This is a genomic window from Chryseobacterium cheonjiense (genome assembly GCF_012927265.1).
Classification (GTDB): Bacteria; Bacteroidota; Bacteroidia; order Flavobacteriales; family Weeksellaceae; genus Chryseobacterium; species Chryseobacterium cheonjiense.
In genome coordinates, this window is the sequence record NZ_JABBGF010000002.1 from 518119 (window position 1) to 921970 (window position 403852).

Genomic DNA, 403852 nt, shown 5'->3' on the forward strand with positions numbered 1-403852 from the left:
AATAATTACCGAAGATATTAAAGAAGGCTGCTCTATCATCGAAAAGCATGCAGAACAGTTAAAAGTAAAATTCGGTTCAGCAGTTCCTGAGCTTGAAAAAGACAGTACCTACGTAACCATTCCGGGGCTTCACGGCAGACCGGATAAAGAGATTTCACTCAAAACTTTGGCACAAATCATTAATGCCAGAGTAGAAGAAATCCTGGAAATGGTGAATACGGAACTTAAAGCATACGGTGCATTCGAACAGAAGAAAAAACTTATTGCAGGAATCGTGCTTACAGGAGGCGGGTCCAACCTTAAGCATCTGCGTCAGCTGGCGAACTATACCACAGGATTTGACAGCAGAATCGGTTTTGCTAACGAATACATAGCGAATGATAAAAATCAGTATCTTAAAGGACCTGAATTTGCAACTTCCATCGGATTATTAATGGAAAGTTTAAAAATCAGGGACAAAAAACAGAATGCTGAACTCCAGGAACCTGAACAGCCTGCCGAAACAAAGACCGAGACACAGTCTCCCGCAGCAGAAACGACTCAGGAGAACATCGTACAGCAGCCTGAAATTGCACAACCCGAGCATACGGTAAGCGAACAGCAGTCTAAAAGAGCAGCAAAACTGACTTTCGGGCAGTCGCTCATGGAAAAAGTAAAAAAATTCTTTGAAGAAGTAGAATAAAATATAAATGATAAAATGATAAGCGATAATGATCTTTTCCTTGTCATTGATCATCAATCAATTATCAATTATAAAAGTATAGTTATGGAAAATATAGGGACACAGGGGTTTTCATTTGATTTGCCAAAAGGAAATTCATCAATAATAAAAGTGATTGGTGTTGGAGGTGGCGGAAACAACGCACTGAAACACATGTACGAAAAAGGGATTCACGGGGTAGACTTCGTGATCTGCAATACAGATGCCCAGACTTTGGATAATAATCCGGTTGCCAATAAAGTGCAGCTGGGAACAACGATTACAGAAGGTCTCGGAGCAGGTGCCGATCCTGAAGTAGGAGAAAAATCGGCTATCGAAAGTATCGAGGATATAAAAGCGGCTATGGGCCAGAATACAAAAATGGTATTTATCACTGCCGGAATGGGTGGCGGTACAGGTACCGGTGCTGCTCCCGTAATTGCCAAAGTGGCAAAAGATATGGGAATCCTTACGGTAGGTATCGTTACCGTTCCTTTCAGCTTTGAAGGAAAAAGAAGGCTTGAACAGGCGGAAAACGGACTTGATAAATTAAGAAATAATGTAGATTCCCTGATTGTTATCAATAATGATAAACTCAGACAGCAGTTCGGAAATCTTGGCTTCAAACAGGGATTCTCAAAAGCCGATGAAGTATTGACCAATGCAGCCAAAGGGATGGCAGAGGTAATCACCGGATACTTTGATGTAAATATTGACTTTAGAGATGCTAAATCCGTGCTTCAGAACTCTGGAACGGCATTGATGTCTACCGGAGTTGCTTCAGGTGAAAATAAAGCCGAAGAAGCCGTTAAAAAAGCATTGGATTCACCATTGTTGAATGATAATAAAATTACCGGCGCTAAAAACGTTCTTTTATTGATCCGAAGCGGTGTGGAAGAAGTAACAATGGATGAGATCGGGGTAATTATGGATCATATTCAAAAAGAAGCCGGAAATACCGCAGATATCATTTTCGGGGTGGGTTCTGATGAAGAATTGGGTGACTCTGTAAGCGTTCTTGTAATCGCCACAGGTTTTTCAAATGATAATAAAAAATTTTCCGGGCCTACAGAGAAAATCAAGATCAGTCTGAACGACAGCTTTGATACACCGAAAGAATCTCCATTCAAAACAAGACAGGAAAGAGAAGACGCACCGGAGCAGTCTTACGATTTTGGAGGGAAAAGCCTTTTCAGACTTGATGACGAAGATAATGATGCTCCATTCTTCAGTTCATCTTCTGAAAAAAAAATGATCATTGAAGAAGAACCTGCCAGAACAGAAATAAAATTCACTGACAGAGAGGGAGATATGGTTCATACCCCGGAACACAACTGGAGAAACGAAGAAGAAGAGTCTTTCAGCCTGTTTTCTCTTGATGAAGAAACGGAAGATCCGAATGATCTTGAAATAGAGTCTTTCAAATTTGATTTTGATCAGAAAAAAGAGGAGCCGCAAGCAGGAAATGCTTCAGCCAGATCGTATTCTGAAGAAAAACCTGTTGAGTTCAGCTTTTTTGTAAATGAATCAAAAAATACGGATCCAAAATCTGATTTCGGGCCGAAAGCGGAATTTACTTCTTCAACCGAGGTCAACCAGCTAACGGAAGAGCCTCTTCAGAAAGTTGAGCATTTCTTTCAGCATCTGAAAGAAGAGCCTTTTGCAGAAACTCAACCTGAAACACAGGCGCCGAAACCGGCAGAAGAAGAGTTCACCTTCGTGAATAAAACGGTTGATCAGGAAAGAGTAATGGAACGCAGAAATAAATTAAAAGAGTTTAATTCTCGTTACCAGAGCTTCGACAGTTCTAGCGAGTTTGAATCGGTTCCGGCATTTAAAAGAAAGAATATCTCTATCGAAGGGACCAATGCTTCTGAACAGAATATCAACACGTATCTGTCTGAAAACAATGGAAACATGCAGATCAGAGAAAACAGATTTTTGAATAAAGACGTAGATTAATTGCTACTGGCGATTGGCTTCTTGCAAATGGCTCTAAAGTCAGGTTTAAGAGCCAGCAGCTAATTGCCAGCAGCTAATGCCAAAATAAAATGAGTTTAGAAAACACTATAAATGAAGCGATAAAAACGGCTATGAGAGCGAAAGACAAAGTTGCTTTGGATTCTCTTCGTGCCGTAAAATCTCAAATATTATTGCTTAAAACAGAAGCCAGAGGAGCAGAAGTTACTGCAGAGCAGGAAATTGCCATTCTTCAGAGAATGGTAAAGCAGCGTAAAGATTCTTCAGAACAGTTTACTGCACAGGGAAGAAATGATCTTGCGGAAGTAGAGGAAGCCCAGATGAAAGTAATTGAGCAGTTTCTTCCGAAACAGCTTTCTGCAGAAGAACTGGAAGCAGAAATGAAAAACATTATCGCCGAAACCGGTGCCGAATCTATGAAAGATTTGGGAAAAGTAATGGGAATAGCATCGAAATCCTTAGCCGGAAAATCCGACGGAAAAAGTATTTCAGAAATGGCTAAAAAGCTGCTTTCCTAGACACATGTTAATTGTCGTGAATTGATGATATAATTCATCACTAACAATTCAAAACGGCTACCTTTTTATAAGGATATTCAACCTTTGCATATCGATTTGATTAAGAAGCCCGGAACTTTTCAGTTCCGGGCTTCATTTATTTTTTCTCCTTAGTAAGGGCTCAATCTTAAGAGAATCGAACCAATAATGTTGAGGGAAGATCTAAAATACTTTTTTCATGGTATTGTTTTCAGAATCTATTCCAAAGATAAATATTTTTTTAGTTAAATTCATATAAACAAGCGTTACATTTTAACCCAATTAATTTATTGGATGTTTTATTTTCTTTCAAAATTATTGTTTATATAAAAATATTCATTAAATGATGCTCTTCTTCTTATTAAGCAATTCCAATTAATATTTATTGCAACAGAAGATTTAAATAAATTTTATTACCTGTAAATCAATTAAATATAATATTTAGCGTAAAATAAACACAAATTAATTTGGAGATTTAGTCCGGATTGTTTTAAATTTGTGTAATAATAACGCAATCATGAAATATACATTATATAATATTATTGACAGCTTTCAGAAACATACAGACTTAGAATTTCTTTTCTTTTGGGGGCATACCGCTAAAGATGAAGTTACGAAGGCTTGTTTCAGCCAGTGGTTTCCTTTTGACTTCGAGGAAGAAGGAACTGTTTATAAAACTGCAGAGCATTATATGATGGCCGGAAAAGCAAGGCTGTTTCATGATAATAATATTTTAGAAAAGATTTTAAAAGCAGAAACACCCAACCAGGCAAAAAGTTTAGGAAGAAAAGTAAAAAACTTTAATCCTGAAGTCTGGGATGAACATAAATATAATATTGTGAAGCAAGGAAATTTCCTCAAATTCTCCCAGAATGAAAGGTTTAAAGAATTTCTGATCTCAACGGATGATAAAATTCTGGTAGAAGCAAGTCCGTACGATACGATTTGGGGAATCGGGATGTTGGAAACAGATCCGCGGGCTAAAGATCCAGCACAATGGAATGGCGAAAATCTGCTTGGATTTGCTTTAATGGAAGTGAGAGATGAATTAAGGCGGAAACACAGAATATAAAGACCATAAACAGAATAAGAAGAACAACATTAAATATCAATAAATGTTGCTTTTCGTAAAATTAAGTATAAAAAATTTTACTTTTAATTTGCGTAAAAAATACGCGAAAATTAAAAGATTGTTTAATTAAAAATCATAAAGCTATGTTTGGATTTACACACATCAAATTTGATTCTATGACGTACGTTCTTCATTTTAAAAATGGAAAAATCGCCAGAGGAGGAAGAGGATTATCATTCTTCTATTTCGCTCCCAATTCGTCTATTGCTGCGATTCCGCTGGGAAGCAATGACCTGCCGTTTATATTTAATGAAAATACCAATGATTATCAGACCGTGAAAATTCAGGGGCAGATCAGCTATAAGATTACAGATCCCAAAGCACTTTCCAACACGCTGGATTTTACTGTTGACGAACAGGGCGTTTACAAAAAAAATGATATTGAAAAGCTGAACCAGCGAATTATTAACCTCGCGCAGACTGCAACCTCATCATTTATCCATCAGCTTAATTTAAAAGATGCCATCCGTTCTGCAAAACAGATTGAAGAAAATATTCTGGAAGGATTGATGAATTCCGAATCGATAAAAAGTATGGGAATAGAAATCCTCGGAGCAAATATTCTGGCCGTTCAGACAACTCCCGAAATGGCGAGAGCGCTCGAAACGGAAACCAGAGAAAAACTGCAGCAGCAGGCCGATGAAGCGATTTACGAAAGAAGGAATTTTGCAGTGGAACAGGAAAGAAAAATCAAAGAATCTGAGCTGAATACGGAAATTGCCGTTGAAGAAAAACAAAAGCAGATTGAAGAAAAAAGAATGGAAACTGAAGTGCAGCAGGAAGAAAACAACAGAATCCTCAGGGAAATGAAAATAGCAGCAGATATTTCCGTTGAAAACCAGAGAAAAAAGCTGATCGAACAGAAAACAGAAAACGACCGAAAAGAGGCAGAAACACAAGGTTATATTCTCGAAGCTTCCCTGAAACCGTACAGGGAAATCGACTGGAAAGTGTTAACTGCTTTAAGCGGAAAACAGGATGCAAAAAACAATATTGCTTTAGCATTCAGAGAACTGGCCGAAAATGCCGGAAAAATCGGGAATTTAAATATAAGTCCGGACTTACTTGACCGTATTTTGACCAAATAAAAGTCTGGACCCCGAAAAACAGTCAACCGTAAATACAATCTTCTAGTCTCTCGTTAAAAAATAAAAAAATGAAAATAGAATATGCCATCATTATTAAAAATAAAACAAGGCTCGAAGTCTTGGTGGAGAGATTCAATACCAAAGCACAGGCGAAGTTTTACATTGAAAGTTCGGGAGGAAACTTTCAGGAATATGTGGATGAACATGAGAAATTCTATCAGTCATTTCTGGAAGTGCAGACACAGCTTTCAAAGGTTATTAAAAATAAGGTCATTGAAAGAGAATTTATTCCTTCCTACATTTTCTCTGATAATAATCTGATAGTGGTTGTAGGACAGGACGGTCTGGTCGCAAATGTCGCCAAATATTCGAGACACATCCCGATTATTGCGGTGAATCCCGATCCCGAAAGGTATGACGGCGTCTTACTTCCCTTCACTGCAAAAAATTTTTTGAAGGGTGTATATACTGTTATTAACGAAAATTTTAGTTCAAAAAAGATGAAATTCGCTGAAGCAGTACTCAATGACGGACAGAAACTATTGGCAGTGAATGATCTTTTCATAGGAATTTCCTCCCACAGTTCGGCACGATATAAAATTATGCTGAACGGCAAAGAAGAAACCCACTCTTCCAGCGGCATTATTGTTTCCACAAAAACAGGAAGTACCGGCTGGCTGAGCTCTATTTTCAATATGGCATTCGGAATTTTAGGCAGAAACGATTTGCAATATCCGAAACTTCATGAAGATGACCTGTTCTTTGCCGTACGGGAGCCTTTTAAAAGTATAAGAACACAAACGGACATCTGTAGTGGAAAACTGAAAAAAGGCAACAAACTGATTATAGAATCTTTAATGCCAAATAATGGTTTTATATTTAGTGACGGAATCGAGCAGGATTTCCTGCAGTTCAACAGCGGCGCAACAGCGGAAATAAGGCTTTCTGATGATGAAGCGGTTTTGGTTTTAAATCAAATAATAACCATGAAAACTATAAAAAAAAATAAAAATACCGATGATGAAAAAAATATATAAATACAGACCTCTTTCCTATTTTCTATTTAAGGAACTTTTTTATCAGGAGTTATATTTTGCTTCATATAATGAATTGAATGATCCTTTAGATTTGTTTTTAAGAATAGATTTCTCAACAAATGATATTGAAGCAATTGAGTATTTGATATATTTTATGGTTAAAACACAGATATATAAGTTTTCTGAAAATATTGATATACCGATAGTTAATAAACAATGGATTTCTTTAAACAATAACGATAAGGAAATAAAGGAAATTATTAAAAGCGTTAAGGAAAAACTAGACCTCTTTGTTAAAAAAGAAAAGAATGTTTGGTGTGACGATATAATAAATATTTTTAGGAGTATTTTGCCTGAAAATCTTGCATTTGATTCCAATATTTTTAAAGAAGAAATTGATAGATTGACTAGTAAATTTTTAAAAAGTAGTTATGTTTCATGTTTTTCGGAAACATGCAATAATTTTTTGATGTGGTCACATTATGCTACAAAGCATTCAGGAATTTGCTTAGAATTCAATTTAAACAATCATGGTTTATTTCCTTATGAAAAAATCCAAAATAGAAATATGGATGTAGAAAAGTATAAAAATAGGATTTCGGAATGGGATATGAAATCACATATATATTGGAATAAATTAGACAAAGTATTTTATCAAAGAGATCAACCATTTATAAATTTTTACGCTTTTGCTCCTGTATTTGAAAATGAATATGATTGTGACTTACTCGAATTATCAAAATCTTGGACTCATAAATATGCCTATGAATTACAATCATTATTTTCTTGTAAGACAAAAAGTTGGGAATATGAAAATGAATGGAGAGCAATTGAAATAAATTTTGAAAAAGAAAAGCTACCAGAAGAAAGAATTAGACATTACCCTATTGAGGCTTTATCTGCAATTTATTTTGGAATTAATACACCGCAAGAAGTTAAGAATAGAATATATAAGATGATGTATAAGAAAAAAAATGAGATTGACTTTTTTGAAGCTGAACTAAATGGAACTAATGTGATTAACTTCAAATATTGGGAATACGAAGAGTAAAGATTTTCGGTCAAATATTTTAGCATTAAACATTAAAAAACTCACAATGACAAATAAAGGAATGGCGAAAGATACACTGGAAATCTTAGCTAAAAAATATTATATCAACAAAAACAACAAAAAAATCACCATAGAAAACGAAATGGAAGCTTGCATCAAAGAAACCGTTTTGTATTCCTCAGAAGAATTATCGGAAATGACAAAAAATAAACTTCTGGAAACTCATTTCGATACTCAGTTTGAAGTCTGGAAATGCAGTTCCCTGAAAGCTATTTTGCAGTTAGCCGCAGAAGAAGATCAGGAGAAGATCATGTGTCTGAATTTTGCATCGGCAAAAAATCCCGGTGGAGGGTTCATCAATGGAGCCGAAGCGCAGGAAGAAAGTCTGGCAAGAACTTCCGGACTTCACGACAGTCTGCTTCAGGGTTGGGAATATTACGAAACCCACCGTGCGATGGAATCATGCTTTTATACAGATATGATGATTTACAGCCCGAAAGTTCCGGTTTTCAGGAAAGATAAAGGAGAATTGCTGGATCAGCCTGTTTTCTGCAATTTTATCACCTCTCCCGCCGTGAACGCAGGCGTTGTAAAACGTCAGGAACCGGAAAGGGCCGGTGAAATTTTTGGAGCGATGGATGTAAGAACCGATAAAATGCTCGCTTTAGCTTTAAATAAAAGAAATGAAACCTTAATTTTAGGAGCCTGGGGGTGCGGAGTTTTCAAAAATGACCCGAAAGAAATAGCAGAATTATTCAAAAAGCATCTTCTTGGGAAGTATAAAAATAAATTTAAAAGAGTGGTCTTTGCTATTCTTTCAAAAAAAGAGGAAATGATAAAGCCGTTTGAAGAAATATCATGAAAATCAATTTAAAAAAATATAAAGAACAGCTAAAGGATTGGCCGGAAAAAGGTCATCATATCATGGCTCAGTATGATGAGGAGAAAATTATTGTCTACCAGTCGTATCGAAAAGAAATAGGCCATTTTGCAGTTAAAAATCAATATTTTGGCGGAGCATTCAGTTTGGAAAGAATGACCTGGATAAAACCGAACTTTCTTTGGATAATGTACCGAAACGGTTGGGGAACAAAAGACGGTCAGGAATCTGTTCTCGCTATTCATTTGAAGATGGATTCGTTCAAAAATTATCTTAAAAAGTTTATTCTTCATACAATGTTAATTTAGGAATTTCAAGGGAAGAATGGCAGAATCAGGTGAAAGAATCTTGTGTGAGGCTGCAATGGGATCCGGATCACGATCCTTTCGGAAATAAACTGGAAAGAAGAGCGATTCAGATTGGTTTGAAAAATGATTTCATTAAATCCTTTGCAAAAGAAGACATCCTTTTGATTGAAGACATTTCAGATTTTGTTAAAGAACAGCATCAGTTTGTTTTGAATAATGATTTGGACCAACTAATAATTCCCGAAGAAAAGCAATTGCTGTTTGATGATGGGAATTTAAATAGAAAGCTAATGTTGGTTTAAAATAATATTTGCCAAATTTCACATAATTGAGATTCTCTGTGAATTTGCAAAGCGAAAAGCTTTTGCCTCATTTTACGATTGATCTTAGTGGAATCGGCCAAATTTCGTTCTGCAAATTTAAAAACAGTTAGTAGTAAATGAAATCTTATAAGACTCTTCATTGAATCAGAATAATTAACAGATATAAATATGAAAATCGAATTAATAAAAGGAGATATTACAAAGGTTGAAGCAGATGCTATTGTCAACGCGGCCAACTCTTCTTTACTTGGAGGCGGCGGCGTTGATGGCGCGATTCATCGGGCAGGAGGAAAACAGATTCTGGAAGAATGCATTGAAATCAGGAACAAACAGGGAAAATGCAAAACAGGTGAAGCTGTTGTCACTACTGCCGGAAATCTCCCTGCAAAATATGTGATCCACACCGTTGGTCCGGTCTGGAATGGAGATGAAGAAAAAGAATCGAAGTTATTGACAAATTGCTATAAAAACTCTTTGAAATTGGCTGAAAGTCTTGGCGTTAAAACCATTGCTTTTCCCAATATCAGTACAGGAATTTATCGGTTCCCAAAAGAATTGGCTGCAAAAATTGCGATTCATGAAGTTAAAAATTTCAAATCTGAAATTATTGAAAAGGTAATTTTTATATGTTTTGATGATGAAAATGCAGAAATTTACAGAACACTGTTAAAAGAATAATACAGAATAATAGTTTTTGTGAGCTTCGCTAAGTGAAACGGCTTTGCGAACTAAAAACGTTTAGTAGTAACAAAAAAAACTTTGTGGCCTTTGCGTTAAAAATAATACAAAAACAAAAAAAACTAAAACAAATGAAAAAACTAACCATATTAACCGGTGCCGGAATCAGTGCCGAAAGCGGAATAAAAACCTTCAGAGACGGAGATGGTCTTTGGGAAAATCATAGCATCACAGATGTGGCAAGTCCGGAAGGATGGAGAAAAGACAGGGCTTTAGTCCTTGAATTTTACAACCAAAGACGCCGACAGCTTCATGAAGTAGAACCCAATGATGCACACCGATTATTGCCAGAACTGGAAAAATATTTTGAAGTTCAGATCATTACCCAGAATATTGATGATCTGCATGAAAGGGCAGGCTCCTCCAACATTCTGCATTTGCACGGCGAGCTATTCAAATCGTGTTCATGCAATAACAAAAACCTGATTTACGAACATAAAGGCGACATCAATATCGGGGACAAAGCGGAAGACGGGGCACAGCTACGGCCGTTTATCGTATGGTTCGGTGAAGATGTTCCGCTGATGAGAGAAGCGACTAAAATAGCGAAAGAAGCTGATATTTTCCTAGTGATCGGAACATCATTACAGGTGTATCCTGCAGCCGGATTACTTCATGATATTAAAGACAACTGTCTTTTAATCGTCATTAATCCCAACGAAACAGGTTTCGGTTACGGCCAGAGAGCAGTCGTCATGAAAGAAACCGCAACCCATGGAATGAAATTGCTGTTTGACAAACTGGTAAATCTCGCTTAATGGAAAATAGGGTAAAAGCGGGAATTTTCGGGGTTTGTGTGGGTGATGCGCTTGGTGTTCCGGTAGAATTCACTAGCCGGGAAACTTTAAAAAGATTTCCCGTTGAAAATATGCGGGAATTCGGATCATGGAACCAACCGAAAGGAACATGGAGCGACGACAGTTCCTTAACTCTTTGTATTGCAGGTGAACTTGCGAAAAGTTATGATCTGGAAAAGATCGGACAAAGCTTTGTAAAGTGGGTAAAATACGGACACTGGACCGCTCACGGAAGACTGTTTGATATTGGGGGAACGACAAAGCATTCCATTGCAAGGTTAATAAAAGGGGAAAGCGCAAAATTTTCGGGAAATATTTTTGAAGAAGATAATGGAAATGGTTCTTTAATGAGAACATTACCGTTAGCTTTTTATCTTGAAAATGAAGAAAATATTGATAAAATATATCAGACAGTAAAAGAAGTGTCTTGTATTACACATGCCCATTTCCGTTCTGTATTTGCATGTTTTGTTTATGTGATTTTTGCCATTGAATTAATCAAAGGAAAAAGTAAGGCTGAAGCTTATCAACATACCCAGAAAACAACTTTGAAATTTAAGGAAGCTCAAGGTTTCAACCCTAAAGAAATCCAACTTTTTGACAGAATTTTGAAAGATGACATTTCAAAATTTCCCGAAGATTCTATCTGTTCAGGTGGTTACGTCGTCCACAGTTTAGAAGCATCACTATGGTGTTTTCTTAATTCTGAAAATTATTCAGAAGCGGTTTTAAAAGCCGTTAATTTAGGTGAAGACACCGACACCACAGGAGCCATCACCGGTGGAATTGCCGGAATTTATTACGGTTTCGAAAGCATCCCAAAAGATTGGATCGATGTGCTGGCAAGAAAGAAAGACATTGAAAAGCTCTGCGAAAAATTAGAAGAAAAATTAAAAACACAATAAAAAAATAAGCAAATTCCTCAGTCTGGTATTAAGACACCAACCTGAGATCATTACCCTGAACCTGGATGAAAATGGCTGGGCAGATGTGGAAGAACTGCAGGAAAAATGCGCGAATAACAACATCCTTTTTACCCTTGAAGAACTCGATGAAATGGTAGAAACCAATGATAAGAAACGTTTTATTTTTAATGAGGATAAAACTAAAATAAGAGCCAACCAGGGACATTCGATTGATATTGATCTGGCGTTGAAATCTCAGCAGCCACCGGAATTTCTCTATCACGGAACGGCTCAGACGAATGTGGAATCTATTCTGGAAAAAGGCATTGAAAAAAGAAACCGGCAGCATGTGCATTTAAGCAGCAAAAAAGATACAGCCGAAAAAGTCGGAATGCGCCACGGAAAGCCTGTTCTTCTCACAATCATGACAGGGAAAATGCATGAAGACGGAATTTTATTTTACCTTTCAGAAAATAATGTCTGGCTTACGGAATTTGTTCATCCTCAATATATACAATATTAAATAATAGATAAAAAAGAGACTGTCTATTAAGGCAGTCTCTCTTAAGTTATTTATTTTGGCAATCCTTTTTTTAAGGCAATTTCTGCTCTTTTAATGGCTCCTTTTTCTTTCCAGTCCATATATTTTTTCTTGAAATTTTTCTTCATGATATCATCAAACTTTCTCTGTACGGTAAGGTTCCATAAAGAATGTGCTTTCACGGCCCATGATTTATCCCATGCTCTCAGGGAAATGGAGAAACTTCCATCCAGATACTTCATCCAGTGCCACCATCCGGTTGGCATAAATAAGGTATCACCATGTTCAAGGAAACATTCGATCCCTTCTACTCCATCCAATGCAGGAAATTTCGTAAAATCAGGATTTTCAATATCATAATCTTCCAGCGCATAGGTTGCATAAGGAATTTTGTAGAGTCTTTCTTTCCATTTGTAATCAAAAAGAAGAACATGCTTTCTTCCGTTGAAATGGGTATGGAAGATATGCGCCATATCAATATCATAGTGAAGGAATGTTACAGACCCTTTTCCTCCGAAAAACATGGATGGATATTTATCCAGAAAGCCCCCCATTAAATCTTTTGGGGAAATGTAATCTTTGAGCAATTTTTTGGCATGTTTTATAGGATCAAAAAAGAAAATTCTGAGATCAGTGGGTTCTCTCTGAATAAGATCTACATAATCTGTGAATTTCATTTTTGCAGCAGAAGCATTAATGGGAGCTGCGGGGTCTGCCTTAGAACTGTCATATAACGGAACCTCCACATCTCCTACAACTTCCTTCATATACTCCATGGTCCATTTTTGGTAAGCAGGCCACTTTCTCGCCATGTTCTTAATTACCACAGGCTTTCTGGGTTTAAGATATTTTTCAATGAATTCTTCCTGGGTAATATCATCTACAATATCAATAGGCTTTAAATTGATTCCCATTTGTTTAAAAATTTAATGTTACAAAATTATTAAATAAAAATACATGTTAACAGATTTAAGCTTTTTTTAATCTATGATTCAAATCACTTTTACCTATTTATTCTAAATAAAATTTTTATACAACGAAAACGCCCTGTAAAGATATACAGGGCAAAACACAATAATGAACAAAAAAGATTCATCTCGTTGCTAATATAAAAACTTTATGTGACAAAGCTAACCGATAAAAAGTTGATAAAATATGATTAAAACAAATATTTTAGTCATATTTTCCTACAAAAACAAACTGATCTTAAAATCACAAAACAATAATTCTGCTTTTATATAAAATTTTTCTTTTATGAAAAATTTTGCACTTTTTTTTCGCTTAATAAATAAGACATAATTTACTGGTTTTCTTACACATTTATTATTAAAACTTACTCTTACATCATTAAATGACACAGATGAAAATTTCGTGACATATCAGCCTTCTGCAGTACTGTAATATAACAGGATGGATCTACAACTATTTAAACAAAATTAAAAGCTTGGAAAATTTAAGTATTAAAAAATCAATTTTATAAAAATATAACTATATTTGTAGTGATAAAATCATTTTTAACTTTTGTTTTTTAAATCAATCTTTTTAAATGTGTAACAAAAAGCTTTAAAGACTAACTAATTAGCCAAATAGTAAATTATGAAATTGAAAATTACTTTATTCGTCATGATTTTTTTCTCCGTACTTTCTTTCGCACAGAAAACTGTTTCGGGAAAAATCACGGATGAAGACGGCGTGGCAATTCCCAGCGCAAGTGTTACTATAGAAGAACCCGGCAAGGATGCCATTCTTGCGTATGCGATCACCAATTCTAAAGGGGAATATAAAGTGACGTTTACTTCTGCAGAGTCAAATGTAGACCTAAAAGTAAAGGCATTCAACCAAAGACCATTAACCAAGCAGATCAGCAACAGCGATCAGACCATGAATTTCAAGATGGAAGGGGAAGCTACTGAAATCAAAGAGGTACAGCTGAAAACCAAAATGATCACAGCAAGGGGCGACACCATTGCCTATGATCTTAAAGCATTCGATAGCAAAAGCGACAGAACACTGGCGGATGTTATGAAAAAAATTCCGGGTATTGAAGTAAATACAGACGGAACTATTCTTTATCAGGGTAATGCCATCAATAAATTTTACGTAAACGGAAAAGACCTCATGGAAGGTGGTTACGGAACCATCAACAACTCGCTTCCGAAAGACGCCGTACAAAAAGTTGAAGTTCTTGAGAATCACCAGCCTGTAAAAATCCTTCAGGATAAGGTGCCTTCCGATCAGGCGGCTATCAATATCAAGCTGAAAAATTCTGTCACCATGACCGGAAGAGGTGAAGTAGGTACCGGCTTCGGAGATCCTTGGCTCTGGAATGTAAAGCTTACGCCCATGTTCTTCGGACAGAAAAGCCAGTGGGTGGTTAATTATAAAACCAACAACATGGGTGAGCAGGTAGAAAATGAAGGAAACATTCTTGCTTTCGGAAACAGATTTGAAGGAAGAAGAATCAATGCTTCCCAAAATGACTGGCTGAATGTGGAAAATGCGAGCACCCCAAATCTTCCTGTGAAAAGATATCTGATGAATAACGTGCATTATTTGTCTGCCAACTATCTTACGAATATCGATAAGAAAAAGGAATGGGAACTGAAAGCCAATGCCAATTATACGAATAATGCGGTAGAAAGGGAATCATATGTGCAGCAAGAGATTTTTGCTACTGAGAAATTTCCGGCATCAACAGTATTCCAAAATGTCCGTAATAATTTCTATACCGATAAGGCCAAAGGAGAATTGATATTTACTAAGAATGCAAAAAAAGGTTTCTTTAAAAATACTACAAGCTTTTCTCAATATTGGAACGCAGACAGAGCAGTTGCAGATAGAACGGTTAACAGTTTAGTAAACTCAAAAAGATACGGTGAAGAAGCAATTGAGTCTCCAACTACATCATTCCAGAACTCATTAAGTACCATAGTTCCGTGGAAAGAAAAAATGGTGAACTTATTATCCTTTATTAGTTATCAGACAGATCGACAGACTCTGGAAGTATCCCCTGCCTCTTATCTGCAGATTCCGGGATTTTATACTCCTTCTGCAACTGGTCTTGCCACACAGAATATGAGACTGAAAACTTTTGAAGCTAACCATTCTGCCAATATCGGTTTTTCTACAAAAGGATGGACATTCACTCCGGAGATAGGATTTAATTTCAAGTCAACAAATCTGATATCTGATCTTTATAACGTACTTACCGGTCCTTCAACGCCAACCAACCCAATCAATACTCCTCTTTCTGCTTACAGTAATGATCTTACTTATACCACAGCCACGCCTTATGGAAGCGTAGGGGTGAATTATAAAAATGATTCGTGGATGATTTATGCCAATTTCCCGGTAAACTCGAATAATATCAAGGCAGAAGACCCGGCAAGATCAGTTTCAAAAGATGTAAATAAAGTGACTTTTGAGCCAAATATTTTTGCACAATATACGTTTGCTTCTTTCTGGAAAGCTTCAGTAAATGCCAATATAAATAATAATTTTGGAGAAGTTAATACCGCATATTCAGGATTTATGATGACCTCTCCAACCGGAATTAATGCAATGAAAGCAACGAATCCTATTCCGCAGAATAATAACAAGTCTGCAGGAACAAGAATAGAGTATAGAAATCCACTTAATAATCTCTTCTTCAATATCAATTACAGATATACCGATGCAAAAAGGAATCTTATCTCGAATCCAACGATCGTTCAGGGATATACGGTTATGGAATATTTAGAACAGGATAATCACGTATTGTCAAGCGGGTACAGCACAGAAGTTGGAAAATATTTTCCTAAATTCAAAACAAATGCGTCTGTAAGCTACAGCAATAACACGACTAAATCTGATCTTTTCCTAAATGATGAATTTTTCACAAATAAAAATAACAGTCAGTCTTTAGGTTTAAAATTCAACAACACTTATTTCAGCTGGATGAGCATCGATTATAATGCAAGTATCACGCAAACAAAACAAAGAAGTGCAGGAAGAGTAAGCTCGGATGCAGATAGAAGAGGATTTACACACAATCTTGGACTTTTCTTTTATCCGATAGAAAATCATACCGTTGGATTCAACTGGGACCAAGTGAATACAAATGCTGTCGGGCAAAAATATCATAATGGCTTTTACGATGTTTCTTACCAGTTTACCTGGGCTAAAAAGAAAATTGACTTTGAAGTAAAATGGATGAATATTGCTAACAAGAAAGTATTTGAAACCTATGAAATAGGAACTACCGATACCAGGTATACAAGAATACAACTCCGGCCAAGCCAGGTAATGTTTACCGTAAAATTCAACTTTAAATAAAAAGTAAAAACCAATCTCAGTGAGATTGGTTTTTTTATGATGAAAGAGTCTTATTAAATTTCCCTGTCACTCTCCTGTAAATTACTATAGAAGTTCGGAAAGCGGAGCTGTACGGTTGTTCCCTGGTATTCATAGGAGCTTACGATGAGTTCGCCATGGTGCATCCTTACAATGTTTCTGGCCAAAGGAAGACCTATTCCGTAGCCTTCATAATTCTTTGTATTGGAGGCTCTGAAAAAAGGATCATAGATTTTATTCATTTCTTCCTGAGGAATACCGATTCCGTTATCTTTTACGATAATATAAACATCGGTATCCGTTGCACCCAAAGAGACTTTTACCTGCTGAAAATCTGAATATTTACACCCGTTCTGGATAATGTTGGTAACGGCAAGGTGAAGAAGCTGCTCATTGCCCTGAACCTTTAATTTTTTCGGATTATCGGGAAGCATACTGATGTCAAGATAAATATTATTTCTTGAATCAATCTTCCGTAATGTCTCGATAACATCCCAAAGAAGCTGATCCATCCTTACCTTATCTACTTTCTGGATTTTCCCGTCAAATCCTGTCTGAGCGATCATCAGCAAGGCTTTGATTTTTTTATCAAGCTTTTCGGCTTCATTCAGGATAATTCCAAGTGTTTCCTTATATTCATTATTGGTTCTTGAGATAGAAAGAGCTACATCTGCCTCTCCCATAATAGAAGTCAAAGGTGTTCTCAGTTCATGAGATACATTTCCGATGAGATGGTTCTGGGTTTCAAAGGAGGTTTCGATACGGTTCAGCATATCATTGAAGGTATCTACCAATTCATTCAGCTCTTTATTGTCGGGTTGAGGTTCCAGCCTAAGATGAAGGTTTTCGGAGCTTATTTCTTTTACCTTTCCTGTAATTTTAAGAATAGGTTTAAACAATGTTTTAGACAGATAAAAAGAAAAAATCATACTGAAAAACAGCGACAGTACAATACAGGTTATCAATGTTCTTTTGAGAAACCCAAGATAGTAAACAACATAGTGATTTTTTGCCGAAGCAATGGCAATATAGCTTTTGTCATCATGGCGGAAGGTCTGGCCTATGTAATAAAATTCCTTATCATTATAATTGGCCTCTCCCTTTTTGACGATATTCCTGAAAAAAGATGCTGGAATATGAATTTCCTGGGATATTTTACTGAAATTGGTGTCAACGGGAACTGCAAAAACGTAATCTCTTTCCATAGGCAGCTCTTCGTCGTTAAGGCCGTTCAGAATGTAGTTTTCCGGAAGGTCGAGGTCATCTTTGCTTTTTTCCACCTGTACGATGGTAGTTGTCCGGATTTTCAATAGTTCATAAAATCTCTGATGCGAAAAATTAACAATAGAAAAATAAACCAGACCACTGAACAGCAGAATAATAGCCGTAAAAACAAGCATTAAAAGCACCATGGTTTTGGTTTGGTTGGTGATCACTTTATTGAACATCCTTTTATGGTTTTTTTAAAACATATCCCATACCAATAACGGTATGGATCAGTTTGTTATCTTCCTGATGATCCAGCTTTTTCCTGAGGTAATTAACGTATACATCTACCACATTGGTTCCCAGTTCATAATTAACTCCCCATACTGCATCCAGGATTTCCGGTCTGGAGATTACTTTTTCGGGATTATTCAAAAAATAAAGCAATAGTTTGTATTCTGTTGAGGTAAGAGAAATTTCTTCTCCGCTTCGGGTTACTTTTTTGGTATAATCATTGAGGATAAGGTCAGAAAACTGGTAGATATATTCCTGGTCTGCTTCTGGTTCTGAAATTTCGGGTGTGTTGCCGTTATTACTTCTGCGTAGAAGTGATTTTATTCGGGCAACCAGTTCAATGAATTTGAACGGTTTTACAAGATAGTCATCTCCACCACTTTCCAGTCCCAGAACAATATTTTCTGAAGTTCCTAAAGCCGTAAGAAAAAGAATAGGGACATGCTGGTTGGTTTTCCGGATTTCTTTGCATACATCGAGTCCATTCATTTCGGGAAGCATGATATCCAGAATTACCAGATCAAAATCATTGGATTGTACAAGCTGTACCCCTGTTTTCCCGTCAAAAGCCACAGAAACTTCATACCCGTTTTCCTGAAGCCCTTTTTTGATAAAGGATACTACGCTTGTTTCGTCTTCAATGAGAATAATCTTTTTCATAAGCATAAGGAATTATACAAAAATAAAAAAAAGATCGGGAAGTGAAGATTGCTGTTTGTGTTAACTTACGTTTTTAGACCATACAGGTATTATGTCATATTCGAATGTATTTTATTTTTTACTGCATTTTACATTTTATTTTCCTTCATAAAAATCTTTGATTTGTAATATCTTAGCAAGTAGTCATAAATTACCATTTCAAATATTCTTTGACTGGAAACAAAAAGCCTGTTGATATTCATATGGAATATGCTACTGAAGAAGCTTTGCAAAGACATTCCTAAAGATTCGTCTTCTTCATGGCTGATAATATTCTGTAATACTAAATTGCTCTCTTCAATATTAGAGATAATTACATCCCGTACTTCCAAAAATTCTGCTGATTGAATAAAATCTAAATATGTTGGTTTAAACTCCCTATACTTTTTGTCTAATTGAGAATTAAGCTTTTTATCCGCATTAAATTCCTGTTTAAAGGCTGTATTAAGGTCTTTAATCCAACTTAGTTTTTTTTCAGTTGAAAGATTGAGTTTACTTAAAACTTTGTCAATATAAAAAAGAGAAACAATGATTTTTTCCTCATCATCGTAATGTAGGCATTGTAGGATAAAATTGCTGTTTATACAGAACAAGGTTTCCGCTTCTTCAATGGTATTTTCACCATAACGCTCAATTTCCCGATTATATGTATCAATTTGAATATTTGAGATTTCTCCGCTGTTGATAAATTGCTCAAATGACTGGTTAATCTTTCCAAGGATTTCGTTGTACCCATTACTATTATTTAAATGTAATCTTAGCCTTAAATGCGGCTTGGGATCATTATAGCGGATGAAAAACCATTTTGAAATATAGTGGTTTTTCTCAAAGCATTCTGTCAAAGGCTGTATTGCTTCTTCCAAAATTATATCGGCTGTTTTTACCCCTGTATAGATTTTAAGGTAAAGCCATTCACTTCCGGGAGAAAATTTTCGTTTGACCATATATTTGTGTTTATTTTGCTTTATACATCGGGAAGATAAATTCACGCTTAAAATCGTCATGTTCATTGTATAGGAATTCTTCAATGACAATAGATTCTTCATTTTTCACTGAATCAATAAGCATTTTTACCAAATCATAATTTTTCAAGTTTACGGTAAGTTTATTGTCCGATTTCACCCATTGTATCCATTGCGGAATCTGCTTCAATTTTCTCCAGTTTTCCAGTTCTGTAAAAAGTTGGTCTTTATCGCTTATTAATAACGAAAATTTATTTATTTCTTTGTTCGTGATTTTCCAAGATGCTTTTGACAGAATAATATTTTTATATTCCACTCTTGGTAAGAAATTATAAATATATTTTAAATCTCCCCAATTAAAATAAAGTCCTGATCGAATATTTTGCGAGTATAGATCACAGAGAAAATGATAAACGGGTAAAGGATTTGCGGAATAATTATGTGCATTTGTCAGATAAGGTTTAACCTCCTTGTTAAACCTCTTAGAACGAAGTACTATTTTGTTATTTTTTAAGGAAATATACAAATCGTTTACTGGTATTTGATTTTCTTCTGGCAAAACAGACTGAGCCAAATAAGGAATTTCATATTGTCGGAGTATTGGTCTTCTTATAATATTTCCGATCCTTGCCTCCGGCAAATGAATTATTTCTGCTAAAATCTCACCATTGTCATGTTGAGCTTGCCGAAGCATCTCTTCTTTTTGCGTTATCTTTTGGGTTAAATCTTGTACTCCCGATTTTTCTGAGCAAAATCTGCCCAATAAATTTGCTGCGCTGCTTCCACCACCTCCATTTAAAAATAGCTTCTCTCGATTATTTTGAGAAATAATTTCAGCCATAAAAGAAATGGTATCCGGCAAATCATTCCAGTTTTCATCAAAACCTTTAAAGTCCTCGTCAGATAAATTAATTATATATTGACTATGTAATAAAGCTTTCTGAAGCTTTTCATTTAAAACTTGCTGAATAGGATCAAATTCAATTTTTAAATTCGATTTTCCATTAGGTAAAGGAAGTTCTAGGTTTTCAAGATAAGAATGTAACCCTTTTATAGCAGCATCTTGCTGGTAACCGATTCCGACTTCTGTATCTAAAGCATAGCTCAAAGACACTTCCTGTGTTTCAAATCTCTCATAAAAAGCTTTTTTAAATTTATCTAAATGTGTTTCCTTTTGAGGTAAGGATATTTTGTTTAAAAAGCTGATGGCTTGCTTTAATTCTTTTTTCCAGAACGAAGGAAGATTTATTACATTTTTATAATACAAATCTGTTTGGAAAAGATGATTGGATTTATATTCGACATTAAAAGACTGAATTAATTTTTCTATTTCTGCATAACTTGAAGCAGAGTTACCAATATTTTGATCTAATTCTTTTAGCCTTTTTTGTATGGAAACTAAAATCTCATTTTCATTTTTTGCACCTATTCTATTTAAAACAGAAATAATCACTTCCAAAACATCACTTCCTGACACGATAGGTTCAAGCTCGCTTATAAGCACCTGATTGTCTATGAGCTCATCTATAAACTCTATAGCTTCTTCTTCAGTGATTTCATCGTTCATAAGTATTTTTGCAATTTGTTGCATTGTTTTCCCCTGACCGGAAAAACTTAACACCTGCTGCAACGCTTGGGAAAGTGGAGCCGATGAAATAATATATTCCCTCTTTTCTTTAGTATATTCATATTCTACAAATCGGATTTTACTTCCAACTTGGTAAATGCTGTTATTGGGAAAAAATAATAAATGATTTCTAATTTCCGGATTCTGTACAAAATGCTGAGACAGCCCAACAAGGAAATGCATGTCGAGTTTGGTATCCCTTATTTTATTCACATTGGAATTATAGTTGTTTTTTGGCTCATTGCTAAAAGTACCCAAACCGACTTCTGAAAACAAACCAAAAGGAGTACATCTTGTACTTGTTCTGCTGAAATATTTTAAAATTGTAGTTTTAAGCTTCTGAAATTCTTTGGGAGAAAATTCCTTTTCTGAATTAAGCCATCGAATTAATTCATTATAAACGTAAGGTGATGCAAGATAGATCGCTTCATGAAAAACAGAATTTTTGCAGATTGCTTTTAATTCTTCATTAGAAATAGAACAGCCATTTACATTTTTCTGGAAATTCTCACGTGAAAATAAAGGAGTACGAACTACATACTCATCAAAAAACTGATACGGAAAACGAGCCATTTATTTTTTTATATTTTTTTTAGGCTGGTAATCCGGGTGTCCTAATTGCCAGAAGGCAAAGGCGAAAATATCGCTTAAAGTAGAATATGCCTGAATAACCGGAATATCTCCTCCATGTCCGCCTTCATAGTCTATCTTTAAAAGTATTGGATTTTCTGAGACATTATAAGATAATAGTTTAGCCGCAAACTTTGTAGGCACCCATGAGGCTACTCTTGGATCATTAATCCCAGAAGTAATCAAAGCTGCAGGATATTTTGTTCCTTTTTTTAAGTGCTGATAAGCATCCATTTCCAGCAATCCTTTTAATTCTTCAAAATTATTGGGATTTCCATATTCTTTAAAGCCCGTTTCTCCAATACCCTCATACCTTGTTGTATTTAAAACTCCAGCCTCTATTATAACTGCACCGTATAAATCTGGTCTCTCGGTCATAGCCCTGCCTATAGTTATTCCTCCGGCACTAGCTCCCCAAATAGCAACTTTTTTTGAGGATGTATATTTTTTTTGAATCAAATATTCTGTACAGGCAATAAGGTCTTTCCAAGAATTGGGTTTCTTTATTTTTTGTCCGTCAATATGCCATTGAACGCCTTTTTCACCACCACCCCTTATATGGGCAATCGCTAAAATGCCTCCTTGACTAGCCCATACAAGGAAACTTCTGGCAAAAAAAGGCGAAAAAGATGTCCCAAATGCCCCATAACTTTGAATCAACACCGGATTTTTGCCATCTTTTTTTAAATTTTTGTTATAAATTAAAGATAAAGGAACATCCGTACCATCATAAGATTTAATTGTGGTTTCCTCTACTATAATATCCTTAAACTCGGGATATTCTGTAAGCGGAGCAAGATTTTCAGGTTTAAAAGTATCTGTTATTGGGTCATATTTAAAGCGCTGCTCTTCATTTGCCCATCCTGAACAATTTATCCATATATCAGAAAAATCTTTACCTTTAGATTGTAAGCTTATATTTCCTGACACATACGGAAGTTTAATAGGAATCTCTTTTCCATCTTTATACAGGTATAGTTTAGCTTCTATTCCATTTTTTGTGGTTGTATAATAAATTCCATCTTTTGTAAGCGTATATTGCGTTATAACTTCATCTTTTTTTTCAGGAATAAGTACTTTTGGATTTTTAAAATTCTTTATTTTAATATTAACTTTGCATAACTTATAGTTGGGCGAATTATATCCTGATAAAAAGTAAACATCATCTCCTACCAATTTTATAGAATAAACTTTACTGTCCTTATCATATAATAGTTGCCAGTTATTTTTACCATTTAACAAGTCTTCTTTGTTAATAATAAAGGTTTTTCTAAAATCTTCAGCGTCTACCAATATTCCTATATAATATTTATCATTTTGGTTAAATGCTAATATAGCAGGGAATTCCTCCCTGCTGATATTTAAACTAGGATTATTTGAATTTGAAAGAACATCAATCAACTTTTTAGGATCTTCTCCAATTTTATATAATATAGATTGTGTGTTTTTTCTAAATTGTTCTGAGGTAATATCAATTACAGGGTAATAAACATAAAAAAAACCACTGTTATCGTCAAGCCATTTAATTCCTCCTATATTTGAAGGATTTGTGTTTATGATCTTCTCTGGATATATATTTTTTGTTCTTACATCCATTATTATTACCTCAGATAATTCTTTTCCTTTTTCAGTTAAAGAAATTGCTATTTTATTCCCGTCCCAGCTTGGACTAATTAAATTAATTACATAATTATGACTAATTTCCGAATTACTATTAAAATTAGACGGGTCATAAAGCAAACTTTCTTCTCCTTCAAATCCTTGTCTGTAATAAATTTTGGACGTTTTTTCTCCTGCGCTTCTTTTTAAATAGAAATATTTATCATTACTTGTGATTTTAAGATCTGAAATTGAATATCCTTGCCTTTTATCAAGCTCTAATCTTTTTTCTAGATAATAACTTCGGTTTGGAATTGTACTTAGAAGGGAGTTTGAATAATCAGTTTGAGATCTCATCCAATCTATTGTATTTTGATCCTTTAAATTTTCCAAACTCCTATATTCATCAACTATTTTAATCCCAAAATGCTCATCGGTAACAGGAATAGATAAAGCAGGATTATTCTTTTGAGCTTTATGAAAAATAATAATGAATAAAAAAAGGCTGAAAAATAATTTATAATGCATTAGATTGGTTAATTATTGATATAAATTTGGGAGAAAATTAAATACTAATATCCAATTCCACCAACACCTCCTTGCTGGTTACCGCTTCCATTATCTGGATTGCCGCAACCATCAATATATTGTTTTGTCCCACCAAATATTTTTTTAGGATGGCTAATTTTTACTAATTGTAACTTTTCCAAAGATAATTTTTTTTCCTTTTTGATTTTCTTTTTCATTTTTTTAAATTTAATATTCAGCCAGCAAAGTAAGTTATATTTTGCTAATCTTGAATCACATATGTCCCTAAATTCATGAATTTACCAGCAATAAAAACACCACAAATTAATGATAATCAACAATATAAAAACTTATACAAATAAATAAATGGAAAGACCTATCATGTAATTTAAATATAATATTTTTGTATAATAATACTTAATAATGAAGCTTAAATATTGTATTTTATTCTTAGTCTATAATTTATTTTATGCACAAAATAATTCAATTGACTCGTTAAAAAAGTATTCCTACATTGAATTAAGCCAAAAATTCTACAATTACAACAATAGAGATGAGCTAAAAAAAGCAAAAATAATCTCAAAATACTATCTTCAAAAAGCAAAATCTGAAAAAGAAACAGAACAGATAGCTGAGGGATATGTAATGATGCATTTTAATCAGAATTTGCCTAATGGATTAAAATATTTAGACAGTTTACAAATTATTACAAAAAATTCGGATAAAGATTATTATCCAGCAAGGATTTTTCTTCTTCGTGGTAATCTATATTCAAAATTTTATAATGTAAAGGCTGCACTGGGAAATTATGTTTTAACATTGGAGCATGCCAAAGAAAAAGGAAATAAAAGACAAATTGCTTTTGCAGAAGTTAATATTGCGTATTTAAACAACTATATAGGCAAGCACAGAGATGCTGCAAATACACTACGATATTATTTATATTATACAGACTATCTAGATAAAAAAGATTATGATAATATTCATGTTAATCTAGCAGACACCTATATTGAAATTAACAAAATGGATTCTGCTCGGATGCTCATTAAGGAGGGGTTGCTTATTAGTTCCGAAACCGGAAAAACGTATCAATATCATGGGTATTTACTGGAATCAGGATATTATAATTTAAAGCTTAAAAAGTATTATGATGCTATTAATGATTTATTACGATGCAAAAAATACTTTTCAACGACTGAGGATATTAGAAATCAAAGTTATACTCTCTTATTTTTAGGACAGTCATATGCCGGACTAAAAGATAAAGATAAAGCTATAGGAACCTTTATAGCATTAGATTCATACATTAAACAGAATAAATATGTGTTTCCTGAACTCAGAGAGGTATACCCTTATATTATTGATTATTACAAAGCTATAAACAATAAAGAAAAACAATTATACTATATTGAAAGGTTTCTAGAAATTGATCAAAGTTTAGATTCTCAATTTAGATATATTTCTCGGGAACTTCCCAGACGTTATGACAAACCAAAGCTTCTAAAAGACAAAGAAAATATTCTTTTAGAACTGAAAAATAAAAAAATATTCTTTTATTGTTCTCTTTTCATTTTATCATTGATCCTACTAATATTTATCTTTTTGTATAAAAAATCTGTAAAGCAGTATAGAAAAATTGCTCACGAATTGATTCAATCTGTAAATGAAAATAGAGTTAAAAAAGAAATAGAATTTATAAAAGATACAATCTCAGATAAAATTCAAAAAGAAGTAATTGTTGATAAAGTAAATACAACTATTTCTGAAGATATAGCTCAGGCTATTCTTACAGAGTTGGAAAAGTTTGAAATAAGAGAACAGTTTTTGAATAAAGGAATTACTCTAGGAAGCCTTGCTAAAAAAATAAAGACAAATTCAAAATACTTGTCTGAAATTATTAATACTTGCAAAGGGAAAAATTTTGCCGCTTATCTAAATGATCTCCGTATTGATTACGCGATCAATAGATTAGCAGAAGACAAAAAATTTCGTTCGTATAAAATATCTTCCATTGCGGATGACTTAGGATATAATACTGAACAATCGTTCACAATGGCTTTTAAAAAGCGAACCGGAACTCCACTGTCTATATATTTAAAGGAAATCGAAAGACTAGCAGATTCTACAGATCAAAAGTCTAAGTCCTTATAAATAACTGAAATAAAACAATTTAAAAAATTTAAATTCCTAAATTCATGAACATACATTCATGAATTTAGGATATAGTTATTTGTATTATCATTTCAAACACACCATCTTTGCATCAACAAAACTAATATCCATTTTTTGTAAGTGCGCACTGCAAAAAGAAACAGCTGATCAGCAAAAACCCATGCTGGGGCTTATACAGCAAAATTATTTACTATATTTATTAAATCAAAGAGATTATGAAAAAAATGATTTTACTAGCAGCATTTGGTGTTGCAGGATTAGTAAACGCAAAAGGTCCTGTAGAGAATAAAATTGAAACATCAACAGAAAAAACGGAGGTGAAAAAAGAAAATGAAAAACCTTTGCAAACATGTGGTGTAGTTGTAACATATTGGTCAGGAGGTCAAGTAGTTGGCACACAAACAATTACTTCAGACCAGCCCGATTTACAAAGTTGTCAAAACTTTCAAACATCAGTGAAGGTCGCTTTATGGGCAGCAGGTTACTGGCTTAGTTAAAATTCTTAAATAAGGAAGGCACTCCCAACGGTACTATCTTGGGAGTGTTTTTATCTAATATTTAAAAAAGCTTTATGAAAAATATAATTTTGCTAATATTTCTGTTAATTTCAACAATTTTTTTCTCACAACAAATTCATGTAAGGTATCTTCGTGTTTTATCTTCTTTTACAACTTCTCATGAAGATCTGTATATTAAAAACAATCAGACTATATCAATTCAAGATTCTACTATAATTAATAATAAACTAACAGATTCTTGGACTATGGCTGTTAATTTGGATAATGGAAAAAAACCACGAAAACAGTATTTTGTTTCAGACATAAGTAATGATCCGGAAAGAAACTACTTCTTTACTTCAAATGTGGATAGTCGTGATTTTTTTATTTATGATAAAGTTCCCAAAATCGACTGGAAAATAGAAGAAAATCAAACCAAAACAATCGCAGGATATAAATGCGTAAAAGCTAAAGGAATATTTAGAGGAACTAATATTACTGCATATTTCGCAAAAGAACTTCCATATTCTGCAGGTCCTTTCAAGTTTTATGGGTTACCAGGTCTCATCTTAGATGTCAGAGCAGACAATATGGATCATGAAATTTGGAAAGCAGAATCCGTAGATGTTGATGATAAAAGCACAATTGTATTTAAACCAAAATTCCTAAACAAAGAAAAAATAAGTTTAAAAGATTATGTCGCAGCAAAAGAAGCACATATGAATAAAATTTTTGCAAAAATTACAGATAATCTACCCAAAACAAACTTTAATGCTAAAGTTACAACAAATCAAAGATTTACTGTAGAGCAAAAGTATGAATGGGAGGAATAGGATTAAAATCGGAAAAGAGTGTATGTACAATTCCAAAGGAATATATAGTGAGCTTTACTTTCGAGTAAATATATTTTATCAAAAAGATAAATATCAGGTTTTAGAATAAACATCAATCACGATAAAAGATAAATAACTGTTCTCTATGAGAGCAGTTATTCTTTATAAAGTCTTCTTATAATGATATTTCTATGTGTGTATATAAAAATCCGGAAATTTGATTTATTTTAAGTATGTAATCCTTCCCTTTCAGACATAAAAAAAGCCCTCTTAAAAAAGAGAGCTGTACGCTGAATCTTTCAGCTAGTACCCCAGGCGGGACTTGAACCCGCACGCCAAAAGAGGCACAGGATTTTAAGTCCTGCGTGTCTACCAGTTCCACCACCAGGGCAGGCGTGGAGCGAAAAACGGGATTCGAACCCGCGACCCCAACCTTGGCAAGGTTGTGCTCTACCAGCTGAGCTATTTTCGCAAACTGTGCGGATGAAGGGACTCGAACCCCCACGCCTCTCGGCACCAGATCCTAAGTCTGGCGTGGCTACCAATTACACCACATCCGCGTGTTTTTGTTTTACTGAATTTTTAATGATCTTCTCTCGTTTTCAGTGGTGCAAAGATAGGATAAATTCTTTTATCTCCAAACTTTTCCGCAGAAAAAATTAAAATTTTTACATTTTTTATTCCCAACCTGTTTTATTACATTTCATTTTATTACTTTTACATCGTTAATTAATATGATATGGAATTACAAGGAACGGTAAAGAAACTTTTTGATGCTCAGACTTTTGCGAGCGGTTTCCAAAAAAGAGAAATGGTTATTTTAACCCAGGAGCAGTATCCACAGCCGATAAACATAGAATTTTTGTCTGATAAGATCAGTTTATTAGATAATCTTAGAGAAGGCGAAAATGTAAAAGTAGGAATCAATATCAGAGGAAGAGAATGGGTTTCTCCTCAGGGTGAAACGAAATACTTCAATTCCATTACAGGATGGAGGGTTGAGAAAGTTTCTGACAATGCTTCAGAACCGACTCAGGCCTCACCTTCCCAGTCTGCATCTTCAGTTTCCAATGAAAACCCTTTCGCCGGAGACGATGACGATGATTTGCCTTTTTAAATAAAGAATACAATTGAAATACAAATCCTGCTTTCTCAAGTGGGATTTTTTTTCCCGAAAAATGATTCGACTAGACGAAAATGAGATTTCTTTTCCGGATCCGGAACTGTATGACGGCCACGAAGGTATAATTGCTTTTGGCGGAGACCTGTCTGTAGAAAGAATCTGGTTTGCATATCAGCTGGGTATTTTTCCCTGGTTTAATCCGGGCGAAGAAATTCTCTGGTGGTGCCCCGATCCGAGATTTGTACTGTTTCCTGAAGAAATAAAGGTATCGAAATCCATGAAAAAAATACTGGACCGGAAGATTTTTACCTTCACAGAAAATACAAACTTCCGAGAAGTCATTAAAAACTGCCAGGATATCAGCCGTAAAGGACAGTCAGGAACCTGGCTCTCTGACGAGCTTATGGAGTCTTTCATCAAACTTCATGACTATGGGCTGGCAAAAAGCATAGAAGTGTGGCAAAATGAAGAGCTGGTGGGCGGGTTTTACGGCCTTCAGATCGGAAATGTTTTCTGCGGTGAAAGTATGTTTTCAAAAGTTAGTAATGCATCAAAAGCAGGATTTATCCATTTTGCCCAAACCTATAAAAACAAGCTGGAACTCATTGACTGCCAGTCCCACACCGAACATTTGGAAAGTCTTGGCGCAAAAATGATTCCCAAACAGGAATTCCTGAAAATTTTACAACGAAATAATGAATACTGATAGAGAAAAATGGATTCTCCTGATCCTCCTGAGCATGATCTGGGGATCTTCTTTTATTTTAATAAAAAAATCACTGGAACATTTCAGCCCTTATCAGGTGGGTGCTTTAAGGGTATTGATCGCCGGAATCATCCTGATGCCGATTGCCATCTCTAAGTATAAACTTTTTCCCAGGAAGCATCTGAAATGGCTTTTGCTGGCCGCTTTTACAGGAAATTTTATTCCCATGTTTCTTTTTCCCATCGCCGAAACGGAAGTCAGCAGCAGTATTGCCGGAATCGTGAATTCAATGATGCCGATTTTTGTGATCATCGTAGGAGCATTAGTATGGAAGTTCGGAACCACAAGACGGCAGATTACAGGAACTTTAATCAGCTTTACCGGCGTTTGTCTTCTGGCTTTTGGAGGAGATGCGGAAAGCGGAACCTTTAAGCTGATTCCTATTTTGCTGCTGTTAATGGCTACTTTATGCTATGCAATAAGCACAACTACGGTAAAATCAAAACTGATGGAGATCTCTTCTACGGTTTTATCTGCATTTGTCTTTGCATTTGTGTTGTTTTTGCCCTCCGTGATTGCACTTACGTTTACGGGATTTTTTTCAACATTTAGCCTTGATAAAGATCATCTCACCGGGCTCATGTTTGTAAGCTTACTGTCGATTTTCGGAACCGGACTGGCAATGATGATGAATTACCGTCTCCTGAAAGTTTCCTCTCCTCTGTTTGCTTCTACGGTTACTCTCTTAATGCCGATTGTTGCTATTATTTGGGGAATCCTGGACGGCGAAAAGCTTACTGCATTACAGTTTGCAGGAGCCGGAGTTATTATTGCCGGACTTATCTTTCTGAGAACTAAACCTAATGTTATAAAAAAATAAATCCCGCTTTTTTGCGGGATTCTTTATAGATAAATTAATTTAAATTAACCTTCGGAATTTTTCTTTTTTACTCTGGCTTTTGCTTTTTTCACCTCATCTTTAATGAAAGGATATTTTTTCTGCATATCCGAAACCAGAGACGGATCAAGATCCAAAGCCTGAAGCAGTACTTCTTTGCCCTTTTCCTGGTCTTTCAGGTTGAAATAGCAATTGCTGAGCTGATAGAACAATTCTGCTCTGTGATGCGCTTTTACGGCTTTATTTAAAACAATAATCGCTTCTTCATATTCACCTAGCAGCATCAATACTTCAGAATAAGCATACCAATTATAAAATCTTGACGGTTCTGCATCCACCAGCTTTTTGAGACAGGCAAGGCTTTCTTCAAATTTTCCGGCATCAATAAATAAAAATGCCAGTCTTTTCTGATAATCAAGATTATTTTCATTCAGGTGAGTGGCTTCTCTAGCAAAATGCAATGCTTCGGTCATGCCGCCCATTTCTTCATAAATGTAGGATTGCTCCATCATCGCCAGGTAAAACTGTGGATCTTCCCGTAATGACTTCTGAAAAGCGTTTAAAGCAACAATCGGTTGTTTTAAGGCTTTATAGCAAAGTCCTATTTTATAAAAAGTAAATGCTTTTGTGTATTCCAGCTCGAGCATCTCTTCATAAACGGCAATTGCTTTTTTATAATCTCCCAAAGCCTCATAACATGCTGCCTTGTTGGCATACACTCCTACGGAGCTTGAGTTGATGGCCAGTAAATAATCGTAGCCTTTTATCGCTTCTTCGTAATTTTTCCTGTTGAAGTAGAACTGTCCGTATTCAAACCATGCAATTTCCGAATAGGCGTATTCATCCAGATATTCATTCAAAAAGGCGATTGCCTCATCGCTCTTATTCAGGTCGGAAAAGCAGACCATACAGTTTTCCAACGCATAATCATCAGTCGGGTCTTCTTTAAGAGCCTTCCTGTAATGTTTAAGGGCGTTAAAAGGATCTCCGAGATTCACATATTCATCTGCAATAAAGTTGTGAAGGAAGTTTTCTTCTTCTTTCAGTTCCAATGCTTTTTTACAGATATCAATGGATTTTCTTGGGTTTCCTAAATTCGAATAATACTTTGCATAGCAGACCAGAAAGTCTGTGTTTTCCATAGAAGAACCTTTCAGCTCATCGATCAGCTCCTTCGCTGTATTATACTCTTCCCATTCCAAAAGAATCTCAAGTTTTTTGATCTTGATGTCTAAGGAATTTGGGTGCAGCTTAAGCCCGTAATTGACTGCAGTATCTGCATAATTAAAGTCTCCAAGCTCCAGATAATAAACAATAATGTCTTCAAGCTCTTCTGTATCGAAGTAGAATTCATCATTATTTTCCATCATTTCCTCGAACTTTTTTACAAGTTCATTTCCAAAATATTCTTCCAATATAAAACAGTTTTAAGATTTAAGACCAGAGATATGAGATATACTAATACTCGCTTCTGAAAATCTTAGTTTTAAATTTAATAATAAATACGATTAAAATGATGAAAAGGTTGTTAACTTTTATTAAATCAAGCTATTGATTTTAGCTATCATTTCATCACCTAACCGGTCGGCTTCTTCCTGCGATTTAGCCTCGGTATAGATTCTGATAATAGGTTCTGTATTTGATTTTCTTAAATGAACCCAATTGTTTTCAAAATCTATTTTTACTCCGTCTATTGTGGAGACCTCTTCATTTTGATATTCTTTTTCCATTTTGGTTAAAATATCATCTACATTAATTTCCGGGGTAAGCTCTATTTTCTTTTTACCCATGAAATAACTTGGATAGCCTGCTCTTAATTCAGAAACGGTTTTGTTTTCTTTGGCAAGATGCGTTAAAAACAAAGCAACTCCTACCAGAGAGTCTCTTCCGTAATGAAGATCAGGATAGATAATTCCTCCGTTTCCTTCACCGCCGATAACCGCATTTTTCTCCTTCATTAATGTAACTACATTCACTTCCCCAACTGCACTTGCAAAATAGTCTGAGTTGTGGCTTTTTGCGACATCTCTTAATGCACGGCTTGATGATAGGTTTGAAATTGCAACGCCGTTTTTATTCTTCAATAAATAATCTGCAACGGCAACCAAGGTATATTCTTCTCCGAACATTTCACCTTTCTCGTCGATCAGGGCCAATCTGTCTACATCCGGATCTACAACAACCCCGAAATCTGCGCCTTCTTTTTTTACCAGTTCACAAATATCTCCCAAATGCTCTTTCAATGGTTCAGGATTGTGCGGGAAATGGCCGGTTGGTTCACAGTATAATTTTACCGTTTTACATCCCAGTTTATCTAAAAGCATCGGAATAGCAATTCCTCCAGTTGAATTTACAGCATCCAATACTACCTTGAACTTTTTAGCTTTAATAGCTTCTGCATCTACCATCGGCAAATCCAGAATCTGCTGAATATGAATATCAAAAGCATCATCTCTTGTTTCATACTTTCCTAAATTATCTACTTCCGCATAGTTGAAATCTTCACTTTCTGCAAGGGCTAAAACTTCGGCTCCGTTTTCTCCGCTGATGAATTCACCTTTATTATTGAGTAATTTCAGGGCATTCCATTGTTTTGGGTTATGAGAAGCCGTTAGAATAATTCCTCCGTCAGCTTTCAGTTCCGGAACCATTATTTCCACGGTTGGCGTAGTGGAGAGTCCCAGATCGATTACGTTGATTCCCAACCCTTGTAATGTAGCGGTAACGAGAGAAGAAACCATCTGCCCGGAAATCCTTGCATCTCTACCAATAACGAGGGTAAGGTCTTTTTTATTGCTGTTATTCTGGAGCCAGGTTCCGAATGCGGAAGCAAATTTTACAACATCAAGCGGCGTAAGGTTATCGTTTACTTTACCTCCGATGGTTCCCCGGATTCCTGAAATACTTTTTATTAGTGACATTATGGGTGTTTTATAGTTAATTTTTGAATAATTTAATTATAAGCAAAATTAAATATTATTTGTCACACCACATCAGAAAGTTATGAACAACCGCAATCCTTATCACAGTTTGTTCGCTTAGAGCTGAACTTTTTCGGCGCGAAATTTTTTCTAAGTATTCTGAACAGCGAATAGCAGGCAAATGCTACAATAAGCAGAACAACAATATATTGTAAAATAAGTGAAGAATCCATTATTTTAAGATTTGATATGCAAACATGGACACAAAATATGCCAAACCAGTCATCATCACCACCTGTAAAGCTGTCCATTTCCAGCTTTTGGTTTCTCTGTAGACTACTGCAAGTGTAGAAACACACTGCATTGCAAATGCGTAAAATAGAAGAACTGAAACTCCTGTTGCAAAGCTGAAAACTTTTTCGCCGTTCGGTTTTACATCTCTTCTCATTTTATCAATTACCTTCACTTCCGGAGCATCATCTTCAAGACTGTACAATGTGGACATCGTACCAACAAAAACTTCTCTTGCGACAAAGCTTGTAAGAATCCCCACACCCATTTTCCAGTCATAGCCCAGAGGTGCGATTACCGGCTCGATCCCTTTACCCATTTTGGCAAGATAAGAGTGATCGAGTTCAACATTAGTTGCAACAAACTGATCCGGCTTTTGCTTAGGTCCGAAATAGCTTAAAAACCAAATAATGATGCTTACGATGAAAATAATTTTCCCTGCTCCTGTAATGAAGTCCCAAACTTTACCCAACACCATTTTAAGATCATATCCAAAAAGAGGTTTTTTATAGGTTGGCAAATCCATTACGAGATAGGTTTTTCCTTTATTTTTAATAAATCTGTTAAGAACTGCAGCAGAAAATAAAGCGACTACAAAACCCAACAGATACATTCCCATTAATACAAGTGCTCTATATTTTATTCCTAAAAACGTTCCATCCGAGATGATCAACCCGATGATAATACTGTAAACAGGAAGCCTTGCAGAACACGTCATGAAGGGGGTTACCAGAATCGTCAATAATCTTTCCTTCAGATTTTCTATATTTCTTGTGGAAATTACAGCCGGAATCGCACAAGCGGTACCTGAAACCAATGGGACAATACTTTTGCCATTCAGACCGAAAGGCCGAAGGAGCCTGTCCATCAGAAAGACTACTCTTGCCATGTATCCAGAATCTTCCAGCAGATAAAGGAAATACAATAAAATCCCAATCTGTGGTGCGAAGATAACAATACCTCCGATTCCCGGAACGATTCCATTGGAGATCAGCGAGTTCAGAGGTCCCTCCGGCAAATGCTCTCCCGTAAAAGCGGAAAGCCAGGAAAAAAAATCATCAATCCAGTTCATTGGATATTCTGCAAGGAAGAAAACGCTTTGGAAGATGATTAATAAAATCATCATAAAAACGACATATCCCCAGAATTTATGAACCAGTATTTTATCTAGTTTTTCAGTTAGTAACTCTTTGAACTGAGGCTTTTTCGAAATAACATTTGATAAAATACCATCAATTTTCTGATACCGCCTTACTGTTTCCTGTACCTGTAGTCTTTTCGGTACAAGACTTTTGGAATCCGGCTCATTAATCTGCTCAACAACAGAATTTATTTTTCCTAAATCCGTACCAAGAGACAGTGTAAGCCAAGTTTTATATTCATTATCGATACCCTTGTGCAACGCAACTTTATGGATAAAATCCTTATGTTCGGACGGTACTTCAAACGTCTGCACCGATGTTTCCAGAAATTTATTTTGTAAAACAGCTTCTTTCAGCTCTTCAATACCAATCTGTTCTTTCGCATTGGTGCGGATGATTTTTATACCTAGAGCTTCTGAAAACTTATCAATATCAATAGAAATTCCTCTTCTTTCCGCCTGATCGATCTGATTAACTACCAAAATCATCGGAATTCCGAGATCCTGAATCTGCTGAAACAGAAGCAGGCCTCTTTTTAAGCTTAGCGCTTCAAGAATATAGATTACTCCGGCATAATCTTTCTGATTGTCCATTACAAACTTCGAGAAAATGGCCTCATCTTCCGAGCTTGGATAAATGCTGTAAGATCCCGGCAGATCCACCACTTCTACCTCTTCATTTTTGTAGGTATAAAATCCGGAATGGCTGGCTACAGTAACCCCCGCATAGTTTCCTGTCTTCTGTTTTTTGTTGCAAAGCGCATTAAAAACCGTAGACTTTCCTACATTCGGATTTCCTACTAACAGAATTTGCTTTTTATGATTTCCCTGCATCAATTCAATTCTTCAACAATGATATATCTGCCCTCTTCTTCACGGAGTGCAATACGGCTTTTTTCTTCACCGAATTCTACGTACATCGGTCCTTTAAAAGGAGCCTGATACAGAATTCTGAATGCGGTTTCCGGAAGAAGCCCCATTTCAATAATTTTGTTAGGCATTTTAAGGCTGTCGTTATCATACCCTAAAATCTTTCCCATTCTGTTTTTGGGAAATCCACTTAATTTATGTAAACCCATCTCTTTCAAAGCCAAAATTTTGTATGCAAATATACGCTATTTAAATTTAATCTAAATAACATTGGGCTATTAAAAAAAGACCGAATATGTACTATTCGGTCTTTCTTTAAATGTAATGTTAATTATGGATTAATTGTGGGATTGTGTAGAGCATCACACTGCAATACGAGCTCCATACTTACCATAGGATTTTTCACCCAAGCCCAAGTTTCACAAGGATGCTTAAATAAAAAATCAAGTGAATAATAATTTTCAACTTCTTCACCTTGAATCGTTTTTTTTGCCACTAAAACTTTTCCTTGTGTGTCTGGTACATCTTTTTTCATTTTAGTTTTAGGTTCTTCAGTTTTTGCAAATGCAACTGTTGACAATGTCAACAGAGTCGTAATAAGAATTTTTTTCATAAGATTTTTTTAAATTTTTTGAATTGCCAAATTATTAACTCTAAAAGAAAATTCCAAGCACAGTGAATTCTTTTTACAAAAACCGTACAAATCATTTGATTTTATGGAAAATTTGTAAATTATATAAACACAATTTCAAAGTTTAGTGAAAAAAAATTACGTAAAAACCCAGAGAATATCTGGGCTTTTAAATATAATTAGTTAAATATGAATGTCTATTTTTTCTTTTTTTCCGTTGCGTAAGAAGTAAGCTCAATAGGATTATCATTGGAGTTAAAGAAATCCTTATACATTTTCTCCTGTTTCTTCATCATATCTCCAATGGTTCCGTCCATTCCCGGTATTGTTTTAGACATGATTTCCTGAGTCATCATAGGTCTTGCGGTTGCAAACGGATCTTTTTTGAAGTCACTGAACGTTTTCTCAAATTTCTCTCTCGGCATCTCTGTCACTTCCAAGGACATATTGGAGATTTTTTCAGAATAAGAAAGTTCCTCCCAGTTCTGAACTTTTTTATTTCCCTGCAGCGTCCATGAGTAATTTTTGCCCTCATCTTCAATTTTTACGATAAGTCCCGGAAGGCCTGAAAACTTATACGGCCCATCCTGAAACGGAAGATCTGTGCTAAACCATGCCGTCCATTTTCTTCCTGCGAAATCTACTGTTGCTTTCTGAGCATTATAAGGACCTATTTTCTCTTTTTCATTAGAAATTTTCCAGTCGAACTTTATGGTTTCAGTATATGCAATTCCCATTGGCGTAAACCCGCTTGCTATTCTTTCAACATACTGCACTTTCATATCCGGATAATATTTTACAATCTTTTCAGAAAACTTCGGCATTCTGATAGTTTTTGACAAATCTTTGAATACACCCGACTTTTGCATAGCCTCAATCTGTACTTTTATAATAGAGTCCTGTCCTATCACAGTATAATCTCTGTAAACAGAACGGTCTTTAGCGATATCAAGTGCAGTCAAAACTTTTTCAAGTTTTACAGAATCTTTCTTCGGTTTAAAGGTAAGCTCATAAAAAAAACGGTTGGCGGTTTCTTTAGAATCCTTATCCTGAGCGCCTGCAAAAGCAAAAAGAGCGATAAAAAATATTGAAAATAGATTTTTCATTGTTTTAAAATGTTTATTGGTATTAGTTGGCAGTGTACTGAATTTGTTACAATTTTTTTATGTTCTTTTCTAAACTTCTGATTTTAATCTGATTTTAATCTCGTTAATCACATTTTAATTCTATTCCAAAGAGCTTCTAATCCGGTTATTTTAATTTTGTATCATCGAAAAAGATAATACGAACCTAAATCTCAATAATATGACCAGAACGATTTTAATAGCTACTGATTATTCTCTTGAATCTCTGAACATCCTTAAAAAAGTAATGAGGGAGAAAGATGCTTCGGAAGATCCTAATCAATACAATATTCTTTTGGTTTCGGGATATGATACGGGAGATTCTATCAGAGATCTTCTATTCAATACAAAAAGTACGATTTTCCATAAGCTGAGACCAAAGGAATTTTGTGAGGCGTACGCTATAATTAAAAATAAATATCCTCACCTTATCAATAAAATCGTGTGCGATATTTTCACGGGAAGCTTCCAAAGAACTTTTAACAACTATGTAAAAGCTGAAAATATTGAGGAAGCGTATTATTCCGCGTCAATTAAAAGTAACGGGAACGGAAAGTTTGACCTTAGCCAATACATCAAAAAATGTAAAGACCTGGATTCGCATGAAATTTCCGTAGCGTCTCAGGAGCATCTTCCGGAGAAAGGAAAACTGGCAGAAATCTTTGCGGAAGCTTAATTAGAAATAAAATTTTTAAAAAATGTTAAGGAATTATAGTAACAGCAGGACGTTGGGAGACAACATAAGACTGGGAACGCTGACTGCCTTCACGGCAGGTACTATAAATATTGCTTCTCTGTTAATATTCCTCTCGTTTACGTCCAACGTAACAGGACATTATGCCATTCTGGCAGCAGAAATCAGTAAAGCCAACTGGTCACAGGTTGCTGTAGTGGGATGCTGGATTTTTCTCTTCTTTTTTGGAGGGTTTGCGTCGAATTTTATGGTTATCAACTTTAATAAGAAAAGCAAATACTTTGCGCATGCCATGCCTTTGGTGTTGGAAATAGCCTGTCTTCTTTTTGTAGGTATTTACGGACAGTTCTACTACCGTAAAACGCTTGAAGAAACGGAATACCTGGTCGCTTTAATGCTTTTTGCAACAGGGCTGCAGAATGGTTTAACGGCAAGTATATCGAATTTTTCCGTGAAAACGACACACCTTACCGGTACTACTACCGACCTTGGAATTCTGTTTTCTATGTTTACCCAGAAAAAATTCAGGAAAAACGGAGAGTTGGTAGCCAGAGCCAAATTATTAATGAGCATCATGCTTGCTTATGTGTTGGGAGCGGTATTTTCCGGACTTACGTATTATTATCTGGAATTTAGGGTTTTCTATATAATCAGCCTTTGCTTATTAATCGTAATCGGATATGATGCCTATAAAATTCATCTCAGACATTACAACACCCAATACAGATACAGCAAAATATATAGAAAACCTAACTTTTTAGCTTTTCTGTACGACAAAATCCATGGAACTACTGAGATTAAGCAGGAAAGAGAAAAGAAGAGGAAACTTATTTTTGAAGAATAAAGCTCTTGTAAATACTTCATATTTAAAGATAATACTATCAGTATTAATTTTGTGTAAACTAGCTGTGAATCAATCCTCTAATTGTATATTGCAATTAGGGGATTGTATTTTGGCGGAAATGCTTTATTGAAGCGTGGTTGAACTAATGTGAATATAAAGGAGGAGTGTTGATATGTTGATAATTAAATTTTAATTCAGAGGTTTATTGTTTTAATTCTTATTCTGAATGCCTATTTTTGTAAGTTGATTTACTTTTTATGTCAGATATTATTCAGCTTTTACCGGATCATGTAGCCAATCAAATTGCGGCAGGAGAGGTGGTGCAGCGGCCTGCATCCATTGTAAAGGAACTTTTGGAAAATGCGATTGATGCCGAAGCTACAAAAATTGAACTGATTGTAAGAGATGCAGGGAAAAACCTGATCCAGGTAGTAGATGACGGAAAAGGAATGTCGGAGACCGATGCAAGAATGGCATTTGAGAGACATGCTACCTCTAAAATAAGGGGAACGGAAGATATTTTTAAAATTGCCACAAAAGGCTTCCGTGGAGAGGCACTTGCTTCTATTGCAGCAGTTTCTCAGGTAGAATTAAGAACCAAACAGAAAGATACAACGATAGGAACCAATATTTATATTGAAGGCGGGGTATTTCAGTTCCAGGATCCTGTTCAGACCGCAGACGGCTCCAATTTTTTAGTAAAAAATCTCTTCTATAACGTTCCTGCGAGAAGAAAATTCCTTAAAAACAACAATATTGAATTCAGGCATGTTATTGATGAATTTCAACGAGTTGCCCTGGCACATGAAAACCTTGAGTTTTCTCTTTTTCATGATGACGAAGCAGTTTTCAGATTAAGAAAAGGAAGTCAGATGCAGCGCATTGTAGATATTTTCGGAAGAAAACTGCAGCCACAGCTGATCCCGATTAAAGAAGATATTATCTGGTGTAAACTTCACGGATTTGTAGCCAAACCTGAAGGAGCCAAAAAAACCAGAGGAGAACAGTTTCTCTTCGTAAACGGAAGATATTTTAAAAGCCCTTATTTCAATAAAGCGGTACAGGAGGCATTTGAAGGATTGCTCCTGCCGGGATATATACCTACATTTTTTCTTTTCTTAGAGTTAGATCCTGAAAAAATTGATGTAAATATCCATCCCCAGAAAACGGAAGTAAAATTTGAAGATGAGCATCTTATTTTTGCATTGCTCCGCTCCACGATCAAAAGATCACTGGGAATTTATAATGTTGCACCAAGCCTTGATTTTGAGAGAGACCCTCAGTTAGATGAAATCATGCAGAAAACATTCCCCAGCAAAAGCAACGGAGGCGGAAGCGGATTTATCAAGATGCCGGAAATTATTGTAGACAAAGACTACAATCCGTTTTTGGAAGAGAGAGGCGTAAAGCAGGCAGAGATCCAGAATCTTGCTGAGATGTACCATCAGAATATTTCAGCCGAACCTTCAAAAATAAACCTTTTTGAAGATGAAGATTTTGATGAAGATCTGATGAGACTCCCGAACGGTTACTGGCTGTTCAATAAAGGAGATAAAACCTTAATGCTGGATCTTGGAAGAATGCACAGACTGGTAGTTTCGGAAAATACGAAACCGCTGCGGAAAGGAACTACAAACAGCCATTCATTGCTTTTCTCCCTGGAGTACCACATGAACGAGATTGAGAAAAATAAATATAAATCTATCAAGAAATTTCTTCCTGAATTAGGATTCGAAATGAGCATTGCTCATGAGAATGTTCTGAGAATTGATGCTGTTCCGGAAGGATTGAAGGAAACGCAGGTCATGAAATTCCTGGAGAATCTTTTCGACATCCTCGAGTACAGAACGGAAGAAGAGTTTATGCATTTTTATCAGAACCAGTGGAACAAAATGCAATCGAAGTCAAGATTTGATTTTATCTATAAAAAAGATGCAGAACAGCTCATCAGAGATTTTACGGCACTCGGCTTTCCTGAATTTTTACCTAACGGAAAAAGGTGCTTCTTTGAAGTTCCGTTTAATGATTTTAAAAATAAATTTTAAAGTATGTTTAACAGTATCCCTCCGATTACAAGAAATATTATCATCATCAATATAATTGTATTTATTGCAGTTGGTTTTGTATTTCCTCAATTTTATGCCTCTCTGTCTGCATTTTATCCTTTCTCACCCAACTTCAGATCATGGCAGATTATCACACATATGTTTATGCATGGGGGATATGCTCATATTATTTTTAATATGCTTACGCTGTGGAGCTTCGGGCCGATTCTGGAACAGGCTTTAGGAGGAAAAAAATATTTGATTTTATATTTTTTGAGTGGACTAGGTGCTTTTTTCCTGTTTAATTTGTGGAATTTTTATGAGGTACAGGAGCTTACTGTTAAACTTACCGATGCCAATATCAATGTTTCGGATATTTTTATGAAAGCAGACCTCAGCAAATTTAATTTTAATCCTATTCCTTATACAAATAATGAAGATGCTTACAATCTCTATATGGCATTAACATCACCTATGGTTGGTGCATCCGGAGCTATTTTCGGGGTTGTGGCAGCCTTTGCGACACTCTATCCTGATTCAAGAATCGGAATCATGTTTATTCCGATTCCTATGAAAGTAAAATATCTATTACCAATTATTATCATCGGCTCAGTATGGCTTGGGGTTTCGGGAAATGGTGGAGGAATAGCCCATTTGGCTCACGTTGGAGGCGCATTAGTAGGGTGGGTTCTGGCAAAAATCTGGAAAAAACATTTGTATAGATTCAATTAAGATTCCGTGAAAATAATTCGTCTTATATTTTTCATCGTACATGTAGGAATCGCTTTTCTACTGGCCGCAACGCTTCTGAATGCGTATGTGCCCCCGAAAACATTTCCGTGGTTCAATCTTCTTTCTTTAGGATTTCCTGTACTGATGATTGCGTATATTCTGCTCACCTTGTTCTGGATTATCAGCTGGAAAAAAAGAGCATTTGTTTTCTTGCTTTTCGGACTGCTGTTTTTCAAACCGGTTATACGATGGATCAATTACACACCTCAAAAAAATGAAACTCCTGATCTGAAAATCATTTCTTTGAATGCTAAAGGCGGTTTTTACGGGAAAGAAAATATCGAATCATACATAGACAGCCAACATGCAGATATAGTTATGTTGCAGGAATATGGAGCAAAAAACACATACCATTTCAAAGGAATGAAAGAAGGTCCGCAGAGTTATGTGATTACAATTTTCACAAAACATAAAATTGTAGAACATAAGCAGCTTATTGATAGCGATTACAACTACAATAACGCGTATGTATCTCATACCGATATCGAGATAAGAGGAAAAATATACCGGTTTATCAATGTATATCTGCAGCCGTTTAAGTTTCAAAAAAGTATGGTAAAGCTTAATGGCGACAGTGAAGAAGATGAACAAAAAGTAAAAGATGTGGTCAAAAGGCTTATCCCTACCTTCAAAATGCATCAGGAACAGATCGGTGCGATAAGAAAAAGCATTGATGAGTCGCCTTATCCGGTACTTCTGGCGGGAGATTTCAACTCGGTTCCCAATTCTTATGAATATTATCATTTGGCAGAAGGTCTACAGGATGCTTTTGTAGAAGCAGGAAGAGGAAGTGGCACGAGCTTCCACGATTATAAATTTCCGATAAGAATTGATTATATTTTTTCCTCAAAATCCATACAACCTATAAGTTATAAAGTTGACCGTTCTGTGAAGCTTTCAGACCACTTTCCCATTATTGCAACTTTTAAGATTGAAAATAAGTCTGAATAAACTTTCTTATTCTCAGATTGAATACCCCCTGATAAATTATCACGCAGCTTATTCCCGTAATTGCAGAATTTCCTAAATTAGTTCTCATGAAAAATTTGTTTTGTATACTTTTGGTTTCATCAATTTCAGTATCATGTTCCAAAAAAGAACCGCAGGATCTTTATCCTGCAGATAGTCCGAAGCCAAGCTACGATACGATGGCAGTAGATTCTTTTTCAGCAGGGGCTACATCTGTGGATGTAGTACGGCAAATCAGAATGTCTTCACAAAAGTATCAGGACTCTCTTAAAGAGGCAGTAAAACTTCAGGAACAGGAAAAAAAGATGAAAGAAGAACTGGAAAAAGAAAACAAAAAGAAAGCGGAAGAAGAGAAAAAACAAAAAACGGCTGAAGCTTCTACTAACGAAGTTAAACAGGAATAATATTTGAATTTTAATTAAATATCAATACGTATGAAAAAAAACATTTTATCAGGATTAATGATTGCCACACTGGTGATATCATGCAGCAAATCAACATCAAAAACAGAAACGGTAGAAAACCCTGACGGAACCGTTACCTCCACGACTACTGTGTCTGAAAGTGAAATAGGAGTTGATACAGCAAAAATTAATGAAGTAAAAGAAAAAACACAATCAAGGATTGATGAAGCAGGAGATAAAATAGATAATGTCGCGGAAGACGCAAAAAGTAAGATTGATGCCACAGCAGATAAAACCAAAGAAAATCTTCAGAAGGCAGGGCAGGACATTAAAACCGGAGCAAACAAAGTAGGCAAGGATGTAAAAGATGCTGCCGCAAAAGGTGCCGGAAAGGTAGAAGAAGGTGCAAAAAAACTCAAGGATGATTTAAGCAAATAATATCATCATAGATAAAAACAACCGCAGCTTCCGCTGCGGTTATGTTTAAAGCTATTTATTGAGTTCCAGTAAAGGATCAATATATTCTCTGTCGTTGCTCAGTCTGGGCACTTTATTCTGCCCTCCCAGCTTCCCTTTGGATTCCAGCCAGCAATAGAAAAGATTAGGTTTTGCAATGTGTACAATCGGTCTTTTAAGGGTCATATTATTATAGCGCTTCGCTTCGTAGTCCGAATTAATAGCTTTCAAATGATTATCAAAAACATCAATAAACCGTTCCAGATTATCGGGCATTCTGCAAAATTCAAAAATCCATTCATGAGCCCCGCCTTCGTTTTCTTTCATAAAAACAGGAGCTCCCGTAAAATCGGAAACGGAAGCATTCGTTTCTTCACATGCTTTGGTAAGCGCAGATTCTACATTGGTAATCATCAGTTCTTCTCCAAAAGCATTGATATAATGCTTCGTTCTTCCAGTAATTTTTATCCTGAATGGACTGATGGAAGTAAACACCACCGTATCGCCAATAAGGTATCTCCAAAGGCCTCCGTTTGTGGTAATAACCATTGCATAGTTTTTCCCGATTTCCACATCTTCCAGGCTTACCACTTTCGGATTGAAAAGATGAAACTGATCCATCGGAATAAATTCATAGAAAATCCCGTAATCCAGCATCAGCAGCATTTCGTCACTGTTTGATCTGTCCTGAATTCCGAAAAATCCTTCGGAAGCATTATAAATTTCGTAATAATTGATGTTTTTTCCTATAATTTGCCTGTATTGTTCTCTATATGGTTTAAAGCTGATTCCGCCATGAAAGAAAACTTCCAGATTCGGCCATAGTTCCGAAATATTATTTATATCGGTTTCTTTTATGACACGCTGAAGCAGCACCATCATCCAGCTCGGAACTCCCAGAATACTTCCTACATCTTCATTTTTAACTTCCGAGGTAATGGCTTTCAGCTTGCTCTCCCACTCTCCCATCAGGGAAACCTTTTTGCTGGGCGTTGTGGTTACCTCAACCCAGAACGGAAGATTATCAATCAGGATGGCCGAAAGATCCCCGAATTTAGTGTTAAAATCCGCATATAGTTCTGAGCTTCCGCCAAGTCTTAGGTTTTTGTAATTAAAAAGCTGGTTTTCAGGATGATTATTGGCATAGATAGACACCATATCTTTTCCTGCCTTCATGTGACAATATTCCAGGCTTTCCGCAGAAATGGGGATGAACTTGCTTTTGGCATTGGTCGTTCCTGAAGATTTAGCAAAATGCTTAATATAACCAGGCCAGGTAACGTCTTTCTGGCCCTGTCTTGCTTTTTCAATATAGGGTTCAATTTCTTCGTAAGTAACGATAGGAACCTTATTTTTAAAGTCCTGATAGCTGGAAACAGAATTAAAGCCATACTTTTTACCGTATTCCGTATCTTCTGCATGAAACAGCTGGGAAAATAAGACTCCTTTTTGAGTTTCAATAGGATGATCTATAAAATTCTGAATCTGGTCTATTCTCTGACGGATAAACCAATTGACCACAGTATTGAAAAGTGCTTTCGTTGCCATTCCAACAAATATAACAATATTTGCATTTTCAGGGAATATTTTATTATGTTAAAATAAAAAAACCGTTACTGACAGTAACGGTTTGTATGTTTATGATCTTTTTACTAGCAGTATTCATCATAAGCTGCCTGGAGATTTGCAGCAATAGCTCCTGCAGGATTTCCTTCGATGTGATGTCTTTCCAGCATGTGTACCAGCTCTCCATCCTTGAAAAGGGCTACACAAGGTGAGCTTGGCGGAAACGGAGCCAGATGTTTTCTTGCTTCTACCACGGCTTCAGTATCGAAACCTGCAAAAACAGTAGTAAGATGATCCGGCTTTTTATCGCCTGTTAAAGAATATACTACTCCCGGTCTTGCTGCTCCTGCTGCGCATCCGCAAACGGAATTGATTACCAAAAGAGTTGTTCCTATTTGTTTTAATGCTTCTTCTACCTGCGCAGGAGTTGTCAGGTCTTCAAAACCTTTATCTGTAAGTTCAGCCTTCATAGGCATTACTAAATCTGTTGGATACATATGTTTGTTTTTAATTCAGGTACAAATTTAAGCAATTCTTTAGTTTTGTTCAATATATAAAAACTATCAGTCTATTCAGGTATTGAAATGGATTAGATTTAAGATCAATAATCACTTAAATGATTACCTTATTTAATTTCAAAATAAAACCCCTGTTCTTCCAATTCCTTATATTTCTCCTGATTAAAGGTAAAAAGCTTACCCGGTCTGCCGCTGCCTTCTTTTTTTACGTTTTCAGTTTCATTTAGCAGACCATAACTCATTATTTTCTTTCTAAAATTCCTGCGGTCGATTTCCTTGCCTACAATGGTTTTATATAAATTTTCAAGGTCTGAAAAAGGGAATTCTTCATTAAGTAAATTAAAGCCTATCGGCTGATACTGGATTTTGGTACGAAGTCTTTTTAAAGCCGTATCAATAATAATCTGGTGATCAAAAGCAAGCTCAGGAAGCTCATTTACACTGAACCATTGGGCGTCATCTGCATCAGAATCAGCTGCAAGCTGATGATAAGAAGGGTTTACCAGTCCGAGATAGGTAACGGAAACTACCCTGTTCCGTGGATCTCTTCCTACATTTCCAAAAGTATAAAGCTGTTCCAGAAAATCGGGTTTAATGCCGGCTTCTTCACACAATTCTCTTCGTACGGCATCATCAAGGTTTTCATCATCAAGAACCAGTCCTCCCGGAAGAGCCCAACCTCCTTTAAACGGTTCAATATTCCTTTTAATGAGAAGAATCTGAAGATCCTTTTTATCAAAATATCCGAAAACAACTGCGTCTACCGCTACTTTTATATCCTGTAACTTTTTTGGAGTGTTCATAATGCTGATTTGCGTTGTGAATACACAAAATTACAATTTAGAAGGATTTCCATGCATTAAAATAAAAATTATTTGCATATTATTTTTTATTACATTTATAAACAACTTAAAACGAACTAATTATGAAAAAATTATTACTTGCTGTCTTTGCAGCATCTTTAGTTATCGCATGCGATAAAGTGAAAATGGATGTAAAAACTTCTTCCGACAAAACTGATTCTGCTGCAAATGAAACGTGGAAACCCGTAGATTCTGCAACAGCTACCAAAGCCTGGATGGACTATTCAACTCCCGGAGCAATGCATGCTATGCTGGCAAAATCCGACGGATCCTGGAATGGTGAAAATACAATGTGGATGGAAGAAGGAGGAAAACCGATGAATAGTACATCGGAGGCTAATAATAAAATGGTTTTTGACGGGCGTTATCAGGTAAGCGAGCATAAAGGAGATTTTATGGGAATGCCTTTCGAAGGAATGAGCATTACAGGATACGACAATGTAAAAAAGAAATTTGTAAGCACATGGATTGATAATATGGGAACAGGAATCATGAATTTAGAAGGAACCTGGAACGCCTCAACAAAATCTATTGAATTTAAAGGAAAAATGACAGATCCTTCAAGACCGGGAAAAGATTGCAATGTACGGGAAGTTTATACTTTTGTAGATGATAACACCCAAAAAATGGAAATGTACGGTCCGGATTCCAAAACGGGAAAAGAATTTAAAACCATGGAAATAAAGTACACCCGTAAGAAATAAATAATCGGTAAATTAATAAAATAAAAAGGACCGATAACTATTTTGTTATCAGTCCTTTTTTATATTAATCGTTTAGCTTAAGAACGGCCATGAACGCTGATTGCGGTACTTCTACTCTACCAATCTGCTTCATTTTCTTTTTACCTTCTTTCTGCTTTTCAAGAAGTTTTCTTTTTCTGGAAATATCCCCTCCATAACATTTTGCGGTTACGTCTTTTCTTAAGGCTTTGATGGTCTCCCTGGCAATAACTTTCGTTCCCAGCGCGGCCTGAACGGCAATATCAAACTGCTGTCTCGGGATCAGTTCACGAAGTTTTTCGCACATTTTTTTTCCGATGTGATAGGCATTTGAATCGTGAATCAGGGAAGATAAAGCATCCACCATGTCTCCATTGATCAGGATATCCATTTTTACGAGCTTAGAGGCTCTAAATCCTATAGGATGATAGTCGAATGAAGCATATCCCTTAGAAATTGATTTTAAGCGGTCATAAAAGTCGAAAACCACTTCTGCTAAAGGCATATTGAAAACCAACTCTACTCTTTCTGACGTCAGGTAGCTCTGGTTAACGATTTCACCTCTTTTTTCTATACACAAAGTCATTACCGCACCTACAAAATCAGATTTTGTAATGATGGAAGCTTTAATGAAAGGCTCTTCTACCCTGTCCATAATCGTAGGATCCATCATTTCTGAAGGGTTGTTGATCAAAATCGGAACTTCCGGCTCTCTTTTGGAATACCCGAAATAAGATACGTTGGGAACCGTTGTGATAACGTTCATATTAAACTCCCGGTCAAGCCTTTCCTGAACGATTTCCATGTGAAGCATTCCTAAGAACCCGCATCGGAAACCGAAACCTAATGCTGCTGAACTTTCCGGTTCAAAAACAAGCGAGGCGTCATTTAATCTCAATTTTTCAAGGGAGAATCTCAGTTCTTCAAAATCTTCTGAATCAATAGGATAAATCCCGGCAAAAACCATTGGTTTTACCTCTTCAAATCCTTCGATCGGCCCATCTGCAGGATTTTCGAATGATGTAATGGTATCTCCCACTTTTACTTCACGGGCATCTTTTATTCCCGAAATCAAATATCCTACATCTCCGCACTGGATGGTTTTTTTCGGAACCTGCTTCAATTTCAGAGTCCCTACTTCATCCGCTCCATATTCTTTTCCTGTGGCAAAGAATTTAACCTTTTCATTTTTAGAAATGCTTCCGTTTACCACTTTAAAATAAGCCTCAATTCCCCTGAAAGGATTGTAAACCGAGTCAAAAATCAACGCCTGAAGCGGGCCGTCAGGATTTCCTACCGGAGCTGGAATTCTTTCAACGATTTGCTCAAGCAAATGATGAACGCCTTCTCCTGTTTTTCCTGAAACTCTTAATACGTCTTCATACTCACAGCCGATAAGATTCATGATTTCATCGGTTACCTCTTCAGGGTTTGCAGAAGGAAGGTCGATTTTATTTAGAATCGGAATAATCGTTAAATCATTTTCCAATGCCAAATATAAGTTACTGATTGTTTGTGCCTGGATACTTTGTGCAGCATCTACAATAAGAAGCGCTCCTTCACAGGCAGCTATGGACCGGGAAACCTCGTAAGAAAAGTCTACGTGTCCCGGTGTATCAATAAGGTTTAAGATATATTTTTCTCCTTTATATTCATAATCCATCTGGATCGCGTGAGACTTGATGGTAATTCCGCGTTCTTTCTCCAAATCCATATCATCCAGTGTCTGAGACTGTAATTCTCTTTGAGTCACCGTATTGGTATATTCCAAAAGACGGTCTGCCAAAGTACTTTTACCGTGGTCAATATGAGCGATTATGCAAAAATTTCGTATGTTTTTCATTTAAGAATCTTGTAATTTGCAAAGATAAGAAAATGCAGGATAATTCCTTACTCTAATTTTCAGCGTGCAAAAATTTACTTTAACTAAAGCAGGTTTGTATTAAAGAGTATTGCAAGGCTGATTCAAACCAGACATTATTGTGCTATTTTTTTTCAAAACCTTCCGGTAAAATATAATGTCCCGTAAGAGGGTCCAGCGAAACTTCAGTTCCGGCTATTGCTCTTCTTTTTTTGGCTGCATTGGCATCAATAGCTGAAATTGCGATCGTGCCCACTATACTTCCGACCAATCCTGCTACCCCTCCGCCCATTATCAAAACACCAGAAGAATTTTCAGGGAAAAGCTCTTCTTTTTTAACCTCAATGAAAAGCCCCATTTCATCCCTAAAAATTTCAACATATCCCACAGGAATTACCTTATAAGGTATTCCGTTATATACAAAAGCATAACAATTCATAACAGAGATCTTACTTTCTCCATTCACAGCTGTTGTTACAACTCCCTTTTTATTTGTTTGTATCACAAATCCGGGTTCGGGATTATGAGTGAAAAAGCTGTAATAGCTTCTATAAATGCCATCTTTTAAACTGTCTGTTTTTAAGATATCGAGCTTATCCTTCAATATAGCTGCATAATCTTTCAGCTCACTTTCTGAAAGACCATATTCCCAGGGTTTTTTCTGATAGGAAGTTTTAATTAAATCAGCCAAAATAAGCGTGACTTTTTTGGATAAGCTTTGAGCCAGATAAGGCGTGACGCGCGATGAAACGGTTGCTACAGTATCTTTTCTGTAGACGAAATGGTAACCATCTTCTTTTTTAATAAAGGTACTTGCCCTTAGTTCAAGCTTAGCAATGGAAGATTTTTCCTTTTTGTCTTCGGTTATTTCTATATTTTCCAGCAATACGACGAAATCGTCTTTTCCCCTTTCTTTGTTTTCCTTATAAAACCAATCCTGAATGTCTTTATCCGCACTGTTTTCGAAGGTAATATTTACCTGGTCTTTGTGATACATTACAGATCCGATTTCCTTACTTGGCCTTTGGTCAATCACTGTAAATGTTTTGATAGAATTGCTTCTGTCTCTGATTGATTTGGAAAGGTCAATCGTTTCGGTTTTCTGTGCCTGAAATAATGCAGAAAAAATTAAAAAGGAAAATATTATTTTCATATTAAAATGAACTAATTTATTTGGTAAAAACATAGCCTCCCGTTAAAGAATCTATATAGACGTCGGTTTCCAAAGTAGACCGATACCCTATTCCGTTCATAGCCCCGCCATTAGAGCTTGATGCCGAATCTATTGCTGCTCCGATAAGTGCTCCTACCACGCCTCCCGCTATAGCGCCAACAAAAACACCTCCGGTTTTTGCCTGCAAAAAAAGATTGACTCTTGAAGTGTGAATATAAAATCCTTTCTGGTCTTTACGCATTCCATCAAAACCTACAGGCGTGAGTTTATAGGCTTTGCCTCCTTCTACATAACAGTACATCTGTGATATTGAAGTCTGAATATCTTTATACATCAATCTTACCACTTCGCCTCGCCCATTTTTCTTTGTGTAGTAGTCCGGGTTGGGATTCTGCTCACGGAAGCTCTTAAAATTAAGATAAACTCCGTCCTTAAGTTCCGGGTTATTGAATGCTTTATAATCTTTGTTCAGATATTCATCGTAATTGTTTATTTCGCTTTCAGGAATGTAAGATCCGGTAATATTCAGAAAATATGCAGCTTTGATAAATTCTGTAATTACATCAGAAGTTTCTGAAGCCAGAAATCTTTGCGGATGCGCTGTTGTTTTAGGATTGCTGACGATCACATTATCATAACGGTTGATAAAATAATACCTGTCATTTCTTTTAAGGAAAGCAGAAATTCTGATCTTTGCTTTACCATAAGGAAAATCTTTATTATCATCCTGTTCATCATAAAATTTCAGATCTTCAAGCATGATTATGATATCATTTGTTCCTACTTTCTTATTATCCCGGATAAATTTGTTTTCTATATACTCTTTCAGATCTTCATGCTCAAATTTTATTTCTGCTTTTTCATCTTTATCGGTAATTATTCCAATATGTTTGTCCGTTCTGTTATCAATAAAAGTTATTGATTTTGTTCTGGAATTTTTGTCTTTGATATTTTCATTAAGCTTAATCAGTTCAGATTTCTGAGCCGCAAACAATGTCGAAATAATAAGCAATACCAGTAAAACGCTTTTTCTCATAAATATATCTTGTACTATTAAAATCAGGTAAAACAATAATTGTTTTGAGAAGCCGACTTATAATTAATTATTATTGAAAACTAAAATTACCGGTTAAAGAATCTATATATACTTTTCCCATAGCCGGAGATTTGAAACCTTTTCCGTTTACTGCTGCCTTATGCGATCCGGAATCGATGGCTGCACCAATTGCCGCACCTACAAGACCTCCTGCAACAGCTCCAATAAGGACTCCGTTCCCATTTTTCTGTGTAAAAAGCTGAGTTCTGGATGCGATGATGTAATATCCTTTTCCATCTTTTTTCATTTCCTTAAAACCATCTGGTGTCGTAATGTATGCTACTCCTCCATCTACATAAGAAAAGGTATCGTTGATAGAAATTGCCAGGTCTTCTTTGTTTTTAATTCTTACCACATTTCCTTTTTTGTTTTTTTCAAAGAAATATCCTTCAGCAGGCTTTTGTTCTGTAAAACTTTTGAAATTAAGATACACTCCGTCTTTCAGTTTTTCGTTAAGAGACTTGTTGTTTTTATCAATATACGAATCATAATTTGCGATATCATTCTCAGGAATGTACTGCCCTGAAACAGTATTGGTATAAGAACTTTTTATAAATTCTGCAATAATTTCGGCGATGGTGAGGGAAAGGTATTTTGAGGCAGTAGATGTCCTTTTCGGATCACATACGATAACATTATCAAACCGGTTAATAAAATAATAATTATCATTTCTTTTAAGGAAACTCGAGATTTTTATTTTCGCTTTTGAATATTTTTCTTTGTCATTCTGTGCCTGCTCGTCATACACCTTCAGTTCCTCAAGATACAGAACGATGTCCTTGTTTCCTGTTGTTTTATTGTCTTCTACAAACCAGCTTTCGATTAAATTTTTCAGATCTTCATCCGGAAGCCTGATCTCTGCTTCTCCTTTTTTATTAGATATTTTCCCGATCACTTTATCTTTTCGTCCGTCAATTAACGTAAGAGATTTTGTAAGTGCTTTTCTATCCTTAATATTTTCTTTGAATTCAATCGTCTCAATTTTCTGTGCAGAAAGAGAAACCGAAAACAAGAAAAACAGAATAAGTTTTTTCATTGATTAATTTTCCTGCAAAACTACGAATAACTTTAAATTAAACGACTCACAATAGATTGAATTAATTTTCTGACATTTCAATTATTCCGTTTTTTCGGCATTTAAAATATCTACAAAATCATATTGGCCGGTCATCGGATCAATGTAGATTTCCTGAACCGTTTTTCCGCTTCCTGATTTTGGGCTGTACATTATTGCATCAGCAATTGCTCCTGCTAGTCCGAACATTAATCCTAATTTAAGGTCATACTGCGGAGGGAAAAGTGAATCTGGTTTTGTTAAAAGAAAAACTCCTTTTTCATTTTTAAAAACTTCCTGAAATCCGGAAAATGTATTTTTATAAGCTTTTCCGTTTTCTACAAAGACGTAAGCTTTATGTAAAGGAATCTTCTTTTTTTTTCCATTGTCGTTTTTTACGGCTCTGTAGGGCTTCCCTTCTTCAAATCTTTCTATGACATAATTTCCTTCTTCCGGTGTCTGTCTGAAAAAAGAATTATAATCAAGATAGATCCCATCTTTAAAAACTTCATTTTTAAAAACGGGGAAATTGCGGACATATGATTTATAATCGGAAACTTCATCAATACTAAGAATATAATTGACTGGTTTTGCCTTATACGTTCTATCAAAATATAATGAAAACAAATGATGAATATTCTTTACCATGATATCAGAAACATCCCTATGGCTGAACATAAAAACAGTATCCTTTTTATAAAGAAATCTGTACCGGTCTCCTTCTTTTACAAAACTTTGTACAGAAAAATTTATCCTTCCGATATTCTTCCTCTCCTCTGTTTCTTTTACTGATAGGTCTAAATTATGTAATACTAAAACAAGATCTTGTTTTCCTCCTTTTAGATTGCTTTTCTGATACCAGCCGACAAGATCTTCTTCAGCACTTTTAGAAAATGAAACTTCCTTCATTTCCCTGTTGTCTCCAAAAGGCAGAAACCCAATACTTTTATTTATTCTTTTATCGATAACAATCAATGAATTGTAATCCCCTTCTCCGTTATTCGGAATATCACCTTTTAATTTAATAAATTCCTTGTTTTGAGCGAATGCATTTAGCATCAAAAGCACCATCATCATTTGCAAGAGTTTTTTCATTGATTAATTTTCCTGCAAAACTACAAATAACTTTAAAAATTAAACGACTCTTACAATAAATTGCAAGAGTCGTCCAACATTAAAAAAATAAACTATTATGGTTTTATCTCTGTCTTGGAGCGTTATCTCTGTGAGGCTTTCTTTCATTTACCTTTTCCCTCATCATTCCCTCTGTCTGAAATAGCTTCAAGACCTTTTGGCAAGGAATTACCTGCTGCATTTTATCAGCATATTTTTTTCTGTTATCCAACAGCTTCTGCCCTACTTCAAAGCTTTGCTGCAACTTGGCTTTCGCTTCGTCGTCGGATAAGTTATCAGGGTTAAAATTAGAATTAAACTGGCTTTTAATCTGCTTCTGGCTTTCAAGATATTCATTATAAATATCTGTAAATTCATCTTTATCTCCGGGATCTATATCCAGATTATCCATCACCATATTATTTCTGAATTTTGTCAGAAGCGCTTTTCTTTCTTCCGGAGACAGACTGTTGATAACCTCTTTTCTTTGTTTGGGGTCCATTTTCTTCCAGTCATAATCCGTTTTTTGGGCATTAAGACCAAAACCGTAGATTATTAAAAGCATAAATAATATCTTTTTCATCTTTCCTTTTTAATTATACAAATCCAAATAAACGTCCTGAGTTGAATTACTTGCCAGCTCTGAAATTTCAGAACTTGTAAATGAATCCAGATATTCGTTCATCCGAGTTTCCTGCTTCTTGGTAGATTTTACAGCCTGTACTGCAGTTTTTCTTTCTTTTTTTGGTTTCTCCTGAGCAAAAACTTTATTATCAGACTGATTTACAACTGTTTGATCATTATTTTTAACGGAAGTTAAATCAGATTGCAATGTTTCGTAAGCAATTTCGCTTTCTGTTTTTGGCTCAGTTGTGTTTGCAACATAAGCAACTTTGGAACTTGAATTTTCTTTTGTTGCTTCATTTGCGGAATTGTAAACAAAAGTCGCTCCAAAAATTAAGGCCAGAGATGCTGCAGCGGCATACGCCCAGTTAAGTTTAAAAATAGGCGCCCGCTTACGAAGGATCACTTTGCTTACTACGTGATTCTGAACATCCTCGTACATACTCTCAGAAACTCTAAAAATATTTTTACGTTCCAGTTTTTCCAGGTCAAATTCATTCAATCCGCTTATTACTTTCCCCTGAATATTTTCAAACAGGTTTTCAGGTACTGTGTAAATATTTTTACGTTCTAATTTTTCTATGTCGAACTCTTTCATTTCAGTTTTCTCAAAAATTATCTTTCGTAATTTTCTTTAATATATTCTTCTATCTTTTGCTTGGCATAATGATAATTTGTTTTTAAAGTCCCTACCGACATATCTACAATTTTAGATATCTCTTCGTAAGGCAAATCATCATAATACCGCATCATAAATACCAGTTTCTGCTTTTCCGGCAGGCTTTGTATGGCGTTCTGGAGCAGGATCTGTATTTCTTCGGCATCTTCCTGTGCATTATCGGCAACCAGGTTCTGCATGTGGTACTCCGGATCTTCATCAGTTTTCTGCATCTTTTTCAGTTTATTTACCTGTTGCAGCGCTTCATTGGTTGCAATTCTGTACAGCCAGGTATACAGTTGGCTGTCATTTTTAAACTGATGAAAATTCTGATAAGCTTTAATAAAAGTCTCCTGCAAAGTGTCCTGAGCTAGATCACCGTCCACAATAATTCTTCTTATGTGCCAATACAATCTGCTTTGATAAGCATCCATCAAAGCGCGAACTCCTTTTTCCTGAGTTCGTGGATGTTGCATCAACGAAATAATTTCCGCGTCCTTAATCTTCATAAGATGCTTTCATTGTTTTGGATTACAAAAATAATAGAAAGTTAAATTAAGTATTCAATTTTTAGTCCAATATAACAATTATTTATAATATTTTACTTTGTCTGAAAATGATTGATACAGTGATGGTATTAAATTTTTCACTTACGATTCGTTTTAAAGAGCTGTAAAATCTTATAAGTAGAAAAAATTGCATCACCGGAATGTCAACCCTAAAACTGATCCCTTCTCTCCTATCTTCCTGCATAAAATATTATCTTTGTTCCATGCAAACAGTAATTATCGGTTCCGGAAATGTTGCTTTTCATCTGGCAAAAGCTTTTGTTCTGAATAAAATTCCCCTTACACAAATTTTTGGCAGGAATGAAAAAGAACTGAACAAGATCTCCACAGAATTAAATATTCCCTATTCTACTGAAAATCTGAACGAAGCAGATCTTTATATCATTTGTGTAAGTGATAATTCTGTAGAAGATATTTCGGGAATTATTACCGAAAAAGACTGCCTGGTTGCTCATACTTCCGGCTCTCTTCCGAAAGAAATTTTAATGGGAAAATATAGAAAATCAAGCTTTTATCCTTTACAGACCTTTTCTAAGTCGAAAGCGATGGATTATTCCAAAATTCCTTTTTTTATTGAAGCTGAAAATGAACAAGACCGCAAGATTCTTTTTAATATCGCCTCCCAAATTTCGAAGAATGTAATGGAAAGCACGTATGAAAAAAGAAAATATATTCATCTGACGGCCGTTTTTGCCTGCAATTTTGTAAACCATCTTTTTGCCAGAGCCAAGGAAATTTCAGACTCACAGGAAATTCCTTTTGATTATTTCTTACCGTTAATCGATGAAACCGTTCAGAAAATTTATGAAATAGATCCGAAATCTGCACAAACCGGCCCTGCAGTAAGAAATGATAAGAGGGTGCTGGAGTTGCACGAGCAGCTTCTGAACGGTGAAAGTCTTGAGATCTATAAAACAATGAATCTTTCCATTAAAAAGATGTACCACTTGCCATAAAGTTTTAACTTTGAGAAAAACCGAAAAATGAATACCAACATTATCCGTTCGCTTATCACCGGATCGGCAATCGTTATTACAGCACTTATTTTAGGCTCAAGTTTTAAAAACAGAAATTTAAAGCAGGATACCATATCCGTTACAGGCCTTGGATCCAAAGATTTTATTTCAGATGAAATAAGCTGGAGCGGCAGTTTTGATGCAGCTGCATTTGATGCTAAAGAGGCTTACAATCTAATATCACAGGACAAAGAAAAAGTAAAAGCTTTTTTCTACAGCAAAGGTTTTAAAGCCGGCGAATTTACTTTCGGCGGTGTCAATTTCTCAAGATCTTACCGTACGGTTACCAGCAAAGATGCTGATGGGACAGAAAAATCCGAAGATATTTTTGATGGATATAAGGCTACCCAAAGTGTTTTTTTCAGGGCTAAAAAGAATCCTGCCCTTATGAAAAAGATTGAAAGTATCATTGATAAAACAGCGGAACTCATCAACAGTGGTGTGCAGTTTGAACCATCTGCGCCGCAATACACATATTCTGATCTTGCTTCATTGAAACACAGCTTAATTGAATCAGGAGCCAAAGATGCAAGACAACGGGCTGAAAAAATTGTAAAAAGTGCAGAAGGAGATCTGGGGAAATTGAAAGATGCTTCCATGGGAGTGTTCCAGATTACCGCAAAAGGATCTACGGATGAAGACAGCTACGGAGGGAATTTTGATACGACAAGTAAAGAAAAATCGGCAAGAATTACGGTAAGACTTACCTATAATCTTGATTAGATTAAAATATTTTAAATTTTATAATGAGTTATAAAGAACAGCTTAAGAATATTAAAGCATTCGTGTTTGATGTAGACGGCGTTTTTACCGACGGAAGCGTATATCTTCTTCCGGGAGGAAACATGTGCCGTGTAATGAATGTTCTGGACGGTTATGCAGTCGTTAAAGCATTAAAAAACAATTATTTAATCGGCGTTATTACAGGTGGAAACGACGAGATGGTAAAGCACAGGATCAGTTATCTCGGAATTGAAGATTATTATGCAAAATCTCATGATAAAATGGCTGATTTTGAAGATTTTAAAAATAAGCATCAGCTCAAAAATGAAGAAATCCTAACCATGGGCGATGATATTCCTGATCTTCATATTATGAAAAATTCCGCTATTGCAGCCTGCCCAGAAAATGCCGTTCCTGAAATTAAAGGAATCGCTACTTATATTTCTCCGGCAAAAGGAGGGAGCGGCGCCGTACGCGACGTTATTGAGCAGGTGATGAAAGCGCAGGGAAAATGGCATGATGATAATACACAATCTGTTTAAAACATTTTAAATGAAATTATTACTTGCTTCACAATCTCCAAGACGAAAAGAACTGCTGTCGAATCTCGGTTTTACTTTTGAGGTAGTGAAAATAGACTGCGAAGAAATTGTTCCTGAGCATATACAGGTAGGGGAGTCTGCAGCCTATCTGTCTGAGCTCAAAGCTTCTGCATTCCGCTCTCTTGAAGAAGGGGAAGTTCTGCTTACAGCCGACACCGTGGTAGCCATCGACAACCAGTTTTTGGGAAAACCGGAAGATGAAGAAGATGCCAAAAAAATGCTAAGGCTTCTTTCCGGTAAAACCCATCAGGTCTATACGGGAATTACTATTAAAACATCAGAAAAAACCATTACGGAAACGGATGTTGCGGAAGTGGAATTTGATGATATTACCGACCAGGAAATTGAATATTATATCCATCAGTATCAGCCTTTTGATAAGGCCGGAAGCTATGGGATCCAGGAATGGCTCGGTATGGCAAAAATAAAGAGACTCAATGGCAGCTTTTATACCATTATGGGGCTTCCTACTCATTTGGTTTACAAAATTTTGAGAGAGATATAACGAGTTTCACGATAAAATTTTATTATTTTTACAAAATTATCAAACCGCTTTATAATAAAAAGCGGATTAGCGAGTTATATTGAAATAATGAAAAAAAATATTTTATTCCTTTTAACACTTTGTATTGTTGCTTCCTGCGCTACGAAAACCAAAAAGCCGGAGCAGCGTTCTAAGTTCATGAAAGGGTTTTCTACATACTACAATACTTTATTTAACGCCAAAGATGCTTTAAATAATGAGTTTGAAACCAGAGACAAGGCCCATAAAGACAATTTTTATGCACCTTATATTCCTATTCTTACCTATGAAGATCAGCCTTTGGGAAGTGATCTGGGCCAGTCTGCCGCTTTCGCTGAAAATTCCATGAAAATGGCGGAAGTAAACCGTTCTGCTGACAATAATAATAATAATAATAATAATAATAATAAAAGAGGAGGAGGCCCCCCTGGAATGCCACCAGGAATGCCTGGAAATAATTCATTGTCCGGGGCAACGGGGATTTCTGCTAATGATCCTGATCAGCCGGAACAGAAAGGGGCTACAACACTTGAAATTGCAGAAGCTAAAGCTTTAAAAGCGATCAACAAATATTCTGTGATCAAACATGGTGAAGAACAGAATAAACAAATTTTCGATGCTTATATGATCCTTGCTCAGGCAAGAATTTACCGTGGAAAATCACTGGATGCACTTGACGCCCTAAATTATGTTTTCACCCATATGAAGGATGACAAAAGAATTCCTCTGGCAAGAATTTATCAGGGGCTCGCTTATGATCAGATTAAAAATTACCATAAAGCCCACGAAACTTTTGCCAAGCTGAAAGGTGACAAAATAAGTAAAGAATACGGAAAGCTTTTAAGTATTTATTATGCTGAATCTCTTCTGGATGCCGGAAAAAAAGAGGAAGCTGTAAAGGAACTTGATAATGCATTTGAACTGAACGGCAACCGAAAACTTAAAAGCAGAATTGCTTATCTGAGAGGGCAGGTGCTGGAAGGTCTCAATCAAAATGAAAAAGCCAGAGAAAGTTTTATGGCGGCTTATAAATATGCCAATGATTTCGAATTTGAAGTAAAATCACAGATTGAGATCGCCAAAACTTTTAACGGAAACGGAGATTACAGCGGCGCAAGAAAATACCTGGAAGACATCAGTAAGAAAGGGACTTACGGATCAAGAAAAAATGAATTTTATTATGCTTTGGGTTTAATGGCCAACAAAGCCGGAAAAAAAGAAGAAGCCCAGGAATATTTCAGAAAATCGCTGAAAGAAAAGGTTTCTGACGGACAGATTCGCGGTCTTGCTTATTATGAAATAGGGAAGGCATACCTGGATAAAAATGATTATATCGGTGCCGGAGCATATTATGATTCAGCATTGGCAGTAATGACCTATGCACCTTCAAAAATTCTTCTTACCGATCAGTCTGTTTACATCAAAAAAATATCCAAAAACTATTACTTAATTAAGAAGAACGACAGTATTCTGAACCTTGCAAAAATGTCCCCGGAGCAGAAAACGGACTTTTTTGCAAAATACATTGCAAAAATCAAAGCGAAGGAAGAAAAAGAAGAACTGGAAAAAAGACGCGCCGAAAGAAATAAAGGTTTTGAAACCGGAGATTATAACGCAACGTCAATTTTCGCCAACAGTTCAAATTCTTTCGAGGATTTTGGAGTTGCTTCAAGAGGATTTTATTTCAGCAATACAGGAACTGTTTCTAAGGGAACACAGACCTTCAAACAAACATGGGGAGACCGTGCTCTTATTGACAACTGGCGTTTTTCGAAGAAAATGACAACCATTGAGGATCTGAAAAACGATGCGTTAGGAACTACTGCAGCGCCCAACCCGAGACGTTTTGAGCCTGCTTTTTATATTGAGCAGATTCCTACCGACTTGGCCAAGCTGGATCAGCTTAAAAAGGACAGGGATACGGCTTCATTAGGACTGGGCGTAATGTATCAGAATTATTTTACCAATACCCCTTTGGCAACAAAAACACTGTACGATCTTGTTGATGTAAAACCTGAAGAAAAAGTAATGCTACAGGCTCTGTATGAAATATTTGCCATGAATCATGAGAAAAATCCACAGGCTGCCGAAAGGGCAAAACAAATACTGCTGAGAGATTATCCTTATACTTCGTATGCAGAATTCGCAAGAAATCCTAAGAACAGTACTTTCGTAAAATCTTCAGCCGATGTGGAAAGTCAGTATAAACAGGCTTTTGCATTATATGAATCTGAAAAATTTGCTGACAGTAAAGATATTATTGAAAGAACTATTCAGCAATATCCTAAAGATGCCCTGGTGCCGAAACTTTATTTGCTCAATGCTTTTAATTCAGGAAAATCGAGTGGGAAAGAGGTAATGATTCTTCAGCTTGAGCAGATTGCTTTAAATTACGGCAAAACTCCTGAAGGCGAAAAGGCTAAAGAAATGCTTAATTATCTGAAGAGTGATCTGAGCTTCCAGGCAACGGATAATAAAGGAAATACAATTCCGCAAAATCCCGGAAATATGGCAAATGGTGTTCCACAGCAGCCTATACAGCAGAGCAATTCAACGGGAATTCCTTCCCAGCCGGGAAGCAACTTCATGAACAATTCCCAGCCGAATCAGCAAATGAATAACAACGGCAGCAAATCGCCGAAAAAACAGAATAATCAGCAGCTGCAGCCTACCAATACTGTTCCTGCGAAACCTCAATAAAAAATAAAGCGAAGATCATTCTTCGCTTTTATTTTTTTTCTTTACCCCATGGAAGTCTTTCAGATAGAAAGGTTCGAAATAAGCAATATCTTCAAACTCTTTTCTTTCTAATTTTTCAATGGTTTTCCTGATGAGATACTGAGCAGAAGGGTAGACGTCTTCGTGAAAATTAGCATTTGGGAGCCGTAGAATTTCTTTTGCCTTTTTGGCTCCGTCTCCCACAAATAGCACTTTTTTATCTTTAAATTCCTCAAAAGAATTTTCATCTAAAATTTTTGCTTCGGTAGCAGAGAGCTCCTGTCCGCTTATGCCGTCATAAACGGCTGTATAAACCTCCATTCTCCTCGCATCGATCAAAGGAATAATCAATTCACAATTACCTCCTAAAAAAGGCTCTATCATGCTTTCCATAGAATTAACTGCAATCAGAGGAACTTTTAATCCGTAGCAGAATCCTTTTGCAGAGGAAGCTCCGATTCTTAATCCTGTGTAGGAGCCGGGTCCTCTTCCGAGAGAAACCGCTTCAATATCTTTAAGCGAAATTTCTGCTCCTTCCAATGCCCATTCTACAAAAGTATGCAGGCTTTCAGACTGTTTATAGTTTTCGGAAACTTCTTCTGTTAAACATAATAGCTTTTCGTTGTCAGAAATCGCCACCGAACAGTTTTTTGAGGAAGTTTCGAGATATAGGATTTTCATTTTTTAAATTTAAATATGCTTTAATAATGCAAATTTATGGCTTTATTTCCACACTTTGGCGGCTCCACAATTTCCAGACGGATTTCTCCTTTTTCCATATTTCCAGCAGACCCAATATCATTTCAAAGTCCTGGTTTTTGTACAGTCCCGAAACTTTTATTTTTCTTCTGACCGAGTAGATCTTTTTCTCTTTTTTAAGCTCTGAAATTTCAATCTGATCAATGTTTCTGTATTTCACTTTTTGCGAAACAAAATCCTTTTTGAAATCATCAAAATTCTGAACCCAGCCATTTGAATGACCAAACGAAACATCCGTACAGAGAATATCCAACATCTTTTCATCATTATTGGCCATCAGCTGATCCAAAAGCTGAATACTTTCTGCAAGCTTTGGTTCTGAGAAACTATTTACCGTTTGCCCATTCCATAGAGAAATAAAAAATATCAGAAAGAAGAATAGAACCCTTTTCATTTATTTTCTGTAAATCGTTCTCGGTTCTGCCTGGGCAGCAGGGTAGATCGTCATATCAGAAATACAGACATGTTTTGGTGCATTGATGCAATACGCAATAGAATCTGCTATATCTTCCGCTTTCAGAGGCTCATATCCTGCATAAACAGTCGCGGCTCTTTCATTATCTCCTTTGAATCTTACCACCGAAAAATCTGTTTCCACCGCACCGGGCTGAATGTTGGTGATTTTAATTCCGAATTCGGTAAGTTCGAGTCTCATTCCTTCAGAAATGACATCTACGGCTTTTTTGGTCGCACAGTATACAACACCGTTAGCATAAGTCTGTCTTGCCGCAACGGAACTGATGTTCACAATATGCCCCGAATTTCTTTCCTTCATTCCGGGAACAATCATTTTCGAAACGTACAATAATCCTTTTACATTACCGTCGATCATAGCATCCCAGTCTTCGGTTTTCCCTGCAGAAATCGGATCCAGACCGTGTGCATTTCCTGCATTATTGATGAGCACATCTATTTCCTTCCATTCGGCAGGGAGAGAATTTATTGCCGTTTCAACTTCTTCTAAATTCCGTACATCAAACTTTAAACTAAATATTTCGGTGAATTGGGAAAGTTCCGTTTTAATTGAGTCAAGAACTTCAGATCTTCTTCCACAGATAATAATTCTGTTGCCCTGTCTTGCCAGTAATTCTGCTGTAGATTTTCCTATTCCGGATGTGGCTCCGGTAATTAATATTGTCTTCATAAAATTTAAATTTTAAATATACCCATGTATCAAACTACCAGTCTAACATTCAGTTGTCTAAATATTGATAATCTTACATTGTATATTTTTTATATTATTCTAATTGGCATCAAATGCTTCGAACGCATCCTGAATATGTTCAATCAGTAAGTTTTCTTTTTTATCCGGAAGAATGGAGATAATATCAAACCGTACTTCTTTCGTTACATTAAATTCCTTCAGGTAATAATCTGCCGCAGAAACCAGGAGCTTGATTTTCTTTTTATTCACCGACTCCTGAGGAAGATTAAAGACATCAGTAGAGCGTGCCTTTACTTCACAGATAATAATCAGATTATCTTTTTCCGCAATGATATCAATTTCTGCTTTCTGATACCGGAAGTTCCTTGCCAGGATCTTATAGCCGTTTTTTAATAAAAACCCGGCGGCTAGCTCTTCTGCTTTTTTTCCTAAATCATTGTGTTCTGCCATTTTCAGTGGAGGGTTGAGGGTTTGAAAGTTACATATTAAAATAAGCCATAATTTAATTTTCAAATTTAATATTGACCTGATCCTTAACTTCTAATTTTACATTTCCGCCAATAATCAAAGGTCTGTTATCTTTGATGTGCCCGTTCGGGAAGCCAAAGATTACAGGAAATTTATATTTTGCAATTCTTTCTGAAATAAGCTGATAGGCTAAATTATCAAAACTGTCGTTATACGAAGTATTTTCCTTTTCGGTTCCCATATTGGTCATACCGCCGATAATTAATCCGCTAATCTTTTTAAAAACACTAGCCAGCTCCAGGCTCATCATCATTCTGTCTAAGGCATAAAAGTTTTCACCAATATCTTCTATAAATAATATTCTATTTTTAAACTTAAATGAATAATCGGTTCCCAAAAGTGCATAAACGAGGGCTAAATTACCTCCAATCAATTGCCCTTCGCAAGAACCCGTTTTATTAAATTGGTGTGATTTTAAGCTATAATTTGGAGTTTTTCCTTCTAAAATATCAAAAATCAGTTCATAGCTTTCTTCTGTTACTCCGAAACTCGAAGTTTTCACCGTCTGCCCGTGTATGGAAGCAAAACCCTTTTTAAGCAGATAACTTTGTATGACGGTATTATCAGAATACCCGATGTACCATTTCGGATTTTTAGAAAAATTTTTAAGATTAATGTTTTCCAACAGATGCTGGCAGCCATAACCGCCTCTCGAGGCCCAAACCGCTGAAATTTCATCATCATTCAACGCCCAGTTGATATCTTGTATTCTTTCTGCTTCTGTTCCCGCATACTGGTAGCCATGGGAGAAAGTAGTGTAAAGATGCTCTCCCAAAATAGGTTCATATCCTTTGCTTCTAATCATTTCGATTCCTTTCTCAAGCTGTGAAGCTTCTACTGCGCCTGCAGGAGAGATAACCGCTATTTTGTCGCCTTTCTTTAAAGATTTCGGGAAAATTATTTTTTTCATTGCTCTCTTTGATATTTTACTTCGGTTTTTTCGGCTTCTTCAAGTCTCTTGTCGAACTGATTAAACTTTTTGAAGCTTTGTAAAAAAATGAAGAAACTGAAGATAATAAGAATTCCGCCGACGATTCGCCTGATTCTGTTGGCTAATTTCTGCGTAAGCTTATCGTGAAACTGTTTGGCGAGGAAAATCTTTGCCAGGTCGATACACAGGTAAGTGGCAATGACAATGCCGATGTATAAAACAAAATTGCCGGTATCGGGATACTGATTTCTTACAGAGATTACCGTTACCAGCCAGAAAAGAATGACTCCCACGTTAAGCAGATTGAAGAAAAAGCCGTTGATAAAAGTCTTAAAATAATTCTGATTAATGAATTTTTCTTCTCCGGGAATGTGCATTTTGGTTTTTGTGACCATCATTACAATTCCGTACACAAAGATGAGAATGGCGGTAATTCTGTAAAATCCGGGATGTTTGTCGATTAAAGTTACAATATCCGCACTTGCATAATATGCTGCCAGTATACAGAGAAGATCGGCAGAGATTACTCCGATATCCAAAGCTAATGCATGTTTTGGGCCTCTGGAAAAACTGGTTTCTATTAAAAGGAAAAATATTGGTCCGATAAAAACCAGGCTCAGCATGAATCCTAATACGATTGCAGATAATATAAGTTCAAACATCAAGTAATTTTTTAAATGAAAGTGCGAAACTTCCATTCATTTATACAAATTTAAACTTTATGATTTAATTATTCAATAACTCTGGATTTAAGAAAAGTATTATTTTAAATATTTAATGGAAATATTAGAATATTTTTTATCATAAAAACAAAACTCCGTTTCACATTAATTTGAAACGGAGTTTTTATTAAATTTTTTTTGGTACTTAATTTTACTCAACAATTTTAAAATCAAGTTGCTTTTGGATCAGATTAGCCTTTACGACTTTGATCTGTACCTGATCTCCCAGCTGATAGCGTTTCCCATGTCTCATACCATATACGGCGTGAGTTTTAGCATCATACGAATAAGAGTCGTCTACAAGATCTCTCAGTTTAATTAACCCTTCTGCGCCATTTTCAGGAATTTCAACCCAGAAACCAAATTCTGCAACACCGGAAATTACTCCTGTGAACGTTTCGCCCAGATGTTTCTCCATAAATTTCACCTGCATGAATTTAATGGAATCTCTTTCTGCATCTGCCGCAAGGCGCTCCATAGAACTGCAGTGTTTTGCCTTTTCTTCAAGTTCAGCTTTGTTCGGAGATTTTCCTCCGTCAAGATAATGCTGCAACAAGCGGTGGGCAATAAGATCCGGGTAACGACGGATAGGAGAGGTAAAGTGGGTATAAAAATCAAAACCGAGACCGTAGTGACCAATCGGTTCCGTAGAATAGACGGCTTTGCTCATGCTTCTCATAGCAAGGGTTTCGATCATATTTTCTTCGCCTTTACCTTTTACGTCGTGTAATAATTTATTCAGAGATTCGGCTACTTTTTTACTGTTGGCCAGATCCATTTTATAACCGAAAGTCGAAACAAAATCTCTCAACGATTCCAGTTTTGCTGGATCCGGATCATCGTGAACCCTGTAAATAAAGGTATTTTGGGTAATATCTCCTTTTTTGTTCAGGGATATAAATTCTGAAACTTTTTTATTGGCAAGGAGCATGAATTCCTCAATAAGATGATTGGAATCCTTACTAATTTTAAAGTACACGCCAATAGGTTCGTTGTTTTCATCAAGATTAAACCTTACTTCGCTTCTGTCAAACGTAATGGCGCCTTTTCTGATTCGTTCTGCACGCATTATTTTTGCAAGCCTGTCCAATACATTGATTTCTTTCTGCAAATCGCCCTGTTTGGTTTCGATTCTTTCCTGAGCTTCCTCATAGGTAAATCTTCTGTCGGAATGAATAACCGTTCTTCCGAACCATTGCTTTTTAATTTTTGCGTCATCATCCAATTCGAAAACTGCTGAAAACGTGAATTTATCTTCATTCGGTCGGAGTGAACAGACGTCATTACTCAGTACTTCAGGAAGCATCGGTACCACACGGTCTACTAGGTAAACGGATGTAGCTCTTTGGTATGCTTCATCATCCAGCATAGTTCCCGGAATTACATAATGCGAAACATCAGCAATATGAACCCCGATTTCCCAGTTTCCGTTTTCCAGTTTTCTGATAGAAAGCGCATCATCAAAATCTTTGGCATCTTTAGGGTCTATGGTAAAAGTTGTAATTCCACGCATGTCCCAGCGTTTAGCCACTTCAGCTTCATTAATACTTCTGTCTATTTTGTCGGCATCTCTTTCTACTTCTTCAGGAAACTGGTATGGCAGCCCGTATTCAGCAAGAATAGAGTGGATCTCCGTTTCGTGCTCTCCCGGAGCTCCCAAAACCTGGATAATTTCACCTTCCGGATTTTTGTCACCCGGCTTCCATTCGGTCATTTTTACAATAACCTTATCGCCGTCATTGGCTCCGCCGAAATTTCCTTTTGGAATAAAAATATCCGTATTAATGGTTTTTTTATCACAAACCACAAATCCGAAATCTTTATGGGGAACTACCTGAAGTGTTCCCACAAACTCGGTTCTTCCTCTTTCCAATACTTCAAGAACGGAACCTTCGAGTTTTTTGCCTTTATAGGTATAGGTAACAATTAATACTTTATCGCCCTGCAATGCATCTTTTACATTTTTGGAGTGAATAAAGATATCATCCTGCAGACCTTCAACATTAACGTAGGCATTTCCGGACTGGTTGAAATCGATGATTCCGGTAAGTGTTCCTTTAATATTAAGGTTAACGATATATTTCCCTTTTTCGGTTTCTTTTATTCTTTCAGTAGCCTGCAGCTTGTGGAGTGCCTGGATTACAAGCTCCCGCTGTCTTGGATTTTTATAGTCTATTCCTTCTGCAATCTGCTTATAATTATAGACTTTCGTTGAATTTTCATTCATAAAACGCAGGATCAGTCTCCCGATTTCCTGCAGTTTATGATCATTTTTCTGACTTATATATTTTCTTTTTTTTGGCATTTTTTAAATTTTAATTATAATTGTGAGTATACAGCTGTTGCATCTTCCTGAAGCATTTAATCTATTACAGATAAGAAAGATTAACATGCAGACTGAAGAAACAAGCTAAACTCATTTTATCACAGCAACATCAATTTTCCTTCCAACTTTTTCAGTGACGGAACTTTTAGTTTTGTATAAATTTAATACAAAAATGGAGAAGTGTATGGAAAAACCTTTTATCAAATATCTTTTAATATGATAATTGGTTTCGTGGAAATGACAGAATGGTAAATCTGCCGGACACTGCAAATATACAAAATAAAAAATAAATAAGGCTTGTAATTTGATTTACAAGCCTTTATCGTTTAGCAGTATGCTATTTTGTCAACTCTGTTCTGATGTCTTCCGCCTTCGAAATCTGTAGAGAGAAATCTGTCAACAATTTCTATGGTCAGTTCTTTGGAAATGAATCTTGCAGGAATGGAAATCATATTCGCGTCGTTATGCTGTCTTGCCAGTGAAGCAATTTCCGGCATCCAGCAAAGTGCGCAGCGTATTTTCTGATGTTTATTGGCAGTGATCTGAACACCGTTCCCGCTTCCGCAGAATAAAATCCCGAGTTCATTTTCTCCATTTTCCACCGATGTTGCTGCCGGATGTACAAAGTCAGGATAATCCACACTGTCTGTGGAGAACGTTCCAAAATCCTGAACTTCAAAGTTTTCTGATAAATAGTTTTTAACAATCTCTTTATATTCAAAGCCTGCATGGTCTGCGGCAATGGCGATTTTTCTTTTCATAACCGTCTATTTAGTCTTTATTAGATTTATTTCATAGCAAAGGTAAGAATAATAACAATCTTTGTTAGTCTTTCGGGGGTAATTTGTGAAAAGCATTGTGAACAACTGTGGATAACTCCGGTAAAATAAATGTTTCGTAACATTGAAAAAATTTGTAATGGAAAGTACGACCTAATAAAATGTTAAAATTTTCAAAAAACTTTCTGGCAGGAATTGTTGACTTTTTCCATAAATCAGTTATCCATAAAGGAAATTGGGGAAAAGTTATCAATAATTGTTAGTAACGCAGTGAAAAATCAGATTTACAACATATTACAATGTAAATAAAATGTGAATTGAACCTAAGATTACCTGTTATGAAAATTATCACGAAAACTTATCCCCTAAATTCACAACACTCAACAACAATAGCGTATTCTTTTTTTAAGAAGAAAAAAAATTGTTGATAGTTGTATGTTGGGTTTGCGGGAAACTTTTCTGAAAACTTTTGTCGGGTTGCGGCAATTCAAAAATTTTAAAATCTTACATTTGTGAAAAGAAAAACTCAACGATATGATTGGAGCCGGCTGGCCGCAGATATATAAAGATTCTGCAGGTGCTGTGGGCTGCCTATGACCGAAGAAATAATATAAATGTACATATGAAAACAATCAATGATTTCAATTTTAACGGTAAGAAAGCACTGGTAAGGGTAGATTTCAACGTTCCTCAGGATGACCAGCTGAAAGTAACAGACAATACCCGTATAGTAGCCGTAAAGCCTACAGTCGATAAAATTCTTCAGGACGGAGGTTCCGTGATCCTTATGGCGCACCTTGGCAGACCGAAAGGAGAAGTGAAAGATGAATTTTCGCTAAAGCATATTGTAGAGGAAGTATCTAATGTATTGGGTCACCAGGTAAAATTCGTTGACGAATGTGTAGGAGAGAAAGCTGAGCAGGCTGCAAACGATCTTAAAGCCGGAGAAATTCTTTTATTGGAGAATTTGCGTTTTCATAACGAAGAGGAAAAAGGGGATGAAGCTTTTGCTGAAAGTCTTTCAAAACTGGGTGATGCGTATGTGAATGATGCATTTGGAACTGCACACAGAGCGCATGCTTCTACAGCTGTAATTGCTAAATTTTTCCCTTCAACTAAATTTTTCGGTTTATTGATGGCTAAAGAACTTCAGGCAATTGATAGAGTATTAAAATCCGGGGAACGACCTGTAACTGCGATACTTGGAGGATCTAAGGTTTCTACTAAAATTACGATTATAGAAAATATACTGCCGGCTGTAGATAATTTAATTATCGGTGGCGGTATGGCTTTTACATTTATTAAAGCACTCGGTGGTAAGATAGGGAATTCTCTTGTGGAAGAAGACAAACTACCTTTGGCACTGGAAATTTTAGGTAAAGCCAAAGAACATAAAGTGAAAGTTTATCTACCTTCGGATACGATTATTGCAGAAAGTTTCAGCAATGATGCCGAAAGAAAGGAAGCAGATATATATTCTATCCCTGAAGGATGGATGGGTCTTGATGCAGGACCGAAATCAAGAGATCAGTTTAATGATGTACTGCTGGATTCAAGAACGATTCTTTGGAACGGACCGATCGGTGTTTTTGAAATGTCTAATTTTTCTGCAGGAACTGTTGCTTTAGGAGACAGTATTGCCGAGGCGACAAGACAGGGAGCTTTCTCATTAGTTGGGGGAGGAGACAGTGTTGCATTTGTGAAGCAATTCGGGTATGATGAAAAAGTAAGCTATGTTTCTACCGGTGGTGGTGCGATGCTTGAAAGTCTTGAAGGTTTGGAGCTTCCCGGAGTTGCAGCAATTAATCAATAAGAAATTTTTTTTACATAAATTAAAACCCAGCAAATCTGCTGGGTTTTATTTTGTATATTCTTAAATAAGGTTGAGTAAAAATTTTTTAAGCGATTCTCAGCGACTTTAATTAAGATTAAAAAAAGCTAAATATTTTCTAAATTTCTTATTTACTAACAAATTTTCAGCAATATGTTATAAAAACGACCTTCAGAAACAGGTTAAATTTCCATTTTCTACTTTTTTTCGATTATGTATATCAAACTCGAAAATTCGTTAGAAAAAAGGGCTTTTACGTTCGAAATCGTTCCATAGATCATCGCTTTTAGCCAAAATAAGGAAGATTTTTGGTATTTTTCGCTCAACATGGAGATGTAATATGAATCAAGCACCAATGGTTTAATTTTTCTCAATTTCCAATTCGGTTTTTTCGAAATGAGATTTTCCATTCCTTTTTTTGAAAAATGGTAAATATGTCTCGGCACATCATAAGCTGCCCAATATTCTTTATAATGTTTTGCATCGTAAGAAGTAGGGTTGGGAACTGCAATAATAAGAAGTCCTTTTTCTTTTAATTTTTTATTGAAAATTTCCAGCATTTCATCCTGATTTTCGATATGCTCGAAAACATGCCAAAGGGTAATAGCATCAAGGCTGTGATCTTCGATTTTATTAATATCATCCAAAATATCAGCTTTTGATATTTTATTCGCTGCGGCATTTCTGGCATCTGCATCCGGTTCAAACCCGAATGTATCAAAATCATTTTCTATATATTTCACAAATTCGCCAGCACCGCAACCGTAATCCAATACTCGTGAATTTTTAGGAATCCTGTCCAACAAAATTGTTTTCTTATATTGCAGATTGAAAGACTGCAAGAATTTATATAATTTTTCTTTCAGACTTCCGGAATCCTGATGGTGGGAAATGTAATCTTCACTTTCATAATAAGCAGAAATATTGGATGGAATAGGGGAGGTCCTATAAACACCTTTAGTTTCGGTTTCCTTGATTTCAAATATTTCCTTAGAAAGAAAATGATCTTTAATTTTCATTGTAATGCGGTTCTTTTATAAATAAAATTAAGGTGTTTTTAATCTTATTAAAGGCTTAAAAACACCTTAATTTTTACTCTAAATATAATTATGTTTCACGTGAAACATTTATCATTTAACGTCCTAAATAGACCAGTAAAACGTTTATATCAGCCGGTGAAACACCACTGATTCTTCCTGCCTGAGCAATTGTTTTCGGTCTTACATTAGACATTTTTTGTTTTGCTTCAGAAGATAGACTTGATATTTTAATATAATCAAAGTCTTCAGGAATTTTAATATTTTCCAGTCTGTTTAATTTGGCTACATTTTCTTTTTCCTTTTCGATATATCCTTTATACTTGATATTGATTTCAGCCTGCTCTCTTACTTCATCGTCATATTTTAATGCATATTCTTTAATGGCTTCAATATTTTCAAGTTTTTCCAGTGTCATATTGGGTCTGGTAAGGATTTGTGCTGCTCTGTAAGCCTGATCAACAGGACTGCTTTCAATAGTTTCCAGAATAGGATTAATCATTCCCGGTTTTAAAGAAGTTTCGCGCAGAAAGCTTTCAAGTTCTTCACTTTTAGAGATTTTCTCTTCAACTCTTTTTAGTCGTTCTTCTTTTGCAAGCCCTAATTCAAACGCCTTTTGTGTTAATCTGATGTCTGCATTATCCTGTCTAAGCAGGAGTCTATACTCAGCTCTGGAAGTGAACATTCTGTAAGGTTCTTCCGTACCTTTGGTAATAAGATCATCAACGAGAACTCCTATATAAGCTTCATCTCTGTTGAGAATAAATTCTTCTTTTTCGTGTACCTTATTATGAGCATTAATACCTGCAATAAGACCTTGTCCGGCAGCTTCTTCATAGCCGGTTGTCCCGTTGATCTGACCTGCAAAATATAGATTATCGATCAACTTTGTTTCTAAGGTATGCTTTAATTGGGTAGGAGGGAAGTAGTCATACTCAATAGCATAACCGGGACGGAATACTTTTACATTTTCAAAGCCCGGAATATGCTTCATGGCTTTAATCTGTACATCTTCCGGAAGGGAAGAACTGAATCCGTTAACGTAAATTTCTACTGTTTTCCATCCTTCCGGTTCTACGAACAGCTGGTGTCTGTTTCTTTCTGCAAAACGGTTGATTTTATCTTCAATACTCGGACAGTATCTTGGTCCTAAACTCTGAATGGTACCGTTGAACATTGGACTTCTGTCGAATCCTTCACGTAAAATATCATGTACTGTTTCATTGGTATAAACAATATGACAGCTTAATTGTTTGGTTAATTTATGAGTGTCTAAATAGCTGAATTTTTGAGGGTTTTCGTCTCCTTTTTGTTCTTCCATTTTAGAATAATCAAGACTTCTTCCGTCTACACGCGGTGGAGTACCGGTTTTCATTCTTCCGGCCTCAAAACCTAATGAAACGAGCTGTTCGGTAATGCCGAAAGCTCTGGGTTCGCCCATTCTTCCTCCTCCTAATTGTTTGTCTCCAACGTGTATTAATCCATTCAGGAAAGTACCGTTGGTAAGAACCACAGAATGTGCTTTTATTTCGATTCCCAATGAAGTAACCACACCTGTTACTTTATTATTCTCAACGATAAGCTGTTTTACCATATCCTGAAAGAAGTCCAGATTGGGAGTATTTTCCAATGCAAGACGCCATTCTTCTGCAAAAAGCATTCTGTCGTTTTGTGTTCTCGGAGACCACATAGCAGGACCTTTTGAAAGGTTAAGCATTTTAAACTGGATGGCTGATTTGTCGGCTACAATTCCGGAATAGCCTCCCATTGCATCAATCTCACGAACAATTTGTCCTTTAGCAATCCCACCCATTGCGGGGTTGCAGCTCATTTGCCCGATCGTCTGCATATTCATTGTAATAAGCAGTGTTTTTGATCCGAGATTGGCTGCTGCAGCGGCAGCTTCGCATCCTGCATGACCTGCACCAACTACAATTACATCATATATTTCTGAAATCATCTTTTTCGCTTGTTTTAAGCTTCAAATTTTAATCTTTTTTATAAATGTTTCACGTGAAACATCGAGTAGAATTACGGCCTGAAATCGCCTGTAATACGTCTTTTTAGCCCCGATCGCAGCAATTGTTTGAGCTCATTTTCTTTTTTAAAAAAAAAGAAAATAGCGAGTGCGGAGAGCGGTATTCAGCTCCTGGAAAAATTACTTATCAATGTTATTTATTGATAGTCTAACTTTCACTGCTGTATTTTGCTAAATAAAAATCTTCTTTGCTTCGCATCAGCTGTTCTTCTTCTTCCGACTTATCCTTGTATCCTGAAAGGTGAAGAACACCATGTGCTAAAACTCTTCTCAGTTCTTCTTCATAATCTTTTGAAAGAGTAGAAGCGTTATCTGAAACGCGCTGCAAAGATACGAAAATCTCTCCGCTTATCGTTCTTCCTTTTACATAGTCGAAAGTAATGATGTCGGTATAGTAATCATGCTGCAGGTAATCCTGGTTTACTTTAAGCAGATATTCGTCGTCACAAAATATATAATTGATTTCGCCAAGCTTTTTGCCTTCTGAAAGAACGATGTCTTCCAGCCAGGGTTTGTAGTCTGTATTAACTGTTTCGGGTAAGTTTTCGTAAAAGAATTGTATCATCGTATTAAAACCAGTGTCCTAAAATTACACTGAATATGCCTTTTTGATTATTTTTGAGTGAATGACTGAAGTTTATTTTAATCTGTCCGAACGGAGATTTGTACCCTGCTGTAAGTCCTACAGAGCTGTAGTTAAGTTTTACGGTATCTTCGAAACTGATATCGTCTGAGAGATTGGCGAAAGAAAAATTTCCGCTAATGAAATAGTTTTTGTTGAATTTGAACTGAAGATCATTACAGATCAGAACCACATTATTGCTGTTCAGCTGCCCGAAGTAAAATCCGGCAAAACTTCTGAAGTTAACGATATTCTGCTCAAAAATTCCGCCCAGCCTGTACTGATAGTACTGCGGAAGGTTTTCTCCGATGGAAATTCCTCCGTAAAGATTAAGACGGTACGCAAACTGCTTTGAAAGCGGAATATTAATCCTGATATCTGCTTTTACCTGTACCAGTCTTTTGTCGACTTCTGATTTCATAAGGTCAATTACTTTACCTTCTGCATTAATGTAAATGCCGCGGGTAGGGAAGTCCTTATCATTCTGGGTATCGCTCTTTAAAAATACATAAGGATTTAAAAAACGGTTATACCTTTGGTTATTCCCATTGGCTTCTGCCTCGAAATAATCGTGGCTGATTCCTGCTCCAACCGCAAATTTATCCTTCCATATGGATTGGATATAGGCTTCATTACGGAGCCATGTCCACTTATCTATTTCGTAATTGTTGATGTCTTTAATATTAAAGCTCATTCCGGATGAATAGATTCCGAATCCGGGAATATATCCGTTATCGATGAAGTAATTTAAATAATATCTCGGTTTATCTCCTACAACGACATCAAGGGAAAGATTTGAATTTAAGAATAAAAGACGTTTGGCAGAATAATTGAGAAGAAGGCCTGTTTTGAAGATTTCATCATAGTGTAATCCGAATTTGAGAAAATTTCGAGTGTTATCTTCCGTAACGTATAGTTTGAGATAGTTGGCGTCGTTTTCTGAAATGATATCGTAATTGATAAATTTATAATTGTTGGTTGAAACGAGCTTATCAATTTTCTTATTAATGCTGCCGTATGTCTGTAGAGATGGGAGCCGTAGTCCCATTTTCCCGAGAACATAGTTTTTACCGTAAATGCGGCCTCCTTCTATCGCAACGCTGTCTATCTTATATACGTTGGAATAAATGGGATTTATGCGCTGTCTGAGGCGGTCAAATGGACGTTTTGGAAGTTCGTCCAGAATTTTGGAATATTTCATGCCTTCAGCATAGCCGCTATCAAGGATTTTTTTCTTTTCGTCGTAGCTTGTAGCAGTCATTCCGGTGAGATTGGGTTTGATATTGATATCGGTATATTTATACTGTCTTCTGGTATCTTTTTTAATACCGAAATCAATCACCTGATTCAGAATGGAAATGATATTTCCAAGATCTTCTCTTTTGGATAGATCCTGATTAAGATCTACGCCAATCACAATGTCGATCCCTTTATCCTTTAAAGGTTTTGAAGGATAATTTACCGTCATTGCCCCGTCAATATAGATGCTGTCGCCGATTTTTACAGGGTCCATTAAAGAAGGAAATGCCGAACTCGCCATGATAGACTGTACCAGATCTCCTTTTTCAAAGATTTCCATATTTCCGCTTTCCAGATTGGTTGCAACACACATGAAAGGAATGGGCAGCTTTGAAAAGTCATTAATATTAGAAACATTCTTGAAAAGCTCTTTCAACAGATACACATTTTTCTGTCCGGTGCTGATGGAAGAGGGAAGGGTAATCTTTCCGTTTTTCAGAGGAATGGTAAGGAGGTATTTGTCTACAGATTTATTGAAAAAAGAGGTTTCCTGCCTTGTTGCTTTAGGATCCATGATCAATGAATAGAAATCGGTATCCATTACGATTTTTTCTATTTCCTTCCCGGAATACCCTGAAGCATATAAACCACCGACAATCGCTCCCATACTGGTTCCGGCAATATAGTCTACTTTAACGCCTAAAGAATCCAGCACTTTAAGCACACCCACATGAGAAAATCCTTTAGCTCCTCCACCTGCAAGTGACAAACCAATCCTGGGATTTTTCGGAATCACCAGATCTTTTTTTACCTGGGACTGAATCAAAAACAGTTGAAATGCCATTAAAAGGATCAGGAGTTTTCTCATAGTTAATCTTTTATATAAATCCTTTTCACGCGGGGCGAAATGGAGGTTAATACTTCGTAGGTTATTGTTTTGCAGTACTCTGCAAATTCTTTCAGTGTGGGTTTTGCGTTGAATATCGTAACGGTATCACCTTCTTTTAGATTCGGAATATGATCTACGTTAATCATCATCATATCCATACATATATTTCCTACAATCGGGGCCAGTGTTTTATGAATTCCAACATTTCCTATCTGATTGCCGATCAGTCTTGGAATACCGTCAGCATAGCCAACTGGGATGGTGGCTATTTTTGTTGGGTGATCTGTTTTGAATCTTCTGCTGTAGCCAACTGATTCTCCATCTTCTACCATTGATATCTGCGATATGACTGTTTTGAAACTAACTACGGAACGCAGCTGTTTATTTATTTCACTATTTGATGATTCTCCTAACATTCCGATCCCAATTCTTACCATATCGTACTGCTGATCTGGATAATTCGTTATACCAGAGGAATTCAGGATATGACGGATAGGCGTGTAACCCAGATTTTTAATCAGCTGGCTGGAATTTCTTTCAAAGACTTCAAGCTGTTGTAAAGTAAATTCTTTTTCTGAGGGCATATCTGAAGATGAAAGATGACTGAAAATACTCTGTACCTTTAGATTTTTCTGCGCTAAAGTACTGCTTAGTTCATCCAGCTCAACATCTTTAAAACCAAGACGGTGCATTCCCGTTTCCAGTTTTATATGAATGGGATATTTCTTATCGTACCCTGATTTTTGTACTGCTTCGTAAAACTGCTCCAATACCCGGAAGCTGTAGATTTCCGGCTCAAGATTATAGGCAATCACCGTTTCGTAACTGTGCTGTTCGGGATTCATAACAACAATAGGTACGGTTATTCCTTTTTTACGCAGTTCAACCCCTTCATCAACAAAAGCTACACCTAAATAATCAATGTGATGATGCTGAAGAAATTCGGAAATTTCATAGCTTCCAAGGCCGTAAGCATTTGCTTTTACCATGGCCATCATTTTCGTTTCCGCTTTCAGTAAAGATTTATGGTAATTGATATTGTGAAGAATTGCATTTAAATTAATTTCAAGAACAGTATCATGCTTTCTGAGTTCAAGTATATCTTTAAGCTTTTCGATCTCAAATTTCCTTGCTCCTTTCAGGAGGATAATCTGATTTTCAATTTCTGTAAGATGTTTACTGTCAATTAATTCCTTAGTATTATTATAAGTTAAAGTTTTAGATTTGAATAATTCACTATATTTAGAAATTTCATGACCAATCAGGAAAACAGAATCGAATTTCTGTTCGTTTACCAGTTCGGAAACTTCCTCGTAGAGCTCTTTTGAATTTGAATTAACCCCAACAATATCCGTTAGAACCAGAGACTTTCTTGGCTTGTTGTATTCGTTTAAAAATTGCAAAGCTGTCTTTAAAGAATCCAGGTCCAGATTAAAAGAATCGTTGATGATGATATTTTCTTTAATCCCTTCAATAGCCTCGAGTCTCATCTCTACAGCTTTCAGAGCATTGATTTTTTCAATAATTTTATCATTGCTTATTCCCAACTCTTTTAGAACCGTTAAAAGTGCAAGAGCATTCGTTAATGTCGCCTCGTCTCTCTGATAAACGGGGAAACTTATCTCTTCATTGAAATATTGTACAACGACATCTGAGTCTTTCGATGTATTTTTGAAATGTACATCATTACTTTCTTTATAGCCGTAAGTAATTAATTTTTTTGTTGAATATAATTCATTTATTTTGCTATTAACCAATAAATTATCTCCATTGTAAATGATAACTTCGGAATTTCTGAACAGCTTTATTTTTTCGTCAATTAACTGTTCTTCCGATATAAAATTGGCAAGGTGTGCAGTTCCGATATGCGTCAGCAATCCGATTTGAGGATGAAAAATATTTTCCTGTTTTTCCATCTCTTCTGGTTTCGAAATGCCCACTTCAAAGATTCCCAGCTGATGAGAATCATTGATCTGAAGCAGCGATAAAGGAAGACCAATTTGTGAATTAAAACTTTTAGGACTTTTTACGGTTCTGAACTCATTCCACAAACACTGATACAGCCATTCTTTTAAGATAGTTTTACCATTGCTTCCTGTAATTCCTACGGATTTTAAATGGGCATTTTCAAAATGATATTTTGCAAGTTTTTGGAGAAACTCGACAGAATTTCTGACAATGATCCAGGTAATATTTTCATATTGAGGATAATGATGTTCTGAAATAATTATTTCTATACCCCTGTCAATGGCAGCTTCAATAAATTTTTCGCCTGAATTCTTCTGCGTATTGATTGCAATGAATGCTGTATTTTTGGTGGAATAAATGATCCTGCTGTCAAAAGCTATATTTTTTATCAAAAGTTTTTCGTCACCAATAACCTGTTCATTGGTGATTTCTGCAATCTGATGTACTGTATAATTCATTGGTGCCTGTTCTGCTGATTGTAAGCAGGAAACAATAAGCAAAGGCATGATCAATAATTGCTTAAGCTTCCGGCTTCTTTTTGCCTAATTTACTGTTTTTTCTTCTTTAAAAGTACTTCATCGATAAAAACCCGGCGGCTTACCGCTTCGTAGCTTTCCGTTTCTCCGAGTTCTACCAGATTGTTTCCATTGGATATTCTCATGGAATAGTTGGCAAGATTCCCGGTTCTCTTACAGATGGCATGTACCTTTGTTACATACTCGGCAGTAGCCATAAGATTAGGCATCGGCCCGAACGGCCTTCCTAAAAAGTCCATGTCCAGACCGGCAATAACCACACGGATGCCACTGTCTGCCAATTGATTGGCTACATCTACAATGCCTTCATCAAAAAACTGTGCTTCATCAATTCCTACCACATCACAATTGGAAGCCAGCAAAATAATTTCATTAGGATTTTCTACCGGTGTACTTCGTATCTTATTTTGATTGTGAGAAATCACATCTTCTTCAGAATACCGTGTATCCAGTTTCGGTTTAAAAATCTCCACATTCTGCCCCGCCATTTCTGCCCTTCTCAGCCTTCTGATCAACTCTTCGGTTTTTCCGGAAAACATTGAGCCACAAATAACTTCCATCCAACCGCTTTGTTTGGAATGATTAATTGTATTTTCTAAAAACATTTGTTAAATTAGCCGTATATTTTTAACATCAAAAGTAAGCAATTTTTTAACAAGATTCTTATATGCAAAACATCCAAGATTTAAAGGAAAAGATTTTTTTTGAATCCAAGAATATGATCGCTATTCTGGATAAAATAAGCAATGTAGACGAATTACTTTCCCGGCATGATCTTGTGGATGATCTTGCCAACAGAATCTCATTCCTAAAGTTGCTTGAAAAAAATATAGAAGATTTCGGAAATGAAAATTTTTCTTCGGTAGAAAGAAATGACGAAAACTTTTCGTCTGAACCATTTTTAGAAACCAATCATGAAGTAGTTGAAGAAGAAGCGATTTTTAACAATCAGCTTAATGAAATTGGCGAAAATGAAGAATATTCTAATAATCAGGTTACTGAAGAAGAAGCGATTTTCAATAATCAGCTCAACGAAATCGTTGAAGAAGAACTTCATGAAACTTTGGTGAACTTTGTTGAAGAAAATACAACATCAGAAATTGCTATAACCGATGAATCCGATAATTTTTTGGAAACAAACAAGGATATTTTCATAGAGCAGCTGGAGGAAATTGATGAGCAGGAAATTCCTGATGATGCACTGAATTTTGTAGATGAAGAAAGGATATTAGCCAATTCTGAGCCTGAAAGTGATGACGATATTGATGAAGGAATGTTCAGCAGGGAAAATACAGAAGAAGAAGCTGTTTTTAATAATCAACTGAATGAAATTGATGAATTTGAAAACGAAATTTCTGATGATCAGGGAAATGTAAGTGATTTTGATGAAGAAGAAAATATCCGGAACCGTTTTGATACCGATGTTAAAAATGAAAGGCAGGAAATTACAGAAACAATTCCGAGTATTTTTGATACGGAGCCTATTGATGAAGACCTGCTGATTGAAGAAAATGAAGACGATTTTTCGGTTTCAGAAGCTATGATTGAGCATGGAGAGATGGCTTCCGATACCACAAATGTAGAAAGTATTGTAACAGAAATAAAACACGAAGCAGCTATTGAAGAAAAACAGGAAACAATACTGGCAGAGATTAATGACCGAAGAAAGATTGTTGATATAGACAGACCTGCTTCCGAAACAGAGAAAGATAAACCGGCCTCTGATGAAAGCTTTGAAAATCTGGAAGCGTATCAGCAGGAAAAAAAAATAAAACTGGCCCACATCAAGGGTTTAAAGGCTGTACAGAGTCTTTTTGATGATGATCATCTGGAAAGAGCTCTTCCATCTGAAAAAATAATACCACCTACGGAAAAGAAAGAAGATACGGGAAGCATTTTAAAAACAATTATTCCGACAGATTTTATGGAAGCGGAAAAGAAAAAGCCCGAGTTTAAACTGGATTTAAATGATCGTATTGCTTTTACAAAAACACTTTTCGGAGGAAGCCAGTCTGAACTGAATGAGGTGGTAAATAATCTGAATAGCTTCAGAACACTGGAAGAGGCAAAAGAGTATCTTAGCGATCTTTATTATGCCAAAAAATGGAGTAAGGTGGATGAATATGCCCAAAGACTCTGGATATTGGTCGAAAACAAATTTTTATAACGTAATTTTGAGCGGAATTCTATATTTTGTTCCCACACCCATCGGGAACCTGGAAGATATGACCTACAGAGCAGTAAATGTGCTGAAAGAGGTGGATTATATACTATGTGAAGATACGAGAACTTCCGGAATTCTTCTGAAGCATTTCGAGATTTCCAAGCCTTTAAAATCTTATCATCTCCATAACGAACATCAGACAACCGATAAGGTAATCACAGATCTTAAAAGCGGTCAGAATATTGCCATTATTACCGATGCAGGAACTCCCGGAATTTCGGATCCCGGCTATTTACTGGCAAAAGCAGGTGCCCATCATCATATTGATATGATCTGCCTTCCAGGGGCAACAGCTTTTGTTCCGGCTTTGGTAGTTTCCGGATTGCCGAATAATGAATTTCTTTTCGCTGGGTTTCTGCCCCAGAAAAAAGGGAGACAGACCAAGCTGAAGCAGCTGGCTGAAGAAAAAAAGACCATCGTTCTCTACGAAAGTCCTCATAAAATCAATACAACGCTTGAGCAGATCAAAGAATTCTTCGGGGAAAATACAAAAGTAAGCCTGAGCAGAGAAATTTCAAAGAAATTCGAAGAAACCAAACGCGGAACAATTATTGAACTCATTGAATTTTCTAAAAGCAAAACCTTAAAAGGTGAGATCGTTCTCATCGTAAATAATTCCATTTAATTGAAAAAGCTAATTTTCGTACTGTTTTCGTCGGTTTGCCTCGGACAGACGGATCAGTATAAACAGATACTTTTAACAAAAAAGCTGGGCAAAGAAGTGCGTTCCTACACCAAAGGTTACGGAATGATCACCGATGCCAAGACCGGAACCTCCGGAATTGTAGATTCTTTAGGCAATATTACTTTTAATTATCCCTTTAAAAGCGAGATTTCAAGGCTCTGGAAAGACAGGTTTATCCTTAAGGTTAAATCAGGAAATTCCACAGGAAAAACAGCGCTTATTGATGAAAAAGGAAAAGAACTTATTCCTTTAGACAGCTTCAGGTTTCGAACCTGGGAGAATAAAGACCGATTGATCTACACCAAACAGGGAAGGGAATGTGTGTATGATTTTAACGGAAAAGAAATTATTCCTTTTTCTGAAAAAATAGAATTCGGCAGTGAAAACAGGTTTTTTGTGAAGAAAGGAGATGTATGGATGATTTATGACTTCGACGGGAAACAGGTTTCAGACAGAACATTTTCAACAGATCTCCGCTTTTATAAAGGACGTACTTATATATCTACCGGAGAGAATTCCGGAGAAATTATTGATAATAACGGTAAAACTCTGACGGTCATTAACAACCATAATGTTGACAATATCAATGCTTTTCCTTTTCTCGTAACTCTTGATGCTTCCAAAAACCGATACGGTATTATTGATGAGAAAGAAAACCTCATTGCTGATGAAATTTATGATCAGGCTTTTGTCGGACGGGAATATATTTACCTTACAAAGGATGATAAAGTAAGTCTTTTTTCAAAGAAGGAAAAGATGGTATATCATCTTGATTACCATTATGTAAACCCGATTTTTAACGGTTTGTTTAAAACTTCTCAGGATCAGTATAATCCTAAAGCTGCCGTTGTGCGCCTAACAGGGGAAATTGTCTTTCCCAAAGAATATGACAGGATAGAAGGGCTTACTATTGCCGGAGAAAAATACATATATCTTCGAAAGAATGATGAGGAAACTATAGTAGATAAAAATTTAAAAAATATTTTAAAAGAAGACTACGAGATTGAAAAAATATTTCCCAACACAATTATTGTAAGTAAAGATAATGCTTACTACAGTTTCTCACCAAAGGATGGGCAATACATCGAATTAAAAGGTTTTAAAGAAATTAAGCCTTTGGAAATGTACCCAATGCTGATAGGGAAGAATGTAGATAATTTCTACGGAATACTTAGCGGGGAGGGTAAAGAAATCGTTCCATTTATCTATGATGACATTATTACTTTTTCGGGAGCCAATGAGTTTATTGTAAAAAAAGATAACAAATACGGGGTTACCAATCATAAGAATGAACCTTTGGCAGAGGTTATTTTTGATAGATATATTCAGGACAAAAAAGGCATAAAGCTTGTCAAAGGAAAGGAATTACAATTTATCTATTTTAGTGAGCAAAATGAAAGGAATTTTATTGAATAATTATGATTATGATAAAAAACAGATAATAATTTCTCCTAAAAATAAAATTTAAAATGCAATAAATAACATTTTGTAATATCTTTGCGCACTGTTTTATCTCTATAAATAAATAATGTATATTAGCCGACTTTCAAAAAGCTAATAAGTTATAAAGAAAATAATTGTCATATATGAAACTATTAGAAGGAAAAGTAGCGCTAATCACGGGAGCTACAAGAGGAATCGGAAAAGGAATCGCTGAAATGTATGCTCAACAGGGCGCAAAAATCGCTTTTACCTATGCCGGATCTGTTGACAAAGCTAAGGAATTAGAAGCAACTTTAAGTTCTGTAACTCAAATTAAAGGATACCAGTCTGATGCATCGGATTTCGATGCTGCTCAAACATTGGTAGACGAAGTACTCAATGAATTTGGAAAAATTGATATCCTGATCAATAATGCCGGGATTACAAAAGATAATCTGCTGTTGAGAATGTCTAAAGAAGACTGGGATATGGTAATCAAAGTAAATCTTGATTCTGTTTTTAATCTTACAAAGGCAGTAATCAAACCGATGATGAAAGCAAAGGAAGGATCCATCATTAATATGACTTCAGTAGTAGGAATCAGCGGAAATGCAGGACAGGCCAACTACGCTGCCTCAAAAGCCGGTGTTATAGGATTTACAAAGTCTGTAGCGCTTGAATTGGGCTCCAGAAATATCCGTTGTAATGCTATTGCTCCGGGCTTTATCCAGACTGAAATGACAGATGCTTTAGACGATAAAGCAAAAGACAAATGGAACGATGCTATCCCTATGAAAAAGTTGGGGCAAACGAAAGATATTGCAAATGCCTGTGTATTTTTAGGAAGTGAAATGGCTTCATACATCACAGGTCAGACACTGAATGTAGACGGCGGTTTATTAACATAAAAAATGAAGTCAGTATATTATATTACTGCATTTTTATCAATTATACTTATCATCGGTCTGGTATACATAGCTTTTTTCAATGTATATCAGACCGATGATTATATTTATGCATACACAACCAAGAAATTCGGTATTCTTGGAAATATGCAGGAATTTTATATGAATTGGGGAGGACGGTATTTCGGATATACTTATAATATGTTTGTTCCCCTTTCAGATGATCCTGAAAATATTTTACCTAAAATATATCCTGTTTTTCTTATCCTTTCTTTTATAGGGATTTCAACATTGAATTTTAAAGAGTTTTTTAAGTATTCCTGGCTTCAGGCGATTATTAAAGCCTTCGTTTTATTTTTCTTTTATACTGTTATTTTAACGAACATTTCAGAGCATTTCTTTTGGTTTACCGGATCCAATGTTTATTTTTTACCTGTTATTTTGTCCGGATTTTTATTGATCTTCTTCAAAAAATATAACGATACAGGTAAAGCGGGGTGGTATAGTTTAATATTGGTAATGATTTTTATTTTAATGGGTTCCAATGAAATTCTCGCACTGATTTTACTCGGTATTATAGTATATCTAAATACTCAGGATGGATCAATCAAAACGAGAATAATGTTAATTGTGGCATTATCGGGGATTTTAATCTCATTTCTTGCACCCGGAAATTTTCTGAGAATGGCAGAATCTGAAGATGCCTTTTATTTAAAATGGGTAAAAAGAATACTATATTTTGGAGCTGATACAACGTATATTGTCATTAAAACCGCTATTTTAATTCCATTATTTATTAAGGTTTTTGAAAAAGAGCTAGCCGAAATCGCTCGCAGATATTATTTCAAAAAGCTAATAATAATCTGGTTGATTTCTTTTTTGCCCTTACTGTTCTTAGGATTTATTATGAACAGTATCGGAAGACAGTTTGAGAATATTATCTTTTTCTGGCTGCTAAGTTCATCGGTGATAGTATATATGAGGTTTGGGGAGATCAAAAAATTCTGGATTTTCAGTATGGCTATTATTTTACTGCCGCAAACAGATTTTTTTCCCGAAAAGTATAAGAATTTTAATCTCAGTTTTAATATAAATAATATTGCTAAAGAGGTATTATACACAGATTTAAAAGCCTATGACAGTGAAATAAGCGAAAGAATTCATACTTTGAAAACAACATCATCGGATTCTGTTGTTGTAGATAAAATAAAAACAGTGCCTATCGTGTTATATTTTGATGAAATGACATCAGTAAATGAGCCAAGAGATTATGTAAGCATGCAGCTGGAAAAATATTTTAACAAAAAATACATCAGGACGAAATAATATTTATTTTTCTCCGAGAATTTTATCATAAAACTGTTTTACCTGAAGATCTCCAAACCCGAAAATTCCCAGTTCATTTCGAAATTTTTCAAAAACAGCATTGAAATTCATCGTTCCGTTATGCATTAAATCTCTGACAAAAGTTTCAGGATTAACATTCTGATAAACACGGATCAGTTCTCTCAAAAAATGAAAACAGTCTGATTCATGCCGAGAAAGTTGCTTTAATTTATTTCTGTCATTATTTTGAAAAGCTTTCCATAAATCGCATCCCAGATCAATGTCTTTCTGATGAAATAAAATTTTCGACTTCCATGCCTCCTGCAAATCCACATCATTTGAATCTGAAAATCCTTCCCACTTGTTTTCTGATGAATTTTTTGGAAAAACTCTGTATATTTTTATATTTCTCCACTTTGGAACCAAAGTCAGGCAAAACCACATGTTGACCTGACAAAAGAGATCATCTTCAAACCAGAGATTAACTTCAGAATTTTCGGGGATATTTTTAATCTTTTCAAATTCCGAAACAACCTTATGGTAATAATCTTCCTTTTCACCAAAATAATTTTTGGAGATAAATCCTGATCTGATATCCCACAATTTATTTATAGTCTCAGCTTGTATAGGGCCAGCAACTAAAGCTTCTCTGCAGATTATTATCTCGCCTGAAATTGTTGTCTGTTTTAACTTTTCGGCGAGATAATCTCCATTTGTTATATTAAATATTTTATTCACTTTTACTCCTTAAATACCTGGTTTTCCTGCTCCTGAACTCTAATAAAAGTAGTTCTCTTAGACAGCTCTTTCAGCGTCGAAGCACCTACATACGTACAGGTAGACCGCACTCCGCCCAAAATATCTTTCACCGTTTCCGAAACCGGACCTTTATAAGGGACTTTTACGGTTTTACCTTCCGAGGCACGATATTCTGCAACACCTCCGGAATGTTTATCCATCGCTGTTTTAGAACTCATTCCGTAGAAAAGTCGGTATTTTTTACCATTTTCTTCCACGATTTCACCGCCACTTTCGTCATGACCCGCAAACATTCCTCCTAACATGACAAAATCTGCTCCGCCGCCAAAGGCTTTGGCTACATCTCCGGGAACTTTACAGCCGCCGTCTGCAATAATGTGTCCCTTTAATCCGTGGGCTGCATCCGAGCATTCAATAATCGCCGAAAGCTGCGGATATCCGACACCCGTTTTTACCCGTGTTGTACAGACAGATCCCGGACCGATGCCTACTTTTATAATATCTGCACCTACCAGAAGAAGCTCTTCTACCATTTCTCCGGTAACTACATTACCGGCAATGATGATTTTATCGGGAAAATTAGCTCTTGCTTTCTTCACAAATTCAACAAAATGCTCCGAATAGCCATTGGCTACATCAATACAAAGAAACTCTATTTTTGGGTGCTTTTCGAGGATGGTCCGGATTTTTTCTTCATCCGACTTACCGGTACCGGTGCTTAAAGCAATATACTGATGAATATTTTCAGGCTGTGAATCCAGAAATGCAGTCCATTCTTCAGGAGTATAATGCTTGTGGATAGCGGTAATGATTTTCTCCTTCGCAAGCTCAACAGCCATCTCAAAAGTTCCCACTGTATCCATATTGGCGGCAATGATGGGAACACCGCTCCATTTTTTTTGGGTATGCCTGAAAGTGAACTCTCTTTCCAGATCAACTTCCGAACGGGATTTCAAGGTGGAACGTTTCGGGCGAAACATGACATCTTTAAAACCCAGTTTTATATCATATTCTATTCTCATAATTTGGAAAATTTTATATTTAAATAAAAATAGGAAAAAGATTGATAGGATTTTTTAAACTAAACATTTTATAAATAATTTAACTTCAATTCCGGATGCAGGCTATATTTAATCACCTTACTATAAAAAAGTGATCTGACTTCTAATTTAAAATGATACTTTTGGAATCATGGATTTTCCTGTAACCTTTCATATTTTCGGCAAAGATATTTTACTTCATCCCATCACAGAAACCATAGGAATTTTTGTAGGTATGCGCTATTACACTTTTTCAAAAAGAAATGATAAAGAAAAATTCAGCAATGTCAATTCTTTGTTGATTCTTATTGCTGCAACTCTTGGGGCTTTGATCGGGTCACATCTCATTGGCTCATTAGAGAGACCGGATGATCTTATAAAGGCTTCAGATACATGGATGTATATCTGGCTGAACAACACCATTGTAGGAGGTTTGGCCGGTGGTCTTATAGGAGTTGAGATCATGAAGAAAATCATCGGTAAAAAAGAAAGCACAGGAGATAGGATGGTCTATCCGTTAATTGTTGCTATGTTTATTGGCAGAATTGGCTGTTTTTGTACGGGAATTTATGAAGAAACTTACGGATTACCAACAAGTTCGATGCTTGGAATGGATCTGGGAGATCATATCAATAGACATCCTGTTGCTTTATACGAAATGATATTCTTATTGATATTGTTTATTTCTTTGAAATATTTTCAGAGAAATTATGCATATAAATCCGGAGTTTTATTTCAGATTTTTATGCTTTTTTATTTCTCGTTCAGATTTCTTCTTGATTTTATTAAACCGACATACAATATTATTTTAGGATTAAGCACCATACAATTGGTATGTATTTCAATTATCATTTATTATATTTATCTATTAAAAAAGAACAGACATGAAATTATTAGAAGTAGGTAACTTAGGAGGGCAGCTCGCTGGATTCGGATTGCTCTTTCTTATCGCAGGAATCATTATTATAGCTATTTCGATAGTAGCAATTCTGATTTCGGGAATCATGTCCGCTTCAAACAAGGAAAAGAAATATAATTTTAAAGCACCTTTAATGGGAATTCTGATAGGTGTCTTAACTTTTATTGCAGGAGGTTGCATTTGCGGCTTTAATTTATAAAAATCAATATGCCAGTAAGAAACTATACCTATTACGACTATACTATCAGCCTCTGCCCGGAGTGCCTGAAAAGAGTAGGCGCAAAGATCATTATTGAAGATGAAGCGGTTTTCATGACTAAAAGATGTCCCGATCACGGATTTTTCAAAACAAAAATTGCTTCTGATGTGCAGTATTATAAAAATATCAGAAATTATAATAAAGCTTCAGAGATGCCGGTTCATTTCGGAACGGATGTAGAATATGGCTGTCCTTACGATTGTGGTTTATGTGTTGATCATGAACAACATAGCTGCCTGTCCATTGTAGAAGTAACAGACCGTTGCAACCTTACCTGTCCTACCTGTTATGCCATGTCATCGCCGCACTACGGTAGCCACAGAAGCCTGGAGGAGATTGAGGCGATGTTCGATATTATCGTTAAAAATGAAGGCGAACCGGATGTTGTGCAGATCAGTGGAGGGGAGCCAACCATTCATCCTGAGTTTTTTAAAATCATGGATATTGCGAAATCGAAACCTATCAAACATTTAATGTTGAATACCAATGGTGTAAGAATTGCCAATGACCCTGGTTTTGCTGAAAAGCTTGCAACCTATGCACCGGAATTTGAGATTTATCTTCAGTTTGATTCTTTTAAACCAGAAGTTCTGGAAGATTTTAGAGGAAAAGACCTTACCGATGTCAGGATGAAAGCTTTGGAGAAATTAAATGCCTTAAACCTCTCCACAACACTTGTTATTGTACTTCAGAAAGGGAAGAATATTGATGAAATCGGAAAAATTATTGATTTTGCATTAAAACAAAAATGTGTCCGCGGAATCACCTTTCAGCCCGTAGAAATTGCCGGAAGAAACCGTGATGACTCTGCACATGAGAAAATTACCCTGACGGAAGTGAGACAGGAGATTTTAAACCAGTTTCCGCTTCTGAATTCTGATGATATTATTCCGGTTCCATGTAATCCTGATGCTTTGGCGATGGGCTATATTCTGAAACTGGAAGGCGAAACAATTCCTTTAACGCGATACATCAATCCTGCGGATCTTCTGAATAATGAGACAAAAAATACCATTGTTTATGAGCAGGATACTGGCCTTCAGATGCAGCTGCTGGATATTTTCAGTACCGGAATTTCTGTGGATAAAGTAAAACCGAAGGTCAACCAGCTATTATGCTGTCTTCCTGAAGTTGCTGCACCGAATCTGGACTATGACAACCTGTTCAGAATTATCATTATGAACTTTATGGATGCGCACGATTTTGATGTGCGGGCCGTAAAGAAATCCTGCGTTCATATCGTCAACAAAGACCTGAAAATGATTCCTTTTGAAACCATGAATCTATTTTATCGGGATGATAAAAAGAAATATCTGGAAGAGCTAAGGAAGAAGGATAGAGTTTTATTTTAATTTTTCTTCACAGATTTATACAAATTTTGACAGCTATTTATGAATTAATATGACATAGGGAAATGGAGCGTTAAGAAAATTAATTCTATGAACGTCAAAAAATTCTACTGTTTGAGCGCGAGATAACTGTTTGAACCGAAGAACAAATCTTAAATTCGCGCGAGTTTTAGAATTTTTAGAGAATAGAATTAATTTTTAGCGAAAGTTCCCAAGTCTTGAACTTTTCGTTCTTTTGTTTCAAGACAAAAGGACAAAAAATAAGGCGTAAATTGTTTACGCCTCAATATTTAGATTTAATCAAACTTCATCACCTCACTTAGCGTATTCATATACTCATACGCCGTAAGGTCGAATTTTACCGGAACAATGGAAATGTAGCCGTTCGCAAGAGCTGTTTCGTCCGCATCTTCAGATTCATCCATATTATTGAAATATCCGGTAAGCCAGTAATATTTTTTACCGTGGGGATTTACCCTTTCATCAAAGCTTTCTTCCCATTTGGCATGAGCCTGCTTGCAGACTTTTACTCCTTTTATTTCTTCCTTTGAAAGTTTCGGGATATTTACATTTAAAACAACACCTTTAGGCATTGGGTTTTCCAGGGTTCTTTTAACAATATTCTGAATATATTCTTTTGCCTGTGTAAAATCTGCTTCCCAGCTGAAATCCAGCAACGAAAATCCGATCGCCGGAAGATTCTCTACACCTGCTTCTACCGCTGCAGACATCGTCCCGGAATAAATAACATTGATAGACGAATTGGCCCCGTGATTGATCCCCGAAACTACAATATCCGGTCTTCTCGGTAATATCTTATCAAGCGCCATCTTAACACAGTCTACCGGTGTCCCGCTGCATGAAAAATCCTTTTGAGGGCCTTCCAGATGTACTTCTTCGTAACTTAGGGTAGAATTGATGGTAATCGCATGACCTTTACCGCTTTGTGGAGAGTTGGGTGCTACAACAACTACTTCTCCGATTTCGTTCATAAAACTTACAAGATTTCTGATACCAGGTGCCGTAATCCCGTCGTCATTAGTAACCAGAATAAGTGGTCTTTCCATATTAAAATTTAATTTTAACAAAAATACTTAAAACTAATCGATATTTGTAAAGAAGGTATTAAATTTGATAATTTGTAACAGTAAATCAAAAATTACTACTCATTAAAATACTTTTATAAAAAAATTAATAAAATACATTACCGATTTATGTGGAAAAATTTTAAGCTAAATAAATTTTTACTCCTCATTCCATTAACAAGTCTAATGTTTTGTTTCAACTCGCCTAAAAATGATGACGAAAAGATGCAGACGATAATGGTGAGCGTAAAAAACACACTTTCTTATTTACATTACAGTCCAAAACCTATTAACGATGCGTATTCCAAAGATGTTTACAAGCATTATTTCGAATTGGTAGATCCGGGTAAAAGATACTTCCTGCAGTCGGATATGGATGAATTTGCAAAGCACGAAACCAAGCTTGATGATTATATTAACCTGGGAGATCTTACTTTTTACAAACTTACGGTCGACAGATTATACCAGCGTGCCGATGAAATTGATAAAATGACGCAGGATATTTTCAGCAAGCCGATTGATCTTAAAGAAGATGAATCGCTGATTCTTGAGCCGAAACTTAAAAAATCCCCTGTAAACAAACAGGAGATGTATAATGAGTGGAAAAAATTCATTAAATACAATATTCTTCAGGAAATTGAATCTATGAACAGCAAAGAGGAAGCGCAGAAGGAAAAGAAAGATTCTGTTCAGAAATACAAGCTGAAAGATACGATCAAGTACCAACCTATTGCACCGGATCAGAAGATTAAGAAGGCAACCGATGAGGTAAAAGATCTTGTAAAAGAAACATTCACCAGATTCAAGAAAAGAAAGAAAATGGATTGGTTTACCGTGTATATGAACGCTTACACCGAGGTTTTCGATCCGCACACCAACTATTATTCACCAAAAGATAAAGAAGACTTCGATACCAACTTTACAGGAAAGGTAATCGGGATCGGTGCCATTATCCAGGAGAAAAAAGGAAATCTGTATCTGGGAGCCTTAACGATTGGTGCTCCGGCATGGAAATCCAAACAGCTTTCTGAGGGAGATAAAATTCTAAAAGTAAAATCCAAACCGAAGGAAGACGCCGTAAATGTTGTAGGAATGCTTTCCGATGAAGCGGTACGATTGATCAGAGGAGAAAAAGGAACACCGGTAACGTTAACTGTTCAGAAAAAAGACGGAACGATTAAAGACGTAACGATGATCCGTGAAGAGGTTGCGATTGAAGATACATTCGCAAGAAGTATTGTCATCAATTCTCCAAACGGTAAAAAATATGGTTTCATTAATTTGCCGAGCTTCAACGCAGATTTTGAAAATCCAAACGGAAGAAATGCCTCAGACGATATCAAAAATGAAATCATTAAGCTGAAACAGCAGAATATCGAAGGGATTGTTCTGGATCTTAGAAACAATGGAGGAGGATCTCTTACGGAAGTAGGCGATATCATGGGACTTTTCATGGATGCAGGACCTTATGTTCAGGTAAAAGACGGAAACGGAAAAATCCAGACCCTTAAAAACAAGCAGGAAGCACCGATCTGGACAGGACCATTAGTAATTATGCAAAATGAACTCTCTGCATCTGCATCTGAAATTCTTGCAGGGGTAATGCAGGATTACGGAAGAGCAATGATTATCGGATCTCCGCAGTCATTCGGAAAAGGAACGGTACAGACTTTCGTGGACCTGAACAGATTCTTAAATACAGAAGACGATTTCGGATCTCTAAAGCTTACGATTCAGAAATTTTACAGAATTACCGGTGAATCTACCCAGAGAAAAGGGATTGTTTCCGATATTGAAATGAAAGATTTCTTTACCTATGCCGAAGTGGGAGAAAGATATGACGACTATGCTTTAGCTTGGGATAAAATTCCTTCTACCAACTTCCAGAAGCTTAATTATTTCAACATTCAGGCTCTGGAAAAAGCAAGTGCGGACAGAATGGCGAAAAATGCCAAATACCAATTGTTACTGGAATCTGCACAATGGAGAGAAAAGCTGGATAAAGAAGAAACAATTACGCTGAATATCGATAAGTTTAATGAGCTTACCAAACAGAGAAAAGCACAGATTGAAAAATTCAAATCTTTAAATAAATTTGAAAACGGACTTCAGTTTTCTATGTATCCTAATGAAATAGAAAGAGAGAAAAAAGATGAAGCATTCAAAAAGAAATCTGAAATCTGGATCAAAAATCTTAAAAAAGACCTTTATCTTCAGGAAGCCATGAACATCATTGGAGATATGAATGTAAAGTCTTAAAATAACAATTATCTTGAATCGGCAAGACCGTAACAAGAAACAAAAAAACCGTTGCCTGAGGTTCTCGAAGGCAACGGTTTTTTTATTGAAATAAAAAAAATTATTTAATTTCTATACATCCCACTCTTCCGCCGGCATTTCCCGTAGGCTGCGTATGGAAGTCGTCTGCGGAAGCATGAATGATCATTCCTTTTCCGATAATGTTTTTAGACTCATCTGTACATCCCAGGCACCATTTGTCGGTTTTGAAAGTCAGCATGGCGTTTCCGTTCTGATCGGCAGTAAGGTTTCCGATATCTCCCATATGAAAATGTTCGGCACCCCATTTTCCGTGATCATCTTTGGCGGGATTCCAGTGTCCTCCCGTTGAAGTTCCGTCAGCTGCAGAGCAGTCTCCCTTTTCATGAATGTGTACGGCATGGATTCCCGGAGTAAGGTTGGTGACATCCAGCTTCATCACAACTTCATCGCCCTTTTGGGTAAATTTTGCCGTTCCGCCGGTCTGTGTGTTGCTTTTAGACATGACCTGATACGTTTTTGTCGTTCCGCAAGAAACAACAAACAAAGTGCATGCTGCCAGTAATGATAATGTTTTAACTTTCATTTTTAAATGATTTAAAGTGATTATAGGATAAATTTAAAAAAACATTTACGGATACACCTTACGATTTTAAGATCTTTTTGAAAATAACAGTAAAAGATTCTTTTCTAAAGAATAATAAATTTTCATAATTGAAAATAAAACAGCTAGTTGAAATTTCCCTCCCTTGGAGGGTGGCAAAAATTCAGGAAAATTTTTGACGGGGTGGTTTAATCCAGGCATAATCTTCATTATGACTTTCTTGTTTATAATAACAAAGAGTAGTTGCTCCCGACTTTAAAACCAAAACCAACGGTTCAGAATTCAAATTCTACCATTCGGTAACAAAAATTTATCTTCATTAAAATTTCATCCTATTTTTGAACCGAAAATAAAGCTATGAAAACAAAACTATTATTTCTCATTTCTCTTCTTTCATTTACTCTGAATATAGCACAGACAAAAATATCGGGAAGGGTAACCTATAAGAATAAGGGCGTGGCAGAGGTAAATGTTACCCTGAAAGATACATATGACGGAGCAACCACCGATACAGAAGGGAATTTCTCTTTTGAAACCTCCGAAAAAGGGAACAAAACCTTACTATTTACACACCCCAAATACATGGATGTTGAAAAGTCAATAACCATTGAAAATCAGGAAATTTCAGTTAATGCTGAACTGAAGGAGCAAATAAGCGAAATTGATGCTGTTGTGGTATCAGCCGGATCTATTGAAGCCAGCGACAAAAAAAGAGCGACAGCACTTCTCACCCCGATTGATATTTATACCACCGCAGGAGCAGACGGACAAATATCTTCCGCTCTTACCTATCTTCCGGGGGTTCAGAAAGTGGGCGAAACAGAAGGCCTTTTCATCCGTGGAGGAACAGGAACGGAGTCCAGAATTTTCATGGATGGAAGCCTTATCAACAATTATTTCTCGAATTCGGTTCCGGGAATTGCGGGAAGGGACCGTTTTAATACTTCTCTTTTCAAGGGAAATGTATTCTCAAGCGGTGGATATTCTGCACTGTACGGACAGGCTCTTTCCGGGGCACTGATGCTGGAAAGTGTTGACCTTCCGGATCAGAGTTCTTATGACCTCGGAGTTTCACCGATCTTTTTAAACGCGGGATTTCAGAAACTAAGTGAAAATAAGACCTCCTCTTTCGGAGCAAGCCTGGGATACTCCAATTTAAAGCTGATGCAGGATGTTATTAACTTCAATACCGACTTTTCAGAAGCTCCGCAAAGTTTTAACGGTGATTTTAATTTCAGAATTAAAACAAAATCAGGAGGTTTCTTTAAATATTACGGAGTGTACGATTCCAACAGAATGGGAGTGAAAACCCAAAGTCTCGAGCCGGCAGATTCTGATTGGTCTCTGGTAAAATTAAAAGGAAAAAACACCTATCATAATTTATCATTCAAACAGAAATTCGGAAAATATTTGCTGAATGCGGGAACTTCTTATTCCTTCAACCGGTCTGATCTTGATTTTTCAACCGAGAAAAATAATGTTGAAAACGGGAATACAAAACTTTTGACTGACGGAAATTATATTAATTTCAAAACCGTTTTAGAAAGGAAAGTTAATAAAATCAGTGCATTGCGTGGTGGATTTGAACTCAATGCAGCCAGCGAAAAACTCACCTTCGATGAATTTGTTCAGAAAAACTACAAAGACCTGATTTCTTCTGCATTTGTGGAAACAGACCTTGGATTCAGCAATCAATTATCCGCTAAAATTGGAGTAAGAGCAGAATATTCGTCTTACCTTGAAAAAAGCAATATTGCTCCGCGTCTGGCTTTAGCCTACCGTTTTGCCAAAGACTGGACGACCTCTTTCGCGTACGGTATTTTCTATCAGAATCCTGAAAGCAGATACATCAACGCACCGGCAGATCTTGATTTTCAGAAAGCGCAGCATTTTATCTTTCAGGTACAGAGAACAACAGAAGGAAGAAGTCTTAGGCTGGAAGCTTTTTATAAAAAGTATGATGAGCTGATCAAAGTAAAAAACCTGAGTTATATTAACGGACAGAATCAGTATATTCAGACGGCTGACAACAACAATGGCTATGGTTTTGCAAAAGGATTGGAACTGTTCTGGAGAGATAAAAAGACTTTTGAAAACATCGATTACTGGATCAGTTATTCTTATCTGGATTCAAAAAGAGATTTTATGAATTATCCGGTAAGCCTGAAACCTAATTTTGCTTCTGAACACACGCTTTCAGCGGTGGCAAAAAGATTTGTACCAAAATGGAAAACAGGGTTTAATCTTTCTTATACTTATGCCAAAGGCCGTCCGTACTATGATATTGCAACACAGGATGTGAATGGTGAACAAAACTATTTTGTAAGAAACGAAGGACGCTTAAAAGATTATAATGCTTTGAATTTCAGTGTGAATTATCTTCCTAATTTAGGGAAGAAAGATGCTAAAGCATTTACCGTTCTGGTACTGAGCGTATCGAATATATTAGGCTCAAAAAACGTGTACGGGTACAATTTTTCAATGGATGGAAGCAGAAGCTCTGCAGTGGTGCCACCGGTGAATACCTTTGTTTTTATAGGAGCTTTCATCAGTTTCGGAGTTGATAAAACACAGGATGCCATCAACAATAATTTATAATAAAAATTACATTAAATACATTACTATTAACTTTAAAAAATTTAAAAATGAGAAAATATTTTTTAACTTTCGCTTTAAGTATGATGAGTTTAACAGCTTTTGCTCAGGCAGATTATGAAAAAATAATGTCTGAAAAAATTGCGAAACTCGAAGCCACAAGATCAACTGATGAATTCCAGTCGCTGGCCAATGATTTCGACAGAATCGGGAAAAAAGAAACAAAGCAATGGCTGCCTTCTTATTATGCTGCATTGGCTTATCTTCAAAAAGGCAGAATGCAGATGCAGGCCGGCAAGATGTTCGAGCTTTCCATCAATGCAGGCATTGCGGATAAGTATCTGGATCAGGCAGAAGCTATTGCCGGGAATAATAATTCTGAAATTCATCTCCTGAGAAAAATGGCCTATTCACTGAGAATGATGGAAAATCCTGCAGAACGGTATATGACAGACGGTATGAAAGCCATGGAAGAGCTGAAAAAGGCAGAAACGCTTGATCCCAACAACCCAAGGGTGGCGCTCATTAAAGCCGAAGATACTTATTTTACACCGGAGCAATATGGCGGAAGCAAAGAAAAAGGACTGGAACAGTTTAAAGCAGCACTTGTAAAATTCAATGCCTTTAAGCCCAAAACCGCTTTAGATCCCAACTGGGGGAAATCAGAAGCAGAATATTTTCTAAGCGGGGCGGCAAAATAATTTCACAAGCCTTCTCTTTGGAGAAGGTTTTTGATGCATTCAGCAAAGAAAAATGGTCGCTCGGCAAAAATAATTTTAATACTTTTAAGACAGCCTAATTTTGAGACAGGAAAACCGATAATGAAACGCAAGAACTTTATAACTTTATGCTGGATATCGCTGGCAACATCCATGTTTTTCTTTTTTTTCTTTACCGATGAAAAAAATCTGGAGAACTTTATGCTTACCATTGCCATATCTTCCATGTACTCTTTTGTTTTGGGTGCAGGAAACGGTCTTATTAATGATTTTCTCAACAAAAAGTTTCCCTGGTCTGAGGCTACGACCAAAAGGGCTGTAATAAGCATTATCTCTATCTTACTGGCGAATATCATCCTCGTTTATTTCTGCAATTACATGAATTTTGTGGTCTTCCAGAAAAGTGCGACCACAGAAGAATATTTTACCGGTAAATACAATTATATCAATTGGTTTACCATTAATATTGCTTTGCTCATATCCGCATTTCTCCATGCCAAAAGCTTCATGGTAGAGCTCAAAAAAACATCCAGAAAAGAAGTGGTGGAGCAGAAACTTATTGCAAAATCTGCCAATGCTCAGTTTGAAAGTCTTAAAAACCAGCTGGACCCGCATTTTTTATTTAATTCGCTGAATGTTTTAAGTTCTCTTATTGATGAAAATCCCAGGCAGGCCCAAAAGTTTACGGCTTCAATGTCAAAGATTTACAGATATGTACTTGAACAGAAAGATAAAGAATTGGTAACCGTGGAAGATGAGCTGGAATTTGCAAAAACCTATTGTGAACTATTGAAAACAAGATTTGAAGATAGTGTAGATTTCGTTTTTGATGTTAAAAAAGAAGATTACAAAAGGTTTGTCGTTCCGTTGTCGCTTCAGCTGTTGCTGGAAAACTGTATTAAGCACAATTTTGCAACATCATCAAAACCTCTTATCATCAGAATTTACTCAGAAAATGATACGCTGTGTATTGAAAATAATCTTCAGGTAAGAGAACAGATCAAGGAAAGTTCCGGAATAGGACTGGCTAATATTGTACAGCGGTATTCTCTTCTTACAAAGAAAAATGTTTTTATCGAAAAATCCGAAGATTATTTTAAAGTAAAACTTCCGGTATTATCCATCAAACCAAATGTAGTCAGTGAAAAAGAGACCGATGAAGATAAAGCTTATGAGAGAGCTCACAAAAGAGTAAAAGAACTTAAAAGCTTTTATGGAAACCTGATCTCTTATTGTATTGTCATACCTTTTTTAATCATTCTTAACCTGATTACCTCGCCTAGCGATATCTGGTTCTACTGGCCGATGCTGGGATGGGGAATCGGTCTTGTTGCCCACGGAGCAAGTGTATTTGCGATTGGGAAAGGCTGGGAAGACAAAAAGATCAGGGAAATTTTAGAAAAACAGAATAATTTTAAAAATTAAAATTCATGAATCCTATCAGCAAAGATGACATAAGATACAAGGAGGCGGAAAGACGTGTTAAAAAAATTAAAAACTTTTACATTTTTGCATTCGTTTATTTCGCGGTAAATATTTTTATCCTGGTAATGAATTACAAACAATTAAAGCCATGGGAAACCATCTGGCACCTGAAATACTTTTCGCTTCCCATCTTCTGGGGAGTAGGACTTATCGGCTATGCGATCAATGTTTTTGTTCCTGGAGCTATTTTAGGAAGAAACTGGGAAGAAAAGAAAATTAAAAAAATGATGGAAGAAGAAAAAGCATCGCAGAATAAATACAATAAACCATGAAAATACTACAGATCTTGTTTGCTGTTTCCATGGGAGTATGGTTTTTAAGTGAAATTCTCTACAAGAATATTCTAAAATCCGGAGACAATGACAAAAAAGATAAAGACCGCTCAACGCTGAATATTCTGTGGCTGGCTATTCCGTTATCCATTGCATCATCTGTCAGTGTTTCATATCTTACAAGACTACCGATTTCTGATGAAGATCGGATTTATTACATCGGAGTTGCTCTTGTATGGATAGGAATCATTTTGAGGTTTATCATCATCAGATCATTAGGTAAATATTTTACCGTTGATGTAACGATACGTGAAGACCATAAAATTAAAAAAGAAGGATTTTACAAATATATCAGACATCCTTCATACGCTTTTTCGCTGTTGACGTCGCTCGGTTTGGGATTGTATCTAAACAATTGGTTCTCGTTGATTCTAGCTTTTTTAATTCCGTTTATTGCTTTCAGTTACAGAATTACGGTTGAAGAAAGAACTTTAATCGAGCAATTCGGGGAAGAATATCTGGAATACAGAAGAAAAACAAAAAAACTGATTCCGTTTATTTATTGATCCTGCATTTACTCTTAATCCTGTTTGTTATTCTCAAAGAATTACAATAATTCATTTTAAATTAAATCATCATACTGCGAATGGATATTTACCATCAGCGTAATCTGCAAAATCCGCGAGAGAAAAAATAATCAATGAAAAACAAAATCCCGATTCTCCGTTGAGTCGGGATTTTTACAATTCAGGATGCATATTCTACGGTTCGGTCATATTAAATTGATTTAAGGCTTGTTTCCGTGGTACATTTGTCTCAACAAAAACAAACAATTAATCTTTAAAAATAAAAATTATGGAAACTTACATTAACAAAGAAGAATTAGCCTACCAAAAAGCATCAAAAAGAGTAAAAGAACTGAAAGGATTTTATGGAAACCTTACTTCATACTGCCTTGTTATTTCTTTCTTAGCGGTCCTGAATCTTATTACATCACGAGAATATTTATGGTTCATCTGGCCGATGTTAGGTTGGGGGATCGGAATTGTAGCCCATGCCGCCAATACGTTCGGAATCGGGAAAGACTGGGAAGAAAAAAAGATCAGACAGCTGATGGACGAAGAAAGAAAAAATACAAAAACACTTTAATAATCATAATCTTTAAAAATTAATACAATGAACTACAATCAGGCACAACAAAGGGTACACAATTTAAAAAAATTCTATAAAAACCTTTTTTGGTTTGGGATTGTTGCCGCAATCATTTTTACAGATGATTTTTTTAAAAAGGGAATTCATCTTTCACTTTGGGACGGATCCATCATCCTTACTATCTGGGGAATTATTTTAACGGTAAAAGCCGTAAAGCTATTCATTTTTGATGCAGAATGGGAGCGAGGCATCATTGAAAAAGAAATGAAAAAAACAAAAGACCCCATTCAGTTTTAATAACTGGTAACTTTTAATTATTTTAGATTTTAAAACTCAATCTGGAACTTAAAAAATGATAAGAACAGTTATTATCGAAGACGAAAAACCGGCCTCAAGGAAATTAGAAAGAATGCTTGCCGAATTTCCTGATATAGAATTGGTTGCCAAAATAGAATCTGTAGAAGAAGGCATTTTCTGGTTTTCTGAAAATGAACATCCTCAGCTTATCTTTTCAGATATTGTTCTGGGCGACGGCCTGTCATTCGATATCTTTGAAAAAGTTCCGACGAAAGGGTTTATCATTTATACCACTGCTTTTGATCAGTATACTCTCAAAGCATTTAAGCTCAACAGCATCGACTATCTTTTAAAACCTATATTAGATGAAGATCTCGGTGCGGCCATTGAAAAATTCAAGTCGTTTATCCCTTCGGATAATTCGGTTAATTCACACGAAATAAAGCAGTTAATTAAAAAAGATAAGACTACGCTTTCCAGGATCCTGGTGAAAATCGGGTACAATCTTAAAATTGTGCAGACACATGAAGTCAGCTGCTTTTACAGCGAGAATAAAATTGTTTATTTGCAGACTCAGGAACGTGCTTTTCCTTCGGATTTTACTTTGGATGAGCTGGAAGATATTCTGGATGACAGGAAGTTTTTCAGGGTAAACAGACAATTTATCATCAATTCAGATTATATTAAAAATATTCATACGTCGCCGAACTATAAAGTTGAGCTCGAGTTTCAGCCTAAAGAAGAAATTACGGTTAGCCGCGACCGCGTGAAGGATTTCAAAGACTGGCTGGTAAGTTGATTTCATAAAAAAATAATAGAGAAAAGATGATAGATTTTCTCTTATATCCCAAAACTTAAAACCGTGAACTTTAAACTAAAAACCCACAACTATTTGTAAGCAATGCGGTTAGATTCCGTATCTTCAAGCTGTTGTACAATAGACTTGGGAATTTCTTCACTGTCTATGGGAAAGCTGATGGAATCTGTGATAAACGTTTTCCGCTCTGCTTTCTGGAAAATCTCAAACAGGGCAATCGGCTCCTGGTTAAAACTGATACACGTACTTATAAAATGCAATTCATGGAGCTTGTATTCTGGATTTTTAAGCTTTTCCTTGATATCTTTTATCCTTGAGATAAAATGACGCTGCCGAATGAACGTATTGCTGTTCATGATGATAAAAACATAATCTGAATAGGCTGTAACCTTGCCAAAATACTTATGCCGGTCACCACCGCTTCTTTCAATGAAATATTCTCCTGACGTTTCAGATTTGTAGATCTCTGTTGCCGATCTCCAGATGCGTTCTTCACGGGCCTGTAAAGGATTATCCGGAAGATTCCTGTTGTAAGAGTACCAGCAGCCGACCAGCTTATCGAGCAGTTCCGTGTTCTGCTTTACATTATTCATGTCAATGCGTAAGTCATTAAAATTAAACGACTCCGTATTAGAATTAATGAAATCAATATAGTTTGAATATCCCAAAACCCGTACAATCTGGCTTAACTTGGCAAGATTGGGTTTGCTGATGACAGCATTTTTATCCTGGGAATATTTCTTTAGTTTATTGATAATCACATGTTCATAAAGATAATTGGAACCCAGAACATCCGGATTTTTCCTGAGACCTTTTCCCTGATTTTCATTTATGATGAGATCATTCAGTTCAGCAACAATATAAGACCATTCCGTCTTGGAAACATCTTCCCAATGGCTTTTCTTCAGGAAATGCATGGCTAAGAAATTCATGAGCTTTTCCAGATGCAGCAGATCTTCTTTTTTCATTTGATTAAATTATAAGACTAATATAAGATTATTTTAAAACCTAATAATACAGCTGTAAGACTTTTATATCAATATTTCCTGAGATATTTGAGTAGAAACAAAATCTAAACAAATGGAAACAAAACTTATCTTACAGAATGATCCGCTTTGGAAAAGACTCCAGAATTTTTCATTAGACCATCCGAATGCTTATTTTCCTTTTTCTAAAAAGCTGGCGAAAGAAGAAAGCTGGACGAGCTCCTTTACCGAGAAAGCGATCGAAGAATACAAGAAATTTGTATATCTGTGCTGTACGTTGCCTAATGGCGCTTCACCAAGCGAAATTGTCGATAAAGTATGGCATATGCACTTGATTTATACTCAAAATTATTGGGAAGAATTCTGTCCCGATATTCTTCAAAAGAAATTGCATCATCATCCGTCACAAGGAGGACCAGCGGAAAATGAAAAGCATAAAAACTGGTTCAATGAAACCTTAAAAAGCTACCGCGAAATCTTTCAGCAGGAACCGCCTGAAGAGATCTGGAAATCAAATTTAAAACCTTCAGACGAGAAAAATAAATCATACTTCGGTAAAATTGTTCTTTTATTGGGCAGTATGTTTATATTTTTTTCCTGTTCTGAAAATAACAACGGCGGGTTAGGAATATTTTTTACCCTGATTTTCTTTTTCATAATCGTTGTACTGATTATAAAAGCGTTCAGTAATAATAACAATCAGTCAAATAAAGACAATGATCAGGGAAGCGACGGAACATTTTTCTACACTTGCGGAAGCGACAGTTCTCACGGAGACGGAGGAAGTTCTTCCGGGTGCAGCAGTTCCTGCGGAAGCAGTTGTGGAGGAGGCTGCGGAGGATGTGGCGGTGGAGATTAATCATTAAATTCCAAACAATGAGAAGAATATTCATTCATGCCATTCCGTTTGCAGTCAGCTTTTTATGGCTGCTTACCCAAAATCATACTTCAAATCCATTTGCTTTGAAAGGCCCGGATTTCCTAAGATTTTACCTGGTTCTTATTTTTGGATTTTATACTTTGACTTTTGTTCTGAACTACACACACAAGATTTCAGAAACAACGCTTTATTGTTTAGGCTTGATTTTTTTAGTAGGAACCATCAAACTTGTTATTGGAATGATATTGGGAAAACCTGTCGGATTTTTAATCATGATTTTAATTCTTGAATTAATTGTATTCCTGATTCTTAAAAGATCTTATTTAACCTGAAAATTAAAATTGGAATATTATCATTTATCCAAAAACAAACCCGAAACAAAATGCTCCGGGTTTTATGTATTATAATTAATTTTCTTTATGAAATTACTCCGCTTCCCAATAATTCTTCTCCTTTATACCACGCGGCAAACTGTCCTTCTGCAATAGCAGACTGAAACTCTTCAAATTCAATATAAAAAGCATCATCAAACTGATACAGCATTGCTTTCTGCAAAGGCTGTCTGTAACGGAATCTAGCCATGACTTCCATTGATTTTCCGTTTTTCAGCTGTAAATCTTTACGAACCCAATGCAGTTCTGAATGATCAATCTTCAACGCTTTTTTCAACAGTCCCGGAAACTGATGTCCTTCTCCTACAAAGAGAATATTGTTTTCCATATCTCTGGAGATGATAAAACAGCTTTCCTTATGTCCGCCGATGCCAAGCCCTTTGCTTTGCCCGATGGTGAAAAACTGGGCACCCTGATGCTTCCCGATTACCTTTCCATTAGATTTTTTATAATTGATTTTTTGGCTTAAAAATTCAAGCTCTTCCTGTTTGGAAGAAAATTTCGGCGTTTCTTGGGTAAAAAGAGGTGAATCTTTGAAAATTTCCACAATTTCTCCCTCTTTCGGAACTAATTGCTGTTGTAAAAATTGAGGAAGACTTACTTTCCCGATAAAACACAATCCCTGAGAATCTTTCTTATCAGCCGTTACCAAACCGATTTCCTTTGCAATTTCCCTCACCTGAGGTTTTGTCAATTCCCCGATTGGGAATAAAGCTTTAGATAATTGATCCTGACTTAATTGGCATAAAAAGTATGACTGGTCTTTATTGTTGTCTTTTCCGGCTAAAAGATGGAAAATCTCTTTTCCATTTTCATCAATGGTAGAATCTACTCTGGCATAATGTCCTGTTGCCACTTTATCTGCTCCGAGTGACATTGCCGTTTTCATAAAAACATCGAACTTTACTTCTCTGTTGCACAGAACATCAGGATTCGGGGTTCTTCCTTTCTGATATTCATCGAACATGTAATCTACAATTCTTTCCTTATACAGATCGCTCATATCGATCACCTGAAACGGAATTCCAAGCTTTTGGGCCACCATTAAGGCATCATTGCTGTCTTCGATCCACGGACATTCATCTTCCAGTGTTACCGAAGCATCATTCCAGTTTCTCATAAATAAGGCTACCACTTCATGGCCCTGCTGTTGCAATAAATAGGCTGCAACACTGGAATCTACACCTCCTGAGAGGCCTACTACTATTTTCATTATATTCAATTTTACGAAACTCTTAACGGGAGTTCTTAGTTTGACGCTGCAAAAATACAATTAAAAAGATTCGCAAAAAAGTTATAATTTTAGCCATCGACAAAAACAATATTATTATGAAAAAGTTTATTATTCCGTTATTTCTCCTCATATCAGGTTCAGTTTTCTCCCAACAGGCCATTACAGCTGCACCGGAAAATACAAACCGTTGGACTTTTGGAGGTGGAATCGGTTTTGGTTTTGGAAGCAACAATTATTTTAACCTTTCTGCTGCTCCGAGAGTAGGATACAGGCTTACTAATGATCTTGAAGGCGGAGTTTTGGGAAGTGTTTCGTGGCAGAAATCCAATGCGTATAGTTCAACCATGTTTGGGGTGGGTCCGTTCCTGAATTATTACATTGCACGCACGTTTTTCATAAGTGCTAATTATCAACATTATTTCATCAATTATAAAGATAAATTTTACGATTTTAAAGCCAATACAGATGAAGATGCACTATATCTTGGAGGTGGATATATGCAGCAAATCGGGAATAATTCTTACTTACAGCTTGGCTTAATGTATAATGTTCTGTGGAAAGAAAATTCCAGTATTTTCTCAAGCGGTCTGGTTCCGAATATCGGTTTTGTCGTGGGACTTTAATCTTTATTCTGAAAGGTGCGGTTTAAGATCATTACATTCAGATCAGCGACATCTGTAAAATCTGCGTGAGAGAATATTTGTTCTCCCGCGAGTTGCACAGATTCGCAGATTAAATTATTTTAAAAGCTTTTAATTAAAGGCAAAACTGTAATTTAATTATTAATTTTTAGTTAGCAAAGGCAAATAAATTTGCTTCAAGAAGCTTAATATCGCTTCATCAAAATCAACTTGTTGATTTTAAAACTTGCTCCCTTAATGAAGTATTAATTGAATAATCTTTGCATAGAAAAATAAATTATACAGTAATAAAAAACAAAAGCATCAGAAGTAATTCCGATGCTTTTTATCATAATTAAATTATTTATTTACGATTAAGAAGACTTTTCTGCCGATTTCTTTGGTTTGGATGTCTTCCCGGTTAATCCGTCTTTTGCTTCATTCACGTCAAGAACTACCGTTTCTCCTTCGTTCAATTGTTTGTTTACCAGCATTTCGGCCAATAAATCTTCAATATACTTCTGGATCGCACGTTTCAATGGTCTTGCACCGAAATCTTTATCCCATCCTTTTTCAGAAATAAAGTCTTTGGCCGTTTCGGTTAATTCTACTTTATATCCTAATTTTTCAAGACGGCTGTATAATTTACCAAGTTCAAGATCGATGATTTTCTTAATGTCGGTCTGCTCAAGAGAATTAAAGATAATAATGTCATCAATTCTGTTCAGGAACTCAGGGGCAAATGCTTTTTTAAGGGCATTTTCAATCGTACTTCTGGCTCTTGTATCCGTACTTGACTTTTTAGCCGATGTTCCAAATCCTACACCGTCTCCGAAATCTTTAAGATCTCTTGTTCCGATGTTTGAAGTTAAAATGATAATCGTGTTTCTGAAGTCAATTTTTCTTCCTAAACTGTCGGTAACGTGACCTTCGTCCAAAATCTGCAGCAAGATGTTGAATACATCCGGGTGAGCTTTTTCGATCTCATCAAGAAGTACCACAGCATAAGGTTTTCTTCTTACGGCTTCCGTTAATTGTCCACCTTCTTCGTATCCAACATATCCCGGAGGCGCACCTACTAATCTTGAAACGGCGAATTTCTCCATGTATTCACTCATATCAATTCTGATCAGTGCTTCATCAGAATCGAAGAGTTCTCTTGCCATTACTTTCGCCAGCTCGGTTTTACCGACACCGGTTGTTCCTAAGAAAATAAACGTACCAATCGGACGGTTTGGATCTTTAAGACCGGCTCTGTTTCTCTGGATTGCCTTAACAACCTTTTTCACAGCGTCTTCCTGACCAATTACTTTTCCGTTCAGGTTTCCGTCCATTCCGGCAAGCTTGTCAAGTTCATTTTTACCTACTTTCGTTACAGGAACGCCGCTCATCATAGAAACCACTTCTGCCACATTTTCTTCTGTTACGGTTTCTTTTTTCTCCTTCACATCCTTGTCCCATTTTTCCTGGGCAGCATTCAGCTCCATCTGAAGCCTTTCCTCTTCATCTTTCAGTTTTCTGGCTTCAAGATAATCCTGCGCTTTAACCGCTTTTTGTTTCAGTTCTTTGATCTCTTCGATTTTCTTCTCGAAATCAATGATTTCAGTAGGAACTTTCATGTTCTTGATATATACACGAGATCCCGCTTCATCCATTGCATCGATTGCCTTATCCGGTAAGAAACGGTCTGTAATATATCTTGATGTTAAATTAACGCAAGCTAAAATGGCTTCATCTGTATAAACTACATTGTGATGCTCTTCATACTTATCTTTAATCTGATTAAGAATCTGAACTGTTTCATCAATAGAAGTAGGTTCCACCATTACTTTCTGGAATCTTCTCTCCAAAGCACCGTCTTTTTCAATATACTGACGGTATTCATCCAGAGTAGTAGCCCCAATGCATTGAATTTCACCTCTTGCCAAAGCCGGTTTGAACATGTTGGAGGCATCTAAACTTCCTGTAGAACTTCCTGCACCTACAATAGTATGAAGCTCATCGATGAATAAGATGACGTCTCTGTTTTTTTCCAGTTCGGTCATAATCGCTTTCATTCTTTCCTCGAACTGACCACGGTACTTCGTTCCGGCAACTAAACTTGCCAAATCTAAAGTGATCACTCTTTTATTGTAAAGAACTCTCGATACTTTTTTCTGTTGAATTCTTAAAGCCAATCCTTCCGCAATCGCAGATTTACCAACTCCAGGTTCTCCGATAAGGAGCGGGTTGTTTTTCTTTCTGCGGGATAAGATCTGGGAAACTCTTTCAATTTCTTTCTCACGACCGATTACAGGATCTAGTTTTCCGTCTCTAGCCAAAGAAGTAAGATCTCTACCGAAATTATCGAGGGTAGGGGTTTTACTTTTTGCAGAGCCTAAATTTCCTGTAGGCTTTCTCATCTGCTCAAAATCTTCTCTTTCATCATCATCGTCATAAGCGCTCATTTGTGGCGCCTGCCCAGAGTTTTTAAGCATGGTCTGATATTCCTTTGAAACTCCTTCATAGTCAATATCGTAAGCACCTAAAATATTTGAAGTAGGATCCTCATATTTGTAAAGAATGCCTAAAAGCAAATGAACGGTATTAATCTCATTGCTTTTATACTGTCTGCATTCAAGTTCTGCACGTTTAACGGCATGGTCTGCCATTTTGGTGAAAGAAATATTAGTTACCTCCTCAGATATAGGATTAAGACTTGCTGTATTTAAAGTTTCAATTTTTCTTCTGATCTGTGTTAAATCCGCATTAAGGTTTTGAAGGATTTCTTTTGCAGAGTTTTCCGTTTTTATAATACCTAAAAGTAGATGTTCTGTATTAAGAAATTCACTTTTCAGCCTTTTCGCTTCGCTTTTGCTTTGTTTGAACACCTGGCTCAAACCTTGTGAAAACTTATAATCCATAATATATCTCATTAGAATAAAAGCAGCATTGCCATTTATTCATTATCTAAATTACAAATATTTTACCAAAAACCAATAAATGACTTTATGGCAGAAAAAATTTTATTATCTTCCTGAAAATGATTATGTTTGTGATCTTCTAAAATTCTATCATGAACTCCGAAACTGCTGCCTATATCGGCTATTCTGCATCTCTGTTTATTGTACTGAGCTTCATCCTGAAAGATGTGAGAAAAATCAGGATTGTCAATATGATAGGATGTATCTGTTTTGTCATTTATGGTATTTTCAGCGGTATGCTTTGGCCGGTCATTATTCCGAACGGGCTGATTTGTTTTATACAGGTTTATCATCTTCTGGCTGATAAAGACAAGAAATGAGCAGGAAAAGAGTTATTGTTTCTGCCTTCAGCAATCTCTATACAGATCAGCGTATCGAAAAGATATGCAGAACACTGCACGAAAACGGATATGATATTGATTTGATAGGCAATACCTGGGCTGGAAATAATGATTTATCACGACCTTACAACGTCTCGAGAATACAGCTGATTTCTAAAAGCCTAAAGACTGCTTATTTTGAATTCAACTGGAAGTTGTATAGAGAATTAAAGGAAAAAGCAGATAAGAGAACTATTCTTTATGCCAATGATCTTGATGCATTGCTTCCCAATTATTTAATTTCTAAAAAACACCAGATTCCGCTTATTTTTGACAGTCATGAAATTTTTTCCGAAATGCCGGCAATTCAGGGCAAAATGTCACAAAAATTATGGCGCTACCTGGAAAGAAGACTGGTTCCGGAGATTCAGCACATGATTACGGCAAGCTCAGGGTATGCAGATTGGTTTAAGAAACGCTACGGAATTCAGGCGACGGTTGTACAAAATGCACCCCGGAAAATGGATTTCAAGTCTGAAATTCCTGACAACAATCCTAAAATTATTTTATACCAAGGTGTTATTAATCCTTTTCGCGGAATCGATAAGGCTATTCTGGCCATGCACCACCTGGACCATGTCATTTTTAAAATTGCAGGTGACGGACCTAAAAGAGAAGAATATGAAAAACTTGTGATCAGAGAAAACCTTCAGGAAAAGGTTCTGTTTTTAGGAAAACTTTTGCCGGAAGACCTTCGGAAGATCACCCTTACGGCAGACTGCGGGATGAGTATAGAGGAAAATGGAGGAGAAAGTTATTATTATTCACTGCCGAATAAAGTGTTGGATTGTATTCAGTCACGGGTTCCCTTGATATTGTCGGATCTTCCTGAAATGAGACGGATCAAAAATCAATATAATATCGGGGAAATTATAAAAGATCATGAGCCGGAAACCATTGCCCAGGCTATTAAGGCTATTTTAAATAAAGGAAGAACGTTTTATCAGCCCGAACTTGAAAAAGCAGCAAATCAGCTGTGCTGGGAAAATGAGGAGTTGAAATTGCTGGAAGTTGTAAAGAAAGCGTCTTTTATTAATTAATTTTTAATATTTAAAGAGTGTCTGCGACCCTAGCCCCGATTGTCGCGACATCCTTTTAGGTTTCGGGCGGAGCGAAGCTCCGCCCGAAACCTAAAAGATACAGCAGAAAGCGGGAAAAGCTTCAAATAAATATGGTTTTCGAAACAAATTAATTGCTTTAGGAATTAAATAAGTACACTTCGATAAAACCAAAAAACGGGAAAAGGAAAAACTTGTATTTACTTTTCATATGAGGCCAGTAATAAAATAATCTTTTTAAATTGGTTATCTTTGCAGAAAGAATAGACCAACATGACCATTAAGGAAAAACAGCAGGAAATAATCGATGAATTTGCTTTTCTTGAAGACTGGGAGCAGAAATATGAGTACATCATAGATCTGGGTAAAGAGCTGAAGGGCCTTACTGACGATAAGAAAACAGATGAAAACCTGATCAAAGGTTGCCAGAGCAAAGTCTGGATTGATGCCGAGTTCAGAGACGGAAGATTGTTTTTCAATGCAGATTCCGACGGGATTTTGCCAAAAGGTATTGTTTCTCTTTTAGTAAGCATTTACAGCGGGCATACCACCCAGGAAATTTTAGACTCTGATTTTGATTTTATTTCAGAAATCGGGTTGCAGGAGTTTTTGTCTCCCTCCAGGGCTAATGGACTAATGGCCATGACCAAACAAATTAAATTTTACGCAGTTGCCTATCAATTGAAGTCGTAATTGTGACAAGAATTTTAGCATATCGTTTTTCCGCTTTTGGTGATGTTGCGATGACAGCACCAGTGTTCCGGGAGTTTCTCGAACAAAATCCCGAGGTCGAAATTATTATGGTTTCCAGAAGTAATTTTGAAGCCTTGTTTGCTGATATTCCGAATCTTATATTTAAAGGCGTTAACCTTGATGATTATAAGGGCGTCTTTGGGCTCAACCGGCTCGCCAATGAACTCATTAAAGAGTTTCGTCCCGATCTTATTGCCAATCTCCATGATGTTATCAGAACCAAAATTCTTGATAGAATCTACAGCGCTAAGGGATTTAAGGTTTTTAAAATTAATAAAGGGAAGGAAGAAAAGGAACATCTGACCGACATCTGGAATATTAATAAAGTGCAGCTAAAAAAAACAGTGGAGCGATATGCCGACGTTTTTCGTGCAATGGGCTTTAAGGTGGAACTTTCTCATACACTACGGCCTAAAAACATACACAAATCCGGAATTGGTTTTGCTCCTTTTGCACAACATAAGGGAAAAATGCTGCCTCTTGAAAAATCATACGAACTGGTCAGGATTTTATCACAAGAAAGAACCGTTTATTTTTTTGGTGGCGGCAAAAATGAAACCGATTTACTGGAAAAATGGGAAAAAGAAATTCCTAATACCCACAGCCTCGCCGGAAAGTTAAGCCTTACAGAAGAGCTGAATAAAATTGCAGAACTGGAACTGATGATCTCTATGGATTCGGCAAATATGCATCTTGCCAGTCTCGTTGGGACGAGATGTATTTCCGTTTGGGGACAGACTCATCCTTATGCAGGATTTTTAGGATTCGGGCAAAGCGAAGAAGATGTGGTTGAGGTAAAAGATCTTACCTGCAGACCGTGTTCTGTTTTCGGTGATAAAGAATGTTTCCGCGGCGACTGGGCGTGTATGGGCGAGCTTAACATACAGAAGATTGTTGAAAAGATAATTTAAAGACTAAGATGTTTTACATCATTATTCCACATAATAGCTGTTGGCACAATATTTAATATTTTGACTATCAAAAAAAGAAATTATGAAACGGTATAAAGAATTAGGAATAGCGTTTATTGTAGCAATATTTGTAACCTCTTGTGTCGCAGTAAAATCTAACGGAAACCGCGGGCTGCCGCCGGGACAGGTGAAAAAAGTAACTGGTGCAAAATCTGCGAGAAATTATGCTCCTGGGCACAATAAGTAAATTACAAACAAGCGTTCAGAGTCTCTGAGCGTTTTATTTTAGCTGATTTTTAAAGATACAAACAAAAAAAATCTCCCTTAAAAAAGAGAGATTTCTGTGGGTCCTGAGGGATTCGAACCCCCGACCCTCTGGGTGTAAACCAGATGCTCTGAACCAACTGAGCTAAGAACCCGAAATTTTTTTGAAAGGTTTCGTTTCCTTTTCTGTGGGTCCTGAGGGATTCGAACCCCCGACCCTCTGGGTGTAAACCAGATGCTCTGAACCAACTGAGCTAAGAACCCTCTGTATCGTTGTTTCCTCGATTAGAGTGGTGCAAATATACGACTTATTTGGAAATCTCCAAATTTTTTTCTAAAAATTCTCCCACAACAAAATTACTCCCACCGATAAAAATCATTTCCCCATTTCTACAATTCTCTTTTGCAAGGAGATACGCTTCCTGTACCGAATCTAAAATTTTATAAGAAATTTTTGCTTCCAGCAGTAAATCCTCATATTCCTGAGGAGATCTGCCTCTCTGGATAGAAGGCTTTGCAAAATAAAACTCAGCATTTCCAGGTAAAATTTTTAGGACATCATCTATCTTTTTATCATTCACAAATCCCAAAATAATATGCTTATGCTTATTAATAGCGTTTAGCTGGGCAAAAACATATTCCAGTCCGGCCTGATTATGGGCTGTGTCACAAACGGTAAGAGGATTTTGGGAAAACTCAAACCAACGGCCAATAAAGCCTGTGTTGCGATGTACATTCAAAAGTCCGCATTCTAAATTTTTTTCGGAAATAATGAAATTCAATTTCCGTAATTCTTCTGTTAAAGCTAAAACAACCCTGATATTCTTCTTCTGATAATTTCCCTTAAGATCAGACATTAAGTCCGTTTCTACTACAGTTGCATCGATAAAAGATGTATTCTCTTCGTCTGCTTTATCTTTAATGATCTTTTTCACCACTTCATTTTCGTCTCCGGAAATAATCGGAATCCGTGATTTTATAATTCCGGCCTTTTCAAAAGCAATTTCTTCAAGGGTATCTCCTAAAATATTCTGATGATCAAGCTGAACATTAGTAATGGCGGAAACGAGCGGCAGAATAATGTTGGTAGAATCCAGCCTTCCGCCTAAACCCACTTCAATGATGGCTATATCAACCTGCTGCTGATAGAAATATTCAAAAGCCATGATGGTGGTAAACTCAAAGAACGAAGGTTGTATGTCTGCAGGCAGTTCTTTAAGTTTCTGAATAAAATGGTAGACAAATTCCTTATCGCAGTTTTTGCCATTGATTTTGATACGTTCCGTGAAATCGATAAGGTGAGGAGAATTAAAAAGCCCCGTTTTATACCCTGACTCCTGAAGGACAGAAGCAAGCATATTGCTCGTAGATCCTTTTCCGTTGGTCCCTCCAATGTGGATGCATTTTATTTTTTCCTGGGGATTTCCGAAGAAATCACAAAGCCTCCTGATATTTTCCAATCCCGGTTTATAAGCCTTTTGCCCATCAATCTGATAATTTGGAGCCTGTACGAACAGCCATTCTACAGCTTCCTGGTATTGTTCCGTTGTCATGATGCAAAATTCTCAAAAGTTTAATTAAAATAAAACAATAATTTTCCGAATCTGTAACTTTTTTATCTTTAGGTCGTCTAATAGGGAAAAATCGGAATTATGAAAAAAGTTTTGACTATTATTTTGGGATTATCTTGCCTGGCTGTCGGTGCCCAGAAAAAGTGGTCTTTGCGGGAGTGTGTGGATTATGCAACAAAAAATAATCTTCAGGTAATCCAAAATGAATATTCGAAACAAATACAGGATCTTAACCTGAAAATTGCGAGAAAAAATTATCTTCCTTCCGTATCTGCAAATATGGGAAACAGCGTGAGTTTCGGGCAGGCTTCTTTAGGTACGGGAAGTATCAGAAATGACAGATTCAGTAATAATGCCAATCTTGGAGCAGACATGCTTGTGTATAACAATGGCAGGCTTGAGAAAACCATCAGAAAAACTGAATTTGATGTAGAAGCAAGCCAATACGATATCGAAACTATTAAAAATGATATTTCGCTTCAGATTGCACAGCAGTACCTAACGACTTTATTGAATAAAGAAATTGTAAAAATTTCTCAGGCAGCCGTTGAAAATGCCCAAAAACAATTCGACCGATCAAAGATCACCACGGAAGTCGGAACCACTGCCCAAACAGTGCTGGCAGAAGCAGAAGCCGGACTTGCAAGGGAAAAACAGAATCTTAAAACAGCTGAAATAAATGTGGGAAGAAGTCTTTTTGCACTAGCCCAGCTGCTGCAACTTCAGGACTATAAAAATTTTGATGTTGAAGATGTAACTGTACCGGATCAATTGGCACCTCAATTAATATCAGTCGATGAGGTTTTAACAACAGCGTATGAAACCCAGCCTCAGGTAAAAGCCGCAGAAAGCAGAATAAAATCGGCAGAAGCTCAGACCGAAGTCACCAGAACCGCTTTCTGGCCTACCGTAACGGCAAGCGCCGGGATAGGGACGTTTTATAACAATCTACTGAATACAAGAACTACAGGCTATGATCAGTTTGGAAATCCTATTGCTGAGCCTACTTTCTTTAATCAGTATAAAGATAATTTTGGGCAGAATCTGGGAATTTCAGTAAATATTCCGATTTTCAACAAAGGCATTACTAAACTTCAGGTAGAGCAGTCTAAGCTTCAGGAAAGCATTGCAAAAACAACGCTGCAGCAGCAAAAACAGGTCGTCCGCGAAAATGTTCAGAAAGCCCAGTTTGACGTAGATGCCAACTATGAAATTTATTTATCTGCCCTTCAGGCCGAAAAAAGCACAAAGCTTGCCCTTGATTTTGCCGATAAAAGCTATGCTGCAGGCAGATCAACAATCTACGATGTCAATATTGCGAGAAATAACTACGCCAATGCACAGGGATCTGTGGCTCAGGCCAAATACAATTATCTTTTCAGTCTTAAATTGTTGAATTTCTATGCAGGAATTCCACTAAGTTTGTAAAATGTCTATTCAATCGTTAGAAAAATATTTACCCGAAAACACGTTACAATATTTAAAAATCTGGTTTGCAGATTATTATATTCATATAAAGATTACAAGGAACAGAAATTCAAAGCTGGGAGATTATCGCAAACTTCACGATAATTCGCATGAAATCACGATCAATTCTACGTTGGTCCCGGAACTTTTTTTCTTTGTACTTACCCACGAACTTGCCCATCTTCTCGCCTTTGAAAAATACGGCAGAAGAATTTCTCCGCATGGCAATGAATGGAAAGAAACCTTCGGACAAATGCTCTTACAGAGTATTGATGTTTACAGTGAGAACCTGAAACCGATTATAATAAAATTCTCCAGATCTCCTAAAGCCAACTTCATGTCGAGCCCGGATCTGGTTAAGTATTTTCATATTGAAAAACAGGATGATACTCATGTATTTATCGAAAAACTGCAAATGGGAGATTTCTTTATTTACCGGAATGAAAAGTATTTATTGGAAGGTCTTATTAAAAAAAACTATCTTTGTAAGAACCTGGCTACGGGAAGAAAGTACTCTTTCAAACCTTTGGCAAGGGTAGAAAAATGCACTTAATAATGTCAAAATCAAATAGATATTGCGTGATTATGGCGGGAGGAATCGGCAGTAGATTCTGGCCTTTAAGTACGCAGAAATTTCCGAAACAGTTTCATGATATTTTAGGCGTGGGACGCACGATGATCCAGCAGACATATGACAGGATAAGCAAGCTTATTCCTGATGAAAATATATTTGTGATCACCAATAAAGAATATGTAGAGCTTTCTCATCAGCAGCTGCCGGAAATTCCCCAGGAAAATATTGTAGGAGAACCCCTCCTTAAAAATACTGCGCCGTGCAATCTTTACATGGCAAACAAAATTGCTCAGATTGATCCCGATGCAACAATGATCGTCCTGCCGGCAGATCATCTTATTTTGAAAGAAGAAACCTTTCTGCAAAAAGTGGAACTGGCTTTTGATCTTGCCTCTGAAAATGATTATCTCGTAACCCTCGGTATTACTCCTACAAGGCCGGATACAGGATATGGATACATTCAGTTTGTTGATAAAAATGACTCTGATTATTATAAAGTAAAGACCTTTACAGAAAAACCGATTCTGGAAATCGCAAAGAGTTTTCTGGAAAGCGGAGACTTCCTATGGAATGCCGGAATTTTTATATGGAATGCCAAAAGCATCCAGAATGCTTTTGAAAAATTTCTCCCGGAAATGACGCAGCACTTCATGGCCTGCGAATATAATGCAGAAAGTGAGCAGGGCTGCATTGAACTTATTTATCCTAAAGTACAGAAAATATCCATTGACAACGGTATTCTGGAAAAAGCAAAAAATGTGTATGTAATCCCCGCCGATCTGGGATGGAGTGATCTCGGAACATGGACCTCTGTATTTGAAAATACCGAAAAAGATGAAAACCGCAATGCCACTCAACAAAAGCATATTTTAACCTATAATTCGGAAGGCAATATCATCAATATAAAAAACAGCAACAAAGCCGTTATTGTAGATTCTCTGAAAGATTATATTGTTGTAGACACAGACAAAGTTCTGCTCATCTGTCCTAAAGAGCACGATCAGTTAATTAAAGATTATGTGCTGGATTTGAAAAACCTTAAAAAGGGAGACAAATTCATGTAAAATAATTCCTGTTGATTAGCGTTCTTAAAATATGGTAAAATTTACATGCAGACTCGTTACATTCATTTGTATTGTATCCGGAATATCTTTATCTGCTCAGGAGAAAAAACAATTTCCCAATGTCTCGGCAGTTTTGCAGAACATCGTTCCCAATACAAAAACGGATTCATGGATTCTCGTTCATAAAAGTTACGGCAAAGACAATATTGTAAAGCAATCAACGGTAAAAGAGTACGAATCTCAATCTTCGGGATTCAATATCGGAATTGCGGATGAAGATGCATTTTACTATATCGTGGATTTCTCTACAGGTAAACCCGAATATATAACAGGTCTCACGGCACTCAGAAAATTTGTTGGTAAGGTGGATAATATCTATGATGCGGCAGTTTTTGCGGCAGCTGAAGGCTATATTATTGATGAAGAGTTCAGAGATTTGGCGGCCAATTATTATCAGGACAAATCCAATTATTACCTTGATCTGGGAAAGCTGACTTCAACAGAATGCCCGTATCAGAAAAAGCATTTTACTTTAACCATTCCCAAATCCGGAGAAACGATTTTAAATACAAAAGATAACGGATCTTATATTGAGCTTTATAATAAAAAATGCACCAATAATCCGAGGTTGCTGAAACTTGAGAAAAAAGAAGAACCTAAAGATGAGCCTAAAAAATCAAAACCTACAAGACGAAAATAAATTTTACGAAACGGAACGTCTGATTTTGCGCCCTATGAATTTAGAGGATGCGGAATTTATTCTTGATCTGTACAACAGGCCTAAATTTATACAGTATATAGGAGACCGTTATATAAGGACGATTTCTGACGCAGAAAATTATATTCAAAAAAGATTTCTTCCTCAGTTTGAAAAGCTTGGCTTCGGAAATTACCTTATGCTTACAAAAGACGGGCATCACAAGATCGGGGGCATAGGAATATTTGAAAGAGATGGTCTTGATGTTGTAGATATCGGTTTTTCTCTCCTTGAAGAATTTGAAGGAAAGGGATATGCTTATGAAGCTGCATTAAAAATAAAATCTGTCGGAATGAATGATTTTGGGTTAACAAAATTGTCTGCCATAACGACAAAAGAAAATATATCTTCTCAAAAATTGATTGAAAAGTTAGGGTTAAAGTTTCAGCGTTTTGTAAAAATTCCGAACGATCCTGAAGAACTGATGTACTACGAAACAGAATAATTTTATGGTTTGTGTCTTGAACCAGGGTTGCCATGCTGAAAGCATCCAAGTATAGTATAGAAATAGTATGGATTTGCAATTAGATGCTTTCAGCATAAACTTAGATTAACTATCCTTCCAGAATCTGTTCGGCTGCAGTTTTTGATGTCACTTTTTCAATAACTCTTTCGCAGATTCCTTTTTCATCGAAAATAAAGGTTGTTCTTACAATTCCCATATAGGTTTTTCCGAAGGTCGTTTTTTCCTGCCAAACTCCGAATTTCTCAAGAATTTCATGACTTTCATCTGCAATAAGATCATAAGGAAAAGCAAATTTACTGTGGAAATTTTTTTGCTTCTTTACAGAATCTCCGCTTATTCCCAACAGTTGAAATCCGGCCTTTTCAAGCTTTGAATAATTATCGCTGAGATTGCACGCTTCTACAGTACAGGTTGGCGTATTAGCCTGAGGGTAAAAGAAAATGACCAGTTTTTTGCCGATTAATTTTTCCGAATTTATTGTTTGTCCATCCTGATTGAGTCCTTCAAATGGTGGTAATTTATCTCCAACTTTCAACATAATGATTTAATTTTGTTCAAATTTAATTGTTAAATGACAAAAAAGCAAAGAGCCGAGCTCGTTCAGATAGAATTAGAAAAATTATATCCTCAGGTTCCGATTCCGTTGGACCACACCGATCCTTATACTTTAATGGTTGCGGTAGCACTTTCTGCACAGACAACCGACAAAAAAGTGAATCAGGTAACGCCCGATCTTTTCGCTGTAGCAGGAACACCACAAAGAATGGCAAAACTGGAAGTATTTGAGATCAAAGAACTTATAAAAGAGATAGGATTGGCAAATACAAAAGCTAAAAACCTTAAAAGAATGGCAGAACTTCTTCTGGAAAGGCATAATGGAGTAGTGCCGCAAACCTATGAAGAGCTGGAAGCATTGCCTGGAGTTGGTCACAAAACGGCCTCTGTGGTTATGAGTCAGGGGTTCGGATTTCCTGCTTTTCCCGTCGATACGCACATCCACAGATTGATGACGCAATGGAAACTTACTTCCGGAAAAAACGTCGTAGAAACGGAAAAAGACGCAAAAAAATTATGGCCGGAAAGCGTATGGAATAAGCTTCATCTTCAGATTATTTTCTACGGAAGGGAATATTCTCCTGCAAGAGGAAAAGGAGAGAAAGATTTTATTACGAAAATGTTGTTTGAAAAATAACATCATCACAAAATTCCCTCCTTTGGAGGGGCGGAGAAAATCCGAAGAATCATTGACTGATGGTTAAGAATAGATAGTTAAAAATTATCCAATAATCTTCTGTGATAATTAATCTGTCCCAAATGATAGCTTAAATGCCCGAACAGGTGAATCAGGAAATACTCTGTAGTCATGGTATAGCCCAAAGGTTCGGAAGGATATGCTCTCTGAAGTTCTTCCGCAGATAAATTTTCAAGCGCAAGATCTACAGTTTCAATAGTTTTCTCAATCTGCTGTATCAGTTCAGTTCTCGGAATGTCCTTTAATGAAAATTCAAGCTCCCTGTTTCTTATATAGTCTGAATTTCCAAGTGTAGCTCCAATATAATGATTAAGGTTTCCCACCAGATGAAGACTAAGGTTCCCAGCTGAATTAGAAATATTTTCATCAGTTTTCCAGATGTTTTCTTCGTTTTGGTAAGATTCGACTTCTGTTTTTAATTTATTTAAATCTCTTGTGAAAAGAGATTGTAGGCTTTGTATCATATTATTTGATTTTTGTTCTGAAATATCCTTGAAAATGTTTGATAACAGACGAATCAATTTTAGTTTCGTACCTTATAGAACCATAAATACTGTCTCCTTTTTGAAATTTAAACTTGTTAAGAATCAGTTTCTGATAAATAAGAGAAGAATTTATAAATTTCATTTCACCTCTCAATGTTTTGGAATTAATATCTTTAATTAGAAATTGATTGTTAAAAACCTTTATCAAAATACCATTTCCAAAATATCCATTATTATTGTTAAGCAGAACTTTGAGTGTGTCTTGCTCATAATCTGCTTTGCATTTATAATCTTTAAAACTAGCTTGTTGGGAGCCATAAGATCCGGCAGAATAACTTGATGTCTGGATAATGTAAGCGGTCCTAGTCATGGATTCGATTTTTTCGCTGTTATATAGCTTAAGTTCCGGAAGTTTTGAAAGGATATTGAATGTGTCATTTTTATTTAGATTTTTATCAATTTTAAATCTTTCAAACCCTTGAATTTTATTTTTTTCAAATTTACAGCTTATAAGAAACAGCCCTATAAAGAATATTATAATTAAGTATATCGGTTTTATCATATTTCATTTTGAGCATTAATCTAAATAAAAAGCCACAAAAATTTGTGACTTTGATTTTTAATGAGGAATATCCTCCGTAAGAATTGTATTACCTGCTTTATCATAATAAATACAGGTAAATTTATTCAAATCCACGATCCATTTTTCAATTCCTGTTTGGGCACAGTCTTCGCAGAATTTCATATAGTCCGTTTCACCACGCTGATGACGTTTTAATTGGTTGATAAATAATTCTTTATTAACCTTGTTTTCAATGGCTAGCACATCATATTGAGGCTGAGATGTTGTGGTGTAGCCGTTCTCTCCGAAATATTCTGTATGGCTGTCTTTTACCCAGGTTTCGAAAGACCGTACACCGAATTCTTTTATTTCTTTGATGTAATTCGGAAAATCGGCACCCGACTGTACTTTGCTGTGCGCATGTTCAATTTGTTCTACAGTAAACATTTATTTGCATTTTTTTATTAGCTGGATTTTTACCGCAAAAGAGACAACAGAATTTTAAATAAAATCAATTAAAATTTTTAAAGGCTTGCTTTCTTTTAAATTCTATCTAATTTTTCTCAAAAAAACTATCTAAATCTTTGTTTCTTTTGCGGTAAAAATTAAATTATTTCTGATTCTTCGCCCACAATTCCATTTTCCGGTTCAGAACATCCAAAGGAAGACAGCCTTGATTCAACACTTCATCATGGAATTTCGCCAGACTGAATTTGCTTCCCAGTTCTTTCTGGTACTTTTCTCTCAGCTCACGAATTCTCAAAGAACCAATTTTATAACCTAAAGCCTGTCCGGGCATTGCCATATATCTTTCTACTTCGGCGGTGGCGCCGGCTTCATCGTAAGAAATATTGCTCAGAAAATATTTTATAGCTTCTTCTCTCGTCATTTTTCCGGTATGCAAACCGGTATCAACAACTAACCTTACGGCTCTCAACATCTGATCGCTCAGATAGCCCATTTTCTGGTAAGGGTCTGTGTATAAGCCGAATTCCGGGCCTAAAGTTTCACAATAATGCGCCCAGCCTTCACCATACGCTCCAAACCAGCCAAATCTCATAAATTTCGGAAGCTTTGTATTTTCCTGCTGAAGAGAAACCTGGTAATGATGTCCCGGAATAGCTTCATGCAAAAACAAGGATTCCATTCCGGAAGTTACATTGAATTTTGAAGGATCAGGAAGGGGAACGTAGAAAATTCCCGGTCTTTTTCCATCCGGTGTACCCTGAATATATTCCGCACTTGCGCTCGCTTCCCTGAATTTTTCCGTTTGCCTGATCTCAAACTTGGTCTTCGGTGTTACAGAAAACATCGTTTTAAGTTTAGGAGTAATTTTTGTTAAAATCCCATTAAACGCAGCCAGTACTTCTTTGGAGGTTTTGTAAGGCATCGCTTTAGGATCTGTTTTTACATAACTGATGAATTCTTCTAGTGTTCCGGTAAAACCAACCTGCTGTTTTACCTTTTCCATTTCGGCACGAAGCATGGCAACTTGTTGCAGCCCGATTTTATTGATTTCTTCTGGCGTTTTATTGGTAGTGGTCCAGCTTTTTGCGTAATACTGGTAAATTTCTTTTCCGTTGGGCAGACTGTTGTAACCGTCTGTATCTCTTGCTTTAGGCAGGTATTCTTTTTCTAAAAAATCTCCCATTTTTGTATAAGCAGGGATGATCTTTTGTGTAATAGCATCTTTGTAGAGTTTTGAGAATTTTTCTTTCTGCTCGTTTGTAAAATTTGTAGGGAATTTCCTGATCGGTCCATAAAAAATATTCTTCTCCAGGTCAGTTGAGGTAATTTCTTCAGCTCTCATCTGTGGGATCATTTTTACGACCAGTTTTTTAGGCAAAACCATCTTATTGCTGATGCCTTCGCGGAAATTATCCGTTGCGGCATTCATCCAGTCGGGAAACTTCTCCATTCTTTTGAGCCAGTCGCTGTAGTCTTTTTCTGTTTTAAAAGGCTGGCTTCCTTCTCCGCTTCCATACAGGGGAAAATTCAGCGGGAGTCCTCCAAACTGCGTGAAAGGAATGTACTCCGGATGATAGTTATAGGCATCAATTTTATCTTTCAGCGTAAAATCAAGGACATCATAAACCACCTTCTTTTCATCTGAAAGACTTTTATAGTCCACATTTTCAAGCTGTTTTTCTACAGAGCGATAAAAAGCGACTTCTCCCGAAATAAAATCCTTATCAATGGTGATCGGAAGCTGGTCATTATATCTCAGATCTCCCTGAGCCGTGGCATCGAGCGGGTAAAGCTTCAGGTACTGCTCATAATAATTGGAAGCAATAGAATCGATATTGGAGGGCGTGACTTTGGTTAAAGGGGAATCAGTTTTTTTGCAGGAAACCAGGCTTATGGCAAGGCTAAGGCCGACAATACTTTTTGATAAAATGTTTTTCATTCTTCAGAATTCTTTATAAAAACAAATGTAAATATTAAAATGATTGATTTTATCATCAACATTGAAAAACACCAAAAAATCAAAAGAGAAAAGGTTTTATAAATGAATTAGCCTTAAATGCTTCATTAAAATTAAATAAAGCCAAATTTTTAAAAATAATTTTCAAAAAATTTTTCACGTTCAATCTATTTTTTATCTTTGTTGAAAACGTTTAACAATCATATTATTACAGCTCTTTTTTAAGAAAAAATGAAAGGGATTTTAAAAATTTACCATCCGGATGAAACGCTAAAGTACAATATCAGAAACACTTATTGTAAAGCGGTTTACAGCAACCAGCAGCATTTTTTAGAGGTTGAGATTATCACGGATGATGGTCTGGATCACGTAGAAGATGATTCTCTCCAGTACAACTTTCCTCAGCTTTCACTTGAAGTTTTTGATTTCCCTATCGAATCTGCGGAAATAGAAGGAAAAACAATCACCATTAATGATTCCGAAGAAGATACTTTTACCGAAGTGGATCTTTTTGATGATGAGGACGCTTTTATCTACGATAACGAGCTGCAATTTGACAGAAATGAAGAAGGCGAGCTGCAGGTGATATGGAAAGGGACAATTGATGATTTTTACACAGGTTCCGGAAATCCCATTCCTTTCAGGCTCAAATGTGAATTTAAGCAGGATGAAATCGAAGTAGACGAAGATTAATTTTAATCTTCTTTTCTTCAACGAACTTTAATATCAGATTCTTTCGATTTTTTGGAAGGATATTTGCTGTTGTGGAAAATAACAGATTTTAATTTGTTTTAAGCTTTTTTTAAGATACCAATTCATAATATTCCACTACATTTGTCGTTACAACTCTTATAAAAATACAGATTAATGCTGATAACGGAACTTACTCAGATTTTATTTGCACAGGTTGCTGCACCTGCAGTTGGGGCAGACGATTTAGAATTTTCATTTTGGAAGATCATGTTTCACGGGGGAGCTTTTGCCAAAATAGTAATGGTGACTGTGCTCCTGTTGGGTGTATTTTCCGTTTACCTCTTCTTTGAACGTTTTTTCTTTATTAAAAGGCTTACTTCTAAAACGGATGCCAACTTCATGGATAATATTGAAGATTTTATTAAAGAAGGAAAAATGGAATCTGCACTGGACTACTGTAAAAGACAGAACTCTCCTGAAGGCCGTATTCTTGAAAAAGGAATTTCAAGATTGGGAAGACCGGTTTCCGATATCGTAAGCGCAATGGAGTCGCAGGCACAGGTTGAAGTTGCCAATATGGAAAAAAATCTGAACCTTTTGGCTGTTGTTCCGAGTATTGCTCCGATGCTGGGACTTTTGGGAACGGTAATCGGGATGATCATTGCTTTCTTTAATCTTTCTCATGCAAGCGGATCTTTTTCTCCCAAAACATTATCTGAAGGTATTTATACGGCGTTGGGACAAACTGCGGTTGGTCTTGCAGTAGCAATTCCGGCTAATTTCTTTTACAATTTATTATTAACAAGAATTGATAAATTTGTATTGAAGGCACAGAATATGTCCGGCGAATTTTTAGATCTTATCAACAAACCTTTATAATCTTCATGTGAAACCGCAAGGTTCCGTCTGATCATTAAAAATTAACAAAGTAAACAGATGAAAATTCAGAGAAGAAATAAAGCAAATCCCGAGTTCAGTCTCGCAGCGATGACCGATGTTATCCTTTTGATGCTGATCTTCTTCATGGTGACATCATCAGCGGCCAATCAAAGTGCCATTGATGTAAAGCTGCCTAAAACGGGAGCTGTTGAAGACAATATACCAAATCCTTTAACAGTAAGTATCAAGCCGGACGGGTCTTATTTTGTAGACGACAGTCCTGTAGAAAAAGCACAGCTTGAGCAGACAATCGTTAATAAACTGGCCAATCAGACCAATAAATCCTTTACGATCCGGGCTGATGAAAATACCATGCATAAAGATGTTGTCTTTGCAATGGAAATTGCTGAAAAGTATAAATTCAATATAGCCATTGCGACAGTGAAGGATAAATAACAATCCGGAATCCACCGGAAAGATCTTTTTAAAATGAGAAGCGATATTATAAGCAGAAACGAGCAAAATAAAGACCGGGTAAAAAGCGCATTGCTTTCTATCCTGATCTGGTCTGCCATCCTGCTTTTTGTTTTTTTATATAAGCTGAAACCGGAGCTGGATCAGGAGCCGGAAATAATAACCACTATGCTGGTAAATTTCGGGGACAACCGGAACGGAAACGGTGTGGAAGAACCAGCCGATCAGCCTGGAAGCCTGGCTGCAGCGACAGAAAACGTTACTGATCCTGCAGAAGCCGCTGTTCCGGAAACTAAAACAGTATTAAAACCTGAGCCGCAACCGGAAACTCAAAAGTCGGAGGCTAAAGAAAAAATCATCACCGGAAACAATTCAAAAATCAGTGTTCCGAAAAAAGAAGAATCCAAAGCAGAAACCAAAAAGTCCGCAGCAAGCACCAGTGCTACCAAGAATGCCAAAAAATCGGGAGCAACAACCTCCAATTCAAAAACCGGGAATGGTGACGGAAAAGGAACCGCAGCCATCGGAAATCTTATCAGAGGAAGAGGAACTAAAGCAGGAAGCCAGGGAGACGGAAGCGGCATCGGAAATGCAGGAGATCCTTTGGGAGGCGACGGAAACGGCGACAGTAGAGTAGGAATCGATAGAAAACTGGTAGGATTTATTCCGGGAACAATGGGAAGAGGAGGTGCCCAACCGGCCAACAGCTGTACGGCAAGCGGAACAATTACCATATCCTATACTGTTGATAAAGCGGGAAATGTAGTGTCTGCAAGAAGAGCAGGCGGAACATCTGATCCGTGTATTACCTCAAATGCCATTTCATGGGTAAAGAAATATGTAAAGGCAGAGAAAGCCAGTGTTTCTTCCACGGGAACGTACAAAATTACTTTCTAAAAATACAAAAGCACTTTATTCAAGTGCTTTTTTTATTTCTGATATTCTGTTGATAATCGGAAGAGCAAAAATTCCGCTGGATTGAAGATACAGTTCGTAAAAAGTTTTTGCTTTCCCCAGAAAATCATTATTAGCCTCTGTTTTTCCTTTAAAATAAAAAAGGTTTCCCAGCATTTCATAATAATCTTTATGGTCTCTTTCCTGTCTATCGTTCACGATTTCAATTAATTGTTCTTTTGTTTTCGAAGAAACTTCTGTGAAGCTCATTTTAAAAATATCTCTCATTAAAGAATCGAAATCCAGTTCTTTCTGCATTAAACTTTCTTCAGGCTTTTCCAGAATCAGTTTTTCCAGTGCCTGGCTTAGCTGACGTATTAATCTTAACGTAAATTCCTTATCTGTGATCATATGAGTTTAAAGTTTAGGGTTCTATTTAATGTTATGGTGATTTCGGGAGCCTCAATCACCAACCATATTTTATAATTAATCTGTTATTGTATACACTATTGGTGGCTGAGGTGCTCGAAGCCACCATTATATTTATGCAAAAAATAAATATGCTAAAGCAATGGAAGTGATAATCCCCACCAGATCGGCCAGAAGCATGGCAATTACCGTATATCTTGTGTTTTTCACGGCTACTGCTCCGAAATAAACGGCAATTACATAAAACGTCGTATCTGAGCTTCCCTGAAGAACTGCGGCTAATTTTCCCTGGAAGCTGTCGGCTCCGAAAGTGGCCATCGTATCCACCATCATTCCTCTTGCACCTGAACCAGACAAAGGTTTTATCAAAGCTGTCGGAAGCCCGTCGACAAATCTCGCATCAAGATTTGCATGATAGGCTACCCATTTCATTCCGTCAATAATGACATCAAAAACGCCGGAAGTTCTCAACAAAGAAATCGCGATCAGCATTCCAACCAGATAAGGGATAATTTTTACACAGGTCGTAAAACCTTCTTTTGCCCCTTCAATAAAGGCATCAAAAACGTTAATTTTTTTATACACCGCACCCAAAACAATCGCAAGAAAAATAAAGAGAATTAACCCGTTGCTTAGTACTTTACTGAAATCATCCAGCTGATCCTTACTAAGCTGTACCAGATACAGAACCAGTAATGCAATAATCGCCGAAATTCCCCCTAAATAAGCAATGACTACAGGTCGTAACAGATTGATTTTTTGATAGAGAGATACTACAATCATGGCAGCAAGCGTTGCAGCAAATGTAGCAATCATACACGGAAGGAAAATATCCGTCGGGGTTTTTGAACCCATAGAAGCCCGTATCGCAATGATTGAAACCGGAATCAGCGTCATTCCACCGGCGTGGAGACACAAAAACATAATTTGGGAATTGCTCGCGGTATCTTTATTGGGATTTAAACTTTGTAAACTTTCCATGGCCTTTAAACCGAAAGGCGTTGCCGCGTTATCAAGACCCAGAAGATTGGCGCTGAAATTCATCAGCATATGCCCGAAAGCCGGATGATTTTTTGGTATTTCAGGAAAAAGCCTTGAGAAAAACGGCTGTATCAAACGACTCAGAAGATTGATTCCGCCTGCCTTTTCAGCGATGCTCATAAATCCCATAAACAAGGTCATGATCCCAATCAGTCCAAGGCAGATCTTTACGGCCGTTTCAGAAGTTCCAATCACCCCGTCTGCTTCCTGAATACGGTAGATTTTTACGTCCTGTTGTAAAGAATCTGTCTTATAATGGATCCGGTTATCTGCAAAATCCGGTTTTTGAGTCAGGCTGTCTTTAACCAATGGTGAAAGTGCACTCATTTTCTGGGTTGCAATTTGTACTGTATCACCGCCTTTACCCACAACCATATCATTAAATATGGTTTTATAATGGCTTGACGAAATGTATTTTATACTGGCAATGGCAATGGCCACAATGATAAAAGCCGACCAAATTCTGCTGAGAACCATCCGATAGAATTAATATGGGTTAAACTTATCAAAAAAACTTCAGATGACAAAGGCAAGACGCGTTTTTAAGTTACTGTGAAAGATGAAGAGACAAAATAAACGTATAAAAGATTTTCAGGCAAATTATTTGGAGCTTTTTCCAGCTATCTGCTCATACTCCTCGCGCCACCGCTTTTGCCCTGGCTTGCTGTGGGGTAACCGCGTCTATCTGGGCTAAAGAAGGCAATTACGAATTTCTTGATGTGAATGATCAATTTTTTATGATCTAACTTTCTTTTTTTAAACCACCCGTCAAAAATTCTTTGAATTTTTGCCACCTCCCAATGCAGGGGAATTCCAACGGTTAGATATCAATAGGAGTGGGCTTTAGCCCGTTTTAATGATAAAACATCAGATTGGCTTTAGCCAAAGCTTAAAAATCACAACAAGTCATTGTAAAATGAAGAAATTTATTTTTCATCCAAATAAACCAAAAAACCTTCAAAATCATCATTCAGGTTCTTCAGGACTTTGGCTTCTTTCATTTTCTTTTCAAGGCCGTCTATGAAAAAGCTTTTTTCAAAAAATTGGCGGTGAATCCCTGGAAGCAGCTCCATAAAATAATCCATTCCGAATTTGTTGTTGTGGAGATCCATTTTGGTTTCCAGCGGTTTATTGGGAAACAGTTCTTCATGAAGATCGGTCATGCGTTTACAGAAAGCTAGGGCTTTTTCGGGTGAAGAAATCTTACAGCAGTACATCATGATGAGACAGCACCAGAATGCATGTCTGAATGCATTTCCGATACCGTTGGTAGATGCCGTATCGGGAAATTTTTTCTGTGCAATAGAGTAAGCCTGTAATGTAGCATGGAAGCTTAATAAAGAAAAAAGAGGGTGAGAAAGAGCAAGTGATAAAAGGCGCATGATTTTTTTAAGGCTCATGCTCCGGATTGTATTGAAAAATATGCTGAACGTTCTCATCAATAAAAAATCTCTCTCCTGTTCAGAGAGAGATTGCTGTATTTTTATTAAAATTAAGCTTTTACAGTTAACAGATTTATGGTTTTAGAAACGGTATCTTTAATTTCCGTTCTTTTCACGATAAAATCAACGAATCCTTTTTCCTGAAGGAATTCTGACGTCTGGAAACCTTCCGGCAGATCTCTTCCGATGGTTTCACGGATTACTCTTGGTCCTGCAAACCCGATCAATGCGCCTGGTTCAGCCATGATAATATCAGCTGTCATAGCAAAAGAAGCGGTAATACCTCCAAAAGTAGGATCGCAAAGATAAGCAATGTACAAAAGGCCGGCTTCCGAAAGCTGGGCCAGCTTCGCCTGAACTTTTGCCAGCTGCATCAGAGAGTAAGTTGCTTCCTGCATTCTTGCACCTCCCGATTGGCAGATGATCATATACGGAAGTTTTTTCTGAATACAATAGTCTATCGCTCTTCTGATTTTTTCGCCCATTACGGAGCCTAAAGAACCTCCGATGAAAGCGAAATCCATACAGGAAACTACCATTTCGGTTCCTTTTACGGTTCCTACTGCGTTTCTGATGGAGTCGGTAAGTTTTGTCTTAGCTTTTACCTCTTTCAGACGGTCTGCGTATGGTTTTGTATCTTTAAAATTAAGAATATCGATACTTTCAACATTAGCGTCCAGTTCTGTGAATTTACCTTCATCGAAAAGGATTTCAAAGAATTCTGCACTTCCTATTCTAACGTGAAAGCCATCTTCAGGAGAAACATAATTGTTTCTTCTCAGTTCATCGTGTTCTACAATTTTTCCTGACGGTGTCTGATGCCAAAGACCTTTAGGGACGTCTTTTTTCTGATCAGTTGAGGTCGTAATATTTTGTGCTTTTCTCTTAAACCACTCGAATGCCATATTCTAAATATAATTGATGTGTGATAAATAATAAAAGATGAACAACGGATTATCATTCATCTTTTATCAATTATAATAATTTATTTAAGCGTATTAACGTTATTTAAATCTTCAAATGCCTGAACAAGTCTCTTCGAGAATGTTTCTTCTCCTTTTCTTACCCAAACTCTTGGGTCATAGAATTTCTTGTTAGGTTTTTCTTCTCCTTCAGGATTACCGATTTGAGCTCTCAGGTAGTCGATATTGTTAATCATATAATCTCTGATACCTTCTGTATAAGCAAACTGAAGATCCGTGTCAATATTCATTTTAATTACTCCATAATCGATTGCCTCTCTGATTTCTTCCAGAGTAGATCCTGAACCTCCGTGGAATACGAAATTTACAGGTTTGGCAGCAGTTCCGAATTTCTCCTGAACATATTTCTGAGAGTTATCCAAGATTTTAGGCGTAAGAACCACATTTCCAGGTTTATAAACCCCGTGTACGTTTCCGAAAGCGGCAGCAATCGTAAAGTTTTCGGAGATCGCTTTCAGCTTTTCATATGTATAAGCTACATCTTCAGGTTGAGTATATAATTTTGAATTGTCAACATCAGAATTGTCAACGCCGTCTTCCTCACCTCCGGTAACACCGATTTCCACTTCAAGCGTCATCTGCATCTTCGCCATTCTTTCGAAATATTGCGCAGAAGTTTCAAGGTTTTCTTCTAAAGATTCTTCAGAAAGATCCAGCATGTGAGAAGAATAAAGGGATTTTCCGGTCTGCTTGTAGAATTCTTCGTTGGCATCCATTAATCCGTCGATCCAAGGCAATAATTTTTTCGCACAGTGGTCGGTATGAAGGATTACAGTTGCTCCGTAAGCTTCTGCAAGGGTATGAATATGTTTTGCTCCGGCGATTGCTCCCAGGATGGCAGCTTTCTGACCGTCATTGCTTAATCCTTTTCCTGCATTGTAAGCAGCCCCTCCATTAGAGAACTGAATAATAACAGGTGAGTTTAGTTTTGCTGCAGTTTCCATAACCGCGTTTACGTTGCTTGAACCAATTACGTTTACTGCTGGTAATGCAAATTTGTTTTCTTTAGCATGCTGAAAAATATCAGTAACTAATTGACCTGTGGCAACTCCTGCCGGGAAAATTCTGCTCATGTTTTACTTTTTAATATAAATTATTAGGGTTTGTAAAATTCCTGTAAAGGTAATCATTTTTGCTTAATTCTTAATTTCTTTTGTCTCTTCCCCAAAGCAGCTTCTGACGGATGGTTTCGTAAAAGCTGAGATTATTCGGCTGTACAAGAAGGATCTGGAAACCGGCCTTTTTTATGATGATCTCCTTGTCTGTTTCGATGTGTATCAGCCTGGAGTCCAGCGACAGAGAAAACTGCGGCACCCGGCTTTCCACTTTGAATTTTATTTCCACCTTATCATTTACTACAAGTGGCCTTACATTGAGATTGTGAGGAGCAATAGGCGTAATGACAAAGTTTTCGTTATTCGGAGAAATAATCGGTCCCCCACTGCTTAATGAATAAGCCGTAGAACCGGTAGGCGTGGAGACAATGACGCCGTCTCCCCAGAAAATATTGAGAAATTCATTATTAATATAAGAATCTACCGTAATCATGGAGGTGGTTTCTTTCCTGGAAATCGTCACGTCGTTAAGAGCATACGGGAAAAAGTCTTCTATTTCCGGTGACACTACTTGGATCACTGATCGGCGGCTGGTCTTTACATCGCCTTTTAAGATAGAATCCAGCGCGTTGAAGGCTTCTTCTTTGGTAAAGCTGGCCAGAAAACCGAGCCTGCCTGTATTTACCCCAACAATCGGAATTTCAAGATCTTCAATAAACGTTAAAGAATTAACAATGGTTCCATCACCTCCGAAAGTAAAGAAAAGATCCACTTCTTTATCCAGCAGATCCTGCTTACAGTTGAAGGTTTCGAATATTTTTGAAAACTGAAGTGCCTCAGCCATTTCATCATACAAAACCGATTTTACGCCTCTGTTTTCAAGCTCGGAAATGAATTTGCTTAAATATAAAAAGGTATCTAAATCTTTTTTCTGGGAATATATGGCTGCCTTCATTGTTTTTTATATTTCTATAAATTTTTGGAAAAACCCGAACCTGTCCTGAAACAAGTCCGATTTTTCATCAGAATAATATTTTTGTACAATACGATAATCGTACCGGTCGAATGTTTCATCAATGGAGCTCAGATTTTCGTTGCTGATCTTGATCGTTACCTGAATCGTATCTTCGGACATGTGGCTGATAAAGGCTCCGTAAAATTTGGAGTTGTTGCTTTCCACAATATTGGCGATCTCGGTCATTGAATATTTTCTTGCCGACGTCTCAACCGTGAGAATGGCTCCTGATTCCGAAAACAGAGGATATTTTGACAGATCCTGAAAGATGTCTTCACAGCTTATGTAACCAAGGTATTTCTCATTCTTGTTAATGACAGGGATGATGTTGGCATTGAAGGTGTAAAAAAGCCTGATGCTGTCCATAATATTGTTGTCTTCAAGAATCGCGAAGCGCTCGATCTGGTGTTCGAGGTCCTTTAAAGTACCTTCTTCTTCATAAAGAAAATCCTCCGCAAGGGCACCGTAAAACTGATTGGATTTTTTGATAAAAATGTGAGAATATCCAAACGCTTCCAGCGTATCTCTCGCTGATTCTATAGAGTCAGAAAGGCTAAAACACGGATAGTCTTTTGAGATATATTCCTTGATAAACATTGTGCTAATTTATAAAAAATTAAACGAAACTTTTTTCGAATGTCAAACTTTTTTTCCGTAGAGAATAAAAAAATGAATGTAAAATTTGTTTGTGACAAAAAAATAGGTATCTTTGTCGCCTTTCATTTTTACTTTTTATTAGATTTATTTCAAACTGCACTGTCTATTAGGCATATGCAGTTTTTTTATTTCAGGGCTTTTGCAAATTCCCACATCACAATTCCGCCACATACACTTACGTTCAGAGAATGTTTGGTTCCCAACTGCGGAATTTCAATAAAAGAATCAATATGAGGCAATGCTTCATCACTGATTCCTTCCACTTCATTTCCTAAGATCACGGCATATTTCTTAGATTGATCAATGGTAAAGTCCGTAATCATTTTACTGTTTGTAGTCTGCTCAATGCCGATTACTTCAAATCCACCGGCTTTTAACTCATTAATAACGGTAATAATATCATTTTCATATTTCCAGTCAACACTTTCTGTTGCTCCCAGTGCAGCTTTGTGAATTTCACGGTGCGGCGGCTGGGGAGTAATCCCGCAAAGAATAATCTTTTGGACCAGAAAAGCGTCTGCGGTTCTGAAGGTAGCGCCTACATTATGCATGCTTCTGATGTTGTCCAGAACAACAATTAACGGAATCTTTTCAATCGTTTTAAAAGTTTCTACATCTATTCTGTTGAGTTCTTCCAGTTTTAATTTCTGTACCAATTGTATAGTTTTATTAATGTTTATAAATATGTACGATTTTCCAATCATTTCAGATTTAATCATTTTCCAGAACACATGATCTGGTGTACGCTTCGTTCGATATTCTGGGCAATCGTCTCCATCGGAATATCATTTTCATCATTATTGAACGGGTCTTCAATTTCTTCGGCGATCATCTCAAGGCTCATTAAAACATAATAGACAAAAACCGTAAGCGGAATCATGAAAAGACCGATAGAGATCACATACGCCACGGGCAAAGCTAATACATATAAAATGATAAATTTTTTAACGAAAGAAGAGTAAGAGTAGGGAATCGGTGTATTTTTAATACGTTCACAGCCGCCGCATACATCCAGAAAACCAGACAGCTGTGTGTCGAGATACAGCATTTCCACATCGGTTATTTTACCTTCTTTTTTTAGTTGGTTAAGCTTGTGCGTAAGCAGAATGACAATTTCGCTGGGACCATGATGTTTGATATATTCTTCAATTTCGGAATAATCTTCGTCTAAAGCCAGTCTTGTAGATTCTTTCGAAAGATGCTTAGCCAGGAAATGCGGAAAAAACTTCAGGTACCGTGCGATTTGGTCGGCATTTTTTCTGTCATCGCCAAGAATGGTGTTTATTTTAATCGCAAAATTCCTTGAATCATTCACAAGTTTGCCCCAGAGTTTTCTTCCTTCCCACCATCGGTCATATGCCGTATTTGTTCTGAAAACCAATAATAAAGAAAGCACAAAACCCAAAAGAGAATGAATCATGCTCACATTGCTGATGGGAGATTTGGAAGAAAGATGAAGATATTCTACTTCAAGATATTGAATTCCCCAGGAATAGAGTCCTATAAGAATCATGGTCGGAAAAAGAATTTTCAGCGTATCGCTTTTATGAAGACTGAATAGGATTTTCAGGAAATGTTTGGTATTGTAAACTCTCATAAGATTGGTTGACCGTACAAATATAAAATTTCACTTTTACTTTTGTTTTACGGAAAACCATAAATTTTATCTTGTGATTCATTTTTTCTTTGTAAAAACAAATTACTATGGGATATTATCGAAAAGGACATTTCAGAAGAGACGGAAAATGGGTAAGCGGACACTATGTAAGCACCTTTGGAAGAAAAAGAAGAAAAAACAGCTCGCCTCAGGGATGCGCCATTTTGTTTCTCGGAGGAATAATTTCCTTTTTAATTTGGTTGCTGAAATAAAATTGCTGAAAATGATGTCTGATATCAGTTAAAATTTTTACGAAATTTAAAAAAGCAGTACTTTTATTTCGAAATTAAAAACACCACCAAATGATCCTTGGAAACGTAGACGTTGTCACTGATATCAGCAAAGAAGAATTTCAGAATAATTATTTTAAAAAGCATAAACCTCTGCTCATCAAGAATTTTGCCGGCAGATGGGACGCTTTCCACAAATGGAATTTTGATTTTATCCGCGAAAAAGCCGGTGAGCAAGAAGTTCCTCTTTATGATAATAAACCGGCAGATGCATCCAAAAGTTCCGATGCTCCCGTTACCCACATGAAAATGAAGGACTATATTGATACCATCAGAAATAAACCTTCTGATCTGCGTATTTTCTTTTATATCATTACCGACCGTCTTCCGGAGTTGCTTAAAAACTTCACCTATCCTGATTTGGGGATGAAGTTTTTCAAAAGGCTTCCAACGCTGTTTTTCGGAGGCAGTGAAGCACATGTGCTGATGCATTATGATGTGGATCTCGGCGATTTTCTGCATATTCATTTTGAGGGGAGAAAAAGAATTCTGCTGTTTGATCAGAAGCAGTCTCCTTATTTATATAAAGTGCCTTTATCGGTTCATACGATCTATGAGGTAGATTATGAGAATCCTGATTATGAGAAATTTCCGTCGTTGAAACATGCAAAGGGTTATGAGATTTTTATGGAGCATGGGGACGCCCTTTTTATTCCCGGTGGGTTTTGGCATTTCAACAGGTATCTGGAACCCGGATTTTCTATGTCGCTTCGTGCATTGCCCAATAAGCCGGCCGTCTTTGCTAATATGCTGTATCATGTATTTATCATGCGGTATACAGACAAACTTATGAGAAAACTTTTTAAAGCGAAATGGGTGAATTACAAGCAGAAATGGGCTTATGACAAAAGCTCCAAGGCTTTGGCCAAGCATAACGTTTAATTTTTCCCGCGGATTTTCACAGAATTTTCTTCTTTAACGCAAAAAAATCAATTATTTATATGATCTGTGCGATCTGTGCGAAATCATAAAGCACTTTACTGCTAATATTTTATTTCCTATTTTTACCGACCAATTTTAAGACAGAATTTTAATGGCAAAGGCAGCGAAGAAAGAAACTCCGTTAATGACACAGTACAACACCATCAAGGCAAAATACCCTGATGCGCTTTTACTATTCAGAGTGGGAGACTTTTATGAAACGTTTGGTCAGGATGCCATTAAAACATCTCAGATTTTAGGAATTGTTCTCACAAAAAGAGCCAATGGGGAAGGGCATATCGAACTGGCAGGATTTCCGCACCATTCTGTAGATTCTTATTTGCCAAAACTGGTAAGAGCGGGGATGAGAGTCGCTATCTGCGATCAGCTGGAAGACCCGAAAATGGTAAAAGGAATTGTAAAAAGAGGCGTTACGGAACTTGTGACTCCGGGGGTTACCTTCAACGATCAGGTTCTCAATTCAAAGAAAAATAACTTTCTGCTTTCCCTTCATAAAGAAAAAGAAAAATTCGGGATTGCGCTGGTGGATATTTCTACAGGGGAATTTCTCGTAAGTGAAGGAAATCTTGAAAAGCTGCTTCATATTGTTCATACTTTTGATCCGAGTGAAATCATTTATCAAAGAAGCATTCAGATTCCGGAACAGCTCAAAAACAGAAGTGCTTTCAAGCTGGAAGACTGGGCTTATCAATATAATTTTGCCTACGAAAAACTTACGAATCATTTTAAAACCAATTCGTTAAAAGGATTCGGGATTGAAAACCAGCAGTTGGCCATTACTGCGGCAGGAGCTATTTTTGCTTATCTGGTTGAAGATACGCATCACAATTTGTTGTCCCACATTACCAAAATTCAGATTATTCCTCAGGAAGATTTTCTGATGATGGATAATTTCACACTGAGAAATCTCGAAATTGTTTATCCGAGCAATGCGCAGGGAAAATCTTTACTCGATATTATCGACAGAACCTCTACACCGATGGGTGGAAGGCTCTTGAGAAGAAGGATTATTTTACCGCTGAAGTCTGTTAACGAAATCAACAGAAGGCTTTCTTTAATTGACTTTTTAAATGAAAATGATCATCTTAAATATGAAATTTCCCAGCTGTTGAAATCCATATCGGATCTGGACCGATTGATGGGAAAGCTGGCGGCGGAAAAAATCTGTCCGAAAGAATTGGGATATCTTCGTCAAAGCCTTATTAATATTCATAAAATCAAAGGGTTGCTGCATCCTCATGCCGATGTACTGGCGTGGCTTGATCCGCTGTATGACCAGGAAGAATTAATCAAATGCCTTCAGAATCACCTGAACGATGAATTACCGGTGAATCTTGCCAAAGGAAATGTGATTAAAGAAGGAATATCAGAAGAACTGGACCGATTAAGAGGATTGCAGTCGAAAGGCCGCGGTTTTCTTGATGAAATGTGCCAGCGGGAAATTGAAAGAACCGGAATTTCCAGTCTTAAGATTGATTTTAATAACGTTTTCGGGTATTATATTGAAGTAAGGAATACCCATAAAGATAAAGTTCCGGCAGACTGGCTCAGAAAGCAGACTCTGGTGAGTGCAGAAAGGTACATCACTGAAGAGCTGAAGGAATACGAAAGCCAGATTCTGGGTGCAGAAGAAAAAATAGGAGTTCTGGAAAATGAGCTGTACAGGAAAGTTTGTGGAGATACCATGATTTATATGGATCAGATTCAGGAAAATTCACATATTATTGCGCAGCTTGATGTGGCGGTTGGATTGTCAGAACTTGCTGTTTTTGAAAGCTATACAAAACCTGTTTTAAATGAAAGTTTTGCTATTGATTTAAAAGAAGCGCGTCATCCGATCATTGAAAACGCACTTCCTTTAGGCGAAAAATATATTCCGAATGATATTTATCTGGATAAAGATTCCCAACAGATTATCATGGTTACCGGGCCGAATATGGCCGGTAAATCAGCCATTCTCCGTCAGACCGCAATTGTCTGCCTGATGGCGCAGATCGGAAGCTTTGTTCCGGCTAAACATGCGGAGATCGGAATTCTGGATAAAATCTTTACCAGAGTCGGGGCTACAGATAATATTTCAGCAGGGGAATCAACCTTTATGGTAGAGATGAATGAAGCCGCTAATATTTTAAATAATATTTCCGAACGCAGCCTTATTCTTTTAGATGAAATCGGGCGCGGAACTTCCACTTATGACGGTGTTTCCATTGCCTGGGCCATTGCAGAATATCTTCATCAGCATCCTACCCAAGCCAAAACTTTATTTGCCACCCATTATCATGAATTAAACGAAATGACGGTTAATTTTGAACGGGTGAAAAATTTCCACGTTTCAATTCAGGAAAATAAAGGCAATATCATTTTTTTGAGAAAACTGATTCCGGGCGGAAGCGAGCACAGCTTCGGGATTCACGTGGCGAAACTGGCGGGAATGCCTGCTAAAGTAGTCAACAGAGCTAATGAAATCCTGAAAACACTGGAAGCCAGCCGTACGCAGGGAAGCTCGTCAGAAAGTATCAAACGGATAACGGAAGAAAATATGCAGCTTTCCTTTTTTCAGCTGGATGATCCCGTTCTGGAAAATATCCGTGAAGAGCTTACGAAAATTGACATTAATACTTTGACGCCGATTGAAGCATTAATGAAACTGAATTCCATTAAAAAAATGATTGGGGGGTAGATTAACCTATTTTTTACTGAAAGTAATGGTTAAAGGCAAACGAAATTTGTAGCGGACTTTTTCGCCATTCAGTTCAGCGGGAATCCACTTATCTTTAATTTTTGAAACGGCTCTTTCTGCTTCTCTGTTAAAACTTTCATTGCTTCCGGAAGCTTTCACGTCTACCATAGAACCCTCCTTATCAACAATAAAAAGTATTTCGCAGGATTCTTTTTCAGCATTGCTGATAATTTTTCGCATCCTGAAATTTTCACTCACTCTATTTTTGAATGCAGTTACTCCGAGTGGGAAAACTGCCGGTTTTTCAGCGTCGATTTTTGTTCTGCCGTTTTTTTCAACCATCAGGAGCTCATTAAGCTGAGTTGTTTGGACCTGCTGTTCCTGAGCAAAAGTGAGAAAGCTCAAAAATAATCCTAAAAGTGTTATTATATTAGTCATTAATCGGCAAATATAAATATTAAACTTTATTTAAGATTTTTTCAGGGTTAAAGGAAAAGTGTAAAGATAACGCACCGGTTCGCTGTTCACTGTTGCGGGTTTCCATTTTACAAATAATCTTCTCACGGCTGTTTCTGCGGCATCCGAATGTTTTTTGTCGCTTCCTGTTGCGGTTACGAAACGTACATATCCGTTTTTTTCAACAATGAAATACACTCTTGTATCAATGCTTTTGGATTTTACATTGATAATATCCATTTTTTCTGCGAACTGCCTTTTGAAATTTCCCATGCCTCCGGGGAATTCGGGTGGGGTATCTGCTTTGGTTACGACATCATCAAGCTTCATTTTCTTTTTTAAAATTTCATAATCCGGAAGCTGTGAAACGGAAGTGTACTCTGTCTGTGAAAATAAAAAAGTGCTGAAAAACAGCGTTAAAGCTAATAAGATCTTCTTCATATTCTGTAATATTTGATGAATTAGGACAGCAAAAATAACACCGAAGACGGTGTATGGTGGAATAAGAAAATATTAATTTTGAATGGCTTTGTTTCGGTTCGGCGCCGAAGGCGCCGAACCGAAACAAAGCCATCACAATAAGGACGTTTAACAAAATAAAAAGACCGAAAACTCTTAAATCCTGAAAAATTCAATATCATTGCAGCAAATAATCATCCGGATGATCAAATTAAAATTTAACCTCACTTATTTTCTGATCAGCATATTCATTTTCATCACTGAAGTGCTGATTGCTACGGTCTTCAGAAATATATTCTTCGTTAGGGCTTATTTTGGGGATGTTATAGTAGTAATACTTCTTTTTACCCTTGTTAAATCTTTTTTTGTTATTAAAAACAATCATAACCTTACATTGGGAATTTTCCTGTTTTCCTGTATGGTGGAGTGGGGTCAATATTTCCACATTGCCGAAAAAATGGGTTTACAGCCTGGAAGCATCCTCTATATTATCGTTGGAAATTCTTTTTCGTGGATTGATATCCTGTGCTACGCGGCGGGATGCCTGTTGCTGTTTCTCTTAATTCCCAAAAAATAAGCAGAATTATCTTCCGAAACTGTCGTACTTATCCTCTGCATACTTGATGAAACGGCTCAGTAATGCTACATTTTCTTTTTCCAGTGGAGAAAGATCGTTGTCTACGTTATCAGAGACAGGAATATACCAGTCGGTCTGTTCAAAAAAATTGCGGTAGGTTGCTTTTTTAAATAAATAGCCATGCCGCGCAAACACTGAATTTTTAATGATTTCCATATCCAGCTTGCGAAGATTTTTAAGGTCTTTTTCCGATAATTTCTGTTTGGAAGCGTTGATCTTAAATACGGCATCAGAAGCAATCCTGTTTTTTGAAGCAGTATAAGTTTCCGTTTTCCCTGTTTCTTCATCGGTGTATTTTTCTACAAAGTTTTTCGGATTTTCCCAGTCGATGAGGTCGTTGTCCGGGCTCAGCATAAAATTAGGATTGTAAACAAACTCTTTTTTTACAAGCTTTAATATTTTCAAGGGTGCTTTTACGGCGGTTTTATTAAATGCATTCCAGGTTCCGGTAAGGCTGTCGTTGCTGAGTTTCACTTCGAATCTTCCGTCGGTTTTATCGTTTCCGGGTTCATCAAGGATGAAAGATTTTGCAGCTTCATTAAAAACTCCGCGGAAAGAACGCTGGTTTCCGTCTACAATGCTTTGCCCGTACACGCTGTCTTTGGTAATCCTGTTGATTTTCAGAGCAATTTTTTTATAAACGACCCCTTCGTAATCTTCTCCGATTTCAGGGGTAATGATCTCTTTTCCGGCAAAATCTCCCATGTAAATTCCATAGTATTCTTTGTGGATTTCAGGTATAATGACAGAATCTCTTTTTGCGGTTAAGCTGTCTTTGGTAGTATTTGTGGTTTCTGCTTCCTTTTTACAGCCTGTAAAACTTATCAGCACGGAAGCTGTCAAAAATAATTTTAAAATTTTCATATACAATTGTTGTTGATGGTGAGTTAATACAATTAGATATATTTTTTAGCAATTAAATATTCAATAAATAAAAGGTTCGGAATCCAGCCCAACCACGCAATAATCTGGTATACATCCATCGGGTTCGGGTGAAATAAATATACAATAATTACTTTCCACATTCTCAACGTCACTGCAGAAAGTGAAAGGGCAAAGCTCCGACACATCCATTGCTGATGTTGTTTAAATTTTTTTTGCCGGGCTAATTGATACGCCTTAAAAGTTGAAATCCACCATAAAAGACCCAACAGGACAAACGAAATTTTAGAGTAGATTCCTCCATTGGCAAATATTCCCATATAAATTCCTGACGGCGCTGCAAAGACGAGAATAAGGAAAATGTATGCTTTTCCGATATTTTTATGGAAGTTTTTTATTCCGAAATCTTTTCTGAAAATTGCTAAAAACCCGCTAAGCAATACAATAATACTGGTGTACACATGGGAATAAAAGAAATATAAATATTCCGGTCTTTCGGAAACTTCCGTTTGTTTGATCATCAGAAAACTTGTATCGGTTTTCACCGGAATATATTCCAGCGTGATTTTCAGCATCAGCCAAAAGAAATATCCGAATCCTAATATCAATAGGATCTTTAAAAAATTAGGAATATTTTTTTTGAGTGAAAACATTTTTTGTTTTAAACACTAATGTCACAAATTTTACACAATGGTCATCAATAATTTGTGTTATTAGTGAAAAAAGATTCGTGCAATTCGTGTTTAAACTATTTATAGTTCAAATCCTGCGCAATCAGCCAGGCTTCACTCCAGCATGCCTGAAAATTAAAACCTCCGGTTACGGCATCAATATTGAGAACTTCTCCTGCAATATAAAAATTAGGTAAAATTTTAGAAGACATATTTTTGAAGTTAATTTCCTTTAAATCAACGCCACCAGCAGTTACAAACTCATCTTTAAAGGTTGATTTTCCGGTAACCTGAAATTTCTTTTTGCAGAGATTTTCAATAATTCTGTCTATTTCTTTTTTTGAAATGTTGGCTGCCTGCTTATTAAGATCAATGTTTGATACTTCCAGGACTCGTTGCCAGAAACGATTCGTTATGTCAAAAATTTTCGACTGTCCGATTGTTTTTTTGGGATTTGACTGTTTAAAATTCTGAAAAAGCTGTTCTGCTTCGTCTAAAGACTTAGAAACAAAGTTCACTTCAATTTCAAAATTGTACTTCATGTTCGCAAGGTTCACTGCCTCCCACGCAGAAATTTTGAGAATTGCCGGTCCTGAAAGCCCCCAATGCGTGATCAGCAAAGGCCCGCTTTCTTCCGTTTTTAATTTTGGAATGGAGGTTTCTGCCATTTCAAAGCTTGTTCCCGCCAAATCCTTCAGCAAATCATCTTTAATATTAAAAGTAAATAGTGAAGGAACTAAATCAACAATTTTGTGTCCTAAATTTTGAATTATTTTTAAAGACTTTGGAGAACTTCCCGTGGTATAAATAATATAATCAGCCTCAAAATCTCCCAGACTTGTTTTTACCGCATATTTTTCGTCCTGTTTTTCAATTTCTTTAACGGAGCATTTGGTCTTTACTTCAATATTTTTATTTTGAATTTCTTTTAGCATCGCATTAATAATCGTCTGTGAAGAATTGCTTTCCGGGAAAACACGGTTGTCTCCTTCAATCTTTAACGAAACTTTTCGGTTTTCAAACCATTCCATTGTATCTCCCGGCTGAAAACGGGTAAAAACACTCAGTAATTCCTTATTGCCACGCGGATAAAACTGAACCAGCTCTCTGGGATCGAAACAGGCATGGGTAACATTGCAACGGCCTCCTCCGGAAATTTTTACTTTCTGAAGGACATCCGAATTCTGTTCGAGAATGGTAACTTTATATTGCGTGGCGTCCAGGTTGGCAGCACAGAAAAATCCTGCAGCGCCGCCCCCGATAATGATGATTTGTTTCATATTCCTTGTAATCCTATGCTCAGGATTATTTTTGCAAAACTACAATTTTTATAAACCATCTTATTTGAGTAATTTTGAAGAATATAATTTTTTCATTTTAAAAGTGAAAATTATTAACCGCAAAGCCGTCATAATAAATCAATTTTTAATAAAATGGCACGGTTAATTAAATTAAAGTTCATCTTATAAACAAAGTTTAAATGATATTCTACCACAAATTCGAAGTACGCTGGAGCGATCTTGACGCCAATAAACATTTAGCCAATTCATCATATGTACAATACTGTGCACAGGCAAGAATGGCATTTATGACCAAAGAGAAAATGGGTGTCACCCAATTGAGCAGATGGGGAATCGGGCCGGTGATCCTTCACGAACGGTATTCTTTTTTCAAAGAAATTTACGCCGATCAGACGGTAATTGTAAGCGTGGAAATCGACGGATGTTCGGAAGATTCTTCCATCTACAGATTCCTTCACAAATTTTATACCCCGGACGGAGTACATTGCGCCACTTCAGAAGCTACCGGAGTCTGGATCGATATGATGCTCAGAAAAATGACTACTCCGCCGGATGATGTTGTGGAGGCCATGAACAAATATAAAACTCCGGACACCGTTGTGCTCTCGAAAGAAGACTTTAAAAAATTCCCTTTCCATCCGCATAATATTGATCCGTCAGAATTTACGGGTTAAAAGTTTTGAGTTCAAGCTTAAATTACTCATTACTAATTATTCATTATTTATATTAAAAATATGTTTGAAGATAAATCACAGGAATTGACCCCCATCTCCAAATTAGGAGAGTTTGGTCTGATAAAGCATTTGACAGAGCAATTTTCTTTATCTAACAGTTCTTCTGAACTTGGAGTAGGAGATGATGCTGCAGTCATTAATCCAGAAAATAAAAAAGTAGTTCTTACGACAGATGTGCTGGCTGAAGGCGTACATTTTAATTTGGGATACGTTCCGTTGAAACATCTGGGTTATAAAGCGGTGGTTGTAAACCTGAGCGATATTGCAGCAATGAACGCCAAGCCTACTCAGATTCTCGTTTCTTTGGCTGTTTCCAACCGTTTTCCGGTAGAAGCGCTGGAAGAAGTTTATGCTGGAATTCAGGCTGCCTGTTCAAGATATAAAGTTGACTTAATCGGCGGAGATACGACGAGTTCTAATGCCGGTCTTGTCATGAGCATTACCGCAATCGGACTAGAAACTGAAGAAAATCTTGTAAAAAGAAGCGGTGCAAAACCGAATGATCTGTTGGTGGTAACCGGTGATCTTGGAGGAGCTTATATGGGCCTCCAGATCCTGGAAAGAGAACATGCCGTTTTCCTCGCCGATCCTAATATGCAGCCGGAAATGGAAGGCTACGATTATATTCTGGAAAGACAGCTGAAACCGGAAGCGAGAACCGATGTAAAAGGCATTCTGGAACAGCTGGATATTAAACCGACCTCTATGATTGACGTTTCGGACGGCCTGGCTTCAGAGATTCTTCATCTTTCGGATCAATCCGGAGTGGGGTTCAGGTTATATGAAGAAAAAATTCCGATGGACAGCCTTACCATTTCCACAGCAGACGAGTTTAATTTAAATCCTGTGGTAACGGCTTTAAGCGGAGGAGAAGATTATGAATTGTTATTCACTATTTCTGCGAACGATTTTGATAAAATTAAAAATCATCCGGACTTTACCATCATTGGTCATGCCGTTGAAAAAGAAGACGGGAATTTTATGGTGGCAAGAGGTTCAAACCAATTGATTGCTTTGACTGCGCAGGGTTGGGATGCTTTTTTGGGAAATCAGCAATGATAGATTATATTATTCTTTAGATACTAAAAAACCACCGCTATTGCAGTGGTTTTTTTAATTAATCTTTCTTAATATTTGCTTTTACATCTTGATAGGATCTATCTACCGCATCTGAACCTTTTTTAGCCGTTTTTTTTGTCCATTTTGTGGCATTTTTAACGCCTTTTTTGGTTTCATCGTAACCTTTTTCTGTGGTTTTGGCTGTCCATTCTGCACCGTCTTTAACGGCAGTTCCTACTTTTTTGGCATCTTTTTTTACTTCCTGCTTTACAGGATTCGTTTTTTGTGCAGATACACCGATTCCCAATAAAAGAATCAATGCTGCTGAATATAATTTCTTTTTCATTTATAAGAATGTTTTTTGATTTTTTTGCAAAAATCAGGCCATTATTTTTTTAGCAGTTTGCAAAAATGTTTGTGTTTTGAGTTTTTGTTCAGAGACGGAAGACTGATAAATGATAAAGACTGCCTTAGAAACAGTCTTTAACCTATGTAAAATAAACGGCTAAGCCTTTACAATATTCAAAATTACTTCCATTGCTTTTTGCATGCTTTCCAAGGCTACATATTCATACGGTCCGTGGAAATTGATTCCACCTGCGAAAATATTCGGACAAGGAAGTCCCATGTAAGATAGCTGTGCACCGTCTGTTCCACCTCGGATGGCTTTGATTTTCGGTTCGATTCCCGCTTCTTTCATGGCGGCAGCTGCACGGTCAATGATGTACATTTTACCTTCAAACTGCTGCTTCATGTTTCTGTATTGCTCTTTAATTTCAATTTCGGCAGTGCCCTCACCGTGTTTTTGATTAAAGTCGGCAACTTTTTCTTCCATGACTTTCTTTCTTGCCTCAAATTTCTCGGCATCGTGATCACGGATGATGTACTGTAATTTAGCTTCAGAAATATCAGCATTCAGATCCATTAAATGATAAAAGCCGTCAAAACCTTTTGTGGTTGCAGGCGTTTCGTTCGCCGGAAGCATTTGTGCGAATTCGGAAGCCAGTAAAGCAGCATTTACCATTTTGCCGTAAGCATAACCTGGGTGTACACTCAGCCCGTGAATTTTTACTACCGCTCCGGCAGCATTGAAGTTTTCATATTCCAGTTCACCAACTTCTCCGCCATCCATCGTATAAGCGAATTCCGCCCCGAATTTTTCCACATCAAATTTGTGAGCTCCTCTTCCTATTTCTTCATCAGGCGTAAATCCTACGGCAATTCTTCCATGCTTGATTTCAGGATGCGCAATCAGATATTCGGCAGCGGTTACGATTTCCGCACATCCGGCTTTGTCATCTGCTCCCAATAATGTATTTCCGTCTGTTGTAATCAACGTCTGGCCGATGTATCTTTTTAAGCTTTCAAATTTTGAAGGGGATAAAGTAAATCCTGTTGTCTGATTTAAAACAAGATCATTTCCGTCATAGTTTTCCCAAACCTGAGGGTTTACATTTTCTCCGCTAAAATCCGGTGATGTATCATAATGTGATATAAATCCGATCGTCGGGAGATCATTATTTTCCAGATTTGAAGGAACATATCCCATGATATACCCGTTTCCATCAATTGATACCTCCTCAAGACCGATCGTTTTCAGCTCTTCCGCGATATAGTTGGCGATATTCCACTGTCTTTCTGTAGAAGGAGTGGTTTCGCTTTCAGCATCACTGGTTGAATATATTTTTACATAAGTAAGAAAACGGTTCAGTAATTTTTCTTTCCATAACGGGTTGAATTCTATTGCGCTCATTATTAGTATAAATTTGTGGGCAAAGTTAAGGAATTTGAACCTCAGAATGATTTATTTGTAAGCTGATATACACCATCGAAATTATAAATGAGATATAAATATTTGAGAATCAAAATAATGGTAGATTTGTGGAAGATAAAACTAAATAGTTTAGTTTTATTATATTTGAGAAAATCTAAAAGTCAAAAATGTTCCTTACTGAATGTCCGCGTGATGCAATGCAGGGTTGGGGAGAATTCATCCCCACAGATAAAAAAATAGACTATATCAACTCCCTGATGGATGTTGGCTTTGAGGTGCTGGATTGCCTGAGCTTTGTATCTCCGAAAGCAATTCCGCAGATGGCCGACTCTGCTGAGGTTGCCGAGAATATTGATAAATCCCGATCCAATACGAAAGTTTCTGCCATTATCGGGAATTACCGCGGCGCAGAAAAAGCCCTTAAACACCAATCGGTAGATATTATCGGGTTTCCGTTTTCTATTTCTGAGACTTTTCAGCACAGGAATACCAATAAAAACCAGGAAGAAGCTTTTGACGAAATTATCAGAATGCTGGAACTGGTAAAAAGTGAAAACCGGCAGCTGAATGTCTATTTTTCAATGGCTTTTGGAAATCCTTACGGCGAAATGTGGAAGTGGGAAGATGTAGATTTTTGGGCACAGCGTTTTTCGGAAATAGGAGTTAAAGATATTTTACTCTCTGATACTACGGGAGTTGCAACACCGGAAACCATTTCTCTTTTATTCGGGAAAATTCCTGCAAAATATCCCGAAATTAATTTCGGAGCACATTTTCATAACCGATATGAAGATTCTTACTCTAAATTAAAGGCAGCATACGATCAGGGTTGCAGAAGGTTCGACAGTGCCATTAAAGGAATCGGCGGCTGTCCGATGGCAAAAGATGACCTTGTGGGAAACATGCCTACTGAACAGGTAATCAACTTTATGAGCGTGGAAAAAGCTGAACATAAACTGAACCTGCTGAACTTTGAAAGTTCTTATAATAAAGCGAAAGATATTTTTCATTTTTAAAATAACAAATCCGGATAGTATTAGCAATATCATCCTGAGCTTGAAGGATTCACCAATAAAATTAAAAATCAATAGGAGCGGGCTTTAGCCCGCTTTAGTATGCAAAATAATGGCTTTAGCCTAAATTTAATTTAAAACAAATCAATAAAATGTCACCAATCATTTCTCCATCTGAATTTAAAACCCTTCCGGCAGAAAACCTTGTCATTCTTGATGTGAGAGTCGGGAAAGATATTTACAAGAGTTATCTCAACAGACATATTAAAGGAGCAAAATTTATTGATTTGGATAAGGATCTGGCTGAAATTGGTGAAGACGCTGCATTTGGAGGGAGGCATCCTCTTCCTGCTATTGAAAAATTTGCGGAAACACTTTCAGAACTTGGAATTTCAGAAAAATCCCATATCATTATTTACGATGATAAAAATGGTGCTAATGCTGCCGCAAGAGCTTGGTGGATGCTGAAAGCTTTCGGATTGGAAAAGGTGCAGGTTCTGGATGGAGGCTTTCAGAATGCTGAAAAACAAAATGTTGAGTTTTCTTCCGGTGAAGAAGCGTTTGAAAAAGCTGAAATTATCAAAAAAGATAAATGGCTGCTTGCATTATCAACCATAGAAGATGTTGAAAATGAACTAAGAAGTAATGGATCAATAGTGATAGATGTTCGTGATGCATATCGTTACAGAGGAGAATCTGAACCGATTGATTTGGTTGCAGGCCATATTCCGGGAGCCATCAATATTCCTTTTTCTGAAAATCTCGATGAAAACGGAAACTTCCTTTCTCCTGAAATATTAAAAGATAAATATTCAAAATTACTGGAAGGTAAAGCAGAGAATCTTATCATTCACTGTGGTTCCGGAGTGACTGCCTGTCATACGATTTTAGCGTTGGAATATGCCGGTTTTGAAATTCCGTCTTTGTACGTAGGTTCGTGGAGTGAATGGAGCAGGAGGGAAGGTAAGGAAATTGCCAAGGATATATAAAAACTTTCACAGATAATATCTGTGAAAGCTTAAGGTTGGTTAATTATTGGTTATCAGTTATTTTGTAACTGCAAGAGCGGCAAAATAATATTGGAATGCATTGACTTCCAGTGCAAAAACACCATCATTTCCAATCATATTAATCGGTCTCCAGAAACTTCCGTCAAAAAAGCTGATCAACCCCTGATAAGAATTCAAGCCGTTCGGCTCCGTAACTCCCCACGGATTTCTCAGGATGATATAGTTTTTACCGTTGAAAGTAGACCATCCCAAAACAGTATAGGCGTGGTTTCCTACAATATTGGATCCGCTGTAGTCTTTTCCTGATCCGTACGTCCAGGCAACCATCGGATTGATGGTTTTATAACTCATCGAATTTTCTCTTACTATCCCGAAAAGATCAAGCCCGGTTCTTGATGAGGTATAATAATAATAAGGCGTTTTGTTGGTGAGCTGTGCAACGGCTTTTGCAGGATCTCCATAAGCGGTTTGGGAAATATCCGGCTTATCATCATTCACATTCGTAATCCATTTTGCAAATGCTTTTTCATAAACAGCAGGCCAAATCTCTCCGGCGTCATTACTTCTGCAGTAAACGGGGTTGTTAGAAGAATTAACAATCGTATTATCCGTAACTTCCACGAGTCTTGTGGCCGCATCTTTTCCTCCGCCTTTTGTAAAGAACTGAATCGCATTGGTGCGGTCTGTTTCTCCGGTTCCTGTTGCCCGTACTTTATGTTCAATAGTATAAGGTGTTGCCCAGGCAATGGCCGAAATTGCAGCAATAAAATAACAGTTGGCTACCGCTCCCTGAATCGGGTCATTGTATTCGGTAACATCATTGAAGAAATTTCCTCTGTCGCTCCACGAAGTTCCTGCAGGGGTCCATCCGTTCGCGTTTCCCTGTCCGAAAATGATGTTTTTAATGGATGGAGTGATGAGTTTGTTAGTAATCGTATTGTTCAGTTTTGGAATATTCAGTACCATTTTTACATCACCTTTGTCCAGTCTGGCATTTTTGACGGAAATGGCATTAAGGTCTTTTACTCCTGTGGTGGAAAGATCATTAAGTGTTCTGATGTTTGAAAGGTTTACAGATTCCAGCTTATCGGTTGCTCTTATTTTAACTTCGTCAGTTTTCAGAGCGCGTACTGTGTTGTCTTTCATCAGTTCCAGTCCGGCATACAGAGGTGAATTAAATTTGATGTCGAAAAGTTCTGCATAATTGGTTTCCAGAGTTTCTTCAAGGATTTGGTAAGATTTTGCATCTTTCCAGTCGAATTTTCTTCCGGTAATGGCTTCGGTTAATGCGTAAGGGTTAATTACTCCTACAAACATTTCTTTAGGTGCTTGGTCCATGATAATTGGTTTTAAAGATTAAGGTTATTATTAATTTGGTTTAAAAAATCAGTGCTGTACAGTTCTAAAAATCGGTTGAATATGGAAATACCGAAATCATCATCAGGGTTGATGATCATTTTCTTTGAATTAACTTCAATACTTCTTTCGCTTCCTCCAACCATGACCTGGTTTTTTAGAGGAATCTCTTTTGTGTTTAGTAAAGAAAGAAGTTTGAGAAAAATTTCGACATTGAATTTCTTTCGTTCAGATACAATCATTTTTTCATCCGTATCATATCCTTTGAAAAGTTTAAGCTCGGCATTTCCGTCCTCTTCGGAGAAAATAATCTGATATCGGTAAGCATACTGTGGCGGGACACTTCCGTTGGTAAATGATACTATGATTGTATTGGTTTTCATACTGTTGATTTCTGAACCAAAGGTATGATAGTGTAATTATCTGTTTGTCAGTGTTTTTACGAAATATATATGGGGAATAAACGGAAATAAAAAAAGCTGTTTCATTTTGAAACAGCTATTATTTTAGATAATGTAAAGTTAATACATTGTAACCCTAGGCTTATACCTGATTAAAGCATTCCCAGCTCAAATTTGGCTTCCTCACTCATCATATCTTTATTCCAGCTTGGTTCGAAGGTAAGCTCCAGATCAACGCTTTTTACGTTTTCTACTTCTGCTACTTTGTCCTTTACTTCCTGAGGCAATGTTTCCGCAACCGGACAGTTGGGAGTAGTGAGGGTCATGATGATCTTAACATCTGCATCATCGGAAATCTGAACATCGTAAACCAGCCCAAGTTCATAGATATCTACCGGAATTTCAGGGTCATATACGGTTTTTAAGACGTTGATGATCTCTTCACCAATGTCAGCAATCTGATCGTCTGTAAATTTCATTTTTTAATCTAAATTGATATACCTTTTCAACAAATCTTCCTGACGCATCCGCCGGAAAATGTTTGCCAAAGTTAAGACATCTTTTTCACAATAGTCTATTATTCTTTGCAAGTCTTTCTCTATGTAGTAGATTGATGAAACCATTGAGCCGTCGATATCGTCTTTCGGCGTGGGAATTCCGAAAAGATGCGCCAGTAATTCCAGCGAAACGAAACTTTTGTAATCCCCGAATTTCCAAAGTTCCATCGTATCGATATGAGGAATTTCCCAAGGTTTTTTCCCAAACATCTGAAACGGTACGGGAGGCATTATGCCATTAATCAGAAACCTTCTGGCAATCCACGGGAAATCAAACTCTTTACCGTTATGGGCACAGAGTATTACTTCACGAAGCCGCGGACTGTTAAATATTTCGCCAAATTCCAGCAAAATCTTTTTTTCGTCATGCCCTGCAAAGCTTTTGATTTTTAAAGTGTCATTTTTTTCGAGCATCCCGATCGTAATACAGATAATTTTTCCGAATTCGGCCATAATTCCTGCCTTTTCCGAATAAAAATCCTGTGCAGAGATTTCATCTTTTCTCTGGTACTTCGTTTTTTTATCCCAAAGCATCTGTTCGGATTCCGATAGGTCTTCCCACGATCCGGATCCCGGAACTGTTTCAATATCAATAAATAAAATTCTTTCTAAAGGAATGTGTTGTATCATTTGTTTTTATTTTATCCTACCTGCATTCCGTTTTTCACAGGTAATGAAGGCGTAAGTAAAGTAACATCTTTTTTATCCTCACCATAAACGCCCAGCACAAGGCATTCGCTGAAAAAGTTGGCAATCTGCTTTTTAGGGAAATTAACGACGGCAAGAACCTGCACGCCAATCAATTCTTCTTTACTGTATAATGACGTAATCTGTGCCGATGACTTTTTAATCCCTAAATCTCCAAAATCTATTTCCAGTTGGTAAGAAGGGTTTCTGGCCTTTTCGAAATCATTGGCTGAAATAATGGTTCCGCATCTGATATCAATTTTTTCAAAATCTGCCCATGAGATTTCAGGTTTAATGGTCATGATGTATTGATTTATTATTCTGTTTCAGTCTTCTTTTATGCATCTTATAACAAAAGTATTAAAATAATGAAACTTACATGATGTTGTGATATAAAATTTCATACTTAAAGCTCAGTCCATTATGAGTTTTTAATATTTTTTTCAGCCATCCTGTGCAAGATTTACCTAAAAACGGGATTTATCTAATGAGTACTCAATAATAATGTGTAATGCTAAAATTTTAAGATAATGAAGATAAAAAAAGTACTTCGTTTCCTGATGCTTGCCGCAATTGCCGTATCCGGAATGTCATTAATATCCTGTATGGATGATCAGTATGTACCTGTTCCCGTAAAAATCAGCGATGTCAACGGGAGTTACAGAGCACGGCTGGTAACTTCCATAGGAATAAATGTGAATGAAAAAATCATTGACTTTAATGCAAAAGACAGCCTGATCACTTTTAAGGATTTTCCGGTAAGAGAAATTGTGAAAACAATCGTGGCAGATCCAGTGAAAGCCGATACGGTTTTAGCCCATTTAGGGAAAGTTGAATATAAAATAAAGTTTAAGACCAAACTGAATGTAGATCAGAACGTGATAGAACTTGCTTTAGAACCTCAGATAATAGCTTTTCAAATTCCAATTGACGGAGTATCAAAAAATGTTGCCATAACAATGACGGCCAAGCAAAAAGGCTTTTATGTCGGATATGATACATCCCTGAGATTTGGATGGGAAGCAGAAAAAATAAACGTTGGAGGGGTAGATATAGCTCCTTACCAAACCATAAAATATGAAATCCCGATCAGTATTAAAAATTAAATAATGGTTATTGGCAGATAGGCCGGCTTCAATTTGAGGCAGCCTATCTTTGTATTATGTTAAATGAATGACAGTCCCGGGACGATGCTGTAAAGTTAATGAAGGAAAATAGCGAACAGATTTTGATAAACCGTCTTCTACAGAAAGAAGAAACGGCCTGGAAGGAGCTCTTTGAAGCTTATTCAGGTAGTCTTGCCTATGTCTGTTCAAGATATATCATTGACAGGAATCAGGTAAATGATGTTTTGCAGAACAGCTTTATCCGGATGTTTCGCTCTATAGAATCTTTTGAATACCGAGGAAATGGTTCGCTGAGGGCATGGATCACCAGAATTACTGTTAATGAATCTTTAAAGCACATTAAACAAAATGCCGATTTTAAAATCATAACCAATGAAGCTGATATCCCGGATACAGAAACAGAAGATGATCCTGATCTGGATGAAATTTCACAGCAGGAAATTATGGAAATGATCCGGACGCTTCCTGATGGGTACAGGACCGTGTTCAACCTTTTTGTTTTTGAAGAAAAAAGTCATAAGGAAATCGCAGAGATACTGGGGATTGCCGAAAATTCCTCAGCATCGCAGTTGCACAGGGCCAAATCAATGCTTGCCCGGAAAATAAAAGAATATAAAATGTCTAAAACAGCGCAATATGAGTAATGAATGGTTAAATGAGCTGCGCAGGAAAATGGAAGATCACACAGAAGATGTTCCTGATGGATTGTGGAGAAATATCAGTGAAGAATTATTTGTGGAGGACGAGACCAAAAGCATTCCCGGTCCCGTCCCGAATGATCTGAAAGCGCAGAAGACTGTTGTATTTAATCTGCCGTTACTGTACCGTATTTGCGGTGTTGCCGCGGCTATTGCTGTATTCTTGATTCTGGGCGGGCTATTTTATTTTAACGGAAATAAACATCAGCCTGAAATTAAAAAACAATACACTCTAAAAGATAATCTTCATGGAAAACCTATATCTAATCCAGCAGGAGATTATTCCGAAGAAGACTTTGGAAAGCAATTTTTTAGCGTTAACCAAAAAGAAGAAAAGAAGAAGAGTTCGACACCTGAATATCTTAAAAAGTCTTTGATCAAGATACATTTTTTACCAGAAATTAATCAGGGTGAGAGATTAGAAATTTCTTCACAAAATGAAGTTTTTACTGAAAACAAATCAGCTCAAAAAGAAGATGTAGAAAGTATACCGGCAAAACCGGCTTTTGAAGAAACGGAAACATATGCCTTGACGACAAAAGAGGAGAGAAAAAAGAAAGAAGAAGCGGAAAAAATGAAAGCTCTGGCGTTTGCCAAAACGAAAAGCAAATGGATGCTTGGTTTGGGAACGGGTAATGCCTCTTCAAATACCACTGATCAGTTTCCCGGTTATGCCTCGCTCAATGGTTCAACGCCCAGCCTTCCTGAAATGTGGAGTCTGGGATCCGGAGAAGATCCGCTGATGCAGATTCTTCTCGCCAATCAGGATAAAAAGGTTGATGCCACCATAAGACATAAAACCCCTGTTACTATTGGTGCTTCTGTTTATAAAAATTTAGGCAAAAAATGGAGCCTGGGGACAGGAGTTAATTATACCAGGCTTTCTGCAGAACTTACCTCCGGCAGTCCTTCCGATTTTATCAGCAGTGAACAGAATATTCATTACGTGGGAATTCCGGTTCAGGTAAACTATAATGTTATTCAGAAAGGAGCTTTTACAGGATATGTTACCGGAGGTGGAACTGTTGAAAAAGCAGTTTCCGGCAATATCAGGACAAAATACATTGTAGATGGCACGGTAAAGCAGGAAACTAAAGAAGAGATCGGCGAGAAACCGGTTCAGGTTTCGGTAAATTCGGCTGTGGGTGTTCAGTTCAGGGTGATAAAACATATCGGAATTTATGCAGAACCGGGTATTGGCTATCATTTTAATGACAACAGTTCGCTCAAAACCATTTACAAAGAAAAGCCGCTGAATTTTAATCTAAAGTTCGGGGTCAGAATACTATTGGATTAAAGAAATCGAATCACAAAATAATTGTATATGAAAACAAAACTAATTTTTTTAAGTATTTTATTATTAAGCTTTTTACAGCTGAACGCACAGCAATGTACCCCAGAAATTACCAGTCCGAGACTGGGCGCCATGTTTGCAGAAAGAATTCTCTTTTGTAATACGGAGACAGAAACACTTTCTACGACCCAAACGTACGGAACGTATCAATGGTACAAACAGCAGTGGGACTGGCAAACGCCAAATAACAATCCGTGGGTAGCAATTTCCGGTGCCACATCCCAGACGTTAACGATCAATGGAACCGATGATATGCTGTACTATTTCAAAGTTGAAGTAACACAGAATGACTGTACAGCACAAAGTGCTCCGGTTCTGGCAGACGGCTACGCCTACGGTCTTCCTTTTATGATGGCAGACTTCCAGCCGGGAACTTTTGAAGAGACCGCACCCGGAGTCTATAATGTTTGTGACGGCGCTTCGGTACAGCTCAATGACGGCTTTCCGCAGGTATACGGAACGCATACATGGTTTAAATGTATTCCGGGAAGCAATCCTCCTTTACCTTCAGATCCTTGTATCATTGCAGGAGAAACAGGAGATTCGTATACCGCAACCAATTCCGGGACTTTCGGGTTTTATGCCTGTACGCAATATTGTCCGGATCAGTGCGAGATGCTGAGCGATTTTGCTTTTATCACCTTAAATTTCGGAAACTTCAGCTTTTGCTCCAATCTCGGGACGGGAGAAACCAAACCTAAAGAAAATAACCTCAGCGTTTATCCGAACCCTGCTTCACAGGTCATTTATATCGGAAAAGAATCTGATAAAAAATATCCTGAAGTTTCCATCATTGATATGTCCGGAAAGCTGATCCTGCAAAAGAAAGACCACCAATTCTCTGAGGCTATTGATGTAAGTGCAATTGTTCCGGGAACGTATTTTATTGTTTCTAAATCTGTGGATGGAAAGGTGTACAAAAATAAATTTATTAAGAAATAAGTATTTGAGATATTTTGGATTTAATTGATTGAAAGGCCCGGAGTTAATTCCGGGCTTTTCTTTTGTGATTAAAATTCCGCTGAAAAATATTAGAAAAAATATTTTATTTTTGCATCAAAACACAGACGATGCTGATCAAAATTTATGGAAGTGCAATACACGGCGTTTCGGCGCAAACCATCACCATTGAAGTTAATGTAGACACCGGAGGAGTAGGGTATCACCTCGTAGGTCTTCCCGATAATGCCATCAAAGAAAGCAGTTACAGGATCTCCGCTGCACTGAAAAATGTCGGGTATAAAATTCCAGGAAAAAAAATCACCATCAATATGGCTCCCGCCGATCTCCGCAAAGAAGGCGCTGCGTACGATCTGAGTATTGCCATCGGAATTCTCGCGGCCTCCGATCAGATTCTTGCCGAAAATATCCAGGATTATATCATTATGGGAGAGCTTTCTCTCGACGGGACCTTACAGCCGGTGAAGGGTGTATTGCCGATTGCCATACAGGCGAGAGAAGAAGGATTTAAAGGAATTATTCTTCCAAAGCAGAATACCCGTGAAGCTGCGATTGTGAACAATCTTGATGTTTTTGCCGCTGAAAATATAAAAGAGGTGATTGATTTCTTTAATGAAGGAAAGCCGCTTGAGAAAATTGAAATCGATACAAGAAAAGAATTTCAGGAAAAAGTTAATGATTTTCCGTTTGATTTTTCAGAAGTGAAAGGGCAGGAGACTGCCAAACGGGCAATGGAAGTTGCAGCAGCAGGGGGACATAATATTATTTTGATCGGACCTCCCGGAAGTGGAAAAACGATGCTTGCGAAAAGAGTTCCCAGTATTTTGCCTCCGTTAAGCCTTAAGGAAGCTTTGGAAACCACAAAGATCCATTCTGTGGCGGGAAAAATGGGCACGGAAACTTCGCTGATGACGGTTCGTCCGTTCCGTGCACCGCATCACACAATTTCTGATGTGGCGCTTGTCGGGGGTGGAGGTTATCCGCAACCCGGAGAGATCTCGCTGGCACACAACGGGGTCTTGTTTCTGGATGAAATGCCGGAATTTAAAAGAACTGTGCTCGAAGTAATGCGGCAGCCTCTCGAAGATAGGGAAGTAACAATCTCAAGAGCCAGGTTTACGGTGAATTATCCCGCAAGCTTTATGCTGGTCGCCTCCATGAATCCCAGTCCCAGCGGATTTTTCCCTGATGACCCCAATAATACTTCCACTGTATACGAAATGCAGCGGTATATGAATAAGCTTTCCGGGCCGCTTCTGGACAGGATTGACATTCATATTGAGGTGCAGAAAGTGGAATTTGAACAACTGGCGGAGCGAAGAAAAGGCGAAAAAAGTGAAGATATCAGAAAGCGTGTGCTGGTAGCCCGTGAAATCCAGAGAGAACGCTATAAAGATTTGAAAATAAGCTACAACGCTCAAATAGGTCCCAAAGAAATTGAACAATACTGTAATCTGGATGAAACTTCCTTCAGCCTCATTAAAACCGCTATGGAAAAGCTGAATCTTTCGGCAAGAGCCTACGACCGCATCCTGAAAGTTGCCCGAACGATTGCCGATCTGGAAGGCTCAGAAAATATTCTTTCGTATCATATTTCGGAGGCGATACAATACAGGAGTCTGGATCGGGAGTTTTGGAATGGGTGATTATGTTTCGTTCTTGCTTTATTTCTATTCATTTAATTTCAGTTTACATGAAAAAATTAATTATTTTCATTTTTTTGATTGAAATATGATATTGTGAATACCAAAAAAGAAGGTTTAAAGAATTCATCAGTGAATTAACCTAATTTTAAAATTAGGGTTTTATAGATATTTTTGCTACTATACTTTCTTCTAATATCTTGTAACCCAAGGATTCTAATTCTTTTACGTAGTCGCCACAACCTGAATTTAATACATTATTTCTATTATGGTCAGACTTAATAATTTCTTCATATTTATTAAGTTGAGAATATTTATAAATTCCATTTTTATTTGCATTCAAATCTATTGGGTATTCTAATGTCTGAAATGGCTTTAAAATAATTAATATATCACAACATAGTTTATCATTCCTCGTAGAGTATCCTCTTTTAATATACACATAAGGCTGTAATAGATTGCCATTTTCCAAAGTGTAGGATTCTCCATAAAATGCATAAGGATCAATAATATACGTATCTTTAGTATTATTTATTATCGTTTCTTTTATGACCTCAGTGTCTTGTGAAGAAAAGTGTTTTTGGGGAAAATAATATCTACGTCTTTACTTTTATTTAATTTAATCTGATTAGAACAAAAAATAAAAAAGAGACAAAATGGTAATAAAATAACTTTTCTCATTTATATTAAATTAATGATTTGCAATATTTAAAAAGTGAGACATAACATTATTTAAATGAATTAAACCTTGTCTTTCCATAGTTCCTGTCCACTTTTCGGCAGTATGATATGCGGATAACTCATTTAACTCTTGTTCAATATTACTATTTCCTTGTAAGATTCCTAATTTAAAATTTATAAAATGATGCAGCCCAAAAATTTTATTTCTATTCTATAATTAATGGGATCTCCTCCGTCTTTAAACTACCATGGAATATACTAATATTATTTTTCCTTAGAGAGTCTAAATCCATAGGAGTTAAATATTCCTTAATTTTAGTACTATCGAATTCCATTTCAATATGAATAAAGTACTTTTTATTTTTATCAAAAGTATAATAAGTTCCCGATTTCTCTAATTGACTTTTAAAGAAAGTTATTTTCTTAAGCAGTTTATTTTCTTGATTAGGTAACAGAATAAATTTATTTTTCCGCATAGATTTATAACTTTTTACCCAGTTATAATTTACCTTAATTCCTCTATTTAAAAAATCTTTCCACAATAAAGAGTCTTTTTTTTCATTTAATAAAAATTTATCCATTTCTTTTTCATCAGGAATTGAATTATCTAAGTAAAGATTACTTACTTTTGGTTCAATACCTTTTTCATCAGTTATTATAAATTTAGTTCCTAAATAATATGACCAATCATTATCTTCGATAGAAGAAGGAGGATAGAAAATGTATTTTTTATTTGTCTTGTTTTCAATTATAAAACAAGCTTTATCATTAGTTAGATACAGATCATTACAAAATCTAATTTTAACACCTTTTTTAGAACAGCTAAGTAAGTTAGAAAAAGTATATGCTAAGAATAAATAAAATAATAGTTTTTTCATATTATCTCCCAAAACTTTGTAATAATTGACTTCTATATTTATATTATCTAATTTCTTTGATGTTGAGAATTATAGTATTAGAATAGAAGTCTTCCTTTAAACTTTTAGCATTAATTTTTTTTATATTTTCTTTATTTTCTTTGGTCAGATATTTCAAAATAAAATTAATATCATTATGCATTTTTATAGAGAATAAATATTGCTTTTTTTCTAAATTAAATCCCATATTATATAAATCACAATTTTCAGGATTTTTAATCATACTTGAAAGATTTACTTTGGTATTTACTTTTAACTCCTCCATGGGTAATAAAATATGTAAATTTTCATTTACATATTTTGCTCTTTTATTCCATATTAAATCTTGATTAGGGAAATATTTTTTTTGAAAGTTATAAATCTCTTTTTTTTCTTCTTCTACAATTTTCTTTTCTTTTTGATTACAATCTTCTAAATACTTTATATCAGGCAATACATTTTTAGTAGGGATAATGTCTATAGTATCCTTTTTATTGATTCTGTCAACAAGAATAATTCTAGGATCGAAGATCTTTTCATCTTTATTATTTTCAAAGGTTACTTTCCGGTTATCTATATAGTAATCGTAATGATTATTATAAATGGCAAAATCATTACTGTTCAATACAAAAAAAACAGGAAATTTATTGTTATTTTTTATAATATATTGAATGTTTACATCATTTTCTGTATATTCAAGTGTTTTATTTTCAATACTAAATTGAATTTTCTGAGAAAATAAACACGAATAAAAACAAATGAAATAAATTTTTATAATTTGTTTAATATTTACCTCCATAACCAAAATATATTTTTTCTAGTGCTGATATAGAAAATCCTTGACTTGTAATATAGGCTGTATGTTGCTGAATTAATAGTAATTCGTTTTGTAAGTGCTTTCCTTCAGCTATTAATGATGTTGACATTGCTGCTTGATATTCATCAAATCCGTGCTTCCCAGTTAGTATATCAAAAAGCCTTCTTCCTTCGATTTTAGTGTCTTTCATCTTACCATAAATTCCACTAACCACAAATACATTATGTCTTATTTCATGATATATTGTTGTAGCATAATCTAGCAATGTTTTATTATATAGTTTATTTGTATTTATGTACACCTTATTTCCTACATGAAAGCCATATTCTCCGGTTGTTTCATATCCTTTAAATTCTACTTTACCAGCACCTAAATTTTTTAATAAAGATACTTTTTCCATAAGCATTGGTGCATCATCTACGCTTGCATCCCTATCAGGATCTAAGCCAGCATCTTCAATTGATTGTCTCATTGATTTTCCGCCGATAAATGCTAAATGCGCCACATGGTTCAATCCAGCAGTAATTAATCCCTGTCTAAGGCCGGACCAAAAGTTACCGCCTGAAATAGTAGAAGAAATCCCTCCGGTCAATCCGCCTGATGTTATCATCAGAGCTTTAAGTAATATTGGATTTCTACTTCCAAAACTGGTTTCGGCCACGATACCATAATCAGAAAGCCCGATGTCAGAAAATTGTTTACCACTTTCTCCTATATATTGTGTACCACTAGCAGCAAGAGACGAGATCGCACCAGCGTAAAATCCGGACGAAAATTTACCACCATCCATCTCAGAGAAAAGTCCTCCTGTTATGGCGTGCATTCCTGCTTCAAAAGCAGCTTTTCCAATGGTGAGAGCTTCTCCAAATATGGAAGTTGCAGCACTTCCTATTCCAAAACTTACAAGTCCACTTATAGCTCCGGTTGTTATGGCTTTACCCATCCCATACCATACAGGAATTCCTTGTATGCTATTCATAATGGCATGTGTGGTTACCGATACGGCTACTGCTACTACAAGAGCGACTACAATGGTATTTCCGCTTGGATCTGTATATAACAAAGGATTATTGGTAACATAACCATAGCGGTTATAATTCTGTGTATTGAAAGGATCCTGTATGATACTATCAGGACTCAGAAACCTTCTCATTACGGGATCATATAACCGAGCATTCATATTGATGAGTCCCACACTCATCAGATGTTCATGTCCAGTGTATCCTCTGTCAATAAACATATTGGCATTTAACAGCTGCTGACTGTCCGTAATCAGTTGCCCGGCACTATTTACAAGCCCTTTCAGGTTGCCCCATGCATCAAAGAATCGCTTTTCTACTACGGCTCCATCGGTTGCTTTGGTAATAGCCAATATACTGCTTAGATGATCCCTGTGCAAGAAATAATTGGCTTTTTCTGTTACTGTTCCATTGTTTAGGACCACTTTTTCTATATAATTGGCATTGTATGGGTCCCCAGTAATATAGGTAACGATCTGTGTCTTTCCGTTAGTTTCTTTGGTAATTTCTACTGCAAAATCAGAAGAATAGAATTTTTGTTTTCCTGTTGTTTCGGAATACATTCTGTATCTGCTCTGAAGCAGATTGTATTCAAACTTAAGATCATCTTTATTAGGAAGGTTTATTCTTAATGGAGCTTTGAAAGCATTATAAGTTATTTCTGCAAATCCTCTCTGTGTATTGATGTTCTGCCCGCTTGCATTGAATGCGATATTCTGAAGTTTATAATCATTACCATTGTAGTTATACTGTCCCAGTTCTGTGTTACCCGTCATTCTACCTCTTTTGTCATAGGTATATTGATTGGTAACTGTTCCGTTTACTGTTTCCTTCAGAAGCCTGTTCAGGGTATCATATTCAAAATTTTCTGTTTTTCCGAAAGTGTTATTTTTCCGGGAATTAAGAACGCCTTTGTTAACATTGTAAATATAGTCAATGTCCAGAACGGTATTGCTTCCGTTAGAATGAGAAATTTTGAACAGGCCATCATCCTGTAAATTGTAATAGGTATTTAATGCATATCCGTTACCATATTCCATTTGGGTTGTTCTTCCTAAGGCATCGGCAGCAGAGATATGCCAAATTGTGGCATTAGCCAGAACATCGTTCTGCTGAATGAGGATTCCATTGGCATCATATATATTTTTAACTTTGGAAGAAGTCGTGTAATTAGGATTCTGAAGCGTAGTAGAAGTACTTACTTCATCGGCTCTGCCAAAAGGATCAAATGTCGTATTGCTGACATAAATGAAATCCGGAGTTTCCTCCTTTTTACCTTTTATACGGAAATACTGATCATACGCCGTTGTGTAGGTAAAGTTTTTACCGTTACTGGTTCCGTAAATTTTCTCCGGAAGTTTTGTTGTTGCATTATACTGGTAATATTTTTCAACAGAGGTATTCTCGGCAGGAGTATTTCCATACGTTTTCTCAAAAACAGGTCTTCCTAAGTTATCATATTCAAACAGGGTATATCCTTTCGGATTGTCCTCCCTTGTGAGCCTTCCCAAGTTATCATACTGATAGGTAAAGGTTCCGGCGGAAGGATCCACCATTTTCTTTTTATTCCCCCAGTCGTCTATTTCGAATGTTGTTTTACTCCCCTCATAATTGGTCTCCTTCAGACTTCCGTTAGGATAATAACTGTAATTGATAACTCCACCATGATCCTGGTATCTGACGGTATTGCCTGTAGCATCAAGTGTTTTGGATGTTTTTTGGTAACCATCATCTGCAGTTACCTTTAATCCGTCATAACAGGTTGTTATTATTTTTCCAGTATAAGAAATATTTTTTACAGGCCTGTTATACATATCGTATTCTACGATATTCCATTTTGGAGTTTCTCCTTCAAAGAAGGGTTGAGACTGTTTTATTTTTCTTCCAAAAATATCATACTCAGTACTGCTTACCACCCATTTACCGTTAATGCTCTGTGTTTTGGATAAAATTTCACGATCCAATTCATCAAAAACAACTATTGTTTCTGTACCTGCTTCACGTTTTTTGGAGAGTTGGTAAATTCCTCCGGAGACCGCCGAAACGGATTTTGTAATGGTTGTTGTCTTTCCGAGATAATCGGTAATGGAGGTAATATTACCCCAGGAATCATAAGTATAATACGTCTTTAAATTTCCTAATGCAGCAGTTTCCTCTGAGGTTCTTCCCAAAGCATTGACCAAGGCACTGGAAGTAAGTCCATCCGGAGTAGTGGTTGAAGTAAGATAACGGTTGGTAATATCATATCCATAAGTTGTTGTTTGAGGCGCAATTCCTGCCGTAGATAATGTTTGCGATGTAATATTTCCATAAGAATCATAGACAAAGCCTGTATTAACCGATTCAGAATTCTGACTGTATTTTTTAGTTTCCTGTATTGATCCATTATCTGCGTAATAAGAATTTACTTCTTTGGTAATGAAAGACAGTCCATCTTTAAAAAAAGTATTTTGCTGTACATTAATTTTTCCATAGAAGTAATGCTGTCCATTAAAAAACTCAGGTTGATATGTAAATGCAACTTCGTTGGTTGATTCTCCGTTATAATCTGTATATGCTTTTTTCAGTTTTAAATCATCTGCTTCATCATAAATATACTTTTTGGAAATAATGATTTTTCGTAAATAATCTCTAGTAAATTCATCAGTAGATAGAATTAAAGATTGATTTCCTATTTGATATTTTTTATTGCTAATGCTTGTTTCACTCAAAAAGCTATTTATTCCTCCATAGGCCGATTTTATAAGAGAGTTGTCTAAAAGCGGATCTCTAATCTGTATTTTCCATAAAAGAGTTTTGGTAGGTTTTTTATTGCGGTATTTACCGTTTGTGAAGGAAGATTCATAAGCATCTGAAGCATACGTTTTCTGAAACCCTAAAAATCCTTTTCCATCCAAATGCTGTATAGCATTTTCATATCTGTACTCTTTTGTAAGAATATTTCCATTGAAAAGCGTATGAATTTTATTGACCAGATATAACGTACCATTAGTCTGATGAATGTATAAAGGATACTGAATCCCAGAATTGTTATTGTCTTTATATTGATAACACAATTCTTCTTTAGTATCAAGTTTCATCATCGGACGATACTCAATTTTCTGTACTACCGTAGATCCGTTGTTTACTTCCTGAATTTGTTTTTCTAAAAAATTATCATTGTTGAAAGTAATTTTAAAGTTTGTTCCTGTTGTTACGTCACTATTGCTAATGGATATCTTATAGGTATTTAGAAAATTGACATCCTGAGATGAAAGAAATACAGAATAAGGAGTAATTTTTTCATTCTGCAGATCAATTACCTGATTAAGTTTATTAAATACAATATTTCCTGTTGTATCGACGGTATTAAGGAAAAAATTAATTTTATTAAAGTTAGGAAACGAGGTTTCATATACTCCAGGAGTAGGTGCAATATTTGATTGATATGTCGGCGTAATAAAAATTGGGAATTCTGAAGTACATGATTGCTGTGATATAGCAGAAAAAGACTGTCCAGTGCTATTGAAACATCTCTTATCATATACCAGCTCTCGATAAGTATCAGGAACACTCTCATAGGTAAAGTCACTAATCAATGGATTAGAAGTATTGAACAGAATCTTTCCAAACTTTGAAACAGCCACAAGATCTGATTTGCCGTCATTATTGATATCGGTTACTAAAATATTACCTGTAGCATATTCCTTTGCCTGAACCGGATCTTGTCCCCATAGAAACAAATCCCATGCAGATTGCGAAGGGACTGACTGATCCTGTGAAGGTTTTATGTAAAAAATCTTTTGCTGAGTTAGATTTATTTGTTTCGGAATAAATTTTTTACCATCCGATGTATACAACCACCATATTAATTGTGAATTTTCAATATCAGCTCTCAATCTTGAAAACGGAGTTGCATTTTTAAACACTGTTTTTGGTGTCATAAAATCAGTAAGACCATCTCCATTAAAATCTCCTAAGAAAAGAGGTGTAATAAGTTTATTATTACTGTCGTATTCTAAATCGTTAAGAATATTACTATTACCTGTTTGCCCTAAAACGTTTCCAAAAGGCTTTATGGTCATATCTTTGGTATTGATTTTATAGAGCCCGTATTGATTCCCGGAAGTAACCATAATTTCAGGGATTCCATCACCATCCATTTCTAAAAGTCTGAAATTATCTTCTGATAACAATAAAGAGGTACAGGTAAATTCTTTACGGGTTATGGTATTGGAAGTCTCTTTTCCTATCTCATATAGATAAAGTTTTTGTGTAGAAGGTGTATCCCCTGCAATATAGATGAGATCAAATAAACCATCATTGTTAAAATCTCCGGGAATAAAGTATTTCTGACTGGTACGCGGAGGAGTAGTATACTGAGTTCCTCCTGAAAAACCACTTGTAACCCACGGAACAGCAGGTCCTCCGGATAATAACTTTACTTTTCCGGTTTTAAAATCTCTTATTTCGATAACCCCGGATTGCGAATCGGAAGTTTTAGAAAGAGGATTAACAATAATAAGCTGATCGTTCGTTGTCACCTTATTATCATTAATAAGAGTTTTTCCTCCAAATAATCTGGAATGAAAATTAACATAGCTATTAGGAGCAATCGTCCCGTATGGACTATTCAGATAATAAATAGGATTGCCAATACTTCCCGGTTGAGACGCGCTAGGAGTTGATCCAAAGCCTCCATTTGGCGGGCTACTGAAATTAGTAACTGTAGCTGATACATAAAAAATATCGTTTTCATTATTGTTGTAAAAATTACCAACTGTTGTATCTCCTAATTTATAAGTATTAGTCGGAACCTTAGAAAAATATTGTTTTTTAATTTCTGCTGTTGGGCTGACAGAAGGCGTGTTATAATTGAAATTAAGAGGTTTTAAACTTTCTCCTGATTCATTATATACTGTTACTGTCCTAAGCCTTTCAATACTATTACCTTCTATAAAATCAAAGGTTAGGTTATATTTTCTGTAATCGCCAGAATAGGTGGATCCGGTTCTAATTTCAGAAACAACTTTGTTGTTGATGTATTCCTTTTCGTTTCTGTAGATTTTCACAGCATATTTTCTATCAAAATAATTTATATTGATATAGAACTTATCTGATGCTACATCAGTTCCTCCGTAAGAAACTTTGCTTAGCAAAGGAGTATTGTTGGCAATTGTATATGTGTAATGTACCTCATTATTAAAAGCATCCGCCATACGAGCAATATAATGTTGTCCCGGTGTCAGTTCTTTGTACCATGCAAGTTTGCCGTCTGTATACTGAACCAAAAAACTATATATCCCTGTAGTTTTTGTAATTTTGATTTTAGAAAATGTCTGCAAAACATAATCAGTGTCACTATTTTTTAAAAGTCTCTGACCATCCAGATAATAAGGATCATTATTATCAAACTGCGACCCTATGGTAATGCCGTCTGTTTCTTTGCTTTTTCCTCCTTGGCAAATCATGGATATTCCAACAATATTCCAACCCCATCCGGCTGTTCCGTTACCACTCTGGCTGTTATAAGCTAAGGCAATATTAGGCTGAAAATTATTTACTCCTTTTAACCCTTCAATAGGAATAGTGTAAGTCAGAGCACCAGATTCATTGACGTGCATTTCTGCATTTACAGCAGGAATAAGTCTATAATCTGGCGTTCCAGGTGTGGAAGGTCCTTTTAAGATTATCTGTTGATTTTCTTTGTATCCTGAAGTATCATATTGTAATGGTAGAGTAGCTACCTGAGCCTCAGTGTATTGTATGAAAAGCAAAAAAAATATACTGAAAATTATGTTGTTATTTTTAAGCATAAGAGGAGAATGTCTTTAGTAAATTGAATTTTATTTTACCTGTAGAAAGTAAAATAGCAGTAATTGATTTAATATTTTAAAACATTTTTACCAACCACCTGTCCTGTAGTCAATGTAAAGTTGGCTATATAGACTCCTGTAATCTGTCCTGAAAGATCAAAACTGAAATTAAAGTTGGTAGTGCTCTGCAGGTTATTCTTTGTGAAAAGGATCGCACCTGTACTGCTAAATACCTGTACGGAGGCAACTTTTCCCTGCGCAATTCCTGTAATGTTAACATTCACAATACTATAGGTAGGATTAGGAGAAAGCTGTATTGCCGCTTTAATCTGATCGATTTCATCTCCTGTGTATCCTGACGAAATTCCACCTGAATTACCTCCTGAAGTATAAGTACTCGATGCAGAACTGTTCCCGGCTTCATCATAAGTAAAGCTTTTTCCTCCTGAAGTCACTCCTGTGTTCGGAGTTTGTGAGACAGATGGAATAGAGATGTTACATACCGTTGAAAGAAAGACACTCACGTTATCATCCCAGGTCATAAGACTGTAATTTTGAAGAAGATAAGAATCAACATATTCTTCGAAAGGCTTGATAGGAGGTGTTATGCTTCCTGCTAGCGGAGTAGGGATTTGCGGCGTACTATATCCATACTGCCAGTCACGGACATCGTAAAAAATACTTGGATTAGCGATAACATTGCTAGACCCTCCTGCTATTCCAAAATCACTGGACACGGGATATACAAAAGAAGATGTAGCATACGGGGGATCTATGTCATTACCCAATATTTTACGTGCAATTAAACGCAGGCTTTCATTGCTGTTGTTGAGCTTGATATCCTTTTGGTAGAGTATCTGATTCTGTTTTCCCTGAGTTGTAGAAAAAAAGTATGGAAAATAGTCTCCAACTTCATTATTATTGGCCGCCACGACAATATATTGACCTGATGGAATAATTTTATTAGGGAAATTATAGCTTCCTTCATCATCCATGAGGCTCCAGTCTTTAAGATTGATACCTTTGTCACTAGCATTGAAAATTTCTACAAATTCCCCTCTGTGTCTTTTTCGTAATTTTTCATAAAGTTCAGGAGACGGATTCTGATTGACAGGATCATTAGCATCAATATATTCAGAATAAGGGGTATCTCTATACACTTCAGTAATAAATAGCTGTGCCTGAAAAAGAGAGGGTAATATGACTAAAAATCCTCCGTATAGAATTTTTTTCATCATGTTTAATATTGGTCTTAGTGTTATATTTTCTTTAAATAATTCTGAAATTTTTCCAGATAAACAGGTTTTGAAAAATCTCTGTACTGATTAAGCTGCGCAATTTTTTTCTCCCATATATCGGAACTTGTCACCAGGTCCTTTGCGTTTATTATGATATATGGCATATTTTTAGCCATTGCACCCTGCTGTGTTTTTACTAAATATTTTACCGTTAGAACATTAATTGAATCAATAATTGAAGTATTTTTAATGCCTGCTTTTGATGTAAGGAGAAGGTTCAACTGTGTTTCTGCCTGAGTTACCTGATTTTGAAGAAGAGATAACTCAATTTTTTTACAATAAAGGATCAAATCCTGATGCGCTTCTGTACTGGTCTGTTCCATTTCGGTAACAAGCTGCTGCAGCTTTCCTGTGTTAGAACTTTGGTATTTTTTAACAGCTGTAAAATAAGCTGAGGCACTCCAAAAAGTTTGTTGGGTCTGATGATTCTTTTCTTCAGTCTGTATAATGAATTGAGCATCATTTTTTTTATCTCCCAGTCTACGCATCCAATAAATTGCAGACCGATCCTTAGGATACAGATTATGGTATTCTTTTGCAATAATAGCCGCCTGATTTATATCGTGAGTCTTTACATTTCTTTTAACAAGCATTAAATAAAGTTCACGGATATGTTTTTCTCTTTCCTTATTATAAGGTTTACTTTTAAGAACGGTTAACTTGGTATATAACTGATCTTTATTAAAAGCATCAAATCTTTTCTTAAAAGTTTTTTGATTTTGTTTGTGTTGCTGCTTTAATCCGGGATTATTTTTGTAATGTACTTCTCCCGCATTGGAATTCAGACGGGTGCATACTTTGTTCAGTTGTTTTTGAAGAGAGAGATCATTAGGATACTGAGCTGCCAAAAGTTCCATTTTTTGTTTGGCATGGAGAAGAAGGTTTGCATTTTTCTGCTTACTTACTTTTCTATTTCCCAAAGCAGTTTGAACATACTGACTGTATAATCTTTGTTTCAGAAGCTTATTATCCGGGAACTGGGAAACGGCATCTTCTAACATTTGCATGTATATTTTTTCCTGCTTAGGTTGTTGAAAAATACATTTCTTTAACCCATCATAAGCTCTGACTTCCTGAGGGTTGGTTTGTAAGATCTGCTGATAAGTATTTTTTGCTTTATTCCACTTTTTCTGCTTTCTGAAAAATTTTGCTTCTTTTAGCAGTAAATTAACATCTGTTATCGGAGATAGTGGAAAAGATGATTTTGAAGAAAACAAATCAGGAATAAACAACGCCCCTACACTTAATGTAGAAAGTTGTAAAAATTTTTTTCTAGTAATCATATGGTCGAAAGATGGTTATCAATTAAAAAAGAAAGGGAAGGTAGGTTTACTGCCACAAAATTAGCAGGCCTGTTCTTCGGGTGTTCCAATAATAATCTCTAATCGATTTCCTTCCCTTAACGGATGCAAATTAATTTAAAAAAAATTAAAAATACAATGATTGTTTTGTTTTTTTTATTATGTTAAGCTGGTTTTGGTACAAGCTAATTGAAAATATAATTTTAAGATTAATAAAAAAACCGCAAAAGAAACTTTCGCGGTTTTAAAAATTATATCAATGAAGATTATTTTCTTTTTCCTTTAGCAGGTGTTGCTTTAGGCATTTTTGTTTTGGTATCTGCAGGTGTGTTTGCGTCTCTTACCAATTGCAGTTCGTCGATTAATCTTCTTGCACCGGCGTATTTGTCAATCGTCCAAAGAACGAAACGAACGTCTACGTTGATGGTTTTCTGCCATTCCGGTTCGAAAACGATGTCACCGCTTAGTGCTTCACTGTTACCGTCGAATGCGATACCGATAAGGTTCCCGTCGCCGTCGATAACCGGTGAACCAGAGTTACCTCCTGTAATATCATTATTGGAAAGGAAGTTAACCGGCATGTATCCTTTAGCATCGGCATACTGACCGAAATCTTTAAGGTTGTAAAGGTCAATTACTCTCTGTGGAAGGTCAAATTCTTCATCCCCTTTCTTGTATTTTCCTACAAGACCGGTCATATCCGTATAATAGTTATCTGTAATACCGAAATAGTTTCTGTCAGTTCTGATAGGTAACGTATCTACTGTTCCGTAAGTAAGTCTCATCGTAGAGTTGGCATCCGGGTAGAATTTCTTTTCAGGCATGGCCTTCATCAATCCTGCTAAGAATAATCTGTTGTTTTTAGCAAAATTATCATCAATTTTCACGAATCTTTCTGCAGAAGCTCTCTGGTCTGCAACAAGTCCGTTCGCAATTTTCCAAAGCGGATCGGCATCCAGTTTCAATTTATCCGGATTCAATACGAAGTTAGTTGCTGATGTTTTGTTGGCGAAGATTGAAGAATAGGCAACATTAGAAAGATTTTTGGCATCAAGTCCCATGATGGTTTCAGAAGCCACATCTTTGTTTACTCTCGTCTGATAAAGGTTTACCATAGAGTTCAGCATTTCGCCCTCAAGCTTGGTATTGATATTTTCGTAAGCTGTTTTTAGAGCAGCATCTACTTTTGGTTTCATGGCAAGTCTTCCTTTCATATCCTGGTCTGCATACGCTTTAAGAACGCTTCCTACCTGCAATGCTAAAGTAAAATACTTGGCATTTCTTGAAAGCTGAGACATATACATTCTCTCTACGTTTCTGTCTGAAGTTTGCTTGTAATAAATCCCGATATCTTCTAGAACCGTTTCGTATTCAGCAATGTTTTCAGGTCTTACCGCCCATGTTTTGAATTTTTCTTCTACTTTTTGCTTGTCTGTGATGGTTCCGTTTTTAATAACGGCATCAATAGTTCCCTGTCTGTTCTTCCAGTAGTTGGCTACAGAAGCATATTGAGAAGCATAATTCAGCTGAGTTCCTTTATCTTTATCCATGTACTTCTTCATTACGTCCATGGCTAATTTAGACGCTTCCACCCAAGCCGGATAATCTTTGTTAACCATCTGCTGGATTCCGTAAGAAGTCAGGTAACGGTTTGTTCTTCCAGGATATCCTAAGATCATGGAGAAATCTCCCGGCTTTACTCCTTTCAAAGAAACAGGAAGGAAATGTTTAGGTTTTAGCGGAACATTGCTTGGAGAATATTCTGCAGGGTTTCCTGCAGCATCAGCATACACTCTGAAAACCGTGAAGTCTGCAGTATGTCTCGGCCATTCCCAGTTGTCGGTATCACCACCGAATTTTCCTAATGCGGAGGGTGGAGCTCCTACCAATCTGATATCTTTATAATCCTGGTACACGAAATAGTAAAATTCGTTTCCGTTGAAGAAATCTCTTACGACTACTGTATATTTTCCGTTTTCAGAATTTTCAGACTGGATTGCCTTGGTTTCAGCGTCGATCACTGCCTTTCTTTCTGCAGCGGACATATTGTTGTTGAGTTTTGAATTGATTCTTTGCGTAGCGTCATCCATTCTTACTAAGAATCTCACATAAAGATCTTTAGCGTTGAACTCGTCTTTCTGTTTCATTGCCCAGAATCCGTTCTTTAAATAATCTTTTTCCGGAGTGGAAGCAGCTGCTACCGCGCCGTAACCACAGTGGTGGTTGGTGAAGATAAGGCCCTGCCCGGAAACAATCTCTCCCGTACAAAATCCTCCGAAGCTTACGATCGCATCTTTTAAGCTTGAATTGTTTACGGAATAAATTTCTTCCGGTGTAAGATGCAAGCCTTCTTTTTGCATATCGACACCATTAAGTCTTTTAACAAGCATTAACAACCACATTCCTTCGTCTGCCCTCATTTGCGCAAAACTTAAAAGGAAAGTGAATAGTAGAAGTATTCTTTTCATTTTATAAAATAATTTTTGTGTCGCTAATTTACTAATTTTTACCGTATTCTGGGCTTCCAATGGTATGAAATTGGATTTCAATCGGCTATGAAAACAATATTCATTTCTGTTTTGTCTGTTTTATGTTCATTACTATTGCTGAATTGTAATGCCGCAAACAGCAATGCTTCGCAAAACACCCATCAGAATTCCCAGGTTCAGAGGGAATGGATGCTTATTGCTTTCGGATCCTATTCCAAAGCTGATCTGATCGCAAAAGATGCAAAAATCAATCTTACGGAAAAGCCGGAAAATGGGAAAATTAGAGGGACAGCCTTCATGGGCTGTAACAGCATGTTCTTTACTTCTGAGTTTAAGAATGATGGCGGTGTAGAAATATCAGAGATCGGTTCTACTCTGAAAGCCTGCCAGGATATGAAACTGGAAATGGATTTCTCAAAAGCGTTCAGGAATATGACAAAATATTCTGTAAAAGGACATTTTCTTACACTTTCTGATGGTGACGGAAATCAAATGGAATTTATTGCAGCAGACTGGGATTAAAAAATAAAAGTGGTTATTTAATTATTCTGTCTCCTGTTTTGGAATTTCTTCGTGCTTTGTTCAATTGTTGCGATTATTTTGTTTTTTTTCGGAATTAATTTGTAGAAGTAATACAGAAATAAAAGTCCGACAATATAGTCAAAATGAGTATAAAAGCAATCATCCAAAAGCTTCTGGTTCTGAATTCATTAACGATAATGACAAGCGCCATAAATGAAACTAAGATCCTGACGAAAATGTAGTATCCGTAAGGTCATTCAAAAATGCTGATTAAGCACAGAATGGCAGCGATTATGATGAGGTATTTCATGGTTATTAGTTTTTAGTCGGACTTTTATTGGTTATTAATTACAACCGGAGCAATATGATCTGTCTACATATTCTTTGCTGTTGCCCGAATAATAGTAACATCCGCCTCTTGGCCCAACAATAAGCTGATGACCATTGTAAGTACATCCCTTACTTTGAGAATAAGATCTTGAACTTCTAGATTTACTTCTTTTGCTTTTTCTCTTCTTTTTCGATTTGTTCTTTTTCTGTTTTTTAGCAGCGAATTCCGTTGTGGAAGTCGTAGTGTTTGCAGATGCAGAAACGCTTGCCGGTAATAATAATCCTAAACTTAATAAGCTTGCAAATAGTAGTTTTTTCATGATAATTAAATTGTTTTTTAGTAGATAATTAGTTTTTACATCCGTTTTTATCGCAGGTTATTTTTTCGCTGGTATTTGTCCAATGAGTTGGATGTTCATTGGTGTCTGTACCGCATCCTGTTGTTCCTCCTTTCTGTCCTTTGTGAATAATGTTTGTTGGTGTGTGTTTTACATTCATGATAAATAATTTTTTATTTGTTTAACATTCCAAAAGTATAAACCTTTCAAAACCAAACCTTACGGGAATCCGTAAAACCAGCGAAAAAAAGACCTTTCAAAAAAATTGGAAGGCCTTTAAGTGTTCTAAATTCAATTAAATGATGATTGAACGTCTTGCAGTCACAACATCTTCAGAAGGGTTCCATGGCAAACCAGAAGCGGGTAATGCTCTTTCTTTTCCCCAATTTCTGATCCCTTCAATTTTTTCCGGACTTGTTTTGCTTAAAGGAACAATGTTTCGAAAACAGGTTTCATATAGTTTATCATTTACAAATTCATCACCATTGATTACTGCCTGAATAGCAACGTCTCTTACTGCTCCTTCCAAATCTGACCCTGCAAATCCGGATGAAAGAGAGACTAATTTTTCAAATGTTTCAACAGAAGGAGGAATTAAAAGATTTTTTTTAATATAAAGGTTAATAATATCTTCTCTTTCTTGTTCTTCGGGGAGATCAACAAAAAATAATTCATCAAATCTTCCTTTTCGAAGTAATTCTGGTGGAAGTTTTGTAACATCGTTTGCGGTGGCAACTACAAAAACCTTTTCAGTACTTTCCTGAAGCCAAAATAGGAATTGTCCAATCATTCTTGTGGTAACTCCGGATGAATCGTTGGCATTAGCAGCTAATCCTTTTTCGATCTCATCAATCCATAAAATACAAGGCGAAGCATTATCTGCAGATTCAAAAGCATCCTTTAGTCTGTTTTCAGATTGACCCACATACATTCCTTGAATAGCAGCGAAATCCAATCTGTATAAAGGCAGATTCCATGTTGCGGCGATAAATTTTGCAGATAGAGATTTTCCACAACCGGGAACTCCAACTAATAAAACGCCTCTCGGCGGACGAAGTTTTCTTGCTTTTAAGTCTGCCGTTAAAAGTTGTCTTTGGCTGTCAAGCCATTGTTGGAGTCCGCTTAATCCACCTACAGAAAGCATATCTGGATCAATTTTCACTTTTTCTAATCCGGAAATATCATTAAATAATTTATCTTTTTCCTGTGTAAGAAGTTTGATGTCTTCTTTTGTTAAAGAGCCTTTTGCCATTTGCGTAGCTAAAACATTTTCAGCTTCAATTTTTGTCATATTGGCTAAAATTGTTGCTGCCATTTTAAAATCCTTTTCATCCCATTCAATCGGAAAAGAGTTTTGGTAAGGAAGAACACAATCTTTAACAATTTCTAACATTTCGTCTTCGTTTGGAGCATCCAAAGTAAGGGTCATCCCCAATCTTTGAAGTTGTGACCAAACGCTTTTTGTTGAAATAATACAAATGCTTCCGCCCCTCTCAATCGCCTGTACTACACAATCATAGATATGTCTTGAAACAATATTGTCATCCTCGATATCACTGACTTCGGTGAAAATAAAAGTGAGATTTTGTCTTTGTGAGATGTTCTGAACAGCAAAGTCAATTCCTCCGACTACAGAACGATCATCATTGACGGTTTTTCTGGTTTTAATGTCCATCATTCCGTGAGAAAGACTGTGAACATAGATGGGGATATTGATTTCTTCGGCTAGCTCTTGAATGATTTCCAGAACTCTTGCTCTTTCAATACTTCTTATTGAGATGAAGGGAATTCTTGCACGGAACATTCGCAGCAGAGAATTCTTGAATTCAATTTTATTTGACATGGTTAAAAGATAATTTGTCTTTTTGTTAGTGAATTAGAGACCGTATTTTTGGAATCATCTTGAAAAGGAACTTCTTCTATAGGAAGTCGAAACAAATTGATTATGAGTGTCATTTTTTCTTTATCGTTTCCTGCCTTAGGCAAGTTTTCTTTTAAGGACTTTTTAATTTCCGCAACAAATTCTTCCAGATCTTTTTTGAAAACAGTTTTTAAATCTTCGGGAAGTCCTTTTGAATATGAAAATTTTGTCAGAGGAATAAGATTTTTTTTACCCGTTAAAAGAATTATCCCAAAATCATCTTCAGATTTTATACTCTGTATTTCAAATGATCTTTGAAATTTTTCAAGCCATAATTTTTTTCTTGTTTTATAAGCTTCTTCAGCCTGATTATAAAAACGTTTGGCAGTTCCTGCGTCTAGATCAAAGCAGCCGCAATTCATTTCATCAAAAACAGTATCATCGCCATGGCCAAAACGTTCAAACAAATTGCACCAATCTGCGTATGTTATAGGGCTTTTTATGTTCATGATTTTATTCTTGGATTTATAAACTGGTGAGGGGGCAAAATATCCCAGTCCGAAAATTTTGCATTTCCTTTTTCGCTTTCTTTTTTGCCTTGGAAGAGATTAGGTCTTGGTGTCTGCTGTGGTTTTGGGGTTTTATTTATTTCAGAATTGTTTTTAATATCTTTCATTGTGTTAGCTTTAGGAATGTTGTAAAATTGATCTTGTCTCTCTCGAACTGCTCGAAAAATCTTCAGGAGTTATGGATGTTAATGTTTGTCTTAAACCTTCAGCTTTGGCGTCTTCCAGTGCAAATTCTTTTCGATAATCGACTGTTTCAACAATGCAGCCGCGTAAAACTTCTTTGGATTTTATTTTTCTTTCGGTAACGGTTTCTATAGTTTTTTTCTTTGCTTTTTTATGATTGTTAATTGAGATGTAAATAATTAATCCACCAATCAAAATGCCAATGACTCCCATAAACATGAACTTAAAAATTACCATGCCTAGTAAAGCGATCAAAGCACCGATGAAAATTCCGATGTTTGGAGAAGATAATTTTTTTAGTTCGTTTTCCAAAAAATAAGCCCAGTATTTATCATGCTTTTGGAGTTGTTCTGTCTCATCAGTTCCGTTTGTTGTTGAGGTTTTAAAACCGTCAATAGTGAGTTCCACTTTTTCTTCAACCTTATTTCTATAATCGGCCGTAAAAGTATCATGAGCTTCCACAATCCAAGGCTGGCTAATCGAAACGGCAAGAACCTGTGTAACTTTTGTAGCGCCCGATAATTCAGGATCAAAAGCTGCATTGGTAAGCATTTGAAGAAAATCTACTTTTTCATCAAAAATATGTTTTTCATTATCCATTAAAGCTTGTGCAGCTTTTTTGTCTCCGTCTTTTTGAATGATTAATTGATTTAATCTTACCTCATTTTGCAACGGAAGTTCTTCGTCATCAAAATTGGTTACGAGTAAAGAAAGAATTTCATCAAGTTGAATTTTTATTGATTTAGAATAATCTGTCGTGGTTTCAAAGATATTTTTAAAATGATATTCTAATGCTTGATGGGATCTTGCCTGTGTTAAGGAAGATTCTAAAGAATCCCAATTGGTTGCAAACTCTTCCAGCAAAGGATATTTTTTACTGGATAATGAACCTTTTGTTCTAAAGAAATCTGTCCACTGCGCTTTTTGTTTATCAATATAATTATCTGTTTGTGTAAGCTGATCAATCCACATTTTTACATTCGTGATCATCAATTGATGAGATACAGGCTGGAAAATTCCGGTTGTAATCGCTTCCAGAATAACAATAAATTCCCTATCCAGATTATGAGGATTTTGATGAAGAAAATATCTGTGCATCCATTGTAAACAGGCATCATTTCTTCCCAGTCTCCGCATGACAAGCATAAAGAAAAGAGTTGTTTTGTAGTCGTCCCTTTTCAAGCTTTCGGCGAGTGCTTTTTCTGTAGTATTTTTATCATCACGAATCCATGAGGCTAAAACAACTAAGGACGGAGCGAGCCAATAATTGGGAGCTTTTATCATGACGTCTTCGGTGGTGTGCCGTAAAGTATCGTCACTGATGATCCCCGTATCTACGCCCTGAAGAATTCCTGTAGCCATTCTGCGAACCTCAGCATAATAACCGAATTTTATCTGAAGGTCCTGCTTCAGATTTCCCTGTCGGGTTTCGGCAAGCTGTAAAGCCTTATGTTTAATATCTGCTTCTACAAAATCACAAAATGAGTTGGCTAATTGTAATAAATCGCTTTTGAGATGATCGTGTTTGGTATTAAGACCTCCCAATTCTATATTTACTGCGCTCATATCTGCTTTTATAGATCTTAAAGCGCTATTGATATATGAAAGATCCGCATATGAAATTACTTTTTGTGACATTTATTTGAGTTTTCAGAGTTATAATTTTGTTGCTGTTCCGTCTTCGCGGATGAGAATCAATTTATCTTTAAATACTTCTACAAAAGCATATGCATTATGTTTGGCAAGTGTTCTGGCTTTTTCAAAATGATCAGGGAGAGATTCTCCTATTTTGTAATGTTGAATGATGTGTCCTCCACTTAAATCTAAGGTGTGAACTTCGTGGGGATGACCTAAATAGCATTTTGCCAAAATTCCTAGCGGAAGATTTGCCAGTTCAGCCGTTCCGAATTCATCATGAATTTTTGCTATCAATTCTTCTTTACCTCTTGTTTCTGCTAAAAGTTCAACATCAAGTCCTTTAATTAATTTTAAATATCCTTCAGAACGGGTTTTAAGAATTTCGCGATCGCTGAGGGTTTTGGGCAGAATCTGTCTGCTTTCTGATTGGATATGTAAAGATTCATTTTGAAAAAGTATACTAGCCATTATTTAAGTTTTTCAGTTATTGTAGTCACAAAAATATAGGGATGATGAAAAATTGTCTTACGGGTTTCCGTAAAAACAAAAAAACCTTCCAAAAAAATTGAAAGGCTTCATTAAAAAAATGGGCACAAAAATGATTTAAATAATACCGATATCCTTACAAAATGCTACGAGCTGCTCGTTGCTGGTGACTTCCAGATCTTCTTTCAGGCTGTTGAGCTTTTTCTCTACACTGCTCAGGCTGTTGGGTTTCATATTTTTTTCCTCAAGATGAGTCGGAATGTTTTTCTGCAGAATGCCTTTTGAAAGAAGCGAGACCAATGCGATGTCATATGCCGAAAACTCGTAGCTGTTCAGCTTTTTAACATCCTGCTTCAGATCAAGCGACAGATAATTTTCATTGATATACACCGAAGCAATGGATTTTTTCAGCTCTTTGGAATCATTTCGTGCCTTCCTGACGTAGCCGTTAACATGATAATCTTTAAAAAGAGAATTGATAATTCCGGATTTATGCTCGGCGGAAAATACGATCACCTTTAAAGAGGGCTGAATTTTCCTGATTTTCTCAATGAGCTCTCTCCCGTCTTTGATCTGTTGGGGATGATGATCTTCTTCATAATAAAGATCCGTGATCAAAAGGTCGTAAGGCTGCTGCTCACGGATGGATTTCTGAACTTTTGCCAACGCGTCATCGCAATAATACACATAATCTACAATCGGAATATGAAGGTCCTCCAGTGTCTTTTGCACGGAAATACTGATGCTTTCATGGTCTTCCGCGATTAAAATTTTCTTGAACATTGTTTTTAGTTTTTAAGAAACAGGAAAAGAAATATTGATCTTCAGTCCCTTTTCAGTTTTCGTGTCAAAAATAATTTCCCCGTGGAGATTTTCTATACGGGAAACCGTAGAAGACAATCCGTTTTTATAAATAATATCTCCGGAAATACCAATTCCGTTATCCGAATAAATAATGCTGATTCGATTTTCCATTCTTTCAAATCTGAAAGAAACCGTGTTTGCTCTGCTATGTTTTCTCATATTTACAAGAAGTTCACGGATAATTTGATACACTTCATCCTGTGCTTTTTCACTTACATTTTCCCAAAGATTTTTGTCATTCCCGGCAATGTAAGTGTTGACGGACTCATTTTTAAAAGAACCGATAAGCTCCGAAATTTTTTCACTAATGTTTTTCTCCTCAGTTGAATCATCACTTTTTTCGTAAGAAATATCCCTCGACTTTTCATACACAAACTCCAGTTCGTCAAGTGCCTTTTCTTTATCAAAATGTTCCTGATTTTCAATTTTAGTCATCACTTGGTAAATTCCGTTCGCCACCACATCATGAACTTTTTTAGACATTTTGAGCTGGGTGTTTTTGATTTCGAGTTCTTTTTCCTGTTCAAGCCGTATTTTTCTTTTTCTGTACCAAAAAATACCGACAATTAAAACAATTATGAGAATACTAATTGCGAAATTTCTTTTTATCCTGTCAAATTTATTGTCTTCTACGAGTTTTTGATACCGTTCATTTTGTTGCTTAACCTCAAATCGTACAATAGCAAACTGGTTTTTTGATTTTGTTTTTGAAATCTGTAAGCTGTCGTTTAATATTTGAAATTGCTTAAAATATTTCAGATAATTTTTACTATCCAGATTAATGATTTTCTGAAGGGCCTGTAACTGATCTTCTTCACTCTCACTTTGAGTTGATACAGCCAGCATTTTTTTAGCATATTCCAAAGCTTTTTCCTTATTCTTATCTAAATAGTAATTAGCTAGAGTAGCATAACTTGAATTCTGTCCAGGCAAATTATTATTCTCTTCTCTTATTTTTAAAGCTTTATAAAGTTCTGGTAGGGGGTTATAGTGTGAATTGTCGGTAAATCTTGCTCGTGCAAGATTATTTAATGCTCTTGCATAGCTTAGTTTGTCTTTCGTTTTAAGAGCTATAATAAAATTGTGTTCAGCTGCCTTATATTCATTTAATGATACCAATGCATCGCCTAAATTATTGTGATATAGAGTGATGTCAGCAGGAGTTTTCGCGTATTTTAATGCTTCGGTATAAAATTTTATAGCATTATCAAAGTCATAGAGATATGATGAACTGATTCCCATATTATTATAACTTGAACCTAACGTTGCTCTAACTATAGTGTCATTAACATTTTTGAGGTATCTGTTCCCTTCAAGAGAAGTTTCAATACTTCCATAATAGTCACCATTTTCTTGTTGAATAATCGCCATATTAACCAATGATCTTCCAACGCCCGAAGAGTCTTTGATATCTAAATAAGCATTCTTTGCTAAATTGTAATAATAATAAGCAGAATCGTTGGTTAATGATTTAGCCTTTTTATAATAGTTAGAGGCAATATCATCATTCTGAAAATTTGATGTTTCCTTATTACAGGAAGATAACAGGATAAGAAGGATAAATAGGAGATAGTTTTTCATGGTGGTAAGTTGTAGTTTTATTCTGCAAAGTAATAAAAAAGAGCAGATTAAAACAATCTGCTCTGTGTTATTTAATTATGGTTTTACAAGAGGAGGAGGATTTTGTCCTGTATTTCCTCCCGTACTTCCGCCATTACCTGGCCCGCCTGTTCCATCATCTCCTGTTCCTGTTCCCGGATCAAATCCTGTACCGGGTTCTGTTCCGCCAGTGGGAGAATATTGCGTGATTGGCTGTCCGTTATTATCGTCGTTGCATGTTGCGGTATGGGCATTATTGTGTCCGAATGCTAAACCTAATAGCATTAATATAAATTGTAACATTTGTCAAAAAATTTAATTGTTAAAGCATTCGTGTTCTTCCCTGCGAAACCGATCGCAGACAGTGTTACACGGTAAAAATTTCGAAGCGCTTCTTAAATTTTTTGGGAAGTGAACCTTCAAAAACGGAAGAGAAACATCTGCTTCCCAACCCGGAGTTTTCTTCCGTTTTATCTGGCGATTTTTGAAATCAGTTTTGAAAGTCTATTTTTTCTTATTTTTGTTTTAATGTTGTGTTTCTCAACTGATTTCTGAAGCAAAGATGCGGCAAAGACTCACGCAGGTGTTAGACAAAACATGGACATCAATGGACAAGAATTGTTACGGAATCCCGTAATGCGGCATGGTAGAAAATCACCTATTTTGTAATTCCCTTAAAAAACTAATTATGTCCAAGAAAAAACTATTAATTAATGAAGTGTTTACAAAGGCAAAAGAAGAATCTCAACGAGATACTAAAAGCGGTCTGGCCTCTTACTTATGGCTATATTTCAAAGAAGATTTGGGATTTGAAATAAATGACAAAAGTTTCTCGCGATATTATGATACTTACGTAACTGGAAGTGGTGATATTAATATTCAACCGGATCGTCTGGATAGGCTGAGTGAATACATCGGCTATAAAGATTTTACAGATTTCTCAAGAACATTCGTCAAAAAGGAAGAAGATGCCAATAAAACCACGGTGAAAATAAGTGTTGATCATGATGAAGAATCTTTAACGGAAAAACTTTCGAAAATTATCATCAACATAACCAATGAACAGCATTTTAAAGTGCCGGAATTCATTAAGAAAAATGGATTAGGGATTTTAGAGATGACTCTTTTATTAATATTTGTTACCGGAGGAGTCGTTTTCCCAAACACTAAAAGTAATTCGCCAGGTTCTAAAAATTCCTTCGTATTTTCATTACTGGGAAATCAGGAAAAGAAATATATGTATTGGAATGGTGAAAGGTATATTGCAACAGACAGCAGTTATATAAGCCCTACATATAAAGTGATCGCCGCAAATGTAAATGAATTAGGCCATTTCAGAAAAATTACAAGAAAAGACACGATGACGGTTGAAAATTCATTAGGGAAAGTCTGGTGTTCAAAATGGAATAATGAAGTAGATTTTTTTACGATGGACGGCATAAACCCAGATAATGGGAAAGAATTAAAATTGGCTTCTGAACATATGATTTCAAAATATTCAGGAAATCACATAGATTCTTTAGAACTTGAAGAATAATTCCTTCACAATTATTTAAAACTCCATTAAACTCCTTCCCAAGATATTCCTTTACCTTCGTCTTTTTTAAGATGTGTAAAGGAATATTTTCATTTTTAATCTTGGCTTTCTCAATATTTTCTGCACAGCAGAAGCCGGTGCAGATTGCCTTTCTCTCGGATATTCATTTCCAGGATTTGTACGGAAGCTTTTCCGATAACGATTTTAAAGGAATAACCAATCCAAAAACCGGTAAGCCAACCATTCTAAGAACCATGGATGCACAGCTGCATTCAACCAGGATTTTCAATGAAAACTATTTTGCGCTCCTGAAAGCGTTGGATGATATTGCCGGAAAAGGAATTAAGATCGTAACCATGCCCGGCGATTTTTCGGATGACGGACAAGCTTACAATCTCCGCGGATTACATAAAATCCTTGCAAAATACCATCAGCAATACGGGGTCGAATTTTACATGACAACCGGAAACCACGATCCGGTGGGCCCGTTCCGGCAGGATTCAGGAAAAGATGATTTTTTGGGGGAGGATGGTTATCCGCTTGGTATTTACAGCAAAGGGAATATCGGAAAGACCAATCGGAAAATAACCACACGGGACATTGCCGAATCAGGATATCTTGAAATTCTTGATGAACTGAAAGACTTTGGATTTTATCCCAAAAAGAACGATCTGTTTTGGGGAACACCCTTCACCAAATATTCACCAAAAGAGTATTCTTACGAAAAAGCGTTGCAGGATGTAGATTATACCAAAAGAATGTATAATGTCACCGAAGGCTTTCCCGTTCCGGATCTCAGTTATGTTGCCGAACCGGTACAAGGGATCTGGCTGATGGCAATTGATGGGAACACCTATATTCCTAAAAATTTACACGAAAGTTTTCGCAATCCCGGAAATTATAATGGTGCAAGTATCGGTTATAATAATGTACTCACTCACAAAAAACACCTGATTGACTGGGTCAAAAGAACATTGGACGAAGCAAAAAAAAATGATAAAATCGTCATTGCATTTACCCATTATCCCATGATTGATTTCAATGACGGCGCAACACCGGAATTAAAAAGCCTGCTTGGTGAAAAAAAATGGCAAATGGAACGAGTACCGGAAGAAGATGTGGCGAAGGCATTTGCGGAAGCGGGTTTGCAGATTCATTTTGCCGGGCACATGCATATCAACGACACCGGAATCAGGAATATTGATGGAAGTATGCTAGTCAATGTTCAGGTGCCATCGCTGGCGGCTTATATTCCTGCTTATAAAGTTCTTACCATACATTCTTCCGACAGATTTGAGGTCCAAACGGAAGTTTTAAACGACGTCCCGCGCTTTAACGAATTGTTCCCGCTTTATGAGAAAGAATATAATGTTTTAGCAAAAGATGGAAATAAAAAACTCTGGAATAAAGATATTCTAAAATCCTCATCTTATCACGATTTTATGCTCTTTCATCTTAAAGAGCTCGTACGGCTAAGGATGATTCCGGATGAATGGCCTAAAGACTTTATAGAAAAAACAAAAAATTTTACTGGTGAAGATCTGCTGCTGCTTATACAGACAAAAGATCAGCTGTTGAAAATGAAAGTAGATCAGCAGGCCTACAGAAAATGGAAAATGGAAGATCTTCTTCTGGATCTCTACAAATTTCAGTCGGCCGACGAACTGGCCAAAAAAGATATACCCTCTGAAAGACTTCAGCAGTATAAAACCATCGAAGAGCTTTTTTCAGCTTGTCAGGGACGAGATTCATTGATTACAAATCTTAAAAAAGTCTTTAAAATTCTGTCGCTCCTTTCCAACGGAGATCCGGCAGATCACTTTGAGGTCAATCTAAAAAAGAATTCCATTATTAAGCTGTAAATGAAACGGGCTGCAGGGATGATATTCTTTATGTTTTAAAAAGGGTATGTTGTTAATACGTACCACAAAAATTCATCTTGGTTTTTTTGCCGAAAAATGCTATCTTGTAAATCTTACAAATACAGATAGAATTTAATGCTAGAAAAGAAAGAACACAATTACGAGAAGGCCGTTTTGGTAGGTGTTGTTACGCAGCATCAGGATGAGGATAAACTTCAGGAATATATGGATGAGCTGGAGTTTTTGGCGTACACCGCAGGAGCCACTGTAGACAGACGTTTTACCCAAAAATTGACACAGCCGGATTCTAAAACATTTATCGGAAGCGGCAAAGCTCAGGAAATCAGAGATTACGTAAAAGAAAACGAAATAGGAACCGTCATTTTTGATGATGAACTTTCTCCGTCCCAGCTTAAAAACCTGGAAAGAGAAATGGAAGTAAAAATACTTGACAGAACCAACCTGATCCTTGATATTTTTGCCCAACGGGCCACAACATCATACGCAAGAACCCAGGTGGAACTGGCACAGTATCAATATCTTTTACCGCGGCTGACAAGAATGTGGACCCACCTTGAACGTCAGAAAGGGGGAATCGGAATGAGAGGTCCTGGGGAAACAGAAATTGAAACCGACAGACGTATCATCCGTGACAGAATTTCATTATTAAAAGATAAGCTGAAAACTATTGATAAACAGATGGCTACCCAAAGAAATAATAGAGGGAAAGTCGTAAGAGCAGCATTGGTAGGATATACCAATGTCGGAAAGTCAACATTGATGAATGCGCTTTCCAAATCGGAGGTTTTTGCTGAAAATAAATTATTTGCAACCTTAGATACTACAGTAAGAAAAGTGGTGATCGGAAACCTTCCGTTTCTGCTTACGGATACTGTAGGGTTTATCAGGAAACTTCCGACACAGCTGGTCGAATCATTTAAGTCTACTCTGGATGAGGTGCGTGAAGCCGATCTTCTGATTCATGTAGTGGATATTTCTCATGAAAGTTTTGAAGATCATATTGATTCTGTTAATCAGATTTTGATGGAAATTAATGCGCATCAGAAACCGATGATCATGGTTTTTAATAAGATCGATGATTTCAGTTACGAGAAAAAAGATGAAGACGATCTTACCCCTTCTACAAGAAAGAATGTTTCGCTGGAAGAATGGAAAAATACCTGGATGGCCAAATCAAAATATCCAACCGTATTTATTTCTGCACTTACCAAGGAAAACTTTCCGGAAATGAAGAAGATGATCTATGATGAGGTTATGAAAATTCATATCTCAAGATTTCCTTACAACGATTTCCTTTTCGAGTACTTTGATAACGATGAGGAAGAAAACAGCCACACAGAATAATGAGACATTACATTTTGCTTTTATTCCTTTTGTTTTCGGTTTTCAGCTTCGGCCAGAAATCGGCAGTTGATCTGAAGATGATCAGGAAAGATCTTAAAAATGATAAATCTCCTTACAATTATGAGAAGCTCATTTTTAAATATAAGGCTTATCCTAAATCTCTTGATACAATAGAATCCCAACATCTGTATTACGGCAGGAATTTCAGAAATGATCTCGTTTCTACAATGGATGAAGATTTTAAACTGCTGGCAGAATCTTTTAAGAATGGAGATTTTGACGAGTGTATTAAAAAAGGAAAAGTCCTTTACGAAAAAGATCCTACCAACTTGGATGTTCTTCTGATTTTATTGAGGGCTTATGATTCTAAAAAGGATGGAAGCAATTTTATACATCATCTTAATCAGTTTCGTACCCTCACTGATGCAGTCAGAAGTTCCGGTGACGGGAAGTCCGAAAATACCGCATATCTCGTCAATTCAGTGGGAGATGAATACATTCTCCTGAATATTCTGAATCTCGGCCAGGACTATACGCGGGTTTCAAAGCCCGGAAAAGACGGAATGTTCGACCTATGGCAAAAAGACAGTAATACAGTTTATATAAAAGTACTTTATATCGATTTCTAACAAAAAAAATTAAATTTAAAAACACAGCTTAGTGGAGTTATACTATTCATTTTCAGCTTTAATCGTTTTAGCATCCATATTCTCATATCTTAATTACAGATTCCTTAAACTTCCCAGTACCATTGGGATCATGGTGATTGCCATTGTTGTTTCCATATTTCTGGTTTCTTTCGGCGAAACCGTATTGCCGAGAACTTTCGGCCATCTTCATAACCTGATGAACAGCATCGATTTTACGGAAGTATTGATGGGTGCTATGCTGAATTTCCTCCTTTTTGCGGGAGGAATCCACATTAATATAAACGACCTTAAAGAACAGCTGCGCCCGGTGCTTATATTCTCAACCTTGGGAGTGGTAATATCCACTTTTGTAGTGGGCTTCGGAATGTTTTATATTCTTCCTTTTCTGGGGATTGATCTTCCTTTTATTTACTGTCTTCTCTTTGGGGCGCTTATTTCGCCAACCGATCCTGTCGCAGTATTAAGTATCCTGAAACAGGCGAACGTTTCTAAATCCCTGGAAACAAAGGTTGCAGGAGAATCTTTGTTTAATGATGGTATGGCCGTAGTGGTTTTTACGGTTGTGCTGCAGTTGGCTATTGGTAATGAAGTCGATCTCGGTGTGGAAAGTATCGGACTGCTCCTTCTTAAAGAAGCGGGTGGAGGGCTATTGCTGGGAGTGATACTCGGATGGGTAACTTCCCGACTGATGCGTGAAGTAGATGACTATATTATTTCCGTGCTGGTAACTCTTTCTGTTGTTATGGGTGGATATCTCATCGCAAGGCAGATGCATATTTCAGGGCCTTTAACGATGGTTGCCGCGGGATTGTTCATGGGTAATTTTAATGTTAAATTTAAAATGAAATCCGTCACCCAGGATTATCTTATTAAATTTTGGGAACTGATTGACGAAATCCTGAATGCCGTACTGTTCCTTTTCATAGGATTTGAGCTTTTGCTGATAAAAGATCTCAGCCATTTCATGATTCCGGGGCTTGTCGCGATTGTTGTCGTATTATTGGCAAGGCTCGTTTCCATCTACGGTCCGACGAAGTTTATGACAAGAACTTTCAGTCCGCAAACAGTAAAAGTGCTGGTTTGGGGAGGAATTCGGGGTGGTGTTTCTATTGCTTTGGCTCTGTCGATCCCAAAAAACGAATACAGTACTGCTGTTTTAAGTATTACTTATTGTGTAGTTGTGTTTTCAATTATTGTTCAGGGGCTTACCATTGGTAAAATTGCCAATCCTAATAAAATTGCCAAAGAAGAAGAGGAGCAGGAAAATACTTTAAATGATATTGGTTAAAAAATTGTAAATCAAAATGCAAATAAAAAAAATTATTACAGTATTAATCTTATTGGTATTTGGTGTCAGCTTTGCTCAGATTAATGTAGAGGAAATTGAAAAAAACGCTGTTGAAAACCCACAGGAATATTTTTACAAATATTTAGAAATCTTTAAACAAGATCCTTCGAAACTGAATCAGCAGGAGCTGAACCAAATGTATTACGGAAGCCGTTTTGTAAAATCAGAATACAATATCAAAGATTATAATGATGATTATGAGAAAATCTGGAAAATTGCTTCGAGAAAAGGATTATCAAAAGCAAAAGCAGAAAAAATTCTGACGGCAGCTGAAGCTGCCTACAATAAAAATCCTCTGAATATGGAAATTCTGGTTTCCATGGTAAATATTTATCTGGCAACCGGAGAAAAAACAAAAGCAGAACGATGCATATTGCAGAATAATACGATTATTAAAATAATTGATGAGAGCGGAACCGGGCGAAGCGAAAATTCGCCAATTTGTGTGATTACCGCAGGAGATATGATGACCTTTGCCAAACCTCTTATGATGAGGGGAAGAGATTTTAAACAAAAAGATCTGAAAACTGACAAGAGTTCAATACTTACGCAATATTCTAATGGGGGAGCCAGCTTATTCGTTAAATGTATTGGCTGTTTTAATTTTTAGTCATGGAAACGTACCGTCAGATTTTAGAAGCTTTAAATGATCTTTCGATTCCCGAAAAAGCTGAATTTTTCCCGAAGTTTTTCAAAACAGGGAAAGGTGAATACGGAGAAGGTGATTTGTTTTTGGGCGTAACCGTTCCGGATCAGCGTTCGGTTGCCAAAGAATATTATTCTCGGATTTCTTTTACGGATCTGGTTGCGCTGCTTTCGTCAGAATATCATGAGCACCGTCTCACGGCCTTGCTCATACTGGTTTTAAAATTTGAAAAAACAAAGGATGAAAACATAAAAGATGAAATTGTAACATTTTATCTGAACCATTTAAGGTATATCAACAACTGGGACCTTGTAGATTCAAGCTGTTATAAAATTCTTGGCAGATATTGCTTTGAATATCAGAAAGAAGAGATCTTAAGAAAGCTTTCGGCTTCTGAAGAAATGTGGCACAAAAGAATCGCCGTAGTCGGAACCCTGTATTATATCAAAAAAGGTATTTTTAATCTTACTAAAGAATTTGTTACTGAAAATCTAAGGCACCCGCATGATCTGATGCATAAAGCAAATGGTTGGATGCTGCGGGAAATGGGTCAGAAAAATCAGCAGAAACTGATCTCTTATTTAAATCAGTATTATAAAGAAATGCCGAGAACCTGCCTGAGATATGCCATTGAAAAATTAGACGAGCCGACTCGTCAGGATTATCTGAAAGGAAGAATATAAATTTAAAACCCACTCATGAAGAAAATAAAATTATTCTTTGTCGTAACCTCTTTACTGCTGCTTACAAGCTGTTTTGATATTTTGGATAAAGTAAATGTAAAAGCTGACGGCAGCGGAGAATACTCCCTTATTCTCAATGCCAGTAAAAGTAAGACCAGGTTGGCTTCCATTTCAAAAATGGAAACGATCAATGGGAAGAAAGTCCCGAAAAGATCTGAGATTGAAGCGAAAATCAACGAAGCTGCCAGAATTTTTAAAGCCACTCCGGGAATTTCAAACGTAAAGACTTCAATGGATTTTGACAATTACATCATCAGGCTGAGCTGTCATTTCAGTAAAATTGAAAACATCAATGCAGGGCTGGAACAGTTAAAAGCCAGAAACATCATCGGCAAAATGATTCCTACACAGATTTACAGTCAAAATCTTGCTAAGAAAATATTCATCAGAAACAAGGTCAATACTTTCAAAAGCGATTACGATAAAATGAGCAAGGCCGACAAAGAGATCTTCAATGAAGCCCGCTATATTTCCGTGCTGCAGTTTGACAACACGGTAAAATCCCAATCGAATGCGGCCTATTCACTTTCCCCGAACAAAAAAGCGGTGAAGCTGGAAGCCAATATTATCGACCTCATCATTCAGAAAAAACAATTGCAAAATAATATTCTGTTTCAGTAACATCAATCACACACCATGAAATCTATACTACAAAAAACGCAGGTGATCCTCTTATTGCTCTGCTTTTCCCTTCCTTTTGCACAGCAGCGTATGAAACTGCCCGCAGATGTCCTTTTCTATATGGAAATCAATGGGAAGCAGCTCGATAAAAAGATTAATTGGGAAAAATTTAATCCGATTCTGCAGGAGGTAACCAAAAAGAGAAAAGAAAAGCTCTCCTGGACCGATTATTCCAAAACGGGAATTAAATATGATGCCCCGCAATATCATTATGCTTCTTTCAATGATTCTGTAAAGGCTTATACGGCACATTTTATCATTGATAACAAAGAAAAATTTCAGGAATTTGTCAATTCCATTAAGAAAAAAGGACTGGAAAATTCCCGTAAAAGCAACTACTCATACGTAAGCCTGGATGATGATATTTTCGTGGCCTGGAATGGCAGCCGTGCTGTTCTTAAGATGATAAGCTACGATAAGCCTTATAAAGACAATTGGGATGAAGCAGCTGTTGCCGATAGTGCAGCAGCAGTTATAGATAGTGTAGCGGCCGCTGTTGTAGACAGTGTAGCCGTAGATAGTACCTATGCGGATACACCGGAAAAGCCTTTCGATTATAAAGAAGAAATACAATATCTGAAAGATGATATTAAATATCTAAAAGAAAGCATCAAGGAGAATACGGCTGAAATTGAAAAAATTCAGAAAGACATCAAATACTTGGAAAAACATCACCAATATCCTGAAGAAAAGAAAGGTTCAGCAGATAAAAAATATGAGGAACCCATTGTAGAAACGGAATCTTTGCCTGCTCCGGAAGAAGATATGGAAGACTTACAAATTCCTGAATCTGATAATTTTAAAAAAGAAATGGATTCTCTGAAAACGGAAAAATTCAAAATGCACAGAAAGCTTGCAGAAGAATCTTTCGATCAGTACTTTAACTCTAATCTTGAGCTTGATGTTCCGGCTGAAATGACCGCTTCCCGGGATGCCGGTTCGGATGTTTTCGTTTATACCAACTATGGAAGCCTTGCTAATAACGGGGTGTACGGTAAAATGATGAGAATGTACGAATACGGAAGTCTTTTAAATTCAATATATAACTCCGACTCATCATACAATCTGTATTTTGATAAAGATAAGGTTAGGCTGGTAAACAATTACCAGCATAAAAATGAGGAAGTTCAGAAAAGCGTCGAGGGAATTTACAATGGCCGTAAAAATAAAAAGCTTGCCCGTCTTATTAGTGATAAAAGCATTGGTTATTATGCGATTAACGTTAATAGCAGCAAATACTTCGACATGATGTATGCATTGATGAAGAATGCAGGCGATACCGGATATCAGAAAGAAACCGAACTCATCATGGAAACCGTGAAAATTGTGCTGGATGAAGAAGCGATTTCAAAAATTGCACCCGGAAACGGAATTTTTGTCCTTAATGAACTGAAATCCAAAACCGTTGAGTACACGGAATACGAATATGATGAGGCGTATAACGAAAAAGAGGTAAAGAAAACAAAGGAAGTGGCTGCTCCTGATTTTGTTTTTGCTTTTGCTACTGAAAATGAAGGATACTGGAACCGTATTTTCAATTTGCTGGCGACCAATAAAAAAACGGCAAAAAACTTTTCTAAAAACGGAAACGTATATTCTTTTAAAGAAGATCATAATTCGGGATTTATGGATGAGCTGTTCTTTACTGTTAAAGACGGGATTGTGTACGTCACGACTTCGGTGAATAGTTTACATATTGAAAATCAGGGGCAAATATCCAAAGCGTGGATGAAAGATTCCACAAAATATCCTGCGTCCGGAAGATTTGATGTGCAGAAACTGTTGGCCGGGCTGGAAAAAGAATTTAAAAGTAGTTCCGAAAGAAAAATGCTGGATCTGGTGAGAAAAAACGTGGGCGATGTGTATTTTAAATCAGAATCCAAAGGAAATACGATCCAAACCGAAATCGATTATTCAATTAAAGGATCTTCGGAAAACAGCCTCATGTATTTCTTCGATCTTTTTGACGAAATATACAAATTAAATGAAGCCGATAAAAAACCGCCGGTTCTGTAATGAAAAAGAAAATAATTGCTTTCATATTGCTGTTCCTGTTCATCTGCGGATATTTTATTCTTTATCATCGGGATAAGGAATTAAAGTATATTCCGCGTAATGCAGATGCCATTGTTTTGGTTGATACTAAAAAAGCAGTGAGGCAGTATCTGGTAAGCTTTTTATCACATCCTTCAGAATGGTTTAAAACAAAAAATAAAAACGGAAATGAAATTTCCATGCGGCAATCGGGGGTGAAAATTCCCGATTTTTTACAGGTCTTCCACTTGGAAAATACACGTTTTTCAGATTGGTACTGCATTCTGGAGCTTAAAGATAAATCCAGATTCCTGGCCTATCTAAAACAGAGCAGTTTTGCAGAAAAAGGAAATAATCTCTTTCAAAAAGATCATCTCTTTATTAAAATAGAAGAAGATTATTGCATTGCCGGCACCACTAACTCGGCTTTCGAAAATATAAAACGCCAGTTTCCCACGTTTTCCAAAAAAACGAATTTCAGTTCAGATCAGTTTATTCATGGCTCGTTAGGAAGCATTTCATTGATTACAAAAGGTAACATCCGGAATTTTCCTGTGCGGTTAAATTCAGATAATATTGAGATAAGCAATGGAGAAAATAAAGATTTTTCTTCAGTTATTTCCAAGCTTCAGAAAAGAAATCATTTTGTTGATTCAGAACTCAATAAGGACAATATTCAAAAAATTACTTCAATATTTAAAAACAGCATTTCAGATTCTGTACAGGTTAATTATTTGCAGGCAACAGCAGAGCTGCAACAGGTAAATGACACGATTATCACCTATGGGTACGATGATGATTTTAATGAAGTTGAAAAGAAAACGATTCAGAAAATCGTACAGCCTAATTATTTTATTTCATTGAAAACTTCAATGCCTGAAAAAACTTTGCAGTATTTTCAGAATAAAAAATGGATCAATGCGGAGAATCAATTCACGGCTATTCCCTTCCAGCCCAATATAATTGAGAAAAAAACAAATCGTATTGAGATCCGATCAACAAGAAATTCAATTAGCCTCTTCACCACGCTGAATGAAAACTATATTTTTATTAAAAATAATGCATTACTGTTTTCAGGGTTAAAATCATTAAATTCAAAAGAGAAAAGAATAGTTTCAGATATAGACTATATTTTTTACGCGAATAAAAGGCAGGAATATTATATACAACTGCAATTCAAGAAAAGAAGCCTGCCACTGATGCTGAGATGGAGAAACGATTAATTTTAAAAGTATGGAAAATTCAGATATTGCTCTAATCAGAACTTTTGTGCATTACTTTCTGCATTTTGTTTTCCCGGTTTTTATTGCTTTGGTGTTTTACCGCAAAACCTGGAAGAAGACCTATCTTATCCTTCTGGCCACCATGCTTGTGGATCTCGATCATCTTTTTGCAAATCCTATTTTTGACCCCGATAGAGGAAGCGTGGGATTTCATTTTTTACACTCTTATTATGCGATTGCGGTGTATTTTTTGATGCTCTTTTTTAAAGGGAATATACGAATTGTCGGGATAGGATTGCTGTTCCATATGATTACAGACCTGCAGGATTTTTATTGCTGGAGCCATTAAATAACATTAATATTTTCTTTTAATATTTTAAAAACCATAGATTTTTTGTATTTTGTAGACGCTTATGAAAATAAAAGAACTTTTACATTATACGTACATTTTCCCGATTCTGGCCGTAGGATATTATTTTTCCGGTTTCATGGGTACCGGGATTGTTTTTGATGTAATTGCCGGAATTTTATTGACAGGAAGTGTGATCTCTGCCGTTCACCACGCAGAAGTGGTAGCCCATAAAGTAGGGGAGCCTTTCGGAACAATAATTCTTGCGCTCTGCATAACCATACTGGAAGTTGCACTCATCATCTCGCTGATGGTGGCCGGCGGCGACCAGGCCATTACCCTTGCCAGAGATACGGTATTTGCAGCTGTGATGCTGATTCTTAACGGTATTTTAGGAATCTGTATTTTGGTTGGCGGTGTGAAATATTACGAACAGTTTTTTGCTAGGACGTCGGCGACAACATATCTTGTAAGCATCGTATCCATCCTGATTCTTACCCTCGTTCTCCCGAATTTCACGTCAAGTGTTAACGGACCTTTTTATAATCAGGCGCAGCTGATATTTGTTTCTATTGCCTGTCTTGTCATTTATGGTATCTTCTTGATGGTGCAGACGGTAAGACACCGAAATTATTTTATTGTTCCTGAGGAGCACCCTGAAGAACATTATATTCCGTCGTTTCAAAAAACGGTGATCAGCTTTATTTTTCTTGTAATCTGTCTGGCTATTGTTGTATTGATGGCAAAAGGCCTCTCTTCTACCATTGAAAATATGGTTCAGAGTCTGGGAGCGCCGAAATCGCTGGTGGGAGTTATTATTGCCGGGATGGTTTTATTACCGGAAGGTATGGCTGCTATTCGCGCGGCACGGAGCAATCAGATCCAGTCGAGTCTTAATCTGGCGTTAGGTTCTGCTTTGGCGAGCATTGGCCTTACAATACCGGCAGTTTCCGTGGTATGTATCCTGTACGATATTCCTTTGGTGTTGGGACTAGACAAGAAAGATATCATTCTGCTTTCATTATCAGTCTTCATTGTCATGCTTTCCCTGAGTCGCGGCAAAACCAATATTCTTTACGGAACGGTATTGCTGGTCAATCTGGCAGCGTATATTTTTACGGTAATTGTGCCATAGAAATTGTACAGCTCGTGATAAATAAGTAAAAGTTTTAACCGGAATCAGGTAATTATAGTCTTCTCGCTAGATCCATTTTGAATGCCATCAGTTTGGCAATATTCTCGGATTTGTAAATAGCCATATCAGCATTCTCCCCAGAAAAATTTTCTTCAATCGTGGCTTTCCAAAGTTCGAGCCAGCGGTTAAAATGTTTTTGTTCCATTGCCTGAATCTCATTAATAGGGAAGTGGGCGCCCATAGGATTTCCCTTATATGTCATCTGTCCGAATAAAATTGATTCCCAGAATGAATACATTTTGGGTAAATGTTTATCCCAGTCTACTTTGGCAATATCGGTAAAGAAGAAGCTTATCGTTTCATCCTTAATGACTTTCGCATAAAAAGCATTAACAAGATATTCTATGTCTTCCCGTGATTCCAGTTTTTTCATAATTCAAAATTAAGGTAAATTCGTTCTTAAATTTAATATTTGGAGTTGATAAATTTCATGAAAACAATATTCTATCTTTGCATGTTATTTTTATTCAAATTGAAAGCAGTTTGTATGCTTCAGATAGGATAAATTAAAAACAAAATGATTGTAAAATGGCAAAAGAATTCAGGCAAAAAATTCGCCAGAAGAATACCGATAACAGCGGTTTCGGTGACAATGCGTCCGGAAGATTTATCAATAAGAACGGACTTCCGAATGTTAACAGGAAAGGAGTAAATGTTTTCAATCGATTCAGCTGGTATCATACCATGCTTGAGCTGTCGACGTTTAATTTTCTTTCTTATCTTGTTATTGCGTATATTCTGGTAAATTTGTTTTTCGCTTTGATCTATTATCTTATCGGAGTCGAGCACCTTACCGGGATTGACAAAAGCGATCCGGTAAGTGAATTTATTGACGTTTTTTTCTTCAGCTCCCAAACCTTTACCACGGTAGGATATGGAAGAATTGCACCAGTAGGTTTTATGGCAAGTCTGGTGGCTACATTTGAAGCATTCCTGGGATTGCTTACTTTTGCCATTGCAACAGGACTTTTCTACGGAAGGTTTTCCAGGCCAAGAGCATACCTTAAATTTTCGGATATAGCATTGATTGCCCCTTTCAAGAATAAAACGGCGCTGATGTTCAGGCTTGCCCCTTATAAAAATAATTCTTTAACGGATGCTGATGTTATTGTATCAGCAGCCATCGAAGTCATTGAAAACAGTGTTCCGAAAAGCAATTTTTATACCCTGAAGACTCAGCTCAGTAAGATTAATACGCTGGCTCTGAACTGGACCATTGTTCATCAGATTGATGAAGATTCTCCGTTTTTCGGTTTTTCTGATGAAGATTTTAAAAACACGCATATTGAAATCATTGTTCATGTTCGGGCATTTGATGAAGTATTTTCCAATACGGTTGTACAGCGTACCTCTTATGTTTCCGATGAAATTATATACGGGGCCAAATTTATCCCGATGTATTATCCGGATAAAGATAACCAGTCTACCGTGCTGAATCTGGATAAAATGAACCATTATCAACAAGCGGATCTCCCGATATTTCAGGAGGAAAATGAATAATGAATTTAGATCTCTATAAAAAACAGGCTTTACAAAAGCAGAAAGAACATAAAAAATTCCTAGACGGTATCAAAAAGAAGCCGCCTAAAAATCTTGATTATGTGGTTCAGGAAACCAATGATGAAGTTTTCGAAAAGATAGACTGTCTTCAGTGCGCCAATTGCTGCAAAACTACAGGTCCTCTTTATACAGAGAAGGATATTGAAAGGATAGCGAAACATTTGCGAATGAAACCTGCCGATTTTGAGGCCAAATTCCTTCGCACTGATGAAGATAACGACAAAGTGCTTCAGAACCTTCCTTGTTTCTTTTTGAACAGCGACAATACCTGTTCTATCTATGAGGTACGACCTAAAGCCTGCCGAGAATATCCGCATACAGACCGGAAAAAGATCTATCAGATTAATAATCTTACTATGAAAAATACGCTGATATGTCCCGCTGCATACGAGTTTGTGGAGCGAATTATGAAAAATTTAGCAAAATAACCTATAATTCAAAATCATTCTTAAATAATTATAAAGTCCGTTAAATAAAGACTTCCAGAATAATATCAGGATAAAAAGTGACGTTTAGGTTAAACAACCATTTAATAAATAAAATATTAATTATTATGAAGAAGTTAGTTTTAACAGCAGCGTTTACATTAGTCGGAGTAATCGCAGTATCAGCTCAGACGGACACTACACAACAGAACCCGTCTCAAACTCAAAATCCTAATAACCAAACGACAACTCAACCTCAACAGGGTACACAGGCCACTTCGGAATGGGGCACAAACTCCGCCGGAACAGCCCAAACTCAGAATACCAATGCAGCTTCTACCACAGATGCGGCAGCAGCAACCACTGCAACTGATGCTTCAGCCAGTGTAACTGCAGATCCAAATGCAGATGCTACCAAACCTAATGACGAAGCGACTAAAGAAGAAAAGAAATCTAAAAAGAAAAAGTCGAAGTAAGTATTTAAATTTAGTAAAGTAGAAATGGAATCCTGAAATTTTATATTTCAGGATTTTTATTCCCGGCTTTATAATGTAATTTGTCTTAATTTATTATAAATCAAGTTAAAACATTTTTATAAAGTATCCTTTGTACGATTATTGTACATCATATAACACACCACTTTAAATCATTAATATTATGAAAAATTTAATTTTAGCGACAGCATTCGCAATGTTTGGTACGATCGCAGTATCGGCACAAACAACACCACAGAAGACATCAACTGATAGTATGAGAACAGATACTACCAGAAACAAGGACATGAATAACGGAACCACCGGTACAATGAATAACACCGGCACCAATAATTCCAATAACAATTGGGATAAATCTAAAACCGATACCGCCAGCTGGAAAAACAGAGATGCAACCACAGGCGATAGAAAAATGAAAAAGAAAAATAAGTAGATAATGCAATAAAGAAATCCTGAAATTTTTCAGGATTTTTTATTTTCAATTTCATCCATCCGGAACTGAACAATTTTCCTGATCAGTTCTGCAGGAAGTTCTTCTTTTAAGGGAAACTGAACGGCACCTTTAGAAAATTTGTATTTTCTTATTTTAAATTCGTCTTCAAAGTTCTTAATTCCTTCAGCTCCGGGATAGAAGCCGATATGCTTTTTATAGCCTGCAAAATAAACCAGAGGCTTATTTTTATATTTGAAAGCAGGCATCTGATAGCCAATATATTCTTCAATTTCAGGATTTTGAGCATGAATGATTTTTCGTAATTCTTTTAATGTGTCTTCTATTTCAGGAAATAAAAAAATGTAGTCGTCTATATTTTCAAAAGTGTTTTTCATATTTAAATGTAAGAAATTTATAAGAATGCCTGATCAAACAGGAAACATTTCTGAATTTGTTAATCTTATACTACAAATAAAAAAGCGCTGAATCATCAACGCTTTCTCCTTTCACTTTTACTTTTATCCCATTTATAATCCCGGGAACAGGTTATATGAAAAAAGGTCGGGAAAATTTCCCAACCTTGTATTTTATACGACTCCTTGTGCTAGCATTGCTTCTGCTACTTTCACGAAACCGGCGATATTTGCCCCTTTCACGTAGTTTACATAGCCGTCTTCTTCTTTACCGTAGTCTCTGCATGCTTTATGAATTCCGATCATAATCTCTTTCAGTCTGGCGTCAACTTCTTCAGAAGTCCAGTTCAGACGGATAGAGTTTTGCGTCATTTCTAAACCGGAAGTTGCTACCCCTCCTGCGTTGGAAGCTTTCCCCGGAGAGAATAATACCTTATTATCAAGGAAATAATTGATGGCATCCAATGTTGAAGGCATGTTGGCTGCTTCCGTTACACATACACATCCGTTTTCAACAAGAAGTTTTGCATCTTCAAGATCAAGCTCATTTTGGGTTGCAGAAGGGATGGCAACATCACATTTCACTTCCCAAGGACGCTTCCCTGCAAAAAACTGTGCAGAAGGATATTTTTTAGCATAATCTTCAGCTCTGTTGTTACCTGAAGATCTTAATTCCAACAGATAATCGATTTTTTCGCCATCGATTCCGTCTTTATCGTATACATATCCATCCGGTCCGGAGATTGTTACTACTTTACCTCCAAGTTCGGAAACTTTCTTGATCACACCCCAGGCTACGTTTCCGAAACCTGAAACCGTTACGGTTTTATCTTTAAACGTTTGTCCGATTGTTTTAAGCATCTGTTCTGCGAAGTATACCACGCCGTATCCCGTAGCTTCAGGACGAATCAATGAACCACCGTAAGCAAGACCTTTACCGGTAAGTACTCCTGTAAATTCATTTCTGATTTTTTTATACTGCCCGAACAGATAACCGATTTCTCTTGCGCCTACCCCGATATCTCCAGCAGGAACGTCAGTTTCAGGACCCACGTGCTTACACAATTCTGTCATGAAAGCCTGGCAGAAACGCATTACCTCCATATCAGATTTTCCTTGCGGATCAAAATCTGAACCTCCTTTTCCTCCTCCCATCGGAAGGGTAGTAAGAGAGTTTTTGAATACCTGCTCGAATGCTAAGAATTTAAGAACCGAAAGATTTACGGTAGGATGAAAACGGATTCCGCCTTTATATGGTCCGATAGCAGAGTTCATTTGAATTCTGAAACCTCTGTTTACCTGGATTTCCCCTTTATCGTCAACCCACGGAACTCTGAAGATGATGATTCTTTCAGCTTCCGCCATTCTTTCAAGAAGCTTCATGCCCGTATATTCCTTCTTAGTCATGATAAACGGAATTACTGTAACAGCAACTTCTTTTACGGCTTGTAAAAATTCTGGCTCATTAGGGTTTTTGGCCTCAATTTTTGCTATAAACTCTTGGATTTTCTGGTCAATATTATATTGTTCCATATATTAGGGTTGAATATTATTGCCAACAAATTTAATTTTTTTTTCAAGATTCACAACACCTTAATGAATGATTGTTGAAAGTTTAATAATATAAACACTTAATATTATTAAGTTGATAATTTATACGTTAATTTTATTAAAAATTAAATGTTATCTTTAAAATAATGCAATATTAAGAAATGGTTAAATCTCATATTGCTACAAATTGTCTCCCTGAAAGTGATTTTACTTTCCCCAAAAGCTCCAAATCCAGAATTACGGGTAAAATTTTATGAGAGGCGAGTCCTGTTTTCTCTATAAGATCATCTAACGAAATCTGTGGATTATCTGATATAAAATTGAATATGAATTGCTGGTTTTCAGTTAATTGAATATTGATTTCACTTCTAGAAAACAGCTCATCCATTTTTACTTTAGGCTTTTTAAGTCCTAAATAATCAATCAGGTCTTTAATCGTAGAAATAGGCGCAGCTTTATTTTGAAAAATGAGATGATTGCAGCCCTGACTCTGTTTATCGGTGATCTTTCCGGGCAATGCAAAAACCTCGCGATTGTACTGATTGGCAAAGGTTGCCGTGCTTACCGATCCTCCGCCAAAAGCGGTTTCTACAACAATGGTTGCGGGGGACATGCCCGCTACAATTCTGTTTCTCTGAATAAAATTCTCGCGGTCGGGTTTGCGGGAAGAATTAAATTCCGTAAATAACGCACCGTCTTCTTCCAGTATTTTTTCGGAAAGTTTTCGATTTTTTGAAGGGTAAATGATATGAAAGCCGTGCGCAAGAACTGCTGCTGTCTGAATTCCTTTCTGAAGGGACTGTTCATGGACCTCCTTATCGACACCCAAAGCCAGTCCGCTCACAGAAATATAATTGCAGGAATGGGTTTCTTCAAAAAAATCATGGAGAAACTGTTGTCCGTAAGATGTCATATTTCTTGTTCCGACAATGCTTAACCGCTGCTTTTGGTCATCAAAAACGCCTTTTTGGTAAAGAATTGCGGGAGCATCGTTACATTCGTTGAGCAAGGACGGAAGGTCACCAAGGTGTCTGAGGTTAATTTTGATCTTATTCTTTTCGCAGAATTTCAGTTCAGCTTCAGCAAATTTCAGATGCACAGGGTTTCCGATGTCAGCTACCATTTTATATCCTAAGCCGTCAATTTTTTTGTATTCTTTCCTTGTATGAAGCCATGCATTTTTGGCATTTCCGAAAGCACGCACAAGCTTGTAAAAATTGATATCACCGATTAAACTGCATTCGCGGAGCGCGATAGAATAGAGATGTTCTTCAGAATACATTTGTGTTGTTTTGGCAAATGTATTGAATTTGGCGTTAATTTTCAGTAAGACATCTTATATCTTATTCAAACTTATTTTCTTCTCAGTTCATCCAGATGTTTCCAGATGTCATCCTTCTTTTTATAAGGAAGCTCCAGGAAATCTTCAGGATGGTTTTCTTTATATTCCTGCCATAATTTATCATCTTTTTCACTGTAATAGTTAGGAAACTCCCAGATATATCTTTTCTTTTTTTCGCCTACTTTCTTAAACATAAAAGCGAGGATTACTCCTACTACAGCACCTGCAATATGTGCCTGCCATGCAATTTTGCTTGGTTCCTGAAGGTTATAGAACAACTCCTCCGGCAGCATGCCCCATACAAGACTTCCATAATACAGTACAACAAGTAATGAGATGGTAAGCAGTTTTACATTCCATTTAAAAATACCGCTAAAAAACAGGAAAAAGGCAAGAACATATACGACACCGCTTGCTCCGATAGTACAGGTATAAAGATAATCTCCGGTCATAATATCGATTGGCGGCAGCAGCCACACCAGAAGGCCAGTAGCAAGCCATCCCAGGATAAATACTTTGTTGGCCACCAGAGGATAAAACTGATACAGAAGAAACATCAGGATCGCAATAGGAATGGAGTTGCCTACAATATGATCCAGATTGCCATGCAATAGAGGAGAAGTGATAATTCCCAACAGACCTTCAGGTAATAATGGGATAATCGCTCCAAAGCAACTTTCAAAAAAGCCGTGAAGCTGAAGAAAATATCCTAACCACATGGCTGAAAGCATCAGCAATGGATTTACAATAGCTTTTTTAGAAATTACTTTGTTTTTTAGCATGCAGGATATATGTCAAATGAAAAGCCAATGATAAATTTCGGAAAATTTGGCGATGAATAAGAATCTTTATTTTTTATTTCAGACAAAAAGTAATTTTTTAAAAATAATCTCTTTTTTTAAGGATCTTATCTGTCATTAAATCTTGTCGCTGTTTACATTTAGAGATGAAAATGCTGAGATTTAACGTTGTATTGAGAGTTCATCAAATTTATATTTAATATTTTTGTTTGGAATTTTGTATAATGAAACCCTGAACTCATGAAGAAGTTTTTATTAATTCTTTCCTTTTCTGCAGGAATTTTTATCAATGCGCAGGTAATTCTTGACACTGCTTCTGTTAAAGTAGATACCATCAAACACTGGTCTGTTGTAGGCAAGCAGTCTTTAATGATTAATCAGGCAGCCTTTTCCAATTGGGTGGGCGGCGGTGCCAATAATGTAGGCTGGCTTTTGGGAGCCGACTATAATATCAGGTATGAAAATGATAAAGATCTTTGGGAAAATATTATTCTTTTAAATTACGGGCAAAATGATACCCAGGGTATTGGAGTAAGAAAAACCCAGGATGTGATCAATGTTTCGACCAATTACGGACGAAAAGTCTCCAAAAGCTGGTACCTTTCTGTGGGCGCAGGCTTACAATCCCAGTTTTCTACAGGTTATGAGGATGGAAATAATCCTGAAGCCAAGAAAATTTCTAATTTTATGGCTCCCGGTTATCTGAATGTCGGGATGGGGATCACTTACCGGCCCAATGATAATCTGAATGTTACTTTAAGGCCATCGAATGCCAGGTGGACCTTCGTTCTTGATGAGGATCTTCAGACCGAAGGTACATACGGATTGAAAGCTGATGGGGATAATACTTTACTGCAATACGGTTTTCTCGGCACTGCTTTATATAAATTTAAATTGATGGAGAATGTGAACGTTACCAATACTGCGTCTGTTTTCTCCAATTATCTTGACCATCCTGATAGATTGGTTCTCGCCTATGGAATGATATTGAATTTAAAGGTTAATAAGTTCATCTCGTCGAATATTACGGTGGATTTGATGTATGACCATAATCAGATTAAAAAAACACAGCTCAAACAAACACTCGGGGTAGGCTTTGCTTATACGCTGGATAACGGTGTTAAACGTTCTGACCGAAAAGACAGCCAGTGGTGGATTAAAAAATAATTAAACTAAAACGATAGGAGCGGGCTTTAGCCCGCTTTTTTTTAAAGGCAAGTGGGCTTTAGCCAAATTACAAACAAAAAAAAGCACTCCCAATATGAAGTGCTTTACTATTATCAATTATATATTACTAAAATTCTATATCAACTTCCAGTTTCTCGGCCAAAAGCTTAGAAATTTTTTCTTTCAGGGGCTCAATGTCTATATTCTGCATCGCATCATTTGCGAAAGCATACAGCAATAAAGCCTGAGCTTCTTTTTTGGAAATACCTCGTGCTCTTAAGTAGAACAGGGCATCTTCATTCAGCTGTCCTACGGTACATCCGTGAGAACATTTCACATCATCTGCAAAAATCTCCAGTTGGGGTTTTGTATCAATGATTGCGCCTTCGCTAAGCAATACATTATTGTTCTGCTGATATGCGTTGGTTTTCTGGGCAATTTTGTCTACAAATACTTTTCCGTTGAATACCCCGTGAGATTTCCCGTTAAAAATACCTTTGTAGTTCTGATAACTTTCACAGTTTGGGAAATTGTGGTGAACCGCTGTGTGATGGTCTACCAGCTGATCTTTTCCGATAATGGTAATCCCGTTCATAAATGAATTGATATTGGATCCGTTATGAATAAAATCAAGGTTATTTCTTACCAATTTTCCTCCGAAGGAGAAAGTATTTACGGTTGTTAAGCTGTCTTTTTCCTGTCTTGCAAAAGTATTGTCAATGAGATACGAAGTATCGTTATCATTCTGCAGCTTGTGCCAGTCTGCTTTTGCATTCGGATAGGTAAAAATTTCCGTTACCGAATTCGTTAGCACATATGTACTGTCAAAATTATGATGACTTTCAATGATTTCCACTTTAGCACCTTCTTCCACAATTAATAAATTTCTTGTATTATAGAAGGTATTTTCTTCCTGATTCTGAGAAATGTAGAAAATATGAATCGGTTTTTCAATTACTACATTTTTAGGAACCTTTAAGAAGAAGCCATACTTGCAATAAGCCTGGTTTAGATTGGTAAAAGCAGATTTATCAGCAGCGATTGTATTAAAGTATTTCTCAAAAACATCTCTGTGCTTTTCGTCATTCAATGCATAATTGAATGAAAGAAACTCAACATTTTCAATGGAAACTTTTGATAATTCTTTATGAAGCTTACCGTTTACAAAAGTGATCCAATCGAAATTTTCTTCACCCAAATGAAGACTATCCAATTGCTCTTTGGTAATATTATGATTTTCTTTGGGAAAAAAGTTGTAAGCTTTTTCGGTTATCTCTTTTAAGCTGGTATATTTATATTCTTCGTCTTTTTTTGTCGGAAAACCTGCTTTTTCAAACCTTTGAAGAGCGGCTTTTCGATCTTCGTCCATAAATCTGTGACGAAGGCTCTCCAAAAATTCGTTATGGTTTTCTGTAATCTGTTCTTTTAATGCCATTACTGGTATATCTGTGGTTTGCACCATTTTTTCTTTTTTTGTTTGGCTGAGTTGTTCAACTAAGAGATGAATCTCTGAATTCTTATCTTTTAATTAATTTAAAAGCCAGTCGTACCCTTTTTCTTCCAGTTCCAAAGCAAGAGATTTGTCACCAGTTTTGATGATTTTCCCATTTGCCAATACGTGAACGAAGTCAGGTTGAATATAATTAAGCAATCTCTGATAGTGCGTAATCAAAAGAACTGCATTTCCTTCATTTTTGAAAGCATTTACACCGTCTGCAACGATTCTCAAAGCATCAATGTCTAATCCAGAATCCGTTTCATCAAGAATAGCCAATTTTGGGTTAAGCATCATCATCTGGAAGATCTCGTTTCTTTTCTTTTCACCTCCAGAAAAACCTTCATTCAATGATCTTGAAAGGAAATCTTTTTTGATACCTAATTTTTCAGATTTCTCACGAATCATAGATAGCATTTCCTTTGCAGGCATTTCTCCCAATCCGTTTGCTTTTCTGTTTTCATTCATTGCTGCCTTAATGAAATTGGTTACAGAAACCCCCGGAATTTCTACAGGATACTGAAAAGAAAGGAAAATTCCTTTATGTGCTCTTTCTTCAGGAGCATCTTCAATGATGTTTTCACCCCCGAAAATAATTTCTCCGTCAGTAACTTCATAATCTTCTTTCCCTGCGATTACGGAAGAAAGGGTGGATTTACCGGCTCCGTTCGGTCCCATGATGGCGTGAACTTCACCCGGCTTTATCTCAAGATTAATTCCTTTTAAAATTTCTGCGCCGTCTTCAATTTTGGCGTGCAAGTTTTTTATCTCTAACATACGTTTAAATTTATCGCAAGGCTAGACTAAGATTTTCAATCTTCCTTTGCTTTTTAAGATAAACAAAGGCACTAACGCTTATCAATGAAATACAATTTTTTTTTATTTTAAACATTAAGAATTTAAGTTTAAAGTCTTAATGCATCATTTTTTTTAAGCAAATCAATAAAATTGATTTTGGATTAAGTTGATTAAGCTATTGCTGTAAATTTAACTTAATTTGAATAAATGTTATTCCGGGAGTTTTGAAAAATACTCATTTATTAAAGGAATCATTGACTTTGTAATATTGTCCGTATAAAAATTAATTAAAATGCCTTGAGGCTTTTTCAATATTTTCATATAAGTCATCAACTGAGCCTGATGTACGGGCAATAAACTTTCAACAGTTTTGATTTCTATAACAATTGTATTATTTACAAGTAAATCAACTTTTAGCGGAGTTTCAATTTCAATTTTGCCATAACTGATTTTGGTGCTAATTTGTTGATCAACCAAAAATCCTTTTTCTCTTAATTCATATGCCAAACACATTTCATAAACACTTTCCAATAAGCCCGGGCCTAATTCCTTATGAACTTTGATGGCGCATCCAACAATGTCATAAGAAAGTTGTGTTATTTGTGTTTTTGTCATATTAATTTTCTTTAAAAGAATTGATTTATCAATTCCTTAATATTAGACATTAAGTATTTAAGATAATAAAAAAACTTAATTTCTTAATGTTTAAAAAATAATACTATCCTACAGAGCCTTCTAAAGAAATCTCCAGTAATTTCTGGGCTTCAATGGCAAATTCCATCGGCAGTTTATTTAAAACTTCTTTGCTGAAACCATTCACAATCAAAGCAATGGCTCTTTCTGTGTCAATTCCTCTTTGGTTACAGTAGAAAATTTGGTCTTCCCCGATTTTTGAAGTCGTAGCTTCGTGCTCCAGCTGTGCAGAAGGATCTTTGATTTCAATATAAGGGAACGTATGTGCTCCACATTCATTACCCATCAACAGAGAGTCACATTGGGAAAAATTTCTTGCTCCTTTTGCGGAAGGCATTACTTTTACCAGACCTCTGTACGAATTCTGGGATTTCCCTGCAGAAATACCTTTCGAAATAATCGTAGACCTTGTATTCTTACCGATGTGGATCATTTTTGTACCGGTATCTGCATACTGGTGATTGTTGGTTACTGCAATAGAATAGAACTCACCGATTGATCCGTCTCCTTTCAGAATACATGAAGGATATTTCCATGTTACGGCAGAACCTGTTTCCACCTGTGTCCATGAGATTTTTGCATTTCTTTCGCAAAGCCCTCTTTTCGTTACGAAATTGAAAACTCCTCCTTTTCCTTCTTCATTTCCCGGATACCAATTTTGTACGGTAGAATATTTTATTTCGGCATTGTCTAATGCGATAAGCTCAACAACGGCCGCGTGAAGCTGGTTTTCATCTCTTGAAGGAGCGGTACATCCTTCCAGATAAGAAACATAACTTCCTTCGTCAGCAATAACAAGCGTTCTTTCAAACTGACCTGTTCCCGCCTGGTTAATACGGAAATAGGTTGAAAGCTCCATCGGACATCTTACTCCTTTCGGGATGTAGCAAAAACTTCCGTCAGAAAATACTGCGGAATTTAAAGCTGCATAGAAGTTATCCCCTCTCGGAACTACTTTTCCAAGATATTTTCTTACCAGATCCGGGTGATTTTTAATCGCTTCTGAAATGGAACAGAAAATAATTCCTTTTTCCATCAGCGTATCCTGGAAAGTTGTTTTTACGGAAATAGAATCCATGACGATATCTACTGCGACACCGGAGAGTCTTTTTTGCTCTTCGATGTTGATACCCAATTTTTCAAAAGTTTTAATCAATTCGGGATCTACCTCGTCAAGACTTGCCAGTTCGGGTTTTACCTTTGGGGCTGCGTAATATTTAATAGCCTGAAAATTCGGTTTTTCATATTTAATATTGGCCCATTCCGGCTCGACCATTTTAAGCCAGATTCTGAAAGACTCCAAACGCCACTCCGTCATCCATTCCGGCTCTTCTTTTTTAGCAGAAATCGCACGGATGATGTCTTCATTTAACCCGGTAGGGAAATCTTCGTAATCGATTTTCGTTTCCCAGCCGAATTCGTATTTTTTATTTTCTAAATCGACGCGTAAATCGTCTTCAGTATATTTATTCATAATTTATATTCAAAAAATTCAAAATTCGAAATTCAAAATTTTGTATCTCCGAATTACTTTTATTTTCTGTTTTTGTATTTGGAGCCTTTTAGATCACTATTTTCTAAATAAAATATAAAGCCTCCTATTTTCTTACTTAAATCTGTTGTTTTTATTTTAAAACCTCAAATTTTTCTTTTGAAATAAAGTTTCTATCCAAAATCCTATATAGCTGAGATCTTGTTTCGCCGCAAGAAGCTTTGGAAATATACAAGAACTGTATAAATTCTCCGTTTCCATTTCTCTCGAAGCCTTCAGCAATGTTATCCATTATTGAACCTGAAGATCCGTCAATTTGATTTGCCAGCCGAAAATTATTTTTAAGTTCAGAATTTTCAATAATTTCATAAATATCGGCAGAAAGCTCTCTTGCAAGCTGCCATATTTCTAAATCTTCAAAACTCTTATACGTTGCCAATAATATTGAATTTTAAATCTTAAATATTGAATTTTAAAGAGAAAAACTTTCTCCGCATCCGCATGTTCTGGATGCATTAGGATTGTTAAAAACAAATCCTTTTCCGTTTAAACCTCCTGAATATTCAAGAGTTGTTCCTGCGAGGTATAAGATAGACTTTTTGTCGACAACAATTTTAATGTTATTGTCCTCAAAAATTTGATCAGTGTCTGTTTTTTGGTTGTCAAATCTCAAAACATATTCTAAACCAGAACATCCTCCGCTTTTCACCCCCACTCTTATATAGTCTTCAACAGGGTTAAAGCCTTCCTCTGTCATCAGCTGGACGGCTTTTGCCTTTGCTTGATCTGATACTTTTATCATTGTATTTATTTAGAATGATTTAATAATGCAAAAATACGAACAATAATTAGTATATAAAAATTAGCGATTTTATTTTATCGATTTTTATTATTGATGGCTTTAACTTTGTAAAGATTTTAAAATCCAAACTATAAATTTACCTTAATGAAAAAACTAGGCATCATCGCTTTATCATTATTCGTGCAGACTCTTTTTGCCCAGACCAACAGATTTGTGTATCAGGTCACCATGAAGCCGGACGCATCTAATAAAAATGATACTAAAACAGAAAATGCATATCTCGATATTTCTCAGGAAAAATCGGTATTCTATTCTGAAAACAGGATTAAGAGAGATTCTGTAATACAGGCTACCATACAAAGTGGTGGAGCAAGGAGTTTTAACAGGGACCAAATGGAAAATCTGAGATCTAATATTAATTACTCTGTAGAAAAAGATAAAAAAAGCCAGAAGACTATTTTTAAGGACAGAATAGGGAGAGATGTTTACACGTATGAAGAAGACAGGCCTATCAGCTGGAAAATATTTCCTGAGACCACAAAAATAGGAGAGTATAAGGTGCAAAAAGCTGAAACTGATTTTGGAGGAAGAAAATGGACCGCATGGTTCACCACAGATTTGCCTTATCAGGACGGGCCGTACAAATTCGGAGGACTTCCGGGGCTTATCGTAAAAGTGGAAGATGATAAAGGAGAATATTCTTTCGATCTGATGAAAAATTATAAAATTGCTGATTTTCCTGCATTAAATCAGTTCGGAAATATCATTAAAGTAAAAAGAACCGATTATGTAAAGCAGCAGAAAAAATTCATGGAAGATCCTATGGCTTTCATGTCACAAGGTGGCGGGACAATGAGAATCGGTGGGGGTAACCGTGGAGGCGGCGGAAATCCTGCAGAAATGCGAAAGAGAATGGAAGATCGAGTAAAAGAAGAGGCTAAGAAAAACAGTAATCCAATCGAACTGCAATAAATCAACCCCCGAAGAGAATCTTCGGGGGTTTTGTTTTAAAGTTGATTTAAATTCTATCTTAAAAGTTGGTTGAAGGTATCGCCTTGTCTGATATCTCCGGTGTTGTATCCTTTCATAAACCATTCTTTACGCTGTGCAGAAGAACCGTGGGTAAAGCTTTCCTGATTCACATATCCCTGAGATCTTTTCTGGATATTATCATCTCCAACAGCTTCTGCAGCATCAATCGCAGATTGAATGTCTCCCGGTTCCAGAATATGTTTTTCAGCATCCGTCCTTTTTGCCCAAAGTCCTGCATAAAAATCTGCCTGTAATTCTGTTGCTACGGAAATCCTGTTCATTTCTGCTTCGCTATATTGCCCGCTTCTTCGCATTTCGTCTACTTTTTGCGTAGTTCCCAAAAGGGTCTGAACATGATGGCCGACTTCGTGTGCAAGAACATAGGCAACTGTAAATTCTGTTACTTCTGCTCCGAATTGTTTCTGCAGTTCATTAAAGAAGCTCATATCCATATAAACGGACTGATCTGCGGGGCAGTAAAAAGGTCCCATTGCTGCCTGTGCAGTTCCGCAGCCGGATCGTGTTGTGCTTTCAAAAAGTACGATTTTCGGAGGTTCGTAGGTCATCCCGTTTTCAGTAAAAACCTGCTCCCAGGTATTGGTATTCCATTTTCCCATCATGTCTACCATTTCTCCGATTTTTCTTTCTTCCGCTGAGAGTTCTCTCTGCTCGGTTTGTGCTGTACCGGAACTGTTTCCGGAAGAAAGTATGGAAGAAGGGTCTCCTCCCAGAAAAAAAACGATGGCAGCAATAATCAAAGTTCCCAATCCGCCCCCTACAACGGCTCCGCCGCCTAGTCCACGCCTGTCTTCTACGTTGCCGCCTCTGTCGTCAGTCCATCTCATAGTTGTATTATTTTGTGATATATAAATTTAGAAATTTAAAATCTAATTTCTTTATGGATGGCAAAATATTTTAGCAATTATCGATTAAGTTGGTTTTTCTTCAGCCAGTATGAGGTAGACTGATATGCGGAGATAGCCTGTTCGATAAGCTTTTTATTCTGAAGATCCCCCTTTACATATTTTTCATCATAATACAGATTAAATTCCGGAGAAAGGCTGTTTTTTTGCTGTGTTAAAGCATATTGTTTAACTTTTTTTAGCGGAGAAATAACAGTTAAATAATTATCTTTAATGAATCCGAGATCCTGATAGGTGGCTACATAAGCTTTAGGCTGAAACTCTTTTGAGAACACGTCCTGTCCCAAAAATTTAGTCTGATAATTGAAATTAAGCAATCCTAAAAGCGTTGGCATCACGTCAATCTGCGACATGGTTTGTGTAAATTTCTGAGGCTGAATAAATCCTTCCGAAAAGATCATTGCAGGAATTTTATATTTATCCATCGGAAGTTCCGTGTCTCCTGCGCTTGAGGCACAATGGTCGGCAATAATAACAAAAACCGTATTGGGATACCAGTCTTGTTTTTTAGCCATTTCAAAAAACTTCCTAAGAGAATAATCGGTATATTTTACGCCGCCTTCTCTTGATTTTGCATCTCCGGGAATATCAATTTTTCCGTTAGGATAGGTAAAAGGACGGTGATTGGAGACCGTCATCCAATGGTTAAAAAACGGTTTTCCGGATTTTGCTTCGGCATTCATAGCCTGAATTGCTTTTTTCGCCATATCTTCATCTGCTACGCCCCAAACGTTGGCAAAGGAGATTTCCTCCGGCTTGAAATTATTTCGGTCAACAATATCATATCCATTACCTTCGTAAAAGTCTTTCATATTATCGAAATAGCTGTAACCGCCATACAGGAACTTTACATCATAACCTTTTGATTTGAAAACACTTCCTGTCGTAAATTTGTTTTTGTTGTTTTCTCTTTTGATAATGCTTTCTCCGGCAGTTGGCGGAATGCAGAGTGTAAGTGCTTCAAGGCCGCGAACGGTTCTGTTTCCGGTAGCATAAAGGTTGGTAAACATGAGTGACTTATCTGCAAGGCTGTCCAGGAAAGGAGTTATTTTCTGTGTGTTTCCATAATGCGCCATAAAGTCTGCAGATAAACTTTCAATGGAAATCAAAACCACATTTTTGTTTAATTCCGGTTTTTCAGACTGGATAGTTCTTTTTAAAACTGGCGGGGTGTATTGGCTCAGGAAATTCCTTTCTGCAATCTGCTGGTTAATCTGAGGATAAAACTGAAAATAATCCAGCTCATTATGCGTAAATGCCCAATAAAATTTTGGCAATCCGTTGGCCTGGATCTCATCTTCAAAAACGTTGTCAGATTTTAATTTTGTGGTGAAACTTAATCCTAAAAGACTTACGGCTACTAAAATGCAGAATGAAGTTAATAAAATGGCTTTCTGTTTTAGATTTGGAAGAAATAAAAGTTCTGTTTTGGTCTTTTTATAAATGTAGAAGGTAAACGCTGTGGCAACGGCAAATATCGCCAGAAACAAAGGAACTACAGGATAACTTTCCATAATGTTGCCGATAACTTCATTGGTATAGATCAGGTAATCTACCGCGATGAAATTATATCGCAATCCAAATTCATTATAGAAAAAATACTCGCTTACGGCATTAAAAATGATAAGAAGAACGTACAGGAAAACAGTAATGAAGTACATTGTATTCCTAATTTGTAAACGTTTTTTCGGCAGGAAAAGCATAAGGCTGAATATAATGATCTTGAGGCCTATAAATGCCAATGCTATTTCAGCGGCTGAGCCGCCATATTGCTTGAAAATATTATCCGGGATGAGAAGAATGTATAAAAAGAAAGCACATAATAATCCCAGAATAATGTACCCGTAAGGCTTCTGATATTTTGAGTTGGATAAAAATACAAAATATACGGCCAGAAAAGGGCATGTGAGAATGAACACAAAAATATCATTCACAATTCCGATCATCAGTATTTTAATTACCTCCAAAAAGTTGAAATCTGCGGTTGTAATAGGATGAAATAGGAATATCATTCTCACAAGAAATGAGATTGTCAGATAAAAAATACCTAAGTATAGAAAGGGTTTAATTTTTTGGATAAACATCATTTATTAATTAAACGTTAATTCCTGCAAATGTAGCTATTGAATGTAATTCTTCAATATAAAATCTTAAAATTTAGGAATATTTGTAAAATTTATAATTATTTAAAATAACATTAAGAATATACCATTATCGGGCGGTTTATCATGTGTTTTTTATTTACATTGATAAAAAAAAGGACTGTTGTTAAACAGTCCTCAAATATTTAAAAGCTATAGGCTTATTTATGAATGGCCAAATCCTATATTTCCCTTTTTACCGGATAGATTTTTCCTGAAATCGATCATTCTTAATGCGGTAACTGCTGCTTCAACACCTTTATTTCCCAGATCTCCACCGCTTCTTGCAATGGATTGTTCTTTCGTATCGTCCGTAAGAACGCAGAAAATAGTCGGTGTGTCTGTAAGTATATTACAGTCTTTAATGCCTTGGGCAACCGCTGAACATACGTAATCAAAATGAGGCGTTTCTCCACGGATTACACAGCCGATAGAAATTACGGCATCATATTTACGTTCTTTACAAAGCTGCATGCTTGCATAGTTCAGTTCAAAAGCACCCGGAACCGGGAAAAGCTTGATGTTTTCAGGCTTAACACCTTCTTTTTGAAGGATTTCCAATGCTGCGTCGCGAAGATTATAGGTTACAAAGTCATTCCACTCAGAAAAAACAATGCCGATAGAAAATTCATCGGCATTGGTTATATGAAGTGGCTTATAATCAGAAAGATTAACTGTTGCCATTTTTTAGTAATATTTAGTCATTTCAATATAAGAGTCAGACATTCCGTTGTCATAGTCCTGATATTTTTCGTCAATTGTAGCAAAATATTTTTTAGCATCGGCTTTTTTGTTTAATCCTAAAGCCACAATACCTGCTTTTCTTGTGAAATAATAAGTTGTATACGGATCGTCTGAAGCAGAAGCTGCCTTATCCAGCAATTGCAATGCGTCTTCATTTTTATTAAGACCAGATTGTGCATCTGCCATTGCACCGTATTTCATTGCCATCAACGTTTTGTTGTCTGATGAAAATTTATCCAAAAGATCGTATGCTTCCTGGAATTTTCCTTCCTTAAACTTAAGGATTCCGGCATTGTAAGCAGAAAGCTTACCAACATTGGTTGCGGAATATTCATTATACGTTCCCAAGAAACCTGGATTTGCAGCAGATTTACCGCCAAGTGCCTCTTTTTCTTTTCCTTCAGTAAGATTTTTCTGAGCGGCAAGGAAACTTTTTACAGCTTCAGCATTTTTAGGAGTCACTACAAATTGTTTGTAAGCGAAGAATCCCAGAACGCCTAAAACAAGCACCCCGAAAACAATACCCAATGGTTTTGAATATCTTTCTATAAATCTTTCGGTGTTTAAAGCTTCTCTGTCAAGATCTTTAAAAAACTCCACTGTTTCTTTACCTTCTTGCTCATTTTGAGCATTCTTTGTAATTTTTGCCATAAATTGTTAAAAATTGAAATGCAAATTTAATTGTTTCTGAATGATTTGCAAAATACTTTGTGCGTATTGTTGATTTTTATTTAATCAAAGAAAGGAAATGTGAATTCTCAGGTGTTATTTGATTAAAAAAATGCTCCGACAATTTTCAGTTTGACAGTGCTAACAATTTACAGTTATAGTAACATATAGTATCAGAACTGTCATGCTGAACTTGTCGAAGCATCAATATTTTGGATTAATATTCTAATATATGATATACCTCCGCATTGAATTTTTTTAATTTTTCTTCTCCGTTTAAATCCTTTAAACCAATCAGAAAGCTGAACTGGGAAACAGTTGCTCCCTGCTTTTCGACAAGTTTTGCTGCTGCTTCCGTCGTTCCTCCGGTTGCCAGCAGATCGTCATGGATAAGGACTTTTTGTCCCGGCTTTATCTGTCCTTCACGCGTTTCGATGACGGCACTTCCATACTCAAGGTCATACTTTTCTGAAATAACAGGCGGAGGAAGTTTGCCTGATTTTCTTATTAAAATAAAAGGAACTTCAAGGGCGACAGCGATGGCAATCCCGAAAAGATAACCCCGGCTTTCGATCCCGCAGACAGCATCTACTTTTCCTTTACTAAACGCTACAAGGTCTGCGATTACATCTTCGTATAATTTAGGATCTAAAAAAATAGGAGAGATATCTTTAAACTGAATTCCCGGAATCGGAAAATCAGGAACATTTTCTATTGTTTCTCCCAGTCTCATGATGAGTTCTTGTGAAGCCATTTCTAAGGGTTGATTTTATAGCTGGAAATTTTCCATTCGCCGTTTACATTTTTTAATCCGAAAGTTGCTTTTAAAGAAGTTGTTCTTCCGTTTTTATCGGTAACGTCGTAGGTTGCATTGACGCTTGCGACATTAGGGTTGGAAAGATTCGTGGTGATATTTTTTACGCTCACGGTTTTCACGGATCCGAAACCTGAAGTAGGATTGGAGAACGATTCGTAGCTTCCCCAGCTTGGGTTGCTGGAAGAGTTGTAGGCAGCTTTTAAGTTTTGAGAGCTTACATTGTTTAAAAATCCTGAAACCACGTTCTTAGGATCTGCAGCCGGTTGTTTTGGCGTTGCAGGAGTCGTTGGTGCTGCATTTGGGTCTGTGGATGGTACTGTCGCACCAGGATTATTCGGATCGATCACAGCGGGATCCTGACTTACAGCCATTGAGTCTACTACCACAGGAGCCGGCACTTTCAGTAATGAAGGGTTTACATCTAACCCTATTTTTGTCATCTTGAACGTTTTAGCCGTTGTTTTTACCGATACGGTGATGTCAATTTTATTATCAACGACTTTAGCTGCAGGGATGGATGAGAATTTTAAATTAAATCCTTTAAAATTATTATCCTGCATCAGGTTTTTGGCTGTAGAAAGCTTTACCCCATTGCTGAAAATCTCAAGAGTAGCTTCCAATCCTGCTCCTGTAAAAGAAACGGGGTTTCCGGCATTATCCACAAGTCGGGGAACAATCTGGATAGCGGTTGGTGAGCCTGTCCCGTCATCACCTGTTGGTCGTGTAGTAATGCTGAGTGAGTTGGCTTTTACGTCATTAGGATCACTTTCTTTTGCTTTATCGTCGCCGAAAATATTCATTTCACCTAATGATGGAGGGGCATTACTGGCCCATTCGATACCGTTTTTCTGTGCTACCTGGTCTGCCATTGCCATGATCTCAGGAACTTTTTTACCATTAATCAGCTGGCCCAGCGCTTTTAATTCTGCAACATCACCATCGGCTTCCACTCCGAAGGTCTTTAAAATATAAAGTGCTTCATTAAACTTAATCTGTTTAATGGTTGGAAGACTTGCCGTCATATCATTGATGCTCGACTGTAAAGTTTTCGTGTTGGTGGCATCTACCGAATCTTTTTTGCATGCTGTAAAAAGCAACAAACTGAGAATTAGCAGAAAAGACAACTTTTTCATTTTTTTCCGTTTGCCACAAATTTAGTAAAACGTTTATTAATAGAGGATTTTATTTTATATTTTGTTTTTCTTTTAAATCATCTTTGAAAAAGGAACTGAAAACGGACTGCATATTCGGAAAATCCGGACTTTCCCAATAATTTGTGGCGTAGCTGCTGTTTTTAATGTCAAATTTATTTTTTTCTGTATCATTTTCGTTTTTAAAAACTAACTCTGTAGGATAGAAGTTTCTGTAAACAATTAGCTGGTTGTATTCGGGCTCACTTTTATGTTTAAGTTTTAGAAAAGCAATTTCATTATATTCTAATAAATCTCTAAGTGTTTTTGAGGTATCTTTCCCGTAGGCAGCGTTGATAATTGTTCTTACATCAAAGAACCGATATCCGAAAAGCGCAAATTCTTTTTCCTGTAATGCTTCACCGGTGATCTCGATCTGATCTTTCTGCTGGCCTTTTAGTTCTTTAATTACAGAATTCTTTTTCTTGTACTCCAAAATATTTCCTACTTCTTTCATTTCAGGAAGTCTCAGCATTGCCTGATAATCCCACATTCCGGTTTGTTTTTTCTCGAAAGTTGCGTCTTCCAGCCTGAAAATACGGTATTGTTCTACATTGGCTGATTTCAGCTTTTTTGTTTTGTTATCGAAAATATAGGTAACGATTCCGTCTGTGTAGCAATTAAGTTTATTATTAACGGTAACATAGGCATTGAAGTTTCCTTTTACAAAAATGTATTTTGCAGGCTTATTATTTTTAATGACAACCGCCTCGATATCTTTTATACGATCATTAATTTTAATGATATCCTGATTAAAATCTGAATAAGACAGTGTTGCTACTGAAATATTATCATACACCAGCTGGAATTTTTCCTTGTCAGGTTTTATTAAGTTTTTATCAATCTTACCATCTATATCTGAATACGCAACAATGCTTCCGTCTTTTCCGAATACAGAAACTTTGGGAAGAGGTTTGTTTGTCTTTTCAGAAATGAAAGTAATGGTTTGTGCATTAAAAAAATGGACAGCAAATGTCAAAAGTAATAATAAGAGACTTTTCTTCATGGTTAATTTTATTAATAATTAAAATCTGACTTTTATGTATAAGACAACAAAAATTAAAAAAAGTTGCATGAACTTTTATTTTTTTTTGAATTAAAACAAAAAAGACTGATCATTACAATCAGTCTTTCGGTTTTATCTTATTATAAATTCCTTAGAAAGGATATTCATAAATTTCAGATTCGTGCAGGTAAGGGTTTCCTGTAGGGATTAATTTAAGTTTAGATAATGCTGAAAGCACTGTAAACATAAACAGACCAACTACGAATAGAATTGCCCCTACGATTAATAAGAATACTTCAGGAGTTTTCCAGTATGGTCCTACTGTTCCCGGCATTACCATGTTGAAGTAATCTAAAATGTGTCCGAAGATCACTACTACAGCCATTGTTGTTACAACTTTATAGTTTCTCTTGATGCTGCTGCTCACTAATACCAATAGTGGTAATAAGAAGTTTACAATAAGCATTGGTAAGAAAGTAGGAGAGTAGTGCTGGAATCTTCCGAAGAAGTAATTAACCTCTTCCGGAATGTTTGCATACCAATATAGCATAAATTGTGCAAACCATGTATACGTCCAAAGCATACTTGTAGCGAAAAGGAATACTCCTAAATCATGTAAGTGGTTATCATTGAACTGTGGAAGGGATCCGTTTTTCTTTAAATAAACACTTAGCAGGATGATAACCGCGATACCACTTGATAGGCAGCTTACCATAGAATACCAGATATACATGGTAGAATACCAGTGAGGGTCAATAGACATCAACCAGTCCCAAGCCCAAGCAGCAGAAGCAAATCCGAAGAATGCGATATATCCTACTGCCCATCTGTAAAGCATTTGATAATCTACCTTTGATTTGGTTTCATCTACTTTTTTAGACTGAGCCTTTAGTTTCCAAGCGAAGAAAGAAGCACCTAGTACATAGATGAATGTTCTTACGGCATAGAAAGGTATGTTTAAGAAAATTCTTTTTTCAAATAAGATCACATCAAAATGAGCAGAATTCGGGTCTGTCAATTCAGGGTCCATCCAGTGGAAGAGGTGTCCTTGGTGAGTGATGTTTAAAAGCATCAGGATGATTAAGATAGCACCACCGTAAGGGATATAAGAAGCAATAGCTTCCATTACTCTTGTAATGATGATCGGCCATCCTGCATGTGCAGCATGCTGAATAGAATAGAAGAATAATACGCAGCAGCTTACTCCGAAGAAAAATACAGCTACAAAATGTATTGCCGCTAAAGGCTGGTTGTGTACCTGAAGAGTCGCGTGCTCGAGATGAGCAGCGTGATCCTGAGGACCAACCATTTCACTAGAATGTGTAGGAGCAGTATGACCAGAAGCATTAACAGCTTCCATCATGTGTTCTATTTTCTCAGCAGTGATTCCTTTATTTAAGAAGAAACCAATACCAAACAGAACTAAACCTACAACAAGAAGGATTATAGAAGTTGATTTTAATTTTGGTGAAAAACTATACATTTCTTTTCTTATTTTTTAGTTTCGGTAGTCTTAGTTTCAGGTGTTGCAGGTGCAGGTGTTGCAGTAGCCGCAGCTGCCGGTGTTGCAGCGGCCGGTGCAGCTGCTCCTTTTTTGAAGGCATTCATCACATACATAGCCACTCTCCATCTGTCTCCAGCGTTTAGTTGCCCTGCATAAGATCCCATAGCATTTCTACCGTTTGTGATTACATAGTGAACAGATCCTACAGTAATTTCTCTGTCGGCATAGTTTGGTACACCGGAAAAGGCTCCGGACTGTACGATAGGACCCTGTCCGTCTCCACCTACACCATGACAAGCCGCACAGGTATGTTCAAATAATATTTTTCCTCTTTCCAGATCCTTTGCAGCGTTTGCAGGATTTAAAGGAGAAGCGGTCATACTTTTTGAAGCATCATATCCGGCATTGTACTCGTCAACAGTTTTAGGAAGTAATCCTTCTTCAAAAACACCGTCTTTATTTTGAGGAACAGATCCTTCTACAGGAGTAAGGCCTGTGGCTCCGTTATTTTTTACAAAAGCAGGAATTTCATTTTCATGATCAGAATAAGCATCCTGAGCTTTCATTAATGGATCGTAAGCTACAGGAAAATACATGTCCGGGAAATATACCAGCGGTGTATTTTCTTTCGGTCCGCAAGAGTTAAGTAAAACTGTTGTTAAACCTAAAACTGCTGTAATTTTTAATACATTCTTTTTCATTTTAAGCATCTTTAACAGTTATTTCTTCAACTCCGGTTTCAATAAGCAACTGCTTTACAGATTCTACATCATCAGTTACAAATTCCATCATAAATTTATCGTCCGTTGTTCTCGGGTCCGGGTTTTGCGCAGGAGCTCCGGGATACATTTTGTTTCTTACCAGAAAAGTTAATGACATCATGTGCGCTGCACAGAATACCATAAGCTCGAACATGGGCACTACAAATGCAGGCATGTTGTGTCCCCAGTCGAAAGCCGGTTTACCACCGATATTCTGAGGCCAGTCATGATTCATTACATACCATGTTAAGGTAGCACCGATCGTAACTCCGTAAAGAGCATAAAGAAAGGCAGCATCAGAAATTCTTGTTTTCTTTAACCCTAAAGCTTTGTCTAGTCCGTGAACCGGAAACGGAGTGTAAACTTCGTTGATTGCGATTCCCTTATCGTTGAATGCTTTAACGCCGTTCATTAAATCGTCGTCGTCAGCATAAAGTCCGTATACAATTTTAGTGGTGCTCATCTCCTTCTTTTGCTTTATAAGTTTCACCTGAGATTTTCAAAATCGATTTTAATTCTGCCTGTGCAATTACAGGGAATGTTCTTGCATATAATAAGAATAATACAGAGAAGAATCCGATTGTTCCTAAATATACGCCCACATCAATGATCGTTGGCTTAAACATCGTCCAAGAACCAGGTAAGTAATCTCTTGAAAGGTTGATTACGATGATATCGAAACGCTCAAACCACATACCGATGTTGATGATTAATGCAATAATAAAAGTCGCAATAATATTTGTTCTTACTTTCTTGAACCAGAATAATGCAGGAATAATAAGGTTACAAGTGATTAGCGCCCAGAAAGCCCACCAGTAAGGTCCCACAGCAGCACCAGGAGAAAGATAAGTAAAGTCTTCAAATCTTGATCCGGAATACCATCCGATAAAATATTCAGTGGCATAAGCTACCGTTACCATACCTCCTGTTAAGATGATTACGATGTTCATAATTTCAATATGATACATAGTGATGTAATCTTCAAGGTGACAAACTTTTCTTGCTACTAACAATAGGGTCTGTACCATTGCAAATCCTGAGAAGATCGCACCGGCCACGAAGTAAGGAGGATAGATTGTAGAGTGCCATCCTTTAATAACCGAAGTTGCGAAGTCAAAGGATACGGTGGTGTGTACCGAGAATACAAGCGGCGTTGCCAACCCTGCAAGAACCAAAGAAAGCTCTTCGAATCTCTGCCAGTGTTTTGCTTTACCTCCCCATCCGAATGCAAGGAATGTATAAATTTTCTTAGTCCAAGGCGTTTTAGCTCTGTCTCTGATCATTGCAAAGTCAGGGATAAGACCCATGAACCAGAATACTGTTGATACCGAGAAATATGTAGAGATTGCAAATACGTCCCAAAGTAGAGGGGAGTTGAAATTCCCCCAAAGAGAACCGAACTGGTTTGGTAAAGGGAATACCCAATATCCTACCCAAACTCTACCCATGTGAATTACCGGGAAGATTGCTGCCTGTACTACCGCGAAGATCGTCATTGCTTCTGCAGATCTGTTTACAGACATTCTCCATCTCTGTCTAAATAATAATAATACCGCTGAGATTAGGGTTCCGGCGTGACCGATACCTACCCACCATACGAAGTTGGTAATATCCCAACCCCAGTTAATAGTTCTGTTAAGCCCCCATGCTCCAATACCTGTTCCGATAGTATAAGCGATACACCCAAATCCATAGATGAATAGAACCAAGGCTGCATATAATGAGATCCACCATAATTTCCCTGCTCTTTCTTCGATAGGTCGTGCAATATCTTCCGTGATATCGTGATAAGTTTTGTGACCAATAATCAGAGGTTCCCTTATCGGAGCTTCGTAATGTCCTGACATTTTTTACCTATTTATTATTTAAACTTTATTTTTCTACTCTGTTTCTTACTTTAGTATGATAGAACACGTTTGGCTTGGTTCCGATCTCTTCAAGTAAATAATATCTTCTGTTGCCAGCGTATAACTTTCTGACTTCAGATGCTTTGTCATTCATGTCTCCGAACTGGATGGATCCTGTAGTACAAGCTTTTGAACAAGCTGTCTGGAATTCTCCGTCTTTCACGATTCTATTCTCCTTTTTAGCTTCAAGAATAGTGGTCTGAGTCATCTGGATACATAAAGAACATTTCTCCATTACCCCTCTTGTTCTTACAACTACGTCTGGGTTCAGTACCATTCTTCCAAGATCGTTGTTCATGTTGAAATCGAACTTGTCATTCAGGTTGTAGGTAAACCAGTTAAAACGTCTTACTTTGTACGGACAGTTGTTTGCACAATATCTTGTACCGATACATCTGTTGTAAGCCATATGGTTTTGTCCCTGAGAACCATGTGATGTAGCCGCTACCGGACATACTGTTTCACAAGGTGCATGGTTACAGTGCTGACACATTACAGGTTGGAAGATCACGTCAGGATTATCAGCAGGGTGGTTCAGTGCACCTCCGTCGCCAAATGCAGTACCATATAATTCAGGAACTGCCATTCCTTCTTTTAACCCTTCATATACTTCCACTTTCTGTCTTGAAGAATAGTAACGGTCGATTCTTAACCAGTACATATCTCTTGACATTCTGATCTCTTCTTTTCCTACTACAGGAACGTTGTTTTCTGCCTGACATGCAATGATACAAGATCCGCAGCCTGTACATGAGTTAAGGTCGATAGACATGTTGAAGTGAGGTCCGTCCGTATCATCGAAAGCATCCCAAAGGTCAATCTTTCTTGCAGGAAGCGCTCCGCTGATGGTGTGATATTCCAAAGGCTTATTCCATCCTTTATGCTCATCATCAAATGCTACGTTTAAGAAATCTGCCAAAGGAACTTCTTTAGCAATTTCGTAACGTCCCATTAATGTATTTTGAAGCTGAATCCCCGCAAATTCATGATCTTCTCCTGTTTTCTCTAATTTGACATTAGATACCACTAAGTTAGATCCATCAAATAAAGGGTATGCATTTACTCCAGTATCAGCTGTCGCCCCTGAATTTTTCTTACCATATCCAAGCGCAAGACCTACAGATCCTTCTGCTTGTCCCGGCTGAATGAATACAGGAACATCTTTTATAGTAACGCCGTTTACCGTAAGGTTTACAATAGAACCGTCCAGCTGCATTCTTGCATTAAGATCGTTTTCTATTCCTAATCTTTCCGCATCTTTCGGAGAAATTGTCAGGTAGTTATCCCAAGACATTCTTGTAATAGGATCCGGTAATTCCTGAAGCCAAGGGTTGTTGGCCTGAGTACCGTCTCCCATTGCTGTTTTGGTGTATAATACCAATTCTAAATCAGAAGTTTTGAAACTTCCTAATTCAGCAACTGCCTGAGCGGCATTTCCTCCTGCGTAAGATAATGCTGTAGCATTTACAGAAGTATTAAATCCGTTATATAAAGCTTTGTTGAATGAAGTTCCTCCTAGTACGGAAGAAGCATTTGCTTTTAAATAATCGTAGTAGTTGTTGGCAGCGTTGTTCTTTCCATTTTTCCAAACCAATAAAGATTCTTCAATCTGTCTTGATTTGTAGATTTTCTGGATGGTTGGCTGCATTAATGAATATACTCCTGTCTGAGGCTCTATATCACCCCATGATTCCAGCCAGTTGGCTACAGGAATTACAGCTTTCGCTGCTTTATACATTTCATTTTTCTTATCAGCAACAGCAATTACATAAGGAACTTTTGCTAAAGATTTTTTGAAATCTTCTCCTTTGTGATAAGAATAAATAGGATCTACATTATTGGCGATCAATACACCAACCTGACCTGCATTTACCCATCCAAGGAATTCCTGGAATCTTGCTTTGTCAAATTCTTTTAATAAGTTTGCTTTACCTGTGAAAGCCACGGAAGCAAGCTTTTGGTTGATAAGGTGTGCTAAAACCTGAGCTCCTTTTGAACCGTCTGCGAAAACTACCGCTTTATTTCCTTTAGCCTGTAGTTCTTTAGCGATTTCAGAAGCTGTTTTATCTGAAGTTCCGCCACCAACGATCGCATTGTATACTTCAACTAAAGTTTTGTTTACCAAGCTTGGCTTTAATCTAACTCTTGAATCTGCATTGGCGCCGGTTAATGACATGTTTGATTCCACCTGAATGTGTCTCAACATGTTTTGCCCCGGTTTTCTTGCAGCGGCATAAGAAGATTCTAATCCTCCGCCGTTGTAATCTCCTAAGAAATCTGCCTGGAAAGAAACTACCAATTCAGTTCCTCTAAGGTCATAAACAGGTAATGCTCTTGTTCCGAAAACTTCCTGGGCTGCATCTAATGCTGCTGCGTATGGATAAGCATCGTATGTTACTAATTCTGCTGTAGGATATTTTGCTTTAAACTCAGCGAATAATTTTTTGAAAGTAGGTGAGGCGAAAGAATGTGATAATAACACGATTCTTTTTCCTGCTGCGTTAGCTTCTTCCAGCCCCTTGATAACGAAGCTGTCTACTTTATCGAAAGTTTCGTCTTTACCTTCAAATTTAGGCTGTTTTACTTTATCGTTATCATAAAGAGAAAGTACGCTTGCCTGTGCTCTTGCACTTGTTTTTCCCAAGTCTCCTGCTACGGGGTTTGGTTCGATTTTAATAGGTCTTCCTTCTCTTGTCTTTACTAAAACACTCGCAAAGTCAAAACCATCGAAATATGTTGAAGCGTAATAGTTTGGAATCCCCGGAATGATGTCATGCGGTTTTACCACATAAGGAATCGTTTTGATTACCGGAGCTTCACATGCAGCTAATGTAACTGCTGCAGTAGAGAATCCTAATAGTTTTAAGAAATCTCTTCTTGAAGTACTGGATCCGTTCTTTTCAGCATCTCCAAGGAAATCTTCTACCGGAATTTCTTCCTGGAACTCTTTCTGAGCCAGCTTATTGTTTAGAGCCGGATCTTTAAGTTCGTGAATACTTCTAAATTGTATTTTGTTTGAAGCCATTTATACTTCTAATTTTTAGTTATTAATAATGACATTTACCACACTCAAGACCTCCAATTGCATCTACAGTAATCTTACCACCATCTTTAGGGTATTGTTTTTTCAACTTGTCATGTAGATTCTTGAAGTATTCTTTATTATAACCGTTGTTCATATCAACTTCAGTAGTTCTGTGGCACTCGATACACCATCCCATTGTGAAGTCATTAGCCATCTGAACAACATTCATTGTATCAATTTTACCGTGACAAGCTTTACATACAACATCGATTTTGTTGTTTGGATTCTTTTTGTTGAAAGAATTGATGATTGCCTGCTCACCTGCTACAACGTGCTGAGAGTGGTTAAAGTAAACGAAATCCGGCATGTTGTGGATTCTTGTCCATTCAACCGGCTGGGTTTTTCCTGTGTACTGTTGTTTTTCAGAATCCCAACCTGTAGCAGCGTAGATTTTCTTGATTTCTCCATCATAGAAAGCTTTATCTTTTCCTGGCTCCATGTAGTGCTCTGCATTGTATTCTGAAATTGTTCTGTGACAGTTCATACAAACGTTCATAGAAGGAATTTCAGATACTTTACCATACTTGGCACTGGAGTGACATAGCTGACAGTCGATCTTCTGCTCTCCTGCGTGGATTTTATGTGAGAAATAGATAGGCTGTTCAGGCTTATACCCTTTGTAAACCCCGATCCACATGATCCAGTTCCATACGCCGTACGCTGCCAGTAAGGCAAGAATAGCGATAAGTCCTTTACCGATATAGTGGTATTTCTCGTATATTTCACGGAAAGATTTTACTCTTGTTTCGTTAAGTCCGGCTAATTCTTCAGACTGCCCTAATTTCACCAATTGTCTTAGTTTCAAGAGGATCCAAACCAATAGACCTGCAATCGCTAAAAGTGAAATAATTACTACGTTGGTAGTAGTAGAGCTGTTCGCCGGAGCGGCTTGAGCTGTATCTGCAGCAGGTGCTGCATCTGCTTTTTTCTCTTCCGGAGCCGGAGGATTAGTTGTGTAAGCTAAGATGTCGTCAATATCCTTATCGGTAAGATTAGGAAAGACCTGCATCTCAGTCTTGTTGTACTTTTCAAAAATTTCATTGGCGTACTTGTCTCCAGAAGCTCTAAGCTCCTTGTTGTTCTTGATCCACTTGTGAAGCCAGTCTTTGTCTACACCACCCTCTGTCTTCACCCGTTCTACAACCCCCTTCAAAGGCGGTCCTACAACTTGTTTGTCTAGTGCGTGACATGCAGTACAATTTGCTTTGAAAAGTTTCTCACCATTCTTAGGATCGCCGTCTTGCCCGTAAATTGAAGCACTGGTTGATAACAATAAGCCTATTGCGATCAACGTTTGTCTATAATGCTTTCTCCAACTAATCATTTAAATTATCTTATGTTAGTAAAATATTGAACATTCAATCAATTCGGCAAAAATAATATATTTAACAGGAATTTAACGGTATATAGAAAGGGGAAAATATCATTTACGTTTAATTTGTATTGATTCTAAATAACTCTATTTGGTATAATTTTTTAATTTGTCTAAATTTGCGGAAACAAGTTTAAATGGAAAATTTGATTAAAATATTTTCGATACTGTTGTTCGGTGGATTTTATACTCTTGATGCCCAACAAATTGTGAAAAAAGATACCTTGGCCGGGACAGAATTGATGATGACTATGGATTCTAAGGTAAATGCTGCGTTGGAAGGCATTGAAGATAAATGCTCAAGAACTTCTAATACGGTCGTTTCTAACGATGCTGATGATGACTCCGGTTCCTCAAGGCCAACAAAAATTTATGTACCCAACCGGGAGCTTACCAATGCAGAGATATGCAGAAGGAATCCAAGAATTTTAGGATACAAAATTCAGATCACAACTGTAAAAAGTAATGAAGAGGCTAATGAAGTGAAAGCTTACTTCAGAAAAAGATTCCCAAACTTAAAGGTTGAAACCGATGCGTCTTTAAGACCAAATTATAAAATTCTTGCAGGAAGCTATTTCACAAAACAAAGTGCTGGATCAGATCTCTCCAAAATAAGAGAATATTTCAAATCGGCGATAGCTGTTCAATACAGAATTTTCTGTGCGGAAGCAAAATAAATTAAGTTTTAATATATACGTTAAAAGCTGAGAAAATAAGTCTCAGCTTTTTTATTTTTAGTATAGTTAAATATCTGAAAATGAATGTTTTTCCTGTTAATAATATGTGTTTAGAAACCAGAAAAATTCTGTCATTCTCAAGTAATTATTTGTTGCAAGGTATACAAGTAAAACGCTTATAACAACCGTTAAAAAAGATAACATTTTCGGAGCATCTCTATAACAATAAAAAAGCCATCCCAGCAATAAAGGATATATAAAAACAAAATGCCCGCCGTAAATATACGAGGTATGCAGTCCGAATCTCATGATGCAGTGAATGATTATATCAAATAAAAATGAAATCATGAGTACCTGTACCAGCTTGTTTTTAAAATTTTTGTAATAACTCCAAATAATAAGAATCAACAAGGCAATAATAAAAAGGTAAGGAATCCATGATGAATAAACAGTCATTACCAAACCTTTATAATGATATCCCATCATATTGTGCTTGTCCCGGATTATGAAATCTGAAAATAAAATATTTCCACCAAAAAAATAAGAAAGAATCATATCCCAGGTCGGCGTAGAATTGACATTGGAGAATTTTTCATATTGCTCGTTGGTCTTACTGAAGATATTCTCGTACTTAAAATCAATTCGGTTCAGGTACAATAAAACAAAACAAATAATGGTAAATGCCCCTCTGAAAGCAGCATTTCCAAGTTTTTTCCAGCTTTTGAAAAGTCCTTTTTCAAACGCAACAGGAATAAAAACTTTAGCAATATTAGTGACTGTTAAACCTCCAATTGTAATTCCTGAAAAAGCCAGCGCCAAAGCTGGAATTTTTTCCTCCTTTTTAAGTTTTATAGCAGCATAATGATTGAATAAAGTCAGTAAAAAAAGTGTATAGGTAAAGTTTTCGGGAGTGAAAGAAAGCAGGATTGTTGTTGAAAAAGCTCCGAAAAATAAAACCAGCAAAAGACTAAGGATTAAAGGAAGTCTTATGATGTTTTTCAGGTATTTGAAAACCTGAAGCACACTCAGACTTACGGCAATATTACTGAACCAGGCAAGTATAAACCGGAAATCTCCATTCATTTTGCCATCTGAGAAAAGCAGTGCCAGCTCGCGGATCCAATTGAAAAAGTAATAGGACAGGGGATGTCTTTCGAAACTTCCGCCAGTCATTACGATGGATTTGTTATCAAAGCTGAAATAAGCATCCCATGGAATTCTGGAGTCGAAAATAATCTTATAGTGTATTGCAATAAAAGATCCTAAATACCCGTAAACGACCAGGAAAAATAGGAAAACCACCAGTTCAGTTCCTGAAGAACGGAATAGCAATTTAAAAAAATGGATGAATTTTGTTTTGAATTTTGTCACTGGCTAAACTTTCTGCAAAAGTAAATAAAAAACTCACCATATTGGTGAGTTTATAGTGTGTTGAAATGAGTTAATTATTCTTTTATTACCTTTTTAGCAACAGATGTTCCATCAATGAAATCGATAGCAACAAAATATGTTCCTTTTGGCAAATTGCTGATATCTACCTTTTCAGTATTAAATTTAATAATTTGTTTTCCTAATACATCATAAATAGTGGATGATTTTATTTTTTTATCCCCTTGAATTGTAAATTCGCCTTTTGTTGGATTAGGATAAATATTAGCTTTTGGTCTTGCAGTAACCTCATCTGTTGCCAAAACAGATCCTAAAACTTGCACATCGTCAATGGAAACAGCATCTGCATCAGCTCCGGTATATCGAAATCTTATTTGAACATTTGACTGTCCTATGTAAGTTGCTAAACTTTTCTGAACAAGAACTGTATTATATAAATCCGTGTCCGCGTTACTATCACCGTCATCAATAAATCCAGGCTCAGTATCTTCGGTCCAGATATTTGTCCACGTCGTTCCATTGGTTGATACTTGTGCCGTTAAATTTCCGGCATTTTGATTAATCATATAAGACCATCCAACTTTTACATTGAATTTTAAAACCGGGTTGGAAGCAGTGGCCAAACTAAATGTTGGACTTGCTAAAATTGCTGTATTTGTAGAAGAAATCCAATCGACACAGGCAGATTTTGTTCCGGTTATTTTAAAAGTAGTTTCCAATGTTGAGCCACTTGTGAAATTTACGTTTGTGAAATCCCACGCTCTTGTTGCATTAGTGTTTGATCTTGTCCATCCTGTCGGTGGGAAAGTGCTTCCTTCAAATGTTTCAGACAATATGGTCTGTGCATTTCCAATAATCCCTAATATTAGAGATGCTATAAGTAAAGTTTTTTTCATAAAATTTTTTTGTTAAGTTATTAAAAAATAATATATTAACGATATATAATTTTATTTTTATAAAAAAAATTACGAACTGCAAGAAAGCATCGAACATCCGGAAACATCATCATAACCAGATGGTCTTTTTGCTGAAAATTCGGGGTAAATGGTATGGTAAGGATTTTCAAGGGCGTGGAGTAATTTGTGCAGCATATCTGTTTTTCCTTCGTTGATTTCTTCAATGCACTGGTACAAAAGGTAATTTCTTAAAATGAATTTTGGGTTTGTCTTATGCATAATCTCAAGAGATTCTTCTCTTGAAATACCGTTTTTTTCCAATCTTGACTTATATTCTCTTATAAAATCTGATAATCTGGAAATTTTTTCCTCACTTAAAAATGTATAAGAAACGTTTTCAAACTGTTGCCTTAGATCTTTCTGTTCATCATACTTTTCAAGTTCATTAAAGAATAAAGTATAATCCATTTGAAGATCCTGCATCAGACTTTGCCAGTTGGTGAAGAATTTTTCATCATTATCCAATAACTGATCAAAACCGAATTTTTTACAAAGCATTTTATCATGAGACTCCCAGAAATAACTTCCATAATCATTTAATACATCTTCCAAAAATTTCTCATCTTTTATTAAAGGATGCAATGCATTGGCTAGCTGCCATAGATTCCACTGTGAAACCTGCGCCTGTTTTCCGAAAGCATATCTTCGTCCGGGAAGATCGGTGGTATTGGGTGTGAAATTAAGATTGTACTCATCCATCATGGAATAAGGACCGTAATCAATAGTGAGACCTAAAACCGACATGTTATCGGTGTTCATCACACCATGAACAAATCCTACACGGTACCATTCTACCATCAGATCAGCGGTTCTGCGGCATATATTTTCAAAAAAATCTTTGTATTTCTGCTGTCCTTCCGCCTGGATTTCTTTAAAATAATTTTCAATAGTAAAGTCGGCCAACTCCTTCAAGGTAGTATATTCCTGTTGGGCAGACATTAATTCGAAATGTCCGAAACGTAAAAAGCTTTCTGCTGTTCTGATAACCACTGCACCTTTTTCATTTTGAGGATTTCCGTTATACATGATGTCTCTTACAACATCTTCTCCTGTAAATGCTAAGCTTAATGCTCGGGTTGTAGAAATATTGAGATTGTGCATCGCTTCACTCATCAGATATTCACGTAAAGAAGACCTCAATACGGCTCTTCCGTCTGCATGTCTGGAATAAGGAGTTGCTCCTGCGCCTTTCCATTGGATCTCATTTTTTTGTCCTGCTTCGTTGGTGATCTCTCCGGCAAGTATCGCCCTGCCATCGCCCAGCTGTCCGGCCCAGTTTCCAAACTGATGTCCTGCGTAAGTAGTAGAGTAGGTTTTCATGTCTTCAGGAAGGTTATTCCCAACTAAAAAGCTAAGATCCTTTTCTTCGAATTGACCCAAGCCGATTTCTTCGGAAAGTTTTTCATTAAAAGCAATAAGTTTCGGATGATCGAAACCTGCTGGTTTTACAGTTGAAAATAAAACTTTCGGGGTATTTCTCTGCATGGTGTTGCCGGAAAAATCTCCCGGAAACTTTTTTATAAAGGGTTGATGGATGTTTTCAGTATTCATAACTCAAAGGTATTAATTAAAAAATAAAAGACCTTCCAAATCATTGAAAGGTCCTGTATATAACTAAAAGAGAATTTATTTATTATTGAAGTCTATATCTTCACTGCTGTTAAGATTCTCGTTTACATTTTCTTCTTTTTTGCCCGGTGTTTTTGGTCCTGAAGGTTCTATCGGTTTTGGGTTTTTGATTTCGTCCAGGGTTTGTAGTCCGCCGTCGTCTCCATAACCGGATCCTAACCCTTTAAGGTTGGAACAGCCGTCTTTCCATTCGGAAGGTTTCACAAACTTATCGTCCGGAGAAACTCCGAGGCTTTTATCTGCCCATACTTTCTTCATGAAAATAGCCCATATCGGAAGCGCCATTTTAGCTCCCTGCCCTTCACCGGTTCCGTAGAAGTGGGTAGCTCTGTCTTCCCAGCCAACCCAGGCACCTGTTGCCAGTTTCGGAACGATACCCATAAACCATCCATCTGAATTATTCTGGGTTGTACCGGTTTTACCTGCAATTTCTATATCTTTTGAAATTCCTTTTCTTCCCAATTCTCCGGAAGCGGTACCGTACTGCGCCACACCTTTCATTAATTCAATCATGGTATAAGCGTACAGCGGGTTCATTACTTCTTTAGGTTCCACATTTACTTCCTTAATTACTCTTCCGTTGGCATCTTCAATTCTCCAGATCATCTCCGGTTTGTTGTAGTTACCATAGTTGGCAAAAGTACTGTAAGCTCCCACCATCTCGTAGATTGTAATATCAGATGAACCTAATGCCATCGGAAGACTTGTGGAAATTTCCTCTGTTACCCCAAGATCTCTTGCGGTCTGAATAACACTTTGTGTAGTCGTCATTTCAGCAAGTCTTAATGCTACAGGGTTCTGAGAGTGTGCTAAAGCGTCTTTCAAAGTGAGCATTCCGCCTCTTCCCGGTACGTGGTAAGTTCCTTTGTTAAAACTTGCATTAGAAACCACGGAACAAGGAGTCATTCCCAGTTTCATAATTGCGGTAGCATATACGAAAGGCTTGAAGGTAGATCCTACCTGCCTTTTTCCTTGTTTGATATGATCATACTGGAAGTGCTGCCAGTCGATTCCTCCTACCCAGGCTTTTATTTCTCCTGTTCCTGGAACCATTGACATTAATCCTGCCTGAGCTACTTTCTTATGCCATCTGATAGAATCCCAAGGTGACATTTCCACCTCTTCTTCTCCGGCCCATGTGAAACGTGATGTTTTAATAGGCTTTTTGAATTCCATCATGATAGAATCTTCGGAAACTCCAGCTGCTTTCAGCTGCTTGTATCGTCCGGTTCTTTTCATAGCCTGAACCATCAGGTCATTGATCTGCTTGCTGTTAAGGTAATAGAAGGGCCAGTCTTTTCTGCCTCTTTGTTCAGCATCAAATCTTTTCTGAAGATCTGTTAAATGCTCTCTGATTGCTTCTTCGGCATATTTCTGCATCTTAGAATCCAGAGTAACGTAGATTTTTAAGCCGTCTTTAAAAAGATTCAGCTTTTTCCCGTTTTCTTTTTCATAATCCTTAAGATAAGCGTCAATTTCCTTTTTTAAATAAAACTTATAATAAGCAGAATAATCATCATTGATGTTTTTGATCGGATGATAATCTAAAGTAATAGGAGTTGCAATTGCTTTATCATAAGTAGCCTGATCAATGTATCCTGTTTTTAACATTTGCTCCAAAACGACATCCCTTCTTGCTTTTGCTTTTTCAGGATTTCTCATCGGATTATTTTTTACAGGATTTTCCAGCATTGCCACAAACATAGCTGCTTCCGGTAAAGTAAGCTCTGATGTTTTTTTATTAAAATAGATCTTGGATGCCATTTCAATACCGTTGGCGTTATAAAGAAAATCGAATTTATTAAAATATAAAGTAACGATTTCTTCTTTAGTATATCGCTTTTCAAGACTTACGGCAACAACCCATTCTTTTAATTTCTGGAATGCTCTTTCAATTTTGTTTTGAGAAGCGCCATTTGTAAAGAGCAGTTTGGCAAGCTGTTGAGTAATTGTGGAACCACCGCCACGGCCTCCGCCGTATGCAACTGCTCTGGCAACTGATTGTAAATCGATCCCTGAGTGTTCTTTAAAACGTTCGTCTTCTTTCGCCTGTAAGGCATAAACCAGATAAGGAGGAAGATCTTTATAAATGATAGGCTGGGTTTTTTCTTTTTCAAATTTACCCAGCAAAACACCGTCCGAAGAATAGATCTCGGAGGCTACATAAATATCCGGATTTTCAAGTTCCTTTACATCCGGCATTTCCCCTAGAAAGCCTTGGGAAACAGCAAAGAAAAGTCCTGAAATTCCTAATACTACAGCAATAAGTCCGACCCAGATAAATTTCACCCACTTTTTCCAGCCGGTATTTTTCTTCTTAGGAGGAAGAGGGAATGTTTTCCCTTTATTTCCTGTATTTTGTTTGTTCACTTCCATTTATGATTACGGTTTAGCCGTTTCTATTTTTATTCCAATATCTTCAATTCCCGGAAGGATGTCATTTCGCATGGCCTGTGTAAGCCCGATTTCATATTTTCCTTTTGCCGGAAATCTGTAATTCAGTCTGTACTGAAATAAAGTTTCCTTTGTGTCACCGAAGCCCGTTCCCAGCCATTCGCCGTTCGGCTTTGCCAAAACATAATTCAGCGTGTCGGTCTGCTTTTTTTTAGTCTGCAGATCGGTAAACTTTACAATAAACCTGATATTACTGTAAGGATACTCGTTATTGTTTCTTACAACAAATATAATATTTTTAGGATTTTGCGGATCCGAAACTTCAAGATTAAATTTCTGTTCGCTTTTCTTATTCCATTTGTTATTAACGGAATTCATGATGACTTCTTCTGTTGAAGAAGAATTGCAGCTGAAGAAAAGGATAAGCGAGAATAATCCTAAGATTTTACGCATTGTTGTCTTTTTTAGGAGGAAACTTCTTTTTAAATTTTTTCTTATTCGGGTTAGGCTTTTTATCAGCCTGAGAATCTGCAGCAGCTTCTACTTTTTCCAACTGAGGTTTTGGCTGTTGGCTGTTTTTCTGTTGTTTCTGCTGATTATTCGGATTCTGGTTTTGCTGCTTTTCCTGTCTCTGAGGTCTGTCTGATCTTTCAGAACGTTCCTGTCTCTCGGGTTTGATGTTGCTCTTTTTCTGCCCCTGATTCTGGTTATTCTGATTGTTGTTTTGCCTGTTCTGATTTCGGTTTTTATTGTTTGTTCTCCCTTTCTTTTCAAAACGATCAACATTATTTTCCTGGATCAGGTCTATGCTTGCAAACGGCGTTTCAGGCTGTTTCAGGTCTTCCAGCGGAAGGGTCTTTTCGCCACGTTTGTTTTTTGCAATCAGTTTTTTAACCAAATCAATATCGAAGTCGTACCAGGCAATAGAGTTTTCAACGTACGCAAACCACATTTTCTTCTTAAAAACGTCGATCTTTATACAGAATGCTCTTCCTTTTTCAGTATCCAGTGTGGTGGAAGAAGACGGGAAATTACTTAGTGCGTCAAGGTAACTGTCCAGTTCGTAATTCAAACAGCATTTAAGCTTACCGCATTGTCCTGCCAGTTTTTGAGGATTGATACTTAATTGCTGATATCGGGCCACATTGGTGTTTACCGATCTGAAATCCGTAAGCCATGTCGAGCAGCACAATTCTCTTCCGCAAGATCCTATTCCTCCGACTTTTGCAGCTTCCTGTCTGAAACCGATCTGTTTCATATCGATTTTTGTACGGAATGCTCCTGCGTATTCTTTAATTAACTGTCTGAAATCTACGCGATTATCAGCAGTGTAATAAAATGTTACTTTTGAAGCATCACCCTGATATTCCACATCGGTGATTTTCATTTCAAGGCCAAGCCGATGGGCAATTTTCCGAGCTTCTATCTTTACGTTTTCCTCTTTTTTTCGGGCTTCCTGCCAAACCTCGAGGTCTTTCTGGTTGGCCAGCCTGTATATTTTCTGTACAGATTCTTCAGAGAATTTTTTCTTTTTCATCTGAATCTTTACCAGTTCGCCGGTGAGACTTATCACACCTACATCATGTCCGGGACTTGATTCTACTGTTACTACACTACCTATGTGTAAGGGAATATTATTTACATTTTTATAAAACGATTTTCTGTCATTTTTAAATCTAACTTCAACAAAGTCACATCTGTTTGGTGCGGGATTGTTGATGTTGGAAAGCCAGTCAAAAACACTTAATTTATAACTATTACCACAGGTATTTACATTTTCACAGCCATTCGCGGTCTTCTTGGGTCCGCAAGAATGTGCAGAATCGCCGGATGTTTTACATCCACAACTCATATATAATATATTTAATTTGCAAATTTATGATTTTTATCTTTATGAGGTCTAAAATAATCAAATATTCAGAAACATAGGTGTTTAGTTTTAAACAAGACTCCAAAAGCAGTGATTTAGTTAGGGTTAAGTTTCTTATAATCTATTATTTAAGATGAAATGCTAAGAAAGTATTATTTTAAACATAGTTTTATTTGGTTTTATTGTTTAAAATTTTATGATTTATTAACAGACGTAAGTAAAATAATTTTATATTTGGGTTATATAATAATAGTCTATGAAAAAAATATTAGTATCAACTGCATTATTGGCAGGTGTTTTATCTTATGCAGGCGGCTTCAGGGTTTCTCTGCAAGGGGTAAAGCAATTGGCAATGGCACACACCAGTGCCCATGCTGAAGATGCGAGTGTGGCATTCTTTAATCCAGCAGGTATGTCATTTATTCCCTCGAAATTAAGTATTGTAGCCGGTGGATTCGGTGCAAGCAATAAGGTTACATTCCAAAATCTGAATACATTACAGAGCACAGAGACGGATAATCCATTAGGAACGCCTATTTATGCTGCCGTTACCTATAGGCCTATTGAAAAGCTGACTGTTGGTTTCAGCTTTACAACCCCCTTTGGTAGTACTATAGAGTGGCCAAATGACTGGGAAGGAAAAGAAATGGTTCAGAAACTTGAACTGAAAAGCTACTATTTCCAGCCTATGGTTTCTTATAAATTTAATGATTGGCTGGCTTTCGGAGCGAGTTATATCTATGCAAGAGGAACGGTAAACTGGGATAGAGCAATTACTCAATTTGGAGGACAGCTTAATCTTGACAGTAAAGCGAGCGGTCACGGATATAGTTTCGGCTTTTATTTCAGACCGGATCCTAAAGTGGACGTAAGTGTTGCCTACCGTTCTCCTGTTGATATGAAAGCGAAAGACGGTACAGCAACTTTCAAATTCCCGTCTACATCAATTTACCCTTTATTAGGGCTGAATTCTTCCGGAACGGACGGCTTCACGGCAACGCTGCCTTTAGTTGAAGAATATACAGTGGGCTTAACGTACAAAGTAACTCCGAAATGGTTGATTTCAGCAGATTTCAATTATCACGGATGGTCCAGATATAGCCAGCTTACCCTTGATTTTGCAAGCGCTCCTTTGGCTACGGGAAATGCAGATCCAACCGTTGTTGTTGCTCCTAAAAATTTCAGAAATGCCAAAACATTCCGTTTGGGAACTCAATATGCATTTAGCAATATGATCTATGGGCGTCTTGGAGCGTACTATGATGAATCCCCTTATTCTGACGACCATTTCATTCCTGAAACACCATCTTTCAACACTTATGTTGTAACGGGGGGTGTAGGATTTAAGCTGAAACAGTTTGGGGTAGATATTGCAGGAGGGTATGCAATGCCTCAGTCACGAAGTGTAAATAATAAAACCCTTGGATTCTACGGACAGGCTAAAGCAACTGCGTACTATTTTGGTTTAGGTTTATCTTACAATCCTTTTTAATTGAAGACTATGAAAAAAATTATAATTTCTACATTCGCGATTTCCGCACTTTTATTTACAACGAGCTGCGAGGATGATTTTGATACAGATGTAAAAGATGTTGTGGTAACCAGTGGTGAAGCTAACTTTTCTAAATATATAGCATTAGGAAACTCATTAACCTCAGGGTATAGAGATGGTGCTTTGTATTCAGGAGGGCAAAATGAGTCTTACCCTTCCATGATTGCTCAGCAAATGAAACTGGCAGGCGGCGGAGATTTTAAGCAGCCATTGATGCCTAATAATGTCGGAGGTTTCAATAACCTTCCGGGCTTTGCTGGGAAACTTACGCTTCAGGTGGTAAACGGATCTTTAACTCCTGTTCCGAGTGCTGCAGGAGGTGCTCTTGATAATGTAGCTGCGGGAAGACCTTATCAAAATATGGGTGTTCCGGGAGCGAAATCATATCATCTTGTAGCACCAGGATACGGAAACCCGGCAGGATTGGCAACAGCAACTGCGAATCCTTATTTTGTAAGATTTGCATCATCTTCTACAACTTCTGTATTGGCAGATGCAATGTCCCAGACTCCTACATTCTTCTCTCTTTGGATAGGAAGTAATGATGTACTGCTCTACGCAACAAGCGGAGGGACGAACTCTCAGACAGTAGGAGGGGTTACAACATATACTGCGGCAACAGTTCAGCCCGAAACGGCGAGCCCTGTAATCTACAAGTCAAATGATATTTCACATCCGAATGTCGTTGCTGCTTCTATTAAAGGAGTTTTAGACGGTCTTAAAAGTGTAGGAGCTACAAAAGGAGTTATTGCAAACGTACCTTACGTTACTTCAATACCTTATTTTACAACAGTTCCTTATAACCCTTTAACGCCTGCTGCTTTAGGAACGAATCTGACAACGCTTAATACAAGCTTATACGGGCCTTTAAAACAAGCCCTTACTGCTTTCGGAGCCGGTAACAGAATTAATCTGCTTTCTGCTACATCCAATAATCCTGTTCTTATTAAAGACGAGTCGCTTACCAATCTTTCGGCACAGCTTACTGCTGCTTTAACTCCTTCACTAGGATTGCCGACAGCTACTGCTTTCGGACAGATATTTGGGCAGGCAAGACAGGCTACATCAGAAGATTATATTCTGCTTACTTCAAGTTCTGTAATTGCAAGTGTAGCGCCGGGAGCTCCTGCTCCTGTGAATATTTACGGGATTTCTTACCCTCTGCAGAATCAGCATGTTTTAACCAAAACAGAAGCTGGATATGTAAAAACTGCAATTGATGCCTATAATACATCCATCCGGTCTATGGCAGATTCTTACGGTCTTGCTTTTGTAGATGCAAATACTAAGATGGTTGAACTTAATGGCAAATCCGGGATTACCTATGATGGTGTTAAATATTCGGCAAAATTTGTTAGCGGCGGCGCATTCTCTCTCGACGGGGTACACCTTACCGGAAGAGGATATGCTATTGTTGCCAACGAGTTTATTCAATCAATCAATAAGAAATACAGATCTAATCTGCCGCAGGTTGATGCCAATAAATATTCAGGAGTTACTTTCCCGTAATTTCTATAAAAATAAAAACTTAGAAACCACAAGACAGATTCTTGTGGTTTTTTTTTAAATTTGCAAAATCTTTTAAAAAGTAAAAATGGCCCATCAGTTAAGTTATCTATTTTGTACAAGGACGAGCAAGGACTTGGCAGAGAAAATTGCCCAGCATTACGGGAAAGAATTAGGAAAAATCAACTTTCAGGAGTTCAGTGACGGAGAATTTGAGCCGGTTTTGGACGAGTCTGTAAGAGGAGGAAGAGTTTTCCTGATCGGATCTACATTCCCTCCGGCGGACAATCTTTTAGAACTTCTTCTAATGATTGACGCGGCAAAAAGAGCCTCTGCAAAAAGCATTACCGTAGTACTTCCTTATTTCGGACTTGCAAGACAAGACAGAAAGGACAAACCCAGAGCGCCAATCGGTGCAAAGCTTGTAGCAAATCTTTTAACGGCTGCAGGAGCAACCAGAGTAATGACGATGGATCTTCATGCCGATCAGATCCAGGGATTCTTTGAAATTCCGGTAGATCATTTATATGCCTCAACAATTTTTGTAGACTACATCAGAGACCTTAACCTTGAGAATCTTACTATTGCTTCTCCGGATATGGGAGGTGCTAAAAGAGCAAAAAACTATGCGGGCCACCTGGGTGCAGACGTTGTAATTGCTTACAAGGAAAGAAAAAAAGCAAACGTTGTAGAAGAAATGTTCCTTATCGGGGATGTAGTTGGAAAAAATGTAATCCTTATTGATGACATGATTGATACGGCGGGTACACTCTGTAAAGCAGCGGATATCCTTATGGAAAAAGGTGCAAAAACGGTAAGAGCAATGGCAACGCATGGAGTACTTTCAGGAAAAGCGTATGAGAATATTGAAAACTCAAAACTTTTGGAAGTGATTGTAACTGACTCGATTCCTGTAAAAAATAATTTGTCATCTAAAATAAAAGTGCTATCTTGCGCCCCATTATTTGCAGACGTTATGAAGATGGTTCATGAGCATCAGTCAATCAGTAGTAAGTTTATTATTTAATTGATATTCAAAAGCTTGCAAATTAAATTTTAAAACAAATTTTTAAATTTTTATAAATGAAATCTATTACAATTCAAGGTACAAAAAGAGAAAGCGTGGGCAAAAAGTCTACAAAAGCTTTACGTGATGCTGAATTAGTTCCTTGTGTTGTTTACGGAGGTGGTGAGCCATTGAACTTCTCTGCAGAAGAGAAAGCATTCAAAGGTTTGGTATATACTCCTGAAGCACACACGGTATCTATTGAGGTTGATGGTCAAACAATTCCGGCTGTTCTTCAGGATATTCAGTTTCACCCGATTACAGACAAAATTCTTCACGCAGATTTCTATCAGTTAGCTGATGATAAACCAGTTATTATGGAAGTTCCTGTAAGAATTACTGGTCGTTCTAAAGGTGTTGTTGCCGGTGGTGTTTTACGTCAGTCTTTCAGAAAACTGAAGGTAAAAGCTATCCCTGCTAACTTACCTGACGAAATCGTTGTAGATGTTACCCCGCTAAGAATCGGGAACAAACTTTACATCGGTGGAATCAAAACTGAAGGATACACTTTCATGCACCCTGACAATGCAGTTGTTGTGGCTGTTAAGATGTCTAGAAATGCAATGAAAGGTGGTGCTGCAGCAATGGATGATGAAGATGAAGAAGAAGTTGCAACTGAAGAAGGAGCAGCTCCGGCAGCAGAAGAAGCTTCAGCAGAATAAGATTTACTTATCCAGATTATATAAAACCTGTCAACTTTTGGCAGGTTTTTTTATGACTAAAATTAGGGACTAAAGGAAAGTAACGCTATGATTCTTTGTAATCTTCTATAAGTGAAACAGCTTTGTGAACTTAGAGGCATGAAGTAGTCAAAAACTTCGTGATCATCGTCTTCAGACTTTAAGCTTTTATAATTTTGATAACATTGTTATCATTACTGACTACAACGCCCTTGCGAACAAAAAAATATCCATAAAAATATCTATTCTTTCTGATTTTTAGCGTTAAAGGAGAGGAGCATTTTACATTTAATACATTTGATTGAATCTTTCTATCAATCACTACCTATTAACCATCAACCCAATCCGAAAAAAAGCCGTAAATTTGAAGAGTTCTAAATAAGAACGTTTTAATTTAAATTTTTAATAAATGTTTGACATTCAGGAAATCAGAAGTCAGTTTTCTATATTAGATCAGAAGGTGAATGGTAAGCCGTTGGTTTATCTCGACAATGCAGCGACATCACAAAAACCGGACTCCGTTTTAGATGTCTGGACTCAATATTATAAAGAAATTAATGCCAATGTACACCGTGGAATTCATACTCTAAGTCAGTTGGCAACAGAGGAAATGGAACTTTCCAGAAGGAAGATTCAGAAATTCATCAATGCAAAGCATGATTACGAAGTCATCTTTACCAAAGGAACAACAGAGGGGTTAAATCTTATTGCTTATATTTTAACACAAGAACTTAAAAAAGACGATGAGATTATTATCTCTTATCTGGAACATCATTCCAATATAGTACCTTGGCAACTACTTTGTGAAAGGACCGGTGCGAAACTGAGAGTTATTCCTATTGACGAGAACGGAATACTTCAGCTGGATATACTGGATGAATTTTTAAGTGAAAAAACAAAAGTGGTTTCGGTAAATCATGTTTCCAATGCGTTGGGTATTGTAAATCCTATTGAGCAAATCATAGAGAAAACAAGAAAAAATACAGACGCCTATATTGTAATCGACGGAGCCCAGTCTGCACCGCATTTCGTAATTGATGTACAGAAAATGGACTGTGATTTCTACGTTTTTTCAGGACATAAGATGTACGCGCCAATGGGTACAGGAATTCTCTACGGTAAAGAAAATATTCTTGAAGAACTGCCGCCGTTTCACGGAGGAGGTGAAATGATTGCCACCTGTTCATTCGATGGGACCACCTATGCACCACTGCCTTTTAAATACGAAGCGGGAACACCGAATGTGGGAGGAAATATTGCCTTGGGCGCAGCGGTGGATTTTATTCTGAAAGTAGGGCAGCAGAATATTCAGAATCATGAAAATGCATTGCTGGAATATGCCCAGAGAAAACTTTTAGAATTGGATGGTATAAAAATTTATGGCGAAAAAGCTAACAGAACCGGTGTAGTTTCCTTTAATCTGGAAGGAGTAGGAATTGCTTCTGATGTTGGTATGATTCTCGATAAACTGGGTATTGCCGTAAGAACCGGGCATCACTGCACCCAGCCCATTATGAGCTTTTTCAATATTGCGGGAACCGTGAGAGCAAGTTTTGCCGTTTATAATGATTTTAATGAAATTGATCTTCTTGTAGAAGGTGTGAAAAAAGCGCAGAGAATGCTCAGCTAATCTCTGAATTTTCTTTCAATAAAAAAACCCGGGCGGAAATTTTTCCGCCCGGGTCTGTTTTAATTATCAGCAATTTTAATTAAGACCGGATTCGCACATTTCAATCGGTACCAGACAGCTGGTTGACGTGCATGGATTTCCCGTAGGAATTTGCAGGCAGCAGGCGTGGTAACCATTATAAGTAATGTGATAAGTGTTGGCAGGACAGGTGTGACCACCCAAAACCTGCTTTAAGTTTTCTCTTTGAAGTTTTCTTAGTTTTTTCATAATATATTATAATTTAGTTATTTGTAATTATTTCACTAAGTTATGAAAAATAATAATATAATTAAAACCAAAATTGGAAATTTTTTCTTTCTGCCAGAAATTTTATATTTATCCAAAGAAAATTAAAATCTGTGTAACCTTTTCGATTTTTTCTTGTCTTACTATCAGAAACAGATAATTATGAAGATTTTGTTCAGCAATAAAAAAGATGATTTGCTTAGCCGGCTTAAAAAGCATGATCCGGCAGCGCAGAAAATTTTTTATGATCAGAATGTAAAGAAGTACCTGAGCATCAGCAGGAGTTATATTAATGATCTTTACCAGGCAGAAGATTGTGTCATCAAAGCATTCTGTAAAATTTTCAAAAATATGGACAGCTTTCGCGGAGAAGGTAGCTTTGATGGCTGGGCAAGAAGAATCGTTGTAAATGAATGTTTAAACTTTATCAAAAGTAATAAAACGGTTTTTTATCTTGACGATATCAGTGAATCTTATCTGGAAGAAATGTACGATGAGAAAGTTACTTTTGATTTTAATGCGCAGGAACTTCTTGATCAGCTTCCGGATGCTTACCGAATGGTTTTTAACCTGTATGTTTTTGAAGATTATTCACATCAGGAAATTGCTGATATGCTGCAGATTTCAACTGCCGTAAGCAAAACGCAGCTATTCAGAGCCAAAGAAAAAATGAGAAAAATTTACTTTCAACAACAAAAAACCTTGAAAAATGAACAGTTCTAAAAATAATATAGAAGATCATATTAAAAAACAGATCAGTGAAAGAGAAATCACGCCTTCCCGGGATTTGTGGTCCGAAATTCAGGCTCATCAGCCTGCTGAGTATTCAGGAAAAAAGGTGAATTGGTTTTTGGTAGCAGCCTGTCTTGTTTTGGCATTCAGCCTCAGTATGGTCCTGTTTTTTAATAAAGAAAACCCACAGAATCTGAAATCAAATATTGCCGTTGGGGATAAAAAAGAAGAAAATAAGGAAAGCGAATCAGTAATAGTTAAAACGCAGACATTATCACAAAAAAAGAAGGTAGAATCTGTTGCAATAGAGAATGCCGCTTTGGAAGAAACGAAAAAGACTGCTGATTTACAGATTGATGCAAAGGAAAAGCAATTGCCGTTGCCTATGGAAAAAGCACCGGAAATGATGGCCAATATTTCCAGCGTTGAGCCGGAAAAAATCATTGCTCAATCTGACTCTGCGAAAACTCCAGCCAGAAGAAAGAGATATGTGGATCCTTCAACCCTGCTCTTTTCAGTCGAACATAAAGATGTTATTGAAAAAACAAAAGGAAAAAGCAATGTGGCAAGCATTGATCTGAACGAAAAATAAATCAATTTTAAACAATAAAAAACTATTATAATATGATCAGGAAATTTATCATGATGGGTGGGCTATGCCTATTGTCTACAGCGGTATTCGCTCAAAAAAAGCCGGTGTTCAATCTTCAGCCAAAAGAAGACACCGAAGTAAGTCCAATTGTAAAAGAAAAGGTGGACGAATATGCAAAAAAGATTGACACGATCATTAAGGAGGAAAAAAAACTGATGGAAGTCGAGTTAACTGAGCTTCAGTCTAAAAATCTTTCTAAAGCAGAATTCAATGAACAAAAGTCATTGATTGCCAGTAAGTATTCTGAGAAGATAGATCAGAGAATTGAAGAATTAGGATTTGATATGGATGCCGTTATTCAAAAACAGGTACGGTATTCTCTCCTTAATTCTGATGTGACTTCTAATGAGGAATTGAAGGAAAAGCTGTTGAAAAAATTCAGACCAACAAAAGAGCTTTCTCCGTATATCTCTTATTCTATTATGAATCTTACAAACGATAAGGCGGATAATATTTTGGACAACAATTTGCGTTATGCCGGAAATTTTGAATTTGGGCTTAAATTCAATTACCAGTTCAGTAGAACAAGTCCATGGGGATTAATTTCCGGAATCGGGTTTTCCTGGAGAACATTGAGTATTGATAACAATATGTTTGTGGCAAAAGATGCCAATTCCAATGTATACCTGGCAAATTATGAGAAAGGATTGAGTAAAAGTAAGCTCAGAACAGGTTATATTGTCGTTCCGCTGGGATTACAGTACAATTTTTCAAAGCTGAAAAATGCAGGTCTGGATGTCCAGTACAGAGATTATTCTCATGGGTTTAAAGTGGGCGCCAATATCTACGGAGGAGTAAAAATGTCTACCAATAATATTATCAAAGGTGACGGAATAAGCGACAGAGACAGAAGCGACTATCGGGTAAGTCCTTTTATTTACGGAGGGCAGTTTACAGTTTCTTATGATGATTTCAGCATCTTTGTTAAAAAAGATTTCGGAAATTTCTTTAAAAGCGGAACCTTTGAAAACGATAAAGCTTTAACTTTCGGAGTAGCACTTTGGTGGTGATGCACACATTCATATATAACAAAAAACGCCTGGAAATTTCCGGGCGTTTTTTTTACAATATTAACTGTTTAAATTTAATTTTTTATTTCAAACTTCCTACCATGTCTTCAGGTTTCACCCATTCGTCAAACTGTTCGGCTGTTAAAAGTCCGAGCTTCACAGCTTCTTCTTTAAGGGTGGTTCCGTTTTTATGGGCTGTTTTTGCGATTTTTGCTGCGTTTTCATAACCGATATGTGTGTTCAAAGCAGTAACAAGCATCAACGACTTGTCTACCAGTTCTTTAATTCTTTCGTGATTCGGCTCTATTCCTACCGCACAATGATCGTTAAAGGAAATACATGCATCAGCAATTAGCTGGGCCGACTGTAAAAAGTTGAAAGCCATTACCGGTTTGAAAACATTCAGCTCATAATTTCCCTGCGTTCCCGCAAAAGAAATGGTGGTGTCGTTACCTAAAACCTGCGCGCAAACCATCGTCATCGCCTCGTTTTGCGTAGGATTTACTTTTCCCGGCATGATGGATGATCCGGGTTCGTTTTCAGGAATATGAATTTCCCCGATCCCGGAACGCGGCCCAGAAGCCAATAATCTGATATCCTGAGCAATTTTGAATAGTGAAACTGCCAGTTGTTTTAAAGCGCCATGAGACTCCACAATTGCATCGTGAGCTGCTAAAGCTTCAAACTTATTTTCTGCAGTTACAAATGGATGATTGGTGAATTTTGCAATATATTCAGCCACTTTTACATCGTAGCCTTTCGGAGTATTCAGCCCGGTTCCTACTGCCGTTCCTCCCAACGCAAGCTCAGAAAGATGCGGAAGGGTATTCTTTAAAGCTTTTAAACCATAATTCAGCTGGGCAACATAGCCGGAAAATTCCTGTCCCAAAGTTAATGGAGTCGCATCCATCAAATGTGTTCTTCCGATCTTTACAATATCTTTAAAGGCTTCTGATTTTTCAGCTAAAGTATCCCGTAATTTTTCAACCGCAGGAATTGTCACTTCCACTACTTTGCGGTAGGCTGCAATATGCATTGCTGTAGGATAAGTATCGTTGGAAGACTGGGATTTGTTGACGTCATCATTCGGGTGGATTTCCGATTTTTCGCCGAGGGTTCCTCCGTTATTGACGTGAGCTCTGTTGGAGATTACCTCATTCACATTCATATTAGACTGTGTACCGGAACCTGTCTGCCAGATCACAAGCGGAAACTGGTCATTCAGTTTTCCCTCTAAAATTTCGTCGCATACTTTTGCGACCATATCTCTTTTTTCAGCAGGCAGAACGCCCAGATCAGCATTGGTATAAGCTGCCGCTTTTTTCAGATAGGCAAATGCTTCGATAATTTCGTGGGGCATCGAGCCTTCCGGACCAATTTTGAAGTTGTTTCTGGATCTTTCGGTTTGTGCGCCCCAGAACTTGTCTGCAGGTACCTGCACTTCACCCATGGTGTCTTTTTCTATTCTGTAATTCATTGTGATTGAAGTTTTATTATATTCAGGTTAAAGCTTAGGTTAAGAAATTTCAGTCTCTGTTTAATCTTAGCCTGATTCTATAAAATTACATATAAATAAAAACACTCACAATTTATAATCATTATAAATATCAATCCAAGTCTCTGATTTTACTCATGTTTTTTTGCGAAGTTTTATTTTTGCACCCAAAGAAAAAGAAGAATGGAATTTAGATATCAGGATCCGTATCCGATTCAGAAAGATGATACGGTGTACAAGAAGCTCACCTCAGATTACGTAAAAGTTGAAAAATTGGGAGACAGGGAAATTTTGACCATAGATCCGAAAGGATTGGAGCTGCTTGCAGAAGAAGCAATGGCAGATGTCTCTTTTATGCTTCGTTCTTCGCATTTGGAAAGTCTGAGAAGAATTATTGATGATCCTGAAGCAACTGATAATGATAGATTTGTAGCCTATAATCTGTTGCAAAATGCAGCAGTGGCAGCGGAAGGCGCCTTACCTTCATGCCAGGATACAGGAACTGCGATTGTGATGGGTAAAAAAGGAGAAAATGTTTATACGGGTGTTGACGACGGAGAATATTTAAGCAAAGGAATTTATAATACCTATCAGAAAAGAAACCTGAGATACTCGCAGGTTGTACCTTTAACGATGTTTGATGAGAAAAATTCGGGGTCCAATCTTCCGGCGCAGATCGATATTTATGCTAAAAAAGGAGATTATTACGAATTTTTATTTTTAACAAAAGGAGGAGGCTCTGCCAACAAAACGTTTCTTTATCAGAAAACAAAATCTTTATTAAACGAAAAATCTCTTGAAGAATTTATTAAAGAAAAAATTTCTGATCTGGGAACGGCTGCATGTCCGCCTTATCATCTGGCGCTGGTAATTGGTGGAACTTCTGCTGAAGCGAATCTGGCGGCCGTGAAAAAAGCTTCGGCAAAATATTACGATCATCTTCCTACTGAAGGTAACGAAGCAGGGCAGGCGTTCAGAGATCTGGAATGGGAAGCAAAAGTTCAGAAAATATGCCAGGAAAGTGCGATTGGAGCACAGTTTGGCGGGAAATATTTAACGCACGACGTTAGAGTGATCAGGCTGCCTCGTCATGCTGCTTCCTGTCCGGTTGGAATGGGCGTTTCCTGTTCCGCAGATAGAAATATTAAAGGTAGAATTACAAAAGAAGGTATTTTCCTGGAACAGCTGGAAGAAAATCCGAAGAGATTTTTACCGGATACACCGCCACATCTTGAAGAAGCGGTTGAAATTGATCTGAACAGACCGATGCCTGAAATTCTTGCGGAACTTTCAAAATATCCTATTAAAACAAGATTGAAATTAAACGGAACATTGATTGTTGCAAGAGATATTGCCCATGCAAAAATCAAAGAATTATTGGATGCGGGACAGCCAATGCCTGAATATTTCAAAAACCACCCGATCTATTACGCAGGACCTGCCAAAACTCCGGAAGGAATGGCTTCAGGAAGTTTCGGGCCGACGACAGCAGGAAGAATGGATGTTTATGTAAACGAGTTCCAGAGCCATGGCGGAAGCATGATTATGCTTGCCAAAGGAAACAGAACGAAAGATGTTACCAATGCCTGCCATACATACGGAGGTTTTTACTTAGGCTCAATCGGAGGCCCGGCTGCTATTTTGGCTAAAGACAATATCCTTTCCGTTGAGGTCGTAGATTTTCCGGAGCTGGGAATGGAAGCCGTGAGAAAGATCGAGGTGAAAGACTTCCCGGCGTTCATCATTACCGATGATAAAGGAAACGATTTCTTTGCAGATCTGGCGCATTAGAAAATATAGGAGACAGATAATAATAGACGGATAGGAATAGATAAATTGTACTAAAAAAGCCGTAATCTATCATCTATTGGACTATCATCTTTTGATCTTTTAAATTAAAATCAAAATAAATAACAAAAATAGGTCGCATTCTTTTGTGTAAAAAAATAAAATGTCCTATTTTTGCCTAAAATCTTTAAGAGAAATGATAACGATTTTATCAGCATTTTGGCCGTTTTACCAGTTCCTTTGGACTGTATTTTTCATAATTATGTTCCTTGTAGGATTCTGGTGTATTTTCATGTTCTTCGGATTTGTAATTCCTTTGTGGTTAACTGAAGGCCTGAAAGAATATTTTGGTAAGGTAAAACCGTTCGACCCGGAAGATATCAGAAGCAAAATGGTATACGAACAGAATGGTGCGGAGGTAATCTACAACGAGCCAAAAGGCCATGGTCCTTTCATTCATGACCACAGCCACGACAGCCACGGACATCATTAATTGATTGTCATTGTTTTCCCACATGAATTCCGGGAAAGCAATATCAAAGCAAAACAACATATACTAAAACCACTTATTTCGGTAAGTGGTTTTTCTTTTATTCAAACTACAATCTCCGAGGGTAATTGTTGCCGCTTGTTCTGTGATCAGATAACTGGTTAAGCACATTAGAACTAAGTCATTTTATGAAATTTTAATTATCTAAATTAATTTTAGTACAATGTTTTTTCCTGAAAAATAAAATAAAAACAATCATTATAAAGCTATAATAAATAATTATAACAATATAGAATTCTAAATTTTCTTGCCGATTGTGTTTGATTATAAAATTATTTAGATGAAAAGCTTACGTGGTGATATGTTAAAATTTGTCATTTTTTTCATAATACATAATTAGTTTTCAAAAAAAGAAATTACTTTCGTGTAACTAAAAGAAACGTTATGAAGAAATTTTATTCCGGTATACTATTGCTTATGGTAGCCTTTATTTTTGGGCAAATAAGCTATACCATCACACCCAACCCTTTCAATGAAACGGATGCAATTACTTTAACGGTTCCTGGTAATCAGATAAATGAAGCAGCATGGGGCGTTAGCAACAATGCGATCTATATCTGGTCATGGTCTCTGGATACAAACTATCAGAACAGCCAGGACTGTCCTACCAACGGTAGCTGGACCAATTCTAATGAGCTGAACAGGCTAAATTATAATTCCACTACCGACACTTATTCTTTAACCTTTACACCTACAACTTTTTTTTCAAGAACAGGAATAGGAAGGTTCGGGTTTTTGTTAAAAACTAAAACAGGAACAAACCAGACCTCTCCGGACATCTTTGTCAATGTAGGAGTTCTGAATTTAAACCTTACCAATCCGGCTGCCAACAGCCTCACATCAGTTCCTTCAGGTAATTCAATAAATATTACTGCAACTACCAATGCTAATGCTACATTCCAGCTCAAGGCCAACGGGAGCGTAGTGCATTCTACCTCAACGCCTTCAACTTCTTACTCGTACAGCTATACTGTAACCGGAGATGCTAATATGGAGTTGATTGCAACAGATGCCAATTCCAATACAAAAAATAAAACGTTTATTGTTCAGGTTCCGAGAAATGTAGTTTCTGAAGCCATTCCAAGCTGGATCAAACAAGGAATAAACTACCATCCTACCGATCAGACAAAAGTGGGGTTGGCATTATATGCGCCGTCTAAAAGTTTTGTACATGTTATCGGAAGTTTTAATAACTGGACGGTAAATGATACCTACTTAATGAAAAGAGATACCACCAATCCTGATCTGTACTGGATTGAATTAAGCGGCCTTACGCCACAGCAGCTCTATACATTCCAATACAGAACCAATGATCTTAGAAAAGTGGCAGATCCGTATTCTCCACAGATTTTATCATCCTATGATGATCAGTGGATTACATCATCTACTTATCCGAACCTACCGGCATTCCCTGCAGGACAGGATTTTGAAGTTTCTATGTTTAAAACCGGGCAGGCTTCTTATAACTGGCAGGTTACCAATTTCCAGCGTCCTTCTAAAGATAACCTTGTAATTTATGAGCTATTGCTGAGAGACTTCACGCAGGAAAAAACCTGGCAGTCATTGATCAACAAAATCACTTACTTAAAAAATCTAAAGATTAATGCAATTGAGCTAATGCCTATTATGGAATTTGAAGGAAATCTTTCATGGGGATACAATACTTCTTTCCATTATGCATTAGACAAAGCTTACGGAACACCGGAAAAATTCAAAGAATTTGTTGATATCTGCCATCAGAATGGTATTGCTGTAATTTTAGATATCGCTTTCAACCATGCTACAGGCCGTTCACCACTGGTTAGATTATGGAATGTGGACCCTGATGGTGACGGTTATGGAGATGTAGCCGCCAATAACCCTTATTTCAATACGGTACCTAAACATTCGTATAATGTTTTTAATGATTTCAATCACTCAAGTTCTTCAACGAAATATTACGTTGAAAGATGTCTTCAGCAATGGCTTACCGAGTATCGTATCGACGGGTTCCGTTGGGATCTTACCAAAGGATTTACTCAAAACTGCTCTGAAAATGATGAAACGTGTACCAACGCGTATCAACAGGACAGGGTAGATATTTTGAAATATTATGCCGACAGACAATGGGCGATCGACCCGAATTCCTACATGATTTTTGAGCATTTAGGAACCGATGCCGAAGAACAGCAGTGGGCTAATTACAGAATAGCAGAAGGAAAAGGAGTTATGCTTTGGAATAAGCAGACAGATCCTTATAACCAGAATACAATGGGATATGTGCAAAACAGCAGTTACGACAGAATGAACCACGCACTTCATGGCTTTACAAATATGCATGCAGTAGGTTTTGGCGAAAGTCACGATGAAGAAAGATTAATGTTTAAAAATCTCGCTTATGGTGCCGTAAATGGCAGCTACGATGTGAAAAATCTTAATACTGCTTTAGACAGAATGAAAACGTTCGGGGCAACTTTCTTCACTATTCCTGGCCCTAAAATGATATGGCAGTTTGGTGAATTGGGATACGAGTTCAGCATTAACAGATGCGGCGATGGCTCTATTAACCCTGGATGTAGAACAGATGAAAAGCCAATCGCATTTACTCTTGGATATGACACCAACGTTAATAGAAAAGCGGTATATGATACCTGGGCTAAGATTATCGATATCAGAAATACATATCCAGTTTTCAGATCAAAAACATATACTGTAGAATCTAATAACCTTACCAATGATCCGAACGGATTGATTACAAGAATCTATGTTTACGATACTTCCATTACAAATGGAGTGAAAAATATTGTGGTCATTGCAAACTACAACACAACAGCACAGAATGTAGTTCCGTATTTCCCTTACACGGGGCAATGGCAGAATCTGATGGATAACTCTATCTCCAATATCACTTCTACAACGGCAGCCATCACTTTGCAGCCGGGAGAGTTCAGAATTTTCGGAAACTATGTTGGCACCTTGTCAACAATCGATGAAACAGCAGCTTACAAATTATCGCTGCAGATTGCGGATAATCCAGTGAAAAACGGCTTGGCAAAATTGATTTATCACAAAGCTAAAAACGGAGAAATCGCAATCTATGATATGAGCGGAAAAAGAGTGGATAGCTTTAGGCTTAAAAATGAAGATGGAACTTATGAATTAAAAGCTAATTATGCACCGGGAACTTATCTGGTTCATTTGAAGTCAGATTCCGGAATAGCGATTCAGAAAATGATTATAAAATAAACGGAGGCCGCTGAAAAGCGGTCTTTTTTTATGTGAAAATATAAGTTATATACCCCAATCCAGAGATCAGGCAGTCATTTCCTCCCGAAATTAGCACATCTACAAATCAATCCGTATCTTTGCCAACTAAATTTTTACTATGTCTAAGAGTTTAATTCCAAAATTAGAAGCTATAAAACAAAGATATAATGAGGTGGCAGACCTTATTATTCAGCCTGATGTTATTTCAGATCAGAAAAGATATTCTTCTCTGAACAAAGAATATAGTGATTTGGGGAAAATTGTAAGAGTTTACGATCAATATAAGGGAGCACTGGATTCTATTGCAGAGTCTGATGAAATAATAGCTGATGGATCAGACAGGGATCTGGTAGAGCTTGCGAAAGAAGAAAAGCTGGAAGCCCAGGCAAAAATTCCGGGTCTGGAAGAAGAGCTGAAAGTATTATTAATTCCAAAAGATCCTGCAGATGATAAAAATATTATCGTGGAACTTCGTGCAGGAACAGGAGGGGATGAAGCAGCGATTTTTGTGGAAGATATCTACAGAATGTACTCCATGTATTTCAAAACAAAAGGATGGAAGCATGAAGTGACGGATTCTAATGAAGCAGCAAAAGGTTACAAAGAACTCATTATGAAAGTGGAAGGAGAAGGTGTGTACGGAATCATGAAATTTGAATCTGGTGTACATCGTGTACAGCGCGTTCCCGAAACCGAATCTCAGGGAAGGGTTCATACTTCTGCAATTACCATTGCCGTTTTACCGGAAGCAGAAGAAGTAGACGTAGAAATCAACCCTGCCGATATCGAAATGCAGACGTCACGTTCAGGTGGAGCAGGAGGACAGAACGTAAACAAAGTTGAAACGAAAGTTCAGCTTACCCACAAGCCTTCAGGAATCGTTGTCGTTTGTCAGCAGGCACGTTCCCAGCTGGCTAACCGTGAACTAGCCATGGAAATGCTTCGTGCGAAATTATATGATATAAAATTGCAGGAAGTTCAGGGTGATATCGCGGCACAAAGAAAAACAATGGTTTCTACAGGAGACCGTTCGGCCAAGATCAAAACTTACAATTATCCTCAGGGAAGAGTAACGGATCACCGAATCAACAAATCCATGTACAACCTGGATGCCTATATGAACGGTGATATTTCCGAAATGATCGATGCTGTTATCATGGCAGAAAATGCAGAAAAAATGAAAGGCGAAGAAGAAAATTTATAAAATCTTTATCATAAAATCTTTGTTAAATCTCCGGTTTTCCGGAGATTTTTATTTTAGATCAGCTATAACTTTTTTGCTGTGAAGAATTTCATATAGTTTCCTTATTTTTGGGAAAATAGCTAATATGAAATTCAGACCACTATTACTAACAGCCGGAGTCCTGTTTTCGGCAACATTCTATTCACAAAAAATGATGTATCCTAAAGCTTTAAAAGGCAATCAAACCGATAATTATTTCGGAACTGCTGTTGCAGATCCGTTCAGAGATCTTGAAAATGATTCCGAAGCCACCAGAAAATGGGTAGATGAAGAAGTAAAACACAGCCAGGATTATCTTTCAAAAATTCCTTTCAGGGAAGAAATCAGAAAACAACTGACGGATATCTGGAACTACGAAAAAATTTCAGCACCTTTCAAGGAAGGAGAGTATACCTATTACTATAAAAACAATGGCTTGCAGGCACAATCTGTTTTATACAGAACTCATAATAAAACGAAGACAACGGAAGTATTTTTAGATCCGAATAAATTTTCAGATAAAGGAACAACGTCACTTTCACAGTTATCGTTTAATAAAAAAGGAAATCTGGCAGCATACTCCATTTCGGAAGGAGGAAGCGACTGGAATAAAATCATCATCATTGACGCTGTTTCGAAAAAACAAATCGACGAAACACTCATTGATGTAAAGTTCAGCGGTATTTCATGGCAGGGCGATGAAGGGTTTTATTATTCCAGCTATGATAAGCCGAAGGAAGGAACCGTACTTTCAGGAATGACGGATAAACACAAAGTATATTTTCATAAATTAGGAACAAAACAATCTGAAGACCAGTTAATTTTCGGAGGGGATAAAACTCCGAGAAGATATATTGGAGGTGGTGTTTCCGAAGATCAGCGATATTTGATTATTTCAGCAGCCAATGCGACAAACGGAAATGAATTATATATAAAAGATCTCAAAAACGGGGGCGATTTTGTACAAATTAATAAAGGGTTTGATATCAACGCCAGTATCGTAGACACTCAGGGAGACGATTTGTATATTTTCACCGATAAAGATGCTCCGAATATGCGTTTGGTGAAAACAACCATTAAAAATCCTGCTCCTGAAACCTGGAAAGATGTTATTCCGCAAACGGAAAATGTGTTGGGAATTACAACAGGCGGAGGGTATTTCTTTGCAACCTATATGATCGATGCTATCGATAAAGTGACACAATATGACAGAACCGGTAAAGTAGTCCGTGAAATTACACTTCCCGGAAAAGGAAACGTTTCAGGCTTTGGAGGAAAAGAAAAAGAGAAAGAACTTTATTACTCATTCACCAATTATATCACTCCGGGAACAACCTATAAATTCAATGCTGATACCGGAAAATCGGAAGTATATCAGAAGCCGAAAGTGAAATTCAATCCTGAAGATTATGTTTCGGAACAAGTATTTTACACATCAAAAGACGGCACAAAAGTTCCAATGATGATCAATTACAAAAAAGGAACAAAACTGGATGGTAAAAATCCTACGATTTTGTATTCTTATGGAGGCTTTAACATCAGCTTACAGCCTGCTTTTTCTGTGGTAAATGCCATCTGGATGGAAAATGGAGGCATCTATGCAGTTCCTAACATTCGAGGTGGTGGTGAATACGGCAAAAAATGGCATGACGCAGGAACTAAAATGAGTAAAAAAAATGTTTTTGAAGATTTCATTGCGGCCGGAGAATACCTGCAGCAAAAAGGATACACTTCAAAACAGTTTATGGCACTTTCCGGAAGGTCAAACGGAGGGCTTCTCGTGGGAGCTACCATGACGATGCGTCCGGATCTTGCAAGAGTAGCATTTCCTGGAGTTGGAGTTCTTGATATGTTGAGATATAATAAATTCACAGCCGGAGCAGGTTGGTCGTATGATTACGGAACAGCCGAAGACAGCAAAGAAATGTTTGAATATCTAAAATCATACTCACCGGTACATAATGTAAAAGCTGGAACTTGCTATCCTTCTACGATGATTATTACCAGTGATCATGATGACAGGGTGGTTCCTGCGCATTCGTTCAAATTCGGAGCAGAGCTGCAGGAAAAACAGGCATGTGATCATCCTGTTTTATTAAGAATTGAGAAAAATGCAGGACACGGTGCCGGGAGATCTACAGATCAGGTAATCGGTGAAAATGCAGACCTTATTTCCTTTGCGCTTTTCGAAATGGGAATTAAAAAATTAGGAAAATAATTTTTTGTCTCAATTAACTTTAAATGATCAATATCAATAGGAACGGGCTTTAGCCCGTTTTTTCAATTTAAGTCTATCCAAAAGCTTTAGCTAAAATATAGGTAAACGACAATCAACAAGATACTCTCTACGAAAACATCCAGCACTTATCTGCAAATCCGCGGGAGAAAAAAATTACATTCACTTTTGAATTAATCAAACTTTCTAAATTATTTTCGATAAAAAATTAGCACAAACTTATTATCTCAAAAATGCTTAATTTTAGCCATCAATAAATCTGAAAATATGAGAAGAGAAGTTCAGAATAAAACTCCTCAATTTAATATATCCGAAAAGCACACGGAAATCTACAGTTTTGAAAAAGACGGATTACAGTTAAAGTCTTCTTATAAAGCAGAAGACATTCAAAATAAAGAGTTGATTCATACAGCGCCCGGAATAGAGCCTTATTTAAGAGGTCCGTATTCCACCATGTATGTTCAGAAACCGTGGACCATCCGTCAGTATGCAGGGTTTTCAACTGCAGAAGAATCTAATGCTTTTTACAGAAGAAACCTGGCGGCCGGTCAAAAAGGGCTTTCCGTTGCATTCGATCTGGCAACACACAGAGGTTATGATTCTGACCATGCAAGAGTTGTCGGGGATGTAGGAAAGGCAGGAGTAGCCATCGATTCTGTGGAAGATATGAAGATCTTGTTCAACGAAATTCCGTTGGACCAAATCTCTGTTTCCATGACCATGAACGGGGCTGTTCTTCCCATTTTATCGTTTTATATTGTAGCCGCAGAAGAGCAGGGCGTTTCTCAGGATTTGCTTTCAGGAACCATTCAGAATGATATTCTGAAGGAATTTATGGTGAGAAATACTTACATTTATCCGCCTGCTCCTTCGATGAAGATCATCGCCGATATTTTCGAATATACTTCTCAGAATATTCCGAAGTTTAATTCCATCTCAATTTCCGGTTATCATATGCAGGAGGCAGGTGCAACACCTGTACTGGAGATGGCCTACACCTTGGCAGATGGCCTCGAATATGTAAGAACCGGAATAAAAGCAGGAATGAATGTCGATGATTTCGCACCCAGACTATCCTTTTTCTGGGCAATAGGGATGAATCATTTTATGGAGATTGCTAAAATGCGTGCGGCAAGATACATTTGGGCAACGTTGTTAAAACAATTCAATCCTCAGAATCCGAAATCTCTAGCCTTAAGAACGCACTCGCAGACTTCAGGATGGTCGCTTACCGAACAGGAGCCGTTTAATAATATAACCAGAACTGCGATTGAAGCTTTGTCTTCTGCTTTGGGAGGAACCCAATCCCTTCATACGAATGCTTTAGATGAAGCCATTGCATTGCCGACGGATTATTCTGCAAAGATTGCTAGAAATACCCAGATTATTCTTCAGCAGGAAAGCGGCATCTGCGATGTGGTAGATCCGATGGGAGGAAGTAATCTTGTAGAAAGTCTTACCCAGCAGATGATCGAAGAAGCCATGAAATACATCGATGAGGTCGAACAGGAAGGCGGGATGACAAAAGCCATTGAGGCCGGAATTCCGAAAATGAGAATCGAAGAAGCGGCAGCCAGAAAACAGGCCAAGATTGATAGTGGAGAAGAATTTATCATTGGTGTAAACTCTTTCAGATCGGCGTTAAAGCAAGATCAGATTGAGATCTTGGATATTGACAATACGGAAGTCCGTAGAAAACAGATCGAAAGATTAAACACCATAAAATCGGAAAGAAACCAAGACGCTGTAGGACAGATTCTAAATGAAATCCGCGAATGTGCAAAAACAGGAAAAGGAAATCTTCTCGCTTTATGCATTGAAGCGGCACGACGAAGAGTAACCCTCGGAGAAATGAGTGATGCAATGGAAGAAAGTTTCGGAAGATATAAAGCCAATATCAGAACAATATCAGGAGTATATGCCATGAATGCAGGAAAAAATGAATATTTTGAAAAAGCCCTTAAGCTTACTCAGAAATTTGAGGAAGAAGAAGGCCGCCGTCCAAGATTAATGGTTGCAAAAATGGGTCAGGACGGACATGACAGAGGCGCAAAAGTAGTGGCAACAGCATTTGCAGATATGGGATTTGATGTAGATGTTGCACCATTGTTCCAGACTCCGGAAGAAGTCGCAAAACAGGCCGTTGAAAATGATATTCATATTTTAGGGGTGTCTTCACTGGCGGCAGGACACAAAACATTGGTTCCCCAGGTTGTGGAAGAATTAAAAAAACTTGGTGCCGATGATATTACTATTGTTGTGGGAGGCGTTATTCCACAGCAGGATTATGAATTTTTATATGCTAACGGAGCCGACTTTATCTTTGGCCCCGGAACCAACCTTCCAAAGTGTGCGGTAGATATTCTGGAGAAATTTTTAAATTAAATTAACGATTACAAAGAATAAGTTGCACAGCTTTTGTATAGTTTAATGAAAATTTTCATTATGGCTTATACAGTAGTTTCAGTATTTCCGGTAACTGTAGATACAGAGGAAATTAAAAAAGATTTAAAAGAAAACGGTTTTAACGAAGCAAATATTATTGTTTCAAAATCAAGTGTTGAAAGCGGCTTATCCGCAGATCATTATCAGGAGGACGAGCAGACAAAAGGTTTTTTCGAATATACTTTCGCTCATGATGCAGAAATGCTCGATGCCTACCGTAAACACAGTATAGGAAGAAACAATGTTGTAGTTTATGCAGAAACTCCTGAAGAAGCAGCCAGTGCAAAATCTATTCTAAACAGAAACGGAGCGCTTGAAGTCTTTAAGAAACCTTCAGATAATCAAAAAGATATTCCTGAAGGGATGACTGAGCAGGAATATGATGGGATCATTGCTAAAGCAAGACATAACATTTATTTCCTTGGATCCGAAAGAGTATACCACTCCAATGAAGTAAGAGGTATGGATGATGATATGGACAGTCTGGGGTCAAAAGACTGATTCTGTAAAATTAACAAAATATAAAAGCCTGCCGGAACTCCGGCAGGCTTTACTGTAATTAATAGTATGGTTTAGGGTAATAATACTTTGTCTATAGCGTGGATGATTCCATTGCTGCATTGTACATCTGTAGCAATAATATTAGATACTCTGTTATTGTTATCGGTAATTTTTGCGCCACTGGTAGTGTTGATCTTGAATGTACTTCCTAAGAAAGTTGTTACCGTCATATTGTTGGTCAGGTTCGTAGAAGCTACATTAGCTCCGGTTACGACATGGTATTTTAATGTATTTTCCAAGGTCGTTTTTGGGATTGCAGCAAGATTTGCAAGATTCAGTTCTGTCAAGAGGGAGGAGAAAGCAGTATTTGTTGGTGCAAATACCGTGAAAGGTGAATTGGTGGTACCACTGAGAATACCCACAAAGTTAGGCATATCACTTCTCGTAAGTGCAGAAACAAGAGAGTTGAATTGCGGATTTGCCGTTGCGTGGGTTACAACAGTTGGCAATCCGATCACGGCATTTACCTTATGGATCACACCGTTGTTTACATCAATATCGGTAGCAACAACAGTAGATGTACCATTGATTTTTACACCGCTGCTGGTATTGATATACATACTGATTGGCCGTGTCGTAGAAGCTGGGCCAATGGCAAGCGTAGAAACGTATCCTGTAGATATTCCGGAACTTTTCACTTCAGCTCCCAGTACGTGATTCATCAATAAAGTTTTCAGAGCAGCTGTTGGAACATCGTTTAAACTTGCGTATCCGTTTGCCTGCAAGAATGTTGTAAATGCAGAATTAGTAGGAGCAAATAATGTAAACGTCCCCGATTGATCTAATGTTGATGATAAACCTGCTTTATCTACAGCAGCTTTCAGATTGCTCAGGTCACTGTCCGAAGATATTCTCTGATAGACGGTCATTTCAGAGTCCATCATAACATCTTCATTGTCATCACACGAATAAAGCGACATAACTGCAATTCCGGAAAAGAGTAAAGGTTTTAAAAAATTTCTCATAATATTTAGGGTTAATGTGTAAATTCACAAAGACAAAAATTATACCTTTTTGTGTTTTTTAGTAAAATAATTTTATTGATCTTATTTAATTTAGAATCTTTCTAAAGAAAATTATCCTATATTTGCATCTGAAAATCAAGTTTAACCCTTTAAAAAACGAAGCAATGTTCAAATTTAATCAGCATTCTACAGTTGGATTACCGCTTATGGTGGTAAGGCTTCGTGGTTGGGTACATTCTTAGAACAACAGTACAATGAAATACCAAAACCCGAAGTCGTAGAGATTTCGGGTTTTTTATTGCGCAATATTTTAAACTTACAAGTTTCCCCGAAATCTTTTTTAGAAGCTTAATCCCGCTTTCCACTGTATCTTTTTTGTTTCCATTCAGGCTCAGCCTGTCCGCGCCTTTACCAAACAAAAAAGGATGCCGTTGCAATCGGGGCTAATCATAATTCTATCATTTGAAAGCAGTGGAGCATTGAAGAATTTACTCATCAAACAGGATTCTTTAAAATGCTTTCGCAGGCTTAGTGTGAGAAAATCACACGACAAGTCAACTAATATTTTAGTTGAAGAAATAAACGATGCAGAATGTCTGTCATCTCACATCGATTATCTAAAATCTATATATAATGGGAAATTTAAAACTTAAAGGAAAAGATATATTGAAATTAGGCTATCCGAACAACCAGAGCGTGAACATCGCTATGGAAGTGATGAAAAGGAACTTTGCCACTAAAAATATCCATCACGTCAAATCCATTTTAAAAGATATTCTGGTGAATCCGGAAAATTTTGAAAAAGATTTAACCTTCGGACAGATTGCTGAAGCTTTGCTTTCATCCAAAAAAACTGAAAAGAGGATGCTCAATACACATCGGGCGACATTCAACATTTTCGGAAACAATATTTCAGATGAAGCAAAAAATCAATTGTATACCGCTTTGAAACTGCCCGTTTCGATACAGGGAGCTTTGATGCCCGATGCACACAGCGGATACGGACTTCCGATCGGGGGCGTTCTCGCTGTAGAAAATGCTGTAATTCCTTACGGAGTCGGGATGGATATTGGCTGCCGAATGAGTCTCAGTATTTTGGACACGCCCATTTCATATCTTGAAGGAGCAAGAGATAAATATGAAAAAGCGCTTGCAGAACATACCAAATTCGGAATGTACGAAACCCACAAATCTCACGTTGATCACGAAATTTTCGACAGAGATACGTTTGATATGATCCCTATTTTAAAAAGACTGAAAGGAAAAGCCATCAAACAGATGGGAACTTCGGGCGGTGGAAACCACTTTGTGGAATTCGGAGAAGTGGAAATTACGAAAGAAGACGAACAGATCGGGCTTCCAAAAGGAAGATATCTCGGGATTCTTTCGCACAGCGGTTCCCGCGGACTGGGAGCAGAAATCGCTCAATACTATTCGAGAGTAGCGGTAGAGCAGTGCCCGTTACCGAAAGAAGCACAACAGTTTGCATGGCTGGATCTCAACACCCATCTTGGGTTAGAATATTGGACTGCAATGAATCTTGCAGGCGACTATGCTTCAGCGTGTCACGACGATATCCACAGAAGACTGGTGAGAGCTGTCGGAGGAAGAGTAAAAGCCAGAATTGAAAACCATCATAATTTCGCATGGAAAGAAATCCATGGCGGAAAAGAAGTGATTGTTCACAGAAAAGGAGCCACCCCGGCCAATGAAAATGAACTGGGAATGATTCCAGGCTCTATGACGGCAAAAGGCTTTATCGTTCGCGGAAAAGGGAATCCGGATTCTTTGAACTCGGCATCTCATGGAGCGGGAAGAGAACATTCCAGAGGAGCATGCAGGAGCCTTTTTACGCAGAATGATATCAGAAAAGAGTTAAAGCTGAAAAACGTCACCTTAATGGGTGGAAATGCAGAAGAAGCACCGATGGCATATAAAGACATTCATGAAGTAATGAATGCGCAACAGGAGTTGGTTGATATTCTTGGCACTTTTCAGCCGCGGATTGTAAGGATGGATAAATAGTTTAAAATAAACCTTCAGGGGTTAAAAGTCTTGAAGGTTTTACCAGTAGTAAAAGCAAACAACATGGGAGCACCACATAATATAAAAAGATACGGTGAAGTCTGGCCGGAATTCAGAATTCAAAGCGGACTTGAAATTTTAGAAAAATTAAAAAATAAAGTCATTATTTCAGGAGGATGGGCCTGGCATTTTATGTCTGAAGTAGGGCATACGGAATACAAGCACGCTCATGACCATAAGGATATTGATGTTTTTGTAAAGAAAGAACATGTTGCCGAAGCTGTTATGATTCTTCAGCAGGAAGGTTTTCAAAAGGTCTGGACCAGATACGATCATCTGCCAAGTCAGGAAAACTTCCGCAGGTATGAAAAAACGCTGGAAATGGGAAATGGAAAATTTCACAGAATAACGATAGATTTTTTTGAAAGAAACGATCTTGAAACTGTTGATGCGAATGGATTTACCGTAGTCAAACCGGATCTTTTGCTTTCATTTTACAGAAACATTCATTCCAGTGATAAATGCTGGGCCGTTATGGCGGCAAAAGATTTATTGGAAAAAGGAATTGATCCTGTCGGTCATCCGAAATTAAGTGAAATACCGAAATAATAATGGAAAAACTCATACAAATAACCTCCGGGAAAGGACCTTTGGAATGCCAATGGGTCGTTGCAAAAATTCTGAAGGTCTTCCTGGAAGAGGCAAAAAATAACAATATAGACTATGAAATCATTCATCGTGAAAACGGTGACGAAAATCTGACCCTTAAATCCGTAACCATTCTTTTAAAATCAAAAAGTGTAAACGAATTTTTAAAAAGCTGGCTAGGAAGTATTTGCTGGATCGGGAAGAGTACCTTCCGGAAGCTGCATAAAAGAAGCAACTGGTTCATAGGGATTTTTGAACTGGAAGACAATGCGAAAATCAGTTTCAATGAAAAGGATAATCACTTTCAGACAGCCAGGAGCCAGGGAAGCGGCGGACAAAATGTAAATAAAGTAAACACGGCAGTTCGGGCCACATACCTTCCGACCGGCCACAGTGTTTTCGTGCAGGATTCCCGTTCGCAGCTGGAAAATAAGAAGCTTTCCATTGTAAGACTCAAAGAGAAAGTACTGGAGCAGAATATCATTCAGCTTCAAAAAAGAATGCAGGAAACCTGGAACAATCATTTGCAGGTACAAAGGGGAAATCCCATCCGTATATTTTCGGGAACGGATTTTAAAAAGAATTATCAGGAAAAATCTTTCAAGAAACAGAGAGGCCAACTGAAAAATGAATTAAAAAATTACAATAATGACCTTAACTAAAAATAAATATTACTTCGAGGCACTGGATAATTATCCTTACAATCTGCCGGATTGTCTGGAAGCACTCAATTATGCTCTGTCCTATGATCCGGAAGATGCAGACAGTCTTTGTCTCATGGGAAGAATTTACAGTGAAATGTTATCCGATTATGAAAAGGCAAAGCTGTACTTTGAGGAAGCCATGCAGTGTGATGTTACGAACCTGAATGTCCCTCAATATTACATCAGCTGTCTTATTGATAACGAAGATTATCACGAAGCTGAAAAACTGATTGATTATTCTTTAAAAATCAAGGGAATTGATAAAGCAACCTTATGGTTTTACAGGTCTTTACTTTCCGAAAAACGCGGCAGTTTTGTGAATGCGCTGAAATTTTTAGATGAAACCGCAAAGTACTGCTTTACAAAATACAGTCTGGATGTGGTGAAAGACCGTAAGAAATTCATTAAATCCAAAATACCGAAGAAAAAGAAAACAAAAAAGGAGACAAAATAAGTCTCCTTTTGTATTGTAATAATTTTTGGGTAGAACTTTCCGTCTGCTTATTTCTTGTTTACGGAAATCAGATAGTCATATACCATTTGATGCTGCTCGTCGTTCAGTTTAGCTTTCGGTGCCATCCTGCTCAGTGTCTTTAGCCATCCCTGGTCGTCGTGCTTTTCCGGATTAGGAAGAGCGTGGCATTTGTTGCAGGAATTTTCAAAAATTGTCTTTCCCTGCGCCAGTTGCTCGGATGAAGTATACTTAGGCCCTGTTACCGCAGTGCTTTTTGGTCCACACGATACCAGCAATGCAGAAAAGCCTATCGTGCTTAATATCAGTTTTTTCATAATAATATTTTTGTGGTGATTATTTTTTCACGGAAACGATGTAATCGTATACCCATTGGTGCTGTTCATCCGTAAGCTTGGCTTTCGGCGCCATAGAATTCATGATGCCTACCCATTGTACAGATGTTCGCGACGTAGGATCCGGAAGCTTATGGCATCTTCCGCAGGAGTTTTCAAAAATAGTTTTTCCCTGTGCGATTTGTTCGGCTGTAGAAACAGTGACTGCAGGAGTGGCTGCAGTAGTTGCTTTTGGTGTACAAGAAGAAGCCAATAAAACGGCTGTAAAAGATGCTACAGCAATGATTTTTTTCATGTTGTCAATTATTTGAATAAAACAAATGTAGGGATTTCCCTATTCCATCGATGAAGCGTATGATAATTTAGAAGAAATACAAATAAAGCATTTTTAGGAGCTTTTTCCAGCTCTCACTACTCGCTTTTTGTTATTTCGGGGTTGCGGCGGCAAAGCCGCCGCAACCCCGAAATAACAAAGAGCTCAAACATACCGTTCGATCTGGGCTAGGGTATAGGTCTTTTCATTAGAAACTAGAACATCAACACGTCATTTCTATGCTTTAGCAGCAAAAAAACAAAGTACCCACAATTTTGTCATGATAAATTAAATGAAATCGTATTTAAATAAACCAATCCTCTTGACCATTGACTTTTAATTGTCTATTTTTGAATCAATGAAATTTTCTACACAAGAGTTAATGGAAGGAATACGGTCAGGGAACAAACGCCTGATTGCAAAAGCCATTACTTTAGTGGAAAGTAAAAAAGAAGAACATCGCCGGCAGGCGGAAGAATTGCTGAAAGAGCTCATGCACTTTACCGGAAATTCAGTCAGAGTAGGAGTAACCGGAGTTCCGGGCGCAGGAAAATCAACCTTTATCGAAAATTTCGGAAGACTGGCTATTGCCAACGGGAAAAAAGTAGCGGTTCTGGCTATTGATCCCAGCTCGGCCATTAATAAAGGAAGTATTCTGGGTGATAAAACCAGAATGGAAGAACTGGCAAAAGAAGAAAACGCATTTATACGGCCTTCTCCAAGTTCAGGATTTTTGGGAGGAGTTGCAAATACTACTTTTGAAACCATGATGATCTGCGAAGCGGCAGGTTACGATTATATTCTTATCGAAACCGTTGGAGTAGGACAGTCCGAAGTGTTGGTTGCCGATATAACGGATGTATTTCTGTTTTTAAAAATAATTGGCGGCGGAGATGAACTTCAGGGGATCAAAAGAGGAATCATGGAAATGGTCGATCTCATTTTTATTAATAAAGTCGATAAGGATAACCTTCAAAAAGCCAAAAACACCAGACTCGAACTGAAGCGGGCGCTGGATTTCATTCCTCCAAAAGAAAAAGGCTGGAAAGTTCCGGTTTTGTTTGGTTCTGCCCTGAGCAATGAAGGTCTTGATGAGGTTTTTCAGAAAATCAATGAATTTATAAGTCTTAAAAAGAAGACCCACCGATTTGAAGAAGTAAGGAAACAGCAGGCAGAGAAACGTTATGAATACTGGGTTCAGGAATACATTTTGTCGGCAATGAAAAAAAGCAATTCTTTGGAAGAAGCATATCTTCAGCATAAAAAAAATGCTTCAGCACTGGTTTTTAATCCAAGCACGGAAGCAAAATTATTTGTAGAAAAATTTTTATCTGAAAATTAAGCCTTAAGGCTGAACAACTTTTTGTTCTTCATTTTTTGTAATATATCCGTCATACGAAATAGGCTGCCTGTCATTGCTTCTTATAGAGGTAAATGCTTTTCCGGATTTTGAAACTTCAATGATAATTTCGTCAACTGTTCTTACATCATTGGGTTTAATCCTTACAATCCAGGTTCCTTTTTTATTCTGGCTTTTATTTACCGTAAAATCTTTCGAAGTGAATCTGTAGCTGTTGCCTGAAGGATTTCCATATGTAGGATTGAAAACTCTTCCAAAATAAGGCAGCGCCACTTCCAGATTATTGGGTCTGATATCAATGCTGTAATTTCCTCCCGTAAGATCAAGAATTCTTGTCCCTGTTGCATTGGGCATTGAAGTCATAACATTAATAACATCATAATTGGTTGGGTTAGCTCTTTGGGCATGAAAGGAAAAATCCTGAGAATTTACTAAAGCTGTTACCGCTTGAGGATCCATATTGCTCTGAGAAGAACAGTTTTCAAAGAAAAACACAAATCCAAGCATGCATATAATAGAGATGAACTTTTTCATAATAATTAATATATTTACGTAAATAGCAAATTGTATGCAAATATATGATCCCTGAAATTAATTTGGAATAAAAATTGTAAAGGTTGAACTAATAACACTCGAACTATGAAATTTATAAATTTATTAGGAATAGGAGCAGTGGCTCTTACTGTTGCAGCATGTACTACCAATCCAATCACGGGGCGGTCTTCATTACAGCTGGCAAATAATTCAGAAATCCTGACGATGTCTGCTCAGGAGTACAAATCAACATTAGGAAAATCCAAAGTAATAACAGGAACAGCAGATGCGAAAAAAGTGGTCAATGTAGGATCGAGAATAAAATCTGCAGCAGAAAGATACTATCAGTCTATTGGCCGTTCCGGAGATCTGGCCAACTACAAATGGGAGTTTAACCTGATCCAAAGCAATGAGCTTAATGCATGGTGTATGCCTGGTGGAAAAGTTGCCGTTTATACAGGAATTCTTCCTATCACAAAAACGGAAAGCGGATTGGCTGTAGTGATGGGACATGAGGTATCACATGCCTTGGCAGGACATGGCAATGAAAGAATTTCGCAGGCTATGGTTGCTCAATACGGAGGTGCCATTTTAGGAGGAAGCATCTCTAATGCACAGTGGGCAAATGTTTTTGAAGCAGTATATCCTATAGGTTCACAGGTTGCTTTATTAAAATATGGAAGAAACCAGGAATCCGAAGCAGATCAGATGGGGCTTTATATCATGGGAATGGCAGGTTACGATCCGAGAGAGGCAATTCCTTTCTGGGAAAGAATGGAAGCCGCTTCCAAAGGAGCAAGACAGCCGGAATTCTTATCTACTCACCCGAATCCTGAAACCAGAATTTCTGATATCAATAAAAACTTACCGAAAGCTTTGGAATATTACAAAGCAGCAGGTGGGAAAATGTAAAATATTACAAAAAGAAATTTAATCTTGAGTAGGCCTTATTGAATTTTTATTAATTTGGTAAGGCCATTTTAATTTTTAAACCTATTTAAGCACAACACTATGAAAAATTTAACGATTACAGGACTTATTCTTTTGGCTTTATCAATTCTCCTTTTTTATCTTACGGCTAATAATTTTACTCTGAATGATTTGGGAATGCCTCATATCATGGGTATTTTAGGCGGTATCGGAATCGGGTTGATTATTGGAGGAATGGTAGGCTACGTAAGCAAAGGAAGTGCTATAAAAGCGGAACAGAAAAGAAGAGAATTCAAACAGCTGCAACAGGAGAAAGAAGATCTTGAAAAAAGAGCTGCAGAAATTGCCAGACGTGAAGCGGAGCTGGATCTCAGAAATCAAAATCCCCAGATCTGACGAACTGAGGATTTTGTTATTTTTTGATATTTACTTAAAATTTATAACCAACACCTACCATAAAAAGGTTGGGCCTGTTGTCATATCGTATTTCTTCCCCCGAAACTCTGTTGATAAAGTTTCTGGAATCTTTACTGAAGGCGCCTTCATATCTGGCATTCAGGATCAGTTTAGAGATTTCAACCTGGGCACCAAACTGATATCCTACGGTAAAATTGTCTCTTGCATTTTCTCTGAAATCATTAAAAGTATCCTCTTTCGCTAAATTATAACTGGCTACAGGACCTACAAAAACGCCCAGCGTATTTCCTAAGATATTATATCCTACAAGAACAGGCAGGTCGAGTCTGCTGCTTTTGATATCAAAGGTTGTATTAGCTGCTGTAAATTCATTTTTAAAGTTGGTATAGTACAATTCGGGCATCAGGAAAAATGAGGTCGGCAACCCCACTTTCAATGAAAGACCTACGTTGAAACCTGCATTGTTTTCACCTTCGCCTTCAATGGCTTGGTTTACCGTACCTTTAATATTCTGCCACGAAGGTGATCCTGTTGGGAATATTAAATTCGCCTTACCTGCCAGAGAGATCTGTGCAGAAGCAAATAGGGAAAATCCTAAAAATGCCGTACTAAGAATCTTATTCATTATCTTCTATTTTTGTAATCGTATTATCAATAGTTTTATTGTTTTCAAGCAAATACTCTCTCAGTTCTTTAAATAATTCTGATGAATATACAAAATCGATGAGATTTTTATTGCCTGCAGTAATCAGAATGTCTTTATTGCCTTCCCATTCTTTGATCCCTAATCTCAGATATACAATTTTCTCGCCAATTGTCATTACAGAGTTCATATCGTGGGTATTGATGATGGTCGTAGTGTTATATTCCTGCGTAATTTCAAGTAAGAGATCATCAATCACATTAGACGTGTACGGATCCAGCCCGGAATTCGGTTCATCACAAAAAAGATATTTGGGATTATTCACAATTGCTCTGGCAATTGCTACACGCTTCTGCATACCTCCGGAAATTTCTGAAGGAAATTTTCTGTTGGCTTTATCAAGATGTACTCTTCCGATAACTTCAAAAACCCTTCTTTTCTTTTCCCTGAATGTTAAATTGGTAAACATATCGAGCGGGAACATGATATTTTCTTCCACCGTTAAAGAATCAAACAAGGCACTTCCCTGGAAAACTGTTCCGATCTCGGAGCGAAGGTGCTGTTTCTCTTCCCTTGACATCACATTGATGTCTTTACCGTCAAAAAGTATTTCTCCTGAGGTAGGTTGGTATACATTCAGCAGACTTTTAAGGAATACCGTTTTTCCGGATCCACTCTGCCCTATGATGAGGTTTACCTTTCCTTTATCGAAACTGGTTGAAATGCCTTTAAGTACTTCAACTTCATCAAAACTTTTTTTAAGATCTTTTACCTCAATCATTTAGCTTAATATTAATTGGGTTAATAGTAATTCTGAAAGGATAATGAATACCATTGTCCAGACTACGGCCTGTGTACTTGCTCTACCAACTTCCAAAGATCCTCCTTTTACATTATATCCGAAATATGAAGGGACTGTTGCGATAATAAAAGCGAAAACAATCGTTTTTGTAAATGCATAATAAATAAACAGGTTCGGCATATACATCTGGATACCTACAATATAATCATTGGTGGTCCAGTTTCCCGTTAAAATTCCTGCTATATACCCTCCACCGATACCGAAAACGATACTGATGGCAATTAATAACGGGTTAAAAATAACGCATGCAACGATTTTGGGGAAAATAAGAAAATTGGGAGAGTTTACGCCCATAATATCCAAGGCGTCAATCTGTTCGGAAACCCTCATGGTTCCGATACTGGACGCGATATAAGAACCTACTTTACCAGCCAGAATAAGACTTATGATAGTTGGTGAAAATTCAAGAACGAGAACAGCTTTTGTAGCATATCCTACAAATGAAGGGGGTATAGGGAATGATGAAGCATCAAAATTATTGAACATCTGGATGGCCACAACTGCTCCTACGAATATAGAAGTAAAAATAACAAGCCCAAATGAATTGACGCCCAGGTCATTTATTTCTCTCATGAGAAGTTTCCAGAAAACTTTCATTTTCTGTGGCTTCTGCATAGATTTACCGAGAAGGATTATATATTCTCCGACTGCTGTAAAAAACTTTTTTAACATTCTGCTAAATTAGACTTTTTTTATTTATTAATTATAGAATGAGGCAAGACCAGGCTCTATCATATTCATTATATCATAATGTAGACCAAAATCTTTATTTTGCATTTTTATCTCCGCCGATTACCAGCAAAACTGTTTTCAGAATGATGACCAGATCCAGCATGAAGCTCCAGTTTCTAACGTAAAAAGAATCTGCTAAAACTCTTTTGTTCATTTCTACCTCTACATCGCCTGCATCACCACGCAGCCCGTTTACCTGGGCGAGCCCTGTAATTCCCGGCGTTACCATGCTCCTGAGGCTGTAGCGACCTATTTTCGGCTTGTAATAATTATCTACCGCAAGCATATGAGGTCTCGGCCCCACAATAGACATGTCGCCTTTTAAAACATTCAGAAACTGCGGCATTTCATCAAGACTGGTTTTCCTTAAAAACTTTCCGAAAGGCGTAATTCTTACATCATTTTCCTGTGTTGTTTTCGTTGAAGACTCATCATTAACAACCATCGTACGGAATTTAATGCATTTAAAAACCTCTTCATGAAACCCATACCTCTCCTGAATAAAGAACACCGGCCCTTTTGAAGTTATTTTAATTAAAACAGCAATAATAGGAAAGAGCCAGGAACATATTCCTATCATGACTACAATAGAAAATACAATATCAAAAGTTCTTTTTAGTAAATAATTGGAATAATATTCCAGTGGATACTTTGACTGGTTAAGAACCGGCTGTGTCTGGATATAACCCATATCATAAAGGAAAAAATCACTTTGCGTAATGTTCGGGATCAGCGAAATGTGTACTTTATTGGCTTCTGCCAGTTTAAAAATTTCTTCTTCCGTGGTGGGTGTATAAGAATTTTCCAAAGGAATAAACAGAGTGTGAATTCCGTTTTTCTTCCAGAATTCTATCAGTTTATCTATCTCTATTTCTTTATTTTGGAATTCGAAAATCTTGTAACCATAATCTTTTCTCTCCTTTAATATATTTTTTAGTACTTCCGTAGAACTGTTTTCATGGATAAACATGACGTTCCGGTGGTTGATCCCCAGACTTCGGGCATATTTAATTCCGAAAAATATCAGTGACCTAACTAAAAATATAAAGAAGAAAAGATAAAAGGAGAGCCAGTAAATATCCGAATTAAAAAAAACATTATAGCTCACTTTCCCAATCAGCAGTACCCCGAGAATGAATAATAAAAAATGAATCAGGATTCTTTCCAGAAACAAAGTGTAGGTAAGGTTTCTCGGAATGTTGTAGATTCTTGTTCTGCTGCTCAGGAGCATCCAGAACAAAAATAATAACATTAGAGAAAATAAATTCTGATACCAGGTTTCCTCATTGTATTTCAGATTCTCGTTCCTCGTTAAAAAAAAGAATATGAAGATAGATGCAATAACCATAAGGTCAAGCAAAACAATGATCGATTTCACATATCTGGAATATCGTATTCTCTGCATCTATCGGGATTAACGGATACGGAAGCTAATTTACATATTTTTACGGAATATTCAGATATTTGTGGGTCTGTACTGAAGCTCTCCATTCAGGATGCTGAAGAATAAAGTCTGTGATTTTAGGATACATTTCATCCCTTTTGCTCCATTCGCTCTGAAGATATAGCGTACAGTTTTCAGATACTTTTGCGGCCTGTTCCTGGGCAAATTTAAAGTCGTTATTATTAAACACAATCACTTTCAGTTCATGTGCTTTCTGGTAGATTTCTTCTTTTGGCAATCCTGTTTTTTTAGGGGATAAAGTGATCCAGTCGATCTGTCCGCTCAGCGGATAAGCACCGGATGTTTCAATATGGATGGAGCATCCTAAAGCTTTTAGTTTTCCTGTTAAAACATCAAGATTCCACATCAATGGTTCTCCTCCCGTCAAGACAATTGTCTTACAGTGTTTTGCTGCGGTTTCCGCAATTTCCTCTGCATTCATCAACGGATGTAAATTCGGGTCCCAGCTTTCCTTTACATCACACCAATGGCACCCGACATCGCAGCCTCCCAGTCTTATAAAATAAGCCGCTTTCCCTGTGTATGCCCCTTCTCCCTGAAGAGTGTAAAAATGCTCCATTACAGGGAGCATTTTACCTTCTTTTAATAATATATCTTCTACTAAATCCATTTTAAAATTAGTCGTTATAGACCGAAGTTTTGTAAGCAATGATGGTGTTTTTCATCAACATTGCTCTTGTCATAGGTCCCACTCCTCCCGGAACTGGTGTGATCCAGCTGGCTTTTGCGGCACAGCTATCGAAATCAACGTCGCCTGCCAGGTAATATCCTTTTGGAGAATCATTGTCTACTCTTGTAATTCCTACGTCAACAATCACTGCACCTTCTTTAATCATATCTCCTTTCAGGAAGTGCGGGTCGCCCAATGCCGTGATCACAATGTCTGCTTTTTTTGTATATTCTTCGATGTCTTTTGTGTAAGAGTGCGTTAAAGTAACGGTAGAATTTCCAGGGAAATCTTTTCTTCCCATCAGGATACTCATCGGTCTTCCTACGATCTTACTTCTTCCGATGATGACGCAGTCTTTACCTTTCGTTTCAATATTATATCTTTCCAATAATGTTAGAATTCCAAATGGTGTCGCAGGTAAGAACGTATCCATTTCCAAAGCCATTTTCCCGAAGTTTTCCGGGTGGAAGCCATCTACATCTTTTCTTGGATCGATCGCATTAATGATTTTTTCCTGATCGATCTGATCTGGCAAAGGCAATTGAACGATAAATCCGTCAACGGCTTTTGATTTATTTAATTCATCGATTTTTTCCAATAATTCAGATTCAGAAACCGTGCTTGGAAACTTCACTAAGCTTGATTGAAAACCAACCTCTTCACAATCTTTCACCTTGGCATTAACGTATGCCTTGCTCGCTCCGTTGTTTCCAACAAGAATGGCTACCAAGTGCGGCGCTCTTCTTTTACTTGCAATGATTTTTTCAACTTCAGCTTTGATTTCCTGTTTTATTTCTTTGGATACTTTTAATCCGTCAAGAATTTCTGCCATTTTTACTTTATTACTTTTTATTAGATTTTAAGGATATTTTCCGGATTCTGATGAGTGCAGAAAACGGAGAGGATATTTACGATTTTTTCTTTTTCATCTACATCAAATAAAACTAAATAAGGCAGTTTCTTTAAAGGAATTGCCCTTACATCTTTATATTTAACTGCGAAAAAAGGATTTATCTGCAAAGATTTATAAGCATCTAATAATTTTTTCTTAAAACTTTTAGCTGCAGATTGAGATTGCAGTTTATAATATTTAATAGCATCATCAATATTATTGTTTGCAATAGGAGAAACTAAAATTTTAAATGCCATACTTTTCGGAAATTCTCTTTAACGATTCGAATGCATCTACCGATTGTGATCTGTCTTGTTTTAAAGCTTCATCAATCACTCTTTTCATTTCATCCGTCAATTCAAAATCATCCTCATTTTTTTCAAAGCTAATTTTCATTCTTTTCAAAAGATTTTCCATTAAAGTTTCTTCTTCTTTATTTTTCAGATGTATTGTAATGGTACTCATATCTTTTATTTTTTATCAAAATTAATGAAAATCAGCAATATTTATTTGTTTGCCTTATAATAATTAATCAGTCCGTTTGTTGAAGAATCATGAGCACTAACAGTCTCATTATTTTCAAGTTCCGGTAATATTTTGTTCGCTAAAACTTTCCCCAATTCAACCCCGAACTGGTCGAAACTGAAAATATTCCAGATCACACCCTGAACGAAAATTTTATGCTCGTACAATGCTATTAACTGACCTAATGAAAAAGGAGTTAGTTCGGTGAATATGATGGAGTTGGTTGGCGTATTTCCGTGAAAAACCTTATAATTTAAAAGGAAATCAATTTCTTCATCAGATTTTCCTGAAGCTTTTAATTCTACTTCAACTTCTTCTTCTGTTTTTCCGAAGGCAAGTGCTTCAGTCTGAGCGAAGAAATTGGCTAATAATTTATCCTGATGATCAGAAACTTTGTTTGGGCTTTTTGCATATGCAATAAAGTCTGCAGGAATCAGCTCTGTTCCCTGATGAATCAACTGATAAAAAGCATGCTGTCCGTTTGTTCCCGGTTCTCCCCAGATAATCGGCCCTGTCTCATACTCTACAAATTCGCCGTTTCTGTCTACACATTTTCCGTTACTTTCCATATCTCCCTGCTGGAAATACGCCGGAAAACGGTCTAAATACTGAGAATACGGAAGAATAGCATATGTTGTTGCAGCATAAAAATTACGGTACCATATTCCTAAAAGGCCCATTAAAACAGGAATATTTTCTGCGAAATCTGCAGTCTGGAAGTGTTGGTCTGTATCGTAAGCTCCTTTCAGCAATTGCTCAAAGTTTTCGTAGCCCACGGCAAGAACAATACTTAAGCCGATGGCACTCCATAAAGAGTATCTTCCGCCAACCCAGTCCCAGAATTCGAAAATGTTTTCTTCTGCAATTCCGAAGTCTTTAACAGCTTGAACATTAGTAGATAAAGCTACAAAGTGTTTCGCTACATCTTCCTGTTTTCCTGCTTTTAAAAACCAGTCTTTTGCCGAATGGGCATTTGTCATTGTTTCCTGGGTAGTAAATGTTTTAGAAGCAATGATGAATAACGTTGTTTCAGGGTTCAGGTTTTTTACAACTTCTGCAATATGGTTTCCGTCTACATTAGAAACAAAATGAACGTTTAACCTTGTTTTAAAATGTTTTAAAGCCGAAACCACCATTACTGGTCCCAAATCTGAACCTCCGATCCCGATGTTCACCACGTCGGTAATTTCTTTACCGCTAAATCCTTTATGTTCACCTGAAATAATACTTTCGGAAAAAGATTTCATATGGTCCAGAACTCTTCTGATCTGAGGTTTGATATTTTCTCCGTCTACTAAAATTTCCTTATCTGAAAAATCTCTCAGAGCAGTATGCAGAACGGCTCTTCCCTCTGTTTCGTTGATCTTGTCTCCTGAAAACATCTTGGTAATCGCGTCTTTTAACTCACATTCTTCTGCAAGATCTAAAAGAAGGTTTTTTGTTTTGGAATCGATTAGGTTTTTAGAATAATCAAACAAAAAATTAGGTCTTTTGATTGAAAATTCATTGAAACGATTGGGATTATATTGGAAAAGACTTCTCAAATCAAAATCATTGTTGGCAAATTGCTCGTCTAATGCTTTCCAGCTATTGGTTTGAGTAGGATTTATTTTTGATAGCATATATTTAGAAATTAGGGTTTTGTGATTTTGGGATTCAGGATTTGAATGCCAAATCCTCATGCAAAAATATTGATTTGCAAATTTACGGAATTTTAGTTCAATGATGTTAATGGATGATTAAAAATCAGCTCATAAGTTAAGGTTACGCTTAAAATCAGTATTTTTAAGTCAAATTTAACTGATGATCACCAGACGCAATTTTATAAAAAAGTCATCATTAGGGTTGGGCCTTTTTGCTTTGCCGGCTTCTGTAAAATTTATTTATGCAGAAGAGTATATTTCTAAACGACCGGCAATTTCCCAAAGAAAATTCACTTCTGAGGCTGTTGAGAAAACAATCAAGACCATCAAAAAATCAATAGCTGATGAAGAATTGGCGTGGATGTTTGAAAACTGTTTTCCGAATACTTTGGATACAACCGTAAAATTTTACCTGAAGGACAATAAACCTTACACATATGTAATCACAGGCGACATTGATGCGATGTGGCTTCGCGATTCTTCTGCGCAGGTTTATCCCTATTTAGGTCTTGCTAATGAAGATAAAGAGTTGAAAAGCCTTCTGAAAGGGGTTATTAATAAACAGGTCGAATGCGTTCTTCTCGATCCTTATGCTAATGCATTTTTTGATGATAAAGCGAAAATAAGTGAATGGAAAGATGATTCCACACAAATGAAACCCGGAATTCATGAACGGAAGTGGGAAATTGATTCCTTGTGTTATGTCATGAGATTGTCTTACAACTACTGGAAAACAACAGGCGATGATTCTGTATTTGATGCGGATTGGAAAAAAGCAATGTTTTTAATTTTGCAGACTTTTAAAGAGCAGCAGAGAAAAGACTCAAAAGGTCCATACAGATTCCAGCGGTCCAATGGAAATCCTTTAGACACACAATTTGCCGGAGGATACGGAAATCCAACAAAGAAAATAGGTTTGATTCATTCTATGTTCCGTCCGTCGGATGATGCTACTTTTTATCCGTTTTTGATTTCTTCGAATATGTTTGCTGTAGTTTCTTTACGGGAAACTGCAGAAATTTTCTCAAAGATTTTTAGAGATGAAAAATCTTCTGAGCAATTTAAAAATTTAGCTGAAGAAGTGAATGAAGCTATTCAGAAATATGCAATTTTGAATCATCCTGAAGCGGGTAAAATTTATGCATTGGAAATCGACGGTTTCGGAAATGCTTTATTTATGGATGATGCGAATGTTCCTAATCTCTTGTCAATACCGTATCTGGGATACCGATCGAACGAAGATGAAATATATAAAAATACCCGCAAGTTTTCTTTAAGTAAAGCAAATCCATGGTTTAGCGAGGGGAAATTTGCCAAAGGAATCGGTGGACCACATATCGGGGAACATAAAATCTGGCCGCTTGGTCTGATTATGCAGGCTTTGACAACCGATAACGATGAGGAAATTATTTCCTGTTTAAAAATGCTGAAAGCAACTCATGCCGGAACAGGATTTATCCATGAGTCTTTTGATGTTGATAATCCTAAAGATTTCACAAGGTCCTGGTTTGCATGGGCCAATACACTTTTTGGAGAGCTGATTGTTCATCTTTATAAAACTAAACCTGAAATTTTAAAGAGAACGTTTTAGACATAAAAATCTCCAGTTTGGCTGGAGATTTCTTTTTTGCTGAAAAGCTTGTTTTATTTAATGCAAAAGTTACTTTTGTTTTTAGGAAATGTTAACTGATAAACCCTCGCGATAAAATAAAAGCCTGTAAAATTTTAAATATATAGATAATCCGCAGATTAGGATAGCTATGCTTCTGTTTTCGGGTGCTTTTTAACAGTTTTTCGTTTTCTTGCAAAATATAGAATTGTAGCTCCGATTAATAGTATCGGCCAGATCGTGATTAACCCCACGAAAATTTTCTGAATTAAATAATATCCTTCTACAAAAGCAGATTTTGCACTGTACAGAAAATCAAATTTATATTTATCATCAATACTCTTAGTATTGGTAATGGCAATTTCAGCGGTCCTGATTTTCGGTTCTTTGATGTAAATATCAACGGTACTGTATTTAAGGTTATCAGTAACATCCATATTTGCCAGCTGCTGCTGATTTCCTTCGGCCATATTTTCATTGTCGAGCTTTAGTTTATCTTTATCAGTTTTCAGTGTGGAGATATTTTTGCTGTTTTTTTCAATTCTTTTGCTTTCGAGCTTTGCGTATTTGATGCTTGAGGTTACATCTTCCGCATTAATTTGCCTTGAATTGAGAAACAGTTTTTTATCATTGATGAGCGTAAGAAGTTCACCCAGCCGTTCAGTAGGAACTCTTAGCTGCATCCTGTTTTCTGTCTGATATTTCTTAACGAGTACAGCATTTTCATCTGACGTATTATACGTATTTTCCGAAACGACATTACTTTGCAGGTTGCTGTGTGTAACAAAGCCTCCAAGTTCCTGTACCGATTTTTCGATAGAAACCGTTGTTTCGTAAACATCTTTCACTTCCATGTTTACATCGGCAGTTTTAATGAATTGCTTATCTTTTACTTTCATCGTAGCAACGGAAGAAATGCTGTCTGAAACCATTTCTGCTGTACTGTCTGTATTCGCGTACGCCTCAAGATCGCTCGATGCCGCTTCTCCTTTTTTGCAGGAATATATTCCCAATAATAACGCGGCTGCCAATGATAATCTGATGTAGGTTGTTTTCATAATATTGATTTTTAATGTTTGCTTAATCCAAAGTTCCGGCTGAATCTTTTGTAATGGTTGGAAATGAGGAGTAAACAATTTGTAAACAGAAATTGCTTTTTAAATATTTGATAATTAAATATTTGTAAAACAGCGGCTATTCAGGTACCTCATTTTCGGATTAATTTTTGCTTGTCTTTTTACAAATCAAACACACAAAGAATTATGTCAAATACTTTTTCCAAAATCAGAAATGCAATTGAGTTATTCCGATCCATAGACTTTGACCAGCTGAGTGCCATTTCTCAAAAGGTAAATCTTCCCAAGCTGATGGAAAATTTTTCTAAGCTGGATGATAAGCAGCTTAACGGAATGATGAAAATGCTCGATCCCCACCGAAAGAAAAAAGAACTTCCTGCAATTGACGGCGATTTTTACGATATCTATCATACCTTAAGTCCGGAGCAGCGGGAGATTCAGCTTAAAGTAAGGGCGTTTATGGAAAAAGAAGTTAAACCTTTGGTAAATCATTACTGGCTCAGGGATGAGTTTCCCCACGAATTAATTCCAAAATTCCAAAAGCTGAATATTTGTGGTGTCACTTATGAAGGATATGGCTGTCCGGGATTACCTTTCTTAATGGAGGGTGTTCTGGCCATGGAAATGGCGAGAGTAGACGCTTCTATTGCAACTTTTTTTGGAGTACAATCGGGCCTTTCGATGGGATCGATCTATATCTGCGGTTCTGAGGAACAAAAACAAAAGTGGCTTCCCCAAATGCAGAAATTCGAAAAAATTGGAGCGTTTGGCTTAACGGAACCTGAAGTCGGTTCAGGAGCAGCAGGAGGTTTAACCGTGACCTGTAAAAAAACACCTGAAGGATGGATTTTGAACGGACAGAAAAAATGGATCGGGAATGCAACGTTTGCCGATGTTATTATTATCTGGGCCAGAGATCTTGATGATGGTGAAGTAAAAGGATTTATTGTTGAAAAAGATAATCCCGGATATTCTGTAGAAAAGATTAAAGGAAAAATGGCATTGCGAATCGTTCAGAATGGATTAATTACCTTAAAAGATTGCCTGATTACTGAAGAAAACCGGCTGCAAAATGCCAACTCGTTCAAAGATACCGCAAAAGTTTTACAGATGACCAGGGCAGGAGTTGCCTGGATGGCGACAGGTTGCGCCAGAGGAGCTTATGAGAGTGCATTAGACTACACCAGAAAAAGAGAACAGTTCGGTAAACCCATCGCCTCATTCCAGATGATTCAGGGACATTTGGTAGAAATGCTGTCTAATCTTACGGCGATGCAGACAATGGTTTTCAGGCTTTCTGAAATGCAGGATGAAGGAATTTTAAAAGATGAACACGCTTCTCTTGCAAAAGTCTTCTGTACAATGAGAACACGAGATGTCGTATCGAGGGCACGGGAAGTAATGGGCGGAAACGGTATTCTGCTAGAATATGATGTGGCCAGGTTCGTGGCAGATGCAGAAGCTATTTATTCTTATGAAGGAACAAAAGAAATTAATTCATTAATCGTAGGGAGATCTATTACCGGTTTTAGTGCGTTTGTATAATATTATTGAATGGTCAATTGTCAATTAGTTTTCAAGTCAGTTTTTAAAGTACTTGTGTAACAAATTTCACGATTGACCATTCACCATTTTTTTTAGCTTATCAGATGCTTGTATTTTTCTTTATTGTCTATAATCATCCAGAGGTTGATAAGAAACATTACTCCGGCAATTGCCATTCCCATTTCTGATTTGTCTAAGGTAAATACATGAGCTACAATTCCTACCATGACCGGCAGAACGACAATGGCTCCCAATGCTCTCGTTTTCGGAAAAATGAAAAGCAATCCGCCAATAATTTCAACAGCACCTACAAGAGGCATAAGCCATGCGATCTCACCAAAAGCAGTGAATACTTTCATTTGTTCTGGAGTAGGTTTTTCCATGGGCATGTAATTGAAGAATTTGTTTAATCCGGCATTAATAAACATTAATCCGAAAAGAAGAGACAGAATAAATTTTACAGTTTTCATAAATATTATTTTTTATTAAAGGTAAATAAAATTATAATCTGTTGATTAAAAAGGTATTGAATTTTAAAAATCTCTTTATTGGGAAATATTTTAGGTTCGTATTGCGCGATTTTATATATTTGTTTGTCAACCAAACTAAATCATATTATGAAAAATCTTCAGAAATTAAACCGGAACAAATTGAAAGGGATCAAAGGAGGAAATACTACGGATATCGGATACTGTCCGGACAGCCAGACGTACATTCCTTGTGATGAGCTTTGTCCGAACAGAAGAAACCCTCTTTGTGCCATTCAGGCCTAATAAAGAAAGCCTTCAGAATATGAAGGCTTTGTTTTTATCATTACTTGTAATCAGAACTATAAATTTAATCCATCTCCTTTAAAGTAATATTTTTAGAGATTTTATATCTTTTCTTTTTCTTATCAGGCTTTTCTTCTTCACCAAGTAATTTCCCCCAAGGCTGAAGCCCTTCAACCCGTTCAAAAATAATTTTAATAATGGCAATAGCCGGAATGCAGAGAAACATTCCTGCAATTCCCCAAAGATGTTCTCCAACAAGAATTCCGATAAAAGAAAACAAAGCGTTGATTTTTACCTTAGATCCAACCACAAAAGGAAGTATAATATTTCCATCAATAGCATGTACAATCACATAGCCTATTGCTACGTACACACAAGTGATTGGGGTAGTCGTTGCAAATGCAATAAAACAGGAAATAAGAAGTGAAATAAAAATGCCGATATAGGGGATTACGTTCAGCAAACCGGTAAGAACTCCTAGAAGAATGGCATATTTTACTCCCAAAATAGTCAAAACAGTTGAAGTAAGAATAGAGACAATAATAATCTGAAGACAAAGTCCCGTAATATATCTTTTGGTCATGATCCTCACTTCAGAAACCACTTCCTGCACACTAGCCTTATGCTTTTCGGTAAAAACATTGACGATAAAGTTGTTTAAAATTCTTCTGTAATTTAAAATGAAGATAAAAAACAGAATGAAGAATGCCAAAAAGCCAAGGCTGGTAGAGAAAATCCCGAGAGTAAAGCCTAAAATAATTCCCGTCGAAGAAAGAAGTTTTTTTAAGCCTTCATCTAAATACGTAAACTGCTCATCAATTTTCACATTAAATGTCTTAGATACCCACTTCTGAAGATCATGAAAAACATGAGTTGCCTGGCTGGTAAGCTGGGGAATATCCCGGCTAAAGCTGGAAATCTGAGACCCGAAGAAAAAGATAAGTCCCGTAATAACGATCATTAAAATCATTACCGAAAAAATAGTGGAAAAAGATCTTGGAAATTTTAGTTTTCTTTCCATAAAGTTGGCAAATGGCAGAAACAGCATCGCCATTAAAAAAGCCAGAAAAAAAGGAGCCAGAATGCTCTGTCCTAAAGCCAGAAGATAGCCGAGACCAATAATGGAGACGACAACAAGCGTGAGCTTTACAAGAAAAGGGAGGCGAAGTAAATTCATAATTCTTTCTGTTGCATAAAATTAATAAAAACACTCCGAATTGAAGTTTTTTTAACAAGTAATTATTTGATGATTAGGATAAGAAAATTCCATGCCCAATTTAATCCTGATATTAATAAAAAAACACATCCCGTAAGATGTGTTGATATATTTAGGATGTATTGAGTACCTATTTTTCCAAAGCCAGTTCCAGTACCTCGTTCATCCAGTTTACATAATGAACCTTAAGGTTTTTCAGGTAATCTTTTTTGATCTCTTCAACGTCTTTTCTGTTGGCTTCACAAAGAATTACTTCTTTAATTCCTGCTCTGGTTGCAGCCAGAAGCTTTTCCTTAATTCCGCCTACAGGAAGTACTTTTCCTCTCAGTGTGATCTCACCGGTCATGGCAAGATGAGGTTTCACTTTTTTATTCTTAAACGAAGAAACCATGGAAGTAAGCATCGCAATACCTGCGGAAGGACCATCCTTAGGAGTTGCTCCTTCAGGAACGTGAACGTGGATGTTTTTCTTTTCGATATCATCTTGCGAGATTCCCAGATCATCGTGTTTAGCCTTAATATATTCCAGCGCAATAGTTGCAGATTCCTTCATAACCGTTCCCAGGTTACCCGTCATGGTCAACATTCCTTTTCCGTTGCTGATGATACTTTCAATGAAAAGAATATCGCCTCCAACACTTGTCCAGGCAAGTCCTGTAACTACTCCCGGAACATCGGTAAGCTCGGAGAGGCTTTTGGGTCTTGGAACACCTAAAATCTCATCAATTTTTTCAATGGAAATTTTCGGATCGTATTCTTTTACCAAAGCCGTTTGTAATGCTGCCCAACGAGCTATTGCAGCAAGCCTTTTTTCAAGAGTTCTTACACCGCTTTCAGAAGTGTGGGCTTCAATGATGTGTTTCAGTTCATTATTTCCCAGCTTGAACGATTTTGAATCCAGACCGTTCTCTTCCTGTTGTTTTTTGATTAAATGTCTTTTGGCAATTTCAATTTTTTCTTCCAGAGTATACCCTGCAATTTGGATAATTTCCATCCTGTCAAGCAAAGGTGTCTGAATGGTAGACAAGGAATTTGCTGTTGCGATAAACATTACTTTGGACAAATCATAGCCCATTTCAAGGAAATTGTCATAGAAAGATTTGTTCTGTTCAGGATCAAGAACCTCTAACAGTGCAGAACTTGGATCGCCATGCATGCCTTTTCCTACTTTGTCAATCTCATCTAAAACAATTACCGGATTGGATGTGCCTGATTTTTTGATGGACTGAAGAATTCTCCCGGCCATCGCTCCGATATAGGTTTTCCTGTGACCGCGGATTTCGCTTTCATCATGCAATCCTCCCAAAGAGACTCTTACATATTTTCTTCCCAGTGCATCGGCAACGGATTTGCCAAGCGATGTTTTTCCAACTCCCGGAGGTCCTACCAAAAGAAGAATAGGAGATTTCATGTTGTTTTTAAGCTTTAAAACAGCCATGTGCTCCAAAATTCTTTTCTTAATATCTTCCAGTCCGAAGTGTGCCTTATCCAAAATCTTCTGGGCTCTTTCAATATCAAAGGTATCTTTAGTGAACGTGTCCCAGGGAAGATCAGTGAAGAAATCAAGATAATTTCTCTGTACATTATAATCCGGAGAATTAGGGTTTTGTCTCTGTAGACGGTTGATTTCTTTTTGGAAATGCTCTTCAACCTCCTGGCTCCATTTTTTATTTTTTGCCTTCACAATGAGCTCTTCCACGTCACTTTCAGGACCGCCTCCCAGTTCTTCCTGGATGGTCCTTATCTGCTGGTTAAGAAAATATTCTCTCTGTTGTTTATCCAGATCTTTCGAAGTTTTCTGGTGAATCTGATTTCTCAGTTCCAGTTTCCTGAAATCTTCATGCATCATTTCATAGCATTTATTTGCTCTTTCCATCAGGTTTTTTTCTTCGAGAAGTTTTTGCTTTTCAGAAGAAGGAAAGTTGGCGTTGGTGCAGATGAAGTTCAGCAGATCATCATTATTGTTGATGTTTTTAATAGCAAAATTAGCAGCGTTCGGAATATTCGGGTCGAGCTCGATGATTTTCAAGGCAAGATCTTTCACATTTTCCAGCAACGCTTCGTATTCTTCTTTATTCTTAGGCTTAGATTCTTTCAGTTTTGAAATCTCAGCTTTAAAATAAGGCTGTTTTTCGACGATTTTTTTAACCTTAAAGCGGTGAAATCCTTTCGTAATAGCCGTAATATTTCCTTCTGGGAGCTTTATGATTTTAATAATTTTGGCCAAGGTACCTACCTGGAAAATATCTTTTTCGGACGGTTGTTCCAGGTCAGAATTTTTCTGGCTCACAATTCCTATAAAATCACCGTTTTTCTGTGCTTCCTCAAGAAGCTGGATGGAAGTCTTTCTTCCTGCAGTAATAGGGATGACCACGTTGGGGAACATCACCATATTTCTTACCGGAAGAATGGGGAATATCTTCTGTTCGGAATTTTTCTCTGTTTCAGAAAGATCGGAAAGATTGATCTCTTCAGCTACAATATCAAATCCATCACTTATCATTTCTTCTAAACTTATATCTTCAAACTCTGTCATAGTATATCGAATGACAAATTGTCATTGCCGTTTTAATTCGTTAGCATAAACTATACAATATGTATCAAAAATCGTATTGCATATATATTGTGCTTTAATGACACAAGACCTATGCCATTTGTTTTTTGCTAAAAAATACGGTCAAAATTTCCTTTTTCAGAAAAATTAAATTTTAAAAATTAAAATAAAGGACTTGTATTTCCGTAATTTCTTAAAAATGTGTATTTTCGCAACCTGATAAAAAACTATAATTTATATAATGGCAATTTTAGGACAAATTAGGAGTAGGCCTTGGCTTTTGATGGGAGTAATTGCACTGGCGCTTTTGGCGTTCCTTGTAAACCCCGATAGTATCGATAAGGTTTTCGGTAAAAATCCTGATGTTTTAGGAAAAGTAAATGGTGAGAAAATTACCCGTGAAGAATTTAATGATCAGCTTTTCGTACTGCAGCAGCAGGCAGAGCAGCAGGGTCAGCCGAAGGCTGGTCTTGAGGAACAAGCTTGGCAGTTGCTCGTACAGTCTAAACTGATCAAGCAACAATTCGAAAAAATGGGCTTCGAAATGACGGATGATTATTTCTGGAATCAGCTTCAGTATGATCAGATGTTTGCTCAGCAGAAGCAGTTTTTCGATGAGAAAGGTAACTTCAAAACCCAGGAGCTTAAGAAACAGATCGAAGATATGAAGGCAGGTTCGCCGGAGGGGTACAACCAGTGGTTGAAAACCAGAAAATCAATTGAATACCGATTGATGGCGAGACAGGTTTTTGCAAATATTTCCCAAGGTATCACAACCGGTAAAAAAGAAGCTGAAGAATTAATGAAGCAAAGAGATCAGCTGGCTGATATCGACTTCGTAAAAATTGACTATGCAACCTATCTTCAGAAAAACAATATTAAAGTTACTACTGAAGATCTTGCTAACTACATCAAGCAACATCCTGTAATGTTCAAAGCTGAAGAAAGCAGAAATATCGGAATCGTTTATTTCCCTTCTCAGCCAAGTGCCGCGGATGATGCTGCCACGCTGAAAGAAATCAATAAATTATTCTCTGCAGGAACTGATGCAAGCGGCGGAACAGAAAATTTCCAGAATACCAAAAACGACTCCATGTTTTTGATGGCTAATTCTGATATGCCTTTCAATCCTCAGTATGTGAAGCCGAATCAGTTGCCACAGACCATTCAGGCTCAGATTCCATCTGCTGCCGTTGGGCAGACTTTCGGTCCTTATAAAGAACAGAACTTCTATGTAGTATCTAAACTTTTAGATAAAAAGACCTCAGACTCTACATTATCAAGACATATTCTTATTGCTTTCAAAGGAAGCCCGGCAGGAGAAGGTGTTACAAGATCCAAAGAGCAGGCTAAAAAACTAGCAGATTCTATCGGAGCTATCGTAAAAGCCAATCCCGGGAAATTTACAGAATTCCTGAAATTATCAAACGATCCGAATTCTGCAGCTCAGGGTGGAAGCCTTGGATGGACAACTCCGGAAACTCCTTTCGTGCCTGAGTTCTTAACTTACCTGGCAAATAATCCTAAAGGTGCAACAGGTGTTGTAGAAACTCAGTTCGGGTATCACATCATCAATATTGAAGATAAAAAACCGGGTGCAATGAGCTACAAAGTTGCCAATCTTGTAAAAGCAGTAAAACCTTCTGATGCTACGGAAGCAGAGGTGAACAAAAAAGCCAGCAGATTCGTTCAGCAGGTTCAGGGTAAATCATTCAACGACTTTGTAAACATTGCTAAAAAAGCAAACTATCAGTTCTCAAATCCTAAGCAGGCTAAAAGATTTGACGGTCAGCTACAAGGTCTAGGAACAGAAAAAGATCCTGAAATTCTTGCTTGGGCATTCGATAAAAAGAGAGAAAAAGGAGATACTGAACTATTTACAGTAGACGGAACAGGAGATAAAATTGTAGTGTATCTGAATGGCAAGCAGGCAAAAGGTTCTGCAGATCCTGAATCAGTAAGAGATCAGATTGAAGTAGTGGTAAAAAATAAGCTTGCTGCAAAACAGATTTCTGAGAAAATCGGAAAAGCCGGAAGCTTAGATCAGATTGCAAAACAGTTCGGAACAACAAAACAGTCTGCACAGGTTAACTTATTAAATCCTTCAGTGGCCGGTTCTATGGAACCGAAAGTTGCAGGAGCGGCATTTGGAGTAGCGAAAGGCAAACTTTCTAATCCGGTTGAAGGCGGAACAGGAGTTTATGTTTTAGTGAAAAAGAATGAAACCGTAAACAAACAGCCTGGAGACCTTAAGCAGTTCACAGAATCTATTTCGCAGAGAAATTCAGGAATGTTCGGACAGGCTTGGCTGAAAAGCTTACAGGACAATGCTGATATCGATGACTACAGAATTGAGATCTGGAATAAATTAGGTTCTCAGCAACAATAGAATTATTTTCATAAAGATAAAAAGCGGCAAAGTTTTTGCCGCTTCTTTTGTGTTTAACGCAGAGCAATAGAGAAAAACATTCATTTAAATGTATTATATTTGCTCATTAGAAAAAATTTAGCAAGTGAAGTTCAGTAAAGAATTAAAAGCGGGATTGATCGCATTGATAGCCATTGTAGGCTTTGTGATACTCTTCCAATTTATGAAAGGCAGGAGCCTTTTTACTACCGATAATATATTTTACGCAAAATATAATAATGTGGAAGGATTGGCTCAGTCTGCTCCCGTTTCCATTAACGGATTAAAAGTAGGCCAGGTGGATAAGATTATTCCGCACACCTCCAAAGACGGAAAAATTGATTTCCTTGTAAAAATAACAGTTGACGATAATTTTGAGTTTTCAAAAAACTCAACGCTGGAAATTTTTGAACCTGGATTAATGTCCGGAAAGGAAATGAGAATCAACCTGATGTATGGAGGTCCCACTGCTAAAGACGGAGACACCCTGAAAGGAGCCTTTAAACTGGGTACTTTAGGAAGCCTTTCTTCTCAGGTAGGTCCTGTAAAAGATCAGCTACAGACCGTTTTATACAGAGTAGATTCTTTGATGTCTAATGCTAACCAGGTGGTCAATGCACAGAACAGAGAAGAAATAAGATTGCTTTTGGCTAATCTGAATAAAACAGTGGCGGCCTTACAGACTACTGCCGGAAGTGTAAACAGCCTGGTAGGACATAACGATCCTAAGCTTCAAAAAGTTTTGGACGATGCCAGTCTTACGATGCAAAGCGGTAAAGTGACTTTAGACAAATACGGGAATTTGGCAGAAAGCATCGATACCAAAAGACTGAATGCGACCATTGCCAATCTTGATGCTACCGTTGGTAAACTTAATGAGGTGGTAGCCGGAGTTAATAACGGGCAGGGAAGTTTAGGGAAGCTTATGAAAGATGAAGAATTATATAACAACCTGAACTCTGCATCCACAAATCTGAACTCTTTAATTGAAGACGTTAAGGCCAATCCTAAGAGATACGTCAATTTCTCAGTATTTGGAAAGAATAGTAAAGACTAATAAATAATCCATGCAATATATCGATAATATTATTTTTCTAATCTTATTGGTTGTAGGCTTCGGACTGTTTGCAAAAAGCCTGCAAAAGATATATAGAAATATCAGATTGGGACGTGAAATAAACCGAAGCGACAGAAAAGGAGAGCGCTGGGAAACTATGGCGCGAGTAGCCATGGGACAAAGCAAAATGGTAAAACGTCCGGTAGCCGGAATTTTACACCTTTTCGTATATGTCGGTTTTATTATCATCAACATCGAACTTTTAGAAATCGTTGTAGACGGAATTTTTGGAACTCATAGATTCCTGGCTACTATACTTGGAAATACTTTCTACAGCTATTTTACAGCTACCCTTGAAGTGTTGGCACTCTTGGTTGTGATAGGAGTAGTAACGTTCTTTATCAGAAGAAATTTCTACGGGGTAAAAAGGCTTACGATGAAAGAACTTTTCGGATGGCCTAAAGAAGATGCCAACTGGATTCTTATTATTGAGTTTGCCCTTATGGTGGCCTTCTTTACCATGAATGCCTCAGACTCTATTCTTCAGACAAGAGGCTATGACCATTTTGCACGCCTGGGATCTTTCCCGATCAGTGATCTCACATTTGTACCTTTTCTGGAAGTTTTCAGTTTTGATAACGGATTTTTATTCGGGATAGAAAGAGCGGCATGGTGGTTTCACTTCGCAGGAATCCTGTTCTTTATGAATTACCTTTATTATTCAAAGCATTTACATATCATCTTAGCTTTTCCGAGTACATGGTACGCCAATCTGGAAAAGAAAGGAAAATTCAACAATCTTGATTCCGTTACTAAAGAAATTAAGCTGATGATGGATCCTAATGCAGACCCGTATGCCGCTCCGGCTGCAGGTGATGCAGAAGCTCCTTCAAAATTCGGGGCTGAAGATATTTTTGATCTGAATCAGGTACAGCTTCTAAATGCCTATTCCTGCACAGAATGCGGCCGTTGTACTGCTGTTTGTCCCGCAAATATTACCGGTAAAAAACTCTCTCCGAGATTAATTCTGATGAAAACACGGGACCGTCTTGAAGAAGTAGGAAGAAACATTGATAAAAACGGGAAGTTTGAAGATGACGGTAAAAAGCTGTTAAACGACTATATTACCAAGGAAGAACTTTGGGCATGTACAACCTGTAATGCATGTACAGAAGCGTGTCCGGTACTGCTTGACCCGCTTTCCATTATCTTTGATATGAGAAGATTCCTTGTGATGGAGCAGTCTGCAGCACCTCAGGAACTGAATCTGATGATGGCCAACGTAGAAAATAACGCCGCTCCTTGGCAGTATAACCAGGCTGACCGTCTGAATTGGGCTAATGACTGATGAAATTAAAACATGGCTGAAATAATTGAATACCGAAAAGATTTAGCTCCGTATTTTAAGCAAATCAATATCAACTGGCTCGAAAAATATTTTATTGCTGAACCCTATGATGTAGAAGTGCTTTCCAATCCCGAAAAATATATTCTGGATAAAGGCGGAAATATTTATTTTGTAGCCGAAGAGGGTATTCCGAAAGGAGCAGTAGCTTTAATGAATAATGAATATGGTGAGCTTGAACTTACCAAAATGGGAGTCGATGAATCTGCACAGGGAAAAGGATATGGCAATCTGCTGATTCAGCATTGTATACACAAAGCAAAGGAAATGGGAGTAAAAGATCTTATTTTGTATTCCAATACCAAATTATCTCCAGCCATTCACCTCTATAAAAAATTCGGTTTTGTGGAGATTCCCGTTGAAAAATCGGAATATGCCCGATGTGATATTAAAATGATAAAGTCTCTTTTATAATCCAAATAACGTAATAGAATGGATTTCAATATAAAAACAATGGCAGAATATGCTGCCGAAGGAAAATCACCGGAAGTTCTTTTCTGGGTGGGCTGCGCCGGAAGTTTCGACGACCGTGCCAAAAAGATTACGAAAGCATTTTGCAAAATATTAAATAAAATCGGTGTAGAATTCGCTGTTTTAGGACAGGAAGAAAGCTGCACCGGAGATCCCGCAAAACGTGCAGGAAATGAATTCGTGTTCCAGATGATGGCGTTAACAAATATTGAGGTGCTGAATGCTTATGAAGTAAAGAAAATTGTGACGGCTTGTCCGCACTGCTTCAATACTCTTAAAAACGAGTATCCGAGCTTAGGAGGAAAGTATGAAGTTATTCACCATACCCAATTCCTAAGAAACCTGATGGAAGAAGGAAGACTGAAAATTGAAGGAGGAGCTTTCAGAGGTAAAAAGATTACTTTCCATGATCCGTGTTACCTGGGAAGAGCCAATAATGAATATGAAGCGCCAAGAGCTTTGCTGGAAAAGCTGGATGCCGAGCTTGTAGAAATGAAACGCTGCAAAACAAACGGATTGTGCTGCGGTGCAGGAGGTGCCCAAATGTTTAAAGAGCCGGAAAAAGGTAATAAAGACATCAATATTGAGCGTACTGAAGAAGCATTGTCTTTTGAACCTAAAGTAATTGCAACGGGATGCCCGTTCTGCAATACCATGATGACGGATGGGGTAAAGCATTTTAATAAAAATCACGAAGTCGCTGTAAAAGATATTGTGGAACTTTTAGCTGAAGCGGAAGATTTATAAAAATATTTAGCAAAAGTTAAAACGAATTGTATTCCATGAAATTAAAATGGAGAATTTCCTTTTTTCTCATTGTCATCCTTATTACTGCACTGAGCTTCTGGAATTATAAAAACCGGGTTTATGATTGGGATATGCCAGGTTACATTGGTTGCCTGTATAGCTTGAAATATCCTGATTCTCCTGATAAGGTCCGTAAACTTACCTACCAGGAAATCAAGAAGAAAGCTCCCGATCATGAGTATCGTGATATACTGGGAATATACAAGTCGGGTGACAAAGCCCGTCAATCCTTTGCCAATAATACAAAATCTTTCAGTGAACAGCTGCCGTATTATAGAATAAAAGTTGGCTATAATATGGCCATTTTAATTTTATATGAACTGGGATTTTCTTCAGCAGATGCGGTAACTTTCTTAAGTATTATTGCATACTTTATTTCAGGAATTCTTATTTTTTTTATTTTAAAAATTATTTTTCCGGATAACTATATCATTAGTATTCTTTTAACTGCCGGAATTATGGTTCTGCCGCCGATGACGTATATGTCTCGAGTATCTACACCGGATATATTCATTTTGCAGTTTCTTTTAGTCTTTATCATAGGATTTTTGAAAAATTGGAGTAAATGGATAATGTTTGTCGTGCTTTTTACCATTATATTCATCAGACCGGATTACATCCCTTTTACTCTAAGCTATCTTGCAGCCTTAGGATTATTTCATTATTTTAAAAACAGACAGATAGATTACAGTCTTATATTTCAGGGACTCATTCTTTTTGTTTTATATTTTCTCATTGTTAAATTTTATCATTATCCGGGATGGAAACATCTTTTTTATGATACTTTTATTTACCGGCGTCCCATTATCTCGGAAGCACCGCCAGATTTCAGCGTTCGAGACTATTTGGGAATTTTATATTCAAAAGGCATATATTTTAAAAGGGTTACGGTAACAGCTCTTGGGCTTTTAGCGCTTATATTTTATTTTTCGAAAGATTTATGGGTCCGGATTTTTTCCGTATTTATATTGCTGAACATTTACATTAAGTTTTTATTTTTCCCGCATGCATCGGGACTCAGGTTTTTCTTTGGGTATATACTACTGCTGCTTCTTGTATTTTTATCTGTATTAAGCAAAAAATACAATGGTTTCAAACTCAGGAAAATTGCGTAATTTTGAACTTTAAAAATGTATCAGACATGAAGATCGAAGAATCAAATATAGTAGAAACCAGCGACTACAGAGTAATCATATATCCTGCATCAAGACCTTTTGAAACAAAAGAAGCGAAGGCCATCACAGAGAAACTTTTTGATTTTCTGGCAACCTGGGCCGCACATGGTAAACCGCTTTCATCTTCTTTTAAGATTGAAAAAAATCAGTTTATCATTATTTGTGTTGATGAAGAAAAAGAAATGGCTTCCGGATGCAGCATTGATGCATTAGGCAAAGTAATGAGAGAGATTGATGAAGAATATCAGCTTGGTCTTTTTGACAGAATGAAAGCGAGCTTTATCGAAAACGGAGAGGTAAAAACCCTGAAGCTTATCGATTTCAAATCTAAAGTAAGAAACGGTGAACTTTCTAAAGATATCCAGGTTTTTGACTTTTCAAAAAATACATATCTGGAATTTTTAGGAAACTTCCTTCTGCCTTTTGAAAGAAGCTGGGCAGCCTCTATTAAATAATAGTCCTATCAATTAAATAAATAAAAAGTGGAACTCTTCCACTTTTTTTGCTTTAGTTATATTTGTGAAAAATTCTGGAAATATATTCAGATTAATGATTATTGGATGAAAATATCTAAACTCCTTTTTTTAACAACCGCTCACCGATATGATGATGACAGAATATTCTATCATCAGGCGAAAGCTTTGAAAGAGCAGGGATACGAGGTTAAAATAAGCAGTCTTTCATCGGAGTTTCAGGGAACGATAAATGGGATTGAGATAGAATCTTATAATGTTCTGGAAAAAAGCATACAGGACAAAAAGCGGATTTTAGAAAAAGTCTGTAATGATTATCAGCCTGACGTCATTATCTGTTCAGAACCTTTGGCTGTAATTGCCGCAAAAAATATCAGAAAAAAGAAAAAGGCAAGCATTATTTATGATATTACCGAATGGTACCCATCTATGCGGATGGTAGAAAGGTTTTCCTTTCCGTTCAATATCATTCATGCTGTGAAGTTTTTTCTTATACAATTGTACGCCGGGTTTATCAGTACGCATTATATTTTTGGAGAAGAAACTAAAAAATTCCCGTTAGCCTATTTTTTTCCTTTTAAAAAGAGTGTTATAATTCCTTATTATCCTGATCATGTTTATATTCATAAAAATATCAAATCTCTTGAATCTGGAAAAATAACCCTCTGCTATACCGGACAGTTTTCTGAAGAGAAAGGAATCGGTAATTTTTTTGCAGCTGCTGACAGCCTGAGGAAAAAGGTGCCTGGTCTTACCATCTCAATTCTTTTAATAGGAAGTTCCAGAAAAGAAAAGGATGAGAAATATTTTTCTGAACTGATTAAAAAATATCGTTTCGAAAATATCAGGATAGAAAAACCTGCTTCCTTCGAGACCTTTACGGAAGCTTATGCTGATGCCGATATCTGCTTCGATTTGAGAACACTCAATTATGAAAACCATCACTGTCTGCCGATTAAGATTTTCTATTACGCAGCTTCGGGAAAAACTGTAATCTATACTGATTTAAAAGCAACCCGGCAGCATGTGGATGTTTCGAAGTTCGGATTTCTGGTCGACCCTGAAAACTCAGAAAGAATTTCGGAACTTATATTGAATTATATTAATAATCCGGAACTATACTCGGAACATGCCCGGAACGCAAGAAAGGAATATGAAACGAAATATAACTGGAACATGATTAGAGATACTTTTCTCAACTTCATCAAAAAATCAATTCCATAAGATGAAGCAGAATACCATTTTTAAAACTTTTGTTTCCCGGTTTTTAATTCTCATCCTTAATTTTGGATTGGTCATTTATTCCACCAATATGTGGGGAAGCAGCGGAAAGGGATTGATATCAATTATTATTGCTGATCTCACCATCATCAGCTTTTTTGCCAACGTTTTTGTAGGAAGCAGTATGAGCTATTTTGCAAAAAAGATCAGGACGGAAGAAATGCTGCTTTTCGCCTATCTTTGGGCAGTTATTACAGGTATTATGATTCCTGTTCTGTTCAGTTTTAGCCACGCTTCTGAATATTCCGGCTATCTTATTGCGCTCTCTGTAATGTCTTCACTACTTACGGCTAATATTAATTTGTTTGTAGGGCAGCAGAATATCAAAATGTTTAATGTGTATACGGTTTTACAACAGGTTGTACATATTATATTCATCATAATCATTGTTTATTTTGTTAAAATTACTTCCGTAAATGCTTATTTTATTGCTCAGATAAGCTGCTTTACACTTTTGTTTATAACCAGTGCCGTTCAATTAACAAGAAAAGCTCATTTTAAAGGGATTTTGCTTTCAAAAAAAATAGCGTTTCAAATGTTCAGTTATGGATGGAAAATACAGCTAAGCACATTTCTGCAGTTCCTGAATAACAGACTTTCATTTTATTTCCTTGAATATTTTAAGGGAATTGTAAGCGTGGGGATTTTTTCTGTAGGAATTGCCTTTTCTGAAGCTGTCTGGACGGTAAGCCGGAGTCTGTCGGTCGTTCTTTACGCCGATGTCATCAATAATACCAATTCTAATGATGCCCTGGAGAAAACAAAAATATCATTACGAATCAGCTTTCTCATTACCCTGCTTTTTATTGGTATGATGCTGATAATTCCTGCGAACTGGTATGCCATGATTTTTGGTAAGGATTTTAGCCAGACAAAAGAAATTGTTCTGTTGCTTTCACCCGGAATTCTGGCCATTGCCGTAAGCAATATTATCGGATATTATTTTGCAGGCATCAATAAATTAAGAATTTTAAATATTAAATCTTTGGTCGGACTCCTACTTACCATTATTTCATCGTTTTATATTATTCCGAGATGGGGAATCAGGGGAGCCTGTATCATAAATTCCGCTTCATACTGCCTTTCTTCAGGCGTATTATTCTGGAGGTTTTACCGGATAACTGAGTTTCGCATTCGTGATTTTATTCTTTCCAAAGCCGAAATCAACGTATTGATGAGGAAGCTTGTGAAAAAGTAAAGTTAAAATGCCGCCTTTTACAATGCTGTTAAATAATCCTGAACGTCAATAAATCAGGAGAAATATTAAAAATAAGTTTTTATCTTTGCGGTACATGAAGAATATTTTTTTCGGAATTCTGATTATTTTTTGTGCCTTCCTCAGTTGCAGGACAGGTGACGATGATGTGCAGAATATAGATCAGATCCTGAATATTTATATGAAAAACAAAGCCGGGAGAGATCTTTTTCATCAGAAGAAAGATTTTACCTACTTCACCTATTCCTTTAATGACACTAATGGAGATAAGGATGTTTCACCGGTAAACAGCAGCCTGCGGGCAACAGCTGATTCTACACTTTTTATAGAATATATCGCAGGAGCTAAAAGAGTAGGGGTTGACTCATTAAATCCCGATAATAAAATTTACCGTTCTGACATTAAGGTGACGCTCATCAAGAGACTTAACAATACGATTTTAGATACGATTCAAGAAAATCTTAAAATCGAGTACAGGATGACGCCGTCCCTGTTCGAAGTCTCGAAAGTATATTATAACGATACCTTAAGATTCACAAAACAGGCAGGTTCGCCCAATGTCGTTACAATCGTAAAATAATTTATACATTTGCAAAACTGTTGACATTCTGATGTTCAACATTCTAATAACTAACATCTAAATAAAATGTTACAAGTCAATTTTTTGCGCGATAATAAAGAGCGCGTTTTAGAGGGTCTTAAAAAAAGACAATTCAGGAATCCTGAGTTGGTAGACGAAGCTATTGCTACCGACGATGAAAGAAGGAAAATTCAGTTTGAATTGGATTCACAGCTTGCCGAGAGCAACAAAATTTCCAAGGAAATAGGGCTTTTGATGAAAGAAGGAAAAAAAGAAGAAGCCGAATCTGCAAAATCTAAAACAGCACAGCTTAAAGAATCGACTTCGGAATTGAAATCCCAGTTAGATGTTAAAGAAAAGGAACTCATCAATATTTTATATCAGCTTCCGAACATTCCTCATGAAAAGGTAAAAAGCGGAGCTTCAGCAGATGATAATGAAATCATTTATCAATCTCACGATGTGGAAGGTCTTGGAGAAGGAGCTATTCCTCACTGGGAGCTGGCGAAAAAATACAACCTTATCGACTTTGAGCTGGGCGTAAAAATTGCCGGTGCTGGATTTCCTGTATATTTAGGAAAAGGGGCAAGACTTCAGAGAGCTTTGGTTCAGTATTTCCTTGATAAAAATGTTGAAAAAGGATATATGGAAGTTAACCCGCCACATGTTGTGAACGAAGCTTCAGGATACGGAACCGGGCAGCTGCCGGATAAAGAAGGACAGATGTATTATATTAACGAAGATAATCTTTACCTAATTCCTACAGCAGAAGTGCCGGTTACCAATCTTTACCGTGATGTTTTACTTGAGGAAAAAGATCTTCCGATTATGAATACGGCGTTCTCTCAGTGCTATAGAAGGGAAGCGGGAAGTTACGGTGCTCACGTAAGAGGGCTGAACCGCCTTCATCAGTTCGAAAAAGTAGAAATTGTAAGAATTGAAAAACCTGAGAATTCTTATGCTGTTCTGGAAGAAATGGTAGAGCATATCAAAGAAATTCTGAGTGATCTTGAACTTCCGTACCGCGTATTAAGACTTTGCGGCGGAGATACAGGGTTTGCTTCTGCCATGACCTACGATTTCGAGGTATGGAGCGCAGCCCAGGAGAAATGGCTGGAGGTAAGTTCTGTCTCTAATTTTGAAACATTCCAGGCTAACAGATTAAAATGCCGTTACAAAACAGACGGAAAATCTCGGCTTGTACACACCTTAAACGGTTCTGCAATGGCACTGCCGAGAATTATGGCAGCTTTGCTGGAGAATAATCAGACCGAGGATGGAATTAAGCTTCCGAAGAAAATTGCAGAGTATGCAAGATTTGATATGATTAATTAAAATTATATTATACAAAAAAGAGGCTGTTCCTAATGGGGCGGCCTCTCTTATTATTTAATTAAATTAATTAATGGCAATTTGTATTAGAATGATTGTGCGTACTATGATCTCCGGGTAAATGACAGTCACCCTGATTTTCCTTAGAGATCGTCATCGCTTCTGCTCTTGGAGAGAGATAAGGAATACCCAACTCAAGGCCTCTTACAATAAATAATCCTCCCAGGATAATCATTACCAACGGGATTACCTTCAGTATTTTTATCCGAAAAGCCTGATTCATGAGATTTCCGACCAAAACTACCGCAAACATGAATGGAAGTGTTCCCAAACCAAATAAGGCCATATATGAAGCTCCCTGCCATATTCCGCCGCTCGCAAGGCTTGCTGTCAAAGCCATGTAAACCATTCCGCATGGTAGAAAGCCATTTAGTATTCCGGTTGTAAATCTTGAGCGGTAATCAGCTTTCTGCAACAGTTTGCCCAAATTTGATTTTACTTTGAATAAAAATTTAGAAAAGAAAGGAACTTTTGAAGCAAAGTCTTTTCCTCCGAATGAAAATACAGCCATTATAATCAACAGTATACCTACAGCAATGGTAAGGTATTTTTGGATACCCGCCATCTCAAAGCCCTCCCCGATAATTCCCAGAATTGCTCCCAAAAGAGAGTAGGTAAAAATTCTCCCAAACTGATAGGTGAGATTCTGGAGATAATAATTGGTAGCCTGCTGTTTTGTTAATCCCATTGAAAGAGCAATAGGGCCGCACATGCCGATACAATGAAAACCGGAAGCAAATCCCAATCCTATAGCCGATACAATAAGTGCTATTTCCATATCACATCATAATCCATTCTGTAATCTGTTTTGTCTTTGGTCCAATTCAATCGTAAGGTGTAATTTCCCATTTTCAGTACCTGAGCCGGGATAATAAATGATTTGTTGGCGTCCATCTGCACAGATTTGTGTATATCTAAATTCTGATCGTCGGTTCTGTTTAAAACAAATTTTACCGTTGTATTGGAGTTATCATAATCTTTCGGGAATGTAATTTTGATCCCGTTTTTGTCTTGGCTGTAGACAGGCTTTTCCTGTAAAGTATCGGCTCTTTTTTTGGCATCGATAACATCCTGATATTTTAATTCTTCTTCATAATAATTATCCGTTACCATTTCGGAGTTTTTCTGTCCGTTCGGAAAAAGGAATAACATGGAAAGTATAAAGATCATGAAAGCGGCTAATGCTATTACAACACCGTGTCCCCAAGTGAATTTTTTCATTTCGAAATTTATATATTTTAAAAGCCTCAATTCTGCTCAATACAGATATTGAGGCTCTGATATTAGAATTGTAGTTTAAAAGGTCCTTCAAAATAAGTCTGGTAAGAATCTACCAGTTTTCCGCTCATATCATACACACCGATCATGATGTTCTGTTTAGAAAGATTCATTTCACTTTCCGGGAAGCTGATATTAACGGTTCCTTTAGTAATCTTATCTCGGTCAACCGTAATTTTGCTTGACGCGCTGTAGATAACTTCTCCATGTTTTGGCTCAATTACTTTAATGGTTACAACCTTCTTCTCATTAGTCTTATTAAGGAAAGTATAATTGTAGGTATTGGTAATTTTGCCGTCTCTTACAAAGAATGTACTTCCGGCAGGCTTAATGAATTTAGCTTCCATCTCGCCACGGTTATACAGAAGATATCCCAGAAAACCGGTTAGCAATACAAGAATCAAGGCAAATCCTTTCATTCTTCCTGTAAATTTAAACTTGGTTTCTTTTTCTATCTCGTTTTCTGTAGCATATCGAATTAGCCCTTTTGGAAGCCCAACTTTTTCCATTACCTCGTCACAGGCATCAATACAGGCTGTACAGTTTACACATTCCAGCTGCTGTCCATCTCTGATATCAATTCCGGTAGGGCAAACCACCACGCACTGATGACAGTCGATACAATCGCCTTTTCCGGCTGCTTTACGATCTTCTCCTTTTCTCCATTTTGCTCTGTTTTCTCCTCTTTTAAAATCGTAAAAAACGTTAACGGTATCTTTATCAATAAGAACACCTTGTAGTCTTCCGTAAGGACAAACCAAAGTACAAACCTGTTCTCTAAACCATGCAAATACAAAATAAAATGCTGCTGTAAGCAAAATCATGACAATGAAATTGGTAGGATGAGCAAATGGTCCTTCCGAAACGATTCTGAAAACCTCCTCATATCCTACGATATACATAAACATGAAATGGGTAATGATTAAGGAAATGATAATATAAACGGTCCATTTCAAACCCCTTTTCCAGATTTTCTCAGTATTCCATTCCTGTCTGTCCAGCTTCATCTGCTTGTTTCTGTCTCCCTCAATTGCATATTCTATTTTACGGAAAATCATTTCAAGGAAAATTGTCTGAGGGCATATCCACCCGCAGAAAATTCTACCGAAAGCAATCGTAAATACAATAATAAAAATAAGAGAAGCAATGGCTCCCAATGTAAGGATGAAAAAATCCTGAGGATAGAAAGGCTGTCCGAAAATGAAAAACTCTCTATCAATTACATTAAATAAGATAAGCGGATTGCCATTGATTTTGATAAATGGTACCGAGAAATAAATTAATAATAAAATACAGCTTACAAGATACCTGTAGTTGGTATACTTTCCTCTAGGCTTTCTGGGATATACCCATTTTCTTTTTCCGGACTGATCCATCGTGCCTATAGAATCTCTGTAAGTTTCAGGGTCCAGAACCTGGCCCTGTCCGCCCCGTGCTTCTATTTCTTCTATGTCTGACATATGTACTAGTATTTAAAAAAGAAAAAACATAATTCGTTACTATTTTTAAGGTAATAACAAATTATGTTTTTCATATGTTTCTAATTTTTTTGTTAAAATTATTCTTTCTCCCAATGCGCTTCAGTTCCCTGAGGAGCTGCGCCACCCTGAGCCGGTGTTACCGGAGGTAATTCCTGGTTGATGTGATATACATACGCTGCAATCTTTTCAATTTCAGCACCGGAAACCTCTCCGTTCTTACCGAACGCTCTCATCGCAGGATTGGTAGGAGATCCGTTCCAGTCCATGTGGAATACATTTTTAAATAATGTTTTTTCCGGCTGGTTGATCCAGTAATTATCCGTAAGGTTCGGACCGATACCACCACCACCGTCTTCCTTGTGACAAGATGCACAGTTCGTTTTAAAGAGTTCTTTACCTTCTGCAATATTATCAGCTGAATACTTAGCTGTTTCAATAGTTACAGGAGGCTGTGTCTTCTGATATTCTTCAATGCTGGCCAACTGCTCTTTATATTCTTTTTCATATTCTGTTAATGGATGAGCAAAATCGGTGAAAGAATATGCTGCAACATACACAATACAAAAAGCGGTCCCAAAATAGAACAAACCTACCCACCATTTCGGCAATTGGTTGTCCAATTCCATAATCCCGTCGAAACCATGGTCAATAAGGATGTCCTTCTCTTCAGCAGCAGACTGTTTTTTAAATGCAGCCTGATATAACCTTGTTAAATAAGGAACTTTCTTCTCTGCCAGATAAGCAGCCTTCTCTTCAGGAGATAGTTTTTTGAATTTGTTATTCTCAATAAGATCTCCGATAGCACTGTGAATGTATGCCAAAATACCGCCAATCACTACAGTTCCCCAGAAGTAAGGTGAGCCCAGGAACTCATAACTCTGTACAAACAGATAATAAAAAACTATTAAAAGTCCGATTATTATTAGGATGTTTACAAAAACCGGTGTTCTTTGTTTCATAATAAGTAGGTTAATTTTTTAAATTAAAATTATCATCATCCTGATCGTCACTCAGAGGAGCTTCTTCTTCTTCCTTGTAAAACTTTTTAGGTCTGCTAAAAACATATATTACAAGTGCTACGAAGAACAGCATAAAGAAAATCAGAGCCAAGGTCTGGTAAAAGCCAGCATTGTCCGTATTGGATAATATGTCTTTAAAGTTCTGAGGTATCATGATGGGAACTTTTTAATGTTAGTTATTACTTGCTGTTTTGATTTCAGTCGTTTTGATATCCGTTCCTAATCTCTGAAGATAAGAGATCAGAGCTACGATTTCTTTTTTCTCCAGTTCACCTTTAGGTCTCTTTGCATACGCATCTTTCAAGTCGGTAGCTTCAGAGAATATATCCCTTACAATTTTAGTAGCCTGGTTATCTGCCCAAGAGTTTGCAGAATCAATTTCAGCTTTGGTGTAAGGCACCTCAAATGCACTCTTCATCAGCTTCATTTTATCAACCATTTTAGATCTGTCAAGATCCGTAGCAATTAACCAAGGATAACGTGGCATGATAGAACCTGCTGACGTAGATCTTGGGTTGTACATGTGCTTGTAATGCCATGAACTTGGGTTTTTACCACCTTCTCTATGTAAATCCGGCCCGGTTCTCTTAGATCCCCAAAGGAATGGTCTGTCATATACGAATTCACCTGCCTTGGAGTACTGTCCGTTTTTACCGTTGAATCTTACGATCTCATCTCTGAATGGTCTTACCATCTGGGAGTGACATGCGTTACATCCTTCTCTGATATAGATATCTCTACCTTCTAATTCAAGTGGAGAATATGGCTTCACTGCTGAAATCGTAGGTACACTTTTCTTAAGAGATAGCGTAGGGATGATCTCCACCATACTACCTATTGAGATAGCCAGTAAAGACAAAATACCCATTAATGCAGGAGTTCTTTCCAACCAAAGGTGAGTGCCTTCTCCCTCCTTACGTTTTCCGGTGATGTTGGCTAAAGCCGGAGCTTCTGCAGGTACATCTTTCTGGAAAGATCCTTTTCTTACGGTAGCAATAAGGTTAATCACCATTAAGATTGCCCCTGAAAGATATAAGAATCCACCGAAGAATCTCATTTTAAAGTAAGGAATAATTGCCGTTACGGTATCAAGCCAGTTTTTCCAAACCAATGTTCCGTCCGGGTTGAACTGCTTCCACATTAATCCTTGTGTGAAACCTGAGATATACATTGGTACCGCATAGAAAATGATTCCCAGTGTTCCTAACCAGAAATGCCAGTTAGCAAGTCTTGTAGAATATAATTTCGTTCTCCATAAGATTGGGATCAGGTAATAGATTACACCAAATGCCATGAAACCATTCCATCCAAGTGCACCTAAATGTACGTGACCGATTACCCAGTCTGTAAAGTGACCGATTTTATTAATATTTTTAGTTGCCAATAACGGCCCTTCAAACGTTGCCATACCATAACAGGTTACCGCAACAACGAAGAATTTAAGAATAGGATTTTCTCTTACTTTATCCCATGCTCCTCTTAATGTTAAAAGCCCGTTTAGCATACCTCCCCAAGATGGTGCAATAAGCATAATCGAGAAACCTGTTCCCACTGCCTGAGCCCAAGCCGGTAAAGCGGTATACTGAAGGTGGTGAGGACCAGCCCAGATATAAACGAAGATTAATGACCAGAAGTGAATAATCGATAGTTTATAAGAGAATACCGGTCTGTCTGCAGCTTTAGGTAGGAAGTAATACATCAAACCTAAAACCGGAGTAGTCAGTACGAATGCAACCGCATTATGACCGTACCACCATTGTACGATAGCATCTTTTACCCCCGCATATGCCGAATAAGATTTCCAGCCTGTGAAAGATAAAGGAACCTCCAGGTTATTAAAGATGTGAAGCATTGCTACGGCAATCCAGGTTCCGATATAAAACCAGATGGCAACATATAAATGCCTAACTCTTCTTTTAGCTATCGTTAAGAACATATTCGCCCCGAAAATCACCCATGAAATGGTAATTAAAATATCGATTGGCCATTCATGCTCTGCATATTCTTTAGAAGTGTTAATCCCCATAAAGAACGTAATATACGTTACAATGATCATGATCTGCCATGTCCAGAAATGGATCCAAGACAGGGTATCACTGTACATTCTTGTTTTCAGTAATCGCTGCAAAGAATAATATACCCCTACATAAACAACATTCATTACGAATGCGAAAATAACGGTAGATGTATGCAGCATTCTGATTCTTCCAAATCCAAACGCACCATGCGTATTTATCAGCCCTTCTATACCGCCACCGACACTCTTGATGGTTGTATCGTCAGTTCCGAATAAAAATTCCGGAAGCTCAGGGTAGAAAAGCATTAATGCAGCTGTAAGCCCAAACAAAAACCCTATGATCCCGAAAACTACGGTCGCATAAAGAAATGCCCGGACAATACTGTTGTCATAACTAAACTTTTGTGTTTCCATATCAACTATTCACTTTTTTCTTCAATTTTTTTACTTTCTCCTTTTTCATCATCGTTTTCTTTGTTGCCAGGTTCATTCTTTTCCTTGATTTCATCAGAGTCGAAAAGAATTCTTACGGCAGGGGACTCATCGTCCTCAAACTGCCCTTTTCTGGCGTACACTATAAACACGACCAGGAAAACTGCAGCCAAAGAAACACTGCATAAGATCATTAAATATAGAATATCCATTAGACAACAAAATTAACCTATTTTCGGGGTTCAAATTTAGTGAAAAATAATGATATTCGTCACGAAATACGGCTTTTGTCTAATTTAAAACCAGTCTAAATAAGGGCGTTTAAGCGTGTTTTTTGAAATATTTCCTGCCCAATATCCAAGTTGAAAGAGTAGTGAAAGAAACAACTGTGATGGAACTTGCCGGCATAATCAGAGCGGCGAAGAGAGGATGCATATGTCCTGTAACTGCGTAACTTAAGCCTACAACATTGTAAAGAAAACTGATTATGAATGTCATCTTCACAATCGTCATCGAGCCTTTGCAGACATTCAGGTATTTATCGAGAAGTACCACTTTTTCACCGTCCATAATGACATCGGAAGAAGGGGTAAAACTATTAGTGTCGTCAGCAATCGCTATACCTACATTACTTTGCTTTAACGCTCCGGCATCGTTAAGTCCGTCTCCAAGCATGGCTACTCTAAAGTTTTGATCCTGAAGGTTTTTGATGTAATTCAGCTTGTCTTCTGGGCTTTGGTTAAACGCCATTCCTTTGTATGAAGGAATCAGTTCTTTAAGCTGGTTTTCTTCCGAAGAATTATCACCGCTAAGAATGAAAACATGGTAGCCTGTAAGTTTTTTAAAGAGGTTTTTCAGATTTTCGCGATATTCATTTTTAAAAATAAATTTCCCGATAAACTCATTATTTTTGCTGATGTAAACTGCCGTTTCCAGGTTCTTTGACTCCTGATTATTATATCTTGCCGAACCGATTTTATAAAGATTGCCTCTTACCATCGCTTCATAACCTTTCCCTGAAATTTCTTTAAAATGTTCTACCTGATAGTAGTCATCATTGATTTCAATAAAATCATACAGCGATTTTGAAAGCGGGTGATTGGAGTTCTTTAAAAGTGTTTTGATATTCAGCAGGTCAAAGTCTTTAATCTCTAATCCTTCATAGGTGATATTGGATTTTTTTCTGTGGGTGATGGTTCCTGTCTTATCAAAAACAATCGTATCAAGTTTGGAAATTTTCTCAATCGTGATCGTATCTTTTACATAAAACTTATTTCGACCTAAAATCCTCATAATGTGTCCAAAAGTAAAAGGAGCGGACAGGGCAAGCGCACAAGGGCAGGCAATAATCAAAATGGCAGAAATTACCTGAAACATCTTGTCAAGATCAATAAAATACCAGTAAATACCTGAGATTAAAGCGATGCCTAAAATGATGAAAGTGAAATACTTGCTTACATTATTGGTTAAGGTGTCTAGTCCGGTTTCGTGCTTTTTAAAAGCTTCTTTGTTCCAAAGTTGGGTAAGGTAACTTTGGTCAACATTTTTAATCACTTCCAGTTCCAGTGAAGAACCGATTTGTTTTCCGCCTGCAAAAATTTTATCTCCCGGCTGTTTACTAATGGTGGCGCTTTCACCTGTAATAAAACTGTTGTCTATATTTCCTTCACCGTTAATGAGGATGGCATCAACAGGAATGATTTCCTGATTTCTTACTAAAATACGGTCTCCTATTTTAATTTCTGAAAGTAGAATATTATCCTGTTTGCCTTCAAAATCCACTTTAGTAACAGCAATAGGGTAGAATGATTTGTAATCGCGGTCATATGAAAGTGCATTGTAGGTTCTCTTCTGGAAAATTTTACCCAAAAGCATGAAGAATAAAAGTCCGCACAGGGTGTCAAAATATCCGGGACCATAGTTGGTTGCCACTTCATAAAGACTTCGCCCGAAAAGAACGATAATTCCCAGGACTATAGGAACATCAATATTTACAATTTTATTTTTTAGCCCGTACCATGCAGATTTGTAGTAATCTGAGGCAGAATATACCACTACCGGAATTGCCAGCAGACACATCAAAGCCCTAAAGAGTCCTTTATAATGTTCCATCCAGTAATCTTCACCGCCGATATATTCGGGAAATGCGAGAAACATTCCGTTTCCGAAAGCAAAAGCAGCAATAGCAAATTTTACCAGAAGTGATTTATCGAGATGTTCAACGTTTTTATCGGCTGTTTCTAGACTGATTACCGGCTTGTAGCCCAGATTAGTAAGAAAATTGGCTAATTCGCTCAATTTTAATTCATTATGATTGAATGAGATCTGCAGCGTCTTTCTGGTAAAATTAACCTGGGAATATTTTATATTTGAATTTAATGTATGAAGGCTTTCCAGCAACCAGATGCAGGAGGAACAATGGATTACAGGAATTTTAAATGTAACGAGACTGGTGCTTCCTTCGGAAAAATCAGTTACTTTTTCAAATATTTCCGGGGTGTCAAGATAATCGAACTGCCCGGAATTTTCATCACCCGGACGAATTCCTGCTCTCTTATTAAGCTCGTAGAAATTATTTAAATTATTAGCATTAAGAATTTCATAAACCGATTTACAACCGTTACAGCAGAAAGTCTTTTCGTCAAATAAAATTCTCTCTTTTTCGATGCCTTGGCCACAATGAAAACAGTTCTCGCTCACCTTCATAAATTATTGAACTACAAAATTATAACAATTTTTTTTGTTTATCGAGTTAAAAAGTTCTATTTTTGTGATAAATGTCATATAAAATGTCGCAGGAACAACAGATTGCCATCGAAGAAAGGTTCGCCAGAGTTTTTAATGATAAATCATTTAAGGAGAGACTTTCCAGTGCTGATTTCGAAAAATATATCAACGCCAAAAAGAAACTGAGTTTCCAGAAACATGATACGATTTTCGAAGACGGAGAAGCTCCAAAAGGAGTTTTTGTTCTGGAGAAAGGAGCTGCGAAATTATCAAAATCGGGAGCGTTCGGGAAAGACCAGATCTTAAGATTTATCAAAGAAGGTGATATTATCGGTTATCGATCGCTGCTGTGCGGGGAAAATTTCCAGGCAAAAGCGGAAGCTATGACAGATATTGAAGCAACTTTTCTGCCGGCCGATGTTTTTATGTACCTGTTGGAAATAGATCCTCAACTGTCATTTGTTATGCTTCAGAAGATTTCCTATGAATTGGGAGAATCTTCCAATACCATCACTTTCCTTGCCCAGAAAACGGTAAGAGAAAGACTTGCGGAAATTTTACTCCTGCTTGAGCAAAAACTGGGTGTAGATCCTGAAGGCTTCATCAAAATATCTTTAACAAGAGAAGAAATCGCCAATATTATAGGAACGGCCACCGAAAGTGCCATCCGCCTTATTTCCGAATTCAAGGGAGACAATCTCATTGAAGTGGACGGAAGGAACATTAAGATTCTCAACCACGACAAACTAATGAAACTCGGTCACGTAGTTTTATAAAAATCATACAAACTTCAAGTCGGCCTAGCGCCGACTTTTTAACTTAAAATAGATACATTATGTCTGTTCATTCTGAAATAAAGAAAGTTACAACGGAAACCTTGCGCAAGATGAAATTTGACAAGGAAAAGATAACCATGCTCACCGCATACGATTATACTACTGCAAAGATGGTGGATGCCGGAGGAATTGATGCAGTTCTTATCGGTGACTCTGCAGCCAATGTCATGGCAGGTTTTGAAACCACGCTTCCCATTACGCTGGATCAGATGATTTATCATTCGCAAAGTGTAGTACGTGGAACAGACAGGGCTTTAGTCGTTGCCGATCTTCCTTTCGGTACTTATCAGAGCAACCCGGAAAAAGCTTTGGAATCCGCGGTAAGAATGATGAAAGAAGGTGGTGCTCATGCCGTAAAAATTGAAGGTGGAAAAGAAATTTCAAAATCCATCAAAAAAATCATCAATGCCGGAATTCCTGTAATGGGACATTTAGGGTTAACACCTCAGTCAATCTATAAATTCGGGACTTATAAAGTAAGGGCAAAAGAAGAAGCCGAAGCAGAAAAATTAATTGCTGATGCCCAACTGCTGGAAGAGCTGGGCTGCTTTTCGGTGGTGCTTGAAAAAATTCCTGCAGATCTGGCTAAAAAAGTAACAGAATCTATTTCAATCCCGACGATCGGTATCGGTGCAGGGCCGCACTGCGACGGACAGGTTTTGGTATATCATGATATGGTAGGAATGAACAAAGGTTTCAGTCCTAAATTTTTAAGAAGGTATCTTGATCTTTATACTGAAATCACGGGTGCTGTAGCACAATATGTAAATGATGTAAAAAGTCAGAATTTCCCTAACGACAGTGAAAGCTATTAATTCATGAATAATCAACAGACAACCCAGGGAGTAATTTCTATCGTAGCGCTATTATGTCTTGTAGTAGGCTGGTTTGATCTTTTTTCTCCAGACATCAATATATTGCTTTCCCGAAGAGTATTTTACGTACTTATCGGAATAAGCTTTTTTCTTCAGGCTCCTTTTATGACGACAAAAAATTTCATGTACGCCATGTATGCAGCAGCAGGATTATGTATTGTAGGAGCGCTTTTTCCGGTAGACTGGAAAATTTCCGGAATTAAAACATTAGGCCTTCTCGGAGGCATTATTCTTTCATTTTCAAACAGACCCAATTATCGTAAGTAAAAATGGAGGAACAGATTATGTATGAAGACAACCATCTTCTGGTGATCAACAAAAAAGTAGGACAGCTGGTACAGGGTGATAAAACAGGAGACGACTCTTTACTGGAACTGATTAAAAACTTTATAAAAAAAAGGGATAATAAACCGGGGAATGTATTTCTTGGTCTGGTTCACCGTATCGATCGGCCTACTTCAGGTCTTGTGATTTATGCTAAAACTTCCAAAGCATTGTCACGACTTACGCAGATGGTTAAAAATCGAGAGATAAAAAAAACATATTGGGCGGTTGTTGCAAAAGAAATGATTCCGCAGACCCAGAGACTCATACATTTTTTAAAGAAAAACGAAAAAAATAACAAAGCCATTGTTTTTCCAAAAGCTACGGATGGTGCTAAAGAAGCGATTCTTACTTACCATGTTATCAAAAGTCTCGATAATTATCTTCTGTTGGAAATAGATTTGGAAACGGGACGACATCACCAGATCAGGGCCCAGCTTTCAAAGATTGGCGTCCCGATAAAAGGTGATCTTAAATACGGATCTCCAAGATCGAATCCGGACGGAGGAATAAACCTTCACGCCCGCAAACTGGAATTTGTTCATCCCGTAACCAAAGAAAATATCGAAATTACCGCACCCGTGCCTCAGAATGATGCCGTATGGAGAGCTTGTGAAGAATAATTATATTTAATTCCGTAAAAATACTGAGCTTAAAACAGTAAATTCCCGGTGATGAATTTTGTTTTTTAGAGATAGTTTTACATCATCAAACTAAAGAACAATAATCATGCTTACACTGGGACAACTTAAAGAAGCAACCTGCGCCAAATCAGCATACGCCTTAAAATTTTTACCGTATGTTATTGAAACATGCGACAGGTTTTCAATTAATACCCCTTCAAGAATACTTAATTTCCTGGCACAGGTAGGCCACGAAAGCGGCGGCTTATTCTACACGGAAGAGTTGGCCAGCGGAAGCGCTTATGAAGGAAGAAAAGATTTGGGAAATACCCAGAAAGGTGATGGGGTGAGATTTAAGGGAAGAGGATTAATTCAGATTACCGGAAGAGCAAACTATAAAGCAGTATCGCTTGCTCTGGGAACTGATTTTATTACAAATCCTACATTTTTAGGCGGAAAGAATGTGACAAAGTGTAATGAGGTCCAGTTAAAAAATGCTGTGGAAAGTGCAGGGTGGTTCTGGAACAGTAAGAATCTGAATGCACTGGCAGATCAGATCGATATCACCAAAAATATAGATACCGGAAATAATCTTGTTGTATTTAAAAAAATCACAAAAACAATAAATGGCGGTTATAACGGTTTGCCAGACAGGCTGAACCGGTATAAATCAGGATTGCAGTATTTCCTTTAATTGTAACAGACTATCTTCAGACTGAAAATAGTCTTTATTTTTTAGGAGCTTTTTCCCGCTATCGCTACTCGCTTTATTAGATTTCGGCGGCGGCAAAGCCGCCGCCGAAATCTAATAAAGCTCAGACAGGCCGCTCAATCGGGGCTAGGGTAGGGTCACTCATTTCAATATTGGAAAATATAAAAATTATTGATTATCAATAAAATGAAGCGAAAATTAAATCTGTGTCATTTGCGAAATCTGCGGGAGATCAAAAAGAAACAATCATAAACCAATAAAATTTCATCAAGCTTCGCGAAGCAAATCCATTTGTCTCTGCTTACTAAAATAAGAAGCCTAAATGGGAAGTCTTTGCGTTAAAACCAAACATCTGCATCATCCGCAAAATCTGCGGGATATAAAATTAAAAATCAATTCATAAAAGAATATTTTCACGCTTCGCGCAGCAAATATATTTGCCTCTGCTTACTAAAATAAGGAACCTGAATAAGAATTCTTTGCGCTAAAACCAAAATCTCTTTATCATTAGCAAAATCAAAAACTTCCGACTTCCTCCTTCACAAAAAATTTTGCCCATTTCAAAAAAATGTCTACCTTCGTTCCAGACTTTAGGGGTGTCTGTTTGTGAACAGGCTGAGATTTTACCCTTTGAACCTGATTTCTAGATCATACTAGCGTAGGGAAAAGTGAGATGACTTTTGCTGTACATTCTATTGTACAATGACGGACATTCCTAAAGTATATAAAAAATTTAGGAATGGAACTCACAATCAACCACACTGTAAGAAATTTTGAAATACTTCCAAAGACACTGGAAGCATTACTTGCTATAGAGATTCCCCACAAAAGAAAAGGAATTGCCGTAGCACTCAACAACCGCATTATTCCGCAGTCATCCTGGCCGGAAACATTCCTCAACGATAAAGATTCAATTTTAATCATCACTGCCACACAGGGCGGTTAACTCACAATATCAATTATTATGGCTCATAACATCACCCGTTCGCCGTTTCCGAACTCTAAAAAAATCTATGTTGAAGGAAAAATACACCCGATCAATGTAGCAATGCGTGAAATAGAATTAAGTCAGACAAAGCTTTCCAACGGAGCATTAGAACATAATCCGCCGGTTACAGTGTATGACACGTCAGGACCCTATACCGATGAAAATTCTGAAATCAACATCGAAAAAGGGCTGCCAAGAATCCGTGAACAGTGGATTTTAGACCGAAATGATGTAGAAATTCTTGACGGAATTACCTCAGAGTACGGAAAAGCCCGCCTTGCAGATTCAAAATTAGATGAATTGAGATTTTCTTATAACCACAAACCCAAAGTAGCAAAAGAAGGAAAACAGGTTACCCAATTATATTACGCAAAACAGGGCATCATAACTCCCGAAATGGAATACATTGCCATCAGGGAAAACCAGAGAATCGAGCAGCTGGATTCCGTTACAAAAGAAATGGCTTTTCAGCATCAGGGAAATAGCTTCGGTGCAAAAACTCCGAAAAATAGAATCACACCTGAATTTGTAAGAGACGAGATCGCTGCCGGAAGAGCCATTATTCCCAACAACATCAATCACCCGGAAAGCGAACCGATGATTATCGGACGTAATTTTCTTGTTAAAATTAATGCCAACATCGGAAACAGTGCCGTTTCATCAAGCATTGAAGAAGAGGTGGAAAAAGCAGTTTGGGCCTGCCGTTGGGGGGCAGATACGATTATGGATTTGTCTACCGGAAAAAATATTCACGAAACCAGAGAATGGATCATCAGAAACAGTCCGGTTCCTATCGGTACCGTCCCGATTTATCAGGCGCTGGAAAAAGTAAAAGGCGTTGCGGAAGATTTAACATGGGAAATTTTTAAAGATACTTTGATTGAGCAGGCGGAACAGGGCGTTTCCTACTTCACGATTCACGCCGGTGTCTTATTGAGATATATTCATTTAACAGCAAAACGGGTTACGGGAATTGTCTCCAGAGGCGGTTCGATTATGGCAAAATGGTGTCTTTTTCATCACAAAGAAAACTTTTTGTACACCCATTTTGAGGAAATCTGTGAAATCATGAAAAAGTATGATGTTGCCTTTTCTTTAGGCGACGGCCTTCGTCCGGGTTCTATTGCTGATGCGAATGATGAAGCACAGTTTGCCGAACTGGAAACTTTGGGAGAATTAACAAAAATCGCATGGAAACACAATGTTCAGGTGATGATTGAAGGTCCCGGCCACGTTCCGATGCACATGATTAAAGAAAATATGGAAAAACAGCTGGAAGTTTGTGATGAAGCTCCGTTTTATACATTAGGACCTTTAACAACAGATATTGCACCGGGTTACGACCACATCACTTCAGGAATAGGAGCGGCAATGATCGGTTGGTTCGGATGTGCCATGTTGTGTTATGTAACACCGAAAGAACATCTGGGACTTCCGAATAAAGAAGATGTAAAAATAGGAGTAATTACCTATAAACTGGCGGCCCACGCAGCGGACTTAGCGAAAGGGCATCCCGGCGCTCAATACAGGGATAATGCGTTGAGCAAAGCAAGATTCGAGTTCCGGTGGGAAGATCAGTTCAACCTTTCCCTTGATCCGGAAACGGCAAGATCATATCATGATGAAACGCTTCCGGCAGAAGGAGCTAAGGTCGCCCATTTTTGTTCAATGTGCGGACCAAAATTCTGTTCCATGAAGATTACCCAGGAAATCCGCGAATCTGCAGAAAAAGGAATGCTGGATAAATCCCAGGAATTCATCGAAAAAGGGAAAGAAATTTATATATGATCATCATTATCACTCCTGAAAAAATTGTTCCTAATGAAACTGAAGTCATCAACGAATTATTTCAGGAAGGTTTAGATCTGCTTCATATCAGAAAACCGTTCATGAATTTAGAAGAAATGAAAAATTTTATTCAAAAGATAAATTCTGAATTTCATCATCGCCTGGTTTTGCACAGTCATTATGATTTGACTGAAAGGTGTAATATTTCAAGACTTCATTTCAGAGAAATTAACAGGCAGAATGAGTTGTATAAATCTTTCACAGATAAAACGATTTCTACTTCTGTTCATGATATTGAAACTTTTAACGAACTAAGTGAGAATTGGGAATATGCTTTTATCAGTCCTGTTTTTCCGAGTATTTCTAAAAAAGGATATGGAAAAGATTCAGAAATTTTAAATGATATAAAAAAAAGAGATAATTCAAATGTAAAGCTGATTGCGCTGGGAGGAATTCATAAAAATAACATCAATGAAGTTTTAAACGATAATGTTGATGGAGTGGCCTTGCTGGGAGCAGTGTGGGAAAGTGACCAACCTTTAAATGTTTACAGAAAATGCAGGCAGCACGTCCTTTCGTTATGAGTATTGCCGGCTTCGATCCAAGCGGTGGAGCGGGTTTGCTGGCGGACGTTAAAACATTTGAACAGTTAAAAGTTCAGGGATTGGCTGTCTGTACGGCAATGACTTTACAAACAGAGTCAGAGTTTTTTGGAATGCGGTGGCAACCTTTAGAAGAAATTTTAAACTCCATTCATGTTTTAATGAAAAATTATGATGTGAAAGCAGTAAAAATAGGGGTGGTAAAAGATGCAGAATTTTTAAATGAAATAATAAAAACTATTAAATTAATTAATTCAGAAACTAAAATAGTTTGGGACCCCGTTTTGAAGAGCACCTCTGAATTCTCTTTTTTTGATCTGAATACCATTTCACCATTAAAACATATAATCCAACAAATCAATTTAATCACTCCAAATTATAATGAATACAATATTCTGAAAGAAGCAGGCCTTTTTGAAGAGCCGCATAATTTATGTTCAATATTAATGAAAGGGGGGCATCGGGAAGATAAAATCGGAACAGATATTTTAATTCAAAATGGAAAAGAAATATTTATTGAACCGAGTGATACGTTTTCTGGTTTTTATCCAAAACACGGTTCCGGATGTGTGCTTTCTTCAGCGATTGCCGGTTGTTTAGCATTAGGAAAAGACATAGAACAAGCATGCCGAAGCGGAAAATTATACATCGAAAAATTTTTAACAAGCACACCTGCTTTATTAGGGTTTCATTCTCGAATGGACCATTAAACTTTGAGCTTTGCTGAATGAATACACTTATAAATTAAAAACAATAAAAAAACTTAGCGCCTTTGTGTTAAAAAATAAATGGAAAAATTACAATACATCTCTCAGGGTATCACAATAGAAGAACAGGAAAAAAATATACGGAAAGCGCTCGATAATGGTGTAAAATGGATTCAGGTACGCTGGAAAAAAGCTCCCGAAAGAGAATTCATTAAGCTCTGTGAAATTTCAAAAAAATTATGCTCAGATCATCACGCTGTTTGCATCATTAACGATCATGTTCAGATTGCAAAAGATATTGATGCAGACGGCGTTCATGTAGGGCTCAATGATATGTCAGTTGAAATAGCGAGACTTATTTTAGGAGAAGATAAAATTATCGGAGGGACGGCCAATACATTTCAGAACGTTCATCAGCGAATGGTAGAATCGTGTGATTATATTGGACTTGGTCCTCTCAGATTTACAACAACTAAAGAACAGCTGAGTCCGGTTTTAGGATTCAGAGGATATCAGAACATCATTCAGGAATTACATGACAAATCACTTGAAATTCCTAAAATTTTTGCCATCGGCGGTGTGGTATTGAACGATATAGAATTACTACAGCAGATCGGAATTTACGGAGTAGCCGTTTCGGGGCAGATCACGGAGCAGCCTTCTATCATTACCAAATTTAAAACAGCTTTACAATGAATAATCAACACTTAACAATTGCAGACAGAACCTTCGGATCAAGATTATTTCTGGGAACAGGAAAATTCGGGAATCTTGCAGAAATGACCAGTTCCATCATGGCATCGGGAAGCGAAATGGTAACCATGGCACTCAAGCGAATTGATTCACAATCTTCAGAAGACGATCTGCTTAACGCCATACAGCCGACAGGAGTTCATCTTTTGCCGAATACTTCAGGAGCGAGAACGGCCAAAGAAGCAGTTTTGGCAGCACAGCTGGCAAGGGAAGCTCTGGAAACCAATTGGGTAAAACTTGAAATTCATCCCGATCCTAAATATCTGCTTCCGGATCCTATAGAAACATTATATGCTACAGAAGAACTGGCAAAATTAGGATTTATCGTAATGCCATACATTCATGCTGATCCTGTTTTATGCAAACGTCTGGAAGACGCCGGAACAGCGGTTGTCATGCCGTTGGGAGCTCCGATTGGAACCAACAAAGGACTGAGAACACTGGATTTTTTAGAAATTATCATCAGCCAGAGTAATGTTCCCGTTGTAGTAGATGCAGGAATTGGTGCACCCTCCGATGCGGCAAAAGCTATGGAAATGGGTGCTGATGCGGTTTTGGTGAATACAGCAATTGCAGTAGCCCAGAATCCTGTAAATATGGCATTGGCTTTTAAAGAAGGTGTCATTGCCGGAAGAAGAGCTTTTGAATCCGGACTAGGAGCGATAGCACAGCATGCTGAAGCTTCGAGCCCGCTGACTGCATTTTTATTTGATTGAAATTAAATAAGATGAAGAGTTTTAAGCATTTTTTTGAAAAACATCAATGGGATGAGGTGAAAGTAAGGCTTGGGAAAGTAACGCTACATGATGTTGAAAAAAGTCTTCAGAAAAAAAATAAAACGATAGATGATTTTTTACATTTTATTTCACCTGTTGCCTCTCAGAAACTGGAAGTAATGGCAAAAATGGCGCAGCAATTAACTCAGAAGCGATTTGGTAAAACCATTCAGCTGTATGCGCCGCTGTATCTCAGCAATGAATGCCAGAATATTTGTACCTACTGCGGTTTCAGTCTGGATAATTCCATTAAAAGAAAAACACTTTCCGATACAGAACTGATGATAGAAGCCGCCGTTTTAAAATCAATGGGCGTCAATCATGTTTTGCTGGTAAGCGGTGAAGCCAATAAGACGGTTGGAGTTGATTATTTCCTGAATGCCATACAGCTTTTGAAACCACATTTTGCCAATATTTCGATTGAAGTACAGCCCTTATCGGAAGAAGAGTACCGAAAGCTGCATGAAGCAGGAGTAAATGCGGTTTTGGTTTACCAGGAAACCTATCATCAGGAAGTGTATAAGAAATATCATCCAAAAGGAAAAAAATCAAATTTTAATTTTCGCCTGGAAACACCGGACAGAATAGGAAGTGCCGGAATTCACAAAATAGGACTGGGAGTTTTACTGGGACTGGAAGACTGGAGAATCGATAGTTTTTTTAATGCATTGCACATTGATTATCTTCAGAAAAATTATTGGAAAAGCAAATATTCCGTTTCATTTCCGAGACTGCGGCCTGCCGAAGGTATTATAGAACCTAATTTTATCATGGAAGATAAAGATCTGCTTCAACTGATCTGCGCGTACAGAATCTGGAATGAAGATCTGGAAATTTCAATTTCGACAAGAGAGAATGAAAAATTCAGAAATCATATAATTTCATTAGGAGCAACAACAATGAGTGCAGCTTCTAAAACTAATCCGGGAGGCTATTCCGTAGATAAAGAATCTCTGGAACAGTTTGAGACCAGCGATGAAAGAAGTATGGATGAAATTAAAAATATTATTAAAAAAGCAGGCTACGATCCCGTAATGAAAGACTGGGACTCGGTTTACAGCGGAATCTAAAACTTTAAAAAAAAGCATCTATCATTTGCTGAATGAAATGCCTCTGCGAACGAAGAAATCTTCAGAATAATTTTGAAGTTACTTGCGTTCTCTGCGTTAAAAAAAAATCAACAATAAATTATTAATGAAAAGCGAAGACACCTTTGCCCGATACAGCCGACAGATCTTTATCGAAGAAATCGGTATAGAAGGCCAGCGAAAAATAATGAATGCCAGAGTTTTAGTCATTGGAGCCGGTGGTTTAGGTAATCCGGTCATACAATATCTGGCTGCTGCGGGAGTAGGCACTCTGGGTGTTGCAGATTTTGATAAGGTAGAACTTCACAATTTAAACCGACAGATTGTTCACAATGAGAAGACGGTTGGGATGTCTAAAGTAAAAAGTGCTGAAAATTTTGTCAGAGCCTTAAATCACCAGATTCAATATATTGGCATTGAACAAAAAATTGATGAAACAAACGCTGAAGAAATAATTTCCGAATTTGATATCGTTGTTGACGGTTCCGATAATTTTACAACGAGATATTTGGTTAATGATATTTGCGTAAAACTTCAAAAGCCTTTGGTGTATGGAAGTATTCTCGGATTTTCCGGTCAGGTTGCTATTTTTAATCATCGTGGAAGCAAAAATTTAAGAGATATTTTTCCGGAGCCTCCTGTTGATGAAGATTTTCCGGATTGCGACAGCCTTGGTGTTCTAGGCCCATTACCGGGAGTTGTCGGAAGCATGATGGCAAATTTAACATTAAAGATCATTACAGATCTGCCATTGCAGCTGAATCGGTTGACGTTAATTGACACGCTAAATTGGCGTTTTCAGACCATTGATTTTTAAACAAAAATTTCAATATTCCAAGTATGGTACAGGTAAATATTGTTTTTGTAAGTTTGGCTAAAGCCGGCAAGAAGTAAAATAGAAAAAGCGGACTAAAGTCCGCTCCAATGGATAAAAATACCTTTTAAATTTATTGTCCCTGCGGCATCACACCACCGTTGTCTTCTTTTTTCGTCTGATTCAGGATATTGGCATCTTCTTTAGCCAGTTTGTTTTTCGTTGGAATTTTATAATTTACGGATAATCCGAAGTTTCTTGTATCATATTTACTTCTTATAAATACAGATTCTCCTGATGGCGGGTTCGAGCGTACCTGCATTACCTGTCCGTTGAAAATATCATTCGCGAACACTGAAACAGTCAGACGGTTGTCCATGAACTTCTTCGTTAACGTAAGGTCAAAAGAATTGTTGAAAGGCTTTTCTGCTGTAAAGTAGAAATAACCAGCTTTAGGAGTTAAATAACTGTAATTGGCGGTAAGTTTAATTTCTTTTGGTAAAATGATCTGTGTCATGATATTAAAAATCCAGAAACCTTTATTGTTCAGATTGTCAATGTCATGTTTTTGGTATCCGGCATAAATGTACATGAAATTAATTTTATCAGGGTTAAAATTAAACTTCATAATCTCGCTCAGAGGTTTGCTGAAGACCATAAACGGAACAGGCAACCCGACATTGAAATTGTGAATTCTCATGTCTGAAATATTGATCTGCTCATTAAATAAGTTTTTCCCGTCTTTTCTGATAATCTGTGCCACCTGGTTTTTAGCTGAACTCACACTATATCCGATGAATGCATAATCAAACGCGGAAATCTTCAGTTCATAATTATCAAAAATAGTAGGCTGAAGATTCGGGTTACCGGTGACCTGTGTGTTCGGTCCTTGGAAGGTTACGTTATTAGGATTCAGTGCGGAAATGCTTGGCAGGTTTATTTTCTTATTGTAATTCGCCGCTACATAGACCTGGTTCATCAGATTGTACTGAACACTGGCATTCGGAAATAATTTAAATTTATTAAAAGGAATAAGATCTGCTTCAATAAGGGTATTGGTTTGATCGTTATATCTTGTAATACCGGAGATATCATAATTTTCTGCACGGGTTCCCAATATAAAATCAAATTTTTTGAGTTTCGCCTGGAATTCCAGATAAGTTGCAGTTGTTTGTCTTGTATAATCCAGGTTAGTGATTCCTTTGCTTTCCGTGTCGAATTCCTGATGCTCATACAAACCGCCCAGGCTTACTTTTCCGCCGTCAAGAAGATTCAGCGGTTGAGAATAGTCTACTTTAAAATTAGCGACTCTCATATCAGAGGTATTATCCAGAACATTTCCCAAAGAGACTCTTGGTTCCCATGAACTGGTATCGGCATATTTTTTATCTCTGAAAATATTATCCTGCACAAACTTACTGTCGGATTTTGTATAGCCAAACTGGAAATCCAGTTTTTGTGCCTTATCTGAGAAGCGCTTTTGGTAAGTAACCACTGCTTCCTGTCTCGTGGTAAGCGTATGGGCAGCATCGGATGCGTCAAAACTAAAATCTCTGTACGTAAATTGTTGCGGATTCGTGTTAGGAATCGGTTTGGCTTCCTGCCCGTCTCCGTCACTTAATGTATAATTGTCATTATTATTATGGTAAATATCATAATTTACAAGCAACCGGTCCTGTCCCAAGTCAAAAGTCAGTCCCGATTTTGCAAAATAACCTCTTCCGAATCTGTCGGTATTGCTTGTTAAAAGATTATCCTGCTTGCCGCTCAGCATACTTTCACGATAATTTTGACCGATATTTAATTGCCATCCGAAGATTTTATTTCTTGCATTTAAATTGAGGGAATTGCTCGTTCTGCTTCTGTATTTATCGTAATTTGTAAAAGAGTAGTTGCCGGAATAGGTTGCCGTTAAATATTTATTAGCATTTTTATTGGTAATGATATTCATAATCGCACCACCGGAAGTAGCGGGAAATTCGGCGCCTGGCTGGGTGATCACTTCAATTCGGTCTACGGAATTGGCAGGCATACCTTCGAGGAAAGAATTCAGTTCATTGGAGGTTATATTTAAAGGCCTTCCATTAAGGAATACATCCAGCACTTTTCCCTGATACATCATTCCTGCAATATCAGTGGAAACAAGCCCCGGAAGCTTTTTGATACCTTCCAATACATTTCCGTTATTGAGTTGCGGCTGCTCGGAGAAATCGAAGATTGTTCGGTCAGCTTTTTGCTCAACGGCTTTTTTAGTTTTGGTGATGGTTACCCCTTCAATTTGTTTTTCCTTTACCTGGCTATTAGACTTTTCCTGAGCGAATATCAGGACAGTACTCAGTAATGATAAAGCAGTTATTGTTTTTTTCATAATATTTCCTACTACCAGGTTAGACGAAGTAATTTCATTTTTGTTACAGGGTAAGGCTTTATTTTATATACTTTAAAACAGATTCGGGTCTGTATTTGGGACTTCTCTTCAGAAAATCCATGAAAAATGCGGTATGGGTACCTCCCATCAGCAGTACGATGCGGTCATTTTTGTTGATGTTGATTTTATTGAAATTGGAGAACATTACCAGATTCCTATGATACATTTTAGCAGCCTCGTCGGCTCCTTCGTTCCTGTCTTTTGTGGAGACATAAGTCAGCAAATCTGCATTAATGTTAATCAGCATATCGAGCATTTGAGGATGATTGTTGAGTTTAAACAGTTCGCGGAAAGTCATTTTATCCTCAGGGTATTTTTTCTCAGAGGCATCCACCAGTGCGCCATATCGCTCATAGGTGGCATCATCCCGTTTGTTCCTAAGATGATAGTAGAGGCTGTAGTCGTATCCTTCCTTATAATCTATACCGAAAATTTTAGAGGTTCCGGACAGCCTTCCAATTTCAAAAGCAAGAAGTTCGATCTCGCCCGGATTTTTATATTTCTTTTCCGGATTCTGAAGATATTCCAGGTAGTCTTCCTGAAGAACAGTGTTGTTTTCGGGAAGATCTTCCACCACGATAATGGTCGGCCTGAATGCGGCAATCTCTGCGGCGATTTCATGGATCCTTCTTTTATTTTCTGTGTTGTGCTCATCAAATTGGGTAGTGTTTGCATCAGAAGTATTGCCCATGTGAAAGGTGGCGATATTTAAAATAGGAACGGCATCATCAAATTTATCTTTAAACTGAAACGTTTGGGCCTTCAAAGAAGCTGCAAAGGCAAGAAAGAACGTGGTAAAATATATTGTTTTCATGGTAATAATAAGTAAAGTAAATTCTTATTTCAAAGAATCGAATTCTGTATAATCGAAATCAGGGGATGATGTGAATAGCTTTCTCAGAACAGAGGCGTGCCCATTGCCTACAATTACCAGCAATCTGTCTTCCGGGTGATGCGGAATATTCTGAATATTTCTGAACATTCTCAGGTTTCTGTCGTACCAATACAACGCCAGCATATCGGCACCGTCATGTTCTCTCAGCTTAAAATCGCCACTCAGGTATGCCCCGTATTCATACTGATGGTATTCTTTTCCGTTCGTATATTTGAAAAGATCCAGCAGCGATCTGAAGTTTTTGGGTTCCGAGCTTTTAAAGAAAATATTGTACTGTTTTGAAACAGGATCATCGCTCTGAAAGTCGTATTCTGCAGACAGGTTCTTGAAATATAGCGAATCGGTCTTCGCAAATTTTTCCTGCAGATCATCCAGCACCGAATTTGCATCTATGCTGTACAGCTCGTTTATCTTAAGCTCTTTCGCAATACGCATGGCCAGCTGATACCGCTCATCCCTTTTATCGGCATACTTCCCTTCCTTGTATTCTTTTAGTTTCTGGTTGGCATTCCATTCAGGAAATGCTTCGATAGCAATTTTGGTCGGCTTGAACTTTTTAATATACTCTACAAGCGCAGTGACTTCTTTTGCCGTTTTTGGCGAAAGAACGTCCACCTGATCGCTTTTTTCAGTCTTGTGTGCATCGAGATTAGGATAATCAAAATGGAAGGACCCTACGACGAGTACTTTTGTTTTGGCACCGGGAAAATATTCCGCCGGTTTTTTCTGAGCGGTAATAATTGTTGATAAACAAATCAAAAATGTGCATACTAATGTTTTCATGAATAATTGATTGAGGTTAATAAATAAATGATGATATCATTTAAAATGATAATCTGTACTGTTTTTTGCAAAATTATTGTTTGCCATCAGAAAGACTGCTGCCATTTCGACCAACCACATTTAAACAAGTGTAAAATGAATTTGTCGGAAAAAAATAACTGTTTATCGAAAAAAGGAGATGAATCTTCATAGATAATCTATTTTTGTTGTATGAAAACCAGTAAACTGCTTTATCTGCATATTTTCTTTTGGACAATTTATAGTACCGGCGCGGTTCTCATTCCCTATTTTGTATTTCATTCTAAGAATACGATTTTTAATATAACCTTCTTTATAACCAGTATCACTTGCTTTTATGTCAACTATTTTATTGTAGTTCCAAGGTTTTTTGATGCCGACAAAATTTATAAATCTTTTTTCGCTTTTTTTCTTAGTGTAAGTTCTTTTGTATTGGTGAGATATTTTGCGGAAGAATGGTTTTTGCCAACGTTTTTCGGGATAAGGAATTATGCAGAAGAGACAGGTTTTGTCTTTTATTTCTTCGATAATATTTTTTACAGCAGTACCACGATCTTTATCAGTACTACCTTTTGGTTTTTTAAATATTCCATTATTGCAGAAGAAGAAAAGTCTCAGCTTATTGAAGCCCGGAAAACCGCAGAGTTACAGGCGCTGAAAACCCAGATCAATCCTCATTTTATTTTTAATTCTTTAAATAATATCTACTCGCTCGTATATCAGAAATCAGATAATGCATTGCCCGCTATTGAAGAGCTGAGCCGCCTGCTGCGATACAGTACAAAAGATCTCGGCGAAGACCGAATTGCTTTGGAGAAAGAAATAGGCTATATCGAAAGTCTCATAGCTTTGGAAAAACTTAGGATTAAAAATCCCGAACTGCTGGTCATTGAAAAGAAAATTCTTCATCCGGATCTTAGCATTTCGCCGATGATTTTGGTTCCGTTTGTTGAAAATGCTTTCAAGCATGGTGATTTCCGCGACAAAGGTTTTAATGTGAAAATTTCTGATGAAAACAAAATGCTGCAATTTTATCTTTTAAATTATAAAAAAGAGAAGATAAAAGATTCTATATCAGGAATTGGCATTGAAAATGTGAGAAAAAGGCTGGAAATTTTATATCCTAAAAAATACTCATTGGATATCAAAGATTCTGAAACGGAATTTATTGTTGATTTAAAAATTGATTTACGGAATGAAGACCATTAAATGTATCATTGTTGATGATGAGCCGCTGGCTGTCTCTTTGCTGGAAAATTATATCCGGGAAATGCCTTCTCTTGAACTGATATTCTCGGCTGAAAATCCGGTTGATGCGTTAGAATATATCCGGAACAATACTGCAGATCTCATCTTTCTGGATATTCAGATGCCGGAACTTTCGGGGATTAATTTTATGAAAATTGTGGGCGATAAAATGAAATATATTTTAACAACAGCCTATTCAGAATACGCTTTGGAAGGATATGACCATAATATTGTCGACTATCTCCTGAAGCCGATTTCATTCGAACGTTTTTCTAAAAGTGTTGAAAAGGCACAGGTACGTTTCCCATTAAATACGCCGGAACAAAAGCACTTCTTCGTAAAATCTTCCGGGCAGCAGCACAGAATCTACTTTGAAGATATTTTATATGTTGAGAGCATCAGAGATTATGTAAATGTCAAAACTGCAAAAGAAGAGTTTATTGTTTTAGATACTCTGAAGTCAATGGAGCAGCAGCTTCCTGAAAACTCCTTTATCAGGATTCACAAATCTTTTATCGTTAATCTCAATCATATCAAAACTATCGGAGCCAAAAAGATCATCGTCCATCCGGAACATGAGATTCCGATAGGAGAGAGCTACAAAATGAATTTTCTAAATCGTATCAAGTAAAAAAGCAACTTCAATTTGAAGTTGCTTTTTCTATTATTAATTAAATCTAACAATTAATTTTCTTGTTGCTTAATCAGGTTTAATGCAGAACCGGCCTTAAACCAATCGATCTGCTGATCGTTGTATGTATGGTTTGCCGTAACGATGTCTTTAGATCCGTCAGCATGAACGAATTCTAACGTAAGTTGTTTTCCCGGAGCAAACTGCTCAAGATCAAGGAAATTCACTGTATCGTCCTCCTGAATTTTATCATAATCGGCTTCATTAGCGAAAGTTAATCCTAACATTCCTTGTTTTTTAAGGTTTGTTTCGTGGATTCTTGCGAATGATTTTACCAATACCGCTTTTACCCCAAGGTGTCTTGGTTCCATGGCAGCATGCTCTCTTGAAGAGCCTTCTCCGTAATTCTGGTCACCTACAACAATTGAAGGAATTCCCGCAGCCTTATAAGCTCTCTGTACAGCAGGAACTTCACCGTATTCACCGGTAAGCTGGTTTTTCACTTTGTTGGTTTCCATGTTGTAAGCATTCACCGCTCCGATCAGCATGTTGTTGGAAATATTATCTAAGTGACCTCTGTATTTCAACCATGGTCCTGCCATGGAAATGTGGTCGGTTGTACATTTTCCGAATGCCTTGATCAAAACTTTAGCACCAGAGATGTTTTTACCGTCCCAAGCCGGGAACTCTTCTAATAGCTGAAGTCTATCTGAGGTTGGGCTTACATTTACGGACACGTGAGAACCGTCTTCAGATGGAGCCTGGTAACCGTTGTCTTCAACTGCGAATCCTTTAGATGGCAATTCAGAACCTTTTGGCTCGTCTAATTTAATCTGCTCACCTGCTTCGTTGGTTAAAGTATCTGTAATTGGGTTGAAGTCTAATCTTCCTGAGATTGCTACTGCAGCTACCATTTCAGGAGAAGCTACGAAAGCGTGTGTATTCGGGTTACCGTCTGCTCTTTTCGCGAAGTTTCTGTTGAAAGAGTGAATGATAGAGTTTTTCTCTCCTTTTTCAGCACCTTCTCTGTCCCACTGCCCGATACATGGTCCGCAGGCATTGGTAAAGATTCTTGCGTTTTCGAATTTTCTGAAAGAGTCTAAGAATCCGTCTCTTTCAGCAGTATATTTTACCTGCTCAGAACCTGGGTTGATCCCTAAGATTGCTTTAGGCTTAACACCTTTTGCAACGGCATCTTCCACGATAGAAGCAGCTCTTGATAAATCTTCGTAAGAAGAGTTGGTACAAGATCCGATCAAAGCCCATTCCACCTCAAGCGGCCATCCGTTGGCTTCTGCTTTTGCTCTGAATTCAGAAACAGGTGTTGCCAAATCCGGAGTGAAAGGTCCGTTTAAGTGAGGGGTCAATTCAGAAAGGTTGATTTCTATCAGTTGGTCGAAATATTGTTCAGGGTTTGCATATACTTCAGCGTCACCTGTTAAGTGTTCGGCAATCTGATCTGCAGCATCCACAACATCCTGTCTTCCTGTAGAAGCAAGATATCTTCTCATGGAATCGTCATATCCGAAGGTAGAAGTCGTAGCACCGATTTCAGCACCCATGTTACAGATGGTTCCTTTTCCTGTTGCGGAAAGAGATTCTGCTCCTTCTCCGAAATATTCTACGATGCATCCTGTACCTCCTTTTACAGTAAGGATTCCTGCTACTTTAAGGATAACATCTTTTGCAGAAGTCCATCCGGACATTTTTCCGGTAAGTTTTACCCCGATCAGTTTTGGCATTTTAAGTTCCCATGCCATACCTGCCATTACATCTACTGCATCAGCACCTCCTACACCAATTGCCACCATTCCTAAGCCTCCTGCATTTACCGTGTGAGAATCGGTACCGATCATCATACCGCCAGGGAAAGCATAGTTTTCCAATACTACCTGGTGAATGATTCCGGCTCCCGGTTTCCAGAAACCGATTCCATATTTATCGCAAACAGAACTCAAAAAATTGAAAACTTCCGAGTTTTTATTGATACCTTCCTGTAAATCTTTATCAGCACCTACCTTGGCCTGGATAAGGTGATCTGCGTGAGCCGTTGAAGGAACAGCTACTTTCGCTTTACCTGCCTGCATAAACTGCAACAGCGCCATCTGTGCGGTTGCATCCTGCATTGCTACTCTGTCCGGTGCAAAATCTACATAAGAATTTCCTCTTTCATAAGCCTGTGTAGCATTTCCTTCCCAAAGGTGAGTGTATAATATTTTTTCTGATAATGTAAGAGGTTTTCCCACTATCTGTCTTGCTGCTGCAATCCTTTCAGGGTAACGCTCGTACACTTTTTTGATCATATCGATATCAAATGTCATATCTCAAAAACGTTTTAAAATTATCAAACAATTATAAATGTTCCCAAAATTACGAAATTTTAATATTTTATGGGAGTTATATTATTTAGATTCTTTATAAATATGAGTTTTATAATATCTATTTTCATTGTATTTTTGCAGATACTATGGGTTTAAAAAAGATAATTCAGGTTCTAGGTGTTTTGATTTCGGCAGCTGTTTTTTCTCAGAAATCAACTCCGAAAAAAGTACCTGTAAAAAAGAAGACGGTAGCTGTTGCAAAAAATGAAGTATTACCTGTTGTCAATCAGGATCTTCCTTTGTTGATTCCGAAGAAAAAAGACGGTAACTTCGGATACGTTAATCAGAAAGGTAAATTTATCATCCCGCCGGAATATCATATTGCGGTTTTCTTTTATGAAGACTGCACCCTCCTGAATTCTCCGAATGAAAAGCTTCGGAAATTCGGGACCTCAGAATATGCAACGGTAGAAAAAGATGAAATCTCATACAGGGTCGATAAAAAAGGCAAAAGAGTATATCGTTTCCGACAGGAAGATCTGGGAAAGTGTGTTCATAAAGAATATGTTCAGCAGCTGTATCAGGCTTATGTTTTAAATGGTTTTTACGGAATTATTGAAAAAGCTACTTTTAAAGATCCGGCAGATTACAGGCAGTTCCAGATCTATCCGCAGTATGAATACCTCTTTATACTCGAAGGTGATGATGTTGCCAATCCGATGATTGTTGCTTCAAAGAATGATATGTTTGGGGTGATTGACGTGCACAACAAAGTGGTTATTCCTTTTGAATACAGCGACATCAAACGCAATTTCAGCTGGAAGCTCGGTAAAATGTTTGATGTTTCGAAAGATGGGAAAAATTATTATTACATCGATTCAAATAATAATACTTACTGATTAACCCTCGTCAAATGGGGGGTGCATTTGAAAATTCTTTCAATAATGCTGGGTGTTAATTTTTTTAAGGTATATCTGATAATATTTTTGTAATTTTGCGGCAGAAATAAAGGGGTGCTGTCACAAGCTGAGATTATACCCAATGAACCTGGAACGGGTAATGCCGTTTAGGGAAACATGTAAATAATTGATAGATGATTATTGATAATTTATTAACAAAAAATAAAAATCAATCATCTTTTATCATTAATCATTTATAGATAATCCGCCCCTTTTATTCATTAAATGTTAAAATTTATAGAATGAAAGGATTATTTTTTTTAGGCCTTACTGTAGGCGCAGCTGCCTTTATCCAGGCACAAAATACCGATTCCTTAAAAATAAAGGAAATTGAAGCCGTTAATTTTACCAGAAGACTTCCCGTAGCCAAAGAAATCATTAATGTTCAGAAAGATCTCGACAGCAGAAACTTGGGACAGGATCTTCCGATTCTTCTGAAAAACCAGACTTCCATTATATCTACATCAGATGCCGGGAATGGAGTGGGCTATACAGGTTTCAGAATCAGGGGTGTTTCCGGAAGCGGAATCAATGTGATGATGAACGGTGTTCCATACAATGATTCGGAAAGTCAGGGTACATTCTTCGTCAACGTTCCGGATCTTACCAGTTCTGCTTCCCAGATTCTGATTCAGCGAGGAGTGGGAACATCCAACAACGGGGCTGCCGCTTTCGGAGCAAGCATTAATGTGCTTTCAAAAGATCCTGAAGAAAAGTTTTATGTTAAAACAGATGACAGCTACGGATCATTTAATACCTATAAATATTCTGCAGAAATAGGATCCGGAAAATTCTGGGGGAACCGGCTTTCCGTGATGGGAAGATATACGCACATCAATTCAGATGGATATATCGACAGGGCTTTTTCAAAGTTGAATTCCTATAATTTCACGGCTTTATATGAAGAAGGAAACACAAGAATCCGTTTAATGGCTTTCGGAGGTAAAGAAAAAACCTATCAGGCCTGGAATGGAATCGATAGAAAAATCTGGGAAACCGATCCTAAATTCAATTATTCCGGAGCAATTTATGATGCAAATTGGGAAAATATTGTAGGCTTTTATGATAACGAGACCGACAATTACCAACAAAATCATTATCAGTTGCTTTGGGAACAGAAATTTAATGATAAATGGAACCTCGAAACAACCATACATTATACCAAAGGGAAAGGATATTACGAAAATTATAAGCAGGGTGATCCATTCGCCAGATATAACTTACCTGATGTTGGAAGTGAAGAATATTCTGATTTTATCAGGAAAAAGTGGCTGAATAATGATTTCTACGGAATCGTATCAACGCTTTACGGAAAACTGGGAACGGTTGATGTAAACTTCGGTGCAGTCGCCAATCAGTACTACGGAAGGCATTTCGGAAATGTAACAGGCGTTTTCATTCCCCAGATTGATGAACACGAGTATTACAGAAACCGCTCCGTGAAAAATGAAGTGGCAGGTTTTGCAAAAGCATTGGTAAGAGTAAACGATTTCGAATTTTTCGGAGACCTCCAATTGAGAAATGTAGATTACGATACAAAAATCATTACTTCAGGAGATGGGGAAGGAGCAGATTTAAACAAAAACTGGCTGTTCTTCAATCCAAAAGCGGGAATCAATTATAAAATTCCGGCAGGAAAAGTTTTCGTTTCCTATGCACACGCTCACCGCGAACCCAACCGGGACGATCTTCTCGCAAATAATGACGTAAAAGCCGAAAAGCTTCACGATTTTGAAGCCGGTCTCGAAAAACAGTTTGGGCCTGTATCTTTCACCGCCAATCTCTACTATATGTATTATGTCAATCAACTTGTTCTAAATGGCGAGCTAAACAATGTAGGTGCATTCATCAGAACCAATTCCGGGAAAAGTTTCCGAAGCGGGATCGAGCTCGGAGCATTGGCTAAAATTTCAAAACAGTGGGAACTTAACGGAAATGTAAGTTTCAGTAACAACAGGAATTTGGACTTTAAAGTAGAAAATGAAAACGGCGTTCAGGATCTTGGGAATACACAGATTTCCTTCTCTCCGGACGTGATTGCCAATCTTTCAGTGAAATTCAACCTAAATAAAAATTTCCAGTTTGCCTTACTTAATCAGTATGTCGGAAAACAGTATCTCGATAATTCGGAAGATCGCAACCTCAAGCTGAACGACTATTTCCTTACCGATTTTAATGCACAGTACCAGTTTAAAATCAAAAACAACGACATCGCGCTCAAGCTTCTTGTTAATAATATATTTAACAGAAAATACGTTAATAACGGAGCGGTATGGGACAGTGAACCCTATTACTTTTCACAGGCCGGAACCAATTTCATGTTCGGGATCAGCTGGGAAATACAATAACCATCAGGCTATATTGAAATAATTATAGTAAAAAGTAAAGTTAGATTAAGGCTGCTTCGGCGGCCTTTTTTTTGGATTCTATCAGAATTATTTTTAGAAGCTTTTTCCCGCTTTCCGCACTCGCTATTTCTTTATTTTCCGGGGCGCGGCGGCTTCGCCGCCGCGCCCCGGAAAATAAAGAAATGAGCTCAGACAATTGCTTCAATCGCGGCTAGGGAAACAGTTGGTTATTCACATTTGTTCCAAAAATCAATGTAGGTTTCAAGCTAAAACTTATTGCCTAAATCCTGACAGCTCATCAATAGGAGCGGGCTTTAGCCCGCTTTAGAAAAATAAACCATCGATTGGCTTTAGCCAAAGCTTATAACATGGACAGGATTTCTAAAATCAGATCTGCATATTTTAAACTTAATACTGAACAATTCTTATATAACAAAAGTCACGAAAAAGTCATAAATTTGCTGCCAAATGAATATTTCAGCTTACATTTTAGAATATTTGAAACAATTCGGTACCGTTACGGTTCCGGATTTTGGGGTGTTTTCACTTGAAAACTCCAAAGCCATTATCAATTCAGAAAATGGGAGCATCCTTCCTCCTGCAAGTAAAATTGTATACAGCCCGGATTATAGGATAAAATCTGATGAGCTGGCTGCTTTTATTGCCGGTCACAAACAGATGACCACGGAAGCGTCCAAAACAGATCTGCAGATCCAGACCGATTTCTGGAAGAAGAAACTGCAGGCAGATCAGATGCTGGAGATTCAGGGACTTGGTACTATTTATATCGAGGAAGGCGAAACGCATTTCAAAGGAAACAGGCTTCAGTCAGATCATCCCGATTTTTATGGGCTGGAAGAAATTAAAATTTCGGACATCCATAATAACGAATCTCCAAAAACCGTTTCCAAAAATTCCGGAAAAGATTACCGCTTTAATAAATCAATTCTCTGGATTTTCCTCATCATTATTCCTGTTCTGGGAATTTTATATGTTGCTTACACGCAGCAGGAGCTTCTTTTTGGTGAAAAGTCTTTTGGAAACACCAATCCTTCTGTGCAGACCAGAACTCACCGGATCGTTGAAAAAGATACTGCAAAAGCGCAAAAGATTGCACCCCCGGTTGTACCATCAGATTCTCTGAAAAAAGATACTGTGGTAAAGCAGAATATTCAGCCGGCAATACAGAAAGCTGTAAACAATCCGGCTCCTACACATAACACTAAGAAGAAATGGCAAAAATAAAGAAGGCGTCAGAATCCCTGACGGTAATGACGAACATTGTACTTCCCAATGATACCAATCAGCTGAGGAATCTTTTCGGAGGCGAGCTCTTGGCAAGAATGGACCGATGTGCATCCATCTCTGCAACAAGACACTGCGAAAGACGAGTAGTAACGGCTTCCGTGAATCACGTTTCATTTGATCATCCAATTCCGGAAGGAGGAATTGTTGTGATGGAATCCAAAGTTTCCAGGGCTTTCTCTACCTCCATGGAAATTTATGTTGACGTGTGGCTGGACGACCCTATTAACCACAAAAAAATTCAGACCAATAAAGGAATTTATACTTTCGTGGCGGTTGATGAATTCAACAGACCCATCCCAATCCCTGAAATGGAACCGGAAACTGATCTTGAAAAAGAAAGATACGCAGCCGCACTCAGAAGAAAGGAACTCTCCCTGATTCTTTCCGGAAGAATGAAACCTTCTGAGTCAATTGAGCTTAAAAAGCTTTTTGGGGAGGAAACAAAATAATTTGATTTAAGAAATTATTTGTAGTTTTTTTGACGCAAAGTTGGTGATTATCTTGGTTGTACTTAAGAAAGAATTAATCAACAAGTTTGATGAAGCTGTAATCTAATCTGCTAAATCTGAATAATCTGTGCGGATTTTAAATAAAACTTAAATAAATAATTTCTTTCAGCGAAAGTCCACAAAAAATTATTGTAACAAGTACAGATAAAACCGACAAAAATAGTTGTCGGTTTTTTATTGCTGCTTCAGTAGAGGATTCTAAGTAATCGCCGGTTTTAGCAAACATTTTTTCAGGAAAGAATATGGGTAATGCCAAAAGACATAAAAGCAGAAAATTAAGACCTACTTCAAACCATAAAAATTTTTACTCCCAAAACCGTCTCCACCGTCTCCGGAATAGTGAACGGGAATAATTTCCTGTACAGAAGAAAATTGCTGTGACAGCACAATAATATATACAAGAAGAAGCAATACGGAAATACCGAAAATGGCCTTAGGTGATTTCATGGAAAACTAAAAAATTCAATTACAAAAGCTGTTTCTGAATCTTTGTAACTACCTTTGCAGAACAAATATAAAAATTATCAACGTAATTTCGTTTGTGTCATTTGTGCAAAACAATAGTGTCATTAGTGTTAAAAAAAATGAAAATACTCCTTTTAGATAAAAACCATCCCTTGATTACCGAACAGCTTCTTGCAAAAAATTTTATTTTGGAAGAAGATTTCACCTCTTCTTATGATGAGGTCTGCCATAAGATAAAAAACTATGATGGTGTCATCATCCGGAGCAGAATTCCTTTGGACAAGAATTTTCTGGAGCAAGCTAAAAACCTGAAATTTATTGCGAGAGTAGGAGCAGGAATGGAAAATATTGATATTCCTGTAGCACAAAAATTGGGAATTCAGCTGATCAATTCTCCGGAAGGAAACCGTGATTCAGTTGCAGAACATGTGGTAGGAATGCTGCTGATCCTTATGAACAGGCTTTTCATTGCATCCCAGGAAGTGAAAAATGGGATCTGGCTCCGAGAAGAAAACAGAGGTGACGAACTGCTGGGAAAAACGATAGGCCTCATCGGATATGGAAATATGGGCAAAGCGACTGCCAAAAGGCTTTCAGGGTTCGGATGCAAAGTAATTTTCCATGATATTCTGCCCGGCCTTTCCGATGAATATGCGACTCAAGTTTCCCTGGATGAGCTTAAGGAAAAAGCAGAAGTTCTGAGCTTACATATTCCGTTGACGGAAGATTCATATTATCTCGTAGACGGACCTTTTATTTCAGAAATGAAAAATGATTTTTATTTCGTCAATACTGCACGTGGAAAAAACGTGGAAACCAAAAGTCTTGTTGAAGCTATTAAATCAGGAAAAGTAAAAGGAGCATGTCTCGACGTTCTGGAATATGAAAAGTCTTCTTTCGAAAAGCTGGAATCAGAAAATGAAGACCTGCAGTTTTTGCTCGAATCTGAAAAAGTGATTGTAACACCACATATCGCTGGATGGACTATCCAAAGCAAGGAAAAACTTGCCCAGGTAATCGTGGATAAAATTCTTGCGCAATTTTCAGGTAATTTTCAGTCGATTCATTAATTTTCTGAGTTTGGCAACAGATTATTTTATGTTAAATAATTCATAATGTACAGTCAGGAGTTAATAATTATTTTCAGTTTTATTAAATTGCCGCTCATTTTTGAAATTCATGAGGATGCGTAATCTTGTACTTATTATCACTGCCTGTATAGCTCTTTTTGCCTGTAAAAACAAGACTGAAAATCAGGAGAATGCCACCGGAAGCACGACTAATCTCCCGAATTACGGAAACGTAGATTTAAGTAAAGTTTTTACAAAAGAAGACAGTCAGATCCCTGATAAGGCATCGCTTTCAAGATATATTGATCAGTACTACAAAAGAGTATGGGAACGTGGCGACCTCAGTGGCGGAATCCTGGTTGCGAAAGGTGATGATATTCTGTACGAAAACTACAGAGGTTTTGCAAGAGAAGGCAATCAGAATCCTATCGACAGGAATACACCCCTTCATGTTGCCTCGGTATCAAAAACACTTACGGCAATGGCAATGCTTAAGCTGGTAGAGGCTGGTAAAATAAATCTGGACGATCATCTTACGAAATTTTTTCCGGGATTCCCTTATCCGAATGTTACTGTTAAAACTTTGCTCGACCAAAGAAGCGGTCTTCCGAAATATGAATATTTCATCACTAAAATACAGCCTGCTCCTGCTGAGCTTTCCAAAGCGTTCATCACAAACCAGGATATTTTAAATATGATTATTAAGTACAAACCTGACCTGGCGAGAGATACAGATACGGGATTCATGTACTGCAATACCAATTTTGCCATGCTTGCGCTGCTGATCGAAAAGATCACCAATACTCCTTTTCCGCAGGCCATGAAAGAGATGGTGTTTGACCCTCTTAAAATGAAAAATACTTTTATCTTCCAGGAAAAAGATATTCCAACAGCATCCCAGTCATTTTATTATGGCGGCAAAAGGCTTTATCCGTTGGACAGGCTGGATCTGATTTACGGAGATAAAAATGTATATACCACCCCAAGAGACCTTTATAATTTTTCTAAAGCCATGTTTTCGAAAGATTTTTTAAAGCCTGAGCTTATGGAGCAGGTTTTTACACCATACAGCAATGAAAAATTCGGAACCAATAATTACGGATTGGGTTTCAGGATGAAAATTTTTGACAACGGAGAAAAACTCACGTACCATAACGGATGGTGGCACGGTACCAACTCTGTATTTGCGCATTTATTAAAATCAAAAGTAACCATTGTGGCCATTGGTAACATGTATTCCGGAAAAGTTTATACGGCACTTGCATTATCGGGATTATTTGAAGATTTTCCGGCACAAAAAGATAAACTTCACAGTGTAATGAGTGATGATAAAGATACATTAAAAGGACATGGTGAAGTTTATGGAGAATAATGTTTATTTTTGCGTAAACATCTTCATGAAAAGACTTCTTGTATTATTTGTTATTGGTTTTCTTTTGCAGTCCTGTGCGAGAGTAGGATCACCTGTAGGAGGCCCGAAAGATACGTTAGCACCAAAATTTTTAGGCTCTAATATTGATTCGGCGAGAATTAATGTTCCCAGGGACATTAAAGAGCTGCGCCTTGATTTCGACGAATACGTGACCCTGAAAGACATCAATAAGAATCTAAGCATATCGCCACCGATTAAAAATATTACCAGAATTATCCCCTCCAGTATCGCCAATAAATTTGTTCTTATCCAATGGAAAGATACCCTGCAGGCCAATACAACGTACAATTTCAACTTCGGAAACGCTATTTCGGATAACAACGAAAATAATATCCTTAGATATTTCAACTTCGCTTTTTCTACCGGTGAAAAGCTGGATGATCTCTATATCAGCGGAGAAATAAAAGATGCGTTATCGCTCAAAAAAGCTTCTGAAAACAAATTTGTCGTAGGGCTTTATCCGGTAAAAGATACCATTGATTATAAGCAGAAGCCTTATTATATCACCAAGGTTGACGATGACGGCTATTATGAGCTGAATTATCTTGCGCCCGGAAAATATAGAATTATCGCTTTTGAAGATGAAAACGGAAACTCTATATACGATCCCGGAAAGGAGAAAGTAGGTTTTCAGAAAGAACCTGTTGTAGTTGAAAAGTCAATCTCAGGATTGAATGTAAAGCTTTATCCGTCTAAGAAGCCGGTGAAATATCTTGAAACGAAAGAAGTGCCGGGAGGTGTTTTAATGACTTTTGAAGGCCGGCCGGATAGTGTGAGGGTACAGTCTCAAAACGAAAAGCTTACAGATTACAAGGTGACCCATGCTCCTAAATCGGATTCGGTCAGAATATGGTTTGATGCGGTGAAAAGCAATCTCGGGCAAACCACAGTCGAAAACGTGAAGTTCGGATATAATGCAGGAGTTAAAAAAGATACTCTTTATAATGCTTCTTTGTTTTACCGTTACAATACCAAGAATGCAATGGATGTAAACAGTGATAATGGCGGCGGAATGCTTGCTCCAAAAGAAAACTTTAAAATCAGTTCAAACTACTATATTAATAAACTAAGCACAGACAAATGGATCTTCAGGGCAGCAGGGGACAGCCTGAATACACTTCCCTTCACCGCAAGAATCTCGGAAACAAATCCTTATCAGATTATTGTAAATGCAGATTTTGTTTCGGGCAAAAAGTATCAGCTTACAGTACCTAAGGAAACGGTTTCATCTTTTTATGCTAAAAATTATCAGTCAAAACGTTTTGATTTCGAAGTTGATAAAGTGGAGAATTACGGAAGCCTGACCTTTAAGCTGGAAAATGCTCCTACGTCAAGCTATTGGATTCAATTGGTAGACAGCTCAGAAAAAGTTCTTTATCAGAAGTATACCAAAGGTAACGATGTGAAGTTTGATATCCTTAAACCGGCAGAATATATTGTACGGATACTGGTAGATAACAATGAAAATAAATATTGGGATGAGGCCGATTTCCAGAATGATATTTTTGCAGAAGATTCTTATATTTATTATAAAACGGTAATTGTAAGGCCTCTGTGGGACAGCAACGAAAAATGGGATCTGAAGGATACAAGAGTTCTGGATACATCCAAGCTCGATACTCCAAAGCCGAATAACAGTACCGCTCCAACGCCTTCTTCTAACTCAGTTACACCAAATACAGGAGCCAGACCTGAGCTGAAAAGCGACAGAACTTTGATAAAGCCGACAAGATAATCATGAAAACATTTAAAAGAATACTTTTTTGGTTTCTGATTGGTTTTGCCCTGATTCAGTTTATTCCAACAGATAAGGTGAATAAACCGGTTGATCATCAGGTAAATTTTATAGATATCAAAAGAACACCTCAGAAGATATCGCAGCTCATTAAAGGTGCCTGTTACGATTGTCACTCAGATGAAACGGTATATCCTGACTATGCCTATGTGGCTCCGGTTTCGTGGTCCGTAAAAAGTCATGTCAATGAAGGCCGAGAACATTTGAATTTTTCCGTTTGGGGGAAATATAATGAGGATTTAAAAAAGAGTATGCTGGAGAAGGCCGTTCAGACCATACAAAATAAAACCATGCCTATGCCCGGTTATGTGGTGTATCACAAAGAAGCCAATTTATCTGAAGCAGAACGCGTATTGTTGGTTCAGTATTTTGAAACGATACTGAAGTCAAAAACATATTGATTAATTTCTAATTTAGATTGTGAATGAATAAACTGTATAAATTATAGTTTGTATTCAATATGTTTAAGAATTTTCAATTTTTCAATTCATCTTTGCTATATACATGTAGCTTGAATTTAAAGGTTAGAAACAAATTTTATATCATTTCTATTTATTACTTCTTGATCTTTCTTCTTATTCTAATGGTTTCTTTTTAGATATCCATATTCCTCCTATTACATTGCTATCTTCATAAACCCAAACACTTAAAAACTTAGCGGGAGAAACTTTTTCCGTTTTAATGTTGAAAATAAATAAATCAACAGGGTCAAAACTTTTAAGACGCTTATTTTTATAAGCTGAGTTTAATTCTAGAATTTCAATATTGCCATAGTTCTCTTTGTTTTTTTGACATTCTTTTTCAAAATTCGAAATCATGGATTTTTCAATCCTTTTATCAACTTTAAAATTTTTAAGTGTAGTACTATTGTTTTTGTAACATTTATCTAAAAATGTTTCTATAAAACTCTTTCCAATCGACAGTCTTGTGGGATTAATTTCTGCATGATCTATTTTGGAGTATAATTTTTGGGAATTTGATAAAAAGAAGAAGTTTCCTAAAATAGCTAATAATATTTTTTTCATTCTAATACAATACGTTAGTTACTATAATTTGCTATAAGATAATATATACGAATGTTTATTGTATCATTCGTATAGAAATTTTTATTGGCCGTATCTTTAATGCGCTTATCTTTATAAACTTTATAAATTATTCACTGGCACAAAAAAATTACTGTATTTTTGAATTGTGATGTCTTTAGTTAAATCTTCCGAATGTAATCAGCGAAAAACTTTTTTTGCGAATCAAAAGCAAGATCTTCAGGATTTAACTCCTGTAAAGAAATCCAGACCGCTGCTGAAATTTCAGAGATATCAAGTTTTACCTGAAACTTTTCCTGAACCTTATATTCGTAAAAAAGATCAATTGTATTATAGTCTATTTCTTTATACTGATATACATTCGGAAGACTTGTGAGATACTTTAAATTTGAAATATCCACCTCAAGCTGCAGTTCTTCGAAAAGCTCTCTTTTGCAGGTTTCTTCTGCACTTTCACGAGGGTCTACAAAACCTCCCGGAAGGTCAAGCTTTCCTTTTTTTGGATCTCTGTTCCTTTTGGTAAGGTAAATTTCATTTTCAAATCGTATAACCACAGCTACTGCTCCGGCTACATTATTATAAAGAGTGAAATTACATTCGGGGCAGCTCCATTTCTTTTCGCCGTCCCAGTTCAGAGATTCTTTGCCGCAACTTGGGCAATATTTCAATATTTTCATTGGACAATATTCATATTTCTCGGATGATAATTTAAAATAACATCCCGAAGTTCTTCTGTTTTTAGATGAGTGTAAATTTCTGTTGTAGTAATACTCGAATGGCCCAGCATTTCCTGGATATAACGGAGGTCTGCACCATTCTGCAATAAATGTGTTGCAAAAGAGTGTCTAAAGGTATGTGGTGAAATTTTCTTGCTTACCCCTGCCTTATCCGTAAGTTCTTTTATTATTAAAAATACGATCACTCTGGACATGGATGTACCTCTGCTGTTCAAAAACAGCGTGTCTTCATATCTTTTGCTGACCTTAATTTTAGAACGGATATCAGAGATATAGCTTAGCAGTAATGCTGCGGTGTAATCAGCAAGCGGAACAAAACGGGTTTTGTTACCTTTACCCAGCACTTTGATATAATGCTCGCGGAAATTAATGTTGGAGATTTTCAGCTCTATAAGCTCCGATACCCGGAGTCCGCATCCGTACAGTACCTCAATAATGCACTGATTTCTTTTCCCAAGATCAGAATCCAGTTCAATGGCACTGATGATTTTATTGATGTCCGGAAGGCTTAAAGTGTCCGGCAGATAAAGCCCTAGTTTCGGGCCTTCTAATAAAGTTGCAGGATTGTCTTTACGATACTCATCCTCAACAAGATATTTGAAGAAAGCCTTTATAGACGATATCCATCTTGCCTGTGAGCGTTCGCTGAATTTTTTTTTGGAAAGGTTAAAGATATATTCCTGCAGGTTTTCGTACTGAATGGTATCAGGTCCCATATTCTCTAAATCTTCTTCCGCGTATTCTTTTAGTTTTTTGATATCCCTAATGTACGCATCAAGAGTATTTTCTGAAAAATTTCTTTCGAAACGAAGAAAAATTTCAAAATCCTTAATTTTTTCATCCCAAGTCATGTGTGTTATTTTTTTAATTCATATTCCGAAATTTGTATTATTTCAATGCCATGGTTCTTTAAAAATGATATTCCATCATCGTCCGAGTATTCATTGATATACACAAGCCTGTTAATTCCGGCCTGTAAAATGAGTTTACTGCATTCTTTGCAGGGGGAGAGCGTCAAATATAACGTGGCTCCTTTTGCAGATTGTGTGGAAGCGGCCAGCTTTAAAATGGCATTGGCTTCTGCATGAAGCACATACCAGTGTGTTTTGCCTTCCTCATCCTCACAGCAGTTTTCAAAACCTGACGGGGTACCATTGTAACCATCTGAAATAATCATCCTATCTTTTACGATAAGAGCTCCTACCTGCTTTCGTTTACAGTAGGAAAGTTGTGCCCATTCCTGAGCCATTTTTAGATAAGCTTTGTCAAACTTATTCATACAGCAGCATCGTTTTTTTCGAAATAATTTTTATTAAGGGTAAATTTAGAAGCTGGGCTTTCTTTTTTCCAGAAATGCAGAAACTCCTTCTTTTTTATCATCAAGGTCAAAAAGCTCTCCGAAATACTTAATCTCGGTCTCAAAACCTTTATCCGTATCTGATAAATTGACAGCATGAATAGCTTTGGATATTGCCATTGGGGAATTATTGGCAATAACGTTGGCCAGTTCTTTTGTTTTGGTTAATAAATCTTCAATAGGATACACTTCATTTACCAGTCCGATTTCCTTTGCTCTCTGAGCCGGAACCATTTTGGCAGAGAAGATCATTTCGTTGGCAATACCTTTTCCTACAAGCTTCGGAAGCCTTTGGGTTCCTCCGTAACCCGGAATTAATCCCAGTGTTACTTCAGGTAATCCCAGCTTTGCATTTTCCGATGCATATCGAATGTGGCATGCCATGGCAAGCTCAAGACCACCACCCAATGCGAAGCCGTTTACAGCTGCAATTACGGGCTTGGTCATGTTTTCTATTTTATTGAATAATGAGTTTTGACCGTTTCTGGCAAGCTCTTCTGCTTTTTCCTGCCCGAAATCACTGAATTCTTTTATATCTGCTCCGGCAACGAAAGATTTTTCGCCGCTTCCTGTAAGAATAATCACTCTGCAATCTGCATCAGCGTTTAATTCTTCCAGTGCTGAACTTAGTTCACTGATCGTTTTGGCATTTAATGCGTTCAGACTTTCAGGACGGTTGATAATAATAGTAGATATTTTATCTTGTTTATCTAATAATATATTTTCGTAACCCATTTTTCAACTTATAAAATATTATTCTGTGCAAATTATAAATTTTTTATAAAAAAAAGGAAAAAAAGTCAATATTTTTTCCTTTCTGTTAAATTATTGATTAGAATTCTATATAGAATGATTCATCATATTGGCATCAATAACAACATTAAGCTGCGTTGCTACCTTCATTCCCAACTCAATATTTGCTCTGAAAAAGTGGCAAAGCTGGCGGTTGATGATTTCATCTCTTTTAGGGCCTGTAATGCCCTTCATGCTCCCCACAATATTGTTAATGAGATTATGTCTGTCTTCCGGGCTCATGGCTTTAGAATAAAGCAATCCAGGCTGTGTGTAATGATCGGCGTCATTTTCATTCCGGTTATAATTAGATACATGAGCGCTGTCCAGTTCGTATTCGTAATTTTTATAGGATGAATCGGGTTTAATGTCATCAAAACTGTTCGGGTGATAGTTCGGCTTGTCCTGATAATAGCTGGAGTCTGCCATAAAGCCGTCACGCTGATAATTGTTCACTGCGAAAGGGCATCTGTTCACTTCAAGCTGGTGTGCATTAACGCCGACTCTGTAGCGGTGTGCATCTGGATAAGAAAACAGCCTTCCCTGAAGCATTCTGTCGGGAGAAAAACTGATGCCATTGATCAGATTGCTTGGCGAAAAAGTTGATTGCTCCACGTGGGCAAAATAATTCGCAGGAATTTCATTCAGTTCCATTTCACCAACCTCAATTAACGGGAAATCTCCCTGGAACCATACTTTCGTGATGTCGAAAGGATTCCATCTGAAGTCTCTTGCCTGCTCTTCCGTCATCACCTGAATATACATCGTCCATTTTGGAAAGTTTCCTTCTTCTATGGCATTGCAAAGATCTTCCTGTGCAAAATCGGGATTTTCACCGGCCATTTTTACAGCGTCCGCATCGGTAAAGTTCTTGATTCCCTGTTTTGTTTTCAGGTGGAATTTTACCCATACCCTTTCATTCTTATCGTTGATCATCGAAAAAGTATGAGACCCGAAACCGTGCATATGGCGATATCCGTATGGTGTTCCTCTGTCTGACATTAAAATAAGAACCTGATGAAGAGATTCCGGGTTAAGGCTCCAGAAGTCCCACATCATTGTTGCGCTTTTAAGATTGGTTTTCGGAACTCTTTTTTGGGTGTGGATAAAGTCGGGGAATTTTTTGGCATCTTTAATAAAGAAAACCGGGGTGTTATTCCCAACAAGATCCCAGTTCCCGTCTTCCGTATAAAATTTCAGGGCAAAACCTCTTGGGTCTCTGGCCGTGTCTGCGCTTCCTTTTTCGCCTCCTACCGTAGAAAAACGGGCAAACATTCTGCATGAGTTTCCTACTTTAGAAAATAGTTTGGCTTTTGTATATTGACTGATGTCGTGTGTTACTGTAAATGTTCCGTATGCGCCGGTACCTTTGGCATGAACAATTCTTTCGGGGATTCTCTCTCTTACAAAATGGGCAAGATTTTCCTGTAAAACGAAATCCTGCAATAAAACCGGGCCTCTTGGGCCTACTGTCTGTGAGTCCTGATGCTCATAATAAGGAGCACCGTTGCTTAGTGTTAATTTTTTAGAATCCATATACTTATGATTTGCTTGCGGGTCTATAATGATAGCTGTCTGTAATGACTTATTAAAATATCAAATTTACTTTAATTTTTAATTACAAATGGCAAAAACATTTTATCTTTGTCATAGATAATATTAATCAGATGAACATTCAGCAACTGGAGTATCTTATCGCTGTAGATAAGTATAAACATTTTGGTAAAGCAGCTCAGGCATGCTTCATTACGCAGCCCACGTTAAGTGCAATGATACAAAAATTTGAAGATGAACTGGATGTAAAGGTTTTCGACAGGACTACACATCCGATACGTACCACAGATGTGGGGCTTCAAATCATTGATCAGGCGAAAGTGATTATAGAATCTGTCAATGAACTGAAAAATAAAGCCAATCTTTTAAACAATATTTTAGGAGGTACCATCAACATCGGAATCATCCCTACCGTTTCTTCTTTTATCCTTCCCACAGAGATTTTTAAATTTCTTGAAGATAATCCTAAAATCCAGATGAATGTAAAGGAAATGACAACTGACAATATCGTTAAGGCTCTAAAAGCAGGGGAACTTGATGCCGGAATTATTTCTACACCTTATGATTCTGCAGATGAATTCTATCAGGATTTCCTGTTCAACGAAGAATTGATGATTTACAGTTCCGATACGGAAGCCAATAAGAAAAATTCCTACGTAGTTCCCGAAGAGCTGAATGTGGAAAAAGTATGGCTGCTTGAGGAAGGAAATTGCCTGAGAAATCAGTTTGAAAACATTTGCCACCTGAAAGAAAATACATTAAAGCCTAAAAACTTAGACTTCCTTGCTTCTAATATTCAGACTTTAGTGCATATGGTTGATAAAGTGGGAGGAATCAGTATTCTGCCGGAGCTTGCATTAAGTCAGCTTTCAGATCAGCAGAAAGAAAATGTTTTCAGATTCAAAAAACCTTTTCCATACAGAGAGATCAGCATTATTTATTATAAGCCAACCTTCAAACAAAAAATTATTGACGAATTATCACATTCAATAAGAACCTCGCTGGAGAAAAAGCTTAATTATCACGGAAATCCAAAAGAATTCGTAAGCATTAAACCTCAATAGGTTTTTATTAGTAAATGGCTGATAAGCTGCTAATTTCACGAAATTTATAATAACAGGGCAAAAATTTGAGTATTAAAAAAATAGTACTTAAATTTGCCCACGTTTACGAACGAGGAAAAATTTGTCCTGATTGCAACCTCTATAAAAAAATGCTAAAACAGTATTTCTTTTTAGCCGTACCGACAATTATTCTTATTTTTCTTCGTCAATTTTAATCTAAAAACAAATAGAGTAATATGTCTTATTTATTTACGTCTGAATCCGTTTCAGAAGGACATCCGGATAAAATTGCCGATCAGATTTCTGATGCATTAATCGACCATTTTTTAGCATACGATAAAAATTCTAAGGTAGCTTGTGAAACGCTTGTTACCACAGGGCAGGTAGTACTTGCCGGTGAAGTGAAGTCTGATGCGTATCTTGATGTACAGACGATTGCCAGAGAAGTAATCAACGGAATAGGCTATACAAAAGGGGAATATATGTTTAATGGAGACTCCTGCGGTGTAATTTCAGCCATCCACGAGCAGTCGCCGGATATCAATCAGGGTGTTGACAGAGCGGTAGAAGATGAGTCTTTCGAAGCTAAAGCAAATGCACAGGGAGCCGGAGATCAGGGAATGATGTTTGGTTACGCAACTAATGAAACAGCCAATTACATGCCTTTGGCACTGGACCTTGCCCATACTATTCTTAAAGAACTTTCAGCAATCAGAAGAGAAGACTCGGAAATCAAATATCTTCGTCCTGATGCAAAAAGCCAGGTAACGATTGAATATTCTGAGGATCACAGACCTATCAGAATCGATTCTATTGTTGTCTCTACACAGCATGATGATTTTGGAACTGAAGAAGAAATGCTGACTAAAATCAGAGAAGATATTAAAAACATTCTGATTCCTAGAGTGGTAGCGTTGCAATCTGATGAGATTAAGGCTTTATTTAATGATCAGATCAAATATCATATCAATCCTACCGGAAAATTCGTAATCGGTGGTCCTCACGGAGATACAGGACTTACGGGAAGAAAGATTATTGTAGATACCTACGGAGGTAAAGGTGCTCACGGAGGTGGTGCTTTCTCCGGGAAAGATCCGTCAAAAGTTGACAGAAGTGCTGCCTACGCGACAAGACATATCGCTAAAAACCTTGTGGCTGCAGGTGTTGCTGATGAAGTATTGGTACAGGTTTCTTATGCAATCGGTGTTGCGGAGCCTTGTGGTTTATACATCAATACGTACGGAACTGCGAAAGTTGATCTTCACGATGGAGCTATCGCAAAAAAAGTTTCTGAAATCTTCGACCTTCGACCTTACGCTATTGAGCAAAACCTGAAACTTAGAAACCCTATTTATCAGGAAACTGCTTCTTACGGACATATGGGTAAAGAACATTATGTAGCTGATAAAACCTTCAATAAAGGACAAAAAAATGAGCTTACACTTACTGGTTTAGAGTTCTTTACATGGGAGAAATTAGACAAAGTAGATGAAATTAAATCCGCTTTCGGAATTTAATTTTCACAATAATAAACAAATGAATAGCTGCTTTATCTTTCAGGTAAGGCAGTTTTTTTTAATTTTACATGTAAATAGAACAGAACATGAACAAATCACAATTCGTTATTACTTTCCTTACCGTTTTTTTTCTCAGCACTTTTGCTAAAGCCCAGCTTACCGTACATAAAATGGTAAGTGTAGGATATACGTATCAAAATCAAAGTTTTGGCGAAGTGGGAGGGAAGTTGCTGTTTCTGAAGAGCGATGATGTTATCTACAGGCTTGGAGGTTCTGCATTAATGGGATCTGCAAATTCAAAGTTTGCCATCATGCCCAAGATTTCTGCTGATGTGCTGCTGAATTTTCAGAAAGATGTAGATTTTTATCATTCATATTACTTCCTGATCGGCGCAGAAGGAACGAATAAATATATTGCTCCAAAAGTTGGTTTTACGCTTTTCGGAATGCTTGATCTTACGGGAGGATATGCTTTTCCTATAGGAAACAGCGGAATAAACGGCAAAGAGCTGAAAGGGCTGAATATTAATTTTACACTAAATATCCCTACTGTATTCATTCACGACATGTTTAAATGATTTTTTTTAAATTTTTCTCTTAAAAATTTAATAATAGGTTAACAGTTATTAAAAAATTATTATATTTACATCATTAAAAATTGTATCCGCCTATTGATAAGACTTTACTCTGAAGAATTGTTTTGTATTTACAGCTGAAACCAGATGAAAAATCTGGAAAGTGTTTTTTCAGCAAAAATAGTATTGAGAGAAGTTATGAAATCAAAATCGGATAGTTTACTTATTTCCCTTTATCAAAAAGGAGACGAAGAGGCGTTGTCGACCCTTATTCACCGCCATCAGAGAGAACTGTTTACATTCATTTTTTACAAAATTAATGATGAAGATCTGGCAAATGATGTTTTTCAGGATACATTCATGAAAATCATTGTTATGCTGAAGGAAGGACGCTATAACGAAGAAGGAAAATTCATTCTTTGGGCGAAAAGAATTGCCCATAATTTAATTATTGATCATTTCAGGGCCAAAGCCAAGAATATCAAAGTTTCAGAAACAACTTTTGAAACAGAAGAATATTCTATCTTCGACCTGTTGAGAGAACCTTCCGAGAATATTGAAGATCAGCTGGTAACCAACCAGATTCAGGAGGATCTTTTAAGAATGCTCCAGTTTCTTCCTGAGAATCAGCAGGAAGTAATAAAATTGAGATTTTTTGACGGGCTTAGCTTTAAGGAAATTGCAGATCATACCGAGATGAGCATCAATACCACATTGGGACGGGTGAGATATGCATTGATAAACCTGAGAAAAATCATGGATGAAAATCATATTATCTTGACACGATAGATAATAATATCGGAAAATTCTCGTTTTAAGGAAAACATTTAACCGCCTATGAGAAAAAATGATTCCTTAAAAGTGAAAACTTTGAAACCAAAAAAGCAAACGATTGAGTTTTTACTCAATTTTTCGAAGAATCTTGATGTTGTAAAAACCAAGAACAAGAATTATCCGATTTCCAAAAATTAAAATTAATTTTGTGCTGTATGAAAATTCAGCACATTTTTTTTGATCTCGACAATACCCTGTGGGATCACCGCAGAAATGCTTACCTTACCATTAAACAGCTTTTTGAAAAAGAGGAAATTACCCTGAAATACGGAATTGACTTTGAAGAGTTTCATTCCGTTTATCACGAAATCAATGAAAAGCTTTGGGAAGATATCCGGGACGGAATTATTGATAAAGAGTATCTGCGGAAACACCGTTTTTACGATACGTTCAGAAGTTTTAATGTTGATGATGAACAATTGTCCTTGTATTTTGAGGAACACTTCCTCGACAAAATTCTGAATTATAATGAACTGGTCGAAGGGGCAGCATACATCTTAGACTACCTTAAAGCCAAAAAATATACGCTGCACATCATTTCCAACGGTTTCAAAGAGGTAACGGAAAGGAAGTGTATTTTATCGGGAATAGCTCCCTATTTTCAGACTATTACCAGTGCTGATACAGTTGGCGTCAGAAAGCCGCGACCGGAAATTTTTGAGTACTCCCTGAAGCTTGCTGGTGCATCAAAAGAGGAAAGTATACTGATCGGTGACGATTGGATCGCTGATGTTGTCGGAGCAAAAAATTTCGGGATGGACGTTATTTTCTTCGATGTTTTAAATGAAAATAAACAAGAAGAGGATCTGAAAATCATTAAGCATCTTTTGCAGATTAAAGAGTATTTATAAAAGTTTCGGCGGCACCTTTGGTGCCGCCGAAACTATATCATAAGGTTTAAAACATTAAAGCCCTAAACTTTTTCTCACTCTTGTAATGGTTTCCGTAGCAATAACTCTTGTTTTGGCTGCTCCTTCCTGCAGTTTGGCTTCCAGTTCCTCAAGATTGTTCATATAGTAAGAGAAAAGCGCTCTTTCTTTTTCAAATCTTGTTAAAATTAAATCCAGAAGCTCTTTTTTAGCATGACCATAACCGAAGTTTCCTGCCAGATATTTGGCTCTTAATGATTCAGTCTGTTCGGGAGTTGCAATCAGCTGATAAATCGCAAAAACCTTGTCGGTTTCAGGATCTTTCGGTTCTTCCAGGGATTTAGAATCGGTTTCAATGCTCATGACCTGCTTTTTCAGTTCTTTTTCAGGCAAGAAAATATTGATGATATTTCCTCTTGATTTAGACATTTTGTGTCCGTCGATACCGGGAACATATTTGGTATTCTCCTGAAGCTCAGATTGCGGAAGTACAAAAACTTCACCCATTTGATTATTAAATCTTGACGCGACATCACGGGCAATTTCCAGATGCTGAAGCTGGTCTTTTCCTACAGGAACGATTTCTGCATCATATAATAAAATATCGGCAGCCATCAGGATAGGATAGGTGAATAAACCAGCGTTCACGTCCTGTAACCGGTCTGCCTTATCTTTGAAAGAATGTGCTAAGGTTAATCTCTGATACGGAAAAAAACATGATAAATGCCAAGAAAGTTCACAGGTTTCAGGGATGTCACTTTGTCTGTAAAAAAAAGTTTTTTCAGTATCCAGCCCACAAGCAAGCCAAGCCGCAGCAATCTCGTAGGTATTTTGTTTAAGCTCTTCCGCATCTTTAATCTGGGTTAAAGAATGAAGATTGGCGATGAATAAAAAAGATTCGTTTCCTTCCTGTTTCGATAGTTCAATCGCAGGAATAATAGCACCCAACAGGTTTCCCAGGTGTGGCGTTCCGGTGGCTTGAATGCCGGTAAGAATTCTTGACATTGTTTAAAATTTATATTTAAAATTAATGAATTGCAAATTTAATTAATTCTCTAAAATATAGGTTAGTTAAGGTCTATTAAACGCAAAGATTTAAGATTGTACTTTTAATATCAGAGTGCAAAGCAAATATATTTGCTGCTCGAAGCTTCATCAATCAACTTGTTGATTCATTCTTTGCCTACTTGAATTTTTATCATTTAATGTAAACTTTGCGTTAAAAAATACACGCTGGAAAAATTAAGGAATCAAAACTTTATCCCCTCCAAACTTAGGCTCAACGCCAAAAATCAAATCCCAATACACTTTTGTTTTTGCAAGATATTCTCTCATATTGGTTTTGAAGCCTGCATATTTATTCACATCTTCAGCATTAAACCCGAATGATTCCATTCCGTTTTGCCTGGCCAGAAACACAGCTCTTTCATTATGAAACTTTTGGGAAATAATAACCAGCTTTTTTTGTCCGAAAATTTCTTTTGCTCTCACGACTGAATCCAGGGTCCGGAATCCGGCAAAGTCGAGAAAAATTCTGTCCTGAGGAATTCCGCGCTCCATTAAGGCGAGCTGCATATCTTCAGGTTCGTTATAATCTTTCGTGCTGTTGTCGCCGCTTACAATGATGTATTGTATTTTTCGTGTTTTATACAATTCCACGGCGGCATCGATGCGGTTGTAGAAATAAGCATTCGGCGCTCCGTTATTTAAGTTTTTGCTTGTACCCAGCAGCAATGCCGTTTTTGTTTTGGGAATGTACGCAGTTTTATAAAAAAGGTAAGGATCACTGTTCTTTTTAATGCTGTAATTCGCCCAGACAATAAAAAGAATTCCTGCAACCAGAAGAAGCAGGAAAATCTTACATAATTTCTTGAATATTTTCATCGTGTGTATAAAATTCCTTAAAATTCCAAGCCGTTCGGGAAAGCTTTTTTTCTGAAAATTAATAGTAAAGCTGCACCTACAGTAATTGCAGAATCCGCTACATTAAAAATATATTTAAAAAACTCAATGTGTTTTCCTCCTATCAATGGCCAGCTTTCAGGAACGTTCCAGTCTACCAGAGGGAAATGCAGCATATCCACTACACAACCTCTCATAAAGGTAGAATATCCTTCGCCAAAAGAGGAGAATTTAGAAATTCCGCCATAGCCGATCCATCGGTCAATACTTGCGTCGTATACAGTTCCGCTGTCGAAAATCAGTCCGTAAAACATTCCGTCTATCAGGTTACCGATTGCCCCGGCAAAGATCATGGCCATCGGAATCAGAAGATAATTAGATTCTCCGCGCTGCAACCATTTTTTAAATAAATAAATCATTCCCCCGATCAGGATAATCCTTACCAAAACAAGGAAATATTTTCCGATAACGCCTCCGAAATGAAGACCGTAAGCCATTCCCGGATTTTCTACAAAAGTAAGCTTAAAGCCCGGAAGCACAGAAACGCTGTCGTCAAGGTTAAAATGTGTTTTCACATAAATTTTTGATGCCTGATCAATCAAAAGAATAAGAAAGGTCACCAATACTATCTTTTTCATTATAATCCTTTAGGTTTTGTTGGTTTTCCTGTTTTCTCGTTCTTTCTGTCAACGATTTTTTTTATCGTCTTCTGATTGTGATGCATGTTCTTGGTATGGAATTTTTCGAACTTAATGTTCATTTCTTTTAAGACACTTTTCAGCGCACTGAGTTCCATTGCATTTTTTGGATGTACAATAATGGATTCCACGTTTTTTTCTAATTTAAATTATTTTTTGGACAGCTCATCAAGCCTTTTTCTGTCTTTGGGCGAAAGATCGTTGATGCCGTTTTTGCCCATTTTGCTTAAAAGCCGGTCTATTTCTTTTTCCCTTTCGCGTTTATCCGAATTAAACCGGTCATCAATCGTAAGATTTTTGTTTCTTTCAGGAAAAAGACGGTTCCTGATCCGGTCTCTGTACACAAAGGCCAGGATGACTACGATGATAATGATTAAAATAAATAATTCGCTCATGGATATAAACTAAAAATTAGGTTTATAAAGTATCATACAATACAATATAAACCCAAATTTATTTTTAATCAACCTTCTTAGGTTATTTCTGCATATTTTTCGCTTCGATGCTCAGCGTTGCATGAGGAACAGCCAGAAGTCTTTCCTTAGGAATTAATTTTCCGGTTACTCTGCAAACGCCATAAGTTTTGTTTTCAATTCTTATCAGAGCGTTTTTAAGATCACGTACAAATTTTTCCTGTCTTCCGGCCAAAATAGAATTCTGTTCTTTGCTTAGTGTTTCAGCACCTTCCTCAAAGGCTTTAAACGTTGGTGAAGTATCATCCGTACCATTATTCTGGTCGTTGATGAAACTTTCTCTGATAAGTTTCAGGTCGTTTTCAGCTTTTTCTATTTTTTCCTTAATGATTGCCTTAAATTCTTGCAGATCAGCATCACTGTATCTTACTCTTTCGTCTGACATGGTTCTTTTCTCTTTTTTAATAAAATTATGAAATGGAATTTGAAAAACAATAACTATATGTTAATTTTTTTCAACATTTATCTTAAAATTAACTTCATCTATTTCGATTTCGTTAAAATTTGAAAGTGAAGATACAATTTCTATTTTATTTGACAAGACTTCGGATGAAATATATTCTTCGTTTTTTCTGATGTCATCTATGAAGGGCGAATGCTCTTCCAGAGAGATCACAATCCTGTCTGTCAAATCGAAATCTTTATCTTTTCGCAGGTTCTGAACCCTGTTGATGAATTCTCTTGCGATACCTTCAGATTTTAATTCTTCTGTCAACGTCAAATCTAATGCCACAGTTGTTTTCCCATCGGAAGTTACCGTCCATCCCGGGATATCTTTTGTGGAAATCTCTACATCATCGAGTGTAATTTCATAACCCTGAACATCTAGTTTTCCCTCTTTTTCAAGTTGTGAAATCTGTTCTGCATTGAAATTGGCAATCTCACCTCCAACCGTTTTCATGTCTTTTCCTAATTTAGGACCTAAAGCTTTGAAATTCGGTTTGATCTGTTTTACAATAAGATGTGCTGCTTCTTCCGCGTTGATCAGTTGGATTTCCTTAACATTTACTTCCTGCTTGATCAATTCTGAGACCGCTGAAATCTGTTCTTCCGTTTTAGAATCCAAAACAGGAATCAATACTTTTTGCAACGGTTGGCGAACTTTTACATTTTCTTTCTTTCTCAAAGAGAAAACCATACTTGTAATGTTCTGTGCCAGATGCGTCTTTTCAACCAGCTCTTCATCGATAAGGCTTTCATCCGCAACCGGGAAATCTGTTAAATGTACAGATTCAAAGTTTTCTTTTCCTGTGGCTTTATTAAGATCCTGGTACAATTGATCCATAAAAAATGGGGCAATGGGTGCAGAAATTTTGGCAACTGTTTCAAGACAGGTATATAAAGTCTGGTAAGCTGAGATTTTATCTTCAGAATAATCTCCCTTCCAGAAACGTCTTCTGCACAATCTTACGTACCAGTTGGATAAATTATCATTCACAAAAGTACTGATGGCTCTCGCTACTCTGGTCGGTTCATAATCTTCGTAGAAAGCTTTTACTTCTTTGATCAGTAAATTTAATTCGGACAAAATCCATCGGTCGATTTCAGGCCTGTTTTGAACCACGGGTTCAGCGAATTTAAATCCGTCAACATTCGCATACAATGCAAAAAACGAATACGTATTGTACAAGGTTCCGAAGAACTTTCTTCTGATTTCATCAATTCCCGCAATATCAAACTTAAGATTCTCCCATGGATTGGCATTGGAAATCATGTACCAACGCGTTGCATCCGGACCATAAATGGCTAAGGTTTCAAACGGATCAACTGCATTTCCTAATCGTTTTGACATTTTTTGTCCTTCTTTATCGAGAACAAGTCCGTTACTCATTACATTTTTATAAGCAACAGAATCAAAAACTGCCGTTCCGATCGCGTGAAGTGTGTAGAACCATCCTCTTGTCTGATCAACACCTTCCGCAATAAAATCTGCCGGGAAGGCTTTATTGGTATCAATTAATTCTTTATTCTCGAAAGGATAATGAAGCTGTGCATAAGGCATTGCTCCCGAATCAAACCAAACATCGATCAGGTCACTTTCGCGTTTCATGGCTTGTCCTGAATCCGATACTAAAATCACTTTATCAACCACATTTTTGTGAAGGTCAACAAGTTCGTAATTGGATTCAGACATATTTCCGATGATAAAACCTTTGAACGGATTTTCTTTCATAAATCCTGCTTCAATCGATTTTTCTATTTCATTATACAATTCTTCTACAGAACCGATGATTTTTTCTTCTGCCTGCCCTGAGCCTGTCGATGGGTCTGTTCTCCAGATCGGCAACGGAATTCCCCAATATCTTGAACGGGAAAGATTCCAGTCGTTTACATTTTCCAGCCAGTTGGCGAAACGTCCTTCTCCCGTTGATTTCGGCTTCCAGTTGATTTCTTTATTTAAATCTACCAGTCTGTCTTTCACGGCGGTCATTTTTACAAACCATGAATCCAACGGGTAATATAACAATGGTTCATCTGTTCTCCAGCTGTGCGGATACGAGTGAACATATTTTTCTACTTTAAAAGCTTTGTTTTCTTTTCTTAATTTTAAAGCAATCCTTTCATCTACAGAAAGATAGGCCTTCAAATCTGAAATAATAGACTTGAGGTTTTCTTTTTGAATTTTGAATTCCTCTTCTTTTTCTGCTTCGCTCAGGTATTCTCCTTTTACATATTCATTCGCAAAACCGTAGATTTCGTCGTTTACCTGAGGTAAAAATCTTCCCTGTAAATCTACCAGCGGCACAGGATTTCCGTTTTTATCCAAAACAAGCATTGGCGGAACTTCAGGAGTGGCTTCTTTGGCCACTTTGGCATCATCAGCACCAAACGTTGGCGCAGTATGAACGATACCGGTTCCGTCTTCCGTCGTTACAAAGTTTCCTGAGATTACCCTGAACGCATTTTCCGGATTTTGGTGTGGAAGTGCATAAGGTAAAAGCTGCTCATATTTGATTCCAACTAAATCAGCCCCTTTGAATTCGGCTAAAATCTGATAAGGAATAACTTTACTTTCTGAAGTGTAATTTGCGAAATCTTCTTCTGTACCTTCACTGTATTTTTTTCCGAATTGTTTCGAAAATAAAGCTTTGGCTAAAACAACATTTACCTGCTCAAAAGTGTATTGATTGAATGTTTTAACTAAAATATAATCGATTTTCGGACCTACTGTCAACGCTGTGTTGGAAGGTAACGTCCACGGAGTTGTTGTCCAGGCTAAGAAATGCACATCGCCAAATCCCTGTAAAAATGGAGGCAATGTTTCCGGCAATGTTTTAAACTGTGCCACCACTGTTGTATCTGAAACATCACGGTAAGCTCCCGGCTGGTTTACTTCGTGCGAAGAAAGTCCGGTTCCCGCTTTCGGAGAGTACGGCTGGATGGTGTAGCCTTTGTACAGTAACCCTTTGTCATACAGTTGTTTCAGTAACCACCAAACGGTTTCCATATATTTAGACTTGTACGTGATATACGGATCGTCAAGATCAACCCAATATCCGATTTTTTCGGTAAGATTGTTCCAGACATCTGTGTAACGCATTACGGCTTCACGACAAGCTTTATTGTAATCTTCAATTGAAATCTTAGTGCCAATATCTTCTTTAGTGATTCCTAATTCTTTTTCCACGCCAAGCTCTACCGGAAGTCCGTGTGTATCCCATCCCGCTTTACGGAACACCTGTTTTCCGTTCTGGGTCTGGTAACGACAGAAAATATCCTTTAACGCTCTGGCCATTACGTGGTGAATTCCGGGCATACCGTTTGCAGAAGGAGGACCTTCATAAAAAACAAACTCAGGTTGCCCCTCACGAATCTCAACACTCTTATTGAAAGTTTTATTCTGTTTCCAGAATTCCGCTACATTCTCGGCTACGTCAATAAGGTTGAGGTTTTTGTACTCTTTAAATTGGCTCATTGTAATATATCAATATCGTTGATTAATTAAGTTGGCAAATTTACTAAAATTTACCGGTTTATAATATATGTTTTATTTTCATATTTGCAATAAAAATTTCTGTTTCAGAAAGATAAAATAGAAGTATTAATTTTTGTCAACAGTAAGGAGTAGATTGTAAACTTTTGAAGAAGTTTAAACACAAATGACACGAATGTTTCACAAGCATTGCGGATTCTGATGGGGATTAATAGGGGCGGGCTTTAGCCCGCTTCAGATTGTAACGCTTCAAATTGGTTTTAAACCAAACTTATTTTTCCTTCAGTTTTAAATGTAAAGCTATTTGAATTCTACATATTTTAAGAAGGAAAGATTTAATCAACAAGTTGATTTGATGAACCTTTTTTTTACACTTCGCGCAGCAAATTTATTCGCCTTTGCCCTCTGAAAATAAATTTAGAATAAAAATTTTGCGTAAAATTGATGTCAAGAGATTTTCAAGAACGATCAAAGAACTAAAATACGATAGCAATGGAAATCTGTGGGCAATAAAATCTTCACGAGAAAATTAATTTTAATTAAATAAATTTGTCCTTTAAAAATAAATCTATTGGACTTCTATCCATCCATCGAAAGATCAGACATTAGGGAAATCAAAAAGTTTCAGGAGCAAAAACTTCAGGAGCTTTTGGTTTACCTTGAAAAAAACTCACCTTTTTACCAAAAAGTATTCAGGGAAAACAAAATCAATATTTCTGAGATTCAGACTTTAGAAGATCTTCAGAAAATCCCGATCACCACAAAAAACGATATTCAGCAGCATAATGATGATTTTTTCTGTGTAACTCCGGATAAAATTGTGGATTACAGCACGACATCAGGAACACTAGGTGACCCCGTAACCTTCGGATTATCAGATAACGACCTTGAAAGATTGGCTTATAATGAAGCAATTTCTTTTGCCTGTGCCGGAATTCAAAAAGGAGATGTTGTCCAGATGATTACAACCATCGATAAAAGATTCATGGCCGGACTTGCTTATTTTTTAGGCTTAAGAAAAATGGGTGCGAGTGTTGTCAGAATGGGACCGGGAATTCCTGAACTTCAGTGGGATTCTATTTTCAGATACAGGCCGAAATATTTAATTACTGTTCCTTCATTTTTATTAAAAATGATCGATTATGCCGAAAAACACGGAATTGATTATAAAAACTCAAGTGTTTACGGTGCAGTTTGTATCGGGGAGAGTATCAAAAATCAGGACTTTACAGATAATATTTTATCCCAGAAAATTAAAGAAAAATGGGATATTAAATTATTCTCAACCTACGCTTCCACAGAGATGAGTACCGCTTTTACAGAGTGTGAAGAACAAATCGGCGGACATCATCATCCGGAGCTAATCATTACCGAAATTCTTGACGACGATGGGAATCCGGTAAAAGAAGGTGAAAGCGGGGAATTAACCATTACAACTTTAGGTGTTGAGGCTATTCCGTTATTAAGATTCAAAACGGGAGATATTGTAAAAGTACATGATGAACCTTGTGCGTGCGGAAGAAATACAATGAGATTCGGTCCGGTGATCGGCAGGAAGCAGCAGATGATCAAATATAAAGGAACTACATTGTATCCGCCCGCGATGAATGATATTCTGAATGATTTCGATGGTATTCTGTGTTACCAGATTGTTATTCAGTCGAATGAAATCGGGTTGGATGAAATTATTATTAAAATAAGTACAGACAGTGGTTCCGAAGGTTTTGTAAGTGAGGTAAGAGATCATTTCCGGGCAAAGCTGAGAGTAAGTCCGAAAATTGAACTTGTTGATTTTGATATTTTATCTAAAACAGTTTTTAATCCAAACAGCAGAAAGCCAATTACGTTTATCGATTTAAGATAAATAAAACGGCCTGAAATTTCAGGCCGTTTTTTATACTTGTTGCTTTTCTTTTTTAATGAATTCCGCGAGATTCTTGATCGCTGTATCATGTATTCGTACAAAAGTATTTTTTTTGTCCCATACATAACCTGCGAGAACTGCACAGATTTTTCTTTTCACATCGGGGTTTTCCGGTTGGTGGAAAAACAATTCCTGGAGATTTCCGGTGTACCATTCCTTTACATACGTGGTAAAAACGTCAACACCATAAAGAATATAGTCCGCAAATTCCTTTTGCCAGTCAACTTTCTCACCATTCAGCTGTCTCAATGCCAATTTTGCGGCCGTCATTCCGCCCTCTGTGGCAAAAGCCATTCCTGAAGAAAATACCGGATCAAGAAATTCCGAAGCATTTCCTGTTAAGGCAAAACCGTCACCGTATAATTTTTTTACTGAACACGAATAATCTTTAAGATGTTTAGGCTCGAAAAGAAAGTCTACATCTCCGAAACGTTTTACATAATAATCTGAAAGAGAAATCGCTTTTCTCAAAGCTTCTGTGGTATCGCCGTTTTCAGAAAGTCGATCGATATATTCAGTAGGTCCCACAATTCCTACGCTCGTATTTCCGTTGGAAAAGGGAATTACCCAAAGCCAGACTTCCGTTTCGATAATATCAAAAGAAATCAAAGTTCCTTCGGTGCCTTCTTCTCTGTTAATATCTTTAACATGAGAAAAAATAGCAGAGTGGGGAGAAAGTTTTGAAGGTTTTTCTAAATCAAGAAGTCTCGGTAAAACTCTTCCGTAACCGCTGGAGTCGATGACAAATTTGGCGTGGATTTCTTTTGTTTCGCCATTTTTATTTTTTACAGTGGTCACAGAATCTGTTCCGTTGAATTCAATCCCGATAACTTCCGTTTCGAATTCCAGATCAATTCCTTTATTAATAACTTCCTGAGCCAGAACATTGTCAAAATCTGCTCTGGGAACCTGCCACGTCCAGTCCCAGCCTTCTCCGAACTTATTGCTGAAATCAAAAATGCATACTTCTTTTCCTCTCAGAAACCGGGCGCCCAGTTTTTTTTCAAAACCCATCTTATGGAGTGCGGGAAATAAGCCTGCTTCATCAAAATGATCCATTACCCGTGGAATGAGGCTTTCTCCGACAACCAGTCTTGGGAATTTCGTCTTTTCAACAACTTTTACGTTGACGTTGTTCTTCTTTAAGTATGAAGAAGATACGCATCCGGACGGGCCGGCTCCGATTACAAGAACGTCAACAAATTCTTTGCTCATCTTTGATTTTTTATTTTAATAATAACTTCTATCTTTGCCGCAAATTAATAACAATTAATTAATAATTACAAAATTATCATATTATTACTTTCAATAAATGAAAATAAATAACTTTTTAGAACTGAGCGATTTTAAAAAAATCATCAATGAGAATAAGAAAATAGAACTGGACGAAGCACTTCTTGCCAGAGTAAATGAAAGCTTTCAGTTCTTAAAGGAATTTTCAAAAAATAAAGTAATATATGGTGTGAACACAGGCTTCGGACCGATGGCACAATTTAAGATCAGTGACGAAGATACACACCAACTGCAGTACAACCTAATCAGAAGCCATTCTTCAGGAATCGGAAATCCGCTTCCGGCAGACGAAGCAAAAGCCTGTATGTTGGCCAGGCTTAATACATTATCTCTGGGGAAATCAGGCGTTCATGAGTCTGTAGTAAATTTACTTAAAGAATTAATAAACAGAGATATTACACCGCTTATTTTTGAGCATGGAGGTGTTGGAGCGAGTGGAGATTTGGTTCAGCTAGCGCATCTTGCTTTGGTGTTGATCGGGGAAGGTGAAGTTTTCTATAAAGGAGAACGAAAATCAACGAAAGAGGTTTTTGAAATTGAAAACTTACAGCCGATTCAGGTAGAAATCCGTGAAGGATTAGCTTTAATGAACGGAACTTCCGTGATGTCCGGAATTGGTGTTGTTAATGCACATAAAGCGAATCAGTTAACGGATATTTCAATCAAATTATCTTGTGCGATCAACGAAATCGTTCAGGCGTACGACGATCATTTATCAGAAGTACTGAACGGAACAAAACTTCATGAAGGACAGCAGAAAATTGCAGAAAAAATGAGGACTCATTTGTCCGACAGTAAATTGATCAGAAAAAGAGCAGATCATTTATATACTCATTTTGAAGAGCAGGAAAAAGTTTTCAAAGAAAAAGTTCAGGAATATTACTCTTTACGATGTGTTCCGCAGATTTTAGGACCTGTTTTGGATACTCTGGAATATGCTGAAAAAGTATTGGAAAACGAAATCAATTCAGCGAATGATAATCCGATCATCAATGTTGAAGATCAGCATGTTTATCACGGTGGAAATTTTCACGGAGATTACATCTCTTTGGAAATGGATAAGCTGAAAATTGTAGTAACAAAACTGACCATGCTTGCCGAAAGACAGTTGAATTATTTACTGAATTCCAAAATTAATGAGATCTTACCTCCGTTTGTTAATTTGGGTAAATTAGGATTCAATTTCGGGATGCAGGGTGTTCAGTTTACGGCTACGTCAACCACGGCAGAAAGCCAAATGCTGTCGAATCCGATGTATGTTCACAGTATTCCTAATAATAATGATAATCAGGATATTGTAAGCATGGGAACAAACGCTGCAGTTATCTGCAGAAAGGTTATTGAAAATGCTTTCGAGGTATTGACGATTGAGGCCATTACTATTGTTCAGGCCATTGAATATCTTGGCTTTCAGGATAAAATTTCATCAGCAACTAAAGAGCTGTATGACGAAATTAGAAAAATTATTCCCGCATTTTCGGATGATATGGTGATGTATCCTTATCTGGAAGAGGTGAAGAAATATTTGAAGACAGTGTAATTTTTTAATGAAATTAATTGTCTTTAATAAGGAAATAAAATATACTTTAAAAACTAACACTACAAAGTAACACATGAAATGTGCAATCGTCACAGGAGGCTCAAGAGGAATTGGAAGGGCCATCTGTATAAAACTGGCTGAGGAAAAGAATTACCATATTTTAATTAACTACACTTCGAACGAGGCTGCAGCAAAGGAAACTCTGGCTAAAGTTGAAGAACTTGGATCTACAGGTGAGATCCTGAAATTTGACGTAGGAAACGCAGAAGAAACCCAGAAAATTTTAACGGAATGGCAGGGAAATAATTCTGATGCTACCGTTGAGGTTATCGTAAATAATGCCGGAATTACACGAGACGGACTGTTCATGTGGATGCCGAGTGAGGACTGGAACGCGGTGATTAACACCAGTTTAAATGGTTTTTTCAATGTGACGAATTTCTTTATTCAGAAACTGTTGCGTAATAAATACGGAAGAATCATCAATATGGTGTCAGTTTCCGGAGTGAAAGGGACAGCAGGACAGACAAACTACTCTGCTGCAAAAGGAGCTTTGGTAGGAGCTACAAAAGCTCTGGCTCAGGAAGTAGCAAAACGAAATATTACGGTAAACGCAGTGGCGCCGGGATTCATTAAAACAGATATGACCCAGGAGTTTAACGAAGACGAATTAAAAGCGATGATTCCTGCAAACCGATTCGGAGAAGCAGAAGAGGTGGCAGATTTAGTTGCGTTTTTAGCTTCTAAAAAATCATCGTACATTACAGGTGAAGTTATTAACATCAACGGAGGAATCTACTCATAATAATTTAGCAATGTAATAATTTAACAATGTGCCAATAATGGAGATTCTTTATTTCGTTCAGAATGACAGAATGTATTATGGCTGCTAATTTGAAATTGTTACACTGTTAAATTGATAAACTGTTACATTTTTTAACATGGAAAATAGGGTTGTCATTACCGGAATGGGAATTTATTCCTGCATCGGAACTTCTTTAGAAGAGGTGAAAGAATCTTTATTTCAGGGAAGATCCGGGATTTTTTTAGTAGATGAAAGAAAGGAGTTTGGCTTCAGATCCGGATTAACAGGAGTTGTTCCGAAGCCTGATCTTAAAAATCTTCTCAACCGCAGACAGCGTGTAAGCATGGGCGAAGAAAGCGAATATGCATATATTGCAACGCTTGATGCTCTGAAGCAGGCCAATATCGACCAGGATTTTTTAGACAATAACGAGGTCGGAATTTTATACGGAAACGACAGCGTTTCCAAGGCGGTGGTAGAATCTATTGATATTGCAAGAGAGAAAAAAGATACGACTTTAATGGGTTCAGGAGCGATTTTTAAATCCATGAATTCCACAGTAACCATGAACCTTTCGACCATTTTTAAATTGAGAGGAATCAACTTAACCATCAGCGCAGCCTGTGCAAGCGGTTCTCATTCTCTGGGATTGGCTTATATGATGATTAAAAACGGGTTCCAAGAAATGATTATTTGTGGAGGAGCGCAGGAAACCAACAAGTATTCAATGGCGAGTTTTGACGGACTGGGTGTTTTCTCAGTAAGGGAAAATGAACCGACAAAAGCATCAAGACCTTTTGATAAAGACAGAGACGGATTAATTCCGAGTGGAGGCGCAGCAACTTTAATTGTTGAAAGTTTAGAGTCTGCCCAGAAAAGAGGAGCCAATATCATCGCGGAAATTGTCGGTTATGGTTTTTCTTCCAATGGAGGGCACATCTCCACACCTAATGTAGACGGACCCGCTTTAGCAATGGATCGGGCTTTGAAACAATCCGGATTATCGGCAAAAGATATTCATTATATTAATGCTCATGCGACTTCCACACCAATTGGTGATGCCAATGAAGCCAAAGCCATTTACGAAATTTTTGGAAGTCAAGTACCGGTAAGCTCTACGAAATCAATGACCGGTCACGAATGCTGGATGGCAGGTGCAAGTGAAGTTATTTATTCTATTCTGATGATGCAGAACGATTTCATAGCACCGAATATCAATCTGGAAAATCCTGATGACGAAGCAAAAAGGATAAATTTGGTTGCCGAAACAAAAAGTCAAAAAATTGACGTATTTTTGTCGAATTCTTTCGGATTTGGGGGAACCAATTCTGCATTAATCGTTAAAAAATTTAATTAAAAACATGGAAAGGGAAAAAATTGTTGCGATTGCCAATGACTTTTTAGTCAACGAATTTGAAGTAGACGGCGACGAAATCAGCAACGATGCCAACTTTAAAAAAACCTTAGGCCTGGACAGCTTAGATTATATTGACCTTGTAGTAGTGATAGAATCTAATTTCGGAGTGAAATTAGGCGAAACTGATTTTAAAAACATCGTGACTTTTGACGATTTCTATTCTACTATCGAAAACAAAATCGCAGAAAAAAATAAATAATTATAATGTAGCAATATAACAGTTTACCAATGTATGATCGAATAATTGTTACACTGTTACATTATTACATTCTTCAATTACGGCTATGAACAAGTGGAAGGGTAAATCTAAAGGGACGATTTTGGGCTATAAAATTTTCGTCTGGTGCATTAGAAATATCGGGGTCAGAAGTTCATATGTTGTGCTTTATTTTGTTGCTTTCTATTACTTTTTGTTCGAGAAAAACAGCAACAGGTATTACAGATATTATTTCGGGAAAAGACTCAATTACAGGTATTGGAAAACAAAAGTTTCTTTATTTAAAAGCTACTTCACTTTCGGAACGGTTCTCATTGATAAAACAGCTATTTCAGCCGGATTACGGGACAAATATACCTACGAATTTGACGGGATTGAAAACCTCAGGAACCTTTTAGCGGAAAAAAAAGGAGGCGTCCTCATCAGCGCCCACATCGGCAATTTTGAGATTGCAGAACACTTTTTTGCAGACATCGATTTTGACTGTCAGATCAATTTGGTGACAACAGATCAGGAAGTTACCGTTATTAAGGAATATCTTGAGAGTGTTTCCGTTAAAAAAAGCAATATCAAATTTATCTATGTCAAAGAAGATATGTCCCATATTTTCGACATCAATGAAGCATTATCCAAAAACGAGCTGATCTGTTTTACGGGTGACCGTTATTTTGAAGGCTCAAAATTCTTAGAAGGAGAATTGCTCGGAAAAACGGCGAAATTTCCTGCCGGACCTTTTCTTATTGCTTCACGATTGGGCGTTCCCGTGGTCTATGTGTATGTGATGAAAGAAAAAAATCTTCATTATCACCTTTATGCAAGAGTTGCCGAAAACGTCAAAAAACGCGATGCACAGGGGCTTCTCAACTCCTATACCCGAAACCTGGAATCTATGATCAGGAAATATCCTCTCCAATGGTTCAATTATTTTGATTTTTGGGATGATATTGATTAAATTTCAATATTTTTAGGGCAGCTTTTCCGTCTTCCGCTCCCAATCTTTTTTCGCTTTCACAAAAAAAGGATTTCCGCTCAAGCCGGGCTGCAAATAACTCAGCAAAAACGTTGGCAAGGCTTCCAAAAAACTGATAAAAAATTAATCTCCTTGAAAAAAACACACGACATACTCGTAATCGGCAGTGGATTGGGCGGTCTTGTTTCGGCACTTATTCTGGCGAAAGAAGGCCTGAAAGTCTGTGTCCTGGAGAAAAATAACCAGTATGGAGGAAATTTACAGACCTTTTCCCGGGATAAGGTTGTTTTCGATACCGGAGTTCATTATTTAGGAGGTTTGTCGGAAGGGCAGAATCTGTATCAGTTTTTTTCATATCTCGGAATAATGGATGAGCTTCAGCTCAGAAAAATGGATGAACAGGGTTATGATAAAATCACCTTCGGGGATGATGAAAACGAGTATCCGCATGCGCAGGGCTATGAAAATTTTGTCGAGCAGCTGTCAAAATATTTTCCGGAAGAAAAGGGGAATTTACAAGATTACTGTGAAGAAATTCAGCGGGTGTGCAGTCAGTTTCCAAGATACCATGTAGTAGGCAAAGAAAATTATAATGAAGAGGTACTTCACTTAAATACCAAAAGATTTATTGAGTCTATAACCACAAATAAAAAACTGCAGTCGGTTTTATTAGGTTCAAATTTTTTATATGCCGGAGACTCCGAAAATATTCCGTTTTATGTTCATGCGCTTACGGTCAATTCTTATATCCAGAGCGCTTACAAATGTGTGAAAGGAGGAAGCCAGATTTCAAAACTGCTGATCCGCAGACTTCGTGAATATGGTGCCGAAGTATACAAGCACACTGAAGTTTCTGAATTTATTTTTAATGAAAATAATGCGATAACCGGAGTGAGGACTTCAGCAGGAAAAGAATATTTTGCAGAGAAATTCATTTCCAATATAGAAATCCGCTCTGCCATTCAACTGATTGGTGAAGCGCGGCTGAAAAAGTCATTTTTAAATAGAATCATGAGCTGGCAACCGGTTTCTTCCTGCTTCAGCGTATATCTGGTCCTTAAACCTCAAGCAATCCCGGATTTTAATTATAATATTTACCATTATTCCAACGAAGAAATGGTGTGGAATGCTTATCAATATCAAAAAGGATCCTGGCCTGAAACATATATGCTTTCTTCAACAGAATCAAAGCATAATCCCGGTTTTGCAGAAAGTCTTACCGCAATTTCCTATATGGATTTTGATGAGGTGGAAGAATGGCAAAATACATTCAATACCGTTGCAGAAGAATCTGAAAGAGGGAAAGCGTATGAAAGATTTAAAGTGGAAAAAGCTGAAAAAATGATTGATGCTTTAGAAAAAAAAATTCCGGGTTTGAGAAAAAATATTAAAAGGTACTATACCTCATCACCATTGTCTTACCGGGATTATATCGGAAGTTATAACGGAAATATGTACGGCTACAGCAAAAGTTCGGAAAATCCTCTGAGAACAATGGTTTCCCCAAGAACAAAAATCGATAATCTTTTTCTGACCGGCCAGTCTGTGAATATGCATGGTATTTTAGGCTGTACGATCGGAGCTTTTAATACCTGTGCGGAAATTCTTGGCAAAGAATTGATGGATAATAGATTAACGCATTTTATTAACGAGAATAAAAGTGGAGAATAAAAGCAACAGTAATTTACGGATCGTCATTCCGGATAAAGAAAAACATAATGAAGAATCTATACTAAAAATGATTTTCTTTTTTCGTCGTAATGCAGGATGTTTCATGTTGTTTCTAGGTTTCAGCATTATTTTTATCCTGACATCTTGCGGAATCCGGAAATCTGTACACCATATTCCTGATGTAAGGCAATATTCCCTTGAAATCCCTAAGGTTAACAAAATAAACGATTCAACTTTTAGTTTTAACCAAAATTATTTAACGAAAAACAAGCAGCAGATCTGGGAACTGTACATTAAAGGAAATCCCTTGCAGCTGGGCTACAACAATGGAGCTTTAACACAGAATCTGATGCAGAGGCAGGAGAAGATCTTCTTTTCAAAAGTGGAAGGCTTTGTTCCCTCAAAATTTAAACAAAATATCCTGCGCGGATTCCTGAAATGGTACAATCGGAAAATGTATCTCAATGTTCGGGAAGATTTTCAGGCAGAATTGTATGGTTTGTCTCAATATTCTTCCGATGAATACAATTTTATAGCTCCGAAATACCTTAGGAATCTTTACCTGCACGGTGCTCACGACATCGGTCATGCGATGCAGGATCTCATGATGGTGGGATGTACTTCTCTGGCCGTCTGGAACGAAAATACGGAAGACGGTGATTTGCTGATCGGAAGGAACTTCGATTTTTATGTGGGTGATGATTTCGCAAAAAATAAGGTCGTAGAATTTGTAGAACCAGAAGACGGAATTCCTTATATGTCTGTGAGCTGGCCGGGAATGATCGGTGTGGTTTCCGGAATGAATAAAGAGGGTCTTACAGTAACGATTAATGCCGGAAAGTCTAAAATTCCGCTAACTGCAAAAACCCCGATTTCTTTGGTTACAAGGGAAATTTTGCAGTACGCAAAAAATATTGATGAAGCGGTAGCTATTGCAAAGAAGCGGAACGTTTTTGTCTCGGAATCCATTCTTGTGGGAAGTGCAAACGATAAAAACGCTGTTATCATCGAAGTATCGCCGGATAATTTCGGTGTGTATAAGGTTAATAATACAAGCCGTGTTTTCTGTACCAATCATTTCCAGTCGGAAGCCTATAAAAATGATAAAAGAAATCAGAAACACATTGCAGAAAGCCATTCCGAATACCGTTACGAAAAGCTTCAGGAACTTTTAGAAGAAAATAAAAAACTGAATCCTGAAAAAATGGCTGTCATTTTAAGGGATAAATCAGGGCTGAAGGGCAAGAAAATAGGTTACGGAAACGAGAAAGCGATCAACCAGCTTATTGCGCATCACGCTGTCATCTTTTCACCTCAGAAAAAATTGGCGTGGGTTTCGGCAAATCCTTATCAGCTCGGTGAATTTGTGTGCTATGATCTTAGTGAAATTTTTTCTGAAAAAAAACTGAAGAAAGGTGATTTTGCAAGATCCGAAATGAATATTGCGAAAGATCCTTTTCTCGATTCTCAGGAATTTAAAAATTATGAACGGTACAAACTCATGAATGAGGAAGTAAAAAAAGGGATTGAAGGCGAAACGTTGTTAACGGAGGGTTTTCTGGCAAATTATCAATCCTTTAACCCGGATTTCTGGTTAGTATATTATCAATCCGGAAAGTATTATTTAAATAAAAAGGAATACGCTAAAGCAAAAAAAGAATTTGAAATAGCTCTGACGAAGGAAATCACTACTATTCCGGATAGAAAAAATGTTGAACGATATCTTCGTAAAGCGTACGATAAAGCCAAATAATCAATTAAAACATTTTAAAAATATTATGTTATTGTAATTTTTTTAATAATATTTTTTTCATTTTATATTTTCCAATGTGTATCTATTTTATCAGATTTTAACAGGTTTAATGTGTGTTATTTTAGTAAATTTTAAGTTATTTCAATGATATTGTTATTTTTATTGATGATTATTCTATTTTATATGATTTAAATGATTAAATTCGTTTTCGTTAAATCGTAATGAATGAGAAAAATCTACTTACTGACTTTATTTTGCTTTTTAGTGCTGTTTTCCTGTAAAAATGACGAGAAAATTGAAAGTATAGAAACGGAGAGTTCTTTTGTTAATTTTAATATTGATGCGGTTCCGTATTCAAAATTATCGACTTACATGTTTTTTACGGGGGAATTGAAAAATCTGCAGCCAAACACCAAGGTAATTCCTTACGAGCCGGCCAGTTCACTTTTTACGGATTATGCGTTGAAAAAGAGATTCATCTGGATGCCGGGCGGGGTAAAGGCAAGCTATGATACTGATGATAAAGTATTAAATTTTCCCGTCGGAACCGTGTTAATCAAAAATTTCTATTACAATACCATACAACCCGGGAATACGACAAAAATTCTTGAAACCCGCTTAATGATCAAAAAATCAACAGGTTGGATTTTTGCAGAATACCTCTGGAATGATGCCCAGACTGAAGCCGAATTGGTTACCGGAGCCAACTTTGCTAGCGGCAGTTCTAAGAACATTACTTTCAAAAAAGATAATGGTGAGATTATCACCACCGATTACAGGATCCCTTCAGAAACGGAATGTCTGGCCTGCCATAAATTAGATAATAAACCTATTCCTATCGGTCTGAAACCCCAGAATATAAATGGTACATACAATTATCCCAACGGAATTAAAAATCAGTTACAGAAACTCGTAGATGAAGGATATCTTCAGAGTTATCCATCCAATATCGTTTCTACTGTAAATTACAAAGATACAACTAAGCCTTTGGATATCCGTCTTAGATCTTATTTAGATATCAACTGTGCGCATTGTCATCAGGAAAATGCACGGTGCGATTACAGGGCAATACGTCTAAGCTTCAGCCAGACTGCCAATCTGACGAAGATGGGAGTATGTGTAATGGCCGATGAACCTCTTAATTCTTCATTGGAAAGAATTATTACACCCGGCAATCCTGCCAAATCAGTGATGCATTTCAGGCTGAGTTCTACCAATGAAAACAACAGAATGCCTCTGCTCGGAAGGACCATTGTCCATGATGAAGGAGTGGAACTGCTGCAACAATGGATTTCCTCTTTGAATCAGACTTGTCCATAAAAATAACACTAAAAACTTTTATCCATGAAAAAAATATTCCCCTTATTTGTTTTATTATTGAACAGTACATGGATCTCTGCGCAGCTTACATGTGCTACAGCACTTCCAATCGGCTTAGGAACGGTTACCGCTCCGGATGTAACAGGAGACCCTCCTTTAACGGTATGTACTTTAACGAATGGACCAGGGACAAAAGGTTTGTGGTATAAATATACAGCCACCGCAAATAAAACGATTAAAATTACCACTTCGTCTGCTGGTCAAAATGCAGATACCCGTTTAATAGTATTTTCAGGAAATTGTACCGCGCTCAATTGTATTACAGCCAACGATGATTATACGGGACAATTTTCTCAGGTGACTTTTAATGCAGTTGCAGGCACAACTTATTATATTGTATTTGATAACAAATTTTCTTCATTAGGCTTTAATATCAATGTTTCAGAAGTAGTGGTCCAGCCGGATCGTCTGACCTTTACCTCTCAGTCGGTTTCTGTTGCAGGAAGTTTTAATAACTGTATTGTAGATATGAATGGAGATTATCTTGATGATATTGTTTCTGTAGTAAGCGCAACCCAGGTTGTTATTTCTTATCAGCAGCCGGGAGGAACATTCAATAATGTAACATATACCGTTCCCAGTACTATTATAACACCTTCCTGGAGCATTGCAGCCGGAGATTATGATAACAATGGTTTTAACGATCTTGTTTATGGTTCTGGAAGCGGAATTGCTTTCTTAAAGGCAAATGCTACAGGAACAGCTTACACATCCGACAGGAAGCCGCAGTCTTTTTTGGTTCAGAGAACCAATTTTATCGATATCAACAACGATGGTAAATTAGATGCATTTATCTGCGATGATAATGCCCCTAACAGATATTATATCAATGATGGGACAGATATGAATCACAGCCAGGGCGGACTGGGCGATTTCCCTTCCGGAGGTAATTATGGGTCTATCTGGATCGATTATGATAATGACGGAGATATGGATCTCTTTATTGCGAAATGCAGCGGTGGCGGTTCGGGGCCCGGCGGGAATATCGATGAACTTCACAGAAATAACGGCAATGCTACTTTTACCAATGTAGCGGCGACAGCCAACATGGCAAACCCTGTTCAGACATGGTCTTCCGCGTGGGGAGATTTTAATAATGACGGCTGGATGGACGCAGTGGTGGGGATTAATTCCACAGCAAATGGACTGAGTAAAGTAATGAAAAATAACGGAGACGGAACCTTTACCGATAAATCTTCGGGATCAGGCTATGATACAACAAATGCATTGAGCAGAGAATATGTAGCCTACGATTTTGATAATGACGGGTTTTTGGATGTATTAGGTGCCGGAAATACCATTATGTTCGGGAACGGAGATTTTACTTTTACCCCAAATCCCAACCCCTATAACCTCAGCAGCTTTGATCGTCCTATCGGGGATTTAAATAACGACGGGTTTCTTGATATTCAGAACGGAAGTACTGTCTTAATGAATGCAGGGAATACCAACAAATGGCTCAAAGTAACCCTGAAAGGGACTCAGAGCAACAGAAACGGAATTGGAGCCAGGGTAGAAATCTACGGATCCTGGGGAAAACAGATCAGGGATGTACAGAGCGGAACAGGTTTTGGAAATATGAGTACGCTGAATGTTCATTTCGGGATCGGTCAGGCTACAGCCATTACAAAAGTGATCGTACGTTGGCCTTCCGGTATAGTGGATACAATTTATAATGTAAATCCTAATACAACATTAAACGTAATTGAAGGGTCATTCTTAGGCACAAAAGAGATTCAGGCTGCGGAAGAAATGTTTACGGTATATCCAAATCCTGCACATGATATAATCCAGTTTAAAAGCCAGTCAGATTTTACTCCGGAGCAGGCAAGGATTTATGAAATGAGCGGAAGAATTATTCTGCAGGTTAAGGTTGAAAGAAACCAGGTTTCCGTAAAAGATGTAAAACCGGGAACTTATATATTGCAGGTAACAGATAAAACAGGAAAGAATTATTCACAGAAAATAACAATTAAATAAAAACTCAAATGATACTGCAGGGTCGAAAGGCCTTGCGGTTTTTATTTGAACTTACGTATTTTCCGGATCTACTTTATTCAGGAACAAGAAAACGGCAATTCCGGAAAGAATAGACATCGAAACCGATAATATCGCACTGCCGATAAGATACTGAAGAAGATTATTTTTTACCAGATCAAAATTAAGCTCCTGACTGAGGATATTGCTGTCACCCCCGACAAATGGTGATCCCAGGAACAGTGAAGCCGCAATAATAAAAGGAATAAATGGCGGCAGGCTCACATTCGACGCTACAAAAGCCAGCACCTTATTGAGTTTAAAAAGTACTGCTAATGAAATGGTAAGCAAGGTATGAAAGCCCCAAAAAGGAGAAAAGCCGATTAATACACCAAGCGCAATGGAAAATGCTTTCGTACGGTTGCTTCCGTCACTTTCCAGAACATCTTCCTTTAGAAATCTTTTAAAACTTTTTTTTTTGAAGTTATTTATGAAATTTCTTGGGATGATATAAACCAGCGTAATGGCTACCAAAATCGTATTGAGAATACTGATTCGGGTGAAATCTTTAAAAGGCCTGAAATGAGACACTCTTTCTGCAGGATCGTACAATACTTTTACAGGAACATTTTTTACAGGAACGTGTCGCCACGCTGTCCGTACGATGATTTCAATCTCAAATTCAAATTTCGGGGTAAAATATTTCCTTGGAATTTTATGCAGTGGGTACAGCCTATAACCTGATTGCGTATCCTGTAATTTTATACCGGTCTCAAACCAGAACCAGAAGTTGGAAAAACGGTTTCCAAAGCTGCTTTTTTTGGGAATTCCATCCTGAGCCATATTTCTGTTTCCGATGAGAAGGATATCCTGATTTTCCTGTATCAAAGCCTCAACAAAAACCGGGATATCATCCGGATAATGCTGCCCATCAGAATCAATCGTAATAGCATAGCTATAGCCCATCTTTTCTGCTTCCCTGAAACCTGTTTTTAAAGCATTTCCTTTTCCTTTATTTTCTGGCAGGTGAATTACCTTTATCTGAGAATAGCTATGTAAAATAAGCGGTGTTGTATCTGTAGAGCCGTCATTCACTACGATAATATGATCCGTGTATTCCAAAACACCATCGATGACTCTTCTCAGTGTTTTTTCATTGTTGTAGGTAGGAACTAAAATGCAGATATTCTTTTCGGAAATTGCATTCTGTACTTCGGCAAAAATCATGGTTTTACTTTAAAGTAGCTTTTTCGGCTTCGGTCATGGTTTTAGATTGTGTTGCAAATCTTTTGATGTAATTTTTAAGAGATGCATCCTGTTTGCTGTAATTATTCAGAATGAAAGCTTTATCATCTTTTAGGCCGCCTCTGTAGCCTACGATCTTCGGAATATTTTCCTGAACACTCATTCTGATGACACGAAGTTCGATATTATTAGGATTGTTTTTAATGAGACTTTCCAGGTCTGACGCGCCTGCTTTTACCATTGCTTTTCTGTTGTGCTTGGCAATTTTAGCGCCCATGATTTTGGCGGCCGCTTTATAGCCCTGGACGGCGACATCAGAGCCGGAAGCTTTTTCAGCTGTATTGATAAATGCTTCTGTATTGGCGTTGGACAAATTGGCTTTTGCATAGCTGTATCGTAAAGATTCAACACTCGACTGGAAAAAAAGAACAAAAGCGGTAATGAACGAAAAAATTAGTTTCATTGTGTCAGTTTTTTATAGTTAACTGACATTTTTAATGCAATAGTCTCGCCAAATAAAGTGGTATTTTTCACTTTAATTTCCTCTTCTGCTTCTGTAATATCCAGTTGTAACTTCAATTCCGGTGTTTCAAAGGGATTGATGATCGCCATAAATTTTACATTTGAAGCCGATTTCAGAAACAGTTTTTTACCGGTAAATTCTTCAGAAAGTTCTTTTACAATCTGCATCATACAGACTCCCGGTGTTACAGGATTTCCCGGAAAATGCCCTTTAAAGATGTCATGTTCTTTATTAAGTAAAATATGGGCGATATAGCTTCCGTTCTCTGTTTTTTCGTAGGACTCCAATTGGTAAAAATCGGTAAGAATTGTCTGCATTATTTATTCTGTTTCAGTTATTTGGAATAGTTTTATATTGATTTTAAAATCTTTATGCCGGAGATTCAAACTATCCGCGAATATATGTTTTTTTGCGTCAAAACTAAAATCGATCTTTTCCCTGTTGTTTTTCGTATAAACAATTTGTTTCAACATTTGGTTCTCCTTCCCAAAGAATAGATAATATGCTCTCTTATCTGCTTTTGAAAGATAAATATAATCGGTTTTATTTTCAAAACTTTGTGAAACCGGATAGTTCCGTTTTAAAAGTTCCCGGAAATCGTTCTTCAGAAAATTAATGACGATTTTTTTATCCATATCGGGAAGTACATAATTGAGTTTAAAATCTTCCTCCGAAATTTCAAAATCGATTAATTTATTTCCAAAATCCGAGGTTAACACAACACGATGAGTGTTTTCACTAATTTTTTTTATGATTAAAATTCCGCTTACATGATTCTTATAAATGTCCATTTGGCATTTATACACATAATCTTCTTTAGAGGAAAAGTATCGATTTTCAACAGTCTTTTCAACAGCCGTAACAGGTTCCGCATCATTAAGCGTATAGGTTTTACACGCTGTAAACAAAATGAAAATCAAGCTATAAGCTAAATTCCGAAGCAGCAACCGGCGCATTTACTTTTGTATTTTTAAAAACAATATTGGTCGTATCTCCCGAAGCTTCCGTCATATTAACCTGTGAAACCGTTGATTCATTTTTAGGGAAATATAATTCAATTTGCTTAATATATTTCAGCAGCTGAGATGATTTCGGAGTAAACTTAGCAATGTTGAAATTGGCGTTTTTCATATATGACACAGAAAATTCAGGATCATTGAACATCTGTCCGTTTGAACTTCCCACAATCAGTTTGTTGATTTTTTCGAAAGTTTTGCTCTTGGCATCTACGGAAGACTTTTTCCCCTGGTCATTAATGAAAATCTTGTTATCCTTGAAAATAATGCTGTATTGATAAGGTTTTGTATATTTCCAGCTCAGCATATTCGGCGTTTTTAAAGACATTCTTCCATAGGTGACGATATTTTTATCCAGGAAATCCATTTTTTTGGTCTGTGCAAAATCGGATTGCAGTGTTTTTATCGTCTTAGTCTCCGAAGAAACTTTGGCTACAAATGCCTTAGCTTCAGCCCCGGACATTGCTGTATTCTGCGAAAAAAAAACACCTGAAACCAATATAAATGCTCCTAAAGCAATATTTTTAATCATTTTTTAACGTTTTAATGTAACCACAAAAGGCACAAAAGATTATTATTTCCATTTAACATACAATTAAAGTCTACAAAGATGAAAATCAAAGATTTCAAAACTTAGGTGTTCTTTTTTATTAAGCTTACTGTAATGTTAAAAGGCTTTTCTCTCTTTTGCGGTTAAAATATTATCAATTGTAAAAGTTGAATATTTCTTATCCTCCAAAAATACCAATAAATCCTCCAAAACATTGTACGTTTTTTCTGAGGTATCGTGAAGAAGGACAATGCTTCCTTTTTTTAAGCCTTTAGTTACTTTCCGGTAAATTTTCTTTTCGTCCTGTGTAATGGTATCTAAAGACCGTACGTTCCAGCCGATGCTTTTTTTCCCTGTTCTTTTAATTGCTCGGGCAATATTCGGATTGGTAACGCCAAACGGAGGACGGTATAAATTTGTTTTTAAATTACCGGTATTCGACATTACTCTGTCACATTTTTTAATCTCTTCGATCATTTTTGAAGTTGATAGAAAACCCGTATTGTCAGCATGTGAAAAAGTATGATTTCCAATGGTATGACCTTCTGCAATAATTCTTTGGAAGGTTTCGGGATGTTTTTCAATCTGTTTTCCGATGCAGAAGAAGGTTGCTTTTATGTTTCTTTCCTTTAGCAGATCAAGAAATTTCGGTGTAAATTCTGTCGGCCCGTCATCAAATGTCAAGGCGACTTCTTTTACTCTTGTCCTTTTACGGATTATACTGTTGACAAAATAGTTCAGACCGATATCAAAAGCTCCCCAGACAACAATCGCAGAAAACAGAAAAAAACAAAAAACATAAACCCAAAAGCTCCCCTGAAACGCATAAATAAAAACGTTACAGAAAATATAAAACAGGATAAAAGGATAATGTTTCATCTTTTATTGTTTGAGTTTTTAATGTCAATTTGTTATATTCCAATCTCATAGGTTTTTAAAACCTGTGAGGTTTATCTCTAAGCTTTCCCTAATAAAACCAAACTGTGATCATTTCCACCCAAATGATTGTATAGCAAGACATTTTCTATTGCTTGTTTTTTCAAATCATTCATCATCATCACTTCGGGAATCTCCTGATTTTTAAGAATATGGCAGGCCATAAATATTGAAAAGCCACTGGCGGTATTAAATTCTCCGCTTAAATGTTTGTAATACAGAAGTGAGGAATCAGCAAACAGTTCCATTGCTTTTTTGTAATATCCGTCAGATTGTGCGTCTCCGCTGAAGCCTAAAATTACAGCGTCAATATTAGTATTTGTTAGATTATTTTTAGATAAAAATTCTTCAATAGATTGCTTGGTTTCTTCTAAATCTAATGTGTTAACAATCTGAATGTCTTTCAGTTGAGCATATGAATTTTTTGACTTTTCTTTTCCCAAAACAAAAAAACTTGCCCCTTCTCCCCAAACAACGCCGTGCGTTTCTGAGTTCAGATAATCTACAGGTAAATCTTCTTCTTTTTTAATGGTTTTGTTTAATTTATACAGTTCCATTGTTCTTTCAGTCTGTTCATCTGTCGAGCCCACCAACACATTTTCTGCTTCGCCGTCAGCAATCTGTAGTTTTGCATCCAACATTGAGAACTCCAGAGATGAGGAAGTGTTTACGTAGGTAAAATTATAAGCGTGACATTGCAGGCCTAAAGCAATCTGCCCGGCTACCGTATTATGAGTAGACTGGATAAAATAAGTAGGAGTCAAAAACTCTTCGTTATTATCCAGCACGTTTTTTAAAAATTTTTCAGAGTCCTGCGAACATCCAATTCCGGTTCCTACAATGATGGCATCAGGATTTTTGACACCCGCTTCTTTTAAAGCGAAATGTGATGCGACGGAACTCATTTTTACCGTTTTAGACATTCTTCTGATCATAGCGGGAGGAATGAATTCTTTGTAAACCGGCTCAATGGCTTTTAAAATTTGGGATGAGGTTTCCGCATTTAAATTCTGTAAAAAATTTTCATTTAACGTGTCCTGTACCGAAATACAGGCTGCACTATTGATATAAACCGAACTCATGATTTTGAGAAAATTAAGGTTGAACAATTTCCGCCAAAGCCAAACGAGTTGGAAAGAACGTGGTTAATATTTTTCTCTCTGAGTTCCGTTACAGGAATCAGGTCAAATTCTTCCATTTTTGTTTTAAAGTTCAGATTCGGGAAGATGATATTGTTCTGGATCGCCAACAATGAATAGACGGCTTCAATTCCGGCCGCGGCCGCGAGCGTATGGCCCGTAAACGCTTTGGTAGAGCTGAAATCAGGAACTTTGTTTTCTCCGAAAATCCGGATCATCGCAATGCCTTCAGAAAGATCATTGTTGGGGGTCGCCGTTCCGTGAACGTTGATATAATCGATTTGCTCTTTATCCAAACCTGAAATTTTCAGAGCTTTTTCCATCGCTAAATAAGCTCCCTGACCGTTTTCAGAAGAAGCAGTCTGGTGGTGCGCATCATTGGCATTTCCGTATCCCGAAAGATAACCAAGCACTTTTTTATTTTCCTTTTTCACCACGTCTTCGGATTCCAAAATTATAAAAGCAGCAGCTTCACCCAGATTCAGGCCTTTTCTGTTATTGTCGAAAGGTGTGTTGTAAGAATCGGTAAGAATCATCAGCGTGTTGAAGCCATTCAAAGTAAATTTTGAAAGCGCATCTGTGCCGCCAACAATTACGCGATCCAAAATACCGTTTTTAATGAGCTTTGCTCCTATCATGATAGCGTTAGCCGCAGAAGAACAGGCTGTACTGATGGTTGAAACCGTGCCTTTTAATCCCAGATAATCTGCAATTAATAAGGATGAATTCCCGGCATCATGGGAGTCAATATATTTTTGCTTGTCAGGGAAATCTTCGTAGGAATAGAAATACTTTTCTGTCATATCCATTCCGCCGACACTGGTGGAAGAGATCAGTCCTGTTTTATAGCCGTTGATGTCTGCAATTCCAGCGTTTTCCACCGCTTCTTTTGCTGCAATCATTCCTAATAAAGCGGTTCTTGTAGCATTTTTCACATCCTTAAGATGGAGTTTTTCTGCAAGCTCAGTATTGGAAAGCTTTATTTCGCCTGTTTTAATGTTTCCGGCATGGCGTGTTTCAAAAAGCTCAATATCTGAAATTCCGTGCTTTCCGGATTTTAAGGACTGCAGATTTTCTTCCACATTGTTTCCGATGGAAGAAATAATGCCCATTCCTGTTATGGCAATTTTTTGACTCATCTTTTAATAATGTACCAATGTATCAATTTAACAGCATAACAATATTGGTACATTGCTAAATCGATACATTGCTAGATTGAATTATTTTGTTCTGTTTTCCTCGATGTATTTTGCCATAGTGTCAATGGACGTAAAAATTTCCTTTCCTTTTTTCGGATCGGATAATTTAATACCATATTCCTTATCTAAAAGAACGATCAGCTCTAAAGCATCGATAGAATCCAATCCCAGACCTCCTCCGAATAACGGATCCGTATCTTGGATTTCCTCTACTGCAACGTCTTCTAAATTAAGAACTTCAATGATTTTGTGTTTTAATTCTTCTCTTAAGTTTTCCATATTTTTAAAATTTACCGATGTATCAATGTACCAGTTTACCAATTGATTATACTGAATGTCATTGTTACATTGTTATACTGTTATATTGTTACATTAGTTCGTGAGCAAATATACAAAAGCATTATAACTTTCCCGATATAACTCTACCCAGCCGCACAATACTTTATCGGCTTTTCCTGACTGCAAAATCTGTTCCGAGTAATCATTTAAAAATTGTTCATCAAACTCATCCAGGACAAAGAAGGCGTTCTCAGTCTGCATTTTATGTTTGATACTTATTTCTCCAACACAAATATTAGGCAATGTGTACACAAAAACAGCAGGACTTGGATAATAATTTTCCTGGGAATTGATGCTTTCCTGGTACTTAGAATCAGTATCAAGACTTGATGATTTGTTGGCGAAAACCAAGGCTGTTCTGCTGTGATCGTTATCTTTTAAAATCATTTCAGAAGCAAGAAAAGCGAGTTTGCTCAGGTTATCCATCTTATGAAATTTCGGATAATTGAGTTCTAAACTTTTATACGCGTCCTTTGCAAAATCTGAAAAATTTTCAGCTGAGGTTTCAAAAATGGTTTCGTTGTTGAAAGTAATCTTTGAATTGTTTATGGTGCAAATATCTGTTTTCTTCATGAATGCTTTCAGAATTTTAAGGCTTTTTTGTTGGATTTTGATGGGTGTTGAAAACAGATAGTATAATGATTTTGTTATCAATAATATCAAAAATTATTAAGTAGGGAAACTTTTTTATAAATGCTTCCCGGTAGTATTTTTTGATTTCGAAATGCTTTGGATGGCTTTGAATTCTAAGAAAGTATTTGTTTAATTGCTTCATGAATTTCTCGCCCAAGCCTTTTTGTGCATTTTCGTAATAAATATATGCTTCAAGAATTTCTAAACTCGCTTCTTCCTGAATAATTAATTCATAAATCATTTTAAAGCAGATTTTGCCTTTTCCTGAACTTCTTCCCAAGTATAAGATTTGCTTTCCCCGCTTATATATTTTTCTCTTCTTTCATTTACTACATCATAATGCCAGTCCGGAACTGCAGGATAATTATCTTCTTGTTCTTCTGCATCAATAATGCTGTTGATGATTCTTAAAATTCTTTCATCTGCAATATCAATGAAGTCGTGAATTCTTTTTCTGATTTCTAGAGTGGAGTCCATTTTTCAAACCTTTAAGTCTATCAAAATTACGAATTATTCTTTACACTTTTCCAAAACAACTGCCGCATTACATCCTCCAAAACCTGAAGCTGTTTTCAGAATATATTTGATTTCTGCAGGCTGGTTTTCTTTAATAATATTCAAAGATTGAGAAGTTCCGATGTCTTCAAAATTTTTTGATGGGATTAATGTATTTTTCAAAGCGCTTTCCATTGAAATAATCGTTTCCAGTAACCCGGATGCTCCTAAACAATGCCCGTAATAGGCCTTTAAACTATGCAACGGAATATTCTGCAGCTCCGCACGGTTGAAAGCGATAGCTTCCATCTCATCATTATAGATCGTGGCGGTTCCGTGAGCGGAAATAAAATCAATTTGCTCTGCTGAAACCTGTGCTTCCGTCATCGCGTTTTTAATGCTTGCATATAAGCCATCACCGGTTCTTGATGGTCCGGAAATATGGTTAGCATCGTTGATAGCCGAGTCTCCTGAAATTTTAAAACTAAATTTTTCGTTTTGTAGAGTTTTTCCTTCGTCAGAACGATAGCCTGTTATGTAAACTGCTGCTGCTGCCTCACCAAGATTGATGCCGTCGCGGGTTTTATCATAGGGTTTACATATCCCGCTTCCGATAGCCTGAAAAGAATTGAAGCCAGAGATGACAAATTCTGAAATTTCGTCTCCGGCAATAACAAAAGCATCGTTATATTTTCCGGACAAGATGATGTTTTTTGCAACAGCGAGTGCCATTACTCCGGAAACACAAGCATTGGAAACTACAATTGGCTTGGTTTTAAATCCAAAAAAATCCGAAATTTTTTGAGCTAAGTCCGAAAGGAAAACGCCTTCCGGCAAAGTGTTTTTATTTTTTAATAGACTGATATTTCCTTTGGTGGTGGACAGGATAAAAGCTGTTTCTTCCGTTATCTGATGTCTTTCAACGAGAGGTTGTAAGCTTAGCAAAAACATTTTTTCCAGCCTTGTAAAACTGTTGTTCTGTACGGATTTGAAATGTTTGGTAAATTCCTGTTCCAGTTTTTCAGAATCAATTTTGGAAGCGTAAAAAGGTTCGTGATTTTCTATGATTTTATGTAAAGAAACGCCGGATTTTCCTTCCAGAAGATCCTTCCAGTTGGAAGAAACATCAAAACCTAATGGCGTGATGCAGTTGTAATCGGTGATATAAATTTCCTTCATGGCAATCCCATTTTATCCTTCCATGCCTGAAAAAACTCAGGATTGTACAAACATAAATTATTATCGGAATCCAGAAAAACCTGGATGGTTTCTCCGGAACAAACCAACTGATGATCTTCGTTAAAAAGTTCGTATTGATATATTAATTTTGCTGAAATCGCATTAACGAAAGTCGTTACAATCTTGAACGTTTCCCCGTATTTCAGTGGCAGGAAATGCTCGCAGGTACTTTTGACAATTGGCGTTACATAACCAGCCTTCTGAATATCGAGATACGTTAAACCATGTTGTCTCCCGAAAGCTTCTCTTCCGTCTTCAAAGTAAACGATGTAGTGGCCGTGCCAAACAATCCCTAGCGGGTCTGTTTCATTGAATCGCACCCGAACTTGCTCTGTACAGGTTAATATATTGTCTTTAGACTGCATTTTGTTTCGTTTTAACACAAGGTTCACAAAGTTATACACAATGTTCACAATGAATATTCTAAATTTTATATCGTTCCGTTGATTAGTCTTTTAACACCATTTTTAAATAAAACTGAGTTAAAATTAATCAATAAACCCAATTTACAATTGCTTAATTTTAAATACGTTAAAACTTGAGCAATATGAATTTCATTTAATGATTCTACGGATTTTATTTCAACAACGACTTTTCTCTCAACCAATAAATCAATCCTATAGCCAATGTCAAGTTTTATGTCATCATAAATTAATGGCATTGGTTTCTGTTTTTCTGTCAGTAATCCGGATTTCTGTAACTCATAGTACAGACATTCTTCGTATGCGCTTTCTAAAAGTCCAGCTCCAAGTTGGCGATGAACTTTTAATCCTGCATCAAAGATAACTTTCGAAACTTCATTTTCATTCATATTATTTGTGTTTTTTAGATTTTATTTTAACCACAAGAAACACAAAATATTTCACTAAGAACACAAAAATTATTTCTTTGCTTTCAAATAGTTCATTTATTTGTGCTCTTAGTGAAAAATCTTAGTGACCTTTGTGGTTAAAACTAAACTGCATTTTGTTTTCTTTCGTAAAATAATGAAATAGTAACCATTGCTACATAAAATAAAAATAAGAAAATGATCTCTTTTGCAATACCACTGATTCCGCTGTTTCTTAAAATAATGTCATAATAGGCATTAAGACCCCAGTTCATGGGAGAAAACTTGGCGATGGTCTGCATAAATTCAGGCATTAAGAAAACAGGAACCCAAATTCCGCCAATGGCTGCCAAAACTACCACGGAAGTTGCCCCAAACGGAGCCGACTGTTCCTGGGTATCTGCAACAGTTCCCAGTAAAATCCCAAAACCAATCGCCGCTAATCCGGCGAAGATGGTAACGATAATTAACGGAAACATCTTTCCGGTCACATCAAACTGCGGAAGATCCATATACGGGAAAAGATAAATTCCTACTGCAACCATCAGCAAAAACTGAATGACACAGATAATAAGATATGTAAATGTTTTTCCTAAAATATGAATGAAATACGGTGTCGGACTGATTCTCGCCCTTACGCTTGTTCCCTGGCTTTTTTCTTTAACCAAATTGATAGACAACGGAACAACGATAAAGAAAATCGCAAACAGCGCCCACGCCGGAACATTATGCTGAACAGAATTCGGCAGCACATCCATATTGCCTTTTTTCGGAGTGATCTCCTTAAAGGCAATCAGGCTGTTATTTTTTAGATCTTCGGTAGTTCCCAGCTGTTCCTGGAATGCTTTGTAAATCTTTTTGTTTTCGATCTCAAAAACCATTTTATTCACCGCATTCATTACATTGTTTTTGAAGCTGATATTGGTTGCGGGATCGAAATAAAGACGGATATCTTTGGCTTTTGAAATTTCTTTCTTTGCAGTGGTAGAATCTGTTTCCAACCCGAATGAACTTACGATTGCCTGAACTTTAGATTCTATATTGGAGTTAATGTCTTTCGTTAAATTTTTAGGGATAACAATGGCCATCTGGTATTCTCCTCCAAACACGGCTTCCTCGGCAGATTTTTCACTAAAATCGGTCAGCAGCTCAAATGTTTTACTGTTTTCAAGCTGTTTTTTTATATTTTCTGAAATTTCAGATTTATCATTATCAATAAAAAGGATCGGGATTTTGGACCCTTCCATATTTTTAAAGGTAGAATCCTGAATTAAGGTAATGGTAATAATCAGGAGTAAAGGCATCACGAAAATGATGACGATTCCTCCAATATCTCTTTTCAGCAGAAGGATTTCTTTAATAAAGCTTCGCCACAGTTTATACAACAACATCTCGTAATTCTTTTCCGGTTAATGAAATAAAAACATCTTCTAAGTTTTCGGCATTGGAAACCCTGTTCACCAGTTCTTCCGGTGTTCCTACCGCATGGATTTTACCATGATCGATAATGGCAATTTTGGTACAGAATTCTTCAGCTTCCGAAAGGTGATGTGAAGTGTAAATAATACAGGTTCCTTTTTTATTCAGTTCTAAAAGATGATCAATAATTGCTTTTTTAGACTGTACATCTACGCCTACCGTAGGTTCATCCAAAAATAATACTTTGGGGTTGTGAAGGGTTCCTGCAATGAGGTTGCAGCGGCGTTTCATTCCTCCGGAAAATTGTTCCACTTTTTTATCGCCAAATTTTGACAGTCCCATGATTTCCAAAGATTCATCAATTGCTGTTTTTAGCTTTTTATGGCCTAAACCATATAAACTCCCGAAGAACATTAAGTTTTCTCGTGCCGTCAGAGTAGGATACAAAGCATATTCCTGGGGAACAATCCCGATGATCTGTCTTAGTTTAAAGCCGTTTTTTTGAGGCGACAATCCGTCAATGGTAAATTGTCCCGATGTAGGTTTAATCAATCCCGAAAGTATGGAAATAAGCGTGGTTTTGCCGGCTCCATTGGGTCCGAGAATTCCGTAGATTTCATTTTTGGCGATATTCAGCGAAATATCATTTACAGAAAAGTCTTCTGCAGTTTTGTATTTTTTGTACAGGTTTTTTATTTCTATGAAATCTTCCACGTTATATCGCTTTTCTCAGTTTTTTATAAAAAGCTTCTTCCAGATCTGCAATATGAAGCATTGATTTGGAAAGGTTGTTATAGATATCGCTTTTTGAGTTCCTGTTTTTGTAAACCCGGGCAATATCCACTGCAAAATCTCTCCAGAGGTCACCGATCATGGTGATTTCTTTCGACAGTTCTTTTAATTCTTCATTTTTGAGAATAACAGCCGCTTCCTGTAAGAAAGCACCATAAATAAACCTAAAGCCTCCTCCTCCGGTTCCTATTTCTTCCTGCATGCGGATCAGCTGACCCAAATAATGGTTGGTTGTTTTTGTGCCTTTTTTTTCAGCCCATTTCGGGATGCTTTTGGCAACCCATCTCATGGCTTTTATCCCAATGATCGGTACGGGAGCAAGCATGTTTTTGCAGGTATCTTTGATTCCTTTTTTAATCGCTTCTTCAAGATGGATGTGTTCTGGAATATAAGTAGGATAATACATATGTCCTTTGGGAGGAAGTGCTCCTTTGGCGTATCTTACCTTTTCCAGCTCGGCTTCGCTGAGAGTAGTTACGTAATCCATTACGGGATCACTGATCAGGAATTTTCCGTCTTCTTTTCCGTAAACGACAAGATTGTGCGCATTGAAATGGAATTTATATTCTTCCGGAAAATACGTAAGGTTGAAAACACCTACCTGAAGTCCTGTCGGAATATTGTTTTCCAGGTTTTTTTCAAGCGCTTTCTGAGCTTCCTGTGGATTTGAGAATTTAAGCCTTTTAATTTTAATTCCCAGTCTTTTTGCGGCTTTGCTGAAAATAGCTCCGGGCATGGGGCGATAGCTGAAACCGGGCGCGAAATTTACCTTTAAAAAAGGAAGGTAAACAAAGAACAGGCCGGATCCGATCCCGAAAATCATAGGCTCACTGAGTTTCAGCCCTCTGTTTAATAACAAATTGGAAGCCACCCCATTTTCGCAATGCGCAGTCTGATGGTGTTCAAAATTAATTTTCATTCTTAGCTTGGTTTATTACTTTTTCAACGATAATTTACTTTCCGTTGAAATTTTTCAGTTCGTCTACTGTGATGCCAAATGTGTCTGCATATTTTTTAAGGGTAGAGTCACTTAGTGTTTTAAATATTTTGGGTTTTCCATGTCTTTTTACCCGCCATTGCCACATTCCGACGTAGGCTGCAAGAACCTGCAGGTCCATCTTATTCAGTTCCATGAAGTAGATGATCGGACTTACAATATTTTGGGCAACATTTTTTCTGGCTTCTTCAATACGCTCATTAATAAGTTCCATCGATTCTTCAAGGGCCGCTTTTTTGGCATCCCATCCAATACTGTTGGCGGTAGTATAATTGTCATTTTCATCCGTTACATACAGAACTTCGGTCATGTTTGCGGACTTAAGATTGCTTTCGTCTTGTGGAAGGTCGTGTTTTTTCATCGTGTCAGTTTTTTATTTCCTGAATAAATAAATTGATTTCAGCTCTGATCAAAATTTTATCACTGTGAAAGGTTTCACAGAAGATATTACAAATGTTTCCAAACTGGGAGAGCAATGAGGCTCTGGAAATGATGGTATCGCCCACTTTTGGGAGGGCAAAGATTTCAGTTTTCTTAATTGAGGTAATAAAGCCTATTACTTTTGTCTCTGCACTAGGATTTTCAAAGAAGCTTTGCCCAAGAATTGAAGAACAGGTCTGTGCAAGGTTCTCGATGAGGCCGGCTTCTGTAAATTCGTTATTATGTACAAAAATATTGTTTTGCTGAATCTCAAAGGAAGTCACCACCTTTTCTCCGGTGAGTTCCGTGATATAGTCCACCATCAGCATCGGTTCGCGATGCGGGAGAAAATTGTGGATGTTGATGATGTTTTCTTCCTTGATTTCCATTAAATGATATTTTAAAACACAAAGCTTACTAAGATTTTTGAAATGCTAACGTTTTTAAGTTCGCAAAACAAAGTTTCGCCGATTCCATGAAGCAATCATACCGTGAGGCAAAGCCATTTTACTACGTCGAAGCTTCGATTTCACTCAGCCAGGATCGCAAGATTTTAATTCAATATTACATTACAACCGTTTTCATTTGTGATTTTGCAATAACCTCATCATTGATCTTTGTGATGACATCTACCAATGTGACACCCATCATTTCATTAAGAATCGAAACTTCTGAGGTTAGCTGATCTCCCAATTTCGGAAGTGTTATTACTTCAAATGATTTAATTGCACCAATATATCCGGTAGGAGCTTCTTTTCCTGAAAGATAAAATTTATAACCGGTATGAAGTGCTACACTCTGTGCCTGATGTTCCAGTAATCCTGATGCCTGGAAAGTTCCGTCCTGAATAAATATGTTTTCTTCCATGGGTCTAAATCCTGAAATCAGGTGGCTTTCGGAATATTCTGCAATGCTGTCTACCATTACAAAAGGAAACCGCTGCGGAATCAGGCTTTCCACAAAATTCTTATCGGATGCCGGCAGTAGGTTTTCCATTAGCAAACAGTTAACAGGGCGCAAGAGTAGGCAAATCTTCCACTTTCCGGAACACAAAGGAGTACTTTTTCTCCTTTCTTCAATTTTCCTGAATTCATTAATTGTTCTAGGGCAATGAAAATAGAACCGGCACCAATGTTTCCTACTTCTGAAAGATTGTAGAACCATTTTTCCCATGGAAAATCCAATCCGACATTGGCAAATTCATTTTTCAAGCCTTCTTTAAAATATCCTGACGAAATATGCGCCAGTACATGGTCTATTGTATTTGGGTCAAGATTATGCTTGTCGAAAGATGATCTTAAACTTTCGGCACCTTTTACCAGAATATACTGATCTAAAATTTTCGTATCCTGTTTCAGGGCAAAAATCGATTGTTTCAGCCATTCGTCAGAAGGGTAATCTGCCCATGATTTCAGGCTTCCGTCTTCCTGCTTTTCGCATCCTGCATACATACACGCTTCAATTTCGTGCGCATAAGAGTAGAAATCTATGAATTCTACTTTCAGAGAAACGCTGTCGGTTCTTGGTTTGTTCTGCAGAAGCAGTGCTCCTGCGCCGTCGGATAGCATCCATCTTAAAAATTCTCTTTTAAAGGCAATAATAGGTCTTTCTTCAAGGAGTTTTAGATTTTCTGCTTCATGATTGAATTTGTCGGCAGTCATCCATGATGAAAATCTTTCCGAACCTACGCATACTGCATTTTCTTTCACGCCGGCTTTTACGGAAAGGAATCCGTAATTAAAAGCATTCATCCCGGAGTTACAAAGTCCCGTTGAGGTATTGATCTCAATCGATTTGTTGAGATTAAGCTCACCATGAACCATGGATGCATGGGAAGGCTGGATCTGGTCTGCAGAAGTGGTTCCGCATGAAAGCAGCTCTATGTCTTTCTTTCCGAAATTTTCATCGAAAAGACCTTCTACGGCTTTTGCCGTGATCTGGGCATTGGTATGAGTTGGTTTTCCTTCCTGGTCTAAAGCATAATACCTTGTGGTAATTTTGTTGTTTCTCAGAATTAAAGCCTTTGCTTTTGACGGTTTTTCATTGATATAGCCAAGATACGTTTCCATTTCATCGTTAGAAACCGGTTCATTCGGCAGGTATGTTGAAGCTTTTGTGATAAATACGTCGTTCATTCTATTTTATATTAATTCCTTGTAAATATTCTCTTTGTTTTTTTCTTTTAAACCAAAAGATAGGTGTTGTAAGCAAATGTAGTACCAGAACTATGGGTGATACAATCCATATTGCAGCCATCAAATATACCTTAAAGAATTTGATCAGCAATGGTCGCTTTTCTTTTTTCCTGATGATGAGGTTAGACCATACTTTGAAAATTTTATTGCCTACTTTTTCTACTCTTACCAGGAAAGCACGGATTTCTACGGCGCCGTTTTTTACAAGCTCCGGCTGAAGTGTTTCCAGTGTATTTTCAGAAAAATGTTTTTCAATAATTCTTCCGTATTTTCCTGCACCGTTAATTTCTTCATCTGAAATTCCTGCAGCAGGAAGCATCCCTGATTTTTCTTTTTTTCCGGTGGTCATCCAGCGAAGGATCGTAAGTACGCTGGTGTAATTGTCATGCCTGTCTACCAAAGCAATATTTCCTACAAGCTTAGCCTGCATTTGTTTTAGATAAACTTTAAGTTTTTCCTGAGAAAACATCCACATATTTCTTGTTCCCGAAACAGTAACAACGGGAGTATCTTTAAGAATATTTTCGGCAAAACCGCTTTTCAGAAAAGATATGATGGGGATAGACGGAGTTAAATACCAAACCTGGTATCCGAAAATAACCAGATCAAACTTTTTATTCAAAACTTCTTCCGGCGGTGGAAGAATTTCGCTGGGAATCTGCAGGTAAGATTCAGGAAAAGTGTTGAAAAATACGTCACCTGACCAAGGAAAAGGAAAGTCTTTTTTCAGTCTGATATTGTAGTAAGTAACATCATATTCCTGATTTTTCTCTTCAAACGGCTGTACCATATTTTTTACAATATCTTCCAGCTGTCCGGACTGAGTGTAATATATAACAAGTATATTCTTTTTCATTAATTCTTTTTATCCGTTTACAAAAATATGCTTTTCATATTTATTATTAAGAAGTAAATATTTTTAATGAGCCATAACTGAATTTTAATGTATAATCATCATTGTTCAGTATATTATTTTTTACATTACAAAAGATAATTGCTCGGGGAAGTTTTTCCAAAGAGCTGATATTGAAGTTCTCATCTGAGATCAACAAAACATCAATATTTTTGGTAATTTGAGCAAAGTCTTCAATATAAGTGATCTTTCTTCTCTGTACCAGATAGTTCTGTTTGGCAATCTGTCTTTTTTCATCATCTTTAATATAGCTGAATATCCTTCTTCCGGCCTGCTGAAGAGTGATCAGTACATCTTTCTGTCCGAAATCGTCTGCAATATGAAGAATATTAGCATTCTTCGGAATATGCCTGCCGAGCTCGAAATAAATTGATTTGTTCTGTTCAAAATCCTTTTTAACTTCGTTTACCACGTCGTTATCTTTGTATAAGAAGCTCAAAAAAAGTTTTTTCTTAAAGTAATTTTCATCTTCCAGTTGTTCCCTTAGGGCGGCAAATTCTTTTCTGAAAAAGGCGTTGATTTTTTTCGTCCGCTCCGGATACTCTTTGCCGAAGCTTTCATCTTCTTTTTTTATTCTTTCGCCCACTTTTACAGTAATAGCGCCGTCGTAGATGATAAAATCTCCCTTCGGCAATACTTCGGAATTTCCGTGGATGTAGACCGGTACAATATCCAACCCGAATTGTTCTGCGAGATAAAAAGCTCCTTTATGAAATCTTTTGACATCGTTTGTATAAGAGCGCTCTGCTTCTGGAAATACGGCCAGAGAATAACCCTGATCTACTTTGTCTTTCAGCTTATCAATCCCGTTTTCTATGCCTTGAGAAACGGGATAGCAGCCCAATGCTCTTACCATTTTCCCAAAAACAGGAGATTCATACACCCAGTCGTTAACCAAAAAAACAAACTTGTGAGTCGTCATGGCAACTGCCAGGATATCCAAGAATGAGGTGTGGTTAGCAATAATAATGGCAGGCCTGCTGAAATCTTCTTCCGTAGCTTTAATGATCTTTTTCCTTACCCATGGATTGGTAAATAAGACAGAAGTTAAAAATTTTGCTGAAATTAATTTAAAAAAGTTTAGCGTACCGCCTTTGGAATTTTTCGTAAACGGACTTATAAAAAGAGAGAAAAACAATCCTCCTAAGCCGTAATACAGAAAAGACAATACCGAATGAATGAAAAGCCTGAACGTAATAGGGGACAGCCCTTTTTTTGCCCTATTGGTAATTAGTAATCTGAACCAGAAAGGATATAATGTTGAGGTAATGATTATTACAGAAAACATTCCTATTAAAGCAACAAGCGCCAGTGAATGAAGAGCCGGATGCCTGGCGAAGATGAGTGAGCCGATTGATAAAATAGTAGTAAAAACAGCCAGAATAATAGAAGTCCTGTAAGTAGGAAGTTCATTTTTACCTGTTGTATGTTCTTTTTGCATGGCCTGGGTAAGAAAGATGCTGAAATCATCTCCTACTCCGAAAACCAGTGTACAAACAACGGTACTGAAAATATTAAGCTCCAACCCCAGGAAATACAACATACCCGCAGTGACTACTCCGGTTAATACAATCGGAAACATAGTCAGAACGGTAAGTTCAAAATTCCTGAAAAATACAACGATCGTCAGAATAATCGCTAAAAGCGAATAATTGATCAGCGTATTGAAATCTCTTTTCAGCAGTCCCAAAAAGTTTTCATTCATCTGCTGGCGGTCAATGGCAAGAGCATCATGGGTTTTGTCAATGTCTTTAATAAAAGCATCTCTTTTGCTTTCATCTACTTTTACAACATTGGACACGGTATAAAATCCGTTTTCCTGACTTAAAAATTCAGATACCTGCAGTGCTTTTATTTTTTCATACTCTTTAAGGCTGAGCGGAATATAGTTTTTATTTAAATTGTCATTAAACTGATTGAATGCAGCTTCATTAAAACCATACTGATTCCCGTTTTGGATGAGCTCGGAAACTGTACGCGTTTTTTTATCCGGGGTCCAGAATTTCTGCCAGCTTTCGATTTTTTTCTGCTGATCTTTTTTAGAGAACACTATTTTCCCCAGAGAGTTATAGCTTAATATTTTTCCTTCCTGCTTTTCTTTTTCGAGAAAACCGCTTAGCTGCGAATTCTTTGTGAGTGCTTCTTCTGCTGAGTTTCCGTAGGAAATGGTATAAATTGATTTTGAGGTAATATCGGAAAGCTTCTGAAGTTTTGCTTCACTGATTTTTAAATCTTTGGGAATGTAATTTAAATCACCGATATCTTCATTAAAGCCTACATGACGGAACCCAAAAAGACAGGCAATGATAATCACCGAACAGCCGATAATCAAAGGTTTGTTTTTTTCATAAGGATAAGACCCAATTCTATCAATGAAATTGGCGTTGGCTTCTTTCTGCTTTTTTGGATGGTACAGCTGGGGAACAATAATGAGCGCAGTAATGGATGATAATATAACCGTAAGTGCTGCAAAAAGTCCCAGGTCCTTCAATGCTTCGGAACGTACGAATACCAGGCACAGAAAAGAAACGGCTGTCGTGGCACTGCTTAATATGATAGGTTGGGTGATTTCCTTGTATAGCTCTTCAATATCATTGTTATGCTTATAATGGGTAAGAATGTGAAGGGCATAGTCTATCGTGATCCCAATGAGAATTGCACCTACACTTAATGAGATGGCAGAAACTTTGTCCTTTATAAAATACAGGATCAGTAATGCCAGCAAAACGGAAAATACAGTCGGCAGAAAGACGATGAGCGGTGTAAAGAAATTCCGAAAATAATAGATCAACAGCACTAATAATACAGTCATTGAAATAAGCACCGTATTCTGGATGTCTTTTTTTATCTGCTGCGCGTTGGCAACCGCAATCACCGGAGACCCGAAATAGCTGATTTCCGTTTTTCCTTTGAACTGCTTATTCAGGTTATCTTTTATTTCATTCAATCCATTGATGAATGATTCATTGTTTTTGGTATCGTTGCTTTTATTTTTAGGATCAATAAAAAGCAAAAGATTTTTTCCGTCTTTGGTGACGATGTAACTGTTTTCAAGTTTAAAATCCTTGCTGATATTTAAGGCGTTGAGCTTTTTGATCCCCAAAAATGTAATGCCCAGCGGATCTTTTTTAATAAATTCTTTCGTGACCAGGCTTGTAGGAGAAACGAGAGAAATATAGTTGCTTTCTACCTTTTTGGCAATGCTGTCTTTATCCAGCTTTCTTTCAATCTCCTTATAATCTCCTTCATCCAGAAATAACGGCAGGTTCTGATTGACAAAATCGAATGTTTCTGAGATCTCATTGTCATTTACTTTTCCCTGGACAGAGCCAATGTACTTTTGTAAAGGTTCAATTTTTTGTAGAAAAGTATCTGCGGTTTCGGAAAGCTGAAAATCATCTTCCTTTGAATGGCTTTCGATAATAACGATGATTTTATCTGAAAAGTTAAGCTGTTTCAGAACTTTTGCCGTAAGATCAGATTTTTCATTTTTGGGAATGATCTGGCTAATGTCTTCTTCAAAATTAATTTTTGAAGCAAAGAAAGCGCATACAACAGCAACCCCTGCTGCAAAAAATACAGAAAGAAGCTTGTTTTTGGAAATGAGATAATATAAAAAGATGAAAAAACGATGCATCGGATAATAAAATCAAGTGTGCAAATTTAATTTTTTCAGAATTAGTTCAAAATGTTTTCATAATAAGTTGTCAGAAAATCAATAAAATATTTAATCATAACGAAAAAAAATATACATTTGCAGAAGTTCCTATTAATAATATAAAAAAAACTAAGCATTGCTTAGAATTTATTATGTTTACAACAAATGATGAAAAAATAAACGGGTTTTTATTCGTGATAATTCTCCCGTTCCTGCTGTACTTCATGTCCTACTATGGATTTGAATCTTCTTATACTAGATTAAAAACTTCAGAAAGACCTCCCGATTTCTTATTCCATTCGGTTTATGCTTACCGTGTAATCCCGAATTACATCAGTGTGAAGATGACCGATTTTATGGAATATCTTATTCTTTATAAGTGTTCTTTTATTAAAGATTTTCTTTCTAAAAACGGTACGCCTTTCTATCACGGACTCTTTCTGGTAAACAGTTTTTTTTTCATGTTATGTTCCTTGGTTATCAATGCTTTACTAAAGCTTAATCCTTCTGATTTTATTTATGATATTAGAGTGAGAAGAATGATTCATCTCCTTTCGGTATTCTTGATCGTGATCACACAGTATGCTCCTACAAATTGTGATACGATAGCATTATTTTGTTATCTTTCAGGAGTATATCTTACATTTAAATACTATCTCACCAGAAATCCAAAGTTTTATATTTTTTTAGTGGTTCTTATTGCCATATCTACTTTTGTTAGAGAAACAGCCTGTCTGAATATAGCTTTCTTTGCTGCTGTTTTTATCTGTCTTAGTGAAATAAAACTACTTCGGTTAAGATCTGTACTTCCTGTAATCCCTTTAATTTTTGGATTTATTATTCCTTACTTAGGGTTGAGACAGATGATCGCCAATGAAGAAATAACTTTTGTGGAAGGGTTTTACATCAATAGGAACTTTACAAGTCCTTTTAACCTGGCAGGATTTATTTTCGCCTGTATTGTTATGTATTTTATCTACCGGTTGTGTGCCGAAGCATTTAATAAAAGAGTAATGAAGAAATATGTTTTTTTCTCATTGCCTTACCTTTTTATGATTACAATGGTTGGGCTCTTTTGGGAAATAAGACTTTTTTTACCGCTGTTTCTTACCTGCATTATTGTCGCTTTTTATCAATTTGACAATCTAAAACCTAAATTATGAGTTTGCTGCATCCTTATTATTTAATTGCAATAATCTACATGCTTATTTTTAGCATTCAGGAAGTCTTTGTAAAAAAAGTTGATAAAAAATGGTTTTGGGTTTTGGCTGTTTACCTTATTATAATAGCAGGTCTTCGGGATAATGTTGGTCCGGATTACGGGAGTTATAAGGGTATTTACATTTATTCTGATACAAAAGACTACATCAGTATTATTAGGAAAGCACTGCATATAGAAGGTTCGGAAAGCGTAGAGATTGAATGGCTTTATGCCCTTATCAATAAAATACTGCTGAATGTCTTTAATGCGCCATTTTATATCGTAACACTCATAATTGCGACTTTTGCAATGTTTTTTAAGGTAGAATATACAGAAGACAATACATTTTATCCGTTTACTTATACGCTTTTCATGTTTATTCCTAATTTCTTTATAGGAGAGAGCGGGCAAATCCGGCAGAATCTTGGGACCTTTGTGATTTACTTTGCCATAAGGTATATAAAAGAGCGAAACCTCTGGAAATATCTTTTTTGGGTATTTATAGCAACCGGAATACACAACGTATGTTATCTATTCCTCCCAATGTATTGGTTGGTAAAACTACGTTTAAACAGATTTGTAATGCTGACGCTGATTATTGCATCCATTTTTGCATCTCCATTTGAAATTTACCGGGTTTTTGGTAGCTTTTTAGATAACATATCATCTGATAGTGTACTTGTAGAAGGTTTTAACGGATATGTGGAAGAATCCATAGAAAGACTTAACGGAGGATTTGGAGTTCCTGAAGCAATGATGGCTATCCTTACTTTTTTCCTATTTACATTCGATAAACAGATGGAAGAAAAATATCCTTATTACGAATATCACAAAGTCTTTGCCGTTTTCGGAATCTGCATGTATTTTATTTTCAGGAATAACCCCATATTTTCATCAAGAATGGCGGGAGCATTTATCGGCTTCTCTTATATAATCATTCCTAATGCGATGTACGTAGTTTCGCAAAATGCCAAAAGATTGATATATGCATTCATCATTTTTCTTGTCATATTCAACTTTATTCTCTTTTCAACATTTAACAACATTACGGCAGGCAGATTTACAATAGATCAATATAAGAACTTTATCTTACCGTAACAAATATTGAAAGGAAAAACAGTTTCCGTAAATCCGCTAAAGCAAACACTTCTATTGTAAGAGGGAATAAAAAAAGCTGATGCTGACGCAAAAGAATTGCTGTTGATTTAATTTAGTAATATGGACTACGAAGTATAATTAAAAGATTTATAACCATTCAAAAATTATTCAGATTGGTAAATTAAATCGTTTCACAAAACCTATCTAATAAAAAAACTTTACTTTTGCAAAAATTTTAGAATGTCGAAAAATTTAGTAATCGTCGAATCACCGGCAAAAGCAAAAACGATTCAGAAGTATTTGGGCAAGGATTTTGAAGTGAAATCCAGCTTCGGGCATATCCGTGATCTTCCTAAAAAAGGAATGGGAATCGATTTGTCAACCTTCAGTCCTGATTACGAAGTTTCTGCAGACAAAAAGAAATTGGTGACAGAGCTGAAAGCAGCCGTGAAAAAAGCCGAAATGGTTTGGCTCGCATCCGATGAGGACCGCGAAGGAGAAGCTATTGCATGGCACCTTGCAGACGAACTGAAACTAAAGCCTGAGAACAGAAAAAGAATCGTTTTTCATGAAATTACTAAGAATGCCATTCTAAAAGCCATAGAAAACCCAAGAGATATAGATCAGAACCTGGTGAATGCCCAGCAGGCAAGAAGAGTGTTGGACAGGATCGTGGGATTTGAGATGTCTCCGGTACTCTGGAAAAAAGTAAAACCGGGGTTATCTGCAGGAAGGGTGCAGTCCGTAGCGGTAAGGCTTGTGGTGGAAAGAGAAAAAGAAATCCGTGAGTTTGTTCCAAAAGCGAGCTTCAAGCTCGACGGAGTTTTCCAGAATAAATCAGATCAGGAAATTGCTGCAAAGCTTAAAAAAGATTTCGATAAGGAGCAGGATGCTGAAAAGTTCATAGAGCTGGCAAGAACAACAGAATTCAAAGTGTTGAATGTGGAAACAAAGCCGGGAACAAGATCTGCTTCTGCGCCTTTCACAACCTCAACCCTGCAGCAGGAAGCATCTTCAAGATTAGGATATAATGTAACGACAACTATGCGTCTTGCGCAGAGGTTATACGAAGAAGGTTTTATTACGTATATGAGAACCGATTCCGTAAACCTTTCCCAGGAAGCGATTGAAGGAGCAAAGAAACAGATCACCTCAGAATACGGTGCCGAATATTCTTCACCAAGAAACTACACCACAAAATCCTCATCTGCACAGGAAGCTCACGAGGCAATCCGTCCTACGGATTTTGGGGTGAAAACAGTAAGCGATGTACAGCTGAACCGTCTGTATCAATTAATTTACAGAAGAACACTGGCTTCGCAGATGGCGAATGCTAAAATCGAAAAAACAGTCATTGAGATCGGGAATGCCAAATTACCGCAGAATTTTGAAGCACAGGGAGAGGTAATTATCTTCGATGGTTTCTTAAAAGCGTATGGTATTGTAAAAACTGAAGACGATGACGAAGAAAGCAACGAAAAACTGCTGCCGAAAGTACAGGTAGGTGAAGTTTTAGACTATAAAAAAATTACTGCTACAGAGAAATTCACAAGACCAAGTGCAAGATATACCGAAGCAGGCTTGGTAAGAAAGCTTGAAGAATTGGGTATTGGGCGTCCATCTACATATGCGCCGACCATTCAGACCATTCAGAATCGTGAGTATGTAGATAAGCGCGAGATCGAGCCGCAAACCCGTGAAGTCGTAAAAATCTCTCTGGCAAAAGATAAGATAAAAAAAGAAGTCCTTGAAGAAAAATTCGGAGGGGATAAAAATAAATTTGTCCCTACTGACATCGGTGAAGTAGTAAATGACTTCCTGACCGACAATTTTAAAGAAATTCTTGACTATGGTTTTACCGCTAGAGTGGAAGAAAGTTTTGATGAAATTGCGAGCGGAGACCAGAAATGGAAGATTATGATGACGGATTTCTATTCGAAATTCCATCCGAGAATTGAAGATGTAGAAGAAAATGCAGACCGCGCTACCGGCGACAGGCTTCTTGGTATCGATCCGAAAACAGGAAAAAATGTTCACGCTAGAATCGGAAGATTCGGAGCAATGATCCAGATCGGGGAGACGGAGGATGAAGAAAAGCCGGTTTTTGCATCGTTAATGGCAGGACAGAATATCGCGACCATTACTCTTGAAGAAGCACTGGAATTATTTAAGCTTCCGTTTGATCTCAACGAAGTAGACGGACAGCCGGTTTCCGTAGGAGTAGGAAGATTCGGGCCGTATGTAAAATGGGGCGAAACGTATATCAGCATTCCGAAAGGAGAAGATCCGTTGTCTGTAGACCAGAAACGTGCGGAAGAAATTATCAATGAAAAGAAAATCGCAGACGCACCAATTGCCACCTATAAAGGAGAACCGGTAACCAAAGGTTCCGGAAGATTCGGGCCATTTATCAAGTATAAAGATATTTTCGTGAACGTACCGAAGCGATATGACTTTGAAAATCTTTCCCAAAGCGATATCAACGAACTGATTGATGCTAAACTGGAAAAAGAAGCCAACCGATACATCCAACAGTGGGAAAAAGAAAAAATCTCTATTGAAAACGGAAGATGGGGTCCTTTTGTAAAGTTCGGAAAAGCAATGTTCAAAATTCCTAAAAAAGCGGATGATACCAAATATGAAGCAGAAGAATTGAAAGAGATTTCGCTTGATGAGGTTAAAAAATGGATCACCGATCAGGATCCGAAAGCTTTTGCTGAAAAGAAAAAACCGGCAGCGAAAAAAACAGCTGCTAAAAAGACAACGGCAACAGCAAAAAAGCCTGCGGCTAAGAAACCGGCAGCGAAGAAGTAAAATAGTTTTTTTATAAAATATTAAACCCCTTTTGATGAATTCTGAAGGGGTTATTTACACTAATAAATATTTGTTATTGTAATATTCGATGGTTTGATGATGAGAGATTTATAATATATAGATTTTATTCAAAACTTCTTATAAATTCCACAAAATTTTTACTTGTAGTAATTTTTTCTTCTAAATATTTCCAATCTTCTTCTGATAATGGTCTTACTTCACGTGCTTGTGCTGCTTCAGTTGATCCTCCAATAAAAATTTGATAGTGAATAAATCTAGGAGGTTTAGTTTTATTATCAGAAAATTCAATGTACTTAAGATGAGGATATTGTTTTTTAGCAGAAAGCAGAATTTGTTTAGCTTGAGTAAACTCAAATTTACTTCCAAGCCAAATAGCACTACTGTTCTTGAAATCGGTAACGATTTTATTATCATTATTGTAAATCATAGTTGGAAACCCTTTTTGTCTCCATGTGCGTAGAAATGACTTAGCTCTCGGAAAGTTCACGATTGTTATTAAATTGTCCTCTTCTTCAAATGGAATCTCGTAATCTTCATCTATTATTTCAGATGGCAGGGTTTCAACGTTTTCGATTTTCTTTTTATCAGTTTTTAATTCGGCTTCAATTTTTTGAAATCGACTATCCATTGAAAATTTTAATTCGGATAAGCTTGAATTAAGGTTTGCAAGTAAATCTTCTTGTGAAATTTTAACTTCAACTTTCTGTTGAGTTACCAAATCATACTTGAAAATTTTAATATAGTTTTCTTCATTTGAAAAATCTGAAGGAGCATATAGTGCTTTGTTATTAAAGTTGAGCGTTAAAAAGAAAAGGATGACCAAAATACTTGGGAAAATTATTAGGAAATAAATAAAAGTAATTTGATTTGTATCTGCAATGAACGGAAGAATTACTGTTCCACTTACTTCAGCAATACCTGCAAATATTGCAATTACTGTTAATGGATTTTTTACAGCACCAATTTTTTCAATCATGGTTATATTTTAAAGTAAAGTTAATTAATTTAGGGAGTTATCCAAAATTAAGTATAACAGTTAGATTAAAATGCCTTTTAATTAGCTTTTTATTAATTAGGATAATAAACACGAAACCACAGGACACTACTTAATCCCGTTTCCTCTAAATTAGCTTTCAAATAAATGCAATGAAAAAACCCTTCACCCGCAAAGAATTTCTTCATACCTCAGCGTTGGGAATGGCTGCCGTATTGTTGGGATCATCATTTACCAGCTTACTATCTTCGGAAGAAAATCCTTATTTCAGGTTGAAACCAATCGGAAGATCACTCGCTTTGGACGGCTATTACATTTGGTGCAGTTCTCCGATTTGGGGTGAAGACGGAAAAGTTCATTTGTTTTATTCTCGATGGAAAAAAGAAAAAGGAATGGGCGGCTGGCTCAACGGATCTGAGATTTGTCGGGCCGAAGCCAATTCTCCATTTGATACATTCGAACATAAACAGGTGATTCTGGCTCCGCGAGGGGAGGGTTTTTGGGATGCAACCACTTGCCATAATCCTTTAATTAAAAAAGTAGCAGACAAATATTTATTGTTTTTCATGGGGAATTCCAACGGAAAAACCAATACCAAAAGAATCGGACTCGCGACATCAAAAAGTCTTGACGGTCCGTGGACAAGGCCTGACCAGCCGCTGCTGCTTCCCGGAAAAGAAGGTTCCTGGGACGACCACTGTACTACAAATCCTGCCTTTGTCAAGGGAAATGACGGAAAATACTGGCTGTTTTATAAATCCTGGAATACGCATGAGTATGAAACCCAGAAAGGCTCGGTGAGGGGAAACAGGAAATACGGTCTGGCGAAAGCCGATTCTCCGCTCGGTCCCTACAGGAAAATTTCAGAAAATCCTGTCATTGACTTTTCATCATTGCCCAATAATGCTCAGCTTGAAGATGCTTTTATATGGAAACAGAAAGATAAATTTCACATGATCGCACGGGACATGGGATTTTTTAATCATGAATTTGGATTGCATCTTATGACGAAAGACGGAATTAGCTGGACAAAACCGGAAGTTGCTTACCTGAATATGCAGCATTATACCACAGAGCCTAATCCTCCGGCGCACCTGAAAAGATTCGGCAGGCTGGAAAGACCCATGCTTTTACTGGATAAAGATGGAGAAACGCCGCGGTTTTTGTTCGGAGCTACCCAGGGAGGAGATTTTCAGACTTCTACTACTTTTGTTTTTGAAATTTTAAATAAAATATAATTTTACACGGAATTACCTTTACCAAAAGCTTCTTTAATTAATTTAAAATTTAACCGCAAAAGAAACAAAAGTATCTCGTAGATGCTCATTAACAATAAAGTTTTCAAAAGGATAAAATCGAAGATTTTTAAGGCTTAGAGTTTCTTTTTATCTTGTAAGTTAGGCCGGTTTAAAGTTTTAAACTTTAAGTTGAAGTCATCGCTGATATTTTTATGCTTGGGAAATAATTTAATTTTAATATTTTTGATCTCAATATATATTGAAAGGGAATCATGAATTTTGAAGATTTTATTATTTCGCCGAGAAATTTCAAAACAGAAAGCTGGCAGATCGGAAGCCGCATTACAAAAGATATAAAGGAAGACAGCATTGTTCTTCTTTTTGTTTCGGATTACAGAGGTGCCAACGGAGATGCGGAAGTGCAGGATTTTACAGGAATCAGGAGAGAGTTTTATAAACTTTCACAGCTTGATTTTGAAATTCCTTTGGTAGATCTGGGCGATCTTGTTTCTGGAAAGTCGGTTCAGGATTCTCATTATATTTTGCAGGAAGTGCTTTCGGCATGTCATTACAAACGGGCTATTCCGGTGATTATCGGAGGCTCGAATGATTTTTCGTTTTCCCTGTTTTCTGCATTAAATTTTCATACGAAAAATATCAATTATACCCAGATCAGCAATATTATTTCGCTTCAGCAGGGAGAACTTATTAACGAATATACGTTCCTCAGCAAGATTTTCGGGGCAAAGAATTTTTCAATTAAAAATTATCATCACCTCGGCTATCAGAAACACCTTAATGAAATTGACTCCGTAAGACTTATAAAAGAAGTTGAATTTGATATCATCCGTCTTGCAGAAATGATGAATTCTACGGAAAAGACAGAACCGTTTTTCAGAAAGGCAGACCTGGTGACAGTAAATTGTGATGCTATCGAAAGCTTCGCAGAACCTTTTTCCATGAATCCGCAGGTGAACGGGCTGAACAGAAGGGAAATTTGTGCTTACATGAAAGAAATCGGGCTCAGCGAAAACCTGAAATCAATAGGAATTTTTAATTATAATATATATTCTGAAAATCAGCTCAACCATCAGCTTCTTGCACAAATGATCTGGTATCTTATCGAAGGGATCAATATTCAGAGATCCCACCCTAAGGAACGGCATTATGAAGTTTTTTATGTTCTGGTTGATGACAGGCAATATGCTTTCAAACGGGATATTTTCAGTAATCTCTGGTACTTCGGGGACGATGAAAATATCGAAAACTGCGTGCCCTGTTCCCGGAAAGATTTTGATGAAGCTAAAAAAGGCTGGCTGAATGCACGACTGACGAAAATTTAATATATGAAACATGTTCCCTCAAAAGTTTCTGTTATTGTTCCGGTTTACAATGTTGAAAAATATCTCGCCAAATGTCTAGATTCTTTAATTTGTCAGACTTATCAGAATATAGAAATTCTGGTTGTGAATGACGGAAGTACGGATCGTTCTGAAGAGATCATTCGCGAGTATGCACATCAATACCCGGATAAAGTAAAATCCTATCTTAAAGAAAACGGAGGCCTTAGTGATGCCCGGAATTTTGGAATCGACAGGGCGACAGGAGACTATATCGGTTTTGTGGACAGCGATGATTATGTAAATCCTTCAATGTTCGAAGAAATGGCCGGGCTGGCCGAAAAGCATATGGCAGAAATGGTCATCTGTAATATACAGAAAGTAGATCAGCACGGAAGAATCATACAAAAGCTCACCCAGGTTCCCAATATGCCGGAAAAAATAGATCTTGAAAATAATTTTTCCGTTTTCTCTGATATAAGCTATTTTGCCTGCAACAAGCTATTCAAAAAAAATCTTTTTGAGGAAAAGAGATTTAAAAAGAATATTCACTTTGAAGATATCCAGCTTATTCCCAGGATTTTGTTGGATTGTACAACAATAGCGCAAACTCAGAATTACCATTATCAGTACTTTGAAAGAATCGATTCCATCAGTAAAACCCATACGGAAAAAGGCCTTGATATTCTTAAAGCAGTAGAAGATGTAGAAGAGTATTTTAAAACAACAAAATATTGCGGTAATGAGCGGGAGCTTAAGGATTTTCAGATCTTTGAAGGAGTATACTCCTTTGTGGCATATCTTGCTTTTGTTAAAAATGATGACGTTTTCTACAAAATGTGTGAAAAGCTTGAATATTTTATGAAGAAAAGGGATATAAAACTTAAAAATTTATTGCAATTTAGTCGTTTTGGTAAGAATTATCTATTATCTTTGTCACTGAAAAAAAACATTTTTTATCTTTTATTTTTTGCCGGGCAGAAAAGACTGATAAGAAAATTTATATAAAAACACAAATGTAAGTGCTGTTTCGGGAATAAGCTTACACAATTATTTCCGGATATCTCACAGAAGATCAGCAGCCCTTTTAAATGAAAAAAGATGAAAAATTTTGAATTATTTTTAGCTCAATCGGGTCTTCCCATATTTTATATCAAAATAGGACTTGGTTTTTTATTTTCTTTTTTAATCACTTTTTTTTCGATTCCTACCATTATCAAGATTTCCAGAAAGAAAAATCTTATGGATGAGCCGGTAGCAAGAAGTTCACATTTGCGCAAAATTGCAAATCTTGGCGGCATTGCCATATTTTATTCCATAGGAATTTGTGCCCCTATTTTTGCCTATGAACTTTTCGACCTCTACAAATTTCTTTTTGCTTCATTGGTTATCCTTCTTTATGTAGGTGTTATGGATGATATTGTTGTAATGAGGGCTTATAAGAAACTTGTTGCGCAGATTATAGTATCATCCTTAGTCGTTATTGGCTCCGATATCAGGATAAGAAGTCTTTTTGGGATATTCGGAATTTACGAAATCAATTATTTTGTGAGTGTAATCTTCAGCATCATTACATTCATCATCCTTATCAATGCCTTTAATCTTATTGATGGTATAGACGGATTGGCGGGCGGATATTCTTTGGTGTGCAGCGCTCTTTTCGGTATAAGTTATTACAGATTAGGATCGTACAACTATCCTTTGGTGGTATTATCGGTGATTATTATAGGCTCTGTGCTTGCTTTTCTGTATTATAATCTTTCACATTACAGAACCAACAAAATCTTTATGGGCGATACCGGATCTATGCTTTTAGGGTTTCTGCTTGCGTTTACATCCATTTCTTTTATCGATATTTTTATTGACAAAAACCTTCCTGAAGTTCCCCGGTATCACCTGCAGTCTGCACCGGTGGTAGCAGTGGCCATTCTTATTCTTCCGATTGTAGATACGCTGAACGTAATTATCATCAGGTTACTCAACAAAAAATCACCTTTTGATGCCGATAAAAACCATATTCACCACCGGCTTTTAAAGCTTAATCTTACGCATAGAAGATCATCCGGTTATATCATTCTGTATTATCTTTTTATAGTCGGTTTGGCCTATTGTTTAAGACATACCAATGTAAATCTATTACTTTTTATCATAATATCTTTAGGGTTTTTAGGCGCGTATATCCCTCATTTTATTTATGCGCTGAGACATATCAAAGACACTAAAAATTAATCTGTTTCACAATAATTTCAAAAAAAATGATGAAGAATTATAAGTATCTGTTTCTATTAATGCTGCCCTTTTTGTTGGTATCCTGCATTACCACTAAGGATGTGCGATACATGCAGCCGAATGAAAGCCTGGTAATCAACGAAGAGGGGCTTATTCCCTATAATATTCCGATATACAGAATTACCAGAAATGATATACTGAACCTTAATATTGTCACTACACCGAAAGGAGACGCGGCCCAGTTTTATTCCACATTGAATACTTCAGGAGCTAATGCATCAGGCAATGGTAATATTTCAACATTAAATCAGGCTACTGCAAGAGGCGGTGGAGGAAATTCCGTTTTTTATTTCAACGGATTAAAAGTAGATTCCAACGGCGACATTAATGTTTTTGGTATTGGTTACATAAAAGCGGAAGGAAGAACCATTGAGGAAGTAGCCCAGGAAATACAGACCAAAGTCAATGAAAACTTTCAGGAAGGGAAATCCGAGGTAAGGCTCAATACAGACGGGATAACCTATTACATATTGGGAGACACTGAAACAACAGGTCTCACTGGGGAGAAAGTAGCCCATAAGAATACACTCAATATTACGGAAGCATTGGCAATGAACGGCGGACTTAATAAAACCATCGATAAAAAAAATATCGTTATCCATCGCAAACTGCCGGAAGGAATCAAAATCGCCAAAATTGATCTTACGCGGGAGGATGTTATGAATTCCCCCTACTATTATGTGCAGAACGGTGATGAAATATACCTTAATACAAGGGCAAAAAGTCTGAACGGCTTAGGAAAAGATCCTATCCAGACATTAACAACAGCAGTATCAGTGATTACAACCGCACTGTCTATCTATTTACTTCTTAAAAATCTTTAATACTATGATCCCGGATAAAGAGACAAATATAGAGAAAACTAATTCTCAGGAAAGTAAATACGGTTCATTTGCCCTGTTTGATATGGCTCATTTTTTAAACAGAATTCTTAAAAACTGGTATTGGTTTATTATGATGTTTATTATAGGCTATACCATTTCATGGATATATACCAAGTATTATGCGCAAAATATTTATGCATCAAACTTATCTTTAAGTGTATCCAACAATGCCGCAAGCTATTTTACTCCAAACCAGTCTATTAACTTCATATGGGGACAGGGCGGAAATCAGGATGGTGTTTACCTTAAAAAAATGTTGTTGTCCAGAACGCATAATGAATTTTTGGTGAAAGAATTAGGACTTTATGTAAATTATTCTACAAAAGGTGTTATCAAATCAACCTATTTAGATAAGGATGATGTGCCGGTTTTGCTTGAGGTGGATAAAAACCATCTTCAGCAGGTGGAATATCCCATTACACTTATTCCCAAAGGGATAGATAGATTTGAAGTTGTTTTGCCGGAGGAAGGGCATTCCCAGACATTATACAGCTATAAAACAGAAGGATTTAATACAATAGCTCCATACGATAAACCAAACAATCAGGTCATCCGGGTAGGAGATTGGTTTACTTCCCATAACCTTAGATTCAGGCTGGTGAAAAATCCGGTTACCCCCAAAATTAACCTCAAGAATATTATTGTTACATTTAGTACGGTAAATAATGCAGTAAATGATATTGTTTCTACCATTTCAATAGATTTTGATAAAGAAATCAATAGCATTATGATCATTACCAAGAAAGGGTATAATCTCAACGGCACCGTTAATTTTCTCAATAAATCCGTAAGTCAGCTGCAGAAAAAGCAGCAGGCCGATAAGCTCATTGTTGATAAAAATACAAATGTATATTTACAGGAAAATCTTGATAAAATAAGAAAAAAGCTGGATTCGAGCGCTTATGTTCTGAATTATATGAAAACCACTGAAAAGCTCTATGACATAAAAGACAGAGACGAAAAATCCCTAAACAAAATTAAGGAGCTCGAAGCTAAAAAAGCGGATTTGGAGAGCAAGATTGTGTCCCTCAATAAGATAAAAGGTACTGTCGCTTCACAGAATTATGATAAAATGATCAGCACTACGGCAGCAGGCTTTCAGGATGGTGTTTTTTCAGCAACCGTTGCGGAACTCAAAGATTTATATCTAAAAAGAAGGGAAATGGCCCTTATCTATAAACCGAATTCCGAACCTATGGTTGAGATTAATAGATTGATTAATGAAGCTCGTACAAATTCTAATTTAGTTTTACGAAACTATTATTCAGATTATCTGGAAGAAATCGGTAAAATAAACCGGAAAGTAATGGAAGCGAACGCGGATCTTGATACCTATCCGGAAAAAGAAAGAAAATATCTGGATGCCGAAAGGGGATACAATATGATAGAAGCGACCTACAACAGTCTTCTCAGCAGGCAAAACGAAACACAATTAAAAATAGCTGGAAAACAATCTGATATCAATGTGATAGATCCGGCAAAAAATATTGGACAGTCTCCAATAGGCCCGAACATAAAAGCCGTGAAAGCCGGAATAATAGGCGGTTTCTTAATACTTCCGATGCTTTTTATTGTTGTGGGAGTAGCGCTTGACAGTAAAATCAGAAATATTAAAGAATTAATTAATGCTACCAGAATTCCTCTTCTTGGCGTTATTGGTAACAATACCAATGAAACAATGCTTACTGTTCTTGACCAGCCGAAATCTTCAGTATCCGAGGCATTCCGAGGCATCAGAGCCAATATGAGGTTTTTATCGGCAGGTGAAGGGGGAAGTAAGATTATCCTGGTAACATCCTCCATTGGCGGCGAAGGAAAAACCTATGTTTCCATTAACCTGGCTTCAGTACTAGGATTAAGTGACAAAAAAACAATCCTTCTCGGAATGGATCTCAGAAAACCGAAAATTTTCGGAGATTTTAAAATTGATAACAAATACGGGATTTCAAACTATCTTACCGGTGAGGTAGAAATGAGCCAGATTATTAATAAAACCCGAATTCCTAATCTTGATGTCGCAACTTCAGGACCGATACCTCCCAATCCTTCCGAACTTCTGATGAGTAAAAAAAATATCAGTTTTATCCAGGATCTTAAAGCCATGTACGATTTTATTATTATCGATTCCCCGCCGGTGGGGCTGGTTGCCGATTCTTATGAATTAATGAAGCACTCCGACATTAATATTTATGTGGTCCGACATGAATATACCGAAAAATATATGCTCAAAATGATTACTGAGAAGTATCACAATGCAGAAACTGGTAATCTGGGAATGGTATACAATGATTATAATACAAAGCAGGGTTATGGCTACGGTTACGGTTATGGCTACGGTTATGGCTATGGTTACGGGTATTTTGATGAAGATAAAAACTATAAAGAACCATTGTTAATAAGAATTAGAAATAAAGTACGGGAAATATTCAATAAAAAATAATACTTTTAACCCCTCATTAAATGGGGGTTTATTTTGTAATGATAATTTTGAATCTGTTGAAAAAAGAATAATTTATCGACTTTATCGTTTACTTTATAACAAATTATGTTTTTTTGTTTATTTTTAACTAAACATTAAGATTATCATTAATATAAAAATGTTTTATATTTGCAAAAATTAAATTTTAAAATAACCATAAATCCATATTCTTTTATGAATAGAAAATTATTGTTTAGCTTCCTTGCCGCTCTAGGAACTGTGGTAAGTGTTAAAGCACAAAGAAACGAACTGGGAGTTCGTCTAGGTATGAGTAACCTAGTTGGGGATATAGGGAGAACGAATTATATTTTACAAAAGCCATTGGATTTAAGTAAAGCGTCGGATTGGGGAGTTCCGTTTTACGGGGGGATTTTATATAGATTTAATTTTAATCCTCATCAGACGGTAAGATTGGATCTTGGATATAATCAGATTCAGTTTAATGACAAAGTAGCCAAAGAAGAATACAGACAAAACAGAAACTCATTCGGGAAAAACAATGTATATGAAGCAAGTCTTGTTTTCGAATACAATTTCTTCCCGGTAAATAACGAGCAGAAAGGTATGGTAAGCCCATATATTTTCGGCGGGGTGGGTGCTTTGATGTTTGATGCACCGAAAGCTACCCTTATTAATGATTTCAGAAGAGATGCTGATGGCGTTGCCCAAGCTCCTATTAATGAGCTTGATTTTACGACAAGAGCAGAATACTCTACCGGAACGAAAACTACGATGCACCTTCCTTTTGGGGTAGGGTTGAAGTATAAATTTAATTATAACTGGGCTATTTTTGCCGAAGCTACTTTCAGATATACCCTGACCGATCAGCTTGATTATAGCAAAATCCTGTCCAAAGATGTAATCTCCACGTACAATGGAGATATCTTAAGCCCCGTTACAGGAGGCTCTCTTCTTCAGACAGATGCCTATTATGTGGTGTCTAAAGAGAGAGAAGCTGCCTTTATAGGAGGAAGAAATATTGGAGATACAAAGTCTAAAGACTGGATGAATACGGTAAGTTTAGGTTTGACTTATTCGTTCGGAAGACCTCCGTGTTATTGTGATTAATATGTCGTTGATAAAAGATAAAATAGATCCGGATAATTTACCAAAGCATGTTGCTGTCATCATGGATGGTAATGGAAGATGGGCAAAATCCCGTGGCGAAGAAAGAACTTTCGGTCACAGAAATGCCATTAATGCAGTAAGAAATGCCATTAATGCATGTAATGAAATACATATTCCGTACTTAACGCTGTATACCTTTTCTTCGGAAAACTGGAACCGCCCTGCTGAAGAAGTAAATACATTAATGAATTTACTGGTAGAGACATTATTGCTCGAAGCAGAAGAAATTTTCAGCAAAGGTCTAAGAATGCATGTTATCGGTAATCTGGATAAGTTACCACCCCTCGTAAAAGATCAACTGAATCGTGTGGTGGAGCTCACAAAAGAAAATACAAAAGGCAATTTGGTATTGGCCATAAGCTATGGCTCACAAAATGAAATACTGAATGCCGTAAAAAACATAAGTGAAGAAGTAAAAGAGGGAAAAATAAATGCAGATGATATTGATGAAAAATTATTTGAAAGCCATCTCTATACCAAAGATTTTCCACCTGTTGACCTCTTGATAAGAACCAGTGGCGAAATCAGAATCAGTAATTTCCTCCTTTGGCAGATTGCCTATGCAGAACTGCAGTTTTTAGATGTTCTGTGGCCGGACTTTACGAAAGATATTTTCTTTCAGTGTATTGTTGATTATCAAAACAAGGAAAGAAGATTCGGAAAGACCGGAGAACAAATAAAAATCCAGTAAAATTTAAGAAAAGAAAGACTACGATAAAATGAAGTTTAGACTATTACCCATCATTATGTTTGTTGCTTCTGCACATTTCTATGGACAGGTAACTCCACAGGACAGTACACAGGTGAAAGCATCTGTACAAGCAGGAAACCAGGCAGGAACATACACCTTGAAAGACATCGTTGTAGATGGGGTTAAAAAATATACACCGGCTCAGATCCTGAGATTTACAGGATTATCAAAAGGTGAGACGGTAGACATTCCGGGACAGAAAATCAGTAACGCAGTAAAAAAACTTTGGGATACTCAATCTTTTTCGGAAGTTGAAGTATATGTTCAAAGTATTGAAGGCGAAACAATCATCCTGAAATTCTACCTCCAGGATCTTAAAGATCTTGGTGAAGTAAAATTTACCGGAAAAGGAATCGGCAAATCCAAAAATGAAAAAATGGCTAAAGACAACAATCTGAAGCCAGGTACCAAAATCACCCAGAATTTGGTTTCAAGTCTTAAAACCAATGTGCCTAAAGACTATGTTAAAAAAGGATATGCTGATGCTAAAATTACAATTCAGGATAAAGTAAATGCAGGAGATCCTAATTTAGTAGACTGGACGATTAATGTAGATAAAGGCAAAAGAATCAAGATCGATCATATCGAGTTTGAAGGAAATACAGCTGTATCCGATAGAAAACTTAGAAAAAAAGCATTCAAAGAGACCAAACAGAAAAGATTTGGGATCGGAGGTATCCTGAAATCTTCAAAATTCATTGAAGAAAAATATCAGGAAGATAAGCAGAACCTGATCAGCTATTACAACTCCCTGGGTTATAGAGATGCAAAAGTAATTTCTGATTCAGTATGGAGAAACAAAAGAAATAACTACGAGATCAATGTAAAGCTTAATGAAGGGAAGCAGTACTATATCGGCGATGTTACATTTACCGGAAATACCGTTTACTCTACAGATTACTTACAAAGACTCTTAGGATATAAAAAAGGAGACATTTATGATGCAGTAGGTTTCAACAAAAAAGTTGGAGAAGACGGGGGTAAAGAAGATGATTCCGATATCAAATCGGTTTACATGAACAACGGTTACCTTTTCTCAAATGTAACACCTGTTGAGAAATCAGTAAACGGAGATAAGATTAATCTTGAAATTCGTATCAACGAAGGAGAGAAAGCAACTTGGAACAGGGTGACTTGGGAAGGAAATACAACTACACATGACCATGTAATACTAAGAGCTTTAAGAACAAAACCAGGAAATCTTTTCGCTAAAAGCGATATCAAAAGAACCTATTTTGATCTTGCCGGAATGCAGTTTTTTGATCCGCAGCAGGTAGGGCAGGATATCCAGCCGAATCAGCAGGATAACACTGTGGATATCAAATGGAAGCTCGTTGAGAAAGGTTCTTCACAGGTTCAGCTACAGGCCGGTTACGGAGGTAACAGCTTTATCGGGACGCTGGGATTGACATTCAATAACTTCTCTTTGAAGAATTTCCTTAAATTTAAAGACTTTAAACCTGTGCCGCAGGGTGACGGGCAGACATTGTCACTTCAGGCTCAGGCAGGGCAATATTTCCAGAATTACGGAGTTTCATTTACGGAACCTTGGTTATTCGGAACAAGGCCAACGGCACTTTCTGTCAGCCTTAACAACTCAAGGGTAAAATATTCTGATGCTTACGGAAGCTCCCAAAAGTTAAATATTTTCTCCGCTTCAGTAGGATTGAACAGATTGTTGAAGTGGCCGGATGATTATTTCTCACTTTATACAGGACTTCAGTTTCAAAAATACGACTTTAAAAACTATCCTTTCGATTTCGGAGGTACTACAGAATATTACGGTACGGCAAACAACTTCAGTATCAATCTCGGGCTGAGCAGAAACTCTGCAGGGATTGACCCGATTTTCCCGACAGTAGGATCAAATCTTGATCTTTCGGTAAAATTCACGCCACCGTATTCATTGTTCAATAACAAAGATTACTCCACACTCTCTCCTACAGAGAAATATAAGTGGATGGAGTTCTTTAAAGTTAAATTTAAAGCAGATATTTATAACGAAATTGCCGGAAAACTGGTATTGAGATCTTCTGCTGAAATGGGATTCATGGACGGGTATAACAAACAACTTGGGGCGCCGCCATTTGAAAGATTCTATGTAGGAGGTACCGGGCTTTTCGGAGGTCGATATGACGGTAGAGAATTGATTCCGTTGCGAGGTTACGAAAACGCATCTACGTACGGAGGAACTTCTGAAGATATTACCCCTACCGGTGGAGGTACTATTTATAACAGATTTACGTTAGAATTAAGATATCCGATTTCATTGAACCAGACTGCAAAAATTTATGCACTCACGTTCGCAGAAGGAGGTAACGTTTGGAATTCATGGGGAAGCTATAATCCGTTCCAGCTGAAAAGATCATTAGGTGTTGGGGTAAGAGTTTATATGGGAGCATTCGGCTTGATTGGGTTCGACTTCGCTTACGGATTCGATAAAACAGTTTCAGGAACAGAACCTTCCGGATGGAAAACACACTTCCTGATGAACCAATCTTTATAATTCATTATATGAAAAATTTTAGAATTGTTTTCTCATGCTTCTTATTTTTGCTTTTCGGTTTAAGCAATGCACAGAAAGTGGGCGTCGTTGATACAGATTATATTCTGAATAAAATGCCCCAGTATAAAGAAGCCGAAGCAAGACTTAATGCCCAGATCGATACATGGCAGTCAGAACTTCAGAATCTGCAGTCAGAATACGAGCGTAAAAGATCTGCCTTTGAAAGTGAAAAAGTTCTTCTCATCGGAGATCAGCTGAAGCTAAGAGAAAAAGAAGTAATGGATTTGGAGAAAAATATCAAAACCACTACCAGTTTACGCTTTGGAGCTACCGGAGAAATTAAAAAGCTCAGAACCAATCTTGTTCAGCCGTTTCAGGACCAGATTTGGGGAGCAATAAAAACAATGGCAGAAAAAAACGGGATCGGCATCGTGGTTGATAAAACAAGCAACAATGTGCTCTTCCTTCAGAAAAGATTCGATTACTCAGATAAAGTATTAGATATTTTATTAAAAGATACCGATAAAAAAGAAAAAACTAAAACCCGAAAATAAAAGTTTAACTTTTATTACATTTACAGATCTAAAAACAAATTAAATTATTTATTTACCAATTATGAAAAAATTAAGTGTATTATTTGCAGCGGTAATGATGGTTGTATCGGTAGGTATGGCAAAAGCTCAAAAAATTGCAACTTTAGACGTTATAGGTGTTCTTAACGCAATGCCTGAAAAGAAAAAAGCAGATACTGATCTTAAAGCTTTCTTAGATACGAAACAAGCTGAAATTAAGAAAAAAGCAGATGCTGGACAGGCTAAATTGAAGCAATATACTGAAGAAGCTCCTAAAAAAACAGCTGACGAAAACAAAGCAAGAGAAGCTGAATTAGCAAAAATGCAGCAGGAAATTCAGGATATGAACGATAAAGCTCAAAAAGATTTTGTTGCAAAACAGGATGCTGCTTATGAACCAATCGAGAAAAAACTGAACGATGCCGTTTCCAAAGTTGCTAAAGCAAACGGATACGATTATATCATGGATGCAAACTCTTCTGCCTTCGTATTTAAAGGAGGTCCGGACGCTACTGCTGCCGTGAAGAAAGAACTAGGCGTTCAATAATTTTCAGATATTTAAAAACATTTATAAAAAACCATCTCTCATCGAGGTGGTTTTTTTATTTTTGCAGCATGGAAAAAGAAGTATCGACCACGGTAAAGGTGCGGTTTAGTGATTGTGATCCGATTGGGCATTTAAATAATGTGAAATATCTCGACTATATGTTCAATGCAAGGGAAGACCATGTAGAAACATTTTACGGTTTTACCTATGAAGAATATACAAAACTTACAGGCTGTACCTGGATTGCCATTCAGAATGAGATTGCCTATCTGAAAGAAGTGAGATATAATACCTCGGTTGTAATCAGCAGCAAAACCATAGACGTTCAGGATAGAACGGCAAAGGTTGAAATTCTTATGAAAAGTCTGGACGAGAAAACTATTCATGCGGTATTGTGGGTAACCATAATTTACTTTAATGTAAAAGCTAGAAAGTCGGAAGTACATCCTGAAGATATTAAAGAAACGTTCAACAAATTTTATGTAGATTTAGAACAGAAAGATTTTCAGTCAAGAGTTAAATTTTTAAGATCACAAAACGCGAAAAATTCATAATGAAAAAAATATTAGTAGTAGGAGGAAGCGGACAGTTGGGTAATTGCATCAGAAAAATTGCTCCCGACTTTGAATTGGATTATGAGTTTATATTTACAGACTCTCAAACATTGAATGTAACGGATGAAGATCAGGTAAATTCATTTTTTTATGATAACAAACCCGATTTTTGTATAAATGCATCGGCTTTTACAGCAGTAGATCTTGCAGAAAAGGAAGAAGAAAAAGCATTTGCAGTAAATGCATATGGAGTTGCCCACCTTGCACAAGCCTGTAAAGAATATCATACTATTTTTATTCATGTCTCCACCGACTACGTTTTTGATGGTGAAACCAATTTGTGTTACTCCGAAGATGATTTCACTAGCCCGATAGGCGTGTACGGCGCATCCAAATTAAAAGGGGAAGAACTGGCTTTAGAAGCAAACCTTAAAACAATAATTCTCAGAACATCATGGCTCTATTCAGAATTCAATAAAAATTTCGTGAAAACCATGCTTCACCTGTTTTCACAAAAAGACGAACTTGGTATCGTGGCCGATCAGTTCGGGCAACCGACCAATGCCAATGACCTCGCAGAAGCCATCATGAATATCATTGAAGCACCTCAAAAAAACTATGGTATTTTTCATTTCTCAAACTATCCGGAAACAACATGGTTCGAATTCGCCGGAAAAATTGCTGAGCTTTCAAAGTCGGAGATCAAACTCAATCCCTTAACAACCGAGCAATATCCGACTCCGGCAAAAAGACCCAAAAGAAGTACCATGTGTTTGGATAAGATAGAGCAGGTTTACAAAATTGAACCCAAATATTGGGAAAATAGTCTTGAAGAATGTCTGAACATTCTTGCACAATAATATATATAGAATGAAAAAAATAGTATTTGCAGTCTTTGTTTTTGTTGCTCACATTTTTTATGCCCAAAATGTATTCTTAACGAAAGTTGAAAAGACGCATGAAAACACAGACAAGTTTTTATATAAAATTGATGAGGAAAAGGCAGAGGCAATATATCTCGGAGAAATCGAAGTTCAGGGCTTTTCAAAAAATGATGCCGAAATTTTCTCATTGATCTATAAAAAAGCAAAAGAAATCGGAGCCAATACTTTTGCATTAAAACCATTTGAAACCGTTGACGGCTCAATGCAGAATTTCAATCCTGCAAATTACAGACTGGCTTTGTACCATCTTCCGAAAGAAAAATTATTGAATCAGACAGGAAGCCTCTATTTGTTTGCCTCTTCAGACAAAGATCAAAAGATCGCCTTAAATAAAACGGATTATATACTGTCCCCAAGATCATACTTTGTTATACAGACGGTCCCGGGAGAAATTTATACCATCTCAACAAAAAAACTGTTAGGTTCAACCATAAAATTTCAGCCGAAAGAAAGCAGCTCCAACCAATATTTCCAGATTTCGGCCACCAAAATAAAATCAGACGAAACTGGAGTTGGTGGACTCAACTTAAAAAGTGGTGACATTATTGGACTGGAAAAATCGTACGCCGAATTTCTTAGCGTAATTTATAGTAAACAAAAAGCAGAGTAAAAACTTTGCTTTTTTTATTTCAATAAGTTTTAGGGTGAATTTGTGGAAGCCAATCAATACTTCTATTTAACAACTTCCGCAC

381 protein-coding genes, 5 tRNA genes, 2 pseudogenes and 1 riboswitch (1 of these 389 cut by a window edge) are annotated in these 403852 nt (G+C 37.0%); of the genes and pseudogenes, 193 read left to right on the forward strand and 195 right to left on the reverse strand.

From position 1 onward, the window contains the following. The 13 genes and pseudogenes from ftsA to HHL20_RS12995 form a co-directional block, all read left to right on the forward strand. Window positions 1–682, forward strand: partial view of a cell division protein FtsA gene (ftsA, locus tag HHL20_RS12935; RefSeq protein ID WP_169231597.1) — the end only. It extends 707 nt beyond the left edge of the window; 682 of the gene's 1389 nt are visible here — the last part of the coding sequence; the start codon falls outside the window, past its left edge; the stop codon is at window positions 680–682. Window positions 683–766: 84 nt separating this feature from the next. Next, window positions 767–2662: a cell division protein FtsZ gene (gene ftsZ, locus HHL20_RS12940; RefSeq protein WP_169231974.1), complete on the forward strand. Its 1896-nt coding sequence runs from the start codon at window positions 767–769 to the stop codon at window positions 2660–2662. A gap of 89 nt (window positions 2663–2751) precedes the next feature. After that, complete coding sequence (locus HHL20_RS12945) at window positions 2752–3198, forward strand: GatB/YqeY domain-containing protein (protein ID WP_169231598.1); 447 nt, start codon at window positions 2752–2754, stop codon at window positions 3196–3198. Between the two features lie 535 nt (window positions 3199–3733). Next, window positions 3734–4288, forward strand: a complete 555-nt coding sequence (locus tag HHL20_RS12950) for an NADAR family protein (RefSeq protein WP_169231599.1) — start codon at window positions 3734–3736, stop codon at window positions 4286–4288. Between the two features lie 143 nt (window positions 4289–4431). Further along, window positions 4432–5436: an SPFH domain-containing protein gene (locus tag HHL20_RS12955; protein ID WP_169231600.1), complete on the forward strand. Its 1005-nt coding sequence runs from the start codon at window positions 4432–4434 to the stop codon at window positions 5434–5436. A 68-nt stretch (window positions 5437–5504) separates the two neighbouring features. Continuing rightward, entirely contained in the window at window positions 5505–6473 is a 969-nt protein-coding gene (locus tag HHL20_RS12960; protein ID WP_169231601.1) for a diacylglycerol kinase catalytic domain-containing protein, read from the forward strand. After that, the gene (locus tag HHL20_RS12965) at window positions 6457–7524 is read left to right on the forward strand and encodes a DUF2971 domain-containing protein (RefSeq protein WP_169231602.1); all 1068 of its coding nucleotides are present in this window, start codon (window positions 6457–6459) and stop codon (window positions 7522–7524) included. The genes HHL20_RS12960 and HHL20_RS12965 overlap by 17 nt, the downstream gene beginning before the upstream one ends. A 46-nt stretch (window positions 7525–7570) precedes the next feature. Continuing rightward, window positions 7571–8386: a TIGR02452 family protein gene (locus HHL20_RS12970; protein ID WP_185194818.1), complete on the forward strand. Its 816-nt coding sequence runs from the start codon at window positions 7571–7573 to the stop codon at window positions 8384–8386. Window positions 8387–8448: 62 nt separating this feature from the next. Then, window positions 8449–9014 (forward strand): annotated as a pseudogene (locus HHL20_RS12975) (DUF4291 domain-containing protein). Window positions 9015–9203: 189 nt separating this feature from the next. Further along, window positions 9204–9713: an O-acetyl-ADP-ribose deacetylase gene (locus HHL20_RS12980; protein WP_194306250.1), complete on the forward strand. Its 510-nt coding sequence runs from the start codon at window positions 9204–9206 to the stop codon at window positions 9711–9713. A gap of 131 nt (window positions 9714–9844) precedes the next feature. Then, window positions 9845–10531, forward strand: coding sequence for an SIR2 family NAD-dependent protein deacylase (locus HHL20_RS12985; protein ID WP_169231603.1), 687 nt, complete (start codon window positions 9845–9847; stop codon window positions 10529–10531). Further along, the gene (locus HHL20_RS12990) at window positions 10531–11475 is read left to right on the forward strand and encodes an ADP-ribosylglycohydrolase family protein (RefSeq protein ID WP_169231604.1); all 945 of its coding nucleotides are present in this window, start codon (window positions 10531–10533) and stop codon (window positions 11473–11475) included. Before HHL20_RS12985 ends, HHL20_RS12990 begins: the two co-directional genes overlap by 1 nt. 4 nt (window positions 11476–11479) lie before the next feature. Then, window positions 11480–11998, forward strand: a complete 519-nt coding sequence (locus tag HHL20_RS12995; protein WP_169231977.1) for an RNA 2'-phosphotransferase — start codon at window positions 11480–11482, stop codon at window positions 11996–11998. A 50-nt stretch (window positions 11999–12048) separates the two neighbouring features. Here the strand turns inward: HHL20_RS12995 and HHL20_RS13000 are convergent, their stop codons facing one another. Beyond that, complete coding sequence (locus HHL20_RS13000; protein WP_169231605.1) at window positions 12049–12930, reverse strand: cupin-like domain-containing protein; 882 nt, start codon at window positions 12928–12930, stop codon at window positions 12049–12051. A gap of 682 nt (window positions 12931–13612) precedes the next feature. On the opposite strand from HHL20_RS13000, the gene HHL20_RS13005 reads away from it, so the two are divergent. Beyond that, window positions 13613–16330 carry a TonB-dependent receptor gene (locus HHL20_RS13005; protein ID WP_169231606.1) on the forward strand — a complete coding sequence of 906 codons (2718 nt, stop codon included), beginning with the start codon at window positions 13613–13615 and terminating at the stop codon, window positions 16328–16330. 53 nt (window positions 16331–16383) lie between these two features. Here the strand turns inward: HHL20_RS13005 and HHL20_RS13010 are convergent, their stop codons facing one another. From HHL20_RS13010 to HHL20_RS13035, 6 genes are all read right to left on the reverse strand, one after another. After that, complete coding sequence (locus HHL20_RS13010; RefSeq protein WP_169231607.1) at window positions 16384–17796, reverse strand: sensor histidine kinase; 1413 nt, start codon at window positions 17794–17796, stop codon at window positions 16384–16386. Between the two features lie 4 nt (window positions 17797–17800). Next, window positions 17801–18508, reverse strand: coding sequence for a response regulator transcription factor (locus HHL20_RS13015; protein WP_169231608.1), 708 nt, complete (start codon window positions 18506–18508; stop codon window positions 17801–17803). Window positions 18509–18636: 128 nt separating this feature from the next. Beyond that, on the reverse strand, window positions 18637–19557 hold the full coding sequence (locus HHL20_RS13020; protein WP_228463192.1) for a thiopeptide-type bacteriocin biosynthesis protein: 921 nt from the start codon (window positions 19555–19557) through the stop codon (window positions 18637–18639). Further along, window positions 19502–21709 (reverse strand): lantibiotic dehydratase family protein, encoded by a 2208-nt coding sequence (locus HHL20_RS13025; RefSeq protein ID WP_169231609.1) that lies wholly within the window; start codon window positions 21707–21709, stop codon window positions 19502–19504. Before HHL20_RS13025 ends, HHL20_RS13020 begins: the two co-directional genes overlap by 56 nt. Beyond that, window positions 21710–23893: a prolyl oligopeptidase family serine peptidase gene (locus tag HHL20_RS13030; RefSeq protein WP_169231610.1), complete on the reverse strand. Its 2184-nt coding sequence runs from the start codon at window positions 23891–23893 to the stop codon at window positions 21710–21712. A 44-nt stretch (window positions 23894–23937) separates the two neighbouring features. Beyond that, entirely contained in the window at window positions 23938–24111 is a 174-nt protein-coding gene (locus HHL20_RS13035) for a hypothetical protein (RefSeq protein WP_169231611.1), read from the reverse strand. A 205-nt stretch (window positions 24112–24316) separates the two neighbouring features. On the opposite strand from HHL20_RS13035, the gene HHL20_RS13040 reads away from it, so the two are divergent. The 3 genes from HHL20_RS13040 (at window position 24317) to HHL20_RS13050 (ending at window position 27395) form a co-directional block, all read left to right on the forward strand. Beyond that, window positions 24317–26044, forward strand: coding sequence for a helix-turn-helix domain-containing protein (locus tag HHL20_RS13040; protein ID WP_169231612.1), 1728 nt, complete (start codon window positions 24317–24319; stop codon window positions 26042–26044). Between the two features lie 236 nt (window positions 26045–26280). Continuing rightward, window positions 26281–26562 (forward strand): hypothetical protein, encoded by a 282-nt coding sequence (locus tag HHL20_RS13045; RefSeq protein ID WP_169231613.1) that lies wholly within the window; start codon window positions 26281–26283, stop codon window positions 26560–26562. Window positions 26563–26636: 74 nt separating this feature from the next. Beyond that, a complete protein-coding gene (locus HHL20_RS13050) occupies window positions 26637–27395 on the forward strand; it encodes a GLPGLI family protein (RefSeq protein WP_169231614.1) in 759 nt (252 codons plus the stop codon). Window positions 27396–27702: 307 nt separating this feature from the next. Here the strand turns inward: HHL20_RS13050 and HHL20_RS13055 are convergent. From HHL20_RS13055 to HHL20_RS13065, 3 genes are all read right to left on the reverse strand, one after another. Beyond that, window positions 27703–27786, reverse strand: a tRNA-Leu gene (locus HHL20_RS13055). A 5-nt stretch (window positions 27787–27791) separates the two neighbouring features. Continuing rightward, a tRNA-Gly gene (locus HHL20_RS13060) sits at window positions 27792–27867 on the reverse strand. 6 nt (window positions 27868–27873) lie between these two features. Continuing rightward, window positions 27874–27955: transfer RNA gene (locus tag HHL20_RS13065), tRNA-Leu, on the reverse strand. A 179-nt stretch (window positions 27956–28134) separates the two neighbouring features. Here HHL20_RS13065 and HHL20_RS13070 point away from each other — a divergent pair. The 3 genes from HHL20_RS13070 (at window position 28135) to HHL20_RS13080 (ending at window position 30104) form a co-directional block, all read left to right on the forward strand. After that, window positions 28135–28512, forward strand: a complete 378-nt coding sequence (locus tag HHL20_RS13070) for a DUF3127 domain-containing protein (RefSeq protein WP_169231615.1) — start codon at window positions 28135–28137, stop codon at window positions 28510–28512. 61 nt (window positions 28513–28573) lie between these two features. Continuing rightward, window positions 28574–29224, forward strand: a complete 651-nt coding sequence (aat, locus tag HHL20_RS13075) for a leucyl/phenylalanyl-tRNA--protein transferase (protein WP_169231616.1) — start codon at window positions 28574–28576, stop codon at window positions 29222–29224. Further along, a complete protein-coding gene (locus tag HHL20_RS13080; protein WP_169231617.1) occupies window positions 29214–30104 on the forward strand; it encodes a DMT family transporter in 891 nt (296 codons plus the stop codon). The genes aat and HHL20_RS13080 overlap by 11 nt, the downstream gene beginning before the upstream one ends. 44 nt (window positions 30105–30148) lie before the next feature. Here HHL20_RS13080 and HHL20_RS13085 read toward each other — a convergent pair whose 3' ends face one another. The 6 genes from HHL20_RS13085 to HHL20_RS13110 form a co-directional block, all read right to left on the reverse strand. Then, window positions 30149–31537, reverse strand: a complete 1389-nt coding sequence (locus HHL20_RS13085; RefSeq protein WP_169231618.1) for a tetratricopeptide repeat protein — start codon at window positions 31535–31537, stop codon at window positions 30149–30151. A gap of 123 nt (window positions 31538–31660) precedes the next feature. After that, window positions 31661–33043, reverse strand: coding sequence for a phosphoglucosamine mutase (glmM, locus tag HHL20_RS13090; RefSeq protein ID WP_169231619.1), 1383 nt, complete (start codon window positions 33041–33043; stop codon window positions 31661–31663). Between the two features lie 232 nt (window positions 33044–33275). Next, window positions 33276–35309 (reverse strand): ferrous iron transport protein B, encoded by a 2034-nt coding sequence (gene feoB / locus HHL20_RS13095; RefSeq protein ID WP_169231620.1) that lies wholly within the window; start codon window positions 35307–35309, stop codon window positions 33276–33278. Further along, window positions 35309–35554: a FeoA family protein gene (locus HHL20_RS13100; RefSeq protein ID WP_169231621.1), complete on the reverse strand. Its 246-nt coding sequence runs from the start codon at window positions 35552–35554 to the stop codon at window positions 35309–35311. Before HHL20_RS13100 ends, feoB begins: the two co-directional genes overlap by 1 nt. A 122-nt stretch (window positions 35555–35676) precedes the next feature. Next, entirely contained in the window at window positions 35677–35958 is a 282-nt protein-coding gene (locus HHL20_RS13105) for a hypothetical protein (RefSeq protein ID WP_169231622.1), read from the reverse strand. Between the two features lie 215 nt (window positions 35959–36173). Then, window positions 36174–37082: a GLPGLI family protein gene (locus tag HHL20_RS13110; protein WP_169231623.1), complete on the reverse strand. Its 909-nt coding sequence runs from the start codon at window positions 37080–37082 to the stop codon at window positions 36174–36176. Window positions 37083–37281: 199 nt separating this feature from the next. Between HHL20_RS13110 and HHL20_RS13115 the strand changes: the two genes are divergently transcribed. The 7 genes from HHL20_RS13115 (at window position 37282) to HHL20_RS13145 (ending at window position 43286) form a co-directional block, all read left to right on the forward strand. Then, the gene (locus tag HHL20_RS13115) at window positions 37282–37776 is read left to right on the forward strand and encodes a hypothetical protein (protein ID WP_169231624.1); all 495 of its coding nucleotides are present in this window, start codon (window positions 37282–37284) and stop codon (window positions 37774–37776) included. 22 nt (window positions 37777–37798) lie between these two features. Then, a complete protein-coding gene (locus tag HHL20_RS13120) occupies window positions 37799–38638 on the forward strand; it encodes a YoaK family protein (RefSeq protein ID WP_169231625.1) in 840 nt (279 codons plus the stop codon). Between the two features lie 257 nt (window positions 38639–38895). Further along, window positions 38896–40683, forward strand: coding sequence for a DNA mismatch repair endonuclease MutL (gene mutL, locus HHL20_RS13125; protein ID WP_169231626.1), 1788 nt, complete (start codon window positions 38896–38898; stop codon window positions 40681–40683). A 3-nt stretch (window positions 40684–40686) separates the two neighbouring features. Next, complete coding sequence (locus HHL20_RS13130) at window positions 40687–41415, forward strand: rhomboid family intramembrane serine protease (protein ID WP_169231627.1); 729 nt, start codon at window positions 40687–40689, stop codon at window positions 41413–41415. 6 nt (window positions 41416–41421) lie between these two features. Next, window positions 41422–42426 (forward strand): endonuclease/exonuclease/phosphatase family protein, encoded by a 1005-nt coding sequence (locus HHL20_RS13135; RefSeq protein WP_169231628.1) that lies wholly within the window; start codon window positions 41422–41424, stop codon window positions 42424–42426. An 86-nt stretch (window positions 42427–42512) separates the two neighbouring features. Continuing rightward, a complete protein-coding gene (locus tag HHL20_RS13140) occupies window positions 42513–42848 on the forward strand; it encodes a hypothetical protein (RefSeq protein ID WP_169231629.1) in 336 nt (111 codons plus the stop codon). A gap of 30 nt (window positions 42849–42878) precedes the next feature. After that, window positions 42879–43286 carry a hypothetical protein gene (locus HHL20_RS13145; RefSeq protein ID WP_169231630.1) on the forward strand — a complete coding sequence of 136 codons (408 nt, stop codon included), beginning with the start codon at window positions 42879–42881 and terminating at the stop codon, window positions 43284–43286. 51 nt (window positions 43287–43337) lie between these two features. On the opposite strand, the gene HHL20_RS13150 is transcribed toward HHL20_RS13145, so the two are convergent. From HHL20_RS13150 to HHL20_RS13160, 3 genes are all read right to left on the reverse strand, one after another. Then, the gene (locus HHL20_RS13150; protein WP_169231631.1) at window positions 43338–44852 is read right to left on the reverse strand and encodes a GH3 auxin-responsive promoter family protein; all 1515 of its coding nucleotides are present in this window, start codon (window positions 44850–44852) and stop codon (window positions 43338–43340) included. 104 nt (window positions 44853–44956) lie between these two features. After that, on the reverse strand, window positions 44957–45367 hold the full coding sequence (locus HHL20_RS13155) for a BrxA/BrxB family bacilliredoxin (protein WP_169231632.1): 411 nt from the start codon (window positions 45365–45367) through the stop codon (window positions 44957–44959). A 128-nt stretch (window positions 45368–45495) separates the two neighbouring features. Next, a complete protein-coding gene (locus HHL20_RS13160) occupies window positions 45496–46191 on the reverse strand; it encodes an NUDIX hydrolase (protein ID WP_169231633.1) in 696 nt (231 codons plus the stop codon). Between the two features lie 122 nt (window positions 46192–46313). Between HHL20_RS13160 and HHL20_RS13165 the strand changes: the two genes are divergently transcribed. Next, the gene (locus HHL20_RS13165; RefSeq protein WP_169231634.1) at window positions 46314–46955 is read left to right on the forward strand and encodes a DUF1579 domain-containing protein; all 642 of its coding nucleotides are present in this window, start codon (window positions 46314–46316) and stop codon (window positions 46953–46955) included. A gap of 64 nt (window positions 46956–47019) precedes the next feature. Here HHL20_RS13165 and lepA read toward each other — a convergent pair whose 3' ends face one another. From lepA to HHL20_RS13205, 8 genes are all read right to left on the reverse strand, one after another. Next, window positions 47020–48816, reverse strand: coding sequence for a translation elongation factor 4 (gene lepA / locus HHL20_RS13170; RefSeq protein WP_169231635.1), 1797 nt, complete (start codon window positions 48814–48816; stop codon window positions 47020–47022). A gap of 142 nt (window positions 48817–48958) precedes the next feature. Beyond that, window positions 48959–49987, reverse strand: coding sequence for a hypothetical protein (locus tag HHL20_RS13175; protein ID WP_169231636.1), 1029 nt, complete (start codon window positions 49985–49987; stop codon window positions 48959–48961). Window positions 49988–50003: 16 nt separating this feature from the next. Continuing rightward, window positions 50004–51044, reverse strand: a complete 1041-nt coding sequence (locus tag HHL20_RS13180) for a hypothetical protein (RefSeq protein WP_169231637.1) — start codon at window positions 51042–51044, stop codon at window positions 50004–50006. Between the two features lie 70 nt (window positions 51045–51114). Next, a complete protein-coding gene (locus tag HHL20_RS13185; protein ID WP_169231638.1) occupies window positions 51115–52140 on the reverse strand; it encodes a glycine zipper family protein in 1026 nt (341 codons plus the stop codon). Window positions 52141–52221: 81 nt separating this feature from the next. Next, the gene (locus HHL20_RS13190) at window positions 52222–53253 is read right to left on the reverse strand and encodes a hypothetical protein (protein ID WP_169231639.1); all 1032 of its coding nucleotides are present in this window, start codon (window positions 53251–53253) and stop codon (window positions 52222–52224) included. 103 nt (window positions 53254–53356) lie between these two features. Then, window positions 53357–53854, reverse strand: a complete 498-nt coding sequence (locus HHL20_RS13195) for a hypothetical protein (protein WP_169231640.1) — start codon at window positions 53852–53854, stop codon at window positions 53357–53359. Window positions 53855–53863: 9 nt separating this feature from the next. Next, window positions 53864–54493 (reverse strand): hypothetical protein, encoded by a 630-nt coding sequence (locus HHL20_RS13200; protein ID WP_169231641.1) that lies wholly within the window; start codon window positions 54491–54493, stop codon window positions 53864–53866. A 17-nt stretch (window positions 54494–54510) separates the two neighbouring features. Next, window positions 54511–55062: an RNA polymerase sigma factor gene (locus tag HHL20_RS13205; RefSeq protein WP_169231642.1), complete on the reverse strand. Its 552-nt coding sequence runs from the start codon at window positions 55060–55062 to the stop codon at window positions 54511–54513. 263 nt (window positions 55063–55325) lie between these two features. On the opposite strand from HHL20_RS13205, the gene HHL20_RS13210 reads away from it, so the two are divergent. The 5 genes from HHL20_RS13210 to porW all read left to right on the forward strand — a co-directional run bounded on the left by HHL20_RS13210 (window position 55326) and on the right by porW (window position 60686). Further along, entirely contained in the window at window positions 55326–56078 is a 753-nt protein-coding gene (locus tag HHL20_RS13210; protein ID WP_169231643.1) for a Rossmann-like and DUF2520 domain-containing protein, read from the forward strand. Window positions 56079–56105: 27 nt separating this feature from the next. After that, entirely contained in the window at window positions 56106–56861 is a 756-nt protein-coding gene (locus tag HHL20_RS13215; protein WP_169231644.1) for an SIMPL domain-containing protein, read from the forward strand. A 23-nt stretch (window positions 56862–56884) separates the two neighbouring features. Continuing rightward, window positions 56885–57403 carry a KdsC family phosphatase gene (locus HHL20_RS13220; protein WP_169231645.1) on the forward strand — a complete coding sequence of 173 codons (519 nt, stop codon included), beginning with the start codon at window positions 56885–56887 and terminating at the stop codon, window positions 57401–57403. Window positions 57404–57413: 10 nt separating this feature from the next. Further along, window positions 57414–57968 carry a Maf family protein gene (locus tag HHL20_RS13225; RefSeq protein WP_169231646.1) on the forward strand — a complete coding sequence of 185 codons (555 nt, stop codon included), beginning with the start codon at window positions 57414–57416 and terminating at the stop codon, window positions 57966–57968. Between the two features lie 87 nt (window positions 57969–58055). Then, window positions 58056–60686, forward strand: a complete 2631-nt coding sequence (gene porW / locus HHL20_RS13230; RefSeq protein WP_169231647.1) for a type IX secretion system periplasmic lipoprotein PorW/SprE — start codon at window positions 58056–58058, stop codon at window positions 60684–60686. Window positions 60687–60701: 15 nt separating this feature from the next. Here porW and tsaB read toward each other — a convergent pair whose 3' ends face one another. The 8 genes from tsaB to rpiB all read right to left on the reverse strand — a co-directional run bounded on the left by tsaB (window position 60702) and on the right by rpiB (window position 67896). Continuing rightward, window positions 60702–61385 (reverse strand): tRNA (adenosine(37)-N6)-threonylcarbamoyltransferase complex dimerization subunit type 1 TsaB, encoded by a 684-nt coding sequence (gene tsaB / locus HHL20_RS13235; RefSeq protein ID WP_169231648.1) that lies wholly within the window; start codon window positions 61383–61385, stop codon window positions 60702–60704. 34 nt (window positions 61386–61419) lie between these two features. Next, window positions 61420–61857 carry a hypothetical protein gene (locus HHL20_RS13240; protein ID WP_169231649.1) on the reverse strand — a complete coding sequence of 146 codons (438 nt, stop codon included), beginning with the start codon at window positions 61855–61857 and terminating at the stop codon, window positions 61420–61422. After that, window positions 61858–62607 carry an SDR family NAD(P)-dependent oxidoreductase gene (locus HHL20_RS13245; protein WP_169231650.1) on the reverse strand — a complete coding sequence of 250 codons (750 nt, stop codon included), beginning with the start codon at window positions 62605–62607 and terminating at the stop codon, window positions 61858–61860. Window positions 62608–62706: 99 nt separating this feature from the next. Continuing rightward, window positions 62707–63078: a YraN family protein gene (locus HHL20_RS13250; protein ID WP_169231651.1), complete on the reverse strand. Its 372-nt coding sequence runs from the start codon at window positions 63076–63078 to the stop codon at window positions 62707–62709. A gap of 52 nt (window positions 63079–63130) precedes the next feature. After that, a complete protein-coding gene (locus tag HHL20_RS13255; RefSeq protein ID WP_169231652.1) occupies window positions 63131–64066 on the reverse strand; it encodes a S66 peptidase family protein in 936 nt (311 codons plus the stop codon). After that, entirely contained in the window at window positions 64063–64749 is a 687-nt protein-coding gene (locus HHL20_RS13260) for a LysE family translocator (RefSeq protein WP_169231653.1), read from the reverse strand. The genes HHL20_RS13255 and HHL20_RS13260 overlap by 4 nt, the downstream gene beginning before the upstream one ends. Before the next feature lie 211 nt (window positions 64750–64960). Beyond that, window positions 64961–67114: a ribonuclease R gene (gene rnr, locus HHL20_RS13265; protein ID WP_169231654.1), complete on the reverse strand. Its 2154-nt coding sequence runs from the start codon at window positions 67112–67114 to the stop codon at window positions 64961–64963. 347 nt (window positions 67115–67461) lie between these two features. Next, entirely contained in the window at window positions 67462–67896 is a 435-nt protein-coding gene (gene rpiB, locus HHL20_RS13270; RefSeq protein WP_169231655.1) for a ribose 5-phosphate isomerase B, read from the reverse strand. Between the two features lie 640 nt (window positions 67897–68536). Here rpiB and HHL20_RS13275 point away from each other — a divergent pair. Then, window positions 68537–69727: a phosphoglycerate kinase gene (locus tag HHL20_RS13275; RefSeq protein ID WP_169231656.1), complete on the forward strand. Its 1191-nt coding sequence runs from the start codon at window positions 68537–68539 to the stop codon at window positions 69725–69727. A gap of 215 nt (window positions 69728–69942) precedes the next feature. On the opposite strand, the gene HHL20_RS13280 is transcribed toward HHL20_RS13275, so the two are convergent. The 6 genes from HHL20_RS13280 to HHL20_RS13305 form a co-directional block, all read right to left on the reverse strand. Continuing rightward, a complete protein-coding gene (locus HHL20_RS13280; RefSeq protein WP_169231657.1) occupies window positions 69943–70764 on the reverse strand; it encodes a class I SAM-dependent methyltransferase in 822 nt (273 codons plus the stop codon). 115 nt (window positions 70765–70879) lie between these two features. Then, window positions 70880–72742: a tRNA uridine-5-carboxymethylaminomethyl(34) synthesis enzyme MnmG gene (gene mnmG, locus HHL20_RS13285; RefSeq protein WP_169231658.1), complete on the reverse strand. Its 1863-nt coding sequence runs from the start codon at window positions 72740–72742 to the stop codon at window positions 70880–70882. A 226-nt stretch (window positions 72743–72968) separates the two neighbouring features. After that, on the reverse strand, window positions 72969–73385 hold the full coding sequence (gene ybeY, locus HHL20_RS13290) for an rRNA maturation RNase YbeY (RefSeq protein ID WP_169231659.1): 417 nt from the start codon (window positions 73383–73385) through the stop codon (window positions 72969–72971). A 4-nt stretch (window positions 73386–73389) separates the two neighbouring features. Further along, on the reverse strand, window positions 73390–75549 hold the full coding sequence (locus HHL20_RS13295; RefSeq protein WP_169231660.1) for a patatin-like phospholipase family protein: 2160 nt from the start codon (window positions 75547–75549) through the stop codon (window positions 73390–73392). A 2-nt stretch (window positions 75550–75551) separates the two neighbouring features. After that, complete coding sequence (locus tag HHL20_RS13300) at window positions 75552–77996, reverse strand: bifunctional UDP-N-acetylmuramoyl-tripeptide:D-alanyl-D-alanine ligase/alanine racemase (RefSeq protein ID WP_169231661.1); 2445 nt, start codon at window positions 77994–77996, stop codon at window positions 75552–75554. Window positions 77997–78085: 89 nt separating this feature from the next. Next, window positions 78086–78679, reverse strand: a complete 594-nt coding sequence (locus HHL20_RS13305) for a thymidine kinase (protein ID WP_169231662.1) — start codon at window positions 78677–78679, stop codon at window positions 78086–78088. Window positions 78680–78741: 62 nt separating this feature from the next. Here HHL20_RS13305 and HHL20_RS13310 point away from each other — a divergent pair, with 62 nt between their 5' ends. The 5 genes from HHL20_RS13310 to HHL20_RS13330 all read left to right on the forward strand — a co-directional run bounded on the left by HHL20_RS13310 (window position 78742) and on the right by HHL20_RS13330 (window position 84636). Next, window positions 78742–80241, forward strand: a complete 1500-nt coding sequence (locus HHL20_RS13310) for a ring-infected erythrocyte surface antigen domain-containing protein (RefSeq protein ID WP_169231663.1) — start codon at window positions 78742–78744, stop codon at window positions 80239–80241. Between the two features lie 7 nt (window positions 80242–80248). Next, window positions 80249–80923, forward strand: a complete 675-nt coding sequence (gene rsmI / locus HHL20_RS13315; RefSeq protein WP_169231664.1) for a 16S rRNA (cytidine(1402)-2'-O)-methyltransferase — start codon at window positions 80249–80251, stop codon at window positions 80921–80923. After that, window positions 80924–82399, forward strand: a complete 1476-nt coding sequence (locus HHL20_RS13320; protein ID WP_169231665.1) for a WG repeat-containing protein — start codon at window positions 80924–80926, stop codon at window positions 82397–82399. A 170-nt stretch (window positions 82400–82569) separates the two neighbouring features. After that, complete coding sequence (fabG, locus tag HHL20_RS13325) at window positions 82570–83313, forward strand: 3-oxoacyl-[acyl-carrier-protein] reductase (RefSeq protein ID WP_169231666.1); 744 nt, start codon at window positions 82570–82572, stop codon at window positions 83311–83313. Between the two features lie 3 nt (window positions 83314–83316). Beyond that, window positions 83317–84636: a DUF6056 family protein gene (locus HHL20_RS13330; RefSeq protein ID WP_169231667.1), complete on the forward strand. Its 1320-nt coding sequence runs from the start codon at window positions 83317–83319 to the stop codon at window positions 84634–84636. A gap of 3 nt (window positions 84637–84639) precedes the next feature. Here HHL20_RS13330 and HHL20_RS13335 read toward each other — a convergent pair whose 3' ends face one another. Then, window positions 84640–85374 carry a DUF1835 domain-containing protein gene (locus HHL20_RS13335; protein ID WP_169231668.1) on the reverse strand — a complete coding sequence of 245 codons (735 nt, stop codon included), beginning with the start codon at window positions 85372–85374 and terminating at the stop codon, window positions 84640–84642. A 2-nt stretch (window positions 85375–85376) separates the two neighbouring features. Then, window positions 85377–86417, reverse strand: coding sequence for a GMP reductase (locus tag HHL20_RS13340; protein WP_169231669.1), 1041 nt, complete (start codon window positions 86415–86417; stop codon window positions 85377–85379). Between the two features lie 169 nt (window positions 86418–86586). Here HHL20_RS13340 and HHL20_RS13345 point away from each other — a divergent pair, with 169 nt between their 5' ends. Genes HHL20_RS13345 through HHL20_RS13355 form a run of 3 tightly spaced genes read left to right on the forward strand, consistent with a single transcriptional unit; the run spans window position 86587 to window position 88965 of the window. Continuing rightward, window positions 86587–87342 carry a prolipoprotein diacylglyceryl transferase gene (locus HHL20_RS13345; RefSeq protein ID WP_185194819.1) on the forward strand — a complete coding sequence of 252 codons (756 nt, stop codon included), beginning with the start codon at window positions 86587–86589 and terminating at the stop codon, window positions 87340–87342. Next, complete coding sequence (locus HHL20_RS13350; protein WP_169231670.1) at window positions 87320–87553, forward strand: hypothetical protein; 234 nt, start codon at window positions 87320–87322, stop codon at window positions 87551–87553. Before HHL20_RS13345 ends, HHL20_RS13350 begins: the two co-directional genes overlap by 23 nt. Window positions 87554–87561: 8 nt before the next feature. Then, a complete protein-coding gene (locus HHL20_RS13355) occupies window positions 87562–88965 on the forward strand; it encodes a radical SAM protein (RefSeq protein ID WP_169231671.1) in 1404 nt (467 codons plus the stop codon). A gap of 293 nt (window positions 88966–89258) precedes the next feature. Here HHL20_RS13355 and surE read toward each other — a convergent pair whose 3' ends face one another. Continuing rightward, window positions 89259–90029 (reverse strand): 5'/3'-nucleotidase SurE, encoded by a 771-nt coding sequence (gene surE, locus HHL20_RS13360; protein WP_169231672.1) that lies wholly within the window; start codon window positions 90027–90029, stop codon window positions 89259–89261. Between the two features lie 147 nt (window positions 90030–90176). Between surE and HHL20_RS13365 the strand changes: the two genes are divergently transcribed. Continuing rightward, window positions 90177–92306 (forward strand): carboxy terminal-processing peptidase, encoded by a 2130-nt coding sequence (locus HHL20_RS13365; RefSeq protein ID WP_169231673.1) that lies wholly within the window; start codon window positions 90177–90179, stop codon window positions 92304–92306. A 100-nt stretch (window positions 92307–92406) separates the two neighbouring features. Here the strand turns inward: HHL20_RS13365 and HHL20_RS13370 are convergent, their stop codons facing one another. Continuing rightward, entirely contained in the window at window positions 92407–92910 is a 504-nt protein-coding gene (locus HHL20_RS13370) for a superoxide dismutase family protein (RefSeq protein WP_169231674.1), read from the reverse strand. 375 nt (window positions 92911–93285) lie between these two features. Between HHL20_RS13370 and HHL20_RS13375 the strand changes: the two genes are divergently transcribed. The 8 genes from HHL20_RS13375 to HHL20_RS13410 all read left to right on the forward strand — a co-directional run bounded on the left by HHL20_RS13375 (window position 93286) and on the right by HHL20_RS13410 (window position 100247). Further along, entirely contained in the window at window positions 93286–95526 is a 2241-nt protein-coding gene (locus tag HHL20_RS13375; protein WP_169231675.1) for a TonB-dependent receptor, read from the forward strand. A 47-nt stretch (window positions 95527–95573) separates the two neighbouring features. Then, window positions 95574–96224, forward strand: coding sequence for a hypothetical protein (locus HHL20_RS13380; protein ID WP_169231676.1), 651 nt, complete (start codon window positions 95574–95576; stop codon window positions 96222–96224). Between the two features lie 120 nt (window positions 96225–96344). Then, entirely contained in the window at window positions 96345–97667 is a 1323-nt protein-coding gene (locus HHL20_RS13385) for a 2TM domain-containing protein (protein ID WP_169231677.1), read from the forward strand. Between the two features lie 5 nt (window positions 97668–97672). Beyond that, window positions 97673–97999 carry a 2TM domain-containing protein gene (locus HHL20_RS13390; protein ID WP_169231678.1) on the forward strand — a complete coding sequence of 109 codons (327 nt, stop codon included), beginning with the start codon at window positions 97673–97675 and terminating at the stop codon, window positions 97997–97999. Next, window positions 97996–98565 (forward strand): methyltransferase family protein, encoded by a 570-nt coding sequence (locus HHL20_RS13395; protein WP_169231679.1) that lies wholly within the window; start codon window positions 97996–97998, stop codon window positions 98563–98565. Before HHL20_RS13390 ends, HHL20_RS13395 begins: the two co-directional genes overlap by 4 nt. A 289-nt stretch (window positions 98566–98854) precedes the next feature. Then, complete coding sequence (locus tag HHL20_RS13400) at window positions 98855–99148, forward strand: 2TM domain-containing protein (protein WP_169231680.1); 294 nt, start codon at window positions 98855–98857, stop codon at window positions 99146–99148. 27 nt (window positions 99149–99175) lie between these two features. Then, on the forward strand, window positions 99176–99448 hold the full coding sequence (locus HHL20_RS13405) for a 2TM domain-containing protein (protein WP_169231681.1): 273 nt from the start codon (window positions 99176–99178) through the stop codon (window positions 99446–99448). Between the two features lie 55 nt (window positions 99449–99503). After that, the gene (locus tag HHL20_RS13410) at window positions 99504–100247 is read left to right on the forward strand and encodes a LytR/AlgR family response regulator transcription factor (protein WP_185194820.1); all 744 of its coding nucleotides are present in this window, start codon (window positions 99504–99506) and stop codon (window positions 100245–100247) included. An 89-nt stretch (window positions 100248–100336) separates the two neighbouring features. On the opposite strand, the gene HHL20_RS13415 is transcribed toward HHL20_RS13410, so the two are convergent. After that, window positions 100337–101233, reverse strand: a complete 897-nt coding sequence (locus tag HHL20_RS13415) for a hypothetical protein (protein WP_169231682.1) — start codon at window positions 101231–101233, stop codon at window positions 100337–100339. Window positions 101234–101345: 112 nt separating this feature from the next. Here HHL20_RS13415 and HHL20_RS13420 point away from each other — a divergent pair, with 112 nt between their 5' ends. After that, entirely contained in the window at window positions 101346–102110 is a 765-nt protein-coding gene (locus HHL20_RS13420; RefSeq protein WP_169231683.1) for a glycine-rich domain-containing protein, read from the forward strand. A 17-nt stretch (window positions 102111–102127) separates the two neighbouring features. Continuing rightward, window positions 102128–102463 carry a hypothetical protein gene (locus HHL20_RS13425; protein WP_169231684.1) on the forward strand — a complete coding sequence of 112 codons (336 nt, stop codon included), beginning with the start codon at window positions 102128–102130 and terminating at the stop codon, window positions 102461–102463. 85 nt (window positions 102464–102548) lie between these two features. Here HHL20_RS13425 and mnmA read toward each other — a convergent pair whose 3' ends face one another. Next, a complete protein-coding gene (gene mnmA / locus HHL20_RS13430) occupies window positions 102549–103736 on the reverse strand; it encodes a tRNA 2-thiouridine(34) synthase MnmA (RefSeq protein ID WP_169231685.1) in 1188 nt (395 codons plus the stop codon). A 116-nt stretch (window positions 103737–103852) separates the two neighbouring features. On the opposite strand from mnmA, the gene HHL20_RS13435 reads away from it, so the two are divergent. Next, the gene (locus HHL20_RS13435) at window positions 103853–104380 is read left to right on the forward strand and encodes a hypothetical protein (protein WP_169231686.1); all 528 of its coding nucleotides are present in this window, start codon (window positions 103853–103855) and stop codon (window positions 104378–104380) included. 371 nt (window positions 104381–104751) lie between these two features. Here the strand turns inward: HHL20_RS13435 and HHL20_RS13440 are convergent, their stop codons facing one another. Continuing rightward, window positions 104752–107280 (reverse strand): ATP-dependent Clp protease ATP-binding subunit, encoded by a 2529-nt coding sequence (locus HHL20_RS13440; protein WP_169231687.1) that lies wholly within the window; start codon window positions 107278–107280, stop codon window positions 104752–104754. Between the two features lie 152 nt (window positions 107281–107432). On the opposite strand from HHL20_RS13440, the gene HHL20_RS13445 reads away from it, so the two are divergent. The 5 genes from HHL20_RS13445 (at window position 107433) to HHL20_RS13465 (ending at window position 110689) form a co-directional block, all read left to right on the forward strand. Next, entirely contained in the window at window positions 107433–107660 is a 228-nt protein-coding gene (locus tag HHL20_RS13445) for a uroporphyrinogen decarboxylase (RefSeq protein WP_169231688.1), read from the forward strand. Next, window positions 107657–108760 carry a glycosyltransferase gene (locus HHL20_RS13450; protein WP_169231689.1) on the forward strand — a complete coding sequence of 368 codons (1104 nt, stop codon included), beginning with the start codon at window positions 107657–107659 and terminating at the stop codon, window positions 108758–108760. The genes HHL20_RS13445 and HHL20_RS13450 overlap by 4 nt, the downstream gene beginning before the upstream one ends. Before the next feature lie 291 nt (window positions 108761–109051). Continuing rightward, window positions 109052–109471 (forward strand): SufE family protein, encoded by a 420-nt coding sequence (locus tag HHL20_RS13455; protein WP_169231690.1) that lies wholly within the window; start codon window positions 109052–109054, stop codon window positions 109469–109471. A 2-nt stretch (window positions 109472–109473) separates the two neighbouring features. Beyond that, the gene (locus HHL20_RS13460; RefSeq protein ID WP_317166016.1) at window positions 109474–110442 is read left to right on the forward strand and encodes a glycosyltransferase family 9 protein; all 969 of its coding nucleotides are present in this window, start codon (window positions 109474–109476) and stop codon (window positions 110440–110442) included. An 82-nt stretch (window positions 110443–110524) separates the two neighbouring features. Then, complete coding sequence (locus HHL20_RS13465) at window positions 110525–110689, forward strand: hypothetical protein (protein WP_169231691.1); 165 nt, start codon at window positions 110525–110527, stop codon at window positions 110687–110689. A gap of 97 nt (window positions 110690–110786) precedes the next feature. Here HHL20_RS13465 and HHL20_RS13470 read toward each other — a convergent pair. The 3 genes from HHL20_RS13470 to HHL20_RS13480 all read right to left on the reverse strand — a co-directional run bounded on the left by HHL20_RS13470 (window position 110787) and on the right by HHL20_RS13480 (window position 112259). After that, window positions 110787–110861: transfer RNA gene (locus tag HHL20_RS13470), tRNA-Val, on the reverse strand. A 34-nt stretch (window positions 110862–110895) separates the two neighbouring features. Further along, window positions 110896–110970 (reverse strand) — tRNA-Val (locus HHL20_RS13475). Window positions 110971–111014: 44 nt separating this feature from the next. Continuing rightward, window positions 111015–112259, reverse strand: a complete 1245-nt coding sequence (locus HHL20_RS13480; RefSeq protein WP_169231692.1) for a bifunctional folylpolyglutamate synthase/dihydrofolate synthase — start codon at window positions 112257–112259, stop codon at window positions 111015–111017. 99 nt (window positions 112260–112358) lie between these two features. On the opposite strand from HHL20_RS13480, the gene HHL20_RS13485 reads away from it, so the two are divergent. From HHL20_RS13485 to HHL20_RS13505, 5 genes are read left to right on the forward strand one after another with little or no spacing between them, the layout of a single operon-like run. Next, complete coding sequence (locus HHL20_RS13485) at window positions 112359–113705, forward strand: TolC family protein (protein ID WP_169231693.1); 1347 nt, start codon at window positions 112359–112361, stop codon at window positions 113703–113705. 1 nt (window position 113706) lies between these two features. Then, on the forward strand, window positions 113707–114297 hold the full coding sequence (locus HHL20_RS13490; RefSeq protein WP_169231694.1) for a SprT-like domain-containing protein: 591 nt from the start codon (window positions 113707–113709) through the stop codon (window positions 114295–114297). A 2-nt stretch (window positions 114298–114299) separates the two neighbouring features. After that, complete coding sequence (locus tag HHL20_RS13495; RefSeq protein ID WP_228463193.1) at window positions 114300–115382, forward strand: mannose-1-phosphate guanylyltransferase; 1083 nt, start codon at window positions 114300–114302, stop codon at window positions 115380–115382. A 31-nt stretch (window positions 115383–115413) separates the two neighbouring features. After that, the gene (locus HHL20_RS13500; RefSeq protein ID WP_169231695.1) at window positions 115414–116082 is read left to right on the forward strand and encodes a hypothetical protein; all 669 of its coding nucleotides are present in this window, start codon (window positions 115414–115416) and stop codon (window positions 116080–116082) included. Continuing rightward, complete coding sequence (locus tag HHL20_RS13505; RefSeq protein WP_169231696.1) at window positions 116045–116584, forward strand: GNAT family N-acetyltransferase; 540 nt, start codon at window positions 116045–116047, stop codon at window positions 116582–116584. Before HHL20_RS13500 ends, HHL20_RS13505 begins: the two co-directional genes overlap by 38 nt. Before the next feature lie 109 nt (window positions 116585–116693). Here the strand turns inward: HHL20_RS13505 and bcp are convergent, their stop codons facing one another. After that, on the reverse strand, window positions 116694–117143 hold the full coding sequence (gene bcp, locus HHL20_RS13510) for a thioredoxin-dependent thiol peroxidase (RefSeq protein ID WP_169231697.1): 450 nt from the start codon (window positions 117141–117143) through the stop codon (window positions 116694–116696). 33 nt (window positions 117144–117176) lie between these two features. On the opposite strand from bcp, the gene HHL20_RS13515 reads away from it, so the two are divergent. After that, a complete protein-coding gene (locus HHL20_RS13515; protein WP_169231698.1) occupies window positions 117177–117797 on the forward strand; it encodes an endonuclease III domain-containing protein in 621 nt (206 codons plus the stop codon). Window positions 117798–117874: 77 nt separating this feature from the next. Here HHL20_RS13515 and HHL20_RS13520 read toward each other — a convergent pair whose 3' ends face one another. The 4 genes from HHL20_RS13520 to HHL20_RS13535 form a co-directional block, all read right to left on the reverse strand. Further along, the gene (locus tag HHL20_RS13520; RefSeq protein WP_169231699.1) at window positions 117875–118321 is read right to left on the reverse strand and encodes a DinB family protein; all 447 of its coding nucleotides are present in this window, start codon (window positions 118319–118321) and stop codon (window positions 117875–117877) included. A gap of 1 nt (window position 118322) precedes the next feature. Then, complete coding sequence (locus HHL20_RS13525; protein ID WP_169231700.1) at window positions 118323–118904, reverse strand: hypothetical protein; 582 nt, start codon at window positions 118902–118904, stop codon at window positions 118323–118325. Window positions 118905–118961: 57 nt separating this feature from the next. Next, window positions 118962–119351, reverse strand: a complete 390-nt coding sequence (locus HHL20_RS13530) for a DUF1398 domain-containing protein (RefSeq protein WP_169231701.1) — start codon at window positions 119349–119351, stop codon at window positions 118962–118964. A 163-nt stretch (window positions 119352–119514) separates the two neighbouring features. Next, window positions 119515–121311, reverse strand: a complete 1797-nt coding sequence (locus HHL20_RS13535; RefSeq protein ID WP_169231702.1) for a DUF885 domain-containing protein — start codon at window positions 121309–121311, stop codon at window positions 119515–119517. 249 nt (window positions 121312–121560) lie between these two features. Here HHL20_RS13535 and HHL20_RS13540 point away from each other — a divergent pair, with 249 nt between their 5' ends. From HHL20_RS13540 to HHL20_RS13555, 4 genes are all read left to right on the forward strand, one after another. After that, entirely contained in the window at window positions 121561–122022 is a 462-nt protein-coding gene (locus HHL20_RS13540; RefSeq protein WP_169231703.1) for a hypothetical protein, read from the forward strand. A 174-nt stretch (window positions 122023–122196) separates the two neighbouring features. Next, on the forward strand, window positions 122197–122901 hold the full coding sequence (locus HHL20_RS13545; RefSeq protein ID WP_169231704.1) for a MotA/TolQ/ExbB proton channel family protein: 705 nt from the start codon (window positions 122197–122199) through the stop codon (window positions 122899–122901). Between the two features lie 57 nt (window positions 122902–122958). Then, entirely contained in the window at window positions 122959–123357 is a 399-nt protein-coding gene (locus tag HHL20_RS13550; protein WP_169231705.1) for an ExbD/TolR family protein, read from the forward strand. 33 nt (window positions 123358–123390) lie between these two features. Further along, on the forward strand, window positions 123391–124272 hold the full coding sequence (locus HHL20_RS13555) for a ferric siderophore ABC transporter substrate-binding protein (protein WP_169231706.1): 882 nt from the start codon (window positions 123391–123393) through the stop codon (window positions 124270–124272). 15 nt (window positions 124273–124287) lie between these two features. Here HHL20_RS13555 and HHL20_RS13560 read toward each other — a convergent pair whose 3' ends face one another. The 9 genes from HHL20_RS13560 to HHL20_RS13600 all read right to left on the reverse strand — a co-directional run bounded on the left by HHL20_RS13560 (window position 124288) and on the right by HHL20_RS13600 (window position 132488). Next, window positions 124288–124680, reverse strand: coding sequence for a hypothetical protein (locus HHL20_RS13560; RefSeq protein ID WP_169231707.1), 393 nt, complete (start codon window positions 124678–124680; stop codon window positions 124288–124290). Window positions 124681–124812: 132 nt separating this feature from the next. Then, window positions 124813–126216: a nucleoside recognition domain-containing protein gene (locus tag HHL20_RS13565; protein WP_169231708.1), complete on the reverse strand. Its 1404-nt coding sequence runs from the start codon at window positions 126214–126216 to the stop codon at window positions 124813–124815. Window positions 126217–126665: 449 nt separating this feature from the next. Continuing rightward, window positions 126666–127178 (reverse strand): DUF6973 domain-containing protein, encoded by a 513-nt coding sequence (locus HHL20_RS13570; protein WP_169231709.1) that lies wholly within the window; start codon window positions 127176–127178, stop codon window positions 126666–126668. Between the two features lie 53 nt (window positions 127179–127231). Then, the gene (gene accD, locus HHL20_RS13575; RefSeq protein ID WP_169231710.1) at window positions 127232–128086 is read right to left on the reverse strand and encodes an acetyl-CoA carboxylase, carboxyltransferase subunit beta; all 855 of its coding nucleotides are present in this window, start codon (window positions 128084–128086) and stop codon (window positions 127232–127234) included. 80 nt (window positions 128087–128166) lie between these two features. After that, window positions 128167–129237 (reverse strand): class II fructose-bisphosphate aldolase, encoded by a 1071-nt coding sequence (gene fbaA / locus HHL20_RS13580; protein WP_169231711.1) that lies wholly within the window; start codon window positions 129235–129237, stop codon window positions 128167–128169. Between the two features lie 70 nt (window positions 129238–129307). Next, window positions 129308–130174 carry an NAD kinase gene (locus HHL20_RS13585; RefSeq protein ID WP_169231712.1) on the reverse strand — a complete coding sequence of 289 codons (867 nt, stop codon included), beginning with the start codon at window positions 130172–130174 and terminating at the stop codon, window positions 129308–129310. 6 nt (window positions 130175–130180) lie between these two features. After that, a complete protein-coding gene (locus HHL20_RS13590; RefSeq protein WP_169231713.1) occupies window positions 130181–130831 on the reverse strand; it encodes a CBS domain-containing protein in 651 nt (216 codons plus the stop codon). 185 nt (window positions 130832–131016) lie between these two features. After that, complete coding sequence (locus HHL20_RS13595; RefSeq protein WP_169231714.1) at window positions 131017–131547, reverse strand: RNA methyltransferase; 531 nt, start codon at window positions 131545–131547, stop codon at window positions 131017–131019. A gap of 59 nt (window positions 131548–131606) precedes the next feature. Continuing rightward, complete coding sequence (locus HHL20_RS13600) at window positions 131607–132488, reverse strand: bestrophin family protein (protein WP_169231715.1); 882 nt, start codon at window positions 132486–132488, stop codon at window positions 131607–131609. Window positions 132489–132595: 107 nt separating this feature from the next. On the opposite strand from HHL20_RS13600, the gene HHL20_RS13605 reads away from it, so the two are divergent. The 3 genes from HHL20_RS13605 (at window position 132596) to mutS (ending at window position 136460) form a co-directional block, all read left to right on the forward strand. Next, the gene (locus HHL20_RS13605) at window positions 132596–132760 is read left to right on the forward strand and encodes a hypothetical protein (protein ID WP_169231716.1); all 165 of its coding nucleotides are present in this window, start codon (window positions 132596–132598) and stop codon (window positions 132758–132760) included. Between the two features lie 90 nt (window positions 132761–132850). Further along, a complete protein-coding gene (locus HHL20_RS13610; protein WP_169231717.1) occupies window positions 132851–133720 on the forward strand; it encodes a cupin-like domain-containing protein in 870 nt (289 codons plus the stop codon). Between the two features lie 151 nt (window positions 133721–133871). Continuing rightward, window positions 133872–136460, forward strand: a complete 2589-nt coding sequence (gene mutS / locus HHL20_RS13615; protein WP_169231718.1) for a DNA mismatch repair protein MutS — start codon at window positions 133872–133874, stop codon at window positions 136458–136460. 6 nt (window positions 136461–136466) lie between these two features. Here mutS and HHL20_RS13620 read toward each other — a convergent pair whose 3' ends face one another. After that, the gene (locus HHL20_RS13620; RefSeq protein ID WP_169231719.1) at window positions 136467–136898 is read right to left on the reverse strand and encodes an energy transducer TonB; all 432 of its coding nucleotides are present in this window, start codon (window positions 136896–136898) and stop codon (window positions 136467–136469) included. 30 nt (window positions 136899–136928) lie between these two features. Beyond that, window positions 136929–137357, reverse strand: a complete 429-nt coding sequence (locus HHL20_RS13625; protein WP_169231720.1) for an energy transducer TonB — start codon at window positions 137355–137357, stop codon at window positions 136929–136931. A gap of 220 nt (window positions 137358–137577) precedes the next feature. Here HHL20_RS13625 and HHL20_RS13630 point away from each other — a divergent pair, with 220 nt between their 5' ends. Beyond that, window positions 137578–137952, forward strand: coding sequence for a ribosomal maturation YjgA family protein (locus tag HHL20_RS13630; protein ID WP_169231721.1), 375 nt, complete (start codon window positions 137578–137580; stop codon window positions 137950–137952). 6 nt (window positions 137953–137958) lie between these two features. On the opposite strand, the gene HHL20_RS13635 is transcribed toward HHL20_RS13630, so the two are convergent. From HHL20_RS13635 to HHL20_RS13645, 3 genes are all read right to left on the reverse strand, one after another. Then, window positions 137959–138876 (reverse strand): YARHG domain-containing protein, encoded by a 918-nt coding sequence (locus HHL20_RS13635; RefSeq protein ID WP_169231722.1) that lies wholly within the window; start codon window positions 138874–138876, stop codon window positions 137959–137961. A 32-nt stretch (window positions 138877–138908) separates the two neighbouring features. After that, window positions 138909–139547, reverse strand: coding sequence for a DUF2306 domain-containing protein (locus tag HHL20_RS13640; RefSeq protein WP_169231723.1), 639 nt, complete (start codon window positions 139545–139547; stop codon window positions 138909–138911). A 95-nt stretch (window positions 139548–139642) separates the two neighbouring features. Next, a complete protein-coding gene (locus HHL20_RS13645; protein WP_169231724.1) occupies window positions 139643–140845 on the reverse strand; it encodes a BaiN/RdsA family NAD(P)/FAD-dependent oxidoreductase in 1203 nt (400 codons plus the stop codon). Window positions 140846–141045: 200 nt separating this feature from the next. On the opposite strand from HHL20_RS13645, the gene HHL20_RS13650 reads away from it, so the two are divergent. Together HHL20_RS13650 and thiL are read left to right on the forward strand one after the other, a co-directional pair. Continuing rightward, a complete protein-coding gene (locus HHL20_RS13650; RefSeq protein ID WP_169231725.1) occupies window positions 141046–141540 on the forward strand; it encodes an acyl-CoA thioesterase in 495 nt (164 codons plus the stop codon). Between the two features lie 60 nt (window positions 141541–141600). Continuing rightward, complete coding sequence (gene thiL, locus HHL20_RS13655) at window positions 141601–142659, forward strand: thiamine-phosphate kinase (protein ID WP_169231726.1); 1059 nt, start codon at window positions 141601–141603, stop codon at window positions 142657–142659. Window positions 142660–142717: 58 nt separating this feature from the next. Here the strand turns inward: thiL and HHL20_RS13660 are convergent, their stop codons facing one another. Further along, entirely contained in the window at window positions 142718–143005 is a 288-nt protein-coding gene (locus HHL20_RS13660; RefSeq protein ID WP_169231727.1) for a hypothetical protein, read from the reverse strand. A 159-nt stretch (window positions 143006–143164) separates the two neighbouring features. Beyond that, window positions 143165–144412, reverse strand: a complete 1248-nt coding sequence (gene pepT / locus HHL20_RS13665; RefSeq protein WP_169231728.1) for a peptidase T — start codon at window positions 144410–144412, stop codon at window positions 143165–143167. Between the two features lie 188 nt (window positions 144413–144600). Between pepT and HHL20_RS13670 the strand changes: the two genes are divergently transcribed. Beyond that, window positions 144601–145449 (forward strand): hydroxymethylglutaryl-CoA lyase, encoded by an 849-nt coding sequence (locus HHL20_RS13670; protein WP_169231729.1) that lies wholly within the window; start codon window positions 144601–144603, stop codon window positions 145447–145449. Between the two features lie 149 nt (window positions 145450–145598). Next, complete coding sequence (locus HHL20_RS13675) at window positions 145599–146435, forward strand: sulfurtransferase (RefSeq protein ID WP_169231730.1); 837 nt, start codon at window positions 145599–145601, stop codon at window positions 146433–146435. 57 nt (window positions 146436–146492) lie between these two features. On the opposite strand, the gene HHL20_RS13680 is transcribed toward HHL20_RS13675, so the two are convergent. The 5 genes from HHL20_RS13680 to HHL20_RS13700 all read right to left on the reverse strand — a co-directional run bounded on the left by HHL20_RS13680 (window position 146493) and on the right by HHL20_RS13700 (window position 149759). Further along, a complete protein-coding gene (locus HHL20_RS13680; protein ID WP_169231731.1) occupies window positions 146493–147794 on the reverse strand; it encodes a C2 family cysteine protease in 1302 nt (433 codons plus the stop codon). Between the two features lie 11 nt (window positions 147795–147805). After that, window positions 147806–148195: a hypothetical protein gene (locus HHL20_RS13685; RefSeq protein ID WP_169231732.1), complete on the reverse strand. Its 390-nt coding sequence runs from the start codon at window positions 148193–148195 to the stop codon at window positions 147806–147808. A gap of 170 nt (window positions 148196–148365) precedes the next feature. Further along, window positions 148366–148692 (reverse strand): SUF system Fe-S cluster assembly protein, encoded by a 327-nt coding sequence (locus HHL20_RS13690; protein WP_029296148.1) that lies wholly within the window; start codon window positions 148690–148692, stop codon window positions 148366–148368. 3 nt (window positions 148693–148695) lie between these two features. Continuing rightward, on the reverse strand, window positions 148696–149400 hold the full coding sequence (locus tag HHL20_RS13695; protein ID WP_169231733.1) for a 3'-5' exonuclease: 705 nt from the start codon (window positions 149398–149400) through the stop codon (window positions 148696–148698). Window positions 149401–149411: 11 nt separating this feature from the next. Next, window positions 149412–149759, reverse strand: coding sequence for a tRNA-binding protein (locus tag HHL20_RS13700; RefSeq protein WP_169231734.1), 348 nt, complete (start codon window positions 149757–149759; stop codon window positions 149412–149414). Window positions 149760–149987: 228 nt separating this feature from the next. Between HHL20_RS13700 and HHL20_RS13705 the strand changes: the two genes are divergently transcribed. From HHL20_RS13705 to HHL20_RS13725, 5 genes are all read left to right on the forward strand, one after another. Continuing rightward, window positions 149988–150563 (forward strand): DUF4840 domain-containing protein, encoded by a 576-nt coding sequence (locus tag HHL20_RS13705; protein WP_169231735.1) that lies wholly within the window; start codon window positions 149988–149990, stop codon window positions 150561–150563. A gap of 98 nt (window positions 150564–150661) precedes the next feature. Next, entirely contained in the window at window positions 150662–151228 is a 567-nt protein-coding gene (locus HHL20_RS13710; RefSeq protein ID WP_169231736.1) for an RNA polymerase sigma factor, read from the forward strand. Continuing rightward, window positions 151221–152579 (forward strand): outer membrane beta-barrel protein, encoded by a 1359-nt coding sequence (locus tag HHL20_RS13715; protein ID WP_169231737.1) that lies wholly within the window; start codon window positions 151221–151223, stop codon window positions 152577–152579. The genes HHL20_RS13710 and HHL20_RS13715 overlap by 8 nt, the downstream gene beginning before the upstream one ends. 27 nt (window positions 152580–152606) lie before the next feature. Beyond that, complete coding sequence (locus HHL20_RS13720) at window positions 152607–153578, forward strand: T9SS type A sorting domain-containing protein (RefSeq protein WP_169231738.1); 972 nt, start codon at window positions 152607–152609, stop codon at window positions 153576–153578. Window positions 153579–153706: 128 nt separating this feature from the next. Next, the gene (locus HHL20_RS13725; RefSeq protein ID WP_169231739.1) at window positions 153707–155242 is read left to right on the forward strand and encodes a YifB family Mg chelatase-like AAA ATPase; all 1536 of its coding nucleotides are present in this window, start codon (window positions 153707–153709) and stop codon (window positions 155240–155242) included. A gap of 151 nt (window positions 155243–155393) precedes the next feature. Here HHL20_RS13725 and HHL20_RS13730 read toward each other — a convergent pair whose 3' ends face one another. The 7 genes from HHL20_RS13730 to HHL20_RS13760 form a co-directional block, all read right to left on the reverse strand. Further along, window positions 155394–155711, reverse strand: coding sequence for a hypothetical protein (locus HHL20_RS13730; RefSeq protein ID WP_169231740.1), 318 nt, complete (start codon window positions 155709–155711; stop codon window positions 155394–155396). Window positions 155712–156126: 415 nt separating this feature from the next. Beyond that, entirely contained in the window at window positions 156127–156798 is a 672-nt protein-coding gene (locus HHL20_RS13735) for a hypothetical protein (protein ID WP_169231741.1), read from the reverse strand. 43 nt (window positions 156799–156841) lie between these two features. Beyond that, window positions 156842–157615 (reverse strand): hypothetical protein, encoded by a 774-nt coding sequence (locus HHL20_RS13740; protein ID WP_169231742.1) that lies wholly within the window; start codon window positions 157613–157615, stop codon window positions 156842–156844. Beyond that, on the reverse strand, window positions 157599–164408 hold the full coding sequence (locus HHL20_RS13745; RefSeq protein ID WP_169231743.1) for an RHS repeat-associated core domain-containing protein: 6810 nt from the start codon (window positions 164406–164408) through the stop codon (window positions 157599–157601). Before HHL20_RS13745 ends, HHL20_RS13740 begins: the two co-directional genes overlap by 17 nt. A 107-nt stretch (window positions 164409–164515) precedes the next feature. Beyond that, on the reverse strand, window positions 164516–165685 hold the full coding sequence (locus tag HHL20_RS13750) for a lamin tail domain-containing protein (RefSeq protein ID WP_228463194.1): 1170 nt from the start codon (window positions 165683–165685) through the stop codon (window positions 164516–164518). A gap of 20 nt (window positions 165686–165705) precedes the next feature. Continuing rightward, a complete protein-coding gene (locus HHL20_RS13755) occupies window positions 165706–167028 on the reverse strand; it encodes a tetratricopeptide repeat protein (protein ID WP_169231745.1) in 1323 nt (440 codons plus the stop codon). 284 nt (window positions 167029–167312) lie between these two features. Beyond that, window positions 167313–169514: a S46 family peptidase gene (locus HHL20_RS13760; protein ID WP_169231746.1), complete on the reverse strand. Its 2202-nt coding sequence runs from the start codon at window positions 169512–169514 to the stop codon at window positions 167313–167315. Window positions 169515–169601: 87 nt separating this feature from the next. On the opposite strand from HHL20_RS13760, the gene HHL20_RS13765 reads away from it, so the two are divergent. Continuing rightward, window positions 169602–170057 (forward strand): META domain-containing protein, encoded by a 456-nt coding sequence (locus HHL20_RS13765; protein ID WP_169231747.1) that lies wholly within the window; start codon window positions 169602–169604, stop codon window positions 170055–170057. 344 nt (window positions 170058–170401) lie between these two features. Here HHL20_RS13765 and HHL20_RS13770 read toward each other — a convergent pair whose 3' ends face one another. The 10 genes from HHL20_RS13770 to HHL20_RS13815 all read right to left on the reverse strand — a co-directional run bounded on the left by HHL20_RS13770 (window position 170402) and on the right by HHL20_RS13815 (window position 178228). Continuing rightward, a complete protein-coding gene (locus tag HHL20_RS13770) occupies window positions 170402–170707 on the reverse strand; it encodes a hypothetical protein (protein ID WP_169231748.1) in 306 nt (101 codons plus the stop codon). Between the two features lie 28 nt (window positions 170708–170735). Further along, window positions 170736–170885, reverse strand: a complete 150-nt coding sequence (locus HHL20_RS13775) for a hypothetical protein (protein WP_169231749.1) — start codon at window positions 170883–170885, stop codon at window positions 170736–170738. Between the two features lie 135 nt (window positions 170886–171020). Beyond that, window positions 171021–172568 carry an AAA family ATPase gene (locus HHL20_RS13780; protein WP_169231750.1) on the reverse strand — a complete coding sequence of 516 codons (1548 nt, stop codon included), beginning with the start codon at window positions 172566–172568 and terminating at the stop codon, window positions 171021–171023. Between the two features lie 2 nt (window positions 172569–172570). Then, entirely contained in the window at window positions 172571–173095 is a 525-nt protein-coding gene (locus tag HHL20_RS13785) for a hypothetical protein (RefSeq protein ID WP_169231751.1), read from the reverse strand. Further along, on the reverse strand, window positions 173092–173262 hold the full coding sequence (locus HHL20_RS13790) for a hypothetical protein (RefSeq protein ID WP_169231752.1): 171 nt from the start codon (window positions 173260–173262) through the stop codon (window positions 173092–173094). The genes HHL20_RS13785 and HHL20_RS13790 overlap by 4 nt, the downstream gene beginning before the upstream one ends. 10 nt (window positions 173263–173272) lie before the next feature. After that, complete coding sequence (locus HHL20_RS13795; RefSeq protein WP_169231753.1) at window positions 173273–174976, reverse strand: hypothetical protein; 1704 nt, start codon at window positions 174974–174976, stop codon at window positions 173273–173275. 18 nt (window positions 174977–174994) lie between these two features. Then, the gene (locus HHL20_RS13800) at window positions 174995–175444 is read right to left on the reverse strand and encodes a hypothetical protein (protein ID WP_169231754.1); all 450 of its coding nucleotides are present in this window, start codon (window positions 175442–175444) and stop codon (window positions 174995–174997) included. 135 nt (window positions 175445–175579) lie between these two features. Continuing rightward, window positions 175580–176245, reverse strand: coding sequence for a response regulator (locus tag HHL20_RS13805; RefSeq protein WP_169231755.1), 666 nt, complete (start codon window positions 176243–176245; stop codon window positions 175580–175582). Between the two features lie 12 nt (window positions 176246–176257). Continuing rightward, complete coding sequence (locus tag HHL20_RS13810) at window positions 176258–177907, reverse strand: tetratricopeptide repeat-containing sensor histidine kinase (RefSeq protein ID WP_169231756.1); 1650 nt, start codon at window positions 177905–177907, stop codon at window positions 176258–176260. A gap of 75 nt (window positions 177908–177982) precedes the next feature. Continuing rightward, window positions 177983–178228, reverse strand: a complete 246-nt coding sequence (locus HHL20_RS13815) for a hypothetical protein (RefSeq protein ID WP_228463195.1) — start codon at window positions 178226–178228, stop codon at window positions 177983–177985. Window positions 178229–178613: 385 nt separating this feature from the next. Here HHL20_RS13815 and HHL20_RS13820 point away from each other — a divergent pair, with 385 nt between their 5' ends. The 12 genes from HHL20_RS13820 (at window position 178614) to HHL20_RS13875 (ending at window position 191498) form a co-directional block, all read left to right on the forward strand. Beyond that, the gene (locus HHL20_RS13820; protein ID WP_169231758.1) at window positions 178614–179462 is read left to right on the forward strand and encodes a hypothetical protein; all 849 of its coding nucleotides are present in this window, start codon (window positions 178614–178616) and stop codon (window positions 179460–179462) included. 101 nt (window positions 179463–179563) lie between these two features. Continuing rightward, complete coding sequence (locus tag HHL20_RS13825) at window positions 179564–181324, forward strand: metallophosphoesterase family protein (protein WP_228463196.1); 1761 nt, start codon at window positions 179564–179566, stop codon at window positions 181322–181324. Window positions 181325–181459: 135 nt separating this feature from the next. Then, complete coding sequence (hflX, locus tag HHL20_RS13830) at window positions 181460–182689, forward strand: GTPase HflX (protein WP_169231760.1); 1230 nt, start codon at window positions 181460–181462, stop codon at window positions 182687–182689. Beyond that, window positions 182689–183318: a DUF4919 domain-containing protein gene (locus tag HHL20_RS13835; RefSeq protein WP_169231761.1), complete on the forward strand. Its 630-nt coding sequence runs from the start codon at window positions 182689–182691 to the stop codon at window positions 183316–183318. Before hflX ends, HHL20_RS13835 begins: the two co-directional genes overlap by 1 nt. A gap of 31 nt (window positions 183319–183349) precedes the next feature. Further along, a complete protein-coding gene (locus HHL20_RS13840) occupies window positions 183350–184627 on the forward strand; it encodes a cation:proton antiporter (protein ID WP_169231762.1) in 1278 nt (425 codons plus the stop codon). 16 nt (window positions 184628–184643) lie between these two features. Continuing rightward, window positions 184644–185297 carry a DUF4919 domain-containing protein gene (locus HHL20_RS13845; protein WP_169231763.1) on the forward strand — a complete coding sequence of 218 codons (654 nt, stop codon included), beginning with the start codon at window positions 184644–184646 and terminating at the stop codon, window positions 185295–185297. A 2-nt stretch (window positions 185298–185299) separates the two neighbouring features. Then, window positions 185300–186016 carry a DNA alkylation repair protein gene (locus tag HHL20_RS13850; RefSeq protein ID WP_169231764.1) on the forward strand — a complete coding sequence of 239 codons (717 nt, stop codon included), beginning with the start codon at window positions 185300–185302 and terminating at the stop codon, window positions 186014–186016. A gap of 15 nt (window positions 186017–186031) precedes the next feature. Further along, on the forward strand, window positions 186032–186697 hold the full coding sequence (locus HHL20_RS13855) for a hypothetical protein (RefSeq protein WP_169231765.1): 666 nt from the start codon (window positions 186032–186034) through the stop codon (window positions 186695–186697). Between the two features lie 15 nt (window positions 186698–186712). Next, on the forward strand, window positions 186713–188773 hold the full coding sequence (locus HHL20_RS13860; RefSeq protein WP_169231766.1) for a hypothetical protein: 2061 nt from the start codon (window positions 186713–186715) through the stop codon (window positions 188771–188773). Further along, on the forward strand, window positions 188773–190014 hold the full coding sequence (locus HHL20_RS13865) for a hypothetical protein (protein WP_169231767.1): 1242 nt from the start codon (window positions 188773–188775) through the stop codon (window positions 190012–190014). The genes HHL20_RS13860 and HHL20_RS13865 overlap by 1 nt, the downstream gene beginning before the upstream one ends. A 10-nt stretch (window positions 190015–190024) precedes the next feature. Continuing rightward, a complete protein-coding gene (locus HHL20_RS13870) occupies window positions 190025–190363 on the forward strand; it encodes a DUF6122 family protein (protein ID WP_169231768.1) in 339 nt (112 codons plus the stop codon). Between the two features lie 64 nt (window positions 190364–190427). Beyond that, window positions 190428–191498 (forward strand): calcium:proton antiporter, encoded by a 1071-nt coding sequence (locus tag HHL20_RS13875; protein WP_169231769.1) that lies wholly within the window; start codon window positions 190428–190430, stop codon window positions 191496–191498. A gap of 52 nt (window positions 191499–191550) precedes the next feature. Here the strand turns inward: HHL20_RS13875 and HHL20_RS13880 are convergent, their stop codons facing one another. Continuing rightward, window positions 191551–191931, reverse strand: a complete 381-nt coding sequence (locus HHL20_RS13880; RefSeq protein WP_169231770.1) for a group III truncated hemoglobin — start codon at window positions 191929–191931, stop codon at window positions 191551–191553. Between the two features lie 155 nt (window positions 191932–192086). On the opposite strand from HHL20_RS13880, the gene HHL20_RS13885 reads away from it, so the two are divergent. From HHL20_RS13885 to HHL20_RS13900, 4 genes are all read left to right on the forward strand, one after another. Continuing rightward, complete coding sequence (locus tag HHL20_RS13885; protein WP_169231771.1) at window positions 192087–193058, forward strand: ion channel; 972 nt, start codon at window positions 192087–192089, stop codon at window positions 193056–193058. After that, on the forward strand, window positions 193058–193546 hold the full coding sequence (locus tag HHL20_RS13890; protein WP_169231772.1) for a YkgJ family cysteine cluster protein: 489 nt from the start codon (window positions 193058–193060) through the stop codon (window positions 193544–193546). Before HHL20_RS13885 ends, HHL20_RS13890 begins: the two co-directional genes overlap by 1 nt. Window positions 193547–193671: 125 nt before the next feature. After that, window positions 193672–194019, forward strand: coding sequence for a hypothetical protein (locus tag HHL20_RS13895; protein WP_169231773.1), 348 nt, complete (start codon window positions 193672–193674; stop codon window positions 194017–194019). 181 nt (window positions 194020–194200) lie between these two features. Continuing rightward, window positions 194201–194470, forward strand: a complete 270-nt coding sequence (locus HHL20_RS13900; RefSeq protein WP_169231774.1) for a hypothetical protein — start codon at window positions 194201–194203, stop codon at window positions 194468–194470. Window positions 194471–194499: 29 nt separating this feature from the next. On the opposite strand, the gene HHL20_RS13905 is transcribed toward HHL20_RS13900, so the two are convergent. The 4 genes from HHL20_RS13905 to HHL20_RS13920 all read right to left on the reverse strand — a co-directional run bounded on the left by HHL20_RS13905 (window position 194500) and on the right by HHL20_RS13920 (window position 198558). Further along, window positions 194500–194865, reverse strand: coding sequence for an iron chaperone (locus HHL20_RS13905; protein WP_169231775.1), 366 nt, complete (start codon window positions 194863–194865; stop codon window positions 194500–194502). Window positions 194866–195057: 192 nt separating this feature from the next. Next, window positions 195058–196416, reverse strand: coding sequence for an NADP-specific glutamate dehydrogenase (gene gdhA, locus HHL20_RS13910; protein WP_169231776.1), 1359 nt, complete (start codon window positions 196414–196416; stop codon window positions 195058–195060). Between the two features lie 190 nt (window positions 196417–196606). Beyond that, window positions 196607–197716, reverse strand: coding sequence for a DNA-processing protein DprA (gene dprA, locus HHL20_RS13915; protein WP_169231777.1), 1110 nt, complete (start codon window positions 197714–197716; stop codon window positions 196607–196609). A gap of 71 nt (window positions 197717–197787) precedes the next feature. Next, window positions 197788–198558: a rhomboid family intramembrane serine protease gene (locus HHL20_RS13920; protein WP_169231778.1), complete on the reverse strand. Its 771-nt coding sequence runs from the start codon at window positions 198556–198558 to the stop codon at window positions 197788–197790. A 258-nt stretch (window positions 198559–198816) separates the two neighbouring features. Between HHL20_RS13920 and HHL20_RS13925 the strand changes: the two genes are divergently transcribed. Next, window positions 198817–199743: a DUF3078 domain-containing protein gene (locus HHL20_RS13925; protein ID WP_169231779.1), complete on the forward strand. Its 927-nt coding sequence runs from the start codon at window positions 198817–198819 to the stop codon at window positions 199741–199743. 127 nt (window positions 199744–199870) lie between these two features. On the opposite strand, the gene sufD is transcribed toward HHL20_RS13925, so the two are convergent. The 6 genes and pseudogenes from sufD to HHL20_RS13955 form a co-directional block, all read right to left on the reverse strand. Further along, on the reverse strand, window positions 199871–201178 hold the full coding sequence (gene sufD / locus HHL20_RS13930; protein WP_169231983.1) for a Fe-S cluster assembly protein SufD: 1308 nt from the start codon (window positions 201176–201178) through the stop codon (window positions 199871–199873). Between the two features lie 93 nt (window positions 201179–201271). Beyond that, a complete protein-coding gene (gene sufC, locus HHL20_RS13935) occupies window positions 201272–202015 on the reverse strand; it encodes a Fe-S cluster assembly ATPase SufC (protein ID WP_169231780.1) in 744 nt (247 codons plus the stop codon). Between the two features lie 231 nt (window positions 202016–202246). After that, window positions 202247–202651, reverse strand: coding sequence for a GxxExxY protein (locus HHL20_RS13940; protein WP_169231781.1), 405 nt, complete (start codon window positions 202649–202651; stop codon window positions 202247–202249). 103 nt (window positions 202652–202754) lie between these two features. Further along, on the reverse strand, window positions 202755–204203 hold the full coding sequence (gene sufB / locus HHL20_RS13945; RefSeq protein WP_169231782.1) for a Fe-S cluster assembly protein SufB: 1449 nt from the start codon (window positions 204201–204203) through the stop codon (window positions 202755–202757). 59 nt (window positions 204204–204262) lie between these two features. Next, window positions 204263–204660: pseudogene (locus HHL20_RS13950) on the reverse strand (four helix bundle protein). 33 nt (window positions 204661–204693) lie between these two features. After that, window positions 204694–205023 (reverse strand): HesB/IscA family protein, encoded by a 330-nt coding sequence (locus HHL20_RS13955; RefSeq protein WP_169231783.1) that lies wholly within the window; start codon window positions 205021–205023, stop codon window positions 204694–204696. Between the two features lie 144 nt (window positions 205024–205167). Between HHL20_RS13955 and HHL20_RS13960 the strand changes: the two genes are divergently transcribed. Beyond that, on the forward strand, window positions 205168–205995 hold the full coding sequence (locus HHL20_RS13960) for a GLPGLI family protein (protein WP_169231784.1): 828 nt from the start codon (window positions 205168–205170) through the stop codon (window positions 205993–205995). Window positions 205996–206048: 53 nt separating this feature from the next. Here the strand turns inward: HHL20_RS13960 and ypfJ are convergent, their stop codons facing one another. From ypfJ to HHL20_RS14025, 13 genes are all read right to left on the reverse strand, one after another. Further along, window positions 206049–206900, reverse strand: a complete 852-nt coding sequence (gene ypfJ / locus HHL20_RS13965; RefSeq protein WP_169231785.1) for a KPN_02809 family neutral zinc metallopeptidase — start codon at window positions 206898–206900, stop codon at window positions 206049–206051. Between the two features lie 77 nt (window positions 206901–206977). Beyond that, complete coding sequence (locus HHL20_RS13970; protein WP_169231984.1) at window positions 206978–209062, reverse strand: LTA synthase family protein; 2085 nt, start codon at window positions 209060–209062, stop codon at window positions 206978–206980. Window positions 209063–209284: 222 nt separating this feature from the next. Beyond that, window positions 209285–209803 (reverse strand): 6,7-dimethyl-8-ribityllumazine synthase, encoded by a 519-nt coding sequence (gene ribH / locus HHL20_RS13975; protein WP_169231786.1) that lies wholly within the window; start codon window positions 209801–209803, stop codon window positions 209285–209287. A 3-nt stretch (window positions 209804–209806) separates the two neighbouring features. Continuing rightward, window positions 209807–210514: a YfgM family protein gene (locus tag HHL20_RS13980; RefSeq protein WP_169231787.1), complete on the reverse strand. Its 708-nt coding sequence runs from the start codon at window positions 210512–210514 to the stop codon at window positions 209807–209809. A 235-nt stretch (window positions 210515–210749) separates the two neighbouring features. Next, window positions 210750–211286 carry an adenine phosphoribosyltransferase gene (locus HHL20_RS13985; protein WP_169231788.1) on the reverse strand — a complete coding sequence of 179 codons (537 nt, stop codon included), beginning with the start codon at window positions 211284–211286 and terminating at the stop codon, window positions 210750–210752. A 2-nt stretch (window positions 211287–211288) separates the two neighbouring features. Beyond that, window positions 211289–212482 (reverse strand): hypothetical protein, encoded by a 1194-nt coding sequence (locus HHL20_RS13990; RefSeq protein ID WP_169231789.1) that lies wholly within the window; start codon window positions 212480–212482, stop codon window positions 211289–211291. A 49-nt stretch (window positions 212483–212531) separates the two neighbouring features. Beyond that, the gene (locus HHL20_RS13995) at window positions 212532–213545 is read right to left on the reverse strand and encodes a hypothetical protein (RefSeq protein ID WP_169231790.1); all 1014 of its coding nucleotides are present in this window, start codon (window positions 213543–213545) and stop codon (window positions 212532–212534) included. A gap of 151 nt (window positions 213546–213696) precedes the next feature. Next, window positions 213697–215028, reverse strand: a complete 1332-nt coding sequence (locus tag HHL20_RS14000; RefSeq protein WP_169231791.1) for a quinol:cytochrome C oxidoreductase — start codon at window positions 215026–215028, stop codon at window positions 213697–213699. An 8-nt stretch (window positions 215029–215036) separates the two neighbouring features. Further along, the gene (locus tag HHL20_RS14005; RefSeq protein WP_228463197.1) at window positions 215037–215759 is read right to left on the reverse strand and encodes a c-type cytochrome; all 723 of its coding nucleotides are present in this window, start codon (window positions 215757–215759) and stop codon (window positions 215037–215039) included. After that, a complete protein-coding gene (locus tag HHL20_RS14010; protein ID WP_066435200.1) occupies window positions 215752–216273 on the reverse strand; it encodes a DUF3341 domain-containing protein in 522 nt (173 codons plus the stop codon). The genes HHL20_RS14005 and HHL20_RS14010 overlap by 8 nt, the downstream gene beginning before the upstream one ends. Beyond that, window positions 216260–217657, reverse strand: a complete 1398-nt coding sequence (gene nrfD, locus HHL20_RS14015) for an NrfD/PsrC family molybdoenzyme membrane anchor subunit (RefSeq protein WP_169231793.1) — start codon at window positions 217655–217657, stop codon at window positions 216260–216262. The genes HHL20_RS14010 and nrfD overlap by 14 nt, the downstream gene beginning before the upstream one ends. A gap of 25 nt (window positions 217658–217682) precedes the next feature. Next, on the reverse strand, window positions 217683–220742 hold the full coding sequence (locus tag HHL20_RS14020) for a TAT-variant-translocated molybdopterin oxidoreductase (RefSeq protein ID WP_169231794.1): 3060 nt from the start codon (window positions 220740–220742) through the stop codon (window positions 217683–217685). A gap of 22 nt (window positions 220743–220764) precedes the next feature. Next, on the reverse strand, window positions 220765–222126 hold the full coding sequence (locus tag HHL20_RS14025; RefSeq protein ID WP_169231795.1) for a c-type cytochrome: 1362 nt from the start codon (window positions 222124–222126) through the stop codon (window positions 220765–220767). 185 nt (window positions 222127–222311) lie between these two features. Between HHL20_RS14025 and HHL20_RS14030 the strand changes: the two genes are divergently transcribed. Continuing rightward, a complete protein-coding gene (locus HHL20_RS14030) occupies window positions 222312–222851 on the forward strand; it encodes an SPOR domain-containing protein (protein WP_169231796.1) in 540 nt (179 codons plus the stop codon). Window positions 222852–222947: 96 nt separating this feature from the next. On the opposite strand, the gene HHL20_RS14035 is transcribed toward HHL20_RS14030, so the two are convergent. The 6 genes from HHL20_RS14035 to HHL20_RS14060 all read right to left on the reverse strand — a co-directional run bounded on the left by HHL20_RS14035 (window position 222948) and on the right by HHL20_RS14060 (window position 231071). Then, entirely contained in the window at window positions 222948–224222 is a 1275-nt protein-coding gene (locus HHL20_RS14035) for a DUF6080 domain-containing protein (RefSeq protein WP_317166020.1), read from the reverse strand. A 74-nt stretch (window positions 224223–224296) separates the two neighbouring features. Further along, window positions 224297–225136, reverse strand: a complete 840-nt coding sequence (locus HHL20_RS14040) for a T9SS type A sorting domain-containing protein (RefSeq protein WP_169231797.1) — start codon at window positions 225134–225136, stop codon at window positions 224297–224299. A gap of 69 nt (window positions 225137–225205) precedes the next feature. Then, window positions 225206–226747 carry a protein adenylyltransferase SelO gene (locus tag HHL20_RS14045; protein WP_169231798.1) on the reverse strand — a complete coding sequence of 514 codons (1542 nt, stop codon included), beginning with the start codon at window positions 226745–226747 and terminating at the stop codon, window positions 225206–225208. A gap of 75 nt (window positions 226748–226822) precedes the next feature. Continuing rightward, window positions 226823–229201 (reverse strand): penicillin-binding protein 1A, encoded by a 2379-nt coding sequence (locus HHL20_RS14050; RefSeq protein WP_169231799.1) that lies wholly within the window; start codon window positions 229199–229201, stop codon window positions 226823–226825. A gap of 6 nt (window positions 229202–229207) precedes the next feature. Beyond that, a complete protein-coding gene (locus HHL20_RS14055; RefSeq protein ID WP_169231800.1) occupies window positions 229208–229672 on the reverse strand; it encodes a gliding motility lipoprotein GldH in 465 nt (154 codons plus the stop codon). Then, window positions 229665–231071 carry a PSP1 domain-containing protein gene (locus HHL20_RS14060; RefSeq protein WP_169231801.1) on the reverse strand — a complete coding sequence of 469 codons (1407 nt, stop codon included), beginning with the start codon at window positions 231069–231071 and terminating at the stop codon, window positions 229665–229667. The genes HHL20_RS14055 and HHL20_RS14060 overlap by 8 nt, the downstream gene beginning before the upstream one ends. 274 nt (window positions 231072–231345) lie before the next feature. On the opposite strand from HHL20_RS14060, the gene HHL20_RS14065 reads away from it, so the two are divergent. The 5 genes from HHL20_RS14065 (at window position 231346) to HHL20_RS14085 (ending at window position 237523) form a co-directional block, all read left to right on the forward strand. Then, window positions 231346–232581, forward strand: coding sequence for an OmpP1/FadL family transporter (locus HHL20_RS14065; RefSeq protein ID WP_169231802.1), 1236 nt, complete (start codon window positions 231346–231348; stop codon window positions 232579–232581). A 9-nt stretch (window positions 232582–232590) separates the two neighbouring features. Next, window positions 232591–234150 carry an SGNH/GDSL hydrolase family protein gene (locus tag HHL20_RS14070; protein WP_169231803.1) on the forward strand — a complete coding sequence of 520 codons (1560 nt, stop codon included), beginning with the start codon at window positions 232591–232593 and terminating at the stop codon, window positions 234148–234150. An 85-nt stretch (window positions 234151–234235) separates the two neighbouring features. Further along, complete coding sequence (locus HHL20_RS14075; protein WP_169231804.1) at window positions 234236–235174, forward strand: ribose-phosphate pyrophosphokinase; 939 nt, start codon at window positions 234236–234238, stop codon at window positions 235172–235174. Window positions 235175–235230: 56 nt separating this feature from the next. Beyond that, complete coding sequence (locus HHL20_RS14080) at window positions 235231–235875, forward strand: 50S ribosomal protein L25/general stress protein Ctc (protein ID WP_169231805.1); 645 nt, start codon at window positions 235231–235233, stop codon at window positions 235873–235875. Between the two features lie 427 nt (window positions 235876–236302). Next, window positions 236303–237523: an aminotransferase class V-fold PLP-dependent enzyme gene (locus HHL20_RS14085; RefSeq protein WP_169231806.1), complete on the forward strand. Its 1221-nt coding sequence runs from the start codon at window positions 236303–236305 to the stop codon at window positions 237521–237523. Between the two features lie 75 nt (window positions 237524–237598). Here HHL20_RS14085 and HHL20_RS14090 read toward each other — a convergent pair whose 3' ends face one another. Further along, complete coding sequence (locus HHL20_RS14090) at window positions 237599–237790, reverse strand: bacteriocin-like protein (RefSeq protein WP_169231807.1); 192 nt, start codon at window positions 237788–237790, stop codon at window positions 237599–237601. A gap of 180 nt (window positions 237791–237970) precedes the next feature. Here HHL20_RS14090 and HHL20_RS14095 point away from each other — a divergent pair, with 180 nt between their 5' ends. From HHL20_RS14095 to HHL20_RS14105, 3 genes are read left to right on the forward strand one after another with little or no spacing between them, the layout of a single operon-like run. Continuing rightward, window positions 237971–238531, forward strand: coding sequence for an RNA polymerase sigma factor (locus HHL20_RS14095; RefSeq protein ID WP_169231808.1), 561 nt, complete (start codon window positions 237971–237973; stop codon window positions 238529–238531). Continuing rightward, a complete protein-coding gene (locus HHL20_RS14100; protein WP_169231809.1) occupies window positions 238518–239132 on the forward strand; it encodes a hypothetical protein in 615 nt (204 codons plus the stop codon). Before HHL20_RS14095 ends, HHL20_RS14100 begins: the two co-directional genes overlap by 14 nt. Before the next feature lie 32 nt (window positions 239133–239164). After that, window positions 239165–240202: an outer membrane beta-barrel protein gene (locus HHL20_RS14105; protein WP_169231810.1), complete on the forward strand. Its 1038-nt coding sequence runs from the start codon at window positions 239165–239167 to the stop codon at window positions 240200–240202. An 82-nt stretch (window positions 240203–240284) separates the two neighbouring features. On the opposite strand, the gene fumC is transcribed toward HHL20_RS14105, so the two are convergent. Then, window positions 240285–241679: a class II fumarate hydratase gene (gene fumC / locus HHL20_RS14110; RefSeq protein WP_169231811.1), complete on the reverse strand. Its 1395-nt coding sequence runs from the start codon at window positions 241677–241679 to the stop codon at window positions 240285–240287. 201 nt (window positions 241680–241880) lie between these two features. Here fumC and HHL20_RS14115 point away from each other — a divergent pair, with 201 nt between their 5' ends. From HHL20_RS14115 to HHL20_RS14145, 7 genes are all read left to right on the forward strand, one after another. Continuing rightward, window positions 241881–243488 (forward strand): fumarate hydratase, encoded by a 1608-nt coding sequence (locus HHL20_RS14115; protein WP_169231812.1) that lies wholly within the window; start codon window positions 241881–241883, stop codon window positions 243486–243488. A gap of 193 nt (window positions 243489–243681) precedes the next feature. Further along, window positions 243682–243978, forward strand: coding sequence for a hypothetical protein (locus HHL20_RS14120; RefSeq protein WP_185194821.1), 297 nt, complete (start codon window positions 243682–243684; stop codon window positions 243976–243978). Window positions 243979–244419: 441 nt separating this feature from the next. Beyond that, window positions 244420–247260, forward strand: coding sequence for an alpha-amylase family glycosyl hydrolase (locus HHL20_RS14125; RefSeq protein ID WP_169231813.1), 2841 nt, complete (start codon window positions 244420–244422; stop codon window positions 247258–247260). A gap of 139 nt (window positions 247261–247399) precedes the next feature. Continuing rightward, entirely contained in the window at window positions 247400–248485 is a 1086-nt protein-coding gene (gene prfA, locus HHL20_RS14130) for a peptide chain release factor 1 (RefSeq protein WP_169231814.1), read from the forward strand. 124 nt (window positions 248486–248609) lie between these two features. Beyond that, a complete protein-coding gene (locus tag HHL20_RS14135; RefSeq protein ID WP_169231815.1) occupies window positions 248610–250721 on the forward strand; it encodes a prolyl oligopeptidase family serine peptidase in 2112 nt (703 codons plus the stop codon). Window positions 250722–251006: 285 nt separating this feature from the next. Beyond that, window positions 251007–253124, forward strand: a complete 2118-nt coding sequence (scpA, locus tag HHL20_RS14140) for a methylmalonyl-CoA mutase (RefSeq protein ID WP_169231816.1) — start codon at window positions 251007–251009, stop codon at window positions 253122–253124. 60 nt (window positions 253125–253184) lie between these two features. Beyond that, window positions 253185–253685, forward strand: coding sequence for a hypothetical protein (locus HHL20_RS14145; protein WP_169231817.1), 501 nt, complete (start codon window positions 253185–253187; stop codon window positions 253683–253685). A gap of 71 nt (window positions 253686–253756) precedes the next feature. On the opposite strand, the gene HHL20_RS14150 is transcribed toward HHL20_RS14145, so the two are convergent. Then, complete coding sequence (locus HHL20_RS14150) at window positions 253757–254710, reverse strand: fasciclin domain-containing protein (protein WP_169231818.1); 954 nt, start codon at window positions 254708–254710, stop codon at window positions 253757–253759. A 633-nt stretch (window positions 254711–255343) separates the two neighbouring features. On the opposite strand from HHL20_RS14150, the gene HHL20_RS14155 reads away from it, so the two are divergent. The 4 genes from HHL20_RS14155 to HHL20_RS14170 all read left to right on the forward strand — a co-directional run bounded on the left by HHL20_RS14155 (window position 255344) and on the right by HHL20_RS14170 (window position 258541). Further along, on the forward strand, window positions 255344–256735 hold the full coding sequence (locus HHL20_RS14155; protein ID WP_169231819.1) for an RtcB family protein: 1392 nt from the start codon (window positions 255344–255346) through the stop codon (window positions 256733–256735). A 63-nt stretch (window positions 256736–256798) separates the two neighbouring features. Next, window positions 256799–257344 (forward strand): nucleotidyltransferase family protein, encoded by a 546-nt coding sequence (locus tag HHL20_RS14160; protein ID WP_169231820.1) that lies wholly within the window; start codon window positions 256799–256801, stop codon window positions 257342–257344. Between the two features lie 2 nt (window positions 257345–257346). Next, window positions 257347–258045, forward strand: coding sequence for a peptide chain release factor H (gene prfH / locus HHL20_RS14165; RefSeq protein WP_169231821.1), 699 nt, complete (start codon window positions 257347–257349; stop codon window positions 258043–258045). After that, the gene (locus tag HHL20_RS14170) at window positions 258032–258541 is read left to right on the forward strand and encodes a tetratricopeptide repeat protein (protein WP_169231822.1); all 510 of its coding nucleotides are present in this window, start codon (window positions 258032–258034) and stop codon (window positions 258539–258541) included. Before prfH ends, HHL20_RS14170 begins: the two co-directional genes overlap by 14 nt. A gap of 47 nt (window positions 258542–258588) precedes the next feature. Here HHL20_RS14170 and HHL20_RS14175 read toward each other — a convergent pair whose 3' ends face one another. Continuing rightward, a complete protein-coding gene (locus tag HHL20_RS14175; protein ID WP_169231823.1) occupies window positions 258589–258876 on the reverse strand; it encodes a cytochrome C in 288 nt (95 codons plus the stop codon). A gap of 19 nt (window positions 258877–258895) precedes the next feature. Next, window positions 258896–259189, reverse strand: coding sequence for a c-type cytochrome (locus tag HHL20_RS14180; RefSeq protein ID WP_169231824.1), 294 nt, complete (start codon window positions 259187–259189; stop codon window positions 258896–258898). Window positions 259190–259565: 376 nt separating this feature from the next. On the opposite strand from HHL20_RS14180, the gene meaB reads away from it, so the two are divergent. Continuing rightward, window positions 259566–260549, forward strand: coding sequence for a methylmalonyl Co-A mutase-associated GTPase MeaB (meaB, locus tag HHL20_RS14185; protein WP_169231825.1), 984 nt, complete (start codon window positions 259566–259568; stop codon window positions 260547–260549). 3 nt (window positions 260550–260552) lie between these two features. On the opposite strand, the gene HHL20_RS14190 is transcribed toward meaB, so the two are convergent. Continuing rightward, window positions 260553–261101, reverse strand: coding sequence for a DUF4251 domain-containing protein (locus HHL20_RS14190; RefSeq protein ID WP_169231826.1), 549 nt, complete (start codon window positions 261099–261101; stop codon window positions 260553–260555). A 105-nt stretch (window positions 261102–261206) separates the two neighbouring features. Between HHL20_RS14190 and HHL20_RS14195 the strand changes: the two genes are divergently transcribed. Both HHL20_RS14195 and HHL20_RS14200 read left to right on the forward strand, forming a co-directional pair. Continuing rightward, entirely contained in the window at window positions 261207–262013 is an 807-nt protein-coding gene (locus HHL20_RS14195; protein WP_169231827.1) for a M48 family metallopeptidase, read from the forward strand. A 99-nt stretch (window positions 262014–262112) separates the two neighbouring features. Further along, window positions 262113–262427, forward strand: coding sequence for a hypothetical protein (locus HHL20_RS14200; protein ID WP_169231828.1), 315 nt, complete (start codon window positions 262113–262115; stop codon window positions 262425–262427). A 34-nt stretch (window positions 262428–262461) separates the two neighbouring features. Here the strand turns inward: HHL20_RS14200 and HHL20_RS14205 are convergent, their stop codons facing one another. From HHL20_RS14205 to pgi, 9 genes are all read right to left on the reverse strand, one after another. Further along, a complete protein-coding gene (locus tag HHL20_RS14205) occupies window positions 262462–263073 on the reverse strand; it encodes an outer membrane beta-barrel protein (protein WP_169231829.1) in 612 nt (203 codons plus the stop codon). After that, on the reverse strand, window positions 263066–263872 hold the full coding sequence (locus HHL20_RS14210) for an ABC transporter ATP-binding protein (protein ID WP_169231830.1): 807 nt from the start codon (window positions 263870–263872) through the stop codon (window positions 263066–263068). Before HHL20_RS14210 ends, HHL20_RS14205 begins: the two co-directional genes overlap by 8 nt. Further along, window positions 263873–264625 (reverse strand): MlaE family ABC transporter permease, encoded by a 753-nt coding sequence (locus HHL20_RS14215; RefSeq protein WP_072884379.1) that lies wholly within the window; start codon window positions 264623–264625, stop codon window positions 263873–263875. A 94-nt stretch (window positions 264626–264719) separates the two neighbouring features. Next, a complete protein-coding gene (locus HHL20_RS14220) occupies window positions 264720–266090 on the reverse strand; it encodes an exopolysaccharide biosynthesis polyprenyl glycosylphosphotransferase (RefSeq protein ID WP_169231831.1) in 1371 nt (456 codons plus the stop codon). Window positions 266091–266130: 40 nt separating this feature from the next. Beyond that, window positions 266131–266760 carry a 7-carboxy-7-deazaguanine synthase QueE gene (locus HHL20_RS14225; RefSeq protein ID WP_169231832.1) on the reverse strand — a complete coding sequence of 210 codons (630 nt, stop codon included), beginning with the start codon at window positions 266758–266760 and terminating at the stop codon, window positions 266131–266133. Between the two features lie 7 nt (window positions 266761–266767). Then, the gene (locus tag HHL20_RS14230) at window positions 266768–267652 is read right to left on the reverse strand and encodes a bifunctional 5,10-methylenetetrahydrofolate dehydrogenase/5,10-methenyltetrahydrofolate cyclohydrolase (protein ID WP_169231833.1); all 885 of its coding nucleotides are present in this window, start codon (window positions 267650–267652) and stop codon (window positions 266768–266770) included. A 20-nt stretch (window positions 267653–267672) separates the two neighbouring features. Then, on the reverse strand, window positions 267673–267969 hold the full coding sequence (locus HHL20_RS14235; protein WP_169231834.1) for a type II toxin-antitoxin system RelE/ParE family toxin: 297 nt from the start codon (window positions 267967–267969) through the stop codon (window positions 267673–267675). Beyond that, window positions 267959–268177: a hypothetical protein gene (locus HHL20_RS14240; protein WP_169231835.1), complete on the reverse strand. Its 219-nt coding sequence runs from the start codon at window positions 268175–268177 to the stop codon at window positions 267959–267961. Before HHL20_RS14240 ends, HHL20_RS14235 begins: the two co-directional genes overlap by 11 nt. Before the next feature lie 41 nt (window positions 268178–268218). Beyond that, window positions 268219–269859, reverse strand: coding sequence for a glucose-6-phosphate isomerase (pgi, locus tag HHL20_RS14245; RefSeq protein ID WP_169231836.1), 1641 nt, complete (start codon window positions 269857–269859; stop codon window positions 268219–268221). A 181-nt stretch (window positions 269860–270040) separates the two neighbouring features. Here pgi and HHL20_RS14250 point away from each other — a divergent pair, with 181 nt between their 5' ends. Beyond that, a complete protein-coding gene (locus HHL20_RS14250) occupies window positions 270041–271471 on the forward strand; it encodes a glycoside hydrolase family 125 protein (RefSeq protein WP_169231837.1) in 1431 nt (476 codons plus the stop codon). A 167-nt stretch (window positions 271472–271638) separates the two neighbouring features. On the opposite strand, the gene HHL20_RS14255 is transcribed toward HHL20_RS14250, so the two are convergent. Continuing rightward, window positions 271639–272547: a DUF4349 domain-containing protein gene (locus HHL20_RS14255; RefSeq protein ID WP_169231838.1), complete on the reverse strand. Its 909-nt coding sequence runs from the start codon at window positions 272545–272547 to the stop codon at window positions 271639–271641. 204 nt (window positions 272548–272751) lie between these two features. Here HHL20_RS14255 and HHL20_RS14260 point away from each other — a divergent pair, with 204 nt between their 5' ends. Next, window positions 272752–274110, forward strand: a complete 1359-nt coding sequence (locus HHL20_RS14260) for an acyl-CoA dehydrogenase family protein (RefSeq protein WP_169231839.1) — start codon at window positions 272752–272754, stop codon at window positions 274108–274110. Window positions 274111–274202: 92 nt separating this feature from the next. Here the strand turns inward: HHL20_RS14260 and HHL20_RS14265 are convergent, their stop codons facing one another. Continuing rightward, on the reverse strand, window positions 274203–274580 hold the full coding sequence (locus HHL20_RS14265; protein WP_169231840.1) for a DoxX family protein: 378 nt from the start codon (window positions 274578–274580) through the stop codon (window positions 274203–274205). Between the two features lie 147 nt (window positions 274581–274727). Between HHL20_RS14265 and HHL20_RS14270 the strand changes: the two genes are divergently transcribed. Next, window positions 274728–274883 carry a bacteriocin-like protein gene (locus HHL20_RS14270; protein WP_169231841.1) on the forward strand — a complete coding sequence of 52 codons (156 nt, stop codon included), beginning with the start codon at window positions 274728–274730 and terminating at the stop codon, window positions 274881–274883. Between the two features lie 64 nt (window positions 274884–274947). On the opposite strand, the gene HHL20_RS14275 is transcribed toward HHL20_RS14270, so the two are convergent. Both HHL20_RS14275 and lon read right to left on the reverse strand, forming a co-directional pair. Then, window positions 274948–276060 (reverse strand): AI-2E family transporter, encoded by a 1113-nt coding sequence (locus tag HHL20_RS14275; RefSeq protein ID WP_169231842.1) that lies wholly within the window; start codon window positions 276058–276060, stop codon window positions 274948–274950. 169 nt (window positions 276061–276229) lie between these two features. Continuing rightward, window positions 276230–278635 carry an endopeptidase La gene (gene lon, locus HHL20_RS14280; protein WP_169231843.1) on the reverse strand — a complete coding sequence of 802 codons (2406 nt, stop codon included), beginning with the start codon at window positions 278633–278635 and terminating at the stop codon, window positions 276230–276232. 259 nt (window positions 278636–278894) lie between these two features. Between lon and HHL20_RS14285 the strand changes: the two genes are divergently transcribed. The 11 genes from HHL20_RS14285 to serS all read left to right on the forward strand — a co-directional run bounded on the left by HHL20_RS14285 (window position 278895) and on the right by serS (window position 290860). After that, window positions 278895–281042 (forward strand): peptidylprolyl isomerase, encoded by a 2148-nt coding sequence (locus HHL20_RS14285; RefSeq protein ID WP_169231844.1) that lies wholly within the window; start codon window positions 278895–278897, stop codon window positions 281040–281042. Between the two features lie 124 nt (window positions 281043–281166). Then, window positions 281167–282117 (forward strand): MlaD family protein, encoded by a 951-nt coding sequence (locus HHL20_RS14290; protein WP_169231845.1) that lies wholly within the window; start codon window positions 281167–281169, stop codon window positions 282115–282117. Between the two features lie 10 nt (window positions 282118–282127). Further along, entirely contained in the window at window positions 282128–283465 is a 1338-nt protein-coding gene (locus tag HHL20_RS14295) for a (Fe-S)-binding protein (RefSeq protein WP_169231846.1), read from the forward strand. A 12-nt stretch (window positions 283466–283477) separates the two neighbouring features. Continuing rightward, the gene (locus HHL20_RS14300; protein WP_169231847.1) at window positions 283478–283936 is read left to right on the forward strand and encodes a GNAT family N-acetyltransferase; all 459 of its coding nucleotides are present in this window, start codon (window positions 283478–283480) and stop codon (window positions 283934–283936) included. An 18-nt stretch (window positions 283937–283954) separates the two neighbouring features. Beyond that, on the forward strand, window positions 283955–284740 hold the full coding sequence (locus HHL20_RS14305; RefSeq protein WP_169231848.1) for a (Fe-S)-binding protein: 786 nt from the start codon (window positions 283955–283957) through the stop codon (window positions 284738–284740). Window positions 284741–284775: 35 nt separating this feature from the next. Next, window positions 284776–285915 (forward strand): hypothetical protein, encoded by a 1140-nt coding sequence (locus HHL20_RS14310; RefSeq protein WP_169231849.1) that lies wholly within the window; start codon window positions 284776–284778, stop codon window positions 285913–285915. A 26-nt stretch (window positions 285916–285941) separates the two neighbouring features. Beyond that, window positions 285942–286430 carry a hypothetical protein gene (locus HHL20_RS14315; protein WP_169231850.1) on the forward strand — a complete coding sequence of 163 codons (489 nt, stop codon included), beginning with the start codon at window positions 285942–285944 and terminating at the stop codon, window positions 286428–286430. 105 nt (window positions 286431–286535) lie between these two features. Further along, window positions 286536–287672: a glycosyltransferase gene (locus tag HHL20_RS14320; RefSeq protein ID WP_194306251.1), complete on the forward strand. Its 1137-nt coding sequence runs from the start codon at window positions 286536–286538 to the stop codon at window positions 287670–287672. Window position 287673: 1 nt separating this feature from the next. Continuing rightward, window positions 287674–288927: a lipopolysaccharide biosynthesis protein gene (locus HHL20_RS14325; protein ID WP_169231851.1), complete on the forward strand. Its 1254-nt coding sequence runs from the start codon at window positions 287674–287676 to the stop codon at window positions 288925–288927. Between the two features lie 94 nt (window positions 288928–289021). Further along, entirely contained in the window at window positions 289022–289525 is a 504-nt protein-coding gene (locus HHL20_RS14330; protein ID WP_169231852.1) for a hypothetical protein, read from the forward strand. Window positions 289526–289591: 66 nt separating this feature from the next. Next, complete coding sequence (gene serS, locus HHL20_RS14335) at window positions 289592–290860, forward strand: serine--tRNA ligase (protein WP_169231853.1); 1269 nt, start codon at window positions 289592–289594, stop codon at window positions 290858–290860. A 67-nt stretch (window positions 290861–290927) separates the two neighbouring features. On the opposite strand, the gene HHL20_RS14340 is transcribed toward serS, so the two are convergent. The 8 genes from HHL20_RS14340 to HHL20_RS14375 form a co-directional block, all read right to left on the reverse strand. Continuing rightward, window positions 290928–291695 carry a sulfite exporter TauE/SafE family protein gene (locus HHL20_RS14340; protein WP_169231854.1) on the reverse strand — a complete coding sequence of 256 codons (768 nt, stop codon included), beginning with the start codon at window positions 291693–291695 and terminating at the stop codon, window positions 290928–290930. After that, complete coding sequence (locus HHL20_RS14345) at window positions 291686–292138, reverse strand: FixH family protein (RefSeq protein ID WP_169231855.1); 453 nt, start codon at window positions 292136–292138, stop codon at window positions 291686–291688. The genes HHL20_RS14340 and HHL20_RS14345 overlap by 10 nt, the downstream gene beginning before the upstream one ends. 62 nt (window positions 292139–292200) lie before the next feature. Beyond that, window positions 292201–293655: a cytochrome c oxidase accessory protein CcoG gene (gene ccoG, locus HHL20_RS14350; protein WP_169231856.1), complete on the reverse strand. Its 1455-nt coding sequence runs from the start codon at window positions 293653–293655 to the stop codon at window positions 292201–292203. 98 nt (window positions 293656–293753) lie between these two features. Continuing rightward, window positions 293754–294635 carry a cbb3-type cytochrome c oxidase N-terminal domain-containing protein gene (locus tag HHL20_RS14355; RefSeq protein WP_169231857.1) on the reverse strand — a complete coding sequence of 294 codons (882 nt, stop codon included), beginning with the start codon at window positions 294633–294635 and terminating at the stop codon, window positions 293754–293756. 10 nt (window positions 294636–294645) lie between these two features. Next, a complete protein-coding gene (locus HHL20_RS14360; protein WP_169231858.1) occupies window positions 294646–294849 on the reverse strand; it encodes a cbb3-type cytochrome oxidase subunit 3 in 204 nt (67 codons plus the stop codon). A gap of 18 nt (window positions 294850–294867) precedes the next feature. Then, window positions 294868–297126 carry a cytochrome-c oxidase, cbb3-type subunit I gene (ccoN, locus tag HHL20_RS14365; RefSeq protein ID WP_169231859.1) on the reverse strand — a complete coding sequence of 753 codons (2259 nt, stop codon included), beginning with the start codon at window positions 297124–297126 and terminating at the stop codon, window positions 294868–294870. 5 nt (window positions 297127–297131) lie between these two features. Then, window positions 297132–297356, reverse strand: coding sequence for a cbb3-type cytochrome oxidase assembly protein CcoS (gene ccoS / locus HHL20_RS14370; protein WP_169231860.1), 225 nt, complete (start codon window positions 297354–297356; stop codon window positions 297132–297134). A 109-nt stretch (window positions 297357–297465) separates the two neighbouring features. Further along, on the reverse strand, window positions 297466–299844 hold the full coding sequence (locus tag HHL20_RS14375; protein ID WP_185194822.1) for a heavy metal translocating P-type ATPase: 2379 nt from the start codon (window positions 299842–299844) through the stop codon (window positions 297466–297468). 89 nt (window positions 299845–299933) lie between these two features. On the opposite strand from HHL20_RS14375, the gene HHL20_RS14380 reads away from it, so the two are divergent. The 13 genes from HHL20_RS14380 to HHL20_RS14440 all read left to right on the forward strand — a co-directional run bounded on the left by HHL20_RS14380 (window position 299934) and on the right by HHL20_RS14440 (window position 310760). Beyond that, window positions 299934–300647: a Crp/Fnr family transcriptional regulator gene (locus HHL20_RS14380; protein ID WP_169231862.1), complete on the forward strand. Its 714-nt coding sequence runs from the start codon at window positions 299934–299936 to the stop codon at window positions 300645–300647. A 59-nt stretch (window positions 300648–300706) separates the two neighbouring features. After that, window positions 300707–301522 carry a 3-methyl-2-oxobutanoate hydroxymethyltransferase gene (gene panB, locus HHL20_RS14385; RefSeq protein ID WP_169231863.1) on the forward strand — a complete coding sequence of 272 codons (816 nt, stop codon included), beginning with the start codon at window positions 300707–300709 and terminating at the stop codon, window positions 301520–301522. A gap of 3 nt (window positions 301523–301525) precedes the next feature. Continuing rightward, a complete protein-coding gene (locus tag HHL20_RS14390) occupies window positions 301526–301849 on the forward strand; it encodes a hypothetical protein (RefSeq protein WP_169231864.1) in 324 nt (107 codons plus the stop codon). Between the two features lie 2 nt (window positions 301850–301851). Continuing rightward, entirely contained in the window at window positions 301852–302529 is a 678-nt protein-coding gene (locus HHL20_RS14395) for an RluA family pseudouridine synthase (protein WP_169231865.1), read from the forward strand. A gap of 106 nt (window positions 302530–302635) precedes the next feature. Beyond that, entirely contained in the window at window positions 302636–303223 is a 588-nt protein-coding gene (locus HHL20_RS14400) for a glycoside hydrolase family 19 protein (protein ID WP_169231866.1), read from the forward strand. Between the two features lie 600 nt (window positions 303224–303823). Beyond that, window positions 303824–303923, forward strand: a riboswitch (TPP riboswitch). A gap of 57 nt (window positions 303924–303980) precedes the next feature. Then, window positions 303981–304187, forward strand: a complete 207-nt coding sequence (gene thiS / locus HHL20_RS14405) for a sulfur carrier protein ThiS (RefSeq protein WP_169231867.1) — start codon at window positions 303981–303983, stop codon at window positions 304185–304187. Window positions 304188–304205: 18 nt separating this feature from the next. Continuing rightward, a complete protein-coding gene (gene thiC / locus HHL20_RS14410) occupies window positions 304206–306017 on the forward strand; it encodes a phosphomethylpyrimidine synthase ThiC (RefSeq protein WP_169231868.1) in 1812 nt (603 codons plus the stop codon). Continuing rightward, a complete protein-coding gene (locus HHL20_RS14415) occupies window positions 306014–306601 on the forward strand; it encodes a thiamine phosphate synthase (protein WP_169231869.1) in 588 nt (195 codons plus the stop codon). Before thiC ends, HHL20_RS14415 begins: the two co-directional genes overlap by 4 nt. Further along, window positions 306574–307329, forward strand: coding sequence for a hydroxymethylpyrimidine/phosphomethylpyrimidine kinase (locus tag HHL20_RS14420; RefSeq protein WP_169231870.1), 756 nt, complete (start codon window positions 306574–306576; stop codon window positions 307327–307329). Before HHL20_RS14415 ends, HHL20_RS14420 begins: the two co-directional genes overlap by 28 nt. Window positions 307330–307407: 78 nt before the next feature. Then, window positions 307408–308022: a thiamine phosphate synthase gene (gene thiE, locus HHL20_RS14425; RefSeq protein WP_169231871.1), complete on the forward strand. Its 615-nt coding sequence runs from the start codon at window positions 307408–307410 to the stop codon at window positions 308020–308022. Further along, complete coding sequence (locus HHL20_RS14430) at window positions 308019–308795, forward strand: thiazole synthase (protein WP_169231872.1); 777 nt, start codon at window positions 308019–308021, stop codon at window positions 308793–308795. The genes thiE and HHL20_RS14430 overlap by 4 nt, the downstream gene beginning before the upstream one ends. Window positions 308796–308806: 11 nt before the next feature. Continuing rightward, window positions 308807–309925, forward strand: coding sequence for a 2-iminoacetate synthase ThiH (thiH, locus tag HHL20_RS14435; RefSeq protein ID WP_169231873.1), 1119 nt, complete (start codon window positions 308807–308809; stop codon window positions 309923–309925). A gap of 124 nt (window positions 309926–310049) precedes the next feature. Beyond that, window positions 310050–310760: a HesA/MoeB/ThiF family protein gene (locus HHL20_RS14440; RefSeq protein WP_169231874.1), complete on the forward strand. Its 711-nt coding sequence runs from the start codon at window positions 310050–310052 to the stop codon at window positions 310758–310760. Between the two features lie 130 nt (window positions 310761–310890). On the opposite strand, the gene HHL20_RS14445 is transcribed toward HHL20_RS14440, so the two are convergent. Genes HHL20_RS14445 through HHL20_RS14455 form a run of 3 tightly spaced genes read right to left on the reverse strand, consistent with a single transcriptional unit; the run spans window position 310891 to window position 314863 of the window. Then, on the reverse strand, window positions 310891–313125 hold the full coding sequence (locus HHL20_RS14445) for an outer membrane beta-barrel family protein (protein ID WP_169231875.1): 2235 nt from the start codon (window positions 313123–313125) through the stop codon (window positions 310891–310893). A 58-nt stretch (window positions 313126–313183) separates the two neighbouring features. Continuing rightward, a complete protein-coding gene (locus tag HHL20_RS14450; protein WP_169231876.1) occupies window positions 313184–313999 on the reverse strand; it encodes a DUF5694 domain-containing protein in 816 nt (271 codons plus the stop codon). 24 nt (window positions 314000–314023) lie between these two features. Then, window positions 314024–314863, reverse strand: coding sequence for a DUF5694 domain-containing protein (locus tag HHL20_RS14455; protein ID WP_169231877.1), 840 nt, complete (start codon window positions 314861–314863; stop codon window positions 314024–314026). Window positions 314864–315073: 210 nt separating this feature from the next. On the opposite strand from HHL20_RS14455, the gene HHL20_RS14460 reads away from it, so the two are divergent. Both HHL20_RS14460 and HHL20_RS14465 read left to right on the forward strand, forming a co-directional pair. Beyond that, window positions 315074–316090 carry a sensor histidine kinase gene (locus HHL20_RS14460; protein ID WP_169231878.1) on the forward strand — a complete coding sequence of 339 codons (1017 nt, stop codon included), beginning with the start codon at window positions 315074–315076 and terminating at the stop codon, window positions 316088–316090. Then, complete coding sequence (locus HHL20_RS14465; RefSeq protein ID WP_169231879.1) at window positions 316077–316760, forward strand: LytR/AlgR family response regulator transcription factor; 684 nt, start codon at window positions 316077–316079, stop codon at window positions 316758–316760. Before HHL20_RS14460 ends, HHL20_RS14465 begins: the two co-directional genes overlap by 14 nt. Window positions 316761–316813: 53 nt before the next feature. Here HHL20_RS14465 and HHL20_RS14470 read toward each other — a convergent pair whose 3' ends face one another. Next, window positions 316814–319081 (reverse strand): aconitate hydratase, encoded by a 2268-nt coding sequence (locus HHL20_RS14470; RefSeq protein ID WP_169231880.1) that lies wholly within the window; start codon window positions 319079–319081, stop codon window positions 316814–316816. Between the two features lie 146 nt (window positions 319082–319227). Between HHL20_RS14470 and HHL20_RS14475 the strand changes: the two genes are divergently transcribed. The 4 genes from HHL20_RS14475 (at window position 319228) to HHL20_RS14490 (ending at window position 324145) form a co-directional block, all read left to right on the forward strand. Next, entirely contained in the window at window positions 319228–319980 is a 753-nt protein-coding gene (locus tag HHL20_RS14475) for a WG repeat-containing protein (protein WP_169231881.1), read from the forward strand. A gap of 302 nt (window positions 319981–320282) precedes the next feature. Then, window positions 320283–322388: a TonB-dependent receptor gene (locus tag HHL20_RS14480; protein ID WP_169231882.1), complete on the forward strand. Its 2106-nt coding sequence runs from the start codon at window positions 320283–320285 to the stop codon at window positions 322386–322388. Window positions 322389–322856: 468 nt separating this feature from the next. Beyond that, window positions 322857–323633, forward strand: coding sequence for a hypothetical protein (locus tag HHL20_RS14485; protein WP_169231883.1), 777 nt, complete (start codon window positions 322857–322859; stop codon window positions 323631–323633). Then, entirely contained in the window at window positions 323621–324145 is a 525-nt protein-coding gene (locus tag HHL20_RS14490; protein WP_169231884.1) for an acyl-CoA thioesterase, read from the forward strand. The genes HHL20_RS14485 and HHL20_RS14490 overlap by 13 nt, the downstream gene beginning before the upstream one ends. A gap of 342 nt (window positions 324146–324487) precedes the next feature. On the opposite strand, the gene HHL20_RS14495 is transcribed toward HHL20_RS14490, so the two are convergent. Further along, window positions 324488–324652: a hypothetical protein gene (locus tag HHL20_RS14495; RefSeq protein WP_169231885.1), complete on the reverse strand. Its 165-nt coding sequence runs from the start codon at window positions 324650–324652 to the stop codon at window positions 324488–324490. A gap of 137 nt (window positions 324653–324789) precedes the next feature. On the opposite strand from HHL20_RS14495, the gene HHL20_RS14500 reads away from it, so the two are divergent. The 4 genes from HHL20_RS14500 (at window position 324790) to HHL20_RS14515 (ending at window position 329368) form a co-directional block, all read left to right on the forward strand. After that, complete coding sequence (locus tag HHL20_RS14500) at window positions 324790–325740, forward strand: 2-hydroxyacid dehydrogenase (RefSeq protein WP_169231886.1); 951 nt, start codon at window positions 324790–324792, stop codon at window positions 325738–325740. Window positions 325741–325849: 109 nt separating this feature from the next. After that, a complete protein-coding gene (locus tag HHL20_RS14505) occupies window positions 325850–327112 on the forward strand; it encodes a serine hydrolase domain-containing protein (protein WP_169231988.1) in 1263 nt (420 codons plus the stop codon). Between the two features lie 25 nt (window positions 327113–327137). Further along, a complete protein-coding gene (locus tag HHL20_RS14510) occupies window positions 327138–328907 on the forward strand; it encodes an Ig-like domain-containing protein (protein WP_169231887.1) in 1770 nt (589 codons plus the stop codon). A 2-nt stretch (window positions 328908–328909) separates the two neighbouring features. Beyond that, window positions 328910–329368 carry a heme-binding domain-containing protein gene (locus HHL20_RS14515; protein ID WP_169231888.1) on the forward strand — a complete coding sequence of 153 codons (459 nt, stop codon included), beginning with the start codon at window positions 328910–328912 and terminating at the stop codon, window positions 329366–329368. A gap of 174 nt (window positions 329369–329542) precedes the next feature. On the opposite strand, the gene HHL20_RS14520 is transcribed toward HHL20_RS14515, so the two are convergent. The 6 genes from HHL20_RS14520 to HHL20_RS14545 form a co-directional block, all read right to left on the reverse strand. Then, complete coding sequence (locus tag HHL20_RS14520) at window positions 329543–329992, reverse strand: hypothetical protein (RefSeq protein WP_169231889.1); 450 nt, start codon at window positions 329990–329992, stop codon at window positions 329543–329545. Window positions 329993–330171: 179 nt separating this feature from the next. Continuing rightward, complete coding sequence (locus HHL20_RS14525; protein WP_169231890.1) at window positions 330172–330687, reverse strand: NUDIX hydrolase; 516 nt, start codon at window positions 330685–330687, stop codon at window positions 330172–330174. Next, complete coding sequence (xerD, locus tag HHL20_RS14530) at window positions 330684–331598, reverse strand: site-specific tyrosine recombinase XerD (protein ID WP_169231891.1); 915 nt, start codon at window positions 331596–331598, stop codon at window positions 330684–330686. The genes HHL20_RS14525 and xerD overlap by 4 nt, the downstream gene beginning before the upstream one ends. A 5-nt stretch (window positions 331599–331603) precedes the next feature. Continuing rightward, window positions 331604–332026: a deoxycytidylate deaminase gene (locus HHL20_RS14535; RefSeq protein ID WP_169231892.1), complete on the reverse strand. Its 423-nt coding sequence runs from the start codon at window positions 332024–332026 to the stop codon at window positions 331604–331606. Window positions 332027–332071: 45 nt separating this feature from the next. Then, complete coding sequence (locus HHL20_RS14540) at window positions 332072–332839, reverse strand: enoyl-CoA hydratase/isomerase family protein (protein WP_169231893.1); 768 nt, start codon at window positions 332837–332839, stop codon at window positions 332072–332074. Window positions 332840–332944: 105 nt separating this feature from the next. Further along, entirely contained in the window at window positions 332945–334432 is a 1488-nt protein-coding gene (locus HHL20_RS14545) for a catalase (protein ID WP_169231894.1), read from the reverse strand. 131 nt (window positions 334433–334563) lie between these two features. Between HHL20_RS14545 and HHL20_RS14550 the strand changes: the two genes are divergently transcribed. The 5 genes from HHL20_RS14550 (at window position 334564) to HHL20_RS14570 (ending at window position 339291) form a co-directional block, all read left to right on the forward strand. Next, window positions 334564–335514 carry a LysR substrate-binding domain-containing protein gene (locus tag HHL20_RS14550; RefSeq protein ID WP_169231895.1) on the forward strand — a complete coding sequence of 317 codons (951 nt, stop codon included), beginning with the start codon at window positions 334564–334566 and terminating at the stop codon, window positions 335512–335514. 236 nt (window positions 335515–335750) lie between these two features. Continuing rightward, entirely contained in the window at window positions 335751–337031 is a 1281-nt protein-coding gene (gene metK, locus HHL20_RS14555) for a methionine adenosyltransferase (protein ID WP_169231896.1), read from the forward strand. Between the two features lie 86 nt (window positions 337032–337117). After that, window positions 337118–337609 carry a hypothetical protein gene (locus tag HHL20_RS14560; RefSeq protein ID WP_169231897.1) on the forward strand — a complete coding sequence of 164 codons (492 nt, stop codon included), beginning with the start codon at window positions 337118–337120 and terminating at the stop codon, window positions 337607–337609. A 195-nt stretch (window positions 337610–337804) separates the two neighbouring features. After that, window positions 337805–338395 carry an RNA polymerase sigma factor gene (locus tag HHL20_RS14565; RefSeq protein ID WP_169231989.1) on the forward strand — a complete coding sequence of 197 codons (591 nt, stop codon included), beginning with the start codon at window positions 337805–337807 and terminating at the stop codon, window positions 338393–338395. Window positions 338396–338595: 200 nt separating this feature from the next. Further along, window positions 338596–339291 (forward strand): YjjG family noncanonical pyrimidine nucleotidase, encoded by a 696-nt coding sequence (locus HHL20_RS14570; RefSeq protein WP_169231898.1) that lies wholly within the window; start codon window positions 338596–338598, stop codon window positions 339289–339291. Window positions 339292–339345: 54 nt separating this feature from the next. Here the strand turns inward: HHL20_RS14570 and trpS are convergent, their stop codons facing one another. From trpS to ileS, 7 genes are all read right to left on the reverse strand, one after another. Beyond that, window positions 339346–340314 (reverse strand): tryptophan--tRNA ligase, encoded by a 969-nt coding sequence (gene trpS / locus HHL20_RS14575; protein WP_169231899.1) that lies wholly within the window; start codon window positions 340312–340314, stop codon window positions 339346–339348. Window positions 340315–340551: 237 nt separating this feature from the next. Then, complete coding sequence (locus HHL20_RS14580; protein ID WP_169231900.1) at window positions 340552–341193, reverse strand: SanA/YdcF family protein; 642 nt, start codon at window positions 341191–341193, stop codon at window positions 340552–340554. Window positions 341194–341210: 17 nt separating this feature from the next. Next, window positions 341211–341849, reverse strand: a complete 639-nt coding sequence (locus HHL20_RS14585; RefSeq protein WP_169231901.1) for a lipoprotein signal peptidase — start codon at window positions 341847–341849, stop codon at window positions 341211–341213. Then, entirely contained in the window at window positions 341849–342040 is a 192-nt protein-coding gene (locus HHL20_RS14590) for a DUF2683 family protein (RefSeq protein ID WP_169231902.1), read from the reverse strand. The genes HHL20_RS14585 and HHL20_RS14590 overlap by 1 nt, the downstream gene beginning before the upstream one ends. Before the next feature lie 18 nt (window positions 342041–342058). Further along, window positions 342059–342304, reverse strand: coding sequence for a DUF6576 domain-containing protein (locus HHL20_RS14595; RefSeq protein ID WP_169231903.1), 246 nt, complete (start codon window positions 342302–342304; stop codon window positions 342059–342061). A gap of 82 nt (window positions 342305–342386) precedes the next feature. Further along, a complete protein-coding gene (locus HHL20_RS14600; protein ID WP_027378898.1) occupies window positions 342387–342767 on the reverse strand; it encodes a TraR/DksA family transcriptional regulator in 381 nt (126 codons plus the stop codon). 60 nt (window positions 342768–342827) lie between these two features. Beyond that, on the reverse strand, window positions 342828–346298 hold the full coding sequence (ileS, locus tag HHL20_RS14605; protein WP_169231904.1) for an isoleucine--tRNA ligase: 3471 nt from the start codon (window positions 346296–346298) through the stop codon (window positions 342828–342830). Window positions 346299–346887: 589 nt separating this feature from the next. On the opposite strand from ileS, the gene HHL20_RS14610 reads away from it, so the two are divergent. Beyond that, window positions 346888–348180 carry a phenylacetate--CoA ligase family protein gene (locus HHL20_RS14610; protein WP_169231905.1) on the forward strand — a complete coding sequence of 431 codons (1293 nt, stop codon included), beginning with the start codon at window positions 346888–346890 and terminating at the stop codon, window positions 348178–348180. A gap of 30 nt (window positions 348181–348210) precedes the next feature. Here the strand turns inward: HHL20_RS14610 and HHL20_RS14615 are convergent, their stop codons facing one another. Next, window positions 348211–349455, reverse strand: a complete 1245-nt coding sequence (locus tag HHL20_RS14615; protein ID WP_169231906.1) for an NAD(P)/FAD-dependent oxidoreductase — start codon at window positions 349453–349455, stop codon at window positions 348211–348213. A 97-nt stretch (window positions 349456–349552) separates the two neighbouring features. On the opposite strand from HHL20_RS14615, the gene HHL20_RS14620 reads away from it, so the two are divergent. The 9 genes from HHL20_RS14620 to HHL20_RS14660 all read left to right on the forward strand — a co-directional run bounded on the left by HHL20_RS14620 (window position 349553) and on the right by HHL20_RS14660 (window position 361266). After that, on the forward strand, window positions 349553–351073 hold the full coding sequence (locus HHL20_RS14620; RefSeq protein ID WP_169231907.1) for an HAL/PAL/TAL family ammonia-lyase: 1521 nt from the start codon (window positions 349553–349555) through the stop codon (window positions 351071–351073). Between the two features lie 73 nt (window positions 351074–351146). Then, entirely contained in the window at window positions 351147–351878 is a 732-nt protein-coding gene (fabG, locus tag HHL20_RS14625; protein ID WP_169231908.1) for a 3-oxoacyl-ACP reductase FabG, read from the forward strand. Between the two features lie 136 nt (window positions 351879–352014). Beyond that, a complete protein-coding gene (locus tag HHL20_RS14630) occupies window positions 352015–353235 on the forward strand; it encodes a beta-ketoacyl-[acyl-carrier-protein] synthase family protein (protein WP_169231909.1) in 1221 nt (406 codons plus the stop codon). A 4-nt stretch (window positions 353236–353239) separates the two neighbouring features. Further along, window positions 353240–353494 (forward strand): acyl carrier protein, encoded by a 255-nt coding sequence (locus tag HHL20_RS14635; RefSeq protein WP_169231910.1) that lies wholly within the window; start codon window positions 353240–353242, stop codon window positions 353492–353494. Between the two features lie 85 nt (window positions 353495–353579). Next, window positions 353580–354464 carry an LpxL/LpxP family acyltransferase gene (locus tag HHL20_RS14640; protein ID WP_169231911.1) on the forward strand — a complete coding sequence of 295 codons (885 nt, stop codon included), beginning with the start codon at window positions 353580–353582 and terminating at the stop codon, window positions 354462–354464. 150 nt (window positions 354465–354614) lie between these two features. Next, window positions 354615–356153 carry a phytoene desaturase family protein gene (locus tag HHL20_RS14645; protein ID WP_169231912.1) on the forward strand — a complete coding sequence of 513 codons (1539 nt, stop codon included), beginning with the start codon at window positions 354615–354617 and terminating at the stop codon, window positions 356151–356153. Window positions 356154–356256: 103 nt separating this feature from the next. Then, window positions 356257–357906 carry a C45 family autoproteolytic acyltransferase/hydolase gene (locus HHL20_RS14650; protein WP_169231990.1) on the forward strand — a complete coding sequence of 550 codons (1650 nt, stop codon included), beginning with the start codon at window positions 356257–356259 and terminating at the stop codon, window positions 357904–357906. Between the two features lie 225 nt (window positions 357907–358131). Continuing rightward, complete coding sequence (locus HHL20_RS14655; RefSeq protein ID WP_169231913.1) at window positions 358132–359226, forward strand: hypothetical protein; 1095 nt, start codon at window positions 358132–358134, stop codon at window positions 359224–359226. Window positions 359227–359250: 24 nt separating this feature from the next. Further along, window positions 359251–361266: an FG-GAP-like repeat-containing protein gene (locus HHL20_RS14660; protein WP_169231914.1), complete on the forward strand. Its 2016-nt coding sequence runs from the start codon at window positions 359251–359253 to the stop codon at window positions 361264–361266. A gap of 51 nt (window positions 361267–361317) precedes the next feature. Here HHL20_RS14660 and HHL20_RS14665 read toward each other — a convergent pair whose 3' ends face one another. The 24 genes from HHL20_RS14665 to HHL20_RS14780 all read right to left on the reverse strand — a co-directional run bounded on the left by HHL20_RS14665 (window position 361318) and on the right by HHL20_RS14780 (window position 381779). After that, window positions 361318–362490, reverse strand: a complete 1173-nt coding sequence (locus HHL20_RS14665; RefSeq protein ID WP_169231915.1) for a DUF2062 domain-containing protein — start codon at window positions 362488–362490, stop codon at window positions 361318–361320. Window positions 362491–362494: 4 nt separating this feature from the next. Then, complete coding sequence (locus HHL20_RS14670) at window positions 362495–362971, reverse strand: hypothetical protein (RefSeq protein WP_169231916.1); 477 nt, start codon at window positions 362969–362971, stop codon at window positions 362495–362497. Next, entirely contained in the window at window positions 362968–363348 is a 381-nt protein-coding gene (locus HHL20_RS14675) for a 3-hydroxyacyl-ACP dehydratase (protein ID WP_169231917.1), read from the reverse strand. The genes HHL20_RS14670 and HHL20_RS14675 overlap by 4 nt, the downstream gene beginning before the upstream one ends. Before the next feature lie 3 nt (window positions 363349–363351). Next, window positions 363352–363822, reverse strand: a complete 471-nt coding sequence (locus tag HHL20_RS14680; protein WP_228463198.1) for a hypothetical protein — start codon at window positions 363820–363822, stop codon at window positions 363352–363354. 130 nt (window positions 363823–363952) lie between these two features. After that, window positions 363953–364579 carry a LolA family protein gene (locus HHL20_RS14685; protein WP_169231919.1) on the reverse strand — a complete coding sequence of 209 codons (627 nt, stop codon included), beginning with the start codon at window positions 364577–364579 and terminating at the stop codon, window positions 363953–363955. Between the two features lie 135 nt (window positions 364580–364714). Further along, window positions 364715–365476, reverse strand: a complete 762-nt coding sequence (locus HHL20_RS14690; RefSeq protein WP_169231920.1) for a polysaccharide deacetylase family protein — start codon at window positions 365474–365476, stop codon at window positions 364715–364717. Window positions 365477–365553: 77 nt separating this feature from the next. Further along, on the reverse strand, window positions 365554–366615 hold the full coding sequence (locus tag HHL20_RS14695) for a beta-ketoacyl synthase N-terminal-like domain-containing protein (RefSeq protein ID WP_169231921.1): 1062 nt from the start codon (window positions 366613–366615) through the stop codon (window positions 365554–365556). Continuing rightward, a complete protein-coding gene (locus HHL20_RS14700; protein WP_169231922.1) occupies window positions 366612–367811 on the reverse strand; it encodes a beta-ketoacyl-[acyl-carrier-protein] synthase family protein in 1200 nt (399 codons plus the stop codon). The genes HHL20_RS14695 and HHL20_RS14700 overlap by 4 nt, the downstream gene beginning before the upstream one ends. A gap of 81 nt (window positions 367812–367892) precedes the next feature. Then, window positions 367893–368150, reverse strand: a complete 258-nt coding sequence (locus tag HHL20_RS14705) for a phosphopantetheine-binding protein (RefSeq protein ID WP_169231923.1) — start codon at window positions 368148–368150, stop codon at window positions 367893–367895. Between the two features lie 93 nt (window positions 368151–368243). Continuing rightward, a complete protein-coding gene (locus HHL20_RS14710; RefSeq protein ID WP_169231924.1) occupies window positions 368244–368783 on the reverse strand; it encodes a 3-oxoacyl-ACP synthase in 540 nt (179 codons plus the stop codon). 16 nt (window positions 368784–368799) lie between these two features. Next, window positions 368800–369084 (reverse strand): type II toxin-antitoxin system RelE/ParE family toxin, encoded by a 285-nt coding sequence (locus HHL20_RS14715; RefSeq protein WP_169231925.1) that lies wholly within the window; start codon window positions 369082–369084, stop codon window positions 368800–368802. Beyond that, window positions 369081–369320 carry an addiction module protein gene (locus tag HHL20_RS14720; protein WP_169231926.1) on the reverse strand — a complete coding sequence of 80 codons (240 nt, stop codon included), beginning with the start codon at window positions 369318–369320 and terminating at the stop codon, window positions 369081–369083. Before HHL20_RS14720 ends, HHL20_RS14715 begins: the two co-directional genes overlap by 4 nt. Window positions 369321–369353: 33 nt before the next feature. After that, window positions 369354–370517 (reverse strand): beta-ketoacyl synthase N-terminal-like domain-containing protein, encoded by a 1164-nt coding sequence (locus HHL20_RS14725; protein WP_169231927.1) that lies wholly within the window; start codon window positions 370515–370517, stop codon window positions 369354–369356. Beyond that, entirely contained in the window at window positions 370514–370942 is a 429-nt protein-coding gene (locus tag HHL20_RS14730) for an acyl-CoA thioesterase (protein WP_169231928.1), read from the reverse strand. Before HHL20_RS14730 ends, HHL20_RS14725 begins: the two co-directional genes overlap by 4 nt. Window positions 370943–371007: 65 nt before the next feature. After that, window positions 371008–371388: a GxxExxY protein gene (locus HHL20_RS14735; protein WP_169231929.1), complete on the reverse strand. Its 381-nt coding sequence runs from the start codon at window positions 371386–371388 to the stop codon at window positions 371008–371010. Between the two features lie 143 nt (window positions 371389–371531). Continuing rightward, entirely contained in the window at window positions 371532–372797 is a 1266-nt protein-coding gene (locus HHL20_RS14740) for an ABC transporter permease (protein ID WP_169231930.1), read from the reverse strand. Further along, window positions 372784–373539, reverse strand: a complete 756-nt coding sequence (locus tag HHL20_RS14745; RefSeq protein WP_169231931.1) for an ABC transporter ATP-binding protein — start codon at window positions 373537–373539, stop codon at window positions 372784–372786. Before HHL20_RS14745 ends, HHL20_RS14740 begins: the two co-directional genes overlap by 14 nt. A gap of 1 nt (window position 373540) precedes the next feature. Beyond that, window positions 373541–374536: a BtrH N-terminal domain-containing protein gene (locus tag HHL20_RS14750; RefSeq protein WP_169231932.1), complete on the reverse strand. Its 996-nt coding sequence runs from the start codon at window positions 374534–374536 to the stop codon at window positions 373541–373543. A 34-nt stretch (window positions 374537–374570) separates the two neighbouring features. Further along, window positions 374571–374975 (reverse strand): hypothetical protein, encoded by a 405-nt coding sequence (locus tag HHL20_RS14755; protein ID WP_169231933.1) that lies wholly within the window; start codon window positions 374973–374975, stop codon window positions 374571–374573. Between the two features lie 4 nt (window positions 374976–374979). Next, a complete protein-coding gene (locus HHL20_RS14760) occupies window positions 374980–375423 on the reverse strand; it encodes an ABC transporter permease (protein WP_169231934.1) in 444 nt (147 codons plus the stop codon). A gap of 175 nt (window positions 375424–375598) precedes the next feature. After that, window positions 375599–376030, reverse strand: a complete 432-nt coding sequence (locus tag HHL20_RS14765) for a hypothetical protein (RefSeq protein WP_169231935.1) — start codon at window positions 376028–376030, stop codon at window positions 375599–375601. Next, complete coding sequence (locus tag HHL20_RS14770) at window positions 376030–377169, reverse strand: beta-ketoacyl-ACP synthase III (RefSeq protein ID WP_169231936.1); 1140 nt, start codon at window positions 377167–377169, stop codon at window positions 376030–376032. The genes HHL20_RS14765 and HHL20_RS14770 overlap by 1 nt, the downstream gene beginning before the upstream one ends. Window position 377170: 1 nt before the next feature. After that, entirely contained in the window at window positions 377171–378085 is a 915-nt protein-coding gene (locus HHL20_RS14775) for a dialkylrecorsinol condensing enzyme DarA (RefSeq protein ID WP_169231937.1), read from the reverse strand. Between the two features lie 46 nt (window positions 378086–378131). Next, window positions 378132–381779: an MMPL family transporter gene (locus tag HHL20_RS14780; RefSeq protein ID WP_169231938.1), complete on the reverse strand. Its 3648-nt coding sequence runs from the start codon at window positions 381777–381779 to the stop codon at window positions 378132–378134. 173 nt (window positions 381780–381952) lie between these two features. On the opposite strand from HHL20_RS14780, the gene HHL20_RS14785 reads away from it, so the two are divergent. The 3 genes from HHL20_RS14785 (at window position 381953) to topA (ending at window position 386913) form a co-directional block, all read left to right on the forward strand. Beyond that, window positions 381953–382963 carry a hypothetical protein gene (locus HHL20_RS14785; RefSeq protein WP_169231939.1) on the forward strand — a complete coding sequence of 337 codons (1011 nt, stop codon included), beginning with the start codon at window positions 381953–381955 and terminating at the stop codon, window positions 382961–382963. After that, window positions 382960–384099 (forward strand): EpsG family protein, encoded by a 1140-nt coding sequence (locus HHL20_RS14790; protein WP_169231940.1) that lies wholly within the window; start codon window positions 382960–382962, stop codon window positions 384097–384099. The genes HHL20_RS14785 and HHL20_RS14790 overlap by 4 nt, the downstream gene beginning before the upstream one ends. A gap of 240 nt (window positions 384100–384339) precedes the next feature. Next, on the forward strand, window positions 384340–386913 hold the full coding sequence (gene topA / locus HHL20_RS14795; RefSeq protein WP_169231941.1) for a type I DNA topoisomerase: 2574 nt from the start codon (window positions 384340–384342) through the stop codon (window positions 386911–386913). Between the two features lie 124 nt (window positions 386914–387037). On the opposite strand, the gene HHL20_RS19480 is transcribed toward topA, so the two are convergent. Next, the gene (locus HHL20_RS19480; protein ID WP_185194823.1) at window positions 387038–387910 is read right to left on the reverse strand and encodes a hypothetical protein; all 873 of its coding nucleotides are present in this window, start codon (window positions 387908–387910) and stop codon (window positions 387038–387040) included. Between the two features lie 170 nt (window positions 387911–388080). Between HHL20_RS19480 and HHL20_RS14805 the strand changes: the two genes are divergently transcribed. The 14 genes from HHL20_RS14805 (at window position 388081) to HHL20_RS14870 (ending at window position 403770) form a co-directional block, all read left to right on the forward strand. Next, a complete protein-coding gene (locus HHL20_RS14805; RefSeq protein WP_169231942.1) occupies window positions 388081–389166 on the forward strand; it encodes a glycoside hydrolase family protein in 1086 nt (361 codons plus the stop codon). Window positions 389167–389438: 272 nt separating this feature from the next. Beyond that, on the forward strand, window positions 389439–390509 hold the full coding sequence (locus HHL20_RS14810; RefSeq protein WP_169231943.1) for a formimidoylglutamase: 1071 nt from the start codon (window positions 389439–389441) through the stop codon (window positions 390507–390509). Between the two features lie 3 nt (window positions 390510–390512). After that, window positions 390513–391514 (forward strand): glycosyltransferase family 2 protein, encoded by a 1002-nt coding sequence (locus HHL20_RS14815; protein ID WP_169231944.1) that lies wholly within the window; start codon window positions 390513–390515, stop codon window positions 391512–391514. Between the two features lie 93 nt (window positions 391515–391607). Then, window positions 391608–392735: a glycosyltransferase family 4 protein gene (locus HHL20_RS14820; protein ID WP_169231945.1), complete on the forward strand. Its 1128-nt coding sequence runs from the start codon at window positions 391608–391610 to the stop codon at window positions 392733–392735. 26 nt (window positions 392736–392761) lie between these two features. Then, window positions 392762–393619, forward strand: a complete 858-nt coding sequence (locus HHL20_RS14825; protein ID WP_169231946.1) for a polysaccharide biosynthesis/export family protein — start codon at window positions 392762–392764, stop codon at window positions 393617–393619. 4 nt (window positions 393620–393623) lie between these two features. Then, window positions 393624–396119 carry an exopolysaccharide transport family protein gene (locus tag HHL20_RS14830; protein WP_169231947.1) on the forward strand — a complete coding sequence of 832 codons (2496 nt, stop codon included), beginning with the start codon at window positions 393624–393626 and terminating at the stop codon, window positions 396117–396119. A 213-nt stretch (window positions 396120–396332) separates the two neighbouring features. After that, window positions 396333–397226 (forward strand): type IX secretion system protein PorG, encoded by an 894-nt coding sequence (porG, locus tag HHL20_RS14835; RefSeq protein WP_169231948.1) that lies wholly within the window; start codon window positions 396333–396335, stop codon window positions 397224–397226. Window position 397227: 1 nt separating this feature from the next. After that, window positions 397228–397977, forward strand: a complete 750-nt coding sequence (locus tag HHL20_RS14840; RefSeq protein WP_169231949.1) for an isoprenyl transferase — start codon at window positions 397228–397230, stop codon at window positions 397975–397977. Between the two features lie 28 nt (window positions 397978–398005). Beyond that, a complete protein-coding gene (gene bamA / locus HHL20_RS14845) occupies window positions 398006–400543 on the forward strand; it encodes an outer membrane protein assembly factor BamA (RefSeq protein WP_169231950.1) in 2538 nt (845 codons plus the stop codon). A gap of 8 nt (window positions 400544–400551) precedes the next feature. After that, window positions 400552–401097: an OmpH family outer membrane protein gene (locus HHL20_RS14850; RefSeq protein ID WP_169231951.1), complete on the forward strand. Its 546-nt coding sequence runs from the start codon at window positions 400552–400554 to the stop codon at window positions 401095–401097. Between the two features lie 61 nt (window positions 401098–401158). Further along, window positions 401159–401662 carry an OmpH family outer membrane protein gene (locus tag HHL20_RS14855; protein WP_169231952.1) on the forward strand — a complete coding sequence of 168 codons (504 nt, stop codon included), beginning with the start codon at window positions 401159–401161 and terminating at the stop codon, window positions 401660–401662. Window positions 401663–401730: 68 nt separating this feature from the next. Then, a complete protein-coding gene (locus HHL20_RS14860; RefSeq protein ID WP_169231953.1) occupies window positions 401731–402216 on the forward strand; it encodes an acyl-CoA thioesterase in 486 nt (161 codons plus the stop codon). Continuing rightward, window positions 402216–403076 carry a dTDP-4-dehydrorhamnose reductase gene (gene rfbD / locus HHL20_RS14865; RefSeq protein WP_169231954.1) on the forward strand — a complete coding sequence of 287 codons (861 nt, stop codon included), beginning with the start codon at window positions 402216–402218 and terminating at the stop codon, window positions 403074–403076. Before HHL20_RS14860 ends, rfbD begins: the two co-directional genes overlap by 1 nt. A 10-nt stretch (window positions 403077–403086) precedes the next feature. Further along, window positions 403087–403770, forward strand: a complete 684-nt coding sequence (locus HHL20_RS14870; protein WP_169231955.1) for a hypothetical protein — start codon at window positions 403087–403089, stop codon at window positions 403768–403770. Window positions 403771–403852 lie beyond the last annotated feature (82 nt).

Excerpts from the sequence above, each read along its gene's own strand:
- HHL20_RS13205 (WP_169231642.1), bottom strand. The coding sequence starts at position 55,062 with ATGAAGATTAAGGACGCGGAAATTATTTCGTTGATGCAACATCCACGA.
- HHL20_RS14070 (WP_169231803.1), top strand. The coding sequence starts at position 232,591 with ATGAAAAAAATTATAATTTCTACATTCGCGATTTCCGCACTTTTATTT.
- HHL20_RS14810 (WP_169231943.1), top strand. The coding sequence starts at position 389,439 with ATGAATTTTGAAGATTTTATTATTTCGCCGAGAAATTTCAAAACAGAA.
- HHL20_RS13970 (WP_169231984.1), bottom strand. The coding sequence starts at position 209,062 with ATGTTTATCCAAAAAATTAAACCCTTTCTATACTTAGGTATTTTTTAT.
- HHL20_RS13815 (WP_228463195.1), bottom strand. The coding sequence starts at position 178,228 with ATGTTACAATTTATATTAATGCTATTAGGTTTAGCATTCGGACACAAT.
- HHL20_RS13420 (WP_169231683.1), top strand. The coding sequence starts at position 101,346 with ATGGAAACAAAACTTATCTTACAGAATGATCCGCTTTGGAAAAGACTC.
- HHL20_RS13985 (WP_169231788.1), bottom strand. The coding sequence starts at position 211,286 with ATGGCTTCACAAGAACTCATCATGAGACTGGGAGAAACAATAGAAAAT.
- HHL20_RS14045 (WP_169231798.1), bottom strand. The coding sequence starts at position 226,747 with ATGAATACTGAAAACATCCATCAACCCTTTATAAAAAAGTTTCCGGGA.
- HHL20_RS13380 (WP_169231676.1), top strand. The coding sequence starts at position 95,574 with ATGAGAAAATATTTTTTAACTTTCGCTTTAAGTATGATGAGTTTAACA.
- panB (WP_169231863.1), top strand. The coding sequence starts at position 300,707 with ATGTCTGTTCATTCTGAAATAAAGAAAGTTACAACGGAAACCTTGCGC.
- HHL20_RS13200 (WP_169231641.1), bottom strand. The coding sequence starts at position 54,493 with ATGAAAGAGTTCGACATAGAAAAATTAGAACGTAAAAATATTTACACA.
- HHL20_RS13775 (WP_169231749.1), bottom strand. The coding sequence starts at position 170,885 with ATGAATGTAAAACACACACCAACAAACATTATTCACAAAGGACAGAAA.
- HHL20_RS14635 (WP_169231910.1), top strand. The coding sequence starts at position 353,240 with ATGGAAAGGGAAAAAATTGTTGCGATTGCCAATGACTTTTTAGTCAAC.
- HHL20_RS14285 (WP_169231844.1), top strand. The coding sequence starts at position 278,895 with ATGGCAATTTTAGGACAAATTAGGAGTAGGCCTTGGCTTTTGATGGGA.
- HHL20_RS13750 (WP_228463194.1), bottom strand. The coding sequence starts at position 165,685 with ATGATGAAAAAAATTCTATACGGAGGATTTTTAGTCATATTACCCTCT.
- lepA (WP_169231635.1), bottom strand. The coding sequence starts at position 48,816 with ATGAAAAACATACGAAATTTTTGCATAATCGCTCATATTGACCACGGT.
- rfbD (WP_169231954.1), top strand. The coding sequence starts at position 402,216 with ATGAAAAAAATATTAGTAGTAGGAGGAAGCGGACAGTTGGGTAATTGC.
- HHL20_RS14135 (WP_169231815.1), top strand. The coding sequence starts at position 248,610 with ATGAAATTCAGACCACTATTACTAACAGCCGGAGTCCTGTTTTCGGCA.
- bamA (WP_169231950.1), top strand. The coding sequence starts at position 398,006 with ATGAAGTTTAGACTATTACCCATCATTATGTTTGTTGCTTCTGCACAT.
- HHL20_RS13210 (WP_169231643.1), top strand. The coding sequence starts at position 55,326 with ATGCAAACAGTAATTATCGGTTCCGGAAATGTTGCTTTTCATCTGGCA.
- mnmA (WP_169231685.1), bottom strand. The coding sequence starts at position 103,736 with ATGAAAATAGTAGTAGGCCTCTCAGGAGGTGTAGATTCCAGTGTTGCA.
- pgi (WP_169231836.1), bottom strand. The coding sequence starts at position 269,859 with ATGCTATCAAAAATAAATCCTACTCAAACCAATAGCTGGAAAGCATTA.
- HHL20_RS13385 (WP_169231677.1), top strand. The coding sequence starts at position 96,345 with ATGAAACGCAAGAACTTTATAACTTTATGCTGGATATCGCTGGCAACA.
- HHL20_RS13515 (WP_169231698.1), top strand. The coding sequence starts at position 117,177 with ATGACAAAAAAGCAAAGAGCCGAGCTCGTTCAGATAGAATTAGAAAAA.
- thiC (WP_169231868.1), top strand. The coding sequence starts at position 304,206 with ATGGCTCATAACATCACCCGTTCGCCGTTTCCGAACTCTAAAAAAATC.
- HHL20_RS13640 (WP_169231723.1), bottom strand. The coding sequence starts at position 139,547 with ATGTTTTCACTCAAAAAAAATATTCCTAATTTTTTAAAGATCCTATTG.
- accD (WP_169231710.1), bottom strand. The coding sequence starts at position 128,086 with ATGGCATTCGAGTGGTTTAAGAGAAAAGCACAAAATATTACGACCTCA.
- HHL20_RS13570 (WP_169231709.1), bottom strand. The coding sequence starts at position 127,178 with ATGAGAACGTTCAGCATATTTTTCAATACAATCCGGAGCATGAGCCTT.
- HHL20_RS13005 (WP_169231606.1), top strand. The coding sequence starts at position 13,613 with ATGAAATTGAAAATTACTTTATTCGTCATGATTTTTTTCTCCGTACTT.
- rpiB (WP_169231655.1), bottom strand. The coding sequence starts at position 67,896 with ATGAAAAGAAAAATCGCCATTGCCGCAGACCATGCAGGCTTTGAATAT.
- HHL20_RS14225 (WP_169231832.1), bottom strand. The coding sequence starts at position 266,760 with ATGGATTTAGTAGAAGATATATTATTAAAAGAAGGTAAAATGCTCCCT.
- HHL20_RS13450 (WP_169231689.1), top strand. The coding sequence starts at position 107,657 with ATGAGCAGGAAAAGAGTTATTGTTTCTGCCTTCAGCAATCTCTATACA.
- thiH (WP_169231873.1), top strand. The coding sequence starts at position 308,807 with ATGAAGAGTTTTAAGCATTTTTTTGAAAAACATCAATGGGATGAGGTG.
- HHL20_RS13350 (WP_169231670.1), top strand. The coding sequence starts at position 87,320 with ATGAAATTATTAGAAGTAGGTAACTTAGGAGGGCAGCTCGCTGGATTC.
- HHL20_RS13425 (WP_169231684.1), top strand. The coding sequence starts at position 102,128 with ATGAGAAGAATATTCATTCATGCCATTCCGTTTGCAGTCAGCTTTTTA.
- HHL20_RS13635 (WP_169231722.1), bottom strand. The coding sequence starts at position 138,876 with ATGAAAATTTTAAAATTATTTTTGACAGCTTCCGTGCTGATAAGTTTT.
- HHL20_RS13415 (WP_169231682.1), bottom strand. The coding sequence starts at position 101,233 with ATGAAAAAAGAAGATCTGCTGCATCTGGAAAAGCTCATGAATTTCTTA.
- HHL20_RS13010 (WP_169231607.1), bottom strand. The coding sequence starts at position 17,796 with ATGTTCAATAAAGTGATCACCAACCAAACCAAAACCATGGTGCTTTTA.
- HHL20_RS14870 (WP_169231955.1), top strand. The coding sequence starts at position 403,087 with ATGAAAAAAATAGTATTTGCAGTCTTTGTTTTTGTTGCTCACATTTTT.
- HHL20_RS14150 (WP_169231818.1), bottom strand. The coding sequence starts at position 254,710 with ATGAGAAATTTTTTAAAACCTTTACTCTTTTCCGGAATTGCAGTTATG.
- HHL20_RS13685 (WP_169231732.1), bottom strand. The coding sequence starts at position 148,195 with ATGAAAACCAATACAATCATAGTATCATTTACCAACGGAAGTGTCCCG.
- HHL20_RS14775 (WP_169231937.1), bottom strand. The coding sequence starts at position 378,085 with ATGAAAAAGAATATACTTGTTATATATTACACTCAGTCCGGACAGCTG.
- mnmG (WP_169231658.1), bottom strand. The coding sequence starts at position 72,742 with ATGATTTCAGAAATATATGATGTAATTGTAGTTGGTGCAGGTCATGCA.
- ribH (WP_169231786.1), bottom strand. The coding sequence starts at position 209,803 with ATGGCAACAGTTAATCTTTCTGATTATAAGCCACTTCATATAACCAAT.
- HHL20_RS13990 (WP_169231789.1), bottom strand. The coding sequence starts at position 212,482 with ATGAAAAAGTTGTCTTTTCTGCTAATTCTCAGTTTGTTGCTTTTTACA.
- HHL20_RS12955 (WP_169231600.1), top strand. The coding sequence starts at position 4,432 with ATGTTTGGATTTACACACATCAAATTTGATTCTATGACGTACGTTCTT.
- HHL20_RS13035 (WP_169231611.1), bottom strand. The coding sequence starts at position 24,111 with ATGAAAAAGAAAATCAAAAAGGAAAAAAAATTATCTTTGGAAAAGTTA.
- HHL20_RS14360 (WP_169231858.1), bottom strand. The coding sequence starts at position 294,849 with ATGATACCTCAGAACTTTAAAGACATATTATCCAATACGGACAATGCT.
- HHL20_RS13300 (WP_169231661.1), bottom strand. The coding sequence starts at position 77,996 with ATGAATTATACAGTACATCAGATTGCAGAAATCACCAATGAACAGGTT.
- HHL20_RS14830 (WP_169231947.1), top strand. The coding sequence starts at position 393,624 with ATGATCCCGGATAAAGAGACAAATATAGAGAAAACTAATTCTCAGGAA.
- HHL20_RS13610 (WP_169231717.1), top strand. The coding sequence starts at position 132,851 with ATGATCCTTGGAAACGTAGACGTTGTCACTGATATCAGCAAAGAAGAA.
- HHL20_RS13785 (WP_169231751.1), bottom strand. The coding sequence starts at position 173,095 with ATGAACATAAAAAGCCCTATAACATACGCAGATTGGTGCAATTTGTTT.
- HHL20_RS13870 (WP_169231768.1), top strand. The coding sequence starts at position 190,025 with ATGGAAAATTCAGATATTGCTCTAATCAGAACTTTTGTGCATTACTTT.
- ccoN (WP_169231859.1), bottom strand. The coding sequence starts at position 297,126 with ATGGAAACACAAAAGTTTAGTTATGACAACAGTATTGTCCGGGCATTT.
- HHL20_RS13585 (WP_169231712.1), bottom strand. The coding sequence starts at position 130,174 with ATGAAGGCAGCCATATATTCCCAGAAAAAAGATTTAGATACCTTTTTA.
- lon (WP_169231843.1), bottom strand. The coding sequence starts at position 278,635 with ATGACAGAGTTTGAAGATATAAGTTTAGAAGAAATGATAAGTGATGGA.
- HHL20_RS13405 (WP_169231681.1), top strand. The coding sequence starts at position 99,176 with ATGAACTACAATCAGGCACAACAAAGGGTACACAATTTAAAAAAATTC.
- HHL20_RS14050 (WP_169231799.1), bottom strand. The coding sequence starts at position 229,201 with ATGGAAGTGAACAAACAAAATACAGGAAATAAAGGGAAAACATTCCCT.
- HHL20_RS14170 (WP_169231822.1), top strand. The coding sequence starts at position 258,032 with ATGACCTTAACTAAAAATAAATATTACTTCGAGGCACTGGATAATTAT.
- fumC (WP_169231811.1), bottom strand. The coding sequence starts at position 241,679 with ATGAATTACAGAATAGAAAAAGACACCATGGGTGAAGTGCAGGTACCT.
- HHL20_RS13855 (WP_169231765.1), top strand. The coding sequence starts at position 186,032 with ATGAAGAAAATAAAATTATTCTTTGTCGTAACCTCTTTACTGCTGCTT.
- HHL20_RS14570 (WP_169231898.1), top strand. The coding sequence starts at position 338,596 with ATGAAAATTCAGCACATTTTTTTTGATCTCGACAATACCCTGTGGGAT.
- HHL20_RS13390 (WP_169231678.1), top strand. The coding sequence starts at position 97,673 with ATGAATCCTATCAGCAAAGATGACATAAGATACAAGGAGGCGGAAAGA.
- HHL20_RS12950 (WP_169231599.1), top strand. The coding sequence starts at position 3,734 with ATGAAATATACATTATATAATATTATTGACAGCTTTCAGAAACATACA.
- HHL20_RS13600 (WP_169231715.1), bottom strand. The coding sequence starts at position 132,488 with ATGAGAGTTTACAATACCAAACATTTCCTGAAAATCCTATTCAGTCTT.
- HHL20_RS14275 (WP_169231842.1), bottom strand. The coding sequence starts at position 276,060 with ATGAATTTACTTCGCCTCCCTTTTCTTGTAAAGCTCACGCTTGTTGTC.
- HHL20_RS13505 (WP_169231696.1), top strand. The coding sequence starts at position 116,045 with ATGAGCCTAAAAAATCAAAACCTACAAGACGAAAATAAATTTTACGAA.
- HHL20_RS14740 (WP_169231930.1), bottom strand. The coding sequence starts at position 372,797 with ATGTTGTTGTATAAACTGTGGCGAAGCTTTATTAAAGAAATCCTTCTG.
- HHL20_RS13175 (WP_169231636.1), bottom strand. The coding sequence starts at position 49,987 with ATGAAAATAATATTTTCCTTTTTAATTTTTTCTGCATTATTTCAGGCA.
- HHL20_RS13695 (WP_169231733.1), bottom strand. The coding sequence starts at position 149,400 with ATGATACAACACATTCCTTTAGAAAGAATTTTATTTATTGATATTGAA.
- HHL20_RS14020 (WP_169231794.1), bottom strand. The coding sequence starts at position 220,742 with ATGGCTTCAAACAAAATACAATTTAGAAGTATTCACGAACTTAAAGAT.
- HHL20_RS14665 (WP_169231915.1), bottom strand. The coding sequence starts at position 362,490 with ATGATTTTTGCCGAAGTACAGAATGCAATTTCCGAAAAGAATATCTGC.
- HHL20_RS14470 (WP_169231880.1), bottom strand. The coding sequence starts at position 319,081 with ATGACATTTGATATCGATATGATCAAAAAAGTGTACGAGCGTTACCCT.
- HHL20_RS14090 (WP_169231807.1), bottom strand. The coding sequence starts at position 237,790 with ATGAAAAAACTAAGAAAACTTCAAAGAGAAAACTTAAAGCAGGTTTTG.
- prfH (WP_169231821.1), top strand. The coding sequence starts at position 257,347 with ATGGAAAAACTCATACAAATAACCTCCGGGAAAGGACCTTTGGAATGC.
- HHL20_RS14510 (WP_169231887.1), top strand. The coding sequence starts at position 327,138 with ATGAAAAGACTTCTTGTATTATTTGTTATTGGTTTTCTTTTGCAGTCC.
- HHL20_RS14220 (WP_169231831.1), bottom strand. The coding sequence starts at position 266,090 with ATGCAGAGAATACGATATTCCAGATATGTGAAATCGATCATTGTTTTG.
- HHL20_RS14200 (WP_169231828.1), top strand. The coding sequence starts at position 262,113 with ATGAAAAATTTAACGATTACAGGACTTATTCTTTTGGCTTTATCAATT.
- HHL20_RS14000 (WP_169231791.1), bottom strand. The coding sequence starts at position 215,028 with ATGTATAGTTTTTCACCAAAATTAAAATCAACTTCTATAATCCTTCTT.
- fabG (WP_169231666.1), top strand. The coding sequence starts at position 82,570 with ATGAAACTATTAGAAGGAAAAGTAGCGCTAATCACGGGAGCTACAAGA.
- HHL20_RS13535 (WP_169231702.1), bottom strand. The coding sequence starts at position 121,311 with ATGAAAAACATTTTATCAAAAAGTATTGTCGGCCTTAGCCTTGCCATA.
- HHL20_RS14505 (WP_169231988.1), top strand. The coding sequence starts at position 325,850 with ATGAGGATGCGTAATCTTGTACTTATTATCACTGCCTGTATAGCTCTT.
- HHL20_RS14215 (WP_072884379.1), bottom strand. The coding sequence starts at position 264,625 with ATGTTAAAAAAGTTTTTTACAGCAGTCGGAGAATATATAATCCTTCTC.
- HHL20_RS13220 (WP_169231645.1), top strand. The coding sequence starts at position 56,885 with ATGAGTTATAAAGAACAGCTTAAGAATATTAAAGCATTCGTGTTTGAT.
- metK (WP_169231896.1), top strand. The coding sequence starts at position 335,751 with ATGTCTTATTTATTTACGTCTGAATCCGTTTCAGAAGGACATCCGGAT.
- HHL20_RS14755 (WP_169231933.1), bottom strand. The coding sequence starts at position 374,975 with ATGAAAAAACACGACCTTCCACAAGACGAAAGCAATCTTAAGTCCGCA.
- HHL20_RS14420 (WP_169231870.1), top strand. The coding sequence starts at position 306,574 with ATGCAGGCAGCACGTCCTTTCGTTATGAGTATTGCCGGCTTCGATCCA.
- HHL20_RS14820 (WP_169231945.1), top strand. The coding sequence starts at position 391,608 with ATGAAAAATTTTGAATTATTTTTAGCTCAATCGGGTCTTCCCATATTT.
- HHL20_RS13100 (WP_169231621.1), bottom strand. The coding sequence starts at position 35,554 with ATGGGTTTACATAAATTAAGTGGATTTCCCAAAAACAGAATGGGAAAG.
- HHL20_RS13485 (WP_169231693.1), top strand. The coding sequence starts at position 112,359 with ATGAAAAAAGTTTTGACTATTATTTTGGGATTATCTTGCCTGGCTGTC.
- HHL20_RS14485 (WP_169231883.1), top strand. The coding sequence starts at position 322,857 with ATGAATATTTCAGCTTACATTTTAGAATATTTGAAACAATTCGGTACC.
- trpS (WP_169231899.1), bottom strand. The coding sequence starts at position 340,314 with ATGTCAAGAATTCTTACCGGCATTCAAGCCACCGGAACGCCACACCTG.
- HHL20_RS14580 (WP_169231900.1), bottom strand. The coding sequence starts at position 341,193 with ATGAAAATATTCAAGAAATTATGTAAGATTTTCCTGCTTCTTCTGGTT.
- HHL20_RS14175 (WP_169231823.1), bottom strand. The coding sequence starts at position 258,876 with ATGAAAAAACTGATATTAAGCACGATAGGCTTTTCTGCATTGCTGGTA.
- ftsZ (WP_169231974.1), top strand. The coding sequence starts at position 767 with ATGGAAAATATAGGGACACAGGGGTTTTCATTTGATTTGCCAAAAGGA.
- HHL20_RS13215 (WP_169231644.1), top strand. The coding sequence starts at position 56,106 with ATGAATACCAACATTATCCGTTCGCTTATCACCGGATCGGCAATCGTT.
- rnr (WP_169231654.1), bottom strand. The coding sequence starts at position 67,114 with ATGCCAAAAAAAAGAAAATATATAAGTCAGAAAAATGATCATAAACTG.
- HHL20_RS14715 (WP_169231925.1), bottom strand. The coding sequence starts at position 369,084 with ATGATTTATGAATTAATTATTCAGGAAGAAGCGAGTTTAGAAATTCTT.
- HHL20_RS13560 (WP_169231707.1), bottom strand. The coding sequence starts at position 124,680 with ATGATCACAGATAAGGAATTTACGTTAAGATTAATACGTCAGCTAAGC.
- HHL20_RS13115 (WP_169231624.1), top strand. The coding sequence starts at position 37,282 with ATGACCAGAACGATTTTAATAGCTACTGATTATTCTCTTGAATCTCTG.
- HHL20_RS14730 (WP_169231928.1), bottom strand. The coding sequence starts at position 370,942 with ATGCAGTCTAAAGACAATATATTAACCTGTACAGAGCAAGTTCGGGTG.
- surE (WP_169231672.1), bottom strand. The coding sequence starts at position 90,029 with ATGGAAAGACCACTTATTCTGGTTACTAATGACGACGGGATTACGGCA.
- HHL20_RS14065 (WP_169231802.1), top strand. The coding sequence starts at position 231,346 with ATGAAAAAAATATTAGTATCAACTGCATTATTGGCAGGTGTTTTATCT.
- HHL20_RS14735 (WP_169231929.1), bottom strand. The coding sequence starts at position 371,388 with ATGAATGAAAATGAAGTTTCGAAAGTTATCTTTGATGCAGGATTAAAA.
- HHL20_RS13295 (WP_169231660.1), bottom strand. The coding sequence starts at position 75,549 with ATGAGAAAACTCCTGATCCTTTTAATGGCATTTCAACTGTTTTTGATT.
- HHL20_RS14615 (WP_169231906.1), bottom strand. The coding sequence starts at position 349,455 with ATGAGCAAAGAATTTGTTGACGTTCTTGTAATCGGAGCCGGCCCGTCC.
- HHL20_RS13735 (WP_169231741.1), bottom strand. The coding sequence starts at position 156,798 with ATGAAAAAACTATTATTTTATTTATTCTTAGCATATACTTTTTCTAAC.
- HHL20_RS13925 (WP_169231779.1), top strand. The coding sequence starts at position 198,817 with ATGAAGAAGTTTTTATTAATTCTTTCCTTTTCTGCAGGAATTTTTATC.
- xerD (WP_169231891.1), bottom strand. The coding sequence starts at position 331,598 with ATGACTTGGGATGAAAAAATTAAGGATTTTGAAATTTTTCTTCGTTTC.
- HHL20_RS14780 (WP_169231938.1), bottom strand. The coding sequence starts at position 381,779 with ATGCATCGTTTTTTCATCTTTTTATATTATCTCATTTCCAAAAACAAG.
- HHL20_RS14500 (WP_169231886.1), top strand. The coding sequence starts at position 324,790 with ATGAAAATACTCCTTTTAGATAAAAACCATCCCTTGATTACCGAACAG.
- HHL20_RS13070 (WP_169231615.1), top strand. The coding sequence starts at position 28,135 with ATGGAATTACAAGGAACGGTAAAGAAACTTTTTGATGCTCAGACTTTT.
- HHL20_RS13865 (WP_169231767.1), top strand. The coding sequence starts at position 188,773 with ATGAAAAAGAAAATAATTGCTTTCATATTGCTGTTCCTGTTCATCTGC.
- HHL20_RS14710 (WP_169231924.1), bottom strand. The coding sequence starts at position 368,783 with ATGAAGAAAACAGATATTTGCACCATAAACAATTCAAAGATTACTTTC.
- HHL20_RS13810 (WP_169231756.1), bottom strand. The coding sequence starts at position 177,907 with ATGAAAAACTATCTCCTATTTATCCTTCTTATCCTGTTATCTTCCTGT.
- HHL20_RS12970 (WP_185194818.1), top strand. The coding sequence starts at position 7,571 with ATGACAAATAAAGGAATGGCGAAAGATACACTGGAAATCTTAGCTAAA.
- HHL20_RS13310 (WP_169231663.1), top strand. The coding sequence starts at position 78,742 with ATGCAAAACATCCAAGATTTAAAGGAAAAGATTTTTTTTGAATCCAAG.
- bcp (WP_169231697.1), bottom strand. The coding sequence starts at position 117,143 with ATGTTGAAAGTTGGAGATAAATTACCACCATTTGAAGGACTCAATCAG.
- HHL20_RS14440 (WP_169231874.1), top strand. The coding sequence starts at position 310,050 with ATGAAAAGCGAAGACACCTTTGCCCGATACAGCCGACAGATCTTTATC.
- HHL20_RS13180 (WP_169231637.1), bottom strand. The coding sequence starts at position 51,044 with ATGAGAAAAAGCGTTTTACTGGTATTGCTTATTATTTCGACATTGTTT.
- ccoG (WP_169231856.1), bottom strand. The coding sequence starts at position 293,655 with ATGTCAGACATAGAAGAAATAGAAGCACGGGGCGGACAGGGCCAGGTT.
- HHL20_RS14055 (WP_169231800.1), bottom strand. The coding sequence starts at position 229,672 with ATGCGTAAAATCTTAGGATTATTCTCGCTTATCCTTTTCTTCAGCTGC.
- HHL20_RS14540 (WP_169231893.1), bottom strand. The coding sequence starts at position 332,839 with ATGGGTTACGAAAATATATTATTAGATAAACAAGATAAAATATCTACT.
- HHL20_RS13155 (WP_169231632.1), bottom strand. The coding sequence starts at position 45,367 with ATGTATCCAACAGATTTAGTAATGCCTATGAAGGCTGAACTTACAGAT.
- HHL20_RS13550 (WP_169231705.1), top strand. The coding sequence starts at position 122,959 with ATGAAAATTCAGAGAAGAAATAAAGCAAATCCCGAGTTCAGTCTCGCA.
- HHL20_RS12960 (WP_169231601.1), top strand. The coding sequence starts at position 5,505 with ATGAAAATAGAATATGCCATCATTATTAAAAATAAAACAAGGCTCGAA.
- tsaB (WP_169231648.1), bottom strand. The coding sequence starts at position 61,385 with ATGAAAATCCTATATCTCGAAACTTCCTCAAAAAACTGTTCGGTGGCG.
- HHL20_RS14650 (WP_169231990.1), top strand. The coding sequence starts at position 356,257 with ATGTTGTTTCTAGGTTTCAGCATTATTTTTATCCTGACATCTTGCGGA.
- HHL20_RS14330 (WP_169231852.1), top strand. The coding sequence starts at position 289,022 with ATGAAGAATATTTTTTTCGGAATTCTGATTATTTTTTGTGCCTTCCTC.
- HHL20_RS14785 (WP_169231939.1), top strand. The coding sequence starts at position 381,953 with ATGTTTACAACAAATGATGAAAAAATAAACGGGTTTTTATTCGTGATA.
- HHL20_RS13955 (WP_169231783.1), bottom strand. The coding sequence starts at position 205,023 with ATGATAAAAGTATCAGATCAAGCAAAGGCAAAAGCCGTCCAGCTGATG.
- HHL20_RS13860 (WP_169231766.1), top strand. The coding sequence starts at position 186,713 with ATGAAATCTATACTACAAAAAACGCAGGTGATCCTCTTATTGCTCTGC.
- ypfJ (WP_169231785.1), bottom strand. The coding sequence starts at position 206,900 with ATGAGATGGACTGACGACAGAGGCGGCAACGTAGAAGACAGGCGTGGA.
- HHL20_RS14080 (WP_169231805.1), top strand. The coding sequence starts at position 235,231 with ATGAAATCTATTACAATTCAAGGTACAAAAAGAGAAAGCGTGGGCAAA.
- HHL20_RS13795 (WP_169231753.1), bottom strand. The coding sequence starts at position 174,976 with ATGTCACAAAAAGTAATTTCATATGCGGATCTTTCATATATCAATAGC.
- HHL20_RS12980 (WP_194306250.1), top strand. The coding sequence starts at position 9,204 with ATGAAAATCGAATTAATAAAAGGAGATATTACAAAGGTTGAAGCAGAT.
- HHL20_RS13245 (WP_169231650.1), bottom strand. The coding sequence starts at position 62,607 with ATGAAGACAATATTAATTACCGGAGCCACATCCGGAATAGGAAAATCT.
- HHL20_RS13805 (WP_169231755.1), bottom strand. The coding sequence starts at position 176,245 with ATGTTCAAGAAAATTTTAATCGCGGAAGACCATGAAAGCATCAGTATT.
- HHL20_RS14585 (WP_169231901.1), bottom strand. The coding sequence starts at position 341,849 with ATGAAAAAGATAGTATTGGTGACCTTTCTTATTCTTTTGATTGATCAG.
- HHL20_RS13440 (WP_169231687.1), bottom strand. The coding sequence starts at position 107,280 with ATGGATTATAAGTTTTCACAAGGTTTGAGCCAGGTGTTCAAACAAAGC.
- HHL20_RS13025 (WP_169231609.1), bottom strand. The coding sequence starts at position 21,709 with ATGGCTCGTTTTCCGTATCAGTTTTTTGATGAGTATGTAGTTCGTACT.
- HHL20_RS13940 (WP_169231781.1), bottom strand. The coding sequence starts at position 202,651 with ATGACAAAAACACAAATAACACAACTTTCTTATGACATTGTTGGATGC.
- HHL20_RS13995 (WP_169231790.1), bottom strand. The coding sequence starts at position 213,545 with ATGAAGAAAAGTCTCTTATTATTACTTTTGACATTTGCTGTCCATTTT.
- feoB (WP_169231620.1), bottom strand. The coding sequence starts at position 35,309 with ATGCAGGGAAATCATAAAAAGCAAATTCTGTTAGTAGGAAATCCGAAT.
- HHL20_RS13165 (WP_169231634.1), top strand. The coding sequence starts at position 46,314 with ATGAAAAAATTATTACTTGCTGTCTTTGCAGCATCTTTAGTTATCGCA.
- HHL20_RS13715 (WP_169231737.1), top strand. The coding sequence starts at position 151,221 with ATGAGTAATGAATGGTTAAATGAGCTGCGCAGGAAAATGGAAGATCAC.
- HHL20_RS14095 (WP_169231808.1), top strand. The coding sequence starts at position 237,971 with ATGAAGATTTTGTTCAGCAATAAAAAAGATGATTTGCTTAGCCGGCTT.
- HHL20_RS14120 (WP_185194821.1), top strand. The coding sequence starts at position 243,682 with ATGATAACGATTTTATCAGCATTTTGGCCGTTTTACCAGTTCCTTTGG.
- HHL20_RS14840 (WP_169231949.1), top strand. The coding sequence starts at position 397,228 with ATGTCGTTGATAAAAGATAAAATAGATCCGGATAATTTACCAAAGCAT.
- HHL20_RS13145 (WP_169231630.1), top strand. The coding sequence starts at position 42,879 with ATGAAAAAAAACATTTTATCAGGATTAATGATTGCCACACTGGTGATA.
- HHL20_RS14690 (WP_169231920.1), bottom strand. The coding sequence starts at position 365,476 with ATGAAACATTATCCTTTTATCCTGTTTTATATTTTCTGTAACGTTTTT.
- ybeY (WP_169231659.1), bottom strand. The coding sequence starts at position 73,385 with ATGATACAATTCTTTTACGAAAACTTACCCGAAACAGTTAATACAGAC.
- HHL20_RS13150 (WP_169231631.1), bottom strand. The coding sequence starts at position 44,852 with ATGGCAACGAAAGCACTTTTCAATACTGTGGTCAATTGGTTTATCCGT.
- HHL20_RS14100 (WP_169231809.1), top strand. The coding sequence starts at position 238,518 with ATGAACAGTTCTAAAAATAATATAGAAGATCATATTAAAAAACAGATC.
- HHL20_RS13140 (WP_169231629.1), top strand. The coding sequence starts at position 42,513 with ATGAAAAATTTGTTTTGTATACTTTTGGTTTCATCAATTTCAGTATCA.
- HHL20_RS13260 (WP_169231653.1), bottom strand. The coding sequence starts at position 64,749 with ATGTTTGAACTTATATTATCTGCAATCGTATTAGGATTCATGCTGAGC.
- HHL20_RS14345 (WP_169231855.1), bottom strand. The coding sequence starts at position 292,138 with ATGAAAAAATTCACTTGGGGACACGGTGTTGTAATAGCATTAGCCGCT.
- HHL20_RS14270 (WP_169231841.1), top strand. The coding sequence starts at position 274,728 with ATGAAAAATCTTCAGAAATTAAACCGGAACAAATTGAAAGGGATCAAA.
- HHL20_RS14205 (WP_169231829.1), bottom strand. The coding sequence starts at position 263,073 with ATGAATAAGATTCTTAGTACGGCATTTTTAGGATTTTCCCTATTTGCT.
- HHL20_RS14465 (WP_169231879.1), top strand. The coding sequence starts at position 316,077 with ATGAAGACCATTAAATGTATCATTGTTGATGATGAGCCGCTGGCTGTC.
- HHL20_RS13160 (WP_169231633.1), bottom strand. The coding sequence starts at position 46,191 with ATGAACACTCCAAAAAAGTTACAGGATATAAAAGTAGCGGTAGACGCA.
- HHL20_RS14545 (WP_169231894.1), bottom strand. The coding sequence starts at position 334,432 with ATGGATTCTAAAAAATTAACACTAAGCAACGGTGCTCCTTATTATGAG.
- HHL20_RS13760 (WP_169231746.1), bottom strand. The coding sequence starts at position 169,514 with ATGAAAAGAATACTTCTACTATTCACTTTCCTTTTAAGTTTTGCGCAA.
- HHL20_RS13540 (WP_169231703.1), top strand. The coding sequence starts at position 121,561 with ATGAAAGGGATTTTAAAAATTTACCATCCGGATGAAACGCTAAAGTAC.
- HHL20_RS14490 (WP_169231884.1), top strand. The coding sequence starts at position 323,621 with ATGGCAAAAATAAAGAAGGCGTCAGAATCCCTGACGGTAATGACGAAC.
- HHL20_RS14550 (WP_169231895.1), top strand. The coding sequence starts at position 334,564 with ATGAACATTCAGCAACTGGAGTATCTTATCGCTGTAGATAAGTATAAA.
- ccoS (WP_169231860.1), bottom strand. The coding sequence starts at position 297,356 with ATGGATATTCTATATTTAATGATCTTATGCAGTGTTTCTTTGGCTGCA.
- HHL20_RS13435 (WP_169231686.1), top strand. The coding sequence starts at position 103,853 with ATGAAAAAGTTTATTATTCCGTTATTTCTCCTCATATCAGGTTCAGTT.
- HHL20_RS13120 (WP_169231625.1), top strand. The coding sequence starts at position 37,799 with ATGTTAAGGAATTATAGTAACAGCAGGACGTTGGGAGACAACATAAGA.
- HHL20_RS13500 (WP_169231695.1), top strand. The coding sequence starts at position 115,414 with ATGGTAAAATTTACATGCAGACTCGTTACATTCATTTGTATTGTATCC.
- HHL20_RS13675 (WP_169231730.1), top strand. The coding sequence starts at position 145,599 with ATGTCACCAATCATTTCTCCATCTGAATTTAAAACCCTTCCGGCAGAA.
- HHL20_RS14855 (WP_169231952.1), top strand. The coding sequence starts at position 401,159 with ATGAAAAAATTAAGTGTATTATTTGCAGCGGTAATGATGGTTGTATCG.
- HHL20_RS14765 (WP_169231935.1), bottom strand. The coding sequence starts at position 376,030 with ATGGAAAACCTACTGCCGGCATCCGATAAGAATTTTGTGGAAAGCCTG.
- HHL20_RS14255 (WP_169231838.1), bottom strand. The coding sequence starts at position 272,547 with ATGAAAACAACCTACATCAGATTATCATTGGCAGCCGCGTTATTATTG.
- mutL (WP_169231626.1), top strand. The coding sequence starts at position 38,896 with ATGTCAGATATTATTCAGCTTTTACCGGATCATGTAGCCAATCAAATT.
- HHL20_RS13720 (WP_169231738.1), top strand. The coding sequence starts at position 152,607 with ATGAAAACAAAACTAATTTTTTTAAGTATTTTATTATTAAGCTTTTTA.
- sufB (WP_169231782.1), bottom strand. The coding sequence starts at position 204,203 with ATGAATAAATATACTGAAGACGATTTACGCGTCGATTTAGAAAATAAA.
- glmM (WP_169231619.1), bottom strand. The coding sequence starts at position 33,043 with ATGTCACTAATAAAAAGTATTTCAGGAATCCGGGGAACCATCGGAGGT.
- nrfD (WP_169231793.1), bottom strand. The coding sequence starts at position 217,657 with ATGTCAGGACATTACGAAGCTCCGATAAGGGAACCTCTGATTATTGGT.
- HHL20_RS14145 (WP_169231817.1), top strand. The coding sequence starts at position 253,185 with ATGGCTTATACAGTAGTTTCAGTATTTCCGGTAACTGTAGATACAGAG.
- HHL20_RS13045 (WP_169231613.1), top strand. The coding sequence starts at position 26,281 with ATGAAAAAAATGATTTTACTAGCAGCATTTGGTGTTGCAGGATTAGTA.
- HHL20_RS13885 (WP_169231771.1), top strand. The coding sequence starts at position 192,087 with ATGGCAAAAGAATTCAGGCAAAAAATTCGCCAGAAGAATACCGATAAC.
- HHL20_RS13530 (WP_169231701.1), bottom strand. The coding sequence starts at position 119,351 with ATGTTTACTGTAGAACAAATTGAACATGCGCACAGCAAAGTACAGTCG.
- HHL20_RS14040 (WP_169231797.1), bottom strand. The coding sequence starts at position 225,136 with ATGAAAAAAACTTTACTTATAGCATCTCTAATATTAGGGATTATTGGA.
- HHL20_RS14475 (WP_169231881.1), top strand. The coding sequence starts at position 319,228 with ATGGGTTTAAAAAAGATAATTCAGGTTCTAGGTGTTTTGATTTCGGCA.
- HHL20_RS13040 (WP_169231612.1), top strand. The coding sequence starts at position 24,317 with ATGAAGCTTAAATATTGTATTTTATTCTTAGTCTATAATTTATTTTAT.
- prfA (WP_169231814.1), top strand. The coding sequence starts at position 247,400 with ATGTCTAAGAGTTTAATTCCAAAATTAGAAGCTATAAAACAAAGATAT.
- HHL20_RS13020 (WP_228463192.1), bottom strand. The coding sequence starts at position 19,557 with ATGAACATGACGATTTTAAGCGTGAATTTATCTTCCCGATGTATAAAG.
- HHL20_RS13400 (WP_169231680.1), top strand. The coding sequence starts at position 98,855 with ATGGAAACTTACATTAACAAAGAAGAATTAGCCTACCAAAAAGCATCA.
- mutS (WP_169231718.1), top strand. The coding sequence starts at position 133,872 with ATGGCAAAGGCAGCGAAGAAAGAAACTCCGTTAATGACACAGTACAAC.
- HHL20_RS14190 (WP_169231826.1), bottom strand. The coding sequence starts at position 261,101 with ATGAAAAAGTTCATCTCTATTATATGCATGCTTGGATTTGTGTTTTTC.
- HHL20_RS14700 (WP_169231922.1), bottom strand. The coding sequence starts at position 367,811 with ATGAGTCAAAAAATTGCCATAACAGGAATGGGCATTATTTCTTCCATC.
- thiS (WP_169231867.1), top strand. The coding sequence starts at position 303,981 with ATGGAACTCACAATCAACCACACTGTAAGAAATTTTGAAATACTTCCA.
- fbaA (WP_169231711.1), bottom strand. The coding sequence starts at position 129,237 with ATGAGCAGAATTTTCCCGGCAGGAGTTGCCACAGGTCAATTAGTTACT.
- HHL20_RS14480 (WP_169231882.1), top strand. The coding sequence starts at position 320,283 with ATGAAAGGATTATTTTTTTTAGGCCTTACTGTAGGCGCAGCTGCCTTT.
- HHL20_RS14075 (WP_169231804.1), top strand. The coding sequence starts at position 234,236 with ATGGCCCATCAGTTAAGTTATCTATTTTGTACAAGGACGAGCAAGGAC.
- HHL20_RS13645 (WP_169231724.1), bottom strand. The coding sequence starts at position 140,845 with ATGAAACAAATCATCATTATCGGGGGCGGCGCTGCAGGATTTTTCTGT.
- HHL20_RS14010 (WP_066435200.1), bottom strand. The coding sequence starts at position 216,273 with ATGAGCACCACTAAAATTGTATACGGACTTTATGCTGACGACGACGAT.
- HHL20_RS13625 (WP_169231720.1), bottom strand. The coding sequence starts at position 137,357 with ATGAAGAAGATCTTATTAGCTTTAACGCTGTTTTTCAGCACTTTTTTA.
- HHL20_RS13345 (WP_185194819.1), top strand. The coding sequence starts at position 86,587 with ATGGATTTTCCTGTAACCTTTCATATTTTCGGCAAAGATATTTTACTT.
- HHL20_RS14315 (WP_169231850.1), top strand. The coding sequence starts at position 285,942 with ATGAAGATCGAAGAATCAAATATAGTAGAAACCAGCGACTACAGAGTA.
- HHL20_RS14265 (WP_169231840.1), bottom strand. The coding sequence starts at position 274,580 with ATGAAAACTGTAAAATTTATTCTGTCTCTTCTTTTCGGATTAATGTTT.
- HHL20_RS13555 (WP_169231706.1), top strand. The coding sequence starts at position 123,391 with ATGAGAAGCGATATTATAAGCAGAAACGAGCAAAATAAAGACCGGGTA.
- HHL20_RS13080 (WP_169231617.1), top strand. The coding sequence starts at position 29,214 with ATGAATACTGATAGAGAAAAATGGATTCTCCTGATCCTCCTGAGCATG.
- HHL20_RS14230 (WP_169231833.1), bottom strand. The coding sequence starts at position 267,652 with ATGGCAGAAATTCTTGACGGATTAAAAGTATCCAAAGAAATAAAACAG.
- HHL20_RS14250 (WP_169231837.1), top strand. The coding sequence starts at position 270,041 with ATGATCACCAGACGCAATTTTATAAAAAAGTCATCATTAGGGTTGGGC.
- HHL20_RS13650 (WP_169231725.1), top strand. The coding sequence starts at position 141,046 with ATGATATTCTACCACAAATTCGAAGTACGCTGGAGCGATCTTGACGCC.
- HHL20_RS14705 (WP_169231923.1), bottom strand. The coding sequence starts at position 368,150 with ATGGAAAACTTAAGAGAAGAATTAAAACACAAAATCATTGAAGTTCTT.
- HHL20_RS13445 (WP_169231688.1), top strand. The coding sequence starts at position 107,433 with ATGAACTCCGAAACTGCTGCCTATATCGGCTATTCTGCATCTCTGTTT.
- HHL20_RS13890 (WP_169231772.1), top strand. The coding sequence starts at position 193,058 with ATGAATTTAGATCTCTATAAAAAACAGGCTTTACAAAAGCAGAAAGAA.
- HHL20_RS13790 (WP_169231752.1), bottom strand. The coding sequence starts at position 173,262 with ATGAAAGATATTAAAAACAATTCTGAAATAAATAAAACCCCAAAACCA.
- HHL20_RS13900 (WP_169231774.1), top strand. The coding sequence starts at position 194,201 with ATGAAAAATTTAATTTTAGCGACAGCATTCGCAATGTTTGGTACGATC.
- HHL20_RS14525 (WP_169231890.1), bottom strand. The coding sequence starts at position 330,687 with ATGAAAATATTGAAATATTGCCCAAGTTGCGGCAAAGAATCTCTGAAC.
- topA (WP_169231941.1), top strand. The coding sequence starts at position 384,340 with ATGTCGAAAAATTTAGTAATCGTCGAATCACCGGCAAAAGCAAAAACG.
- HHL20_RS14770 (WP_169231936.1), bottom strand. The coding sequence starts at position 377,169 with ATGAACGACGTATTTATCACAAAAGCTTCAACATACCTGCCGAATGAA.
- HHL20_RS14620 (WP_169231907.1), top strand. The coding sequence starts at position 349,553 with ATGAAAATAAATAACTTTTTAGAACTGAGCGATTTTAAAAAAATCATC.
- HHL20_RS13565 (WP_169231708.1), bottom strand. The coding sequence starts at position 126,216 with ATGGTTCTCAGCAGAATTTGGTCGGCTTTTATCATTGTGGCCATTGCC.
- HHL20_RS13490 (WP_169231694.1), top strand. The coding sequence starts at position 113,707 with ATGTCTATTCAATCGTTAGAAAAATATTTACCCGAAAACACGTTACAA.
- HHL20_RS14445 (WP_169231875.1), bottom strand. The coding sequence starts at position 313,125 with ATGAAAAAAACAATAACTGCTTTATCATTACTGAGTACTGTCCTGATA.
- HHL20_RS14115 (WP_169231812.1), top strand. The coding sequence starts at position 241,881 with ATGGAATTTAGATATCAGGATCCGTATCCGATTCAGAAAGATGATACG.
- HHL20_RS13370 (WP_169231674.1), bottom strand. The coding sequence starts at position 92,910 with ATGAAAGTTAAAACATTATCATTACTGGCAGCATGCACTTTGTTTGTT.
- HHL20_RS14675 (WP_169231917.1), bottom strand. The coding sequence starts at position 363,348 with ATGCAGACAATTCTTACCGATTTTTACCAATTGGAGTCCTACGAAAAA.
- HHL20_RS14415 (WP_169231869.1), top strand. The coding sequence starts at position 306,014 with ATGATCATCATTATCACTCCTGAAAAAATTGTTCCTAATGAAACTGAA.
- HHL20_RS14195 (WP_169231827.1), top strand. The coding sequence starts at position 261,207 with ATGAAATTTATAAATTTATTAGGAATAGGAGCAGTGGCTCTTACTGTT.
- HHL20_RS13690 (WP_029296148.1), bottom strand. The coding sequence starts at position 148,692 with ATGAAATTTACAGACGATCAGATTGCTGACATTGGTGAAGAGATCATC.
- HHL20_RS14325 (WP_169231851.1), top strand. The coding sequence starts at position 287,674 with ATGAAGCAGAATACCATTTTTAAAACTTTTGTTTCCCGGTTTTTAATT.
- HHL20_RS13780 (WP_169231750.1), bottom strand. The coding sequence starts at position 172,568 with ATGTCAAATAAAATTGAATTCAAGAATTCTCTGCTGCGAATGTTCCGT.
- HHL20_RS14720 (WP_169231926.1), bottom strand. The coding sequence starts at position 369,320 with ATGGACTCCACTCTAGAAATCAGAAAAAGAATTCACGACTTCATTGAT.
- HHL20_RS14025 (WP_169231795.1), bottom strand. The coding sequence starts at position 222,126 with ATGATTAGTTGGAGAAAGCATTATAGACAAACGTTGATCGCAATAGGC.
- HHL20_RS14535 (WP_169231892.1), bottom strand. The coding sequence starts at position 332,026 with ATGAATAAGTTTGACAAAGCTTATCTAAAAATGGCTCAGGAATGGGCA.
- HHL20_RS14460 (WP_169231878.1), top strand. The coding sequence starts at position 315,074 with ATGAAAACCAGTAAACTGCTTTATCTGCATATTTTCTTTTGGACAATT.
- HHL20_RS14310 (WP_169231849.1), top strand. The coding sequence starts at position 284,776 with ATGAAATTAAAATGGAGAATTTCCTTTTTTCTCATTGTCATCCTTATT.
- ileS (WP_169231904.1), bottom strand. The coding sequence starts at position 346,298 with ATGAGCCAATTTAAAGAGTACAAAAACCTCAACCTTATTGACGTAGCC.
- HHL20_RS13375 (WP_169231675.1), top strand. The coding sequence starts at position 93,286 with ATGAAAACAAAACTATTATTTCTCATTTCTCTTCTTTCATTTACTCTG.
- HHL20_RS13590 (WP_169231713.1), bottom strand. The coding sequence starts at position 130,831 with ATGTTTATCAAGGAATATATCTCAAAAGACTATCCGTGTTTTAGCCTT.
- HHL20_RS13455 (WP_169231690.1), top strand. The coding sequence starts at position 109,052 with ATGACCATTAAGGAAAAACAGCAGGAAATAATCGATGAATTTGCTTTT.
- HHL20_RS13765 (WP_169231747.1), top strand. The coding sequence starts at position 169,602 with ATGAAAACAATATTCATTTCTGTTTTGTCTGTTTTATGTTCATTACTA.
- HHL20_RS14825 (WP_169231946.1), top strand. The coding sequence starts at position 392,762 with ATGATGAAGAATTATAAGTATCTGTTTCTATTAATGCTGCCCTTTTTG.
- HHL20_RS13705 (WP_169231735.1), top strand. The coding sequence starts at position 149,988 with ATGAAGATAAAAAAAGTACTTCGTTTCCTGATGCTTGCCGCAATTGCC.
- HHL20_RS14160 (WP_169231820.1), top strand. The coding sequence starts at position 256,799 with ATGGGAGCACCACATAATATAAAAAGATACGGTGAAGTCTGGCCGGAA.
- HHL20_RS13680 (WP_169231731.1), bottom strand. The coding sequence starts at position 147,794 with ATGGACCAAGCACCTAAAGAAATGTTTGTAGGAGTAATTAACCCTTAC.
- HHL20_RS13465 (WP_169231691.1), top strand. The coding sequence starts at position 110,525 with ATGAAACGGTATAAAGAATTAGGAATAGCGTTTATTGTAGCAATATTT.
- HHL20_RS13190 (WP_169231639.1), bottom strand. The coding sequence starts at position 53,253 with ATGAAAAAACTCTTGCAAATGATGATGGTGCTTTTGATGCTAAATGCA.
- pepT (WP_169231728.1), bottom strand. The coding sequence starts at position 144,412 with ATGAGCGCAATAGAATTCAACCCGTTATGGAAAGAAAAATTACTGAAC.
- HHL20_RS14295 (WP_169231846.1), top strand. The coding sequence starts at position 282,128 with ATGCAATATATCGATAATATTATTTTTCTAATCTTATTGGTTGTAGGC.
- HHL20_RS13340 (WP_169231669.1), bottom strand. The coding sequence starts at position 86,417 with ATGAGAATAGAATATGATATAAAACTGGGTTTTAAAGATGTCATGTTT.
- HHL20_RS13480 (WP_169231692.1), bottom strand. The coding sequence starts at position 112,259 with ATGACAACGGAACAATACCAGGAAGCTGTAGAATGGCTGTTCGTACAG.
- HHL20_RS14085 (WP_169231806.1), top strand. The coding sequence starts at position 236,303 with ATGTTTGACATTCAGGAAATCAGAAGTCAGTTTTCTATATTAGATCAG.
- HHL20_RS13880 (WP_169231770.1), bottom strand. The coding sequence starts at position 191,931 with ATGAAAAAACTGGAATCACGGGAAGACATAGAATATCTTGTTAATGCT.
- HHL20_RS13875 (WP_169231769.1), top strand. The coding sequence starts at position 190,428 with ATGAAAATAAAAGAACTTTTACATTATACGTACATTTTCCCGATTCTG.
- HHL20_RS13305 (WP_169231662.1), bottom strand. The coding sequence starts at position 78,679 with ATGTTTTTAGAAAATACAATTAATCATTCCAAACAAAGCGGTTGGATG.
- HHL20_RS14180 (WP_169231824.1), bottom strand. The coding sequence starts at position 259,189 with ATGAAAAAAATCATTGCTGTAGCATCTTTTACAGCCGTTTTATTGGCT.
- HHL20_RS14660 (WP_169231914.1), top strand. The coding sequence starts at position 359,251 with ATGAAAAAAATATTCCCCTTATTTGTTTTATTATTGAACAGTACATGG.
- gdhA (WP_169231776.1), bottom strand. The coding sequence starts at position 196,416 with ATGGAACAATATAATATTGACCAGAAAATCCAAGAGTTTATAGCAAAA.
- thiL (WP_169231726.1), top strand. The coding sequence starts at position 141,601 with ATGTTTGAAGATAAATCACAGGAATTGACCCCCATCTCCAAATTAGGA.
- HHL20_RS14240 (WP_169231835.1), bottom strand. The coding sequence starts at position 268,177 with ATGAGTACCATTACAATACATCTGAAAAATAAAGAAGAAGAAACTTTA.
- HHL20_RS13395 (WP_169231679.1), top strand. The coding sequence starts at position 97,996 with ATGAAAATACTACAGATCTTGTTTGCTGTTTCCATGGGAGTATGGTTT.
- HHL20_RS14640 (WP_169231911.1), top strand. The coding sequence starts at position 353,580 with ATGAACAAGTGGAAGGGTAAATCTAAAGGGACGATTTTGGGCTATAAA.
- HHL20_RS13355 (WP_169231671.1), top strand. The coding sequence starts at position 87,562 with ATGCCAGTAAGAAACTATACCTATTACGACTATACTATCAGCCTCTGC.
- HHL20_RS14455 (WP_169231877.1), bottom strand. The coding sequence starts at position 314,863 with ATGAAAACATTAGTATGCACATTTTTGATTTGTTTATCAACAATTATT.
- HHL20_RS13800 (WP_169231754.1), bottom strand. The coding sequence starts at position 175,444 with ATGGCTAGTATACTTTTTCAAAATGAATCTTTACATATCCAATCAGAA.
- HHL20_RS13240 (WP_169231649.1), bottom strand. The coding sequence starts at position 61,857 with ATGAAAAGGGTTCTATTCTTCTTTCTGATATTTTTTATTTCTCTATGG.
- HHL20_RS13710 (WP_169231736.1), top strand. The coding sequence starts at position 150,662 with ATGAAGGAAAATAGCGAACAGATTTTGATAAACCGTCTTCTACAGAAA.
- HHL20_RS13015 (WP_169231608.1), bottom strand. The coding sequence starts at position 18,508 with ATGAAAAAGATTATTCTCATTGAAGACGAAACAAGCGTAGTATCCTTT.
- HHL20_RS13770 (WP_169231748.1), bottom strand. The coding sequence starts at position 170,707 with ATGAAAAAACTACTATTTGCAAGCTTATTAAGTTTAGGATTATTATTA.
- HHL20_RS13630 (WP_169231721.1), top strand. The coding sequence starts at position 137,578 with ATGATCAAATTAAAATTTAACCTCACTTATTTTCTGATCAGCATATTC.
- porW (WP_169231647.1), top strand. The coding sequence starts at position 58,056 with ATGAAAAAAAATATTTTATTCCTTTTAACACTTTGTATTGTTGCTTCC.
- HHL20_RS14725 (WP_169231927.1), bottom strand. The coding sequence starts at position 370,517 with ATGAAGGAAATTTATATCACCGATTACAACTGCATCACGCCATTAGGT.
- HHL20_RS14515 (WP_169231888.1), top strand. The coding sequence starts at position 328,910 with ATGAAAACATTTAAAAGAATACTTTTTTGGTTTCTGATTGGTTTTGCC.
- HHL20_RS14565 (WP_169231989.1), top strand. The coding sequence starts at position 337,805 with ATGAAATCAAAATCGGATAGTTTACTTATTTCCCTTTATCAAAAAGGA.
- HHL20_RS14320 (WP_194306251.1), top strand. The coding sequence starts at position 286,536 with ATGAAAATATCTAAACTCCTTTTTTTAACAACCGCTCACCGATATGAT.
- HHL20_RS14495 (WP_169231885.1), bottom strand. The coding sequence starts at position 324,652 with ATGAAATCACCTAAGGCCATTTTCGGTATTTCCGTATTGCTTCTTCTT.
- HHL20_RS13725 (WP_169231739.1), top strand. The coding sequence starts at position 153,707 with ATGCTGATCAAAATTTATGGAAGTGCAATACACGGCGTTTCGGCGCAA.
- HHL20_RS13545 (WP_169231704.1), top strand. The coding sequence starts at position 122,197 with ATGCTGATAACGGAACTTACTCAGATTTTATTTGCACAGGTTGCTGCA.
- HHL20_RS14430 (WP_169231872.1), top strand. The coding sequence starts at position 308,019 with ATGAATAATCAACACTTAACAATTGCAGACAGAACCTTCGGATCAAGA.
- HHL20_RS13280 (WP_169231657.1), bottom strand. The coding sequence starts at position 70,764 with ATGAAAATTAAAGATCATTTTCTTTCTAAGGAAATATTTGAAATCAAG.
- HHL20_RS14030 (WP_169231796.1), top strand. The coding sequence starts at position 222,312 with ATGGAAAATTTGATTAAAATATTTTCGATACTGTTGTTCGGTGGATTT.
- HHL20_RS14400 (WP_169231866.1), top strand. The coding sequence starts at position 302,636 with ATGCTTACACTGGGACAACTTAAAGAAGCAACCTGCGCCAAATCAGCA.
- HHL20_RS13960 (WP_169231784.1), top strand. The coding sequence starts at position 205,168 with ATGAAAAAACTAGGCATCATCGCTTTATCATTATTCGTGCAGACTCTT.
- HHL20_RS14005 (WP_228463197.1), bottom strand. The coding sequence starts at position 215,759 with ATGCTTAAAATGAAAAAGAATGTATTAAAAATTACAGCAGTTTTAGGT.
- sufD (WP_169231983.1), bottom strand. The coding sequence starts at position 201,178 with ATGGCATTAAAAGAACAGATTACAGAAAACCATAACGAATTTTTGGAG.
- porG (WP_169231948.1), top strand. The coding sequence starts at position 396,333 with ATGAATAGAAAATTATTGTTTAGCTTCCTTGCCGCTCTAGGAACTGTG.
- HHL20_RS14815 (WP_169231944.1), top strand. The coding sequence starts at position 390,513 with ATGAAACATGTTCCCTCAAAAGTTTCTGTTATTGTTCCGGTTTACAAT.
- HHL20_RS14600 (WP_027378898.1), bottom strand. The coding sequence starts at position 342,767 with ATGTCAGACGAAAGAGTAAGATACAGTGATGCTGATCTGCAAGAATTT.
- HHL20_RS14380 (WP_169231862.1), top strand. The coding sequence starts at position 299,934 with ATGTCGCAGGAACAACAGATTGCCATCGAAGAAAGGTTCGCCAGAGTT.
- HHL20_RS13330 (WP_169231667.1), top strand. The coding sequence starts at position 83,317 with ATGAAGTCAGTATATTATATTACTGCATTTTTATCAATTATACTTATC.
- HHL20_RS14520 (WP_169231889.1), bottom strand. The coding sequence starts at position 329,992 with ATGAAAAAAATATTATTAGCTATTTTAGGAAACTTCTTCTTTTTATCA.
- HHL20_RS14395 (WP_169231865.1), top strand. The coding sequence starts at position 301,852 with ATGGAGGAACAGATTATGTATGAAGACAACCATCTTCTGGTGATCAAC.
- HHL20_RS13275 (WP_169231656.1), top strand. The coding sequence starts at position 68,537 with ATGAAAACAATCAATGATTTCAATTTTAACGGTAAGAAAGCACTGGTA.
- HHL20_RS14340 (WP_169231854.1), bottom strand. The coding sequence starts at position 291,695 with ATGGAAATAGCACTTATTGTATCGGCTATAGGATTGGGATTTGCTTCC.
- HHL20_RS14060 (WP_169231801.1), bottom strand. The coding sequence starts at position 231,071 with ATGAGTTGTGGATGTAAAACATCCGGCGATTCTGCACATTCTTGCGGA.
- HHL20_RS13740 (WP_169231742.1), bottom strand. The coding sequence starts at position 157,615 with ATGGAGGTAAATATTAAACAAATTATAAAAATTTATTTCATTTGTTTT.
- meaB (WP_169231825.1), top strand. The coding sequence starts at position 259,566 with ATGAAATTTTCTACACAAGAGTTAATGGAAGGAATACGGTCAGGGAAC.
- HHL20_RS14595 (WP_169231903.1), bottom strand. The coding sequence starts at position 342,304 with ATGAGCGAATTATTTATTTTAATCATTATCATCGTAGTCATCCTGGCC.
- HHL20_RS13835 (WP_169231761.1), top strand. The coding sequence starts at position 182,689 with ATGAGACATTACATTTTGCTTTTATTCCTTTTGTTTTCGGTTTTCAGC.
- HHL20_RS12985 (WP_169231603.1), top strand. The coding sequence starts at position 9,845 with ATGAAAAAACTAACCATATTAACCGGTGCCGGAATCAGTGCCGAAAGC.
- HHL20_RS14695 (WP_169231921.1), bottom strand. The coding sequence starts at position 366,615 with ATGAGTTCGGTTTATATCAATAGTGCAGCCTGTATTTCGGTACAGGAC.
- HHL20_RS14685 (WP_169231919.1), bottom strand. The coding sequence starts at position 364,579 with ATGATTAAAAATATTGCTTTAGGAGCATTTATATTGGTTTCAGGTGTT.
- HHL20_RS14260 (WP_169231839.1), top strand. The coding sequence starts at position 272,752 with ATGTCAAATACTTTTTCCAAAATCAGAAATGCAATTGAGTTATTCCGA.
- scpA (WP_169231816.1), top strand. The coding sequence starts at position 251,007 with ATGAGAAGAGAAGTTCAGAATAAAACTCCTCAATTTAATATATCCGAA.
- HHL20_RS14305 (WP_169231848.1), top strand. The coding sequence starts at position 283,955 with ATGGATTTCAATATAAAAACAATGGCAGAATATGCTGCCGAAGGAAAA.
- HHL20_RS14105 (WP_169231810.1), top strand. The coding sequence starts at position 239,165 with ATGATCAGGAAATTTATCATGATGGGTGGGCTATGCCTATTGTCTACA.
- HHL20_RS13185 (WP_169231638.1), bottom strand. The coding sequence starts at position 52,140 with ATGAAAAAACTTATTCTGTTTTTCTTGTTTTCGGTTTCTCTTTCTGCA.
- HHL20_RS13700 (WP_169231734.1), bottom strand. The coding sequence starts at position 149,759 with ATGACCATTAAACCTGAAATCTCATGGGCAGATTTTGAAAAAATTGAT.
- HHL20_RS13845 (WP_169231763.1), top strand. The coding sequence starts at position 184,644 with ATGCAAATAAAAAAAATTATTACAGTATTAATCTTATTGGTATTTGGT.
- HHL20_RS19480 (WP_185194823.1), bottom strand. The coding sequence starts at position 387,910 with ATGATTGAAAAAATTGGTGCTGTAAAAAATCCATTAACAGTAATTGCA.
- HHL20_RS14355 (WP_169231857.1), bottom strand. The coding sequence starts at position 294,635 with ATGAAACAAAGAACACCGGTTTTTGTAAACATCCTAATAATAATCGGA.
- HHL20_RS13525 (WP_169231700.1), bottom strand. The coding sequence starts at position 118,904 with ATGATAAAACCGATATACTTAATTATAATATTCTTTATAGGGCTGTTT.
- HHL20_RS13050 (WP_169231614.1), top strand. The coding sequence starts at position 26,637 with ATGAAAAATATAATTTTGCTAATATTTCTGTTAATTTCAACAATTTTT.
- HHL20_RS13660 (WP_169231727.1), bottom strand. The coding sequence starts at position 143,005 with ATGAAAAAGAAATTATATTCAGCAGCATTGATTCTTTTATTGGGAATC.
- HHL20_RS13410 (WP_185194820.1), top strand. The coding sequence starts at position 99,504 with ATGATAAGAACAGTTATTATCGAAGACGAAAAACCGGCCTCAAGGAAA.
- HHL20_RS14390 (WP_169231864.1), top strand. The coding sequence starts at position 301,526 with ATGAATAATCAACAGACAACCCAGGGAGTAATTTCTATCGTAGCGCTA.
- HHL20_RS14560 (WP_169231897.1), top strand. The coding sequence starts at position 337,118 with ATGAACAAATCACAATTCGTTATTACTTTCCTTACCGTTTTTTTTCTC.
- sufC (WP_169231780.1), bottom strand. The coding sequence starts at position 202,015 with ATGTTAGAGATAAAAAACTTGCACGCCAAAATTGAAGACGGCGCAGAA.
- HHL20_RS13620 (WP_169231719.1), bottom strand. The coding sequence starts at position 136,898 with ATGACTAATATAATAACACTTTTAGGATTATTTTTGAGCTTTCTCACT.
- HHL20_RS13495 (WP_228463193.1), top strand. The coding sequence starts at position 114,300 with ATGTCAAAATCAAATAGATATTGCGTGATTATGGCGGGAGGAATCGGC.
- HHL20_RS12965 (WP_169231602.1), top strand. The coding sequence starts at position 6,457 with ATGAAAAAAATATATAAATACAGACCTCTTTCCTATTTTCTATTTAAG.
- HHL20_RS14630 (WP_169231909.1), top strand. The coding sequence starts at position 352,015 with ATGGAAAATAGGGTTGTCATTACCGGAATGGGAATTTATTCCTGCATC.
- HHL20_RS14850 (WP_169231951.1), top strand. The coding sequence starts at position 400,552 with ATGAAAAATTTTAGAATTGTTTTCTCATGCTTCTTATTTTTGCTTTTC.
- HHL20_RS13365 (WP_169231673.1), top strand. The coding sequence starts at position 90,177 with ATGTGGAAAAATTTTAAGCTAAATAAATTTTTACTCCTCATTCCATTA.
- HHL20_RS13820 (WP_169231758.1), top strand. The coding sequence starts at position 178,614 with ATGTCCAAGAAAAAACTATTAATTAATGAAGTGTTTACAAAGGCAAAA.
- HHL20_RS13000 (WP_169231605.1), bottom strand. The coding sequence starts at position 12,930 with ATGGGAATCAATTTAAAGCCTATTGATATTGTAGATGATATTACCCAG.
- HHL20_RS13895 (WP_169231773.1), top strand. The coding sequence starts at position 193,672 with ATGAAGAAGTTAGTTTTAACAGCAGCGTTTACATTAGTCGGAGTAATC.
- HHL20_RS14680 (WP_228463198.1), bottom strand. The coding sequence starts at position 363,822 with ATGGACATTTATAAGAATCATGTAAGCGGAATTTTAATCATAAAAAAA.
- thiE (WP_169231871.1), top strand. The coding sequence starts at position 307,408 with ATGGAAAAATTACAATACATCTCTCAGGGTATCACAATAGAAGAACAG.
- HHL20_RS14760 (WP_169231934.1), bottom strand. The coding sequence starts at position 375,423 with ATGGAAATCAAGGAAGAAAACATCATCAACATCCACAATTTTCTCCCG.
- HHL20_RS13195 (WP_169231640.1), bottom strand. The coding sequence starts at position 53,854 with ATGAAAAAGATATTATTTATGCTTTTAATAATCTACGGTTTTGGTCTT.
- HHL20_RS13755 (WP_169231745.1), bottom strand. The coding sequence starts at position 167,028 with ATGATTACTAGAAAAAAATTTTTACAACTTTCTACATTAAGTGTAGGG.
- HHL20_RS14450 (WP_169231876.1), bottom strand. The coding sequence starts at position 313,999 with ATGAAAACAATATATTTTACCACGTTCTTTCTTGCCTTTGCAGCTTCT.
- HHL20_RS14155 (WP_169231819.1), top strand. The coding sequence starts at position 255,344 with ATGGGAAATTTAAAACTTAAAGGAAAAGATATATTGAAATTAGGCTAT.
- aat (WP_169231616.1), top strand. The coding sequence starts at position 28,574 with ATGATTCGACTAGACGAAAATGAGATTTCTTTTCCGGATCCGGAACTG.
- HHL20_RS14210 (WP_169231830.1), bottom strand. The coding sequence starts at position 263,872 with ATGATTGAGGTAAAAGATCTTAAAAAAAGTTTTGATGAAGTTGAAGTA.
- HHL20_RS13110 (WP_169231623.1), bottom strand. The coding sequence starts at position 37,082 with ATGAAAAATCTATTTTCAATATTTTTTATCGCTCTTTTTGCTTTTGCA.
- HHL20_RS13850 (WP_169231764.1), top strand. The coding sequence starts at position 185,300 with ATGGAAACGTACCGTCAGATTTTAGAAGCTTTAAATGATCTTTCGATT.
- serS (WP_169231853.1), top strand. The coding sequence starts at position 289,592 with ATGTTACAAGTCAATTTTTTGCGCGATAATAAAGAGCGCGTTTTAGAG.
- HHL20_RS13225 (WP_169231646.1), top strand. The coding sequence starts at position 57,414 with ATGAAATTATTACTTGCTTCACAATCTCCAAGACGAAAAGAACTGCTG.
- HHL20_RS13250 (WP_169231651.1), bottom strand. The coding sequence starts at position 63,078 with ATGGCAGAACACAATGATTTAGGAAAAAAAGCAGAAGAGCTAGCCGCC.
- HHL20_RS13905 (WP_169231775.1), bottom strand. The coding sequence starts at position 194,865 with ATGAAAAACACTTTTGAAAATATAGACGACTACATTTTTTTATTTCCT.
- HHL20_RS13670 (WP_169231729.1), top strand. The coding sequence starts at position 144,601 with ATGTTCCTTACTGAATGTCCGCGTGATGCAATGCAGGGTTGGGGAGAA.
- fabG (WP_169231908.1), top strand. The coding sequence starts at position 351,147 with ATGAAATGTGCAATCGTCACAGGAGGCTCAAGAGGAATTGGAAGGGCC.
- HHL20_RS13030 (WP_169231610.1), bottom strand. The coding sequence starts at position 23,893 with ATGCATTATAAATTATTTTTCAGCCTTTTTTTATTCATTATTATTTTT.
- HHL20_RS13105 (WP_169231622.1), bottom strand. The coding sequence starts at position 35,958 with ATGAAAAAAATTCTTATTACGACTCTGTTGACATTGTCAACAGTTGCA.
- HHL20_RS14125 (WP_169231813.1), top strand. The coding sequence starts at position 244,420 with ATGAAGAAATTTTATTCCGGTATACTATTGCTTATGGTAGCCTTTATT.
- HHL20_RS14300 (WP_169231847.1), top strand. The coding sequence starts at position 283,478 with ATGGCTGAAATAATTGAATACCGAAAAGATTTAGCTCCGTATTTTAAG.
- HHL20_RS13255 (WP_169231652.1), bottom strand. The coding sequence starts at position 64,066 with ATGAAAAAAATAATTTTCCCGAAATCTTTAAAGAAAGGCGACAAAATA.
- HHL20_RS14790 (WP_169231940.1), top strand. The coding sequence starts at position 382,960 with ATGAGTTTGCTGCATCCTTATTATTTAATTGCAATAATCTACATGCTT.
- HHL20_RS14655 (WP_169231913.1), top strand. The coding sequence starts at position 358,132 with ATGAGAAAAATCTACTTACTGACTTTATTTTGCTTTTTAGTGCTGTTT.
- HHL20_RS14860 (WP_169231953.1), top strand. The coding sequence starts at position 401,731 with ATGGAAAAAGAAGTATCGACCACGGTAAAGGTGCGGTTTAGTGATTGT.
- HHL20_RS14805 (WP_169231942.1), top strand. The coding sequence starts at position 388,081 with ATGAAAAAACCCTTCACCCGCAAAGAATTTCTTCATACCTCAGCGTTG.
- HHL20_RS13130 (WP_169231627.1), top strand. The coding sequence starts at position 40,687 with ATGTTTAACAGTATCCCTCCGATTACAAGAAATATTATCATCATCAAT.
- HHL20_RS13520 (WP_169231699.1), bottom strand. The coding sequence starts at position 118,321 with ATGATACAAAGCCTACAATCTCTTTTCACAAGAGATTTAAATAAATTA.
- hflX (WP_169231760.1), top strand. The coding sequence starts at position 181,460 with ATGCTAGAAAAGAAAGAACACAATTACGAGAAGGCCGTTTTGGTAGGT.
- HHL20_RS14750 (WP_169231932.1), bottom strand. The coding sequence starts at position 374,536 with ATGAAAATTAATTTTGAACACCATCAGACTGCGCATTGCGAAAATGGG.
- HHL20_RS13605 (WP_169231716.1), top strand. The coding sequence starts at position 132,596 with ATGGGATATTATCGAAAAGGACATTTCAGAAGAGACGGAAAATGGGTA.
- dprA (WP_169231777.1), bottom strand. The coding sequence starts at position 197,716 with ATGTATTCTGAAGAACATCTCTATTCTATCGCGCTCCGCGAATGCAGT.
- HHL20_RS12945 (WP_169231598.1), top strand. The coding sequence starts at position 2,752 with ATGAGTTTAGAAAACACTATAAATGAAGCGATAAAAACGGCTATGAGA.
- HHL20_RS13920 (WP_169231778.1), bottom strand. The coding sequence starts at position 198,558 with ATGCTAAAAAACAAAGTAATTTCTAAAAAAGCTATTGTAAATCCATTG.
- HHL20_RS14670 (WP_169231916.1), bottom strand. The coding sequence starts at position 362,971 with ATGAAACTAATTTTTTCGTTCATTACCGCTTTTGTTCTTTTTTTCCAG.
- HHL20_RS14235 (WP_169231834.1), bottom strand. The coding sequence starts at position 267,969 with ATGGCATTTAAAATTTTAGTTTCTCCTATTGCAAACAATAATATTGAT.
- HHL20_RS12990 (WP_169231604.1), top strand. The coding sequence starts at position 10,531 with ATGGAAAATAGGGTAAAAGCGGGAATTTTCGGGGTTTGTGTGGGTGAT.
- HHL20_RS13980 (WP_169231787.1), bottom strand. The coding sequence starts at position 210,514 with ATGGCAAAAATTACAAAGAATGCTCAAAATGAGCAAGAAGGTAAAGAA.